The organism is Paraburkholderia kirstenboschensis (genome assembly GCF_032806925.1).
In the GTDB taxonomy this organism is placed as follows: Bacteria; Pseudomonadota; Gammaproteobacteria; order Burkholderiales; family Burkholderiaceae; genus Paraburkholderia; species Paraburkholderia kirstenboschensis.
Genome location: NZ_CP136512.1, coordinates 230,687 through 692,059, shown reverse-complemented (window position 1 = coordinate 692,059; position 461,373 = coordinate 230,687). Strand labels below are relative to the sequence as shown.

Annotated in this window: 405 protein-coding genes and 19 pseudogenes (2 of these 424 only partly in view); 224 read left to right on the top strand and 200 right to left on the bottom strand. The window is 61.8% G+C overall.

From position 1 onward, the window contains the following. The 4 genes and pseudogenes from RW095_RS11810 to RW095_RS11795 all read right to left on the bottom strand — a co-directional run. Nucleotides 1-204 (bottom strand): annotated as a pseudogene (locus tag RW095_RS11810) (MFS transporter); it reaches 1,073 nt to the left of the window's first position. Nucleotides 205-311: 107 nt separating this feature from the next. Beyond that, nucleotides 312-1,238 carry a LysR family transcriptional regulator gene (locus RW095_RS11805; RefSeq protein WP_317019214.1) on the bottom strand — a complete coding sequence of 309 codons (927 nt, stop codon included), beginning with the start codon at nt 1,236-1,238 and terminating at the stop codon, nt 312-314. Between the two features lie 126 nt (nt 1,239-1,364). Continuing rightward, nucleotides 1,365-1,781 carry an organic hydroperoxide resistance protein gene (locus RW095_RS11800; protein ID WP_317019213.1) on the bottom strand — a complete coding sequence of 139 codons (417 nt, stop codon included), beginning with the start codon at nt 1,779-1,781 and terminating at the stop codon, nt 1,365-1,367. Between the two features lie 54 nt (nt 1,782-1,835). Then, on the bottom strand, nt 1,836-2,066 hold the full coding sequence (locus tag RW095_RS11795; protein WP_128597623.1) for a DUF4148 domain-containing protein: 231 nt from the start codon (nt 2,064-2,066) through the stop codon (nt 1,836-1,838). 336 nt (nt 2,067-2,402) lie between these two features. On the opposite strand from RW095_RS11795, the pseudogene RW095_RS11790 reads away from it, so the two are divergent. The 13 genes and pseudogenes from RW095_RS11790 (at nt 2,403) to RW095_RS11730 (ending at nt 15,391) form a co-directional block, all read left to right on the top strand. Further along, nucleotides 2,403-3,430, top strand: a pseudogene (locus tag RW095_RS11790) (alpha/beta fold hydrolase). Nucleotides 3,431-3,608: 178 nt separating this feature from the next. Then, complete coding sequence (locus RW095_RS11785) at nt 3,609-3,980, top strand: GFA family protein (RefSeq protein ID WP_128591604.1); 372 nt, start codon at nt 3,609-3,611, stop codon at nt 3,978-3,980. Nucleotides 3,981-4,106: 126 nt separating this feature from the next. Continuing rightward, the gene (locus tag RW095_RS11780) at nt 4,107-4,847 is read left to right on the top strand and encodes a response regulator (RefSeq protein WP_128591602.1); all 741 of its coding nucleotides are present in this window, start codon (nt 4,107-4,109) and stop codon (nt 4,845-4,847) included. Beyond that, nucleotides 4,844-6,187, top strand: a complete 1,344-nt coding sequence (locus tag RW095_RS11775; RefSeq protein ID WP_317019212.1) for an ATP-binding protein — start codon at nt 4,844-4,846, stop codon at nt 6,185-6,187. The genes RW095_RS11780 and RW095_RS11775 overlap by 4 nt, the downstream gene beginning before the upstream one ends. A gap of 107 nt (nt 6,188-6,294) precedes the next feature. Further along, complete coding sequence (gene soxC, locus RW095_RS11770; protein ID WP_317019211.1) at nt 6,295-7,572, top strand: sulfite dehydrogenase; 1,278 nt, start codon at nt 6,295-6,297, stop codon at nt 7,570-7,572. Further along, nucleotides 7,565-8,143 (top strand): c-type cytochrome, encoded by a 579-nt coding sequence (locus RW095_RS11765; RefSeq protein WP_317019210.1) that lies wholly within the window; start codon nt 7,565-7,567, stop codon nt 8,141-8,143. The genes soxC and RW095_RS11765 overlap by 8 nt, the downstream gene beginning before the upstream one ends. Before the next feature lie 172 nt (nt 8,144-8,315). After that, nucleotides 8,316-9,224 (top strand): TauD/TfdA dioxygenase family protein, encoded by a 909-nt coding sequence (locus RW095_RS11760; protein WP_088175904.1) that lies wholly within the window; start codon nt 8,316-8,318, stop codon nt 9,222-9,224. Nucleotides 9,225-9,300: 76 nt separating this feature from the next. Continuing rightward, nucleotides 9,301-10,353 carry an ABC transporter substrate-binding protein gene (locus RW095_RS11755; RefSeq protein ID WP_317019209.1) on the top strand — a complete coding sequence of 351 codons (1,053 nt, stop codon included), beginning with the start codon at nt 9,301-9,303 and terminating at the stop codon, nt 10,351-10,353. A gap of 84 nt (nt 10,354-10,437) precedes the next feature. After that, nucleotides 10,438-11,276, top strand: a pseudogene (locus RW095_RS11750) (ABC transporter ATP-binding protein). Next, on the top strand, nt 11,273-12,151 hold the full coding sequence (locus RW095_RS11745; RefSeq protein WP_317019208.1) for an ABC transporter permease: 879 nt from the start codon (nt 11,273-11,275) through the stop codon (nt 12,149-12,151). Before RW095_RS11750 ends, RW095_RS11745 begins: the two are co-directional and overlap by 4 nt. Nucleotides 12,152-12,735: 584 nt before the next feature. Then, a complete protein-coding gene (locus tag RW095_RS11740) occupies nt 12,736-12,918 on the top strand; it encodes a hypothetical protein (protein WP_317019207.1) in 183 nt (60 codons plus the stop codon). Nucleotides 12,919-13,089: 171 nt separating this feature from the next. Continuing rightward, on the top strand, nt 13,090-13,455 hold the full coding sequence (locus tag RW095_RS11735) for a hypothetical protein (RefSeq protein ID WP_317019206.1): 366 nt from the start codon (nt 13,090-13,092) through the stop codon (nt 13,453-13,455). After that, nucleotides 13,445-15,391, top strand: coding sequence for a T6SS phospholipase effector Tle1-like catalytic domain-containing protein (locus RW095_RS11730; RefSeq protein WP_317019205.1), 1,947 nt, complete (start codon nt 13,445-13,447; stop codon nt 15,389-15,391). Before RW095_RS11735 ends, RW095_RS11730 begins: the two co-directional genes overlap by 11 nt. A 395-nt stretch (nt 15,392-15,786) precedes the next feature. On the opposite strand, the gene RW095_RS11725 is transcribed toward RW095_RS11730, so the two are convergent. The 6 genes from RW095_RS11725 to RW095_RS11700 form a co-directional block, all read right to left on the bottom strand. Then, nucleotides 15,787-16,665, bottom strand: coding sequence for an ABC transporter ATP-binding protein (locus RW095_RS11725; RefSeq protein WP_317019204.1), 879 nt, complete (start codon nt 16,663-16,665; stop codon nt 15,787-15,789). 33 nt (nt 16,666-16,698) lie between these two features. Then, the gene (locus RW095_RS11720) at nt 16,699-17,586 is read right to left on the bottom strand and encodes an ABC transporter permease (protein WP_317019203.1); all 888 of its coding nucleotides are present in this window, start codon (nt 17,584-17,586) and stop codon (nt 16,699-16,701) included. A 43-nt stretch (nt 17,587-17,629) separates the two neighbouring features. After that, the gene (locus tag RW095_RS11715; RefSeq protein ID WP_317019202.1) at nt 17,630-18,544 is read right to left on the bottom strand and encodes an ABC transporter permease; all 915 of its coding nucleotides are present in this window, start codon (nt 18,542-18,544) and stop codon (nt 17,630-17,632) included. Between the two features lie 16 nt (nt 18,545-18,560). Continuing rightward, nucleotides 18,561-19,628: an ABC transporter substrate-binding protein gene (locus RW095_RS11710; RefSeq protein ID WP_317019201.1), complete on the bottom strand. Its 1,068-nt coding sequence runs from the start codon at nt 19,626-19,628 to the stop codon at nt 18,561-18,563. Between the two features lie 59 nt (nt 19,629-19,687). Further along, nucleotides 19,688-20,635, bottom strand: a complete 948-nt coding sequence (locus RW095_RS11705) for a TauD/TfdA dioxygenase family protein (protein WP_317019200.1) — start codon at nt 20,633-20,635, stop codon at nt 19,688-19,690. Nucleotides 20,636-20,843: 208 nt separating this feature from the next. Then, on the bottom strand, nt 20,844-21,782 hold the full coding sequence (locus tag RW095_RS11700; protein ID WP_317019198.1) for a YihY/virulence factor BrkB family protein: 939 nt from the start codon (nt 21,780-21,782) through the stop codon (nt 20,844-20,846). Nucleotides 21,783-22,170: 388 nt separating this feature from the next. On the opposite strand from RW095_RS11700, the gene RW095_RS11695 reads away from it, so the two are divergent. Together RW095_RS11695 and RW095_RS11690 are read left to right on the top strand one after the other, a co-directional pair. Beyond that, on the top strand, nt 22,171-22,881 hold the full coding sequence (locus RW095_RS11695; RefSeq protein WP_317019197.1) for an SDR family NAD(P)-dependent oxidoreductase: 711 nt from the start codon (nt 22,171-22,173) through the stop codon (nt 22,879-22,881). 57 nt (nt 22,882-22,938) lie between these two features. Next, nucleotides 22,939-23,193, top strand: coding sequence for a tautomerase family protein (locus tag RW095_RS11690; protein ID WP_128596364.1), 255 nt, complete (start codon nt 22,939-22,941; stop codon nt 23,191-23,193). 9 nt (nt 23,194-23,202) lie between these two features. Here RW095_RS11690 and RW095_RS11685 read toward each other — a convergent pair whose 3' ends face one another. Together RW095_RS11685 and RW095_RS11680 are read right to left on the bottom strand one after the other, a co-directional pair. After that, nucleotides 23,203-24,117 carry a LysR substrate-binding domain-containing protein gene (locus RW095_RS11685; protein ID WP_317019196.1) on the bottom strand — a complete coding sequence of 305 codons (915 nt, stop codon included), beginning with the start codon at nt 24,115-24,117 and terminating at the stop codon, nt 23,203-23,205. A gap of 93 nt (nt 24,118-24,210) precedes the next feature. Beyond that, complete coding sequence (locus RW095_RS11680; RefSeq protein ID WP_317019195.1) at nt 24,211-24,762, bottom strand: thioredoxin family protein; 552 nt, start codon at nt 24,760-24,762, stop codon at nt 24,211-24,213. Between the two features lie 348 nt (nt 24,763-25,110). Here RW095_RS11680 and RW095_RS11675 point away from each other — a divergent pair, with 348 nt between their 5' ends. Further along, nucleotides 25,111-26,907, top strand: a complete 1,797-nt coding sequence (locus tag RW095_RS11675; protein ID WP_317019194.1) for a cytochrome c biogenesis protein DipZ — start codon at nt 25,111-25,113, stop codon at nt 26,905-26,907. Nucleotides 26,908-27,115: 208 nt separating this feature from the next. Beyond that, on the top strand, nt 27,116-27,508 hold the full coding sequence (locus RW095_RS11670; protein WP_128586342.1) for a response regulator: 393 nt from the start codon (nt 27,116-27,118) through the stop codon (nt 27,506-27,508). A gap of 101 nt (nt 27,509-27,609) precedes the next feature. Here the strand turns inward: RW095_RS11670 and RW095_RS11665 are convergent, their stop codons facing one another. Together RW095_RS11665 and RW095_RS11660 are read right to left on the bottom strand one after the other, a co-directional pair. Beyond that, nucleotides 27,610-28,377 carry a DUF4410 domain-containing protein gene (locus tag RW095_RS11665; protein ID WP_317019193.1) on the bottom strand — a complete coding sequence of 256 codons (768 nt, stop codon included), beginning with the start codon at nt 28,375-28,377 and terminating at the stop codon, nt 27,610-27,612. A gap of 536 nt (nt 28,378-28,913) precedes the next feature. Beyond that, nucleotides 28,914-29,372: a hypothetical protein gene (locus RW095_RS11660; protein WP_317019191.1), complete on the bottom strand. Its 459-nt coding sequence runs from the start codon at nt 29,370-29,372 to the stop codon at nt 28,914-28,916. Between the two features lie 355 nt (nt 29,373-29,727). Between RW095_RS11660 and RW095_RS11655 the strand changes: the two genes are divergently transcribed. Then, nucleotides 29,728-30,159: a phasin family protein gene (locus RW095_RS11655; RefSeq protein ID WP_027777497.1), complete on the top strand. Its 432-nt coding sequence runs from the start codon at nt 29,728-29,730 to the stop codon at nt 30,157-30,159. Nucleotides 30,160-30,292: 133 nt separating this feature from the next. Here the strand turns inward: RW095_RS11655 and RW095_RS11650 are convergent, their stop codons facing one another. Next, nucleotides 30,293-31,429 carry a zinc-binding metallopeptidase family protein gene (locus RW095_RS11650; RefSeq protein ID WP_317019189.1) on the bottom strand — a complete coding sequence of 379 codons (1,137 nt, stop codon included), beginning with the start codon at nt 31,427-31,429 and terminating at the stop codon, nt 30,293-30,295. 233 nt (nt 31,430-31,662) lie between these two features. Between RW095_RS11650 and RW095_RS11645 the strand changes: the two genes are divergently transcribed. The 9 genes from RW095_RS11645 to RW095_RS11605 all read left to right on the top strand — a co-directional run bounded on the left by RW095_RS11645 (nt 31,663) and on the right by RW095_RS11605 (nt 44,625). Beyond that, nucleotides 31,663-35,145: a transglutaminase family protein gene (locus RW095_RS11645; RefSeq protein ID WP_317019187.1), complete on the top strand. Its 3,483-nt coding sequence runs from the start codon at nt 31,663-31,665 to the stop codon at nt 35,143-35,145. A gap of 29 nt (nt 35,146-35,174) precedes the next feature. After that, nucleotides 35,175-37,808, top strand: coding sequence for a circularly permuted type 2 ATP-grasp protein (locus tag RW095_RS11640; protein WP_317019185.1), 2,634 nt, complete (start codon nt 35,175-35,177; stop codon nt 37,806-37,808). Beyond that, nucleotides 37,805-38,695, top strand: coding sequence for a transglutaminase family protein (locus tag RW095_RS11635; protein WP_317019184.1), 891 nt, complete (start codon nt 37,805-37,807; stop codon nt 38,693-38,695). The genes RW095_RS11640 and RW095_RS11635 overlap by 4 nt, the downstream gene beginning before the upstream one ends. Before the next feature lie 63 nt (nt 38,696-38,758). After that, on the top strand, nt 38,759-39,181 hold the full coding sequence (locus RW095_RS11630; RefSeq protein ID WP_128596374.1) for a MarR family winged helix-turn-helix transcriptional regulator: 423 nt from the start codon (nt 38,759-38,761) through the stop codon (nt 39,179-39,181). 87 nt (nt 39,182-39,268) lie between these two features. Next, nucleotides 39,269-39,688, top strand: a complete 420-nt coding sequence (locus RW095_RS11625; protein ID WP_317019182.1) for a MarR family winged helix-turn-helix transcriptional regulator — start codon at nt 39,269-39,271, stop codon at nt 39,686-39,688. Nucleotides 39,689-39,798: 110 nt separating this feature from the next. Further along, nucleotides 39,799-40,917 (top strand): HlyD family secretion protein, encoded by a 1,119-nt coding sequence (locus tag RW095_RS11620; protein ID WP_317019181.1) that lies wholly within the window; start codon nt 39,799-39,801, stop codon nt 40,915-40,917. A 6-nt stretch (nt 40,918-40,923) separates the two neighbouring features. After that, on the top strand, nt 40,924-42,495 hold the full coding sequence (locus tag RW095_RS11615; protein WP_317019179.1) for a DHA2 family efflux MFS transporter permease subunit: 1,572 nt from the start codon (nt 40,924-40,926) through the stop codon (nt 42,493-42,495). Between the two features lie 10 nt (nt 42,496-42,505). Beyond that, nucleotides 42,506-43,939 (top strand): efflux transporter outer membrane subunit, encoded by a 1,434-nt coding sequence (locus RW095_RS11610; protein ID WP_317019827.1) that lies wholly within the window; start codon nt 42,506-42,508, stop codon nt 43,937-43,939. A 140-nt stretch (nt 43,940-44,079) separates the two neighbouring features. Continuing rightward, nucleotides 44,080-44,625, top strand: coding sequence for a DUF488 domain-containing protein (locus RW095_RS11605; protein WP_317019826.1), 546 nt, complete (start codon nt 44,080-44,082; stop codon nt 44,623-44,625). A 16-nt stretch (nt 44,626-44,641) separates the two neighbouring features. Here RW095_RS11605 and RW095_RS11600 read toward each other — a convergent pair. The 4 genes and pseudogenes from RW095_RS11600 to RW095_RS11585 form a co-directional block, all read right to left on the bottom strand. Next, a pseudogene (locus RW095_RS11600) lies at nt 44,642-46,281 on the bottom strand (chloride channel protein). A gap of 2 nt (nt 46,282-46,283) precedes the next feature. Then, complete coding sequence (locus RW095_RS11595) at nt 46,284-46,700, bottom strand: MarR family winged helix-turn-helix transcriptional regulator (protein WP_128596379.1); 417 nt, start codon at nt 46,698-46,700, stop codon at nt 46,284-46,286. A gap of 125 nt (nt 46,701-46,825) precedes the next feature. Then, nucleotides 46,826-47,980, bottom strand: coding sequence for an HPP family protein (locus tag RW095_RS11590; protein ID WP_317019177.1), 1,155 nt, complete (start codon nt 47,978-47,980; stop codon nt 46,826-46,828). A 239-nt stretch (nt 47,981-48,219) separates the two neighbouring features. Next, a complete protein-coding gene (locus RW095_RS11585; protein ID WP_317019175.1) occupies nt 48,220-49,566 on the bottom strand; it encodes a class I SAM-dependent methyltransferase in 1,347 nt (448 codons plus the stop codon). Nucleotides 49,567-49,899: 333 nt separating this feature from the next. Here RW095_RS11585 and RW095_RS41750 point away from each other — a divergent pair, with 333 nt between their 5' ends. From RW095_RS41750 to RW095_RS11525, 12 genes and pseudogenes are all read left to right on the top strand, one after another. Then, complete coding sequence (locus RW095_RS41750) at nt 49,900-50,904, top strand: hypothetical protein (protein ID WP_317019173.1); 1,005 nt, start codon at nt 49,900-49,902, stop codon at nt 50,902-50,904. A 63-nt stretch (nt 50,905-50,967) separates the two neighbouring features. Next, on the top strand, nt 50,968-51,288 hold the full coding sequence (locus RW095_RS11575) for a hypothetical protein (RefSeq protein WP_317019172.1): 321 nt from the start codon (nt 50,968-50,970) through the stop codon (nt 51,286-51,288). 187 nt (nt 51,289-51,475) lie between these two features. Further along, nucleotides 51,476-53,635 carry a hybrid sensor histidine kinase/response regulator gene (locus tag RW095_RS11570; RefSeq protein WP_317019170.1) on the top strand — a complete coding sequence of 720 codons (2,160 nt, stop codon included), beginning with the start codon at nt 51,476-51,478 and terminating at the stop codon, nt 53,633-53,635. Continuing rightward, nucleotides 53,632-55,263, top strand: a complete 1,632-nt coding sequence (locus RW095_RS11565) for a hybrid sensor histidine kinase/response regulator (RefSeq protein ID WP_317019168.1) — start codon at nt 53,632-53,634, stop codon at nt 55,261-55,263. The genes RW095_RS11570 and RW095_RS11565 overlap by 4 nt, the downstream gene beginning before the upstream one ends. Next, a complete protein-coding gene (locus RW095_RS11560) occupies nt 55,260-55,892 on the top strand; it encodes a response regulator transcription factor (RefSeq protein WP_317019167.1) in 633 nt (210 codons plus the stop codon). The genes RW095_RS11565 and RW095_RS11560 overlap by 4 nt, the downstream gene beginning before the upstream one ends. A gap of 127 nt (nt 55,893-56,019) precedes the next feature. Next, on the top strand, nt 56,020-56,265 hold the full coding sequence (locus tag RW095_RS11555) for a hypothetical protein (protein WP_317019166.1): 246 nt from the start codon (nt 56,020-56,022) through the stop codon (nt 56,263-56,265). 29 nt (nt 56,266-56,294) lie between these two features. Then, complete coding sequence (locus RW095_RS11550; protein WP_128588593.1) at nt 56,295-56,504, top strand: hypothetical protein; 210 nt, start codon at nt 56,295-56,297, stop codon at nt 56,502-56,504. A gap of 76 nt (nt 56,505-56,580) precedes the next feature. Further along, a pseudogene (locus tag RW095_RS11545) lies at nt 56,581-57,860 on the top strand (NupC/NupG family nucleoside CNT transporter). A gap of 16 nt (nt 57,861-57,876) precedes the next feature. Continuing rightward, nucleotides 57,877-58,266 (top strand): cytidine deaminase, encoded by a 390-nt coding sequence (locus RW095_RS11540; protein ID WP_087753929.1) that lies wholly within the window; start codon nt 57,877-57,879, stop codon nt 58,264-58,266. Continuing rightward, entirely contained in the window at nt 58,263-59,228 is a 966-nt protein-coding gene (locus tag RW095_RS11535) for a nucleoside hydrolase (RefSeq protein WP_317019164.1), read from the top strand. The genes RW095_RS11540 and RW095_RS11535 overlap by 4 nt, the downstream gene beginning before the upstream one ends. Nucleotides 59,229-59,356: 128 nt before the next feature. Further along, the gene (gene panE / locus RW095_RS11530; protein WP_317019162.1) at nt 59,357-60,292 is read left to right on the top strand and encodes a 2-dehydropantoate 2-reductase; all 936 of its coding nucleotides are present in this window, start codon (nt 59,357-59,359) and stop codon (nt 60,290-60,292) included. A 62-nt stretch (nt 60,293-60,354) separates the two neighbouring features. Further along, nucleotides 60,355-60,654, top strand: a complete 300-nt coding sequence (locus RW095_RS11525; RefSeq protein ID WP_317019160.1) for a hypothetical protein — start codon at nt 60,355-60,357, stop codon at nt 60,652-60,654. A 77-nt stretch (nt 60,655-60,731) separates the two neighbouring features. Here RW095_RS11525 and RW095_RS11520 read toward each other — a convergent pair whose 3' ends face one another. From RW095_RS11520 to RW095_RS11490, 7 genes are read right to left on the bottom strand one after another with little or no spacing between them, the layout of a single operon-like run. Next, nucleotides 60,732-61,778: an ABC transporter substrate-binding protein gene (locus tag RW095_RS11520; protein WP_317019159.1), complete on the bottom strand. Its 1,047-nt coding sequence runs from the start codon at nt 61,776-61,778 to the stop codon at nt 60,732-60,734. Nucleotides 61,779-61,808: 30 nt separating this feature from the next. Next, nucleotides 61,809-62,936, bottom strand: coding sequence for an NAD(P)/FAD-dependent oxidoreductase (locus RW095_RS11515; protein WP_317019158.1), 1,128 nt, complete (start codon nt 62,934-62,936; stop codon nt 61,809-61,811). Further along, on the bottom strand, nt 62,929-64,362 hold the full coding sequence (locus RW095_RS11510) for an FAD/NAD(P)-dependent oxidoreductase (protein WP_317019156.1): 1,434 nt from the start codon (nt 64,360-64,362) through the stop codon (nt 62,929-62,931). The genes RW095_RS11515 and RW095_RS11510 overlap by 8 nt, the downstream gene beginning before the upstream one ends. Beyond that, nucleotides 64,359-64,727 (bottom strand): (2Fe-2S)-binding protein, encoded by a 369-nt coding sequence (locus RW095_RS11505; protein WP_128586656.1) that lies wholly within the window; start codon nt 64,725-64,727, stop codon nt 64,359-64,361. Before RW095_RS11505 ends, RW095_RS11510 begins: the two co-directional genes overlap by 4 nt. A gap of 23 nt (nt 64,728-64,750) precedes the next feature. After that, nucleotides 64,751-65,545 (bottom strand): ABC transporter permease, encoded by a 795-nt coding sequence (locus RW095_RS11500; RefSeq protein ID WP_317019154.1) that lies wholly within the window; start codon nt 65,543-65,545, stop codon nt 64,751-64,753. Nucleotides 65,546-65,572: 27 nt separating this feature from the next. Then, the gene (locus RW095_RS11495) at nt 65,573-66,487 is read right to left on the bottom strand and encodes an ABC transporter permease (protein ID WP_317019152.1); all 915 of its coding nucleotides are present in this window, start codon (nt 66,485-66,487) and stop codon (nt 65,573-65,575) included. Then, complete coding sequence (locus RW095_RS11490; protein ID WP_317019151.1) at nt 66,480-67,571, bottom strand: ABC transporter ATP-binding protein; 1,092 nt, start codon at nt 67,569-67,571, stop codon at nt 66,480-66,482. The genes RW095_RS11495 and RW095_RS11490 overlap by 8 nt, the downstream gene beginning before the upstream one ends. A gap of 275 nt (nt 67,572-67,846) precedes the next feature. Between RW095_RS11490 and RW095_RS11485 the strand changes: the two genes are divergently transcribed. Continuing rightward, a complete protein-coding gene (locus RW095_RS11485; protein ID WP_317019149.1) occupies nt 67,847-68,746 on the top strand; it encodes an IclR family transcriptional regulator in 900 nt (299 codons plus the stop codon). 79 nt (nt 68,747-68,825) lie between these two features. Here the strand turns inward: RW095_RS11485 and RW095_RS11480 are convergent, their stop codons facing one another. The 7 genes from RW095_RS11480 to RW095_RS11450 form a co-directional block, all read right to left on the bottom strand. After that, entirely contained in the window at nt 68,826-70,388 is a 1,563-nt protein-coding gene (locus RW095_RS11480) for an OprD family outer membrane porin (protein ID WP_317019148.1), read from the bottom strand. Between the two features lie 156 nt (nt 70,389-70,544). Then, the gene (locus RW095_RS11475) at nt 70,545-71,564 is read right to left on the bottom strand and encodes an ABC transporter ATP-binding protein (RefSeq protein WP_317019147.1); all 1,020 of its coding nucleotides are present in this window, start codon (nt 71,562-71,564) and stop codon (nt 70,545-70,547) included. Beyond that, nucleotides 71,561-72,562 carry an ABC transporter ATP-binding protein gene (locus tag RW095_RS11470; RefSeq protein ID WP_317019145.1) on the bottom strand — a complete coding sequence of 334 codons (1,002 nt, stop codon included), beginning with the start codon at nt 72,560-72,562 and terminating at the stop codon, nt 71,561-71,563. Before RW095_RS11470 ends, RW095_RS11475 begins: the two co-directional genes overlap by 4 nt. Nucleotide 72,563: 1 nt before the next feature. Further along, the gene (locus RW095_RS11465) at nt 72,564-73,478 is read right to left on the bottom strand and encodes an ABC transporter permease (protein ID WP_317019144.1); all 915 of its coding nucleotides are present in this window, start codon (nt 73,476-73,478) and stop codon (nt 72,564-72,566) included. 2 nt (nt 73,479-73,480) lie between these two features. Next, nucleotides 73,481-74,419, bottom strand: a complete 939-nt coding sequence (locus RW095_RS11460) for an ABC transporter permease subunit (RefSeq protein WP_128596401.1) — start codon at nt 74,417-74,419, stop codon at nt 73,481-73,483. 15 nt (nt 74,420-74,434) lie between these two features. Further along, entirely contained in the window at nt 74,435-76,051 is a 1,617-nt protein-coding gene (locus RW095_RS11455; protein WP_317019142.1) for a peptide ABC transporter substrate-binding protein, read from the bottom strand. A gap of 173 nt (nt 76,052-76,224) precedes the next feature. Further along, nucleotides 76,225-76,797: a cupin domain-containing protein gene (locus RW095_RS11450; RefSeq protein WP_317019141.1), complete on the bottom strand. Its 573-nt coding sequence runs from the start codon at nt 76,795-76,797 to the stop codon at nt 76,225-76,227. 648 nt (nt 76,798-77,445) lie between these two features. Between RW095_RS11450 and RW095_RS11445 the strand changes: the two are divergent. The 7 genes and pseudogenes from RW095_RS11445 to RW095_RS11415 form a co-directional block, all read left to right on the top strand. Then, nucleotides 77,446-78,834: pseudogene (locus tag RW095_RS11445) on the top strand (peptide MFS transporter); the annotation flags it as partial. Between the two features lie 92 nt (nt 78,835-78,926). Further along, a complete protein-coding gene (gene pdxR, locus RW095_RS11440) occupies nt 78,927-80,402 on the top strand; it encodes a MocR-like pyridoxine biosynthesis transcription factor PdxR (RefSeq protein WP_317019139.1) in 1,476 nt (491 codons plus the stop codon). A 357-nt stretch (nt 80,403-80,759) separates the two neighbouring features. Next, nucleotides 80,760-81,212, top strand: coding sequence for an HU family DNA-binding protein (locus RW095_RS11435; protein WP_128590839.1), 453 nt, complete (start codon nt 80,760-80,762; stop codon nt 81,210-81,212). Nucleotides 81,213-81,599: 387 nt separating this feature from the next. After that, nucleotides 81,600-83,009: a circularly permuted type 2 ATP-grasp protein gene (locus RW095_RS11430; protein WP_128590837.1), complete on the top strand. Its 1,410-nt coding sequence runs from the start codon at nt 81,600-81,602 to the stop codon at nt 83,007-83,009. Nucleotides 83,010-83,151: 142 nt separating this feature from the next. Then, nucleotides 83,152-84,102 (top strand): alpha-E domain-containing protein, encoded by a 951-nt coding sequence (locus tag RW095_RS11425; RefSeq protein WP_027801590.1) that lies wholly within the window; start codon nt 83,152-83,154, stop codon nt 84,100-84,102. A 10-nt stretch (nt 84,103-84,112) separates the two neighbouring features. Further along, nucleotides 84,113-84,913 (top strand): transglutaminase family protein, encoded by an 801-nt coding sequence (locus RW095_RS11420; RefSeq protein ID WP_317019136.1) that lies wholly within the window; start codon nt 84,113-84,115, stop codon nt 84,911-84,913. A gap of 293 nt (nt 84,914-85,206) precedes the next feature. Further along, nucleotides 85,207-86,079 carry a proteasome-type protease gene (locus RW095_RS11415; protein WP_317019135.1) on the top strand — a complete coding sequence of 291 codons (873 nt, stop codon included), beginning with the start codon at nt 85,207-85,209 and terminating at the stop codon, nt 86,077-86,079. Nucleotides 86,080-86,328: 249 nt separating this feature from the next. Here the strand turns inward: RW095_RS11415 and RW095_RS11410 are convergent, their stop codons facing one another. Together RW095_RS11410 and RW095_RS11405 are read right to left on the bottom strand one after the other, a co-directional pair. After that, complete coding sequence (locus tag RW095_RS11410; RefSeq protein ID WP_317019134.1) at nt 86,329-87,516, bottom strand: porin; 1,188 nt, start codon at nt 87,514-87,516, stop codon at nt 86,329-86,331. A gap of 400 nt (nt 87,517-87,916) precedes the next feature. Then, a complete protein-coding gene (locus RW095_RS11405; RefSeq protein WP_317019133.1) occupies nt 87,917-89,242 on the bottom strand; it encodes a YihY/virulence factor BrkB family protein in 1,326 nt (441 codons plus the stop codon). Between the two features lie 203 nt (nt 89,243-89,445). Between RW095_RS11405 and RW095_RS11400 the strand changes: the two genes are divergently transcribed. Further along, nucleotides 89,446-89,985, top strand: a complete 540-nt coding sequence (locus RW095_RS11400; RefSeq protein ID WP_317019131.1) for a YbaK/EbsC family protein — start codon at nt 89,446-89,448, stop codon at nt 89,983-89,985. Between the two features lie 71 nt (nt 89,986-90,056). Here RW095_RS11400 and RW095_RS11395 read toward each other — a convergent pair whose 3' ends face one another. The 5 genes from RW095_RS11395 to RW095_RS11375 all read right to left on the bottom strand — a co-directional run bounded on the left by RW095_RS11395 (nt 90,057) and on the right by RW095_RS11375 (nt 97,611). Beyond that, nucleotides 90,057-91,544, bottom strand: coding sequence for a SulP family inorganic anion transporter (locus RW095_RS11395; RefSeq protein ID WP_317019825.1), 1,488 nt, complete (start codon nt 91,542-91,544; stop codon nt 90,057-90,059). 236 nt (nt 91,545-91,780) lie between these two features. Next, nucleotides 91,781-92,371: a BPSL1445 family SYLF domain-containing lipoprotein gene (locus RW095_RS11390; protein WP_128596408.1), complete on the bottom strand. Its 591-nt coding sequence runs from the start codon at nt 92,369-92,371 to the stop codon at nt 91,781-91,783. Between the two features lie 199 nt (nt 92,372-92,570). Further along, nucleotides 92,571-93,959 (bottom strand): FAD-binding oxidoreductase, encoded by a 1,389-nt coding sequence (locus RW095_RS11385; RefSeq protein ID WP_317019130.1) that lies wholly within the window; start codon nt 93,957-93,959, stop codon nt 92,571-92,573. A gap of 335 nt (nt 93,960-94,294) precedes the next feature. Next, nucleotides 94,295-94,957, bottom strand: a complete 663-nt coding sequence (pdeM, locus tag RW095_RS11380; protein ID WP_317019128.1) for a ligase-associated DNA damage response endonuclease PdeM — start codon at nt 94,955-94,957, stop codon at nt 94,295-94,297. After that, on the bottom strand, nt 94,954-97,611 hold the full coding sequence (locus RW095_RS11375; RefSeq protein WP_317019126.1) for a ligase-associated DNA damage response DEXH box helicase: 2,658 nt from the start codon (nt 97,609-97,611) through the stop codon (nt 94,954-94,956). The genes pdeM and RW095_RS11375 overlap by 4 nt, the downstream gene beginning before the upstream one ends. 170 nt (nt 97,612-97,781) lie before the next feature. Between RW095_RS11375 and RW095_RS11370 the strand changes: the two genes are divergently transcribed. From RW095_RS11370 to RW095_RS11345, 6 genes are all read left to right on the top strand, one after another. Then, entirely contained in the window at nt 97,782-98,639 is an 858-nt protein-coding gene (locus RW095_RS11370; protein ID WP_317019125.1) for a carbon-nitrogen hydrolase family protein, read from the top strand. A 57-nt stretch (nt 98,640-98,696) separates the two neighbouring features. Then, entirely contained in the window at nt 98,697-99,098 is a 402-nt protein-coding gene (locus RW095_RS11365) for an FKBP-type peptidyl-prolyl cis-trans isomerase (protein WP_394365121.1), read from the top strand. A gap of 224 nt (nt 99,099-99,322) precedes the next feature. Next, complete coding sequence (locus RW095_RS11360; protein WP_317019124.1) at nt 99,323-100,396, top strand: DUF6765 family protein; 1,074 nt, start codon at nt 99,323-99,325, stop codon at nt 100,394-100,396. A gap of 217 nt (nt 100,397-100,613) precedes the next feature. Then, on the top strand, nt 100,614-100,952 hold the full coding sequence (locus RW095_RS11355) for a hypothetical protein (protein WP_317019123.1): 339 nt from the start codon (nt 100,614-100,616) through the stop codon (nt 100,950-100,952). Nucleotides 100,953-101,206: 254 nt separating this feature from the next. Beyond that, nucleotides 101,207-102,064: an H-NS family nucleoid-associated regulatory protein gene (locus tag RW095_RS11350; protein ID WP_317019121.1), complete on the top strand. Its 858-nt coding sequence runs from the start codon at nt 101,207-101,209 to the stop codon at nt 102,062-102,064. Nucleotides 102,065-102,086: 22 nt separating this feature from the next. Then, complete coding sequence (locus RW095_RS11345; protein WP_317019120.1) at nt 102,087-102,572, top strand: hypothetical protein; 486 nt, start codon at nt 102,087-102,089, stop codon at nt 102,570-102,572. A 53-nt stretch (nt 102,573-102,625) separates the two neighbouring features. On the opposite strand, the gene RW095_RS11340 is transcribed toward RW095_RS11345, so the two are convergent. The 3 genes from RW095_RS11340 to RW095_RS11330 are packed head-to-tail and all read right to left on the bottom strand — an operon-like array spanning nt 102,626 to nt 105,316. Further along, nucleotides 102,626-103,207, bottom strand: a complete 582-nt coding sequence (locus tag RW095_RS11340; protein WP_317019118.1) for a hypothetical protein — start codon at nt 103,205-103,207, stop codon at nt 102,626-102,628. Nucleotides 103,208-103,250: 43 nt separating this feature from the next. Continuing rightward, on the bottom strand, nt 103,251-103,898 hold the full coding sequence (locus RW095_RS11335; RefSeq protein ID WP_317019116.1) for a response regulator transcription factor: 648 nt from the start codon (nt 103,896-103,898) through the stop codon (nt 103,251-103,253). Beyond that, nucleotides 103,895-105,316, bottom strand: a complete 1,422-nt coding sequence (locus RW095_RS11330) for a cache domain-containing protein (protein ID WP_317019115.1) — start codon at nt 105,314-105,316, stop codon at nt 103,895-103,897. The genes RW095_RS11335 and RW095_RS11330 overlap by 4 nt, the downstream gene beginning before the upstream one ends. Before the next feature lie 328 nt (nt 105,317-105,644). Between RW095_RS11330 and RW095_RS11325 the strand changes: the two genes are divergently transcribed. After that, entirely contained in the window at nt 105,645-105,842 is a 198-nt protein-coding gene (locus RW095_RS11325) for a DUF3311 domain-containing protein (RefSeq protein WP_020068194.1), read from the top strand. Beyond that, nucleotides 105,839-107,320 carry a monocarboxylate uptake permease MctP gene (gene mctP, locus RW095_RS11320; RefSeq protein WP_317019113.1) on the top strand — a complete coding sequence of 494 codons (1,482 nt, stop codon included), beginning with the start codon at nt 105,839-105,841 and terminating at the stop codon, nt 107,318-107,320. Before RW095_RS11325 ends, mctP begins: the two co-directional genes overlap by 4 nt. Nucleotides 107,321-107,419: 99 nt before the next feature. Here mctP and RW095_RS11315 read toward each other — a convergent pair whose 3' ends face one another. Further along, entirely contained in the window at nt 107,420-108,370 is a 951-nt protein-coding gene (locus tag RW095_RS11315) for a LysR substrate-binding domain-containing protein (protein ID WP_317019111.1), read from the bottom strand. A 227-nt stretch (nt 108,371-108,597) separates the two neighbouring features. On the opposite strand from RW095_RS11315, the gene RW095_RS11310 reads away from it, so the two are divergent. Next, a complete protein-coding gene (locus RW095_RS11310; protein ID WP_317019110.1) occupies nt 108,598-110,073 on the top strand; it encodes a putative bifunctional diguanylate cyclase/phosphodiesterase in 1,476 nt (491 codons plus the stop codon). A gap of 112 nt (nt 110,074-110,185) precedes the next feature. Beyond that, complete coding sequence (locus RW095_RS11305) at nt 110,186-110,458, top strand: hypothetical protein (RefSeq protein WP_317019108.1); 273 nt, start codon at nt 110,186-110,188, stop codon at nt 110,456-110,458. A gap of 64 nt (nt 110,459-110,522) precedes the next feature. Here the strand turns inward: RW095_RS11305 and RW095_RS11300 are convergent, their stop codons facing one another. From RW095_RS11300 to RW095_RS11290, 3 genes and pseudogenes are all read right to left on the bottom strand, one after another. Then, the gene (locus tag RW095_RS11300) at nt 110,523-111,755 is read right to left on the bottom strand and encodes an NAD(P)/FAD-dependent oxidoreductase (RefSeq protein ID WP_317019823.1); all 1,233 of its coding nucleotides are present in this window, start codon (nt 111,753-111,755) and stop codon (nt 110,523-110,525) included. 20 nt (nt 111,756-111,775) lie between these two features. Further along, on the bottom strand, nt 111,776-111,919 hold the full coding sequence (locus RW095_RS11295) for a hypothetical protein (protein WP_317019107.1): 144 nt from the start codon (nt 111,917-111,919) through the stop codon (nt 111,776-111,778). Nucleotides 111,920-111,977: 58 nt separating this feature from the next. Further along, nucleotides 111,978-113,263 (bottom strand): annotated as a pseudogene (locus tag RW095_RS11290) (MFS transporter). 105 nt (nt 113,264-113,368) lie between these two features. Here RW095_RS11290 and RW095_RS11285 point away from each other — a divergent pair. The 8 genes from RW095_RS11285 to RW095_RS11250 all read left to right on the top strand — a co-directional run bounded on the left by RW095_RS11285 (nt 113,369) and on the right by RW095_RS11250 (nt 122,360). After that, a complete protein-coding gene (locus RW095_RS11285; protein ID WP_317019106.1) occupies nt 113,369-114,016 on the top strand; it encodes a helix-turn-helix domain-containing protein in 648 nt (215 codons plus the stop codon). A gap of 177 nt (nt 114,017-114,193) precedes the next feature. Then, nucleotides 114,194-115,087, top strand: coding sequence for a DUF3348 domain-containing protein (locus RW095_RS11280; RefSeq protein ID WP_317019105.1), 894 nt, complete (start codon nt 114,194-114,196; stop codon nt 115,085-115,087). Nucleotides 115,088-115,097: 10 nt separating this feature from the next. Next, nucleotides 115,098-117,455, top strand: coding sequence for a DUF802 domain-containing protein (locus RW095_RS11275; RefSeq protein ID WP_317019104.1), 2,358 nt, complete (start codon nt 115,098-115,100; stop codon nt 117,453-117,455). A gap of 5 nt (nt 117,456-117,460) precedes the next feature. Beyond that, on the top strand, nt 117,461-118,108 hold the full coding sequence (locus RW095_RS11270) for an OmpA family protein (protein WP_128586604.1): 648 nt from the start codon (nt 117,461-117,463) through the stop codon (nt 118,106-118,108). A gap of 190 nt (nt 118,109-118,298) precedes the next feature. Then, the gene (locus tag RW095_RS11265) at nt 118,299-118,901 is read left to right on the top strand and encodes a DUF2894 domain-containing protein (protein ID WP_317019822.1); all 603 of its coding nucleotides are present in this window, start codon (nt 118,299-118,301) and stop codon (nt 118,899-118,901) included. A 58-nt stretch (nt 118,902-118,959) separates the two neighbouring features. Beyond that, nucleotides 118,960-119,634: an HAD family hydrolase gene (locus RW095_RS11260; RefSeq protein ID WP_128586593.1), complete on the top strand. Its 675-nt coding sequence runs from the start codon at nt 118,960-118,962 to the stop codon at nt 119,632-119,634. Nucleotides 119,635-119,934: 300 nt separating this feature from the next. Continuing rightward, nucleotides 119,935-120,906 carry a response regulator gene (locus RW095_RS11255; RefSeq protein WP_317019103.1) on the top strand — a complete coding sequence of 324 codons (972 nt, stop codon included), beginning with the start codon at nt 119,935-119,937 and terminating at the stop codon, nt 120,904-120,906. Nucleotides 120,907-120,929: 23 nt separating this feature from the next. Then, complete coding sequence (locus tag RW095_RS11250; RefSeq protein ID WP_317019102.1) at nt 120,930-122,360, top strand: sensor histidine kinase; 1,431 nt, start codon at nt 120,930-120,932, stop codon at nt 122,358-122,360. A 23-nt stretch (nt 122,361-122,383) separates the two neighbouring features. On the opposite strand, the gene RW095_RS11245 is transcribed toward RW095_RS11250, so the two are convergent. From RW095_RS11245 to RW095_RS11220, 6 genes are all read right to left on the bottom strand, one after another. Beyond that, nucleotides 122,384-122,881 carry an acyl-CoA thioesterase gene (locus RW095_RS11245; RefSeq protein ID WP_128586595.1) on the bottom strand — a complete coding sequence of 166 codons (498 nt, stop codon included), beginning with the start codon at nt 122,879-122,881 and terminating at the stop codon, nt 122,384-122,386. Nucleotides 122,882-123,243: 362 nt separating this feature from the next. After that, nucleotides 123,244-124,191 (bottom strand): alpha/beta hydrolase, encoded by a 948-nt coding sequence (locus tag RW095_RS11240; RefSeq protein WP_317019101.1) that lies wholly within the window; start codon nt 124,189-124,191, stop codon nt 123,244-123,246. Further along, complete coding sequence (locus tag RW095_RS11235; protein WP_317019100.1) at nt 124,184-124,693, bottom strand: thioesterase family protein; 510 nt, start codon at nt 124,691-124,693, stop codon at nt 124,184-124,186. The genes RW095_RS11240 and RW095_RS11235 overlap by 8 nt, the downstream gene beginning before the upstream one ends. Before the next feature lie 81 nt (nt 124,694-124,774). Then, nucleotides 124,775-125,740 (bottom strand): L-carnitine dehydrogenase, encoded by a 966-nt coding sequence (locus RW095_RS11230; protein ID WP_317019098.1) that lies wholly within the window; start codon nt 125,738-125,740, stop codon nt 124,775-124,777. Nucleotides 125,741-125,814: 74 nt separating this feature from the next. Beyond that, on the bottom strand, nt 125,815-126,744 hold the full coding sequence (locus RW095_RS11225; RefSeq protein ID WP_317019097.1) for a BKACE family enzyme: 930 nt from the start codon (nt 126,742-126,744) through the stop codon (nt 125,815-125,817). 46 nt (nt 126,745-126,790) lie between these two features. After that, nucleotides 126,791-127,756, bottom strand: a complete 966-nt coding sequence (locus RW095_RS11220) for a choline ABC transporter substrate-binding protein (RefSeq protein ID WP_128586599.1) — start codon at nt 127,754-127,756, stop codon at nt 126,791-126,793. A 378-nt stretch (nt 127,757-128,134) separates the two neighbouring features. Between RW095_RS11220 and RW095_RS11215 the strand changes: the two genes are divergently transcribed. Next, nucleotides 128,135-129,145 carry a GlxA family transcriptional regulator gene (locus RW095_RS11215; protein WP_317019095.1) on the top strand — a complete coding sequence of 337 codons (1,011 nt, stop codon included), beginning with the start codon at nt 128,135-128,137 and terminating at the stop codon, nt 129,143-129,145. Between the two features lie 110 nt (nt 129,146-129,255). Continuing rightward, entirely contained in the window at nt 129,256-129,579 is a 324-nt protein-coding gene (locus RW095_RS11210) for a DUF4148 domain-containing protein (protein WP_317019093.1), read from the top strand. A 69-nt stretch (nt 129,580-129,648) separates the two neighbouring features. Here RW095_RS11210 and gabD read toward each other — a convergent pair whose 3' ends face one another. The 3 genes from gabD to RW095_RS11195 all read right to left on the bottom strand — a co-directional run bounded on the left by gabD (nt 129,649) and on the right by RW095_RS11195 (nt 133,491). After that, on the bottom strand, nt 129,649-131,109 hold the full coding sequence (gene gabD, locus RW095_RS11205; RefSeq protein WP_317019092.1) for an NADP-dependent succinate-semialdehyde dehydrogenase: 1,461 nt from the start codon (nt 131,107-131,109) through the stop codon (nt 129,649-129,651). Between the two features lie 11 nt (nt 131,110-131,120). Further along, entirely contained in the window at nt 131,121-132,410 is a 1,290-nt protein-coding gene (locus tag RW095_RS11200) for a 4-aminobutyrate--2-oxoglutarate transaminase (RefSeq protein ID WP_201702067.1), read from the bottom strand. Nucleotides 132,411-132,654: 244 nt separating this feature from the next. Then, the gene (locus RW095_RS11195; RefSeq protein WP_317019089.1) at nt 132,655-133,491 is read right to left on the bottom strand and encodes a DMT family transporter; all 837 of its coding nucleotides are present in this window, start codon (nt 133,489-133,491) and stop codon (nt 132,655-132,657) included. Between the two features lie 288 nt (nt 133,492-133,779). On the opposite strand from RW095_RS11195, the gene RW095_RS11190 reads away from it, so the two are divergent. The 5 genes from RW095_RS11190 (at nt 133,780) to RW095_RS11170 (ending at nt 142,979) form a co-directional block, all read left to right on the top strand. Continuing rightward, a complete protein-coding gene (locus RW095_RS11190) occupies nt 133,780-134,814 on the top strand; it encodes a M14 family zinc carboxypeptidase (protein WP_317019087.1) in 1,035 nt (344 codons plus the stop codon). Further along, nucleotides 134,811-135,677 (top strand): alpha/beta fold hydrolase, encoded by an 867-nt coding sequence (locus RW095_RS11185; RefSeq protein WP_317019086.1) that lies wholly within the window; start codon nt 134,811-134,813, stop codon nt 135,675-135,677. Before RW095_RS11190 ends, RW095_RS11185 begins: the two co-directional genes overlap by 4 nt. A 155-nt stretch (nt 135,678-135,832) precedes the next feature. Further along, nucleotides 135,833-140,686 (top strand): NAD-glutamate dehydrogenase, encoded by a 4,854-nt coding sequence (locus RW095_RS11180; RefSeq protein WP_317019084.1) that lies wholly within the window; start codon nt 135,833-135,835, stop codon nt 140,684-140,686. A gap of 157 nt (nt 140,687-140,843) precedes the next feature. Then, complete coding sequence (locus RW095_RS11175) at nt 140,844-141,749, top strand: cation diffusion facilitator family transporter (protein ID WP_317019083.1); 906 nt, start codon at nt 140,844-140,846, stop codon at nt 141,747-141,749. A 156-nt stretch (nt 141,750-141,905) separates the two neighbouring features. Next, on the top strand, nt 141,906-142,979 hold the full coding sequence (locus tag RW095_RS11170) for a purine-nucleoside phosphorylase (protein WP_317019081.1): 1,074 nt from the start codon (nt 141,906-141,908) through the stop codon (nt 142,977-142,979). Between the two features lie 258 nt (nt 142,980-143,237). Here the strand turns inward: RW095_RS11170 and RW095_RS11165 are convergent, their stop codons facing one another. Both RW095_RS11165 and RW095_RS11160 read right to left on the bottom strand, forming a co-directional pair. After that, nucleotides 143,238-143,552, bottom strand: a complete 315-nt coding sequence (locus RW095_RS11165; protein ID WP_128585751.1) for a DUF4148 domain-containing protein — start codon at nt 143,550-143,552, stop codon at nt 143,238-143,240. A gap of 221 nt (nt 143,553-143,773) precedes the next feature. Beyond that, a complete protein-coding gene (locus RW095_RS11160; RefSeq protein ID WP_317019079.1) occupies nt 143,774-144,778 on the bottom strand; it encodes a LysR family transcriptional regulator in 1,005 nt (334 codons plus the stop codon). Between the two features lie 172 nt (nt 144,779-144,950). Between RW095_RS11160 and RW095_RS11155 the strand changes: the two genes are divergently transcribed. From RW095_RS11155 to RW095_RS11110, 10 genes are all read left to right on the top strand, one after another. Further along, the gene (locus RW095_RS11155) at nt 144,951-145,805 is read left to right on the top strand and encodes an alpha/beta hydrolase (RefSeq protein WP_317019077.1); all 855 of its coding nucleotides are present in this window, start codon (nt 144,951-144,953) and stop codon (nt 145,803-145,805) included. A gap of 45 nt (nt 145,806-145,850) precedes the next feature. Continuing rightward, entirely contained in the window at nt 145,851-147,059 is a 1,209-nt protein-coding gene (locus tag RW095_RS11150; RefSeq protein ID WP_317019076.1) for an efflux RND transporter periplasmic adaptor subunit, read from the top strand. Nucleotides 147,060-147,129: 70 nt separating this feature from the next. Beyond that, nucleotides 147,130-150,315 (top strand): efflux RND transporter permease subunit, encoded by a 3,186-nt coding sequence (locus RW095_RS11145; protein WP_317019074.1) that lies wholly within the window; start codon nt 147,130-147,132, stop codon nt 150,313-150,315. Between the two features lie 13 nt (nt 150,316-150,328). Continuing rightward, complete coding sequence (locus tag RW095_RS11140) at nt 150,329-151,915, top strand: efflux transporter outer membrane subunit (protein WP_317019073.1); 1,587 nt, start codon at nt 150,329-150,331, stop codon at nt 151,913-151,915. 224 nt (nt 151,916-152,139) lie between these two features. Continuing rightward, entirely contained in the window at nt 152,140-152,979 is an 840-nt protein-coding gene (locus RW095_RS11135) for a MetQ/NlpA family ABC transporter substrate-binding protein (RefSeq protein ID WP_317019072.1), read from the top strand. Between the two features lie 42 nt (nt 152,980-153,021). Further along, nucleotides 153,022-154,428 carry an LLM class flavin-dependent oxidoreductase gene (locus RW095_RS11130; RefSeq protein ID WP_317019070.1) on the top strand — a complete coding sequence of 469 codons (1,407 nt, stop codon included), beginning with the start codon at nt 153,022-153,024 and terminating at the stop codon, nt 154,426-154,428. Nucleotides 154,429-154,441: 13 nt separating this feature from the next. After that, a complete protein-coding gene (locus tag RW095_RS11125; protein ID WP_317019068.1) occupies nt 154,442-155,602 on the top strand; it encodes a methionine ABC transporter ATP-binding protein in 1,161 nt (386 codons plus the stop codon). Beyond that, a complete protein-coding gene (locus RW095_RS11120; RefSeq protein WP_128596467.1) occupies nt 155,595-156,251 on the top strand; it encodes a methionine ABC transporter permease in 657 nt (218 codons plus the stop codon). The genes RW095_RS11125 and RW095_RS11120 overlap by 8 nt, the downstream gene beginning before the upstream one ends. Nucleotides 156,252-156,450: 199 nt before the next feature. Continuing rightward, a complete protein-coding gene (locus RW095_RS11115) occupies nt 156,451-157,653 on the top strand; it encodes an acyl-CoA dehydrogenase family protein (protein WP_317019066.1) in 1,203 nt (400 codons plus the stop codon). 61 nt (nt 157,654-157,714) lie between these two features. Further along, nucleotides 157,715-159,046, top strand: coding sequence for an Nramp family divalent metal transporter (locus tag RW095_RS11110; RefSeq protein WP_128596469.1), 1,332 nt, complete (start codon nt 157,715-157,717; stop codon nt 159,044-159,046). A 160-nt stretch (nt 159,047-159,206) separates the two neighbouring features. Here the strand turns inward: RW095_RS11110 and flhC are convergent, their stop codons facing one another. From flhC to RW095_RS11090, 4 genes are all read right to left on the bottom strand, one after another. Continuing rightward, nucleotides 159,207-159,776, bottom strand: a complete 570-nt coding sequence (flhC, locus tag RW095_RS11105; RefSeq protein ID WP_128592026.1) for a flagellar transcriptional regulator FlhC — start codon at nt 159,774-159,776, stop codon at nt 159,207-159,209. Nucleotides 159,777-159,789: 13 nt separating this feature from the next. Beyond that, entirely contained in the window at nt 159,790-160,110 is a 321-nt protein-coding gene (gene flhD / locus RW095_RS11100) for a flagellar transcriptional regulator FlhD (protein WP_006052742.1), read from the bottom strand. A gap of 529 nt (nt 160,111-160,639) precedes the next feature. Further along, the gene (locus RW095_RS11095) at nt 160,640-161,863 is read right to left on the bottom strand and encodes a YeeE/YedE family protein (RefSeq protein WP_317019062.1); all 1,224 of its coding nucleotides are present in this window, start codon (nt 161,861-161,863) and stop codon (nt 160,640-160,642) included. 177 nt (nt 161,864-162,040) lie between these two features. Next, nucleotides 162,041-162,922 (bottom strand): helix-turn-helix domain-containing protein, encoded by an 882-nt coding sequence (locus RW095_RS11090; protein WP_317019060.1) that lies wholly within the window; start codon nt 162,920-162,922, stop codon nt 162,041-162,043. A 220-nt stretch (nt 162,923-163,142) separates the two neighbouring features. Between RW095_RS11090 and RW095_RS11085 the strand changes: the two genes are divergently transcribed. The 4 genes from RW095_RS11085 to RW095_RS11065 all read left to right on the top strand — a co-directional run bounded on the left by RW095_RS11085 (nt 163,143) and on the right by RW095_RS11065 (nt 165,311). Further along, the gene (locus RW095_RS11085; protein WP_317019058.1) at nt 163,143-163,511 is read left to right on the top strand and encodes a nuclear transport factor 2 family protein; all 369 of its coding nucleotides are present in this window, start codon (nt 163,143-163,145) and stop codon (nt 163,509-163,511) included. 418 nt (nt 163,512-163,929) lie between these two features. Beyond that, nucleotides 163,930-164,394: an RbsD/FucU family protein gene (locus RW095_RS11075; RefSeq protein WP_317019821.1), complete on the top strand. Its 465-nt coding sequence runs from the start codon at nt 163,930-163,932 to the stop codon at nt 164,392-164,394. A gap of 139 nt (nt 164,395-164,533) precedes the next feature. Then, nucleotides 164,534-164,965, top strand: coding sequence for a DoxX family protein (locus tag RW095_RS11070; protein ID WP_317019057.1), 432 nt, complete (start codon nt 164,534-164,536; stop codon nt 164,963-164,965). Between the two features lie 73 nt (nt 164,966-165,038). Then, nucleotides 165,039-165,311 carry a hypothetical protein gene (locus RW095_RS11065; protein ID WP_020068246.1) on the top strand — a complete coding sequence of 91 codons (273 nt, stop codon included), beginning with the start codon at nt 165,039-165,041 and terminating at the stop codon, nt 165,309-165,311. 137 nt (nt 165,312-165,448) lie between these two features. Here RW095_RS11065 and RW095_RS11060 read toward each other — a convergent pair whose 3' ends face one another. Further along, entirely contained in the window at nt 165,449-166,945 is a 1,497-nt protein-coding gene (locus RW095_RS11060) for an MFS transporter (RefSeq protein WP_317019055.1), read from the bottom strand. A gap of 203 nt (nt 166,946-167,148) precedes the next feature. After that, complete coding sequence (locus RW095_RS11055; RefSeq protein ID WP_317019054.1) at nt 167,149-168,450, bottom strand: MFS transporter; 1,302 nt, start codon at nt 168,448-168,450, stop codon at nt 167,149-167,151. Between the two features lie 394 nt (nt 168,451-168,844). Between RW095_RS11055 and RW095_RS11050 the strand changes: the two genes are divergently transcribed. Beyond that, a complete protein-coding gene (locus RW095_RS11050) occupies nt 168,845-169,567 on the top strand; it encodes a response regulator transcription factor (RefSeq protein WP_317019052.1) in 723 nt (240 codons plus the stop codon). Nucleotides 169,568-169,582: 15 nt separating this feature from the next. On the opposite strand, the gene RW095_RS11045 is transcribed toward RW095_RS11050, so the two are convergent. Then, complete coding sequence (locus tag RW095_RS11045) at nt 169,583-170,488, bottom strand: dihydrodipicolinate synthase family protein (RefSeq protein ID WP_317019051.1); 906 nt, start codon at nt 170,486-170,488, stop codon at nt 169,583-169,585. 368 nt (nt 170,489-170,856) lie between these two features. Between RW095_RS11045 and RW095_RS11040 the strand changes: the two genes are divergently transcribed. The 6 genes from RW095_RS11040 (at nt 170,857) to RW095_RS11015 (ending at nt 176,206) form a co-directional block, all read left to right on the top strand. Then, a complete protein-coding gene (locus tag RW095_RS11040; RefSeq protein WP_317019820.1) occupies nt 170,857-171,942 on the top strand; it encodes a proline racemase family protein in 1,086 nt (361 codons plus the stop codon). Beyond that, nucleotides 171,939-173,072, top strand: a complete 1,134-nt coding sequence (locus tag RW095_RS11035; RefSeq protein ID WP_317019819.1) for an NAD(P)/FAD-dependent oxidoreductase — start codon at nt 171,939-171,941, stop codon at nt 173,070-173,072. The genes RW095_RS11040 and RW095_RS11035 overlap by 4 nt, the downstream gene beginning before the upstream one ends. Then, complete coding sequence (locus RW095_RS11030) at nt 173,065-173,340, top strand: 2Fe-2S iron-sulfur cluster-binding protein (RefSeq protein WP_317019049.1); 276 nt, start codon at nt 173,065-173,067, stop codon at nt 173,338-173,340. The genes RW095_RS11035 and RW095_RS11030 overlap by 8 nt, the downstream gene beginning before the upstream one ends. A 319-nt stretch (nt 173,341-173,659) precedes the next feature. Then, nucleotides 173,660-174,940: an FAD-dependent oxidoreductase gene (locus RW095_RS11025; protein WP_317019048.1), complete on the top strand. Its 1,281-nt coding sequence runs from the start codon at nt 173,660-173,662 to the stop codon at nt 174,938-174,940. Nucleotides 174,941-175,098: 158 nt separating this feature from the next. Continuing rightward, entirely contained in the window at nt 175,099-175,866 is a 768-nt protein-coding gene (locus RW095_RS11020; RefSeq protein WP_128591046.1) for an AraC family transcriptional regulator, read from the top strand. Nucleotides 175,867-175,876: 10 nt separating this feature from the next. After that, the gene (locus tag RW095_RS11015; protein WP_027777611.1) at nt 175,877-176,206 is read left to right on the top strand and encodes a hypothetical protein; all 330 of its coding nucleotides are present in this window, start codon (nt 175,877-175,879) and stop codon (nt 176,204-176,206) included. 8 nt (nt 176,207-176,214) lie between these two features. Here the strand turns inward: RW095_RS11015 and RW095_RS11010 are convergent, their stop codons facing one another. The 3 genes from RW095_RS11010 to RW095_RS11000 all read right to left on the bottom strand — a co-directional run bounded on the left by RW095_RS11010 (nt 176,215) and on the right by RW095_RS11000 (nt 179,156). Next, nucleotides 176,215-176,472, bottom strand: coding sequence for a hypothetical protein (locus tag RW095_RS11010; RefSeq protein WP_128596480.1), 258 nt, complete (start codon nt 176,470-176,472; stop codon nt 176,215-176,217). A 165-nt stretch (nt 176,473-176,637) separates the two neighbouring features. Beyond that, the gene (locus RW095_RS11005) at nt 176,638-176,970 is read right to left on the bottom strand and encodes a hypothetical protein (protein ID WP_317019044.1); all 333 of its coding nucleotides are present in this window, start codon (nt 176,968-176,970) and stop codon (nt 176,638-176,640) included. Between the two features lie 302 nt (nt 176,971-177,272). After that, on the bottom strand, nt 177,273-179,156 hold the full coding sequence (locus tag RW095_RS11000; RefSeq protein WP_317019042.1) for a bifunctional sugar phosphate isomerase/epimerase/4-hydroxyphenylpyruvate dioxygenase family protein: 1,884 nt from the start codon (nt 179,154-179,156) through the stop codon (nt 177,273-177,275). Nucleotides 179,157-179,520: 364 nt separating this feature from the next. Here RW095_RS11000 and aroQ point away from each other — a divergent pair, with 364 nt between their 5' ends. The 3 genes from aroQ (at nt 179,521) to RW095_RS10985 (ending at nt 182,310) form a co-directional block, all read left to right on the top strand. Continuing rightward, entirely contained in the window at nt 179,521-179,976 is a 456-nt protein-coding gene (aroQ, locus tag RW095_RS10995; RefSeq protein ID WP_128591049.1) for a type II 3-dehydroquinate dehydratase, read from the top strand. 8 nt (nt 179,977-179,984) lie between these two features. Then, nucleotides 179,985-180,875, top strand: a complete 891-nt coding sequence (locus RW095_RS10990; protein WP_317019041.1) for a shikimate dehydrogenase — start codon at nt 179,985-179,987, stop codon at nt 180,873-180,875. A gap of 67 nt (nt 180,876-180,942) precedes the next feature. Next, nucleotides 180,943-182,310 (top strand): MFS transporter, encoded by a 1,368-nt coding sequence (locus tag RW095_RS10985; RefSeq protein WP_317019040.1) that lies wholly within the window; start codon nt 180,943-180,945, stop codon nt 182,308-182,310. An 86-nt stretch (nt 182,311-182,396) separates the two neighbouring features. On the opposite strand, the gene RW095_RS10980 is transcribed toward RW095_RS10985, so the two are convergent. The 3 genes from RW095_RS10980 to RW095_RS10970 all read right to left on the bottom strand — a co-directional run bounded on the left by RW095_RS10980 (nt 182,397) and on the right by RW095_RS10970 (nt 185,644). Then, nucleotides 182,397-183,107, bottom strand: a complete 711-nt coding sequence (locus tag RW095_RS10980) for a TetR/AcrR family transcriptional regulator (protein WP_317019039.1) — start codon at nt 183,105-183,107, stop codon at nt 182,397-182,399. Between the two features lie 224 nt (nt 183,108-183,331). Then, the gene (locus RW095_RS10975) at nt 183,332-184,621 is read right to left on the bottom strand and encodes an NAD(P)/FAD-dependent oxidoreductase (RefSeq protein WP_317019038.1); all 1,290 of its coding nucleotides are present in this window, start codon (nt 184,619-184,621) and stop codon (nt 183,332-183,334) included. A gap of 90 nt (nt 184,622-184,711) precedes the next feature. Beyond that, nucleotides 184,712-185,644, bottom strand: coding sequence for a dihydrodipicolinate synthase family protein (locus RW095_RS10970; RefSeq protein WP_317019037.1), 933 nt, complete (start codon nt 185,642-185,644; stop codon nt 184,712-184,714). Nucleotides 185,645-185,835: 191 nt separating this feature from the next. On the opposite strand from RW095_RS10970, the gene RW095_RS10965 reads away from it, so the two are divergent. Continuing rightward, entirely contained in the window at nt 185,836-186,885 is a 1,050-nt protein-coding gene (locus RW095_RS10965) for a LysR family transcriptional regulator (RefSeq protein WP_317019035.1), read from the top strand. A gap of 193 nt (nt 186,886-187,078) precedes the next feature. Further along, on the top strand, nt 187,079-190,165 hold the full coding sequence (locus RW095_RS10960) for a transglycosylase domain-containing protein (protein WP_317019034.1): 3,087 nt from the start codon (nt 187,079-187,081) through the stop codon (nt 190,163-190,165). Nucleotides 190,166-190,180: 15 nt separating this feature from the next. Here the strand turns inward: RW095_RS10960 and RW095_RS10955 are convergent, their stop codons facing one another. The 5 genes from RW095_RS10955 to RW095_RS10935 form a co-directional block, all read right to left on the bottom strand. After that, complete coding sequence (locus RW095_RS10955) at nt 190,181-191,407, bottom strand: ROK family transcriptional regulator (protein WP_128586418.1); 1,227 nt, start codon at nt 191,405-191,407, stop codon at nt 190,181-190,183. Between the two features lie 30 nt (nt 191,408-191,437). Then, nucleotides 191,438-192,235: an ATP-binding cassette domain-containing protein gene (locus tag RW095_RS10950; RefSeq protein ID WP_128586414.1), complete on the bottom strand. Its 798-nt coding sequence runs from the start codon at nt 192,233-192,235 to the stop codon at nt 191,438-191,440. A 73-nt stretch (nt 192,236-192,308) separates the two neighbouring features. Further along, entirely contained in the window at nt 192,309-193,295 is a 987-nt protein-coding gene (locus tag RW095_RS10945) for an ABC transporter permease (protein WP_128586413.1), read from the bottom strand. An 87-nt stretch (nt 193,296-193,382) separates the two neighbouring features. Then, nucleotides 193,383-194,387 (bottom strand): sugar ABC transporter substrate-binding protein, encoded by a 1,005-nt coding sequence (locus RW095_RS10940; protein ID WP_317019032.1) that lies wholly within the window; start codon nt 194,385-194,387, stop codon nt 193,383-193,385. Nucleotides 194,388-194,816: 429 nt separating this feature from the next. After that, entirely contained in the window at nt 194,817-195,848 is a 1,032-nt protein-coding gene (locus RW095_RS10935; protein WP_317019030.1) for a LacI family DNA-binding transcriptional regulator, read from the bottom strand. A 189-nt stretch (nt 195,849-196,037) separates the two neighbouring features. Between RW095_RS10935 and RW095_RS10930 the strand changes: the two genes are divergently transcribed. The 8 genes from RW095_RS10930 (at nt 196,038) to RW095_RS10895 (ending at nt 205,539) form a co-directional block, all read left to right on the top strand. After that, a complete protein-coding gene (locus tag RW095_RS10930) occupies nt 196,038-197,189 on the top strand; it encodes an ABC transporter ATP-binding protein (RefSeq protein ID WP_317019029.1) in 1,152 nt (383 codons plus the stop codon). A gap of 11 nt (nt 197,190-197,200) precedes the next feature. Further along, nucleotides 197,201-199,186, top strand: a complete 1,986-nt coding sequence (locus tag RW095_RS10925) for a beta-galactosidase (RefSeq protein WP_317019027.1) — start codon at nt 197,201-197,203, stop codon at nt 199,184-199,186. A gap of 89 nt (nt 199,187-199,275) precedes the next feature. Further along, on the top strand, nt 199,276-200,529 hold the full coding sequence (locus RW095_RS10920) for an ABC transporter substrate-binding protein (RefSeq protein WP_394365120.1): 1,254 nt from the start codon (nt 199,276-199,278) through the stop codon (nt 200,527-200,529). A gap of 100 nt (nt 200,530-200,629) precedes the next feature. Then, nucleotides 200,630-201,616, top strand: coding sequence for a carbohydrate ABC transporter permease (locus RW095_RS10915; protein ID WP_317019026.1), 987 nt, complete (start codon nt 200,630-200,632; stop codon nt 201,614-201,616). A gap of 10 nt (nt 201,617-201,626) precedes the next feature. Then, nucleotides 201,627-202,478, top strand: a complete 852-nt coding sequence (locus RW095_RS10910) for a carbohydrate ABC transporter permease (protein WP_317019024.1) — start codon at nt 201,627-201,629, stop codon at nt 202,476-202,478. A gap of 233 nt (nt 202,479-202,711) precedes the next feature. After that, entirely contained in the window at nt 202,712-203,947 is a 1,236-nt protein-coding gene (locus tag RW095_RS10905) for a Crp/Fnr family transcriptional regulator (protein ID WP_317019022.1), read from the top strand. An 89-nt stretch (nt 203,948-204,036) separates the two neighbouring features. After that, nucleotides 204,037-204,801: a flagellar motor protein gene (locus tag RW095_RS10900; protein WP_128586254.1), complete on the top strand. Its 765-nt coding sequence runs from the start codon at nt 204,037-204,039 to the stop codon at nt 204,799-204,801. A gap of 45 nt (nt 204,802-204,846) precedes the next feature. Then, on the top strand, nt 204,847-205,539 hold the full coding sequence (locus tag RW095_RS10895) for an OmpA family protein (RefSeq protein ID WP_317019020.1): 693 nt from the start codon (nt 204,847-204,849) through the stop codon (nt 205,537-205,539). A 3-nt stretch (nt 205,540-205,542) separates the two neighbouring features. On the opposite strand, the gene RW095_RS10890 is transcribed toward RW095_RS10895, so the two are convergent. Further along, nucleotides 205,543-207,216, bottom strand: a complete 1,674-nt coding sequence (locus tag RW095_RS10890) for an FAD-dependent oxidoreductase (RefSeq protein ID WP_317019019.1) — start codon at nt 207,214-207,216, stop codon at nt 205,543-205,545. A gap of 290 nt (nt 207,217-207,506) precedes the next feature. On the opposite strand from RW095_RS10890, the pseudogene RW095_RS10885 reads away from it, so the two are divergent. Continuing rightward, nucleotides 207,507-207,843 (top strand): annotated as a pseudogene (locus RW095_RS10885) (Tar ligand binding domain-containing protein); the annotation flags it as partial. Between the two features lie 256 nt (nt 207,844-208,099). Here the strand turns inward: RW095_RS10885 and RW095_RS10880 are convergent. The 3 genes from RW095_RS10880 to RW095_RS10870 form a co-directional block, all read right to left on the bottom strand. Then, on the bottom strand, nt 208,100-208,303 hold the full coding sequence (locus RW095_RS10880; RefSeq protein ID WP_317019017.1) for a hypothetical protein: 204 nt from the start codon (nt 208,301-208,303) through the stop codon (nt 208,100-208,102). Nucleotides 208,304-208,308: 5 nt separating this feature from the next. After that, entirely contained in the window at nt 208,309-208,893 is a 585-nt protein-coding gene (locus tag RW095_RS10875) for a glutathione binding-like protein (protein WP_317019016.1), read from the bottom strand. Nucleotides 208,894-209,041: 148 nt separating this feature from the next. Next, nucleotides 209,042-210,877: a thiamine pyrophosphate-requiring protein gene (locus tag RW095_RS10870; RefSeq protein WP_317019014.1), complete on the bottom strand. Its 1,836-nt coding sequence runs from the start codon at nt 210,875-210,877 to the stop codon at nt 209,042-209,044. Nucleotides 210,878-211,049: 172 nt separating this feature from the next. On the opposite strand from RW095_RS10870, the gene RW095_RS10865 reads away from it, so the two are divergent. From RW095_RS10865 to RW095_RS10850, 4 genes and pseudogenes are all read left to right on the top strand, one after another. Further along, complete coding sequence (locus RW095_RS10865) at nt 211,050-212,048, top strand: SDR family oxidoreductase (protein ID WP_317019013.1); 999 nt, start codon at nt 211,050-211,052, stop codon at nt 212,046-212,048. Nucleotides 212,049-212,146: 98 nt separating this feature from the next. Next, a complete protein-coding gene (locus tag RW095_RS10860; RefSeq protein ID WP_317019012.1) occupies nt 212,147-212,788 on the top strand; it encodes a DsbA family oxidoreductase in 642 nt (213 codons plus the stop codon). Between the two features lie 81 nt (nt 212,789-212,869). Beyond that, nucleotides 212,870-214,786, top strand: a pseudogene (locus RW095_RS10855) (SMP-30/gluconolactonase/LRE family protein). A 79-nt stretch (nt 214,787-214,865) separates the two neighbouring features. Beyond that, a complete protein-coding gene (locus RW095_RS10850; RefSeq protein ID WP_317019010.1) occupies nt 214,866-215,198 on the top strand; it encodes a DUF2322 family protein in 333 nt (110 codons plus the stop codon). 43 nt (nt 215,199-215,241) lie between these two features. Here RW095_RS10850 and RW095_RS10845 read toward each other — a convergent pair whose 3' ends face one another. The 3 genes from RW095_RS10845 to RW095_RS10835 all read right to left on the bottom strand — a co-directional run bounded on the left by RW095_RS10845 (nt 215,242) and on the right by RW095_RS10835 (nt 219,745). Next, nucleotides 215,242-216,759 (bottom strand): PepSY-associated TM helix domain-containing protein, encoded by a 1,518-nt coding sequence (locus RW095_RS10845; protein WP_317019009.1) that lies wholly within the window; start codon nt 216,757-216,759, stop codon nt 215,242-215,244. 57 nt (nt 216,760-216,816) lie between these two features. After that, nucleotides 216,817-219,255: a TonB-dependent receptor gene (locus RW095_RS10840; protein ID WP_317019008.1), complete on the bottom strand. Its 2,439-nt coding sequence runs from the start codon at nt 219,253-219,255 to the stop codon at nt 216,817-216,819. An 88-nt stretch (nt 219,256-219,343) separates the two neighbouring features. Then, on the bottom strand, nt 219,344-219,745 hold the full coding sequence (locus RW095_RS10835; protein ID WP_317019007.1) for a DUF2946 domain-containing protein: 402 nt from the start codon (nt 219,743-219,745) through the stop codon (nt 219,344-219,346). Between the two features lie 211 nt (nt 219,746-219,956). Here RW095_RS10835 and RW095_RS10830 point away from each other — a divergent pair, with 211 nt between their 5' ends. Beyond that, a complete protein-coding gene (locus RW095_RS10830) occupies nt 219,957-222,107 on the top strand; it encodes a tetratricopeptide repeat protein (protein WP_317019006.1) in 2,151 nt (716 codons plus the stop codon). 56 nt (nt 222,108-222,163) lie between these two features. On the opposite strand, the gene RW095_RS10825 is transcribed toward RW095_RS10830, so the two are convergent. From RW095_RS10825 to RW095_RS10780, 10 genes are all read right to left on the bottom strand, one after another. Continuing rightward, on the bottom strand, nt 222,164-222,580 hold the full coding sequence (locus tag RW095_RS10825) for a DUF1801 domain-containing protein (RefSeq protein WP_317019004.1): 417 nt from the start codon (nt 222,578-222,580) through the stop codon (nt 222,164-222,166). Between the two features lie 24 nt (nt 222,581-222,604). Continuing rightward, nucleotides 222,605-223,132 (bottom strand): SRPBCC family protein, encoded by a 528-nt coding sequence (locus RW095_RS10820; RefSeq protein ID WP_317019003.1) that lies wholly within the window; start codon nt 223,130-223,132, stop codon nt 222,605-222,607. Then, nucleotides 223,129-223,464 carry an ArsR/SmtB family transcription factor gene (locus tag RW095_RS10815; protein WP_128585939.1) on the bottom strand — a complete coding sequence of 112 codons (336 nt, stop codon included), beginning with the start codon at nt 223,462-223,464 and terminating at the stop codon, nt 223,129-223,131. The genes RW095_RS10820 and RW095_RS10815 overlap by 4 nt, the downstream gene beginning before the upstream one ends. A gap of 86 nt (nt 223,465-223,550) precedes the next feature. Then, the gene (hpaI, locus tag RW095_RS10810; protein WP_317019001.1) at nt 223,551-224,354 is read right to left on the bottom strand and encodes a 4-hydroxy-2-oxoheptanedioate aldolase; all 804 of its coding nucleotides are present in this window, start codon (nt 224,352-224,354) and stop codon (nt 223,551-223,553) included. An 8-nt stretch (nt 224,355-224,362) separates the two neighbouring features. Continuing rightward, a complete protein-coding gene (hpaH, locus tag RW095_RS10805; RefSeq protein WP_317019000.1) occupies nt 224,363-225,166 on the bottom strand; it encodes a 2-oxo-hept-4-ene-1,7-dioate hydratase in 804 nt (267 codons plus the stop codon). Between the two features lie 42 nt (nt 225,167-225,208). Then, the gene (locus RW095_RS10800) at nt 225,209-225,610 is read right to left on the bottom strand and encodes a 5-carboxymethyl-2-hydroxymuconate Delta-isomerase (protein ID WP_317018998.1); all 402 of its coding nucleotides are present in this window, start codon (nt 225,608-225,610) and stop codon (nt 225,209-225,211) included. Between the two features lie 20 nt (nt 225,611-225,630). Next, nucleotides 225,631-226,494: a 3,4-dihydroxyphenylacetate 2,3-dioxygenase gene (gene hpaD / locus RW095_RS10795; RefSeq protein ID WP_317018997.1), complete on the bottom strand. Its 864-nt coding sequence runs from the start codon at nt 226,492-226,494 to the stop codon at nt 225,631-225,633. 62 nt (nt 226,495-226,556) lie between these two features. Further along, nucleotides 226,557-228,014: a 5-carboxymethyl-2-hydroxymuconate semialdehyde dehydrogenase gene (hpaE, locus tag RW095_RS10790; RefSeq protein WP_317018995.1), complete on the bottom strand. Its 1,458-nt coding sequence runs from the start codon at nt 228,012-228,014 to the stop codon at nt 226,557-226,559. 28 nt (nt 228,015-228,042) lie between these two features. Further along, nucleotides 228,043-228,801, bottom strand: coding sequence for a fumarylacetoacetate hydrolase family protein (locus tag RW095_RS10785; RefSeq protein ID WP_317018994.1), 759 nt, complete (start codon nt 228,799-228,801; stop codon nt 228,043-228,045). Further along, on the bottom strand, nt 228,798-229,571 hold the full coding sequence (locus tag RW095_RS10780; RefSeq protein WP_317018993.1) for a fumarylacetoacetate hydrolase family protein: 774 nt from the start codon (nt 229,569-229,571) through the stop codon (nt 228,798-228,800). The genes RW095_RS10785 and RW095_RS10780 overlap by 4 nt, the downstream gene beginning before the upstream one ends. Before the next feature lie 192 nt (nt 229,572-229,763). On the opposite strand from RW095_RS10780, the gene hpaR reads away from it, so the two are divergent. Beyond that, a complete protein-coding gene (hpaR, locus tag RW095_RS10775; protein WP_042277081.1) occupies nt 229,764-230,171 on the top strand; it encodes a homoprotocatechuate degradation operon regulator HpaR in 408 nt (135 codons plus the stop codon). Between the two features lie 18 nt (nt 230,172-230,189). Here hpaR and RW095_RS10770 read toward each other — a convergent pair whose 3' ends face one another. Both RW095_RS10770 and RW095_RS10765 read right to left on the bottom strand, forming a co-directional pair. After that, nucleotides 230,190-231,332 (bottom strand): DSD1 family PLP-dependent enzyme, encoded by a 1,143-nt coding sequence (locus RW095_RS10770; RefSeq protein WP_317018990.1) that lies wholly within the window; start codon nt 231,330-231,332, stop codon nt 230,190-230,192. Nucleotides 231,333-231,464: 132 nt separating this feature from the next. Then, a complete protein-coding gene (locus RW095_RS10765; RefSeq protein WP_317018989.1) occupies nt 231,465-232,376 on the bottom strand; it encodes a LysR family transcriptional regulator in 912 nt (303 codons plus the stop codon). A gap of 140 nt (nt 232,377-232,516) precedes the next feature. Here RW095_RS10765 and RW095_RS10760 point away from each other — a divergent pair. Beyond that, a pseudogene (locus RW095_RS10760) lies at nt 232,517-232,825 on the top strand (hypothetical protein); the annotation flags it as partial. 19 nt (nt 232,826-232,844) lie between these two features. On the opposite strand, the gene RW095_RS10755 reads toward RW095_RS10760, so the two are convergent. Next, the gene (locus RW095_RS10755; protein WP_317018988.1) at nt 232,845-234,254 is read right to left on the bottom strand and encodes an MFS transporter; all 1,410 of its coding nucleotides are present in this window, start codon (nt 234,252-234,254) and stop codon (nt 232,845-232,847) included. A 324-nt stretch (nt 234,255-234,578) separates the two neighbouring features. Between RW095_RS10755 and RW095_RS10750 the strand changes: the two genes are divergently transcribed. Next, nucleotides 234,579-236,102: a CoA-acylating methylmalonate-semialdehyde dehydrogenase gene (locus RW095_RS10750; protein WP_317018986.1), complete on the top strand. Its 1,524-nt coding sequence runs from the start codon at nt 234,579-234,581 to the stop codon at nt 236,100-236,102. 6 nt (nt 236,103-236,108) lie between these two features. On the opposite strand, the gene RW095_RS10745 is transcribed toward RW095_RS10750, so the two are convergent. From RW095_RS10745 to RW095_RS10720, 6 genes are all read right to left on the bottom strand, one after another. After that, a complete protein-coding gene (locus RW095_RS10745; RefSeq protein ID WP_317018985.1) occupies nt 236,109-237,449 on the bottom strand; it encodes an MFS transporter in 1,341 nt (446 codons plus the stop codon). A 52-nt stretch (nt 237,450-237,501) separates the two neighbouring features. After that, nucleotides 237,502-238,065 (bottom strand): isochorismatase family protein, encoded by a 564-nt coding sequence (locus RW095_RS10740; protein ID WP_317018984.1) that lies wholly within the window; start codon nt 238,063-238,065, stop codon nt 237,502-237,504. A 29-nt stretch (nt 238,066-238,094) separates the two neighbouring features. After that, nucleotides 238,095-238,547, bottom strand: coding sequence for a MarR family winged helix-turn-helix transcriptional regulator (locus tag RW095_RS10735; protein WP_128586575.1), 453 nt, complete (start codon nt 238,545-238,547; stop codon nt 238,095-238,097). Between the two features lie 90 nt (nt 238,548-238,637). Beyond that, nucleotides 238,638-240,572, bottom strand: a complete 1,935-nt coding sequence (locus RW095_RS10730) for a putative bifunctional diguanylate cyclase/phosphodiesterase (RefSeq protein WP_317018982.1) — start codon at nt 240,570-240,572, stop codon at nt 238,638-238,640. Beyond that, the gene (locus RW095_RS10725) at nt 240,569-241,099 is read right to left on the bottom strand and encodes a YfiR family protein (RefSeq protein WP_317018981.1); all 531 of its coding nucleotides are present in this window, start codon (nt 241,097-241,099) and stop codon (nt 240,569-240,571) included. The genes RW095_RS10730 and RW095_RS10725 overlap by 4 nt, the downstream gene beginning before the upstream one ends. 1 nt (nt 241,100) lies before the next feature. Continuing rightward, nucleotides 241,101-243,140, bottom strand: a complete 2,040-nt coding sequence (locus RW095_RS10720; RefSeq protein WP_317018979.1) for a TonB-dependent receptor plug domain-containing protein — start codon at nt 243,138-243,140, stop codon at nt 241,101-241,103. A gap of 391 nt (nt 243,141-243,531) precedes the next feature. Between RW095_RS10720 and RW095_RS10715 the strand changes: the two genes are divergently transcribed. The 6 genes from RW095_RS10715 (at nt 243,532) to RW095_RS10690 (ending at nt 247,186) form a co-directional block, all read left to right on the top strand. Further along, entirely contained in the window at nt 243,532-243,732 is a 201-nt protein-coding gene (locus tag RW095_RS10715) for a hypothetical protein (RefSeq protein ID WP_317018978.1), read from the top strand. Nucleotides 243,733-244,100: 368 nt separating this feature from the next. Next, the gene (locus RW095_RS10710; protein ID WP_128586569.1) at nt 244,101-244,385 is read left to right on the top strand and encodes a CsbD family protein; all 285 of its coding nucleotides are present in this window, start codon (nt 244,101-244,103) and stop codon (nt 244,383-244,385) included. 108 nt (nt 244,386-244,493) lie between these two features. Next, entirely contained in the window at nt 244,494-244,868 is a 375-nt protein-coding gene (locus RW095_RS10705) for a phage holin family protein (RefSeq protein WP_128596526.1), read from the top strand. Next, a complete protein-coding gene (locus RW095_RS10700; RefSeq protein WP_128586567.1) occupies nt 244,865-245,167 on the top strand; it encodes a hypothetical protein in 303 nt (100 codons plus the stop codon). The genes RW095_RS10705 and RW095_RS10700 overlap by 4 nt, the downstream gene beginning before the upstream one ends. A gap of 146 nt (nt 245,168-245,313) precedes the next feature. Next, a complete protein-coding gene (locus tag RW095_RS10695) occupies nt 245,314-246,483 on the top strand; it encodes a zinc-dependent alcohol dehydrogenase (protein WP_128596520.1) in 1,170 nt (389 codons plus the stop codon). Nucleotides 246,484-246,574: 91 nt separating this feature from the next. Continuing rightward, nucleotides 246,575-247,186 (top strand): hypothetical protein, encoded by a 612-nt coding sequence (locus RW095_RS10690; protein WP_317018976.1) that lies wholly within the window; start codon nt 246,575-246,577, stop codon nt 247,184-247,186. Nucleotides 247,187-247,339: 153 nt separating this feature from the next. Here RW095_RS10690 and RW095_RS10685 read toward each other — a convergent pair whose 3' ends face one another. Further along, nucleotides 247,340-247,597, bottom strand: coding sequence for a hypothetical protein (locus RW095_RS10685; RefSeq protein ID WP_317018975.1), 258 nt, complete (start codon nt 247,595-247,597; stop codon nt 247,340-247,342). A gap of 317 nt (nt 247,598-247,914) precedes the next feature. Here RW095_RS10685 and RW095_RS10680 point away from each other — a divergent pair, with 317 nt between their 5' ends. Beyond that, a complete protein-coding gene (locus tag RW095_RS10680; RefSeq protein ID WP_317018973.1) occupies nt 247,915-249,663 on the top strand; it encodes a RecQ family ATP-dependent DNA helicase in 1,749 nt (582 codons plus the stop codon). On the opposite strand, the gene RW095_RS10675 is transcribed toward RW095_RS10680, so the two are convergent. From RW095_RS10675 to RW095_RS10640, 8 genes are all read right to left on the bottom strand, one after another. Continuing rightward, the gene (locus RW095_RS10675) at nt 249,642-250,661 is read right to left on the bottom strand and encodes a UDP-glucuronic acid decarboxylase family protein (protein WP_317018972.1); all 1,020 of its coding nucleotides are present in this window, start codon (nt 250,659-250,661) and stop codon (nt 249,642-249,644) included. The two genes, RW095_RS10680 and RW095_RS10675, sit on opposite strands and share 22 nt — an antisense overlap. A 58-nt stretch (nt 250,662-250,719) precedes the next feature. Further along, nucleotides 250,720-251,676 (bottom strand): glycosyltransferase family 4 protein, encoded by a 957-nt coding sequence (locus tag RW095_RS10670; RefSeq protein WP_317018970.1) that lies wholly within the window; start codon nt 251,674-251,676, stop codon nt 250,720-250,722. Further along, complete coding sequence (locus RW095_RS10665; RefSeq protein WP_317018969.1) at nt 251,666-252,805, bottom strand: glycosyltransferase family 9 protein; 1,140 nt, start codon at nt 252,803-252,805, stop codon at nt 251,666-251,668. Before RW095_RS10665 ends, RW095_RS10670 begins: the two co-directional genes overlap by 11 nt. Beyond that, entirely contained in the window at nt 252,802-253,881 is a 1,080-nt protein-coding gene (locus RW095_RS10660) for a glycosyltransferase family 2 protein (protein ID WP_317018967.1), read from the bottom strand. The genes RW095_RS10665 and RW095_RS10660 overlap by 4 nt, the downstream gene beginning before the upstream one ends. Further along, nucleotides 253,878-255,623, bottom strand: coding sequence for a carbamoyltransferase family protein (locus tag RW095_RS10655; RefSeq protein WP_317018966.1), 1,746 nt, complete (start codon nt 255,621-255,623; stop codon nt 253,878-253,880). Before RW095_RS10655 ends, RW095_RS10660 begins: the two co-directional genes overlap by 4 nt. Before the next feature lie 24 nt (nt 255,624-255,647). Next, nucleotides 255,648-256,922, bottom strand: a complete 1,275-nt coding sequence (gene waaF, locus RW095_RS10650) for a lipopolysaccharide heptosyltransferase II (RefSeq protein WP_317018964.1) — start codon at nt 256,920-256,922, stop codon at nt 255,648-255,650. Continuing rightward, nucleotides 256,919-257,524 (bottom strand): D-glycero-alpha-D-manno-heptose-1,7-bisphosphate 7-phosphatase, encoded by a 606-nt coding sequence (locus tag RW095_RS10645; RefSeq protein ID WP_317018963.1) that lies wholly within the window; start codon nt 257,522-257,524, stop codon nt 256,919-256,921. The genes waaF and RW095_RS10645 overlap by 4 nt, the downstream gene beginning before the upstream one ends. Before the next feature lie 110 nt (nt 257,525-257,634). Beyond that, nucleotides 257,635-258,930 (bottom strand): glycosyltransferase family 4 protein, encoded by a 1,296-nt coding sequence (locus tag RW095_RS10640; RefSeq protein ID WP_317018961.1) that lies wholly within the window; start codon nt 258,928-258,930, stop codon nt 257,635-257,637. A gap of 481 nt (nt 258,931-259,411) precedes the next feature. Here RW095_RS10640 and RW095_RS10635 point away from each other — a divergent pair, with 481 nt between their 5' ends. Then, nucleotides 259,412-262,099, top strand: coding sequence for an ATP-binding cassette domain-containing protein (locus RW095_RS10635; protein ID WP_317018960.1), 2,688 nt, complete (start codon nt 259,412-259,414; stop codon nt 262,097-262,099). A 63-nt stretch (nt 262,100-262,162) separates the two neighbouring features. Here the strand turns inward: RW095_RS10635 and RW095_RS10630 are convergent, their stop codons facing one another. Together RW095_RS10630 and RW095_RS10625 are read right to left on the bottom strand one after the other, a co-directional pair. Beyond that, the gene (locus RW095_RS10630; protein WP_317018958.1) at nt 262,163-263,110 is read right to left on the bottom strand and encodes a glycosyltransferase family 2 protein; all 948 of its coding nucleotides are present in this window, start codon (nt 263,108-263,110) and stop codon (nt 262,163-262,165) included. 64 nt (nt 263,111-263,174) lie between these two features. After that, nucleotides 263,175-263,867 carry a PIG-L deacetylase family protein gene (locus RW095_RS10625; RefSeq protein WP_317019817.1) on the bottom strand — a complete coding sequence of 231 codons (693 nt, stop codon included), beginning with the start codon at nt 263,865-263,867 and terminating at the stop codon, nt 263,175-263,177. Nucleotides 263,868-264,021: 154 nt separating this feature from the next. Here RW095_RS10625 and RW095_RS10620 point away from each other — a divergent pair, with 154 nt between their 5' ends. Next, the gene (locus RW095_RS10620) at nt 264,022-265,266 is read left to right on the top strand and encodes a phosphatidylserine decarboxylase family protein (RefSeq protein WP_317018957.1); all 1,245 of its coding nucleotides are present in this window, start codon (nt 264,022-264,024) and stop codon (nt 265,264-265,266) included. A 175-nt stretch (nt 265,267-265,441) separates the two neighbouring features. Here the strand turns inward: RW095_RS10620 and RW095_RS10615 are convergent, their stop codons facing one another. Next, nucleotides 265,442-266,317 (bottom strand): manganese catalase family protein, encoded by an 876-nt coding sequence (locus RW095_RS10615; RefSeq protein WP_128586356.1) that lies wholly within the window; start codon nt 266,315-266,317, stop codon nt 265,442-265,444. 168 nt (nt 266,318-266,485) lie between these two features. Between RW095_RS10615 and RW095_RS10610 the strand changes: the two genes are divergently transcribed. Then, entirely contained in the window at nt 266,486-266,986 is a 501-nt protein-coding gene (locus tag RW095_RS10610; protein ID WP_317018955.1) for a YciE/YciF ferroxidase family protein, read from the top strand. A 132-nt stretch (nt 266,987-267,118) separates the two neighbouring features. Here RW095_RS10610 and RW095_RS10605 read toward each other — a convergent pair whose 3' ends face one another. From RW095_RS10605 to RW095_RS10590, 4 genes and pseudogenes are all read right to left on the bottom strand, one after another. Continuing rightward, entirely contained in the window at nt 267,119-267,631 is a 513-nt protein-coding gene (locus RW095_RS10605; RefSeq protein ID WP_317019816.1) for a hemerythrin domain-containing protein, read from the bottom strand. Between the two features lie 77 nt (nt 267,632-267,708). Further along, nucleotides 267,709-268,236 (bottom strand): hypothetical protein, encoded by a 528-nt coding sequence (locus RW095_RS10600; protein ID WP_317018954.1) that lies wholly within the window; start codon nt 268,234-268,236, stop codon nt 267,709-267,711. A 48-nt stretch (nt 268,237-268,284) separates the two neighbouring features. Continuing rightward, nucleotides 268,285-268,510: pseudogene (locus RW095_RS10595) on the bottom strand (hypothetical protein). Nucleotides 268,511-268,580: 70 nt separating this feature from the next. Beyond that, complete coding sequence (locus RW095_RS10590; RefSeq protein ID WP_317018952.1) at nt 268,581-268,988, bottom strand: NUDIX hydrolase; 408 nt, start codon at nt 268,986-268,988, stop codon at nt 268,581-268,583. Between the two features lie 170 nt (nt 268,989-269,158). On the opposite strand from RW095_RS10590, the gene RW095_RS10585 reads away from it, so the two are divergent. Continuing rightward, nucleotides 269,159-271,819: a glucose/quinate/shikimate family membrane-bound PQQ-dependent dehydrogenase gene (locus tag RW095_RS10585; RefSeq protein WP_317018951.1), complete on the top strand. Its 2,661-nt coding sequence runs from the start codon at nt 269,159-269,161 to the stop codon at nt 271,817-271,819. A 310-nt stretch (nt 271,820-272,129) separates the two neighbouring features. On the opposite strand, the gene RW095_RS10580 is transcribed toward RW095_RS10585, so the two are convergent. Then, nucleotides 272,130-272,621, bottom strand: a complete 492-nt coding sequence (locus RW095_RS10580) for a cytochrome d ubiquinol oxidase subunit II (RefSeq protein WP_317018949.1) — start codon at nt 272,619-272,621, stop codon at nt 272,130-272,132. Nucleotides 272,622-272,635: 14 nt separating this feature from the next. Here RW095_RS10580 and RW095_RS10575 point away from each other — a divergent pair. Next, a pseudogene (locus RW095_RS10575) lies at nt 272,636-273,235 on the top strand (membrane-bound PQQ-dependent dehydrogenase, glucose/quinate/shikimate family); the annotation flags it as partial. Nucleotides 273,236-273,545: 310 nt separating this feature from the next. Here RW095_RS10575 and cydB read toward each other — a convergent pair. Both cydB and RW095_RS10565 read right to left on the bottom strand, forming a co-directional pair. Continuing rightward, nucleotides 273,546-274,562 (bottom strand): cytochrome d ubiquinol oxidase subunit II, encoded by a 1,017-nt coding sequence (gene cydB / locus RW095_RS10570; protein WP_317018948.1) that lies wholly within the window; start codon nt 274,560-274,562, stop codon nt 273,546-273,548. Beyond that, nucleotides 274,543-275,994 carry a cytochrome ubiquinol oxidase subunit I gene (locus tag RW095_RS10565; RefSeq protein ID WP_317018946.1) on the bottom strand — a complete coding sequence of 484 codons (1,452 nt, stop codon included), beginning with the start codon at nt 275,992-275,994 and terminating at the stop codon, nt 274,543-274,545. Before RW095_RS10565 ends, cydB begins: the two co-directional genes overlap by 20 nt. A 227-nt stretch (nt 275,995-276,221) precedes the next feature. Between RW095_RS10565 and RW095_RS10560 the strand changes: the two genes are divergently transcribed. Then, nucleotides 276,222-278,528 (top strand): FdhF/YdeP family oxidoreductase, encoded by a 2,307-nt coding sequence (locus tag RW095_RS10560; RefSeq protein ID WP_317018945.1) that lies wholly within the window; start codon nt 276,222-276,224, stop codon nt 278,526-278,528. A 54-nt stretch (nt 278,529-278,582) separates the two neighbouring features. On the opposite strand, the gene RW095_RS10555 is transcribed toward RW095_RS10560, so the two are convergent. The 3 genes from RW095_RS10555 to RW095_RS10545 form a co-directional block, all read right to left on the bottom strand. Beyond that, complete coding sequence (locus RW095_RS10555; RefSeq protein WP_317018943.1) at nt 278,583-279,170, bottom strand: hemerythrin domain-containing protein; 588 nt, start codon at nt 279,168-279,170, stop codon at nt 278,583-278,585. Between the two features lie 149 nt (nt 279,171-279,319). Continuing rightward, entirely contained in the window at nt 279,320-281,368 is a 2,049-nt protein-coding gene (locus tag RW095_RS10550) for an NAD(+) synthase (RefSeq protein ID WP_317018942.1), read from the bottom strand. Between the two features lie 91 nt (nt 281,369-281,459). Then, the gene (locus RW095_RS10545) at nt 281,460-281,993 is read right to left on the bottom strand and encodes a CinA family protein (protein ID WP_317018940.1); all 534 of its coding nucleotides are present in this window, start codon (nt 281,991-281,993) and stop codon (nt 281,460-281,462) included. Nucleotides 281,994-282,317: 324 nt separating this feature from the next. On the opposite strand from RW095_RS10545, the gene RW095_RS10540 reads away from it, so the two are divergent. Continuing rightward, on the top strand, nt 282,318-282,827 hold the full coding sequence (locus RW095_RS10540; RefSeq protein WP_317018938.1) for a GNAT family N-acetyltransferase: 510 nt from the start codon (nt 282,318-282,320) through the stop codon (nt 282,825-282,827). A gap of 45 nt (nt 282,828-282,872) precedes the next feature. Here RW095_RS10540 and RW095_RS10535 read toward each other — a convergent pair whose 3' ends face one another. From RW095_RS10535 to coxB, 6 genes are read right to left on the bottom strand one after another with little or no spacing between them, the layout of a single operon-like run. Continuing rightward, a complete protein-coding gene (locus RW095_RS10535) occupies nt 282,873-284,177 on the bottom strand; it encodes a c-type cytochrome (protein ID WP_317018937.1) in 1,305 nt (434 codons plus the stop codon). Beyond that, the gene (locus RW095_RS10530) at nt 284,174-285,142 is read right to left on the bottom strand and encodes a cytochrome c oxidase assembly protein (protein WP_317018935.1); all 969 of its coding nucleotides are present in this window, start codon (nt 285,140-285,142) and stop codon (nt 284,174-284,176) included. Before RW095_RS10530 ends, RW095_RS10535 begins: the two co-directional genes overlap by 4 nt. After that, complete coding sequence (locus RW095_RS10525) at nt 285,115-285,447, bottom strand: hypothetical protein (protein ID WP_317018933.1); 333 nt, start codon at nt 285,445-285,447, stop codon at nt 285,115-285,117. The genes RW095_RS10530 and RW095_RS10525 overlap by 28 nt, the downstream gene beginning before the upstream one ends. 12 nt (nt 285,448-285,459) lie before the next feature. Beyond that, on the bottom strand, nt 285,460-286,110 hold the full coding sequence (locus tag RW095_RS10520) for a cytochrome c oxidase subunit 3 (RefSeq protein WP_317018932.1): 651 nt from the start codon (nt 286,108-286,110) through the stop codon (nt 285,460-285,462). Then, on the bottom strand, nt 286,107-288,056 hold the full coding sequence (gene ctaD, locus RW095_RS10515; RefSeq protein ID WP_317018930.1) for a cytochrome c oxidase subunit I: 1,950 nt from the start codon (nt 288,054-288,056) through the stop codon (nt 286,107-286,109). Before ctaD ends, RW095_RS10520 begins: the two co-directional genes overlap by 4 nt. Next, nucleotides 288,053-289,138, bottom strand: coding sequence for a cytochrome c oxidase subunit II (gene coxB / locus RW095_RS10510; protein WP_317018928.1), 1,086 nt, complete (start codon nt 289,136-289,138; stop codon nt 288,053-288,055). The genes ctaD and coxB overlap by 4 nt, the downstream gene beginning before the upstream one ends. Nucleotides 289,139-289,459: 321 nt before the next feature. On the opposite strand from coxB, the gene RW095_RS10505 reads away from it, so the two are divergent. Next, nucleotides 289,460-291,808: a hybrid sensor histidine kinase/response regulator gene (locus RW095_RS10505; RefSeq protein WP_317018927.1), complete on the top strand. Its 2,349-nt coding sequence runs from the start codon at nt 289,460-289,462 to the stop codon at nt 291,806-291,808. 55 nt (nt 291,809-291,863) lie between these two features. Next, nucleotides 291,864-292,094, top strand: coding sequence for a hypothetical protein (locus RW095_RS10500; RefSeq protein WP_317018925.1), 231 nt, complete (start codon nt 291,864-291,866; stop codon nt 292,092-292,094). Between the two features lie 251 nt (nt 292,095-292,345). Here the strand turns inward: RW095_RS10500 and RW095_RS10495 are convergent. Further along, nucleotides 292,346-292,723 (bottom strand): annotated as a pseudogene (locus RW095_RS10495) (hypothetical protein); the annotation flags it as partial. Nucleotides 292,724-292,974: 251 nt separating this feature from the next. On the opposite strand from RW095_RS10495, the gene RW095_RS10490 reads away from it, so the two are divergent. Together RW095_RS10490 and RW095_RS10485 are read left to right on the top strand one after the other, a co-directional pair. Further along, nucleotides 292,975-293,415 (top strand): Hsp20/alpha crystallin family protein, encoded by a 441-nt coding sequence (locus RW095_RS10490; protein WP_128587396.1) that lies wholly within the window; start codon nt 292,975-292,977, stop codon nt 293,413-293,415. Nucleotides 293,416-293,438: 23 nt separating this feature from the next. After that, a complete protein-coding gene (locus tag RW095_RS10485; protein WP_317018924.1) occupies nt 293,439-293,846 on the top strand; it encodes an Hsp20/alpha crystallin family protein in 408 nt (135 codons plus the stop codon). A 57-nt stretch (nt 293,847-293,903) separates the two neighbouring features. Here RW095_RS10485 and RW095_RS10480 read toward each other — a convergent pair whose 3' ends face one another. Continuing rightward, on the bottom strand, nt 293,904-294,989 hold the full coding sequence (locus RW095_RS10480) for a glycosyltransferase family 4 protein (protein ID WP_317018922.1): 1,086 nt from the start codon (nt 294,987-294,989) through the stop codon (nt 293,904-293,906). A gap of 72 nt (nt 294,990-295,061) precedes the next feature. Next, nucleotides 295,062-295,235, bottom strand: coding sequence for a hypothetical protein (locus tag RW095_RS10475; RefSeq protein ID WP_317018921.1), 174 nt, complete (start codon nt 295,233-295,235; stop codon nt 295,062-295,064). 296 nt (nt 295,236-295,531) lie between these two features. Here RW095_RS10475 and RW095_RS10470 point away from each other — a divergent pair, with 296 nt between their 5' ends. From RW095_RS10470 to RW095_RS10450, 5 genes are all read left to right on the top strand, one after another. Then, nucleotides 295,532-296,077, top strand: coding sequence for a DUF4142 domain-containing protein (locus RW095_RS10470; RefSeq protein WP_317018919.1), 546 nt, complete (start codon nt 295,532-295,534; stop codon nt 296,075-296,077). 211 nt (nt 296,078-296,288) lie between these two features. Continuing rightward, complete coding sequence (locus RW095_RS10465) at nt 296,289-296,726, top strand: GFA family protein (protein ID WP_317018917.1); 438 nt, start codon at nt 296,289-296,291, stop codon at nt 296,724-296,726. 58 nt (nt 296,727-296,784) lie between these two features. Further along, nucleotides 296,785-296,910 carry a hypothetical protein gene (locus RW095_RS10460; protein ID WP_013591865.1) on the top strand — a complete coding sequence of 42 codons (126 nt, stop codon included), beginning with the start codon at nt 296,785-296,787 and terminating at the stop codon, nt 296,908-296,910. A gap of 166 nt (nt 296,911-297,076) precedes the next feature. Beyond that, a complete protein-coding gene (locus tag RW095_RS10455; RefSeq protein WP_317018915.1) occupies nt 297,077-297,370 on the top strand; it encodes a DUF6723 family protein in 294 nt (97 codons plus the stop codon). A 53-nt stretch (nt 297,371-297,423) separates the two neighbouring features. Continuing rightward, on the top strand, nt 297,424-298,059 hold the full coding sequence (locus RW095_RS10450) for a ParB/Srx family N-terminal domain-containing protein (protein ID WP_317018914.1): 636 nt from the start codon (nt 297,424-297,426) through the stop codon (nt 298,057-298,059). Here the strand turns inward: RW095_RS10450 and RW095_RS10445 are convergent. The 3 genes from RW095_RS10445 to RW095_RS10435 all read right to left on the bottom strand — a co-directional run bounded on the left by RW095_RS10445 (nt 298,056) and on the right by RW095_RS10435 (nt 301,118). Then, entirely contained in the window at nt 298,056-298,583 is a 528-nt protein-coding gene (locus RW095_RS10445) for a low affinity iron permease family protein (protein WP_317018912.1), read from the bottom strand. The two genes, RW095_RS10450 and RW095_RS10445, sit on opposite strands and share 4 nt — an antisense overlap. Nucleotides 298,584-298,669: 86 nt before the next feature. Continuing rightward, entirely contained in the window at nt 298,670-298,885 is a 216-nt protein-coding gene (locus RW095_RS10440; protein ID WP_317018911.1) for an FmdB family zinc ribbon protein, read from the bottom strand. A 64-nt stretch (nt 298,886-298,949) separates the two neighbouring features. Then, nucleotides 298,950-301,118 (bottom strand): response regulator, encoded by a 2,169-nt coding sequence (locus RW095_RS10435; RefSeq protein WP_317018909.1) that lies wholly within the window; start codon nt 301,116-301,118, stop codon nt 298,950-298,952. A gap of 214 nt (nt 301,119-301,332) precedes the next feature. Between RW095_RS10435 and RW095_RS10430 the strand changes: the two genes are divergently transcribed. Then, entirely contained in the window at nt 301,333-301,554 is a 222-nt protein-coding gene (locus RW095_RS10430) for a DUF2795 domain-containing protein (RefSeq protein WP_317018908.1), read from the top strand. Nucleotides 301,555-301,704: 150 nt separating this feature from the next. Here RW095_RS10430 and RW095_RS10425 read toward each other — a convergent pair whose 3' ends face one another. Beyond that, nucleotides 301,705-302,118 carry a hypothetical protein gene (locus RW095_RS10425; protein ID WP_317018906.1) on the bottom strand — a complete coding sequence of 138 codons (414 nt, stop codon included), beginning with the start codon at nt 302,116-302,118 and terminating at the stop codon, nt 301,705-301,707. Between the two features lie 193 nt (nt 302,119-302,311). On the opposite strand from RW095_RS10425, the gene RW095_RS10420 reads away from it, so the two are divergent. Beyond that, entirely contained in the window at nt 302,312-302,569 is a 258-nt protein-coding gene (locus RW095_RS10420; protein ID WP_317018904.1) for a hypothetical protein, read from the top strand. Nucleotides 302,570-302,648: 79 nt separating this feature from the next. Then, on the top strand, nt 302,649-303,110 hold the full coding sequence (locus tag RW095_RS10415) for a VOC family protein (protein ID WP_317019815.1): 462 nt from the start codon (nt 302,649-302,651) through the stop codon (nt 303,108-303,110). Nucleotides 303,111-303,194: 84 nt separating this feature from the next. On the opposite strand, the gene RW095_RS10410 is transcribed toward RW095_RS10415, so the two are convergent. Beyond that, nucleotides 303,195-303,842 carry a VTT domain-containing protein gene (locus RW095_RS10410; protein WP_317018903.1) on the bottom strand — a complete coding sequence of 216 codons (648 nt, stop codon included), beginning with the start codon at nt 303,840-303,842 and terminating at the stop codon, nt 303,195-303,197. A 132-nt stretch (nt 303,843-303,974) separates the two neighbouring features. Between RW095_RS10410 and RW095_RS10405 the strand changes: the two genes are divergently transcribed. Continuing rightward, complete coding sequence (locus RW095_RS10405) at nt 303,975-304,502, top strand: GNAT family N-acetyltransferase (RefSeq protein ID WP_317018901.1); 528 nt, start codon at nt 303,975-303,977, stop codon at nt 304,500-304,502. Nucleotides 304,503-304,646: 144 nt separating this feature from the next. Here RW095_RS10405 and RW095_RS10400 read toward each other — a convergent pair whose 3' ends face one another. Next, nucleotides 304,647-305,708, bottom strand: a complete 1,062-nt coding sequence (locus tag RW095_RS10400; protein ID WP_317018899.1) for an alkene reductase — start codon at nt 305,706-305,708, stop codon at nt 304,647-304,649. Nucleotides 305,709-305,800: 92 nt separating this feature from the next. Beyond that, the gene (locus RW095_RS10395; protein WP_317018898.1) at nt 305,801-306,118 is read right to left on the bottom strand and encodes an ArsR/SmtB family transcription factor; all 318 of its coding nucleotides are present in this window, start codon (nt 306,116-306,118) and stop codon (nt 305,801-305,803) included. A gap of 203 nt (nt 306,119-306,321) precedes the next feature. Between RW095_RS10395 and RW095_RS10390 the strand changes: the two genes are divergently transcribed. Next, a complete protein-coding gene (locus tag RW095_RS10390; RefSeq protein WP_317018897.1) occupies nt 306,322-307,290 on the top strand; it encodes a LysR family transcriptional regulator in 969 nt (322 codons plus the stop codon). After that, entirely contained in the window at nt 307,287-308,609 is a 1,323-nt protein-coding gene (dctA, locus tag RW095_RS10385) for a C4-dicarboxylate transporter DctA (RefSeq protein WP_317018896.1), read from the top strand. The genes RW095_RS10390 and dctA overlap by 4 nt, the downstream gene beginning before the upstream one ends. Before the next feature lie 40 nt (nt 308,610-308,649). On the opposite strand, the gene RW095_RS10380 is transcribed toward dctA, so the two are convergent. Beyond that, nucleotides 308,650-309,432: a substrate-binding domain-containing protein gene (locus RW095_RS10380; protein ID WP_317018894.1), complete on the bottom strand. Its 783-nt coding sequence runs from the start codon at nt 309,430-309,432 to the stop codon at nt 308,650-308,652. Between the two features lie 50 nt (nt 309,433-309,482). Next, complete coding sequence (tcuC, locus tag RW095_RS10375) at nt 309,483-310,781, bottom strand: MFS transporter (protein ID WP_317018893.1); 1,299 nt, start codon at nt 310,779-310,781, stop codon at nt 309,483-309,485. A 294-nt stretch (nt 310,782-311,075) separates the two neighbouring features. Here tcuC and RW095_RS10370 point away from each other — a divergent pair. Together RW095_RS10370 and RW095_RS10365 are read left to right on the top strand one after the other, a co-directional pair. Beyond that, nucleotides 311,076-311,962: pseudogene (locus tag RW095_RS10370) on the top strand (LysR family transcriptional regulator). A gap of 111 nt (nt 311,963-312,073) precedes the next feature. Then, nucleotides 312,074-312,367 (top strand): annotated as a pseudogene (locus tag RW095_RS10365) (succinylglutamate desuccinylase/aspartoacylase family protein); the annotation flags it as partial. Here the strand turns inward: RW095_RS10365 and RW095_RS10360 are convergent. Further along, the gene (locus RW095_RS10360) at nt 312,256-312,540 is read right to left on the bottom strand and encodes a hypothetical protein (RefSeq protein ID WP_317019934.1); all 285 of its coding nucleotides are present in this window, start codon (nt 312,538-312,540) and stop codon (nt 312,256-312,258) included. The pseudogene RW095_RS10365 and the gene RW095_RS10360 sit on opposite strands and share 112 nt — an antisense overlap. Between RW095_RS10360 and RW095_RS10355 the strand changes: the two genes are divergently transcribed. The 3 genes and pseudogenes from RW095_RS10355 (at nt 312,519) to RW095_RS10345 (ending at nt 316,554) form a co-directional block, all read left to right on the top strand. Further along, nucleotides 312,519-313,880, top strand: coding sequence for an MFS transporter (locus RW095_RS10355; RefSeq protein ID WP_317018891.1), 1,362 nt, complete (start codon nt 312,519-312,521; stop codon nt 313,878-313,880). The two genes, RW095_RS10360 and RW095_RS10355, sit on opposite strands and share 22 nt — an antisense overlap. A gap of 57 nt (nt 313,881-313,937) precedes the next feature. After that, nucleotides 313,938-314,807: pseudogene (locus RW095_RS10350) on the top strand (MBL fold metallo-hydrolase). 235 nt (nt 314,808-315,042) lie between these two features. Further along, entirely contained in the window at nt 315,043-316,554 is a 1,512-nt protein-coding gene (locus tag RW095_RS10345; RefSeq protein ID WP_317019814.1) for an MltF family protein, read from the top strand. A gap of 365 nt (nt 316,555-316,919) precedes the next feature. On the opposite strand, the gene RW095_RS10340 is transcribed toward RW095_RS10345, so the two are convergent. Further along, entirely contained in the window at nt 316,920-317,318 is a 399-nt protein-coding gene (locus tag RW095_RS10340) for a hypothetical protein (protein ID WP_128597043.1), read from the bottom strand. Between the two features lie 453 nt (nt 317,319-317,771). On the opposite strand from RW095_RS10340, the gene RW095_RS10335 reads away from it, so the two are divergent. Continuing rightward, nucleotides 317,772-318,125: a BON domain-containing protein gene (locus tag RW095_RS10335; RefSeq protein WP_317018889.1), complete on the top strand. Its 354-nt coding sequence runs from the start codon at nt 317,772-317,774 to the stop codon at nt 318,123-318,125. Between the two features lie 172 nt (nt 318,126-318,297). Then, nucleotides 318,298-318,483 carry a hypothetical protein gene (locus RW095_RS10330; RefSeq protein ID WP_317018888.1) on the top strand — a complete coding sequence of 62 codons (186 nt, stop codon included), beginning with the start codon at nt 318,298-318,300 and terminating at the stop codon, nt 318,481-318,483. 374 nt (nt 318,484-318,857) lie between these two features. Here RW095_RS10330 and RW095_RS10325 read toward each other — a convergent pair whose 3' ends face one another. Beyond that, nucleotides 318,858-319,634: an IclR family transcriptional regulator gene (locus RW095_RS10325; protein WP_317018886.1), complete on the bottom strand. Its 777-nt coding sequence runs from the start codon at nt 319,632-319,634 to the stop codon at nt 318,858-318,860. 294 nt (nt 319,635-319,928) lie between these two features. Between RW095_RS10325 and RW095_RS10320 the strand changes: the two genes are divergently transcribed. The 4 genes from RW095_RS10320 (at nt 319,929) to RW095_RS10305 (ending at nt 324,687) form a co-directional block, all read left to right on the top strand. Further along, the gene (locus RW095_RS10320) at nt 319,929-320,903 is read left to right on the top strand and encodes a hydroxymethylglutaryl-CoA lyase (RefSeq protein WP_317019813.1); all 975 of its coding nucleotides are present in this window, start codon (nt 319,929-319,931) and stop codon (nt 320,901-320,903) included. Next, on the top strand, nt 320,900-322,174 hold the full coding sequence (locus tag RW095_RS10315; RefSeq protein ID WP_317018885.1) for a CaiB/BaiF CoA transferase family protein: 1,275 nt from the start codon (nt 320,900-320,902) through the stop codon (nt 322,172-322,174). Before RW095_RS10320 ends, RW095_RS10315 begins: the two co-directional genes overlap by 4 nt. A 72-nt stretch (nt 322,175-322,246) precedes the next feature. Continuing rightward, the gene (locus RW095_RS10310) at nt 322,247-323,554 is read left to right on the top strand and encodes an MFS transporter (RefSeq protein ID WP_317018883.1); all 1,308 of its coding nucleotides are present in this window, start codon (nt 322,247-322,249) and stop codon (nt 323,552-323,554) included. A 2-nt stretch (nt 323,555-323,556) separates the two neighbouring features. Continuing rightward, a complete protein-coding gene (locus tag RW095_RS10305; RefSeq protein WP_317018881.1) occupies nt 323,557-324,687 on the top strand; it encodes an amidohydrolase family protein in 1,131 nt (376 codons plus the stop codon). A gap of 66 nt (nt 324,688-324,753) precedes the next feature. Here the strand turns inward: RW095_RS10305 and RW095_RS10300 are convergent, their stop codons facing one another. The 5 genes from RW095_RS10300 to RW095_RS10280 form a co-directional block, all read right to left on the bottom strand. Beyond that, a complete protein-coding gene (locus RW095_RS10300) occupies nt 324,754-325,761 on the bottom strand; it encodes a zinc-binding alcohol dehydrogenase family protein (protein WP_317018880.1) in 1,008 nt (335 codons plus the stop codon). A 12-nt stretch (nt 325,762-325,773) separates the two neighbouring features. After that, complete coding sequence (locus tag RW095_RS10295) at nt 325,774-326,787, bottom strand: aldo/keto reductase (protein ID WP_317018878.1); 1,014 nt, start codon at nt 326,785-326,787, stop codon at nt 325,774-325,776. Nucleotides 326,788-326,899: 112 nt separating this feature from the next. Further along, nucleotides 326,900-327,847: an ABC transporter substrate-binding protein gene (locus RW095_RS10290; protein WP_317018877.1), complete on the bottom strand. Its 948-nt coding sequence runs from the start codon at nt 327,845-327,847 to the stop codon at nt 326,900-326,902. 39 nt (nt 327,848-327,886) lie between these two features. Next, nucleotides 327,887-328,918 (bottom strand): ABC transporter permease, encoded by a 1,032-nt coding sequence (locus tag RW095_RS10285; protein ID WP_317018875.1) that lies wholly within the window; start codon nt 328,916-328,918, stop codon nt 327,887-327,889. Continuing rightward, entirely contained in the window at nt 328,911-330,458 is a 1,548-nt protein-coding gene (locus RW095_RS10280) for a sugar ABC transporter ATP-binding protein (protein WP_394365119.1), read from the bottom strand. Before RW095_RS10280 ends, RW095_RS10285 begins: the two co-directional genes overlap by 8 nt. A gap of 251 nt (nt 330,459-330,709) precedes the next feature. On the opposite strand from RW095_RS10280, the gene RW095_RS10275 reads away from it, so the two are divergent. Then, on the top strand, nt 330,710-331,411 hold the full coding sequence (locus tag RW095_RS10275; RefSeq protein WP_317018874.1) for a FadR/GntR family transcriptional regulator: 702 nt from the start codon (nt 330,710-330,712) through the stop codon (nt 331,409-331,411). Between the two features lie 106 nt (nt 331,412-331,517). Here RW095_RS10275 and RW095_RS10270 read toward each other — a convergent pair whose 3' ends face one another. From RW095_RS10270 to RW095_RS10235, 8 genes are all read right to left on the bottom strand, one after another. Further along, the gene (locus RW095_RS10270; RefSeq protein ID WP_317018872.1) at nt 331,518-332,312 is read right to left on the bottom strand and encodes an SDR family NAD(P)-dependent oxidoreductase; all 795 of its coding nucleotides are present in this window, start codon (nt 332,310-332,312) and stop codon (nt 331,518-331,520) included. 77 nt (nt 332,313-332,389) lie between these two features. Continuing rightward, a complete protein-coding gene (locus RW095_RS10265; RefSeq protein ID WP_317018871.1) occupies nt 332,390-334,654 on the bottom strand; it encodes a xanthine dehydrogenase family protein molybdopterin-binding subunit in 2,265 nt (754 codons plus the stop codon). Further along, nucleotides 334,651-335,163 carry a (2Fe-2S)-binding protein gene (locus RW095_RS10260; protein ID WP_317018870.1) on the bottom strand — a complete coding sequence of 171 codons (513 nt, stop codon included), beginning with the start codon at nt 335,161-335,163 and terminating at the stop codon, nt 334,651-334,653. The genes RW095_RS10265 and RW095_RS10260 overlap by 4 nt, the downstream gene beginning before the upstream one ends. After that, complete coding sequence (locus tag RW095_RS10255) at nt 335,160-336,437, bottom strand: cytochrome c (RefSeq protein ID WP_317018869.1); 1,278 nt, start codon at nt 336,435-336,437, stop codon at nt 335,160-335,162. Before RW095_RS10255 ends, RW095_RS10260 begins: the two co-directional genes overlap by 4 nt. A gap of 103 nt (nt 336,438-336,540) precedes the next feature. Then, complete coding sequence (locus RW095_RS10250; protein ID WP_317018867.1) at nt 336,541-337,683, bottom strand: alkene reductase; 1,143 nt, start codon at nt 337,681-337,683, stop codon at nt 336,541-336,543. Between the two features lie 162 nt (nt 337,684-337,845). Next, nucleotides 337,846-339,060, bottom strand: coding sequence for an MFS transporter (locus tag RW095_RS10245; RefSeq protein WP_317018866.1), 1,215 nt, complete (start codon nt 339,058-339,060; stop codon nt 337,846-337,848). Between the two features lie 45 nt (nt 339,061-339,105). After that, the gene (locus RW095_RS10240; RefSeq protein ID WP_317018864.1) at nt 339,106-340,257 is read right to left on the bottom strand and encodes an FAD binding domain-containing protein; all 1,152 of its coding nucleotides are present in this window, start codon (nt 340,255-340,257) and stop codon (nt 339,106-339,108) included. Further along, on the bottom strand, nt 340,254-340,907 hold the full coding sequence (locus RW095_RS10235; RefSeq protein ID WP_317018863.1) for a DsbA family oxidoreductase: 654 nt from the start codon (nt 340,905-340,907) through the stop codon (nt 340,254-340,256). Before RW095_RS10235 ends, RW095_RS10240 begins: the two co-directional genes overlap by 4 nt. A gap of 118 nt (nt 340,908-341,025) precedes the next feature. On the opposite strand from RW095_RS10235, the gene RW095_RS10230 reads away from it, so the two are divergent. The 4 genes from RW095_RS10230 (at nt 341,026) to RW095_RS10215 (ending at nt 343,800) form a co-directional block, all read left to right on the top strand. Further along, the gene (locus tag RW095_RS10230; protein ID WP_317018861.1) at nt 341,026-341,958 is read left to right on the top strand and encodes a LysR family transcriptional regulator; all 933 of its coding nucleotides are present in this window, start codon (nt 341,026-341,028) and stop codon (nt 341,956-341,958) included. A 270-nt stretch (nt 341,959-342,228) separates the two neighbouring features. Next, entirely contained in the window at nt 342,229-343,176 is a 948-nt protein-coding gene (locus RW095_RS10225; RefSeq protein ID WP_317018860.1) for a chloride channel protein, read from the top strand. 22 nt (nt 343,177-343,198) lie between these two features. Then, nucleotides 343,199-343,573: a response regulator transcription factor gene (locus tag RW095_RS10220; protein ID WP_317018858.1), complete on the top strand. Its 375-nt coding sequence runs from the start codon at nt 343,199-343,201 to the stop codon at nt 343,571-343,573. Beyond that, entirely contained in the window at nt 343,570-343,800 is a 231-nt protein-coding gene (locus RW095_RS10215) for a DUF3072 domain-containing protein (RefSeq protein WP_317018856.1), read from the top strand. The genes RW095_RS10220 and RW095_RS10215 overlap by 4 nt, the downstream gene beginning before the upstream one ends. A gap of 107 nt (nt 343,801-343,907) precedes the next feature. Here the strand turns inward: RW095_RS10215 and RW095_RS41415 are convergent, their stop codons facing one another. From RW095_RS41415 to RW095_RS10205, 3 genes are all read right to left on the bottom strand, one after another. Continuing rightward, nucleotides 343,908-344,096, bottom strand: a complete 189-nt coding sequence (locus tag RW095_RS41415; RefSeq protein ID WP_394365118.1) for a hypothetical protein — start codon at nt 344,094-344,096, stop codon at nt 343,908-343,910. Between the two features lie 8 nt (nt 344,097-344,104). Continuing rightward, nucleotides 344,105-344,500: a hypothetical protein gene (locus RW095_RS10210; protein WP_317018855.1), complete on the bottom strand. Its 396-nt coding sequence runs from the start codon at nt 344,498-344,500 to the stop codon at nt 344,105-344,107. 350 nt (nt 344,501-344,850) lie between these two features. Next, complete coding sequence (locus RW095_RS10205; protein ID WP_317019811.1) at nt 344,851-345,717, bottom strand: DUF2950 domain-containing protein; 867 nt, start codon at nt 345,715-345,717, stop codon at nt 344,851-344,853. A 153-nt stretch (nt 345,718-345,870) separates the two neighbouring features. Between RW095_RS10205 and RW095_RS10200 the strand changes: the two genes are divergently transcribed. Continuing rightward, nucleotides 345,871-346,688, top strand: a protein-coding gene (locus RW095_RS10200) for an IS5-like element ISRme6 family transposase (RefSeq protein WP_317015035.1) whose coding sequence is annotated in 2 segments (ribosomal slippage) — nt 345,871-346,219 and nt 346,219-346,688 — 819 coding nt in all. Because the reading frame shifts where the segments join, the coding sequence is not laid out codon by codon here. 91 nt (nt 346,689-346,779) lie between these two features. Here RW095_RS10200 and RW095_RS10195 read toward each other — a convergent pair. After that, complete coding sequence (locus tag RW095_RS10195) at nt 346,780-348,153, bottom strand: DUF3300 domain-containing protein (protein ID WP_317018853.1); 1,374 nt, start codon at nt 348,151-348,153, stop codon at nt 346,780-346,782. A 92-nt stretch (nt 348,154-348,245) separates the two neighbouring features. After that, nucleotides 348,246-348,479, bottom strand: coding sequence for an Orn/Lys/Arg family decarboxylase (locus RW095_RS10190; protein ID WP_317018852.1), 234 nt, complete (start codon nt 348,477-348,479; stop codon nt 348,246-348,248). A gap of 158 nt (nt 348,480-348,637) precedes the next feature. Between RW095_RS10190 and RW095_RS10185 the strand changes: the two genes are divergently transcribed. From RW095_RS10185 to RW095_RS10155, 7 genes are all read left to right on the top strand, one after another. Then, nucleotides 348,638-348,841, top strand: coding sequence for a type 2 periplasmic-binding domain-containing protein (locus RW095_RS10185; RefSeq protein WP_317018850.1), 204 nt, complete (start codon nt 348,638-348,640; stop codon nt 348,839-348,841). Nucleotides 348,842-349,707: 866 nt separating this feature from the next. Continuing rightward, a complete protein-coding gene (locus RW095_RS10180) occupies nt 349,708-351,177 on the top strand; it encodes a sensor histidine kinase (RefSeq protein WP_317018849.1) in 1,470 nt (489 codons plus the stop codon). Continuing rightward, nucleotides 351,174-351,791: a response regulator transcription factor gene (locus RW095_RS10175; RefSeq protein WP_128586543.1), complete on the top strand. Its 618-nt coding sequence runs from the start codon at nt 351,174-351,176 to the stop codon at nt 351,789-351,791. The genes RW095_RS10180 and RW095_RS10175 overlap by 4 nt, the downstream gene beginning before the upstream one ends. Before the next feature lie 213 nt (nt 351,792-352,004). Next, nucleotides 352,005-352,232, top strand: coding sequence for a hypothetical protein (locus RW095_RS10170; RefSeq protein WP_317018847.1), 228 nt, complete (start codon nt 352,005-352,007; stop codon nt 352,230-352,232). Next, nucleotides 352,229-353,521, top strand: a complete 1,293-nt coding sequence (locus RW095_RS10165) for a paraquat-inducible protein A (RefSeq protein ID WP_317018845.1) — start codon at nt 352,229-352,231, stop codon at nt 353,519-353,521. The genes RW095_RS10170 and RW095_RS10165 overlap by 4 nt, the downstream gene beginning before the upstream one ends. Further along, entirely contained in the window at nt 353,499-355,115 is a 1,617-nt protein-coding gene (locus tag RW095_RS10160) for a PqiB family protein (RefSeq protein WP_317018844.1), read from the top strand. The genes RW095_RS10165 and RW095_RS10160 overlap by 23 nt, the downstream gene beginning before the upstream one ends. Beyond that, a complete protein-coding gene (locus tag RW095_RS10155; protein ID WP_317018842.1) occupies nt 355,112-355,699 on the top strand; it encodes a PqiC family protein in 588 nt (195 codons plus the stop codon). Before RW095_RS10160 ends, RW095_RS10155 begins: the two co-directional genes overlap by 4 nt. A 52-nt stretch (nt 355,700-355,751) precedes the next feature. Here RW095_RS10155 and RW095_RS10150 read toward each other — a convergent pair whose 3' ends face one another. Further along, a complete protein-coding gene (locus RW095_RS10150) occupies nt 355,752-356,588 on the bottom strand; it encodes a transporter (protein ID WP_317018841.1) in 837 nt (278 codons plus the stop codon). 325 nt (nt 356,589-356,913) lie between these two features. Here RW095_RS10150 and RW095_RS10145 point away from each other — a divergent pair, with 325 nt between their 5' ends. Continuing rightward, on the top strand, nt 356,914-357,168 hold the full coding sequence (locus RW095_RS10145) for an RNA-binding protein (protein WP_317018840.1): 255 nt from the start codon (nt 356,914-356,916) through the stop codon (nt 357,166-357,168). A gap of 21 nt (nt 357,169-357,189) precedes the next feature. Continuing rightward, nucleotides 357,190-358,212: a hypothetical protein gene (locus RW095_RS10140; RefSeq protein ID WP_317018839.1), complete on the top strand. Its 1,023-nt coding sequence runs from the start codon at nt 357,190-357,192 to the stop codon at nt 358,210-358,212. Nucleotides 358,213-358,218: 6 nt separating this feature from the next. On the opposite strand, the gene ydiK is transcribed toward RW095_RS10140, so the two are convergent. The 3 genes and pseudogenes from ydiK to RW095_RS10125 all read right to left on the bottom strand — a co-directional run. Beyond that, the gene (gene ydiK, locus RW095_RS10135) at nt 358,219-359,403 is read right to left on the bottom strand and encodes an AI-2E family transporter YdiK (RefSeq protein ID WP_317018837.1); all 1,185 of its coding nucleotides are present in this window, start codon (nt 359,401-359,403) and stop codon (nt 358,219-358,221) included. Between the two features lie 72 nt (nt 359,404-359,475). After that, nucleotides 359,476-359,910, bottom strand: a pseudogene (locus RW095_RS10130) (amino acid kinase family protein); the annotation flags it as partial. Beyond that, nucleotides 359,888-360,999, bottom strand: a pseudogene (locus RW095_RS10125) (arginine deiminase); the annotation flags it as partial. The pseudogenes RW095_RS10130 and RW095_RS10125, both read right to left, overlap by 23 nt. 250 nt (nt 361,000-361,249) lie before the next feature. Here RW095_RS10125 and RW095_RS10120 point away from each other — a divergent pair. After that, nucleotides 361,250-361,822: a BPSL1445 family SYLF domain-containing lipoprotein gene (locus tag RW095_RS10120; RefSeq protein WP_317018836.1), complete on the top strand. Its 573-nt coding sequence runs from the start codon at nt 361,250-361,252 to the stop codon at nt 361,820-361,822. 123 nt (nt 361,823-361,945) lie between these two features. Here the strand turns inward: RW095_RS10120 and RW095_RS10115 are convergent, their stop codons facing one another. Beyond that, the gene (locus tag RW095_RS10115; protein WP_317018834.1) at nt 361,946-362,536 is read right to left on the bottom strand and encodes a hypothetical protein; all 591 of its coding nucleotides are present in this window, start codon (nt 362,534-362,536) and stop codon (nt 361,946-361,948) included. Between the two features lie 99 nt (nt 362,537-362,635). Beyond that, complete coding sequence (locus tag RW095_RS10110; protein WP_201701979.1) at nt 362,636-363,085, bottom strand: glycine zipper family protein; 450 nt, start codon at nt 363,083-363,085, stop codon at nt 362,636-362,638. Nucleotides 363,086-363,461: 376 nt separating this feature from the next. Here RW095_RS10110 and RW095_RS10105 point away from each other — a divergent pair, with 376 nt between their 5' ends. Beyond that, nucleotides 363,462-365,255, top strand: coding sequence for a SulP family inorganic anion transporter (locus tag RW095_RS10105; protein WP_317018833.1), 1,794 nt, complete (start codon nt 363,462-363,464; stop codon nt 365,253-365,255). 654 nt (nt 365,256-365,909) lie between these two features. After that, nucleotides 365,910-366,236 (top strand): RT0821/Lpp0805 family surface protein, encoded by a 327-nt coding sequence (locus RW095_RS10100; RefSeq protein WP_317018831.1) that lies wholly within the window; start codon nt 365,910-365,912, stop codon nt 366,234-366,236. Between the two features lie 121 nt (nt 366,237-366,357). Here the strand turns inward: RW095_RS10100 and ppk2 are convergent, their stop codons facing one another. Continuing rightward, nucleotides 366,358-367,173, bottom strand: coding sequence for a polyphosphate kinase 2 (gene ppk2 / locus RW095_RS10095; RefSeq protein WP_317018830.1), 816 nt, complete (start codon nt 367,171-367,173; stop codon nt 366,358-366,360). Between the two features lie 135 nt (nt 367,174-367,308). Between ppk2 and RW095_RS10090 the strand changes: the two genes are divergently transcribed. After that, nucleotides 367,309-367,656 carry a DUF2964 family protein gene (locus tag RW095_RS10090; protein WP_317018828.1) on the top strand — a complete coding sequence of 116 codons (348 nt, stop codon included), beginning with the start codon at nt 367,309-367,311 and terminating at the stop codon, nt 367,654-367,656. A 733-nt stretch (nt 367,657-368,389) separates the two neighbouring features. Then, the gene (locus tag RW095_RS10085; RefSeq protein WP_317018827.1) at nt 368,390-370,093 is read left to right on the top strand and encodes a hypothetical protein; all 1,704 of its coding nucleotides are present in this window, start codon (nt 368,390-368,392) and stop codon (nt 370,091-370,093) included. Nucleotides 370,094-370,271: 178 nt separating this feature from the next. On the opposite strand, the gene RW095_RS10080 is transcribed toward RW095_RS10085, so the two are convergent. The 4 genes from RW095_RS10080 to RW095_RS10065 all read right to left on the bottom strand — a co-directional run bounded on the left by RW095_RS10080 (nt 370,272) and on the right by RW095_RS10065 (nt 373,976). Then, entirely contained in the window at nt 370,272-371,174 is a 903-nt protein-coding gene (locus tag RW095_RS10080) for an NAD(P)-dependent oxidoreductase (RefSeq protein WP_317018825.1), read from the bottom strand. 193 nt (nt 371,175-371,367) lie between these two features. Then, nucleotides 371,368-372,051 carry a 4-carboxy-4-hydroxy-2-oxoadipate aldolase/oxaloacetate decarboxylase gene (gene ligK, locus RW095_RS10075; RefSeq protein WP_317018824.1) on the bottom strand — a complete coding sequence of 228 codons (684 nt, stop codon included), beginning with the start codon at nt 372,049-372,051 and terminating at the stop codon, nt 371,368-371,370. 2 nt (nt 372,052-372,053) lie between these two features. Then, nucleotides 372,054-373,079, bottom strand: a complete 1,026-nt coding sequence (locus tag RW095_RS10070; protein ID WP_317018823.1) for an amidohydrolase family protein — start codon at nt 373,077-373,079, stop codon at nt 372,054-372,056. Between the two features lie 24 nt (nt 373,080-373,103). Beyond that, the gene (locus RW095_RS10065) at nt 373,104-373,976 is read right to left on the bottom strand and encodes an IclR family transcriptional regulator (RefSeq protein WP_317018822.1); all 873 of its coding nucleotides are present in this window, start codon (nt 373,974-373,976) and stop codon (nt 373,104-373,106) included. 211 nt (nt 373,977-374,187) lie between these two features. Between RW095_RS10065 and araD the strand changes: the two genes are divergently transcribed. The 10 genes from araD to RW095_RS10010 all read left to right on the top strand — a co-directional run bounded on the left by araD (nt 374,188) and on the right by RW095_RS10010 (nt 387,453). Further along, complete coding sequence (araD, locus tag RW095_RS10060) at nt 374,188-375,978, top strand: L-arabinonate dehydratase (protein WP_317018820.1); 1,791 nt, start codon at nt 374,188-374,190, stop codon at nt 375,976-375,978. A gap of 18 nt (nt 375,979-375,996) precedes the next feature. Beyond that, nucleotides 375,997-376,731 (top strand): ribonuclease activity regulator RraA, encoded by a 735-nt coding sequence (locus tag RW095_RS10055; RefSeq protein ID WP_317018819.1) that lies wholly within the window; start codon nt 375,997-375,999, stop codon nt 376,729-376,731. 89 nt (nt 376,732-376,820) lie between these two features. Further along, nucleotides 376,821-378,149 carry an MFS transporter gene (locus tag RW095_RS10050; protein WP_317018817.1) on the top strand — a complete coding sequence of 443 codons (1,329 nt, stop codon included), beginning with the start codon at nt 376,821-376,823 and terminating at the stop codon, nt 378,147-378,149. Nucleotides 378,150-378,283: 134 nt separating this feature from the next. Then, nucleotides 378,284-379,351: a LacI family DNA-binding transcriptional regulator gene (locus RW095_RS10045; RefSeq protein WP_317018816.1), complete on the top strand. Its 1,068-nt coding sequence runs from the start codon at nt 378,284-378,286 to the stop codon at nt 379,349-379,351. Between the two features lie 480 nt (nt 379,352-379,831). Next, complete coding sequence (gene cyoA / locus RW095_RS10040) at nt 379,832-380,725, top strand: ubiquinol oxidase subunit II (RefSeq protein ID WP_317018814.1); 894 nt, start codon at nt 379,832-379,834, stop codon at nt 380,723-380,725. Nucleotides 380,726-380,728: 3 nt separating this feature from the next. Then, on the top strand, nt 380,729-382,735 hold the full coding sequence (gene cyoB / locus RW095_RS10035) for a cytochrome o ubiquinol oxidase subunit I (RefSeq protein ID WP_317018813.1): 2,007 nt from the start codon (nt 380,729-380,731) through the stop codon (nt 382,733-382,735). 3 nt (nt 382,736-382,738) lie between these two features. Beyond that, nucleotides 382,739-383,347: a cytochrome o ubiquinol oxidase subunit III gene (gene cyoC / locus RW095_RS10030; protein ID WP_317018811.1), complete on the top strand. Its 609-nt coding sequence runs from the start codon at nt 382,739-382,741 to the stop codon at nt 383,345-383,347. Further along, nucleotides 383,348-383,680, top strand: a complete 333-nt coding sequence (gene cyoD / locus RW095_RS10025) for a cytochrome o ubiquinol oxidase subunit IV (RefSeq protein ID WP_128585010.1) — start codon at nt 383,348-383,350, stop codon at nt 383,678-383,680. A 599-nt stretch (nt 383,681-384,279) separates the two neighbouring features. Then, nucleotides 384,280-385,143 carry an MmyB family transcriptional regulator gene (locus tag RW095_RS10015; RefSeq protein ID WP_394365144.1) on the top strand — a complete coding sequence of 288 codons (864 nt, stop codon included), beginning with the start codon at nt 384,280-384,282 and terminating at the stop codon, nt 385,141-385,143. A gap of 987 nt (nt 385,144-386,130) precedes the next feature. Further along, nucleotides 386,131-387,453 (top strand): hypothetical protein, encoded by a 1,323-nt coding sequence (locus RW095_RS10010; RefSeq protein WP_317018809.1) that lies wholly within the window; start codon nt 386,131-386,133, stop codon nt 387,451-387,453. A gap of 124 nt (nt 387,454-387,577) precedes the next feature. On the opposite strand, the gene RW095_RS10005 is transcribed toward RW095_RS10010, so the two are convergent. After that, nucleotides 387,578-388,603 carry an ATP-grasp fold amidoligase family protein gene (locus RW095_RS10005; RefSeq protein ID WP_317018808.1) on the bottom strand — a complete coding sequence of 342 codons (1,026 nt, stop codon included), beginning with the start codon at nt 388,601-388,603 and terminating at the stop codon, nt 387,578-387,580. A 104-nt stretch (nt 388,604-388,707) separates the two neighbouring features. After that, nucleotides 388,708-389,589: a GlxA family transcriptional regulator gene (locus tag RW095_RS10000; RefSeq protein WP_027779766.1), complete on the bottom strand. Its 882-nt coding sequence runs from the start codon at nt 389,587-389,589 to the stop codon at nt 388,708-388,710. Nucleotides 389,590-390,707: 1,118 nt separating this feature from the next. On the opposite strand from RW095_RS10000, the gene RW095_RS09995 reads away from it, so the two are divergent. From RW095_RS09995 to RW095_RS09970, 6 genes and pseudogenes are all read left to right on the top strand, one after another. Further along, complete coding sequence (locus RW095_RS09995) at nt 390,708-393,026, top strand: polysaccharide biosynthesis tyrosine autokinase (RefSeq protein WP_317018807.1); 2,319 nt, start codon at nt 390,708-390,710, stop codon at nt 393,024-393,026. Between the two features lie 45 nt (nt 393,027-393,071). After that, nucleotides 393,072-394,187: a glycosyltransferase family 4 protein gene (locus RW095_RS09990; RefSeq protein WP_317018805.1), complete on the top strand. Its 1,116-nt coding sequence runs from the start codon at nt 393,072-393,074 to the stop codon at nt 394,185-394,187. Between the two features lie 21 nt (nt 394,188-394,208). Next, a pseudogene (locus RW095_RS09985) lies at nt 394,209-395,352 on the top strand (hypothetical protein). A 42-nt stretch (nt 395,353-395,394) separates the two neighbouring features. Then, entirely contained in the window at nt 395,395-396,405 is a 1,011-nt protein-coding gene (locus RW095_RS09980) for a glycosyltransferase family 2 protein (RefSeq protein WP_317018804.1), read from the top strand. A 28-nt stretch (nt 396,406-396,433) separates the two neighbouring features. Then, nucleotides 396,434-397,750 (top strand): lipopolysaccharide biosynthesis protein, encoded by a 1,317-nt coding sequence (locus tag RW095_RS09975; protein ID WP_317018802.1) that lies wholly within the window; start codon nt 396,434-396,436, stop codon nt 397,748-397,750. Between the two features lie 52 nt (nt 397,751-397,802). Beyond that, nucleotides 397,803-398,990: a glycosyltransferase family 4 protein gene (locus tag RW095_RS09970; RefSeq protein WP_317018800.1), complete on the top strand. Its 1,188-nt coding sequence runs from the start codon at nt 397,803-397,805 to the stop codon at nt 398,988-398,990. On the opposite strand, the gene RW095_RS09965 is transcribed toward RW095_RS09970, so the two are convergent. Both RW095_RS09965 and RW095_RS09960 read right to left on the bottom strand, forming a co-directional pair. Next, nucleotides 398,966-399,601, bottom strand: a complete 636-nt coding sequence (locus tag RW095_RS09965; RefSeq protein WP_317018799.1) for a phosphatase PAP2 family protein — start codon at nt 399,599-399,601, stop codon at nt 398,966-398,968. The genes RW095_RS09970 and RW095_RS09965 overlap by 25 nt on opposite strands. A 76-nt stretch (nt 399,602-399,677) precedes the next feature. Then, nucleotides 399,678-400,925 (bottom strand): O-antigen ligase family protein, encoded by a 1,248-nt coding sequence (locus RW095_RS09960; protein ID WP_317018798.1) that lies wholly within the window; start codon nt 400,923-400,925, stop codon nt 399,678-399,680. A gap of 612 nt (nt 400,926-401,537) precedes the next feature. Between RW095_RS09960 and RW095_RS09955 the strand changes: the two genes are divergently transcribed. From RW095_RS09955 to RW095_RS09940, 4 genes are all read left to right on the top strand, one after another. Then, nucleotides 401,538-403,052: a mannose-1-phosphate guanylyltransferase/mannose-6-phosphate isomerase gene (locus RW095_RS09955; RefSeq protein ID WP_317018796.1), complete on the top strand. Its 1,515-nt coding sequence runs from the start codon at nt 401,538-401,540 to the stop codon at nt 403,050-403,052. 39 nt (nt 403,053-403,091) lie between these two features. Beyond that, nucleotides 403,092-404,468 carry an undecaprenyl-phosphate glucose phosphotransferase gene (locus tag RW095_RS09950; protein ID WP_128585001.1) on the top strand — a complete coding sequence of 459 codons (1,377 nt, stop codon included), beginning with the start codon at nt 403,092-403,094 and terminating at the stop codon, nt 404,466-404,468. 79 nt (nt 404,469-404,547) lie between these two features. Further along, on the top strand, nt 404,548-405,612 hold the full coding sequence (locus RW095_RS09945) for a sugar-transfer associated ATP-grasp domain-containing protein (protein WP_317018794.1): 1,065 nt from the start codon (nt 404,548-404,550) through the stop codon (nt 405,610-405,612). A 22-nt stretch (nt 405,613-405,634) separates the two neighbouring features. After that, entirely contained in the window at nt 405,635-405,958 is a 324-nt protein-coding gene (locus RW095_RS09940) for a hypothetical protein (protein WP_317018793.1), read from the top strand. Nucleotides 405,959-405,986: 28 nt separating this feature from the next. On the opposite strand, the gene RW095_RS09935 is transcribed toward RW095_RS09940, so the two are convergent. Both RW095_RS09935 and RW095_RS09930 read right to left on the bottom strand, forming a co-directional pair. Continuing rightward, nucleotides 405,987-406,853, bottom strand: a complete 867-nt coding sequence (locus RW095_RS09935; RefSeq protein ID WP_317018791.1) for a hypothetical protein — start codon at nt 406,851-406,853, stop codon at nt 405,987-405,989. Nucleotides 406,854-407,126: 273 nt separating this feature from the next. After that, nucleotides 407,127-407,636 (bottom strand): phasin family protein, encoded by a 510-nt coding sequence (locus RW095_RS09930; RefSeq protein WP_317018790.1) that lies wholly within the window; start codon nt 407,634-407,636, stop codon nt 407,127-407,129. Between the two features lie 512 nt (nt 407,637-408,148). Between RW095_RS09930 and RW095_RS09925 the strand changes: the two genes are divergently transcribed. Then, nucleotides 408,149-408,535 carry an ester cyclase gene (locus RW095_RS09925; protein ID WP_317018788.1) on the top strand — a complete coding sequence of 129 codons (387 nt, stop codon included), beginning with the start codon at nt 408,149-408,151 and terminating at the stop codon, nt 408,533-408,535. Nucleotides 408,536-408,557: 22 nt separating this feature from the next. Here the strand turns inward: RW095_RS09925 and RW095_RS09920 are convergent, their stop codons facing one another. From RW095_RS09920 to RW095_RS09905, 4 genes are read right to left on the bottom strand one after another with little or no spacing between them, the layout of a single operon-like run. Continuing rightward, nucleotides 408,558-410,054 carry an efflux transporter outer membrane subunit gene (locus tag RW095_RS09920; protein ID WP_317018787.1) on the bottom strand — a complete coding sequence of 499 codons (1,497 nt, stop codon included), beginning with the start codon at nt 410,052-410,054 and terminating at the stop codon, nt 408,558-408,560. Between the two features lie 10 nt (nt 410,055-410,064). Further along, nucleotides 410,065-411,207 carry an ABC transporter permease gene (locus RW095_RS09915; protein ID WP_317018785.1) on the bottom strand — a complete coding sequence of 381 codons (1,143 nt, stop codon included), beginning with the start codon at nt 411,205-411,207 and terminating at the stop codon, nt 410,065-410,067. Beyond that, nucleotides 411,204-412,148, bottom strand: coding sequence for an ABC transporter ATP-binding protein (locus tag RW095_RS09910; protein WP_317018784.1), 945 nt, complete (start codon nt 412,146-412,148; stop codon nt 411,204-411,206). The genes RW095_RS09915 and RW095_RS09910 overlap by 4 nt, the downstream gene beginning before the upstream one ends. Further along, nucleotides 412,145-413,113, bottom strand: coding sequence for an HlyD family secretion protein (locus RW095_RS09905; protein ID WP_317018783.1), 969 nt, complete (start codon nt 413,111-413,113; stop codon nt 412,145-412,147). The genes RW095_RS09910 and RW095_RS09905 overlap by 4 nt, the downstream gene beginning before the upstream one ends. A gap of 197 nt (nt 413,114-413,310) precedes the next feature. Between RW095_RS09905 and RW095_RS09900 the strand changes: the two genes are divergently transcribed. Beyond that, the gene (locus tag RW095_RS09900) at nt 413,311-414,135 is read left to right on the top strand and encodes a TetR/AcrR family transcriptional regulator (protein ID WP_394365143.1); all 825 of its coding nucleotides are present in this window, start codon (nt 413,311-413,313) and stop codon (nt 414,133-414,135) included. A gap of 2 nt (nt 414,136-414,137) precedes the next feature. Here the strand turns inward: RW095_RS09900 and RW095_RS09895 are convergent, their stop codons facing one another. Together RW095_RS09895 and RW095_RS09890 are read right to left on the bottom strand one after the other, a co-directional pair. After that, a complete protein-coding gene (locus tag RW095_RS09895; RefSeq protein WP_317018780.1) occupies nt 414,138-414,926 on the bottom strand; it encodes an aldolase in 789 nt (262 codons plus the stop codon). 18 nt (nt 414,927-414,944) lie between these two features. After that, on the bottom strand, nt 414,945-415,649 hold the full coding sequence (locus RW095_RS09890; RefSeq protein ID WP_317018779.1) for a haloacid dehalogenase type II: 705 nt from the start codon (nt 415,647-415,649) through the stop codon (nt 414,945-414,947). 122 nt (nt 415,650-415,771) lie between these two features. Between RW095_RS09890 and RW095_RS09885 the strand changes: the two genes are divergently transcribed. Next, entirely contained in the window at nt 415,772-416,623 is an 852-nt protein-coding gene (locus RW095_RS09885) for a LysR substrate-binding domain-containing protein (protein ID WP_317018777.1), read from the top strand. A gap of 42 nt (nt 416,624-416,665) precedes the next feature. Here the strand turns inward: RW095_RS09885 and RW095_RS09880 are convergent, their stop codons facing one another. The 6 genes from RW095_RS09880 to RW095_RS09855 all read right to left on the bottom strand — a co-directional run bounded on the left by RW095_RS09880 (nt 416,666) and on the right by RW095_RS09855 (nt 426,793). Beyond that, nucleotides 416,666-418,468 (bottom strand): NAD(P)/FAD-dependent oxidoreductase, encoded by a 1,803-nt coding sequence (locus RW095_RS09880; protein WP_317018776.1) that lies wholly within the window; start codon nt 418,466-418,468, stop codon nt 416,666-416,668. An 84-nt stretch (nt 418,469-418,552) separates the two neighbouring features. Continuing rightward, nucleotides 418,553-419,725, bottom strand: a complete 1,173-nt coding sequence (locus tag RW095_RS09875; protein ID WP_317018774.1) for a sigma-54-dependent Fis family transcriptional regulator — start codon at nt 419,723-419,725, stop codon at nt 418,553-418,555. A 256-nt stretch (nt 419,726-419,981) separates the two neighbouring features. Then, the gene (locus RW095_RS09870; protein WP_317018773.1) at nt 419,982-421,748 is read right to left on the bottom strand and encodes a methyl-accepting chemotaxis protein; all 1,767 of its coding nucleotides are present in this window, start codon (nt 421,746-421,748) and stop codon (nt 419,982-419,984) included. A 251-nt stretch (nt 421,749-421,999) separates the two neighbouring features. After that, on the bottom strand, nt 422,000-422,944 hold the full coding sequence (locus tag RW095_RS09865) for a DUF2950 domain-containing protein (RefSeq protein WP_317018771.1): 945 nt from the start codon (nt 422,942-422,944) through the stop codon (nt 422,000-422,002). A 20-nt stretch (nt 422,945-422,964) separates the two neighbouring features. Continuing rightward, nucleotides 422,965-424,296: a DUF3300 domain-containing protein gene (locus tag RW095_RS09860; protein WP_317018770.1), complete on the bottom strand. Its 1,332-nt coding sequence runs from the start codon at nt 424,294-424,296 to the stop codon at nt 422,965-422,967. A 493-nt stretch (nt 424,297-424,789) separates the two neighbouring features. Next, nucleotides 424,790-426,793 (bottom strand): bifunctional DedA family/phosphatase PAP2 family protein, encoded by a 2,004-nt coding sequence (locus tag RW095_RS09855; RefSeq protein WP_317018768.1) that lies wholly within the window; start codon nt 426,791-426,793, stop codon nt 424,790-424,792. A 650-nt stretch (nt 426,794-427,443) separates the two neighbouring features. Here RW095_RS09855 and RW095_RS09850 point away from each other — a divergent pair. Next, a complete protein-coding gene (locus RW095_RS09850) occupies nt 427,444-427,920 on the top strand; it encodes an OsmC family protein (RefSeq protein ID WP_317018767.1) in 477 nt (158 codons plus the stop codon). 205 nt (nt 427,921-428,125) lie between these two features. Here RW095_RS09850 and RW095_RS09845 read toward each other — a convergent pair whose 3' ends face one another. Together RW095_RS09845 and RW095_RS09840 are read right to left on the bottom strand one after the other, a co-directional pair. Next, nucleotides 428,126-428,377 (bottom strand): hypothetical protein, encoded by a 252-nt coding sequence (locus tag RW095_RS09845; RefSeq protein WP_317018765.1) that lies wholly within the window; start codon nt 428,375-428,377, stop codon nt 428,126-428,128. Between the two features lie 67 nt (nt 428,378-428,444). Beyond that, on the bottom strand, nt 428,445-428,912 hold the full coding sequence (locus tag RW095_RS09840) for an Lrp/AsnC family transcriptional regulator (protein WP_317018764.1): 468 nt from the start codon (nt 428,910-428,912) through the stop codon (nt 428,445-428,447). A gap of 155 nt (nt 428,913-429,067) precedes the next feature. Here RW095_RS09840 and RW095_RS09835 point away from each other — a divergent pair, with 155 nt between their 5' ends. Further along, nucleotides 429,068-429,733, top strand: coding sequence for a LysE family translocator (locus RW095_RS09835; RefSeq protein WP_317018763.1), 666 nt, complete (start codon nt 429,068-429,070; stop codon nt 429,731-429,733). A gap of 17 nt (nt 429,734-429,750) precedes the next feature. On the opposite strand, the gene RW095_RS09830 is transcribed toward RW095_RS09835, so the two are convergent. Next, nucleotides 429,751-429,924, bottom strand: a complete 174-nt coding sequence (locus RW095_RS09830) for a DUF1289 domain-containing protein (protein WP_020068518.1) — start codon at nt 429,922-429,924, stop codon at nt 429,751-429,753. A 204-nt stretch (nt 429,925-430,128) separates the two neighbouring features. On the opposite strand from RW095_RS09830, the gene RW095_RS09825 reads away from it, so the two are divergent. After that, nucleotides 430,129-430,449, top strand: coding sequence for a YnfA family protein (locus tag RW095_RS09825; protein ID WP_025600164.1), 321 nt, complete (start codon nt 430,129-430,131; stop codon nt 430,447-430,449). Between the two features lie 101 nt (nt 430,450-430,550). Here the strand turns inward: RW095_RS09825 and RW095_RS09820 are convergent, their stop codons facing one another. Continuing rightward, nucleotides 430,551-431,060 (bottom strand): DUF1993 domain-containing protein, encoded by a 510-nt coding sequence (locus RW095_RS09820; protein WP_317018761.1) that lies wholly within the window; start codon nt 431,058-431,060, stop codon nt 430,551-430,553. Nucleotides 431,061-431,368: 308 nt separating this feature from the next. On the opposite strand from RW095_RS09820, the gene RW095_RS09815 reads away from it, so the two are divergent. The 5 genes from RW095_RS09815 to RW095_RS09795 all read left to right on the top strand — a co-directional run bounded on the left by RW095_RS09815 (nt 431,369) and on the right by RW095_RS09795 (nt 436,719). After that, nucleotides 431,369-432,928 carry a S53 family peptidase gene (locus RW095_RS09815; RefSeq protein ID WP_317018760.1) on the top strand — a complete coding sequence of 520 codons (1,560 nt, stop codon included), beginning with the start codon at nt 431,369-431,371 and terminating at the stop codon, nt 432,926-432,928. A gap of 54 nt (nt 432,929-432,982) precedes the next feature. Continuing rightward, a complete protein-coding gene (locus RW095_RS09810; RefSeq protein ID WP_317018758.1) occupies nt 432,983-434,638 on the top strand; it encodes a S10 family peptidase in 1,656 nt (551 codons plus the stop codon). A 160-nt stretch (nt 434,639-434,798) separates the two neighbouring features. Next, entirely contained in the window at nt 434,799-435,437 is a 639-nt protein-coding gene (locus RW095_RS09805) for a hypothetical protein (RefSeq protein ID WP_317018757.1), read from the top strand. A 203-nt stretch (nt 435,438-435,640) separates the two neighbouring features. Further along, a complete protein-coding gene (locus RW095_RS09800; RefSeq protein ID WP_317018755.1) occupies nt 435,641-436,000 on the top strand; it encodes a hypothetical protein in 360 nt (119 codons plus the stop codon). 449 nt (nt 436,001-436,449) lie between these two features. Then, a complete protein-coding gene (locus RW095_RS09795) occupies nt 436,450-436,719 on the top strand; it encodes an RNA-binding protein (RefSeq protein ID WP_128587537.1) in 270 nt (89 codons plus the stop codon). A gap of 142 nt (nt 436,720-436,861) precedes the next feature. On the opposite strand, the gene nadE is transcribed toward RW095_RS09795, so the two are convergent. Continuing rightward, entirely contained in the window at nt 436,862-437,722 is an 861-nt protein-coding gene (gene nadE, locus RW095_RS09790) for an ammonia-dependent NAD(+) synthetase (RefSeq protein WP_317018753.1), read from the bottom strand. Between the two features lie 268 nt (nt 437,723-437,990). Between nadE and RW095_RS09785 the strand changes: the two genes are divergently transcribed. Further along, a complete protein-coding gene (locus tag RW095_RS09785) occupies nt 437,991-439,010 on the top strand; it encodes a L,D-transpeptidase (protein ID WP_394365142.1) in 1,020 nt (339 codons plus the stop codon). A 233-nt stretch (nt 439,011-439,243) separates the two neighbouring features. On the opposite strand, the gene RW095_RS09780 is transcribed toward RW095_RS09785, so the two are convergent. Then, entirely contained in the window at nt 439,244-440,803 is a 1,560-nt protein-coding gene (locus RW095_RS09780) for an ABC1 kinase family protein (protein WP_317018750.1), read from the bottom strand. 563 nt (nt 440,804-441,366) lie between these two features. Here RW095_RS09780 and RW095_RS09775 point away from each other — a divergent pair. The 13 genes from RW095_RS09775 (at nt 441,367) to RW095_RS09715 (ending at nt 456,863) form a co-directional block, all read left to right on the top strand. Next, entirely contained in the window at nt 441,367-442,788 is a 1,422-nt protein-coding gene (locus RW095_RS09775; protein WP_317018749.1) for a UbiA family prenyltransferase, read from the top strand. A 474-nt stretch (nt 442,789-443,262) separates the two neighbouring features. After that, nucleotides 443,263-443,955 (top strand): phosphatase PAP2 family protein, encoded by a 693-nt coding sequence (locus RW095_RS09770; protein WP_317018747.1) that lies wholly within the window; start codon nt 443,263-443,265, stop codon nt 443,953-443,955. A gap of 201 nt (nt 443,956-444,156) precedes the next feature. Beyond that, nucleotides 444,157-445,722: a hypothetical protein gene (locus RW095_RS09765; RefSeq protein WP_317018746.1), complete on the top strand. Its 1,566-nt coding sequence runs from the start codon at nt 444,157-444,159 to the stop codon at nt 445,720-445,722. 188 nt (nt 445,723-445,910) lie between these two features. Then, nucleotides 445,911-447,263, top strand: coding sequence for an MFS transporter (locus RW095_RS09760; RefSeq protein WP_317018744.1), 1,353 nt, complete (start codon nt 445,911-445,913; stop codon nt 447,261-447,263). Nucleotides 447,264-447,652: 389 nt separating this feature from the next. Then, on the top strand, nt 447,653-448,378 hold the full coding sequence (locus RW095_RS09755; RefSeq protein WP_317018742.1) for an ABC transporter permease: 726 nt from the start codon (nt 447,653-447,655) through the stop codon (nt 448,376-448,378). A 2-nt stretch (nt 448,379-448,380) separates the two neighbouring features. Then, complete coding sequence (locus tag RW095_RS09750; RefSeq protein WP_317018741.1) at nt 448,381-449,499, top strand: ABC transporter ATP-binding protein; 1,119 nt, start codon at nt 448,381-448,383, stop codon at nt 449,497-449,499. Continuing rightward, entirely contained in the window at nt 449,496-450,215 is a 720-nt protein-coding gene (locus RW095_RS09745; RefSeq protein WP_317018739.1) for an ABC transporter permease, read from the top strand. Before RW095_RS09750 ends, RW095_RS09745 begins: the two co-directional genes overlap by 4 nt. 36 nt (nt 450,216-450,251) lie before the next feature. Then, a complete protein-coding gene (locus RW095_RS09740) occupies nt 450,252-451,148 on the top strand; it encodes a glycine betaine ABC transporter substrate-binding protein (RefSeq protein WP_317018738.1) in 897 nt (298 codons plus the stop codon). 35 nt (nt 451,149-451,183) lie between these two features. Then, on the top strand, nt 451,184-452,062 hold the full coding sequence (locus tag RW095_RS09735) for a nitrilase-related carbon-nitrogen hydrolase (RefSeq protein ID WP_317018736.1): 879 nt from the start codon (nt 451,184-451,186) through the stop codon (nt 452,060-452,062). Between the two features lie 13 nt (nt 452,063-452,075). Then, the gene (locus tag RW095_RS09730) at nt 452,076-453,263 is read left to right on the top strand and encodes an acyl-CoA dehydrogenase family protein (RefSeq protein WP_317018735.1); all 1,188 of its coding nucleotides are present in this window, start codon (nt 452,076-452,078) and stop codon (nt 453,261-453,263) included. An 18-nt stretch (nt 453,264-453,281) separates the two neighbouring features. Further along, nucleotides 453,282-454,880, top strand: a complete 1,599-nt coding sequence (locus tag RW095_RS09725) for a class I adenylate-forming enzyme family protein (RefSeq protein WP_317018733.1) — start codon at nt 453,282-453,284, stop codon at nt 454,878-454,880. 2 nt (nt 454,881-454,882) lie between these two features. Beyond that, nucleotides 454,883-455,683, top strand: coding sequence for a crotonase/enoyl-CoA hydratase family protein (locus RW095_RS09720; RefSeq protein WP_317018732.1), 801 nt, complete (start codon nt 454,883-454,885; stop codon nt 455,681-455,683). Between the two features lie 97 nt (nt 455,684-455,780). Beyond that, nucleotides 455,781-456,863 carry a GlxA family transcriptional regulator gene (locus RW095_RS09715; protein ID WP_317018730.1) on the top strand — a complete coding sequence of 361 codons (1,083 nt, stop codon included), beginning with the start codon at nt 455,781-455,783 and terminating at the stop codon, nt 456,861-456,863. A 169-nt stretch (nt 456,864-457,032) separates the two neighbouring features. On the opposite strand, the gene RW095_RS09710 is transcribed toward RW095_RS09715, so the two are convergent. Then, nucleotides 457,033-458,205: a TIGR03118 family protein gene (locus RW095_RS09710; RefSeq protein ID WP_317018729.1), complete on the bottom strand. Its 1,173-nt coding sequence runs from the start codon at nt 458,203-458,205 to the stop codon at nt 457,033-457,035. Nucleotides 458,206-458,466: 261 nt separating this feature from the next. Here RW095_RS09710 and RW095_RS09705 point away from each other — a divergent pair, with 261 nt between their 5' ends. Beyond that, nucleotides 458,467-459,024, top strand: coding sequence for a carboxymuconolactone decarboxylase family protein (locus RW095_RS09705; RefSeq protein WP_317018728.1), 558 nt, complete (start codon nt 458,467-458,469; stop codon nt 459,022-459,024). A 37-nt stretch (nt 459,025-459,061) separates the two neighbouring features. Continuing rightward, on the top strand, nt 459,062-459,907 hold the full coding sequence (locus RW095_RS09700) for a helix-turn-helix domain-containing protein (protein ID WP_317018726.1): 846 nt from the start codon (nt 459,062-459,064) through the stop codon (nt 459,905-459,907). A gap of 368 nt (nt 459,908-460,275) precedes the next feature. On the opposite strand, the gene RW095_RS09695 is transcribed toward RW095_RS09700, so the two are convergent. Continuing rightward, a complete protein-coding gene (locus RW095_RS09695; protein ID WP_317018725.1) occupies nt 460,276-460,515 on the bottom strand; it encodes a hypothetical protein in 240 nt (79 codons plus the stop codon). A 531-nt stretch (nt 460,516-461,046) separates the two neighbouring features. Here RW095_RS09695 and RW095_RS09690 point away from each other — a divergent pair. Next, nucleotides 461,047-461,373 carry the start of a DeoR/GlpR family DNA-binding transcription regulator gene (locus RW095_RS09690; RefSeq protein ID WP_027779716.1) on the top strand. It continues 429 nt past the right edge of the window, so only the first 327 of its 756 coding nucleotides appear in the window; its start codon is at nt 461,047-461,049; its stop codon lies beyond the right edge, outside the window.

Sequence of the window (461,373 nt, the reverse complement as noted above, 5' to 3'; positions counted from 1 at the left end):
AACTGCCGACTGCGACGAGCCGCCGAGCTGCTGCACATACAGCGGCAGGAACGGCAGCAACATGCTCAGGCTCACTAGCGTGGTGAATGAACCGAACACGCAGACAACCAGATTGCGCCGCCAGTAGTTTTCGTTGCGTTCGGCGTAGCCTGGCCGCACGGGCTGCAGTCCGGAAGGGAATGGGGAGAGGGCTGTCTGGTTCATGTGGTCCTCCGCGCGATGATGCGACGGTTCTGAGTCCAGTCAGTCTAGATTGAGTCGTATCGCGCGAGAATCCACGGCACCCGGACGATATTCTTCCGCCAGGCGGTTCAATTCGGGCCGGTGACACTGCCGAGAATTTTGAAGTGCTTGCGCAGGCGAGGCGCGGCAAAGTCGACGAATGCGCGCACTTTGGGAACCGAAAGCCGTCCGTGGGGCGTGAGCAGATGAACTGGCAGCGGTGCCTGCTCACTGTCGGGCAGGACGATTTTCAGCGATCCCTTTTTGACCTCCTCGGCGACGTGATACAGGAGCATGCGCGTGACGCCGTGACCGGCCACAGCGGAGGCGACGGCCGCACGAATCGTGTTGACCATGAAGCGCGGCGTGAACTGAACGACCTGAGGTATCGGCGAGCCGCTCGACGTGGGAAAGGTCCATGAGTCGACGCCGAAGTGCGTCATTGAAATGATCTGGTGCTGCGCGAGATCTGCGGGAGCCTTGATGCGCGGATGCCTTGCAACGTACCTGGGCGAAGCAGCAACGACGCGCCTGACTTCGTCCACGGGGACTGCGACGAGCGTCGAATCGGCGAGATGCGCGATGCGCAGCGCCACGTCGATACCTTCGTCGATCAGGCTCACGGGCCGGTCGAGCAATTGCAGGCGGATCGAAACTGCGGGAAAGCGTTCGATGAATTCGTCGACGATTGGCCGCAGCAGGTCTTCGCCCGCGGCAACGGGCGCTGTCACGGTCAGCAGACCGCGCGGCGCCGAGCGTTCGTGCGCGACGAGCATGTCAGCTTCTTCCAGGTCGGTCAGGATGCGCCGGCAGGCGGACGCGTAACGCTTGCCCGCTTCGCTGAGCTTGATGCTGCGCGTCGTGCGATGAAGCAGCGCCGTGTCCGTATGGGCTTCGAGGAACGCAATCGCACGGCTCACGGCCGCGGGCGAGCGGCCTAGCCGGCGGGCCGCGCCCGCAAGGCTGCCTTCGTCCAGCGTGGCGATGAAAACTTTCATCGCGTCGATTCGGTCCATGGCGATTCCCTCATGCTCGACCGGGGTGATGGTGCAAGCATTATCGCTTCAACGACCGCGCAAATATAACGACGCCGCACCCGGAAAGAGTGGCGGCGTCGCGACGCTACATTACTGCGGGCAGTTTCAAACAACTGCGATTACGACATCGATATTGCCGCGCGTCGCCTTCGAGTACGGACACGTTTGATGGGCGATCTCAGTGAGCGCCTGCGCGGTTTCGCGGTCGATTCCGGGCAGGCTGACGTTCAGCCGCGCCTGCAGGAAATAGCCGCTGTCGTTCATCGCCAGATCGATTTCCGCGTCGACGGCGGTGTCAGCGGGCAGCGCGACTTGCAGCTTCTTCGCAGCGAGCCCCATTGCGCCGATGAAGCACGCGGACCATCCCGCAGCCAGCATCTGTTCCGGATTCGTGCCGGTCGCCGACGCGCCGGGCGAACCGAGCTTGACGTCGAGCCTGCCGTCCGAGCTGCGCGATGCGCCATCGCGTCCGCCGGTGGTGTGGGTTTTGCCGGTGTACAGCACCTTGTTTGATGAGTTCATGATCGAAGTTCGGTTAATAGATGAGTGGGTACAGGTTGATCTCGAGTCTGACGCTTAGCTGCCCTGATAAAGCTTGTTCAGTGACGCGATCTCACCGCTCTTCGTCGCGCGAGCCAGTTCCTGACGCACTTCGGCACGGCTTTTCGCCGCGCTTTGCGTCGGCGCCCATTGGTGCGTTTGCTGCGCGTCCACATTGCTCATCGCAACCGCGGAAGGATTCGCGGCAAAAGCGGAAAGAGTGGTAGCGGAAAGAGCCAAAGCCAAAGCGATCGTGGATACTTTCATGTCGTGCTCCATAAGGGATAAAGTAAAAAGGCGTCCGGTGACCGGGGAGCACGCCGCAGTTGCAGCAATGCCGGCAAGACTGCGTTAGGAGCGCTGCCCGTATTCCGTCGTTGATGCATTAGAACGGCGGCGGGTATCTGGCTTGTGTCAGCGAAGCGGCCTATTGCAATGCTGTGTATCGCGTGGAGCCGCATATACATTGCGATACAAAGCCGCCGCCTGTGCGGTGCGGCTCGCCTGATCGCATCGGCAGATGCATACGCAAGACGCAACGCCAGTCTGTTAATAGTTTGTCCCGCTGTCTCCTGCTACTCGCTCATATAAAGGAGAGTAAGCATGTCCGACCAGATTGATACGCGACGCCGCCGCTTGCTCGGCACTACCGTTGCCGGGATCGGTTTGATGCAGTTGGGCTTGAGCGGAGTGGCGAGCGCGCAGTCGAGCGGCACGAAAATGGCAGGGCGTGCGGATTCGTTTGCGAATGTTCGGCAGATCAACGCCGGCGTGCTGAATGTCGGTTATGCGGACGAGGGTCCGCGCAACGCTCCGGTCGTCATCCTGCTACACGGCTGGCCGTACGATATTTATAGCTTCGCGGAAGTCACGCCCTTGCTGGTTGCAGCGGGCTATCGCGTCATCGTGCCGTATCTGCGCGGTTATGGCTCCACGCGCTTTCTTTCCGCAGACACACCGCGCAACGGCCAGCAAGCGGTAGTCGCGGTCGACATCATTGCGTTGATGGACGCGTTGAAGATCGACAAAGCGGTCTTCGGCGCTTTCGACTGGGGGGCGCGCACCGCGAACATCATCGCGGCGCTGTGGCCCGAGCGGTGCGCGGCGCTCGTATCGGTCAGCGGCTATCTGATCGGCAGTCAGGAAGCGAACCGCGCGCCGCTGCCGCCCAAGGCGGAGCTTGCGTGGTGGTATCAGTTCTATTTTGCTACCGAGCGCGGCGCGGCGGGTTATCAGGCGAACCGTCACGACTTCAACAAGCTGATCTGGCACACGGCATCGCCGAAATGGGATTTCGACGACGCAACCTTTGACCGCTCCGCCGAGTCGTTCAACAACCCGGACCACGTGGCGGTAGTGATTCATAACTACCGCTGGCGTCTCGGGCGAAAGGCGAGCCGCAATACGACGAACTGGAAAAGCGCCTCGCGACGGCGCCGGTAATCGCGGTCCCGACCATCACGATGGAAGGCGACGCCAACGGCGCGCCGCACCCTGACCCGGCCGCGTACGCGAAGAAGTTCACCGGCAAGTATCTGCACCGCAACATTGGCGGCGGCGTTGGCCATAACCTCCCGCAGGAAGCGCCTAAAGCATTCGCGGATGCGATCGTCGATGCCGCCCGTCTTTGAGCTTTTGTCTGACCGAACCGCGACGCGCTCACTGGCCGGCATTCTGAATGCGCTGTGAGGCCACTGCAGGCGCGTCGGTGCAATGTTATGTGTCAGGCGCAAGCCCGGATACATTGCGACATAAATCGCCGCTGGCCACGCGCTATAAAGCAGGCATTGCACAATCAGGAGAGTCCGCATGAACACCGATCGACTGACGGGAAGCTGCCACTGCGGGGCCGTCAAATTCGAAGTGAACACGCCTGTCGCTCCCGCGGCGCGCTGCAATTGCAGCTTGTGCCGCCGCAAGGGCGCGCTGATGAGCCCGCCGTTCACGGCGGATCAGTTGACGATCACGCAAGGCGAGGACGCGCTCACGCTGTATCAGTTCAACACGCGCGTGGCGAAGCACTTCTTCTGCAAGCACTGCGGTATTTATCCGTTTCATCAAACGCGCAAGGACCCGAAGCTCTGGCGCGTCAATATCGGTTGCCTGGAGGGCATCGATCCGTATACGCTGGATGCCGGTCTTTCCGACGGCGCCAGTCTTTCCGTCGTGGAGGACGCATGAGGCGGCTGCTGGCAATCATCGCGTTCATCGCGGGCGGCGCGGCTGCGGAATGGGCGCATCCGGTGCAGTGTTCAATGCTGTGTGCGAGCCGGGTGCAGGTAAAACGTCAAAAGAGATGATCCATTGATGGACACGATCGACCACGTACTGATCGTCGACGACGATCGCGGGATCCGCGAACTGATCGCCGGCTACCTCGAAAAGAACGGCATGCGCGTTTCGCTCGCCGCCAACGGACGACAGATGCGCGCCGTTCTGGATCAAGGCGCGCCGGACCTGATCGTGCTCGATCTGATGATGCCCGGCGAAGACGGTCTCGTGCTATGCCGCGAGTTGCGCGCGAGCAAGTTCCGCGCGGTGCCCGTGCTGATGCTGACAGCGCGCAACGAGGAAGCCGACCGCATTCTCGGTCTGGAAATGGGCGCCGACGACTATCTGCCGAAGCCCTTTGCCGTGCGCGAACTGCTCGCGCGCATTCGCGCCGTGCTGCGCCGCGCGCGCATGCTGCCGCCCGGCATGCAGGTAACGGAGACTGCGCAAATGCTGGAATTCGGCGATTGGCGGCTCGATACCACGGCGCGCCATCTGCTCGACTCCGAGGGCACGATGGTCGCGCTAAGCGGCGCCGAATACCGTCTGCTGCGCGTGTTTCTGGATAATCCGCAGCGTGTGTTGACACGCGACCAACTGCTCAATCTGACACAAGGCCGTCAAGCGGATCAATTCGACCGCTCTATCGACCTGATGGTGAGCCGCCTGCGTCAGCGCTTGCGCGACGTCGCGCGCGAACCGCGTTACATCAAGACGCTGCGCAGCGAGGGCTATGTGTTCTCCGCGTCCGTCAGTGCGATCGAGGATCAGCAATGAACCTCATTTCGTCGCTGCACTGGCCGCGTACGCTCTTCGCAAGGTTGACGGTGATCCTGTTCGTTGGGCTCGCCTCCGCGCAGGCGTTGTCGTTCTGGCTCACCATGACCGAGCGCGACCAGACCATGACGAACGTGATGATGGGCTACATCGAGCGTGAGGTCGCGAGTTCCGTCGCGCTGCTCGACCACCTGCCCGCTAACGAACGTGCGCAGTGGCTGCCGCGTCTCGCGCGGCGCAGCTACGAATTCATGCTCGGGCCGGGCGTGAGCGGCGGGCCCGTGGACGCTAATCTGTCGGCGCGCGTCGCTCGATCCATTGACGAGGGCATAGGCACGAACTATCCGCTCACGGTGAATGCGGTCCCGGGCGACCGTGAACGGCTGCAGGTTCACTTGAAGCTCACCGACGGCACGCCGCTCACCATAGACATGCGCCCTATGTCCGGTGCGCCGTTATCGCGCTGGTTGCCGCTCGTGCTGCTGCTGCAACTCGTCGTACTGCTCGGCTGCTGCTGGCTGGCCGTGCGCACGGCCACGCGCCCGCTGCACGATCTGGCGGTCGCCGCCGACGCGCTCGGCCCGGATCTCAAGGCAGCGCGCCTGAGCGAAAGCGGACCTTCCGAGGTCGCGCGCGCCGCGCGTGCATTCAATGCGATGCAGGAACGCATTGCGATGTACGTCACCGAACGCATGCAGATTCTCGCGGCCATCTCGCACGACCTGCAAACGCCGATTACGCGCATGCGTTTGCGCGTCGACATGATGGACGCGGAATCTGAAGGCATCAAACTGCGCCAGGATTTGCAGGAAATGGAAGCGCTCGTCAAAGAGGGCGTCACGTATGCGCGCACCTTGCACGGCGCAACGGAATTGCCGTGCCGTATCGACCCGGATGCGCTGTTCGACAGTCTGGTTTGCGATTATGTAGATGCCGGTCAGGCGGTGTCATTGCAGGGCCGCTTCGGCATGCCGCTAATGACGCGCCCGCAGGCGTTGCGGCGCATCGTCGGCAATCTGGTGGATAACGCTCTGAAGTTCGGCGGCAGCGCGGAGATCGACATTGCCATGCTGCCCGATGGACAGGCGAGCGTCGCCGTGCTGGACCGCGGCCCCGGCATTCCGGCCGATTCGCTCGAAGAAGTGTTCCAGCCGTTCTACCGGCTCGAAGCGTCGCGTAACCGTCAGACCGGCGGAACCGGGCTTGGGCTCGCAATCGCGCGGCAACTGGCGCTCGCCATGGATGCAACGCTCGAACTCCGTAATCGCGCCGGCGGCGGGTTGGAGGCGAGGCTCACGTTGCGCAATCTCGTGAAGGCGTCGCCTGCGGCGGTGGCGTAGAGCGGCCACGCCTGCGTTCGCTGCAATGCATATCACGATTGATCGTTTGGCCGCGGCGGCGCGCATTGCTAGCATCGTCGACTTCTCCATGAAGCGCCGCTGCCGCAATGACCCCAAGCAAAACGCCGCCCGATCTGCCGCCATCGCGTAGCCGCCGCCGGCTGCTGGGCCGTCTCGCCGCGGGCGGTCTGGTTGCGTCGCAAGCTGCGGCCGCAGGCGAGCTGCTGCGGCCGCTCGAAGTTGCACCGTCGAGCCGCACTCCCGGCGCGCCGGTACTCGATCATCCGTACGGCGTGCCGTCGCCGCGCGAGGCCGATGTGGTGCGCCGGAGCGCACGCGCATGGCCGCTGCCTGGCGCGGCCTCGTCGATGACGCCGCTCGCGGATCTTTTCGGCACCATTACGCCCAACGGGCTCGTCTACGAACGTCATCATGGTGGCGTGCCAGACATCGATTCCGATCAGCACCGCCTCGCGATTCATGGCCTCGTGCGCACGCCGAAGCTGTTCACAATCGACGATCTGCTGCGGCTGCCCGCGGAGTCGCGCATCCACTTTCTCGAATGTTCCGGCAACACCGGCAGCGAGTGGAACGGTCCGAGCGGTCTGCCCGTGCAACTGACTCACGGCTTGTTGTCGTGTTGCGAATGGACGGGCGTGCGTCTTTCCACGTTGCTGGAAGAGGTAGGCGGCGTGTCGACGCAAGGCAAGACTAACGACGGCCCATGGCTCCTCGCTGAAGGCGCGGACGCCGCCGCCATGACGCGCAGCCTGCCGCTTCACCGCATACTCGATCGCGCGCTCGTGGTCTACGCGCAAAACGGCGAACGCTTGCGGCCCGAGAACGGCTATCCCTTGCGGTTGATCGTTCCCGGATTCGAGGGCAATACCAACGTCAAATGGTTGCGGCGGCTAAAAGTGGTCGACGCGCCGCTGCAAACCCGGGAGGAGACGTCGAAATACACGAATCTGCTGGCGGACGGCAGCGCGCGCCAATTCGTGTTCGAGATGGATGCGAAGTCGGTCATTACGCGGCCGTCGCCGGGGCATCGCCTCACCACGCATGGTTATTACCCGATCAGCGGCATTGCGTGGTCGGGGCGCGGCACCATTCGCAAGGTCGAAGTATCGACCGATGGCGGCGCGTCCTGGCGGCTCGCGCGTCTGGACAGCGTCGCACGCGATCGCGCGCTGACGCGCTTCGAGGCGGATTGGCGCTGGGACGGCGCGCCGTCCGCGATCCTTTCTCGCGCCACCGATTCGACGGGCTACGTGCAGCCCACACGCGCGGCACTGGTCGCCGCGCGCGGCCTGAATTCGCAGTACCACTACAACGCGATCCAGCAATGGCGCGTCGATGCCAGCGGCGAGGTGCGCAATGCGTGAGCGCCGTCCAACGGGTACTTCTGTACGTTCAGCGTGCGTCGCGCTGGTGTCGATCATGGCGCTCGCTGCATGCTCATCGGTTGCTCCCGATGCTCGCAATGTAAGCCAACCGCACGATCTCGGCACGCCGCTCACCGAGCAGGCTATCGCCGCATGGAACATCGACGTGGCGCCCGACGGCCGCGGCCTGCCCGCGGGCAGCGGCGACGTTGCAACCGGCGCGCATGTGTTCGCCGCGAAATGTGCGGCGTGCCACGGTGCGCAGGGCGAAGGCGGTCTCGGCGATCCGCTGGTGGGCGGCCGGGGCACGTTGGCGAGCGCAAAGCCAAGGCGCACCGTAGGCAGCTACTGGCCTTACGCAACGACACTCTTCGACTATATCCGCCGTGCGATGCCCTACAACGCGCCCGAATCCCTTTCCGCCGACGAGGTCTATGCCGTCAGTGCATTCCTGCTGAACCGCAACGGCATCGTTCCCGCCGATACGCGGCTGGACGCGGCTTCGCTACCGCGCGTCGCGATGCCCAATCGCGACGGTTTCGTGCCCGATCCGCGTCCCGGACGACTGTGACGCACAGCGCAAACACACGCCCGCGCGGGGCTCTCGCGCGTTAAAACATCGGGTTTATCACTCCAGCAGATAACCGTATCGGATTTGCTTCGTTGTCCTCGCGCGCGTGCGCCGGTACATTCATCTGACTGCGCCTGTACGGCGTTCCGCGAACAGATACGAAGAGTTTCCCGTGACAACAGCCTTTGCTCCCACCGCCGCGCACGACGCCGGCGGCGCCATTGCCGATCAGCACATCGAGATTCGCGCTTTCGACGGCCCCGTCGGCGCCGAAGTGCTCGGGCTCGATCTCAGCAAGCCGCTCAGCCCGCAAAACTTCGCGCGCATTCACCGCGCGCATCTCGACCATCATGTGCTGGTGTTCCGCGATCAGCGGATCACACCCGACGAGCAGATTGCATTTAGCCGCCGCTTCGGTCCGCTGCAGATTCACGTGCTGCACCAGTTCCAGTTGCCTGGCTATCCGGAAGTGCTGGTGGTGTCGAACATCGTCGAAAACGGGCAGCCAATCGGTCTTGGCGACGCCGGCCACTACTGGCATTCGGACCTGTCGTACAAGGAAAAACCGAGCCTCGGCTCGTTGTTGCACGCGCAGGAATTGCCGGCCGAAGGCGGCGACACGCTGTTCGCCAACATGCACCTTGCGTGGGACACGTTGCCCGCGCATCTGCGCAGCGCGGTGGAAGGCCGTTCCGCAGAGCACACGTATCTCGCGAAATACGCCGAGTTGCAAAAACGCAGCCCGTGGCGGCCGAATCTCTCGGCCGAGCAGATCGCGCAAGTGAAGCCGGTGGTCCATCCGATCGTGCGCACGCATCCTGAGACCGGGCGCAAAGCGCTGTTCGTGAGCGAACACTTCACGACGCGCGTGATTGGCTTACCGGAAGACGAGAGCAGGCAATTACTCGACGAAATCTTCGCCCATAGCGTGCGTGCCGAGCATGTGTACCGGCACCGCTGGGCCGAGCACGACATGGTGTTCTGGGACAACCGCTCGTTGATGCACCTCGCGGCGGGCACGCCTGACCATCTGCGTCGCAAGCTTTATCGCACGACGATTGAAGGCGATGTGCCGTTCTGATAACGCCCGGCGCGCCGAGCGTACCGCTATAGCAGACAACTCAAACAATTCACACCTCTCGCCGACCGGAGTTCCGATGTTTGCCAGGTTTCACTCGACCGCCGCGCGGTCGTCGCTTGCCCGCCCTTTCGCTGCAACGTTGCTCGCCGTGTCTGTGGGCGCGGCTGGCATGAGCGCAGCCGCGCCTGCTCGAGCCGAAGGGCAGATCCGTATCGCCGAGCAATTCGGCATTGTCTATCTGCTGTTGAACGTTGCGCGCGATCAGCAGTTCGTCGAGAAGGAGGGCCGCAAGCAGGGCCTCGATATCAAGGTGGATTGGGTGCAACTCTCCGGCGGGGCAGCCGTCAACGACGCATTGCTGTCAGGCGCGGTGGACATTGCAGGCGCCGGTGTGGGCCCGTTGCTGACCATCTGGGACCGCACGCACGGGAAGCAGAATGTGAAGGGCGTGGCTTCGCTCGGCAATCTGCCGTACTACCTGGTGAGTAACAATCCTGACGTCAAGACCATCGCCGATTTCGGCGCTAAAGACCGCATCGCCGTTCCCGCAGTGAATGTGTCGGTGCAGTCGCGCGTGTTGCAATATGCTGTGGCGAAGCGGTGGGGCGATAAGGAATACAACCGCCTCGACAAATACACTCAGGCACTGCCGCATCCTGACGCGGCGGCGGCGATCATTGCGGGCGGCACGGAAATCAGCGGACATTTCGGCAATCCGCCGTTTCAGGATCAGGAACTCGCAGCGAACCCGAAGGCGCATATCGTGCTGAATTCGTACGATGTGCTCGGCGGGCCGAGTTCGGCAACGGTGCTCTACGCGACCGAAAAATTCCGCGACGGCAATCCGAAGACTTACCGCGCTTTTGTCGATGCACTGGGCGACGCGTCTCGATTCATCGCCGCAAACCCGGAGGCTGCGGCCGACATCTATGTGCGCACGAACAAATCGAAAATCGACCGTGCGCTACTGCTGAAGATCATCAGGAATCCCCAAGTGGAGTTCAAGATCGCGCCGCAAAACACATTGGGGCTCGCGCAATTCATGTATCGCGTGGGTGCGATCAAAAACGAACCGAAGTCGTGGAAAGACTATTTCTTCGACGACCCCGCAACGGCCGCAGGCAGCTGAACATGACGCGCCGCGCTTTTAACATCGACGGAGTGCAGCGAGTGCCTGACGGGTCCGCGCAATCCACATCTTGGGAGCGATCCGATGGTGGCTAATCCTACGCTTCTCTTTCCAGACCGCACCGAGCGCACCGGGCGCAGCGGCCCCGTCGTCAGCGAAAAGCTGCTCGCGGTGGAGAATGTCAGCCTGGAATACCGGACGCGCGAGCGCATCGTCCGCGCGACGCACGACGTCAGCTTCGACGTCTAGGCGGCGACCGCTTCGTGCTGCTCGGACCGTCGGGTTGCGGCAAGTCGACGCTGCTCAAGGCGGTGGGCGGCTTCATCGAGCCGGCGTCGGGCACCATTTCGCTCGACGGCCAGATCGTGCGCGGCCCGGGCGCCGACCGCATTGTCGTGTTCCAGGAGTTCGACCAGTTACCGCCGTGGAAGACAGTGCTGCAAAACGTGGCCTTTCCGCTGCGCGTCGCGAAGAAGCTCTCTCGCGCGGAGGCCAACGAGCGTGCTCTGCATTATCTGGAGAAAGTCGGCCTCGCCGCGTTTGCGAACGCTTATCCGCATACGTTGTCGGGCGGAATGAAGCAGCGCGTGGCCATCGCGCGAGCACTCGCCATGCAGCCGCGCGTGCTGCTGATGGACGAACCGTTTGCCGCGCTCGACGCATTGACGCGCCGCAAGATGCAGGAGGAATTGCTGCGCCTGTGGGAAGAAGTGAATTTCACGCTGCTCTTCGTCACGCATTCAATCGAAGAGGCGCTCGTGGTGGGCAACCGCATCCTGTTGCTGTCGCCTCATCCAGGCCGTGTGCGTGCGGAGTTGAACAGTCATCAGTATTCACAGGACAGCTTTGGGCGCAGCGATTTCCAGCGCAGCGTCGCACGTATTCATCATCTGTTGTTCGACGAGACGGAGGCAGTGCAATGAGTTCGCCCGCTACGTTGTTGCCGCCGGTTCGCGACGAATACGAACGCCCGCTCGAACCGCTCGGTGAACTTGTTCTCGAAGCGCCGCTGCCGCTCGGCAAGCGCGTCTTCGCGCAAACCTGGTTACGCAAGACGCTGATTGCGCTGGTGCTGATCGCTGCATGGGAAATTGCGGCGCGCATGGTCAACAACGATCTGCTGCTGCCCACGTTCGGCGCGACGTTCAGCGCATTCGTGCAGGGCGTGTGGTCCGGCGAATTGCTGCAGAAGACGGCCGTGTCGATGTCGGTACTGCTGCGCGGTTATCTGCTCGGCGCGGCGCTTGCGTTCGTGCTGACATCGCTTGCGGTGTCCACGCGCGTGGGCCGCGATTTACTGTCGATGCTGACCGCGATGTTCAACCCCTTGCCTTCCATCGCGCTGTTGCCAATTGCGTTGCTATGGTTCGGCCTTGGCACGGGCAGCCTGTTGTTCGTGCTCGTGCACTCCGTGCTGTGGCCGCTTGCGCTCAACACGTTTTCCGGCTTTCAATCGGTGCCGGCCACGCTGCGCATGACCGGACGCAACTATGGCCTGACGGGAATGCGGCATGTATTGCTGATTCTCGTGCCGGCCGCGTTGCCGTCGATTCTCGCGGGCTTGCGTGTGGGCTGGGCATTTGCCTGGCGCACGCTGATTGCAGCAGAACTGGTGTTCGGCGCGAGTTCGGGCAACGGCGGACTTGGCTGGTACATCTTTCAGAACCGCAATGAGCTTTACACAGACCGCGTATTCGCGGGGCTCGCTGCGGTGATTGTGATCGGACTGCTGATCGAGCACCTGGTGTTCGATACGCTGGAGCGGGTTACGGTGCGGCGCTGGGGGGTGCAGCAGTAATCACGGCAGTTGTCGTGATCCTCTGGCGCGGTGGTGCCGTCAATAGGCCAAGGTGCAAGCGCGCACCGTGCACCGGTGAGGAACCTTTTGGGCGACTTCGGGTTGCCCTTTTTCGCGGATCATTTCTTTCCTCGGGATTGGCGGATGGCTCCGCGTCCGCGGCCCATATCGTGGACTGACGTCCTGCTCGCCCGCTCTCGGGACGTTGTCCAATAACCTTCATCGACTTTCCGCGATTAGCGCACGACTGCTTTTGCCCGCCCCGCGCGGGCTTTTTCTTGCGCCGGACATACGCAACTGCCCGCGGGGCGATGCTCCTGGCCGACGGTCGCGATGCCGCATCGCAATCTGAATTTTCTGCATGCTTTTTCCTATCAATCCTGCAGAAATCCGACGCTGGTCTGATACCCCCATGAACCTGGCTTCCGCATAATTGGCGCAAAGCAAGGCTTCCTCTCAGGCTCACGCAAACGCAGGTCGATATGCTGGTGGAAGCCAGTGTGCCGGATCATATCCTTGGCTACATCAACGCCACCAAGCCCGAGCTACTCGCTGCCATACCTGAGACAGAGTGATACGCCTGCGTGGAAAAACATCTGCCGGAGGCACAGCTGCACCTGCTGGGTATGAGGGACATCATTAACTACATCTGGGCTGCGCTGATTTACGGTAATCAGGTGTACGAGAACCGCGTGATCGTGGGCTTGCTGGAAAGTGTTCGAGAGAGTCCGATCAGCCTGGCAGAAGCGTTGGAGCGATTTCCGTGAATGTATACCTCGCACCAAAAAAAGCTCCACTCATCTAATTCGACCTGAAACCGGAACGAGGAACTGATGCTTTTTAATCCAACCCGTCGAACGTTGATCCGATGTCTTGCGCTCGGCCCGGTTTATCCCTTGGTTGCGTGCCGTGATGAAAACCACAAAGTGAGACTGTTTATGAAAAATGACATTGTGCTGTCCGTTGTGCTGTACAGCTACCGGGATCGCCCGATATTCGATGTCACGCTCAATGGGTCTGATATCGGCGTCGCCAATGCTTACGGCGGGAACGGCATGATCACGGGCATCACTGTTCCGTTCAGGCAACAAACTCTGACTTGGCGTGATGCGGGCTCCGGCGAGACATTTGCTATGAAAAATACCATCAATCTCACCAGGGATCATATTCCAGCTGATGCGCGGTATCTGGCGGTAAACATCTATCCGGATGACACGGCCGAGTTTGTTTTCGACAGGTACATACCCGAGATGACGCCCCGCGGAAGCCGGATCATTGAAGAGAGCAACCATCATGGCAAGTGAGCAGTTGCAATCCGCGCTTTCCGGCAACCGGGATGTCCCGAACAGTCCCCCAAGCCCGAAGCAGGATTGTTCGGACGTCGTCAATATCAGCCTTTTCTTTGATGGCACGGGCAATAACCAGAAAGCCGACGAACCGAAAAACAAGTCGGCCAATCCCTCCAAAATGTACCGTGCGGCGGCCTTGCTGGTTGGTAATGGAAAGCCGAACTACCCCATCTATATATCCGGCGTGGGTACGCCTTTTAACGGCACGGCAACCGACTGGCTGGACGGCGCGTGGACCGCAACGCAGGACAACGTAGCTGGCGGAGTGGGCGGCGCAGGGGGAACCCGACGGACTGACTTCGGAAAACACAACGTCAATGACAAACTGCGCATGGTCCTGCTCGACAACGCGCAGAAGCTGAACGCGACGACGAAGGCCTATGCCGAGCAAAGCAAGGGTGAAAGCCTGGGGGAACTTAGCAAAGCACTGGCGGCGCATCGTCTGATCAAGATGATCAATCTGTCGGTCTTTGGCTTTTCGCGCGGAGCGGCACTGGCGCGGACTTTCGCCAACGATTTCCTGAACGAATGCAAAACAGACAAACAGGGACAACTGACCTATCAGGGCTTTCCGGTCCGTATCCAATTCATGGGACTGTTCGACACGGTGGCGTCCTTCGGCGTGCCATCGGCGAATATGGACTCGGTCTTCACGGAGAAAAATCTCAAGGTTCCGGGGGCAGTCGAGCGATGCGTACATTACGTCGCTGGGCACGAATTGCGCTTTTCCTTCCCTGTTGACCTGATCCGGCAACACGGGATACTGATGCCCAACTGGACCGAGACCATTTATCCGGGAGTGCATTCAGATGTCGGCGGCGGTTATGCGCCGGTTGACCAGAGGCTTTCGAACAACCTTGCCCGCATTCCGTTGCGGGACATGATGAGCGAGGCGGCAAAAGCCGGGGCGCGTTTGCTGGCCTATAACGACATGGCAAACGATCCCAAGCAAAGGGCGCTGTTTAGCGAACAGTTTGCCGTAGATCCGGAGACCGACGCGGCCTTCACGCGTTACATGAGCGCAGTGCCAGCCAGCGGCCCCACCGAGAACGTGGTCAACGCGCATATGAAGGCGCTGTATTCGGCGTACGGAACGATGTTCCGGCGAGGCATCAGGACACCCGACAATAGTTCTGATATCGGCCACCAACTCCTCGGCCATGCGAGCATGGCGCAGGAAGTAAAGGCACTGCGCAGCCGTCGGGCGGCAGCGGGTCTGGTGTTAGGGGAAGAGAGTCCACTTCAGATCATTGGAACAGTCTACGGCCAGATGGTGAAGCCCGAAACGTGGCGTCTTCAGGCTTGGGAGGCCACAGCGGCCGACGACGTGCTAGGCCTGATCAGCAAGTATGTGCATGATTCGAAGGCGGGCTTCCTGTGCGGAGTTGAACCCTTCAGCTATTTCCGGCCGCGCGGTATGACCGAGTGCAGCCGCAATGTTCTGGCTGAAGGCTTGCAGTGGCTCGACGCCAACGCGAACGCCGCCAGGGAGGCGGTCATCAAGGTCTACAACGCCGCCGGACATATCGTGGTGGAAACGTGGCAGGCGGGCAAGATGATAGCGACCAGGACATACAAGGTCGGGGAAACGTTTGTAGTGGACACCATGGCCGCGGGTCAGAAATATACTGTCGAGGTATATCAGACCAGCAGGAAAGTGGTGATCACAAAAATCGACGAAGGTCAGCGGGTCGTCATCGATTCAGTAGATATGGTGCAGAAGGAAGCCTCTTCGGCTTTGGACGCATTGAAATGGAAAGCAGCCAGCATGACCCAGCAAGTGCAGCAGGGCGCCAGGTCAGCCGCCGATGCAACTGGCAAGGCCATCGACAGTGGCATGCAGACCGTTGAAGACGGGTGGCAATCGACCAAGGCCGCGCTTCATCTGTGACTCTTAAAAAGACGGGTGGCGCTGGTATTCGCGCCGCGCACTGCTAATTGGACTCGCATACCTCAGTGGCGGATAGTGCGTTTAAAAATAAAAAGGCGGTAAAGATGGATCGTGCAATTTGCTTCGAAGGCGACTCAGCGGACCACGGTGGGAACGTCATCAAGGTTAACTGGCAGTATGGAGATTGATGGTCACCATAATGCCCGGCTTGGGGACCGGGTCAGTTGTCCCAAACTCGGTGACAACCAGATATCCGAGGCCTGCTCCATGCTGGTTATGGGCGTGCCTGTCGTAGTGCATCGATGCAAGAGTGCAGAGCCCCATGATCGCGTGAACGGGCAATCTGCGGTTCTACGTTGCCGCCGCGTGAACTCCGAAATACCGCAGCGCGCCACTCACCACGCAAGCCTCCATTCGCCGATTGGCGGTCTCTCCACCGCAACACGCGTTCCGCCTTGCGGCGCATCGTCTTCAGCATCGTTTGCGCGCGGCTTGTCGTCCTGCTCCGCAAAATCTGCCAGGATCTCATCGCGCAGGCGCACAAAGCGTGGATGGTTGCGTTCACGCGGACGCGGCAAACCGACATCGACGATCCGTTTAATGCGGCCAGGACGCGGCGCCATCGTGACCACACGGTCGCCGAGATAAAGCGCTTCGTCCACGTCGTGTGTGACGAGAATCATCGTAATGCGCTCGCGTTCCCAGATACGTTGCAACTCGTTCTGCAAACGGCCGCGCGTGAGCGCGTCGAGCGCGCCGAACGGCTCGTCGAGCAACAGTACTCGCGGCCGGTTTACGAGGCCACGTGCAATCGCCACACGCTGCGCCATCCCACCCGACAGTTGATGCGGATACGCATGCTCGAAGCCCTTAAGACCGACAAGCGCGATATGCTCGGCAACCGCGTCGCGCTTTTCAGTCGCTGAGAGCGGTGCATTGCGCAGCGCCGCGAGAATGTTTTGCGATGCCGTGAGCCACGGAAACAGGCGGTGATCCTGAAACACGATGCCGCGCTCAAGCGACGTGTCGCGCACTTTCTGTCCCGCCACGGCAATCTCGCCGCTGTAATCGCGGTCGAGTCCCGCAATCAACCGCAACAACGTGGATTTGCCGCAGCCGCTCGAGCCGAGCACGCTGACGAATTCGCCAGCGCGTACACGCAGATTGATATCGTCCAGTACGGCGAGCGGTGCGCCGTCTTGTTGCGTGTAGCGCTTGCTGACGTGCAGAATGTCGAGGCTCTCAGCCACCGTCGAATAAGTCGAATAAGTCATGAGCGATCCTTGATGTTTGCTACTAGTGCCGGTTCATTGGCCGGATGACCGCAAGCGCCGCGCGAAAATAGCGCGCTCCGCAGCGCGTGCCAGCGCATTCAATGCCCACCCTGTCACGCCCACCACGATCACGCCGAACAGCACCACGTCCATGCGGAACTGCTCGCTGCCGTCTATCAGCGTATTACCGATTCCGCTGCCGGCTACAAGCAGATATTCGGCGCCGAGCGTCGCCAGCCACGAGTAGATCAGCGCGAGATAAATGCCGGTGAAGATCGACGGCAATGCGGCTGGAATAATCACGCCCCGAATCAGCTGCCAGCGCGAATAGCGGAATGCGCGTGCCACTTCGATATAGGCACGCGGCACTGCATGAATGCCGTCGCAGGTATGAGCGGTGACCGGCAGTAGCGCGGCTAGCGAGAGGAATACGACTTTCGCGGCATCGCCGAGACCGAACCACACGGAGATCAGCGGTATCCATGCGAAGAGCGATATCTGTTTGAATGTATCGAAGCTCGGTCCGATCATACGAGTGGCGACCCGCGAAAAGCCGAGCGCGCAGCCCAGCAGCAAACCGCCCAACGTACCGATCACAAAACCGCTGGCTTCGCGTGCAAGCGACGCGGACAGCGCCCTCAAAAGCGAGCCGCTGACAATCTGCTGCCATGCGGTGGCAAGCACTTGAGCGGGCGTAACGAGCAGGCCGCTCTTCACGAGATGCGCTTCGGACGCGGCCCACCATATCGCAATCGCAACGACAGGCAGAACCGCACCGCGCCAGTCGACGCGAGAGAACACGCGGCGGCGCGCAACTGCCGCGCGGCGAAATTCCGCGGGCGCGCTGCAATCGCACGAGGTTTCGACGGATTCTTCGCGAGCTTTCGAACGGTCGAAAAGGGAGAAAAGGGCGAGGCTCATCATGCGCTCCTTGAGTCGATGCTGCGGGCTGCAAACATCTCTGTCACTCGCGAAACGCGGACGGCTGGCCGCGCCTCAAACGGGCCTCGAGTGCGTCCAGCGCGCGGTTCATCGCGTAACCGATCGCGCCCACCACGACCACCGACGCCATCACGAGATCGAGCTGAAACAACTGCCTGCCATAAACGATCAGATAGCCGAGTCCTTCTGACGACGCGACCAGCTCCACTACGACAAGCGCAAGCCATGCTTTCGTGAACGCTAGCCGGACACCGGTGGCGAGGGTCGGCACCGCCGCCGGCAGTACCAGATAGAAGATACGCTGCCAGCGGTTGTATTCGAAAACGCGCGCCACTTCGTCGAGCGATGCGGGCGTCTGGCGAAACCCCTGCAACGTGCTCAGCGTGACGGGCACCAGCGCCGCGTGCGCGATCAGAATGTACTTGAGCGGTTCACCGACGCCGACGAGCAGCAACAGAAACGGCAGCCACCCCAGCACCGGAATCTGCACGAGCGCGTTGAAACTCGGCAAAACATAGGCTTCGACCGTGCGCGACAAGCCGAGCGCTGCACCGAGCGCAAAGCCCGCGAGCGTGCCCGCGCCGAAACCGAGCAGCACACGCTGCAGACTGATCAGCGTATTACGCATGAGATCGCCGCTCTTCGCGAGTTCGACGAACGTTTCGAATACGCGCTCCGGCGGCGGCAAGATTTGCGGCGCGATCCAGCCTCGCTCGCTGCCGCTCGTCCATAGCGCGAGCAGCACCGCAGGCAAGAGCCATGGCGCGAGGCGCCAGCCGAGTGCGCGCAGCCATGAGCCGCGCAGCCATGACCATCCCTGCAGCGAATCGCGCGATGCTATGCCTGTCGCTGCCGTAGTGCCTGCAACGCCCTCAACACCTGCAACGCCAGCACTGCGGAGCGGGTCGCCACTGACCTGAATTGCGGTTTCGCTCATGGTGATCGCTCCACGGTTAGCCGATCGGTTTTCCGGCGGCGTCGTAACGCGTCCAATAGTGGTCGAGCTTTTGTTCGCGCAATGCATTGTCGAGATACTTCGTCTCGAACCAGTTGTCGACTTCCACTGGCTGACGGATCAGCTTGAGTTTCAGCGCATCCGCAGCCACGGCTTTATAACGCGCGACGATGAACGGATCGACCAGCGGAGAATTGCGGTCTTTCAGGCGCTGATTGGCGTACTCCGCCTGCCACGATGAGTAAGGCACGCCGCTTTTGGCCCAGAGCTTGAACAGTTGATCGCGATTCTCTTCATCGGATGACCATTGCGCGCCTTTCACGAACACGTTGACGACGCGTTGCACGATGTCCGGATGCGCGCGATCGAATTCGTCGACCACGAGCAGATGTGCCTGGCGGGTGAACTGCGGGCCGTCGTTCTGCGATTCATAGACAACTTTCGCAAGGCCCTGGTCGCGAAGCTTGTACACGTGATAATCGTTGACGGCGGCGTCAATACCTTTTGACGCAAGCGCGGCCAGCGAACTCGCGGTATCGAGGTTGATCACGCGCAGATCACGCTCGCTAAGCTGGTTCGCGGCAAGCGAGTTATCGGCGACGAGCTGGAGATTAGTGCCGCGGAAAAGCGAAACGCGCTTGCCTTTCAGGTCTTTGATCGAGCGCACGTCGGAGTCGGCAGGCACGGCGACCTTGATGCCGCTGCGCACGCCCGAAGCCAGCAAAAGATGTGTTTTCAGCCCATTGGCGCGCGCGAGCACTGAAGGTAAATCGCCCTGGAACGCGAAGTCGAGCGAATTGTCCGCAGTTGCTTCGTTGACGGCGGGACCCGCGCCCTTGAAGAATAGCCACTGCACCTTGATGCCGTCCGCGGCGAACTCTTTCTCCAACGACTGCTGCAATTGCACGGTGGCTGCGGGCGATCCGCCGAACGTCGGCGGGTCGCCGCCGCCTTGCTGTGCGACGCCGATGCGGATGACCGCGGGTTTGTCGGCATACGCCTGTACGGTGGCAAGCGAGAGTGCCGCCACGATGACGAAAGACTTCAATAAACGGAAATAGTGCATGCGTGAATGGCAAAGATGAGATGGCTTGAAAGGCCGGCGCGGCAAAAAAGATCTGCCGCTCAGTTCAGCGCTATTGCCGCTGCGGCGCCCACAGGCGAACCTTCGATTGCGACGGACGGCTTCCCGTCCGGCCCAACGGGCACATCGCCGACCAGCGTCGTGCGGTACAACTGCCGGTCGAACTCGAGATCGAAGATGTCAGTGGGCGCGAGGTGAGCGGTCGCGCGGTTGTCCCAGAACGCGACGCTGCCGGCTTCCCACTTGAAGCGCACGGTAAATTCGGGCCGCGTAACGTGTTCCCACAGCAATTCGAGCAACGCCTGACTCTCGCGCGGCGTCACGCCTGCAATGGACTTCAGAAAGCTCGGGCTCACGTACAGTGCGCGCTCGCCGGTTTCGGGATGCACACGCACGAGCGGATGCTCGGTCACAAGCGCACGACGTTCGACAGCCTGAGTAAATGCTTCGGTGCCGCTCGCGCCAGCTGGCGGCGTGAAACGATGAACGCCGCGCAAACCGTCGACGAATGCGCGCAACGGTGCCGAAAGTTTCTGGTAGGCAGCAACCAGGTTGGTCCACTGCGTGTCGCCGCCGTAGGGTGGAATCGTCACCCCACGCAGGATCGACGCCCATGGCGGATTGACGGCTGCCGTTACGTCGGTATGCCAGCCGGTCCACGGACGCAGCAGCGCCTGTCCTTCGAAACGGGTCGCCTTCCGGTACTTCGAAATCGAATAGATTTCGGGGTGATCGTCGACATGGCCGAACACCGGATGCCCCAACGTCAGTTCGCCGAATTGCGCGGAAAACGCGACGTGCTGTTCGTGCGTCAGAAATTGCTCGCGAAAAAACACCACGCGCCACTTCAGCAAGGCGGCGCGAATCTCGGCGATCTGGCGCGAGGTGAGCTTACGCGTGAGGTCCACGCCGCCGATCACCGCGCCGATGTGCGCGGATAGCGGGCTGACCTCGATGGACTGCACTTCCTCCAAAGCGGCTGCGCTCATGCATAACTCCTGATCGGATACGTCTATGCCGCGCCACGGGCCGTGTGCGGTATTACACGTTAGATTCGCCGGCGTGCGAATCAAACCAATCATTCGAGCTATGAAAATCAGCGGCTGTGCGAATGACGCACACGCCGCCTGGCGCTTTGCTGGACCAGAGATACGGGTGCTATCGCAGCGGCGTGGTCGAGTACTAACGCAGCGGCCGTCAACCGCGTGAGCGTGCCGCGCCCACCGACAACGGCCGGTCTTTCTGTTCGTCCTTCACTTCGTTGCGTCCTGCGAGTTCCGCCGTCGTTTCCGCGCCGAACAGAAACACCGCTGCGGAGAAGTACAGCCACATCATCAACACCGCGAGCGAGCCCGCTGCGCCGAACGAACTGGCTGTGCCCGCATGCGTGAGGTAAAGGCCGAACAGATGCCGGCCGACCGAAAACAGTATTGCCGCTGTCATCCCGCCAATCGCGGCGTGCATCAGACCCACGTGTGCATCTGACATCCACCTGAGGAGCGCGGTAAACGCGGCGCCCAGCACGATAAGTCCGATTACCGTTTGCAAGATCGCGGTGACGACGACTAATGGCGAATCGCCGAATATCGCATGCCCCGCATATGTGATCGCGGTGTCGAGCACGAGGGACACCACGAGCAGAAAGCCGAGGCCGAGCACCATGCCGACCGACACCAGCCGCGTCCGCACGAGCCAGGTGATGCTGCCCTTGCTTTTAGCGTCTTTCGAGGCTTCAAGGACGACATCGAGCGCGGTGTTCAGTGAAGTAAAAGTCGCGGATGCGCCGACTATCAGCAGCACGAGTGACACCACTGCGGCGATGCCCCCGCCGCTTGCCCGATGCGCGTGCTCGACGATGGTCTGCATCGCCTCGGCCGCGTCCTTGCCGAGAATGCCGCGCATCTGATCGAACAGACGTCCGCGTGCCGCATCTTCGCCGAAGAACCAGCCGGCGACGGCGAGCACCATCAAGAGCGTGGGCGCCAGCGAGAAAGCCGAATAGAAGCCGACGCTGGCGGCCATCATCGGGCAGCGGTCCGACATGAAACGCTTGCCTGCGTTTACGGCGACGGTGAAAGCGTTACGCAACCGCCCGTGTTTTTTCGACACCGCCTCGCGGGATGAGATCTTGTTCATATACGCCTCGCCGTTGAACATCATGATGCGCCGCGGCTCTCGATGAGCCGATGGCTGAGCCCGCCCGGCGGTCCGCAGCGCTGGATTGCACTGCGCATGCCCTGTGCCTGCCCGCGAGGCGCGCCGCGGCTGCCAGCGTCGGGTTGGGCACTAGCAAGCGCGCGCTGCCGCCGCTCCACGCTGTCCGATATCGACTAGCTGCTCATCGCAACCCGCGCGGCCGCCGTAGCTTTTCTTTCCCGCCGCAGCAGATCTTCTCGTTTGTCCAATGGCGGCGCAAAGCCGATAGTTCAGTCACCGAGGACGCACTGCAAAAGCCGCTTCAGCAAGCGGCAGACGGTCGAGCAGCGCGCTCTCATATCTGAATCTAAATACTTTGGAGCACAACATGAATACGTCGGAAAAAGTCGCAGTGGTGACGGGCGCATCGCAAGGCATCGGCGCCGAATTGGTCAAGGCGTTCCGTCAACGCGGTTATCGTGTGGTCGCAACGGCGCGCGGCATTACCCCGTTCGACGACCCGAACATCGCCACGGTCGCCGGCGACATCGCCGATCCGGCCACAGCGCGGCGCGTGATCGCAGAAGGCGTCGCACGTTTCGGCCGTATCGATACGCTCGTCAACAACGCAGGCGTCTTTCTCGCGAAGCCTTTCACCAGCTATACGGCCGAAGACTACGCATTAATGAAAGGCGTGAGCCTCGACGGCTTTTTCAACATCACCCAGCTTGCGATTGCCGAGATGGAGAAGCACCAAAGCGGGCACATCGTCACCATTACGACGAGCCTCACGGATCACGCGATCAGCGGCGTGCCTTCGGTGCTTGCCTCGTTGACCAAGGGCGGCCTGAACGCAGCGACGAAGTCGCTCGCCATTGAATATGCAAAGGCCGGGATTCGCGCCAACGCGGTGTCGCCTGGCATCATCAAATCGCCGATGCATGCGGTTCAAACGCACGCGGCGCTTGGAGCACTGCACCCGATGGGTCACATGGGCGAAATGGACGACATCGTGCAGGCTGTGCTGTATCTCGACTCGGCGCCGTTCGTGACGGGCGAAATCCTGCACGTAGACGGCGGCCAGAGCGCCGGTCACTAAACCGTCGAAAATAACCGGGCGCCGATTGGCGGCGCCCGCTTTGCCATGGAGAACGACATGCCTATCGTCACGATTCAGGTTACGCGCGAGGGAACGAAACCCGGCGCATCATCGGTCACTGCCGATGAGAAAGCGCGCTTGATCAGCGGTGTCAGCCACGTGTTGCTCGACGTGCTGAAAAAGCCGCTCGAAGCCACGTTTGTCGTGATCGAAGAAGTGGACATGGAAAACTGGGGTTGGGGCGGCTTGCCGGTTCAGGAATACCGCAAGCAGAAAGCGCTGAAAAGCGTTGAGAGCGGCAAGACCGATTGAGCTACGCGGCTACCGCGCGCTGGCTTCCGCAAGGAGCCACTCCTTGAATGCGACCACGGCGGGCTCGTTGCCGTTGTCTTTTCTGTGGACCACGTAGTAGGCGAGTTCGCAAGTCTGAGCCTCGGCAAATGGCCGCACCAGGCGGCCTTCCGCGATGTCGCGCTCCACCAGACAGGTTCGGCCGAGTGCCACGCCGTTGCCTGATATTGCAGTGTGGATCGCGGCCGCGGAGTCGTTGATTTGCAGCCCGCGGTCGCAGTCGACGACGCCCGCGTTACCCGTCTTTTGCACCCACGACCGCCAGGTGGGAAAGGTGGGAGCCGTGCGCATCGATATGTCGTGTATCAACGGATGGTAGTTCAGATCGGCGGGTGTCTTAAGCGGATGTTTGCCGGCGAGCAGCGCGGGGCTGCACACGGGGAAGAACTCGTCGCGCATGAGGAACGTGGCGCTAAGCTCCGGCCATTGGCCCGTGCCGTAACGGATGCCGGCATCCACTCTGTCAGCGGTGAAGTCGACGAGTTTGAGCGACAGGTCGATGCGCAGATCGTAGCGCGGATAGTTGCGCTGAAATCGTTCCACGCGATACAAAAACCACTTGTCAGCGAGAGCAGGCGGCACGGTGACAGTCACCGTGATGCGCTCCTTGCTGGCCTTCAGACGCTCGATAGCCGTTGCGAGCAATTCGAAACCCGCTTGCAGTTCGGGCATGGCCGCGCGGGCCGCGTCGGTCAGCATGAGCCGCGACGCGCCCGACGTCGAGCGATGAAATAGCTCCATCTCCAGCGTTTCCTCCAGCCCGCGAATCATCTGGCCGATCGCGGCGGGGGTGACGTGCAGTTCCTCCGCAGCGGCGACATAACTTAGATGCCGACCGACCGCCTCGAAAGCGCGCAGTGCATTCAGATGATTGGGTGCTCGCATGGGCCGTCGCAAAGCCTGGTTGATTTCGATTGACGCATGCTCGCAGGCGGACCTGGCGTCGTCAATACCGGAATGCGGCGCTGCCGCACGACATCAGCCCGGTTGCGCCAGCAGCTCGCGAATCTTTGCCTCCGTCTGTGCATAGTCGCCTTCGCCGAAGTGGCTGTAGACGACGTGGCCTGCCTTGTCGAACAGATACAGCGCGGGCCAGTACTGGTTATTGAACGCGTTCCACGTCGCGTACTGATTGTCGAGTGCCACCGGGTAGCGAATGTCGAACTTCTTGAGTGCCGCGCTCACGTGCCCAACGTCGCGTTCGAACGGGTACTCCGGCGTATGAACGCCGATCACTTCCAGTCCCTGATTGCCATATTGCTTGTACCAGCCCTTGACGTACGGGAGCGTGTTGACACAGTTGACACATGAATAGGTCCAGAAGTCGACCAGCACGACCTTGCCGCGCAGTTGCGGCAGTGTGAGCGGCGGGCTGTTGAGCCATGTGTCGATGCCGGTTATCTGGGGCGCGGCCGGCGTATTGCGCTCGGCCGCGGTAAGCGCGCTGCCGCGCGTGGCAAGCAGACTGACAAGCAACGCGAGCGCGATGAATGAGCCGATAGTGGCGATGGTTTTGAGTCGGGCGTGCATGATCGAATGTCCTTTCAGAAGACGCGGGTTGCGCGCAAGGGTTGATCGGTAGACATGACGTCATTGGACGCCGCCGACGTATCTGGCATATGTCGCTGCCCGAGCTCGCGCGCGATGTTTTGTGTCGGCATGGCCGCTCGATACGCTGAGATACAAAGTCATGCCCGGCCCGCGAGGCTCAACGACTTTTGTGTCGCACTGTATCCAGGCAGCCGCCGATACATGAACTTGCACTTCGCCGCGTGCACCGACACAAGCCCGATACGTGCCGGTAGTTCAATGCATGTAAGCGTTCCGCTCCGGTCTGCCGACCTGGTCGACGAACTCATTGAACGAAAGGACATCGTTATGCTGCTCATACTTCTCGCCTTTGCCGGCGGCATGCTCACCATTCTCAGTCCGTGCATTCTCCCGGTCGTGCCGCTCGTCTTTGCGCGCGTCGATCAGTCGTTCGTCCGGCACGGCTTGCCGCTGTTGGCCGGCATGGCGCTGACCTTCGCGGCTGTCGCGAGTCTCGCCGTGGCCGGCGGCGCCTGGGTCGCCCACGTCAACGAATACGGCCGGTGGATCGCGCTCGCGTTCTTTGGCGTATTCGGCGCGGCACTGCTTTTTCCGTCGATGGCCGAGCGGCTCACGCATCCGCTCGTCAGTGCCGGCAATCGTCTCGACGGCGCGTTGCGCCGCGGCGGCGGCCAACCTCGCGTGGTGTCGTCGGTGCTGCTCGGCGTCGCGACCGGACTGCTGTGGGCCCCGTGCGCGGGCCCGATCCTCGGTCTCGTGATGACGGGCGTGATTCTGCATCGCCCTGGCAGTGCGAGCGTTTTGCCATTGCTCGCGTTCGCAGCGGGCGCGGCGGCTTCGCTTGCCATCGTCCTCGCAATCGGCGGGCGGTTGCTCGCCATGCTCAAGCGCGCGTACGGAGTGAGCGAGCGCCTGCGCCAGGTGCTCGGCGTGGCGGTACTCGTTTCCGCCGGGGCAATCGCGCTCGGCGTGGATACGCGTGCGTTGGCCTATGTGCCTTCGTTGAATACCACCGGCATCGAAGGAAAACTCGTTCAGCGCTGGTCGCCGAGGGCGAATGCGCAGCGGCCGAACGCCGGCGCGTTGCTGAAGGTCAGCGCGAGCGCGGAGGGCGGCGAAGTATCTGATCCGATGCGTGTTGCCGCGCCGCTTGCGCTGCCCGTGGAAGGCGCAATGCCGTCGCTGTCGGGCGCGGTCGACTGGCTGAATTCGCCACCTCTGAAAACGGGCGATCTGCGTGGCAAGGTGGTGATCGTCAATTTCTGGACGTACTCGTGCATCAACTGTCTGCGTACGTTGCCGTATCTGAAGACGTGGTCGAGCCGATATCGCGATCAGGGGCTCGTCGTAATCGGTGTGCACGCACCGGAATTCGCATTCGAACACAACATTGCCAACGTGAAGCGGGCCGCGGCGGATCTCGGTGTCGACTATCCGATCGCCATCGATAACAAGCTCGCCGTGTGGCAGGCGTTCGACAATCAGTATTGGCCGGCCTTTTATATCGTCGATGCGCACGGCGACATTCGCTATCACCATTTCGGAGAGGGCGGGTACGAGCAATCGGAAGAAGTCATCCGTCAATTGCTAGCGGACGCGGGGCATTCGAAGCTGCCGGCGCCCGAGGGTGCCGCGAAGGCGACGGGAATTGAAGCCGCCGCCGACCCGCAGGATTTGCGCTCGGGAGAGACCTACGTCGGTTATCGCCAGGCGGAGGGCTTTGCGTCGCCGGAAACGCTCGCGCCAGACGCGCTTCGCATCTACAGCTCGCCCGCTCTACTGCCGGCAGGAAGCTGGAGCCTCGACGGCGAGTGGAATGTCGCCGCCGAGCGCGCGCAATTGGGCAAAAGCGGTGGAAAGATCGCTTACCGGTTCCACGCGCGCGACCTGCATCTGGTGCTCGGTCCGATGGCGGACGGCAAGCCGGTGAGGTTCAAAGTGACGATCGACGGCAAGCCGCCGGGCGCTTCGCACGGCGCGGACACGGACGCGAACGGAGTGGGCCTTGTCGATAAAGAGCGGCTTTATCAGCTTGTGCGGCAAAGCGGGCCGGTGCAGGACCGAACGTTCGAGATCCAGTTTCTCGATTCGGGGGTGAGTGCGTACGCATTCACATTCGGCTAGCGCAATCGGAGCTCGCGTGCGGAGCCGGCCGGGAAAGGCAAGTGCGGTATTCCAAGCCTGCCTGCCCGGCGCGACGCGAGAGAGCGGCGCGACGACGTTCCTGCAGGCCCGGCGTGGTATGCCACTTGCTGCGCTGCGATAGTTTTTTATCGCAGATCGTGATATGCCCCAAACAACGAGTAGTTGCCAGAGATGGAGCGCCCGCCAGGTGCGGGTATTGCACGAGGTGCCTCGCGTCCTCGTGGTCGACGACAACGCGGGCGCTGCGGAAGCGCTCGCTACCTATCTCTCGTACGAGGGTGTGGAAGCTCGCGCGGCGATCGGTTGTAACGAGGCGCTGCGCTGCGTGAAAGATTGGGTGCCCGACGTCGTGGTGCTCGACATCATGATGCCGGAGCGCGACGGCTACGAAACGGCAAGCGCACTGCGTAGTTATTTGCCCACGCCGAGTCTTGGCATTGTCGCGTTTACCTCGCTCGACGAAGACCATGTGCGGGAAACCGGTCGTGGCCGTCATAATTTCGACGGCTATTGCCAGAAGGGTACCGCGCCGACCGCTTTGCTTGAGCTCATGCGCAATCTCTGGCGCGAGACAAACTGATTGTCGTGGCGGCGGTTGCTGGCGACGCGCGACTGCGAAAACCACTGCGGTCTGCATGCAGTTCGTGCGGCCCGGCTCACGCCGGAGCCGCACGGCCCTCGTCAGCCCTTGATGTGGCTGCTCGAGAGCCAGCCGCCGCTCACGCCAATTTGCGCAATCTGCTTCGCCACGGCATCGCCCAGCCGCGTTGCGTCGGCGGACACTCCAGCGCGCTTCGTTTCGGAGACCGCGTGCAAACCGCCACCCACGGTCGCCGCGGTCACGATACCTCCCGCCGCCGCGCCCACGCCGGCCGTCTCGGCGATGCCCGGCGTCTTGCCGCTGTCGGCGCTTGCGTCGAAGGTTTGCACTAGCTGCGGCGCGCCGCCTGCGGGCTTATAGAAGATCTGCACCGAACTGCTCACCTCGCTCTTGCCGGCCCCGAGGCCGATCAGTGTGCGACGGCGGCGGTTTCCCGCGTCGATCGTATCGAAGCTGCCTTGCACCATCAGCACGTTTTCGTCGGCGGGCGCGGGTATGTCGGAGCGGATCGCGCGCAGACCCATCGACTGCAACTGATGCACGATTTCGTTTGCGACCTGCTCGCGGACTTCGGCGGCGTCGTCGGACTGCTTCTGTGCTGCAGACGAACCGTCCATATGCGCCTTCAGTTTCTGCAGCATGCCGCCGTCGAGCTTCACCTGGTCGGCATGAGTATCGAACGTGTAGACGTAGATGTTGTCCGGACGCACGGTCGGCTGCGCGGTCGCCGCGCTCGTGTTGGTGACGCTGCCGCCTGCGCAACCGGTCAGCAACGCGCTGACGCTGACAAGTGCGATGCAGGCAACACGGGCGGTGTTCTTTTTGATGAGCTTGATTGAATTGAGCATGGTTGTCTCGTTGTCGGCACGCGGTGCCGTAGTGTTCGAACGTATCTTCCGATGACCGGCAACCGGGGGATCGTGATCATCGGCGACAGGTGTCGCACATAAAGCACTCTTGATCTCTTGCGTTCTGTTTCGTACGCACCGGCAGCGAAACGAAGTATGGCGGAGGCCCTTGCCCGACTCCATCGAACAATTATTTCGCGCAATGTCACGCGCCGAGCGGGCGTTTTGCGCGGGAGTAATGCACCGTGGATAGACAGAAGAACGCCGCGCGATTGCGAGCGGCGCAACGTGCAGGAGGGATCAGTTCAACGCAAGCGTCACGATGCAGCAAAGCACGAACACGAGCAAAGCGGCGGCAACGGCTACATCGGCTGGATAACGCATGCTTCACTCGCACGGGCGTTTTGACAGCCTTTATCGTAATCAACAGACGGAAGACGAAAAAGCGGCCAGTGAACGGCAATGTGCGAGAACTAACGCTGCGCGACGAACGTCGGCGAGGCCTGTTCGCGGCAGCGCTTCCAGGGGAATAGTTGTTACTGCGGCTTCGTCTGCGGCGGGTTATCGAATGGCGTGCGCGGCGGTTTGCTGGCCGTGGCGAGGTCTTCCGACAGGCTCGTGCGCAACGTGGCGATCGCCTGTTCGGGATTGGCGGGCTTCAACTGTTCGCGGGCGAGCGAGTCGTACACGTAGTGACGCAGCATCGGGTCCTGCGTCCTGTTGAGCACGTCGTGATACACAGCGACGATGTCGCCCGGGCGTCCGCTCAGTGCGTACAGTCGGCGCAATTGTTCGAGATCGTTGATCACGGCGAAGCCGGGGCCGATCGGGCGCATCGGGCCCATCGCGTCGTGCGTTCCTCGCGCGCCCTCGATATGCGGCGCTTCGCCATGATGAGAGGTAGGCGGCGTCGGGAAGCCGTCTTCCGCAAATGCGGCCGTTGCGGACATGGTCAGCACGGCGGCCACCGCCGCGCCGAAGATCTGTTTTTTCATGAAGTCGCTCCCATCGACACAGCGCCGGCGCGACAGTGCGCCGGCTCATCCTAACGATAGACGAGACTCCGTTGTGCCGGGTTACGGACACGCTTCTCCACGCTTACGAAGTCTTGCGCCGAAGCCTTTCGCGTAGCGAGGTACGGCGGGGCGTAGCGCGCGGCGTGCGGGAACGACGCATGCGCTGGCGCAATAGCGTGGGATGGCGCATGATTGACCTAATGTGCCGTCCGACCCCACAACCGCGCAACGCTCTCGCGGGGCGCGGCGCACCGGAGACCGCGGGTGCCTGCATCGCGTGAATCTTGCGGCGAGGCGCCGGTGGCGATTGTTCAACCGTAAAGGAGGATTTCGCATGGACCGACCTGATACCGCCAATCCGTTTGGCGACTTCACCAAAATGCTGGAGCAGTTCAAGCTGCCCGGTTTCGACGTGCCCGCCATCATGGAAGCACGGCGCAAGGACGTCGAAGCACTGGTTCAGGCGAATCAGACGGCGTTCCAGGGCATGCAGTCGCTCGCGCAGAAACAGGCGGAGATGCTGCGCACGACGCTCACCGAATTGCAGTCGCTCACGGGGCAGCTGTCGGCGAGCGGGTCCACGCCTTCCGCGAAGACAGCCGAGCTGATCCAGCAAAGCTTGCACAAGTCGCTCGCGGATATGCAGCAGCTCGCGCAGGCGGCGTATCAGACGCAAGCCGAGTCGTATGCGGTGATCGCCAAACGCGTGGAAGAAAACGTGCAGGAATTGCGTTCGCTTTTGCAACAGCAACAGCCGAAGAAGTAAGCGCGCTAAGGTGCTGAGTCGCTTCCCGGCGACAGATGTTGCCCGAAGCCAATGCCGCGAATGGTCGTCGGATTTCGTCGAACCTTTCGCGGCTTTTTCATGTGTAAGGCCGCCCGGATCGGCTCAATGTGCGTCAGCGTACGCTTTTCGTTGCCTGCTTCGACGCGGGCTGTTTCGCAGGACCTTTCGAGCTTTGCGAAGCCGACGATTTATTCCCCGCCTCCGCAATCACGCGATGCACGAAGCGCAATTTGTCCACCACCGGCACGGCCAATGTGAACGGATAACCGTCCGGCATGCCGAGGCTGCGGTTCAGGCTGTTCAATGCGTACGTGAGCGGGTACCAGCGCTTCATCAGATTATCGAAGCTTGCGTCTTCAACGGGCGTGCGGTCGGTCAGCGTCGGTTCGCTCGGATCGTCGGGCAGCAGCGCGACGCCGTACGAAGTCGACGTGTCCAGCACGTCGACGATCAACATGTAGTGCGCCCACGTCTCGGCCCAGTCTTCCCACGGATGCATCGTCGCATACGCGCTGATGTACGACGCCTGCCAGTCGGCCGGCGCGCCGTCGCGATAGTACGCGTCGAGCGCTTCGCCATAATCGGCGCGCTCGTCGCCAAAAAGTTTGCGGAACGGTTCGAGCCAACGCGGATTATTCTCCACCAGTTGACTGAAGTAGTAGTGGCCGGTTTCGTGGCGGAAGTGGCCGAGCAGTGTGCGGTACGGCTCGCCCATCGCGGTGCGCACTTTCTCGCGGTGGGCGTCGTCGGCCTCCGCAATGTTCAGCGTGATGAGCCCGTTGTCATGCCCGGTCATCACACGTGAACCGTCGCCGCCGTCCTCGAGAAATTCGAATGCGAGACCGTGCTCGGGGTCTTCCTGGCGCGATTTGATGTCGAGGCCGAATTCGCCGAGCGTATACAGCAGCCGGCGTTTCGCCACTTCCAGGCGGTACCAGTAAAGCCGGTTCTCGGGCGCGCCGAGATTGGGAATGGTGTGTGTCAACTGGCATGACTGGCAAAGCGTGTCGTCCGAATCGGCGGGGATCATCCAGTTGCAGACGTTTTCGACGGAGTAGTTATGGCATTGCCGGTAAAGCGCGCCGTCCGCTTCCGGGTGCAGGCTGCGCCAGCGCTCTTCGCCCGCGTCTTCAAAGGCGCTGATCTCACGGAGTTCCGGCACATAGCCGAGTAGCGCCTCGCAGCGCTCGCACCGGACGTTCTCGAAGAACACGAGGTGCGAGCAGCGATTGCAGTGGAACGTTTTCATGGACGAAACCCGAGCGGTGAGTGACAGTGAGAAGCGTCGGTCGCGCAATGTTCATGCCGCATTTGCCAGACGTCACCGCTTTAACGCACAGTACGGGCATGATCGTGCATGGGCGCCGCCTCTGTTTGGTGCACGGCCCTGCCAACAGCAGCACCGTGGCCGCATGCGGCTTTCAGATGAACGGCATGAAGCTTGCTTTTGGCGGGCTGCCAACCATAGACCAGGAGTCCGGTGTGTCCATACGCGTCGCGTTGAACCACGTCACACATTACCGTTACGACAGGCTGGTTGCGTTGTCGCCCCAGGTCGTGCGTTTGAGGCCCGCCCCGCATTGCCGGACTCCGATCCTCTCGTATTCGATGCGGGTCGAGCCGGCTCAACACTTCATCAACTGGCAGCAGGACGCGTTCGCCAACTATCAGGCGCGGCTCGTTTTCCCGGAGAAGACGCGTGAGTTCAAGGTGACCGTCGATCTGGTCGCCGAAATGGCCGTCTACAATCCGTTCGATTTCTTTCTCGAGCCGTCGGCCGAAAAATTTCCGTTCGACTATTCACCGGACCTCGCGCTCGAACTCGCGCCGTATCGCGTGAAGCGTCCCATGACGCCGCGCTTCGCCGAGTTCGTGAAAAGTATCGACCTCGCGCCGACTGTGACCGCGGACTTCCTCGTCGCGTTGAATCAGCGGCTGCAACGCGAGATCCGCTATCTGATCCGGATGGAGCCGGGCGTCCAGACGCCCGAGGAAACGCTCGCGAGCGGCGCCGGATCGTGCCGCGATTCGGGCTGGCTGCTAGTCGAGACGTTGCGCCAGTTGGGCCTTGCGGCGCGCTTCGTGTCGGGCTATCTGCTGCAGCTTGCGCCGGATATCAAATCTATCGACGGCCCGAGCGGCACGGAAGTCGACTTCACCGACCTGCACGCGTGGTGCGAAGTCTATCTGCCAGGTGCCGGCTGGATCGGCCTCGACCCGACTTCGGGCCTGCTTGCCGGCGAAGGTCACATTCCGGTCGCCTGCACGCCGGAACCCGACAGCGCCGCGCCGATTTCGGGCGCGGTGGACGAATCCGAGGTCGAGTTCAGCCATACCATGTCGATCAGCCGCGTGCTCGAAACGCCGCGCGTCACGAAGCCTTATAGCGAAGAAGTCTGGAACGACGTCCTCGCGATGGGCGCGCACGTCGACCGTCGACTCACGGACATGGACGTGCGCCTGACGATGGGCGGCGAGCCGACGTTCGTGTCGGTGCGCGATCGCGACGCCGCCGAATGGAACACGGACGCGCTCGGCCCGACCAAACGCGGCTACGCCGTCGCGCTGATGGACAAGCTGCGCTCACGCTACGGCGCAAACGGCTTCCTGCATATCGGCCAGGGCAAATGGTATCCGGGCGAGCAGTTGCCGCGCTGGGCGATGTCGTTGTACTGGCGCGCCGACGGCGAGCCGTGCTGGCAGAACCCCGAATTGTTCGCCGACGAACGCGAGCCAGGTACCTACACGGCCGCCGACGCGCAACGCTTCCTCACGCACCTGGCCACCAAACTTTCGCTCGATGAAGACTGCATCCTTCCCGGTTTCGAAGACGTCTGGTACTACCTGTGGCGCGAGCGGCGTCTGCCCGTCAACGTCGATCCGCTCGACGCGCGCCTCGACGACGAACTCGAGCGAGTGCGTTTGCGCCGCGTGTTCGACGCGGGACTCGGCGGCGCGACCGGCTACGTGCTGCCGCTTGCGCGCGAGCGCGATGTGCCGCAGGAGGCGCCGAAGTGGGTCAGCGGCCGCTGGTTCTTTCGCGACGAACGCATGTACCTGATTCCCGGCGACTCGCCGATGGGTTATCGCCTGCCGCTCGATTCGCTGCCGTGGGTGTCGAAGACCGACTATCCGTATCAGCATGCACACGATCCGTTCGCGCCGCCGGTGCCGTTGCGTTCGGCCGCGCAGTTGCGCATGCAATACGACGGCGAGCAGCACGAAATGACCGGCCCGGACGCACGGCGCGCGGCGGCGTTGTCGTCGTCGGCAGGCGATCTGTTGAGCGGCATGCCTGGCAGTACGGTGTTGGCGTATGCGCCGCAGCGCGGTGAAACGGAAGCCGCCGTAGCGCCCGCGCGCGGCGAGTCGTCGAAGGAAACGCTTCGCACGGCCATTTGCGTCGAGGCGCGCGATCCGAAGCGCGCGGCCGGTCCCAAAGCGGAAGCCGACGGGCTCGGCGGCGGCCGAACGCTCCTGCACGTGTTCATGCCGCCGCTCACCGAACTCGACGACTATCTCGATCTGCTGGCCGCGGTTGAAGCGACAGCCGCCGAGTTGCGCATGCAGGTCGTGCTTGAAGGCTATCCGCCGCCGCGCGATGCGCGTCTGAAGATGTTGCAGGTCACGCCCGACCCCGGCGTGATCGAGGTGAACATTCATCCGGCAGCGGACTGGGATCAACTGGTCGATCACACCGAGTACCTCTATCAGTCGGCGGCGCAGAGCTATCTGAGCAGCGAGAAGTTCATGACCGACGGACGCCATACCGGCACCGGCGGCGGCAATCACCTCGTGCTTGGCGGCGCGACGCCCGCCGACAGTCCGTTCCTGCGGCGTCCGGATCTGCTCGCCAGTCTCATCGCGTACTGGCATAACCATCCTTCGCTTTCGTATCTGTTTTCAGGGCTCTTTATCGGGCCGACGAGCCAGGCGCCGCGGATCGACGAAGCGCGCAACGATCAGGTCTACGAACTCGAAGTGGCGTTGCGCGAATTGCAGCGGCAGATCGACCTGCTTGGCGGACGCGATAGTTCGAACCTGCCCGCGTGGATGATCGACCGCTCGTTGCGCAACATTCTGATCGACGTGACGGGCAATACGCATCGCGCGGAATTTTGCATCGACAAGCTGTATTCGCCCGATGGACCGACGGGGCGACTCGGTCTGCTCGAATTGCGCGGTTTCGAAATGCCGCCGCATGCGCGCATGAGCCTCGTGCAGCAGTTGCTGCTGCGCGCGCTGGTCGCCCGTTTCTGGCACACGCCGTACACGCAGCGGCTCACGCGCTGGGGCACGGAACTGCACGACCGTTTCCTGCTCGGCACCTTCGTGAAGATGGATTTCGACGACGTGCTGGACGAACTGAACCGCGCGGGTTTCGCGTTCGACAGCAGCTGGTTCGCACCGCACTTCGAGTTCCGCTTTCCGCTGGTCGGCGAGACCACGGTGAGCGGCGTATCGCTGACCATTCGCAATGCGCTCGAACCATGGCATGTGATGGGTGAAGAGGGCTCGCCGGGCGGCACCGTGCGTTATGTGGATTCGTCGGTGGAGCGGCTCGAGGTGCGCGCGCTCGGCTTGAACGAAAACCGCCATGTGCTGACGGTCAATGGCGTGCCCGTGCCGTTGCAGCCGACAGGCCGCGTCAGCGAATATGTGGCGGGCGTGCGGTTTCGGGCGTGGTCGCAGCCTTCGGCGTTGCATCCGACCATTGGCGTCGACGCGCCGCTCACGTTCGATCTGGTCGATACATGGAATGGCCGCTCGGTAGGCGGATGCCAGTATCATGTCGCACATCCGGGCGGGCGCAACTACGAGACGTTCCCGGTGAACGCCTACGAAGCCGAAAGCCGGCGGCGCGCACGTTTTTTCGCGTCGGGCCATACGCCGGGGCCGCTTGCAGCCGATGCGCCGCAACGTAGCCTCGAATTTCCGTTCACGCTCGATCTGCGCTACTGGTAAGACAGCTCACCTTCAATAACGACACGACCTTGGCTTTTCAATCGACTTTTCCCTTCGAAACGTCCGCGGCCCGTGCGGACGCTTCGTCCCTGTTGCGGCTTTTGCCCGCTCACGAGGGACACTGGGACGAGTTGCGCGACGCCTCCGGCGCACTGCGCGCCCCGTGGCGGCAGTTCTTCGAGCGGCTCGGCGAAGACGGCATCGCGCGGCTGGAAGATCATCGCGCTTCGGTCGCGCAGCAGATCCGCGACAACGACATCAGCTACAACGTGTACGCGGATAACGGCGAGCCGCGCGCGTGGGCTCTCGATCTGCTGCCGTTCCTGATCAGCGAAGCCGAGTGGGCGCATATCGAGCGCGGTGTCACGCAGCGCGCGCATCTGCTCAATGCAATCGTCGCCGACATCTATGGGTCGCAAACCTTGCTCCAACGCGGACAGTTGCCTCCCGCGCTGGTGTTCGGTCATCCCGGCTATCTGCGCCCCGTAAAGGGCTATGCGCCGCCTGGCGGGCAGTTTCTGCAAGTGGTCGCGGTCGACCTCGCGCGTGCGCCGAACGGCGAGTGGACGGTGATGGCGCATCGCACGGAAGCGCCTTCCGGCCTCGGCTATGCGCTGGAAAACCGGCTGATCGTTTCGGCGCTATTTGCGGATCCGTTCCGTTCGATGCACGTAAGCCGCCTCGCGCCAACCTATTCGCAGCTGATTTCGACGCTGGTTCAGGCGGCGCAGGCGACCATGCGTCACGATTCGCCTCGCGCCGATGCTTCGCCGCATATTGCGTTGCTTACGCCGGGGCCGTTCAGCGAGACTTACTTCGAGCACGTGTTCCTCGCGCGATATCTGGGTGTGACACTGGTGGAAGGCAAGGACCTCACGGTGCGCGGCGACATGCTTTATCTGAAGACGCTCGCCGGTCTGGAGCGCGTGCATGTCGTGCTGCGGCGTCTGGACGATGCGTTTTGCGATCCCGTGGAATTACGAGCCGATTCGACCATCGGCGTGCCGGGCCTGCTGCAGGTCATGCGTGCCGGCAATGTGATCGTTTCGAACGTGCCGGGGTCCGGCTTTGTCGAGTCGCCGGCTTTGCACGGTTTTTTGCCCGGCATAGCCGAAGTGCTGTTCGACGAAGATCTTATTTTGCCGAGCGTGGCCACCTGGTGGTGCGGCGAGCAGGCGGCGCGCGAGCACGCGTTCGCGCACATGGACGAAGCCTTTATCGTGCCCACGTGGCCGGGTGCGGCCCGCGACGCGCCGCCGGGCGTCGAGCAGGGCAGACAGCGGCTGTCGGCGTGGCGCGAGCGTATCGAGGCGACGCCCGGCAACTATACGATCCAGCAGGCGCAGCGTCTTTCCTGCACGCCGCGTTACGAAGACGGCACGATCGGCGGGCGTCCGTCCGTGTTGCGCGCGTATGCGATCGCCGATGTAAACGGCGGCTGGCACGTCATGCCCGGCGGCTTCACGCGCATGGGCGCCGAGCGGCAGGCAACGGTATCCATGCAGTACGGCGGCAGCAGCGTCGACACCTGGGTGCTGTCCAGCCAGCCCACGTCGACCTTTACGCTGCTGCCTTCGCCGATGCAGCCTGCGGATCTCGCGCGCAAGCATCGCACCGTGTCGAGCCGCGCCGCGGAGAACCTCTTTTGGGCGGGACGTTACGGCGAACGCGCCGAAAACAACGTGCGTCTGCTGCGCTTCATTCTGGGCTCGCTCGAAGGCAACGATGCCGACACGATGTTCCCGACGCTTGTCGAACTTGCGCTGCACTGCGGGCTCCTGCAGTCGGGAGATATGTCCGTGCCGCACACGCCGCAAGCGTTCGAGCGCGCGCTGGTCGCCAATCTGAGCGAGAGCACGGGCGCCGCGAGCATCGGTCAGAACCTGAACTGTCAGGCTCGCTCGAATGGCGAAGTGCGCGGGCGGTTGTCGAACGATCACTGGCGCATCATTCTTGCCGCGCGCAACGACTTCCGCGACGCGTTGCAGACGCTGATGCCGGCTGCCGGTATCAGCGATGCTTTGCCGCCGGCAGCGCTGAACGGCCGTGCTACGAATGGCAGCAGCCGTTACGACCGCGTCACGCTGATGAACGCGCTCGAACGGCTGTCGGTGCAATTGTCGGCGATCAGCGGCGCACAGGGCGACCGTATGACACGCGACGAGGCGTGGCGGCTCCTGTTCGTCGGGCGGCATATCGAGCGCGTGTCCGCCATGAGCACGTTTGTGCGCGTGGCCGCCGACAAAGGCCAGCTTGCAACGCCGGCCGGTTTCGATCTGCTGCTGCAATTGTTCGACAGCACGCTCACGTATCGCTCGCTCTATCCGGGACGCTTCGAAGTGCCGGCTCTACTCGATCTGCTGGTGATCGAGCCGACCAATCCGCGCGGAATTTACGGTGTGTATGAGCGTTTGCGCAAGAAGCTCGACGAAATCGCGGTGGCTGCGGGCAGCACGCGGCATCGTCCGTTTGCGGAATTGATGCCGCCTGCCGCGTCGTTGCCCACGCTTGCGTCGCTGTGCGATGTCGACCGCCACGGCGCATATTGCGATCTGACTGCTGTATGCGATCAGATCGGCGGTTTTGCCGGCGCTGCGGCGCATGAAATCAGTGCGCGCTATTTCAGCCACGCGAGCACGGTCGCATCGCAGGTGTGGTCATGAAAACCCCGCCTGTCGTGCTGTCGGTTTCGCACCGCACCACCTACCGCTACTCGACGTATGTGGAGACCGCGCAGCATCTTGCAACTATCCGGCCTATCGTCTGTGAGTGGCAGCGGGTCGTGTCGCACGACGAACGCATCGAGCCGCAGCCCTCGTATCTGACTAGCCGTATCGATGCGTTCGGGAACGACGTCCTCTATTTCGCGCTCGACGCGCCGCATGAGCGGCTGCAACTCGTCAGCGAAACGACCGTGGCGCTCACGCCGCGCTGGACTAATCTCGATCCCCAAGTCACGCCGGCGTGGGAAGAAGTGGCCGACGCGCTCGAGTTTCGCGTGGGCGGGCAGTTCCGGGCCGAGGCGGAGTTCTGCTTCGCGTCGCCGAATATCGTGCCGCGGCCGTCGTTGCGCGCTTATGCGCTGCCGAGTTTTCCGCCCGGCATGCCGGTTGCCGCTGGTGCGATCGATCTGATGCACCGCATTCACGAGGACTTCGCGTACAAGCCGTCGGCGACTATGTTCGATACGCCTGCCGAGCGTGCGTTCGAACTCAAAAGCGGCGTGTGCCAGGACTTCGCGCAGGTGATGATCGGCTGCTTGCGCTCACTTGGTTTGCCCGCGCGCTACGTGAGCGGCTATCTGCGTAACGATCCGCCAGCGGGGCAGCCACGGCTGATCGGCGCGGACGCGTCGCATGCGTGGGTGTCTGTGCATTGTCCGGGCAGCGGCTGGATCGACCTCGACCCAACCAACGACGTGCTCGCCGATACTGACCACGTCACGCTCGCAATCGGCCGTGATTACAGCGACGTGTCTTTGTTGCGCGGCATGATCCTCGGTGGGGGCGCACATCGCGTGGAAGTGGGCGTGACGGTTCTCGCGCTTTAGCGCTGAGCCTTTGCCGCGCAAAAATACTTGACGAAGTGCATATGCACACATAAACTGCGAAGCATGAACCGTCCTCTCTCCTACGACGAATGCAACTGCTTTGCGCTGCGGCAGGCGGCGCGGCACATTACGCAGCTGTACGAGCGCCATCTCAGCACGGTGGGGGTCACGGCAGCGCAATTCACGATTCTCGCCAAACTCGCGCGCACGCCGAACTTGCCGATCCTGGATCTCGCAGACGCAATGGTGATGGAGCGCACCACGCTCGTGCGCGCCATGAAGCCATTGCAACGAGACGGTCTGGTGGTCGCAGAATCGGCTGAACACGACGGCAGAACCTATCTGTTCAGCCTGACGGAGAAGGGCGAGAAGACTTTCGACCAGGCAGCTATCGCATGGCGTGCCGCGCAAAACGAGTTCGAAGAGAAGTTCGGACGCGGCCGCGCCAAGGCGTTACGCGCTGAGTTGTTCACTATTACCGGCTAACGCCGGCGCATGAGCTCGCGAATAGTTTCGTTTGCGAGCTTTTTTATATCTATGTGTGTGGGTATGCACTCATCAGGAGTCGCAGTAATGGAAGAGCCATTCGACGACGATTGTTTTGCCATCCGCCAGGCGGCGCGCTATGTCTCGCAGATCTACGACCGCCATCTGGCGGGCGTCGGCTTGACGATCACACAGTTCTCCTTGCTTGGCCGCCTCAAACGCACTGGCCCAATGACAATGAAGCAACTGGCTGACGCCATGCGCATGCAGCGCACTACGCTGGTCCGCACGATCCAGCCGCTGCGCCGCAGCGGGCTCTTGTTGAGCGAGGCGCACGGCGCGGACGCACGAGCGCTGTCAGTCACAATCACAAGAGAAGGGGAAGCGCGGCTCGAGGCGGGGCGCAAGCACTGGCATGCCGCGCAGGCCGAATTCGAGCACAGCTTCGGCGGGCAACGTGCGCAAGCATTGCGCGGTGAGTTGTTCGCAATCACCGGCCACTTGTGAATTGAGCGCGAGGCAATGACAGACCGGTAGCAATTTACACAATGAACGGGCGCCATCAATCGGCGCTATTTTTTCAACTTCACTAGTGCATACGCACACATACAACCATCATGTCCACTACACCTTCGACTGTTGCGCCAGCGGGCGCCGCGCAGGCCGGCAAACCGGCCAGGCGCGTTCCGTGGATGCTGCTCGCGATTATCACGGTGCTTGCCGTGCTGGCGCTTGCCGCGTCGTACTGGTTCTTCGCGGGACGCTTCGTCGAAACGACGGACGATGCCTACGTGGGTGGCGATGTCACGGTCATGGCGCCGAAGGTAAATGGCTTCGTGGCTGACGTGCTGGTGAAGGACAACCAGTTCGTGCACGCGGGCCAAGTACTCGTCAGGTTGGACTCGCGGGACTACGACGCACGCCTCGCGCAAGCCGCAGCCGAGGTCCGCAGCGCGCAAGCCGCCGTGACCGAATTGCAGGCGAAAAAATCGTTGCAGCTTGCAACGATCAACGAACAGGCCGCGGAAGTTCGCGCCACCGGCGCCGAACTGACACGCAGCGCAGCGGATCAGGCACGCTATCGCGAGCTCGTGAAAGACGACGCAGTATCGAATCAGGTCGTGGAGCGTGCCAATGCCGATCTCACGAAGGCGCATGCCGCGGTGGATCGCAGCGGCGCGTCATTGATCGCGGCGCAGCGGCAAATAGCCGTGCTCGACGCGCAGATCGGCGACGCACTGGCACGCATTGCCACCGCCGAGGCGGCGCAGCGCGTGGCGGCGCTGAACGTCGAATACACCACCATTCGTTCCCCGATCGACGGCTACGTGGGCAACCGCACCGCGCGGGTCGGACTGCTTGCGAACACCGGCGTTTCGCTGCTGACGGTGGTGCCAGCGAGCGGTTTGTGGATCGACGCGAACTTCAAGGAAGATCAGCTGAAGAAGATGCGCGTCGGCGACACCGTCGACGTGGATCTGGATGCTTCGAGCGCACGCATTCGCGGCGTGGTCGAGAGCCTCGCTCCTGCAACCGGCGCAACGTTCAGCGTCCTGCCCGCCGAAAACGCGACCGGCAACTTCACGAAGATCGTGCAGCGTGTGCCGGTGCGCGTGCGCCTGAATGTGTCTGAGGACATGCAAGGCGTGCTGCGTCCCGGTCTCTCGGCGACGGTAAAGGTTCACCTCGATCACTTCGGCCAAGTCGGCGCTCAAAGCGCGCCGGCTCGCGGATAAACCATCATGACCGACATTTCCGCCAATCCCGCCGATCAGCCGACGCGCACGAAGGTCTTTGCATTCTCGCTGATGTGCCTCGGCTTTTTCATGGCGACGCTCGATATCCAGATCGTCGCGTCGTCGCTCAAAGATATCGGCGGCGGCTTGTCCGCGAGTCAGGACGAGCTGTCGTGGGTGCAGACCTCGTATCTGATCGCTGAAATCCTCGTGATTCCGATGTCCGGCTGGCTTACGCGCGTGTTTTCCACGCGCTGGCTGTTCGCGTTCTCGGCACTTGGCTTCACCGTCACGAGCATGTTGTGCGGACTCGCATGGGACATCAATTCGATGATCCTGTTTCGCGGCCTGCAAGGCGCGCTCGGCGCCGCGATGATTCCGACCGTGTTTACCACGGCATTCGTGTTGTTTCCGGGCAAGCAACGCCTGATCGCGTCGACCACGATCGGTGCGCTTGCGTCGCTCGCGCCGACCGTTGGGCCCGTAATCGGCGGCTGGATCACGTCGCAATGGTCCTGGCACTGGCTGTTCTATCTGAACCTGGCGCCTGGTCTTGCCGTCGCGCTGATGGTGCCGAAATACGTGCATGTGGATAAAGCAGATCTGTCGCTGTTGAAAAAAGGCGACTACCTCGGCATTGCATTAATGTCCGGCTTTCTCGGCTGCCTCGAATATGTCCTGGAAGAAGGGCCGCGCAAGAACTGGTTCGGCGACGACGTGATCGTGCTGTGCACCTGGATATCGGCTATTTGCGGATTTCTTTTCCTGGTGCATGCGTTCACCGCAAAGGAACCAATTGTCGATTTGCGCGCGCTGGCGGTTCGCAATTTCGGCATCGGCAGTTTGCTGTCGTTTATCACCGGCATTGGGATCTTCTGTACCGTTTTCCTGACGCCAGTATTCCTGTCTCGCGTGCGCGGTTTCGACTCGTTGCAGATCGGCCTTGCGTTGTTGTCGGTAGGCTGTTTCCAGTTGCTGGCACTCGTCGCGTATTCGACGCTTGCACGCTTTGTCGATATGCGCCTCTTGATGGTGTTTGGCCTCGCGTTGTTCGGCCTTGGTTGTTATCTGTATGTGCCGCTCACTCATGAATGGGGCTGGCAGGAGTTGCTGATTCCACAGGCGCTGCGCGGCATCGGTCAACAGTTCAGCATTCCCCCAATCGTCACGATGGCGCTCGGTTCGCTGCCGCCGTCGCGACTTCGGTCCGCGAGCGGCCTCTTCAATCTGATGCGAAATCTGGGCGGCGCAATCGGCATTGCAGTGAGCAGCACGATGCTGAACGACCGGCTCAATCTGCACTACGAGCGGCTCGATGAACATTTGACGGCGGGCCGTCCGGTAGTCGAATCCATCTTGCAGCAGCAAGCCGCGCATTTCGCGGCACTCGGTGGAAACGCGCTCAATGCAGCCAATGCGGGACTCGGCGCATTGCACACGGTTCTGATGCGTGAAGCCCTGGTGCTCACTTTCTCCGACACTTTTCTCGCCGTGTCGCTGTGTTTCGTGGTGGGCTTGCTGAGCGTGCTTTTCTCGCGCCCATTCGGAAATACCGCTCCGCCGCCCGATGCTCATTGAGGACCTGATGATGAAAACGACCGCTCTCAAAGTACTGACAAGCGCTCTAGCGCTGGCGCTTGCCGCGTGCGCCGTGCAGCCGGCGACTCACGCCGATCTGCCGCAGACGGTGAGCACGCTCGCGCCGCAATCATGGAGCGTGGACGCGCCGCAAGACAGCGTGAGCGCCAACGTGTGGTGGGATCAGTTTGGCGACCCTGTCATGCATCGGCTGGTCGAGTCGGTACTGACCGGCAATCTCGACGTGCAGGCGGCAGTGGAGCGCGTCAGGCAGGCGCAGGACCTGGTCACGCAGAATCGCGCTGCCTTGCTCCCTGAGTTGAATGCCGGCGCCAACGCATCGTATTCGCGGCAAAACACGCCGCCGCCGCTCGGATACGTGCGTCAAGCGGGTGCCGGCCTCACAGCCAGCTGGGCGCCGGATGTATTCGGCGGCGAGCGTCTGGCCGTTCTGGCGGCGCAAGCACAAGTGTCGGGTCAGCAATCCGCGTTGAATGAGGTGCGGCTTGCGCTCGCCGCCAATGCTGCAGCGGCCTATATCGATCTGCGCTGGGCACAAGCGCAGTTGCAGATTCTCAGCGAGAACGAACAGATACGCGCTCGCGCGCTGAAACTCACGCAGCAGCGTCTTCATTACGGCCTGTCGTCACAACTCGATGTCGCGCGCGCGCAGAACCAGTTGCAGGACTTGCTGTCGCAGATTCCGCGCATGCAGACCGCCGTGCAGCATCAACTCAGTTTGATCGCGGTGTATTCGGGGCGCACGCCGGAGAGCGTCGATAGCCTGCTGCTCGCGGATGCGCGCGACATTCCCGTGCCGGCACAGCGTGTGCCGCAAGTGCTGCCTTCCGAAGCCCTATTGCAGCGGCCCGACGTGCGCACCGCGTATGCAACCGTCGAGCGGCGCGCGGCGGAAGTGGGCGTCTCGAAGGCGGAGCGTTATCCCAAGTTCAAGTTGAGTCTCGCCGATGGTTTGCTGGCCTCTTCGTATCTCGGGCTGCCGACGCTGACCGACAACCTGTTTAGCGCCGCGTTGAGCGCGACGAGCCCAATCTTCAACGCCGGCCGAATCACCGCGAATATCGATGCGAGCGAGAGCCGCATGCGTGAATCGCAACTCGGCTTGCAGCAGACGATGCTGCAGGCGCTAAAGGAGATCGAAGACACTCGCAGCGAGCTGGTGAACGGCGCTGTACAAGTGGAGCGCCTAGGGGGCGCGCTGGATGCGTCGAATCATGCGTTGCGTTTGTCGAGTGAACTGTACAAAGGGGGTGCGTCCAGTTTCCTCGATGTGCTCGCAGCGCAGGAGGCGTACTTGCGCGACGCTGAATCGCTGAACCAGGCAAGGCGCGAGCATGCGCTTGCCGCCGTTGCCTTGTATCGTTCGCTGGGCGGCGGCTGGGATGTTCCTGAAGCGGTGACGGCGGTCTCGGCGAACAATTGATCTGCTTGTGGCCGATGCGCTGCGGGTTGCGGATCGTGCGGGCATGCAGAATGCGTGGCGAAAGTGCAGGCGGGAAGGCGATTGGTTTGCGCCTTACTGGCGATACAATCCGATGACACGACGAAGCCGACGAGGTCATGATGGCACGGCCATTCTTCACGATCGGGCACTCCACGCGCACGCTGTCCGAACTGATTGAGTTGCTCAACAATTCGGAGGTCGAAATATTAGTCGACGTGCGCAGCATTCCGCGTTCTCGTACCAACCCGCAGTTCAACCGCGATACGCTGCCGGACTCGCTGGCGCCGGCACATATTGACTACGTTCATCTGGCGGAACTCGGCGGGCGCCGTGGCCGTCGCAAAGATGAGGGTCCGTCCGTGAACGGGTACTGGACGCATCCCGCGTTTCGTAACTATGCCGATTACGCCATGACGGAGCCTTTTCAAGAGGGTCTGGCAGAACTTCGTGAACTGGGACACCGCAGGCGTTGCGCGATCATGTGCTCGGAAGCAGTGTGGTGGCGTTGTCACCGGCGCATCATTACGGATTACCTGCTGATGCACGGCGAAACGGTAATGCACATCATGGATGCGCACCACGTGAACCCGGCGACTATCACGCCGGGCGCAAACGCGCAGCCCGATGGTTTGCTCGTCTATCCGGCGCAGTCCGCTTCACATTGAAGCGGACCGGCCTCAATTAGCCCGCTTTGCCTATGGGCGCAAACCGCCGTTTGCCGCGCGCCGGCGTCAGACGGCGGAACCGCTCTTTCTTGTGCTCTTCTTCGAAGTGACTGAGCGACGGCTTGACGAGATCGCTGCGCGAGACGATGCCGACGAGACGCATCGACTTTGCATCGGCTACAACGGGCAATCGTTCGAGGCCGTGCACCGCGCCACGCACCACCGGGTACGCGCGACGGGTCTGCTTTGCACCGAAAAATCTGTCGAGCGCCGTGCGACCGTCATGTCGGCTTCGATCGACTCGACGGAGGCTGTCATCACCTCATCCACATGATGGCGCTCAAGAGGATCCACGCCGTATTCGCGGTAGATGTGATAGCCGCGTCGCGCGATTTTTTCGGTCATGATCGAGCGGCGCATGGTGACCGTGGCAAAGCCGTGAGCGACTAGCGTGGCTGTGAGCAAGGGCAACAGCGCGTTGCTGTCGTGCGTGAGGCCGAACGCGAAGACGATGGCGGTCAACGGCGCACCGAGTGTCGCGCCGAGCGTTGCGGCCATGCAGACGAGCGGCCACAGTGCGGGTTGATTTCCCGGCAGCCAGTGTGAGAGGACGGTGCCGAGTCCCGCGCCGAGCATCAGCAGCGGGGCGAGCACGCCACCCGATGTACCCGACCCGAGCGCGACGACCCACATGATGGCTTTCACCGCGAGCAGCACGATGGCGATCTGCAATGCAATGTGTTGATGCAGCAGGTCGCCGATCACGTCGTAGCCTACGCCGAGTGCTCGCGGCTCCAGCCACCCGCCGATACCCACTACAACGCCACCGAGCGCGGGCCACCACATCCAGTGGATGGGCAGCTTGCCGAACAGGTCTTCGGTTTTGTAAAGCGCGGCGGAAAGCCCCGACGCGAGCGCGCCGGACAAAAGCCCTGCAATCAGGCAAGAAAACAGCGACCAGCCATCTGGCGCCGCTGTTTCGAGCGGAAACAACGGACCTGTGCCGAAGAACGCCGCGCGAGCAAAACCGGCTACCGCGCAGGCCACGGCCACGGGCAGAAAACTGCGCGGCCGCCATTCGAAGAGCAGCAATTCCACGGCCAGCAGCACCGCCGCCATGGGCGTGCCGAACACGGCGGTCATGCCGCCGGCGGCGCCTGCCACAAGCAGCGTCTTGCGTTCCGCGGACGTGACCTTGAAGCATTGAGCGATCAGCGATCCGAGCGCGCCGCCCGTCATGATGACGGGCCCCTCGGCGCCGAACGGGCCGCCGCTGCCGATCACGATGCCCGACGACAGCGGCTTGAGCACAGCCACCTTCGGCGACATCCGGCTTTTGCCGAACAGGATCGCCTCGATCGCCTCGGGAATGCCATGCCCGCGAATCTTTTCCGAGCCGAACCGCGCCATCAAGCCGACGATCAACCCGCCGATTATCGGCACGCCAATGACCCGGACGCCGAGGTTGTTATGGGCGGGCGAACGTTCGACGAGCGACAATGTGCCGAAGAAAAACAGGTTCGTGAACAGATGAATCAGGTTCAGCAACACGACGGCTGCGAGCGTGCTGACCGCGCCGATGCACGCGGCGAGCGCGAAAATGCCCGGTAGTCGCGCGTTCGCGGAGAAGTCCCGCTTGTGGGAGTCAATGTTCATGATTAGTCGAGGTCGATCTGCGGAACCTGGAAGGCGCCCTTGAGCGATTTCAGTTCGGCGCGATGAAGCTCGGCAAGTCTCGCAAGCACCCGTTCGCCGGCTTTTTCAATGTGTACTTCAACCTGGCGGCGGTCGGTCTCGCTTGTCTGACGGCGCACCAGACTGAGTGCTTCGCAGCGCGATACCAGCGCGACGACGCCATGGTGCTGAGCCTGAAGCCGCTCCGCCAGCTCGCCGACAGTCGCCCAGTCGCGCTCCGGATATCCCTTGATATGCAGCAGCAACAGATACTGCAGCGGCGTGATGCCTTCGCTCTGCGCGGCTTGTTCCGAGAACCGCTCGAAGCGCCGCATCTGATAGCGAAACTCCGACAGTTGCTCAAAGTCGGCTTTACGAAGTCCTGAAGCCCGTTCTTTCATTGCTCATCCGCCATGTAAATAAGCAAAAATCATATCACAAGATGATGTAATGTCCGGGCGCAACGCTCGGGCAAACATTGCCCGTTGCGGTTCGCCGCGCGATCACGCGCAATGCGATGCCGCGATCATGCCGCCTGCTGCGCCTTGACCACGGTCTGCCGATAGAGCCCGGAAATCAGATCCACTTGCGTGATCATGCCGACCACGTGTCCAGCAGTATCCAGCACAGGGATATGGTGGTGACCGTAGTTCGCGAACATCGGCACGAGGTCGGTAATCGGAGCACTGGTCTTGACGGTGCAGACGTCGGTGGTCATGACGCTGCCCACGGTTGGCGCACGCAGTGCATCGCCGCGCAGCCAGCCGTCTATATAAGCAATGAACGGCACGAACTGGCCAAAGATTCTTTTATCCACGAGATCTGCACGCGTGACGATGCCGATTAGACCGTGGCTTGCGTCGATTACCGGAAGCGCTTTCACCTTGTTGCGTTTCAACAGTGCCCATGCAGCGACCGCGCGCGTGGTGGCCGACACCGACACCACATGACGCGACATGATGTTCTCGCAGGTCAATTCGTTGAAACTGCGTGAGAAGGCCTGAAGCTGGGTTTCCCGCAGCAGCGATTCGAGGTCGTCCGGGTCGATGTCGAGCATTTCGCTGCGGCGCTTCAGCACGGCTTCGAGATCGGCGCGCGTGAAGCCCGCGTGCGAGGCGGTGTCCGCGGCACTGCCCGCCGCGCGTGCCGAATGCGGATAACGGTGGCCGGTGGCGGCGTGATAGGCGATCGCGGCCACGAGCAGCGCGGCCGACTGTATCGCGATCGGCTCGAGCACGAAACGGTAGCCGAGCGCATGAATGGCCGGGCCGCCGAGCACAGCGGTCAACGCGACTGCGCCCGACGGCGGGTGCACACAGCGAAGCGCGAACATACCGCAAATAGCGAGCGCGACGGCCAGCGCGGCCGCCAATGTGGGATCGGCAATCACGTTCGCGCAGGTCACGCCGATCGTCGCGGAAACCAGATTTCCTCCGATGATCGACCATGGCTGCGCAAGCGGACTTGCAGGCACGGCGAACAGCAATACGGCGGAAGCTCCCATCGGCGCAACGAGCAGCGGAACGTTCGCGCCGGGTCCCAACAGCAGGAACATCGAGCCGCCGGTGAACGCGATACCCAGCAGCGCCCCCAGACATGAGCGCGCGCGCTCCTGCCATTTGACGGTGACCGGAACGGGAATGAAGCTGGAAAGCCAGCGCAGGACGATGGAGCGGGACAAGATGCGAACGGGAGTTAGTCGAGTGTGCTGGCTGCAAAAGATACCCGGGAAACCGCGGGCAGCGCGAATACCGTGTGGTCATTATTATATTTCAATATGATATAAAACGCCGGCCGCGCCTGTGGCGGACGCCGGTGCGTGGGCGTCCGTGCAAGTAGGCTATGGGTACAAGAGGCGTCAGTCGCATCTCCCGGAGTCTGCGAAAACAGTTGCAAGGGAGAACGACATGTCGGACTCGGTCAAAAGCGTGGTCCGTGACCACCGTTCACGCGTTCGACCTCGTTGACCCGATCAATAGCAGGGTTGCGCGCATACATGTACTTCCGATTGAACGGATAGTCGCTGCGGGCCCATGGCATGCGGCCGGCGGAACCATCATCGGTCACCAACTCCGCGGGGCGCGAGGCGAGAATCTGGAACAGCGACGTCCAGCCGCGCTCGAAGACCATTGCCGATCCGGCCAGATACAGCCGGTACGCGCGGATGATTCTCTCCGCGTCCTTGCCGAGCACTTCGCGTGCTTCATCGAGATGCGCTTCGAGCGCATCCTCCCAAAGCCATAGCGTTCGTGCGTAATGCGGGCGCAGGCATTCCGCGTCCACCGGTTCGAGATTGCCGCGCGTCATTGCATCCATCACTACGCTCACGTGTACCAGTTGGCCGCCCGGAAAAATGTATCTGTCGATGAAGTTGCCCATCCCGCCGCCGACTTCTGCGTTGTCGGCGCCGCCTGCGGTAATGCTGTGATTCATCATGAGACCTCCGGGTCTGAGCAGACGCCGCATCTTCGCAAAGTACGCCGGCAGGTTCGGACGGCCGACGTGTTCGCACATGCCGACCGACGCGATCTTGTCGAACGGCGCGGATTCATCGACGTCCCGGTAGTCCTGCAGGAGCATTCTCGCGCGGCCCTCAAGTCCTTTTTGCTCGATCAGGCGGTTGACGTACGCGTGCTGGTTCCTGGAAAGTGTGACGCCGGTCGCAGCAACCCCGTAGTGTTCGGCGGCCCACAGCAACAGCGCGCCCCAACCCGCGCCGACATCGAGAAAGCGCTCGCCGGAGCGCAGCATTAGTTTCCTGCAGATGTGGTCGAGCTTGGCCTGCTGGGCGTCGGCAAGCGACATGTCCGGTGACGAAAAGTAGGCGCATGAATACACGCGCAGCGGGTCGAGCCACAGCGCGTAAAAATCGTCGGATACGTCGTAGTGATGCTGGATCTGAGCGGCGTCTTTGGCGCGGCTATGATGCGTGCGTTCCCAGATAGCGCGGCGCGCGCGGCTCACGTGCTCCATTAGCCATCCATGCGTTTCTTGTGTGGGGTCGCTGCGCAGCAAAGCCGGCGCCGCAGCCATGAGGTCGTGCATGCTGCCGTCTATTTCCAGCCGGCCTTCCACATAGTCTTCCGCCAGTCGCCCGATCGCGCCCTGCGTCAGATGCAGCAGCGCCCTCGTGTCGCGTATTTCGAACGACAGACGCGGCTCGCGCGCGCCGATGCGCTGACCGTCTGGCAGGGCCACGGAGCAGGGGATCGGCATGCCGGCGATCTGCTGTTCCGCAGGCGAACGCAAGAGGCTCCAGAGCGTCATGGCGTTGACTCCTTGCAACAACCTGGATGTCTTTCACCGAGCATCATTCATGCCGCGAGAAAGGATCTTGTCGTGGGTCCTGACGCCGCCCTGACAGTGATCCGCCTCATTACAGTTAGCTATCCGGACCTTTTTCGGAATCAGCATATCGGCGTGCGTTGAGGGTTTTCCATGAGAGTCGAATGCCCCGCCAAGCGACGTTGCCGCTGCAACCACCGCACAAGTCCGGCCTGCTTCTCCCAATTGCAAAGCTTTCATCACAGTGACAGGATGCTTGCATAGCGGGCGCCAACGGGGGCGCCAAAGCAGATTTCACCATATGTCGATACGATCATGCAGCGCAGGAGCTTTGTACTCGCGGCATTGAGCACGGCCGGCATGCTCGGCCGGTCGCATGCCGTGACAACTGCCGACTTCGACATCGTGCATCCGCGAATCCGCACTGGAGGCGAGGTTCATGCGGCATTTGCCCTCGCGGTGCTGGACCTCGCGATGAGATCGGCCAGAGTCACGTATACGATTCGTCAGGCCGATTTGGCCATGGAGCGCGGCCGCGCGCTGGCTGAACTGGTCGACGGCGGCTCAATCAATCTTCTTTGGACGAGCATGGATAGCCGCGCGGAAAGCGGGCTGAACGTGGTCCATATTCCGGTGAACCGCGGCTTGATCGGCTATCGCGTGTTTATCATAAGGAAAGACCGGCAGGCCGACTTCGACAAGGTCGACAACGTGGCAGATCTGCGCCGGTTGACGGCGGGCCAGGGGCTCGGCTGGGTCGACACGGATATCCTGCTCGACGCCGGCCTGAAAGTGGAAACGTCCAGCACCGACACGTTATTCGCAATGACGCGTGTGGGACGAATAAATTATTACCCACGAGGCGTGATCGAGGCGTTCCCTGAACTCGAAGCGCGCAAGCAGGCGGAGCCCGAACTGACGGTCGAAAAACGTTTGCTGCTCAAGTACCGGTCGGACTTTCTCTTTTATGTGGCTCGCCGCGATCCTAAGCTGGCTATGGCGATAGAGCGCGGCTTCATAGCGGCTTACAAAAACGGTTCGTACATGGGGCTCTTCGATTCGCACCCGTACATTCAGGGCGCGCTGGCGCAAGCCAACTTGCTCGAGAGGAAAGTGATAGAACTGGACAACCGCTATCTGTCCGCGGCTGACCGAAAGATTCCGGAAGAGTATTGGGCGCAGTGGCCAGTCTCCGCACGCGCGCGCTCCGTAGCGGGGAGAGCAGGGAACGCCGCGTCGCTGACGAGAACCGGCGAGCGGGGTCAGGATTTCCTTACCCTCGAATCAGGATACCCCTGGCGGATCATCCGCGCTGCCTGACTGTTGCGCGACGACTATCGTTCTATCATTGATGAATCAAAATGGCCTAACCGGGTAACAGAGATGATCCCCTATCCGTCGCAGCGTGAAAACGAGGTGGAGCATATCAACTCGATCTGTTTCCGTCTCTTCGATATCTGGTGCGAACGACGCAGCATCACGCCGTTGGGTTATCTGATGCATTGCTGGCCGCTGGTCGATAGCGGACCGAAGGCGATCCGGCGACTCGGAGAAACGCTGCGTGAGCTACGGCAATCGCATCCAATGGAACTGGATGGCGAGGCGACGGCAATGCTTCGCGAGCTGACCGAATGCGTCGACGATCTGCTGCTTCGTGCGGTTCACGAGCCGCCAGGCGTAATCGGAATCCGGCTGTCATCCTGAGCCGAATGCGGGAGATCGGCGCGCACCGGAATAAGCAATAGAGTAGGCAATACGGCAAAGAACAGTGCAACGCGCGCATGGCGTCATAACGCAGCAACAACCGCGTCTTCCAAGCGGGCGCCAGAAAACTGCAATCGCGGCGCCAGCATGAAACAAGTACCGACATCACCATGCTTGCAGGGGCAATATGGCCGTCAACCTCATAGGGGAGTGGTGGTATCCGCTCAGGCGGTTGCGGCACAGTATCGTGCTCCGGCTTCTTGCGATCGCGATACTGGTTAGTTGCGTGCTCACCTTGTTGCTGACCGCACTGCAGATTCATCGCGATTACAACGAAGGCATCGCGCACATACAAAACCGCCTCTCGGACATCGACAAGAGTTACCGCGACAGTCTCGGCGAGGCGCTGTGGCGGCTCGACGAGGCGCAGCTGCGGCTCGAACTGGGCGGCATTGTGCGTCTGGCGGATATCAGCGTGGCGGAGGTGCGCCAGTCGGGCAGCGGTGCGACGCCCACGCTCGTGAGCGCGGGCAGACCCGTCAACGGGCCGGCGCTGGCGCGTGAATACCCGCTCATGCATCGCGTGCTCGGCACCGACCAGCGCATCGGCACGCTGTATGTGCAGGCGACGTTGAACGATCTGTACGGCGATCTGACGCACACGGCGCTGCTGATTCTCGTCACTCAAGCCGCCAACATTTTCCTCGTATCGCTTTTCATCGTTTTTATTCTGGCGCGGCTCGTAACGCGCCATCTGGCGGTGCTTGCTCGTACTGTAGACGGCTACGACTTTCGCGAGCCCGCCAAACCTCTGAAGCTGAACCGGCGCGCGCCCCACGAGCCCGACGAACTCGAACGCGTGGTGACGGCCTTCAATTCGATGGGTGCACGGCTGCATCGCGCGTATCTCGATGAGCGCGATGCCGCTGCCGAACACGAGGCACGCCGCGCAGCAGAGGCCGCAAATCGCGCGAAGGGCGAGTTCCTTGCCAATATGAGCCACGAGTTGCGCACGCCGCTGAACGCCATTCTCGGCTATGCGCAGATTTTGCGGCGCGACGCGAGCCTGAGCGAGAGACACCGCGAAGGCGTCGGCGTCATTCAACGCAGTGGCGAACACCTGCTCTCGCTGATTGGAGATGCGCTCGATTTCGCACGGATCGAGGCGGGCCGGCTGCGCGTCGAGATGGGCGACGTGCCGCTCGCCGGCACGCTCGATGCCATCCGCGAAATCATCGAAGTGAAGAACGCACAGAAGCATGTCGAGTTTGTCTGGCATGTGGCGCCCGACGTGCCCGATGCCGTTCGCGCGGACGAACGGCGCTTGCGTCAGGTGCTGCTAAACCTGCTCGTGAACGCATTCAACTTCACGGATCAAGGCAGTGTGAGCCTGCTGGTCGAAATGAGTGCTGAGAACAGAGTGTGTTTCGAAGTGCGCGATACAGGCATTGGCATGGACGCCGACAAACTCCAGACCATTTTCGAGCCGTTCGAACAGATCACGCATTCGGAACGCGGCGCGGGTGGGACAGGGCTCGGGCTGACGATCAGTCAGCAGTTCCTTCGCGCAATGGGCAGCGAGATTCACGTGCAGAGCCAGCCTGGCCGCGGCAGTGTATTCTGGTTCGAACTGGCGGCGGCATCGGGTGCGCTCCCCGCCGGGCCGGTCATTGCCGATACGCGCATGGCGACGGGTTACAAGGGAGCGCGCCGCAAGGTGCTGGTGACCGACGACGTCGCGATGAACCGCGCGGTGCTGGTCGAATTTCTCGGCCGGCTCGGGTTCGAGATCGTTGAAGCGACAGGCGGCCGCCAGGGACTCGCGAAAACGTTGAGCGAGCGACCGGCGCTGATCGTGACCGACATCGTAATGGCTGATATGGATGGACTCGAAGCGACGCGCAGGTTGCGGCAGATTCAGGGCTTTTCGCAGGTGCCGGTGATTGCGACCTCTGCGAGTCCTTCAGGCGCCGACGAACAGCGCAGCCTCGAAGCCGGCGCGAATGCGTTCCTCTCCAAGCCGATCGACTTCGGCAAACTGCTAGCGCATGTCGCGCGTTTGCTAGATCTCGAATGGATCTACGCGCCCGCGGGCGCTACTGCCGGCGTGCCGGATGCACCCGCTGGGCCGCTTGTCGCGGTGCCCGAGGAGGAACTGGAAGAATTGCATCTGCTTGCGCGCCGCGGCGATATGCAGGAGATACGGCTGTGGGCCGAACGCGTCGCGACGCATGATCCCCATTACCGCGCATTCGCCGCCCGGATTCTGAGTCTCGCGAAAGGCTATCAGTCGAAAGCATTACTGCAGCTCGTCGAGGAGCAACTCGAACGCAGGGCGGTCAGATGAACGGCGCGACGCTTCCCGCCGACGACTCGCGCACCGTCCTCATCGCGGACGACAACCCGGCCAATCTGGCGATAGTCGTCGAGAGTCTGGTGGCGCGCGGCTTCAAGGTGCTCGTCGCGCTAGATGGCCCTGAGGCAATCCAACGCGCGCAATTCTCGCAGCCCGACCTGATTCTTCTCGATGTGAGGATGCCAGGCATCGACGGCTTCGAGACCTGCCGGCGCCTCAAGTCCGACGAGCGCACGCGCAATATCGCCGTGATCTTCATGACGTCGCTGACCGGCAGCGAAGACATGGTGGAAGGTTTCTCGGCGGGCGGTGTCGATTACCTGACGAAACCCGTCCACGTCGACGAAATGATGGCGCGCATCAGCACGCATCTTGCACTCAGAGGCATGCATCAGAAACTGATAGCGCAGAACCGGCAATTGCAGGATGAAGTGCTCGTGCGTCAGCGAGCCGAGGCCGCGTTGTCGCGTGTGCGCGACGGGCTCGAAGCAAGCGTCGCGCAGCGCACGGACGAACTCGGGCGCGCGAATGCGACGCTACAGTCGCAGATCGAGGAACGCAGGCGTGCCGAGGCGCGGCTCGTCGCGAGCGAGTTCCGTTTTCGCACGATTGTCGAGACGAGTCCCGTGCCGCTTTGCATCACGTCCATGCCCGAAGGGCACGTCCTGTACACGAATAAGCCGTTGCGCGAACTCTTCGGCATCGACTACGTGACCACGCATATCGCCAACATCGCCGAGTTGTACGCGGATATCGCGGATCGCGACCGGCTCGTCGAACAACTGCGCCATGAAGGAAGTTTCCGCAACACCGAGGTCCGGCTGAGGCGTGCGGACGGCTCGACGTTCTGGGCCATCGCGACTGCGCGTGTCGCGACCTACGACGATGCGCCCGCGATTTTCGTCGGCCTCAACGACATTACGGAGCGCAAGCGGATCGAGCAGGAGCTGGTGGAGTCGCGCGAGCAGTTGCGCGAATTGTCCGCATATATGGAGGCCATTCGCGAAGAGGAGAGAAAGCGTATCGCGATGGAAATTCACGACGAATTGGGCCAGTTGCTAACGGCGCTCAAGATGGACGTTTCACTGCTTAAAATGCGTCTTTCCGGCGATCTCGAAGTCGCGAAAAGAACCGACGATATGCGTGAACTCGTTGAAAGAACCATCTGGATGGTGCGCAATGTCGCGAGCCATTTGAGGCCCGCAGCGCTCAATTACGGTATCGTGTCGGCGCTCGAATGGCTCGTCGACGATTTCGGGCGGCGCAGCGGGCTCGCGTGCCAGTTTCGTCTGAACGGCAGCGAGCCGGTGCTTTCCGATGCGCATGCAACCGCGATGTTTCGCATCGTGCAGGCTTCGCTCACGAACGTCGCGCGGCATGCATCCGCGACGCGAGCGGACGTCACGTTGACGAATACGTCGACGGCACTCGACCTGCATGTCAGCGACGACGGCTGCGGTTTCGACCAGGACGCGGTGCGACGCGACTATTCGTACGGATTGCTCGGCATGAGCGAGCGGGCACGTCTGATAGGCGGCTCGCTGCTGATCGACAGTGCGCCGGGAACGGGCACGGCGGTTTCGATCCATATACCGCTTCAGGACGGGGTTCAGACATGATCAGGCTTCTGATTGCCGACGACCATCCGCTGGTGCGCGGAGGTCTCAAGCAAATAATCGAAACGACGCCCGACATCGTGGTGGCGGGCGAAGCGGCGCAAGGTTCTGAAGTAATCGAGAATCTGCGCACATGTCAGGTTGATTTGCTGCTGCTCGACATGACGATGCCGGGCATCAGCGGTGTCGATCTGATCCGGCGCGTGCGTGCGGAACGTCCGTCGCTGCCGGTGCTCGTGCTGAGCATCCATAACGAGGCACAGGTCGTCTCTCGCGCGCTGCGTGCGGGCGCAACCGGTTATGTCACGAAGGACAGTAATCCCGACGTGCTGCTCGCTGCAATTCGCAAGCTCGCCGAAGGCGGACGCTTCATCGACCCGAAACTGGTCGAGGGAATCGTTTTCGAAGCCTACTCGGGCGATGCGCCGCCGCACGAAATTCTTTCCGACCGCGAGTTTCAGGTTCTGCAAATGCTCGCGCTCGGCAAGAGCCTGAATGAAATTGCCGACGCTTTCGCACTCAGCGCGAAAACGATCAGCACGCACAAGATGCGGCTCATGCAGAAGCTTGGCCTTGCCAATAATGCGGACCTGATTCGCTATGCGATAAGACACGGACTGGTCGCCGAATAGATCGTGTGATCGTGTCAGGAAAATCTGAATCCTAAAGCAGGCATTCCTGATCTGACATTCCGCCGCCGCCGATGGAGACGTTGCCACCGTCGTTCTACGATGCACTATGCGAATGAGCGGAGGAGTTATGGCGGCGTCAGAGCGATCATTGCGCGAGTTGATCGAGAAGTGGCTGGACGCGAGCGGCGCAGCATCAGCCCGGATCCAGTTGCAGCCAGGCGCGCGCCAGGGGAACAGACGCTGCATATGTGTCGAGGCACAACGTGAGACGGGCATCCTGACGCTCTTTTTCTTCCGTCACGGCGACGGTTTGTGGCACGTATTCCCGCCTGACGAACGGCCCGCCATGCGGGTAACCACCACCGCCGCCTAGGCGGCAATACGCGCGACGGAGGCAGGATCATGACCCACGACGAATGGGGTTCTGGATCGCCGGAAGTATTGGCGCTGCGCATGTGGATGAGCGTGTGGTACGACCATGCGGTCGTGTCCGGCTTCATCCGCGCGCCCTTCACGCTGAACGACGCCGACGCCGAGCGGCTCGAAGGCTATTTCAGTCTCGGCCTGACACCGGAGGAAGGCGCTCTCGTGTTCTTTTCCAAATCGCATTAATTCCTGCTTTAAACATTTCTCTCCCGAAGCAGTTTCGTTTAGCATCAGTGCCACATTCATATGAAGAACTCGAGACATGGCACTCATCGCACGCAACGTACTCGGCATTGCCGTACTGCTCTTCATTGCTTTTATCTTTTCGACGAACCGGCGCGCCATTCGCTTACGGACTGTAAGTAGCGCATTGCTCGCGCAAGTCTGCATCGGCGCATTTATTCTCTTCGTGCCGCTTGGCAAGACGATTCTCGCAGCGGCGGCCGCGGACGTTAATAGCGTGCTCGGCTACGGCAATGCCGGCATCGAGTTTCTGTTCGGCGGACTCGTGCAGGCCAAGATGTTCCAGGTGTTCGGCAACGGTGGCTTCGTCTTCGCTGTGCGGGTGCTGCCGGCCATTATCTTCGTGACCGCGCTGATTTCCGTGCTGTACTACCTGGGCGTGATGCGCTGGATCGTGATCGTGCTCGGCACGGTGTTTCAGAAGTTGCTCGGCGTGTCGAAGCTCGAATCGTTTTCCGCCGTCACCACGATCTTTCTCGGTCAAAGCGAAATGCCCGCGGTCGTCAAACCGTTTACGCGCGACATGACGGGCGCCGAACTGTTCGCGGTGATGTCGAGCGGCATGGCCGCGGTTGCCGGCTCGGTGCTTGCGGGTTATGCGGGTCTTGGCGTGCGGATCGAATATCTGCTCGCGGCGTCGTTCATGGCGGTGCCAGGCGGGCTGTTGTTCGCGAAGATCATTCATCCGTCAACAGAGCCGAGCCGCGTTCATCTCGACAACCTGAACTTTTGACGAAAAGCGTCCCGCGAATGTGATCGAGGCCGCGAGCTCGGGCGCGACCGTGGGCCTCAGGATCGCGGTTATGGTGGGCGCAATGCTGATCGCCTTCGTCGGTCTGATCGCGTTGCTCAACGGCCTCGTTGGCGGCATCGGCGGCTGGTTCGGCCACCCGCAACTGTCGATGCAAGCGATCCTCGGCATGGTGTTCGCGCCGCTCGCATGGCTGATCGGCGTGCCGTGGAACGAGGCGGCGATTGCCGGCAATTTCCTCGGGCAGAAGATCATTCTGAACGAGTTCGTTGCGTACGCATCGTTGTCGCCGTATCTGAGGGATGCCGCGAGCGTGACCGCGGCGGGCTTGCAAGCGCTCGATCCGCGTACCCTTGCTATTCTGTCGTTTGCGTTATGCGGCTTCGCGAACTTTGCGTCGATTGCGGTGCTCACCGGCGGCTTTAGCGCCGTGGGCGCCGGAACGCCGCGCCGAGGTCGCGCGCTACGGGTTGCGTGTCGTGCTCGCGTCAACGCTTTCCAATCTGATGAGCGCGACCATCGCGGGCATGTTCATTACGCTCAATTGAATCGAGGATGTATTGCATGAACATGGAACAGCTGTTGGAACGCGCTGGCGTGGCGCGAGAAAAGGCCTATGCGCCATATTCGAAGTTCAAGGTCGGCGCGGCGTTGCTGACTAAAGACGGCCGCGTATTCGACGGCTGCAACGTCGAGAATGCTTCGTACGGTTTGTGCAATTGCGCGGAACGTACCGCGTTTTTCAGTGCGATTGCGGCGGGCTATCAGCGCGACCAGTTTGCCGCGCTCGCCGTGATCGGCGATACGGAGGGACCGATTGCACCATGCGGTGCGTGCCGCCAGGTGATCATCGAACTGGGCGGTCCCGAGTTGCCGATTCGCCTCGGCAATCTGCACGGCGCGACACGCGATACGACCGCGCGCGAACAACTGCCTGACGCGTTCTATCTATGAGCAAGCATAAGCTGATCTACGACACCGATCCCGGCGTGGACGATGCCATGGCGCTCGTGTTTCAGGCGCAGCATCCGGATATCGAACTGCTCGGACTGACAAGCGTATTCGGCAACGCCACAATCGAGACCACCACGCACAACGCGCGCTTTCTTGCGGGTCGGTTCGCGCCGGGCGTACCGGTCGCGCGTGGCGCGGCAACGCCGCTCAAGCGCGCCGCGCCGCAGCCGCTCGCGTGGATTCACGGTGACAACGGACTCGGGAACATCGCGCTGGGCGCCTCCGAACATGGGCCGCTCGATGCACGGCCCGCACACCGGTTCATCGTCGACACGGTGCGTGCGCACCCTGGCGAAGTCACACTGCTTGCAGTCGGCCCGCTGACCAATCTTGCGCTGGCGCTTGCGGACGATCCGCAGATCGCGCCGCTAGTCAAGCAGGTGGTGGTCATGGGCGGCGCATTCGGCATCGGCGGCGTGCTCGGCAACGTCACGCCCGCAGCCGAGGCCAACATTCTCGGCGACCCCGATGCGGCCGACATTGTGTTCGGCGCCCCGTGGCCCGTCGCGATTGTCGGGCTCGACGTCACAGAGCGAACCATCATGAGCCAGGACTATCTGGCGTCGATCCGCGATCGTGGCGGCGCGGCAGGCCAGTTTGTGTGGGACGTGTCGCGGCATTACGAGGCGTTTCATCAGCAAAGCGCGCAGCTCCAGGGCATTTATGTGCACGATTCGTCGGCCGTCGCTTATGTGCTGGCGCCGCATCTGTACACCACGCGCAGCGGTCCTGTGCGTGTGCTGACGGACGGTATCGCGGTCGGCCAAACCATTCAGAAGCCTTCCACGATGCCGGTGCCCGCGCCGGACTGGGACGAGCGGCCGGAGTGCCAGGTCTGCGTCGGCGTCGACGCGCCCGGCATGCTGGCGCTGTACGAGAGCACTGTCTGCGCAAAGCGTTGAAAGGTTTGTGCCGTTGACCGGACGAAGAACGCGCGATCACGCCACGCCCGGCACGTGCACTTGTCCGATGCCTTGCGTCAATCTTTGCTACATTGCTTCGAGCGACGACATTACTCGAGAGGCCAGAGATGCGAATTCTAGTGGTGGGAGCGGGGGCGGTGGGCGGTTACTTCGGCGGACGGCTCGCCGCAGCAGGGCAGGACGTCACGTTCCTCGTGCGCGCGGGCCGGGCGGACAAGCTTCAGCACGACGGACTGGTGATCAGGAGCCCGCGCGGCGACCTCACGCAGCGCGACGTCAAAACGATTCTGGCCGGCGTGAACGCCGAGCCGTTCGATCTCGTGCTGCTAAGCTGCAAGGCATACAGTCTCGACGACGCAATCGATTCATTTGCTCCGCTCGTGGGCGAATCCACGCTGATTTTGCCGATGCTCAACGGCATGCGCCATATCGACGTGCTCACGGAGAAGTTCGGCGAATCGCGGGTGCTAGGCGGGCAATGCGTGATTGCGGCGACGCTCAACTCGGATCAGCAGATCGTGCACCTGAACGAAATGCATGCGGTTACTTTCGGGGAACTGGCGGGCGGCGTATCCGAACGCGTACAAGCAATTGCCGATGCAATGGCCGGCGCGAACTTCGACGTCACCGTTAGCGAGAACATCCTCTTGCGCATGTGGGAAAAGTGGGTGTTCCTGGCCACGCTGGCGGCCAGCACGTGTTTGATGCGCGGTTCGATCGGCGACATACTGTCTGCGCCCGACGGCAAGCGCGTGATCGAAAGCCTGCTCGGCGAGTGTCGCGCGGTCGCGGAACACAACAGCTTTACGATGGCGCCCGACTTCGATGCGCGCGCAACGCAAACGCTCTTCACACCGTCGCCGCTCACTGCGTCCATGTTGCGCGACGTGGAGAATCACTCGCATACCGAGGCGGATCACATTCTCGGCGATCTGATCTCGCGCGGCGGTGAAGCGCAAAACGGCGAACACGCTTTGTCGTTGTTGCGCATCGCCTATAGCCATCTGAAGACGTATGAAGCGAGGCAAACGCGCACGTCGTAAGTCGTAAGTCGTGAGTCGTGTGAGTAGAGGTTGCCGTAACCGCTCAATGACCGGAGGTGAACATGCCGGCTCCAATCGGATCAGTGCCCGCCCTCAGCGCCGCATCGGCCACGATCTTCTCAATCGGTATCGCGTTCCTCGGCTATTGGGGAATGTATGAGCCGACCGGGTGGCGCGTTGTCGATGTCATTGTGTTCATACTCGCGCTGATCGGTTTTGGTTGCCTCGGGCTTGTACCGTGGATGGCCACGAGCCCCGTGGAGCCGGAGACGAGCGACGCCAGGATACGCATTGCGCGTCATCTGTTTCTTGCGGGCGTCATGGCAATCTGGCTCGCGGTGGCGGTCTCGGTGATCTTCTGAGCCGCCACTCACATGACGTAAAAACGCGCGCCTCGTAGCAGTCAGGCGCGCGTTTCATTCAGGCGAAGCCAGGAAACCTAGCGTTCGATCTGGCGGTTCCAGCGCGTGTCCCATTGCGCACGATGCGCATTGATAGTGTCCCAATCCACCACCGTGACTTTGCGCACGAGGTCTTCCACGTTGCCGAGGCTTTGCTGCATCGGCGGCGTCATTTTCGCGAGACGGTTGGTCGGAATCTGGCGGCCTGCTTCAGCGGCTTTCGTCTGCGCCGGCGCTGACAGCAGGAACTGCGCGAGCTTTTGTGCAAGTTGCGGATCGGGGCTGTTGTTGACCACGCACAGATCCACGAGCAGCAGCACTGGCCCTTCTTTCGGATTCACGTAGCCGACCGGAATGCCCTTGTCGGCCAGATCGCCGACGGCGGTCGGCGTCAGCGGAAAGAGGCCGGCCTCGCCGGTTTGCACCATTTCCGAAATCTTCGCCGAGTTCGGCACATACTCGACGACGTTGGGGCCAACCGTGCTCGCCCATTTCGTGAAGCCCGGTTCGACGTTCTGCTCGGTGCCGCCCATCAAACGGTTGATCGCGAGAAAGCCGTGCAGGCCGAACGTGCTGCTCGAAGCGGACTGGAACACCACCTTGCCCTTGTATTTCGGATCGGCGAAATCCATCCATGACGTAGGCGGCGCCCAGCCCTTTTCAGCGAACAGCTTCTTGTTGTACGCAATACCGGTCATGCCGAGCTGCACGCCCGCGCCCATGTCGTCCTTCATGCGCGCGAACGGATAGAGCTCCTTGAGCACCGGCGAGTCGTCAAGTTTTTTGCACACGCCCATGCTGATGGCGCGCGCCATCACGCCGTCGTCGAGAAACACCACGTGAATCTGCGGACTCGCCTTGTTTGCGAGCAGCTTCGCGAGAATATCCGACGACGTGCCCGGCACCACGACTACTTTCACATTGTTCGCTTTCTCGAAGTCGGGCAGCACCTGGCTCGTATACGCCTTTTCCATCGGACCGCCGTTCATGCCGATGTAGATCGTCTTCGTCTGCGACCATGCGGGTGCTGCCGCGCCGAATGCACACACTGCGGCCAGTGCCGCGATCGTCCTGAACAATTTCATTGAAGAGCTCCTGAGTTTCATAAACGTGATCTAAGCGACGGATGAAGTAGCAAGCTGTGCGAAGCGGCCAATCGAAAAAGCGTCGAGAGGCGTGGCCGTGGCGCCGTCGATAACGAGATCGGCGAGCACCTCGCCAACTCCGGGTGCGAGCAGAAAGCCCCCGCCCGAAAAGCCGAATGCATGCAACAGACGCGGCACTGCACGGCTCGGCCCGATGATCGGATTGCTGTCTGGCGTCTCGCCTTCCACACCGCTCCATGTGCGAATCAGTAGCGCCTCGCGCAACGCGGGCAGCAGCGCGCACGCGTCGCGCATTACGGCCCGCGTGGTTTCCGTCGACGGTTGACCGTATTCGCCGTCGCCATGTCCGCGCCCGCCGCCAATCACGCAATTGCCCCGCGCCACTTGCCGCGCATAGATGCCGCCGCCATACACGCCCAGGTTGTGCGAGATGAAAAGCGGCAGCGGCTCGGTGACCCACATGTTCGGATAGATCGGCTTCATCGGCGCGCTTTCGCCGAAGTAGCCCGCGACCGTATTCGCCCACGCGCCGGCGGAATTGATGAGCCAGTCCGCGGTGATCTGCGTGTCGCCCGTACGCATGTGGAAGCGCTTGCCGTCGTGATGAATGCCGCTCAATGCGGTTTGCTCGCGCACGTCCGCGCCCGCGGCACGCGCGGCGCGTGCGAATGCGGGCGACACGAGACGCGGGTTGGCGTGTCCGTCGCTCGCGCATAACGATCCGCCGACAGCCGCTGCGCCGAGCCACGGATAGCGCTCGCGAAACTGCGCGCCGCTGAGCAACTGCGCATGTAGACCGTAATCGCGCGCCATGTCCGCCCATTGCTGAAGCGCGGCAAGGTCGCTCTCGCTGCGAGCAAGGCGCAAATGTCCCGACACAGTAAATTCGCCGTCGATACCGATCAGTTCCGGCAAGCGGTCCCAGATACGGCGCGCGCGCATCGCGAGCGGCATCTGCTCGACCGGGCGGCCCTGGCAGCGTACGCCGCCGTAATTCACGCCGCTCGCCTGCGCGCCGCAAAAGCGCCGCTCGAAGAGGCCTACGCGCAAGCCGCGCCTGGCAAGCGCGAGTGCCGCCGAAGAACCGACGAGACCGCCGCCCGCGATCGCCACGTCGTAGTGCAGCGGGTCACTCATCGCGGGCCTCCTCGGGAACCGCAGCGACGTCGTCGGCATACATCGCGGGCGACAGCGGGATGGGTTTGACCGGCGGCTGGCTGCGCAGGCGGCCAACTGCTTCGAGCGGGCGGCCGGTTTCTTTGGCGAGCAATAGAAGCGCGGCTTCGCCGCACATGCGTCCCTGGCAACGACCCATGCCGACGCGAGTGAGCGCTTTCAGACGGTTGATCTCGTTCGCTTCGCCGCCGCGGATACAACGCCGTAACGTGCCCGCGTCGACTTCCTCGCAGCGGCAGACGGTCATGTCGTCGGGCCATTGCGCGGCGCATTTCAGGGGCGGTTCGAAAGCTGTCTCGATTCCCGCACGGAAAACGGCGATATGTTGCAGCTTGCGTTCAAGCGATGCGGCATCGAGCATGCCGGGTCCGCGTGGATGCCGGACGCCGAGGTCGTCGAGCAAGGCTAGCGCGGCGCGACGTCCCGCGAGTTCGGCAGCGTCGGCGCCCGCAATGCCGGCGCCGTCGCCGGCCAGATAGAGGCCGCGCACGGTGCTGCGTCCGGCAGAGTCGAGTTCGGGCAGCCAGCAACGGTTGAGCGCGTCGAACCGGAAGCGGCAACCGGCGAGATCCGCAAGCTGCGTTTCGGGCTTCAGGCCGAAGCTGATGCCCACCGCATCGCATGCAATTGATTCGGTAACCGAACTATTGTCAGGGGCGCGCCATTCGATTGCCTCGACGTTGCGCGTGCCGCAAAAACCAACGAGCTTCACCCCTCGTTCGATACGTATGCGATGCGCCTTGAGCCAGCCGACGTAATACAAACCCTTGGCGAATGTCGAGGGAAGCCGAGCCAGTTTGGATACGGCTGAGATCTGTTGCGAGAGCGGGCTCGTGTCGAGGACGGCCATTACCTGCGCGCCGGCTTTTACGTATTGATATGCAACGAGATACAGCAAAGGCCCTGTGCCTGTGAGCACCACGCGTCGGCCGATTGCACAGCCTTGCGCCTTTAACGCGACCTGTGCCGCGCCGAGTGTATAGACGCCGGGCAAGGTCCAGCCGGGCACAGGCAGAACCCGGTCGGTGGCGCCACTCGCAATGATCAGATGCGAGAACGGCACGCTGATTTCGCGTCCCGCCTGAAGGGTGTCGAGGCGACCGGTTTCGCAAGCCCACGCGAGTGTGTCGGGCCGATAGTCGATATAAGGCAAGAGCGCTTGCATTGTCGTATGCAACGCGTCGGCCTTGCGCGCCTCGAAACCGTAGAGCGTTTTCTTCGAGCGCTGAAAGCCGCCATGCTCCGGCGGCTGCCGATAGATCTGCCCACCCCAGCGCGCATTTTCGTCGACAACGATGGGACGCACGCCTGCCGCGACCAGCGTTTCGGCTGCGCGCACGCCGGCCGGTCCGGCGCCGACGATCACAATGCGGCGATCGTCGCTCATTGCGCGTCTCCGCTGTGGCTTTTCGCTGGCGCGGTCGCCGGTTCGATACGCGTGAGCACACGCAGTCCCGCGGTGACGAGCGTCGAGCACGCGCGCAGACGCTTGCCGTCTTCGGTGCGCATCCAGCAGTCCTGACACGCGCCGATCAGGCAGAAGCCGGCGCGCGGCGCGCCGCTGAATTCGCTGTCGCGCACGCGGCGCTGTTGCATCAGCACGGCGGTCAGCAATGTATCGCCCTGCAAAGCGGACACTTTCCGGCCGTCGAGATAAAAGTGCAGCGGTTCGCGCCGCGTTTCGGCAATGCGGACGAACTGAGCCTCGCACGTGGGCGACACGGCGTCCGAAGGCGACGAATTGGATTGCATGAGGGCGTGAACAGAAGAAGACATCAGTGCTGGCCGATCAGAATGCGGTTGAGGCCATACACGCGATCGAGCAGCAGCATTGCGCCCGCTGTAATGAAGATCACGAGCGCGGAGACGGAGGCCATCATTGGATCGATGGATTCTGTCGCGTACATATACATGCGAACGGGCAGCGTGACGGTTTGCGGCGACGTCACGAAGATCGACATCGTCAGTTCGTCGAAGCTGTTGATAAACGCCAGCAACCAGCCGCCGGTTATGCCGGGCAAAATCATCGGCAAGGTGATGCGGCGAAACGCGGTCCACGCATCGGCTCCGAGTGAATGCGCCGCATGTTCAACGCTGCGGTCGAGTCCGCTTACCGAGGCCAGCACGAGCCGCATGACGAACGGCGTAATGATGATCATGTGCGCGAGGATCAGCCACGCGAACGAGCCGGTCGCGCCGATCAGCGCGAAAAACCGCAGCAGTGCGATGCCGAGTACAAGACCGGGAATGACCAGCGGCGAGAGCAGCAAGCCGTTCAGAAAAGCGCGGCCCGGAAAACGCGCGCGGCCGATTGCGAGCGCGGCGGGCAGTGCGACGATCAGCGACAGCGTCGCCGACGCAAACGCAAGCTTCAGGCTGTTGAAAAACGCCGAGACGAAGTCGGGGTAGTTAAGAATCGCCCGAAACCAGCGCAGCGAGACACCGTGCGTGGGCAGCGTGAGCGTTTCGTCGGGCGTGAAGGCGACCAGCACGACGATCACAAGCGGCGCGAGCACGAACGCAATGACGAGCGTGTGGAAAATCAACGCAATGGGACCGTTCTTTCTCATGATGTTTCCGCGCGATGAACCGCTGTGTCAACCCAGGCTTCTGGTGTACCTGCGTTCCAGAACCCGGTAGTAAGTGAGCATCACGATCAGATTCGCAACCAGCAACAGCAGCGCGATGGTGGCGCCGAGCGGCCAGTTCAGCGAGCCGAGGAATTCGTCGTAGACGGCGGTCGCGGCGACCTTCAGCCGGCGTCCGCCGAGCAGTCCGGGAATCGCGAATGCGCTTGCCGACAAACCGAACACCATCAGGCTGCCCGACAGAATGCCGGGCGTGAGTTGCGGTAACACGATGCGGCGCAGCGTCGTTGCGGGCGACGCCATTAACGAGAGCGCTGCGTTCTCCGTTTGCGGGTCGAGTTTCTGCAACGCGGTCCACACAGGAATCACCATGAAGGGCAGCATGACGTGCACCAGTGCAATGACGATCGCGAAGGTCGTGTACTCGAGCTTGTAAGGTCCGAGGCCGACGAGCCCGAACGCCTGATTCACGAGACCGTTGCTGTTGAGCAGCATGCTCCAGCCGAACGCACGCACTACGACCGAGACAAGCAGCGGCGCGAGAATCACCAGCAGAAACATCGAACGATACGGATCGCGCATGCGCGACAGCACATACGCCTCGGGCGTGCCGATCGCGACGCACAGCAGCGTGACGAGAAACGCAATGCCGAACGTGCGCAGAAAAATCGTGTGGAAATACGCTGAGCCCAGCACTTCCGCGTAATTGCCGAACTGGAACGCGGCGAGCGGGCCGCTGGCCGGATCGAAACGATAGAAGCTCAACACGAGCGTCATCAGAAGCGGCACGAGCACGAGCGCGACGAACAGCAGGAACGCGGGCAGGCACATCAGCCACAGCGGCAGAAATGCGCGCCACGGCGCACGCCTTGCGCCTGCGGATGCGGTCTTGCCGTTCTCCGTTGCAGGCAGCGTGCTATCCATGATGCGCATCCCGTTGAATAAAGCGGATCGCTTCGCTGTTCCAGTCGACGCCGACCGCCGCGCCTTCGGGCAACGGCTCATTGCCTTCGTTCTGACAGCACACCAGCACTTCGCCGAGCCGGCTGTCGAGACGATACAGCCACTGGCTTCCAAGGAAGAAGCGGCTGGTTACCGTGGCCGGCACACGTCCCGCATCCGGCGGACACAGGCGGAGTTTTTCCGGGCGAATGCACAGCGTTACCGCGTCGCCTACGCCGACCAGGCGCTCGCGCATCGGCAATTGTGCGGTACGGCCGGTCTCGCACAGGTCGTGTCCAAGGTCGATGCGGATCGCGTCGCCGTCGCGCTCGATCACCGTGCCCGGCAGCATGTTGGCCTTGCCGATGAACTGCGAGACGAAGCGATTCTCCGGCCGCTCGTACGCCTCGTACGGCGTGTCTATCTGCGTGATGCGGCCCGCTTCCATCACCACCACGCGGTCGCTGATCGACAGCGCCTCTGACTGGTCGTGTGTGACCATGATTGTCGTCGTGCCGATCTTGCGTTGAATGCCGCGCAGTTCGAACTGCATGTCTTCACGCAGCTTGGCGTCGAGATTCGACATCGGTTCATCGAGCAGCAGCACGGGCGGTGCGATCACGATTGCACGCGCAATGGCCACGCGCTGCCGCTGCCCGCCCGACAACTCGCGCGGAAAGCGGTGCGCGAGCTGATCGAGCCGCACGAGCGACAACGCTTCGCGCACGCGTTCGTTGCGCTCCGCCTTGTCGACATTGCGCATTTCGAGCCCGAAGCCGACGTTCTTCGCCACGCTCATGTGCGGGAACAGCGCGTAGCTCTGGAACACCACGCCAAGGCCGCGTTTGTTCGGCTTCATATGCGTGATGTCGCGCCCATCGAGGGTGATGCGTCCACGTGTCGTTTCGAGGAAGCCGGCGATCATCTGCAGCGTCGTCGTCTTGCCGCAACCGGAGGGCCCGAGCAGCGAAACGAACTCGCCTTTTTCCACCGACAGGTTGACATCCGCGACCGCCTGGAGGTCGCCGAACGATTTGGTGACGTCTGTGAGTGTGAGGAACGACATGATGTGGCCTTGGGATGCCTCGATGACGCCGACTCTAGCCAGCCAAATTATGTGGCGTCAAATTGAAATTCCATTTGCCGATATAAGATTTGAAAACATTCCAATGAGCGGAACATCCGCCACACTTGCAACAGCAAGTGTTTCACTGCGTGGTGGTGGGAAAAACCCTATGAGATGGCTGTGGTGTCGCAAGGCGGGGCGACGGCGCGCGATTCCACTAACCGGCCAAACGCTTTATAGTATTCCGGTCATTGAAATACAAACGGGCCAAAGAGATGAATGCTGCCGCCAGGCGAGATACCAGGAGCAAGGCCCCGGAAACCGCCGAAACCGGCGCGGCCCCGGGCACGGGCATGCTGGAACGCGCTTTCGCCGTGATTCGCGCGCTGTCGGAAGCGCAGCCCGATGGCGGCCGCGTCACGCGTCTCGCGAAAGCGGTGGGCCTGACGCAGGGCACGGTGCATCGCATCCTGCATGCGCTTATCGCGGAAGGCGTCGTCGAACAGGATGAAAATTCGAAGCTTTACCGCCTCAGCGTGAATTTTTTCGCGCTCGCGGCACAGGCAGGAAACCCGAGCGGCATGCGCACGTTATGCCGCCCCGCGTTGTTGAGGCTTTGCGCGAGTCTTGGCGACACGATCTTCCTGCTCGTCAAAAGCAGTTTCGACGCGGTATGTCTCGACATCTGCGAGGGGCCGTTTCCAATTCGCTCGTTCACGGGCGATATTGGCGGACGCGTGGCGTTGGGCGTGGGGCAGGGAAGTCTCGCGATTCTCGCGTTCCTGCCCGAGGCGGAGCGCGAGGAAATCATTCGATTCAATGTGCCGCGGATTCGCGGCTACGGCGTGCTGGACGAAGTGTACTTGCGCACCGAAATTGAACGCGTGCGGCAGTTGGGATACGCGGGCCGCAATAGCGGCGTACTCGACGGCATGGCAGGCGTGGCTGTGCCGATTCTCGACCGCGCCGGCGTGGCGGTCGCTGCATTGAGCGTGGGCACGCTGGCGGCGCGTTTGAGCGACGACCGCTTGCCCATGGTCGTCGAACTGCTGCGTCGTCAGGCGGAAGCGATCGGCCCGCAAACCAATCCGTTCGATGTCGCGCTGCGACGGCCCATGCATGGCCTCTCGCGCGCCATGACCAGTGCGCGCATTGCGGGCTCGGAGCAGGAATAAGCGGCCCAGGCGCGCTATAAAAGGCGTCGCTCGCAAACCGCGCAACGCAACGCCCTTGCATCGGCCACGAACGCCGCGCCTAAAAGACCTTCACGGGCACGTTGACGACGAGACGGTATTCCATGTTGTTGCCGTCCGAGTAGTGATAGCTGCCGTTGTGCCACATAGCGATGAACGTGACCTTGGTGTCCTTGAAGCGGCCGCTTTGCAGCGTATAGCTCGGAATAAAACCGAACTCGTGATGATGGCCGTGCACCGGCTCTCCGTTCTTCCAGTAGAGATCGTACAGTGCGGCTGACGGCGACGCGTTTTCCGCAGCACCCGCTGACCCGTCGGCGCCCCAACCATACGCGCCCCAGAACATCGCCTTCAGTCCCGGCACGCCCGCGTATTTTCCGTCGAACGTATAGCGCAATTGCAGCGATTGTTCATGCGGCGCGTTGTAGTCGACGTCCATCGAGTTGGTCAGGTAGATGCCGTTGGTTTCGTTCACGTAGTCGAAGAACTGGTCGCCGAGTACTTGCTGATAACCGAGCAGCAGCGCATGCGGGCCGTGTTGCGCGGACACGGACACGCTGTACGCGTTGCTGTTGATGTGCCCCTGACGCGATGCGCCCGTGTCGTGCGTCGAGTAGATATTGGCGAGCCCGCTCCATTTGATCGTGGTCGGATCGCCGAACGACTGCGCGACCGAACCGTAGTACTGGCGCCAGACGTCGTCGGCCTGATCGACGTAGAGGGCCATCTCGCCGTTCTTCGCGTAGTGCCAGGTGCCGCCGAGATAGGTCAGCCGGTCGATGCGCGTGCCGCCATACGACGTGGTCAGATTGCTCAGGTTCGTGTGACCGCGCGCATTGACCTTGGTGAAGCTGCCGGCCTCGAGCGTAGTGTGAGCAAGATCGTTGCTGACGAGCGATACGCCGAGGAAGGTCGGCGGCAGCGCGCGGTTGTCGTGCGGTTCGAGAAACGGATTCGTCACGTCTTGCAGACCGTACTTCACGACGGTTTCCGAAATGCGTCCTTTGATGTCGTACATGCCCGGGTACGCCCACGCAAGTTGCTCCGACCCGCCGCCGCTTTTCCCAACGTGCACCATGTTGCCCGCGCCGTTGCCGCCGTCGAGTTTCAGCGCGGCGAACAGCGACGCGTCGACGCCGAAGCCAATCAGGCCCTGAGTGAAGCCGGATTCATAGTTGGCCTGCATGCCTTGTACCCACGCATGGCGGTAGATCGTGGTCGGCGCCTGGAAGTAGTCGGCGTAATTGCGGAATTGCAGGTTCAGATGGCTATCCGCGATGAAGCCTTTACTCGCCGCCTGGCTCGATGGCGGCGTGGGCGGCGTGACGGTTTGCGAGGCCTCGGCGTTGACGATGGCGTTCGTCGTGTCAGGTTGATCGTTACGAATCTGACCGCCCTGATCCGCGCGGCGCTTGTTCGCAGGCTGAGCCTGCGACACCTGCGCGGGCGACGACAACGTTTGCGCGGCAGTCGGAGCGTTAGCCGTGCCGGTCGAGGGCTGCGCTACGCTGTCGTCAGCGTACGCATTCGCGGCAACGGCCATTGCGGGGAGGGTAATTGCACAGCAAATCGCGGCAGTGAGTCCGGACTTTTTTGACCGGTTTTTTGTTGGGTTATGTTTCATTGGGAATGTCTCGACAGTTGTTATTGAAACTTTGGCTGGCGCTTAGCCAGTCCATGCTGATCGCTCGTCATGCTGATGACATGACGAGCGAATCCCACGGCGTGGCGTGAACGCCGCGCCGGTGAATGTGAGGCCGCTGGTTAAAGCGTCCGGGATCTAGTCGTTGCTAACGCGGATGCACGCCACACGTGTCGCGTTCGCGCCGTGCGTCACGGGTTCGGGAATCTGAGCCGCACAAGCGTCGATCGCGTCCGGACACCGTGTGCGAAACGCGCAGCCCGACGGCGGGTTCAGCGGCGAAGCGATTTCGCCGCGCAACAGCAGATGGCGGCGCGCGCGCTCGATCGCCGGATCGGGCACCGGCACGGCGGACAGCAAAGCGCGCGTGTACGGATGACGCGGCGTGCCGTAAACATCGCGCTTGTCGCCGAACTCCATCACGCGTCCCAGGTACATCACGAGCACGCGGTGACTGATTGCCTTGACGACCGCGAGATCGTGCGCGACGAACAGTAGCGACAGCGACAACTCGCGTTGCAGATCGCGCAACAGGTTCACGATCTGCGCCTGGATCGACACGTCGAGTGCGGATACCGGTTCGTCGCAGATCACGAGTTGCGGCTCGCCGATCAACGCGCGCGCAATGCCCACACGCTGACACTGGCCACCCGAAAACTCATGCGGATAGCGGCGCAGATGCTGCGCGTTCAGTCCGACGCGCTCCAGCATGGTCAGTACTCGGCGCTGCACGTCGGCGCGCGCGATGTCCTTGCCGTGCGTGAGCAACGGTTCGGCGACGATCTGTTCGATCGTCATGCGCGGATCGAGTGATGCGAGCGGGTCCTGGAAAATCATTTGCACGTCGCGGCGCAACAGCGTCGTATCGCGGCGCGCGTTGGGCAATACGGTTTCGTTGCCGAGCCAACGCACGCTGCCGCTTGCGACCGGCGCGAGCCCGATGATCGCGCGCGCGAGCGTCGACTTGCCGCAACCCGATTCGCCAACGAGGCCGACCGTCTCACCGCGCCGCACGTTGAACGACACGCCGTCCACGGCCCGTAGTGTCGTCTTACCCGACCACGGGTAGCCGCCGCGTGGCACACCGAATTGCACCTTGAGTTGCTCGACCGAGAGCAAGGTGGTTGCTTCGCCGCTTGCAATGGAAGTCGCGTTCATACGTGTTGTGCCTCGAGTATTTCTCCCACCGGACGATGGCAGGCGCGCAGTGCTTCCGGATAGCCGTCCGCCGCGATGAGCGCAGGACGCGACTCGCGGCACTGATCGCTGCAATACGCACAGCGCGGCGCGAACGCGCAACCCGCGCCGACTTGGCCCGGCAGCGGCGGATTGCCTGGAATGGTTTGCAACGGACGGTCGTCGTCCGGGCTGTCGGTGAGACGCGGCAATGCGTTGAGCAGCCCGCGCGTGTACGGATGCGTGGGCGCGGCGAAGAGCGATGCGGCACTCGCCTGTTCGACGGTCTGGCCGGCGTACATCACCATCACGTCGTCGCAGAGGCCCGCGACCACGCCCATGTCGTGCGTGATCAGGATGATCGCCGTGCCCCGCTCGCGATTCAGTTCGCGCAGCAACTCGATGATCTGCGCCTGCACGGTCACGTCGAGCGCGGTGTTGGGTTCGTCGGCGATCAGGATTTCGGGCTCGGAGAGCAGCGCCATTGCGATCATCACGCGTTGCCGCATGCCGCCGGAAAACTCGTGCGGATATATGCCGATGCGGCGCGCGGCATCGGGAATGCGCACGGCTTCGAGCGTTTCGATCGCGCGGCGGCGCGCGTCGCGGCGCGACATCTTGCGATGCAGTTGCAGCGTCTCGGTCATTTGCCGCTCGATGGTCAGGAACGGATTGAGCGAGGTCATCGGGTCCTGAAAGATCATGCCGATGCGGTCGCCGCGGATTCTGTTGAGCGCCGCTTCGTTCATCGCAAGCAGGTTTTCGCCGCGATAGAGCGCTTCGCCGGACACCTTGCCGTTGCCCGCGAGAAGGCCGAGCAAGGCCATTACCGTCTGGCTCTTGCCCGATCCGGACTCGCCGACAATGCCGAGTGTGCGGCCCGCTTCGAGCGAAAACGACACACGTTGCACCGCGTCGACGGGTGCGCCTTCGCGGCGCGTGAAGCGCACGCTCAGGTCTTTGACTTCGAGTAGCGGCATGTCAGCGGTCCGTCGGATCGAAAGCGTCGCGCAAACCGTCGCCGACAAAATTCACGCAATAGAGCGTCACGCAGAGCATCAGGGCCGGGCATAGCAGAAGCCAGGGCATGGATTCGAGCTTCTGCGCGCCGTCCTGAATCAGCACGCCCCAGCTTGTCATCGGCTCCTGCACGCCGAGGCCGAGGAACGACAGAACCGACTCCGTCAGCACGATGTTGGGCACGGTCACGCTCGCGTACACCACCACGACGCCGAACAGATTCGGCACGATATGACGCGCGATGATCGAACGCGAACTCACGCCGATGGCCCTGGCCGCGTCGATGAACTCGCGCGAGCGCAGCGACAGCGTCTGCCCGCGGACCACACGCGCCATGTCTAGCCACGAAAACGCGCTGATGGTCAGCACGACGAGATAGAACGCGCGGCCGAACATCGTCATCATCAGAATGGCGATCAGCATGTAGGGAATCGCGTACATCATGTCGACGATGCGCATCATCACCGCATCCACGCGGCCGCCGAGATAACCCGCGGTCGCGCCATATGCAACGCCGATCAGTCCCGACACGAGCGTGCCGAGCAGGCCGACTTCAAGCGAAACGCGCCCGCCTTGCAGCGTGCGCGCGAGCAGGTCGCGGCCGAGTTCGTCGGTGCCGAACCAGTGCATGTTTTGCAGCGTCGGCGGCAGGCTAATTGCGGACCAGTCGCTGTCAATAAGACCGTTGGGCAGCAGCCACGGACCGGCCACGCACGCAATCACGATCAACAGCAGCACGACAAAACCGGTGAACGCAGCGCGGTTGCGCACGAAGCGCGCTGCGGCTGTAGAAAGCGGGCCGCGCGAACGCGGCGCGCTGGCAATGGCTGCGAGCGGATCGGGCGCCGCGGCAGTCGATTGAATGGAGCGGGCCATGATCAGTACCGGATACGCGGATCGAGCCACGCATATGCGAGGTCGACCAGCAGATTGAAAAGCACCGCAACGGCGGTAGTCAGCACGACGAGGCCGAGCACGAGCGTGTAATCGCGATTGATCGCGCCGTTCACCACCAGTTGACCGAGCCCCGGCAGTGCGAATACCGACTCGGTCACGACAGCCGCCGTGATCGACGAAATGCAGACCGAGCCGAGCAGCGACACGACAGGCATGAGCGCCGGCTTGAGCGCGTGGCGCAACACGATCGTGCGGCCCGGCAAGCCTTTCGCGCGCGCCGTGCGAATGAAGTTGCCCGACAGCACTTCGATCATGCTGCCGCGCATCACCCGCGCAATCGCAGCCACGTTGATGAACGTGAGCAGCACAATCGGCAGCACGCGATAGCGCCATTCGCCTTCGCCCCAGCCGCCCGCGGGCAGCCAGCCATGGCCTTCAGAAGTCTTCAGCAGAATCGCGAAAATCCACACGAGCACGGGCCCGAGCACGAACGGCGGCACGACGTTGCCGATATTGCCGAGCACCATCACCGCGTGATCGACGAAACGGTCGCGGCGCACGGCGGCCAGCGTGCCGAGCGTGACGCCGATCACGACTGCTATCGGCACCGACACGCCGCCCACGCCGAGGCTCACCGGCAACGCTTTCCACACGAGGTCGTTGACCGACCAGTCGGCGTAGCGGAACGACGGCCCGAGATCGCCGTGCAGCAGCGAACCGAGGTAGTGGAGGTACTGCAGCCACAACGGTTCGTCGAGGTGATACTTGGCGTTGAGATTCGCGAGTACGGCTGCCGAGAGTTGCTTCTCGGTGTCGAATGGCCCGCCCGGCGTGAGATGCAGCAGCAGATAGCACGCGGTGATCACGGCGAGAATCGTCGGGATCGCCCAGAGCGTGCGGCGCAGCGTATAGGCCAGCATGTCGGTGCTCCGCGCTTAGTGCTTGATCAGATACATGTCTTGCGTGGCGCGCTGATCGACGTAGTTGCTCGACGTATAGCCGCCCACGTACGGCTTCACGAGCCGCACCGCCGAGTACTGGAAGAGCGGCACCATCGGATAGTCGTTCATTGCCGTGTCATGCGCCTTCGTGAGAAGCTCGGTACGCTCCGCGTCGTCGAGTTGCTGGTTGGCTTCGTCGACGATCTTGTCCACTTGCGGATTGCAGTAGCGCTGATCGTTCTGCACGCTGTTGCAGCGGATCAGGTCGAAGTACGACATCGCGTCGTTGTAGTCGACGAACCAGCCGTCGCGCGAGGCCTGCACCTTGCCGTCATGCCGCTGCTTGAGCAACACCTTGTATTCGACGTTTTCGAGCTTCGTGGTCACGCCGAGCTTGGTACGCCATTCGGACGTCGCGAAAAGCGCAACCTTCTTGTGCAGGTCGTTCGTGTTGTACGTCAGCGTGAAAGTGAGCGGCTTCGCGTCGGAATAGCCGGCGCTCTTCAACAGGTTGCGTGCATAGTCGACGCGCTTTGCCATCGGCCAGCCTGCCCAGTCCGGCTTGAAGACAGCCGCGCCTTGCGTTCCCTTGGAGATGAGGCCGTACATCGGCAACTCGCCGTCGGCGGTCAGGCGCTGCGTCAGCAGATCGCGGTCGAGCACCATCGAAAGCGCCTGACGCACGCGCTTGTCCTTGAAGAGCGGGTCTTCGTTGTTCAGGCTGTAGTAGTAAGTCGCGATTTGCAGGCCGGTCTTGAGCTCGGGGCCGAACTGCTTGCTCACTTGTGCATAGATGCCCGACGGGATCGAATACGTGTAATCGAACTGGCCGGCCTGATACATGCGCATGGCCGTTTCATCGTTTTCGATCGGCAAATAGGTCACTTTCGTGATCACGACCTTGCTTGCGTTCCAGTAGGTCTTGCTCTTCGCGCCGACGAGACGGTTGTTGGGTTGCCAGTCGGCGAGCGTATAAGGGCCGTTGCCGACGAAGTTGCCCGGCCGCGTCCACTCGCCGCCGAACCTGGTCACGACGTCGCGGTTGACCGGCGCCATGGTCGGCATCGCGGCGAGTTGCGGGAAGAAGGCCGCAGGCACTTCGGTGGTGACTTCGAGCGTGTACGGATCGACGGCTCGCGCGCCGAGGCTCGAGAGCGGTGCCTTACCCGCGAGGATTGCCTTCGCGTTCTTCACGAATTCGACCAACACCGTATATTTCGAGCCGGTTTTCGGATCGAGCACGCGTTGCCATGCGTAAATGAAGTCCGCCGCCGTGACCGGCTGGCCGTTGCTCCAGCGCGCGTCGTGACGCAGCTTGAAGACCCAGGTGTCGGGCGCGGTGCGCGTCCACGATTGCGCGACGCCCGGGACGACCGCGCCGGCCGCGTCGATGCGCGTGAGGCCCTCGAACAGGTCGAGCGCAATGGTGTTGCCGGTCCACGATTCGATATGAGCGGGGTCGAGCGATTCGGTTTCCGCCGGCACCTGGCGGGTGATCTCCTGGCTGGCGGCGAGCGTGACGCCGGGCGGCACCGTGACGGCAAACGCGGAAGAGGCAAATGTAAGGACGAGCGCGCTCAGCGCCGTCGCATAGGCAAACGGGGTTTTCATCGGTTCAGAATCGCAGGAAAGGTCGAGAGAGAAACGCGCTGACGCGGGAGCGCCCGGCTATCTGTCTTATTCGGGCCGGGGCGGCCCTTGTTGTTTGTCCGACATGCAGGAATCCTTACATTTGGTAATGCAGGCTGTCCCTGCCGGATGAACCGGAAAAGTAGCCCGCTTCTTTAAAACAGTCTCGGTGTGCCGACCCAGACAACCACCGACTCCACGCGAGCGGTGTTCACCCAGCTGTGCGGCACCGTCGATTCGTAATGCGCGCTGTCTCCCGCGCGCAGCACAAACGTCTTGCCTTCCAGCGTCAACGACACTTCGCCGTCGATCACATACATGAACTCTTCACCGGCATGCGTCGTGACTTCCGAACGCTTTTGCCCCGGCGGCATTCTCACGAGGATCGCCTCGAGTTGACGGCCGCCCGTCACATTGGTCAATCGGGCAAACAGATTGGCCGAGTCCGCGAAACCGAAAAACTTCAACTGATCGCCGCGGCTCACGGACCGCTCTTCGCTAGGCGTGTCGACGAAATACTGCACCGTCACTCCCAGCGCGTAAGCGATACCGGCAAGCGACGTGATGGAGGGCGACGCCAAACCTCTCTCCACCTGTGACAAAAACGGCTTGGAAATTCCCGCCGCGGTTGCCGTGTCGTCCAGCGTTCGCTTGAGTCGTTGCCGCAACGCGCGGATCTTGCTGCCTATTTCGAGTGCCGCATTGCTCTTATGAATTGTCGTGACCATAGCAGGAGGAAATTAGCCCGTCAAAATTTGTTTGATATATACAAATATGGTTTGATGACGCCTTGCCGGGACTGCGGGCCTGGAGCCCCGGTTGGATACGCGCCGCATTTTTCAAGACAGCACGCTATGTTGCCAGAAGCCACACGACCTCCGGCCAATTTGACCGATGACATCGCTAAAGCCGAGCGTCTCTTCCTCCAGGATCGCGCCAGGCTTCGGCCGTTTGCAACGCTATGCAAATTGAATATCAAGACGACAAAGGCATGACACGAAGGACAATTTCCGCGCACGCACCTGGGCATGCGCCTGGGCAGGCATGTAATCAGGCGCGGACTCACGCATCCACTCACGCACGCGACCGCGCGAGCCAGGTTGATGCCGCTCCCGAATCCCTAAGTATGGGCTAGCGAGATGCAAGCCCGAACGCCTGGCCCGACAACTAATGGCCGTCGGGCCGTTTTCCGCAATTCGATGGTTCGCGGCGACTGACAAGTTCTCGCCGCCGTACACAACTGTTTCAAGCAAGAGGTGCTGTCCGCAAAGTGCAGCTTGTCGATCATGAACAGCACGAGCAGCGCGGCCATGCCGTAGTAGCCGAAACGTTCCCACATCTCGATCAGGAAGATTGTCGAAAAGGAACGCGTCTGCCACGCGACACTCACATGGGGCGCGTTCACCGCGCTCGTCTATGCGTCGCCCTCTATAGGCGGCTGGATCGGCGACAAGATTCTGGGCGCGCGCCGCACGATGATTTTCGGCGCCGTGGTGCTGGCCGCCGGTTATCTGATGCTGGCGCTGCCCAACGACCAGCTTGCGTTCATGTACGCGTCGCTTGGCGTGATCGTCGTGGGCAACGGCCTTTTCAAGGCGAACGCGGCCAATCTCGTGCGGCGCATCTATGAAGGCGACGACGCGCGCATCGACAGCGCGTTCACGATTTACTACATGGCGGTCAATATCGGCTCGACGGTGTCCATGCTAGCCACACCGTGGATCAAGGACCATTGGGGCTGGCATACCGCCTTTGGCGTCTGCTGCGCGGGGATGCTGTTGTCGGTGGCGAACTTCTTCGTGATGTTTCGCACGCTCGCGCATATCGGCTCCGCGCCGGATGCCGAACCGGTACGCTGGCGGCGCGTCGGCGCGGTCGCGATTGGTGGCATCGCACTGGGCGCGGCGACCATGTTCGTGCTGCAGCACAAGGCGATCGCGGTCGCCTGCGTGTACGCGGCGGGCGTCGCGATTCTGGCTATTTTCGGCTACATGCTGCTCAAGTGCGAACGCTCGGAGCGTGCGGGTCTCGTGGCTGCGTTGATCCTCACGGCTCAGGTGATCCTCTTCTTCGTGTTCTATGTGCAGATGTCCACGTCGCTCACGCTGTTCGCGCTGCGCAATGTCGATCCGCGGTTCTCGCTGTTCGGCATGACGCTCTTTACGTGGAGCGCGGCGCAATTTCAGGCGCTCAATCCCATCTGGATCATGCTGCTGAGCCCGTTGCTTGCGCTGCTTTATACGCGGCTCGCGAAGAGCGGCAACGACGTTCCGGTCGCGGTCAAATACGCGTTCGGCTTCGCGGTGGTGGCGGCCGGCTTCTTCGTCTATGCGGCAAGCGGTCAGTCTGCTGTGAACGGACGCGTGTCGTCGTGGTTCATGGTCGGCGGTTACGGCCTGTATTCGCTCGGCGAACTGCTGGTGGGCGGCCTGGGCCTCGCGATGATCGCCCGCTACGTACCCGCGCGCATGAGCGGCTTCATGATGGGCGCGTACTTCGTGGCAACCGGTGTGTCGCAGTATCTGGGCAGCGTGGTCGCGAATTTCGCGCAGATGCCGGCCGGCGACATGGACCCGCTCGTGTCGTTGCCGCTTTATACGAAGCTCTTCACCGGTCTCGGCTGGCTTGCCGCCGCCGGTGCGCTCGTCGCGGTACTGCTGTTGCCGCTGATGCGCAAACTGTCGCGTGAACATCAGCGATGCAGCGACGAGGCGCGCGACGGCGCAACGCAGTCTGCAACGCCCGGCGGCGCGGTGACGGAATAAGCGAGTTCGCCGCAACGCGGTGGGTTCAGTTTGCGGCTGCCGTTCGGCCTCGCCGAAGTATCATGGCGCGGACATCTCAGGTAGCCGGTCAAATGGAAATCCACATCGCCGTAGAAGGGCATCACGATCTGTCCGGACAGATTTATCGACAGTTGCGAGCCGGCATACTCGAAGGGCGTCTTGCCGGCGGCACGCGGCTGCCGTCAACGCGCGATCTCGCGACGCAATTGGGCGTGTCGCGCAAGACAACGCTCGACGTATTCGAACGGCTTCTCTCCGAAGGCTATCTCACCGCGCGGGCCGGATCGGGCACGTTCGTCGCCGATGGTCTCGAGCGCCTGCCGGTGGAGCGCTCGCCGCATGCGCGCGTGGCGGACTCGTCGCGTGAACGTGCGAAGGGCAGGCGGGACGCCGCGCGCGCACAACCGCTGTGGGAGCAGATGCCCGACAGCTTGCCGGTGCCGCGGCCATCGGTGCCGTCGCCATACGATTTCGTCGGCGGCGCCACCGACAAGACACTGTTTCCATTCGACGTCTGGCGCCGCTGTGTGAATCACGCGTTGCGTGCGCAGGCGCGCGGACAGGGGACCTATCGCGACGCAGCCGGCGAACAGGAGTTGCGTCTCGCGATCGCACGCTACCTCGCGTTCAATCGGGCGGTGTCGAGCAACTGGGAAGAGGTGATCGTCACGCAAGGCGCGCAGCACGCGCTCGACTTGCTCGCGCGTGTGACGCTCGGCCCCGGCGAAGTCGCGGCCATCGAAGATCCCGGTTATCCGCCCGCGCATGCGTGCTTCACGGCGACCGGTGCGCGCGTGGCGCACGTGCCCGTCGACCGCGAAGGTTTGATCGTCGGCAAGCTGCCGGAAAACGCGCGGCTGGTCTACGTGACGCCGTCGCATCAGTTTCCGCTGGGCATGCCCATGAGTCTCGAGCGTCGCGTCGAACTGCTCGAATGGGCGCAGAAACGCGGCGCCGTAATCATCGAGGACGATTACGACTGCGAGTACCGTTTCGAAGGCCGGCCGATGGAGCCGTTGAAAAGCCTCGACCGTGCCGGCCTGGTTGCATACGTGGGCACGTTCTCGAAAACTATCTTTCCAGAGTTGCGGGTCGGTTACGTGGTGCCGCCCGCGTCGCTTTACGGGCCGCTTTACAAGGCACGGCAGATTGCGGATTGGCACGGCTGCACGCTCACCCAAACCGCGCTTGCGTCGTTCATGCTCAACGGCGATTTCGCCAAGCACTTGCGGCGCATGCACAAGACCTACGCGGCGCGCCGGGCGCGACTGCTCGAACATCTGCAAGGAGGTCTTTCACCCTGGTTCGAGCCGATCGTGCCGACCGCCGGCATCCACATGGCGGCGCGCCTGCGAGCGCCGCTGACGGAGCAGGCAGTGGTGATGGCCGCGCGCGAGGCGTCAATCGGTCTCTATGGACTCGCGCCTTTTTATCAGCGCGTTAAACCGCAGGCCGGTCTGATTTTCGGCTACGGCAACATTGCCGAGCAACATATCGACACGTCGCTCGAAAAGCTTGCGGGCATCCTTGCGGGCCTCGCTTCATAGCCCGGGAAATGAGACTGCCGATGTGACGCGATGGCTGCAAAGATTCACGCGGCGCTAAAAACGACCAGGCGAGGGCACGCGTCGATCCATCGTGCCGTGCAGAATGTGCCGCTATACATGCACTGAAACCGCTTGTAACGCAACTTACGTGTCGGTGTTGCCGGACCCGCCGAAGCACTTTACCCCCTGAAACAAGCATCAAAACGTGTCGTGCAGTCTGCGCCGCGCAACAAACCTGCGCTGTTATACATAAAAGAGTCGCGCAAATCGCATTAGCGCTTGTAGAATCCGGCGTTGAAGCGTGCACATACCGTATGCGCTTCGTGCAATTCACTGACCACAACAGGTAGGAGAAACATGCCGACTTCCGCAAAAAAGGTGGCCAAGAAGGCTGCTGCCCCGGTACCGACCAAGAAGGTTGCTGCAAAGAAAGTCCCTGCGAAGAAAGCTGCCGCAGCTAAGAAGGTCGCCGTGAAGGCGTCCAGCGCACCGTCGCCGATCAAGGACACCTTCACGAAGGCCTCGCTGGCTGCACACGTTGCTGAACGCGCCGCTGTGGAACCGAAGGCTGCGAAGGCCGTCCTGGCCGCGCTCGAAGACACGATCCTCGGCGCAGTTCACAAGAAGGGCGCTGGCGAATTCACGCTGTCGGGTCTTCTGAAGATCGTCGTGCAAGCTGTGCCGGCCAAGAAAAAGCGCTTCGGCAAAGACCCGTTCTCGGGCGAAGAGCGCTGGTTCCCGGCCAAGCCGGCTAGCGTGCGCATCAAGGCACGCCCGCTGAAGAAGCTGAAGGACGCTGCAGCAGGCTAATCGCGCATCGCGCGTCGGCGAGGCGGTTGACCACAGTTCGCCTTGGTTGACCTCCGGGCCTCGCGCACTGCAATTCCGCTCTGCAAGTCGTATGAATCCCCGTGGATGAAAATCCACGGGGATTTTTTTGCGCCCGTTTTGCGCGCCGCAGGCGCCCGAAAGCGCGACGCGGTGCATCGGCAATGCGTGCGTGCACTGTACTAGCGCATCGCGTGCCGCCGCAGTACGATGACAACGAGACCCTCCGCCCCGCTATGCGCTGTTCGTGTGCACGTCTGCGGTTTCACGCGCTGAAAGCCGAATGGCATAGCGCTTGCTTGAACGAATATCGAACACCGAATGCGCAGCGCATTCGCCTTCTATCCGACAACAAGAGCGGGGCGTGACATGCGATGCTATGACGAGATGCGTCATCATGACGATGCCGTGCGGCCACACTACGCGCGCTTCGAACGGTGGCTCTCGAAGCAGGGAAACGAAGCGATCGCACGCAAGCGTGCCGAAGCGGACCTGCTGTTTCGCCGGGTCGGTATTACGTTTGCGGTGAACGGCGACCTGTCGGGAACCGAGCGGCTAATTCCCTTCGACCTGATTCCACGCATCATTCCGCGCAGCGAATGGAAGACGCTCGAAGCGGGTCTGCGTCAGCGGGTCCGGGCGCTCAATCTGTTTATCCACGACGTGTACCACGATCGCAAGATCGTGCGCGCCGGCATCGTTCCCGCTGAACAGGTTTATACCAACGCGCAATATCGGCCGGAAATGCAGGGCGTGAATGTGCCGCTCGGTGTTTACGCGCACATTGCCGGTGTCGACGTGGTACGCGCTGGCGACGAAGGCGAGTTCTACGTGCTCGAAGACAATCTGCGGGTGCCGTCGGGTGTGTCGTACATGCTCGAGAACCGCAAGATGATGATGCGGCTTTTTCCCGAGCTTTTCGTACAGAACCGCATTGCGCCGGTCGCGCATTATCCCGATCTTCTGCTCGATACGCTGCGCTCGGTGGCGCCCGAAGGCGTCGACGATCCGGTCGTGGTGGTACTCACGCCGGGCATGTACAACTCCGCGTATTTCGAGCACACGTTCCTCGCGCAGCAGATGGGTGTCGAACTGGTGGAAGGCAAAGATCTTTTCGTCGACGACAATTATGTGTTCATGCGCACGACGCAGGGACCCAAGCGTGTGGACGTGATCTATCGCCGTGTGGACGACGATTTTCTCGACCCGCTAGCGTTCCGTAACGATTCGGCGCTCGGCGTGCCTGGCCTCTTGACTGCGTATCGCGCGGGACGCGTCGCGCTCGCGAACGCGATGGGCACCGGCATCGCCGATGACAAATCGATCTATCCGTACGTGCCGGAAATGATCGAGTTCTACCTGGGCGAGAAGCCGATTCTGAACAACGTTCCCACGTTCCAGTGCCGCAAGCCGGACGATCTGGCTTACACGCTTGCGCATCTGCCGGAACTGGTCGTGAAGGAGGTACATGGCGCGGGCGGCTACGGCATGCTTGTCGGACCTGCTTCGACGAAGGCCGAAATCGAAGCGTTCCGCGAGCGTCTGATCGCGCGGCCGGCGGGCTATATCGCTCAGCCCACACTGGCGCTGTCCGCTTGCCCCACGTTCGTCGAAGCCGGCATCGCGCCGCGCCATATCGATCTGCGTCCCTTCGTGCTGTCGGGCAAGACCGTCACGATGGTCGCGGGCGGACTCACTCGCGTCGCGTTGCAGGAAGGCTCGCTCGTCGTCAATTCGTCGCAGGGAGGCGGGACCAAGGACACGTGGATGGTCGACTGACGCAGTCGCCGCGCGGCTGCAACCACCGCGCCCGCAACCCAGCGCGCCGGGGCATTGATCAGGAAGCCGCCGGCGCATACTGATAACCAGCGCGAGCCTTTCACTTCACAGAGCTTCGCGTCATCAGATACGGAACGCCGTCATGTTAAGCCGCACCGCCGATCACCTATTCTGGATGGCCCGCTACATGGAGCGCGCGGAGAACACCGCCCGCATGCTCGACATCAACCTGAAGGCGCTTTTGCTGCCGCAGACACCCGAGCAGGAGGCGCGCGCGCAACGTTCGGTGCTGCGTATTTCCGAACTCGAAACGGCGTTCGCGCAACGCTACGACGAGCCGACGCGCGAACACGTGCTCGACTTCATGGTGGCGGACGCGAACAACCCTTCGAGCATCCACTCGTGCTTGCAGGCGGCGCGCGAAAACGCGCGTGCCGTGCGCGGTACGTTGACGACCGAATGGTGGGAGACCATCAACGATACGTGGCTCGAATTCAACGAGCGCATATCGTCTGGCCAGGCGGCCGCCAATCCGGGCGCGTTGTTCGAGTGGGTGAAGTTCCGTTCGCATCTTTCGCGCGGGGTGACGATCGGCACGGCGCTGCAGGACGACGCGTTTTTCTTCACGCAGCTGGGTACTTTTCTCGAGCGCGCCGACAATACCGCGCGCATTCTCGACGTGCGCTTTGCCGACGTCGAACCGAATTCACGCGACGCCGCGCGTCAGCTCGAAGACTTCTATTACTGGACTTCGATACTGAGCTCTGTGTCCGCGCTGGAAATTTACCGCAAGGTGTATCGCGATGTCGTCACGCCGGCCCGCGTGGTCGAACTGATGATCCTGAACCAGCAGATGCCGCGTTCGCTGCTGGCCTCGCTCGAAGGCGTCTGCGCGAATCTGGCGATGCTGCGCACGTCCGGCTCGAACCAGTGCGAGCGTTTTGCCGGCAAGCTGCGCGCCGAACTGCTGTACTCCGACATCCGGCAGATCTTCGAAGCCGGCCTGCACGCCTACCTGACGCAGTTCCTCGCTCGCGTGTTCGAGCTGGGCAATCTCGTCGCGCGTACTTATCTCATGCTGCCAGTCGCCTGACGGAGTGCTTATGTACCTGACGATCCGCCACGACACGTCCTATCGTTATGAAGCGACTGTCCATTATTCGATCCAGCAATTACGCCTGACGCCGGCCAACGGCGCTTCTCAGATGGTGCGGCGCTGGAGCATCGACACGCCGGGCAAGCTCGACGCGGCCTTCGACGCCTATGGCAACGCGCTGCATACGCTCGTCATCAACAAGCCGCACAGCGAGATCCGGCTGCAGGTGTCGGGCGAGGTCGAGACGATTGCGCTGCTCGACGGCCGCCTGCTCGACGACGTCGGCCCGATTCCGCTCGAGCACTTCACCTGCGCGACGCGTCTGACCGAAGCGGACGCGGCGATCCGCGAACTGGCGGGGGCAGTCCCGAGCCTCACCAGTTCGGCGGGTCTGATCGCGCTGTCCGAGCGGATCGTGGAGCGCGTGAAGTACCACCCCGGCATCACCGAGGTCACCAGCACGGCCGCGCAGGCGCTCGCGCTCGGCAACGGCGTCTGTCAGGACCATGCGCATCTGATGCTCGCATGCTGCCGCGCGCGCGGCGTTCCGGCGCGCTACGTGAGCGGCTATATCGAACCTGGCGACGTGCCGCATGCGGCGAGCCATGCATGGGTGGACGTGTGGCTGGACGGCACGGGCTGGGTCTCGATCGACGTCACGCATGCGGCCTTTGCGAGCGAAATCTACTGCCGGCTGGCGGTCGCGCGCGACTACGAGGCCGCGGCGCCGGTGCGCGGCCGGCGGATCGGCGGCAGGGAAGAAGAGTTGGAAGTTTCCGTGACGGTCAGCGCGCAGATGTCGCAGTAGATCGCGGCAGGGCACGGCAGCGTGCGGAAGGCGGCGCGGTGTAGGCTGCATTCGGCCGCGTTAGCGTTAGGTCCGCGACTGCCGGGTACACGAGTCCCTTTTGTGCGGGCGCTTGTCGAGCGCCTGCGCTTTCACCCGGGACGTTTCGCGTAGCGCCCACCGCGGCTGTCCGCTCGTGCCAGTGTTCGCCACTATCAAGAACAAACCCGCCGGGGCCGTAATACGGTATAGAGGCGCATCCGCGCCGCATTACAATAGCGCCGTTTAGTCGTTTTTCGCGGGTATCCTCTCTTATGACTTACTGTGTAGCGATGTCCGTCGACGAGGGCCTCGTGTTCCTTTCGGACACGCGGACCAATGCGGGCGTCGACCACATCAGCACCGCCCGCAAGATGTCGGTGTTCGAGCAGCCGGGCGAGCGCATGCTGGTGCTGCTGGGCGCGGGCAATCTGTCGCTTACGCAGGCCGTGTTGCACGAACTGTCGGAGCCGAGCGATCCGTCGCAGCCCACGCTCTGGAGCGCGCCGACCATGGCTGACGCGGCGCGCGTGATCGGCCGCGCGGTGCGTTGCGTGCATCAGCGGGAGGCGGAAGCGCTGCAGGAATTCGGAGTCGACTTCAATTGCAGCTTTATTCTCGGCGGGCAGATTGCCGACAACCGGCCCCGGCTGTTCATGATCTATGCGGCGGGCAACTTCATTGAGGCCTCCGCGGTCAACCCGTATTTTCAGATAGGCGAGGCGAAATACGGCAAGCCGATTATCGACCGGGTGCTCACGCCGTCCACGCCGCTCGACGAAGCCGCAAAGTGCGCGCTCATTTCAATGGACTCGACGTTGCGCTCGAACCTGTCGGTCGGTCTGCCGCTCGATCTGCTGGTCTATGAGAAGGATTCGCTGCGTGTTACGCGTTTTGTGTCGATCGATCACGACAACGCTTACTTCGAGATGATTCATCGCACGTGGGGCGAGCGGCTGCGTCAGGTGTTCGGCGAGATCCCCGACCCCGACTGGCAGGAATCGCCCAATGTGCCGATGCTGCAGCGCGAGCGCGCGCTTGTGATGCATCGTGCGCCGGTGGGTGCCGACGGCATCGAACATGATCTCGACGTCAAGCCCACGCAGACTTTGGCGCAGGCGGAGAAGGGCAAGGCGCAGCGCAGGTAGCCGTTCGGGGGATTTCGCGTTTGCTTCCCCGGCGTGCCGGAATCGACGCGGCGCATAGCGTGCGATTTAATCGAAGTAGAGGTCGTCACAAGCTCGCTTTGCGGGTGCGTCGGCGGCCTTTTCTTTTTGTGGTGTCGTTCAACCGTTGATGACCGTAATCAAAAGCGACGGGCGAAAAAAAACCAGCCACCGGCTTTCGCCCGTGGCTGGTTTTGAACTGCGTAAGCTTCAGCAGTCCGTCAAGCTCGATTAGAACTTGTGGCGGATGCCCAGGCTGACGATCTCTTGCGAGCTCGAAGCCGAGTTGTAGCCGTACGAACCGATTGCCGCGCCTGCGCTGACCAGTGCACCGTTCGAAGCGCGCTGATCGCCGCTGGCGTGCTGGTAAGCACCGACCAGGTAGACGTCCGTGCGCTTCGACAGGTTGTAGTCGCCGCCCAGGGAAACCTGGTGGTACGTTGCGCTCGCGTCGCCGCTAGCCTTCGTGTAGATGTAGCCAACGCCAACCAGCAGTGCCGGCGTTGCCTGGTAGCCCAGGTATGCGCCGCCGACGTTGTACTTCTCGGTCGAACCGAAGCCCGAGAACGCGTCCGGCTTGTACTGTGCGTTGCTGTAGCGCAGGTTAGCCGTGAACGGGCCTGCCACGTATTGAACAGCAACCGAAGCGATGCCGATCGACTTGGCCGCGGCGTATGCGCCGTTGACCTGGTTGTCGAACGTGCCGTCCGACGTGCTGCCATTCCAGCCAGCCGTCGGCGGCGTGCCAGCCGTGCGGCTAGCCAGCGTGTTGCCGTTGCTCATGTGGAAGTAGCCGGCTGCAATGCTGAACGGACCCGTTCCGTACGTTGCAGCGCCCGCCCACGACTGGCCCGAACCCGTTTGACCGGCGACGCCGCCAAGTGCGTACATGCCTTCGAACTGGAAGCCGCCCCACACCGGCGAGGTGTACTTGATGGCGCTGTTCGTACGCGACGAGTTGTCGTTGTTGTCCACGTCGCCCGGCGTCGTGAACGTCGAACCGAAGAAGTTGTCACCCGTCAGCGGTTGAACCAGATCGACCAGCGGGTCGTACTGGCGACCCAACGTGAACGTACCCCACTGATCGCCGGTCAAGCCGACATACGCCTGACGACCGAACATGCGGCCGCCCTGGTTCAGACGGCCGTTGTTCGGATCAAAGCCGTTTTCCAACTGGAAAATCGCCTTCAGACCGCCGCCCAGATCTTCCGTACCCTTCAAGCCCCAACGGCTGCCCTGCAGGTTGCCAGCGACCAGGCCCACTTGATTCGTGTTTTTGCCCGTCGCGTCGACAGTGTTGTGCGCGAACTGGATCGATTCATCGATCAAGCCATACAGGGTCACGCTGCTTTGAGCGTGTGCGGCGCCGGTAGCGCCGAGAAGCGCCAGCGAGAGGGTAGACAGTGCGATTCGTTTCATCCATTTCTCCACGCAGATGATTGGTTTACTTGTTGCGGAAAGGAGAATAGCTCACGGCGTCAATCGGTAAGAACTGGAAAAAAAAGAGTGTCGCCAAAAACCGACAATCGTCGCAAAGCCTTGTATTTAAAGCGGCTTTGGGATTGTTTCTTTTTTAGCAATACTGATTCGTTGCATTCGCATTATTGTTGTTTTGTTGACTGAGACCGAATCAGAACGGGCCGTTTCGGCATTTATATGTAAGCAACTTGTAATGAAGTCGTCTAAACGCGGACTACGGGTTTTGGAGTGGGTGCTGGCGGGCGAGGCGCGACTCCGCCGAAAAGCGGACTAGACATGTTCCGCCGATTGTGATCAACGCGCACCATCGAGGGGCAAAACGGTGGCCGCAGCCGTCGCGCTACTTTTGCGCGATGTCGTCGTCACGGTTGTGACGCGCGATGGTGGCCGCCGCGAGGCCGGCGGCCGCGGCCAGTGCTACCGATTTCCACGGGTGCTTGCGCACGTAGCGATCTGCCTCGACCGCTTTGCGGCTGGCCCCGAGTAACGTGACCGCGGCGAGATGGGTCGCCTGGGCTTCCGCCAATATCACCGAGCGTCCGACGTTCAGCGCGGTCGCGCGCGCCGACGCCTTTTTACGTAGTTGCAAGCGCCGTGGGTCGTGAGTCGCCGGTCCGGCGGCTCCCGTTTCCGCGTGGGCGGTGTCGAGGGCAGCCGTCGGCGCGTCGCTGCGGAACGCGTCGGCGTCGGCGTGCAAGGCCGCGTTTGCCGGAACCGTCGACGCCGCCAACACCGACGCGAGTTTCGCGCGGCTGCCCGGCGGCGAGTCGCCTTGCATGCCCCAGCCACCGCGCGGGTCGCTAAGTCGGCCCCGCGCTGCCGAAAACTCAGCGCCGAGCAGCAGCACGGCAGCCGAGAAGTACAGCCACATCAGCAGTACGGCGAGAGAACCCGCCGCGCCGAACGAGCTTGCCATGCCGGCATGCGCGAGATACAGCGCGAAAAGCTTCTTGCCAGCCGAAAACAGCACCGCTGCGACGATCCCGCCGACCAGCGCGTCGCGCCAACGCACCTTCGCGTCCGGCAGGAATTTGAGCAAGCCGGCGAACGCAAATGCGAGCACCAGCAAACCCACGCCGAGTTGCAGCAGATTGCCGATCACGACATACGGCGAGTCGCCCCATAGCCATTTGCCGATGAACGTGATCACCGTATCGAGCACGAGAGAGACGATCAGCAGAAAGGCGACACCGAGCACCAGGCCGAACGAGATCAGCCGCACGCGCACCAGTGCGATCACACTCGATGTGCGTGGGCCCGTGTTCGGCCATACGACGTTGAGCGCGCTGTTGAGCGACGAGAAAGTGGCTGACGCGCCGATCGCCAGCATCGAGAACGAGATGATGGCCGCGACGCCGCCCGCGCTTCCGCTGTGGTGCGCGTTCTCGACGATGGTCTGCACGCCCGCCGCGGCCTGGTCGCCGAGCAGCCCGTGAATGTGGTCGAACAGTTCGCCGCGCGCGGCCTCGGCGCCGAAGAACCAGCCGGCCACTGCGATCACCATCACGAGCGTCGGCGCGAGGGAAAAGGCGGCGTAGAACGCAATGCTCGCTGCCATTGCCGTGCAGCGGTCTTCGGAGAACTGCTTGAGCGCTCCGATTGCCCAGTTGGCCTGCTTGCGAGCCGCATGCTGGAGGTTCTCGGCGGAAAGCGTGTCGATGTCCATGGTCGAAGTCTCGATGGGTACAGGCGCCGGCCGGCACGCGCGAGCCGCTCGGCCAGCGAGGCGCAGCCTCGTATCGCTGTCTTTCGCAAACCTTGTGCCTGTGACTATAGCAAGCGCGTTAGTTGGCGAGCCACTCTCCCGCGCGCTCATGCGTGTTGCCGCTAGAATGCGATGGCTTACCTCATCTACTTTTATAGACTGCCATGCATTCGCACGAAGCCTTAACGCAGTTGGACGTGATCCCCGCGGAAGAACTCGCCGCGCATTTGCCCGCGCATGTTCTCGCGCAGTTGCCGCCGCAAGGCGTAACGGTTTTTTCCGTGACCGACGACGCTTCGGACACCGCCGCTTTCAGCGCGCGCTACGGCTTTGGTCTCGAAGACTGCGCGAATACGATCGTGGTGCGCTATAAGAAAGACGGCGGCGAGCATTACGCGGCGCTCGTTTCACTAGGATCGGTGCGACTCGACGTCAATGGCGCGGTGAAGGCGGCGCTCGGCGCGCAGCGGCTGTCGTTCGCCAAACGCGAGGTCGCGGTCGAACTGAGCGCAATGGAGTTCGGCGGCATTACGACTTTCGGATTGCCGGCGGACTGGCGCATTCTCGTCGATGCCGCCGTGATGCAGCGTGCGCAGATCGTCATGGGAGCCGGCATCCGCGCGGCGAAGCTTTTGCTGGCACCCGACGTTTTGCGCCAGTGGCCGCGTTGCGAGGTGGCTGACCTGACGTTGCCCGCGGAGTGAATGTCGTTGGCGTGCCCGCTCTCGGGAGCACGCCGCATGGCGCGAGGGCCAGAGAGCCCTCAAGCCACCCCTCAGGCGAACCCGACACCCGCGCGGCTCAGCAAGCGCTGGTTGCGCTCGGAAAGGTTCTTCACGCGAAGCTGCTTGCCGGCTTTGCGATAACGCTCGTAAAGACCCTGCAGCGCGGCAAGCGCGGAATGATCCGCGAGCAGCAGATGACTGCAGTCGATCGTGACATCCGCCGGATCCTGTTGCGGATCGAACAACTCGTGAAAACGCGTGGTGGAAGCGAAAAACAGCGTGCCGCGCGGCACATAGATTCTGTCGCCGGCACGGTCTTCTACATGCGCGTGAATTTCGCGCGCGTGCTGCCACGCGAAGTTGAGCGCCGCAATCACGATGCCGCACAACACGGCGATCGCCAGGTCGGAAAACACTGTGATGAGCGTGACCGCGACGATCACGAGTGCGTCGTTGCGCGGCACCTTGCCCAGCACGCGCAGCGAACCCCACGCGAAAGTTTGCTGCGCGACCGCGAACATCACGCCGACCAGCGCCGCCAGAGGAATGCGTTCGATGAGCGGCGACAGGAACAGGATGTACATCAGGATCATCACGCCGCTGACAATGCCCGAAAGGCGCGAGCGTCCCCCCGAATGCAGATTGATCATCGTCTGACCGATCATCGCGCAACCGCCCATGCCGCCGAACAGACCCGAGGCGATATTCGCCGCGCCCAACGCGAGACACTCGCGATTCGGCTGGCCGCGCGTCCCGGTGATTTCATCGGTCAGATTGAAGGTCAGCAGCGTCTCCAGCAGACCGACAATCGCGATCAGCACCGCATACGGCAGCACGACTTGCAGCGTCTCCACGTTCAGCGGGACGTCAGGCAGATTGAAACTCGGCAGCCCGCCCGCGATGTGCGCCAAATCGCCCAGCGTGCGCGCAGGCAGATGCAGCAGTTGCGCAAATACGCCCACGCCGACGATCGCCACCAGCGCGGGCGGCGCTGCCCGCGTGAGACGCGGCAGTACATAAACGATCAGCATGGTGAGCGCGACGAGGCCGCACATCATCGCGAGAGCGCTGCCGTGCAGCCATGCTTCGCCTTGCGGCGTGCTCTGCCGGAAATGCGCGAGCTGCGCGGTGGCAATCACAATTGCGAGTCCGTTGACGAAGCCGAGCATCACCGGATGCGGGACCATGCGAATCAGCTTGCCGAGCCGCAATGCGCCGAACAGCACCATCAGAGCGCCGCTGAGTATTACGGTAGTGAGCAGATACTGCGCGCCGTGCTGAACGACCAGCGCCACGATAACAACCGCCATCGAACCGGCCGCGCCCGAAATCATTCCTGGGCGGCCGCCGAATAGCGCAGTGATCGTGCAGATGAAGAATGCGCCGTACAGTCCCATGAGCGGATTGAGGTGCGCGACGAGCGCGAACGCGATGCATTCGGGAACGAGCGCGAACGACGAGGTCAGACCCGCGAGCACATTGGCGCGGATGCCGGAAAGCCTTGCGGGCCAACCGTGAGTAGGGCTAGCGGTATTCATCTTGAGCGAGGTGGTTTGCCGCGGCGAACGCTGCATCGGGAGGTGCAGATGCGTGGCAACGTGAGCGTCCTGGCCCGAGGTGTTTCGGGGGCCGGGCGTTTGCGAAAGGGGTGGATTTTACAGCAGGTCAGTGGTTTTGACCGGCAGCGCCCGCAGCGTCCTGGCTTGATCGCGCAGAGAAGCGCAAGACCATCGCCACGCGGTCCGCAAGGCGGCCGCGTGGCTTCTGACGTCAATCAGATGATGAGGCGCGAGACCTTCGTGCCTTCGAGCGATACGCCGGCCATCAGGCCGCCGTTCGTCAGAACGAACGCTTCGACCGGGCTCGTCGCGGTCGACGTATCGATCGCGCCATTCGCGCCGACCTTCAGCACGGCAACGGTCGCGTCAGCGCCGGCTGCCCAGCCCTGGCTGTTGAGGAATTTGTCGAGTGCTTCCTGCGTCATGAAGAGGAAGACGAGCGCTTTCGACTGTGCGCCGATCTGCAAGCCAAACGAGCCGGCCACCGTGCTGTAGTAGCCGCTCGTGCGGCCACCCACGCGCAACGCGCCTTCGCCATATTGGCCGCCAACCCAGAAGCCCGCGGAGATCACCGACGGAAACACCAGCACGCCGCGCGCTTTCGCCACGAGTTCGCGCGAACCGCTGACGTTCGCGTACAGACGCGAAAGCGTTGAGTCGACACCCGCGTTGATCGTATCGCGCTTGCTGGCGTTGGCGGACGCCGACCCGTTCGAAGACGAGGACGTGGTGGTGCAACCGGCGAGGCCGAGACTCGCGGTAGCGAAAGCCGCGCCGGCCGTCGTGATGAATTGTCGTCTGCGCATGTTATTTGTCCTTTTACGTTATCGAGGTGGTTTTTCTTTATCGATGAAACGGTAATGCCGTGACCTCGGCCGTTAGACCGGTGTCAATGATAAAGCAGCATTTCGCGTGCCTGCACATGTCGCCCGCGCAAAGGCGGCATGGCGCCCCGCGTGGCAAGGAGTTTGCGCACGCGGGCTGGCGATTTGTCACGTTCCAGCGTTACACGGCCGGGCGAATGTTCTGGTTGTGACTGAAGAGATTGTGCGGGTCATAACGGCTTTTTACGGCGACGAGCCGTTCATAGTTTGGACCGTACGCGTCGGCGACGCGGCCCGCTTCTTCTTGCGTCATGAAGTTGACATAGACGCTACCGAGCGAGAACGGCGCCGATGCGTCGAAAAATGCGCGCGCCCAGGATATGCAACGGTCGTCGTCGGCGGGATCTTCCCAGCGGCCGTGCACGTTCATGGCGTATTGAGTGTCGCGACTCGAATAGGCTGTTGCGTTCACAGGTACGCGCTGCGTTTGTCCGCCAATCTGTCCAAAGAAAATCTCACACTGCGGAGACGGCAGATTCTGGATCGACTGGAGCAGTGCCTCGATCAGGCCATCGTCGATGCCGGCGAGGTTGTGGGACTTCCAGTAGTTGCGCGATCCAGGCGCGAGCAACGGGTCGAACGCCTTTTGCCACATCGTGTAGGGCATTTCGCCGAGATGTTCGCCGACCGGCGTGCCGAAGGTCTTCACTTGCGCGACCGCCGAAGGGCCGTCCGCGGTGGGCCCGGTATAGCACATCGCGAAGATGATGACGGGCTGGCCGTGCACGTCGGAGGGCAGGAACGGCAGCGGCGGCGCGAGCCGGAGAACGGCCCACACACTGAGTTCGTCCGGCATGTCCGCGGCTGCCGCGCGATATTTGACGAGGGCGTCCCTCGCCTGATCGAGCGGTAATACGACGAGTCCGCTGTACACCATCGGTCCCACCGGATGCAGCGCGAAAACAAATGACGTGACCACGCCGAAGTTGCCGCCGCCGCCGCGAATCGCCCAGAACAGGTCTTCATTCGATTCGGCGCTGGCGCGAAGCAATTCGCCATCGGCGGTGACGACGTCGGCTGAAATCAGGTTGTCCACCGTCATCCCGTATCTGCGGCTAAGCCAGCCGAAACCACCACCAAGCGTCAGGCCTGCGACGCCAGTGGTCGAATTGATGCCCAGCGGCGCCGCAAGTCCGAAGGCCTGCGCTTCATGATCGAAGTCAGCGAGGGTCGCGCCCGGTTCGACGTACGCGTGTCTCGCGAACGGGTCGATTCGCACCGATTTCATCAGCGAGAAATCCAGCACAAGGCCATCGTCGCACAACGCGCTGCCGGCAATGTTATGACCGCCGCCGCGAATCGCCAGCGGCAGACCGTTGTCACGCGCGAAGGCCACGCCGCGCCGCACGTCGGCGACACCGGCGCAGCGCAGGATCATCGCAGGGCGGCGGTCGATCATTGCGTTCCAGATGCTGCGTGCTTCGTCAAAACCGGCATCGTCGGGCAGCAAGAGCTGCCCACGTACAGCGGTTTTCAGTTCCTCAATGGCGCTGTTCGACACTTGAGCCATGGTTTGTCTCCAAGGTTTGGTGAGGGCGCTCGTTGAGCACCGTTGACTGACCAGGTAGATCGCAAGATTCTTGACAGGTTGGTTCAGCGTCCAGTAAACGGGGCTGTCTGATTTAGTCAAACGCACGTAAACCCGCGTGCGGCTCGACGCTCGCGCGGATGCCCGCAGCGCGGGCTTCCGCGGACCCGAGGCGGCACTACAGCGGCGCTTGCGCGGTCAATAATGCATGTGCTTGCAGAAAAGATCGTGTTTGAAAGTGTTGGATCGGCAGCTGTGCGAGCGTTGCTCAACGACACATATGACAAAAGCGACGCGGCAGTGCGCTGCGTGCGTGATCAGCGAGGCACCTCGATGACCTTCTCGTGAGCCACTAGAAAGATTCTTTCTCCACTGGCGCGGCCGTCGTCGCGCGCACCTCCGGTAAAGCTGCCGAACGCGGGCAATACGCCATATTGCGGGCCGAAACGAAAGCACGGCACGCGAACGGAGTCGTTGCGCGTTGCGATTCGATACACGGGATGCAAATGGCCGGCGAGTGCGTAAGCACCTTCGACGTTCTGCGGGTGATGACACAATGCCCACGGTCCCATGCGCCAGGGCTCCTGCACAAAGTCGACGTTGAGCGTAATGGGCAAGGCGCCCGCATGCCGATCGTGATTGCCTTCAACGAGCACGACCCGCAACGCCGCATGCCGGGCGCGCCAGACGTGCAACGCATTGAGTATTTCGTCGGCGTGCGCCTCGCGCGCATGCAGCAGATCGCCGAGAAATACGAGCGTGGCCGGTTCGAATTCGGCGATCAGAATGTCGAGGCGCATCAGGTTGTCGGCAGTGGAGCCGACCGGCACGGGAACGCCGCGCGCACGGAATACCGCGTCCTTGCCGAAATGCGCATCCGCAACGAAAAGACAGCGCAGCGCGGGATCGAACGCCGTGCGCAAGCTCGACAGCACGAGTGCCTGTCCGGCGATTTCGACCGGCAACGAAGCAGGCTTCATGCGCGAGCCGCCTTTTCCAGTTCCGCGAGCATTCGCTCGACGCGATCCGCAAGCTTCTCCGTGCTGATCTTTTCGCGTAAGCGTCCCACAATGAGCGGGAACGCGAACGGCGTCGGTTTTTTCGGGCGCGTGAGAACGAGGCGGCTTTCATTCATCCGTTCGAGCGCGGAGCGAATGCGTTTAGCGTCGAGTTCTTGCAATAGCACTTCGGCGTCCGCCTGATTGAGTAATAAATTGCCGCTGTCGTGGTTGCGGAAAATATCGTAAAACAGGCCACTGGAAGCCTGCAATTGCCGTGCGCTTTTCTGCTGGCCCGGGTGCCCCTGAAACACGAGTCCCGACACCCGTGCGATTTCCCGGAAACGCCGTTTGGAGAGCTCCGACGAATTGAGGCTCGCGAGTATGTCGTGGTCAAGTTCTGCAAGGGCCAGCAAACCGCTCTCCAGTTCCGCAGCCCAATCGAATGGTTGCGCGGACAACAGCTCGAAACCATAGTCGTTCATTGAAATGGAGAACGTGCCCGGCTTCTCGCGCGCCACTCGCCATGCGAGCAATGCGCCCAGACCGATATGCGCGGTGCGCCCTGCAAATGGATAACAGAAAAAGTGGTGCCCTTCGCGCGATTTGAGTACTTCTGCGACCAGCACGCCAGGCTCCGGCAACGCCGACCACTTCTGCTGCAGTTCGAGCAGCGGCCGAACCGCGCGCATTTCCGGTTCGTCATAGATGCCGGCCGCGGCGCGCGCGAGCATCGTCAATGTCGCCTCGGCGAGTTCAGAAGAGAGCGGCATGCGGCTTCCTGCCCATTGCGGCATTGCACCGCGTCCCGACGCCGCGCGCTTGACCCACGCGGTCATGTCCTGCACGCGAATCAATTCCAGCGCGCGTCCGCCAAAGGTAAAGATATCGCCCGGTTTAAGCCGCGAAACAAAGGACTCTTCTATTGCGCCGATGCGTCCGCCCGCCAGATAAGCGACATTCAGCGTGCCGTTTGCGACGATAGTGCCGACGTTGTTGCGATGCCGCCGCACGAGGTCCTCGCGTGGCACGCGATATAAACCGTCGCTTTCCCGCACCACGCGATGGTAGTCCGGATACGCGCGCAACGCAGTGCCGCCGCCTTCCACGAAACCTAATGCCCAATCGAATTCATTTTGCGTGAGATGCCGGTACGCATACGCGGCGCGAATTTCGTCGTACAGCTCGCGCGCGTTGAAGCCGCCTCCGATCGCCACGGTCACAAGGTGTTGAACCAGAACGTCGAACGGTTTCTCCGGCGTTTCGCGGCCTTCTATTTGCCGCTTTTCAACCGCTTCCCGCGCCGCGGCCGCTTCGACGAGTTCCAGCGCGTGCGTAGGCACGATCGTCACGCGAGACGGACGCCCCGGCGCGTGGCCGGAGCGGCCTGCACGCTGCATCAAACGCGCGACGCCTTTGGGCGAGCCGATCTGGAATACACGCTCCACCGGCAGAAAGTCCACGCCGAGATCCAGGCTCGATGTACATACAACTACTTTCAACATGCCGCTCTTCAAGCCGCGCTCGACCCACTCGCGGACTTCCTGATCGAGCGAACCGTGATGCAATGCAATTGCACCCGCCCATTCGGGCCGCGCTTCGAGCAGTGCCTGATACCAGACCTCGCATTGCGAGCGGGTGTTCGTAAATACGAGCGACGTATGCGCTTCGCCGATAGCGTCGGCGACCGCCTCGACCTGGCGCATGCCCATATGGCCGCCCCACGGAAATCGCTCGATGGTCTCCGGAATAACCGTATCGACTATCAATGCTTTGGGCAGCTTGCCGTGCACGCTCACGCGCGGCGTTCTGACAGGCGCGAGCAGGACCTTGGCCGCGAACGGAAGGTTGCCGAGTGTCGCCGACAAACCCCACACCTGGAGTTCCGGTCTCCAACGCGCGAGGCGCGCAAGGGCGAGTTGTGTTTGCGTGCCGCGCTTGTTGCCGAGCAACTCATGCCATTCGTCGACGATCACGAGTTTCAGGTGCGACAGTACTTCGCGTGCATCAGCTCGCGTCAGGACGAGCGACAGGCTCTCGGGCGTGGTAATCAGCGCCGACGGCATGCGCCGGTTTTGCCGCGCGCGTTCTGCGGTGGATGTGTCGCCGGTCCGCAGGCCCACTGTCCACGGCACGGCCAGTTCGGTCGCCGAGCTTTGCAATGCGCGCGCGGTGTCGGCCGCGAGTGCGCGCATCGGCGTGATCCAGAGAACAGTGAGCGGCTCCGGCTGAGTGCCTGCCGCTCGTTTCCGTGTGACAGTGGGTGCGGACGGCACGCTCGGAGCGAAGGCGGCGAGCGCGCCGAACCATACGGCCCACGTTTTGCCCGCGCCGGTGGTTGCGTGCAGCAATCCACTCGCGCCTCGTTCCATTTCGCGCCAGACTTTGCGCTGAAAGTCGAAAGGCTGCCAGCGGCGCGTCTCGAACCACGCGTGAAGCTTGTCGGCGAAAGGGCGGCGCATCGCATCTTCGTCGATGGCGAATGGCAGCGGCTCGAATGCCGGCTCGCGCGCGTCAAGCCGCGCCTGCTGCTCGCGGCTGCGCGGAATGCGTCGCGGACGGGGCGCGCGGCGCCGCTCCGGCATGGCCGTTGGCGGTGGAACTTCGCGGTTGTCGGGATCGACAGGTTCATTCATCGGGAGCGCTCATTAGCATCAGGTTCGCATTGCGGCGATTATTCGCAGTGCGGGTTCTGTGTGGACCGTACATGTACAGTGCTGGTTCACCATATCCTCGCACTCCCACTTTGTAGCCGTCCGTGATTAAATGCCGTGGCTTTACATGTGCCTTCATAACGGAGTCTACGGTGGATAACAAGCTCGCGTCGTTACCCGAGGTGCCATTGCAAATTGCCGCTGCCCAAGCGCAACCGGTTTGCGCGGACGTGACGGCGAACATAGCGAAGACGGTCGAATTGACCGGTCTAGCCGCTGACCGCGGCGCAAGACTGGTGGTTTTTCCCGAGAAGTTCCTGAGCGGATATGAACCCGGTCTGATCGCGGCCGACCCGTCGGAATACGCGTTCGACCAATCGGATTCGCGCCTCGACCCGATTCGCGAAGCGTGCCGCCGCCACGCCATTGCGGCGGTTGTAGGCGCGGCCACGCGCGATGCCGGTGGACTGCATATCTCTTCGCTCGCGTTCGATCGTCGCGGCGAAGACGTCGAGCCGTACCACAAGCAGTATTTGTATAAAAGCGAAGCGGAAATCTACCGGCCAGGCACGCGAGGCTGCATGCTCGAACTCGACGGATGGCGGCTCGCGCTCGGTGTCTGCTACGACTCGGGCTTTCCCGAGCATGCACGTCATGCGGCTGTGAACGGTGCGCATGCCTATCTGGTGAGCGGGCTATTCAGCGTCAAGTCCGGCTATCACCAGTCGCGTATCTGGTTCCCTGCACGCGCGTTCGACAACACGATGTATGCTCTCTTATCCAACCATATCGGTACCACGGGCGGATGGAATACGTGTGGCGCGAGCGCGATCTGGAGTCCGTATGGCGACGTGATTGCAGAAGCCGGCCGCGAACGGGAAGAAGTGATTAGTGCTCTGCTCGACCCCGCGGTTCTTGCCGATGTCCGCGAACGCGAAACAGCACTTGCGGACTTCGTCGCGCATGTGGATGCGCCGGCGGGCGACCATGCAATAAGACGGATAGATTAACGGCACACAACAGTCGTTGCGCTAGAATGAGCTGTACTACCCATCTGGAGATTCGTTTTGAAATCTATCGTTGCTCTGCTCGCTGCCACTGTACTTTCGTCCACGGCAATGGCCGCCGCTCCGGCTACTGAGAAGCTGCCTTCAGGCGTGATCGTCGAGCACCTCGTGCAGGGTACCGGCGCGCAGCCTGCGGCCACCGATGTCGTCAAGGTCAATTATCGTGGCACGCTTGCCAACGGCACTGAATTCGACGCGTCCGCAAAGCACGGCGGCGCCGCGACATTCCCGCTCAACCGTGTGATTCCGTGCTGGACGCAGGGCGTTCAGACCATGAAAGTGGGCGGCAAGGCCAAACTGACGTGCCCAGCCGCCACCGCTTACGGTAGTCGCGGCGTGGGCGCCATTCCGCCGAACAGCGACTTGACGTTCGAAGTCGAGCTGGTCGACATAGTCAAATAAGGCGGCGCACAATGCGCTGAAAAACGGGCCCCGCTACGCACAACGCAGCGGGGTTTTTTTATGGGCATGGCATTGGACAATGCCAGTCGAGGCGACGAGACAGGAAGAGAACTTCAAACAATAAAAAGAACGCCGGCAAGCAGCGGCATGCTTTTAACTCACCGCCCACTCGCTCGTTTACCAATGCTGTTGTTGTGATTCATCGTGCATGAGGAGTCTCTGCCATGAACATCGACTTTCACTACGGCGTGGTCTATATCGTTGCCCGAGTTGGCGGTATGACGCCCGGCCAGGCGCTGACTGTCGCCCATGCGTGCCAGTATGTCGACGACGCGACCACGCCAGGCATCCTCCGTTTTCAGGGCGGAGAAACGTTCGAGCGCTTCGCCACCGCCCATAAGACGTTCGACTACGCCAATACCGAGAACGACCAGAACCGGCTCGTGTGGGCGCCATTCCATTTTTTGCCGGCGGGAGAGGGCGCAACACTCGAGGAAAAAGCAGTGTGCCGTGCGGACAGCGCAGTCGCGCGTGAAGTCGTGCGGCGAGCGATCCGTGAGCGCGGCGCGGAGATGGGTTTGCATCGTCTCGGAGTCACGCTTCATACGTATGTCGATACATGGGCGCACCAGGGATTTGCCGGGATCGAAAGTCCGGGGAACCGGGTTCATTCACTCGTGGCGCAGGATTGCACGCGTAATGGCTGGCTTGCCAACCTCACGCTCGCGATGCAGCATCTGATCCAGCACGTCGAGGAAGATGTGCTTACCCTCGCACTGCCCGTCGGACACGGTGCTGCCTTGCACTATCCAGATCAGCCGTGGGCAAAGTGGCATTACATCGACGGCAGGAACTCGCTGATACACAGGGATAACCTGCCCGATTTCGTCGCGGCCGCGGATATGGCGTGCCGCGCGGTGCGTGCGTATGTGGCCGGGCGCGAAGACTTCGAAAATGAAGCGGGGATGCCCGAAAACGTGAAAGAGGCGGTTACGGAATTGCTCGATACGAACCGGATCATGGACGACAACGAGCGCCTGCGTGCTGTGTGCGAAGTGGTCAGAAACGGCGGCATTCCCGGCTTGAAAGAGCCCATTCCGGACTACATCGCCAAGGGCGTCGGCTCATGGAAATACAAAGCCACCGGTCTTCGTTCTGACGACGACTCCGGCGACAAACCGATATGGACCGAGGCATTCGAGAAGAGCGATTACCGACTCTTTCACGACGCCGTCAAACAGCACCGTTTCTTGACGACCCAGGAAGTTCTGCCCGCCTATGGCCTGCGGATTGCGTGACGCGTGCGCTTGCAAAGCACACGTTTGCCAGGCTTACCGGCCCCGGACGCGGGTAAAACGGCACCGCAAGACAAGTTAACGCACGGTTACCGGCCAAAGCGGCGTTAAAAAATGACTGGAAGCCTTTGAATATTCCAATGCTTGCCTATAGTAGAAGCGACTATTGCCGCGACGCATAGTGGCGGCTTTTTCTTTATATGGGTGACGGGGTACCGACATGACGCCATCGAATGCTGCGATCTATCAGCCGCAGAGCTGCACGCCCGAGTCGTTGCGAACGCTGGCGGGCTACCTGGAACTCGCGCTTGACGAGGGCGAAAGCGTGGTCCTGATGCGGATCGGAACACAGGTACGCAGCGTCTATGTTGGCGATCCGTCCGGCGTTTTCGAGGACCTGCGCGACGAAGGCGTCATACCGGCCCAGCAGGCCGACGAGATCCTGGCGTTGACGAGAATCGGGCTTAACCGGATTACCGCCGACGACCAGCAGTACCGCTTCTTGCGCGGCGTCAGATACATTGCCGACCGCCAGGTTGTTGTGTTTACGCCGACCTGATCTGTCCTGCAACAATTGGAAAGATAAAAGATAAGGCGAATAAGCAGAAAAAAGTAAGCCGATAGGGAGACGAAAAAACGTTGAGGGCAAAGAACGAAGGCTCGGAAAAGGCGTCTATGGAGTGCATCAAAGAAAAGTTCCGTACTCCGGCGCGCATAGCGGAAATAGACTGGGGTTTTTACGGCCACTCGACTATGCCTTTCTGACGCTATTCATGGCATAGTTCGATCGATTACCACATAAGGAGCAATTCAATGCCCACGTTAGAGCAGATCCAGGCAAAGCTTAAGAAGCTCCAGGCGCAAGCTGACATCCTGATTGCAAGGAAAGCACAAGTCGCAATCGACCAGATTCGCGATCTGATGCTCAAGCACGGCCTGACCACCGCGGATATCGAAGCCAAAGCAAAAGCACGGCGCGCAGCCAATAGTCTTAATGGCATTACTGGAAGCGGCAATGCAAAGCTTGCCGTAGCCGGCCAGAAAGTACCCAAGTATCGCGACCATAAAACAGGCGCGACCTGGACTGGACACGGTCGCGCACCGGGTTGGATTGTCAGTGCGAAAGACCGGAGCGTGTTTCTGATCGACGGCGCAAGCGAACCGAACAGATTCACCAAGCTTGTCGCTACTGGCGCGAAAGGCAAAGGTCAGCCCAAAGGCGCGCAACCGCCCAAGTATCGCCATCCGACCACCGGCGCGACATGGAGCGGACGCGGCCCTGCGCCTGCATGGCTCGCGTCGGTCAAAGATCGCACCAGGTTTCTTATCGACAGCAGTGCAGCACCTGCGGCTAGCGCGGCCAGCCAGAAAACGGCAGGCAAGGTGAAGTCAGCAGCCACGAGTGGCGCGGTCAGTAAAAAGGCCGCCGCGAAAAAAGTCGTGGCGAAAAAGGCGAAGGCGGGAGCGCAATCGGTAACGGCCACGAAAGCCGCGGTGAAGTCCGCCGCAAAGAAAGTTACCGCGCGAAAGGCAACCGCGAAAAAGGCCGCAACGAAAGCTGCAACGAAAGCCGCTAGCAAGGCGCCAGGCCGCAAGAGGGCGGCAAAAGCGGAAACGGCAACAGTAAGCGCGTCCGCACCGCTCGCTTCCACCGTGCAAGCCGGCGCGTAAGCGTACTGGAATAGCGAAGTACATGACCAACGCGCTTGAATCATCCCAGCAGGAGGACCTGGTTCTTCTGCTGGACTCAGTTCCTTATCCGGCAGCCGACGCTGCCGAACCGTTCATTGTCGCGAGCGACCGCCGCGTGATTCTCGCTTATCCCATTGCGGAGTCCGACTTCGAGCGGTTCGGTCCATTCGATCCTGACGACGACCCTTTCTGCGCGGTGCTGTTTCCCGACACCCTGTTTCATCGACTTGGGCCGCCGGGCGAGCACGATATGCAAATTCACCCGCTTGCGTCGCAAGGCCTCGCTGCTTTCTCGGTCCACGAAGTCATCAATTCGTCTCTTGTCGAAGAGCTTTCCGCAGTTTCGTTGCCGGAACTCACGAGGCGCCATTTCGTCATTACGTTTCAGGAATCGACGTTCGAATGCGTGGCGTCTGATTACACCGTGGTCGGCGTGTATGGCGCGGCAGAGATCGCCAGCCGCGAAGCATTTGCGTTGGTGCGGTAGGCAATCAGCCGCAGCACTCATGTCGCGCGCAGGGCGACTCACCTTTCTTCGCGCTAGTTGCCCGGATCGGTTACAGGCCGGTCCGGGTCTGCAAGCGTTCTATACGGCAGCCTTGCGGCATGCGGATGAGTGGTCGTGTCGTCGATCACGCGTTCAACGTCCGCGGTTTTCGCGAGTTCGGAGAGGAACGTCTGCTTGTCGAAGCTCGTCGCAACGCAACCCTGTACATAGATAAAGCGGCGTTGCAACGTGAGCCACAGCGTCGACTGTTCGCGCCAATGCGTCGCGGTATTGATATTGGCAAGACGCCGCTGTACGGCCTCGGCGATTTCAGTATCGTACAAATGGGCGTTCGATAAACGGCAGCGGCCTTCTATCCAGCAACTGTTGCCGCGTTCAATGCGGTAATGGCTGTCGGCCAGCCATTCCTGTTCTGTTTCGAGCGGTCCCAGCGGCACGGGGCATCCGTCAATCGCTTTAGATATCTGAAAGAACGGATCGTGTCCGCGATTAATGCGCGCTTCCTCGCTGTGAGCGCGAGGTGAAACTGAAAGCAACGCCGAAGCCAACGTCACCCATAAACATAAAGCCGCGCATTGCAATGCACTCGCCGGCCTCCGCATTGATCGTCTCATTGTCTTTGTCTCCACTCGGTGCACAGCGAGATATTGTTTAGTATTAGCGGCTCGCGCGCCGGTTCTCAACCGCGAACTTGATCAATTCGGCCTGACCTTCGATATCGAGCTTGCGCTTCAGATTCAGGCGATGCGTCTCCACCGTGCGCACCGACAAGTCGTTGCGTTGAGCGATCTGCTTGCTCGACAAGCCCTCGGCGAGTGCATCGAGAATATCGCGTTCGCGCGGCGTGAGCCGCTCGACCGGCGATTGCATGGCCGACGCATGAATCAGCCGCGCGCCGAGTCCCGCACTGAAATACGTCTTGCCGTCGAGCACTGCGCCGATCGCCTGAATGATTTCCGTTGCCGGCGAATCCTTGAGTACATAACCGCTCGCACCTGCACGCACAGCCTGCGTGACGTATTCGAGGTTGTCGTGCATGGACAGCATCAGTACTCGAATTGCCGGAAAGCGCTCATGAAACATGCCGGCGAGCGCAATGCCGTTCATTCCGTTCATGCCGACGTCCATCAACACGAGGTGAGGTTCATGGCTCGCCGCCAGCGCAAGTGCTTCCTGCGCATTGCCCGCTTCGCCGACGACCTCGATGTCGCGCACAGCTTCGAGCCGCGCGCGCAGACCGTCGCGAACGAGTGGGTGATCGTCGACCAGAATAAGCCGGGCCGTTGCGTGCGAGATGTCGTTCATGAAGAGGTCTCCTGCAGGCTCCTGGTATGAAGCTCCGTTGTGCCGATGCCGAGCGGCACGTGCGCCGTGACCAGCGTGTGGCCGGGCTGGGAACTGAGCGCAAGCGTTCCGCCAAGCGCTTCCACGCGCTCGCGCATGTTGCGCAGGCCCACGCCCGAGCGGCGGCCGACGAAGGCGTGCGTGACGTCGAAACCCGAGCCATTGTCGGCGATTGTCAGCGTGACTGCATCGTGGGAGATTTCCAGTGCGAGCGCCGCGCTCGACGCGTGCGCGTGGCGCACGATATTCGTCAGCGCTTCCTGCGCGATGCGAAACAGCACCGTGTTGACCGCATCGGGTAAAGACGGCGCATGAGTGTGTGCAATCTGCGTGAAGCCGATTTCAATGCCTGACTGTTCGCTCAGTTCGCGGGTCAGTTGTTCGATTGCTGCCGCGACGCCCAGGTCGTCGAGCATCGACGGGCGCAGCGCATGGGAAATGCGGCGCACTTCACGCAACGTATCGCCGAGACGCGTGAGGCTCGTGGAGAGCGCGGCCTCGGCGGCGGGCACGCGGGTTTCGCTGCGCTCGAAGCGAGCAAGCGCGGACTCGAGCAGCAGTTTCACCGACACCATCATCTGGCTGATGCCGTCGTGCAATTCACGCGACAGCCGCGCGCGTTCGTTCTCCTGCGACTCGACTACCTGTTGCGCAAGCCGCTTCAGCTTTGCGTCCGCGCTGCGATATTCGGTGACGTTGAGCACGAGCGCGCACAATGCAATCGCGGCGAGCCCGGCCAGCGCGATCGCGTCGATCCACATCATCGTGCGGTCGATATTGATCGCTGCCCGTTCGTCGATATGCGCGAGCGTCGTGTCGACGTCGTCGAGATAAATGCCTGTGCCGATCATCCAGCCCCACCGCTCGAGCGGCACGACGTAGCCGAGTTTAGACGCGAGCTTGCCCGTCGACGGACGATGCCACAGGTAACGCAAATAGCCGCCGCCTTGCGAAGCCGCGGCGAGCAGTTTCCGGATCGTCGGCACGCCTTGCGGATCGCGCAACTCCGACAGATCGCGCCCCACCAGATCCGGCTCGCGCGGATGCATCAGCGAGCGGCCGTGCATGTCGTAGACGAAGAAATAACCGTCTTTGCCGAAATCCATCTTTTCGAGGATGTCGAGCGCTCGCGTGCGGCGCAGCGCATCGTCGCGCGCATTGTCCTCGCCCGCTTCATAAAGCGGTGCGATTGCGGAAGTAGCGAGTTCCACGTAATGCTTGAGCTCGATTTCCTTGCTGGCCATGTACGCAGCCTGAGTCGTCGCGTGCTGCGTTTGCGCGAGCGCGGTCGCTTCGCGGCGCACACCGATCTCGATGCTGGCAATAGCCGCGAGAAAAGGCACGATCGCCAGCAGAACAATCTTGGCTTTGAGTTTCATCGTTGAAAAAACGGCCGGTTGGCTACGTAGTAATACGTAGCCGGCTTACGTAGTTGCGCGCTTGTGTGGACGCTTACGAAGGCGAATACTACATCCCCGCGGCGTACTGCGTCTTTGCGGACCGCTTTCGCCGTCATGCCGCCGCGCATTTCGTATGAATGATACGAGCCGGGCCCTGTTAGTGCTCCGCCTGACAGGCGTCGACAGTGCGCAAAGGCAAATTCCGGTTTGGCACAGGGTATTGCAAGCAGATGCCTCATGCCGGCTTTCCGCGTGCCGGACCACAAGCCCGGACGCGCGGTGTCAATAATAGATCTAGGAGAAGTACATGGAGACCTCCCCCACCGCCGGCCGGTCATGGCTATGGCTCATTCTTTTGCTCCCGTACATCGCGTTGTTGTGGTTGCCGTTCTATAACGACACGCGTCCGTCGTTCGCCGGCTTTCCGTTCTTTTACTGGTATCAGTTCTTGTGGGTGCCGTTGACCTCGCTACTGATTTACGTCGTGTATCGAGGTGTCAAATGAGCGATCTGAATCCCGTCAATCCGGTGTCGATGACCGTCTTCATCGCGTTCTTTGTTCTCGTTACGGTGATTGGCTTCTTCGCGGCGCGCTGGAAGCGCGGCGACCTCACGCAATTGCACGAGTGGGGGCTTGGCGGCCGGCAGTTCGGTACAGTGATTTCGTGGTTTCTGGTGGGCGGCGATTTCTACACCGCATACACGGTGATCGCGGTCCCGGCGCTCGTGTACTCCGTCGGTGCCTATGGGTTCTTCGCGCTGCCGTACACGATCATCGTTTACCCGTTCGTATTCGCTGTCATGCCGAAACTGTGGAAAGTCGCGCATGCGAAGAATCACATCACGGCCGCGGACTACGTGCAGGGTGAATACGGCGGCAAGTGGTTTCCGGCCGCTGTCGCGCTGACCGGCATTGTCGCGACCATGCCGTACATCGCGCTGCAACTGGTCGGCATGCAAGTGGTGATCAAGGGACTTGGCGTGAGCGGCGAATTGCCGCTGATCGTCGCGTTCGTGATCCTTGCGCTCTACACGTATGCAAGCGGCTTGCGTGCCCCGGCGATGATCGCGTTCGTGAAGGACATCATGATCTATATCGTCGTGATTGCGGCGGTGTGGCTGATTCCCGCGAAGCTCGGCGGCTACGCGCATGTGTTCGACGCAGCCGATACCTATTTCAAGGCGAAGGGCGGCGCGACCGGCATTATTCTCAAGCCGACGCAATTCACCGCTTATGCATCGCTCGCGTTGGGTTCGGCGCTCGCCGCGTTCATGTATCCGCATACGATGACGGCAGTGCTGTCTTCTTCGTCCGCGACTACGGTCCGCAAGAATGCGATTTTCCTGCCGGCTTATACGCTGCTGCTGGGTCTGATTGCGTTGCTCGGCTATATGGCGATTGCGGCGGGCGTGCATGTGAAGTCGGCCTCGGACATTGTGCCGGCGCTCTTTAGCACCTTGTTCCCGTCATGGTTCGTCGGCTTCGCGGCGGCGGCGATCGCGATCAGCGCGCTGGTTCCGGCAGCAATCATGTCGATCGGCGCGGCCAATCTGTTCACGCGCAATTTGTGGCGTCCGCTGGTGTCTCCGAACATCACACCGGCGGCTGAGGCGGCGAATGCGAAGATCGTGTCGCTGGTGGTGAAGTTCGGCGCGCTGCTGTTTATCGTATTCCTGCCCACGCAATATGCAATCGACCTGCAATTGCTCGGCGGCGTGTGGATCCTGCAGATCTTCCCGGCTATCGTGTTCTCGTTGTACACGCGGCGTCTGAACACGCCGGGCCTGTTCGCCGGCTGGCTCGTAGGTATCGTGCTCGGCACGGCGCTCGCGATTTCACAGGGGCTCAAGCCGGTGTTCGCTCTGCATCTCGGCGATGCTGTGTACCCGATCTATATCGGCCTCATCGCACTGGTGGTGAACGTTGCCGTGACGTTTGTCGTCTCTGCCATGTCGCCGCGCCGAGTGGCTGTTAGCGCCTGATCGTCCGGTTCTCGTTCAGCTTTGCAGACGCCGCGAGCCCTTCTGGCTCGCGGCGTTTTGCTTTATTGCAAGAACGCAGCGCAGCGTGAATCAAACGCCCTAGACCAGTACTTCGACCGATTGCATTGCCCGGCGAATGTCCACCGTCCGGGCCCAAGATTGGTCGCGAATCGTTTCGATCAGGCAATCGATAAAGCATCGCGACGCGGCATCGGGCGGCTCGCCAGTACGCACTATGATGCCGACGGTGGACTCATCGAGTTCGTCCCGCAACGGGATCGCACACAAACCGTCACGTGCCGCGCACAGTTCGACGAGAGGCCAGGGAAAAATGCTGAGCATGTCCGTGCGCTTGAGCAGCGCGACCGCGACAGTCAGCGAGTGCAGAAAGTGAATGCTGCGTGGTGCGGGAAACCCGCGGCGGCCGAAGATCTGATACGGCGCCTGAGCGTCGGTTTCCGGATCCAGCGCAACGAGCCAGTCGGCGTCGCGCAATTCTGCCAGCGAGCGGCACTCCGCACGCGGATGGTCCTGCCGGGCCACGACTGCGCGGCTCGATGCGAATAGCGGTTGGTAGGTGAAATCGCAACTGGTCGCCCCCGGCGCCTGGCGGCCCACATAAATGTCGAGACTGCCGTCGCGTAGGCGCGGTGTCGCGATCGCCAATAAGCCTTCGAACAGTTCCAGTTGAATCGTCGGCATCTTCGCGCGAAACCGCGCCACTGTTTCTGGCAGAAAGGTCAGCGCGACCCATGCAGTCACGGCGATTGACAGACGCCCACTCGGCTCCCCGCGTATTGCATTCATGGCTTGATGCGCACGCGTCATTTGCGCGGCCACGAGGCGCGCGTGCACGAGGAGGGTTTGTCCTGATGCCGTAAGCGTCACACCGGACGATGTGCGCACAACGAGTTGCATGCGTACCGTTTCTTCCAGTTGTTGAATGCATTGCGTGACGGCAGCCGGCGATGAATCGAGCATTCGCGCGGCACCCCTGACACTGCCCGCATCCGCAACGGCAATGAGAGCGCGTAGCTGATGAATTTTCATTATGTTGTCCAGCGGTTCGTGCGGGATGCGATGAAGCGTTTGCCGTTGCTTTACGCGTTCACCAACGCGCCCCATTCTCAGAACTGCTATGCCGGAATATCTTGGAGGCACGGATACAGCGTTGCAACGCCGGCCTGTTCTCCCCGCTTTATCAGGCGTTGATATACGTAGTCCTTAAGGTAGATGACGATTCGGTAAATGCATAAAAACATGCTGACGCGCCGTTAATGTGTAATGCTTATCATAGGAGTGTAGTGATGACTCAGCAAGTCTGCGTATTGCCGGCAAGCCGATCGCATGCACAGTCGCGCTCAGCGTGTCGCGGCGCACCATCGCAGCGTGCGCGCAGTTCGGGGGCAATTGCGCAAGGTCCAGTTAACGGACACGTTGCACGCGCATCGTTTGTCGATTTGCTCACGGGCGTATACGACCGCGCCTACGCAACCGGATGCGCTCGGCAGTTGCTGGCATCTGCGAAGGCGGCAGGTGTTGCGATGCTGGTCGTCAATCTCGACGGCTTTAGCAGAATCAACGACATTTCCGGCTACGATCTCGGCGACCGGCTCCTGCGCCGCGTTGCGCAGCGGCTCGCAAGCTCGATCGCTGGTGACCAGGTGCTTGCCCGAATCGGTGGCGACGAGTTCGTGATCGTGGCGCAAACGTTCGGCGATGCGTCGAGGCTGACCGCATTCGCGCAGCAAGCGCTCGCGTCGTTCGGCGAGCCATTTGTGATCGCGGGGCGCGAGTATCGCGTGAGTGCATCGGTGGGCGTTGCGGTGTCCAGCGGCGGTGCCTGCAATGCGGCTTCCCTGATGCGTGATGCCGGGGCGGCGATGCGCCATGCGAAGCGATGCGGCCGCGGCACCGTGCGCTTCTTTACGGGCGAGATGCGGGAAGGTGTGCAGCGCCGCTTTGCGGTCGAGGGTCTGTTGCACCATGCACTCGCCCGCGGCGAATTCAGACTTGCCTATCAGGCGGTAGTGGATGCGGCATCACGCGAGACGATAGGCGTCGAGGCGTTGGTGCGGTGGACCAGCAACGAACTCGGCGACGTCCCACCCGCCGAGTTCATTCCGGTTGCGGAACAGGCAGGATTGATGGAAAGCATCGGCGATTGGGTGTTGGAGCTGGCATGCGCGCAGGCTGCGGACTGGCGCTGGAGTATCGCGCCGGACATCGCTGTCTTCGTGAACATTTCGCCGGCGCAATTCAGCGAGCGTCTCGTGCGACGTGTCGCTGCATGTCTCGAGAACAGCGGTCTCGAGCCATCGGCGCTGCAGCTGGAAATCACCGAGGGCATGCTGTTGCCGGATGACGCGGCCGTGCGCGCCACAACTCCGGCGCTTGCGAAGCTGGGCGTCAAGCTGGCAATCGACGACTTCGGCACCGGTTACGCGTCGATGTCGTACCTGAAACGGTTCCGGCTGGATAGCCTGAAGATCGACCGGTCATTCGTTGCAGGCTTGCCGCGCGATGCCGATTCGGTGGGCATCACACATGCGCTCGTGACAATGGCCCATGCGTGCCATATGCGCGTAACGGCGGAAGGCGTGGAAACCGAAGCGCAAGCCGTTACGTTGCGCGAAATGGGCTGCGACGCGCTGCAAGGCTATCTGTTCAGCCGCCCATGCAGCGCTGCAGAATGCGCGGCCGCATTGTCGCGCCGGGCCACCAGAATGAACAGCCGCTGTAGAGATAAGTGATCCTCAATAAGAAAGTGGAGTTTTCTACGATGCTTTCTAGAATGAATTTATCTAAATGCCCAGATCGAGTGCCCCTCGCGAGGACGGTGTTCTGCTAATGAGGAGAGAGACCATGTGCGATGCAGAAGTCGCTGCTGTGCTGCTGAACCGTTGCGAACTGCAGCCATTCGACGAACCGGAGCCGTCTTACCTCGGCATATTGCGTGAAGGAAATCTGATGTTCAAACATGAGTGCGGCTTCGTGCGTTTACGCGATATTCCCGGTAGCAACGCGTGCCGTACAGAGTCGCTCATTTTTGCCGACGGCTCGCGTGCGTTGCGTGTTAGCGTGGCCGAGAGCGATGGTGGCTGGACGTGCTGGGCGGCACTGCAACCGCTGCATTGAAGCGGGCGAGCGCGCTGGCCGCGTCGGTAAAAGCGAGCGGCATTAACGCCGCTCGCGCTTGCCGTTAGAAACGGTCCACTCTGAACGGTCGCGGGTCCACCAGCGTTTGCTCACCCGTCATCATTTCGGCGATGAGGCGGCCTGTCACTGGCCCTAACGTGAGTCCGTGATGCGCGTGGCCGAATGCGAACCATAAGCCCTGATGTTTTTCAGCGCGCCCGATCACCGGCATCATGTCGGGCGTGCAAGGCCGCGCGCCCATCCACGGTTGATCGTCGACACGTTGGTCCAGTGGGAACAGCGTGCGCGCAATCGGTTCGACTGCGGCGAGTTGCGTGGGCGTTTTCGGCGAGTCGCGCAGCGCAATTTCTGCGCCGGTCGTCAAGCGGATGCCGCGCGCCATTGGCGCAAGAAGGTAGCCATTTTCCACGTCGAGCACCGGATGATTGAGGCGTGCTCCAGCCCGTGGCGAATAGTGCATGTGATAGCCGCGCTTGACGCCGAGCGGCAGGCGATAACCGAGCCTCGAACTGAGAACGTCCGACCACGGCCCGAGTGCCACGACCACCGAAGAGGCCGCGATGGTCCCCGAGTTTGTCGTCACCTCCCAGCCATTGCGAAGCGTATTCGCATCGCCGGTGAAGACGCGTCCACCGAGTGTCTCGAAGTACTTTGCGTAGGCCGTGACGAGCGCGTTCGGGTCGCTCACCGAATCCGCTTGCGTGTAGCGCAGGCCACCTTGTAATGCCTTGTCGAGATCGGGTTCGGCCTGCTGCAAGCGGGCGGCGTCGAGCGTTTCGAATTCGACGCCATATTCGCGGCGCCATTGCTCCGCGAGACGTATTTCCCCGTCTTGCGCCGCGTTGCTGCGAAACACCTTGATCCAGCCGGTGGGCCGAAGCAATGCACTCGCGCCCGCGTTTGCGGCCAACGCGCGGTGCTCGCTCACGCAGTGTTCGATGAGCGTGGAGTAAGACCTCGCGATTGCAGCGTGTTTCGCCGGCTCGGAATTACGCCAGTACTTCCACAGAAACGGCGCGGCATGGAACAGCGCATCGCCATGGTAGCCAACGTCGAGCGACTGGTTGCGCGCGTACCGAAGCAGGGCTCCGAGTCCGCGTGGGAATGCATACGGATAGACGCCTTCGCGCTGGATCAGGCCCGCGTTGCCAAACGAAGTCTCATTGCCGGGCAGCTTGCGATCGACCAGCGCGACCTGACGGCCGCGTTGTTGCAGATGCACGGCCACGCACACGCCGACAATGCCAGCGCCTAACACCACGGTATCGAATTTGATTGTAGTCATCGGTTAAAGCGCTAAGAGGCCCGGGTCGTTCGAGCCGGACCGGTTGATAAGAGGAGATGCGCATCGAGCAGTTCGACCGGCGAGATTTCCTTCGCGCCGGTGATGCGGCGCACTTCAGCCGCTCCGCACTTGAGCAATGGGTTGTCGCGACTCATCGCCTCCTCCCTCATTGAGTTCTTGTGCATTGCGTTCTTGCTTGTTGCGTATTCATCGTCAGCCGAGCGCTTCGCCGGTACGGTCTTGCAGCCAGATCACGTGCACTAGCGAGATCGCGCAGGCAGCGGCGACATACCAGGCCGGCGCGAGCGGATTGCCGGTGCGCGCGACCAGCCAGCTTGCGATAAATGGCGAGAAGCCGCCGAAGAACGAAGCGCTCACCACATACGTCAACGCAATTCCCGTTGCGCGCACATGTTTCGGGAACAGTTCCGGAATCATCACCAGCACCGGCACGATCTGCCCGGACACGAACACGGCGAGCAGCGCCGAAATCATGCAAAGCGCGGTCATGGACGGATGCGCACTCAGAAATGCAAACGCCGGATACACGAGCAACAGCATCGCCACACGGGAAATCGCGAGCACCCGCTTGCGGGTGAAGCGATGGGCCAGCATGCCCGCGAGCGGCGCCGCCACGAAGAGCGCGAGCGAACTGACGATACCCGAGATCACCGCGGACGTGGAAGAAAGATGCAGCGTGCGCACCGCATGGCTCGGCAGAAAAAACGCGGTGATATAGACGGAAACCGAGCCGCCCAATTCCGCGAACGTGCCGAGAATCGTCAGCTTCAGGTGCGTGGTCAGCGCGGCCTTCAGCGCGCCGCGCGGCGCCGGTTCGCCGGGCTTGCGCCCGGTCAGCGTTTCTTCGAGCCGCCTGCGGATCAACATACCGGCCGGTGCCGCGACGATGCCGAGCACGAACGGAAGACGCCAGCCCCATTCGAGCACTGCCTGCTTCGGCAGCAGCACGTTGACGAGCGTTGCGACGAGCGCGCCGAGCACGAGCCCTGCGGCGGTCGCGGCGAAGTTCCAGCTTGCAAAGAAGGCGCGGGTGTCGTCGGTCGCGTATTCGACGAGCAGCGTCGCGCCCGGCCCGAACTCGCCGCCTGCCGCGAAACCCTGGATCAGGCGCGCCACGAGCACGATCAACGGCGCGGCGAGCCCTGCAACCGCATAAGTCGGCGCGCACGCGATCATCGCGCAGCTGAGCGCCATTAGCATGATGGTGAGGACCATCGCGTTCTTGCGCCCCGCGCGGTCCGCATAGGCGCCGATCACCACGCCGCCCAGAGGCCGGACCACGAAGCCGACGCCGAATACACCGATCGACAGCAGGAACTGGTTGACCGGCGACGCGTCCGGAAAGAACAACTGCCCGATCTGCATAGCAAAGAAGCTGTAGATGGTGAAGTCGTAGAATTCGAGCGCCGTGCCGATGGTCGTGGCAGTGATGACGCGAGTCTGGTCAAACCGGGCTTACTGAGAGCAAGGGTAGACACGATAGGGTTCCCACAAAGAAGGTGGAATCGACGTGAGTTATCATATACGAGAAAAATAAAATTCTCACATACGAGAAATGTTCATGGCAAGCGGAATCAGGTGAGATGGTCAAAGCCGTAGTGAAACAACAGGAGGCGCTCGGACATGAAGCGCCGCCCTCGCTCGATCACAAGCTGGTGGGCGCGCATTTGCGGCAGGCGCGCAAAGCGCGCGGGCTGACGCTGGCCGAGTTGTCGGAGCGTTCGGGTATTGCGGTATCGACGATCTCGAAGGCCGAGCGCGGCGACATCGCGCTGACCTACGACAAGTTCGCGGCGCTCGCGCATTCGCTGGAACTCGAATTCGACGCGATCTTCGGGCGGCGCCGCAAGCCGGCCGCCGGTGCGATGAAGCCGTCTTTCACGGCGGCGGGCAAGCAGCAGATCTACGACACGCCGAACTACGAGTACGGCATGCTGGCGAACAGTCTGACCGGCAAACGCATGATGCCGATGCGCGCGCACATTCACGCCCGCGCCGTGTCCGACTTCCCGGAGTACATCCGGCACTCGGGCGAAGAATTCGTTTTTCTGCTGAGCGGCAAGCTCGAACTGCGCTTCGAAAACGGCAAGTCGTTCAAGCTGATGCCGGGCGACAGTCTTTACTTCGACAGCTCGGTTGGGCACATCTATCTGAGCGTCGGTGACGAAGACGCCGATGCGCTCGTGTGCTGCGTCGATACGGACGAGCATCGTCCGCGCGGGGCTATCTGAACGAATGCGTTCATGCTTATGCATCGCGTGATCATTGGGCCGCCGGTCAGACGCGCGGCCTCTACCGGACGCAATATCCAGGGCCGCGAGACGCTCGCGTTGCGGACCGATCTTCGGGGGACAGAAGCCGTCGTCCGCGTCAGCGTGTAAACTGCTGACTTTTTTGCATCCGGTGGTATGTTGCAAGCCCTTCAGCGCACAGCTCCCAGCGGCCCGGCGCTCATCCGCCTGCTGGCACGTTTCGCCGATTCCGATGTCCCCGAACCCCGGCAGTCGCTGTCCGACAGGCTGAGCCAGTGGCTCGGCTGGACGGACGCGATTGCGCTGTCTTCGGCGCTCACAGGCGCGCCGCCCTCGGTGCCCGTGGCCGCGCGAGCGTTCGGCAGCGCGGAGGAGGCGGAGTGCGCGCGCGTGCGTGCGTCGCTCGTCAAGACCATTACGGGCGACAGCGCGTTTGCCGTCGCGAGGCGCCGCGGTGCCGGGTACGTCGAGCCGCAGGCCGTGCCGGTGGACTACGCGTTGTTTCGCCAACGCTACCAGGCCATGCAGCAATCGATGGAAACGGGTGTTGGCAATTTGCGCGGCCGGCTGCGGGCGCTGCTCGCCGCGAAGACTCCCGCAATGGGCCGCCTCGCGCTGCTGGACGCCGTGATGGAGCGCGCGCTCGGCGAGCGCGAGCGGAATCTGCTCGCGAGCGTGCCCGTGCTGCTCGCCGGGCACTTCGAGCGGCTGCGCGACGCCGCGCAGCAGGCGCAGGACCTGGAGCAGGCGGCGGACGACGGCGCACAAGCGGACGGAGTAGCGAGCCGCGCGGCAAGCCAGGCAGCGAGCAAAGCCGAAGTCGCAGCCGGCAGTGGCGCTGAGGCTAGTGTCGAGGCCAAGGCCCACGTGCAGGCTCAGGCTCAGCCGCAAGCCCCCGCCCCTGAAGCAGCGCCGACGCCCGCCCAGGCGGGCGTGCCCGGTGCCTGGCTCGACCTTTTCCGCAAGGACATGCAGAGCGTGTTGCTTGCTGAGCTGGATGTTCGTTTACAACCGGTCGAAGGGCTGCTCGCCGCCCTTCGTACTCGCTAACTGGGACACTATGTCCAGATTTCGTATTGAATTCGTTGTGTTCGCGGCAGGTCTCGCCGCGGTGTGCGGCATCGCCATCGGCTATGTCGGTTCGAACTGGCTGGCGCTGGCAGTCACGCTGCTGATCGGTGCCTGCTATCTGGCGGGCGCGCTCGAATTGCGCCGCTATAGCCAGGCCACGGGGACGCTCGCGCGTGCCGTGGCCGGTTTATCCGAGCCTCCGCCGCGGCTAGGCGCATGGCTGGAATTGCTGCATCCGAGTCTGCGTAATGCCGCGCGGCTGCGTATCGAAGGCGAGCGCGTCGCGTTGCCGGGGCCTGCTCTTACGCCTTATCTGGTCGGCTTGCTCGTGCTGCTCGGCATGCTCGGCACTCTGCTGGGCATGGTCGTGACGCTGCGAGGCACGGGCATGGCGCTCGAAAGCGCGACCGACCTCGCGGCGATCCGCGCTTCGCTGGCTGCGCCGGTCAAGGGGCTTGGCTTCGCGTTCGGCACGTCGATCGCGGGCGTCGCAAGCTCGGCAATGCTCGGCCTGTTGTCGGCGCTTTGCCGCCGCGAGCGGCTCGAAGCGGCGCAACGGCTCGACGTCAAGATCGCAACGAGCTTGCGTATCTACTCGCAGGCTCATCAGCGCGACGAAAGCTTCCGGCTCCTGCAAACGCAGGCCGAATTGATGCCGACGCTCGTCGACCGCCTGCAAACGATGATGGCGGCGCTGGAGCAGCACAGCCTTGCTTTTAACGAGCGCCAGCTTGCAAGTCAGGAGGCCTTCCACAGCAATGCACAGGTCGCCTATACGCGGCTTGCGGCGTCGGTGGAGCAGTCGCTCAAGCAGAGCGTCGCGGACAGCACGCGCGCCGCCGGCGAGGCGCTCGAGCCCGTCATGCAGGCAACGATGGCCGGCCTCGCTCGCGAGAGCACGGCGTTGCACGCGAGCGTGGCGCAGGCGGTTCAGCGGCAACTGGATGGCCTGTCGAGCGGGTTCGAATCAGCCACTGCGACGGTCGCCGACATCTGGAGCAAGGCGCTCGCGGGCCAGCAGCGCTCGAACGACGACATGACGCAGCAGTTGCGCGCGTCGCTGGAGCGCTTTACACAGACTTTCGACGAGCGCTCGGCCGGTCTGGTCGACGGCGTGTCCGCGCGGCTGGAAGCCGCGGCGGGCAACGTCTCGCAGGCGTGGAAGGAAGCGCTTTCACGTCAGGAGCAAGCCGGCGAGACGCTTGCAGTGCGGCACGAGCAGGCGCTCGCTGCGGCGGCGGCGAGCTTCGAAGAGCGTTCGGCGTCGTTGGTGCGGGCCGTCGGGCAGTCGCATGCGGATTTGCAGACCCAACTGGCCTCTCAAGACGAAGCGCGGCTCGCGGCGTGGACGGCGAGGCTGGCCTCGATGGCGGCCAGCCTCGGCAAGGAATGGGAGCAGGCAAGCGAGCGCAGCGAAGAGCGGTTGACGGCCTGGACCTCGAAGCTTGATTCGATGGCAGTGACGCTCGGCAAGGAATGGGAGCAGGTGGGCGAGCGCAGCGAAGAGCGGCTCACGGCCTGGACCTCGAAGCTCGATTCGATGGCCGCCACGCTCGGCAAGGAATGGGAGCAGGCAGGCCAGCGCAGCGAAGAGCGGTTGACGGCCTGGACCTCGAAGCTCGATTCGATGGCAGTCACGCTCGGCAAGGAATGGCGGCAGGCGGGCGAGCACACAGCGAGCCGTCAGCAGGAGATATGCGAAACGCTCGCGCGGACCGCGAGCGATATCTCTGCGCAAACGCAGGCGCATGCCAGTGAGACGATCGCGGAAATATCGCGGCTCGTGCAGGCAGCGTCGGAGGCGCCGAAGGCCGCTGCCGAAGTGGTCGCGGAACTGCGTCAGAAGCTCTCGGACAGCATGGTGCGCGACACCGCAATGTTGCAGGAGCGCAGCCGCTTGATGGAGACGCTCGAAACGCTGCTCGATGCGGTCAACCATGCATCGACGGAGCAGCGCACGGCGGTGGATGCGCTCGTCGCGACGTCGGCGGATCTGCTCGAGCGCGTCGGCACGAGGTTCACCGACAAGGTCGAGGCCGAGGCGGACAGGATCGGCGCGATTGCCGCGCAGATCACCGGCGGCGCCGTCGAAGTGGCGAGCCTCGGCGAAGCGTTCGGCGGTGCCGTGCAGCGTTTCGGCGAGTCGAACGACAAGCTCGTCGCGCATCTGGAAAGAATCGAGGCCGCGCTCGACAAGTCGCTCACGCGCAGTGACGAGCAGCTTGCGTATTACGTCGCGCAGGCGCGCGAGGTGGTCGATCTGAGCGTGATGTCGCAAAAGCAGATCGTCGAAGATCTGCAGCAGCTCGCTGCCCAGCGCGCCGCGGACGGAGCCGAGGCAGTATGAGCGGGATGAGCGAGGACATCGACGGCGGCGTGGAGCCGGGCGCGCCGATCTGGGCGGCGTTCGGCGACCTGATGTCCGTGCTGCTCGGCGCTTTCATGCTGATTCTGGTGGCTGTCATCGGCGTGCAGCTGGAGCTGTCGAACAAGCTCGACCAGGAGGTCAAGCAGCGTCAGCTTGAAACGCAGCGCCGCAAGACGCTCGAGCAGGCGCTGGCGGGGCCCCTCGCGGCGGGCCGCGTGACGCTGGTGAACGGACGTATCGGCATCAGCGGCAACGTGCTGTTCGCGCTCAACTCCGACCAGTTGCAGCCGCAAGGGCGCGATCTGTTGAAGAGCCTCGCCGGGCCGTTGTCTGCGTATCTGCGCGCGAACGACGAAATCCTGATGGTGAGCGGCTTCACCGACGACCAGCGGCTGCGCGAAGGCAACCGCCGTTTCGCGGACAACTGGGAACTGTCGGCGCAGCGCGCGCTGACAGTGACCCGCGCGCTGATCGATGCGGGCGTGCCGGCGTCGTCGGTGTTCGCCGCGGCGTTCGGCTCCGGACAACCCGTGAGCTCGAATGCCGACGAGCCAGGGCGGGCACGCAATCGTCGCGTGGAAATAGCGCCGGTTCCGAGGCCGTCGGCTGCGGCAGGCAAGCCCCATGAGTAACAGCGCGAACGTCGACGCGAGGCGGGCGTCGGATGTACCGCAGGCTGGATGCACAGGTGAAACCGTGCAGACGGCCGAAACCACGCGCACGACGGAAACCACGCACACGGCGGAGGCAAAGCACACGGCCGAGGCAAAGCACACGGCCGAGGCAAAGCACACACCCAGGACCACGCCGACGAATCCCGCCGTGCAAAGCCCGCGTGCCACCCTCGACGCGTGGCGCGAGAGCGGCGCCGACCGCCTCGATCCGCTTCGTTTCGCTTTCATCGACGCGTTGGAGCGACGCGCCGCCGCGCACACCGGCGCCGCGCGCCATGTGCTGGACGAGAAGCTTGCCGTGCTGCTCGAAACATATGCGCGCAAAGTCGGCCATGCGGCGGCCACCGCCGGTCACGCGTCGTCTGCGAATGAGCCTGCACGCGGCGCGCTTGCCGAACTCGTCGGCTACATGCAAAACGAGCCGCGGCACCGTGAAGGCGACCGCGCCCCCTACCCCGAGCTTCTCGCTCTCGATTATTTCAGAGAGACGTGGGCCAAGGTTCGCACCGAGAAGCAGTTGCGGCAGTCGCTGCAGCCGGCACCCGGCAATGCCGGTCCGCTCAACTCGAGCAGCCTCGTGCACCGGTCGCTGTCGCTGATGCGCGAGTTGTCGCCGGGCTATCTGAAACAGTTTTTGTCGTATGTCGACGCGCTGTCCTGGATGGAGCAATTGAGCGGCGGCGCCCCGGCCAGCAAGGATGCGCCGCGCGCCGGAGCGGCGGCCAAGGGCACTCGCAACAAGGCGCGCTGATGCCGGACGGCGTGTGCCGTGGCATATTGGTGGTGGTAGCCATCGAAAGGAGCCCACCATGCGAATCCAGACGTCATTTTTATTCGATCTCGACGGCACGCTCGTCGACAGTGTTTATCAACACGTGCTGGCGTGGAAAGAAGCGCTCGACAGCGAAGGCATTCCACTGTCGGTCTGGCGGATTCATCGAAAGATCGGCATGAGCGGGGGTCTCTTCACCAATCAGCTTCTGCGTGAGACACACGGAGAGATCAGCGCCGAGCGCAGCGAGCGTCTTCGTCATGCCCACGCGGCTGCCTATCAAAGCTTGCGGGCGCAAGTATGTCCGCTGCCGGGCGCGCGCGAACTGCTCGATGCTTTGACGCAAGCTGGCACACCTTGGGCCGTGGCGACCAGCGGGCGCATGGAAACCGCGGCGGTGAATCTGGAAGCGCTCGGCGTCGATCCGGCAAAAGCGGTTGTCGTGACGCGCGACGACGTTAAGTATGCGAAGCCCGACCCGGACCTTTTCCTCGCGGCGGCCGAACGCCTTGGCGTTGAGATCGAACACTCGGTCGTAGTAGGCGACAGCATCTGGGACATGCTCGCGGCGCGGCGCTGCCGCGCACTCGGTGTCGGATTGCTGTCGGGCGGCTACGGCACAGAAGAGCTGGAGCGCGCGGGCGCGCTGCGCGTCTACGACGACCCCGCGGCATTATTGGACCATCTCGACGAAGTCGCCTCGCGGCCCTAGTTGCGAGCATGGCGCGGCCGCAATCAACGCGGCCGTGGCGGCTAGTTCTACCATCGCTCAATCGGTTGATTCAACGCGCATAGGCTGCCGCCACCACGCGTAACTTTGTACTGTTCGCGCCAAGAGCCCTGTACTATACGGTGCAACGGGGCCGGCCTTGCAACGAGCGATAGATTGACCGGCGTGTACGCATTTGGCGGCGCGCCGGTATGTTCCACAAGCGTTCCACAAGCGCATGCGGTGGCCGGCGAGCCTGTCACAGTAACGCTCTGCGGCGGCCCGACGAACCACGCTAAAAACATGAACAAGTTTATTCGACCACCGGTCTCCTATCCGACAACGGTTGTTTTCGTCGACGACAACGACAACTACCTCGACGCCCTGCGCCGCTTTTTTCCGGACGTTTCCACGAATCTGTTCTTCTCGCGTCCCCAGGCGGGACTCGCGTTCATACGTCAGCATGCGCGTGAGAACTCGCTGGAATTCGCGCCAGCGTCAGCCTGCTTGAGCGAGACAGGTTTTGATCGCTTCGTCGAAACATCGCCGCAGCGGGATGTGCTCGCGCGCGAATCGCGTTTCTCCGAAGTGGCAGCCGTCGTGGTGGACTACGACATGCCGGGTGTGAGCGGTGTCGAGTTTCTGTCGTCCATATCTAATCTGCATTGCGCGAAAATTCTGCTCACGGGCGTCGCGGACGAAACTGTCGCAGTGAAAGCGTTCAACGCCGGCATTGTCGATCTCTATCTGCGCAAGACCGACGCCGATTCGGCGAACCGGCTCGTCCACTTTCTCAAGGACGCGAAGAACCGCCACTGCTCCGAAACGGGCTGGCTCGCGTTGGGCGAGAACGGCATGACGTATTGCGATCCGCGCACGCGCACGGTGCTGGACGAAGTGGTGAAGGACAAAGGCATCGTCGAGTATTACTGGCGGCCCGAGCAGAATGCAATTCTCATGTTCGATCGCGAGGGAAGGGCGAGTGTCTTCGTCGCGTGGGCCGAGCACGACTGGATATCTCAGGGCGAGATCGTTGCAGACGAAAGCGGCCCCGCCGAGTTGCTGAAGCAGATGGCGGTGCGCGAGGTCATGCCGCTTTTCTGGCCGCATCTCGCCTACCGGTCGGGCGTCGAATTCAGGATGCTCAAGCCGCAACCCATTCCCGGCTGGGGCGACGCTTTCTACGGCTGGAGCCCGGTTGAGACGCCGGAAGTGGTCGAGGCCGGCGTCAAGCCGCTCTCGTTTGCGCAGTGGCGGAGTAACCGGGCACGCTAACGCGCGCCGGCACGTCGAGCCACATGTACGCCATTCCAACTGCCTTCGTGTCGGCCATGTTCGTCGTGTTCGGCCTCTACGTGGTCATTACGCAAGGGGTTACGCGGCTATCGGCGCCTTTCCTGCTGATGTGCGCGGCGACTTTCGCATGGCAGGGCACATGGACGCTGCTCTTCCAGACCAAAGATGCGCAGATCGCCGGCTTGCTGGTTCGCGTCGGCTATCTGTTCATTCTCTTTCTGCCTACTACGTTCTATCACTTCGTGACAGAAGTCGCGGCACGGCGCCGCGAGCGGCCGCTGTTGCTTGCGTCGTATGGTTTGTCTTTCGTGCTCGCGGTATTGCTGCCAGGCAATGAAGTAGTCGCCGGTTATCAGCACTATTTCTTTGGCTACTATCCGATTGCAGGGCCGCTGCATCCGCTGCATGTCGTGCAGACGGTGCTGCTTGCCGCGCGCAGCGGCCAGCTTTTGCTTAACGCGCGAAAGAATGCGGGCGGGCAGGCGCGCCGGCGTCTGGACCTATGTCTCGCGGCGCTTGGCCTCTACTCGTTTGCAGCGGTCGACTATGCAGTCAACTATGGCTATCCGTTCTATCCGCCTGGCGTGTTGTTCATCGCGCTGAGTCTGGGGCTGCTTGCCATCACGATTGTGCGCTATCACCTGATTCATCCGTATGCGCTTGCGGCTACCATCGCGCACGAGATCGCCACGCCGCTTGCCACGATCGGCATGCACGCCGACGAGATCGCAAGCGTCTGGAGTCATGTATTCAAAGGTTATCGCCTCGCCGTCACGCACGGCCTGTATGACGATGACGAACACTCCGGCCAGTCCGAGCGCATCAGCCAGCTTGCCACGGCGATCAGGCGCGAAGTGTCCGGCACCAGCGCGATGGTCGAAATGGCGCTCGCTTCGTACACGCTCGACCGGCTCGACCGTAGCCGTTTCAGCGCGCATCCGGTACGGCAGTGCGTGGACTCCGCGCTCGAACGTTATCCGTTTCGCGCCGGCGAACGCGAGCGCATCACGATCCTGCCGATCGATCCAATGCTGCGCTTTTCCGGCTCCGATACGGTGGTGGTCTTCGTGCTGTTCAATCTGCTGAAAAACGCATTGCATGCGATTCATGTGAGCGGCGAAGGGCAGATTACGATCAGCGCGCTGGAGGACCAGAATTTCTGCATGCTGCAATTTCGCGACACGGGCCCAGGCATTGCGCCGGACGTTCTTCCGCACATCTTCGACGCGTTCTTCTCGACCAAGCGGCACGGCAGCGGCGCCGGCATGGGACTCGCCTTCTGCCGCCGCGCGACGGAGCTGCTGGGCGGCAGTATCGAATGCACGTCGGTGCGCGGTGCGCACACCACTTTTATCGTGCGGCTGCCGCTGCCGGGCTCGGCAGCGGACAGGGCATTGTCCAGGTCGCCGGTACGCGAAGCGCGCCGGCGTTAAGACTTTGGTTTGAGCGCTGTGGCTTATTCCGTCAGCGCCGACAACGGCAACTCATACTCCTTCACACGGTCGACGATTCCATCAGGAAAGCGCCGGATCTTCCGGTCGCGCCCGGCATACAGAATCTGCTGATAGCCTTGCGACACCTTGCGCCCATCGACGCAAAAGCGGAACAGCAAGTACGCCGAGCATTGCCTCACTTGCACCGTGTTCAAGTAGCAATCTACCCGCTGAAACGGAAAGGTCTCATGCACGTATTCCTGGTGCGCGCGTTTGGTCACGAACATGCCGTCCGACCCGAGCAGGTTGTCATGGATGCACTCGTGGAACCAACGCTCGCGGCAAACGCCTTGCCACTCGAAGTAGCGGGCGAAATACGTGTTCATGAACGCATTCGAATCTTTTAGATAGATGTCGAAGGAATGCTGGAAGGTTTTCGGCGAATCCATTGCCAGCGGGCTCTCCGAAAGATGAGCATTGCCACGATTCAGAGCGTGAGGGATAGCTTCTCGCATCAACATACGATTTTCCTTTTGCAGGAACGGCTGCTTGTGGCAGCCACACATGCCTGCCAGCACGGCGGGCACATCCCATTCTCTTGGGGAAATGGCTGATATGGCTATTCGCGCGACAAGAGCCGTGCAATTCATGCGCGGCTCGCACGACGGGCCTTGGTGAGCGGACCATCAGTCCGACGACAGTGTTGACGCAGCGATTCTTTTATTCAGTGGGTCAGCCAACAGAACAAATGGAACTGCGACGCGGAATGCGGGAATGGGTATAAGCGGGAAGGAAAGCCGCTATGCAGCGCGTTTCGAGTTTAATGACCGATTGACAAACGGCCTTTATTGAAAGCGCATAAAGTCGCGCGGCAATTCGCTGTTCAGGCCGCGCGGGCGTTTGCGGACAGAAAGCGGCAGACTTCGTCATGCATCGCCCGCACGCCCGGGCTCGATTCGATAGCGCGCCAGCACCCATGCACGAGCCCTGTGCCGATTACGAGGTGTGCTTCTCCGCCGGCAGCCTGAATGCGTTCGACCAACACACGGGCGTCGTCTCTGAGCGGATCGTGTTCAGCGCCAATCGCAAGGGTGGGCGGAAGGTCGTCATAACGCGTGGCGTCGAGCGGGATTGTCCACTTGGGGCATGGCGCCGTTTCGCCCCAATACATGTCGCGAAACGCGTGGACGTCGGTGAGCGTCAGCATGGGCGCTTGCGCTTCGGTATCGCGTGCGGGCGGCTGCGGGTCGGTGCCGAGCATCGGATAAACCAGCGCGAGACCGCTTATTCCTTCGATGCCCTCGTCGCGCAATCGCATCGCGACGCTGGCAGCGAGCGTGCCGCCAGCGCTATCGCCCGCGAGTTGCAGCGTGGCGCCGGCAGGCGAATCGAAGGGCAGCCGCCGTTGCAGGGCGGCGAGCGTGACCTCCATGCAGTCGTCATGCGCGGCCGGTGCGCGATGTTCGGGCGCGAGCCGGTAATCCACGGCGATTACATCGAGGCCCGTGTCCGCGGCAAGGCGTGCTGTGATGACCTGATGACTGTCCAGCGATCCAAGCACGAAGCCGCCGCCGTGGAAATACAGCACGGTGCCACGCGGCATTTCGCTCGCCTTTGCACCATTGCGATAAAGCCTCAGCGCAATCGAATGGCCTGCGGCGGCCGGGAATTGCGCGTCTTCGGTGACGACTTCTGCGGGCAGAGGCGGAGTGAGCACGGCCGCGTAGCGGTCGTAGATTTCGCGCTGCTCGCGCGGCGTCAACGAGGTGCTATGTCCCGGATAGATCGCGGCGGCTCGTGCGATGAATGCGGCCATCTGCGGCTCAAGCATGTTGGCTCCGGCTACGCTGCGCGGCGGCGGGCAGGCCGATCATGCGTCCCGCGTAGGTCGCGGGCGGTAACGCGGCATGGGCGTCGGCCAGTTCCCGCACGCGAGCGGCCACGTCGGCATCGAATGCGGCCGAACGCGGCCCGCTCGTGTCGACGTGCAACAGCATCTGCTCGCCCGCCGCGACCGGCGTGTCGCCGTCGTCAGCGAACATCTCCAGGTAAAGCTGCAGCCGCTTGGCGTCGCACCCGAGCACCCGCATATCGACACGCACGCGCGTACCTTCCTTGATCTCATGCAGATAGTTGATATGCGCTTCGAGTGTGTAGATCGAGCGGCCCCGTTCCTTACGCACGGCGTCTGGCAAACCGATCTGGTCGATCAGTTCGTCGGTCGCGAAGCTGAAGATCAGCATGTAGAACGCGTCGCGTAAATGGCCGTTGTAATCGACCCATTCGGCGCGCACCGTGTCGCGATAGCAGGGCAGGGAAGCGGTTTGCAGCATGGTGCGGAGTCTCCTTGTCTGGTTCGGCGCGTGCCTCGCGCTCTGCGGCGTGCGCGATGCGGAGGATCGCCAGGGCTCCCGTCAATCCGCAGGCGTCAGTCCGTGCCGCGCCTTGGCTTCGCCGATTGCGGCCAGCACACTCGTGATGCAGTCGTCGCGATAACGCTCCAACTGTTTGATCGAGCGCGGGCCGACCTGTTCGGCGGTGCCGTCCACCACGCGGTCGATCAGTTCGCCGGTCAGCTTCGGCGCTATCAGTTTAGTCCACGGCAGCTCCAGCGCGGGACCGAACTGCTGCATGAAGTGGCGCATGCCCGCATCGCCGCCCGCAAGCGTGTAGGTAAGGAACGTGCCCATGAACGACCAGCGGATGCCCGCGCCGAAGCGGATTGCGTCGTCGATCTCGCCGGTGGTCGCCACGCCTTCGTTGACCAGATGCAGGGCTTCGCGCCACAGTGCTTCCAGCAGCCGGTCCGCGATAAAGCCGGGCACTTCCTTGCGGACTCGCAGCGGGCGCATTGAAAGCGAGCGATAAATGTGCAGCGCGGCGTCGATGGTTTCAGGCGCCGTGCTCTCCCCGCCGAGCACCTCGACGAGCGGCAGCAGATACACCGGATTGAACGGATGCCCGACGATGCAGCGCTGCGGATTCACAGCCCGCGCGTAGAAGTCGCTCGGCAATAGCCCCGAAGTGGACGAAGCGATGATCGCGTCCGGCTTCGCGGCGCGGCTGATCTGTTCGTGCAGCGCGAGCTTCAGTTCCTCGCGCTCGGGCGCGCTTTCCTGAATGAAGTCCGCGTGCGCGACACACGCTTCGATCGTATCGACGAAGCGCAGCCTCGACTGCGACGCGCCCACGGCGAGGCCGACGCGCTCGAGCGCGGGCCACGCATTAGCGACGTTCTCGCGCAGCTGCTTTTCCGCGCCCGGTGCGGGGTCCCACGCGATCACATCGAGCCCGTGCGCCAGCGCGCGCGCCACCCAGCCGCTGCCGATCACGCCCGCGCCGATTGCGGCGAATGTTTTGATATCGACGATCACTGCCATTGCTGACGTTTCCTTGTTTGCCTATGAGTTCTTCGATGCCGTAGCCGTTCGCAAGCACATGCAGCGTCGCACGCTCAAACGTATTCCCCGGCCACGCGCCGTTCGAGTTGCCGTTCTCCGCGCGCGGGCAGGCCGAGCTTGCGTCGTCCTTCAGCGGGTGTGAGCGCACGTCCGCCCAGGCGTTCGATGATTTCCACCGCGCGCTGCACGAGCGTACCGTTCGTCGCGGGCACGCCTTTATCGAGCCAGATGTTGTCTTCGAGGCCGACTCGCACATGGCCGCCGAGCAACATCGCTTGCGCGACCATCGGCATCTGCATGCGGCCGATGCCGAAGCCCGCCCATTGCGCGCCCGGTGGGAGGTTGTCGGCCATGGCTTTCATCGTCGTGGTATCGGCGGGCGCGCCCCACGGAATGCCAAGGCAGAGTTGGAATAGCGGCGGCGCGTCGAGCAGGCCTTCCTTCAGCAATTGTTTGGCGAACCACAAATGGCCGGTATCGAAAATTTCCAGCTCTGGCTTTACGCCGAGTTCCTGAATGCGCGTTGCTCCGGCGCGCAGTTGCGCGGGCGTCGAAACGTAGATGTAGTCGCCGTCGCCGAAATTGAGCGTGCCGCAATCGAGCGTGCAGATCTCGGGCAGCAACTCTTCGACGTGCGCAAGGCGCGTCAGGCCGCCGACCAGATCCGTGTTCGCGCCGAAGCGCATCGGGTCTTCGCCGGGACCGATTTCCAGATCGCCGCCCATGCCCGCAGTCAGATTGATGATGACGTCCGTACCCGACGAGCGAATCCGGTCGACTACCTCGCGATACAACTGCGGATCGCGGCTGCCGCGTCCGGTTTTCGGATCGCGCACATGGCAATGCGCGACGGTGGCGCCCGCTTTAGCCGCTTCGATGGCGGCCTCTGCGATCTGCTTGGGCGTGACAGGAATGGCGGGGTGCTTGCCGACTGTGTCGCCCGCGCCGGTGACCGCGCAGGTCACGATGACTTCATGGTTCATGCGTGCTGATTCCTGTAGATGAAAGTGTCACGACTCGCGCACTGACTCAAAGCCCGAGGTAGGCCTTGACCGCGGGCAAACCGTCCTTGCCGTCGTAGGTCTTCACACCGGCAAGCCATGCGTCGAGTACTTGCGGGTTCTTCTTCAGATACGCCTTCGCGGCATCGGCGGGCTTTTGCTTGTTCATCACCGATTGCATGACCAGGTTCTCCAGTTGCGTGGAAAAGCGCAGGTTGCTCACGAGCTTGCCCGCGTTCGGGCAACGCGTCAGATAGGCGGGCGATGTCAGCGTATAAACACGCGCTTCGCCGTCGTTCGGACCGAACACGCCCTCGCTGCCGGACAGGTATTTCATGTCGATCTGAATATTCATCGGATGCGGTTCCCAGCCGAGAAACACCACCCATTTCTTTTCGCGGATCGCGCGGTCCACTGAAACGAGCATGCCTGCTTCGCTCGATTCAATCAGCTTGAATCCGCCGAGGCCGAACTGGTTGGTTGCGATCATTTTCTGGATGGCTGCGTTCGCGCTGCTGCCGGGTTCGATGCCGTAGATCTTGCCGTCGAGCTGATCGCGATGTTTGGCGATGTCCGCGAATGTTTTGAGGCCCGCGTCATACGCATAGGCCGGCACCGCGAAGGTCGCCTTCGCTCCGGTCAGATTGGGCGGCTGCAATACTTCGATCGACTTCGATTCGACGAACGGCGCGATGGCTTTCTCCTGCACCGGCCACCAGTAGCCGAGCGACACGTCGAGCTGCTTGCTCTTCAAGCCCGCAAACGAAATCGGCACGGAAGCGACGGTGGTGACCGGCTGATAACCGAGCCCCTCGAAAACGGTGGACGCGAGCGCGGTTGTCGACGTGATGTCAGTCCAGCCGATGTCCGCGAAACGCACGGCGCGGCAAGCGGCCGGGTCCTGCGCGAACGCGGGCAGCGCGGTAACCGCGGCGGCGAATGCGGCCGCGAGGCACGCGAGTTGAGCCAGCCGCGTTTTGATGTGTAACTTCATGACGTTCCCCTATTGACGCTTATGCGCGTTTGACCGCGCGTTGTCGAACGGACCGCTTACCGGTAAGGCTGCGAAGCAAGGCTGCAAGCACAGCCGCGAACTCACGGAATCGCCTGCCTCGATGCCCTAACGTTAATGCCCCATATTGCCGCCAAAGCGACCGTCAGCGACCCGTTCTTGCTTCCACGCGACAACAAGGGAAAACCAGCATGCGCCGACGTAGCCGCGCCATTGCAACGCAGCAATCGTCTGGGAGATTTTTGGCGCGCCTTGCCCGCCCGCGAAGCGCTTGCTACGCTCGCCCGGAACCGCGAGGCGGCTTGCGCTTGCCGCTTTCGTCTCGCGCCTTCGTCTTCGCATCTGACCGGGTCCCGCGAAATGCCTGAAGAGATATCGTTCCTGCTGCTGCCGGGTTTTTCGGCGATCGGCTTCATGTCGGCGGTCGAGCCGTTACGCGTTGCCAATCGCTTTCGCGGCGAGCTTTACCGCTGGCGCATTCTGAGCCTCGACGGCGCACCGGTCGCGGCCAGCAACGGAATTTCGATCAACGCCGACGCCGCGATCGACGGTGTGAACGATGCGCGGCTGTTGTTCGTCGTGGCGGGCTTCGAGCCGCTCGCCTGCTACACGCGCGAACTGGCCGAGTGGCTCAAGCGTCTGGAACGGGCCGGCGCGACGCTCGGCGGGATAGATACGGGCAGCTTCGTTCTCGCTGAAGCGGGGCTGCTCGGCGACGAGGACAACGTGACCGTGCATTGGGAGGCGCTGTCGGCGTTTCGCGAGCGCTATCCGTCGCTGAATGCGAGTCAGGAGCTGTTCGAGATCGGCGCGCGGCGCATCACATGCGCGGGCGGCACGGCGTCAATTGACATGATGCTCGACCTGATCGGCCGCGAGCATGGCGCGGCGCTGGCCTCGGCGGTGTCGGAGCAGTTCGTGGTGAGCCGCATCCGTCAGCGCTCCGACCATCAACGCATGGAGATCGCCGCGCGCTACGGCGTGCACAACCGCAAGCTGATTCAGGTGATCGGCGTGATGGAGCAGCACATGGAAGAGCCGTTGACGCCCGACCGGCTCGCGCAGGAAATCGGCGTGACGCGCCGGCAGCTCGAACGGCTGTTCTGCGCGTCGCTGAAGGACACGCCGACGCATTTCTATCTGCAATTACGGCTTTCTCGCGCGCGAGAGTTGCTGCAACAGACCGACATGTCGATTACGTCGATTTGCGTCGCGTGCGGCTTCGAGTCGCCGTCGCACTTTTCGCGGACGTATCGCGCCCGGTTCGGCGCAAGCCCCCGCAGCGACCGCCAGGTGACAGGCGGCTTCGTGTCGTCGAAAGCGCTAATCAGCGCGCATGCCGCCGAAATATCGCAAATACGACAACAGTGAATTCTTTGATCTGGGGTTTACCCTAGGTTCCTCGCCTCCTAAACTGTGTCTATCTGCTGAAGACGAACCGCCTTCAGCACAGCACAAAACAATCTCTGGAGGTAGTAATCATGAAATCCCTGGTCGAAGCTGCTGTTATCGCCGCTCTTATTTCCGCACCGCTCGCCGCTTTCGCGCAATCGAACCAGCCGGTCACCCGCGCTCAGGTCCGCGCCGAACTGATCCAGCTGGAGAAGGCGGGCTATAACCCGGCAACGTCGAACGACTACGACTACCCGGCCAACATTCAGGCTGCCGAAGCGCGCGTCGCCGCGCAGAACGGTGCGGCTCAAACGAGCGGCTATGGTTCGGCAACGAACGGCTCGTCGCAAGCCGGCAACCGCGCTGAAGTGACGTCGAGCTCGTACTCGGCTCCGGTGTACGTCGGACAGTAACGGGATTGCGGCGCGGCGGCTTTCGCCGCGCGAAAAAAAACGGCACGCTTTTGCGTGCCGTTTTCACATTCAGATGCCGCCCACGCACATGTACTTGATGACCACGTAATCGTCGATGCCATAGTGCGAGCCTTCACGCCCCAAGCCCGATTGCTTGACGCCGCCGAATGGCGCGACCTCGTTCGAGATCAGTCCTGTATTGATGCCGACCATGCCGTACTCCAACGCTTCGGCGACGCGCCAGACGCGTCCGATGTCGCGGCTGTAGAAGTACGACGCGAGACCGAACTCGGTGTCGTTGGCGAGCGCGATTACTTCCTCGTCCGATGAAAAACGGAACAGCGGCGCAAGCGGACCGAAGGTTTCGTCTCGCGCCACCTTCATGTCTGGCGTGACATCCGCGAGTATGGTCGGCTCGAAGAAGCCGTGACCGAGCGCATGGCGCTTGCCGCCCGTCACGACGCGCGCGCCTTTGGCGAGCGCGTCTTCGATATGCGACTCCACCTTGAGCACCGCCGCTTCATTGATGAGCGGACCCTGCGTGACACCTGCCTCGGTGCCGCGGCCGACCGTCAATTGCGCGACGGCGGCGCGCAGCTTCTCGGCGAACGCGTCGTAAACCTTGTCGTGTACGTAGAAGCGGTTCGTGCAAACACAGGTCTGGCCGCTATTTCGATATTTCGATGCAATCGCGCCAGCCACGGCGGCGTCGAGATCGGCGTCGTCGAAAACGATGAACGGCGCGTTGCCGCCCAGTTCGAGCGACACCTTTTTTACCGTCGGCGCGCACTGCGCCATCAGCAGACGGCCCACGGGCGTCGAGCCGGTGAACGACAGCTTGCGCACAATCGGATTGCCGGTCATTTCCGCGCCGATCGCTTTCGGCTCGCCCGTCACCACATTGAACACGCCGCGCGGCACGCCCGCGCGTTCGGCCAGCACGGCGAGCGCGAGCGCGGAAAGCGGCGTCGCTTCAGCCGGCTTGACGATTATCGGACAGCCCGCCGCAAGCGCCGGACCGACTTTGCGCGTGATCATGGCGGCCGGGAAATTCCACGGCGTGATCGCCGCGCAAACGCCAACGGGCTCCTTCGTCACGACAATGCGCTTGTCGCTTGCCGGCGTGGGAATGGTGTCGCCATTCACGCGCTTGCCTTCTTCCGCGAACCATTCGAGGAACGAGGCCGCGTACTGGATTTCGCCTTTCGCCTCGGCAAGCGGCTTGCCTTGTTCGGTGGTGAGAATGAGCGCGAGGTCGTCGGCGTTCTCGAGCATCAGGTCATGCCACTTGCGCAAAATCACCGCGCGTTGTTTGGCGGTGGTCGCGCGCCATGCGGGCCATGCGGCGTTGGCGGCGTCAATGGCGCGGCGCGTTTCCGCCGTGCCCATGCGCGGCACCGTCACGATGACTTCGCCGGTCGCGGGATTCACGACTTCGAAGGTAGAGCCGTTGTCCGCGCCTTGCCATTCGCCCGCGAGATAGGCGTGGGTCTTCAGCAGAGTCGGGTCTTTCAGAGTCAGCGTGGTCATCAGGCGTTTCCTCAAGCTGCGACAGCAACGCTGTCCTTGATGACGTCTTCGAGAATCGCAAGCGCCTCTTCGAAGACCGTGTCCTCGATCGTCAACGGGAACAGGAAGCGCACCACGTTCGAATAGACGCCGCACACCAGCAGCAGCAAGCCGCGTTCGAGCGCGCGTGCCTGCACGCGTTTCGTGAATTCCGCGTCGGGTTCCGTGCTGCCAGGCTTGCAGAACTCGACGGCCACCATACCGCCGGGGCCGCGCACGTCGGCGATTTGCGGCGCGTCCTTTTGCAGCTCGATCAGCTTCGCCTTGACGCGGTCGCCGAGGATCGTGGCGCGCTCGCACAGCTTCTCTTCGTCGATGATGTCGAGTACCGCAAGCGCGGCGGCCACCGCCAGCGGATTGCCCGCATATGTGCCGCCGAGCCCGCCGGGCGCCGCCGCATCCATCACGTCGGCGCGGCCGATCACGCCCGACAGCGGCATGCCGCCCGCGAGGCTCTTGGCAACCGTCATCAGGTCGGGCACCACGTCGTAGTGATGCATGGCGAACAGCTTGCCGGTGCGGGCAAAGCCGGTTTGCACTTCATCGGCGATCAGCAGAATGCCGTGCTCGTTGCACAGCTTGCGCAGCGCGCGCACGAACTCGGCCGGCGCGGGATAGAACCCGCCTTCACCCTGAACCGGTTCGAAGATGATCGCGGCGACCCGCTTCGGATCGACGTCGGCCTTGAACAGGAATTCGATGGCCTTCAGCGAATCGGCCGTGCTCACGCCATGCAGGGGATTCGGGAACGGCGCATGAAACACGTCGGACGGGAACGGACCGAAGCCCGCCTTGTACGGCGCGACCTTGCCCGTCAGCGCCATGCCCATCAGCGTGCGGCCATGAAAGCCGCCGGTGAAGGCGATCACGCCCGGACGGCCGGTCGCGGCGCGCGCGATCTTGATCGCGTTTTCGACGGCTTCCGCGCCGGTCGTGAAAAACGCGGTCTTCTTCGGATGATCGCCGGGCGCGCGCTCGTTGAGCTTTTCGGCGAGTTCGACATACGACGCGTATGGCACGATCTGATACGCGGTGTGCGTGAAACGGTCCAGCTGGTCACGAATGGCGGCTACGATCTTTGGATGACGATGGCCCGTGTTGCACACAGCGATTCCCGCTGCGAAGTCAATGAAGCGGCGGCCCTCCACATCCCACAGCTCCGCGTTTTCGGCACGCTCTGCATAGAAATCGCACATCACGCCGACGCCGCGCGGCGTGGCTGCGTCCTTACGGCTCTTCAATTCTGCGTTCTTCAGGTTCATCGCGTGGCTCCTCGGTGTCGGCGGACGCCGCGCGTCGCGCGGCACATGCAACGACTATAGTGAGATTTGGCCCTTAGCTTCAGAGCCATTTAAATGAAAACGTAGGAGCCAATTGAGGCGGGGGCGAGGAGGAAGAGGCGGCGCATCCGTGAACACGCCAGGCGAACTTCTGAATTGGGACTTCGCAGTTCGCACTTGCCGAGCGGCAATTCGACAGCGCAAGGCAGGCGCAGCCGCACGCGCATCAAATCCGGATCAGCACCGCACCCAGCGTGACCAGTGCACATGCAACGATGCGCCGCGCAGTGAGCTTCTCGCGCATGAAAAGCCAGCCGATCAACACCGCGAAGATCGAGCTCAACTCGCGCAGCGCGGAGACCATCGCGATGGGCAGATAACGGTATGCCTCGATGATCAGGCAATACGCGACGAGCGCGAGCGCGCCGGAGGCCATGCCCTTGAGCACCACCGAGCGGCCGATGAACAGCCCCTTCGCGCCGCCGCGCCAATGCCACGCGAGCAGAAACTGCGGCACGTTCCAGATCAGATAGACCCACATGATGTAGCTCAGGCCATTGCCCGCGACGCGCGCGCCGATTCCGTCGACAACCGAATATGTCGCGATAAAAAAGCCGGTCAGCAGCGCGAACGGCACACTTTCGCCGGAGAAGCGCATGCCGCGGCGAAACGCCAGCGAGACGATGCCAATCGACACCAGCGCGACGCCGATAGCGGCGAGCGGCTTGAGCGATTCATGAGCGAACACGAGCGCGCCGACGAACACCAGCATCGGCGACAGACCGCGCGCAATCGGATAGATCTGCCCGAAGTCGCCGCTTCGATAAGCGCGGATCAGCGCCAGCAGATAGCCGAACTCCAACACCACCGACGCGAAGATATAAGGCCACGCGGCAGGCGCGGGCATCGGCAGGACCATCACACCGACCGCGCTCACGGCGATATAGGGAATCGCCATCATGCCGAGCAGCCAGACGCGGTCTTCGGACAGATGCAGGAAGGCGTTCCACGTGGCGTGCAACAGCGCCGACAGCAGAACCAGCAAGACGACAAGGGTTTCCATCGAAGGCGAGGGCAGGCGAGGTTGGCTGGCCTGACTGCCGGCCGCAAGCCCGTGATTATTCCAGCAGAAGACGCAAATGGATGAGTGGACGACTAAAGTACAGGGGCTTTATGGGGAGAAAGGAGGCGATTTGTGGCGCGCCGGATGATGTCATGATGACGTCCATATGACTTCTATATGACGCCGGTATGTCAGTGTTCAGCCGCTGCGCATACCGGCCTGCGGCCAGGCTATATTGCTTTATTCGCCGTGCCGTCCCCGACATCCAGCACTCCTCGCGACGCCTCCATGCAGCCTTTGAGCTTCCTTCCCGACAGCTTTGCCGAGTACGAAGATCTCAAGGCGATCCTCGATCAGGGCAGCGCAAGCTTTGCGATCCGCACGCTCTGCGAGACGACGGTGCGCGGCCGGCGTTTCGGCGTGCATACCGCGAGCATCGGTTCGACGGATCCGCAAGCGCCGGCCATCGGCTTCTTCGGCGGCATTCATGGACTCGAGCGAATCGGCTCGCAACTCGTGCTCGACTACATGCGCGCGCTGCTTGCGCGGCTCGAATGGGACGAACTGCTGGTCCGGCAACTGCAGTCGATTCGCCTTATCTTCGTGCCGATAGTCAATCCTGGCGGCATGTGGGCGGCCACGCGAGCCAATCCGAATGGCGTCGATCTGATGCGCAACGCGCCGCAAAACGCGGACGAGCGCGTGCCGCTGCTGGCGGGCGGCCAGCGCGTCGGCGCGTGGCTGCCGTGGTATCGCGGAAGCCGCGGCGCTCCGATGGAAGCCGAGGCCGCCGCGCTGCTGCAGGTAGTTGAAACGGAACTGGCCGCGCGGCCCTTGAGCATCGCGCTCGATTGTCATTCGGGTTACGGCTGGAACGACAGCATCTGGTTTCCGTATGCGCGCACGCGCAAGCTGATGCCGCATCTGCCGGAAATGTACGTGCTGAAAACCATGTTCGAGCGTTCGCATCCGCATCATGGGTATACGTTCGAGCCGCAGAGTCATCAATATCTGCTGCACGGCGATCTGTGGGACTACGCGTACGACCGCGCGCCCGCACCCAACGTCTTTCTGCCGATGACGCTCGAACTCGGTTCGTGGCTATGGATCAAGAAGAACCCGCGGCAATTGTTCTCGCGTCAGGGGATCTTCAATCCGGTGAAGGCGCATCGCACGGCGCGCGTGTTGCGGCGGCACGCGAACCTGCTGGATTTTCTCGCGCGCGCCGTTTTTTCGGCGCAGCGCTGGCTGCCTCAAGGCAATCGCCGCGAGCAATTGCTGCAAAGCGCGACCGATCACTGGTACAGACCGGACAGCGCATGAGCACGTGGATTCTGCTGCGCGGACTGACACGCGAGACACGTCACTGGGGCTGTTTGCCTGACGTGTTGCGGGAAGCCACCGGCGCTTCGGGCGTGAGCTTGATCGACTTGCCGGGCAACGGCGCATTCGCGCATTTGCGTGCGCCCGCGACGGTCGCTGACATGGTCGACTTCGTACGCATTGCTGCTGTGCAAGGAGGCGCGGCCGGCATAGGCGCGGCCGGCTTAGGCGCGGCCGGCTCAGGCGCGACCGGCTTAGGCGCGGTCCGCACCGGCCCAACCGACATAATCACGCGCGGCCCATTCAACGTGCTGGCGATGTCGCTCGGCGGCATGGTCGCAACCGCCTGGGCGCAACGGTACCCCGCCGAAATCGGGCGGCTCGTGTTGATCAACACGAGCATGCGTCCGTTCAGCCGGGTGCATGAGCGGCTGCGTCCGTCCGCATGGCCGGGTCTTTTGACAATCGCCATGCATTGGAGCGACGCCGTGCGCGCCGAGAGCGGCATTCATAGATTGACGTGCAACAACGTCGATACCCTCAAGGCCGATCTTCAATCATGGAGCATGATTCGCCGCAGCGCGCCGGTGAGCCGCGGCAATGCGTTGCGCCAGTTATGGGCGGCGGCGCGCTTTACCGCAGGCGCAGCGAAACCGGCTTGTGCGCTGCTGATTCTCTCTTCGCACGACGACCGGCTCGTCGATCCGGTCTGTTCCACGAAGCTAGCCGCAGCGTGGGGCGCGACTCATCGCGAGCATGCATGGGCGGGCCACGATCTGCCGCACGACGATCCCGCGTGGGTCGGCGAACAGGTGAGCGCATGGCTTGCGCACGAAGCCGTTGAAACGGAACGCATGCGGTAAATGGGGATTGCGCGCTTGCAGCATACGGCCGGGCAGCGGGTATAACCTAAGTCGCCGCAGCGGTCGCATTGCGGCGTGCAGGCGCATAATCCTCCTTCAGACGATGCATGCGATCCGGGCGATACTCGCCATTGCCGCCAGCCGGGGAGTTCATCATGCAAGCAAAGAACGAAGAAGCCGTCACGCACTTGCTGAACGATGTCGTCGAGTTTGCACGAGGGCGCTTGCCCGAGCCGACGTTTCACATCGTCGAGCCCTTTCTGCGGCACTACTACGATTTCGTCGACGCCGACGATCTGCAAAGCCGCTCCATTCCCGATTTGTACGGCGCCGCGCTCGCGCACTGGCAGACCGCGCAGCGCTTCGTCCCCGGCAAGGAAAGACTGCGCGTCTACAACCCGATTCTCGAACAGCATGGCTGGCATTCCGATCACACGGTGATCGAGATCGTCAACGACGACATGCCGTTCCTGGTCGATTCCGTTTCGATGGCGGTCAACCGGCAAGGGCTCGCGCTGCATTCGGTCGTGCATCCGGTGTTTCGCATCTGGCGCGCGGCCGACGGCGATATCGCGCGTGTCACGCAGGGCGCGGAAGAAGCCGCCGACACGCGCTCGCAATTGGCCTCGTTCATTCACTTCGAAGTCGACCGTTGCGGCGACGCGGCGAAACTGGACGCGTTGCGCGACGACATCGCGAAAGTACTGCGCGACGTGCGCGCCGCGGTTGAAGACTGGCCGAAGATCGTGGAACTCGCGCGCGTCACGATCAAGACCATGAAAGCCGGCGAGAGCGGGCCGGATGCAATGGAAGCGCGCGCGTTTCTCGAATGGATGGTCGCCGATCACTTCACCTTTCTCGGCCACCGCGACTACGAACTCGTGCAGCAGGGCACGGGCTACGGATTGCGCGCGGTGCCGGGCTCGGGCCTCGGCATCATGCGCGATGAACTGCGCACCGTGGATGGAGCCGCAGCGACTTCAGAGGTGACGGTCTTGCCGCCGGCCGCTGCCGAAATCATTTCGAGCGCCTCGCCGATCTTCCTGACCAAGGCCAACTCGCGGGCAACCGTGCATCGGCCCGGCTATCTGGATTATGTCGGCATCAAACTGACCGGCGCTGACGGCAAGGTGGTCGGCGAGCGGCGCTTCATCGGCCTCTACACGTCGACCGCTTATTTTTTGTCGGCGGCCGAAATTCCGATCGTTCGGCGCAAATGCGCGAACATCGTGAGGAGGGCCGGATTCTTGCCGAAAGGTCATCTCGCGAAATCGCTCGTGACGGTGCTGGAAACGTATCCGCGCGACGAACTGTTCCAGGCCGACGAGAACCAGCTCTACGATATCGCGCTCGGCGTGCTCCGTTTGCAGGAACATCAGCGCACGCGCCTTTTTGTGCGGCGCGACCGCTTCGACCGCTTCGTGTCGTGTCTCGTGTTCGTGCCGCGTGACAAGTACAACACCGATTTGCGGCAACGTATCGCCAACCTGCTCACCGACGCATTCAACGGAGCGAGCGTCGAGTTCACACCGCTGCTTTCCGAATCGACCCTCGCGCGTATTCACTTCGTTGTGCATGCGAAGCCGGGCGGCATGCCCGATGTCGATACGCGCGAACTCGAAGCGCGTCTCGTGCAGGTCGCGCGCCGCTGGCAGGACGATCTCGCCGATGCGTTGCTCGACGCGTTCGGTGAAGAGCAGGGCAACCGTCTGCTGCAGCACTACGCGGATTCGTTTCCGCCCGGCTATCGCGACGACTATGCCGCGCGCACGGCGGTACGCGACATCGAACTGATCGAGCGCGTGCAGGGCAGCGAGCGCCTCGCGATGAACCTGTATCGTCCAATCGAAGCAGGGCCGCGCGCATTCCGCTTCAAGGTCTATCGGGCGGGAATGCCGATCGCGTTGTCGCGCAGTTTGCCGATGCTCGAACACCTGGGCGTGCGTGTCGATGAAGAGCGGCCGTATCTGATCGAAGCGCTCGGCGCGACGCCTGCGTGGATTCACGACTTCGGGCTCGAACTTGCCGACGACGCCGAGTTCGACATCGAGCGCGTGAAGGATCTTTTCGAAGATGCGTTCGAGCAGGTGTGGACCGGCGCGATAGAAAGCGACGACTTCAACCGTCTTGTTCTACGCGCGCAATTGAGCGCGCGCGAAGTGACGATACTGCGTGCGTATGCGAAGTATCTGCGGCAGGTGGGCTCCACATTCAGCGATGCGTATATCGAGCGCGCGGTGACCGGCAATCCCGCGATTGCGCGCATGCTGGTCGAACTCTTCGTCGCGCGCTTCGATCCGTCATTGGGCGACACGCGTGAGGCGCGCGTGGAGGGTTTGCTGAAGACGATCGACAGCGCGCTCGACCAGGTGCCCAATCTCGACGAGGATCGGATACTGCGGCAGTTTCTCGGTGTCATCAAAGCCACGCAGCGCACCAACTATTACGTGTTCGATGCGGACGGAAAGCCGAAGCAGTATCTATCGTTCAAGTTCAACCCGGCGCAAGTGCCCGGTTTGCCCGAGCCGAAGCCGATGTTCGAGATATGGGTCTACTCGCCGCGCGTCGAAGGCGTGCATTTGCGTGGTGGACGTGTGGCGCGCGGCGGCTTGCGCTGGTCGGACCGTCGCGAGGATTTCCGCACTGAAGTGCTGGGTCTGATGAAGGCGCAAATGGTGAAGAACGTCGTGATCGTGCCGGTGGGCTCGAAAGGCGGCTTCGTCGTGAAGAACCCGCCGCCGCAAACGGAACGCGACGCATGGATGCGCGAAGGCATTGCGTGCTATCAAACGTTCCTGCGCGGTTTGCTCGATCTGACCGACAACCTCGCGGGCACGACCGTCGTGCCGCCGCGCGACGTGGTGCGACACGATCCCGACGATCCGTATCTCGTGGTCGCCGCCGACAAAGGCACGGCCACGTTCTCCGACTACGCGAACGCGATCTCGCAGGAATACGGTTTCTGGCTCGACGACGCGTTTGCGTCGGGCGGCTCCGTCGGCTACGACCACAAGAAAATGGCGATCACCGCACGCGGCGCCTGGGAGTCCGTCAAGCGGCATTTCCGCGAAATGGGCGTCGATACGCAGACGATGGACTTCACGGTGGTCGGTATCGGCGATATGTCCGGCGACGTGTTCGGTAATGGCATGCTGTTGTCGCCGCATATCAGGCTCGTGGCCGCGTTCGATCATCGGCATATTTTCCTGGACCCGAATCCCGATCCGGCGTCCAGTCTTGCTGAGCGTGGACGTCTCTTTCTTCTCGATAGATCGAGTTGGGCGGACTACGACCCTTCGCTGATTTCCGCGGGAGGCGGCGTGTTTCCGCGCACGGCGAAGACCATTGCCCTGTCGCCGGCCGTGCAGTCGGTACTCGGCATCAGCGCGGCGGCGCTCTCGCCGGCCGAACTGATGCGCGCAATTCTGCACGCGCCCGTCGACCTGCTCTATAACGGCGGCATCGGCACTTATGTGAAGGCCTCGCGTGAAACGCATCTGCAGGTGGGCGACCGCGCGAACGATGCGATCCGTGTGAACGGCGCGGACTTGCGCTGCAAGGTTGTAGCCGAAGGCGGCAATCTGGGGCTCACGCAACTCGGCCGCATTGAATTCGCGCAGCGCGGCGGCCGCATCAATACCGATGCAATAGACAACTCGGCAGGTGTCGACTGTTCCGACCATGAGGTCAACATCAAGATTCTGCTGGGACTCGTGGTGGCCGACGGCGAGATGACCGACAAGCAGCGCAACGCGCTGCTGGCGGAAATGACCGACGAAGTCGGCCTGCTCGTGTTGACGGACAACTATTACCAGACTCAGGCGCTCTCGATTGCGGGCCGCTATGGCGTCGAATTGCTCGACGCTGAAACGCGCCTGATGCGCTATCTGGAACGCGCGGGTCGCCTGAATCGTGCAATCGAATTTCTACCGAACGACGAAGAAGTGGCCGAGCGGCAGGCTGCGAAACAAGGGCTCACCACGCCCGAGCGCGCGGTGCTGCTCGCTTACAGCAAGATGTGGCTGTACGACGCGCTGCTCGATTCTTCAGTGCCCGAAGACCCGCTCGTCAGCGACATGTTGATCGAGTATTTCCCGAAGCCGCTACGCCAGCGCTTCAGCGAGCCGATGCAGCGTCATCCGCTGCGCCGCGAAATCCTTGCGACGTATCTGACCAACGCGTTGGTGAACCGCGTGGGCTGCGAGTTCGTGCATCGGCTGATGGAGGAAACCGATGCGCAGCCCGGCGACATCGTGCGGGCCTGCATCATGGCCCGCGATGTGTTCGATCTCGACGACGTATGGCGCAGCATCGACGCGCTGGATAACCGCGTCGCCGACGACGTGCAGGCGCGCATGTTCGTCGAAGTTGCGCGGCTTGTCGAACGTTCGGCGTTGTGGTTCCTGCGGCATCTGTCGTCGCCGGGCGTGAACAGCGACGACGTGACCGGTCTGCTCGCGCGTTGCCGTGATGCCGCGCAGCGTCTAGCGCCGCAGTGGCCCACTTTGCTGCCGGCTGCCGATCTCGAAGCGCTATCCGAACGCCAACGTGTGCTCGTCGACGCGGGCGTCGATAGTGAACTCGCGGTACGCATTGCGAGCGGCGAGATTTCAGCGTCGCTGCTCGATATCGCCGAAGTGGCGTCCACGTGTGAGCGCAAGCTCGAACTGGTGGCGGGTGTCTACTTCGCGCTCGGCACGCTGCTCAACTACAACTGGATCAGCGAACGCGCGGCTGCGCTGCCTGCGCCGTCGCACTGGGACATGCTGGCGCGCGCATCCGCATTGGCCGAACTCGCGCGCCTCAAACGCGCGCTTACGATGAGCGCGCTCGCTGGCGCCGACGATGCAGCCACGCCGGACGCGCTGGTTCAAGCATGGCGCGACAAGCGCGCCGCGCAACTCGAGCGTTATGCGCGGTTGCTTGCCGACCTCAGGGCAACCGGCGGAGCGAGCCTGTCGATGCTGCTGGTGATCGTCCGGGAAATGGCTGCGCTCGAGAGGGCATGAGCATTGCGTGGAGGAAGCGGTAAAGAAAGGCTGGCTGAAGGTCCATGCACGCGGTGCGCACAGCGCCGCGGTTGGACGCACGCGGCCCGGCATGTCCATAATACGGATTCCCGGCAGTTGAAAGCCTTTTGAAAATTGACTAACGCCCTCCACGACGATGAAAGAAGAATCGCCGAAAGCCATTATTTACGCGCTTGCCGCCAACTTTGGCATTGCCGTCTGCAAGTTCGCCGCTGCATCGTTCACCGGTTCCGGTTCGATGTTCGCGGAAGCCATTCACTCCACCGCCGACTGCGGTAATCAATTGCTGCTGCTCTTCGGCCTGCGCCAGGCGCGCCGGCCGGCAAGCCCGTTGCATCCGATGGGCGGGGGCCGTGAGATCAACTTTTATTCGCTGCTGGTCGCGCTGCTGCTGTTCTTTGTCGGCGGCGCGTTTTCGGTGTACGAAGGCGTGCATCGCCTGGTCGCGCGGGAGCCCCTGCAGTATGCGTATGTCGCGCTTGTGGTGCTCGGCGTCTCCGTGGTGCTGGAGGCGTTCTCGCTGTGGGGCGCGATGAAGGAGATCCGCAGGGTGCACCCCGAGAAAGCCCTCTGGCGCTGGTTCCGGGAAACGCGCGAGTCCGAGTTGCTGGTCGTCGCGGGCGAGGATATCGCCGCGCTGGCCGGCTTGGCGATGGCCTTCGTCGCCGTGCTGCTCACTTTGGTGACCGGCAATCCCGTCTACGACGCGCTTGGTTCCATAGCCGTTGGTTTGCTGCTGATGGTGATCGCGTGGCTCGTAGCCCGCGAGGTGAAGTCGATGATCGTCGGCGAATCGGCAAGCCCCGAAGTGCGCCGCGCAATCGAGGCGCATTTGCGCGCACGCGGTGAGATTCGCAGCATCATCAATATGATTACCCTGCAATGGGGACGTCATGTGGTGGTCGCCGTGCAGGCCGAAATGATCGACTACGCAAGCGGCCGCGCGATGGTCGACGCGATCAACGTGATCGAGGCAGATTTGCAAGCTGCTTTTCCACAGGTGCGTTGGGTGTTCTTTGAACCCGAGGTGCCGCGCCCCTAACCATGCCTTTTTTGCGCACGTGACTCGCGCAGGTCCTTGCGCGAGTCACTCAACCGGCGCTTCATGTCGTGGAAAATAATTTCTTCGCATCTATACTTCTTTCGGCTTGAAGGCGGCACTCTCCCAAACTGCATCACAAGCAAAATGAAGATCACGATGCTGACTCGCACATTTGGCGCTCTCTCCGTCATTGCACTCGCGGCATGCGCAGCCGTTACTTCCGGGCCGGCAAGCGCGGACGACGACGACGCTTTCTCGCATGACGGCGGCGGCTCGCGCGGGCGGCCAGTCAAGGTGATGATCATTTCGATGTTCGGTCCGGAGGGCCAGGTGTGGCTCGATAAGCTCGGGCCATGGCGCGATATTCAGGTGGACGGCTTGTCGCCCGATTACCCAGCGGTGCATTGCAACCGTCAGGATGTATGCGTGATGACGACCGGCATGGGCCACACGAACGCCGCGGCGTCGATCATGGCATTGACGTTCTCGCCGCGTTTCGATTTGCGGCGTACGTATTTCATGGTGGCGGGTATTGCCGGCATCGATCCTCAACGGGGCACGGTCGGATCCGCTGCGTGGGCCAAGTACCTCGTCGACTTCGGCATTCAATGGGAGATCGACGGGCGCGAGATTCCGGCCGGCTGGAATACCGGCTATCTTGGGATCAACACAAAAAGCCCTTCAGAAAAGCCGCCGCTCGATTACCGGACCGAAGTGTTCAAGCTCAATACACAACTCGCCGATACTGCATTCGCCTTGTCGCGCAACGTGGTGCTTTCCGACAACGCGCAAGCGCAGGCCGCGCGTGCCAAGTATTCGTACCCGCCGGCTAATCTCCCGCCGACCGTCATTCAATGCGATACGCTCGCCGGCGATACGTGGTGGTCGGGCACGCTGCTGGGGCAACGGGCTCGCGACTGGACCAGGATCCTGACGGATGAAAAGGGCGTGTATTGCACCACGCAGCAGGAAGACAATGCGACGTATGAAGCGCTAAAACGCGCGGCCTCGGTGCATAAGGTCGATTTGAACCGCGTTGCCGTGGTGCGTGCGGGCTCTGATTTCGACCGTCCTTACGACGGACAGACCAGCGCCGACAATCTGCTGAACTACTCCGCGCAAGGCGGCTTCACGATTGCTCTCGAAAATCTATACCGCTCGGGTAATCCGCTCGTGCAGGACATTGTCACGCACTGGAGCGAATGGCGCGAAGGCGTGCCCAGGCGCTAACCAGCTTGTTGCAAGCGGGCCGCATCGTGCGGCCCGCACTGCGATGGCGCGCCACACTTAACGCTGCGGTGCGCGATACGGTGTCCAGACGGCGGCGTCCGTATTCCAATGATCCAGTTCCGATGGTGTCATGATGTACTCCTTTGTGAAGAGTGGAAAGCTATCGCGGCGATTCGCATTTATTCTGGAAAACTAACGGTACTGGCGTCCGCTTTCCTCTGTGCTTAATGCCCCGCTTAGTGCCCGCTTTAGTACCTGTTACTGCCCATTAGCCACACGCGTGACGTCGCCGTTCGCGCCTTCCTGCAACGCGATACGCGCGGCTTGCGTCTGGCCGATCAGACCTTTGTTCGGGTAGCTCGTGCGATTGAGCGAAGGCAGCGAACCGTCACGATATGCGGCGACCACTTCGGCCTGCACTTCGGCGCGTGTTTTTCCGCTTGTCGTCGAGGTCGGTTGAGTCTGATAAGTACCAGCGTGGCCGATGCCGTTGCCGCCGCCGTTGCTTTGTGCAAATACCGGCGCGCTGGCGAGCAGCGAAAGAGCAAGACCTGCGAGAAGATTGCGTTTCATGATTCACTCCTGTCGATTCGTTTGCAGCACGAGGGGCGCTGCGACAGGGTGAAATGTAGACTTCGAGTCGACGTCGATAAATCGCGCTTTCGCGAAATGAATTGTCGCGATTTCGGAACAATCGCGCGAGGACCCCTTTAAACGCGGGCACAAAGAGCAACCGCGGCATTAGCGCCGCGGTTGGAATTCACTGTTCAGTTTTGTACTTCAATCAAACTGAGTTACGCGACCCATTCGGAAATGACCGGTGTGTCGAGTGTCGGAGCCGACTCGCGTTCTTCGAGCGTGCGCTGCGAGCATGTTGCATCGAGCGCACCGCGGCCGCTCAGCAATGGGCAGCGATCGAATACCTCGGCGATCCAGTCTACGAAAACACGGACTTTAGGCGACAGATGCCGACTGTGCGGATAGACTGCGGAAATCGGCATCGGCAAAGGCTTGAGTTCGGGCAGTACTTCAACCAGCTGGCCTGAACGCAGATGCGGCAGCACCATGAAACGAGCCGGCTGAATCAGGCCAAAACCTTCCAGCCCGCAGGTCACGTAGGCATCGGCGTCGTTGACCGACACAATGCCCTTCATTTTTACTTCAACCTCTTTGCCATCAACCATGAATGCCCAGTCGAGCGTGCGTCCCGTACGGCTCGAGAAGTAATTGACTGCTTTGTGATTTTCCAGGTCGTCGAGCGAGGTCGGCTTGCCGGCCCGTTCAATGTATTCCGGGGCCGCGCACGTCACGCCCTCGAATAGGCCAATACGCCGCGCCACCAGCGAAGAATCCTGGAGTGCGCCGACGCGCACCACGCAATCCACGCCTTCCTGCAAAAGGTCGACCTGTCTGTCCGACAAGCCGAGTTGCAGGTCGATGTCCGGGTAGCGCGTGTGGAATTCACATAGTTGAGGAATCACCAGCAAGCGGCCGATCGAGCCTGGCATGTCGATGCGCAGCTTGCCGTGCGGCTTCTTATTGCCGCTCTGAAAACTGGCCTCGGTCTCTTCGACGTCCGCGAGAATGCGCACGCAGCGCTCGTAATAAGCGGCGCCGTCCGGCGTGAGCGACAGGCGCCGCGTGGTGCGGTGCATGAGCCGTGTGCCGAGGAACGCTTCGAGGTTCTGAATAATCGTGGTAACCGATGCGCGGGGCAGGTCGAGCGTTTCCGCCGCACGGGTAAAGCTGTTGGTGTCGACAACGCGTGTGAACACTTGCATGGCCTGAAGCCGGTCCATTGCAAACCTCCAGAAGGGGCAGGCGTACTGAGCAGGATTCGAATCCGCGGAGCAATCGAATGGATTGTTCAGGGGCGCCGAATTGTGTTGCCGGATTATAGGCATTTATTTACGAGTCTGCCGAACACACAATTCGCACCATTGAAGTTCTTTGCGCATTGCGCGGCTCGACATGCAAGCATTTAAACCGCCGTACTCCTTTGTGCCCGCCGGCAGTGCGCCGGTAGAGGCGGACAGCACGGCACTCGAAGTCACCGACGTGCAGATAGAAGGGCACGCGCAGGACATCACATTGCGTTTGTACCGGCAGGGAAAGAAAACCGCACTGCCTGTACTGCTTTATTTTCACGGCGGCGGCTTTACGAAGGGATCTATCGATCAGGCCGACTTCGCCTCGCGTTATTTCGCAGAACATTTACCGGCACTGGTGGTGTCCGTCGGCTATTCGCTTGCGCCGGCGTTTCCGTTTCCTGCCGCGCCTGAAGACGCGCATCGCGCGGCATTGTGGGTGCAGACGCGGGCGCGCGCTTTTGGCGGCAACAGCAGAAAGGTTGGCGTGGCGGGTCATGACGCCGGCGGTCAATTGGCCAATTGCCTCGCGTTTATCGCGCGGGATCGCGGCGACGTGCAGATCGCCGCGCAGGCTTTGTTCGGGCCGATGCTGGACCCGAGCCTCACCCGCCTTGGCGACGAAAAGCGCCTCGGCTCGGACATTACGGCAAGAGAGTGCGCGGCCTGTTACCGCGCGTACTTGCCGCAAGCGTCGCAACGCATGCATCCGTATGCGGCGCCGCTCGAATCGTCGCGGCTCGCGGGCTTGCCGGCCACGCTGATCGCGACGGCGCAAAACGACGTGCTGCACGTCGAAGCGGAGAAATACGCGAGCAGCCTGATCGACGCAGGTGTGCTGACCCAGGTGGTCCGCTATCCGGCCGTCTCGCATGCGGCGTTGGCCGATCATCCGCCCGCCTTGCAGGAAGCGGTGCGATTTTTTCAGTGGCGCTTCGATGCGCGCGCCCATCGATGAAACACAAATAAGCAGAACTTCAATCAACGATACCGGGAGCTTCAAATGACCATCCTTCCTCTTTCCCGTCGCCGTGTGGCGATAGCCGCTCTAGCCGTGATCGTCGTAGCCGGACTGGGCACGTTCGGCGCGATTCGTGTCGACGCGAGTTCGCCTGCCGCGCCGACCATCGTGCCGGAAGTCGATGTCGCCACTGTGGTGCAAAAAACGATTACCGACTGGCAGAGCTATTCGGGCCGCCTCGAAGCGGTCGAAAAAGTGGACGTCCGTTCGCAGGTGCCTGGCACGATCGTGTCAGTCAACTTCAAGGACGGCGCGTTCGTGAAGAAAGGCGACACGCTGTTCGTGATCGACCCGCGCCCGTATGCGGCGGAAGTGGATCGCGCAGAAGCGCAGCTCGCGGCCGCACAGGCGCGCACCGGCTACACGCAAAGCGACTGGGAGCGCGCGCAGCGCCTGATCACCGATAACGCGATCGCCAAGCGCGATTACGACGAGAAGCAGAATGCCGCGCGCGAAGCGAGCGCGAACCTGAAGGCCGCGCAAGCCGCACTCGAAACCGCACGCATCAACTTCGGCTACACGAAGATTGTCGCGCCGGTTTCAGGCCGTGTGTCGCGCGCGGAAATCACAGTGGGCAACGTGGTGTCGGCGGGCGCGAACTCGACGCCGCTCACCACGCTCGTGTCGGTTTCGCCGATCTACGCATCGTTCGACGCGGACGAACAAACGTATCTGCAATACCTGCGTCGCGCGAAAGACGGCGGCAAGGTGCCGGTCGAACTCGGTCTCGCGGATGAAAGCGGCTACTCCCGCAACGGCATTATCGAGTCGGTGGACAACCGGCTCGATACGTCGTCGGGCACGATCCGCGTTCGCGCGCGTTTCGATAATCAGGACGGCACATTGATTCCGGGTCTCTACGCACGCGTGAAAGTGGGCGGCAGCGAGCCGCACCCCGCGCTGCTGATCGACGACGCAGCGGTCGGCACCGACCAGGACAAGAAGTTCGTGCTGGTGGTCGATCAGAACAACCACGTCGCCTACCGCGAGATCTCCGTCGGCGATATGCAGGGCAATCTGCGCGTCGTGAAGGGCGGCTTGAAGGCGGGCGACCGGATCGTCGTCAACGGCATTCAGCGTGTGCGTCCGGGCGATGCAGTGCGCGCGCACATAGTGCCCATGACGACCGACCAGGACCCGAACAGCGCGCCGCTTGCACAGACGCGCGCCAAAGCGGACAAGAATTCGTGAGCGTCGCCGCCGCGGCATTGAACGCGCGGCGCCTTGCTCCAACCGCTTGCTCCAACATCAAGAGCTTCCAATGAACATATCCAAATTCTTCATCGATCGGCCGATCTTTGCGGGCGTGCTATCGGTATTGGTTTTGCTGGCGGGCGTTATTTCGCTCTTCAAGCTGCCGATCTCCGAGTACCCCGAAGTGGTACCGCCGTCGGTCGTGGTGCACGCGCAGTATCCTGGCGCAAATCCGAAAGTGATCGCTGAAGCCGTCGCTTCGCCGCTCGAAGAGCAGATCAACGGCGTCGAGAACATGCTGTATATGCAGTCGCAAGCAAATAGCGACGGCAATCTCACGCTGACGGTCACGTTCAAGCTCGGCACGAACCCGGACCTCGCGACGCAACTGGTGCAGAACCGCGTGAACCAGGCACTGCCGCGTCTGCCGGAAGACGTGCAACGGCTCGGCGTGACGACGATCAAGAGTTCGCCCACGCTGACCATGGTGGTCCACCTGATCTCGCCGAATAACCGCTACGACATGACGTATCTGCGCAACTACGCGCTGCTGAACGTCAAGGACCGGCTCGCGCGCATTCAGGGCGTCGGCGAGGTGCAGTTGTGGGGTTCGGGCGACTATGCAATGCGTGTGTGGCTCGATCCGCAGAAGGTGGCGCAACGCGGTTTGACGGCGACCGAAGTGGTCAACGCAATTCGCGAGCAGAACATTCAGGTGGCGGCCGGCGTGATCGGCGCATCGCCTTCGGTGCCGGGCACGCAATTGCAGTTGTCGGTCAATGCGCGCGGCCGTTTGAAGACCGAGGGCGAATTCGGCGACATCATCGTGAAGACCGCGCCCGATGGCGGCGTGACCTATCTGCGTGACATCTCACGTGTCGAACTGGCCGCCTCGGAATACGGTCTGCGTTCGCTGCTCGACAATAAGCCGGCGGTTGCGCTCGCGATCAACCAGGCGCCAGGCGCGAACTCGCTCGCGATTTCCGACGAAGTCCGCTCCGCAATGAAGGAACTCGCGCAAGACATGCCCGCGGGTGTCGAATACGAGATCGTCTACGACCCGACGCAGTTCGTGCGCTCGAGTATCGAGGCGGTCGTTCATACGCTGCTCGAAGCAATCGCGCTGGTGGTGATCGTCGTGATCGTGTTCCTGCAGACGTGGCGCGCGTCGATCATTCCGTTGATCGCCGTGCCGGTGTCGATCGTCGGCACGTTCTCGCTGTTGCTTGCCTTTGGCTTCTCGATCAATGCGTTGTCGTTGTTCGGCATGGTGCTCGCCATCGGGATCGTGGTGGACGACGCGATCGTGGTGGTGGAGAACGTCGAACGGAATATCGAAAGCGGGCTCAGTGCGCGCGATGCGACCTATAAGGCGATGCAGGAAGTGAGCGGGCCGATTATCGCCATCGCGCTCACGCTCGTTGCCGTGTTCGTGCCGCTCGCGTTCATGACGGGCCTCACGGGTCAGTTCTACAAGCAGTTCGCGATGACCATCGCGATCTCCACGGTGATCTCGGCGTTCAACTCGTTGACGCTGTCGCCGGCGTTGTCCGCAATGCTGCTGCGCGGCCACGGCGCGAAGGAAGACTTCCTGACGCGTGCGATGAACCGCGTGCTGGGCCGCTTCTTCAAGGGCTTCAACAAGGTGTTTCATCGCGGCTCGACGGAATACGGCCGCGGCGTGACGGGCGTGCTGCGCCGCAAGGGTGCGATGCTCGCGGTGTATGCCATTCTGCTCGGCGCAACGGTGCTGATCTTGCGTGTCGTGCCGGGCGGCTTCGTGCCCGCGCAGGACAAGGAGTATCTGATTGCGTTCGCGCAGTTGCCGAACGGCGCATCGCTGGATCGTACGGAAAAAGTGATCCGCGACATGAGCGCGATTGCGCTCAAGCAGAAGGGCGTGGAAAGCGCGGTGGCGTTCCCGGGTTTGTCGGTGAACGGCTTCACGAATAGTTCGAGCGCGGGCATTGTGTTCGTCACGCTCAAGCCGTTCAAGGAGCGCGGCGACAAGAAGCTTTCGGCGGGTGCGATTGCGGGCGCGTTGAACCAGCAGTACGGCGCGATCAAGGATTCGTTCGTCGCGGTGTTTCCGCCGCCACCCGTGCTCGGTCTCGGCACGCTCGGCGGTTTCAAGATGCAACTGGAGGATCACGGCGCGCTCGGTTACGCGGAATTGAACAAGGCAGCGGAAGCATTCGTGAAGAAGGCGGCGCAAACGCCTGAACTGGGCCCGACCTTCTCCAGCTATCAGATCAACGTGCCGCAATTGAACGTGGACCTCGACCGCGTGAAGGCGAAGCAACTCGGCGTGCCGGTCACCGACGTGTTCAACACGATGCAGATCTATCTGGGCTCGCTGTATGTGAACGACTTCAACCGCTTTGGCCGCGTGTACCAGGTGCGGGTGCAGGCAGATGCACCGTTCCGTCAACGCGCCGACGACATCCTGCAACTGAAGACGCGCAATGCTGCGGGCGACATGGTGCCGTTGTCGTCGCTCGTGTCGGTCACGCCGACGTTCGGTCCGGAAATGGTGGTGCGTTACAACGGCTATACGGCAGCCGATATCAACGGTGGACCGGCACCGGGCTTCTCGTCCGGTCAAGCGCAAGCCGCGGCTGAGCGCGTGGCGGCCGAGGTTCTGCCGCGAGGCGTGAAGCTCGAATGGACCGACCTGACCTATCAGCAGATTCTCGCCGGCAATGCGGGCTTGTGGGTGTTCCCGATCAGCGTGCTGCTCGTGTTCCTAGTGCTCGCCGCACTGTATGAAAGCCTGACGCTGCCGCTCGCCGTGATCCTGATCGTGCCGATGAGCGTGCTGTCCGCGCTGACCGGCGTGTGGCTCACGGGCGGCGACAACAACATCTTTACGCAGATCGGCTTGATGGTGCTGGTGGGCTTGTCGGCGAAGAACGCGATTCTGATCGTGGAGTTTGCTCGCGAACTCGAACACGACGGACATACACCGCTTTCGGCGGCAATTGAGGCGAGCCGCCTGCGTCTGCGGCCGATTCTGATGACGTCGATAGCGTTCATCATGGGTGTGGTGCCGCTGGTGTTGTCGACCGGAGCCGGTTCGGAAATGCGTCACGCAATGGGTGTCGCGGTGTTCTTCGGCATGCTCGGCGTCACGCTGTTCGGGCTGATGCTCACGCCGGTGTTCTATGTGGTGCTGCGTACGTTGGCCGGCGGGACGATTCACGTCGCGCAGAAGGATTCGCCGCGCATTGGCGCACCGGTCACGGATGCCTGAGGAGAAAACAACAATGAAACGCTTTGAAAGTTTGAGTGGATGGGGCCGGGCGGCAGCCAGCGGTTTGCTGCTCGCGCTGCTCGCCGCCTGCTCGGTGGAGCCCACCTACAAGCGGCCGGAAGTGGATACGCCCACCGCGTTCAAGGAAGCACCGGTGGCGGCTTCGGGGGCTTCGGCGACCTCGGCCGCATCGGCGCCGGACGCCGGCACGTGGAAGACGGCGCAACCCGCCGACGACGCGCATCGCGGCGAATGGTGGAAGATTTTTGGCGACCCGCAGCTCGACGCGCTCGAAGAGCAGGCGGCCGCCGCGAATCAGGACCTGAAGGCGGCAGCAGCGCGCGTGCAGCAGGCCCGTGCCGTGACGCGCGCAGCGAAGTCGGACTGGTTCCCGAAGATCGATGCGGGCTTCGGCCCGACCCGCGAACGTGCGTCGGCAGCGTCGCAGTTTCAGCCGGATAGCGTGGGCGGCACGACTGGCACCATCTGGCGGGCGCAGGTCGGCGCGTCGTATGAGGCGGATCTGTTCGGTCGCGTCGGCTCTAACGTCAATGCGTCGCGTGCGGACGAGCAGCAAAGCGAAGCGCTGTTCCGTTCGGTGCAGTTGTCGTTGCAGGCCGACGTCGCGCAAAACTATTTCCAGTTGCGCGAACTCGATACGGATCAGGACCTGTACCGCCGTACAGTGGCATTGCGTGAAGATACATTGAAGCTCGTCGAGCGTCGTTTCAGGGAAGGCGACATCAGCGAGCTCGATGTTTCTCGCGCCCGCAACGAACTTGCGAGCGCGCGCGCGGATGCCGTGGGCGTCGCACGTCAGCGCGCGGCGTCGGAGCATAGTCTCGCGATTCTGCTCGGCAAGCCGCCGGCAGACTTCTCATTCGCGGAAGCTCCGCTCGTGCCGGTAGCGGCGCGTGTGCCGCCGGGCTTGCCTTCGGCGCTGCTCGAACGGCGGCCGGATGTTTCGGCAGCCGAGCGCGCGATGGCGGCGGCAAATGCGCGCGTAGGTCTCGCGAAGTCGGCGTTTTTCCCGAAGCTCGATATCACTGGCGCATTCGGCTATGAGTCGGCGACCTTGGGCAATCTGTTCATGTGGTCGAGCCGCGCGTTCATTCTCGGGCCGTTTGCCGGCACTGCATTGACGTTGCCTCTGTTCGACGGCGGTCGGCGCAAGGCGAATCTCGCGCAGGCTCGTGCGAAATACGACGAGGACGTCGCGCAGTATCGCCAGCAGGTTCTGGTGGCGTTCCGCGAAGTCGAGGACAACCTGGCCGACCTGCGCCTGCTCGATGACCAGATGCGCGAGCAGAACGATGCAGTGCAGGCCTCGCAGCGCGCGGCGCGTCTGTCGCGCACGCAGTACACCGAAGGCGCGGTCAGCTATCTGGACGTGATCGACGGCGAGCGGCAGGTATTGAATACGCAACTGCAGGCGAGCCACTTGCAGGGCACGCAGGCTGTCGCGACCGTGAACCTGATTCGCGCTCTGGGCGGCGGCTGGGGCGATGTGGCTGCATCCGACACCGCAGTGGGTTCCGCTGCACCGGCTGCAACGCCGGCTTCCTCAGCGGCGCCTGGCGAACAGGTGGCCAAGCGCTAGGGGTTTAACTGCTGAGGCTGGACCTGAGTGCTGGAAACAAGCCGGATCGCGCGACCAGGCGCGGTCCGGCTTTTTTTTGCGCAAATCTTTTTTAGCACTTTCCTTTCGAAAATCCGTTCGTAGACCCGTTGGTATCGTGGCCTCTATGATGATTCGCACCTTGGCGTGGGCCGCCGAACAGGCTCGCCGCGAACCAAATCACGTATCAACCACAAGAGTCCACCATGCGCAATTTCGCTTTAAACGTGCGGCGTTTTTTTCGCGCGCCGACGCTCGCGCTTGTCAGCGCCTTTGGCTTCGCCCTGGCTCTGCCCGCAGCGCCCGCATTCGCAGCGGACGCGCCGACGCTGAAGATAGGCACCGCCACGAGCCCGCAAATCGAGGCGCTGAAAGTAGCCGTGCGCGAGGCGAAAGAACAGGGCCTCGACGTGAAGGTAATCGAATTCACCGACTGGAACACGCCGAACGCCGCACTCGCGAATAAGGATATCGACGTGAATTACTTCCAGCACATTCCGTTTCTCGAGAACGCGAAGAAGCAGGGCGGCTATAACTTTGTCGCAATTGCCCCCGGCACGATCATGAAGATCGGTCTGTACTCGAAGAAGATCAAACGCTTCGACGAGTTGAAAGACGGCGCGACCGTGGCGATCGCCAACGATCCTGTCAATGGCGGGCGCGGCTTGTTGCTGCTGCAACGCGCGGGGCTCATCAAGCTGACGCCCGGAATCGACTATCGCGCAACCACGCTCGACATTATCGACAACCCCAGGCATCTGAAGATCGTTCAACTCGAAGCATCGCAACTGGCGCGTTCGCTCGACGATGTCGATCTTGCACAGGGCTATCCGAGCTTCATCAAACTCGCGGGTACGACGGACCCGAATAGCGCGCTTCTGTTCGACGGCCTGGAGAACAAGAACTACGCGATTCAGTGGGTCGTGCGTCCGGAAAGCGTGAACGACCCGCGCATTCGCAAGTTCATTTCGATCTATCAGCATTCGCCGGCCGTGCGCGCCGCGCTCGACAAGGCATTCGGCAATCTGTACGCGGTCGCCTGGTAAGCGGCGCGTTCCGCGCTGAACCGAAACAACAGGAGTGACGCGATGCCGAAGAAGAAGATTCTGCTGAACGCATTCAACATGAATGCGGTGGGCCACATCAATCACGGTTTGTGGACGCATCCGCGGGATCGTTCGGCTCATTACACCGATCTCGACTACTGGACGAGTCTTGCGCAAACGCTCGAACGCGGCAAGTTCGACGGGATTTTTCTCGCGGATATTGTCGGCGTGTACGACGTTTATCAGGGCGGCCCCGAAACGCCGTTGCGCGAAGCCGTGCAGATTCCGATCAACGATCCCTCGCTGATCGTGCCCGCGATGGCGCACGTGACGCGGCATATCGGCTTCGGCGTGACGTCGAATCTGACGTATGAGCCGCCGTATCTGTTCGCGCGGCGCATGTCGACGCTCGACCATCTGACCAAAGGACGGGTCGGCTGGAATATCGTCACCGGCTATCTGGATAGTGCCGCCCGCGGAATGGGTCTCGCCCAGCAGATCAGTCACGACGACCGCTATAACCGCGCCGACGACTATATGGATGTCGTCTACAAGCTCTGGGAACAAAGCTGGGAAGACGACGCGGTGGTGCGCGACCGTGCTTCGCGCATCTTCTCGCAACCGGGCAAGGTGCATCGCGTGAAGCACGACGGTCCTTTCTATTCGATCGACGCCATTCACTTGAGCGAGCCATCGCCGCAACGCACACCGGTGTTGTATCAGGCCGGTTCGTCGAGCCGCGGCGTCGATTTCGCGGCGCGTCATGCGGAGTGCGTGTTTGTCGGCGGACAGAACAAGCAGTTGACGCGTTCGATCGTCGACGACATTCGCGCGCGAGCTGTGAGCTTTGGGCGCGCGCCAGACGACATCAAGATCTTCGCGGGCATTACGGTGGTGGTCGGCGAAACCGAACGAGCCGCACAGGAAAAGTTCGAAGAGTACCGGCGCTATGCGAGTGCCGAAGGCGGTATCGCGCATTTTTCCAGTTCGACAGGTATCGATTTTTCGCAATACGAGCTGGATGAGCCGATCTCGTATGTGAAGACGGAATCCATGCAATCGGCGGTCGAAGCCATATCGAAGAAGAGCGTGAGCGGCGTCTGGACGAAGCGCAAGGTACTCGAACAGATGACGCTCGGCGGCCGCGCAAAACCGGTGGTGGGCTCGCCGCAGCAGATCGCGGACGAACTGGTGTCATGGATCGAGGAAGCGGGCGTGGACGGTTTCAATCTGACCCGCACGGTGATGCCGGAATCGTTCGAGGACTTCGTGGACCTCGTCGTGCCGGAGTTGCAGAACCGCGGCGTCTACAAGGAAGACTACGACCCCGCGCCTACTTTGCGCGAGAAGCTTTTCGGCGGCGGCCGCGCGCGTTTACCGGACGTGCATGTCGGCGCGCAGCATCGGCGAGCGCCGCACAGCGGCATCAAGCAAACCGTGGAAGCCTGAGAGGAGCGAAGCGATGGCTAATCTTTTCGACGTGCCGCAGTTCATTGAAGACGCACCGTCTCTCGCGGCCGATCATCGTGCGAACGCGGCGCCGCCGCAGGCGGCCGTTGTATTCGACAATGTCGGCAAAGTATTTGCCGGGTCCAACGGTGCACCGACCGCGGCGCTTGCAGAGGTGACGTTGAACGTTGCACGCGGCGAAGTATTTGGCATTATCGGCCGCAGCGGCGCAGGGAAGTCGACGTTGCTGCGCCTTGTGAACGGACTCGAAAAACCGAGTTCGGGCGCGGTGCGTGTGAATGGAGTCAATGTCGGCGAACTCGACGAACGCGGACTCGTGACGCTACGCCGTCGCATCGGCATGGTGTTTCAGCACTTCAATCTGCTCTCCGCGAAGACCGTGCGCGAGAACATTGCGTTGCCGCTGAAAATCGCCGGTGTGCCGAAAGCGGCGATCGACAGGAAGGTCGATGCGCTGCTCGAGCTCGTCGGCCTCGCGGCAAAGCGCGACGCTTATCCAGCGAGCTTGTCGGGCGGACAGAAACAGCGTGTCGGCATTGCCCGCGCACTCGTCACGGACCCCGACATTCTGCTGTGCGACGAAGCGACGTCCGCACTCGATCCCGAAACGACGCAGGCGATTCTCGCGCTGCTGCGCGACATCAACCGGCGGCTAGACCTGACCGTCGTTCTGATCACGCATGAAATGCAGGTGATTCGTGAAGTGTGCGATACGGTCGCCGTGATCGAGCGTGGCCGCGTAGTGGAAACGGGCCCGGTGTGGCGTGTGTTCGGCGAGCCGCAGCACGATGCGACGCGGGCGTTGCTGCGCACGCTGGTTCACGATTTGCCTGCGGATCTCGCCGATCGCGTGAAGCCGCTTGCCGGGATCGCGCAAACCGACGCGCGCGTTCTGCTCGACGTGCGCTTTACTGGCGGCAATGCACGCGACCCCGACCTCGCCGGTCTGACTTCCGCGCTGAGCATCGAGGGAGGCGGCGTGAGCTTCGTGCATGGCGGAATCGACCGCATTCAAGGGCATGCGCAAGGGCGCCTCATCGTATCCGCGCAGGTTCGTGCGAAAGAGGGCGCCACGGTGCATGCGCAGATCGCCGCGTTGCTCGAACGCGCGCGCGGCCACGCTAACCATGTCGAGGTATTGGGTTATGTCTGATCTCTGGCTTTCGGAACTCGTCGGTGCGATACGCGATACGGTTGTGATGGTCGGCGTGTCCGCGGTAATCGCAGCACTGATCGGCATTCCGTTGGCGCTAGTGCTGGTCACGACCACGCGCGGCGGCATCTTCGAAAAACGCGCGGTGAACAGCACGCTCGGCGCGCTCGTCAATGCATTTCGCTCGACGCCGTTCATCATTCTGCTGGTCGCGCTGCTGCCGCTCACGCGCTTGCTGATCGGCACGACCATCGGCGTATGGGCGGCAATCGTGCCGCTCAGCATTGCGGCGATTCCGTTCCTCGCACGCGTAGCCGAAGTGAGCCTGCGCGAAGTGGACCGCGGCCTGATAGAAGCAGCGCAGGCAATGGGCGCGCAACGAAGGCATATCATCTGGCATGTGCTGTTGCCTGAAGCTCTGCCAGGCATTGTGGGCGGCTTCACGATCACCGTAGTCGCGATGATCGGATCGTCCGCGATGGCCGGTGCGGTCGGCGCTGGCGGCCTCGGCGATCTCGCGATCCGCTACGGCTATCAGCGTTTCGATACGACGGTGATGGTGACGGTGATCGTGTTGCTGATCGCGATCGTGACTACTGTGCAACTGGTGGGCGATCGCTTCGTTCGGCGACTCGCGCAGCGCGCGTGATGGGCAAACGCACCGTTGTCACCGGTTCTGGCGTCCGCCCGCCGACGTAGCGCATTCGCATGACGAATGACGTAGGCCCTATCGGTCGCGAATCTCACCGCCTATCATGAAAGCTGCCGGGACGTGCCGCGAGCCTCTCGTGAGCCCGTTCCACCTGCACTGCAGGTTCGCCTCCAGAACATCATCACATGGAAATAGCATGAATGATCCTCGCCAGACCGCGGCGCTGCAAACGCGCGAGGCGTCCGCCGCACCAGCGGTGCGCGATCTCGCCGGCCTGATCGCTGCACTGCATGCGAGCGCCGCACAGCGCGACCTTGCCGGCGGCCACGCCGCGCAGGAAAAGCAGTGGATCGCGGACGCTGGCTTGCTCACGCTTGCCGTGCCGCGCGAATTCGGCGGCGAGGGCGCTTCCTGGCCTGAGATCTACGACACCATTCGCAAGATCGCCCAGGTGGACAGCGCGCTCGCGCATCTGCTCGGGTTCACGTTCTTGCAGGAGATCAGTGTCTATGTGTGGGGCAATGCGGTGCAGCGTGCCCGCTACCTGAGCGGTACGGTAAAAGAGCGCTGGTGGTGGGGCAATGCGGTGAATCCGCTCGACACCAGGCTCGTTGCCAATGCTACCGGCGACGGCGGCTATCTTCTGAATGGCGAAAAAGGCTTTTGCTCGGGCACGCGTGGCTCGCAGATGATGACGGTTTCCGGGCACGACCCGCAGACCGGCAGCACGATGTTCGCAGTCGTGCCGACCACGCGCGAGGGCATCACCGTCAACGAAGATTGGAATCCGATCGGGCAGCGGCAGACCGACAGCGGCAGCGTGTCTTTTGTCCAGGTCCGTGTCGAGCCGGAAGAAGTCCTGCAACGCGCCGACACGCCGTACGCGAGTTTGCGCACGCTGGTATCGCAGCAGGTCATGACCAATCTGTTCGTGGGCATTGCACAAGGCGCGCTCGACGAAGCTCGTGCGTACGTCACGCAATACGGCAAGCCGTGGATGACTTCGGGCGTGACGAAAGCCACCGACGATCCGTATCTGATCCAGCGTTTCGGCGAAATGCGTATTCAGGCGGTGAGCGCCGAAGCGCTGGCCGTGCGCGCCGCGCAAGCGCTCGACGCCGCGTGGCGCGAAGGCCCGTCGCTTTCCGCCGAAGCGCGGGCACACGTTGCGCTCGCTACTTCAGAAGCGAAGATCGTCGCGCATCGCGCGGCGCTCGACGTCAGTGAGAAACTGTTCGATGTCTGCGGCGCGCGCGCCACGCATGCGCCGCTCGCGCTCGATCGTTTCTGGCGCAACGCTCGCGTGCACACGCTGCACGATCCGCTCGACTATCGCGTGCGCGACGTTGGCCGTTATGCACTCAGCGGGACATTGCCGGAGGTTTCTTTGTACACTTGAGGCGGTCCGCGGTGCAGCCAGTCTGCGCCGCGGTTTTATCCCTTCTCAAGAGATCTCCGGATTGCAGTTCAAATTACCGACCACGGCAACAGCGCCGTTTTGCCCGTCTGAAGTGCAAGGCTCGGTCGCCGTCTCGCAAGGCGCGCCTTTCTGGAAAAAGATCCTGCAGTTCGCCGGCCCCGGCCTGCTGGTTTCCATCGGCTATATGGACCCGGGCAATTGGGCGACCGACATTGAAGCCGGCTCGCGTTACGGCTACAGCCTGCTGTTCGTCGTCTTGCTGTCGAGTCTCGCGGCGATGGCGTTGCAATGTCTGAGCATGCGCCTGGGTATCGTCACCGGGCGCGATCTGGCCGAGTTGTCGAGGGCGCGTTATTCGCCCGCGGTCGCGCGAGGGCAGTGGTTTCTTGCCGAGCTTTCGATCGTCGCGTGCGATCTCGCGGAAGTGCTTGGCGGCGCGCTCGCTTTCCATCTGCTGTTCAAGTGTTCGCTTACCACGGGCGTGCTGCTGACCGCGTTCGACACATTGATCGTGCTCGGCCTGAAGGGCAAGAACTTCCGCGATCTGGAAGCGATCATGCTTGGACTGATCGCGACGATCGGCGTCGGGTACATCGTCGAACTCGCGCTCGTGAAGCCGCATTGGCCGTCGGTCGCGCAAGGACTGATTCCGTCGTGGCAGGCGTTGAGCTCACGCGAGCCGGTGTATCTCGCGATCGGCATTCTCGGTGCGACGGTCATGCCGCATAACCTGTATCTGCATTCGTCGATCGTGCAAACGCGCGCGGTGAAGCGCGATCCGGCGAGCATCGGCTCCGCGATCGGCATGTCGCGCATCGATACCATCGTGTCGTTGCTGCTCGCGCTGATGATCAACATGGCGATTCTGATTCTCGCGGCCGCCGCGTTTCATGCGACCGGCCACAATCAGGTCACCGAAATCGAAGACGCCTACAAGCTGCTCGCGCCGATTGTCGGCACCGGTTTCGCGGCTGTGTTGTTCGCAATCACGCTGCTCGCGTCGGGACAAAGTTCGACCTTCACCGGCACGGTTGCGGGGCAGGTCATCATGGAAGGCTTCCTGAAGCTGAAGATTCCGTGCTGGCAGCGGCGCTTCATCACGCGCGCGCTTGCGTTGATTCCTGCGTTGATCGGCGTGCAGATGATGGGCAACGGCGCAGTCGGCAAGCTGCTCGTCGCAAGTCAGGTAGTGCTCAGTCTGCAGTTGCCGTTCGCGCTTTACCCGCTGATCCGCATGACGGGCGACCGCTCGCTGATGGGCGAGTTCGCGAATACGCTGCTCACGCGGATTGTCGCGTGGACGCTGTTCGCGGTTATTACCGCGGCGAATCTGTGGCTCGTCGTGCAGACGGTGGGACTCGTTGGGGAGTGAAGGGGCGGCGCGTCTTGTTGCATCGCTCCGTTGCCGGGTGAAAACGTGAACGTCGAACAAAAAAAGGTCCGCGCAAGTGGCGGACCTTTTACTTTGGGGCTTCGGTTTCGAATCGGGCGGACCAGCCGTCATCGAAGATCAATCTGGCAAGTGGCGTGGCTCAGGCGGCCTCGGCGACCTGCGCGGCTTCGAGTGCTTCCTGGCGCGCGGCTGCGGCTTTCTTGGTCTTGCCGGCACGCGACGGCGGCTGGCATGCACCGCACACGACGTTGTGCTGCAGATCGTGCTTGTGCGCGACGAACTTGCCGGTGCAACGGCAGCACTTCGTCAACTGCAGAATGTCGGCGTCGAAGAAACGCACCAACGTCCAGGCGCGCGTCAAGTCGAGCACCGGTTCGGTTTCGCTGTGCTTGCAGTGTTCGAGATACAGCCGATACCCTTTGGTCAGCGCATCGAGATGCGAGCAACGCGCTTCGTTCTTCAGGAACAGGTACGTGTTGTAGAACAGCGACGCGTGAATGTTAGCAAGCCACGTCATGTACCAGTCCGCCGAGAACGGCAGCATGCCCTTGGGCGGCGATACGCCCTTCACCTCGCGGTACAGGCGGATCATGCGGTCACGCGAGAGCGTCAACTCGCTCTCGAGCACCTGCATGCGTGCGCCGAGTTCGATCAACGCGATCGCACGAAACACTTCTTGTGCATCTTCCGTCAGGCTACGCTTGAGCATCGCAGTCACCCTATTAGGCAAATTGCTCAGCGGGCTGGCCTGCAAGCAGGATCGCCGCGTGAGTCGGTGCAACTGCGGTGTGCTTCGTCGTTTGCGTCAACGCCGACAGCATCGAGTGGTCGTTGAAGCGGAAGAAACACAAAAGCTGATCGGAAGAGGCCAGTTTGACGATCTGTGCGAGCGACAGCCCGGCAAGCAGATCAGCCAGTTCCGACGACAAACCCAGACGGAACATGCCGACCGGTTTGTCCTCACGCAACATACGTTGCGCGAGCATGATGTACGACAGGTTAATCTCGCGGATTGAGTCCAGCGTCTCGCTGCTACGGTCCATTTTTTCTGTTTCCGAAGCCCCGAATTACTATGTCGGCTTTTTGCCGTTATGTCTTTTATGCCTCGCCGAAAACGTTGTCCTTCGGCTACAAGTCGTCCCTGATACACATGGCGACCTTTTGATACATCGCGTTACATTTCGTAACAGCTTGGGACGAATTGTATGAAGGGCAAAACAGGAAATCAATCCCTTCTCAAAAAAATATCTCAAAAAGATGCATCAAATTTCGGTAACAATTTCACGGGCCTGTAATGCGCGGTGCTGGCTGCCTTTTTGCGGCTTGGCCAGCTTTCTTCAGATCCATGAAAACCCTTGTGCGGCGGGGGATAGACCGTGTCTTCCGCGCAACAGCGGAGGCCGGCTCGGGAGAACCGGTAATTAAGACTGAATGGAATTGAAGCGAAAAGCCGGCGCCAACTCGTGTAATTACTACCTTCCGATTTCCCGTTTTGGGGACAGACCGGGTTTGTAACGAAAAGATGGCGCCCCGGTTACAAACTCGGCGACTTTGTAACTTGATCGGTAAGAATTAGCAGCCCGTTGGGCGAACCCGCTCGACTTCGAGCCCGAACGCGGGCCGCAGGCGCGTGCCGAGCACGTTGCCGACGAAGGCGGCGACGAGCCACAGCCAACCGTGGAGGCTGCCTGAAACGATGCCGCTGAAGTAGGCGCCGATGTTACAGCCATAGGCGAGGCGGGCGCCGTAGCCCAGCAGGAGGCCGCCCACCACGGCGGCGATCAGCGAGCGCGCCGGTACTTTCCAGACGGGAGCGTAGCGGCCGGCGAGCGCGGCGGCGGCCATGGCGCCGAGAATGATGCCAACGTCCATCACCGTGGTGACGTCATGTGTGACAGGCGCTGCCAGCGCGCCCGCGTTCGCGCGGGTCGCCCAGTACGGCCAGTTGGCCACGTCCACGCCCAGCGCGGCAAAAAGCTTCGCGCCCCATAGCGCGAACGCCGACGTCACGCCCCAGGGACGGCCCGACAGCGCGAGCGTCGCGAAGTTGAGCAGCACGAGCGCAAGCGCGCCGACGAAGAGCGGCCACGGCCCTTGCAGCCAGGGCGATGCGCGCGGCGCACGCGCCGGCTCGTTGACGAGGCGCCCATGGCGCCGCCGTTCGACGAAGACGGTCAGCGCCGCGATCGCCGCGAAAATCACCAGGTTCAGCGCAATGGCGGCGCCCGCGCCGAGCGCGTTGACCATCGACAGCGGCTTTAGCGCAGGCAGGGCGGTCCAGAAGGGCATGTGCGCGGTCGCCACCACCGAGCCGGTTACAAATGCCGCGAGCGTGACGATCATCCGCGTGCTGCCGCCGCCGACGGTGTACAGCGTGCCGGACGCGCAGCCGCCGCCCAACTGCATGCCGATGCCGAACATGAAGGCCCCGACGAGCACAGACGTGCCGGCGGGCGCAACGAGCCCCACCACCGGATGGCCGAACAGGCTCCCCGACGCAAGCACCGGGAAGAACAGCACGACGCCCACGGCGAGCATCAGCATTTGCGCGCGAAGCCCGGCGCCGCGGCCGTCGGCGATAAATACCCGCCAGGCCGACGTGAAACCAAATGCCGCGTGATAGAGCGACATGCCGAGCAGTGCACCGACTATATATAGCGCGGCCTGGCGGCCACTGACGGTCTGGGCCAGATACACGGCACCGAGCGCAATGAGAATGAGGGCCGTTGCAAGCGGTTTCGGGTTGAGGTCGAAACGGCGGGGCGCGGGAGAAAGAGCGGTAGAAAGTTCGGACATGATCATATTGACCGACAACGCACGCGCGCCGGCAGCCCGGCGGGCGGCTGGCGAGCGTTGTTGGCGGTCGGGCGAAAGCGCAATGAGGATCGAAAAAGATAGCACGTAGCGGATATCCGCGCAGGCGAGGGGCGCGTCGCTGTTCGCGGCTGCCGCGGCCGCCTCACCCCAAGTTTTTCAGGCGCCAGCGGTCGTCCCGAGCACGCCGCCGCCTGAGCGCTGGTTGTCGGCGAAGTCGCGCAATGCCGCCGCGGTCTGCGGATCGGCCGGAAAGAACGCTTCAATCGCGAGTTCCGACAACGTCACGTCCACCGGCGTACCGAACACGGTCGTCGTGCTGAAAAACGACAGCACGCCAAGCGGCGTGCGCAGACGCAGCGGCACCGCAATCTGATTGAGCGGGCTGTCGCCGGCCTCGGGCGGCTGCGCTCCGGGCGGCGTTGGATAAGCCGCCAGTTCGTCGCGCAACGCGCTTAGCGTTTCGTCGGCGCTCACGTCGATCTGCCTTTGCAGCCGCGCGAGCACGTGCTCCCGCCACGCATGCCAGTTGACGATGGACGAAGCGATGCCATCCGGATGCAGGGTCAGGCGCAACGCATTCACGGGCGGCTTCAGCAGATTGGGACTTGCGCCCGAAAGGAGCGGCGCGAGCGCGTTGTTCGTGGCGACGATGGTCCAGTGCCGGTCGACGGCGAGCGCCGGATACGGCTCGTGGCCCTTCAGCACCAGTTCGACGGCTTCGCGCGCGGCGCTCAATTGCGGGTCCGATAGCGGACGCTCGCGGAACAACGGCGCGTAACCGGCCGCGACGAGCAGCGCATTGCGTGCGCGCAGCGGCACGTCTAGGCGCTCGGCAAGATGCATGACCATCTCGCGGCTCGGCATCGCGCGGCCGGATTCGACGAAGCTCAGATGGCGCGTCGAGATGTCGGCTTCGGCGGCGAGCAGCAACTGACTCATCCGTCGCCGCTGCCGCCATTCACGCAGCAGATCGCCGACGGTGCGGCTGGTCGCGGGCGATGTCGAGGGGGCGCTTTGCGCAAGAGAAAGTGTGTTCATGCCACCGATGATAGCCAAAGCGCCGCGCCGATCCATTACCTGCGAGGTAATGCGCTCGACGCGTTGCCGCGCGCTGCATGTACCCGGCACCCACCGCGCGCCCTTACCTGCGACGTAATCGACGCGCAGGCCGCTAACCGCGAATCTTCACTCCGAGCCCGCCGCATGCGACCTGTATGCCGAGCGTAGCGCTCAGTCATTGCCAATCGAGGAGTTGCAGATGAACGCGCATACCGATCTGATCGACCGTTATTTCGACGCATGGAACGAGACCGATGGCGCGCGCCGTCGCCAGCTGATCGCCGCCGCATGGGCGACCGACGCCGACTACCGCGACCCGCTGATGGCCGGCTCGGGCCACGACGGCATCGACGCGATGATCCGGGCGGTGCAGGAGCGCTTTGCGCATCACACGTTTCACCGCTCGACCGACGTGGACGGTTTCGGCAACCGCCTGCGCTTTTCATGGGAACTCGTCACGCCCGACGGCGAGGCGATCGTCAAGGGCTCCGACTTCGGCGTGGTCGACGCGCACGGCCGTCTACAGGCAGTGACCGGCTTCCTCGATCAGGTCCCCGCGGGCGCTTGAGCGCATAGCGCCTGCAGCTTCGCTACCGTCATCTTCCGTGGAGACGATCATGCACGAGCCCGTTACCGCGACGGCTCATTCGCCCGTCATCGAATTTGCGCGATTCGCACACGCCATCGACGCGCTGTCTGGCGCGATCGCCGGCTTCGCGCTGCTCGCGGGCACTCGCGCGTTCATGTTCACCGCTTTGCTCGGCTGGCGCGAACCGGTGCTGGGCGGCGCCGGCTTGATGCTGCTTGCGGTCGTCGGATGGTTGCGGTGGCGTTGCTGCGGCGCGCTGCGGCGCGCTGCGGCGCGTGGGCGGCACCTCTTGCGCTCTACATTGGAATCTCTCCGAAACGCGCAACGTTGCTTGCTACAATCGATTGCCGCAATGCGAGCCATTCGAATAACCGCAAGCAACTTGCATGGAGACACAGTGCTTAAGAACCTCGATCCTCTGCTCAACGCCGACATACTGCATGCCCTGCGCTCAATGGGCCACGGCGACGAACTCGTCATTTGCGACGCCAACTTTCCGGGCAGCTCCGTCGCGCGTTCCTCGGTGCTCGGCAAGCTGCTTCATCTCGATGGCGTCAGCGCGCCGCGTGCGGTCCGCGCCGTGCTCTCGGTGATGCCGCTCGATACGTTCATCGACCAACCCGCATCGCGCATGGAAGTCGTCGGCGAGCCGCATACCATTCCTGCCGTGCAGCGCGAGGCACAGGCCGAGGTCAATGCGGCCGAAGGGCGCGACGTGCCGTTCGCGTCCATCGAACGGTTCGCGTTTTATGAGCGGGCGCGCAAGGCGTATTGCGTCATCGCCACGGGCGAGGATCGCGGCTATGGCTGCTTCGTCTTCACAAAAGGCGTTTTGCTCGCGCCCGACGCCCCTCGCTCATAGTCGCCAAGCCTGCCGCTTTGCGTCGTTCAAACGCTTGCCCGCTTGGAAAGCGCGGGCAATGCACATATGCTCAGAGGCAAAGTAGGGAACTGCGGCCTTCGAGTCGGGTCTGCTGCTTATTCATCTACAGGAGTCCCCCATGACGCGTCCCGTCGATTCCGGCGTTATTCTCGTCGCACGCATTGCGCTCGCTATTCTGTTTTTGTGGGGCGGTGTGATGAAACTGCTGGGCTATGCGGGCTTTGTCGGCTACCTGCACTCAAAGGGCGTGCCCTTCGTGCAGATCGCCGCGCCGATCGCCACGGCGGTCGAGGCATTGGGCGGGCTGCTGCTGATAGTCGGCTTCAAGGTGCGCCCGCTCGCGCTCATCATGGCGGTTTATACGGTGGCCGCGGCGGTCCTCGGCCACGACTTCTGGAACGTGACGGACGCCGCCTTGCAGCGCGACATGGTGATCCATTTCTGGAAAAACATTGGTATCGCCGGCGGTTTCCTGCTGCTGTTCGTGACCGGCGCGGGGCGTATCAGTATCGACGGTGCGCGAGCGCCGCGCAGCGGGTTGGGTCTTTGAGCGAACCACGCTGAGCGATCCCCCGCTGGTTTTGCCAGACTGACGTATTCCGGCTGCAATCAAGGGAGTAAATATGATTCAAAGTTTCGAGCAATCAATTGGCGGCAAGGTGTTGCAGTTGTGCGCGAGTCTTGGAGAAGGGCCCACGCCGCATCGCGTGATCATCAGCCTCGCCGAGTCCGCAAAAACACTCGTGGTGCTGGATGCGTCCGGGTTCCTGAGCGCGATCAAGGCCGAGATCGAAGAGCCGGAAAAACTGATCGCCGACGCCATCAGCAAGGCGCAAAGCGAAGGGCTGATCGAAGCCGCGATCAATACCGGAACGATTCAGGAGGCGTCGCTGTAGCGCGCCTCGCTGCGTTACGCGTACGGTCTTATCCACCGCTGACAATTCTGCTGACGACCCCCAAGGCGCCCGAGCCGCAGGGGTCGTTTTTCTTTTGTCGACCGCGAAGCCGGTCCCGCCAGACGAGACGCGCGACGTCAGCGCGAATTGCCGACCGGCGCGGAATCCGCCTCGCGCCGCGCCTGCGACGACGAATGCGGCTGCGGATGCACGAGGCAGCTCATCACGCCAGCGAACGCCAGCAGACCGACTGAGATCGCGGTCGCCGCTTGCATCCCCGAGACGATTTGCGTGGCCGCCGTCCCGCTGGCGAGCGCGCCGAATGCGGCCACGCCCACCGCGCCGCCCGCCTGCCGGGCCGTGTTCAGTACCGCCGACGCCGTTCCCGCGCGCCCCGCTTCCGCCGACGCCAGCACGGCAGTCGTCATCGCGGGCACGGCGAGTCCCATGCCTGACGGAATCAGCAGGAACGGCAGCAGCAAGCCGATCAGCGGCGTGCTCGCGTCGACGAGATGCAGCAGGCCGTAGCCGAGTCCGGCGGTGACCGCGCCGGCGATCATCGGCACACGCACGCCGAAGCGGCCCACCACCCAGCCGCTCGCGACATTCGAGATCAGGAAGCCGCCCGTCAACGGCAAAAATGCCAGACCCGCCTGCAGCGCCGTATAGCCGCGTACCCGTTGCAGGTAGAGGCTCAGCACGAACACCATCCCGTAATAGGTCATGTTCACGCAGATGCCGAACAGCACGGCCGCGCTGAAGCTGCGCCCGGCGAAGAGCGAAAGCGGCAGCATCGGCGCGCTCGTGCGCGCTTCGACCGCGACAAACGCGCTGCCGGCGAGCGCCGCGAGCACGAAACCGCCCGCGACGAGCGGATGGCTGAGGCCGAGCGGCCGCCATTCGATCACTGCGGCGACGAAGGCGGTCAACGCGACGATGGCGAGCGACTGGCCGCTCAGATCGATGCCGCGTGAAGCTGCATGTGCTGTCGCCGCGTCGCTCGGGGCCGGGCGAGCGGCTTCAGGACGAGCGGTTTCCGGGCGCAGGGGTTCAGGACGTGGCACCCACAGCAGGGTCGCCAGAAAACCGGCAGCGCAGATCGGCAGATTGACAAGAAAAATGCTGCGCCAGCCGAAGGCCGCGATCAGCAGGCCGCCTGCCACCGGGCCGGCCGCAATGGAGATCGCGCCCGCCGCCGTCCACAGCCCGACCGCGCGAGCCCGCAGTTTCGGGTCGTGTCCGTACGACTGATTCAGCAGCGCGAGGGAGTTCGGCAGCATCGCGGCGGCGCCAATGCCTTGCAACGCTCGCGCGGCGACCAGCATCGGAGCGTCGAGCGCGACGCCGCAAGCAAGCGACGCCAGCGCAAACAGTACGATACCCGCCGCGTACAGCCGGCGCGCGCCGAAGCGGTCGCCGAGCGCACCCGCCGACAGCATCAGCACCGCGAAGGCGAGCGTGTAGGCGTCGACGACCCATTGCAGGCCCGCGACATTGGCGTGCAGATTCGCGCCGATCTCGGGCAGCGCAATATTGACGATGGTCACGTCGAGTTGCGTGACGACGAAGCCCACGCTGACGGTCGCGAGCACGCGGCCAAGGGCGGGCGAAACGGTAGGTTTTGTGGAGTTCATGCGCTACATCGTAGGCGCGATGCGACGCACCATGTTTCGGGGCGGCGTGAAGTGTCGATGTCTGCGGAAAACTGCGAGTGTCGCGGTCTTCAGAATGGGGTGGCGAGCTAGACGTTGTCTACAGGCGAACAGGAAAACTCCGCCGCAAACCAAAACGGCGCACCCAAAGGCGCGCCGTTCGCTTCACCACCTTGAGCGCTGGATCAGCGCTTCTGCGGCGCATCCTTGATGAACAGCGTGGTCAGTGCACCGACCACGCAGATCGCGCCGACATACAGCGGCGCGGCCATCGGGTTGGACTTCATCATCAGCGACACGGCGATTGGCGTGAGGCCGCCGAAGATCGCATAGGCGACGTTGTACGAAAACGAGATGCCCGAAAACCGCACGACCGGCGGGAAGGCTTTCACCATCACGAACGGAATCGCGCCGATCACGCCGACGAGCAGCCCGGTCGCGCCATACAGCGGCACGAGCGCCGAGGCGTCGACGGAGAGTTGCTGGAACATCACGTAGTAGGTCACCGCCAGCGCAAGGCCGCCGATGAAAATCGTGCGTCCCGCGCCGATGCGGCCGGCGATCGAGCCCGCCATCACACAGCCGATGGTCAGGCACAGCGTCGCCACACAGTTGGCCAGCAGAGCGGTGGCCGGCGCAATGTGGAACTGCTTTTGCAGCAGCGTCGGCGTCATCAGAATCACGACGACGATGGCGGCGGACAGCATCCACGTGAGCAGCATCGAGACGATCACCGCGCGGCCGTGGTCGCGCAGCACGGCCTTGAGCGGCACTTCGGCGGCAATCGCCTTGCGCTGCTTCAGTTCCGCGAAGACCGGCGTCTCGTGCAGCCAGCGGCGCAGGTAGACGGAGAACATGCCGAATACGCCGCCGATCAGAAACGGAATGCGCCACGCGTAGTCCGCGATTTCGGCGGGAGCGAAGTTGCGATTGACTGCCGACGCGATCAGCGAGCCGAGGAGGATGCCTGCCGTGAGGCCCGCCGTCAGCGTGCCGCACGCATAGCCGATGTGCCGCTGCGGCACGTGCTCGGAGACGAACACCCACGCGCCCGGCACTTCACCGCCGACCGCCGCGCCTTGCATCACGCGAAACAGCAGCAGCAGGACGGGCGCCATCACGCCGATGCTCGCGTAGGTGGGCAACACGCCCATCATCAGCGTCGGCACGGACATGAGCAGCACGCTCAGCGTGAACATGCGCTTGCGGCCGAACAGATCGCCGAAGTGCGCCATGATGATGCCGCCGAGCGGCCGCGCGAGGTAGCCCGCGGCGAAGATGCCGAAGGTCTGCACCTGCCGCAGCCAGTCCGGCATCGCGGCCGGGAAGAACAACTGGCCGATCGCCGGCGCGAAGAACACGAAAATGATGAAGTCGTAGAACTCGAGCGCTCCGCCGAGAGCGGCGAGGCCGAGCGTCTTATAGTCGCTGCACCCAAGAGGGCGTGGGGTGACAGCCTGCGCTCCACCCAGATTTGTCGCTTGCATTGCTATGTCGTTGTCTTGAATTGGAAACCACGCGTCGCGTGGAAAAGCGGCGGTCGTCGGGCGAGAAGTGTGGCAACGGCTGGGTAGAGCGCGGGACACCGACGCGCCGGCCCGGGTAGGGCGGCGCGATGACGAAAGAAGCCAGCGCGGGATTTTACAGGATGAAAGCGATTCGCTTCGGGAAGTGCTTAATTAGATTGGGAAAAGTTCCGTCGATGCCGCAATTTTCCGGATCTTGGGGCGAGCCGCGCGTGTCATGCGAAGGCGGTTGTAGTCCGTCGGCCATTCGCCGATGCGATTCGTCCGAGCGCGCGTTAAATTCGGATTGATCCTATGGGATAGGGGCCAGGCGCCTTCGAGAATCGCGTCCACGCCACCTGTTAAGAGTAATCCCATGCGCATTGCCATCCTTCAACGTGATCCCGTCATGCGTCAGTCGATTGAAAAAATCCTGACGAGTGCCGGCCATACCTGCGCGGGCTACGACGACGGTCTCACCATGTCGAAAACGCTCGCCCGGTCCACCGTGGATCTGCTCGTGCTGGACTGGCACGGCACCCGTCTGTCGGGCACCGAGGTGTTGAGGACGGCGCGTGCGGTCGGCGGCGACCGCGTGCCGGTGATCTTCGTGTCGAGAGACACGTCGGAAGAAAGCATGGTGCGCGCGTTCGTCAACGGCGCCGACGACTACGTCGCGCTTCCGGTGCGGCCGGCGGAGTTTCGGGAGCGCGTCGCGGCCTTGCTGCGGCGCGCCTATCCGGACCGCTTCAGCACCTCGAGCTTCGACGTGGGCCCGTACCGATTCGACACTCATCGCCAGATCGTCATGCTGCGCGGTCAGCCGGTCTCGTTATCCGGCACGCAATACCGGCTGGCTTCGCTGTTCTTCTCGAACATTGGCCGCGTGATGTCGCGCGATCACATCTTCGCGATGGTATGGGGCCGTGAGTTCCGCGAGTTCACGCGCACGATCGACAGCCATGTGTCGCGGCTGCGCCTGTTGCTCGAAATCGAGCCGCAAAACGAGTTCCGCTTGCAGCCTGTTTACAAGAGCGGCTACAGGCTGCTGCATCTGCGTCAGGAACAGGCGGTACATGAGCAGAAGCAGGCCGCCTGAACTTTGCGGCTGGGCTCAACGGCGCGGCAACTCCGGCCGCGTTTCGAGGGCCTTCCGAATCAGCGCTTCCACCGCCGCGCGCTCTTCGCCAGCAAGAGGGAGGCGCGGCGGGCGCACCGGTTCCGTGCCGAGGCCGACCATCGTTTCGGCGAGCTTGATGTTCTGAACGAGCTTGTGCGAGACGTCGAGCGCGAGCAGCGGGGCGAACCAGCGGTAGATCGTCCGCGCTTCTTCAAGCCGTCCCGCTTTCAGCAGTTTGTAGATCGCCACCGTCTCGTGCGGAAACGCGCACACGAGACCGGCCACCCAGCCATGCGCGCCCATTAGTATGGCTTCCATCGCCAGATTGTCGACGCCGCACAGAATGGCAAAGCGGTCGCCGACCGCGTTGATCAGATCGGTCACGCGCCGTACGTCGCCGCACGATTCCTTGATGGCGACGATTTTCTTTTCGTCGGCGATTTCCGCGAACATGTCGGGCGTCATGTCGACGCCGTATGCGAGCGGATTGTTATAGATCATCAGCGGGAGAGCGCTTGCGTCGGCGACACTGCGGAAATGATGTAGCGTCTCGCGCCGGTCCGAAAGATATCGCAGTCCCGGCAGCACCATGAAACCGCTGGCGCCGCGCCGGCCGCCGGCTTCGGCCTGGCGGCAGGCGTCGAGCGTGCTGTTTTCCGCAATGGTCAGAAGCACCGGCACGCGGCCGCGAGAGGCTTCCACTGCGATGTCGAGCACCTGGAGCTTTTCGTCGAGCGAGAGCGTCGAGGCTTCGCCGAGCGATCCGCACACGATGATGCCGTCCACGCCCGCGTCGATCTGCGCTTCGATATTCTTGCCGGTCCACGCCCGGTCTATGCTGAAATCCGCGTTGAACTTGGTGGTGACTGCGGGCAATACGCCTTCCCAGATATGCGCCACGACTGCTCTCCTGAATGTGATGAGTTCAAGCGCAGTGTAAGCAGCGAAAACGCTGACGTCTTGCGTCAATCGCGCGTGGCGAATGACGATTTCGGCATAACGACAGTTTCATTTCGCGGGCGAAGAGGCTGATCGGCGGCACATTTTCTGCGGGTTCAGCAGCCCGTGCGAAGGCGAACCTGTGTGCAATGGGGACGCGCGGCAAGCGAGCCGAGCCCCTGATCGTGGCGCCGCCGATGCGCCAGAGTCGCCGTTTTAAAGTGGCGCGCTTTCGCGCATATTTCGTGCTGTGGTCGGGCGGCGTTATGCCGAAATCGTCACAATCCACGCGCAAGCTCACCAAGACTGCCGCGTTCGCCCTTCCTACCATGTGCGTCATGAAAACGCTCAATATCATCGACTCGCACACCGGCGGTGAACCGACCCGCCTCGTGGTGTCGGGTGGCCCGGAACTCGGCGGCGGAACGCTGGCGCAACGGCTCGACGTATTTCGCACGCGTTTCGACGACTGGCGCGCGGGCATCGTCACCGAACCTCGCGGCTCGGACGTGGTGGTCGGCGCGTTGCTGTGCGAACCCGACGACCCTTCATGCGCGGCCGGCGTGATCTTCTTCAACAACGTCGGCTATCTCGGCATGTGCGGTCACGGAACGATCGGCCTCGTCGTGTCGCTCGCGCATATGGGGCGAATCGGACCCGGCCGCCATCGGATCGAGACGCCGGTCGGCGTCGTGCAAGCGACGCTCAATGGCGACGGCAGCGTCGCCGTGCGCAACGTGCCCGCCTATCGTTATCGCAAGGCGGTTCCGGTCGATGTGCCGGGATATGGCGTGCTGACGGGCGACATCGGCTGGGGCGGCAACTGGTTCTTTCTCGTCGCGGAGCATGGCCATTCGCTGGAGGCTGCGCGCATTCCCGAGTTGACCGCCTTCAGCGCGGCAATCCGGGACGCGCTGATCGCGCAGCGCATCACCGGCGCGGACGGTGCGCTGATCGACCATATCGAACTCTTCGGGCCTGGCTCGCGCGACGGCATCGACAGCCGCAGCTTCGTACTGTGCCCGGGCAATGCGTACGACCGCTCGCCGTGCGGCACGGGCACGAGCGCGAAAGTTGCGTGTCTCGCGGCGGACGGCAAGCTCGCCGAAGGGGCGGTGTGGCGGCAGGAGAGCATTATCGGCAGCGTGTTCGAGGCGAGTTATGGCTGTGCCGGCGAGGGCGCATCCGCGATTCCTGGCGGCGACGGCGTGCCAGTTGTTCCACCCCGCGGCGGCGCGCCCGCGCTTTCTGCACGCGAGGGTGCCCCAGCAATTCCAACCGACGGCGCCCCAGCATTTTCAGCCGACGGCGCCCCCGTGATTGCCACCATCACCGGCCACGCGCATATCACGGCGGAAGGCCGGCTTTGCTTTGACGAGCGCGATCCGTTCGCGTGGGGCATCCGCACGGTATGACGGCGGACGCGTTGATCGTCGGCGCGGGCATTGTGGGCGCGGCGTGCGCGGCCGAACTCGCCGCGCTCGGCATGCGGGTCGAGGTGCTCGACGCGCAAGGCATCGGCGGCGGCGCGACGGCTGCGGGCATGGGCCATATCGTCGTGATGAACGACTCGCCTGCTGAGTTCGCGCTGTCGCGCTACTCGCGCGAACTCTGGCTGTACCTCGCGCCGCAGTTGCGTGCGCGCGATGCGTTCGCGCGCTGCGGCACGCTCTGGCTCGCCGCCGACGAAGAAGAGTTCCAGGCCGCCCGCGCAATGCACGCCGCCTACGAAGCGCAAGGCGTTTCGGCGGAACTGCTCGACGCGAGCGCATTGCGTGCGTGTGAACCGGCGGTTGCTGCGTCGCTCGTCGGGGGCTTGCGCATCGAGCACGACAGCATTGTCTACGCGCCGACCGCGGCCCAGTGGCTGCTGACGCAGTCGCCGGCATCCGCGAGTATTAGCGTGCGGCTCGGCGCGCGGGTTATTTCAGTCGATGCTGCCGGCGTGATGCTTGCGAACGGCGAGCGGCGCAGCGCGGCGCATGTGATCGTTGCGAACGGCCTCGGCGCTCAGGAGTTGATACCGAGGCTGCCGCTGCAACCGAAGAAAGGCCACCTGTTGATCACCGACCGCTATCCCGAACTGATCCATCATCAGTTGCTGGAGCTCGGGTATATCAAGAGCGCGCATCATGCGACCGGCACGTCCGTCGCGTTCAATGCGCAACCGCGGCCTACGGGGCAAGTGCTGATCGGCTCGTCCCGTCAGTTTCACACGACCGACCCGGCGGTCGAGATGCCGGTGCTCGCGCAAATGCTGCAACGTGCCGCTCACTATCTGCCGATGCTGCCGCAACTGAACGGCATTCGCGCATGGACCGGCTTTCGCGCGGCATCGCCGGATGGGCTGCCGCTGATCGGTCCCGCCGGCAAGCACGCGCCCGGCGTGTGGCTCGCCGTCGGTCACGAAGGTTTGGGCGTGACGACTTCGCTGGCGACTGCGAAGTTGCTCGGGGCGCAAATCGTCGGAAACGTGCCGGCCATTCCGGTCGAGCCGTTTCTGCCGAGCCGTTTCGTTTTCGTGCATGAGGTGGCGCATGACTGACAGCGGCGAGGCGCGCATTCGCTTGAATATCGACGGCGTCGCTATCGAGGTGGACGCCGGCACCACGGTGGCTGCGGCGCTCGTCCTCGCCGGTGCGAAAAGCGCAACGCGCGTGTCCGTAGGCGGCGAGCCGCGAGCCGCGTTCTGCGGCATGGGCGTCTGCCAGGAATGCCGCGTGACGATAGACGGCCGCGCGCATGCGCTCGCATGTCAGACGCTGTGCCGCGACGGCCAGACCGTGCGCACGCAGAACGTGGGCGTTCGATGACTCGGCACTTCCATGTCGCTTGTGCCTGCAATCCGCCGCAACGCGGGCCAGGCTGCGTGCGAGAGGCGGTCATCAAGCTGACGCGGCACTTCTACGTCGGATCTGCCCGCAATTCGCCTAAATCCCAGCCCGGCCGCGTGCAAAAAGTAGTCATGAAGATGACGCAGCACGTCGACGTCGGATCTTCAGCGAATTTGCCGCACCGATCGGTCCGGCCGTGCGTAAAAGCCGTCCGCACGATGACGGAACAGTCTCATCACATCCCGCCAAACCTTTACAGCAACGGCCACAACGAGCGCAACGTAAAGGCTGACGCATCGTGACCCAGCACTTCGACGTCATCGTGATCGGCGCCGGTCCGGCCGGTCTCCACGCGGCGCTTGCATCGGCGCGCGAAGGCGCGAGCGTCGCGTTGCTCGACGACAACCCGCGCGCCGGCGGCCAGATCTGGCGTCAAGGTCCGGGCCATTCGCAGCATGCGCCGCTGCAAAAGCTGCTCGCCGATCTCAGTCGCCGCAGCAACGTCAAGCATTTCGCATCGACGCGCGTGGTCGCGCCGCTCCCGCCGCGAGGGCTGCTGGTCGAATCGGCGGAACAGGGCGGTCTGTGTCTGACATACGGGCGCCTGATTCTCGCGACCGGTGCGCGCGAGCGCTTGCTGCCATTCGAGGGCTGGACCTTGCCCGGCGTAACCGGCGCGGGCGCGCTGCAAGCGCTGATCAAAGGCGGCATGCCGGTGCGCGGCGAGCGCGTCGTGATCGCCGGCAGCGGCCCGCTGCTGATCGCGGCGCTGGCCACGGCGCGCGCGGCGGGCGCACGGGTGCTCGCGGTTGTCGAACAGGCATCTAGCGTCGATGTGCTGCGCTTTGGCGCGTCGCTGATACGCGAACCCGCCAAGCTGCGGCAAGCCGTGAGCATGTCGCGCGGCTTTGCCGGGGTGCATTACTGGACCGGCAGCATGGTGGAGGCGGCGCACGGGGAGGGCCGCGTCCAACAGGTGACGATCCGGCGCGGGCGTAGCAGCGCGACGCTCGATTGCGAGCGCATCGCGTGCGGCTTTGGACTGGCGCCGAATGTCACGCTTGCCCAGGCGCTCGGCTGTGCAATCGATGAAGCGGGCGGCATTGTCGTCGATGCCGCGCAGTGCACGTCGGTCGACGGCGTGCTCGCGGCCGGCGAATGCACCGGCGTCGGCGGCGCGGAACTGGCGGCAGTCGAAGGCGAGCTCGCGGGCCTGACCGCGAGCGGCGCGACGTCGGATCGCAGCGCACTGCACGTGCAGCGCGAGCGGTGGCGCCGCTTTGCGGCGCGCATCGAAACCGCCTTTGCATTGCAGCCGACCGCGCAGACGCCGCCCGCCGACGACACCCTGCTGTGCCGCTGCGAGGACGTGAGCGTCGGAGAAGTGCGTGTGTTCGACAATTGGCGGGATGGGAAGCTGCATACCCGCTGCGGGATGGGCGCGTGCCAGGGAAAGATATGCGGGCTCGCCGCGAGCGTGTACTTCGGCTGGCCGTCGGCGACGCCGCGGCCACCCTTTAGTCCCGCGCAAATCGGTACGCTGATGGCGGCGGGCGAACACCCGCCGCAGGTGGAATGACTCGCACCGCGCGTCGCCGGCAAGCGGATATTGTCGGCCAACGTGCCGCTTTATAATCGACCGCGCATGCACCGCGAATCGACCGCAAGCCATCCGCCCGGCATGCAGCGCTTACGCCTGTGCTCTCATAAACGGCTCGGACCCACGGGACCCGCACGATGAACACGCTGGCTCATCAGTTTTCACCTGACGAAGCAACGTTGTCCGGCATGCTGTCGCACTTCAGGCAGTTGGAGCCCGTGTTCGACGCGCTGCCCGACGTCGTTTTCTTTGTCAAAGACGCGGACGCGCGCTATGCGCTGGTCAACCGCACGCTGGCTTCGCGTTGCGGTTTCAAGGAGAAGGCCGCGTTGTTGGGCAAGACCGCTGAGGATGTATTCCCACGCCGCTTCGGCCGCATCTACACGGCGCAGGACGAGGGAGTGATCCATGTCGGCAATCAGATGATCGATCAGCTGGAGCTACATCTTTATCCAGGCCGTCAGCCTGGCTGGTGTCTGACCACCAAGCAGCCGTTGCGCGATGCCGCGGGCGTGATCGTGGGGCTTGCCGGCATTTCACGCGATCTCAGAGCGGACGAAAGCAGCCATCCGGCCTATAGCAGGCTCGCCGCGGTGGTGCAGTTCATCCAGGAAAACTATGTGCAGCCGTTGAATCTCAAGCAGTTGGCGGTGATGGCCGACATGTCCGTCGCGCAGTTGGAGCGCTATTTTCACAAGGTGTTTCATCTGACTCCGCGCCAGGTTTTGCTGAAGACACGGCTTGACGCCGCCACGGCACTGCTGGTCTCGCACGACAAGGTCACCGATGTCGCCGCACTATGCGGCTACACGGACCACAGCGCCTTCACGCGTCAGTTCAAGGCGACCGTCGGCGTTACGCCGACCGAATACCGGATGCTGCTGCACGGCACTTCGCGGAGTTGAGCGTCGGCATATGGTTCGCCGTAAGCATCACTACTATGTCTACGTCGTCGCGCTCGACGACAAGGTCTGGAACGAGGCGCGCTTTCGCCGCGCGAATCCGGATTACCGGTTCGACAAGCCGTGCGTGTATGTGGGGATGACCGGGCTTGATCCCGATCTGCGCTTCGACCGGCATAAAGCCGGCATTCAGGCAAATCGCTATGTGCGCGACTATGGCCTGCGCCTGGTGCCCGAGCTGTATGAAGTGTTCAATCCCATGCCGTATCGCGGCGCACAGGAGATGGAAGTGGAACTGGCGATTGGACTACGCGAAGCAGGGTACGGCGTATGGCAGGCGTAAAGCGTGCGCTACTTGACGCCCAGCCCACGCAGCACGGCGTTACCTTCGGGCGTGAGGCGGATGCGCGAGCCGCCCGCTTCGTTCGAGATCGTTTCGATCAGGCCGGCTTCGTGCAGTTGCGGAATCTCGGGTTTGGCCGACGCGTCGATAGGCGCGTGCAGCAGAAGCAGCAACGTCGCCAGTTCGTGATGGCTCAGCAGACGCCGCAGGATGGTCGGACGCCTTGGCGCGGGCGTGTCGTTGGTATTCGGTTCGGGCTGGTTCATGGTGCGCACCTCGTGCGGGGTAGTGTCCGAGGCATCATGCGGACGAAGTCTTAAACGATTCTTAAGACCCATTGTCCTGTAACACCGTGACACGAAGATGGCACCGGCGCACCTTACCAACGCTTGACGGCGGCGCTTTTCGGCCGGCCGGCGCGCAGTCTCGGCTTACGGCGCGCAGGTTTTCCCCGCCGTTTCGATCCACAGATTGTTCACGTGGCGCTTGCCCGCATAGAAACGGTAAGTGGTCGCTCCGTTGTCCCTGCGCACCTTGATGATGTTCGAATCGCCGAAGTCCAGCATCTGGCCTTGCGGGATCGACGTGGATTTGAACGCGGCATCATGGTTAGAAGCCAATTGCGTCAGGCAGGCGACGACATCGTTGACCGAGCGCTGCGTATTGGTGTCCGTGACGGGCTCGCCGGCATCCGGGTTCTTCTGAAAGTAGGCGCAAGCGCTGAGAAGCAGGGGAACTGAAAGGACTACGGCAAACTTCTTCATATCTCTCCTGGCGTTTCGTTCGGCCGGCGGTGGGCGCGGGTTCGGGTTAAAGGCGTCGCGAGCGCGCTGCTCTGGCGTAGCCGCCGGCCCAGCCCATCCGCTTGAACCGCCCGACCCAAGTATCGACGCGGCCGCGCGGCGCGGACCGCGACTCAAGGCGCCATTATATCGGGGCGAAGGCGCCCTCCCGGCGGATGCCGCACGACGCGTGCCCGCACCGTCCCAATCCGCATTGCAATAGATGGGGCGCGACGTTTCGCGATTCGCGTTCGCGGTCCGCGCAACACGCCAGCGAGTGCCGCCTATTTGCGCCGCTGCGCTTGCGCAGCGAGCCGCACCGCCGCGTTGCCCGCGCCGTAGCCGTCGTAACCGCCGCGCCGCTCGACGATCTCCATGAAGAAGCGCTGATCGAGCTGTTCCGTGTAAGCGTGGAAAAACTCGCCTCCGCGTTCATCGCGGTCATAGAGGATATTGTGCTCGCGCAGCGCTTCCAGCATGTCGTCCGGCAGCGCGTAGCGGGCGGCGAGATCGTCGTAGTAATTACGCGGGATGCGCAGCACCGGCAAGCCATCGGCGACGAATTCCGGGATCGCGCTGAAGATGTCGCTCGTGCTGAACGCAACGTGATTCAAACCCGAGCCATGATAGGTATGCAGCGCTTCGGCCACCGCAGTATGGTGATCGACTGAAGCGTTCAGCACCACGCGGACCGAGCCGTCGCGGCTGCGCAGCGCGCGGCTGCGCACAAGGCCATAAGGATCGGGCACGAGCACGCCCGGCTCCGCCTGAAAGCCGAAGGCGGTGCGCAGGAACAGCACCCATGTATCGAGCGAAGTCGCCGGCACGGCGAGGCACACGTGATCGATGCGGGTCAGCGGCCCCACTTCGGCCGGCCCGTTGACATCCGTGAGAACGAAGTCGGCTTCGAACAGCGTGGGCTGATCGGGCGTTTCGTCGACGAAATAATTCAAGCTGCCGTCTGGCGCCTGCACGGCGGGAAGCACGCGTTCGTTGGGGCCGATCTGGCCGGAGAACGGCGCATAGCCGAAGCCGGCGGCGCGCTCGAAAGCCTGATTCGCGTCATTCACACGAAACGCCGACGCGCACAACGACAAGCCGTGCTGCTGGAAGAACGCATTGGCGAACGAATCCGGTTCCGCGTTCAGCACGATCGAAGCGGCACCGTGCTGATACAGCGTCACATCTTTCGAACGATGCTGGCCCGCCTGGCGGAAGCGCAGCTTGCCGAGCCAGTCGGCGAGATGCGCGCGGGTGGTGTCGTCAACTGCGAATTCCAGGAACTGATAGCCGACGTGCGCGGGAGCCGCGGGCGATTCGTACAACTCGCCGACCGGCTGCCGCGCGGCTTGCAGCAACGCACGCGTCTGTTCCTCGAGAAACAGCAGCGAGCGATGGCCGTCCGCGGCCGTGATGCTGGTGGGCGCGGCGCGAAAGCCGTCGTTGAAAATCTCCAGCGAAAGCGGGCCCTTGTAGCCCGTCTTCACGACTTGCGCGGTGAAGTTGGCGACGTCGAAATCGCCCTGACCCGGAAAGCAGCGGTAATGGCGGCTCCATTCCAGCACGTCCATCGCGAGCTTGGGCGCGTCCGCGATCTGCACGAACGCGATGCGCTCGCCCGGAATTTCGGCGATCGCGTCCACCGTATCGTTGAGCGACAACGTGTGAAAGCTGTCGAGCACGAGTCCGAGACTGCGGTGATTCACCGCCTTCACGAGCTTCCAGGCGTGCCGATAAGTCTTGACGTACCGACCCCACGCGAGCGCCTCATAACCGGCGACAACGCCCGCCGCCTCCGCGGCTTCCGCGAGCGCGCCGAGCTGGTCGGTCATTAGCGCATCGTCGCAGATGGTATCCGGCGACACGTTGCTGCATACCAGAATGCGGTCGGTGCCCAGTTCATGCATCACGTCGAATTTGCGTTTCGCGCGGTCCAGATTGCGCGCGAGACGCTCGGCGCTCACGCCGTCGAAATCGCGGAACGGCTGAAACAGCATGATTTTCAGACCGAGATCTTCGGCGATACGCCGCACGTCGGCGGGAGACCCGTCGAAATAGAGCAAGTCGTTCTCGAAGATCTCGACGCCCTCGAAGCCGGCCGCCTGGATCGCGGTCAGCTTCTCTAAGAGGGTACCGCTGATCGATACGGTGGCAATCGAACGTTGCATGAACAGCTCCTGCAAAAACAGTCGGACGGCAATTGCGAGCGCGTGCCGTTGGATCGAACGCGCCATGCCGCTGCGATGTTGCGGTGCGCAAAATGGGCTAGTTCGTTACTCCTGCAGCAAGCGACAGGCCGCAACTGTCCATAGTAAGCGCATTTTCCGACAGTCTATACAAACTAACTAGATGGTACAAATTCGTATAAACCCCGAATGACGGAAGCGGCTCATGCGAGCACACTTCGCTTTACGTTGAGGAGCGTTTTGCGCTTGCCGCGATCCGCTTCATTGTTCGAGTTTGTTGCAACTGCGTTGCATGGGGCGGGAGTAAGCGCTAAAGCGCTAACTCCCGCCGACAGGAGACGATGTCATGAGTTTTGCTTCAGTACTGGTCCTCAATGGACCCAACCTCAATCTGCTCGGCACACGCGAGCCGGCCATCTATGGCTCCGAAACACTCGACGACGTCGCGAAACTTTGCCGCGACGCCGGTGAGCGCCTCGATCTCTCAATCGACTTCTGCCAGTCGAACGCGGAACATCAACTGATCGACTGGCTTCACGCAGCCCGCACCAAGGTCGACGGCATCGTCATCAATCCGGCTGCGTACACGCACACGTCGGTGGCAATCGCCGACGCGCTCAGCGCGATCGAAAAGCCCGTCATCGAAGTGCATATTTCAAACGTGCATCGCCGTGAACCGTTCCGCCATCACTCGTATGTGTCGGCGGTGGCGGATGCAATCATCGTCGGTTGCGGCACGCAGGGCTACGTGCTCGCGCTGGAGCGGATGGCCACCATCCTTAAGAATAGGGCGGCGAAATGAACGTGCCAATGAATGAACAAGCGAATGCAAAAACGAGCGCACAGGCCAGTGCAAATTCTTATCTGGTCGGTCTGATCGGATCGGGCATCGGCGGCTCGCTGAGTCCTGCGATGCACGAGGAGGAGGGCAGTAAGCTCGGCTTGCATTACGTGTACCGCCGCATCGATCTGGAAGCGTTGAAGCTCGACGTAGCAGCGCTGCCCGATCTGCTGGTCGCGGCCGAACGCATGGGCTTCAACGGTTTGAACATAACGTATCCGTGCAAGCAGGCCGTCATTCCGCTACTCGACGAATTGTCCGACGATGCGCGCGCGCTGGGCGCAGTCAACACCGTGCTATTGAAGGACGGCAAACGGATCGGACACAACACGGACTGGTCCGGTTTTGCCCGCGCGTTCCGCCGCGGTTTGCCGGACGTGGCGCTTGACCGGGTGGTGCAACTGGGCGCGGGCGGCGCGGGCGCGGCGGTCGCTCACGCAGCACTCGCAATGGGCGCGCAAACGCTCACGCTGTTCGATGTCGACGCCGCTCGCGCCGCGTCGCTCGCAGCCGAATTGCAAAAGCGCTTTGCAGATCGGACGGTCACTGCCGGCACGTCGCTCGGCGAAACGCTCGCGGCCGCCGACGGCCTGATTCACGCGACGCCGACCGGCATGGCCAAACTGCCGGGACTACCGTTGCCTGCCGAATTGCTGCATAGCGATCTGTGGGTGGCCGACATCGTCTATTTCCCGATTCGCACCGCGCTGTTGCAGGCGGCCGAAGCGCTCGGCTGCCGCACGCTGAGCGGCGGCGGCATGGCGGTGTACCAGGCAGTCGACGCGATGCGCATTTTCACCGGGCTCGAACCCGACGCAGAGCGCGTCTACACGCATTTCCAGTCGTTGCTGGGACGCTAACCGGTAGCGCACACCGGCAAATGACGAACAGACGACCAGATGATCAGTGAGAGGAGACTACAACCCCATGCCGCAATCGATTCAAACCAGATCGGCCGACGCCACGCGTCAGGCCGGCGCAAGCATAAGTGCCAGCACCGCGCGCCGCTCGAACGCGCGTTACCAGATACTGGGGCTGCTGGCCGTCGGCACGATGATCAACTATCTCGACCGCACGGTGCTCGGCATTGCCGCGCCGCAGTTGACCAAAGAACTCGGCATCAACGCCGCGATGATGGGGCTGCTGTTCTCGGTCTTCTCGTGGAGCTACGTTGCCTCTCAGATTCCGGGCGGCCTCTTTCTGGACCGTTTCGGCAGCAAACTCACTTACTTTCTCTCGATGACCTTCTGGTCCCTGTGCACGCTCGCGCAAGGGCTCGTGCACGGCATCGCCGGACTGTTCGTGTTTCGCCTCGGCCTCGGCGTCTCGGAAGCGCCGTGTTTTCCGACCAATAGCCGCGTGGTCGCGACATGGTTCCCGCAGAGCGAACGAGCGATGGCAACGGGCACGTACACCGTCGGCGAATATATCGGCCTCGCGTTTTTCAGCCCGTTCCTGTTCATGCTGATGGGCGCATTCGGCTGGCGTTCGCTGTTCTATGTGGTGGGCGGCGTGGGTATCGTGTTCGGCGCGATCTGGTGGCTCCTGTATCGCGAACCGCGCGATCATCCGTCGGCGAATCAGGCGGAGCTCGACTATATCGAAGCAGGCGGCGGCCTCACGCAGCGTCACAAGGATAGCGGCGCCGCAGCGGCGCCCGCGAAAAGCGGCTTTGAATGGCGCACCATTGGCCGCCTGCTCAAGCACCGTCAATTGACGGGTATCTGTCTCGGCCAGTTCGCCGGCAACTCGACGCTCGTGTTCTTTCTCACGTGGTTCCCGACCTACCTCGCCACCGAACGTCATATGGGCTGGCTGAAGATCGGCTTCTTCGCGATCATGCCGTTCATCGCGGCGTCGATTGGCGTGATGTTCGGCGGGCTCTTCTCCGACTGGCTGCTGCGCCGCGGCAAGTCCGCAAACGTCGCGCGCAAGCTGCCGATCATCGCCGGCCTGCTGCTGGCCTCGACGATCATTCTGGCCAATTATGTGGAGAGCAACGTTGCGGTGATCGCGATCCTGTCAGTCGCATTTTTCGCGCAGGGCATGGCTGCGCTCGGCTGGACGCTGGTGTCGGATATCGCGCCCGATGGGCTGCTCGGCGTGACCGGCGGCATCTTCAACTTCGCGGCGAATCTGGCCGGCATCGTAACGCCGCTCGTGGTCGGCTTTATCGTCGCGGCGACAGGGTCTTTTGTGGGCGCGCTGGTGTTCATCGGCGTGATTGCATTGATTGGCGCGCTGTCGTACATCTTTATCGTCGGCGATATCAAGCGGATCGTGCTGGTGGATTGAGCGCTGGTTCGAGTGCGAAAAAAAGGGACGTGGCGCAGGCCACGTCCCTTTTTCATTGGTCCGCGAAGTGGACTGTAAGAGGCTCGTCAATCTTCCTTGCGCACGAAACGCAGCACTGCATCGACGATCATTGCGCGGTGACGCGCGCGCAATCTGGGATGTGACGGATCGCGCCCAAACGCCGTGCCGAACGTATGACGATTGCCGACGCGATGAAAGCACAGCGAACTGATCAACAGATGCAGGTCGATCGCGTCGACGTCGCTGCGAAACTTGCCCGCCGCGACACCGCGCGCAAGCAGGTCTTCGATTGTGTGAATGACGGTGACGTTGCGGCCTTTGAAGCTCTTGACCTGCTCGACATACTTCGCGCCGTTGATGTTCTCGATCGTGACGAGACGCACGAAATCGCGCTGGCGGTCGTGGTAGTCGAACGTGAATTCGACCAGCGCGCGCATGCCCGCGACGGGGTCGAGTTCGCTGACATGCAGATCCTGTTCGAGCGCGCGAATGTCGCCGTACACCTTCTCCAGCACCGCCTGGTACAACCCTTCCTTGCTGCCGAAGTAGTAGTACAGCATGCGCTTGGTGGTGTTGGTGCGCTCCGCGATTGCATCGACGCGCGCGCCCGTCAGTCCCATCGCGGAGAACTCCTGGGTTGCGACGTCGAGGATATTGCGCTTCGTCTGCTCGGGATCGTACTTGCGTCGGGCGTCGCTACGTCGGGCGTCCTTGCGCGGCGCGTCGGACGGGATGCCGTTGGTATCGGGCTCGGCGGCCTTGCTTCCCTTTTTCATTGTGTATTCGAGCGGCAGTGACCGCGCATTCTAGCATGGCGAAAATGGCCTCTGGCGCGGGGTTTTACGCGTAACAGACGGCATATCGTGGTGGTCTGACGGCCGTTTCGGGCAGGTACCCGGAAGCCGGCCGCATCGACGCGGGGCCGCCTCGGCACGCCGCACCGGCGGCGCCGTAAGCTGTACAGACATAGGCGCGCGCTCGCCGCCGATGCGATGTCTTTTCAGACTGAGCCGCGAGCCCGCTTGCGGCGCGCGGCGAATACGTCGCGCGTTTGCATCGCGGTGTACGTCAGTTGCGCGGCGGCGAGACCGAGTGCGCCATAGGCGGGCGTAAGGCCGAACTCGGCGAATGCCTCCGGAACCGGACGCTCGCCCGCAATCGCCGCGGCCAGCAGTTCGCCGGACACGGTGGTCGGTGCCATGCCATGTCCGCCAAAGCCGACCGCATGCCAGACGCCGTCCGCGCTGCGACCGATCTGCGGCATCTTGTGGCGCGCATAGCTCATGAGGCCGCCCCACGCGTAGTCGACGCGCACGTCGTGCAATTGCGGGTACACCTTCAGCAGATCGCGCCTCAGTAATCGGGCGATGACCTCCGGCGCGCGGTCGCGCACCGAGATGCGTCCGCCCCAGAGGATCCGCGTGTCGGGCAGCGGCCGGTAATAGTCGAACGCGAAACGGGTGTCGTAGACGGCCGCGCGCGTGCCGATCGCATCGTGAAGTCGCGCGCCGAGTGGCTCGGTCGCCATCACATACGTGGCGATGGGCAGCACCGCGCGCTCCACCCTCGCGTAGACGTTGCGTGCGTATCCGCCGCCCGCGATCACGACGTGCCGCGCGTCGACGACGCCTTGCGGCGTGTGCAGAACAAAGCCCGCGCCGTCGCGCTGCAAACGCACGACGGGCGACTGCTCGTGAATCCTCACGCCGGCGCTAGCTGCTGCATCGGCCACGCCAAGCACGTATTTCAGCGGATGAAAATGAAACGCGTTGCGCTCGAACAGGCCGCCGTGATAACGGCGCGTTTTCAGTTGCGATGCAAGTTGCTCGGCTGCCACCGGTTCCCAGTCGACGCCGAATGAATCCAGCATGAGACGCCGCTGAGCTTCGAGCCGCGCGGGTTCGTCGAACCAGTTCGCGAGGATTACGCCGGCGTCGGTGACATCGCAATCTATGCGGTAACGCGCAAGACGCGCCCGCATCAGATCGACGGCGTTGGTGGGGAGCGCGTAGAGCTCGCGCGCGCGAGCCGCGCCGAGCGTTTTCAGCAGATCGGCACAATCGAGGCTGTAGCCGCCGAACACAAAGCCGCCATTGCGCCCGGACGCACCATAGCCGACCTGCCGCGCTTCGAGCACGGCGACGTTCTTCACGCCTCGCTCAGCGAGACCTAGCGCCGTCGACAGCCCCGCGAGTCCGCCGCCGACAATGCACACGTTCGCACTATGTCGCCCGGCGAGCGGCGCATAGGCAGACGAGCGTGTCACGGTGGCTTCGTAAAAACTTTCCATGGCGGCTAGCGTAGCGGCAATCGCGTGTCCGCGTCCAGCCGCGCGCCGCTTCGGCCTTATATCGCGCCGCTATTGCCTCCGCTATTGCCTCTAATGAGCCCAGCGCAGCACCAGCGGATCGAGCCGTCGCGCGACTTTCAGCAATCCCTCGCGCGTGGCCGGATGCATTGCCGGCAACGGATGACGTACCGCGTCGGAGCGAATCACGCCGCCTTCCTTCATCAGCGCCTTGCACGATGCGAGGCCGCCCTGGCGGTTCTCGCAGTTGATCAGTGGCAGCCACTGCTGATAGTGAGCGGCGGCGGCTTCGGTGTCGCCGGCCGCATAGGCGTCGACAATCAGCCGGATACCGTCGGCATAACCGCCGCCTGTCATCGAACCGGTTGCGCCTGCATCGAGATCGGCCATCAGCGTAATTGCTTCCTCACCGTCCCACGGTCCCACGATCGCGTCGCCGCCTAACTGAATGAGCTCGCGCAGCTTGTTAGCCGCTTGCGGCACTTCGATCTTGAAGTACGACACGTGTTCGATCTCATTGGCCATGCGGGCGAGAAACGGCGCGGACAACGGCGTGCCGCTGACCGGCGCGTCCTGAATCATGATTGGAATATCGATCGCGTCGGACACTGTGCGGTAAAACTCTTCAATGCCACGCTCGCCGATGCGGATCGTTGCGCCGTGATACGGCGGCATGATCATGACCATCGCGGCGCCCGCTGCTTGCGCGCGGCGGCTACGTTCCGCGCATTGATGCGAACTGAAATGCGTGGTCGTGACGATAACGGGTACGCGGCCTGCAACATGTTCGAGCACGACGTGCATCAGCGTCTCACGCTCTTCGTCGGAAAGGGCGAACTGCTCGGAGAAGTTCGCGAGAATGCACAGACCATTCGAGCCCGCGTCGATCATGAAGTCGATGCAGCGCTTCTGGCCTTCCAGGTCGAGCTGACCGGCGTCGTCGAAAATGGTGGGCGCAACGGGGAACACGCCGCGCATTGCCGCGGTATTAACGGGTCGAGTCATGATGTGGGCGCTCTGGGAAGTAATGAGGCGGTGGGAGTGTCTCTGTCGATCGTAATTCGCGCTTCAGGCGCGATAAGCGCGATAAGCGGTCTCATGGTGCCTATTACCGCCGACTATACGGCTGCGCGGCACACAGGTATATTGAATTGTTTCCATCCTATGATCGCTTTTACGACTCACCCGACGTTTCCATGAAAAATACGTTGAATGTTTTGCTGGGCAAACTGCGCATGAAGCAACTGCAATTGCTGATCGCGCTCGACGACCAGAAGTCGTTGCACAAAGCGGCGGGCATCATGTCCATGACCCAATCGGCCGCAAGCAAAGCATTGCAGGAACTCGAATCCATGTTCGAGGCGCCGCTTTTCGAGCGCTCGAAAAGCGGCATGATCCCGAACCAGCTCGGGCATTGCGTGATCCGCTACGCTCGCCTCGTGGCGACAGATCTCGCCGCGCTGTGTCAGGACGTCGCCGAAATTCGCTCGGGGCACGGCGGGCGCCTCGCGATCGGCGCGATCATGGGCGCGATTCCGGAATGCGTGATTCCGGCCATCAACCAACTGCATGCGCGGCAGCCGAACCTTTCTATCGAAGTGGTGGAGGACACGAGTGCGCGCATGCTCGCCCAACTCGACGACGGCCGCCTCGATCTCGTGATCGGCCGGGCCGCCGTGGCTGCGGATCCGTCGAAATACCAGTATCGTCCGCTCGCCGACGAGCCGTTGTCCGTCGTGGTCGGGTACGGTCATCCAGCGCTGCCGCGAAAGGAAGTCCAACTGGGCGACCTGGCGGATCACCGTTGGGTGGTGTATCCATCGCATATGCCGTTGCATGCGCTGCTCGAACGCGAAATGGATCTTGCGGGGTTGGCTATGCCCGATAACCCGATCTCCACTGCATCCACTTTCGTCACCGTCGCGCTGCTGCAAAGCAGTGCGGATCTGGTGTCGTTGTTGCCGACCGCCATTGCCGACATGTTTATTCGGCAAAAAATGCTGCGCCTCGTGCCGGTCGAGCTTAAGTCGCCTTCGCAAACGTTCGGGGTCGTGACGCGTAAAGGCGGCGTGCTGTCGCCGCCGGCGGAGCGCTTCGTCGAATTGCTGCGGCAGCAGACGCGAGTGCAGGAGAACGTGCCGGAAAAAGCCGGCCCGTCAAAACGTGCGCCGACGTCGGCGCCTACTCATGCGCCAACGCCAAAGCGCAAACTCGCCCGTGCAGCCGCAAAGCGAAAACTTGCCTGAGTCAGCGGTTTTTCAGAATACGAGAAGACGTCGAATATCGCACGGCAATTCGCGCTTTGCTATGTTCTTGCGCGGGGTGTTGTAGCGGCGACACTGGGGGTAAATCCGCACCAATTGCGCGTGCGCCCGCGCGCTACACTGCTTCGAGGGGCGTCGGATTGAAAAGGCTGGCGCCCGTTCGGGGAGAGCAGTCATGAATCGGCCATCGGTTCGGTTTCCGCTTCGCGCCACCGGCACCGCTTCGGTCCGCAAGTGGTTCAAATGGGCGCTGGCGGCGGCGTTGTTGTTAGGGTTGGCGTGGGTCGCGCGCTTGTGCCAGCTGGAAATAGAAACTTCCCGGCTGCAGGCCCACTACCTCTCCGAACTCACACGCGACGTCGGCTTTTCTGTCGACGATGGTCCGAGCCATTCCATCCGTTTTCCCGAGGCGGACAAAGGTCCGTACGACACCCGCCTGGGCTACGCACTGCTGCCGTCAATGCAGCAGCGCTTGCTGCAGCGCGGCTTCGAAGTCACCGCTCAGGCGCGCGATTCGGAGCGCATGCTTTCGCTCGCGGATAGAAGCCTTTTCTTGCCGTACGCCGAGAAGGACCAAGCCGGCTTGCAACTGTTCGACGGCACCGGCGCACCTCTTTTTAGCGCGAGTTTTCCGGGGCGCGTGTACGACAGCTTCGAGGCGATCCCGCCTGTCATCGTCAACTCGCTTCTGTTTATCGAAGACCGCTATCTGCTCGATCCGGATCAACCGAACCGCAATCCCGCCATTGATTGGGGTCGCTTTAGCCGCGCGCTGGCTGATCAGGGCGCACGCGTATTCAACCATCACCAGGCGGCGCCCGGCGGCAGCACGCTCGCCACGCAGATCGAAAAATTCCGCCACTCCGCGGGCGGCCGCACCGCGACGCCGCCGGAGAAGCTGCGGCAGATTGCGTCCGCTTCGGTACGTGCCTATCTGAACGGGCCGCAGACCATGCCTGCGCGTCGGCAGATCGTCGTGCACTATCTGAACTCGGTCCCCCTCGCGGCGCAACCCGGCGTCGGTGAAATCAGCGGCATGGGTGACGGTCTCGCCGCGTGGTACGGCCGCGATTTCGCGGATGTGAACCGGATACTGAACGCGCCTTCAACCACAGAGAACTTGCCGCAGCAAGGCGAGGCATTCCGTCAGGTGCTTTCTCTGATGATCGCGCAGCGCGCGCCGTCGCATTTCCTGCATCGCGGTTATGCCGAACTCGAACGATTGACCGACAGTTATTTGCGGCTGCTCGCGAACGGCGGCGTGATTTCCGTCGCGTTGCGCGATGCGGCGCTTTCTGCAACGGTCGATTTGCACCGCGCGGGCAAACCGGCTGAAAACGCCGGCTCGTTCGTGTCGCGCAAAGCCGTCACGTCGATGCGCTCGAACCTGCTCGCGGCGCTCGGCATTCCGAGCTTTTACGAACTCGACCGGCTGGATCTGCAAGCCACCGGCACGCTGAACAATGCGGTGCAGCAGGCCGTGAGCGAACGGCTTGCCGCTGCCGCGACACGCGACGGCGCGAAGGCCGCGGGCCTAGTCGGCTTCGAAATGCTGCGCGCATCTGATGATCCGTCGAAAATCGCCTACAGCTTTACGCTATTCGAGCGCCGCGACGGAGCGAATCTCGTGCGTGTGCAAACGGACAGCGTGAACCAGCCGTTCGACATCAATTCCGGTGCGCGTTTAAATCTCGGGTCCACTGCAAAACTGCGTACGGTGGTGACGTATTTGCAGATCGTGTCCCAGTTGCATGCACGTTACGCTGCTCGCAGCGCGGCGGAGCTGAAAGCCATCAAGCCCGATCCGAGCGATCAATTGACACGCTGGGCGCTGGACTATCTCTCGCACACCAAGGATCGCTCGCTGCAATCCATGCTCGATGCGGCCGTGGAGCGCAAGTACTCCGCGAGTCCCGGCGAAACCTTCTACACAGGCGGCGGCGCGCAGACCTTCAACAACTTCGAATCCGACGACAACGGCCGCATTCTTACGATTCGTCGCGCGTTCCAGCATTCGGTGAATCTGGTATTCGTGCGGTTGATGCGCGACATCGTCCACTACGAGATGGTGCAAACCACTGGACCGTCGTCGCAATGGCTCGGCGATCCGGCGATCCGCAAGATGTATTTGACGCGTTTCGCCGATCAGGAAAGCCGCGTGTACATGAATCGTTTCTACACGAAGTATCACGGCAAAACTCGCGAGCAGGCATTGGCGCTGCTGCTGCTCGGTGTGCGCAAATCGCCGCCAAAGGTCGCCACGGTATTGCGCAGCGTCGCGCCCGACGAGTCCAACGCATCGTTCAACCTGAGAATGCGCGCCGCGCTGAAAAATACGCCGGCCGCTTCCGTGCTCGACGACGAAGACCTCGCGAACCTTTACGCGAAGTACGGAATCGACCGCTTCAATCTGAACGATCGTGGCTACATCGCGAGTGTGCATCCGCTCGAACTATGGACGCTCAACTATCTGCGCGAACATCCGAACGCCACGCTCAACGACATCCAGAACGCAAGCAGCGATGTGCGTCTCTCGACCTACTCGTGGCTCTTCAAGACGCGCTATCACGCGACGCAGGATCGCCGCATCAAACGCATGGTCGAACTGCGCGCGTACGACACAATCGGCAAGTCGTGGCAGGCGCTCGGCTATCCGTTTGCAACGCTTACGCCTTCGTATGCCGCTGCAATCGGCGCATCCGGTGACAGACCCGCAGCGCTTGCACAACTGATCGGCCTGATCGCAAACGACGGCAACAAGGTGCCGACCGAGAGCCTCACGCAACTGGACTTTGCGAAAGACACGCCGTACGAAACGCATTTCCGGCGCGCGGCAGTCACTCCGCAACAGCAGCTTTCGCCTGAAATTGCGGGGATCGTCAAAGGTATGTTGCGCGATGTCGTGACGGGCGGCACGGCGCGGCGTCTCGCGCAGGGCATTACATTCCCGGACGGCCGGACCATGGAGGTGTACGGCAAGACAGGTACGGGCGATCAGCGCTTTAACGTATTCGCCAAAGGCGCGCGCCTCATTGAATCGCGCAAGGTGAATCGCAGCGCGACATTTGTATTCGCCATCGGCGACCGCTTTTACGGCACGCTGACCGCGTGGGTGCACGAACCTTACGCGGCCCACTACGAATTCACCAGTGCGCTTTCGGTGCAACTGCTGAAGTCGATGGCGCCCGCGTTGCAGCCCTTGCTCGAATCTGCGCCTGCAAAGACCGCGTCTGTTTCTGTGGAGAAGGTCGCGGCGCACTGATGCAGCCGTGGCACATCAATATGCGGCTTCTGTCGCAGGTTTGAGAAACAGCTCGTGCACCGGCGCGAAGTGCGCATAAAGCGGCAAAATTGCGCCACCCATTGCACGCGCGTCGGCGCCAATTGCGCCTTCCAATAGTTGCGGGCGCACCATGCCTTCCCATTCGAATCGGTCCAGCACGCGCTCCGTGCGGCGAATGATTTCGCGCACCATTTGCCGGTCCAGCTCGCCGTCGATCACGACCGCTTCGAGGTCCAGCAACGCGGCGGCGTTGGTGAGCGCGTTGGCGATCGCAGGGCACGCGCTATCGAGCCATTCCTCGGTATGCCGCCACATTTCCGGCGACAGCGCGCGATGATCGTGCGCGGCGGCTGCCGGTTTTCCCGCATCGCTCAACAGGCGTTCGAGTACGAAACCGGAGGCCGCGTGCAACAGTTGCCGCGCAGGTTTGCGCGCTCCGCCGTCGCGCAGCGGAATAGAGCCGACCGCGCCGGCGTTGTCGTGCGGCCCGCCATGCAGGCGGCCGTCGATAACGAGCCCGCCGCCAATGAACGTGCCGACGAACAGATACAGAAAATTGTGAATGCCGCGCCCTTGGCCCATCACGAGTTCTGCGGCGCACGCGGCTGTGGTGTCCTTCGCGAACTCAACCGGTAGCCCCGTCATGGTCGCGATGCGCGAGCGCAAGTCGATCTCGTGCCAAGCGTCGAGCGCGTCGGGCGGCGCGCCGAGAAAGTCGCGCCAGCCGCCGAGCCACAACGGCGCGGCCACGCCCACCCCGACCACTTTGCTCGCGTTCGCGCCGAGCGCCTGATTCACGCGCGCGAGTTTGCTTTCGAGCGCGGGAAACAGCGTGCGCGGATCCGGGTACGGATACTCGAACACATCGCGACATACCACGCGGCCGGCGAAATCCATCGCCAGTACGTCGAGACTGCGGCGGCCTACCTTGATGCCGATCGTATATGCGCCGTCCGCGCGCAACGCGATCGGCACCGACGGCTGGCCGATCCTGCCGCGCACTCGAGCCTGCTTTTCCAGCAGGCCATCGTCGATCAGGCGATCGACGATCATCGACACCGTCTGCATTGAAAGACGCGTGAGACGGCCCACGTCGGCCTTCGGCAACGGTCCATGCAGACGGATTGTCTGCAGCACGATGCGCTCGTTGAATTGCCGCATGCCGCCCTGGTTCGAGCCGACAGTGCGTTTGAGGGGCGGGCGCACGCCTGTGGTGTCCATGCTCATGAGCCCCTCAGCGATGTGATTGCATCATGCAATCGCCTTGACGTCGGCCTCTTTTGCGCCAGTCATGATCGCAACGGCCTCCGACATATGCACGTCTTTCGTATTGACGAGCGCGGCGCGCCGGCCAAGCCGCTGAATGTGGATGCGGTCCGCCACTTCGAATACGTGCGGCATGTTATGGCTGATGAGAATCACCGGCAGCCCGCGGTCGCGCACGCGGCGAATCAGTTCGAGCACCATGTTGCCTTCCTTCACGCCGAGCGCGGCGGTGGGCTCGTCGAGAATCACCACGTGCCGCGCGAATGCCGCGCTGCGCGCGACGGCAACCCCTTGGCGCTGACCGCCGGAGAGCGTTTCGACCGCCTGACGCATCGAGCGAATGCCGATTTGCAGGTCCTTCATGTGGGCGGTCGCTTCCTCCAGCATGCGGCGCTTGTCGATCATCTTGAAGATCGAACCGCGCCAGCCGGGCTTGACCAACTCGCGCGCGAGAAACAGATTTTCGGCAATGCTCATGGCCGGCGCGACCGCCAGTTCCTGATATACGGTCTCGATGCCTTGCGCGCGTGCATCGAGCGGACTGCGAAATTTGACGGGCTTGCCGTCGAGCAGAATCTCGCCTTCGTCCGGCACCGTCGCGCCGGAAAGTGCCTTGATCAACGAGGATTTCCCGGCGCCGTTGTCGCCGATCACTGCGAGAATCTCGCCGGGCAGCACTTCGAAGTCGCAGCCGTCGAGCGCGGTCACATTGCCATAACGTTTGACGAGGCCACGCGCCTGCAGTACGGGCATCGCGGCGGAAGCGGAAGTAGGTGTCGACATGACGGGCTCCTGTCGGCCTGAGTTAGCCAAAGCGCTCACTCAGGCTACATGCAAAAAGGTTGCGATTGAGTGCTCAACCGCGGCGATGAGAGAGTTTGTCCGCGGCCACCGCGAGAATCACCAGCATGCCGGTGATCAATACCTGGTAAACCGAAGAAACGCCGATCAGGGTCAAGCCGTTGCGGAACACGCCGACAATCAGCGCGCCGAGCAGCGTCCCCGCAATAGACCCGCGTCCGCCGAAGAGACTCGTGCCGCCGAGCACGACCGCCGTGATGCTATCGAGGTTCTCCGTTTGGCCCGCTTGCGGATCGCCCACGCCGGTGCGCGACACCGACAACAACGCAGCAATGCCGTACATCGCGCCGGCCAGCGTGTAGACGGTCAGCAGGATCTTCTGCGACGACAAACCCATCAGCCGCGCGGCCTCGGCGTTATTGCCGAGTGCATATAGATGGCGGCCGGGAACCGTGTCGCGCAAGACGAACCATGTGGCCAGATACATCAGCAACGTGAGGACGGTGCCGTAAGTGACGTCGGCGGGTCCAAGCCTGAATGTGTTGCCGAAGAACATGATTGCGTCCGGCAGATTCGACACGCTTTCCGCATTCGAATAGATCTGCGTGAGCGCGAACGCAATGTTCAGCGTGCCGAGCGTGACGATGAACGCCGGCAATTTGATGCGCGTAATGAGCACGCCGTTAAGCATGCCGAACAATGTGCTCGCGCCGATACCGCACAGAATCGCGAGTGCGGGCGGCAGGCCCAGCGTCACCGCGAACTTCGTCATGATGATGGAGCCGAACGCCATCACCATGCCGCAGGAGAGATCGATGCCGCCCGTCAGCACAATGAGCGTCTGGCCGATTGCGATCACTGCGACGACCATCGTCTGTTGAAGGATCAGCGAGAGGTTCTGGAACGACAGGAAACGGCTGCTCTGCGAAATGAAGAAAGCGCAGGCCAGCACGAGCGCAATGAGCGGCCCGACTTCGGCAAGCGACGGCAGACGGTCGGAGAAATGGCGCGGATGGCCCGCGGGAGCGGAAGGAGTCGACATGATGGATGTCCTCGAAACATGAGCGTGGCGTGCGCCGCGCGGCGAATCATCCGGCGGCCCGGCGAGCGGGCCGCCGTACAGTGCGTGTTACTTGTTGCCCCAGCAGTTGTCGAGGCCGAAGGTCGTATCCTTGCTTTCGATGCCGGACATCGGCTTGTCGGTGATCAGCGTCACGCCCGTGTCCTGGTAGCCGGAAACCTTCTTGCCGGTCTTCGCGTAATCGACGCCTGCTGTTACGCCGAGCGCGGCCATCTTCAGCGGGTACTGCTGCGAGGTCGCGGCGATAGAACCGGCCTTGACGTTGCGCACGCCTTCACAGCCGCCGTCGATCGAGACGATCATCACGCTTTTGTCCTTGCCCGCTGCTTTCAGCGCGCGATACGCGCCCGCGGCCGCTGGTTCGTTGATCGTGTAGACCACGTTGATATCCGGCGATTTCTGCAAGCAGTTTTCCATCGCCGTCTGGCCTTTCGCCTGATCGCCGCGCGTGTCCTGGCTGCATACGATCGAAGGGTCGCCTTGCTTCACGCCGAAGCCTTCCAGAAAGCCGTTATGACGCAGCACGCCCACCGAAACGCCGGGTGCGAGGTCGAGCGTGGCGATCTTCGCGGGCTTGCCGTTCAACGCCGCCTTCGCGTATTTGCCGATCAGCACGCCGGCTTTGAAATTGTCGGTCGCGAAGAGGGCGTCGGTGGCGTCTTGCGGATCCGTCGGCGTGTCGAGCGCGACCACCATCACGCCGGCGGCGCGCGCTTTCTTGATGCTCGGCACGATCGCCTTCGTATCGCTCGGAGTGATCAGAATCGCTTTCGCGCCGGCCGTCATCATGTTTTCGATTGCCGTCACCTGGCTCGCGTTATCGCCGTCGAATCTGCCGGCTGCGGTAATCAGCTTTGCGCCGTCTTTCGACGCTGCGGCCTCCGCGCCTTGCTTCATCTTCACGAAGAACGGATTGGTGTCGGTCTTGGTGATGAGGCCGACGACCGGCTGGTCGGCTGCCTGACTTGCGCTCGCGCACCAGACCGCCGACGCCGCGACGCACATCGAGACGATCTTCCTTGCGACAGGAAGCCTGCGGGAATTCAGATTCATGGGACGCTCCTCCGGTTATTGGCAATGACGTTCTTGGAACTGCTGGCGGTTGCACATGCGAACGCTGCGCGAGCGCAACCTGGAATGCGGCGCGTCTGATCGGTCGATATAAGCCCGAAAGATCTCGCCTAAATCACTTTGGTTGATTTAGTACAGCAGGCGGAGAGGCGCGCGTCAAGGAATGACGTTGGATTGGGACTGAGCGCGATGCACCTTGTGCAGGCCAGCAAACCCTTACGTGGCGGGCGTTGTGACTGATGGTGCAACGCAGCGTCCCCGCGGACGGATTGGGGAAAGTCCTGGCTTTGATGAAAGCAACCAGAAAGCTGACTCATGCGTTTTGGCGGCATGGTGGACGTCGTAAGCGCACGTCATAAGCGGACGCCTGAACGGCTCGCGTCGCCTGAATTCATGGCCTTGTTTTCGCGGTCAGCAGGAGCGTGGTCTGCCAGTGGACGCACGCACCACGAGTTTCGGCGCCGACGAAACCCGCATCGGCACACTGGCCTCGCCGCGGCCCGTCTGTCCATACGACGATTCGATCAGCTCGCGCAGCAACGAAACCGCGAGCCCGGCGACTTCGACGGTCGGCACGGCCACGGTGGTCAATGCAGGCCGCGACTCGCGCGCGAGCTGGATGTCGGTGATGCCCATCACGGAAAGATCAGCGGGTACGGCTAGGCCCAGGTCGGCAGCGGCATGCATCGCGCCGAGCGCCGGCAGGTCGTTGGTCGCGAAGATCGCAGTCAGTTGCGGATCGGCCTCGAGCAACGCGCGCGCCGCGCTGTAGCCGCCCTGGATCGTATCCGCGGCATGTTTGACGCGGCTTTTGCGCACGCCGGCCGCGCGTAGCGCGTCGACGAACCCTTCATAGCGGGCCGCATGAATGCCGGAAGCCTTGCTGCCGACAATCGCACCTATCCGCCGATGTCCCAATTCGAGCAGATGCTGTCCGGCAAGCTCGCCGGCCAGACGAAAATCCACTGCAACGCAGGGCAGGCCCGGTGGCTCGTTGGGTCGCTCCCACATGCACAAAACCACGGGAGTGCCGCGCGATTCCGTCACGTGAAGGTCCGCGAATTGTAGGTTCGCGTTGGTCACGAGCACGCCCTCGGAAAGCGTGCCGGCTATCTGGTCGAGGTACGCGCGGCCCGTCAGCGGATCTTCGTTAGTATTGCAAATTATTACGAAATGCCCACTCGTGCGCGCCGCGCGTTCGACGGCCAGCGCGAACTCGGGATAGAACGGATTGGCGATGCTCGACACCATCAAAGCGAGCGTCGGGGCGCGGCCTTCGGCTAGCGCGCGAGCGGCGAGGTGCGGCCGGTAGCCGAGCGCGTCGACGGCTTCGAGAACGCGTTGACGCGTGCTCTCGCCGACGCGCCCGCGATTGCGCAGCACATTCGATACGGTGGCGGGCGTGACACCGGCATGACGTGCGACTTCGCTAAGTGTTGGCATGTCTCTTCATTATTTGGGATGGTTGCCCGACATTTGCATCGGCGGGCAAGGCGCGGCACCATCTGTCGCACAGACAAAACGATAGCGGAGACAGGCAAGGCCCGACGATCGCAAGATCGATTTTTTAGGCTTTGCTGATTAAGCGCTTAATCTCCGCCGTCGAGCCGATTAAATCACGGAGTCGAGGCGATGGCGAGCATTTCGTTAAGGGGCGTGCAGAAAGCATATGGCGACGGTGCGCCGGTGATTCGCGACGTCGATCTCGAGATCGGCGAGAACGAGTTCTGCGTCTTTCTTGGCCCCTCGGGCTGCGGCAAGTCCACGTTGCTGCGCATGATCGCAGGGCTCGAAGATCTCACCGACGGCGACCTCTTCATCGGCGGCGAGGTCATGAACGACGTGCCGGCGGCGCAGCGCGGCGTAGCGATGGTGTTTCAAAGCTACGCGCTCTTTCCGCACATGACCGTGTTCGAGAACATGGCGTTCGGGCTGAAGCTCTCCAAAACCCCAAAAGATGAAATCGCCCGCAAGGTGCGTGAAGCCGCGCGAATTCTACAACTGGAGGCGCTGCTCGAGCGCAGGCCGAAAGCATTGTCCGGCGGTCAACGTCAGCGCGTTGCAATTGGCCGCGCGATTGTGCGCCAGCCCGGGGTGTTTCTCTTCGACGAACCACTCTCCAATCTCGACGCAACGCTGCGTGGCCAGACGCGTATCGAAATCGCGCGGCTGCACAAGCAGTTCGCGAAGGCGAGCGTGGTCTATGTGACGCACGATCAGATCGAGGCGATGACCCTCGCGGACAAGATAGTCTTGTTGCATGCCGGGAAAGACACCGAACGTTACGGCAGCATCGCGCAAATCGGCGCGCCGCTGGAGTTGTATCACCGCCCCAGGAGCCGCTTCGTCGCCGGGTTCATCGGTTCACCGCGCATGAACTTTTTGCCGGGACGTATCGCTTCTGTCGACGCGCAAGGCGTTGCCGTGACGCTCGACCATACGCACGAAAACGTCCGCGTGCCGGTGGATGGTGTCGCGCTCGAAATGTCGCAGGCGGTGACGCTCGGCGTGCGTCCTGAACACCTCGAATTCATCGACACGTCATCGTCGCACGGCGACGCCGTTCTTTCGCGCACCGTCTCACTCGTCGAACAATTGGGCGAGCACAGCTATGTGCACCTCGATCAACCCGGCGGCGCCGCGCTGATCGCGAAAGCGCCGGGCGATACGCGACTCGCGCCCGGCGATCGCGCGAACCTGCGCGTACCGCGCCACGCCACCCACTTATTTACCGAAGACGGCTTCGCCGCCCCTTCGCTTGAATCCGTCGAACACTATGCATAAAGGACATTCGGATGCGCCTTGGAGTCTGTTATTACCCGGAACACTGGCCCGAGTCGATGTGGGAAGACGACGCGCGCCGGATGAAAGCGCTCGGTATCGAGCAGGTGCGAATCGCCGAGTTTGCGTGGAGCCGTATCGAGCCGACGCCTGGCGAATACGATTGGGCCTGGCTCGATCGGGCAATCGAAGTGCTCGGCGCCGCAGGCTTGCAAGTCGTGATGTGCACGCCCACCGCCACACCGCCGAAGTGGCTGATCGACCGCCATCCGGATATCTTGCCGATTGGCGCGGATGGCCGGCCGCGCGCGTTCGGCTCGCGCCGTCACTATGACTTTTCGTCGCCGTCGTATTTCGCGGCCTCGCAGAAGATTTGCACTGCAATTGCCAAGCGTTACGGTAAACATCCGGCCGTTGCGTACTGGCAGACCGACAACGAGTTCGGCTGTCATCACACGGTGGTGAGTTATTCGCCCGCAGCAGTGGCGCGTTTTCGCGAGTGGCTGAAGGCACGCTACAAAACGATCGACGAATTAAACCGCGCGTGGGGCACCGTGTTCTGGAGCATGGAGTACCGCAGCTTCGACGAAATCGACGCTCCGGTGGCGACTGTGACTGAGGCGCATCCTTCGCATCGGCTCGATTACCGGCGCTTCGCCTCCGACGAAGTCGCGCGCTATAACCGCATGCAGGTTGAGATCATCCGTGCGCATTCGCCGGGGCGCCCGGTTGCGCATAACTTCATGCAGCTCTTCACCGAGTTCGATCACTACAAGGTTGCTGCCGATCTCGACGTTGCCGCGTGGGACAGTTATCCGCTCGGCGCGCTGGAAGAACAATGGTTTGCGCCCGATGTGAAAGCGCGCTGGCTGCGCAGCGGTCATCCGGATTTCGCGTCGTTCAATCACGACGTGTATCGCGGCATGTCGAAGCTGCCGTTCTGGGTAATGGAGCAACAACCGGGTCCGGTGAACTGGGCGCTGTGGAATCCGGCGCCATTGCCGGGCATGGTACGGCTGTGGAGCTGGGAAGCGTTCGCGCACGGCGCGGGCTGCGTGTCGTATTTCCGCTGGCGTCAGGCACCGTTCGCGCAGGAGCAGATGCACGCGGGCCTGAATACACCGGATAACCGGCTCGACGTCGGCGGTAGCGAGGCCGTGCAAGTGGCCTCGGAAATTCGCACGGTGCTCGCGGCTAATGCGCATGCCGATGCCGCGGTCCGTTCGAAAGTGGCGCTTGTCTACGACTATGAAGCGAAGTGGCTGTTCGAGATTCATCCGCAGGGTGCGGACTTTCACTATCCACGCTTCGCATTCGAGTACTACTCGGCATTACGTGCACTAGGTCTCGATGTCGATGTCGTGCCGGTGGATGCATCGCTCGACGGCTACAGTCTGATCGTCGTGCCGCCGCTGCCGGTCGTGCCGCCGGACCTGCCCGCGCGTCTTGCCAGCTCGGGCGCGCAGGTCGTGCTTGGGCCGCGCACCGGCTCGAAGACTCAGGACTTGCAGATTCCCGCAAACCTGCCGCCGGGTGCGCTTGCCGACGTGTTGCCGCTGCGTGTGTGGCGCGTCGAATCGATGCGGCCGAACGTGACCGAGCCCGTGCGGCTTGCCGGTACGCAAGACGCGAGTGTTGAAGACGGCGCCGCGCGTCACTGGCGCGATTTCATCGAAAGCAATGAAACGAATGCTTTTGACGTACTAGCGCGTTTTGCCGACGGCCACCCCGCGTATGTGCGTAGCGGTGCGTTCCATTACCTCGCCAGCCTGTTCAACGATGCGCTGACGGTCCGGCTCTTCGAGCAGATCGCGCAACGCGCAGGCGTCGAAACGATGCAGCTCGGCGAAAGCGTCCGCATTAGCCGGCGCGGCGCGCTGACCTATGTGTTCAACTACGGCGACACCGCGCACACGGTTAGCGGTGTGGCAGACGACGCATTTGTGATCGGCTCACGTGCGGTCGAGCCACAAGGCGTGGCAGTGTATAGAGCCGGATGACGGGTACAGGTAGCGGGACGATGTGCAAGCCGGAATTCCATGCAGTAACGACAACGACGCAAAATCAAGGAATCAAGGAGACAGGTAGCATGAAAATGAAACCACGCAAGGTTCTGCTAGCACTCGCGGTCGCTGCGGCGGCTCTCGGAACGTCTGTCGTCAGCACCGCGCAGGCCGGAACGCTGACCGCGAACATCGCGTTTAAAGGCGCGAGTCAGCGCGCGGTCTGGCAATCTGTTGTGGATGAATTCAAGAAGACGCATCCCGGCATTGACGTGAAAGTGTCGTTTATCGACGAAGAAGCGTACAAAGTGCAATTGCCCGGCTGGCTCTCCACTGTCGCGCCCGATATCGTCAACTGGCATGACGGCGAGCGCATGGCGTATTACGCGCAGCGCGGCCTTTTTGAAGACCTGAGCGGCGACTGGGCGAAGAACGGCTGGAACGACATGTATGCATCGACGAAGGAAGCGTCGTCGTATAAAGGCAAGCAATATGCGGCGCCTACGGTGTATTACTCTTGGGGCATGTTCTATCGCAAGGATCTGTTCCAGAAGGCCGGCATCTCCGGCGAACCGAAAACGTGGGATCAGTTTCTCGACGACTGCAAGAAGCTGAAGGCCGCCGGCATTACGCCGATTGCCGTAGCGGGCCGCGATGCATGGACGCTCGCCGGCTGGTTCGACTATCTCGATCTTCGGCTGAATGGCAATGCGTTTCATCAGAAGCTGATGGCGGGTGAAATTGCGTACACCGATCCGCGTGTGAAGAAGGTCTATACGACGTGGAAGCAGTTGATCGACGCGGGCTATTTCATCGACAACTCCCTGTCCTACGATCTCGATTCGGTGCAGCCGTTCCTGTTCCAGGGCAAGGCGGCGATGATGCTGATGGGCACCTTCATCACCGCAGGTTTCCCGCCGAATGTGAAGCCGGAAATGAGCTATTTCCAGTTCCCGATTATCGACGCCAACGTGCCGACCGCCGAAGACGGTCCGGTCGAATCGCTGCATATCCCGTCGAAGGCGAAGAACAAGGCGGACGCTCACACGTTCCTCGCGTTTGTCGAGACGCCTGAAATCGGCGCGAAGCTCGCTGCCGGTCTGGGTTCGCTGTCGGCGAACAGCAAGTCGCCCGAGCCGGAAGATCCGATCTCCAGGATCGGCTTCCAGATTCTTGCTAATACGAAAGGCGGCATTGCACAGTTCTACGATCGCGACATGACGAAGGAAATGGCGGATGAAGGCATGAAGGGGATGCAGCAGTTCGTCTCCGATCCGTCGAAGCTCGACAGCGTACTCGCGCAGCTGGAGCAGACGCGCAAGCGCATTTACAAGAAGTAGTGCATGGGACCAGAGTAAGACGCTAAAGCGTCAACTCTGGTCGACCGCTGTGCATGGGACCAGAGTAAGTGCTAAAGCACTAACTCTGGTCGACAGGAGAATGATTTTGTCGCAGTCCGTCACTCGTCACACTGTGGGCGGCCCCGCTGATCCGGGCGGCTCGTCGCTGCCTGCGCCCGGCGGCACAACGCGCGGCCACGCGCCGAACGTGCGGGCGCGCGGGCGCCGTCCTTCGCCTACTGCACGGCGTCAACGACGCGCAGCTTTTCTGTTTCTCGCGCCCGCTTGTGTGATGGTGGCCATTTATGTGATCTGGCCGATTCTGTCGACCATACGCCTGAGCTTCTTCAACTGGGACGGCATGACGGAGCCGACTTTCGTCGGCCTCGCCAATTACACCGAGTTGTTCCACACGCAGACGTTCTATACGGCGCTGAAGAACAACCTTATCTGGCTCTTGCTGTTTCTGCTCGCACCGCCGATGGGACTCGGCGTCGCCTTGTATCTGAATCAGGCAGTGGCCGGCATCCGGATTGTCAAGTCGCTCTTCTTTGCGCCGTTCGTATTGTCCGGCGTGGTGGTCGGGCTGATCTTCTCGTGGTTCTACGATCCGACATTCGGCCTGCTCGCGCTGATCCTCGGCCACGGTGTGCCAGTACTCGGCGATCCGCGCTATGCGACTCCCGGCATCGTGTTCGCCGCACTATGGCCGCAAACGGCCTATTGCATGATCCTTTATCTGACCGGTCTTACTTCGCTGAACGCGGAGCAGATCGAGGCGGCGCGCATGGAAGGCGCGCGCGGCTGGTCAATGCTGTGGCATGTGATCTTGCCGCAATTGCGGCCCACCACCTTTATGGCGATCGTCGTCACGATCATCGGCGCATTGCGTAGTTTCGATCTGATCTCGGTGATGACGGGCGGCGGTCCTTTCGAAAGCTCGACCGTGCTCGCTTATTACATGTACGACCAGGCAATCAAGTACTATCGCATCGGCTATTCGGCGGCGGTGGCTGTCGTGCTGTTCGGCATCATGCTGGTGTACATCGTCTATCACTTGCGGCGGATGCTGCGCGCCGAGCAATAAGGAGCCAACCATGTTTCCAATTCCAATCGACAAGCGGAAACCGGCAACGCGCCGCGTCTACAAACTGACGCTGCCGATCGCATTGCTGATCTGGCTACTACCGATGATCGCAGTGCTCGTCACGTCGATACGCTCGAGTGAAGAACTCAGCGAGGGCAACTACTGGGGATGGCCGAAGCATTTTGCGCTGTTCGAGAATTATCGCGAGGCGCTGACCACTTCGCCGATGTTGCATTACTTCTGGAACAGCGTGCTGATTACCGTGCCCGCGGTGGTCGGTTCCATTGCACTCGCCGCAATGGCCGGCTTTGCACTTGCGATTTACCGTTTTCGGGGTAATTCCTCGGTGTTCGCTACTTTTGTCGCAGGCAACTTCGTGCCTGTGCAGGTATTGATGATCCCGGTACGCGATCTGTCGTTGCAACTCGGCGTGTTCAACACGGTAAGCGCTCTGATCCTTTTTCACGTGTCGTTTCAGACGGGTTTTTGCGCGCTCTTTCTGCGCAACTTCATCAAGCAGTTGCCGTTCGAACTGGTCGAGGCGGCGCGGATCGAAGGTGCGAACGAGTGGACGGTGTTCTTCAGGATCGTGCTTCCGCTGATACGGCCCGCGCTCGCCGCATTGGCGATTCTCGTGTTCACCTTCGTGTGGAACGACTATTTCTGGGCGCTGTGCCTGACGCAAGGCGACGATGCCGCGCCGATCACTGTCGGTGTTGCCGCGTTGAAGGGGCAATGGACGACCGCATGGAACCTCGTGTCCGCCGGCTCGATCCTCGCTGCACTGCCTTCCGTCGCGATGTTCTTCGCGATGCAGAAGCACTTCGTCGCAGGCTTGACATTCGGCGCGACAAAGGGCTAGAGCGGCCACCCGATGACCTTGCAGGCGCGTGCCTGAAGAAATAGAAAATCCAGCGGCGCGTATCGGGCCTGACAGTACGAACGGCAAACGTTTGCGCGATTGGCGTCACGTTTCCCCTCACTAAAGATTGGGATGGGCTTGTCGTTATCTAGTGAAATATGTCAGACCGTCAAACTGACTCGTGCTTGAAGAAGGCACGCGCTGGACCAAAAAGCTCATCGGGGGTACCAATCTTGAACCAACAACGCACGCCATGGACGCGCACGGCGGCTCCGGGGGAAGTCATCTATTCAGAAGGCTTCCTGGGTGACGCAGTCATCTACGTCATTGCAGATGGCAAAGTCGAAATCTCCACCCAGTGCGACGAAAAAAAGGTCATTCTGGCTACGCTCGGCAAAGGCGAATTTTTCGGCGAAGCGGCGTTGTTGCCGCCCGAGCCGCGAGCACACACCGCAAAGGCACTAAGCTTCTGTCAACTCACCGCCATCGCGGGCGGCATTGTCGAAGAAGAACTCGAGCGTGTCTCGCCGCTGCTGCGCCATATCGTGCGCACGATGATCCGTCGCGTCAAAAAGAAGGACGACATTCTCGCGACCAATACACATGCCGATTTCCTACCCGGCGTTCTCTCCTACGCGCACGTTCTTTCCTTGATGGCCGGAGCCGAATCGAGCGACAGATTCGATGGACGCGCGCGCCGTCCTCAAAACGAGGAGATCTCGATTCCGCTTTCGGAAGTCATCAAGAAGTGCAACGCGATTGCAGGCCATTCGCGTCCGCATGTGATGGCAATGCTCAAGCGCATGGAGAAGCTCAATCTCGTGTCCATCGAAGCGGGGCGCTCGGAGCGGCTGAACAATACGTCTGGACGCTATTCGGCGAGTGACGGCGCAACGGGCCGGCAGCTCATCACGTTCGACCCGGTGAAAATCGCCGAGCGCGCGCAGCAGGTGGCGGACCACGATCTCGACGTTTCGATCAGCAGCGAACTCGAACTGATCGAACTCGGCGATCTGGAGGCCCTGATCGGCGTCGACCGGAAAGTGATTCTGAACAAGCTATCTCACGCGGAGATCGCCGAGGACATCTTCGCTTTCCGCAAGACCAAGGTACTCAACTACGTCGAGGAAAAGGGACTCAGTTACTTCTCGCGCCGCAGCGCGCGTGGCGCAGGCGAGTTGAAGTCGCTCGACGATCTGGAGTTTGTCGATCAGCGCACGTTGTTCGAAGCGGTGAGTGCTTTCGATACCTATGACCTCGCGAAACTGCTATCCGCGTCGGCAGGGCAGCCGATCGACGACCGCCTGCAATCCGTGATGACGGAAGCGAGAAAGAAAGAGGTGTCGTGGGTCATGCGTCGAGAGATCAAGATCGACCCGGTCGAGATCATCGAAATCGAGCAGCGGTTTCTCGACACGGTGCGAGCGCTGAAGTCGCACGTGGCGAATACTGCGCCGGCTGAGTCCTGACGCTTGCGGCGCCCGGTCCGCAAGACCGGGCGCAATGTTTCAACGTTTAACTGTAATTCGCAGGCTGCTGCAGCCGGTCGCGAGGACGTATGGATCTTTTGACGATATTTGGCGTAGTGTTCGGCCTGACGGCGATCGTCGCGGGCTTCTCGCTCGAGGGCGGAAACTTCACATCTCTCTTTCAACTGGAGGCGTTTGTCATCGTGCTTGGCGGCACCTTCGGGGCCGTGATGATCCAGAACACGTGGGCGCGGTTCTATGACGGCGTGAAGCAATTGCGCTTTGCTTTTGTCAAGGCACGGCAAGTGGATCGCGAGAGCCTCTCCGTTCTGCTCGAATGGGGCGATCAGGCGAAACTCAACGGCATGCTGGTGTTCGAGTCGATCGACGCGAACGGGATTAGCCCATTTGCCAAGCGAGGTCTCGAGTTGCTGGCAAACGGCGTGTCGACCGCAGTGCTCGAAGATGCGTTGCAACGCGAGGTCGATGCCTATGAGCGCAATCACACGGCGGCCGCGCGAATCTGGCAGCAGGCGGGCGGTTATGCGCCGACCTTCGGCATTCTCGGCGCGGTGCTGGGCCTCATTCAGGTGACGGGGCATATGCTGGAACCGTCGCAACTGGGGCAGGGCATTGCGGTCGCGTTCGTTGCAACGCTGTATGGCTTGGCCTTGGCCAACCTCGTGTTTCTGCCGCTATATGGAAAGATCCGCGCGCAGGTGGACAGCGAATTGCGCTTCAGGCGTTTGTACCTCGACGGCCTGCTCGCCATCTCGCGAAAGGAATCGCCGCACACCATCGAAACGCGCCTGGCGGGCGACGTGCGCGAACGATCCGCCGAACTGCTCGGCTAGTGGCTCGGCAATGCTCGAGCATCAATTCATGGCGGACTCACGTGTATGAGCACATCCACTGGCAGCAAGCGTCTCCCGACGAACAAGACAGGGCATCACGACGGTCACGATAGCGGCGAGCAGTCGGACCGCTGGCTGCTTTCATACGCCGATCTGATCACCACGCTCATGGTGCTCTTTCTTGCGCTGTATGTTTTGCAACTCGCTAAAAACAGCGAGCTGCAAATAAAAGCGCTGCAGCATCACCCGGTGAAGGAGGCTGTCGACGTGCAGCCGCCCGTTACCGCAACGGATGCAAAAGAAGCTGCAAAGAAGCAACTTCTGTCATTGCTTGAGCCTTTGCAGGACAACCGCCAGATCACGATTTCGCACACGCCTCAAGGCGTCGAAATTGCGATTAACGCGAAAGTACTGTTCAACTCCGGCGATGCCCGCCTTTTACCCGAATCGTTCGCTGTGCTGGACCGGATCGCCACGGTACTGCGCGAGCGTGCAAGAAACAACGTTCTGGTTGAAGGGCACACGGACAGTTTGCCGATATCGACGGCGAAATACGAATCCAATTGGGAACTGTCTTCTGCTCGTGCGGGGGCTGTCGTGCGCTTCTTCGCCGACAAGGGCATTGAAGCGCACCGTATGGCCGCAATTGGCCGCGCCGACAATTTTCCGCTGGTTATCGGCAACGACGCGGCGGCCAATGCTGCGAATCGCCGCGTGACGATACTCGTCGAATATTGAACGTCACGGGTCGAGTGCAAGGTACTGATGTAGGGACTGAATCGCGGCCGCGCCTTCCCCCACGGCCGCCGCGACTCTCTTCACCGAACCGCTGCGCACGTCGCCCACTGCGAAAATGCCGGGCCTGCTGGTTTCGAGGAAATGCGCGGGGCGTTCCGACGTCCACTTGTGAGCGACATCGGGACCGGTCAGCACAAAGCCATTCTTGTCCAGTTCGACGCAGTCGCCAAGCCAGCCGGTGCTTGGCTGCGCGCCGAGAAACAGGAACACGTGCCGGATAGCCTTTTCCTCGATTCGCCCCTGCTGGTTCCACTGAATGGACTCGAGATGTTCTTCACCATTTAGCGCGACGATCTGCGTCCGCACGTGAACCGTGATGTTCGGCGCCGCTTCGATCCGCCGGATCAGGTAGTTGCACATGCTCGCGTTGAGTCCTTCGCCGCGAATCACGATATGCACGTGGCGGGCGAATCCGGAGAGAAAGACCGCTGCCTGTCCTGCCGAATTGCCTCCGCCCACAATCACGAGTTCTTCATTCCCGCAAAACGCGGCTTCCATAAACGTCGCGCTGTAATAGACGCCGCGACCCTGGAAATCCTCGAGGCGTGCAAGCTCCGGCTTGCGATAACGCGCGCCGGTCGCGATCACAACGGCGCGGGCATAAACATGCTCGTCGTAATTCAGGCGAATATGAAACGGCTGTCCTTTGTCGCACTCGATACCGAGTGCCTCGATCGGCACGCCGACTTCCGCACCGAACTTCCGGCATTGCGACAGGCCGCGCCCCGCAAGTGCCTGACCGGAGATGCCGGTCGGAAAGCCGAAGTAATTCTCGATCTTCGAGCTGGTGCCCGCCTGGCCACCGGGCGCCTTGGTGTCTAGAACCGCAACCCGCAGTCCTTCCGATGCCGCATACACGGCCGCCGCAAGACCGGCGGGTCCCGCGCCGACCACCACCACGTCGAATCGCTCGCCATTCAATCCGTCGGGGCTCAGGCCAATCGCGTCCGCAACGGCGCGATTCGTCGGTCGCTTCAGGACGGTGCCCTGCAACGTGACGAGTACCGGCAGATCTTCGTCGGTCGCGCCATAGCGCTCGAGCAATACTCTGGCCTCTTCATGCTCGGCAATGTCGAAGTATGCCGACGGTTGCGCGTTGCGGCTCAGGAAGTGCCGCAATACGAGTGTCGGGAAAGAGCCGGAACTGCCGATCACGACCACGCCGCCGTTTTGATCCTGAATGTACGCGACGCGGCGCAGGATATAGGCGCGCATGATCGTCTCGCTCAGTTCCGCTTCGGCAACCACGAGTGCGCGCAGCGACTCCTCGTCGATCACGATGACCTCGCAATCGCTCGTTGCGCGTGCAGACGCCACCGCACCGCGCCCCGCAAGCGTGCCGACTTCGCCGGTAAAGCTGCCGGGCCCGTGAGTACCGAGAACATGCAGGTTCTCGCCGCTGCCGCGCGTCGCTTCGATGGTGCCTGACACAATCGCAAACATCGGAATGTGGCGATCACCTTCGGTGAACAATACCTCGCCGGCGGTAAGCTTGCGCCGCTCGCCGTATCGTTCCAGTACCGCAAACTGCGCGTCGTTCAGCCTGGGAAAGATCTGGTGGTGACGGCTGCCGCCTGCCAGCAGATCTTCACGCTTACCAGAGGTTTTGTCGCTCATGAGGTGTCCGATTAGAAAGACGCACGGTGCAGCACGTCGCTACGCTGCCGGATTGGCAGGAGGCTGCGAATAATCGGCAGCACGGAAATGGCGGTGGACAGCCGTTTCGGCTGAATTGTGCGCCAGAGTCGGTCCGCCAGTAAAGCGCGGCCTCAGGCCGGACAGGGCAAGGCCGCACATGCAGCAGGGGTGCCGTTGCGGCGCCGCGCGGGGCCGGCCGCATTTCAAGTTCACGCATCTTTTGCCGTTAATAACCAAAGAGCAACAGACAACGAACGGGTTCGAAAAGCATGCGCGATTTCACAGTGAAAAACAGCTTACTCGCAGTACTGGTCCTGTTTGCCGCGATGATCACGTTTGGCGGCGTGGTTGGTGTCTTCGCGCTTGGCCGCTCGAACGAGAAACGCGCAGCGGCTTCAGGAGATTGCCACTCAGGAGATACTCGCCAACGACGGCTATAAAGACAGCACTCGTACCCGGGCAGCCCTTACTCGCGCTTACGCGGCGCTGAAGGAGCGCGACGATCTCGCCACTCGCGATTCGGCGGTCGCTAGCGCGCAGCGAACCTTCGATCGCGCTGACGTCGAAACGCGTGCTTTCGCGTCGGCGCCCAGATTCGTGGGACAGGCGGGCATCGAGCAGGTCGGCAAAGCCGTGAGCCAGATGGATCAGGTGACGCAACAGAATGCAACCCTCGTCGAAGAGGCTGCGGCCGCCGCGAACGCTCTCGAGCATCAGGCTCAGTCGATGACGGATGCCGTGTCGGCATTCCGCCTTCGACCGGGAGACCGGCGCGTTGAGCACGCTGGGGCAATATCCGGTGGGTAAGGGCGCCAACTGGATCGAGATCGTGCAGTTTGACGGTTCGAACGCCGAGTAGATATTACGGCGAGCTGTGACCGCTCGCATCCGCCGCTGCAAAACCACGTCGGCGGCTGCGCAGGCCGCGCCATAGTTCTTCGAAATACGGCAGCAGTTCGAAAACCAGAATCAGCGCGAACAGCGTGACGATATAGGCGATCGACAACGGCTGCGTTTTCGCAGTCAGCTCGAAAAACGGGCGGGCTCGCCGCCCAAACGCTGGCATGCGCCTTATTCGATCCCTTCGTGTTTCAACGCGAGTTGTACCGCGGGCCGCGTCCGCATGCGTTGTGCGAAGTCCGCGAGTTTTTGCGGCACCTCGATGTTCACTTTTTTGGCCCATAGAAGCATTGTGAACAGGTACGCGTCCGCCACGCTCGCATCTGCACCGAACAGATAGTCGCCCTTCAGCATGGTAGAAACGAGCTGGAAACGCTGGCCCAGTTTCTCTCTCGCGGCGCTCGCTTCTTCATCCGACGCGGGTTTGAATACGCGGCCGAATTGCTTGTGCAATTCCGTTGAAATAAAGGCCAGCATCTCCACCAGACGTGTCGCGCCTAACTCGCCCGACGGTGACAGTGACGGCTTGCGTTGCGCGACCCATGAGAGGATTGCGACGTTTTCTGTAAGACGTTGACCGTCGTCGAATTCGACTGTCGGCACATAGCTCTTCGGGTTGATTTCATTGAAATCTTGACCCGTCTCAGTCGTTTTCGTTTTGAGGTCGACGCGCACGCGGTCGAAATCCATACCTGCTTCGTGCATGGCAATGTGATCGGCCAGACTGCACGCGCCTGGTGAGTAATAGAGCTTCACGACGCGGCCCTCCTTCTAAGAGTAGTTGACGATTTCTTTCGGGCAGCATTCGGCATGCCTTCCGAAATGACACTTTCAATTCTTAGCGCACAGCGGGTCGGCTATGCGATTTACCGCCCGCACGTAATGAATCCCCAGCGCCGCACGCTTACTCGTCGTGGTGACCCGGCAGCACTGCGCCAAGCACCTGCTTGGCGGTCTGCACGATTACGTTGCCTTCGTCCGGATCGCCCTTTAGCAAAGTCGATGCAAATGCCTTGGCCTGTGCCAGCGTGATATGCGGCGGCAACGGCGCAATGTTCGGGTCGGCCTTCACCTCGATCACGACGGGACGATCAGCGGCAAGCGCTATGTCCCAGGCGGCGCCCATCTGCTCCGCGTCGTCGACATAAATGCCTTTCAGGCCGATCAATTCCGCGAACTTGTGATATGGCACGGAAGGAATGTCCTGTGAAGCCTCGAATTTCGGGTCGCCTTCCATCACGCGCTGTTCCCACGTGACCTGGTTCAGGTCCTGATTGTTCAGCACCATGCAGATCCAGCGCGGATCGGCCCAGCCTTTCCAGTACTTCGATACGGTGATGAGTTCGGCCATGTTGTTCATTTGCATCGCGCCGTCGCCGACCAATGCGATCACGGGGCGCTCGGGATAAGCGAATTTCGCGGCAATCGCATAGGGCACGGCCGCGCCCATCGACGCAAGTCCTCCGGACAGCGAGCACATCATGCCGCGCTGCACTTTGAGATCACGTGCATACCAGTTCGCGCAGGAGCCCGAATCGCTAGTCACAATGGCATTCGACGGAACGCGTGGCGACAGTTCCCATACGGTGCGTTGCGGATTGACTGCGTCCTTGCCTGGCTCGTGCGCGCGCTTGTCGAGCGTCTTCCACCAGTCGGCAGTCCAGCCTTCGATCGTTTTGCGCCATGCGCGGTCCTGCTTGTGTTCGAGCAACGGGAGCAGCTCGCGCAGCGTTTCCACGCTATCGCCGACAAGATTCACTTCCATCGGATAACGCAGACTCAGCATGTCGGCCTTCAGGTCGATCTGTACACCGCGCGCCGCGCCTTCCTTCGGCAGAAACTCCGAGTATGGAAAGCCCGAGCCGATCATCAGCAACGTATCGCACTCGGTCATGAGGTCGTAGCTCGGCTTGGTGCCGAGCAGACCGATCGATCCGGTGACCCACGGCAGATCGTCGGGCAGCGCGGCTTTGCCGAGCAGCGCCTTCGCGACGCCCGCACCGAGCTTTTCAGCGACGGCGATGACTTCATCGGTTGCGTGCAATGCGCCGGCGCCGACGAGTATCGCGACTTTCTTGCCGGCGTTGAGTACGTCCGCGGCCTGTTGAAGATCTTCCGCCTGTGGAACGAGACGCGGCGCGCGATAGCCGACGCCCGAATGCAACGTGCCATGCTTGCGCGCGGGCGGCTCGTAAGGCAAGTCCTGCAAGTCGTTGGGCAGTACGAGCGCGGTCACCATGCGCTCGGAAAGTGCGGTACGTATCGCGCGATCCACGAGATGGCGCACTTGCGCGGGCACCGAGGCCTGCTGGACGAACGCCCCTGCGACATCCTTGAACAGCGAGACGAGATCAACCTCCTGCTGATAATGACCGCCGAGTGCTGAACGTGCCTGCTGGCCCGTTATCGCCAGCACGGGCATGTGGTCCATCCGGGCGTCGTAGAGTCCCGTGACGAGGTGCGATGCGCCGGGCCCGGACGTCGCGATGCAAACTCCGAGTTCACCGGTGAATTTCGCATGGGCCGATGCCATGAAGGCCGCCATTTCCTCATGACGAACCTGAATGAATTCGATCGGTTCCGGTTGATCCGTGTTCTTGCGATGCTTTTTGGCTTCCGTTTGTGCGCGATTCAACGCACCGAATACGCCATTGATGCCGTCGCCAGGGTAGCCAAAAATCCGGCGCACACCCCACGCCTGCAGTCGCTCGATAATAAAGTCGCCGACGGTGATGGACATGGACAGCTCCTCGCAAAAGTAATCCTGACGTAGATCCAGACAGGGTTGCAAAGCGCGTTCCGCGTTCTTTCATGCAGAAAGAATTAACGGTGCCGTCCGGATGAAGTGGGCTCGCTTTTTGCTGCATCGCTGGGCAAAAATGCGATGCGCGCGCGGTGCAAAGGGGTTCGCCATGAATAAAGTTGTCGTCGTGACCGGAGCGGGTGCGGGAGTTGGGCGCGCGGCTGCGGAGGAATTTGCGCGGCATGGCTACGATGTCGCATTGCTTTCGCGCGACACGGCGCGGCTCGCGCGCGCCGCCGACGAGATCCAGCGCGCATATGGTGTCCGCGCACTAGCCATTCCGACCGATGTCGCCGATGCGGAGCGTGTAGAAGAAGCCGCCACGCGCACGGAAGCGGAACTTGGCCCTATCGACGTATGGGTCAATGTCGCAATGGCCACCGTCTTCGCGCCGGTGTCGAAGCTCACCGCGCAGGAATTCGAGCGGGGTACCAAGGTGACCTATCTCGGCCAGGTGCATGGCACGATGGCCGCGCTATCGCGGATGCGTATGCGCAATCGCGGCACGATTGTCAACGTGGGTTCCGCGCTGGGGTATCGCTCGGTGCCGCTACAGTCGATCTATTGTGGAGCAAAGTTCGCGGTCCGCGGCTTCACCGACGCGCTGCGTTCCGAGATCATTCACGACCGGCTCAATGTGCATTTGACCATGGTCGATCTACCGGCTCTGAATACGCCGCAGTTCGACTGGGCGCTCAACAAGATGGGTAGGAAAGCAAAACCCGTCGCGCCGATTTTCCAACCGGAAGTGGCTGCACGGGCTATCTATTTCGCCGCAACGCATAAACGGCGCGAGGTATGGGTCGGCTTTCCGACGGCCAAAGCGATTCTTGCAAACCGCATCGCGCCGGGATTGCTCGACAGATATCTGGCAAAGGCGGGCTACGAGGGACAACTCACCGATGAACCGCTCAGCCCCGACGCGCCCAGCAATCTCTTCGATCCAGTGTCCGGCGACTATGGCGCCCACGGACGCTTTGACAGCGAGTCGAAACCGGCGAGCCTGGAAATGTTAGCGGTTCGGCACCGCGGCGTTTTATGCGCTTTGGCCGGTATCGGGATCGCAGGCGGCATCGGTCTGCTGATCAGAAAGACCCGCGGCGCATAGCGCGCAATTGCGCCGCGGTCCTCCTTGCCGCGCTGGGAGGCGAGAGTAGCCGGGATCGGTAACAATACGCCTGTTACCCCATCGCCCCTAGGAAAGCCATGTCCCAACCGCTCACAATTGATTTCGTCTCCGATATCGCATGCCCCTGGTGCGCCATCGGCCTTTCCTCGCTGCAACTCGCGTTGGCGCGCCTGGGAGACGCCGTTGATGCACGGATCGTCGTGCATCCGTTCGAACTGAATCCGCAGATGAGTCCCGAGGGCGAGGCGATCGTCGACTATCTGGGCAAGAAGTATGGGCACACACCCGAGCAGATTGCGCAGACGCAAGCAATGATTCGCGAGCGCGGCGCAAGCGTCGGTTTTAACTTCGGGCCGCGCACGCATGTCTACAACACTTTCGATGCACACCGCCTGCTGCATTGGGCCGGTCTTGAAGGCAAGCAGTTGCCGCTCAAACTTGAATTGCTGCGCGCCTATCATTCCGAGGGCCGCGACCCGAGCAATCATGACGTGCTCGTCGCAGCAGCCCAGACGGTGGGACTGGACGCCAACGCGGCGCGCAACGTGTTGCAAAACGGCGACTACGCCGACGAGGTCCGCGCTGAAGAACAGGAATTCCAATCGCATGGCATCCAGTCGGTACCTGCGATCATCTTCAATCGCCGCTACCTGGTGAGCGGCGGCCAACCTGTCGAGACGTTCGAGCAGGTTATCCAGCAGATTCTCGCCGAGGCGTAATCCGGCACTCTCGAATTGAAACGTCCGCGCGCAATCATGCACGCTGTGACGCAAACGAAGTACCGCTGGAGGCAATCGTCGATGATCACGAAACGGATCGGTGCCGCGTTGTTCGGCTTCGCGCTGATGGCGCTCGCCTGCGTGTGTCATGCGCAATACACGACCGACTGGCTCGCCAATACTTATGGCACGCTCGCGGCGCACGTCGGCAACGGCGCGCGCTCGATGTGGGTTGCGCCTGAGGGCGTGATTTATACGTCGTCGTTGTGGGACGAGAACGAGGGCGGTGTGGCGATTTACCAGAATGGCCAGAGCATCGGCTCGATCGGCACTCACGCGGACTTTCAGGGCAGCGCGATAACAGGCAATGCGACATCGATCTTTACCGCGTTGCAGTACAACAGGTCGTTCGGCAGCGGCTCGGTGGGGCGCTATAACCGTGCGACGAAAGCGCTCGAGCTTCGTATTCCCGTCAGCGTGTGGACCGGCATACCTCACGCCGATGTCATCACCGGGCTCGCCACTGCAGGCACGCTGCTTTATGTCAGCGACTTTTACGGTAACCGTGTCCGCGTCTACACGACCGACGGCGTCTGGCAGCAGGACATTAGCGTATCTGGTCCGGGCGCGCTCGCGCTCGATAGTGCGGGCAATTTGTGGGTCGCGCGAAAAAGTGCGGGCGTCGTAGCCGAATTCAGCGCGGGCGGTGCGCCCTTGAACACGATCCAGATGCCCGCTGCATCGCGGCCGTCGGCGCTCTACTTCGATTTGTCGACGGGACAACTCATGATCGGCGACGAAGGGCCCGACATGAACATCAAGATCTACAACGTGGCGGGCACGCCCACATTGGCCGGCACGTTCGGCATTCAGGGCGGCTATCTGGACACGACGACGGGAATCAAAGGACAGGTTGGCGACAAGCGCTTCACTCGTGTGGCGGGCATTGGCAAAGACGCGGCAGGCAATCTGTATGTGCTGAACAATCCGTGGGGCGGCGGCTGGGATCTCGGCCGCAACGGCCCAACGGATCTGCATGCATACGACAGCGCCGGCAATCTGAAATGGAAATTACAGGCACTGAACTTCGAAGCAGTCGCGGCGCCCGATCCCACGACAGACGGCGCCGCGTTTTACAGCGGCGCGCACATTTATACGGGCAGCGCGGGCGGCGCCTTCGTTGCGAACACCGTCGATCCGTTCACGTATCCGTCGGACCCGCGACTGAATATAAACGACACGCAACGCGGGCAGCACTTCGGTCAACTCGTCAGCGTGGGCGGAAACCGAATACTCGTCGCGTCGGGTCAGAATCCCGATACCTTCAACTTCTATCATTTCAACGCGGCGAGCGGCTACATTGCGATACCGGACGGATCGCTTCCGGGGACCGCGTTCAACACCACGGTGAAGGTGACGGGGGGCTTTTGCATCGATAGCCGTGGCGATGTGTGGGCGGGTCTCGACAGGACCAATCATATCTATCACTACCCGCTCACAGGTTTCGACGGAAACGGCAAACCGTTGTGGGGACCGGCAATCACGATCTCCATTCCGCTGAGTATCCGGCCGTTGACGCGCATCATCTATCTGCCGGAGAGCGACACGATGATTCTTGCGCAAGGTGTTGCGGGCAGTTGGGACTGGACAGCGATTCAATCGCGCATCGAGGTTTATCACGGCTGGAGTGCGGGCAATACCACGCGGCCACAGCCGGTGATTAAACTCACAGGCGCCAATCCGAAGTCGATTACGGCAGCGGGCAATTATCTTTTCGTCGGGTACGTGCATACGGTGCCGAACATCGACGCGTTCAATCTCACCACGGGCCAACTCGACACTACGTTAATCAACAACAGTCCCGGTACGGTGGATGTCGGCAACGATGTCGATTCGATGTACGGTCTTCGCGCGTTCGTGCGGGCGAGCGGTTAGTACGTGATCACAAAAGACAACTACAACGGGTCGAGCATTATTGTTTACCGCTGGACGCCGTGAGCGGGCGCGCCGTTGCAATAGGGCTATCGGATAAGATACGGCCCTCGTGGCAATTTCCTGCTTAAAAGGAGTGGTTTCAGTGATTCAGCCGAGTAACGTGTTCAAGGAGAACCTTGCGCAAATGCCCGCGATCGAAGGTATCGCGCGCATCGATTTGATCGACGCGCAAGGCACGGTGGTGGCAAGTATCGAGAACAAGCCGGGCAAGCAGGGCTCGCTCGCGGTGTACAACTATTTGCAGCAGACATTCGGCACGCTCGACGCCAAAGCGGCCGAGCATGGTCTCGCGGTATTCGGCGAACATACCGCCGACGCGCGCAAGCGGCCCGGCGCTCATCCGAATGTCGATCATCTTCTCGCGATTGCAGCGGGAGCGCCGGCTTTGCGCATCGACGTTATTCAGGCTGGCTGAACCCGCTTACGGTGCGCTTGAAAACCTTTTCAGGCGCACAGTCTTACCGTTCCGCCGACTCATATGGTGTAACTCGCTCGCGCCTCGACGCACGGCCGAATAGTGCGAGATCGCCTAGCCACACCACGATCAGCGTGGCGCCCATCAACGGAAAGACCATGCCGAGCATGACGAGGCCGGTTTTCCAGCCGCGCATCGGCGGTGCGGCTCTTTCTCGCGAAGGCGCTCCGAGCGAGCGCTGCGGCCTGCGCTTCCACCACATTACACAGCCGGTCACGGCCATCATCGCAAGACCGAGCGAGATCGTCGCGCACAAGATCTGGTTGGCAACGCCGAAATAGCGGCCCATATGCAATGACGTGCCGTAGGAAACCGCTTTCGATACCGCGCCGTAATCCGCATAGCGAATGTCCTTGAGCACCGTGCCGCTGTACTGGTCGATATAGATGGTGCGTTCCTGTTGCGGATCGGCTGGGAAGTACGACACGGTGTACACGCCCGTTGCCGAGGTGGGCAACGCGATGTTGTAGCCGCTCGTCACGCCGAGCGCCGCCGCTTGCGAGACGATGCGCCCGAGCGGCAGCGGGGGCGCTGTCTTTTCATCGGCGGAAGCGGGCACCGGTACATTGCCGACCGCCCACGGCGTTTGCGGCAGCGGCAAGTCGTCCATTACCATGCCGGGCATCGAGTCATGCTGCGCGGCCTGTGCGTCGTGCCCGGCGTGTGTTGCGTGAGCTTGTGTTTCCGTTGCGTTCGCCGTTGCCTCGCCGCGCGCCGCGACGGGCAGCACGGAGCGCAACGGCAAGCCGCCCCAGGTGCCGGGCGGCGCGCCGAGATTGGCGGCGCTCGCGAGTGCCTTGAACTGCTTGCCCCATGAACCGGACCACGGAAGTCCCGTCAACACGAATGCGAGCGCGCCGAGTGCGAGCCAGATGCCCATAACCGCGTGAACGCTTTTCCACAGCGGGCGGCCTTTCAGCGTGAGGCGCGGAACCAGCGCATCGCGTGCCCGGGTCGCTCTACGTGGCCACCACAGCGCAACGCCAGTGCCGATCATCACGAGTGTCCAGCATGCGGCGAGTTCCATCAGCAACTCGCCCGGCTTGCCCAGCAACAGCTTGCGATGGAGCATGCGGTCGATCTGCATGAAGCGATGCTCGACGCTCAGCCTGCCGAGTACTTCTGCGTTATACGGATTCAGATAGACGCTCTGCTTTTCTCCATCCGCGAGACGGAAGATGAATTCCATGCTGCGCTCAGGTGTGTCCGGGATAACGGTGGTCACGGCGGCGGCATCGGTCGGCATCGCAGCCCGCGCTCGCGCAAGCAGCACGTCGGCTGGCATACGCGGCGCGGTTTGAGATTCGACGACAAGAAGCTGCGGATAAAGCAGCGGTTCAATCTGGGGTTGAAAGCAGTACAGCGTGCCTGTTATTGCTAGTACGACGAGGAACGGCATCACGAACAGTCCGGCATAGAAATGCCATCGCCACAGCGTGCGATAGCGGTTACCGTTGGTCGTCCGACCCGATGCGGCGTCATGTTGAACGGTGGTGGACATGGAATCCTCCTGAAGCAAAAATGATCTGGTTCTTCCGGCTTTGCACGGCGCCACGCGTCACATGCGCAGCTTCGCTTCCACGTAGAAGGTGCGGCCCGGATAGGGGTGATAGACGAAATAGCGCGCATCGAAAATGTTATCTACGCCAATGCCCACTTCGCTGAGCCTCGTGGGCTTGAACGTGAACTTCGCGTCCGCCACGGTGTATGAACTCGTGCCGCCGAATACGTCCGGGTTCGTGTCGGTGTTAGTGAGCGTGTTGTATTGGCGGCCTGAATAGCGTGCGGCAAGCGTCAGTGCCGCACGCTCGTCGAAGCGATAGGTCGCTGCAATGTTCGCGCGCCACAGTGGAATGCGATAAAAGTACTTGCCGACGCTCACGGGGTTTTGCGCATTGGCAATGATCTTCGACTGCGTATACGCGACGCTCGCAAGCAGATCCAGTCCACGCATGAATACGTTCTCGCCCACATAACTTGTTTCGATACCTCGCGAACGCACCTTGCCGATGTTCTGGAAGTTCGTCACGCTTGGAATCACGGTCGTGTCCGTCTGGCTGAAGATCGTGTTCTTCACGTCGTCCTGAAACAGCGAGAAGCGGAAGATGCCATTCCAGTGCGCCCATTCGGCTGTCAGTTCTTTCGCGAGATCGTCTTCCGGTTGCAGATTCGGATTGTTATTGACGATTGACGAGCCATTGATTTGCCCCTGGAACAATTCGCTGACAGTCGGGAAGCGATAAGCGCGGCCAATCGAAGCGCGCAACGTCAGGTCGTCGCTCACGTCGAACGAAAGCGAAGCCTTTGGCGAAAAGTGGCGCTGATTCGCGTCGCTCAGCGCAATCGCGGTACCGGGCAGGGCCTGCGATCCGTCGTACGCATGCCAGTCTTCGTAACGCACGCCGTACACGAATTTCCAGCGCGGCAGGAAGCGCCATGCATCTTGCGCGTAGAGCGCCTGAGTTTGCGTCTTGCCGGCGAATGAATTGGCAAACGTACCGGCTGAGCCATCGCGCCAGTTGAGCGTTGAATAGCTTTCGTTGTCGAGAAAGTAATTGTCGAAGTGATAGCCGAAGCTCAGCGCGTGATTGGCCAGCCCCGCCTGCGTCGACGCCGGTGTATAGGTGGTTCGCAGATCGAGCGTTTTCCAGCCGGTGCCGTCGCCGAAAGTGATGGTGCCCGCGCCATTGCCGGGCGCTCCGGAATTTGCGAGACGCGCGACGCTATCGCCCACGTCGTAATACGATGCGATCGCCTCGCCATTCCAGCCCGTCGCATTGCGCGTTTTCAGCGACACGCCGTACAGCCAGTTCTCGCTATGTCCGAGGCTCGGGGCGAACGCGGCTGCTGGAACGGTGTACTCGTATCCGTCAATGGCGACCTTTCCGCTGTACACCGGGTTGCCGTTTGCGTCGCGCAGAAAGCTCGACGTCTGGCTGTTATACGTTTGATGCCAATAGCCCAGCGTGAAACCGCCTTGCAGTGTCGGCGTGAAGTCATACTGCATCTTCAGCTTGAACTGGTCTTGCACCGTGTGTTCAATGCCTTCGCCGTTGATGCCCAGTATGGCCGTCGGCGTATTGGTCTGGTTGTTGTAGAAGTAGGCGCCCGTCACGGGCGTGTCGCCGGCTCGCGCAGGCGTGCTCGACTTGGCGAGCGTTGCGAATTGCAGCGGCTGGCTCGTGTTCTCGAGATGGTTCACGCCTAACGAATATGAGAACTTGCCGATCCGGTCGCCTAGCGAAGCACTCGCTTCACTGCCGTTGAAGTTGCGGTTCACGCCGTACAGATTGAAATGCTGAGTGAAGGCTTTCACGTCGGCTTCGGCTTCGAATTTCTTCGGCGTGCGCGTGCTGATCAGCACGGTTGCGCCGAGCGAATTTCCCGGATATAGCGCGGAATAGGGGCCGTAAATCACGTCGACTTGCTGGATCTCGTAGGGAGATACCATCGACCAGCGTGGCGGAAAAGAATAGCTGTTGCCGAGCAGATTGCTGAGCAGCAGGCCGTCCGCATAGACGAGACCGCGCGCGCTCTGTGTGTTGCTGGTGCCGCGCACCGCGATGATCGAATTCAGATCGCCGATAAAACGCTTGCGGACCGCGAGGTTCGGCATGTACTTCAACACGTCTTCGGTGTTGACGACATTCCAATTGGAGAATTGATCGCGCGTAACGGTTTCGACCGTGGCGGGCAGATCTGGGTCGACCGCACGCGTCGCGGCGCTCTCGTAGGCGGCGTTATTCGCACTCACGCTCACAGTGGGCAGCGTGGTATCGGCGCTGACTGTCTCGGCGCGAGCAGGCGACGCTGACAACGCCGCGAACCCTGCCAAGCCCGTCAAAGTAGCCGGGAACAATGCGTGCAAATACGACGGAAATGAAGCGCGATGCAATCGCGCGAATGTAAAACCGCGATAGGCGCGGACAGCGCGAGCGCCGGCGCCGCGCTCGAAGCGCACGCGAGCGGACAGCCTTCGCAATGCGAAGATGAACATGACAGTTTCCTTGATCCATTGAACGGACGATCGCGCGCACCGTCGACGGATGCGACGTATGCGGTCACGCGACCAGGAACAACGACAATCAGGAAACGACGGGCGGCGCTCTGGGGCGTCCGGAAGGAAACGCGCCGAGTGGTGTGAAGCGGGTGGAGAGAGTAGGCGGTGCACTGCCCGCAACCACGACGGCTAGGGGCGCATGCGTTGCGGCAACCGTAGGCATTGCCACGTGATGTTGCAGGAGATGGCAGTACCCGCAAGCGCCGAATGCGTCGTCGTGGCTGAGATGGACCGCCATTGCATCGGCATGGCCTGCTTGAACCGCCGCGCCGGGCTGGACCGTTTGCAGCGCCGAGCATAACGCGGCGATCGGCTCGTGCGCGCGGTTGGACGCCAGCACCTGACTCACGACGGGCGCGAACACGACGAGCCACATGGCGACGAGGCCAAGCAAGGCTGTCAGGCGGTTGCGGGAACGTGGAGTCATGGCGATGAGCAAGGAAACGCGGGCGATTCTAGCATTGCGCGCCGCTTTTTTCTGCGTGATCCCGCTATAGCAGCGGATTAACGGTGTAAAACCGCTCATTTCGGGCCGTTACAATCGCTCCGCATCGTTTAATCTGCGTGGTACATGTTCGCTTTCGCGCAACATGGGCGATCCCGTGCGCGAACGCCAGACCCGCAACGTAACCCGACTCATGACTCTCACGCAGACGCTCGCCTCTTCTATCACCGAACTGAACCAGCAGGCCATGGCGCTTTATTCCGCGGATGAATTTGTCGCGGCATTATCGACCGTCATGCCGGTGATCGAGCGCGACGAAAGCGTGCTGGACGACGCCACGATTCATGCGATGGCCGACGCGCTCAACATTGCGGGCGCTTCTTCGTGCCGTCTCGGTGAGCCCGACGATGCCGAGCGTTATTGGCGCCGATGTTTGCGCATGATGCCCCGCTACGCCGAGGTATATGAAAGCCTGGGCGCGCTGCTGAAAGCGCGAGGACGTCTGTCCGCGGCAAAGGCAATCTACCGGCAACTTATCGTTCTGCAGCCCGGACATGCGGATGCTCACAATCAGTTAGGCACAGTGCTTTATGCACAGGGCTATCACGAGGATGCGGAAGTGTCGTACCGCAGGGCGCTCGCGCTTCGCCCGGATCATGCAGAAGCGCACTATAACCACGGCGTCGTGCTGCACGCGCTGCAACGCCCGCACGAGGCCGAAGCGGCCTATCGCGAGACGCTCGTCCGATTGCCGGCGCATGCAGAAGCGCACAACAACCTGGGCAACGTATTGATGGATCTTGGCCGCGTCGCGCAAGCGGACGCGGCTTATCGCGAGGCGCTAACGATCAGGCCGCAATATCCAGAGGCATTGAATAATCTTGCGGGCGCGCTCAAGGCGGCGCGGCGCCTGATGGAGGCAGAACTCGCGTGCCGGCTTGCGTTGACAATGCGCCCCGATTACGCGGAAGCCCACGTGAATCTCGGTGCGACGTTGACCGATCTTCAGCGTCTGCCCGAGGCCGAGGCGGCCTACCGCAAGGCAATCGCGCTTCGTGCCGATTACGCCGAGGCCTACTACAACCTCGGCATTACACTCTTCAAGCTCGAACGTCTGACCGAGGCCGCAGCCGCTTACCGCGAAGCGGTTCGCCTGCGTCCCGGCATTGCGCCCGCGCACAACAACCTCGGCTGCGTGCTGCGCCTGCTCGACCGTTTGCCCGAAGCTGTCGAGTGCTTCGAGCAGGCTCTGTGCGTTCATCCCGATCTCGCGGAAGCGCATTACAACCTCGGTGCTACGCTCGCACAGCTGAAGCGCTTGCCCGAAGCGGAGAGTGCGTATCGTCGCGCGCTCGACTTACGCGGCGATTACGGCGACGCGCGCTTCGGGCTGGCCACGTTGCTGCTCGGCATGGGGCGCTTCGAGGAAGGGTGGCGGCTATACGAATGCCGCTATCAACAAGCCGGTTTCGTGCATCGGCACACTGCTCAGAGACTGAGTTGCCCGCAGTGGCAGGGCGACGCGCTGTCGGGGCGTTCGTTGCTCGTCTGGCAGGAAGACGGTCTCGGCGATATGCTGCAATTCAGCCGTTATTTTGCCTTGCTCAAGGCGCAGGGCGCAGCGCATATCGCGTTCGCCTGCGCGCCTGCGCTGCATAGGCTGATGGCTCGCGTAGACGGCGTTGACGCCGTGCTCGACCACGACACTGCCGCCGCGCGCGCGTCCGCTTACGACTGCTGGACGAGTCTGCTGAGTGCGCCTCTGCATCTGCGCACGACTGTCGACACAATCCCGCGACCGGTTCGGCTCGCGGCGGAACCGTCGCTCGTCGAACGGTGGCGGACCGTGCTCGACGCGCTGCCGCCGGGTCGCAGGATCGGCCTCGTATGGAAGGGCAACGCGAAGCATCATAACGACGCAAACCGATCGATTCCGTCGCTCGCGACGCTTGCGCCGCTGTGGAGCGTGGCCGGCGTGAGCTTCGTGAGTCTGCAAAAGGGGCAGGGCGAGGACGAAGCGCGAAACCCGTCTGCCGCTCAGCCGTTGCTTCACGTTGGCTCGATGGTGACCGATCTGGCCGACAGCGCTGCGATCATCGGGCAACTCGATCTGGTGATTTGCGTGGATACGTCGATCGCGCATCTCGCTGCGTCGCTAGGCAAACCGTGCTGGGTGATGCTGCCGGAAAAAGATGTCGACTGGCGCTGGATGCACGAACGTAGCGATTCGCCGTGGTATCCGCACACGCTGCGGCTATTTCGCCGCGAGCGAGGGGAGGAGTGGGCCGTGGCCGTCGAAAGAGTGACGCAGGCGTGCGTGGCGCGATTCGGCGTGCTTAGTTAGCCAGTACGAACGCAAGCCGGCCACTGCTCGCTGGCAATGCGGCTTCGAGCCGCGGGCTACTTCGCCCGCTTCGGCCTTGGCTTTTTGCTGGACGTGTTGAGCGCGATTGCGGCTCGAATGAGGGCCTTGAACGCATCCGCGTCGAGTTCTTCCCCCTCATGGATGTCGATTGCGCGCCGCACGTTTCCGTCGAGACTCGAGTTGAAGAGCTTTGCCGGGTCTTCTAACGATGCTCCCTTTGCGAACGTCAGTTTCACGACCGACTTGTACGACTCGCCCGTGCAGATGATTCCATCATGCGACCACACAGGCGTGCCCATCCACTTCCACTCTTCCAGCACATCTGGATCCGCCTCCTTGATGAGCTTGCGCATTGCGCTCAGGGTAGTCCCGCGCCAGTCTCCGAGGTCCGCGATTCTTTGGTCGATCAGTTCGGAGGCCGACTGGGTTTCTGTGGAAGCGGAGCGGTTCATATCGTTCTCCTCGGCTTTGCCGGTTCAAAGGCCGAGCTGCTTTGCGTATTCGGCATTCAGGCGCGGCCACTCGAACTTCATTGCTTCGCCGGCGACGATACGTCCAATGGGATCGTCCGCAAGCAAACGGTCGAGCACGTCGAGGCAGATGTGCCAGCCGGCCGCACCCATCGATATGAAGTTGCGATCGATGTTGTGCCACAGCGTGAGACGCGTGCCGTCGCCGAGCGCTTCGAGCTGCCAGCGAAGATCGTTTTCGCCCCAGCGATACTCGAGCAGGTTGGGCGGGTCGGCGCGCGTCACCTGGGTTTCGGACACTTGCGGTGTGGGCGTACCCACCGTGGAGAGCTTCACTGGACCGACCGAGGCGAGGCTGTGGTCGGCGTCGAACGGTGCCCATTCGCGCAGGCTGGCGGGATCCGTCAGCGCTTGCCACACTTTATCCGGCGAATGGCGCAACTCACGCACGAGGACGAGTGTCCACCGGTCTCCGTCTTTCTGAACTTTGGCCCCGGCTGCGGGACCGGGCCTGTAAGACTCGCGATTGCTCATCGCTTCTTCTCCTTGCGGGGCGGTGCGGGATGGGTCTGATCGAGATGACGCTCGAGCGCGTCGAGATGAACCGACCAGAAACGGCGAAACGGAGCGAGCCAGGCGTCGATTTCCATGAGCGGCTCGGGTTTGATCCGATACACACGCCGCTGCGCGTCGACACGCGACTCCACGAAGCCGGCGTCTCGAAGCACTCGCAAATGCTTTGAAACAGAAGGCTGCGAGAGCTTGAGCTGCTCCTCGATATCGCCCACGGACTGCTCCGAAGATGCAAGCAGACTGAGGATAGCGCGGCGGCTCGGCTCGGCGATGATGGCGAATGTTGAGTCCATGGTGCGTATATACCTCACGAAGTATATAAATGTCAAGCCGCGAGGCATGAGGAAACGCCATTGCCTTCGGGCCTTGATCGCGGCCTTTAGTACCCGCCCCGCTCGGTGACGTGCAATCCCGCAGCGTTTTTATACGAAGCCGCCAGATCTGCTGCCGCGCGGCTCAGCAAAGCCGTATCCGTGCCGACAGCGACAAACGTCGCGCCGGCCGCGAGATATTCTTCGGCGATCGCCCGATCCGGCGCCAGCACGCCCGCTGCCTTGCCCGCACGCCGTACGCTTTCGATGCCGCCGCGAATCGCTTCGCGCACGCTGGCGTCGCCGGGTTTGCCGAGCAGGCCCATCGACGCACTCAGATCTGCTGGTCCGAAAAACACGCCATCGACACCGTCGACCGCAGCAATCGCCGGCAGGTTGTTCATGCCTTCCACGGTCTCCACCTGCACCAGTACGCATAGTTCGTCTGCGGCCCGGTTCAGGTAGTCGGGAATGCGGTTCCAACGCGACGCGCGCGCCAATGCGCTGCCCACGCCGCGAATGCCTTGCGGCGGATAGCGCGTTGCCGCCACCGCGTCGGCCGCCTGGTCGGCGGTGTCGATCATCGGCAGCAATAGCGTCTGCGCGCCGATGTCGAGCAACTGTTTGATCAATGCGCTATCGCTTCGCACGGGACGTACTACCGGATGCGACGCATAAGCCGCCACCGCCTGCAACTGCGCGAGCGTGCTGCGCAGGTCGTTCGGTGCGTGCTCGTTGTCGATCAGCAGCCAGTCGAAACCGGCGGTGGCGAGCAACTCGGTAACGTAGGCGTCGGCCAACGCCGCCCACAAGCCGAATTGCGGCGTACCTTCATGCAGTGCGCGTTTGAATGTGTTTTGCGGCAGGGACATGTGCGTGTTCAAATGAAGTTCAACCCGATGCCGCCGAGCGGACCATAATCGACATGGAAAGTGTCGCCCGCTCTGGCGGGAATCGGGCTCGTGAATGAACCGCTCAGAATCACGTCGTTCGCGTTCAGCATTTCGTCGTATGGGGCGATCTTGTTCGCGAGCCACGCGACGCCCGTAGCCGGATGATTCAACACCGCCGCCGCGAGCCCGCTTTCTTCGACGGCGCCGTTTTTGTAAAGCAACGCGCCGACCCAGCGAAGATCGACATCGAGCGGACGCACCGGACGCCCGCCCAGCACGATGCCCGCATTGGCTGCGAAGTCGGAGATGGTGTCGTAGACCTTGCGCGGGGCACGCGTTTCGCGGTCAAACTGCTCGATGCGCGCGTCGATGATTTCGACGGCGGGCGTCACATAAGCCGTTGCATCGAGCACATTGAACAGCGTGACGCCTGGGCCTTTCAGAGGCCTGCTCAGCACAAACGCAAGTTCGACTTCGACGCGCGGCGCGATGAAGCGGTCTGCGCGGATGTCCTGACCGTTTTCGATGAACATGCTGTCGAGCAGCGGCGCATAGTCCGGCTCGTCGATCTGCGAAGAACGCTGCATAGCGCGCGAGGTGAGGCCGATCTTGCGCCCCTTGATCACGTGTCCTTCGGCGAGCTTGAGGTTCACCCATTCGCGCTGGATCGCGTAACCGTCTTCGACAGTCATCTGCGGATACGCCGCGGAAAAGTGGCGCAACTGCGTGCGCGTTTTCTCGGCGTTGTCGAGTTGCGCGGCGAGCTCGCGAATGGTTTGTTGGTCTAGCATGATGAGTTCTCTATTGAGCCGCTGACAGTGTGTTCCGGCTCGCTACTGCACTTTGAGCCGCGCGTGCAGGTTGTTATGCTTCCAGGTGCCGGCTTCGCTGAATTCGTTGATCTCCAGCGACAACGCTAGCCCGCTTTGTTCAAACTCATTGGCGAAGTGCTGCTTGATGAGCGCGAATAGCGCATCGCCCGTTGCCTTCTTTATGGCATCGGAGCGGCCCGCGGCAATCTTCAGGTTTGCGTGGAGAAATGCTGCGTCGGCGCGTCCGTCTGCGATGCAATAGTGTTCACACCGCAACGCGCGGACGCGAATGCCGCCGGGCGGATAGACACGCTGTTCGTTATCGCGCTGTTCGGCGAGGCATTGAGCGAGCGTATTGCAGAGCCGGCTCATACTTTCTGCGTCAGCGAGATTCGCGCTGTACTCGAGTGTCAGATGCGGCACGTCAGTCTCCTTTACGCAAGTCAGGCGGTTAGCGGAGTCACCGGAAAGATCGCATTGATCTGTCCTGTACCCGAACTGCCGAAATACGGCGTGACGACTTCCACCTTGCCGTCATAGCGGTCCCAGCCGAGCGCGCCTAGCAGCATCGCCGTGTCGTGCATGCCGCCTTCGCCCCAGCATTTTTCGTTGTAAAGCGGCAGCATTTCACAGAAAGTCTTCCAGTCACCGGCTTCCCACAACTCGACAACCCGGCGATCCATCTGTTCGAGAAACGGACTCCAGACCTTATGCATGAACTGCTCGGCAGTGCCGTTGTTGGCAAAATGGTGACTAAGCGAACCGCTTGCCAGAATCGCAACGGTGCCGTCGTAACGCTCTTCGATCGCCTTGCGCACCGCGAGACCGAAGCGCGCGCTTGTTTCAAGGTCATGCCACATGCACCAGCCGGCTACCGACACCGCCTTGAAGTGCTGATCGCCGTTCATATAGCGCATCGGCACCAGCGTGCCGTATTCGAGTTCGAGCGTGGTCTCGCTATGCGCGCGGCTTTTCACACCCATTTCGTTGGCCACTTCCGCAATAAGATTGCCGAGGTCCACGTTGCCCGGGTACGCGTAGGGCATGTTCTTGATGAAATGCGGTAGTTCGTTGCTGGTGTAGATGCCTTCGAACTTCGGCGCGCAATTGATGTGGTACTCGCTATTGACGAGCCAATGCACGTCGAATACGACGATCGTATCCACGCCCAGTTCGCGGCAACGCCGGCCGATTTCACGATGGCCGTCGATTGCGGGCTGACGGCAACCCTTGTGCGGACCGTCGAGTTCGGACAGATATAACGACGGCACGTGTGTCACTTTTGCTGCCAGCGCGAGTTTGCCCATCGCGGTCTCCTCTTGTTTATGTCGCGAAACGCAGTGCGGCTCGCGCTCGTCATGCCGGCGTGTCAGACGCCCCAGCGTGGGATGTGATGCGAACCGAGCGACACGCAAACGTTCTTCGGTTCGAGGAACACTTCGTAGCTCCACGTACCGCCTTCGCGCCCCACGCCCGACGCCTTCGTGCCGCCGAACGGCTGGCGCAGGTCGCGTACGTTCTGGCTGTTGACGAAGCACATGCCGGCTTCGACGGCGGCCGCCACACGATGCGCGCGCCCCGTGTTCTCCGTCCAGATGTAGCTCGACAGACCGTATGAGATGTCGTTCGCGAGTCTGATCGCGTCGGCTTCGTCGTCGAATGGGATCAGGCATGCAACCGGGCCGAAGATCTCTTCCTGCGCGATACGCATGCGATTGTCTACATCGACGAATACCGTGGGCATTACGAAGTTGCCATGGCGCATGGAGTCGGGCAACTCGGGCATGTCGAGACCGCCGCAGGCAAGCGTTGCGCCTTCTTTCGGCCCGAGTTCGATATAGCTGCGCACTTTCGCCAGATGCCCCTGGCTGATCATCGGTCCAATGATCGTGCTGTCGGCCAGCGGATCGCCAACCGTGAGACGTTTCGCACGTTCGATAAAACGTTCTGCGAATTTCGCGTAAATCGACTTCTGCACGAGAATGCGCGAGCCGGCAGTACAGCGTTCGCCGTTGTTCGAGAAGATCATGAATACGGCAGCATCCAGCGCGCGTTCGAAATCCGCGTCGTCGAAAATCACGAACGGCGACTTGCCGCCGAGTTCCATCGAAAACTTCTTGAGCCCGGCGCTCTGCACGATCCGGTTGCCCGTCGCAGTCGACCCGGTGAAGGAAACCGCGTGCACGTCCGGATGCGCGACGAGGGGCTCGCCCGTTTCTCTGCCGACACCATGCACGACGTTCAGCACGCCGGCCGGAATCCCCGCTTCGAGCGCGAGATTGCCGAGCATCGACGCGGTAATCGGCGAGAGCTCGCTCATCTTCAGAACTGCTGTATTTCCGAACGCGAGACACGGCGCGACTTTCCACGTGGCTGTCATGAACGGTACATTCCACGGTGAAATGAGCGCACACACGCCGACCGGATGAAATAGCGTGTAGTTCAGATGGGTGTCGGTGGGGTACGTATGACCATCCACGCGCGTGCACATCTCGGCGAAGTAGCTGAAGTTGTCGGCGGCGCGCGGCACGAGTTGCTTGCGCGTCTGAGAAATGGTCTGGCCCGTGTCCTTCGTTTCGGTTTCCGATATCTCCGGCACGTTCTTCGCGATTAGTTCGCCAAGCTTGCGGATCAGCTTTGCGCGTTCCGCTGCGGGCTTGCCTGCCCATGCGGGGAACGCTTCCTTTGCGGCTCGCACCGCCGCGCCGACTTCCGCCTCTCCGCCGCGGGCCACCTCGGCAAGTACTTCTTGCGTCGCCGGATTGACCGTTTCGAAGTACTCTTTCGCCCTGCCTGCTTTGCCGTTGATCAGATGTTCGATTCGCATTGCGTTGTCCTTTGCTTTTTTCTGGCGGTCAGGCGCGGCCGAAGTCCGCGTCGGATGCAATCGTATTGACGAGGCGGCCGAGGCCTTCTATTTCGCACACCACTTCGTCTCCCGCATTCACGTTGACGATGCCCTCCGGCGTGCCTGTGAGGATCACGTCGCCGGGTGCGAGCGTCATGAAGCTGCTCAGATATTCGATCAACGCGGGAATATCGGTCACGAGATCGCGCGTGTTGCCGCGCTGTTGCAGCGTGCCGTTGACGAACGTGCGCAACTCCAGTTGCGTGACGTCTTCAATGTCGGCTGCGTCGACGAACCATGGGCCGAGCACCGTGCCGCCGTCGCGATTCTTCACGCGCAGGTTGGGGCGGTAATAGTTTTCGAGGTAGTCGCGGATCGCGTAGTCGTTGGCGATCGTATAGCCGGCCACGTGTTGCATCGCATTGTCGCGCGGCACATGGCGCGCGACCTGGCCGATTACAACGGCGAGTTCGCACTCGTAGTGCATGAAGGCGACGTCGGCCGGGCGGCGCGTAAAGCCCCGATGACCGAGAACCGTGCCCGGTCCCTTCAGGAAAACGAGCGGCTCTTCCTGCTTGTTGAATTGCAACTCTTTCGCGTGCTCGGCGTAATTCAGGCCGAGTGCGAAGATGGTGCCGACTTCAATCGGAGCGAGCCAGACGACCTGATCTTCGCGACACACGCGTCCGTCTGCAAGCAGCACACCTTCGGCATGCGGATAGGCGTCGTGAATCGCACCGGCGTACGCAACACGGCCGCGCATCATTGCTGTTCTCCGTCTGATTCTTTTGAGCCGACGAACGACACGTGAAGCGGCGGCAGCGCGCCGATCGACAAGGTCGCCGCGTCGCCGATATGCGCGATCGGCGAGCCATGCGGAACGCCGAGTGTGATGACGTCGCCCGCCGCGAGCGTCATGAAGTCGGTGACGTCGGCAAGCAGCCGCGCCACATGGCGTACCGACGAAGCGGTGGTCGCCGCAAAAGCATCGGCACCATTGAGCGATACTGCGATGGCCAACTCGTCGGGATTCGCAACGTGGCGCGCCGCAACAACCGCGGGACCGACGGCGCAGAAACCGTCGCGGGCGCGAAAGCGTACCGACGGTCTGTAGACGCTCGCATGCGGCACGCTGAGATCGGCCACGACCGTATAGCCTGCAATGTAGTTGAACGCACGCTCCGCGCTGACCCGCGTTGCGGTGCGCCCAATCACGACGCCAAGCGACGCGCCTACTTCGACGCCCAATGTATCGTCGGGTACGACGATTTGCGCGCGATGCCCCGCAAGCGTGTTGCGCGGCTTCAGGTAGAGAACCGGCGCTTCCGGCGGTGACTTGTATGGCGCTGCATGCATTGCATCGCCTAACGCCTCCAGCGCCGCGCGGTCATTGAGCAATGTTCCGTAGATCGCGCCGCGAACCGGCGGACGGCAGGCGATGCCGCGCGCGAGCAGCGCCGCCGCGGCATGCGCATCGACATCGTGAGGCAGCGCGTGGCCTTCGGGGTGCAGCAGATGATCGGCAAGTGCAAACATGACCTGGCTGTGCCTCTGGATAGATACTTTGCATAAACACTAACATGTTAGTAGTATTGCGCTTGATATGATCCAGGGTCAATAGCCAGTCGGCTGATCGCGGGTTTTCCCTTAAGCTTCGACGGCTGCTTCCAACCATCGCCCACTATGTCTTCGTCCGCTTCCACACGAGTTTTGCACCGCAACCTGCCGATGCTATTGCTGCGCGCCAGAGAAAAAATGATGGAGCGTTTTCGCCCATTGATCACCGCGCATGGTTTGACTGAGCAGCAATGGCGTGTGATTCGCGCGCTCAACGAGCACGGCCCGATGGAGCCGCGCCATATCTCCGACATCTGCACGATTTCGAGCCCGAGCATGGCGGGCGTGCTCGCGCGCATGGAGAGCATGGAACTGGTGACGAAGGAGCGTTTCGCTGAAGATCAGCGCCGCGTGCTGGTGTCGCTAACCGACACGAGCGTCGAACTGGTGCGCGTGATCTCGAAGGATCTGGAGGCGCACTATCGCGAACTGGAGCGCAAGGTGGGGCCGGAGATCGTCGAGCGGGTTTATCGCGCCGTGGACGATCTGCTGGCGGGGCTGGAGGAAGAAGACGAGTGACCGGGCAGGCGGCGTTGCTTACCAGCCCTGAAAACGCATCCAGGGCACGCTCTGGCCGTCCGGCGCAACGGCTTGGTACTCGGGGAACTGCGCGCCGGTAGCGCACGCATGGTTCGGCAGAATGCGCAGTTTCATGCCGATGGGAAAGCGTTGCGTAATGTCACCGTTAGCTTCATGTGCGCCTTTTTCGGTCGGCGAAAGAATGCCGTGCTCCTGGTTCGCGCCGCTCACCACATAGCCGGCAAGCGGCGTGCCGTTGAGCAGACACGGCTGGCCGTAGCCAAAATCGTGCGCCTGCTTCGACGTGCCGCGATCGCGGCTAAGAGCCATCCATCCTGCGTCGAGAATGGCCCAGCCTTTTTCGGGCTGATGACCGATCACGGTGGCGAGCACGCTTAACGCAATGTCCTCGAGCGCACAAACGCCGATGTTGTGCATGACGAGGTCGAAGAAAACATAGACGCCCGCACGCACCTCGGTCACGCCATTCAGCTGTGTGGCCGCGAGCGCCGTGGGCGTGGAACCGACACTGACCTCCGGACAGGGGACGCCGGCCTCGCGCAGGCGCTGCGCCGCGCGAACACAGCCGGCGCGTTCCTGTTCCGCAAGCGCGGCGAGCGCTTCGGGCGTGTCGAGTTCGTAACTGGAGCCTGCGTGCGTCATCACACCGCCGACTGTCATGCCGTTCTCGTGCAGAATCCGGCCGACGTCGAGCAGGCTCTCGTGCTCCGGCGTGATGCCGGAGCGGTGCCCGTCGGTGTCTACTTCGATCCATACCTCGAACGTTGCGCCATGCTGATCACCAAACGCGGCGATGGCCGCTGCCGCGGTCGGGTTGTCCACCACCAGCTTGAGATTGCAGCCCTGGCGGCGCAGCGCCAATGCTCGCGGCAGTTTCGAAGGTGCGATGCTGACCGCGTAAAGAATGTCATTCACGCCGGCGGCATGGAACGCTTCGGCTTCCTTTAGCGTGGAGACAGTAATGCCGCGCGCGCCGGCCGCGATTTGCGCTCGCACTACGTCGATACATTTGGTGGTCTTTACATGCGGACGGAACGCGACGCCGAGCGTGTTCATATGCGCCTGCATACGTGCAATGTTCTTCTGCATCCGGGCAATGTCGATCAGGGCCGCGGGCGTGTCGATCTGTTCGAGTTTCATGTTTTCACCGGGAAGTGGGCGGGATTCGGAGGATACGGCTCGAGCCCGCAGGAGCGGGACACCAGGCGCCAATTATAAAGTCGGCATGCGGCGCGAACCTTTAGCTGCTCGAATTCATAGATTCAGTCTGGCTTAATGCAAGATTCGCCACGGTGGCAGCGGTCGGAATCTCGCCTGCAAGTGCTGCATGAACGTTCGTGTACGAGCGGGTAAGCCCGCACGCTGATGAGTGAGCGCGATGACGTTCGCGTCCGGGGTTTTCCACGCGGGCAGCAAGCGGACTAACCTTCCTTTCGCGATGTCGTCCGCCACGTCCCATTCGGAACGCAGGATCACGCCGCGGCCTTCGCATGCCCATTGGCGGATCACGTCGCCGTCGTTGCAGCTCAAGTGCGATGAAACGCGTACGCTGCGGCGTGTGCGGCCGCGGCTGAACTGCCAGAGCGTGACGTCTTCGTTATTCTCGCGCAGCACGATACAGGGCAGCGCGGCGAGGTCGTCGGGCGACTCGGGCGATCCCAGACGTTTGACGAGCGCGGGCGCCGCGCATACGAAGCGCGCGTTGGGCGCGATCGTGTAACCCACGCGGTTGGATATCGGCAGGTCGCCGATATGCACGACGATGTCGAAGCGTTCAGCCGTTTCCATGAGCGGCTGATCCGACAGCGTCAACGCGACGTCGATATCCGGATGCTGCTGCTGAAAGTCGGCGATCGCGGGCGCCACGTAACGCCGCCCGAAACCGAGTGGCGCGTTGACTTTCAGTGTGCCGACCAGGCCGCCGCGGCGCATCTGCAGATCTTCGAACAGCGTGTCGAATTGCTGAACCAGTTCCGCGCCGCGTTCGCAGAGCAGCGTGCCTTCTTCAGTGAATTGAAGGCGGCGCGCGCTGCGGTTCAGCAGTTGAGCGCCGAGCTTCTTCTCCAGTTGTTGCAGACGCTGAGTGATCGCCGAAGGTGACAGCCCCAACTTTCGCGCCGCGGCGACAAGGCTGCCACTTTCGCGTATGGTCAGCAGGAAGCGTATATCGGCGGAATCGTTCATGAGGGGCTGTTTTCAGTCTTGGACCCTGGAGCTTAAAGCGTTTGCCGGCGCGCTTCCAGTGCGCGTGCACGATGCAAGGTGAAGTGATGCTTCTGTAACGCAGACGGCAGCTCGAAACGCTACAGTATGCGTAGCATGATTCCCTATGGCTTTCACTCGGAGAGAAGTTCGATGCCGTTGTCACATCGCGCGAATACGCAGCTCGTCTGCGGGCCAGCTTCGGAGCGCAGAGCGGCTTGTCCCCTGATTTCAGCAGCGCCCGCGATCTGGTCGAGGAAACGCGGCGCAATGCGGCGCGTATCGTCGCAATAGACGGCGGATCGATGCGCGCGGTACATTCCGCAGCGCTAAAATTTCTCAAGGCGCAAAGCGGTATGGAGGCGGCCTTCATCGAACAGGTGCGCGAGCAAATGGTCCTCGCCAACGAGTTGACTGCGCAATGGCGCTAAATCGCATCGCTTGTCTGGCCTATGAAGCCACGGCCTTTTTCGATTCCGCCATTGTTTCCGCCCTCAGCCGGTCATAGCTCGTCTTGTCGAGCGGCACTGCGCCGGGCTGGCCCAGATCGGACAGTTTGACGCGGTAGTTCTCCCGTGCGCTCCATGCGGTCACCGCCGCAATGATCGTGATGCCGAACGTGATTGCTCCAATCGTGACTGGAACGTTGTGCGATCCCGGCGGCGCGACATAAGCGAACAATGCGGGCAGGAGCGCCGTAATCGTCGTCCCGATGTTCTGCCCGATCGCCATCGCGGAGACGCGCGAACGGGTTGGAAAAAGTTCTGGATAGAAGCTCGGGAATGTGGCGTTATAGCCCTGGTAGATGATGCCCCACATGAGGATCGACATCACGATCGCGAGCCCCACGTTGTGAATACTGATCGCATACAGGTACGCAAACGAGAGCAGCCCCGCGCCAAGTGCACCGACGATGATCGGCAGGCGCCGGCCGATCCGGTCCGACAGATTGCCCACGTACGGGATCACGAGCACCGCGACAATGTTGCCGATCACCGGAATCCATAAATAGACGCTTTTTGAAAAGCCGATACCGTACGCGGGCTGCACCGCGTATGCGGCGCCGAAAATCGTCGCGACCACGGGAATCACGTTCATCAGCGAGCAGCCGACCACGCGCAGCATGTCCACCCAGTTGTAGCGGAACGCCTCGGCAATCGGCGACTTCGGCACGCCGCCGCTCGCGTCTTCTTTCGCGAAAGCGGGCGTTTCCTCAACCTCGCGCCTGATGATATAGCCGGCCACCAGCACCACAGCACTCAGTAAAAACGGAATGCGCCAGCCCCACGAATTGAACGAACTCTCCTCCATGTAATAGGCGAGCGGCAGAAACACGGCGGCAGCGAGAATCTGTCCGGCCTGCACGCCTTGCAGCGTGAAACTGGCGTAATAGCCGCGTCGTCCGAACGGCGCATGTTCGAGAATCATCGAACTCGCGCCCGAGATTTCACCGGCGACCGCAAAGCCCTGAATCAGACGAAGGACGACGAGCAGGGCCGGTGCAAGCAAGCCGACATGCTGATAGGTGGGCAGCAGGCCCACCGCCATCGTCGAAACACCCATCAGGAACATGCAGAGCAGCAGAACGTTCTTGCGGCCATGCGTGTCGCCCCAATGTCCGAGCACGAACGCGCCGATTGGACGCGCGACGTAGCCCACGCCGTAAGTCGCGAGCGAGGCGACGATCGCGATCTTCGGATTGCCGGAGGGGAAAAACAGCTGGGGAAAAATCAGCGCCGCTGCCTGCGCGTAAATGAAGAAATCGTAGTATTCGAGTGCCGAGCCGATCCAGCCACTAGCGGTTGCCTTCCGGGCCTGCCCGCGATGCTTGCGGTCCTCCACCGATGCGTTCGTTGCCATGTTGCGCCTCCTCACCTGATTTTTGGGTGGCCAGCTTCTCCGGCTGCCTCATTTGGCGTCCGGCGCGCCGACTATGCAAGCCAGGATTTGTACGACCGGCCGGACTTCGCGGCGAGCGTATGCTGCGATGCGGCAGATAGCAAGCGTCGTCGGTTATCCGCGGCGCTCCCAGCACAGTTGTCGCGCAAAAAACAATACAGTGAGGCGCGGTTCTGTTTTGCTGTATCGGGAATAAGCGGCGTAGCGTCGATACAGTTGACGGACTCCAATCCGCCCGTCCGCCCGGTGCGAAGCCGCCGGCCCATTCCGAATCCGAGGTATGTAATGAACGCAGCAAACGAACAAGCGAAACTTTCGGTGCAGCAGATCGGCCACTATATCGGCGGGGCTGCGGTTGACTCCACCAGCGGCCGCTTCAAGGAAGTGTTCAATCCCGCGACGGGTCAAGTGACGGGGGCGGTCGCGCTTGCGTCGGTCGAGGAAGTGGATGCTGCGGTGCAATCCGCGAAAGCCGCCTTTGCCGCGTGGAGTGAAACCGCGCCGCTCAAGCGCGCACGCATTCTGTTCAAGTTCAAAGAACTGCTCAACAAGCACCACGACGAACTCGCCATGCTCATTACGCGCGAGCACGGCAAGGTGTTCACGGACGCGCAAGGCGAGGTCGTGCGTGGCATCGAAGTGGTCGAGTTCGCATGCGGCATTCCGAATTTACTGAAGACCGATTTCACCGACCAGATCGGCGGCGGCATCGACAACTGGAATCTGCGTCAGGCGCTCGGCGTGGTCGCGGGCATCACGCCGTTCAATTTCCCGGTCATGGTGCCCATGTGGATGTTCCCTGTCGCGCTGGCTTGTGGCAACACCTTCGTGCTGAAGCCGTCAGAGCGCGATCCTTCGGCGTCGCTGCGCATTGCGGAACTGTTGAAGGAAGCTGGTTTGCCGGACGGCGTGTTCAATGTGGTCAACGGCGACAAGGTGGCCGTCGACGCGCTAATCGAACACCCGGATGTCGCGGCACTGTCGTTCGTCGGTTCGACTCCGATCGCCGAGTACATCTATACGGAGGCTTCGAAGCGCGGCAAGCGCGTACAGGCTCTCGGCGGCGCCAAGAATCACCTCGTGGTGATGCCCGACGCTGATCTCGACCAGGCCGTCGACGCGCTGATCGGCGCCGCATACGGATCGGCCGGCGAGCGCTGCATGGCGATTTCGGTGGCGGTGGCAGTGGGTAACGTCGCCGATAAGCTGATCGAAAAACTGGTGCCGCGCGTCAAGTCGCTCGTGATCAAGAACGGGGAGAACCTCGACGCCGAAATGGGCCCGCTCGTGACCGCCGAGCACAAGGCGAAAGTCGCGGGCTATATCGCATCGGGCGAAGAAGAGGGCGCGACGCTCGTCGTGGACGGCCGCGCGCATCCGGTCGCCAACGAGGCGGGATTCTTCATAGGCGGAACGCTGTTCGACAATGTCGGCACGCAAATGAAGATCTATAAGGAAGAGATCTTCGGCCCAGTGCTTGCCGTGGTGCGGGTGCCAAATTTCGCAAGCGCGGTGGAACTCATCAACGCGCATGAGTTTGGTAACGGCGTGTCGCTTTTCACGTCCGACGGCGGCGTGGCGCGCGCTTTCGGCCGGCAGATTCAGGTGGGCATGGTGGGCATCAATGTGCCCATTCCGGTGCCAATGGCGTGGCACTCGTTCGGCGGATGGAAGAAGTCGCTATTCGGCGATCATCATGCGTATGGCGAAGAAGGCGTGCGCTTTTATACGCGGTACAAGAGCATCATGCAGCGCTGGCCGGATAGCATCGCCAAGGGTGCTGAGTTCACGATGCCCGTTGCGAAGTAACGTGCGCTACACACCTGATGAAGACTCCTCTTCTGCTTCATCCAGGACGGCGTTTTGCACGGCTATTGCGGGGCTCACATAAGGCGGCGCCTGGCGCGGCTCGTCAATGCGGTAGCGCAGACGTCCTGCGTCGACATACACGCGCAAGCCCCGGTATTTGACGAGGTACATCAAGCCCACGAGCGCGGCGGCGAAGCCCGACGCCGCGCCGACGCCAAGCGCCCAGCGCGGGCCGAAACGGTCCGCGACCCAACCCACCACGGGCGCGCCAAGCGGTGTGCCCCCGAGCGCGATGGCGAGCAGAATCGCGATCACGCGGCCACGCATGGCCGGCTCCGTGGAGAGTTGCACGAGACTGTTGGTGGACGTGTTGAAGGTTTGCGTCGACACGCCGATGAAGGCGAGCATGACGCCGAACAGCACGTAGTTCGGCATCAGCGAAGCTGCCGTGCAGCCCACGCCGAACACTGCCGCCGCACCGAGCAGCAAAGCCATGCGCGGTTGCGCGCGGCGCGCGGCAAGCAGCGCGCCCGTGACGGAACCGATCGCCATGGTCGAACTCAACACGCCGTATTCGCCCGCGCCGGCATGAAATGCGCTGACCGACATCGTCGAAATAAAAATGGGGAAGTTAAGGCCGAATGTGCCGATCAGGAATTGCATGAGAAGCGCCGCCTTCAGATCGGGGCGCTTCCATACATATCTGAAGCCTTCCACGAAGCTGCCGCGCGAGCGCAGTGCGCGAGGCTTCGCATGCAGCTCGCGAGCGCGCAACATGCGCAGCGCGCCGAGTACGGCGATAAAAGAGAGCGCGTTGATCAGAAACACCCAGCCTGTTCCGACCGATGCGATCAGCAAGCCCGCAACCGCCGGACCGATCATTCGCGCGGCATTGAACGACGTGGAGTTGAGCGCGACCGCATTGGAAAGATCGCTTTCGCCGACGAGGTCCGACACGAAAGTTTGACGCGCGGGCGAATCGAACGCAGTTACACAGCCGAGCAGTCCCGCGAAAACGTAGACCTGCCAGAGTTGCACGAGGCCGGTAATCGTGAGCAGCCCCAGGCCGAGCGCGAGACTGCCCATGGCCGCCTGCGTGACGAACAGGAGCTTGCGGCGGTCGAAATGATCGGCCGCATAACCGGTGAGCGGCAGTAGAAGCATTTGCGGCCCGAACTGCAGCGACATCACGATACCCACGGAAGTCGCATTGTGTTGCGTGAGTTCCGTGAGGACGAGCCAGTCCTGCGCGGTGCGTTGCATCCATGTACCGACATTGGAGACGATCGCGCCACTCGCCCACACACGGTAATTGAAGTTGCGCAGCGAACGGAACGTACTGCTCACCTGAGTTCCTCTCCTATGAATGGCTGGTTGATGTCTTGCCGGCAGCGCATGCTTATGCGCGCGTTTGTTCCAGCATGGCGAGCACTTCCTGCGTGGTGCCGGTCTCTCCGAGCCGCGGGAAGATTCGCGTGAGGCTGTTCGTGTGAGCGTCCAGATGCAGGTCGGTCATTGCGTCGACAGCAAACGCGATGTTCAGGCCGAGCTCGTGTGCGAAACGTGCCGTTGATTCAATGCCGACGCTGGTCGATACACCTGCCAGCACGATTTGCGTCACGCCTTGCTCGCTCAGATACGCTTCGAGATCAGTATTCGTGAACGCGCCCCACGTGTGTTTCGTCACCAGATGATCCGACGCTTGCCGGTTCAGTTCGGGCACGAGGTCGGCAAATCCCGCGGGGAAGTTGCCGGTAGGACGCGCCTGCTCCGCGCGCCCCGGGGCGCCGCCCGCCACGTTGACGAGTACGACGGGCAGACCGTGGCGGCGAAACGCGTCGGCTAATTGGGCCGCGCGCGTGACGACTTCCGCAGTGGAATGAGCGGTGGGCATTGCGACGATGCCTTGCTGTAAGTCGATCACCACCAGTGCGGTCTTTGCGTCGAGCGTAGTCAGTGCCATGTGAGCTCCTGTTCTGGTTTGCGTGAGAATTACGACTCGGTCAGGCGTTTGAGCAATTCGACACCAGCGGCAAGTTGCTGCTGCTCGGCTACCGAAAAGCGCGTCTGGATAGTGCGGAACAGCCAGTCTTCGCGCGCGGCGCGACTTGCCTTGATCTTCTTGCGGAAGGCGGGCGTGAGCGAAAGAACGGTTTGGCGGCCGTCGTTCGGATCAGGGGCGCCGCTCACGAGGCCAGCGGCTTTCAAAACAGAAAGCGTCTCGCCCATGGATTGCGGACGCATGCCCTGTGTGCGCGCGAGTTCGGTGACCGTTGCGGGCCCGTCGCGCTCGAGCAGGCCGAGAACCTGTATCTGCGAAGGAGTGAAATCGCCGAGATGGGCCTCTTCGCGCAGGCGGCGGCGCAGCTTGCCGGTCAGCACGCGCAGATCTTCGGCGAGTGCGTGGAGCGAATCGGAGTCGAGCGGGGGATCGTTCTTGCCCATGTGTGCCGGAAGAATGCCAGACAGATATATGAAGGTAACCTGTGTAGGCTACCTTCATATATAGCACAGGTCAAGCAGGCTCCCGGACTTTCAGGCTGTTGGCGCGCGGTGCGGCCGCGGCGCTGCCGGCGTTCTGCCGCGCGTGTCTTTTTGTTCTTCTTCTGCGCGGATGATCGCAAGCAGTTGGTCGAGGCGCATCGGACGGCCGGTCAGGAAGCCTTGAACCACATCGCAGCGCGCGTCGCACAGCCATTCGAGTTGCGCCGGATACTCGACGCCTTCCGCGACGACCAGCAGGCCGAAGCTATGCGCCATCGAAATGATCGCAGTGACGATGGGTTGACCGCCATTGGGCAATGGACAGATGAAACTGCGGTCGATTTTGATGCTGTGCACCGGAAAAGATTGCAGGTATGACAGCGACGAGTAGCCCGTGCCGAAGTCGTCGAGCGACAGGCGCACGCCGGCGGCGCGCAATTCCTGCATTGCCTGAATGCCCACCGACATATTGGACATCAACTGGCTCTCGGTCAGTTCGAGTTCGAGCAGGGAAGCCGGCAGGCCGCTTTTTTTCAACGCCGTGCAGACTTCGTCCGTGAAGCCGTCGGCTCGCAATTGGCGCGCGGAAATGTTCACGGCCACATGCACGTTTGCATTCGTGCCGGCATTCCAGCTCGCGGCGTCGCGGCACGCGCGCCACAAGACCCAGCGGCCGAGCGCGACGATCAGATCGCTGTTCTCCGCAATCGGAACGAATTCAGCCGGCAGAATAGGGCCTTCCGACGGATGCGTCCAACGGACCAGCGCCTCCGCGCCGAGCAGGCGGCCGGACAGGCAGTCGAATTGCGGCTGATATACGATCTCGAGCCCGTCCTGATCCAGCGCCTTGCGCAGTTCCGCTTCGATGCGCGCGCGCCGTTGCGCCTCGGCGGTCATCTCGCTCTGAAACTCGACGGCAATGCTCTTGCCCCTGCTTTTCGCCGAATACAGCGCAATGTCCGCATTGCTGACGAGTTCCGCCATTTCGGCGGTGTCCTCGGGATAAACGCTGAACCCCACGCTTGCCGTCACGGCCGAATCAATGCCGTGCAGAATGAATGGGCGCGACAGGTTGCGCGCGACGCGGCCCGCGGTCGCGCGTGCACGAACACGGCTTGCATCGGGGCCGAGCACCACAGCGAATTCGTCGCCGCCGATCCGGCTCACGAGGTCTTGAGGCCGGACCACGTTGCGCAACGCCTCGGCGACCTGCTTGAGCAGTTCATCGCCCGCGCCGTGGCCGAGCGTATCGTTGACGGTCTTGAAGTTGTCGAGGTCCACCATCATCAGCGCGACGCGTTTATTCGCGGCGCTTGCCTTGTGCAGGCGCACCTTCAGTTCATCGTAGAACGCGCGGCGGTTCGGCAGGTCCGTCAGCGGATCAGTCGACGCAAGATATTCGAGGTCTTTCTCCACGCGCGACACACGTTCGCGCATGCGCTTCATGACGAGCGATGCGATCCACACCGAACACAGCGACGCGCCGACGAGAAAGCAGCCGTACTGGGCGAGCTGCATTTTTATCGCGTCCGTTGCCGCCACGATCACGATGCTGCCAAGCAACCGGTCGTTATGAACGATGGGTGCAGCGACGAAGATGTCTTCGAGTGAAAGGCGGCGCGAGCCGCCCACGTTCGCGAGCGTGCCTTCTTCGTATTCGACGCGGCTGAGCCCGGGGCGTGCATAGCGCACGAACAGTTCGCCATCTGGCGTATAGACGGTTGCGCTCTCGACATGCGGGACCTTGCGCAGGGAGCCGAGTACTTCGGCAGTCGCGTCGCGGTCGCCGAACATGGCCGAGGCGGTGAGATTTTCGGCGAGCACCGATGCCTGCATGCTGACGTCGTCGGTTAGCGACGCGCGTAGCGAAAGCGCCTGATAGATCAGCAGCACGACACTCGAAATGAGCAGCGCGATCGCCACGCCGACCAGATTCGCATGCTCGCGTGGCCATGCAAGCCGTGACCATGCGGAGAAACTTTTCATAGAACCTTCCTCGCGAGGCGCATGAGTTTCGAACTGAGCGTGATGCGCCGGCGCGAAGCCTCGCTAACGTTGATATCGAACTTCAGATGATCGCCGTCGCGCACGAGGCGAATCACCCAGCCCTGCTCGGCGGTGTCGGCCTCGCTCACGATCACGACGGGCGCGTCGGAAGCCAGCAGCGCCTTGACCGCCGCGCTCAGCGCAGTGCTCGCGGTCAACACGGCCAGGTGGCAATCGGCGGCTTTTTCCGTGCGCGGCAACGGACGAACGCGCCATCCCTGCTTGCCCACATGCTTGCCGTCGAGTTTGGCGAGCGCCTGGCCGAGCGGGCTGTCCTGATCCACACACACCGAGAGAGTGCTCTCCGACAGGCCTCCCGGTGGCCAGTCGGTGAACTGTGCGAAGTTGAAGATGTAGGCCGCCTCGAGCGCGGAAAGGTCCACCTGCGCGTCGACGGATGTCTGCACGATCAGTGGCGAGGCGAACACGAAACACGCCGCGATGGTCCTGATGCGAACGCGATTCATGTCAGAACCCGTAGACGGCCTTGAACAGGAAGGTCCGGCTTTGCTGCGCAACAGTCTCCTGGGTGAAGCCTGGACCCACTGGGTCGGCGTACCGTTTATCGGTCAGGTTATAGATTGAAAACGACAGGTCGGCACCGCGAACCAGTCGACGCGAACTAAGCGTGAGGTTCGCGAGACAGAAGCCGCCGGTTTCGCCGACCGCGGCCAGTCGCGTGGACGTGCATTGCACTTCGATCCCCGATATCAACGCATTCGCGAAGAAGGGCACCGCCACATTGGCTTTCGCGAGATGCCTCGGCGAATTTTGCAGCGCGGCCCCGGTGGTGGAGTCGTGAGCTATCTGGTACGAATAGCTCGCCCGCACCCGCGTGCCTGCCATTTGCTGCTCGTACGCCAGTTCAGCGCCTCGCGCGGTGGCGCGATTGACATTGCGGAAGATGAAAAGGCCGGAAGGGTCTTGTGTCGTTGCGATCAGCTCGCGCGCGTTGTACTGGAACAGCGAGAGTGTCGCGCGGGCCATGGCGGACACGGCTCTTTCATATACAAGCTCAGTCGTCGCGATGTGCTCCGCCTTGAGCGATGGATTACTCAACTGGCCGTCGGCGCCGCCTGCCGCGTAGTACATCTCGTACGCGTTCGGCGCGCGATAGGCCTGGCCGTACAACAGCTTGAATGTATCGCGCGGAGTCAGCTTGTAGACGAGCCCGATACGCGGACTCCAGGTGCCGCCCGAGGCCGTCTGCTGGTCGTAACGCAAGCCCGCATTCAGCGTGAAATTGGCGGGCAACCTGATTTCATCCTCGATATAGACACCGGCGCGGTTGCCGCTGTGATGGTCGTCGAGCATTTGCGAGTACGGGTCGACGTTGTAGTTGTACTGGTTCAGGCGCGCGTCTCTCGCGAAGTCCGTACCGATCACGATGCGATGTTTGTCGATCGACGACAGGGTCGCGTGCACATCGGCGCCGTACCAGAGCGCGTGGCTGCCGTCGACGTTGACCACATACGGTTGCGGACCGTAGACCGACGGCATCCGATAGTCGTAGCGGCCCCAGTACACCTGCGATGCCAGCGTGACGCCTTCGGAAAGCAAATGCTGGTACGAGAGATCCAGATAGCTTCGCGTGTCCGTCACGCTGAACGGTGCATTGAAAACCGCGCCGTATGGCGCATCGGGAACACCCTTGGTGCGGTTTCCGTAAATGAACGTCAGCCGGAAATCGCCATACGCGGCCTTGCCGAGGAAGTCCTGCGCGCGGTCGTAGTCGAGACGGTTCGCGACGCCGTTGTTCTGCTCGGGCGTGTCGAACGCCGGGTAGTAAAGATCCTGACCGCTGCGACCATACGACGTCGCGGAAACAAGAATGTCGGCGCCGTGCGCGCCATGCCAGCCGTATGACGCACGGGCCTTTTTCTCGCCGAAACTTCCCACCGCGACGGCGGCTTCCGCGCCCGCCAGATCGCTGCCGGTTTTCGTGATCACGTTGATTACGCCGAACAGCGCGTTCGCGCCGTACATCGACGAACCGGGGCCCGGCACATGCTCGATGCGCTTGACCAGATCCATGTCGAGCGGGAAGTCCGTGCCGATCGGCGCCTGACCGAACACGCCGTCGTTCGTACGCATGCCGTCGATCAGCAGCAGGAACCGGCTGTTGTAGTCGCCAGGACGCTGAAAGCCGCGCGAGCCGAGGTATTCGTATGAGCGATCGTTCGTCACGTAGAGGCCCGGCAGCGACGCGAGCGCATCGGCAAGCGTGCGCCAGCCGAACTGACTGATGTCTTCGGCGGTAAGAACGACTACTGCGGCCGGTGCGTCGGTAACCGACTGATCGAAACGCGACGCGGTACTGACGGTGACCTGCATCAGCGCCTCCAATGGCATCGCGGCCAGCTCGGTTGGGTCCGGGGCCGAAGCGGCGCTCGCACGAGGCTCGTTATCGGCGAAAGCTGCTGGCGAACAGAGCGTTGCCAGCCCCGCGACCGAACAAACGACCAGGCGTTGAGCGAGGAGAAACGAAGCGCGCGTAGTTGGAACCATGACAGCCGGTTAATCGGAAAACGCTCCTTCAAAGTGGATCGTCACCTGTTTGTTATCGGCGCGAGGCGGGGAAGCTTGAATCGACGCGAGCCGCGGCGTTGTCCGGCGCCTGGTTTCACAGCGGCATTCGTTAGGGACGCAGTTGTAAAAAGGGGTACGGGTACCCACCGTTTCATGCCACACATGGCGCGAAAAACCGAAGGCGGGATGCTGCATGCATAGCGTTTTGCGAATCGTCGAATAGCGCGTCGCGCATGGATTTCGGCGGTATCGAGCGAAGTCGCTACCGGGTCGCGGCACGCGGCTTGCTGTAAGAGCCGTTTTTACCGCCGCCTCCACCGTCATGCAACAAACTTTCAATTCCAGAACTTTCGGCTCCATGCGACAGGCGATGATCGAACGGGATCTCGCCCATATCGAACAGGTCCTGGTGCGCTCGCATGCAAGTGCCCGCGACAATTCGGCTTTTCCGCTCAGCTACTGGCACGAGCGCCTGCGTCGCATCAAGGACGACGGGCAACTATGGGGCGTGCATCTTCGTAAGATCGACACACTGCAGCGCCTGCTCAACGGCGCATTGCCGCAGGGCTAGTCCTCTCGTCTGACAGTGAAGCGCGCGCCTCCGAAGCGAGGCGCGCGTCATGAATTGCCCTGGTTGCGCGAATGCGCGCATCCATGTAGCGGCACACTGTTGACGTTCGGCGTCTGCTCGACGCTCTCCATGCGCTAGTCGTGCTTCGCTTGCATCCGCCGTTTCTCTCTCCCGATCCGCCGTTCTCTTCGCTATTCCCTCTCTCGCTCGCGCTGGCTCCGCTCGGCGCGCTCCCGTCTATTGCCGATGCGTTTTCTTCGGGCGCTCATGCGGCGCGCTTCTTGCGACGTCACGACAACGCATGCCGGGGCTCCGGCTGCGCGGCCAGTGCAGTGCACCCTCGTGCGCGCAAACCACGGAGAGCAAACATGGAAACAGGAAAAGTGGAAGGGGCAGTGAAGGAAATAGGCGGCAAGGTGCAGGAAGCGGCGGGCGAGATGCTCGGCGACACCGGGACCCAGATGGCCGGCACCGCCCGTGAATTGAGCGGCAAGGCTCAACAGGTGTGGGCGGATCTCACGGACGTCGTGCGCGAGACGACCACCGAGCGGCCGTTCACCGCGCTCGCGATTGCGGCGGCTGCGGGCTTCATTCTCGGCGCGCTGCGCTCGACAACCGCACGCGATGTTCGCGGCGACAGGGATTACCGTTAGATACGGTTGACACAGAGTCGATTGCATCGTTCGGGTGAAGCGCTCGTCGCCGGTTGATGCATCCGGTGGCGAGCGCCCGTGACGGCAATTGCTGGCGGGAGATACAGGATGTCGATACATACCAAAGTGAGCCAGTGGCGCAACGTGGCGCGTTTCTGTTCCAGTCGAGCGGTGGACTACGCCGAACTTCTGGCGCTCGAACTGGAGGAGGCGAAAGGGCGATTGGTGCGCGAAGTGATCGCGATGGTCGTGCTGGCGGTCGCTGCCATGTTCACCCTCTCTTTTCTGTGCGTGGCCATCATCGTGACGGCATGGAATACGCCGTACGTCATTGCAGTGGCGTGGGGCGTCGCTGCCGCGTGGCTCGTCATATCGATCGCCACCTTCGCGATGATGAAGACCCAGAAGCCCGTCGAGCCGTTGCACGTGCTGCGCGACGAAGTGTCCCACGACCTGGAAGCCCTGAAGGATGCCCTGAAATGAAACACGATCGAGCCTGGCATCAGGAACGCCGCGCGGCGATTCTTCAGCGCATGGCCGCCTCGCGTGCGCGCTTGCTGTCTGCAAACCTGGCGCTGCATACGCCTCGGCGCACCACGATAGCGGGTGTGCCTGCCGTCAACGCAATGAGTTCTCTCGCCGACACGCCTTACCTGGCACTCGTGCTGGCGGCCGGACTTGCGGCCGTGCTTCTCGGGCCGCGCAAGGCGATTGGAACGCTGGCACGCACAAGCGTGATGGCGTGGCTCACGAGGACCGCGCGAAGTGTGTTTCAGCGCTAGCGCGATTTGACGCTTCCATGCCGGCGCCATGAATCCACACATGCGATGGGCGACTAATCGCGCGATGCGAGTCCGCGCGGCACGCCGGATGCACATGTGTTCGCGTTACATCCGCGAGTAGTCGAACCGTTCAGTGTGGAGGTTATATGAAGGCGCTTAGATGGCATGGCAAGAAAGACATCCGCTGCGACACCGTGCCGGATCCGAAGATCGAACATCCGCGCGACGCGATCATCAAGGTGTCGAGTTGCGCGATATGCGGTTCCGATCTGCATCTCTACGATGGCTTCATGCCCGGCATGGAGTCCGGCGACATCATGGGCCACGAGTTTATGGGCGAGGTGGTGGAAGTCGGCAAGGAGAACAGCGCGCTAAAGGTCGGTGACCGCGTCGTCGTGCCGTTCACCATAATCTGCGGCGAATGCGATCAATGCAAGCGCGGCAACTTCTCCGTATGCGAACGGAGTAACCGCAACAAGGACATCGCCGACAAGATGTTCGGCCACACCACGGCGGGCTTGTTCGGCTACACGCATCTGACGGGCGGTTATCCGGGCGGGCAGGCCGAGTTCGTACGCGTGCCGTTCGCGGATAAAACGCATGTGAAGATACCGGACGGTCTCAGCGACGAGCAGGTGCTTTTCCTCGGCGACATTTTTCCGACCGGCTGGCAGGCCGCGGTGCAATGCGATATCGAGTCCACCGATACGGTCGCGATCTGGGGCGCCGGCCCGGTCGGGCAAATGGCGATTCGCAGTGCCGTGCTGCTCGGCGCCAAGCAGGTGATTGCGATCGACTGCGTACCCGAGCGTCTTTCGATGGCGCGCGCGGGCGGTGCCGTCACGATCGACTTCAAGGAAGAAAGCGTCCTCGAACGATTGAAGGAACTGACCGGCGGCAAGGGCCCGGAAAAATGTATCGACGCCGTCGGCATGGAATCGCATGCAACGCGTTCGGTTGACTCAATGTACGACCGTGCAAAGCAGGCCGTGATGCTCGAAACCGACCGGCCGCATGTGCTGCGCGAAATGATCTACGTTTGCCGACCCGCCGGAACGTTGTCGGTGCCGGGCGTATATGGCGGTCTGGTAGACAAGATCCCGTTCGGTGCGTCGATGAACAAGGGCTTGACATGGCGCATGGGACAAACGCACGTCAACCGCTGGACCGACGATCTGTTGCGGCGAATCCAGGAAGGGCAGATCGACCCGTCGTTCGTTATCACGCACACGGTTTCGCTCAATGAAGGCCCGCGCATGTACAAGACGTTCCGCGACAAGGAAGACGGCTGCATCAAGGTCGTGCTCAAGCCTTGACGCGTTGATCAGTTGTGGTCGCGGCACAGGCGCTGTCTGTTATTTCACGCGAGCTGCGTTGACGTGGCTCCCCAGAATGAAGGTGATGTAAATGGATTCTCGTACTGAACCGAAGCAGGAGGGCGCTCGCGCTCTGAAGGAACGACTGCCGCAGCCAGATTCGATTGCGCGCGGCCTTGGCTGGTACAGCATTGCGCTCGGCCTTGCGGAACTGGTCGCGCCGCGCATGATGGCCCGCGCAGCCGGTGTCGAGACAGGTGCCGGCGCCATGCGTTTCTATGGATTGCGCGAACTCGCATGCGGCGTCGGCATACTGGTGTCGCGCAATCCGCGGCCATTTTTATGGGCGCGCGTGGGCGGCGATGCGCTCGACCTTGGCACACTCGCGCTGTCGTCGAACAAGCTGAGCGCACGCGACCGGCAACGGGCGACGGTCGCGGCCATGAACGTTGTCTGCGTCACAGCGCTCGACATGTATGCCGCCAATTGCGCGGAGAATGCGCCGCGTTTGCCGTCGGCGGACTATAGCGGCCGCACCGGCTTTTCCAGTTCGCCGGAGCAGATGCGTGGCGCCGCGCTCGCGGACTTCGAAACGCCACGCGACATGCGCACGCCGGATGCGCTTGCGCCATATACGCGCAGCAATCAGTCGCCGACGACGGGTGAGCGCATGCGTGCGGGGAGCGCGAAGAGCGCCGCATAGGCAGTGCATAAGCGAAAAAGCGTACCTTCCGGATGGCGGGTACGCTTCAATTTAGCCTTCAATTTGTGCGCTATTTCAGGTTGTCTTTGCAGGATTTCTTTGCAGGACGTCTGGTAAAGGCGAACTGCGTCGCCAGGGACCACGCGCACAACGTCACGCTGACAGATCGCCTTTACTGATTGGATGGCCTTCGGCGCCACCCGGTTCGAGATCGGGATCCACGTGATCATGCTCGGGGGTGTACGGCCCTTCAGACGGATGGTCCTTTCCCTTCGGAACTAGCGTCGGGTCGATGCTTCCATGTTCCCGCTCTTCCACTGTGCCGTCGGACTTGATCTTGACGTCTCCATCACCCAACTTTTCGCGCCGCTGGTCCGCGCGTTCTACGGGATCGGACGGTTCCTGGTTCATGCTTTTCTCCTCTCGCGTTGATTGACGGTTCGTTCACGCACATCGACATTCGAGCAAACGCGATACCCGCCTCGCCGACGGTGGTTCGGGTGAAGCGTTGCACGCGAATTGCTATGCGGTGACAAGGCCCGCGAATTCAACGCAGTCTCGACCTGCCGACGCGCTGCTACGTCTCACGTCCAGCGCGATTTGCGGCCCCGGTCTGCCCATGCAACCGTGAGCGACGGGTCACCAGCATTGCGCGCGGGGATTCGTCTTGACGCTCATCCCAATACAACCGCGGGCGGGAACGCCCGCAAGGACGCTTGTTTTCAACTATGACAGTCGACCAACGGCTTCGCAGCATGCGCAAGACCATGCGTGACATGTTCGGTATCGTGCGTTTGCGCGCCGGTCAGGAGGACATTATCCGCAGCGTATTGCAACACCAGGACACGCTTGCCACGATGCCGACCGGCGCGGGCAAGTCGCTTTGCTATCAGTTGCCGGCGCTGCATCTTGAGGGCACCACGCTCGTCGTGTCGCCGCTGATCGCGCTGATGAAAGACCAGGCCGACAAGCTGCTTGCCGCCGGAATCGACTGCACACTCGTGAACAGCACGCTGCGTAGTCGCGCCGAGCGCGAAGCGCTGCAGCGGATCGCGGCGGGCGAGAGCGGCATTGTGTTCGTGACGCCGGAGCGTCTTGCGCAACCGGCCTTCATCGAGACGTTGCGCGCGCGCCCGGAAAACCGCGTCGGACTAGTGGTTGTCGACGAGGCGCACTGCGTATCGCAATGGGGACACGACTTTCGCCCCGCGTTTCTCCAGATCGCGGCTGCGGTGAAGTCGCTGGGACAACCGCCAGTGCTCGCGTTGACTGCCACGGCGACGCCACGCGTGATCGACGACATCGTGCACTCGCTTGCATTGCGCGAGCCGCGTGTGGTTCGCACCGGCACGTATCGCGAGAATCTGCGCTATCGCGTCGTGCAGGTCAGCACGGCGGGAGGCAAGGACGGCGCAGCGCGCGCCGAGACCGCCAAGCGCGAGCAACTGTCGAAGCTGATTGCATCGCTCAGCGGCACCGGCATCGTGTACGCGGCGACTGTGCGCGACGTCGATCGTATTTACGTCTGGCTCACGGAGGCAGGCGAGTCGGTCTCGCGCTATCACGGTCGGCTGGGGGCCGACGCTCGCGAAGAGGCGCAGGAGCAGTTCATGTCGGGCGCCACCCGTTTGATGATCGCGACCAACGCGTTCGGCATGGGCATCGACAAGGCGGACATACGCTTCGTGATCCATTACCAGATTCCCGGCAGTCTGGACGCTTACTATCAGGAAACGGGCCGCGCGGGCCGCGACGGCGAGCCTGCCGATTGCGTGCTGCTGTTCGATCTGAACGACCGGCGCATCCAGCAGTTCTTTCTCGCGGGACGCTATCCGAGTGTCGAACTCGCGCAGCGTGTTTACGACACGTTGGCCGCGCGTATTGCCGACGAACCGAAGGGCGTCACGCTGGCCGCGCTCAAGGAAGCATTGCCGGATGTCGGTGCGGGCAAGCTGGAAGTCGCGTTGAACATGCTGGTCGACGCTCGCGTGGCCGGCCGCGACCGGCAGCGCCGCTATCGTCTGCGAAGCCGTGAGGGCGCTCAGGAGTCCGCGCGCGACGCGGTTGCAAATGCCGCGGCGCAATTCGAGCAGATGAGCGCGAACGACAGGGAAACGCTGCAGCAGATGATCGACTATGCGCAAACGGGTCAATGCCGCTGGCGCGCGATCCTCGACTATTACGGCGACTCGCCTGCCGCCGAGCGCTGCGGTGTGTGCGACAACTGCGTGAATCCGCCGCAAATCGACATGGCGCCCGACGCTATCGTTGCAGCAGAAACGCACGCGGATGCAGCCGCACAGCGCAAGCGCGAGGAGTCGCCAAAACCCCGCGTCTGGGCTCGGGGCGATGCGGTGCGCGTGCCGCGTTACGGCGCGGGTGAAGTTGCGCTAGCGAGCGGCGAGCAGGTGGCCGTGCAGTTCCCCGACGGCAGCACCCGCACGTTTCTGGCGAGTTATGTGAGGGCGGGGCGCTGATCCGCGTGCGCTCGAATGGCGGCAACGTCGGCAGTCGCTTCGGACGTTGCTTCGATCCGCGCGCGGAAGTAGCGCGCGGTCTCTTTAAGACCATCGTCGAGCGATGTTTTCGGCTGCCAGCCGAGCAACTCGCGCGCGCGCGAAATGTCCGGCTGACGATGCCACGGGTCGTCGGTCGGCAGCGGATGCAGTTCGAGCGTCGAACTTGAGCCCGTGATCGCGACGATCCGTTGCGCGATCTCGCGCATGCTGACTTCGTGCGGATTGCCGAGATTGACCGGCCCGCCGGGATCCTCGGTGGTGTTCATCAAACGGATGAACGCGTCGATCATGTCGTCCACGTAGCAGAACGAACGCGTTTGGGAGCCGTCGCCATATAGCGTGATCGGCTCGCCGCGCAACGCCTGCATCATGAAGTTCGACACCACGCGGCCATCGGCGGGATGCATGCGCGGCCCATACGTATTGAAGATCCGCGCAATGCGAATGGAAAGCCCATGTTGACGGCGGTAGTCCATGAAGAGCGTTTCCGCGCAGCGCTTGCCTTCGTCGTAGCACGAGCGCGGTCCGATCGGATTCACATGACCCCAGTAGTCTTCTTTCTGCGGATGCACGAGCGCATCGCCATACACTTCGCTCGTCGACGCCTGGAAGATTCTCGCCTTCACGCGCTTGGCGAGTCCGAGCATGTTGATCGCGCCGTGCACGCTGGTCTTGGTGGTTTGCACCGGGTCATGCTGATAGTGAATCGGCGACGCGGGGCAGGCGAGGTTGTAGATCTCGTCGACTTCCACATAGAGTGGAAATGTCACGTCGTGACGCATCAGCTCAAAGTTCGGGCAATCGAGAAGATGCGCGATGTTGTCCTTCGTGCCCGTATAGAAGTTGTCGACGCACAGCACGTCGTGGCCTTGCGTCACGAGCCGCTCGCACAGGTGTGAGCCGAGAAAGCCGGCACCGCCTGTGACCAGAATCCGCTTGCGGGTAAGTTCTTTCATGTTGCGTGGTCCTAGTCGTCTTTATGATTGGTCGGCGCAAGCCGCGCCGACCTGTGGCCTACGCGGTCACTTGCAGCAGTGCGTCGTGCCAGTCCTGCGCGAAACGGTCGATGTGAAACCGCTCCAGCGCCGTGCGTCGCGCGCCTTCACCGAGGCGCCGTGCTTCTGCAGGATCGCGAAGCAGTTCGTGCATTGCGTCGACAAGCGCATTCACGTCCGTATGCACGAAGCCGTTCTCGCCGTTGCGGATCACCGTCGCGAGTTCGGTAGTCGCAAGGCCCACGATCGGCATGCCGATCGTCATCGCCTCTACGATGGCAAGGCCGAGACTTGTCCAGCGGATCGGATTGAAGAAGAAGCGATAGCGCGCGGTGAACGCGGCGAGATCCAGATTGCCGACTTCACCGATGCCGTCGAGCCGCTCCGCGTCCATGCCAACCAGGTCGAGCGGCACGCGCGTGCGCGCATCGGCGAATACGTCGGCGCCGAGGCGCCGGCCGCGCTGAGCGAGATGATTCACGACGACAATGCCGCGTTCGAGTTCGCCGCTATAGCGCACGCCCTCGGGCACCACCACCCCATGTTCGATTACGCGCGTCGGCGTGACGCCGCAATCCCACATCAACTGGTTGAAGTGCGTGACGTGAACCAGCAGCGTGTTCGGGTCGTCGACCCAATGCCATTGCTGGAAGGGGTTCTCCTGGGGCGGATCATGTTCGATATACACGCGCGGCAAGCGGCGCTGCGCCTCGCTCAACACATGCTCGCGGTCGTATTCCCAATGCGTCTTGTGCTGATACAGGATCACGTCGAATTCCTGATCCGGCACGTCGTCCGCATTGATTTCGTGGACGTTGTCGCCCCACGGCAGCACGCCCACTTTGCCTGCATAGCCGGGCGGATGACCGGGCTTCGTCACCAGATAGAAATCGTGCGGCGCCTGTGTCAGGTAGTACAGGTAGTTGCCGTGCACGTGCCATGTCAGCACACGGAGACGGCGGCAGTTACGCAGCATGGTGCAACTCCTCGAAGGGTCCGGTTTCGGCATGTGTGTGCAATGCGCAGGGACCGGCCGGATGCGCGCCGCGAACGTCGGCCAGTTGCGCGCGCGCCGTCTCGACTACGCGATCCACGCCGATGTTGAGCGCGCAAGGGTGCCCGTAAGGACACTCGCGGAACATGCACGGCCGGCACGGCGGATAGTCGGCAAGCACGCGGTGCCGCACATGATCGAGCGGCGCCCAACGTTGCGTGTCGCTGCCGGACGCGACCACGACGGACGCGGTCGCCATGGCCGCGGCGATATGCGAAATACCCGTGTCGTTACAGACGACGAGCTGCGCGTGCGCAACCAGTGCGGCCAGTCCGCCGAGCGATGTTGAACCGGCGAGGTGCAACGCGGGCGCGGTCATCGCGCCAAGCACCGCGCCGGTCAGCGACGCTTCCGCCGCCGTGCCGGTAATGGCGATCTGCCACCCGTCGGCGGCGAGGCGGTCCGCGACTTCGGCGAAACGCTCGGCCGGCCAGCGGCGCGAGGGCAATTGCGCACCGGGATGCACCAGCACCAGGCGCTGTGCTTCGATGCCATGCGCGGCCACGAGCGACGCGTATTCGTCGCCATCCCGCTCGCAGAGAGGAAACGACAAGTGACGGTCGGTGGTTTCGGCGCCGAGCGCGCTCATCAATGCAAGGTAGCGCTCGGGTTCGGGCAGGTCATCGGGCCAGTCGATAAACACGCCGTCGCGCGGCCGCTCGTCAGGCTGCACGAAGCCTGCATGAGCGCTTGCGCCGAACTGAAGCAGCAGATCGTTTGCGATGCCGCCGCTGCCATGCAACTGGATTGCGAGATCGAAGCGTTGGGCGCGCATCCACTCACGAAATGCGGGCAGCCCTTCGTCCGATTCGCGCTGCTCGGGAAAGCCTTCGGCTCCCGGAAACACGATCAGTTCGTCGACGAGATCGGCGTAACGCTCGACAAACGACTGCGCCCACGGCAAGCCGATCAGCGCGATATGCGCTTGCGGCGCGGCCGCGCGCAGCACCCGCAACGCGGGCACGGAGCAGAGCATGTCGCCCAGTTGCAGTGCACGGAAGATCGCTATGCGGCGCGGTGCGGCTGAGGCGAGGAACGAGCCTGCGTTCATAAGAAGAGCACCTTGTAACGTATAGCGCCGTAGAGCCGCCAGTAGATCGAAAGGAATGGAATCGGAATCGACGTCCATGCCATTTCGGCAATGTGCCGCAAACTGCGGTCCCGGCCACGCAAACGCATTGCGCAGAAATACGCCGTCAGTGCGAACCATGCGAAGAATGCGAGCGTCACGGTGGTGGCATCGCCCACGAAAACGCCGATCAGCGCGGCCAATGCGGCGCAGAGAATGAGGTAGTACAGCAATGGAGGCGACGAGCGAATCCGCGTTTTGAATAGTTCGGGGTGCTTCTTGTAGAGCAACGCGTCGAACTGGCTCTTTTTCTGCTGCGAGATGCTGACGCCCCAACGCGCGGGGCGCACCGGGTGCACGACCACCGCATCGCGCGCACGCACGATCTTGCCGCCCGCTTGCAGCAGCGTGAACTGCAAGTCGGAGTCTTCGCGCCACGCCGAGGTGAAACGCTCGTCGAAGCCCCCGGTCATCGTCAGAAAGCTGCGCGCCACGAATACGTTCGCGGTCGCGAATTCGGCGCGCTCGAGGCCGCTCGCATCCGCCTCGTAGTCGGTCGGCGACGCGGGCAGCGGCACGACGATTCGGCCCGCTGCGGCTGCCGCTCCCTGGCGAATCGCCGCAAGCCCTTCTTGCAGCCATTGCGGATCGGGCAGCGTGTCGTCGTCGGTAAAGGCGATTACCGGCGAGCGCGCCTGTTGCCAGCCCGCATTGCGCGCGCCCGCCGGGCCTTGCGTGCGAGTCACCGGCACGTAGCGCACGGCGAGGCCGCGCTCCGCCTGCTCGCCGGCGATGCGCGCGACGCATGCGCGAGTCGCTTCGTCGGGACCGTCGTCGCAGACCACGATCTCGTAGCGGTCTGCGGGAAAGTCCTGTTCCGTCAACGCGCGAAGACATGACGCGAGCATGTCGGGCCGCCGATAAGTCGGCACGACCACCGACACATCGAGGTGCGCTAGCAGCACGCCCGGATACCCGGCCGCAATCGGCTCGGCTTCGCTATGCGGATTGCCGAAGCTGCCTCGTACGTCGATCGGTCCCGTAGCGGATGGACTCATGCGCCGCTCCGCGCTTTCTCGACGACGAAGGGGCCGATCACGAGCGCGTCGAGCGGCGAAGTCCAGAACGACTCCACCGCATCGCGCGGCGAATTCACCATCGGCTCGCCGCGCGTATTGAACGATGTGTTCACGAGAATCGGCACGCCGGTGCGCTGGTTGAACGCGGACAGGAGATCGTAGTAAAGCGGGTGCTGCGAGCGGTTCACGGTCTGCACACGTGCGGTGCCGTCTACGTGACGCACTGCCGGAATGCGCGCGGCCTTGTCGGCGCGCACGTCGAACACGAACAGCATGAACGGCGCGACGTGGCCGTTCACGAACCATTCGCTCGCATGTTCTTCCATGACGACCGGCGCGACCGGGCGGAAGTCCTCGCGATCCTTGATCTCGTTGAGCTTCGCCTGCATGTGCGGATCGACCGGCGACGCGAGGATCGAACGCGCCCCGAGTGCCCGCGGACCGAACTCGGTGCGGCCCTGATACCAGCCGATCACCTTGCCGCTCGCGAGCAGGTCGGCGGTCTCGCCGGCAATGTCGTTGAGCCGCCGGTACGGTACCTTCGACCATTGCAGGAACTGTTCGATTTCCTGTTCCGGATATTCGGGGCCCAAGTACGCGTGATCCATCACCCAATGACGCTTGCGATCGCCGCGCTCACTGCGTTCGCGAGAATCGATCCAGAGTGCCGCGCCAAGCGCGGTGCCCGCGTCGCCCGCGGCAGGCTGGACCCATACCTCGTCGAACGGGCCGGCGTCGCGCAGCTTCGAATTCATCACGCAGTTCAATGCGACGCCGCCTGCCATGCTGAGCTTGCTCAAGCGGGTTTTCTCACGCAGCCAGCCCGCGAGTTGCAGCACCGTTTCCTCGAGCACACGCTGCAACGAATTGGCGATATCGAAGTGGCGCTGTTCCAGCGGGCCGCCGCGTTCGCGCGCGGGGCCGAAGCGTTTGACGAGGCGCGGGGCGTCGACCGTATAGCTGCCGTCGCCGCGGTAACGCACGATATCGCGAAACACGTCGAGATACTCCGGCTTGCCGTACGACGCCAGCGCCATCACCTTGTACTCGTCGGACGAATGCAGGAAGCCGAGCCAGTCGGTTACCGCTTCATAAAGCAGGCCGAGCGAGTGCGGCAGTTCGACCTGCTTGAGGCGCGTGTATTTCCCGTCGACGAACTGGCCCATGCTGGTCGTCACGCCTTCGCCGCGGCCGTCCATGGTGAGCACGGCCGTATCCTCGTAAGGGGCGGCGAGAAATGCGCTGGCCTCGTGCGCGAGGTGATGTTCGACGAAATGCCACTTGAAGCCGTTGTCGCGGTCCACGCCCTGAAAGCGCTTGCGCAGATGATGCGGCGCGCCGTCGAGCAACTGCCCCTTGGCGTTCGAGATGTAGCTGAGAAAGAGCGGGTCCCACGGCGATGCGGACGGGTCGGATAGACGCGTGTTGGCCGGATCGAACGGCAACTCGATAGTCGCGCCGGGACGCTTCGGCATGCCGCTGAAGAGGCTCGGATCGTACGAGTACGCCACATGATCGACGTCGGCAAGCGTGATGCCGGCGGCTTTCAGGCAGTAGTCGATTGCGTCGAACGGCAGTTGCCAGGTCGAGAAGGGCACGGGGCGCTTCGCATGCTTGACGTGCGTGAAGCGTTCGTCTTCGGCGGCGGCGAGCACCACACCGTCGCGCAGCAGGGCTGCGGCGCTGTCGTGATAGACGGCATTGATTCCGAGTGTGTACATGGGCGTTCGCAGTAGGAGTGGGTTTCAGGGAGCCACCGGTTCATCGGCGAGCGGCGGCGCCGCGTCGCTGTGGTGGGCGTCGGATTGGATAGCGATCGAGCGGCGAGCATCGGAGTCGATGGACGCTGCGCGCGCTTGTGCTTCGGCGCGTAACTCGAGCGCCGCTGTCACGACCTCGCCCGGCGTCACGCCAAGCAGGCACGCATGGTGATGCTGCGGACACACGCTGCGATAGCACCAGCGGCATTCGACATCGCGAAACAGCACGCGATTCGGCGTTTGCCACGGCGTGTGCTGCGGATTGGTCAACGCATACAGGTCGACCACCGGCGTACCGAGCGCGGACGCGAGATGCACCGGCCCGCTGTTGTTCGACACCAGCACGCTCGCTTTTTCGATCAGCGCGGCCAGTTCGCCGAGCGTGAGCGCGCCGCTCATATCGTGCAGTTGCGCGCGAACGCGAGGCGCGGCGGCGGCGATCACCGCATCGACGAGCGGGCGCTCGCTTGCACTGCCGGTGATCAGAAGCGGCGCTCCGGTCTCGGTTGCGAGGCGCGTCGCGACCTGGCCGAAGCGCTCGGGCGGATAGCGCCGCGATGCGGCGGTTGCACCGGGGTGCAACACGATCCACGGCGTGTCGGCGTTTGCGCCGCTGTGCACGCCTCTCGCGGCTAACTGATCCGCAAGCGTTCGCCGGTCCGCGTCCTGCACCGTGAAGTGCATGCGCGTGTCGGGCGCTTCTGCGCCGACCTGGCGCACGAGGTCCAGTTGCCGTTCCACCTCATGACGGGTGCGCTGCTGCGGCTCCGGTTCACGCAGCCAGTCCGTCAGCAACGCATACGGGTTCTCGCGGCAATGCGCAAGCCGCCGCGGAATGCCGGCAAGATGGCACAGCATTGCCGCGGGCAACGGGCTCTGGCTATAGACCGTGAAAATCACAGCGGCATCGAAGCCGCCGCGCCGCAAACGTTCCTGCATGCGCTGATCGTCGGCGAGCGAACGCGCGCTCGTCGGCGGATTCGCGACCCACGGCGCTTCGTATCCGATCACGTCGTCGACATCGTCGAGAAACGGCGCGAGTGCGCCGCCGCTGCGCGATGCAAGCAGCGTGATGTGACGGCCCGGTGCGGACTCGCGCAGTGCGTGCAGCGCGGGCGTGGTCATCAGCACGTCGCCGAGATTGTCGAGCCGCACGCACAGAATGCGCTTGATCTCATCACCCCAAGGCGCAAGCTGCGGGCTGTCGGGCACGCGAGCGTGAGCGAGGGTCGGTTGAGTGATCGGCAGCGGCGCATTCATTGAGCGGTTTCCTCGCCGGCGGGCGCGGGCGGCGCCGCTGCTTCCACAGCGTTTGCGACGATCCGGGCAGCCTCGTGCAGGTCCGCGGCGCGCGCGGTGGGAACGCGCTGCGGTCCTTCGATCCACTCCGTCTCGTGGCCGTTGTCGAGCAGAATCGTGCGGCATCCGGCACGATTGCCCGCTTCGACATCGTCGAGAATGTCGCCGATGAACCAGCTGCGCGCGAGATCGAGCCGATGCTCACGGGCTGCGCGCAGCAACAGGCCTGGCGCCGGCTTGCGGCAATCGCAGGCGGTCGCATAAGGGGCTATGGTGCCGTCCGGATGATGCGGGCACCAGTACGCGCCAGAGAGCGTCGCACCGGATTCGGTGAACATGCGCGTGAGTTCGACTTCCACGTTCTTTAACGCCGCGCGCGTGAATTTGCCGAGTGCGACGCCCGACTGATTGCTGATCACGAACAGTGCGAAGGGCTGGGTCGCGAGCAGCGTCAACGCTTCGGGCGCGCCCGGTGCGAGGCGCATCAGCGAAGGGTCGATGTTGTAGGGCACGTCCTCGAGCAACGTGCCGTCTTTGTCGAGAAATACAGCGGGTCGCAGCATGACAAAGGCGGTGCAGAAAAATGTGAGCGGAATCGCCGCAAGCGGACCATGCGTCCGCTCCGGCTCGACACAACTGGCTGCGCTATCAGCGCTGCAATGCTGCGTGGCGCCTAACGGAACGATGCGCCGGCCGCTGCTCGCAGCGGAACTTCCACGCGATCTTCCGCGGCTTTGGCGGGCACGAGCCGCGCGGTGCGCATATAGATTTGCGCGAGCAATTCGCCCACGCCGCGCCATGTGAATTCCTTGCGCGCGCGTTCGACGCCTGCTTCGCCCATCCTGCGTGCGAGCGCGGGATCGCGCCGCAACTGGTTCAGGCGCGCGGCGAGCGCGGCCGGATCGCGCGGCGGCACGAGAAAGCCGGTGATGCCGTCCGCCACCGAATAGCGGATTCCGCCGACATCGGCGCCGATCACCGGCGTGCCGCATGCCATCGCCTCGACCGGTGTGATACCGAACGGCTCGTACCACGGCGTCGTCACGAATACGTCCGCGGCGCTGTAGTAGTAGCGCAATTGCGCGCGCCCACGCCGTCCCACGAAATTCGTCTGTTCAACCACGCCGCATTCACGCGCAATGCCGCGAAGGCGCGCGATTTCCGGCGTGGCCTTTTCATTCGGCGCGTCCGAGTTGCCGCCCACCACGTAGAGTTGCGCGGACGTCCTGAAGGCTTTCTTCAGAACACCGACGCCGCGAACCACGTTGTCGATGCCCTTGCGCTGCACCAGGCGTCCGAGTTGCAGCACGGTGAACTGGTTCTGCTGCCAGCCGAGTGCGTCACGGGCGGCGGCGCGGTCCATCGGATGAAACTCGTCGGCGTCGAAACCGCACGGCACGATCTCGATGCGCGCCGGGTCGGCCTGGTAATGCTCGATCAGGTCTGCTTCGTCCTGCGGGCATTCCGCGACCACCACGTCGGACTGCGCGACGAGATCGTCCTCGATTGCAAAGCGCTCGTCCGGAAAGCCGTCGCTCGCGCCTTGATGAATCCGTCGCACACGGCCGAGCGCATGAAACGTCGTGACGAGCGGCACGCCGAGCGCCGCTTTGACCTTCATTGCGGCAAGCCCCGACATGAAGAAGTTCGCGTGCATCACGTCGTACGGGGTTTTCTCGCGGCGGAAGAATTCGATCAGGAACGCGGCGAACTCATCCATGAAGGGCAGCAGCAGTTCCTTCGGCAACTGCATCGGCGGCCCTGCGGGAACGTGGATCACGCGCACGCCCTCCATGTCGGATACGAGCGGCAGCAACGCGCGGTCGCGCCGCGTGAACACGTCCACTTGATGGCCCATCTCGGTCAGTTCACGCGCGACATTCGCGACGTAGATGTTTTGTCCTCCGCTGTCGACGCCGCCGGCGACGGCGAGGGGCGAGGCGTGCTCACTGATGAGGGCGATCTTCATTGACATTCCTTCGCGAGATAGGCATTGGCAGGGAGTTCATGGCGCGTTTTGCTGAGCACTCTTATGCAATTTCACGCAATACAACGCTGGTACCCGGCATCAGCATGTGGTGTGCCTATGCGCTACAAGGGACGCAAGAAGCGCAATGCGGTGTTGGCTGCGGAGAAGCGCTGTAGCGTTCCCTTTTATCGGGCGGGGAAACGGTGTGGCGTTCCCTTTTTCTACAAGCTGCCATGTAAGTTCGATCAGAGTCCGCGACGAATGGCGAATTTTTTTCTTTGTGATGCTATTAGCAACGCGTGCCGCTGATGTGTCGTCTATGCTAAGTTTTGTCCGGCGGCGGGCGCGCGGTTTGCTCGACCCCGGCCTTGGCGCATCTGCCCGCTATGCACGTTTCTCGTCGCGCCGCTTTGCGAATCCGCTTTGTGGAATCTAATGCCGGCTTGCAGTTCACGCGCTGCAGCGGCCTTCTCAGGACACCATGCCGAACTCCGCAACGCTGCCCCGTTCCCAGTTGACCCGCCGCATTGCCGCCGACCTGATGCGAGCAGTCTGGCGTTATCGCAACCAGACCGTCGTTGCCTTGCTGCTAATGGTGGCCGCGAAGATGTCCACCGTTCTGATCCCGCTCGTGCTCAAGCATGTGGTGGACGAACTGGGGCATCCGGTCGCGCAGGCACTGTTCCCGGTGTTCCTCGTGTTGGCGTATGCATTACTGCGTTTTCTCGGCGATGCGCTGAACGAAGCGCGCGACGTGGTGTTCAGCATCGTCACGCAGCGCACCGTTGCCGCATTTACCGAGCGGACTTTCGCGCATCTGCATCGCATGAGTGCGCGCTTTCACACGAAGCGCGAGACCGGCGCAATAGTGCGCGACGTGCAAAAGGGCGCCGACGGTATCGGCTTTCTGCTCGGCGTCGCGCTATTTACGATCGTGCCTACCGCGTTCGAGATCGCGACCATCGTCGCAATCATGGTTCACAACTACGCGCGCGAATTCATGATCGCCATTGCGGCAACCTTCTTTTGCTATGCGGCGTATACATTTGTCTTCACGCGTCGGCGCGTTGCGTTCCAGCGCGCGGTGAATGCTCTGGAGGCGCAATCGGATGGCCGGCTCGTCGACAGTCTGCTCAACTACGACACGGTCAAATACTTCGCCACCGAAGACACCGAAACGCGCCGGCTGTCGGTCGTGCTCGACAAGTGGGTGCACGCCAGAACCGCGAACCAGCGCGCGTTGACCGCGCTGCACGTGGGGCAGAGCGCGGTGATCGCGTTCGGCATTGGCGCGATCATGCTGCTCGCGGCGCAGCACGTCGTGGCCGGAAGCATGAGCGTCGGCGATCTGATTCTGGTGAATGCGTACATCATCCAGATTTGCATGCCGTTGAATACGCTCGGCTTCGTATTTCGTGAGACCAACGACGCGATGGTCAACGTCGAGCGCATGTTCGAAATACTCGCCGCGCGTGGGCGTGTTGGCGAAGATATCGACGAGCCGGCCGCGAAACCATTGGTAGTCAGCGCAGGGCAGATCTCGTTCGAGCACGTGGACTTCGGCTATGACCCTGCCCGGCAGATTCTGCGCGACGTGGACTTTCATGCTTATCCGGGCAAGACGCTGGCGATTGTCGGCGGCAGCGGGTCAGGCAAGTCGACACTCGTGAAGCTGCTCTTTCGTCTTTATCAGCCAAACAGCGGCAAGATCCTCATAGACGGACAGGACATCGGTCAGGTCACGCAAAAGAGCCTGCGCGAAGCAATTGGCATCGTGCCGCAAGATACCGTGCTATTCAACGAGACCATTGCCTACAACATCGCGTATGGCAGGCCTTCGGCAACACGCGCGGACGTGGTGCGGGCGGCGCGCGCGGCGCAACTCGATGAATTTATCGAACGTCTGCCCGATCATTACGACACACGCGTCGGCGAGCGCGGTGTGCGCCTCTCGGGCGGCGAGCGCCAGCGCATTGCAATTGCGCGCGCCATTCTGAAGGACCCGCGCATCATCGTATTCGACGAGGCGACCTCCGCGCTCGACACGCGTTCGGAGCGCGCGATCCAGACCGAGTTGACGCGGCTCGCGCAAGGCCGCACGTCGATCGTGATCGCGCACCGGCTATCGACCGTGGTCGACGCCGACTGGATTCTGGTGATGGAACATGGCCGCGTGGTCGAGCAGGGCACGCACCGCGAGTTGCTCACGCGTGACGGCGTGTACGCGAAGATGTGGTCCCTCCAATGGCAGCAGGGCGAACTCGAGCACGCGCAGCGCAAGCTCACCGCGCAGTCTGTCAGCCTCGCGGCGCTGATGGCCGGCGTAATCGACGCGTTGCACGACGAAATTGCCGCGCATCGGGTGACGCTGTACCCGCAGATCAGCGACAACGATCTGCGCGTGACCGGCGACCCGAGCGTGCTGCAACCGCTGATCGCCGAGCTGTGCCGAAACGAGATCGTGCACGCGAGGCCGGGGCAGCGCATCGAGCTTCGCGTCGAGCGGCATAACAATCAGGTGTGGGTCACGGTGCTCGGCATGGCCGAAAAGCCCGCTGAATTGTCGCAAGCGGCCGCGCGCTATATGGAAGAAGCGCTGGCTGCGGCGGGCGGCAGCTTCACGCTGATGCCGCTCAACGGGCGGCTCGCGTATGTGGCCATGCTGCCGTTGCGTCCGGTGGCCGACGCGGATTCCGGTGCCGGTTCGGCGGCGTTGCCGTTGACTTCGGAGGTGGACGGCGCGGCGCCGCTAGAAGGTCTCTTTGTCATGGCCATCGACGACCAGGAAGATGCGCTCGACGCATTGGAAGCGGTGCTTACATCGAGCGGCGCGCGCGTGCGTACCGCGTCGTCGGGCAAGGAGGCCCTGGAGTGGTTCGCGGGGACACCGACCACCCAATGGCCACATGCGTTGCTATGCGACATCGTGCTCGCTGACGAAGACGGTTACGACGTGCTGCGCCGTTTGCGACGCCTCGAAGCCGATCGGCAACTGCCGCTGCAGGACCGCGTGCCGGCGATTGCAATAACTGGCTATGCTCAGGGCGAGGACCGTATGAGAGCGAAGATGGCCGGTTTCCAGGCGCATCTGACAAAGCCGGTTGCGCCGGAAAAGCTGATAGGCGAAATTCGCAACCTCGCCATGGCGTCCGTACGTACGGGCGCATAGAAGAGGAGAGGCAGTGCGCGCGCCGCGCGCATGCGTGCCTCTCGACGCCCGACGCTCGACGGCTCAGGTGCGCGCGTCGACCTTGGTTACCGTTGGCTTCGCGCGGGCGGTGGCCGGCGCCGGGGCTGCCGTTTGACGCTCGCCCGTGCGTACCCGTTCGCGCAGGCTCAGCACCTGAGGCGGCACTAGCTTGCGGCGTCTCAATGCCCATGCGAGCCCGCGCACCAGCGGAACGCCGTCGCGCGCGAGCGTACCTTCGCGTGAGAACGTCGCGAGGGCATGCATGGTCGCGCGGCTCGCTTCGGACCAAGGCAGGCGCAGCCACGCGATCCACGCCGCATTACGCGCGAGCGTGCGGCGCCGCAAGCCGCTATCGCGTGACGGCGACGGATGATGATGTACGGTCAACTGATCGCAATAGACAATCGCGTGCCCGGTTGCCAGCACGTCCAGCGCGACCAGTTCTTCTTCGCCGCCGATGAAAAGGCGCGGCTCATAGCCGCCCAGTTGACGAAACAGCGACGTGCGGAACACACATGCGCCTGCCATATAGCCGATCAACGCGGGGCCTGGCAGCCCTTCGCTGCCGAGCGGGCTTGCGCGCATCACCGAACAGGTCGGGTCTGTGACGTTATCTTCGCCTACCACCACGCGCGCACTCAGTACGCCTGCGTTCGGCCACGCATCGAGCAGTTGCACCGCGCGATCGAGGGAGCCTGGCTCCCACCATGTGTCGTCGTCGCAGAAGGCCACGTAGTCTGTGCCCGCATAGGCAGCGGCGCGATTGCGCCCGGCCGCGCCAAGATTCGCTCCGCATTCGACGATGCATACAGTCGGAAACAGCGCCTTCACGAGCGCGACGGTGTTATCGCTTGAGCCGTTGTCCGCGACAAAAATGGGCGGGTTTTCCGGAAGGGCGAGTAGGCGCTCGAGGGTGGCCACAAGCTCATCGGCGCGGTTGTGTGTCAGAACGACGACCGAAATGCGCCGGGAAAGCGATTTTTTTTCCATGCGGTTCTTTATTCTTGACGAGGCGATGCCCCGGTCAAGCAAACCGTGTGCCGTCCGCTTTCAACTAGCTTGAGGCGCTTTGCAGCCGCCAGTACTTTTCGGTCGAATAAAGCGTGCTTTGCCCCTGCGGGCCGAACGCGCGCAACTGGCTCGCGTATGCGGCGATAGCTTCTCGCTTCGTCTGCTCATGCGCCTTGGATTCATTGACCGATGCAGCCACGTCAGTGGCGTGGGTCAACGCGTAGCCGCGTTTCGTCAGCTCTTCAATGCGCTTCGAAGCGGCTTCTCGCATCTGTCTATACGGGACCTCTTCGTAAGCGTGAAAAACCGTGCCGGGCATATCGGCGATCAGCGCGAGGCATGCGTTCGACACCAAAGTGTGGTCGGAATGGAAGAGGCCGAGCGGGAAGAGTACGTTGTCAGGACTGTGTTCGTTGAGCGTGCGGTGAAGCGCTTCTGCCAAATCGTCGGGACTCGGAGTCAAAAGGTATTGCGCGTCGCAGAAGGGCAAGTGTATTGCCTGGGCGCCGAGCTTTTCCAGCGCCCGAATGTCCTCCTGCTTGCGGGCCAGCATTGCCTGAAACGCATCCGTGAAACCGGATTGCCGATCCCAGTCAGTGGACATGTTCTCCGGTGGTGGCGCGGTGAACACCGTGCAGACAATGGCGGATGGGTTGGCTGCGAGCAACAACCCGCAACTCAAAACGGCATCGTCGAGATGCGGAGAAACGACAAGCAGACGGGCACGCAATTGCATCATTTTGTGATGGAGTGGTTTTTGAATGGCGACTGGAACACGCTGGCTTGCAAACTGCGGGCCTGGCGCGCGAACGCATGACTATGTGCTAACGGGGAATGGGTTTTGCGAAGTCATAGCCGTATTGTTTTCCGATGCGCTTGAAAGGATCAGCATGACAGACAAGGAAGCATCCGGCACTGAACGACGCAGGCTCGGCGGCTGGCTGCCGACCAACGAAGAGCACCTCGCGCGATATCGCACCGATCTCGCGGAGAAAGCTCGCGCTCGCGCGGCGCATGCGCCGCGAGCGTCAGCGGTGGAAGAGCTGGCCGCGCTCCTCAATGGCGACCCCGTTCTTCGCATGGATATGACGCGTGCGATCAATCAGGCGCGCGACGAGGGTTATGTGCTCGGCTATTCGTCGATAGACGAGTTGATGGTAATCGTCGACTACGTAATGACCTATGCGCCTCCGTTCAGCGAAACCAGCCTGATTCACTGCCCATTGAATGCGGTGCTGGACTGGCCGATGTGCATGCCGTCCGGCTACGCTCTGTTTCGCGACCCCGCGTTGAATCAGCGGCTCAAACGGGTGCTCAATTGCTGGTGCGGGTTCCTGAGCGGGCCGCATTCGCAAGAACACTTGAATACGTCGGCGCCGAATGGGTGGTTTTCGCCCGAGGCCGATGAGAAGATCGGCATGTCGCAGTTCGTCTGCGATACCGACAAACCGTATTGGGGCTTTTCGTCATGGAACGACTTTTTCACGCGCCGGTTCCGTGAGGGCGCGCGGCCAATCGATCAGCCGGATAACGACAAGATCATTGTCAGCGCCTGTGAGGCGGCTCCCTATAACATCCAGACAGACGTCAAACTAACCGACACCTTCTGGATCAAGGCACAGCCTTATTCGCTGCTAGATATGTTTTCGGCGAGCCAGCGCGAACTCGCACAACGCTTCGTTGGCGGCTCGATCTACCAGTCCTTTCTCAGCGCATTCAACTACCACCGGTGGCATGCGCCGGTAAGCGGCGTCATCAAGAAAGCGTACGCGCTGGATGGCACCTATTATTCGGACGCCGATGCAGAAGGCCGCGACCCCGGCGGTCTGAACGATTCACAGGGCTACATTACCGCGGTTGCGGCGCGCGCCGTGATCGTGATCGAAAGCGACGATCCCGCGATCGGGCAGGTTGGCTGTCTCTTCGTCGGCATGGCCGATGTGTCGTCGTGCACGATAGAAGCGCTGCCTGGCCAACGTGTCGCAAAGGGCGATGAAATCGGCTTTTTCCAGTACGGCGGCTCGACGTGCTGCCTCGTGTTCGAGCCGGGTGTGATCAGCAGTTTCGTTCCGCAGCCTCCTTTCGACAACCCGCCGCCCGTCAAGGTGAATTCACCCGTTGCGACTGCGAGGTAACGCGGGTGCGGTCACCGCTGATTTTTCAACGAGTGTGGCACTGATGTTCGAATGCCGCGAAGTGCAGTGCGCTTCGCGGCATTGTTCTTCTGACACGCGACTCCGGCAGCGGCAAACACGGTGTCGAATGCCGCGCCGTTATCGAACGGCGGGACAGCCCGCCGTGACTACACGCTTAGCCCGGCTGCTTACCCGATCCAAGATCGGCGCCCGTTACCGGATCCGTTGCCGTATCCGATGCGGTCCTCGCGGCCAGCGCGCCTAGCACTTCGACATCCGCTTGCGTCACGTTGACGGATGGCAGACCGTCACCGCCATCCACTGCCGGCTGCGGCGTTTCGACGAATTCCCATTCCGGGCCCTCATTCCACGGACCACGTGCGTCGCCTTCGCCAGCCGACATGTTGTAGTACACGTTTGTAAATTCCGGAACGCCCGGCAGTTTGCCTTGCGGGAAGTTCGGCTGGATCGAGTGCAGCGCTTTCTCGAAAGACTTCTGGTGAGCGATCTCGCGCGTCATCAGAAAACCGAGTGCTTCCTTGATGCCCGGGTCGTCCGTGAGGTTCAGCAGTCGCTCATAGACGATTTTCGCGCGAGCTTCAGCAGCGATGTTCGAGCGCAGATCGGCGGTCGGTTCGCCGATCGTGTCGATATACGCAGCCGTCCACGGTACGCCCGCGGAGTTGGTGAGCGCAGGACCGCCGCCATACAGCAGCGCCGTTGTGTGCGAGTCGTTGCCGCCGCCCGTCAATGAGCGATACAGTTCCGCCTCCTGCTCGACACCTTCGGCGAGCTGGCCCTTCGCACCCTTGTTCAACATAGCGACGATGGAGCCGATTACTTCAAGGTGACTCAGTTCTTCAGTAGCGATGTCGAACAGCAAATCCTTGCGGCCCGGGTCGTCTTCTGCGACGGCCTGAGTGAAATACCGGCACGCGGCTGCCAGTTCTCCCTGAGGCCCGCCGAATTGCTCGAGCATCAGGTTGGCGAGCCCCGGATTAGGGGCGGCTACACGCACCGTATATTGAAGTCGCTTGTTGTGAACGAACATTGGCTTCTCCGTTGAGTATGGTTAGGAAACTGTGGACTGCACGCTTGCCTGCGCATGCCGCATACCCGAACCGGTTAAACGGGCGTGGCGCACGTGGCGCGCGTGGCGATGGCCAGGCACACCCGTTGCGGATCGCAGGGCTCCTAACCACTACCTTGGGAGTTGCATATGACACAGCGAAAGACCATCGACGATCTGTTCGTTCACATGCTGTCGGATATCTACAGCGCCGAGAAGCAGTTGACCAAAGCATTGGCGAAACTCTCGCGTGCTGCGTCCGATCCGCAATTGAGCGAGGCGTTCAAAATACACCTGGAGGAAACGCAAGGACAGGTGGAAAGAATCGATAAGGTTGTAGAAACGAGTGGCGTGAAGTTGAAAAGAATGAAGTGCGTTGCGATGGAAGGCTTGATCGAGGAAGGGCAGGAGCTGATCGACGAAATCGAAAAAGGCGCGGTGCTCGATGCAGGTCTGGTCGCCGCCGCGCAAAAGGTGGAGCACTACGAAATCGCCGCATACGGCAGCCTCTGTGCGATCGGCAAGCAGTTGGGCTTCACGGAAGCCGTCAATCTGCTGAAGGAAACGCTGGAAGAAGAAAAAGCAACGGATTTGAAGCTGACCGAATTCGCCGAGCGAGCCGGCAACGAAAAGGCGAAGCAGCAGAAGTAAGTGGGGAAGTCCCGCCGAGTGAACAACGAAGCGGGACTGATGCAGCGGTGCCGATGCCGAGATCCCGCCCGTTCAGGGCGGGGTTTTTTTGCGGGCCACGCGCGCTGCATTAGCCCGCACAAACTTCACGCGTCAGGTTCTGTCGCCGACGGCACGGCTGCCGACTGCATCGAGCTTGCCCTGCAGTTCCATCTTGCGCTGCGCGATCTTTTGACCGAGTCCCTTCACGTTGAGGTTGGCCTTTCGCAATTCCGGAAACAGCTCGTTCTCTTCTTCTTCCACGTGATGTTGAACCATTTCGCTCATCACCTTGAAAGTCGCGTCGAAGCCTTTATCGCCCGCGTTAAGCGTTTCGAATTTGCTGATTAGCGTCTTCACGAGAAAGTGTTCGACGTACGCTTCTTCCACGTCGACCACATCGCCTGACGGCAGTGCGTCAGCCGCGGCCGGGTAAAGAAGTTCTTCTTCGATGATGGTGTGGATAGTGAGCTCTTCGCACGCACGTTGTGCCAACGTGGCTTTGGCTTCCAGGTCGTCTTCTTTTGCTTCTTTGAATGCGGTGAACAGCCGTTCGACCGCGCGATGATCTGCGATCAGTAATTCGAGTGCATCGTCTGTATTGGGGTTAGGTTGTTTTTCTGGCATGTCGCTCTCCATGTTGAACGCCGCCTGGCGGCAGGTTTGGACGGAGTATCGCAAGCACTGTGCCTATCCGCTGCAGCCTAGCTTTTACTCTTGCGCGGTGCCGCAGCATTCAGAAGCGGATTGAATGCCGCGGTCCCGGCCGGATGCCGCGCGGGTGGTTCGGAGTCTCTGGTTTTCGCGGCACGGCCGCGCCGCGTAGGTCGAGTACTGCCGGACAACTGCTTTGCCAGCTCCTGGCTATCTTCATCTTCGGGTGCGGATTCTTCTTCCTCGGGTTCGTCTACATCTTCGGCTTCCTCGGCTTTGCTCGACCCGCGTGGCGCTTTTTTCGTTCGCGATGCGCCGGCAATGTGCTCGACTACTGACATGAATGATTTGCGCGCCGAGCGTAACGATTCGCCAGGCAGCATGGTGAGAACGACGACTTCGTGAAGCGAGCGTCCGTCGACGGTGCGTTGAGCCGGTTCCGTGTCCCAGTCGACCTTCTCTTGTGCGAAAGCTGCCAGGAGCCGTTCGAGGACAGCGGGCGACAGCACGCCGCCGTCATACAGACTGACGATTGCGCGCTCGGCGAGAGCGAACGGCGTTGCGGAAGTCTTGGGCATTGTTTTTACCTACTCGCCGGGCGCGCTGGTTCGACGAGTTTCCGCCGGTCAGACGGTTTGCCTCGCTTCGCTGCCCTTCAGCTCGCCATGCCGATGGGCATGCGTGGCCGCGTATTTGAGTTCAAAGTGCGCGCCTTTACCGCTGCGCGTCGGCGGGAATGCTCTCCTTCCACGCACGTTACTTCGAAAGTGTTTTTGCCATCTTCGTGAACGACTGAATAGATGGGGACGTCTTGACGATTTCGCCGGGCTTGAACGAGTTATCTCCTGCCATTGTGAAACTCCATGGGTGAGTAAGCGCCAAGCGTCGTCACGCAACGGTCGTGCCACGCGTCCAAGTGCGCTCAGAACAGGCGCAATGGACTGGACCTGCGCGCGGGTCCGACCGGACTGCTTTCCTCGAGCAGTATCTGAACGATGCCGCGAGTCGACACGCTGACCCATGCCGAACGGATGTCTTTCGCGCTGACCCAGCGGCATCGTCTGATCTCATTGCCCGGTATCGGCTCGACGTCGTCGGGAATATGCGCGGCAAATACATAGTGGCGGGTGCGAATGCCCCAGAACTCGAAAATGTACCGAAGCGGGACGTCGGTCATTCGAGTTTCTTCAAGAAGCTCGCGAGCGGCCGCGGCGGACACGGGCTCGCCGGCCTTGCATCGACCGCCGGGCAGCGCCCATCGACCGTTGGATCGAGCGACGAGCAGAATGCGATTAGCGCGCAGGCAAAGGACGGTGGCTCGATGCTTCATGGCGTGTCAGGAAAGTTCAGGGCGACTTCTCGCGCACGTTGCATGTCGCATGCCTTGCCGATGAGTCGTCCGGGAACCGTAAATGCTACTTGCACAACGGCGCCTTTGGCTTAGCTGCTGGCTTTCCTTATGTAATCCAGTTCGAATCATTGTCTGTAGAGGTGGTGAATATGTTGAAGCCGCATCGGTTTCCTCCCGCACTTGCGGTTCCCGCTGTCGTCTTCATCATTATCGGCTTGGCGCTAGCCGCGGGTGGAGCCCGGCTCGTTACGCTGGGTGGTTCGTGGTATTACGTGGTGACGGGGATCGCAATTGCGCTGACCGGCGTGCTGCTCAGCATTCGCCGACGTTCGGCTCTATGGTTGTTCGCGCTGATTCTGTTCGGTTCGACGATCTGGGCCGTGGTGGAAGCGCGCTTCGACTTCTGGCAATTGCTGCCGCGCCTCTGGGTGTGGCTTGTGCTTGCTTTGTGGCTATTGCTGCCGCCCGTCACGCGCAAACTGGTGTTCGGGCCACCGGCCGCGCATCGCGAGGGCGTGGTGCCGTTGACTGCCGCCGTGGTGTTGACCGTCCTACTGGGCCTCGTCACAGCGTTCAATCATCCATATGATCGCGCGGGCACGCTGGCCTCCACTGCCGCCACGCCCACTACACCGGTCGCCGGCGACGCGAACCGGCAGGCGGGTGACTGGACCGACTACGGCGGCTCACCGTTCGGTCAGCGCTATTCGCCGCTTACGCAGATCACGCCGGAAAATGCGGGGCAATTGAAAGTGGCCTGGCAGTTTGAAACAGGAGACAAGCCGGGGCCCGGCGACCCCACTGAAACCACCGATGAGAACACGCCGATCAAGGTCGGCAACAAGCTTTTCCTTTGCACGCCTCACAGCATCGTGATCGCACTCGACCCGGCGTCGGGCAAGGAGCTTTGGAGATACGATCCGCATATTCAGAGCCCCGTTGGCTTCAAGCACTGGGAGCATATGACTTGCCGCGGCGTGTCCTATCACGACGACGCCATGTATCCGGCAAATGCCGCGGTAGCGGCGGCGGATAACGCGGCGGCGGCCTCGGCTCCGACTGCAAGCGAGGCTGCAAGCGCGGCTGCAAGCACGGATGCGAGTGCGAGCGCAGCGTCCGGCGCCGCCGCTTCGAATACCCAGGCATCGGCTTCGGCGTCTGCGGCGGACGCCGCATCGGCAAGTACTGACGTGGCCAACGGCGCTTCTGCAGCGCCGGGCGCGGCGCAATCGGCATCCGCGGCCACGGCCGCCAGCGATTCGTCGGCGGCCGCCCAGCAGACGGCCACCGCTGAGGTGAGCGCCGAATGCCCGCGCCGCATCTTCCTGCCGACCGCCGATGCGCGGCTGATCGCGCTCAATGCCGACACAGGCCAGCCGTGCACGCACTTCGGCAATAACGGTCAAATCGACCTGCGCACGAATATCGGTCCGTTCACGCCGGGCGGTTATTACTCGACGTCGCCGCCCGCGGTGACTCGCGATCTGGTCATTATCAGCGGTCACGTCTCCGATAACGAATCGACCAACGAGCCCTCGGGCGTCACGCGCGCGTTCGATGTGCACGACGGTCATCTGGTGTGGAACTGGGATGCGGGCAATCCAGACGAGACGCAGCCGATTACCGGCAATCAGACGTACGTTCGCAATTCGCCGAACATGTGGTCGGTGTTCAGCGTGGATGAAAAGCTCGGCATGGTGTACCTGCCTCTCGGCAATCAAACACCCGACCAGTGGGGCGGCGTGCGCACCCCGGCTTCGGAGAAGGTCGCGGCGGGCGTCGTTGCACTGGATCTCGCAACCGGCAAGATGCGCTGGAATTACCAATTCACTCACCACGATCTGTGGGATATGGACGTAGGCGGTCAGCCTTCGCTGATCGATCTGCAGACACCCAGCGGCGTGCAGCCCGCGCTGATCGCATCGACGAAACAGGGCAGTCTGTACGTACTGAATCGCGAGACCGGCAAGCCGATCGTGCCGATCACGGAAGAACCGGTGCCGCAGGGCGCGGGAACCGGCGATCATACGTCGCCTACACAACCGTTTTCCGCACTCAACTTCAGGCCGCCGAATGTACGCGAGCGCGACATGTGGGGCACCAATCCTTTCGATCAACTGTGGTGCCGCGTCAAGTTCAAGTCGCTGCGATATGACGGCATGTTTACGCCACCGTCGGAGCAGGGATCGCTCGTATTTCCGGGCAATTTCGGGGTATTCGATTGGGGCGGCATTGCAGTCGATCCGGTTCGGCAAATATTGATCGCGAACCCGAGTTACATGGCTTTCACTTCAAAGCTGGTACCGCGCTCGCAGATTCCGTCCGAGAGCGGGGACAAGAAGGGCAGTGAAACAAGCGGCATCAAGCTCGCGCGCGGCACGCCATACGGTTTCGAACTGAATGCGTTCCTCTCGCCGCTCGGCATTCCGTGCCAGGCGCCGCCGTGGGGATATGTGGCAGGCGTCGATCTGCGCACGAACCACATTGTTTGGGAACACAAGAACGGCACGATTCGCGACAGCGCGCCGTTGCCCATTCCCATGCCGCTCGGCGTGCCGAGTCTCGGTGGGATGATCACGACTGCCGGCGGCGTGGCCTTCCTCTCGGGTACGCTCGACTATTATCTGCGCGCTTACGATGTACGTACCGGCGACCGGTTGTGGCAGGCCCGCTTGCCCGCAGGCGGGCAGGCAACGCCAATGACCTACGCCGACAGCAACGGCAAGCAGTATGTACTCGTCACCGCGGGCGGCCACGGCTCGCTTGGCACGAAGCAAGGCGATTATGTGATCGCGTACACGCTACCCTGAAGGACAGCGTTCATCAGAATTGCGCGCGAGCGGATGCCGACAGGAACATTGCAGTTCGGCCCGCCGCGCGCTTTCATCAGGCGTGCGGGTTTCTGCGTCAAGTGCGTGGATGCACGTCATTGTGCACGCGGTTGAAATCGTTACGCGTCAGTGGACAAACATTCCAGCCGCCATGACGCGCGCAGAATGCTCAAAGATCGCTCAATGCGTAGCTGCATGTAGTACAGCTTTCAATATGCCTGCCACGAGGGCGACCGTTGCAACGCCCAGCATCCACAAGCCGACAAACCATGCGAATCGTCGCCACATGTCAGTGATATCCCTCGCCGGGACGCATTTTGCCTTTGAAGACGGAATAGGCATAAGCCGTGTAGCCGAGAATCATCGGAACGGTAATCACGGCGCCCACCAGAAGGAATAACAGGCTTGCGCGGGGCGCGGCGGCATCGCGGAAAGAAATCGCGGGCGGCACGAGATATGGATACATACTGATCAGAAGACCTGCATAGCAAAGAATGAAAATGCCATAGGCGAAGAGCAAAGGCAGCGCCTGGCGCCGCGCCGAAAGGCTGCGCCAGAAGCCGGCCGCGAGAAGAATCAGCAATACCGGCACGGCGGCGGTGAACGCAATGTCCGGCCAGCGGAACCAGCGCGCAGCGAGCGAGCCTTGCAGCATCGGCGTCCACAGCGTGACCACGACGATCAGCGCAAGCACCGCGACTGCCGTGGTCCGCGCATAACGCCGGCAGCGCTCGTGCAGCGGCCCTTCGGTGCGCCAGATCAGCCAGCATGATCCGAGCAATGTATAGCCGACTCGGGGTATTCGATTGGGGCGGCATTGCAGTCGATCCGGTTCGGCAAATATTGATCGCGAACCCGAGTTACATGGCTTTCACTTCAAAGCTGGTACCGCGCTCGCAGATTCCGTCCGAGAGCGGGGACAAGAAGGGCAGTGAAACAAGCGGCATCAAGCTCGCGCGCGGCACGCCATACGGTTTCGAACTGAATGCGTTCCTCTCGCCGCTCGGCATTCCGTGCCAGGCGCCGCCGTGGGGATATGTGGCAGGCGTCGATCTGCGCACGAACCACATTGTTTGGGAACACAAGAACGGCACGATTCGCGACAGCGCGCCGTTGCCCATTCCCATGCCGCTCGGCGTGCCGAGTCTCGGTGGGATGATCACGACTGCCGGCGGCGTGGCCTTCCTCTCGGGTACGCTCGACTATTATCTGCGCGCTTACGATGTACGTACCGGCGACCGGTTGTGGCAGGCCCGCTTGCCCGCAGGCGGGCAGGCAACGCCAATGACCTACGCCGACAGCAACGGCAAGCAGTATGTACTCGTCACCGCGGGCGGCCACGGCTCGCTTGGCACGAAGCAAGGCGATTATGTGATCGCGTACACGCTACCCTGAAGGACAGCGTTCATCAGAATTGCGCGCGAGCGGATGCCGACAGGAACATTGCAGTTCGGCCCGCCGCGCGCTTTCATCAGGCGTGCGGGTTTCTGCATCAAGTGCGTGGATGCACGTCATTGTGCACGCGGTTGAAATCGTTACGCGTCAGTGGACAAACATTCCAGCCGCCATGACGCGCGCAGAATGCTCAAAGATCGCTCAATGCGTAGCTGCATGTAGTACAGCTTTCAATATGCCTGCCACGAGGGCGACCGTTGCAACGCCCAGCATCCACAAGCCGACAAACCATGCGAATCGTCGCCACATGTCAGTGATATCCCTCGCCGGGACGCATTTTGCCTTTGAAGACGGAATAGGCATAAGCCGTGTAGCCGAGAATCATCGGAACGGTAATCACGGCGCCCACCAGAAGGAATAACAGGCTTGCGCGGGGCGCGGCGGCATCGCGGAAAGAAATCGCGGGCGGCACGAGATATGGATACATACTGATCAGAAGACCTGCATAGCAAAGAATGAAAATGCCATAGGCGAAGAGCAAAGGCAGCGCCTGGCGCCGCGCCGAAAGGCTGCGCCAGAAGCCGGCCGCGAGAAGAATCAGCAATACCGGCACGGCGGCGGTGAACGCAATGTCCGGCCAGCGGAACCAGCGCGCAGCGAGCGAGCCTTGCAGCATCGGCGTCCACAGCGTGACCACGACGATCAGCGCAAGCACCGCGACTGCCGTGGTCCGCGCATAACGCCGGCAGCGCTCGTGCAGCGGCCCTTCGGTGCGCCAGATCAGCCAGCATGATCCGAGCAATGTATAGCCGACGACGACGGCGAGGCCGCACAGCACGGTGAAGCCGGTAAGCCAGTCCCACCAGCCGCCGGAATACGAAACTCCCTTGACGTGGATGCCCTGAAGCAGCCCGCCCAGCACGAGTCCCTGGCACAAAGCGGCCATGGTCGAACCCGAGAAGAAAGCGACATCCCACCACGCGCGGCCGGAACCTGTCGCGCGAAAACGGAATTCGAAGGCCACGCCGCGAAACACGAGTGCGAGCAGCATCGCGATGATTGGCGGATAGAGCGCGGGCAGGATGATCGAATATGCGAGCGGAAACACGGCGAAAAGTCCGCCGCCGCCGAGCACGAGCCATGTTTCATTGCCGTCCCATACCGGCGCGATGGAGTTCACCATCAGGTCGCGATCGTCCCGGCTTCGCTCGACGGCGAACAGGATGCCCACGCCGAGATCGAACCCGTCGAGCAGGACGTAGGCAAGCACGGCAAACGCGAGGATACCCGCCCATACGAGCGGCAGATCAATCGTGGCGGCTGTCATGACGATCGTCCCGTGCGGATATGTTGCCTGTGGTGGTCGATGCGGGCTGCCGTTGCGCCGGCCCGGGCGTGATGCCCGCGCTGCGATGCGGCTTGTCTTTCGCGGGTCCTTCTGTTGCGAGCGATGGCGGCCTCGCCATGAGCCGCAATAGAAACACCATCGCCGCGCCGAATACGATCAGATACACCACGCCGAAAGCCGCAAGCGATGTCGCGACGCCTGGGGCGGCGATGGGCGACACGCTGTCGGCAGTGCGCAAGTGGCCATACACGGTGTATGGTTGACGGCCCACTTCGGTCACGGTCCAGCCGCATAGCAGCGCAATGAGACCGGAAGGTCCCATTGCAACCATGAGCCGGTGCAGCCAGCGCGCACGATAAAGCGAATGACGCGACCGAAGTGCAAGACTCGCAAAACCGGTCAGCGCCATCAGCGCGCCAAGGCCGACCATGATGCGAAAGGCCCAGAAAATAAGCGGCGAAAAGGGACGGTCCTCTCGCGCGAATTCCTTGAGCCCTCTGATTGAGCCGTTCCACGTATGCGTGAGAATCAGCGCGCCCAGGTGCGGAATTTCGACGGCGTAGTCGGTCGTTTCGGTCTTCATGTTTGGCATACCGAACAAAATCAGCGGCTGACCAGGTTTCGACTCCCAGTCGCCTTCGAGTGCGGCGATTTTTGCGGGCTGATGTTTCAGCGTGTTCACGCCGTGCGCGTCGCCGGCGAGAATCTGGATCGGCGCGACGATGCACGCCATCCATAGCGCCATGGAAGCCATCAGGCGCGCGGGCTCGTTGCCGGAATCGCGCAGCAAGTGCCATGCGCCCACCGCGCCGACGATGAACGCCACGCTCAGATAAGCAGCGAGCACCATATGCACGAGCCGGTAAGGAAACGACGGATTGAAGATGATGCTGAGCCAGTCGGTGGGAAAGAAGCGGCCGTCGACCAGCGCGAATCCTTGCGGCGTTTGCATCCATGAATTGGCGGCCAGAATCCAGAAGGCGCTGATCAAAGTGCCGATAGCAACGAGCACCGTGGCAAGAAAATGCAGCTTGGGACCGACGCGGGTCATGCCAAACAGCATCACGCCAAGAAAACCGGATTCCAGAAAGAACGCGGTGAGTACCTCGTAGCCCATAAGCGGGCCGACGACAGGTCCTGCCCGATAGGCAAAGCCCGCCCAGTTGGTGCCGAACTCATACGACATGACAAGGCCCGACACTACGCCAACGCCGAATACCACCGCGAAAATCGTTAGCCAGTAGCGGAATACGGCCAGGTATACCTGCTTGCCGGTGACGAGCCATGCACCCTCGAGGACTGCAAGATAGCTCGCGAGCCCGATGGACATAGCCGGGAAAATGATGTGAAAGGCGATGGTGAAACCGAACTGCGTTCGGGCAAGAAATAGAGCGTCGGCCGGGGGTGGCATTACGGTACCTCGAGTAATGAACGTGGCTGAACTAACGGACGGAACCGCATTTTTTGCGCTGCAACGTGCTTCTGCATACAAGCAAACGCGTGGCCTGATCGTGCCGCGTAGACCGAGCGCCGGCGCCACGAAAGGCTCGTAATCCTATTGTCAGGAGCATGCGCTTTTTCGATCCACAGGTACACACTTTGCTCTCTTTTTGTACTGACGTTCGCGTGGAGATAGCAATGAAAGAGAAGGACACGACACGAGACTACCCCTATGCATCGGGCGGATGGGGATCGCTGAAGGCAGTCACGTCAATCCTGGTACAGGAGCACGTTGGCCTGAAAGACGGTGCGGTGCTCGCGAAGCAGAATAAACCGGACGGCTTCATGTGCGTGAGCTGTTCGTGGGCCAAGCCGGCGGACCCGCACGTGTTCGAGTTCTGTGAGAGCGGTGCGAAGGCTACCGCCTGGGATCTCACGTCCAAGCGAATGACGCCAGAGTTCTTTCAACTGCATACCGTGACCGAATTGCTGTCGTGGCACGACCATGACCTGGAGGAAGCGGGGCGGCTCACCGCGCCTATGCGCTACGATCCCGCCACCGACAAATACGTGCAAGTGGAATGGCAACAGGCATTCGACGAAATCGGCCGCGAACTCAACAAGCTCGAGCCAGACAGTGTGGTGTTCTATGCGTCGGGCCGCGCGTCGCTCGAAACGTCGTACATGTACCAGCTTTTCGCGCGCATGTACGGCACGAACAATCTGCCCGACAGCTCGAACATGTGTCACGAAAGCACCAGTGTCGGGCTCAAGGAAGCGATCGGGGTGGGCGTCGGCACCATTACGCTCGAAGACTTCGAGAAGACTGACCTGATGTTCTTCTTTGGCCAGAACGTGGGCACCAATAGTCCGCGCATGCTTCATCAATTGCAGGACGCGCGCAAACGCGGTGTGCCGATTATCACGTTCAATCCGCTCCGCGAGCCGGGGCTCGTGCGTTTTGCGAATCCGCAATCGCCGTTGCAGATGCTCACGCCCGACAACACGCAGATCAGCACGCAATATCATCAACTCAAGACCGGCGGCGACACCGCTGCGATTCTCGGCATCTGCAAGGCGGTGATTGCCGCGGACGACCTGGCCATCCAGCAATGTGCGCCGCGTGTCGTCGATGCGGACTTCATCCGGGATCACACGACCGGTTACGAAGCATTCGCGAACTATGCGCGAGAGGCGTCGTGGGAGGACATCGAAAAAGTCAGTGGCCTGACTCGCGACGCGATACAGGCTGCGGCAGACGAGTACATGAAGGCGAATGCGGTAATCGTCCATTACGGCATGGGACTGACGCAGCACCGACTCGGCGTGCAAAATGTCCGCATGGTGTGCAACCTGCTGTTTCTGCGGGGCAACGTAGGCAAGCCCGGCGCGGGGCCTTCACCTGTGCGCGGTCATTCCAACGTGCAGGGGCAGCGCACAGTCGGCATTACGGAAAAGCCCGAACTGGCGCCGCTCGATAAGCTGGCGAGCCAGTTCTCATTCGAGCCGCCCCGCAAAAAAGGCCTGAATACCGTCGAAGCGTTTGAAGCGATGCTCAAAGGAGAGGTAAAGGGCGTATTCAACCTCGGCGGCAATCTCGTGCGTTCCGTGCCGGACCGCTTGCGGACAGAACCCGCATGGCGAGGTTTGCGCCTCAATGTAAACGTCGCGACCAAGCTCAATCGCAGTCACCTCGTACACGGTGAAATCTCATACATTTTGCCGTGTTTGAGCCGCATCGAAATCGACCGGCAGGCGAGTGGTGACCAGGCTGTTTCAATGGAAGACAGCACCGCCTGCATGCATGGCTCGCGTGGCGTGGCGGAGCCGGCCAGCGACAACATTCGCTCGGAGCCCTACATCGTCGCGGGAATCGCGAAAGCGACCTTGGGCGCTCGCTTCAACGTGAATTGGGACGCATGGCGAGACGATTACTCGGTGGTGCGCGACGAAATAGAGAAGACGTATCCCGACGTATTCCGCGATTTCAACCAGCGTATGTGGACGCCGGGCGGATTTCACAAACCTCTCCCGGCGCGCGAGCGGCAATGGAAGACGAAAAGCGGCAAGGCAGAATTTCAGGTGCCGAAAGCACTCGGCGAAGATCCCGACATGCCCGAGCGCGAAACAGACGCGCTCCGATTGATGACACTGCGCTCCGACAGTCAGTTCAATACGACGATCTACTCGCTGGACGATCGCTTTCGCGGCGTCAAGGGCAACCGCATGATTCTGCTGATGAATGCGGACGATATGGCGGCGAGTGGTCTGGCGGAGGGCGACAAAATCGGCTTGCAGACCATTTCCGACGACGGTTTCGACCGGCGCGTAAGCGGCCTCACAGTCAAGGCTTACGACATTCCCCGTGGCTGCATTGCCGGCTATTACCCGGAATGCAATCCGCTACTGCCGCTCTGGCACTGCGCCGAAGAAAGTAAAGTGCCTGGCGCCAAGTCTATTCCCGTGCGGATTGTCGAGAAACCGGGCGTTCGATCTTCTGCATAACAGACCCGCCGGGCCGGATTGCCCGGCGGATTCCGGAGCTTCCTTCAGGCGCGGTCAATCGGCGTAGCGCGTTCTGCGCGACTTCGGCAAGCAATGCGTGGCGCCGATCACCAGCAGAGACCCGAGCAGGAAGGTGGCAATCGGGAATGTGCCTGCAGTGTTCACTGCAATTTCGCGCGGACGCTCACCTAGAAGCTGCATTCTGCGGCGCGTCATTTTGGAGCCGAGCGAACGCAGCTCGCTTTTCAATGCCCGCTCAGCCGTGGGAAGTAGCACGGTTTCTTCATCGGCCACATGATGCATGACTTCGCGCATCAATTGCTGGAAGAGACCGTCGTACGCTGCATCCTCAGGTCCGCTTGCGCGTAGCTTTGCGATCGTGGCGCGCATTTCGTCGTGTTCCGGCTGGCTCTTTTCGAGCGTCTTATCCTCGCTCATTACACCGGCCAATGCCGGATAAAAGATTTCTTCTTCGAGCTGCGCGTGTATTTCGAGTGCCGCGCAGACGGAATTGACGATTGCGCGCTTGCGCCACCATGGACTGTCCGCGTGATAACGATGAAACGCGGCGAGCACATGCATATGATCAAGCCGGATCATCGCGGTAATGGTGGGGGACATCGACGAATTGGCATCGGGCATGGCAGTTCTCCAGAATGACGCGGCGCCGCGCGTCGGTTTAGGGGGATTGTCTGCATGCGAAGTCGACATGCGCAACGGGCACGCGAATCCGGCATGCGGGCGCTCGCGGATGCGCCACGTACCGCATTCGCCATACCTGCAACGCCCCGCTAACCGGGAATCTTTCGGATGTCTCGCAGCCAGACCGTTGCCTCGCTGTCGCTCGGAGCACGCCAGTCGCCGCGTGGAGAAAGGGAGCCGCCCGATCCAACCTTGGGAGCATTGGGAATGCAGGAGCGCTTGAACTGGCTCGTGTGGAAAAAGCGCTCGGCGAAGATCGCCAGATTGCGCTTGATGTCGCCAAGCGTGTATTCGTTGCGCTCCACATTTCGACCCGCCGGCCAGACGCCGCGCTCGCGGTCGGCCCATGCGCAATGCGCGAGGAACGCGACCTTCGACGGTGAAAAGCCGAAGCGCAACAGGTAATAGAGGTTGAAGTCCTGCAATTCATACGGACCGATAATGCTTTCGGTCTTCTGGTCGATGACTTTTTCGACTTTGCCAGGCACCAGTTCCGGGCTGATCTCGGTCGCCAGTATCTGCTCCAGCACATGCGAGCCCGCGTCGCCGACCTGACCGGATTCTGCGACCCAGCGCACCAGATGTGTAATCAGCGTCTTCGGCACGCTTGCGTTCACGCTGTAGTGCGACATGTGATCGCCAACGCCATAGGTGCACCATCCAAGCGCCAGTTCGCTCAGGTCGCCCGTGCCGATCACAATTGCCTGATGGAAATTGGCGAGCCTGAAAAGATGGCTGGTGCGCTCGCCCGCCTGAACGTTTTCGAACGTGACGTCGTATTGTTTTTCACCGGACGCAAACGGATGGTGCAAGTCCTGAAGCATTCGCATGCAGCTCGGACGTATGTCGATTTCCTCCATCGAGCAGCCCACGGCTTGCATCAGATCCTTCGCCTGTTGGAGCGTGCGGCTGCTGGTCGCGAAGCCCGGCATCGTGTAACCGAGGATATTCGCGCGCGGCAGCTTCAACCGGTCCATGGCTTTTGCGCACACGAGCAGCGCCTGCGTGGAATCGAGCCCGCCCGACACACCAATCACCACTTTCGAAATTCCGGCCGCGCCGAGTCTTTGCAGCAGCCCCTGCACCTGGATGTTGTAGACCTCGGCGCAGCGTTCATCGCGTGTCGCGGGATTTGACGGCACATACGGAAAACGGTTGATTGAACGCACGAGCGGCAAATGCTCCGCATCGGGAAGCGAAGCCGGCACGCTGACCACCTGGAATTTGCCGACCTCGTTCGCGTGGCGGCGCGTGGACTGGCCAAAAGTAGTTTGCCGCATCCGTTCGCGCGACAGCCGTTCAAGGTCGACGTCGCCGTAAATCACATGGGACGTATCGACAAAACGCTCGGATTCCGCGAGCAATTCGCCGTTTTCGTAGATCAGCGCCTGGCCGTCCCATGCGAGGTCGGTCGTGGATTCGCCGCGGCCCGCAGACGAATACAGATAGGCGGACAGGCATCGCGCGGATTGCTGACCGACCAGTTGATGCCGATAGCCCGACTTGCCGATCACGATGTTGGACGCCGAAAGATTGACGAGCACCGTTGCGCCCGCGAGCGCCGCGAACGACGACGGTGGCACGGGAACCCATACGTCCTCGCATATTTCAACGTGGAAGCGAAAGAGCGGCGCGTGCGGCACGTCGAACAACAATGACGCGCCGAAGGGCGCGTGCTGTCCGCATAACGTCACTTCGGCGGTCGATGCGTTCTCCGCCGCACTGAACTGGCGGGCTTCGTAGAACTCGCCGTAGTTCGGCAGGTAGCTTTTGGGGACCACACCGCACAGCTTGCCGTTCGAAATCACCAATGCGCAATTGAACAGCTTATGCTCGATCTTCAGTGGCGCGCCGATCACCATTACCGCGGGAATACTCGTAGAGGCCGCAACGATCTCGCCGATTGCGGCTTCGCACGCGTCGAGCAGTGCTCGCTGATGGAAGAGGTCGTCGCACGTATAGGCCGATATGCCGAGTTCGGGAAACACCACCAGTAGCGCGCCTTTTTGCGCGGCTTCGCGGGCCAGTTGCAGCGTTTCCTGGGCGTTGAATAGCGGATCGGCCACGCGGCACACCGGAACCGCAACCGCGACACGCGCAAAGTCGTGACTGTACAAATTGAAGAATGATCGCGTCATGGTGTGCAGCGCCTTGAATAGCGGCTCGGACGCGGAGGCTTCTCCGCTCCGGCCGGTGTTGAACACAGCCCATGCAACGTTCGCAACGCGCTCAGACGGATTGCGGCGAGCCGGGTCTCGCGTTTCGTACATTCGGCAACTGATTGTAGTAATACTCGACTCGCGAAAGCGCGTAAAGCGCCGCGTTTTTCCGGATGGTGGTGCGGTCTCCGTCGAAGACTCGCGTCTCGGTAAACATGAACTCACCGTCCCGGCACTTGTAGCGCCACGAGAAGCACTGTGTGCCTGCCGGCAAATCCGTGCCTTTCGGCGGCGGACCGGCGAGCCCCGTATTCGAGACTGCGATATTCGCCGAGCACCCTTCGAGCGCGAGTACGCCGGTGGCCATCTCCTGGGCGACTGCCTCGCTCGTCAAGCCATGCTCTTCGATGGTCTGCGACCGCACCTTCAGTACACCGCATTTACCCGTCGGCGAGTACACGACGAGGCCCACGTCGAGGCATGCGCCGCTGCCAGGCACGTCTGCGAGCAGCGATGCAATGAGACCGCCAGTGCACGATTCGGCGGTGGCGATCACAAGACCGCGCGACGAGAGAAATCCAACCACGCTGCGGGGAATGTTCATTTTTGCATCCTCGTTTATTCAGGCTCGTTCATGCAAGCTGGTTTATCAAGCTGCTCTAACCAGGCTAGTCTGTTCACGATAAGCCAGTCAGTTGTCAGCGAGCAAGTGCAATACCCGTCGCAGGTTAAGCTTCAGCGGGCGGCACAGCGATTGCTCGATACGCCTGTCCCTTCACCGGGACGCCATGGTTGTTTGTTCGGTTGGGCTCGCCAGATGGCGAGCCTCTTTTTTTGCGCTGCATGCGCCAGCATTTGCGCGCCGGTTTAGCATCGGTACAGCGCTTGCTCTTCCGCTTCGCGTGCGACGGCAAAGGAGGCGACGCTCATGATGTTTCCGACAATCGTTATCAACCGCGAGGACCCGTCCTCGACTGACTCGCAGACTCTGCTCGACGAACTGAGCGCCACGCTGGCCTTGTTTACGGGCGACGGCGGACAGAAGCGCTTTTCCATTCACGACGTCGCACTCGAGCGCTCACGCTTTCTGGTTGCGAGGAGCGGTTCTTCAACGCCGCTTGGCTGTGGCGCGTTTCGTCCGCTAGGCGAGCACATTGCCGAGATCAAGCGCCTCTATGCACGCCCCGGTGCGGATGGCGCAGGCAGTGCAATGCTCGCGCGGCTCGAGAAAGAAGCGGCAGAACTAGGCTATCAGGCGTTATGGCTCGGCACGCACGTGAACAACCGTCGGGCGATCGAGTTCTACGAGAAGCACGGTTTCCATCGCATCGCACCGTATGGGCCGCATGTGGGCAAAGACGATTCGTGCTGCTTCGAAAAGCGCCTCGACCGAGAGGCGCCCGATAACCAGCGCCGGGCAACCATGCGCCGAGCGTAATGCAGTCGAACGCAATGCGTCGAGTCGCGCGGGCTATGGGCCGCGCTACTTGTGAATTTTCTCGCGCAACGACTGAATGTCGTTGGCGGTCACAGGCCGCGCGTCGTTACCCCATGAGGCGCGAATCCATGAAAGCACATTCGCCATTTGCGCATTCGTGAGCGTTTGAGCGAAGCCCGGCATTGCTTGACGCGGTGGTCCACTGATAGTCGCGGCACTGTTGCCGCCTTCCACCATCAAGCGAATCAGCGAGGTCGTATCTTCTGTGATCACTGCCGGATTGCCAGCCAGCCGCGGAAACACATTGGGCACACCCGCACCTTGTACACCGTGGCATTGCGCGCAGAACGAGATATAGACTCGCGCACCCACCGATTGAGGCGAATCGACACGATTGCCATTGCGCGCCGGCAAGTCGGGCTGCGCGTGCGGCTCGTAGCCCCCGGACGGCTTTTGCGCGGGCAGTGACTTCAGGTAGTGCGCCATTGCAAGCGCATCTTCGTCGGTCAGATATTGGGTGCTGTCTTCCACTTGTTCGACCATCGAACCGAATGCGGCGAGACCCGCGCCGTGTCCCGTCTTCAGGAATGCAGCGAGATCTTTTTCGCCGATACGTCCGAGTCCGGAGCCCGGATCGCCAGTGAGATTCGGCCCGAACCAGTTGTCATTGACTCCACCGGTCAAATAGGTCGGCGACGACTCGTCGTAGCCGCGTTCCTGAAAGCCCGGCCCACGAGGTGTATGACATGCGCCGCAATGACCCGGGCCTTGCACGAGAAACGCCCCACGATTCCACTGTGCGTCGCGTCCGGCCTTCGGTTGATATGGTTCTTTCGGTGCGAACACGAGTTGCCAGAAATAGAGCACCCAGCGCTGATTGAACGGGAACGGCAGCTTGGTGGGCGGAGCCGGTTCGGGCGCGGGTTTTACGGCGTGCATGAAATACGCGTAGAGCGCCCGCATGTCGTCGTCGGACATTTTTGAAAACGACGCATACGGCATGGCCGGATAGAGCCGCTTGCTGCCCGGCGACACGCCCTCGCGTACGGACCGCGCGAAGTCCTCGTAACTGTATGCGCCAATGCCGTACCGGCGGTCCGGCGTGATGTTGCTGCTCATGATCGTGCCGAACGGCGAGGTTAGTCCGAGGCCGCCGCCATAGGCTTGTCCGCCGACGGCGGTGTGGCACCCCGCGCAGTCCGACGCCTTCGCGAGATACTCTCCGCGCGCCACAAGGGCCGCAAGCGCCGGATCGGCCGCATCGGAGGGCTGGGCCGTGACGCGCGCAGCCGTGATTGCGCCAAGCATCGCCGTGCCGGCCAGCACGATCAGTTTGAAGCGCCGCGTCATGAGGTGGTATCCCGGCGCGCGGCCAGCGTGTTGGGCATGAGCGTCACTGGCGCGCGGTGCATCAGCCAGCGCGCGCCTGTCAGAAGCGCGGCGATCAGATACGCCAGACCGCCAGGCACCCACATCACGAGACCGCCAAGTTGCTGATCCTGCAACGGATCGAAGCCGAGCGCCGTCGTCGGCTCTATATATGCGGGGTACCAGAGCCCCGGCGCGAGCGTGAGCAATGCGCCCAGCGCGCCGGTGTGAACCATCGTCGTGAAGAGCGACAACATTGCATAGCCGCTTTGATCGCGCCGCGCGCCTTCGCCGAAAACGACCCACCAGAACAACAGCGCGCTGAGCAGGAAGCTCGTGTGCTGAAGCGTATGAATACCGGCCGACGCGAGCGCCGCTTCGAAAAAACGCGGCATATGCCACGCCCACAGCGCGGCGGCATGCAGCAGCCACGCGACGGTCGGCGCGCACAGCGCGCGCCACAGCCCGTTCAGCACCGGCGTGCGGACTGCCGCCGCTATCGCGTGCCGTGCCGCCGGAGGAAAGGCCCACAGCCATACCGCGAGCGGTCGGCCCAGCACGAGCAGCGGAGCGGCCACGATCATCATCAGTTCGTGCTGAACCATATGCGCGGAAAATAGCGCCGCGCTCAATGCGTCGAGTGGTGAATTGAGCGCGGCGACGAGTGCAAGCCATCCGGCTACGAACGCGCACAGTTGCCGCGTGCGAATGCCGCGCCCGCGTCGGCTGCGCGCGCGCAGACGCCGGTAGCCGGCCGCATAGAGACCGAGGCTCACGACCAGCAATGCGACGACCCATGGTTCGAAGGTCCAGCGCAGCACGGGCGGCGCGCTTCTTTCCGCGGCAGTCAGCACATGCGCGTGTACGCCGGGCGGAACGCACGCCGCGGCAAACGCGAGTGCGCAGCGCATTGATGTGTTCATTGCACGCAGGGGGAAATGAGCCATTGCGGTATCCACATTGCGACGAGTGCGAGCGTCGAAAGCATGCCGACCCACGTGGCCGCGCACGCGAGCATTGCGGGACGCGCGGGCAGCGCGGTCGCATTCGCGGGGGCGATCATGCCGGCCTCGCGCCAGCGGTGCCACGCAAGCAGCGTGGCGATCATCGAGAACAGCAGCGCAGTGCCGGTGACGCTGCCCAGGGGAAGAATCGTTCGCCACGCACAGGAGGGCGTGACGAGTGCATAGTCGGCGCCCAGCGCGGCCAGTACCGCGGAAGGCGCGCCGAGGAGCGCGAGCCAGGTTCGCATGGCAAACCTCCATCACAAGCGGGGAGCGAGGTAGATCACCGCATAGATCGGCAACCAGCTGAGTACGACGAAGTACCAGTACAGCGCGTTCTCGCTGACGTCGACGAAACGTTTCCCTTCAAATGGGCCGGTGAACAGCAGAACGGCGAGCACCGCCGTATCCAGGGTGTCGGTAATGAGGTGCGTGGTGTGCAGGCCGAGCAGCAGCCATACGACCGAGCCGTAGGCGTTCGTGTACCAGCTCACGTTCAGTGCGGCAAACTCGACGCCGCGCACCACGAGAAAGGCCACGGCGAAAAGCAGGCATACGCAGAGCCACAGACGCGCGCGGGCGCGCTGCTGGCGGTCGGCAGCGCGCTTCGCAAGCTGGTTCGGCCACATGCTCACGAGCAGAATCGCGATGTTTGCGGTGCCCCACAGCAAGTCGGGCGGCGCGGCGTTGAGCGGCCACTTCGCGGTGAGACCGCGCAGATAGAAGTACGTCATTGCCGCGATGGCGAAAACGGTGCCCTCGATCAGCATCAGACACACGGTGCTCCACCACATCAGACTGCGATGCCCGAAGGCGAAGCTCGGCAGATGGCGCACGTCCAGCATCAACGCGGGAGTGGCGCCCGCATCGTTTGACACCGCGTTTACCGGCACTTTGCGCAATTCCGTCATGGCCGTTGCTCCAGTTGGACCGCACGCTGGTTCTGGCCGCGATTGGGCCAGAACCAGCCGATCAACGCGATCGTGACCGGGACCGATCCCCACACCACAGCCCACGGCGAAAAGATCGAGCCGATGAACAACACGGTGGTCGCCACTGCGCTGATAAACGGCCAGATGGAAGGCGACGGAAACAGCAGACGCAGATCGGGCAGCGCGTCGAGCGCGGTGGTAGACAACACTTCACGCGATTCGGCAGCAAGACCGCTCACATATGCCGGTTGCGCGGAAGGCTCCCACAACGGGTCGCGTCCGTGAACCACGGGCAGCGCGTCGAAGTTGTGCGGCGGCGGCGGACTCGCGGTGCTCCACTCGAGCGTGCCCGCGCCCCACGGATCGGCGCCCGCCACTTCGCCATGCCGGTAGCTGCGCACCGCATTGACGATGAACACCAGCACGCTGACGCCTATCGTCACCGCGCCTATCGTGGCAGCCAGGTTCATGCCGTCCCAGCCCATGCCGTGCGGATAGGTCCACACCCGGCGCGGCATGCCGTGGAGACCGAGCACGTGCATTGGAAAGAACGCGACGTTGAAGCCGAGAAAGAACAGCCAGAATTGCAGGCGTCCCAGCGTCTCGTTCATTAGCCGGCCAGTCGCTTTCGGATACCAGTAGTAAAACGCGCCGAATAGCGGAAATACCGCACCGCCGAGCAATACGTAATGCAGATGCGCGACCACGAAGTAGGTGTCATGTACCTGCAAGTCGAGCCCCACCGAACCGAGCATCACACCGGTCATGCCGCCCAGCACGAGAACGAAGAAGAAGCCGAGCGCAAACCATAGCGGCGTCTTAAGGTTGAGGCGGCCGGTCCAAAGCGTAGCGATCCAGCAGAAGATCTGCACGCCGGACGGGATGGCGATCATCAGACTGGCGGCTGTAAAGAAGTTCTTGCCGAGCGCCGGAATGCTCGTCGCGAACATGTGATGAACCCATAGACCGAACGCGAGAAAGGCTGTCATGATCAGCGCGAGCACCATGACCGGGTAGCCGAAAATCGGGCGGCGCGCGAAGGTTGGAATGATCGACGAAAGAAAGCCGAGCGGTGGAATGAAGATCAGGTACACCTCGGGATGCCCGAAGAACCAGAAAAGGTGCTGCCACAACAACACGTCGCCGCCGCGCGCCGGGTTGTAAAAATGCGTACCGACCAGACGATCGAGAATCAGCGCGGTGCTGCCGAGCATCACCGCCGGCATCGCAAACAGCACCATGAATTGCGTGATCAGCGTAGCCCACACGAATAGCGGCATGCGGTTGAGCGACATGCCGGGCGCACGCATCTTGAAGATCGTCGTAATGAGCACGACCGCTTCGAGCAGCGAGGCAAGCTCGGTGAAGGTGATCATCTGCGCCCAGATGTCTACGCCCTTGCCCGTCGAATAATCAGGCCCGGCGAGCGGCACATAGCTGAACCAGCCTGCGTCCGGACCGGCGCCGAGCACGAAAGCCACGTAAAGCGTCGCGCCGCCGAACAGGAAGACCCAGTAGGCGTAGGCATTCATCCGCGGGAAGGCGACGCTGCGCGCGCCGATCATCAGCGGCACGAGCCATGTCGCGATTGCCTGCATGATCGGCACGGCGAACAGGAACATCATCGTCGTGCCGTGAATCGTGAAGAGCTGGTTGTACAGCTCCGGGCCGACGAGACGATTGCCGGGGCGCGCGAGCTGCAGTCGCATGGCGAGCGCGAGCAGGCCGCCCAGCAGGAAGAAAACGAACGTGGTGATCACGAAGCGCCGCGCCACGGTCTTGTGATTGACAGCGGAGAGCCGGCCCAGCCAGCCCGGGCTATCGCTCCAGGTGCGCGCAAGCGCTTCGGCGACCTGCTGCCCGGCGGCGGGACCGTCCACCAGATGCTCGGCCGGCCGCCCCGATGTGGATTGACGTTCGCTCATTGGAGGGTTCTGATCCATGCGACAAGGGCATTCAGGTCCTGCGCCGACAACTGGCTTGCCGGCATCGTGGTGCCGGGCTTCATGCTGCCGGGCGCCTTTATCCAGGACTCGAGGTTGGCGGGCGTGTTTTCGAATGTTTCGGCGGCGAGCATCGGGCGGCTCATCACGTGGGTGAGGTCGGGCCCGAGCACCCCGTTTGCGGAGGAGCCCCGCACGGTATGGCAACCGGCGCAGTTGCCAGTCGTGAAAAGGCGCTCGCCTTGCGCCTGTAGCGCGTTGAGCGGCTGCGGCGCGGGCGTCCGTTGACGCGCGACCCATGCGTCGTACTGGGCGGGCGGCTCGGCGACCACCGTGAATGCCATCAGCGCGTGTTCGAGGCCGCAGAATTCGGCGCACTGTCCGCGATATGTGCCGGCGCGGTCGGCGCGGAATTCGATCGTCGACTCGCGGCCGGGAATCATGTCCTTCTTGCCGTGCAGATTCGGTACCCAGAACGTATGGATTACGTCGTCGGCTTTCAGCGAAATGATGACGGGCCGTCCCACTGGCACATGCAGTTCGTTCGCCACCGCGAATCCGCTGCCGGGTGTGTCGTCCGCGTAGCGCGCTTCCCACCACCATTGATGCCCGGTCATCTCCAGATGAACCGCGTCGGCGACGGGCAGTCGCGACAGCGCGCGATCGGTCATGATATCGGCGAGCAGCAGCCCGAAGAGCAATACCACCGACGCAATCGACGCCGCGCTCACCACGCGGCGCACGCGTCTCTCCGGACGCTCGAGCGAGCCCAGATCCGGGCTCGCATCGCGGCTGGCACGCGGCGCCCGCGCCATGGCGAGCAGCAGCGCGATCAGCACAGCCGCGAACACGAGCGAGCAGACGGTCAGCGTGACGGTCCAGAGCGAGAAGATGTGCGAGGCCTGCACGCCTGCTGGACTGAGCGCATCATGAGCGGGGGCGGCCCGTACTTCGAGTGCGAGGCCGCCGCAAAAAGCGGCTGCTGACCTGAGCGGAATCAGGCGGCGCGGCAGACTGGCTGCAGCGCTCCGCAGACTTTGTCGAGGTGCTTGGCCTGTTTTCATGCTTGGCGCGGTGGCTCGTGGGGCGTTTGCGAGTGGGTGTAGCAATCGCTGTACCGCGCCGGATCGGGCTTTGGCAGGGCTATGGGCGATTTGAAACCGCTTACACCCGCTTACACCCGCCTTGGCAGTCTTACCGAAACACTCTTCATATCGCAGGCGTTCGCTAATAAAATGTCGAATGCGCATAAAGCCGCAAAGGATCGGCTTGCCCGGGCTTTACGTGCAAAACAACAGAGAACAGTAGAAGAAAACACGGGTGCGCCGTCAGTGGCGCGCTAAAAGCAGATTAGGTCGTCGGCCTATTCTCGATGGAGCAGGTTAATGGCGCATGCATACGAGCCCGATGACATCGTTCAGAACTGGGCCAACATCTGGGTTCAATCTCTGCGCGACTACGCGGTGATCGGTCTATCCGAAGACGGCTACATTCGCTCGTGGAACGTGGGCGGTGAAGCCATTCACGGCTTTCGCGAAGACGAGGTCGTTGGCAAGCCGCTTGATATTTTCTACACCGCCGAAGAGCGCGCGAAGGGTTCGCCGCAAGCGGCGCTCGAAACGGCGCGTCGCGAAGGGCGCTTCGAGGGTGAAGGCTGGCGCCTGCGCAAGGACGGTAAAGCATTCTGGGCGAGCGTCGTGCTCACGGCGCTGCGCTCGCAAGACGGCGCGCTTCTCGGCTACGGCGAGATCGTGCGCGACATGACCGACAAAAAGACGGTGCACGACGCGGTGCTCGAAAGCGAGCGCCGTTTTCGGCTGCTCGTCGACGGCGTGACCGATTACGCGATCTTCATGCTGTCGCCGGAAGGCATGGTGACTAACTGGAATTCGGGCGCGCGCCGCATCAAGGGCTATACGGCCGGTGAAATCATCGGCTCGCATTTTTCGCGCTTCTATACGCCCGAAGACGCCGGCAGCGGATTGCCGCAGCGCGGCCTCGCGGCCGCCGCACGCGACGGCCGTTTCGAAGCGGAAGGCTGGCGCGTGCGCAAGGACGGCTCGCGCTTCTGGGCGCACGTCGTGATCGACGCGATCCGCGACGGCGGCGCGTTGGTCGGCTTTGCGAAGATCACCCGCGACATCACCGAGCGCATGGAGGCGAATCGTCTGCTGGAAGAGACACGCATCGCGCTCGTGCAGTCGCAGAAGATGGAAGCCATCGGCAAGCTGACGGGCGGTGTCGCGCACGATTTCAACAACGTCATGCAGATTTTGCGCGGCAACCTCGAATTGCTGGAAAGCCGCCATAAACGCGACGGCTGGACGCGCGAGCGCCTCGACAAGGCGATCGACGCAGTAGAGCGCGGCGCGAAGCTCGCGTCGCAATTGCTCGCGTTCGGCCGCCAGCAGCCGTTGCGGCCTATCGTGATCAATCTTGCCGCCGCAATTCGGGGCATGGACGACCTGCTGCGCCGCGCGCTCGGCGAAACGGTCGAGATCGAGACCGTCGTGTCGGGTGGACTGTGGAATTCCCTCGTCGACGTGCATCAGATGGAGAACGTGATCCTCAATCTCGCGATCAATGCACGCGACGCGATGAAGGAGGGCGGCAAGCTCACGATGGAAGTGTCGAACGCCATGCTCGACGATCAGTACGTCGCGGGCTTTCCAGACGTGCCCGCCGGCCAGTACGTGATGCTCGCCGTAACCGACACAGGTACCGGCATGCCGCCCGAAATCGTGCAGCGCGCGTTCGATCCGTTTTTCACGACCAAACCCGAGGGCGAGGGCACCGGCCTCGGCCTGAGCATGGCCTATGGCTTCGTCAAGCAGAGCGGCGGCCACATCAGGATTTACAGCGAAGTCGGACACGGCACGACGGTGAAGATCTATCTGCCGCGCTCGATGGAAGACGCGGTCGAGACGCCGACCTCGCCGCCGGTCACGCTGACGCTGCTCGGCGGGACGGAAACCATCCTTGTCGTCGAGGACGACCAGGAGGTGCAATCGACGGTGGTCGACACGCTTTCGGGGCTCGGCTATAGCGTGCTGAAGGCGAACGACGCCGAGCAGGCGCTCGCGGTGGTGCGCAGCGGCGTGCATATCGACCTTCTCTTTACCGACGTGGTGATGCCCGGCCCGCTGCGCAGCCCTGCCATGGTCGCCCAGGCGGTGCAGTTGTTGCCGCGTATGAAGGTGCTCTTCACGTCCGGCTATACGCAGAACGCGATCGTGCATGGCGGGCGGCTCGATCCCGGCGTTGAACTGCTGAGCAAACCGTACAGCCGCGAACAATTGGCGTACAAGATCCGGCAGATACTCGGCGTTCCTCCGCTCGCCCGTAGCGGCGACGCCGTCGAAATCCAGGGGGGCGCGGCTGATAGGGGTCTGCGGCTGCTGCTGGTCGACGACGATCTGGATACGTCCGAGGCCATCGGCGAGTTGCTGAAGCTGCTGGGCCACGACCCCGCTGTCACCGGCTCGCCGCAAGAAGCATTGCAGCTCCTGGAAGAACAACCGTTCGACGTGCTGATCACCGATCTGTCCATGCCGGTCATGTCCGGTCTCGAACTCGCGGAACGGGCTACTCAAGTGCGGCCCACGTTACGTGTGATTTTTGCTTCGGGTCACGAGATGCCGTCGGTGAACAAGCTGCCGTTTCGCTGGGGAGCGCTGCGCAAGCCCTACAGCATGGACGAACTCAGCGCGATGCTGCGCGGTTTCGACAAGTAGCCCGGAGTGGGTGCCACGCGCGTCAGCGCACGGAACAATTGCAAACGAACTTGAATTGAGCGACCGCAAGAGCGGCTTCGTTCTTGCCGCGCTGTCGCACTTCTTCTGCGAGGAGCATCTGGAACAGGGGCAAGTTCGTTTCGCCGTACAGTTCGCAAAACTCGGCGACCGTTTCGACAATTGCTCGCCTTTCGGTCTCTGGAGTCAATGTACTGCTGATGTGCGAAGAGCCGCGCGCGAGTTCAACCGCGTAAGTAAGGCGTGCAGTCGCGGCGGCGGCGCCTGAATTTGCCTTCGGCATGAGGGTTCTCTCGTATTTTTATTCGATGTTCGGCGAGCGTCGCTCACCGGTGTCGCGTGGTAAAAGCTTTCGTTGAATTTATCGCGCAAACCTGAAGGAAATCTTAAAGGCAGTACTTTTGCGGCCAACGTGCTTTTAGCCTTTGCTGTGTAGAGCGTCAGGGGTGTCGGGCCACTCCGGGTGCCTAGTGCCGCTGTGTGTGCGCAAAGCCGCGCGCTGTCCTGCTCAGTGCGCGTGATAGGCGCCAATCCACTAATATTCTCGGCCAGCATTCTTTCGTACACGCCGAAGTGCAAGTCCACCTTCTACTGCGTGACTACTGTCACGAAGATCCGCACTTGCGAGGGCATCAAACCGAGAACCGTGGCAATCGCCGCTTCGAGTTGCGGGGCGCAAAGCCGGTCGTCGGCGAACGTCGTTCCGACCGATACGTCGTACGATTTTTCCTCTCGCACCGCAACATCCACGAGCCGCGCGCGGGCGCTCATATTGTTCTCTATCGCAATGCGTATGACGTCCACGGCGGTCCTCATTCCTTCCGTGGGAAAGCCTCCTGGCGAGCGCAGACAGACTCGATGCCGCCCAAGAGTCAGCCAGTCCGAATCGAATTCCATGCCCTTTTCTCCGACACTTTGATCTCGCACGACTGTGTGGTTTCAGTTGTATTTTTCAAGGTCAAAAATTTGCGCAAAGGGGTCTTGAAATCGGCGTGGCGAGATCTATTTTAGATTCCGCTCAGGCAGACGCGCCGTTCCGGCGGCGCGCTGCGTGTTTCGATTTGTCTGTCAGCGGGTGCGGGCAGGCGGACTGGAGCGCGTAGGCCCGTCCGTCTCCTCGCCCCGGTACTACCGAGGAGGAAACGATCATGAGTGACCTTTACTTCGCGACCGACCTGTTCAGCCAGCTCGACCGTCTGCAGCAGCAGATGTCGGCGGTGTTCGGCGGTTTTCCTTCGAGCATCCGCTCCGGCCGTCTGTCGGCCTTTCCGCAAATCAATATCGGCACCACCGACGACTCGATCGAGATCGTCGCGTTCGCGCCCGGTATCGATGTGTCGCAACTCGATGTGTCGATCGACAAGGGCTTGCTGACGATTGCCGGCGAGCGCAAGCGCGTCGCGCCCGAGGCGGACGAGTCCACGCGCCAATATGCGCAGGAGCGTTTTACAGGTTCTTTCCGCCGCGTGATCGAGCTGCCGCAGCAGGCCGACCCGGACAAGGTCGAGGCCCGCTACACGAACGGCTGCCTGTCGATTAGCGTCGGCAAGCGCGAATCGTCCAGGCCGCGTGCAATCACCATTCAATGATCTCACCGATGATGGAGCGAATCATGAACGATACGACCGAAGTTGTGCAGAAGGAGCAGCAACCCGCGGCGCGCGGCGAGCGCGAGCCGGCTGAGCAGCGCGCGACGCTGACGCCGCCCGTCGACGTGATCGAAAACGCGCACGGTGTGACGCTGTGGGCGGACCTGCCGGGTGTGTCGAAAGAGAAGCTGGAGGTGCGCGTGCACGACGGCAATCTGCACATCGAGGCCGAAGCGAGCGTGCCGACGCGCGCCGGCTTGCGCCTCCAACACGCGGAAATCCGCGCGCCGCATTTCTCGCGTTCGTTCACGCTCGGTGCGGAATTCGACACGTCGAAGATCGAGGCGAACCTTCAGGATGGTGTGCTGAAGCTCGTCATTCCGCGCCGCGAAGAAGCGCGGCCACGCCGCATTGAAGTGAACGTCGGCTAATGGTGCCTGCCACGGCCCGCCCAGGGTCGTGGCTCCTTGATTCGGCCCGGCAGCCTCCTAGCCGAACAGTTGTGCATCCGCACCGGTATGCGGTGCCGGCAGCGCCGCACGCGTTCCTGCGAGGAGTTGTTCATAGACGCGCAGATAGTCGGCGGCCATTCGTTCGGCCGTGAAGCGCTGCTCGAACGAACGGCGGCATTGCGCGCGATCTATTTCGCCGATGCGCGCGACCGCGCTGACAGCCTGCTCGATGTTATCGACGATAAAGCCGTTCATTCCATGCGTCAGCACTTCGGGTACCGCGCCCCGTCCAAATGCAATCACCGGCGTGCCGCATGCCATTGCCTCGATCATCACCATGCCGAACGGCTCTGCCCATTCCACCGGAAACAGCAGCGCCCGCGCATTGGCGATGAGTTGCCTGCGTAGTTCACCGCCGACTTCGCCGAGATAGTCGGTGAAGTCGCGCGAACATGCGAGCAGCGGTTCGATCTGCTGTGCGAAGTACTCCCGCTCGCCGGGGTGGATCTTGCCGGCCATTTTCAACGGCAGTCCGGCGCGCCTGGCGATTTCGACGGCGAGGTCGGGCCGCTTGCCGGGCATGAAACGGCCGAGAAACAGCAGATACGACGCAGGGTTCGGCTGAAACTCGAATTCGTCGAGCGGCAGACCGTGATAGATGGTCGCTTGCCAGTTGGCCGACGGCACCGGCTTGCGCTGGTCGTCCGAAATCGACACTAGCGGCGCAGACGGGAATTCGCGAAAGAGCGGCCCGTGATCCACAGGCAGCAATTGCCCGTGCAGCGTGGTAAGCGACTTGCACGGTAACGACCGTGCGAGCGGAAAGTGCAGCGGATCGCCGTGAAAATGCACGACGTCGAACTCATTGGCGAGATCCGCGACACGCGCCAGTTGCCTCACATGGTGCGTAAGCGTGTCCCACACGGCCGTATCGCGCCATAGTCCACGCTCGCAGATCGGCACCAGGCGTGCAGCCGTGCTCGAGTCGGCAGTGGCGAACAGCGTGACGTCGTGGCCTCGCCGAACGAGTTCTTCAGTGAGATAGGAAACTACGCGCTCGGTGGCGCCGTAAGCAAAGGGTGGGACGCATTCGTAAAGAGGGGCGACTTGAGCGATTCTCACGGAGCAGTCGTGTCCTAGGTTGGGTTGCAGCCGCGTTCACCGCACATGCGAACGCGGCCATTGTTGCAGGCTTCAGGAGTTGTCCTTCCTTACTTCCGACAGGTCGTCCTCCTTGACTTCCGCTTGCCGGACCGTGGTGCCGTCGTCGCCGGTTTCGGACACATCGGTTTCAAATGTTCCTTCGCCAGATTGATCGGCGCTCTCGCTTGGTGCAGTGTCGTCTGGACTATTCGGTTTCGTCGCCATTGCATTCTCCCGTGGGTTGGTTGGAAGGCAACAGGTATCGAGCAAGGGCCGCTCCCGGCTGGCATCGGCGAGGCGATGAGACGGGGCGGCCTTTCGTCGTGCGCACTTGTAATCGTTGCGAGAAAGCCGCGAAATTTGTCCGTCTGGAAATGGAGCCGTCGTGGGAAAGCGTTGAGGCACCGGCAAATAAAAACGCCTCGTGGCAGCGCAGCGGCATGGCGGTTGCTGCGTCACCGATGTCGCAACGAACATTGCGCCACTTTGGCTACCCCGTTCGAAAATCACTGAGGAAACGCATGAAAAAGATGACAGTAATTGCAGTAGCGTGCGGTTGTTTCAGCCTGCTTCCGGTCGCCGCCAACGCGCAGACAGAAGCCGCTTCCACTACCGCCGCCAACCCGCTCGCACAGGTGGACAAGGACTTCGTTCAGGCCGCTTCGATGTCTTCGTCGACGGAGATCGACGCGGCAAAACTCGCGACTAGCAACTCCAGCGACAAGGATGTGAAATCGTTTGCGCATCACATGATGCTCGATCACACCAAGCTGACCGTCCAGTTGAAGATGGCCGCGCCGCATGGCGTGGAAGTACCGAAGGACAATTCGGACCCGAGTGTCCTCGACGCATTGAAGCCCCTGAAGGGCAAGGAATTCGATCAGGCATATATCCAGAAGGTCGGTCTTGAAGGACACAAGAAAGCCATTGCTGCCTTCGAAAAGGAAATTGCCGAAGGCCAGAACGCCGATCTGAAGAAGGCCGCGCAGAAGGCGTTGCCGACCATCAAGGAGCATTACCAGCATGCTCAACAACTTGCGGCCAAGAAGGGCGTGACCCAGCAGTAATGTTGCTGTCCCGCGATTCGGGCTCGACGTGAGCGCCCGAGTCGCACCCGACTGTTAAGTGGGCGTTCCGCCGCGTGGCACGTCGCGTGCTGCCCTTTCCAGGCAGGCGGCCGCCATTTCGTTGAATCGGGGTCGCAAGTCTGGGCAGCACATATGCAGAAAGGGCAACAAGTAGTCGAAGGCTATCGCAACATCGTGTCGGGAGAGCGACATGGACACTCAGGGCGTACAGCGCTCATCGGGCGGGCAGGCCGGGCAGGTCGCGCAGACCGGTGGGTGCGCATGCGGAGCCGTGCGATTTCACATTAGTGCAGAGCCGAGGCGCGTCTCCCTGTGTCATTGCATGACTTGCCGTCGCGTGCATGGCAGTGCCTTCGGCGCGTATGCGATGTTCGCGCGCGACGCCGTTGAATTCTCCGGACCGGTCCATGTGTGGCAAAGCTCGCCGGAAGGCAGACGATATTTCTGTCCGACCTGCGGGTCGGTCGCGTTCATGGAGTACGTGGGAAGCGATGAACTCGACATACCCCTAGGCGCGTTCGATAGCGTCGGCCTTTATGAGCCGACCTACGAATTATGGTGCTGTCATAAAGAACCCTGGCTGCCGCAGGGCATTCGCACTGAATATGAGGAAGAGAGTCCCGAGTAGCCTGGCAAGCAGTGGGCAGTACCTCGATGAACTACTTTCGTGAATGAAGGAGCGGAAAATGAGCGATCCGAAGCAATCCAATGCACAACCGGGTAATCCGAAGAATGCGGGTAAGCAGAACGGGCAGCAACAGCAGAATCAGCAGAAGACGCCGCAGCACCAGGGCGGCCAACGTCAGCCCTGATCGACTGCTGAACGTTTCACCGGCGTCTGATTTCGGGCGCTGATGTCCCGTTCGGCGGGAGAGGGCGCGGCGCGCATTCGATGTGCGCCGCGCCTGCGTTTGAGGCATGCCTACGCGCGTTTTTCCTCGCCCCTGAAACAGTCGACTCGCAATTGCAGGAATCGAGATGGTGAGAAGGAAGTTGCACTTTCACAATAGTTCGCTGCGGCACCCGGCATCGCCCGACGGTATAGCCATTACCGCCAGCGATTACAGAATCTACCCGACGTATCGGCGCACCGTGACCGGCACGTTTACCGGCGACCTGAAGGTCGTACGGACAACGGATGACCGGCTGATATTTCCGTACGACGGCGCGCCGATGATCGGTCCGTTCGAAACCGCGCTGGAAGCACGTGAGGCCGCTGCGCGCAAAGGCGCGGAAGTCGTCGCGGCGGACCTTCTGAACCCGGAATATTGAGCCGCCAAGCGGCCCGAGCTCATGCCGTTCCGACAAAAACAATGGAGACATGAATGAAGACGCTGGACATCGAGCGTTTGCGCCCCACGCAAGTCACGCGCGGATTGCGTGAGGTAGAGGAAAAAACGCGCTTCTATCAATCGCTGTCCGGTCACGACCTCGACATGGCCATTGCCGGGAAACCCGTCCCGATCGTCCTCGGGCCTCGGGGCGAATCGTACGCGATCGATCATCACCACGTCGCCGGGGCCCTTTGGCAGGCTGACATAAAGTCGGTACCTGTCGTGCTGATTAGAGATCTGTCCACGTACTCGACGGCCGAATTCTGGCTCACGCTCGAGAACAATGGTTGGACGTATCCGTACGATCATCGAGGCCAGCGGGTGTCTTTTGCCGACATGCCGCCGCACGTATGGGACATGATCGACGACGAGTTTCGCAGCCTCGCCGCTTCGGTGCGCGATGCCGGCGGTTATCAGCAAACGAATGTGCCTTTGGCGGAATTCCGTTGGGCGGATCTGTTTCGTCAGAGGCTTCCGCTTCCCGCAAACGCCTCGGAATACGATGCACTGGTGCAACGAGCGGTTGAACTGGCGAAAAGCCAGGCGGCGCTTGGCCTGCCCGGCTATATCGATCCCGCCGATGATGAACACGGCGCCGCGACCAGTTCCGGCGAGGCGCAGGTTTAAGCGCGTTCGTTCTCTTTCGCCTTCCCGGCAGTGGTTTTTTTCACGCAGGCGTCCACGTCGACGGTGTGCTCGCCTCGTGTGCCTACCCGGCTCGCCAACCGCAGATATGCTTCGGCCAAACGGCGAAGGTCGTCTTCGGATGCGTCTTCAATACCGATCAACTGATTGTTCGCCGCGCGATGCGAAGCCAGTAATTCGTTGAGCTTCAGATGCATCGCCACACTGTCCTTGTTCTGACTCTGCTGGATCATGAAGACCATCAGGAAAGTGATGATGGTGGTGCCGGTGTTGATGACGAGTTGCCAGGCGTCGGAATAGTGAAAGAGCGGTCCCGTGACCGCCCAAACGATGACCGTGATAACCGCGATACCGAATGCAATCGGCGAGCCGGCAAGCCGCGTAACCGAACTCGCGAAATTGTCGAACGCGCGCGTGACGGGATTGCGCGCTGCGTAGGCAGGGCTGGACGTCGGCGGAACGGTGTCCATGCTATCCGCGCTTGAGCGGGCTTCTCCTGGTCGCATCTTTTCCTCCGGGAATTGCTCTTGACCAAGAAGTAGCACATTGCGTGCCGGTAGCTCGCGGCAGACGGTATTCTCTGGTTGGGCTTTCAGCAGCAGGAGCATCCGCCGAGGTGCCGCATGCCATAGCTTCCGGTTTCCTCGCGGGCATCTGCCGAGCCGCCGCCAAGCGAAGGCGCGCCAATCACCACCCGTGCAGCGGTAGCTCCGCACCGAGGGCACGCCGCAGGTTCATCCCGCTCCGCAATGCGGCGCACCGTTTCGAAACCGCCGCATTCGGCGCACTCATAGTCATAAACTGGCATGGCGTGTGGCTCTGTTGGGTCGGTGGGCCGTCGCGTCTACTGACCGCGGGTTGAAGTAAACAGTTTAGTCCGCATCGGTGCGCAACTGCTCGAGCTTTGCGCGCACGCGGTCGGCGAGTACTTCGGGAGAAAAGGGTTTGCGGATCACTTCCATGTCGGAGAGCGCATCGCCTGGCGCATAGCCGGTGACGAGAATAACCGGCATCGACGGATACCGTTGCCTCACGGCCTCCGCAATTTGTCGGCCGTTGATCGTGCCGGGCAGAGCGACGTCGCTGATCAGCAGATCGAAACGCGCGCCCGCATGCAGGAGCCGCAGTGCAGCGGCGCCGCTGTCCGCTTCCAGTACCCGGTAGCCCTGTTCCCTCAATTGCTCCGCGGTGACTTCCCGCACGATTTCTTCGTCTTCGACAAGTACGATGGTTTTTGCGGGACCTTTGTACTCGTCTTCCATATCTTCCTTCTGCACGGAGGCGGGTAGGCACAGACGTACGGTCGTTCCTTTGCCGAGGGCGGTTTCCATCTGCACGATTCCGCCGGATTGCCGGACAAAGCCGTAGATCTGGCTTAGCCCGAGACCGACGCCCTGGCCCGACGGCTTTGTCGTGAAGAACGGCTCGAACGCGTGCTCCATGATTTTCGGTGACATGCCGGTTCCCGTGTCCGACACCGCAATGCAGCAGTAACGTCCGGGCTGGGCGTCCTCGAATCCGGCAACCTCTGTCTCGGTCAATATGACTTCGCTCGTGCTGATGGTGAGCCATCCGCCGTCCGGCATCGCGTCGCGCGCATTCACACACAGATTGACGAGCGCGCTTTCCATCTGGTTCGGGTCGCACAATACTAGCCACGTCCCGTCGCCGAGTTTCAGTTCGAGGTTGATGCCCGAGCCGACGACGCGGCGGATCATGTCCTCCATGTCGTGCGCAATCGCATCGAGGCTCACGAGACGCGGCTCGAGCGTTTGTTGGCGGCCGAACGCGAGCAGCCTGTGTGTCAATGTCGCCGCACGGCTTGCGCCTTGTTCCGCCCGCTCGACGAGCGTCACGACGTCGGTCGGCCGGCCCTGCTGCATGCGCACCCGAATCAAACTCAGGCAACTCATGATGGCCTGCAGCATATTGTTGAAGTCGTGGGCGATGCCGCCGGTGAGTTGGCCGATGGCCTTGAGCTTCTCGCTGTGGCGCAAACGTTCTTCCGCGCGCGATCTTTCGCGGCTTTCACGATGAAGCGTATCCACCGCCCGCTGCAATTCTGCGGTGCGCTCCGATACACGTCTTTCGAGCTCCTCGCTGCCGCGTTCGAGCGCTTCGCGTGCGCGAACCTGGTCCTCGATATCGGTCGATGTGCCGAGCCATGCCACGATGCCGCCTTCGGCGCGCACCGGCTTGGCCCGGGTCTGGAACCAGCGGTACGTGCCATCGGACGCGCGGCGGATGCGGTGCTCGACTGCATATTCTCCTTTCTCCCCGCAGATGCTCCACGCCGCCATGGTCGCCTCGCGATCGCCGGGATGAACCGCATCGAGCCATCCGAAGCCGAGGCTGTCCTGCTCTGAAATGCCGCTGTATTCGATCCACTGCGGACTGCCCCATGTGCGCTCGCCGGTAATCCGGCATGTGAACACCAGTTGCGGTATCTGCGTGGCAAGCATGCGGTAGCGTTCTTCGCTCTCGCGCAGCGAAACCGCGTGCTTGCGTGTCTCGGCAGCGATTCGAAGCCGTTCGACCGCGGCGGCGAGCAGGTTCGCATACGAGCGCAGAAATTCGGTGTCGAGGTCATTGAAGTCGCGCGGCCTACGGCTGTCTACTTGCAACACGCCGTATGCAGGCCGTTCTTTTCCGCCGAGAATGACGACGTTGATCAGCGCCTTCACCCCTGCATCGACGATGAACTGCGAATAGCGGAAGCGCTTTTCATTGGCGATGTCGGGCGAAATGGCGGGCTTGCCCGTTTGCAGCGCGTAACCCTCGGACGAGCCGCGCTCCGCTCGCGCCGTGGCATGGCCCACCACGCCCGGTGGCCAGCCGACGCCGGCGCGCACGAGAAGCGTAATGCGGTCGGGCTGCAATTCCATGACCTTCGCCATGTCCGTTTGCAGCGCTTGAGCGACGAGACGACACGCTTCGCACAGTATTTCATCGAGGTCGTCGGAGCGAAGCGCAAGCTCGCCGAATTCGGCCAGAATCGCTTGCTGGTTGAAGAGAATGGCTTCGCGGTCCGCTGTGCTCACGGCAAGATCCCTTGCTTGCTATGGTGAAGAAAGTGGGCCGCCCCGATTGCGGCGGCCCTTCCAATGCAACTGTCGAGCCAGATTCATTCCTGCTACGTCGGTAGACGAACCGCCTCGTGCCTTCGACAGCGGAGCACACCAAGGCACCGGGCGCCCGCGAGGAACGCGCGATGCTGAATGCTTAGCCGCGGCATGGCAAATCAAGGAGAGTCACATGGCGACGTCAAATTCAAGTTCGAATGGCGGTTCGATCCGCAAATTCATCGATGTCCAAAAGGCGCTGAAGGGTGCGTCGTATCCCGCCGACAAGGCGAGCCTGCTGGACACCGCGAAAGGCAATGGCGCCGACGACGAGGTGCTCGATGCACTCGAACGCTTGCCGGACCAGGAGTACGGCAGCCCCGCTGAGGTGTCGAAAGGCGTGGGCAACGAATAGCGCTCGGCAGACGAACCCGCACGCGACGCGCGGCATCCGCTGTCAAATGTGCAAGCGTCGGGGAAGTAAATACACGTATTTGTCCGCGTATTGCCAAGGCATTAGTCAAGGAATCCGCGGCGTGCATCTCGCGCATGCGCGCGATCACGCTTACTCTGGCTCGCCGAGCATCACCGACAGCGTGCCTGAATCGTTTTGAACACCTGCATCGAGATTGATCGCCCCCGGCGTTTCTTTCTCGATTGCGCGCAGCAGGCGCGGGGTAAACGACGCGCCGAAGCGTGCAATCATCGTCTCGCGCGTCATGTCGTCCGCGTAGGCGAGGTTGCGCAGCTCGTCAAGCGGCAAGCCGACGAAGAGGTTCAACGGATACGGCGGCGCTTCGGGGTCCTCAGATGCCACCTCCGGCGCTGGGGCGCGGATTCGCAATCCGGGCTGCAGATGCGCCTCGAATTCAGCCGTCACTTCGTATCTCGGTGCGAAGTTGAGCGAAGTTTTCGCCTCGCTCTCAAGAAACGGCGCAACGCCGTCAAGGCGCGCAAGTTCTTCGTCGCTAAGCAGCATGATCGGTTCTCCTTCGGTGTGCGGTGTATGTTTCATTTTGGGTATGACTAGTGGCGAAGCAAACCGCTTGCCTCGCCGCGTGGGGCGAGCGCATAGTTGCGCCAGGCACAGGCGATGCTGCTACGTCCTGCTATCGACACAAAGTCATGCCGCGCCTCGCGCGACGGCGAATCGAAACCGAACGGGTGACATCATGCATTGCAATCCGAAGAGCGCGTTACTCGCCATATCCATTGCGGCGCTGGCCGTAGGCGCATCTGGCTGCAAGAAAGAGGACAACACCAGCAAGGACACGATGAGTTCCGCGAGCAGCGGCGTGATGAGCAATTCGGCGGGCGCGAACGGAACCAGTGGCCAAAGCGACGCCGCCAAGCGCGCGAGCGATGCCGCAGCCGCGGGCGGCACGAGCCAGCCCAGCAGCGCTGCGCCCGCTGCCTCCGCCAGTCAATAGCGCGCGAGCCTTCGAGTGCATGCGCGGTTCGAGTCCGCGGTCATTCAAATTGCGTTTGCTGAGCCTGCAAGGGGATGTCATGAGCGAATCTTTGCATCGACCGTCACTCGGCGCGGCGCTCTATTACAAAGACCCGTTGGGCGCTCTTGATTGGCTCGAACGGGCTTTCGGCTTCACCCGGCAACTCGTGATTACCGACGACGCCGGACAACTCGCACACTCCGAAATGCGTTTCGGCGACAGCTACGTGATGATCAGCCGTGAATGGTCGGCAGACTCCGTGAGTCCGGTTTCTATGAGCGGGAAAAATACACAGTCCGTGCATGTGCAGCTACGCGACGGTATCGACCAACATTGTGCTCGCGCGCGCGCCGCGGGCGCGGTCATTACCCGTGAACCCGCGGATCAGTTTTACGGCGACCGGGTTTATGCGGCGCGGGATCCGGAGGGGCATATCTGGAGTTTCGGACAAACCGTGCGCGCTGTATCGCGGGAAGAAGCCGAACGCGCGAGCGGGCTGAAAATCGAAGGCTGGATATAACGATGAACGCGGGGGATGAAAGGTGGAGCGGCAAATCTCGTGCGCTTGGAAAAGAAGCGCAGGAAGTAATCTGAAAGCCCTGGCTCACTGAACCCGCGAGCGGCCGTTGACGAGTCGCCACAGCGCGCTTGCGATCAACGATCCGACGCCGAGCGCGACGCCTAGCAGCACGATCGAACTCATGTGATCGCGCACGAGCGGCACATTGCCGAGCAAGTAGCCAGCCGCGACGAGAGATCCGATCCACAGTGCCGCGCCCGCGGTCACGAACGACACAAATCGCGCGAACGTCATGCGCGAAACGCCGGCGACGAACGGCGCGAAAGTACGCACCACGGCAATGAATGGCGATAACAGAAAAGTCAGTCCGCCGCGAGCTTCGTAGAAAGCATGCGCGCGGCGCAGCGCATTCTTGTCGAGCCAGCGGTAGTTGGCCGTATAAACCTTTTCGCCGATGGCACGGCCAATCGCATAGTCGACGATGCTTCCCGCCACCGTAGCCGCGAATAGCACTGGAATCACGAGCCAGACGTTCAACGCGCCGGTCGCTGACAGACCGCCGCAAATGAAAATAAGCGGGTCGCCCGGCAGGAAAAATAGCGGCAGAAAACCGATTTCGACGAACACGATGATAAACAGCATGGCATACACGGCTGTGCCGTATTGCACGATCAGGCTGCTCAGGTGCTGATCGAAGTGCAGAGCGATCTGCAGCATTTGCATGAGTTGCATGCTGGCCCCATGGTAGTCGGATGTTCAGCAGTGTAGTCCCGCGGCCGAGCGGATACTTGTGTATTTGGCCGCGTCGATGGCAATATCGCGTGTCGCATCCGTGAACGAGCCGAACATCAACCGTCAAGCACCATGCAACAGTTAGCCGATGTGACCTTCCGTCCTGCCGCGCCCCACGATTCCGAAACGGTTCGCACGATCGAATTCGAGGCAAGCTTGCGCTTTGTCAGCGTCGGCATGTCGGGTATCGCGGATGCGCGGCCAATGAGTCTCGCTCTCGTGGAACGGAAGATCGCGGCACAGGAGTTGATCGTGGCGGTGAATGCCGGCGGAACATGCGTCGGATTCGTGATGTTCGAGCCGCAGCCCGCGCGCATCTACATCCAGGAACTCGATGTACTGACGTCGCATGCCGGCCGACGCATCGGCGCGGCGCTGATCGAGCAGGTCGCGCAACTGGCGCGCTCGCAACAGATCATGCAACTGGTCTTGTCGACGTATCGCGAAGTGCCCTGGAATGCACCGTATTACCGGCGTCTTGGTTTCCGCGATATAGAAGAAGCTGAACTCGACACGGCTCTACGCGCACGGCGCGATGCACATATCACACGAGGTCTCGACGAGTCGAAACGCGTGTTCATGCGGCGCGATCTTGGCTGACGGTTTGCCGTATGGAGGCGAGCGCCGCCGCAGACGGAGAAAAGCGGCGGGCGCCGCCGGAGATTCACTCTCCGATGACGCCCGCCGCTTTTCGCTGCGTTTTACAGCCGTATTACGGCTGCTTTCACGGCCGCGTGTTTGCGCTTACTCCACCGTTTCAAGCGCCGGGTAATCGATGTAACCCGTCTCGCCACGTGCGTAGTACGTGGCGGGATTCGGCTTGTTCAACGGCGCATTGGTCGCAAAACGGCGCACGAGGTCCGGATTCGCGATGAACAACTGGCCCCAAGCCACCGCGTCCGCTTCGCCTGCATCGAGTACTTGCTGTGCGGTTTCCTTCGTGAACTTCTCGTTCGCGATGTACGGGCCGCCGAACTCCTTCTTCAACTGCGGGCCAAGACGGTCCTCACCCAATGCTTCGCGCGCGGCGATGAACGCAATCTTGCGCTTGCCGAGCTCGCGAGCGACATAGCCGAAAGTCGAGGCCGGATCCGAGTCGCCCATGTCGTGCGAGTCGCGGCGCGGCGCGAGATGCACGCCGACGCGATTTGCGCCCCACACGCCGATACACGCGTCGGTGATTTCGAGCAGCAGACGCGCACGGTTTTCGATCGGGCCACCATAGGCGTCAGTGCGCTTGTTGGTGCTGTCCTGCAGGAACTGGTCGAGCAGATAGCCGTTTGCGCCGTGCACTTCAACGCCGTCGAAGCCTGCTGCTTTCGCGTTTTCCGCACCTTTGCGGAATGCCTGCACGACGCCGGCGATTTCGTCGAGTTCGAGTGCGCGAGGCGTGACATACGGGCGCTCCGGACGCACGAGGCTCACGTGGCCTTTCGGCGCGAGCGCGCTCGGCGCGACCGGCAATTCGCCATCGAGAAACAGCGGATCGGAAATGCGGCCCACGTGCCATAGTTGCAGGAAGATCTTTCCACCCGCGGCATGCACTGCGTTGGTGACGAGCTTCCAGCCTTCCACCTGTTCCTGCGACCAGATGCCCGGCGTCTCGGCATAACCGACGCCCTGCGGCGTCACGGAAGTGGCTTCGCTGATGATGAGGCCCGCCGTTGCGCGTTCAGCGTAGTACTTCGCCATCAGCGCGTTCGGCACGCGGATTTCCTCGGCGCGCTGACGCGTGAGCGGCGCCATGATGATGCGGTTCGACAGCGTCAGGTCGCCAATTTGCAGCGGATCGAAAAGAGTCGGCATAAATGTTCACCTTTGGCTGAGGCGCGGACGCCTTGAGCCCAAAATAGTTGCATTGCAACGAAAGAGCGAAGGAAGCGGCGATGCAAAACCGGTCAGAGCTTCGAGTTCATATGCTCGAGGAACGCCTGAATCACCGGCTCGTTGCGTTTGAAGAACACCCATTGCCCCACACGTTTCGACGTGACGAGCCCCGCGCGCTGCAACGCCGCGAGGTGGGCCGACACGGTGGACTGCGAGAGCCCGCAGCGCGCGTCGATCTTGCCCGCGCATACGCCATGGTCGAGCGGGAGTTCCTGATCGGCGAAGTGCAAATACGGCTCGCGCAGCCAGCCAAGAATCTCGCGACGCACCGGATTGGCGAGCGCCTTGTGTATCGCGTCGATGTCCGGCGCGGTGGGAGTTCGTTTCATTCGTCAACTACCAGAACTGCTTCAATGGTCAGGCGTGGGCGAATTGCGGCCCACAGAACTGCATCGCTACGGAACGAAGTATATATCGGAATTTAACGATATGCATGGAGGCATTACTGGCGGTAGGGGAAAGACTTATCGGCATACAAAAAGCGCAGCCGCGTCATGCAAAATGTCCACATCTAGGATGTGGAGGATGACTCGTGGGCGTCAATTTCGATTTGAACGACTTGCAGGCGTTTCGCGCGGTGGTGGAACTGGGGAGCTTCCGCAAGGCCGCCGAGGCTGTCAGCATCTCCCAGCCGGCCTTGAGCCGTCGCATTGAGAAACTCGAGGAAGCGCTCGGCGTGCGTCTCTTCGAGCGCACCACGCGTAGCGTCACGCTCACGACCGTCGGGCGCGTGTTCGCCCCGAGCGCCGAACAACTGCTCGACGATCTCGACGTCGCGTTGCTCGGCATCCGCGATGTATCGTCTAGCCGGCTGGGTCATGTGACCATCGCCTGCGTGCCTTCGGTGGCGTATTATTTTTTGCCAAACGTCGTCGCAAGCTACCATCGCCGTTTTCCGCGCATCAGGGTGAAGCTGCTGGATTCGAGCGCGAATGAGGTGCTTGGCGCTGTCATCAGCGGTGAGGCCGATTTCGGCGTGAGTTTCATGGGTAGCCAGGAGTCCGAGGTCGAGTTCAAGGTGTTGCTGCAGGAGCGCTTCGTTGCGGCTTGCCGTCGCGATCATCCGCTCGCGCGTAAAAAGCGCGTCACCTGGAACGAGCTTTACGAGCATGAGTACGTCTCGGTGGACAAGACTTCCGGGAACCGTCTGCTGCTCGATCAGGCACTTTCGGCGGTGGCGCCGCGCGCGCCGAGCGTTTGTGAGACCCGTCATGTCACGACCATGCTCGGCCTCGTTGAAGCGGGGCTCGGTGTCGCCGCTGTGCCGTCGATGGCCATGCCCGGCCGCGATCATCCCATCCTCACGAGTGTGCCGCTCGTCGAACCGGTGGTGAAGCGGCGCGTGGGAATCGTGAGGCGCCGCGGGCGTCCGCTTACTCCGGCCGCCCAGGAGTTTCACAGAACGATTGTCGAGATGAGGCAGGGCGGCGTCGAGGGGGGCGATGGTTCCGACGTCGACACGTCCGCGAAAGTACGACCAGCCAGGAAGACCGCATCGTGAGGTCGGCAAGACCGCTTCGTTCGCTTTATGTGCAGGTGCTGCTGGGCATGGTGCTCGGCGTCGCGATCGGTCATTTTTTACCGCAAGCGGGGGCGCTGCTCAAACCCTTCAGCGATGGCTTCGTCGGCCTTGTGAGGATGATGATCGCTCCGATCGTCTTCTGTACGATCGTCCTGGGGATCACGTCGCTTGCGAGCGGTAAGGCGATCGGGCGCACGATCTTTCAGGCGCTGGCGCTCTTCTATTTGCTCACCGCCGTGGCGCTAGCACTCGGGCTCGTCACCGCCTTCGTTCTGCGACCGGGCGCAGGTATGCACATCGACGCGCACCGTCTGGACGCGAGCATCCTCGCGCAATATGTGAAGCACGCACAGCCGGGCGGCCTGGTCGCATTCGCACTGGGCGTCATCCCCGAGACGATGCTCGGCGCCTTCGACAAGGGTGAGGTGCTGCCAGTGCTGCTGCTCTCGCTGCTCTTCGGCTTTTCGCTGAATTCCTGTCCGGAGGCCGGCCGGCCAGCGCTCGCGCTAATCGACGGCATCGCTCAGATCCTCTTTCGCATCCTTGCGATGATCATGCGACTTGCACCGCTCGGCGCATTCGGCGCGATGGCGTTCACGGTGGGCCGCTTCGGCATCCGCTCGGTCGGCTCGCTCGGCATGTTGATGGTGTCCTTCTACGTGGCATGCCTGTTGTTCATTGCGCTGGTGCTCGCTCCGCTCGCGCGGCTGCATGGTTTCGCGCTTTGGCGGCTCTTGCGCTACATGCGCGAGGAGTTGCTCATCGTTCTCGCGACGTCTTCCACAGAGCCTGTGCTGCCGCGCCTGATCGTGAAGCTCGAGGCGCTCGGTTGCGACAAGGGAGTTGTGGGGCTCGTGCTGCCCGCCGGATATTCATTCAATCTCGACGGCACCGCGATCTATTTGACGCTCGCTTCGGTGTTCATTGCACAGGCGTGCGACGTGCCGCTTTCCGCGCCGCAGATCGCGATGATGCTCGCGGTCATGTTGCTCACCTCAAAGGGGGCGGCGGGCGTGTCGGGTAGCGGACTGGTGGCGCTCGTCGCGACGCTGACGGTCATCCCGGATCTGCCCGTAGCCGGTGTGGCGCTACTGGTGGGCATCGACCGCTTCATGTCCGAGGCGCGCGCCCTGACGAGCGTGATCAGCAACGCGTGCGCAGTGATCTTCGTTTCCATGTGGGAAGGTGCGTGCGATCGTGCGCGTCTCGCTCATATGCTCGGGGCGGCAGCGGCAGCGGCAGCGCCAGGCGGCGCGGACGGTGCGGAGGACTCAGCGAGACGTACTCCGGGTACGTGACAGGAAGGCCGCATCAAGCAAGCCTTCCTTCAGGTTTGCGTCAATGAGCGGAAACGGTATCGAGCCCGGTGGATTTCACTTCTGGCTGGACGCCGGGCGAAGCGAGATAGTCGAGGAGCGCTTTCGCTTCTTTCGGATGCTGTGCACTGACCGGAACGCCGGCGGCGAAACGCGTGACTGACTGCAGCGATTCGGGAATCTTGCCGACGAAGGTCGCGCCCTTGACGGGCAGCAACTCGCTCACCTGCTGGAAGCCGATTTCGTAGTCGCCGTTCGCCACGACCGAGGCCACCGGAATGCGCGGGACCATCTTCGCCTTCGCTTCGACCTGATCCTCGATGCCGAGCTTCTTGAACAACTCCCGCTCGATATAGACACCGCTGGCGCTGTCCGAATAGGCGATCGACTTCGCATGCAGCAGGGTCTGCCGAAGCCCGTCTACGGAACTGATATCAGGCTTCGTCGCGCCTTCGCGCACGACCATGCCGATGCGGGAATCGGCCAGCTCGACCCGCGATCCGGGGATGACCTTGCCTTTCTGGATCAGATCGTCAAGCGCATATCCGACCATGATGACGGCGTCCGCCGGCTCGCCACGTTCCAGCCGGTTGGGGATCGCTTCGGGCGATTTGCCCATCGACGGACCGAGCGCGGTATCGAGCGTGTTGCCCGTCTCGGCTGAGAATTTCGGGCCGAGCACCTTGTACGCCGCGGTAAAGCCGCCGGAACTCATGACGTGCAGATCGGCGGCTTGCACGTTCGCCGCGGCGGCCGAGGTTGCAACGAGTGCCGCGGCGCACAGTTTCAGAAGCAGGTTTCTCATGATCGTAGTCGTGTCGGATTGTGTGCAGCTGTATGCGGAGCGGGATCAGTTCAGTGCGCCGGAGTCAGCGTCGCTGCGCGGCGGCGATAGAGTGCGAACGTTGCCATGAGGGCGCACGCAGCGGCGAAGCTCATCCAGTAGCCGGGTGCGGCCTTGTCGCCCGTCATGTGAATGAGTGCCGTCGAGATCGCCGGCGTGAAACCGCCGAATACCGCCGTCGCGAGGCTGTAGGCGAGCGAGAAGCCCGCGACGCGTACTTGTGCCGGCATCACTTCGGTCAATGCGACGACCATCGCGCCGTTATAGATGCCGTACATGAACGAGAGCCAAAGGAGGGCGAGCAGCATGTTGAGGAAGCTCGGCGCGTGAGCGAGCAGCGACAGTGCCGGGTGCGCAGTCGCGATGGCGAGCACCGTCATCGCGACGAGAAGCGGCCAGCGACCGATCCTGTCGGAGAGGGCACCGCCGATAGGCAGCCACACGAAGTTCGACACGGCGACACACAGCGTCACGAGCAGACTGTCGGCGGTGTTCAAGTGCAGAACCGTCTTGCCGAAAGTCGGCGCGTAGACCGTGATGAGATAGAAGCTAGCGGTGGTCATCGCCACCAGCATCATGCCTGCAATCACCACGGTCCAGTTCTGGACCAGCGTGCGGAAAACCTCCTTCATGCTCGGACGATGCTGACGAGCCTTGAACTCCTCCGTCTCCTGCAGATTACGACGCAGCATGAAGATGAACGGCACGATCATGCAGCCGACGAAGAACGGAACGCGCCATCCCCACGCCGCAATGGTCGCGGCGTCCATTGACTGGTTGAGCGCGAAGCCGAGAGCCGCAGCCACGACGATCGCCACCTGCTGGCTCGCGGACTGCCAGCTCGTGAAGAAGCCCTTGCGGCCCGGCGTGGCCATCTCGGCGAGATACACTGACACGCCGCCCAACTCCGCGCCCGCGGAAAAGCCCTGCAGCAGCCTCCCGACCAGCACGAGTGCGGGCGCCACAAGGCCAAGCGTCGCGTAGCCCGGCACGAACGCGATCAGGATGGTGCCGCTCGCCATGATGGAGAGCGTGACGATAAGGCCCTTGCGGCGACCGACGTCGTCGATGTACGCGCCCAGCACGATTGCGCCGAGCGGTCGCATCAGAAAACCGGCGCCGAAGACCGCGAAGGTCATCATCAACGAGGCAAATTCGCTGTCAGCGGGAAAGAAGACCTTGGCAATCTGCGTGGCATAGAAGCCAAACAGGAAAAAGTCGAACTGCTCGAGAAAGTTTCCGGCCGTTACGCGGAAAACCGCCGCGGCCTTTGAATGTCCCGGCGAAAGGGTAGAGGGCGAGGGGTGCATCGTTGTGTCTCCTGAAATCCCGAAAAATGCTGGGGTCCGCTCTTTGTGGTTTCGCGAATATTGGCCCTTGCCCGGCAAAACGATAAGTGCAATCTTTTCAACGATTGATGTGCAATGGTTATCAATCGATACTTCTCTCACGGTGCACATAGCATTAGTCAGGCGACAGGGCAGCACAGCTACCGGCGGCGTAAGCGCCCGTCGATGAGAAAACTCGCGCTGTGCGTGGCTCCGCAGCGTGGTTGCGGCACAATTCTGCGATTATTGCTGACAATCTGATCTGCTGGAACGAGCATGGAACTAAGGCATCTTCGCTATTTCATCGCTGTTGCTGAGTTGCGCAGCGTGCGGGCGGCATCCGAGCAGCTGCATGTGACGCAACCGGCGATTTCCCGCCAGATACAGGATCTCGAAGACGCCATCGGCGCCGCGCTGTTCGAGCGCACGCCGCGCGGGCTGAAACTGACGCCCGCCGGCGATGCGTATCTGTCGGAAGCACGCGAGATCCTCGCGCGCGTCGATGCCGCGAACCGGCTGGCGCGGCGCATCGCATCGGGCGTGCAAGGTCACCTGCGCATCGGCTTTGTTGAAAACGCCGTGTGGAGCGGCATCGTTTCGCGCGCGTTGAGCGCTTTCGAACAGGCGGCGCCGAATGTCGCCCTCGAACTCACGCCGATGAACACGCCCGAGCAACTCGACGCGCTCGCCGCGGGACGGCTCGACGGCGGCTTCTGCTATCGCTTCGGCGCATTGCCGGAAGGCATCGCGAGCCTGCACGTGCTCGATCAGAAGGTGGTGCTTGCCGTGCCGGAAGAGTGGCCGCACGGCAGCGCGGGCGCGGTCAGCGCACATGAACTCGCCGGCAGGCCGTTCATCGCCTTCCCGCGTCGCGTCTATCCTGCCTACTACGATCGCCTGCTGTCCGCCTGGCCGAACGCGGGCTCACGCTCGATATCAGACAGGAGGCGTCGACGGAAACGGCGATCCTTTCGCTGGTTTCGGCGGGGATGGGTGCGGCCATCGTCAATGCCGCGAATCGCGACCGGCCGCCCGCGCGAGTGCGCTTCGTCGACTTGCGCGACCTGGAGATTTCCCTGCCACTCGAATTCTGCTTCGTCGCACATGAGGCGGCGCACGAAGCGAATCCCACGCTGAAGCGTTTCCTCGACCTGCTGATATAGCGGCCGGCACGCGATGCCTGCAAGGCATCACCCGGCGCAGAAAACGGCATTGGCCGCACGTTTTCTCGTCACCGATAGTAAAGACACCTTAGGCTCTTTACTGTTCGCGCCATGTCCACTTCCGCTTCGCTCATCGCTACCGATATCGACTTCGAACGCTCGGGCTTTCAAACCGGGACGCTGCGTCTGCCGTATTCGCACGACCGCTCGGCATACGGCCACGTGCCGATCCCGCTCGCCGTGCTCAACGCTGGTGCGGGTACGGGCCCGACCGTTCTACTGACAGGCGGCAATCACGGCGACGAATACGAAGGACCCGTCGCGCTGATGAAGCTGATGCAGCGCATGCCGTCGATGACCATACGCGGTCGCCTGATCGTGATACCCGGCCTGAACTTCCCGGCATGTGCATGCGGACCTTTGCACGCGTGGAGCCCGGCGACTGTATCGCGCTGCTCGCTCAGGAAGCCAACGCCGATTGAGCTGATCGAGCTGATCGAGCTGATCGAGTTGATCGAGTTGATCGAGCCGAGTCCATTAACGCCGGAGACCGCATATGAACGTTCACCCTGTTTCAATCCAGCCCGCCGATGGCGTCGCGCGCAGCGAGTCTTTCGACAGCGTGCGCCATCCCCTGTATGTCGTGCTGCTGTTCTTCGTCTGCTTTGCATTTTCGTATCTGGACCGCCAGGTCGTCAGCATTCTCGTGCAGCCGATCAAGCAGTCGCTCGCGCTTACCGATACGCAAATCGGCCTGCTGCAAGGATTTTCGTTCACGATGTGCTACGCAACGGCAGGTGTGTTCGTCGCGAGGCTCGTCGATCGCGGCAACCGGGTGAAACTGATCGCGGCGTGCATTGCAATCTGGGCGATTTCGACAATGGCGTGCGGCTTCGCGACCAACTTTACGGAACTGCTGGTCGCCCGCGCCGGAACGGCGGTCGCCGAGGCTGCGTTGAGCCCTGCGGCGCTGTCGATCTTCAGCGACATATTCGCGCCGCGCCGCGTCGCGCGTGCGAGTAGCGTGTTCATGCTCGGGCCGTATGTAGGCGGGGGCGCCGCGCTGTTCGGCGGCGGCATGCTGTTGTCGGCGGCAGCAGCGGGCGACGGCAGCGCATGGCTCAGCGCACACGGCTTTTCGCCGTGGCAAGCGGTGTTCGTTGCCGTGGGATTGCCGGGCCTGCTGTTGGCCGCGCTCGTCGCGTTCACGGTCCGCGAACCGGCGCGGCTCGAAACGAACATGCATGGCGCCCATGCGGAGAACGAGATGCCGTCGCTCCGCGAAGTGCTAGTCGAACTGTTCGTGCGTAATCGCTTCTGCCTGCCTTACTTCGCGGCCTACGTCGCGCTGATCACGCTGTTCTACTCGCACGCCGCATGGTTCCCGACCTTGTTGATGCGCCATTTCCACCTCGCGCCGAAAGCCGTCGGACAGATGGCCGCACCTGCGTACATCGTCGGCGGTATTCTCGGTGTGGCATGCGCGGGGATGCTCGCCACGCGCGTCACCGACGACACCACCTTGCGCAAGGTGCTGGGCTTCTCCGCATGCGCCGTTGCATTGCTGGTGCCCGCCGCCATCGCGATGCCGCTCGTCGCGAGCAGCGGCCTTGCCATCGTGCTCTATGGCGCGAGCGCATTTACCGCCAGCATCGCGATGGGACTTGCGCCCGTGCCGTTGCAAATCGCCGTGCCGAACCGCATGCGCGGCCGTTCGCTGGCGCTGCTCGTCTTCATGACGAATGCGATCAGCGGTGGCGTGGGCCCGCTGTCGGTTGGCTATCTGAACGAACGGCTGGGCCAGACGGGAATGAGTCTTGGAAACGCACTGGCGCTGGTCGGTGGAGTCTCGGCGCTCGTCAGCGCGTTACTCTATGCCGTGGCGACCCGGCGCGTTCGCGCTGCGACGGCTCAGTGAATCTCGGACTGAGACACATACTGAAACCTGCATTCGAACCGAAGAGAACGGATTGCCATGAAACCCGCCTCACAAGTCCATCGCGTCGGCGCCGCGACCATCGCGCGTGTCGATGAAACCGGCTTCGCGCTCGCGCCGAACCTGTTGTTCCCGGCGTGGAGCTATGAAGGTGGGCGCGAGCTCGAGGAACGCTTCGCCACCGAAAGTCTCGATCTCACCAACGCGCGCGTGCCGTTGAAAACGCATCTGTGGGTCGTGGAAGTCGGCGGCGTCACAATGGTCGTCGATACGGGCATCGGCAACGGCAAGTCGCGGCCGTTCAGCGCGCTGTTCGACAAGCTCGATAACCCCGTGCTCGAACGCTTCGAATCGGCGGGCTTCAGGCGCGAGGATATCGACTACGTGCTGCTCACGCATCTGCACGTCGATCACGTCGGCTGGAATACGCATTGGCAGGACGGCCGCTGGGCGCCCGTGTTTCCGAACGCGACGTATGTGTTCGGCGAGCGCGAACGCGACTTCTTCGCTAGCCCGGAAGGCGCGGCGGATGGTATTCGACGACAGTGTGCTCCCGGTCATCGAGGCCGGTCAGGCACGTGCCGTGCCGGATGCGGGTGAGGAGATTCTCGACGGCATCCGCTTTCTGCCGACCTTCGGCCATAGCATCGGTCATATGGCCATGGAGATTCGTTCGCGCGGCGAGACGGCGCTCTTTTCCGGCGACGTGATGCACAGCGCGGTGCAAGTGCATCGGCCCGAATGGAATTCAATGTTCTGTCTCGATCAGGAACAGGCCCGCGCTTCGCGCGAGCGTCTGCTCGCGCATGCAGCGGACACGGGCGCGACGGTGTTCGCCGCGCATTTTGCCGAGACATCGGCGGGGACCGTGCGGCGGGTCGGAGAGGTTTTGAATGGCGCTATGCGTGAGCGAAGGAAAGCGAGCGTCCCGCGCAGTTCATCGTGGATACAGCACGCATGATCTCCGCGAAGGACGCATCGAAGGCCGCGATAAGCCTTGAACCGTTCTCACAGGTAACTATGCTGTAAGAGGGTGGGAGTCCAATACTGAAACGGCTTCCCGCTCAAATCGATAGCCCCGCAGGACGACGGTCAACATGGGCTAGCGCTGACGCGGCGGCTTCGAACCGCAACGGTGTACATCATGCGTTCTGCTCGTTTCCGGGCGGTGGCAGGCCTGTTCGCGCTGTGCGCGTGGAGCGCGCTTTACGCCGCGCCTGGGCCGGCTTCCATGGCTTCGCCTGCTTCGTCGCCGTCCGTGCCTTCCAGACCGGTGCCTGCAAGCCCGCCGCGCCGGATCGATCTGACAAACAAGCCTTGGCGCGGCGATTTCGACGCGATGCTCGAACGCCGCGTGATCCGCGTGCTCGTACCTTTCAGTCGTACGCTGTATTTCAATGACCGAGGCCGCGAACGCGGGTTGACCGCAGATTTCGTGCGCGATTTCGAACGGTACGTCAACAATACCTACGCCGATCGCCTCAACAAGCGTCCGATCACCGTGGTCATGATTCCGACGACACGCGATCGGCTGCTGCCTGGCCTCAACAGCGGCATGGGCGATATCGCCGTTGGCAACCTGACGGTCACCGACGAGCGTCTAAAACAGGCCGACTTCATTACGGCGCGCGCCCTCAAGCCAACGCGTGAACTGGTACTGACCGGGCCGAAATCGCCAGAATTGTCGAAGCTTGACGATCTAAGCGGAAAGACCGTACAGGTGCGCCGTTCTAGTAGCTACTACGAAAGTCTGATTGCAGTTAATAGCCGCTTCCAGAAAGCCGGCAAGCCGCCCATGCGGCTTGTGCTGCTGCCGGATGCGCTCGAGGACGAGGATGCGATGGAGATGCTGAACGTCGGTCTGCTTCAGATCCTGGTGGTGGATGACTGGAAGGCGCGGATGTGGGCCCAGATGCTGCCGCAAGCGAAGGTGCACGACAACATTGCAGTGCGTGATGGAGGCTATGTGGGTTGGGCTATCCGCAAACAGAGCCCCAAGCTGAAAGCTGTGATCAGCGATTTCTACGACAATTTCATTACGAAGCAAAGCGTCGCGGAGGTCCGCCTCAAACAGTATATGCAAGGCATCAAGCAGATCCATAACAACGCTGAGAGTGCCGAACTCAATCGCTTTAAACAGACCGTGGCTTTATTCGCGAAGTACGGCCAGCAATACGACTTCGATCCGCTCATGCTGGCAGCCCAAGGTTTTCAGGAGTCGCAGCTTGATCAGAGGGCCAAGAGCCGGGTGGGGGCGGTCGGCATCATGCAATTAATGCCGGCTACGGGTAAGGAACTCAATGTCGGGGACATCCGAATAGCGGAGTCGAATATTCATGCCGGCGCTAAGTATCTTGATCGACTCATGACACGCTACTTTCAGGACGCGCACTTCTCCGAGGTAGATCGCCCGCTGTTCGCCTTCGCGAGCTATAACGCCGGCCCTGGGAACATCGCGAAGATGCGCAAGGAGGCCGCGGCCCGGGGCCTCAATCCAGACGTCTGGTTCAACAACGTCGAGATCGTGGTGGCGGAGAAGATCGGCATCGAGACAACCACCTACGTGCGAAACATCTACAAGTACTACGCGTCGTATCGCCTGCTCATGGAAGCGCAGGCGCAGCGAAGCCACGCAGCGCAGCAACTGGGCCACTAATCATCATTCGTACATTTTGAACACGTCAGGATTGCGTCTGCGCCCCGTGGGCCTAGCGTTGACGCCGGATGTTTTAATTGTTTTGTTCGATGATATGGAGCGATCCTTTTTCGACGGCGGCCTATGCAAAGGCCTATCACGGAATCTGACGCGGCTGAGGTACCAAAAGCGGCGCTTCACTAGCAGGGTCGCCAATATTTTTCCGAAAACTCCTCACTACCGTGCTATCGCGCAACTAGTCAAATGCGCTCAGACAGTCGCCAAGGGACCGGCTGGCGGCGCACTGAATTTCAGGCGAACCGCGCGGTCACCGCGCCCGGTTTCCTACGGCGGAAACGCCTGCTCGCATCGGCAAGGCTCGCGCTTCAGTGGTGAACGTGCCGCACCGGTGATCCCGTTGCCCCAATCACAGCGGCCGCTCGTGCATGCATTCTTGCCGCTGATGAAGTCGTTTCATGTGGATGGATTGCAAAGTCGTACCCGTTCATCTGTTCATCGATGACAAAGCCTGCGACTCTCATCGCGTCCATCGAATTGCCGTCCACGTCGTCCCATTCACGAATCGCGCGGTTCATTTTAGTGAGTGCGGCTACAGCAAGTAATACGGCGTCGGTCTCGGTGATCTTGCCTTCAAGGTCATCTGCCAGGTAGTCCGCAACACGTAGAGCCGCGTTGATCAGGTCGCTGTCGTCGATCAGGTCCGTCAATACCGACTGAACCACTGCGAGGCAGGCATTTTTGCGTGCGAGTGCGATATCTGTCATGAGGTTCTCCAGAGTCGAGGTGACTGGGCAGCGACCTTCGACGGCCGCGTCGACGAACGGTGCAAATACCGCTCGGCCATTACTGCGGCGGCTACGGCAAAAGCGATATCAGGTGCGACACAATTTACTCCGAGTTCTCGCCCTTGCAAATCGAAGACGCAGAAAGCGAAGCCGCTACTGGTTTGGGGCTGTCGGGCACTCTCACCTGGTGTTGCTCATAGGCTTCTCCTCAACATCCCTGAGGGCCCGCATCGGCAGATTCATCGTTATGCGAACCCTGAAACCTCTCGAAACTGGTCGATATAGCCCTTTTAGCTGTCAGCATGACCGGCTCCGCGGGAGCCCGCGTTCAACCGCACGGTTTTCCATTACTCGTTTGAACTGCTATGTTCGACGCGCAAGATTGACTATCTTTGACTTGAGATAGGTCCAACACAACAGGAAGAGCCCGCTATGAGAGCACTCGAAGTAGTAGGTCGGCTTGTCGTGGTTAGTTGCCTGACGGCGACGCCCAACGTCTACGCGCAAAGCAGCAGCGACATGCACACGGCGTCAAGTCCGGTTGCACATTCCGGGAAGGCGACGCAGGCGGACAAACAGCTGGCTCGCGATGTTCGCAAGGCGTTATCGAAAGCGCCCAACTTCAACGTATCGAACGTATTCGTCAAGGCGCGCGGCGGTGTCGTGACATTATCCGGCAGCGTGCCGGACGGTCCTCAGATCCAGCAGGCCTCGGAAGTGGCGACGGGCGTGACGGGTGTAACGTCGGTGAGTAACCATCTGTCGCTTTATACAAAGGGGTACTAACGCATCACCACGGCTATTGGAAGAAGTGACCACGGAGGTTCGGCAGTTTATTGACCGTGTGCGCACATGCACCCCTCACGGTTGGGCGCCCATGCTGTTCAGTGAGAGAACGGTGCAGCCGACTCAAGGCCGTTAGCCGGCAAGGGCTATTCACGTACGGGAGGGCAACACAATGGCATTCGTCTTGTTAGCCGCGTTCTTCCTCACCTCGACAGGAATTCTTGTAGGCGTCGCGATATCCCCGCCGGCGCAGCGATCCGAGTCCGGTTCAATGGCAGCCGGCTCGACGGTTCCTCAATCGACACAAGAACTGGCGGGTAAGTACATTGTTTTGCGACAGGATGCTCAGCCGCAGTGAAGGAAGGAGCAAGCACTCGCCTAACATTCCGACGCATGCGCTCGCGCCGCCAACACCGCGACGCGGGTGCACCTGCGCAATGTGCATCGCCGCCTGTTCGCGGCGGAGCAAACAGGTTGGACTGGCTGAAACAGCACGGTGCTCTCAAGGCGCAACCGTGGCGCTGTCCTTCGAATCCGACGAGCGTTTCTCTAACGAATCGCCCAGTCCTGGCAGCCTGAATCGCCGTATTGGGCGTAACCCACTGGTCGTTGCTGATCGCGCGCAAGCCGGTCGCGTGAGGCGAAATTCGGCCGTCTCCAGCTAATCAGCACAATGATGCTAGCGCCATTCTTCGCATGTCCGTTCTCGCCTTGTACGCGGTCACCGGAGAGTCAGGTCTTCTGGATTTCGGTGAGCGGCGGGAAGTCGAACTGCGCGGCCAGCGCCATTCCATAAGCGAAGATGCGGTGATCGCCTCCCAGCGCAGCAGTCGCCCGCGTTGCAGCGGTCAGCAACAGATTGCACGCGGCTCGCATCGTCTCGCTGGCGCCGAGCCGATCTTTCGGGCCGGACAACGTCAAGGCGCCCGCAAGCTCGTTATTTGGACCGAATACGGGTACCGATACCGCTGCGGTGTCGGGGTCGCGCTCTCCATAAGACAGAGCCCACAATCGCTCGCGCACGGCATCGTGATTTGCCCGCGAGGGCTTTGAAAAAGCGATGAGAATCTTCCCGGATGCGCCACGATCAATCGGAAACCGTTCGCCTTCACGAATCGACACGCGGACCGACCGAGGCGGCTCCACGCGATGCAACACGACGCGATACTCGCCTTGCCTCACATAAAACGACGACGTCTCGCCCGAATCCGCCGATAGCTGCCGCAGTACCGGCTCAATGACCTCACGAATGTGGAACGACTCCTGGAATATCTGCGCGAGCCTGAGCGGTTCAGGACCGATCGAATAATTTCCGTCGTCAAGTCTGCGGATAAAACCGCCACGTTCGAGCGAACTCAGCAATCGCAAGATCGTGCTTTTGTAAAAGCCGGTGCGCCGCGCGATTTCGGCAAGCGAAAGCGCACGTTCGCCAGGCTGGAAAACGCTGAGGATGGCAAACGCCCGGTCAAGCGCCGCCACTCCGCCTTTGTCTGCATCGTCCGATCGCATTGCGAATACCGTTCTGTGAAGCAGACCATCCTAGAGGTTCGTCCGGCACGCGTCAATTCTCGGCCTTTGCGCTCATAACGATCGTCAGACTCCCGCCGCTCCGCTCCCTTCGCAGGGTCGAAAACTAGGGTAAACACGTTCGCAATGTTCTGTCAGGAAGAATGATATTCCGAGGAACAGACCAACCAACTGGGTTTACCCGGTTGATGGCACCGCTATGTCTCCGTATAGTTTTCCATAACAGAACACCGTTCTTTACAACAGAACGCTAAGGAGGACATTTTGAGCGTTTCTATGCCTTGTCATGTGTTGGTTAGCGAAGTGGGTCCACGAGATGGTCTTCAGAGCATCAAAAGCGTCATGCCAACCGACGCGAAATTGCGCTGGATCTCAGCGCTCGCCGCAGCCGGGTTGAAGGAAATCGAAGTCGGCTCGTTTGTGCCCGCAAAGTTGCTGCCGCAGATGGCCGACATCCGGGAGGTCGTGGCGCATGCATTGACGATTGCCGGACTGCACGTTGCGGTCCTCGCGCCCAATCTTCGCGGTTGCCAGGCGGCATTCGAATCAGGTGTGCATAAGGTGACCTTGCCGGTATCGGTGACTAACGAGCATTCGATGGCGAATATCCGTAAAACCACCGGCGAGATGATCGAGGAAGTCCGGAAGATCGTCGCATTGCGAGACGCTGAATATCCTGGCATTGCAATCGAAGCGGGTGTTTCAGTGGCCTTCGGCTGCACGATCGCGGGCGCAGTCAGCGATGACCAGACGATCCGGATGTGCGCCGCGATGGCGGAGTGCGGAGTCGATGAAATCGGCCTGTCCGATACCAGCGGATACGCAAACCCAACGCAGGTCCGGCGTCTCTTCCGCCGTCTGCAAAGCGAGTTCGGCAGCAAGGCGGGCGGCGCCCATTTCCACAACACGCGCGGCCAGGGTCTCGCCAATGTGGTCGCGGCGCTCGAGACAGGTGTCACGACAATCGACGCCAGCCAAGCCGGTCTTGGCGGATGCCCATACGCTCCCGGTGCGACCGGCAACATCGTTACCGAAGACCTCGCGTTTCTCCTCGAATCGATGGGATACGACACCGGAATCGACATCGATTCGCTCGTCGCCGCGCGTTCGATCCTCACCGAAGCCCTGCCCGCGGAAGCCTTGTACGGCCACGTGCAAGACGCCGGCTTGCCCAAAGGATTCAGATACGCGGACGGCCGCAGCCCAGGCGCCGTCCAACCCGAAGGCTGTCTCAAGGGAGTCGCGCAATGAGTGACGTCGAGAACAAACAATCGCTGCCGTACAGCGGCGTGCGTGTGGTCGAGATGACCCACATGGTGATGGGTCCCACCTGCGGCATGGTGCTCGCAGACCTGGGCGCAGAAGTCATCAAGGTCGAGCCGATCGCTGGCGACAGCACCCGCGCCCTGCGAGGTTCGGGTGCAGGCTTCTTCAGCACCTTCAACCGGAACAAAAAAAGCATTGCCGTCGACGTCAAAGATCCGCGTGGGCTGGAGATCGTACACAAGCTGCTAGGCAGCGCCGATATCTTCAGCGAGAACTTCAAGAGCGGAACGATGGACAAGCTGGGGCTTGGCTACGCCGCCCTGTCGAAGCTCAATTCGCGCCTTGTCTATGTTTCGCACAAGGGCTTTCTGCCAGGTCCTTACGACCATCGCACGGCACTGGACGAAGTCGTGCAAATGATGGGCGGGCTCGCTTATATGACCGGACCCGAAGGGCGTCCGCTGCGCGCCGGCACGAGTGTCAACGACATCATGGGCGGTATGTTCGGCGCCATCGGCTCGATGGCTGCGCTCGCGCAGCGTGAACGCACCGGTCATGGTCAGGAAGTGCAGAGTGCGCTCTTCGAGAACAACGTGTTTCTCGTCGCGCAGCACATGATGCAGTTCGCGGTGACCGGCCAGGCCGCCGCACCGATGCCAGGCCGCATCTCCGCATGGGCCGTGTACGACGTGTTCTCCGTCAAAGACGGAGAGCAGATATTCCTTGCCGTGGTCTCGGACACTCAGTGGGCGCTCTTCTGCGATGCATTCGGGCTGAATGACCTGAAAGCGGACGAACGCATCGCCACCAACAACCAGCGGGTTCAGGCGCGGGACTGGTTGCTGCCCCGGCTGCGCCAGCACATGGAGGCGTTCAGCGCGGCGCAGATCAGCGAGATTTTCGAGCAGATCGGCCTGCCTTACGCCCCGATCACCAAGCCGCAGGATCTGTTCGACGATCCGCACCTTCTCGCAACCGGCGGACTCGCCGATGTGACCTTGCCGCCGGATGCAAGCGGCGCCGGAAAGCCGGTTGCCACGCGAACCGCACTGTTGCCCCTGACCCTTGCCGGTGAACGGCTGCGCTTGCGGGCCGCACCGCCGGCTCTCGGGCAGAACACGCAGGCGCTTCTGTCCGAGCTTGGCTATACGGCCGACGATCTCAGGCAGCTGACCGAGGCCGGCGTTGTCCGCTGTCAGGAACGGCAGCCGGGCGATCAGACGACGCCGTCTGCCAACGAGCTTGCCAGCGCCTGACGCGGCTAACGCATCAAACCACCCGGCCGCGCCAATCCTCGCAGCGGACCGGCGAAGTGTATGGAGACGACGATGACATCTATATCCCAAGGCATGGCTGCCGACAGCCTCGACGCCAGTTCGCTCGAACAGCAGGCGGTGCGCAAAGCGGCGTGGCGCTTCATTCCGCTGCTCGCGCTCGCGTACTTTTTCAATTACCTCGACCGTACGAGCGTCGGTTTCGCCGCTCTGACCATGAACAAGGATCTGGGGCTCACTGCAACCCAGTTCGGCTGGGGCGCCGGCATCATGTTCGCTGGATATTGCATCTTCGAAGTCCCGAGCAATCTCGCGCTCTATCGCTTCGGCGCGCGACGCTGGCTTGCGCGGATCATGATCACGTGGGGCCTCATGGCCGCCGCGACCTCCTTTGCTGTGGGACCGAACAGCTTCTATGTCATCCGCCTGCTGTTGGGAATCGGCGAAGCGGGCTTCTTCCCCGGCGTGATCTTCTTCCTCGCTCTCTGGTTTCCCGCTCAGTACCGCACTCGCGTACTTGCGTGGTTTACCGTCTCCACGCCGCTTTCATCGCTGATCGGCGCACCGCTTTCGACCTGGCTGCTGCAACTGGATGGCGCGTTGGGGCTGGCGGGTTGGCGGTGGATGTTCATCATCGAAGGATTGCCCGCATGCGTAATCGGCTTTCTCGTGCTGAAGATGCTTGCCGACCGGCCCGCCGATGCGAAGTGGTTGTCGGCCGCCGAACGCGACGCTCTTCAGGGCGCGTTCGATCGCGAAGGCTCGTCGTCGCGGAAGGAGAAGCACTTCGGAGCCGCACTCAAGGATGTGCGCGTCTACATTCTCGCGATGATCTCGTTCGGCTTCACGATGGGCTCGTATGGAATCGGTATCTGGCTGCCCCAGATGCTCAAGGCGCACGGAATGAGCGTTACGCAGACCGGCTGGCTCTCCGCGGTGCCTTACTTCTTTGCCACGATCGCACTGCTGTGGTGGGCCAAACGTGTGGATCGCCGCGGTGGAGCCATTGCGAACCTTGCCGCCGGCCTCCTTATCGGCGGAGTAGCGCTTGGCGTATCCACCCACTTTCACCAACTCGGCCCGGCGATGGTGGGCGTGACGCTGGCACTGATCGGCACGATTGCCGGACGCACCATTTTCTACACGTTGCCCGCCCGGTTTCTGTCGGGGCAGGCGGCCGCTGGAGGGTTTGCACTGATCAATTCGATTGGCGCATTGGGAGGCTTCGCCGGACCGTATCTCGTAGGCTACCTGAAGGACAGTTTCGGCACCTTCACGGCCGGAATGATGGGGCTTGCGATCGTGCTTGGTATCACGACCCTGCTAACGCTGTCGCTGTATGCATTCAATCGCGAGAAATGACCATGAACACGATTCGCTCACACGGAAGGCGCAGGTTTCTCGCCGCTGCGGCAGCATCGGTCGCGGCTTCTGTCATGGAAACCAGGCATGCGTTCGGCGAAGAGGAAACGCGCAACATGAAGACAACCAGTAACTATCTGCCGGTTCGCCCGGAATGGCTCGCTTCGGGCACGGAAGCCGCCATCGAGCCGGAGATGCCGATCGTCGACGCACATCATCATTTCTATGAACGTCCCGGCTGGATCTATCTGCTCGACGACTATCTGGCAGACGTCCGCTCCGGGCACGACATCACGGCGTCCGTCTTCATGCAGGGACTGACTCGCTACCGCCAGACGGGTCCGGAGGAGCTACGGCCCGTGGGAGAAACGGAGTACGTCGCGAATGCCGTTGCGGCGCTGCCCGCCGGTTCGCCGCAGGTCGCGAAGGGCATCGTGGGCTACGCGGATCTTCGTCGCGGCGCTGCCGTACAAAGCGTTCTCGACGCACATATCGAGGCCGGCAAAGGGCGCTTTCGAGGCGTTCGGCATCTGGTCACGTGGGATGCGGATCAAACGCTGGTCAATCCGCTCTCCGCGGTTCCGCCGGGTCTGTTGCTCGACTCGAAGTATCGTGAAGGTGTCGCGCAACTGGCGCCACGCTGCCTGTCTTACGATGCGTGGCTCTTCTTTCCGCAGCTTCCCGAGCTATTCGATCTCGCCAAGACGTACCCCGACATGCCGATCATCATCAACCACTGCGGCGGGATCGTGGGCATCGCCAGCTATGCGGATAAGCGCAAAGAGGTGTTCGACAACTGGTCGCGCTCCATGCGTCAACTGGCTCAGCTGCCGAATGTCTACGTCAAGGTCGGCGGTCTGGGGATGCGGATCAACGGCTTCGACTTCGAGAAGGGAGAGCGCCCACCATCGTCGGTTGAATTGGCCGAAACGTGGAAACCGTGGATGCATACATGCCTCGAGGCCTTCGGTGCGAACCGTTGCATGTTCGAGGGCAATTTCCCGGTCGACAAAGGCTCATATCCGTACAGCAACGGTTGGAATGCGTTCAAGCGCCTGACTGCGCACGCAAGCGCCGACGAACGTGCGGCGTTGTTTCGCGGCACGGCATCCAGCGTTTATCGGCTTGCTTGAGCGACGTGCGAAGCGCCGGCGGAGACGGGCGCGATTATGCGCCCGGCCCGGCCCGGTCCAGGAGAGTCAGCATTCGACCAGCGCCTTGACGACGGTCCGCCCAGGCTCCATCAGCTTCGGGAACTCTGTAGGTACGTCAGCCAGGCTCATCCGGTGAGTATTGAGCGCCTTGTCGGGGATGCGGCCTGCGCGCATCGCTTCAAGGACCGTCTCGAAGTCTTCCGCGGTCGCATTGCGGCTGCCGAGCAAGGTCGCTTCGCGCTTGTGAAACTCCGGATCGGAAAACGTGATCTGGCCGGGTACGATCGAAATCAGCACGTACTTGCCGCCGTGGGCGATGAACTCGAAGCCGCGGTTCATCGCGTTGACGTTCCCCGTCGCATCGAACACTACGTCGAAGAACTCGCCGTCGGTGAGCGCCGCAAGTTCGTCGACGTCGTTCCGCCCGATCTGAACTGTCGAAACGGCAATGTGCTCGCTGCAGAACGCAAGTCGATCGGCGCGCGTATCCAGGCAGGAGACCCGCCCGCCGCGTAGGTTCGCAAACAGCATCGCCGCCATGCCAATCGGCCCCGCGCCCACGACGAGAACCCGCTGACCGGCCAACACGTCGGCGCGCCGAACCGCGTGAGCGCCGATCGCGAGAAACTCGAGCATGGCCGCCTGGTCCAGTGTCACGCCGTCGGCCTTGTGCACGAACTGCGCGGGCACCGACAGGTATTCAGTCAACGCGCCGTCACGATGCACGCCCAGCACCTTGATATTGACGCAGCAGTTGGTTTTCCCCTGCCTGCAGGCGATGCACTGTCCACACGACAGGTACGGCATCACATAGACGGCGTCGCCGGGCGCGACGTGAGCGCCGGAATCCGCCTCGGCGACTATGGCAGACAGTTCATGTCCCATCACCCGCGGATATTGCAGATAAGGCTGGTTCCCCGAGTAGATGTGCATGTCGGTGCCGCAAATACCCACGCGACTGACCCGCAAAAGTACTTCGCCGTCTGCGCGGTGAGGTGGTTCGCGGTCTTCGCGGCGCAGCACGCCGGGCGATTCACAAATGACGCTGAGCATTAGGCATCCTCTTTATTGGGCTTGTCGATCGCCGGACGGCTGATCGATTCTGTATAAACGGCGGACCTCGGGAACCGGAGCCGATCCGGCGATCAGCCCTTCGTGCTGCAAGGCTTGCCACAGCTCCGGCGGAAGTGGCGTTTCAAGCCATGCGATGTTCTTTTGCAACTGCTCGATACTGCGCGCACCGACGACGCAGGACACGACGGCCGGGTGGGCCAACGGAAACTGGAGTGCCGCGGCTGCGAGCGGAACCTCGAACTTCGCGCATGCGTCGGCAAGACGCGCGACTTTCCGTGCCACTTCGGGCGGCGCATCGGCGTAGTTGAACTTGCCGTTGCCCACGAGCACGCCGGAATTGAATACGCCGCTGGCGACGATCCGCACGCCGTTGCTCACACACTGGTCGAGTAGTGGCGAGAGCGCCTCCTGTTCGAGCAGCGTATAGCGGCCTGCCAGCATGACGAGGTCGAGATCGGCTTCCTGCATCGAGTCGACTGCGACCTGCCATTCGTTCACGCCGAGTCCAATCGCGGAAACGGCGTGCGCGTCGCGCAGCTCCGCGAGAGCCCGGAATCCCCCGCCACGCGTCAGTTGTTCCCAGTAGCGCGAATGCGCGTCGCCGTGCGTCGCCACGCCAATGTCGTGAACATAGAGGATGTCGATCGTCTGCATGCCGAGACGTTGCTGGCTATCCTCGTACGAGCGCATGATGCCGTCGAACGTATAGTCGAAACGAGGCCGGAAGGGCAGGGGTTGCGCCCAGTTGTCATCGCCCGCCTGAACCGTGTCGTCGGGCCGCATGAGCCGCCCGACCTTGGTGCTCAGTACGTAGCGTTCGCGCTCGCGCATCTGCAGCGATTGTCCGACTCGCCGTTCCGAAAGCGTATAGCCGTAGAACGGCGCAGTATCGAAATAGCGGATACCGGCGTCCCACGCCCACTCGAGGAGCGCATTGGCCTCGGCGGTCGACATGGGCTTGTAGAGGCCGCCCAGTTGTGAGCAACCGAGGCCGAGTGTGGTCATCGCCAACCCGCTTCGTGGCAGCGCGTGAGTTGCAATGGCTTTCATAAAGGGGTGTCTGAATGGAGGAGCTGCCGGCGGACGGCTTCCGGAAACCGCCGCGCCGGCCCGTTCGTCAGTAGAGAACGTTCTTGGCCTCGGACGAGTCGAGGTTCTGTTTCTCGACCATCATGACGCCCGTGTCCACCTGCTTCGAAACGGGCTTGCGTTCTATCACGCTGACGAGGGTCTGGATGCCCTTGTAGCCCATCTGATAAGAGCTTTGAACCGCGATGGCCTGAATCGTGCCGTCACGAACGAAGCCTTGCAGGTCCTGGTTGCCGTCGAAGCCGATTGCAATGACCTTGCCGCCTTTTCCGGACTGCTGAAGGGCGCGCCCCATCCCCACGGCGGTAGGCTCGTTCGCGCCGAATATGCCCTTGAGGTCGGGATTGGCCGACAGCACGTCGGTCGTCTGATTCAGGGCATTCGCCATCTGCGACTGCGAGTAGAACGGACCCACCAGCTGCAGCTTCGAATGGGCGGCGATGTACTTGCGGAACCCGCCGACGCGGCCGACTTCCGAGCCTGCCCCCGGCACGTACGACATGACCGCGACCTTGCCGGTCTGCCCAACCCGGTCGATCATGGCCTTCGCACAGAGTTCGCCGGCTTTCACGTTGTCGGTAGAGAGGAACGACTGGTAGTACTGCTTGCCGGCATCGGACACCGTCGAGTCGATCAGCACCACGGGGATATGGGCTTCCCACGCTTTCTTCATGGCGGGAACGAGCGCATCGGGGTCGGACGGCGCCAGCACGATGCCCGCGACATGCCGGTTGACGGCATTCTCGACCATGTTGACTTCATCGGCGATGGCCGACTCGGCTGCGGGACCCTGGAAAGTCATCGTGTAGCCCTTCGCATCGGTCATTGCGGCGGTCGCGCCTTTCTGGACGTTCTGCCAGTAGTTGGAGTTCGCCGTCTTCACGATTACGGCAATTTCGCCGCCCGCCGCCTGCGCATACGCGCTGAACATTGCACACATTGCTGCGGCCGCAGCCAGCACGGATACCTTTTTCATGTCTCGCTCCTTGATTGTGGTCTGGACTTCGTCTTCTGATTACAACTTCCGGTTTCGGAGTTGGTCGATCCATACGGTGCCGAGAATGACGACACCGATGATGATCTGCTGGATGAAGCTCGATACTCCGTTCATGTTCAGGCCGTTGCGCAGCACGCCGATCACGAATGCGCCGATGGCGGTGCCGGAGATCGTGCCGACGCCGCCCATCAGCGACGTGCCGCCGATCACCGCGCTTGCGATGGCGTCGAGTTCGTACATCACGCCTTCGTTCGGCTGGGCGGTGACGAGGCGCGACATCAGCACGCAGCCGGTAGCGCCTGCCAGCAATCCGGACAGGACGTAGGTGAAGAGCTTGACGCCCTGCACGTTGACGCCCGAAAGCCGCGCCGCTTCCGCGTTCGATCCGACCGCGTAGATGTGACGGCCGAGCGAGGTTCGCGAAAGCAGAACGGAAATCGCCACGAACAGGATCACCATGATGACGACGGGATATGGAATGCCTGGAAAGACCGTGTCGGGGAAGCCGTCAGCACCGATATGAGAGACCTTGAAGAGGGCGCCGTTGCCCGGTTCGCCGAAGGCGTCGCCGAGCCCGGAGACGGGTCTTGCGCCCGTGATCTGCAGGGCGAGACCGCGGGCGACGAGCATCATGCCGAGGGTTGCGATGAACGGAGGCAGCCCCATGCGCGTCACGCAGATGCCGTTGATCCATCCGCAGGCGGCACCGACGAGCATGCCGCCCGCCATCGCGACGGGTATCGGTAAGCCGGCCTTGACGAGCAGGGCGGCCGCGACGCCCGCCAGCGCCAGCACCGACCCGACCGACAGGTCGATGCCTCCGGTGATGATGACGCACGTTGCGGCCACGCCGAGATACGCAATGGACGTGACCTGCAGGGCAACCGTCATCAGGTTGCCGACAGAGAAAAATGCAGCACTGGTTAGCGAAAATGCGACGATCAGTACTACGAGGCTACCCAGCGCGGCAAATTTCTGGATCAGGTCGCGGCGTCGCTGTCGTGCCTGTTTGTCCGAGGCCTGCGTGCGGCCCGATGTGATTTCAAGCATGACTTCTCCCGGATGCGTGGTGCAAGATCTCCTCCTGACTGGTCTGTCTGGTTTCGAGTACTGCGGTAATGAGCCCCTCGTGAAACACGGCGATGCGATCGGTCATGCCGAGCAGCTCGGGCAACTCGGAACTGATCAGAACAACGCCCACTCCGTCCGCGGCCAGCCGGTCCATCAGCTTGTAAATTGCGTACTTCGCGCCGACGTCGATGCCTCGCGTCGGCTCATCGAAAAAGAGAATGCGCGAGCCGCGGTACAACCATTTGCTGATGACGATCTTCTGCTGGTTGCCGCCAGAGAGATTCCTCGCAAGCTGCCTGACCGTCGGTGTACGGATCGCGAGTTCGCGAACGTAGCGCTCGGCGATAGCCGTCTCTTCGGAAAAACGCAGGAAGCCACGCGACGAGATAGCGCGTACGTTGGCCAGCGTGATGTTTGCCGACACCGGCATCGAGAGTGCGAGGCCGTCTTTCTTCCGGTCCTCCGACAGGTAGGCGATCCCGTGGCGGATAGCCTCGCGCGGCGAGCGGATCGCCACGGGCGTGTCACCCAGCAGGATCGAGCCGGAGTCGGGCCGCTCGGCGCCGAAGATCGCGCGGGCGACTTCCGTGCGCCCCGCGCCCATCAGGCCCGCGAAACCGAGAATCTCGCCCTTGCGCAGGTCGAACGAGAGAGGGCCGAACGTGTCTGTCCGCTGCAGATCGCGCACCCGCATCAGGACCTGATCCGTGGGGACCGACTCGCGCGGCGGATACGCGTCGTCAAGTGCGCGGCCCACCATCCGGGCCACGATTTCGTTGATGGTGGTCGATGCGAAATCGCTCGTTGCGATGTGGCGGCCATCGCGCAACACTGTGACGCGGTCCACGATCTCCGCCATCTCGTCGAGCCGATGCGAGATGTAAAGAATCGCTACGCCGTCGGCGCGCAGTTCCCTGATGATCCGAAAGAGTTGAACCGTTTCCGATTCGGTCAGCGATGACGTGGGCTCGTCCATGATGAGCACGCGTGCATCCAGTGATAGCGCCTTTGCGATCTCCACCATCTGCTGCTGCGCAATCGAGAGGGCGCCGACCAATGTGGTTGGCGACACATTCAGCCCGATGCGCTGCAGGCAGCGCTGCGCGTTCGCGTTCAGCGTGCGGTAGTCGACGAACGGGCCGCGCTTGGGTTCGCGCGCAAGGTAGATGTTCTCCGCGACCGACAGGTGCGGCACCAGGTTCAACTCCTGATGGATGATTGCAATGCCTGCCGCCTGCGCGTCCGAGGTGGATGCGAACTGCACCGGCTTGCCCTCGTAGCAGATGACGCCGTCGTCCGCGTGGTATTGGCCGCTGATGATTTTCATCAGCGTCGACTTGCCCGCGCCGTTCTCTCCGCAGACGGCGTGTACCTCTCCGGAACGCAGATCGAGATCGATGCCATCGAGCGCCACGACCCCGGGGAACCGCTTGCTCACACCCTTGAGTTGCAGAATTTCCCGAGGTGCCGGCACATCGGGCGCACGGCCCGGCCTCCGCTGCGTGGTCGCTTCTGTCAATCCCGTCTCCAATTTGTTCAGGACTTTACCGTTCGACCCCGTGAAAAGCCGGTCGAGCGGTCAGTCCAATTTGGGCAGATTAAAACGCACAAACGGCTGTCTGGTCAAGCCAATGTAGAATTTCATAACTGTTCATTCCAGTAGGGAAAACCCCGGCGGCGGCGCGGTTGCGAGCCAGCCGAGGCCTTCGGGCCCCATGCTAGACTCTGCTGCGGTCCGTTTCGCGGCTCGTCGACAGGACATTTCGAACAATGAAGCAAACTGAACCAAAGCGGCTTTACCAATCTGTGGCCACGCAGATTCTTTCTCTCATTCGAAAGGACGAACTGGCGCCCGGCGCGCGTCTTCCGCCTGAGCGCGAGCTTGCCAATACGCTGGGTGTCTCACGCCCTTCACTGCGCGAGGCATTGATTGCGCTAGAAATCGGCGGTCAGATCGAGATACGGATGGGGTCGGGGGTGTACGTGCGCGCTCCGGACGAGGGCGGTGACAACGCCGTGCCGGCTCTGGGTGAAAGTCCGTCCGAACTGATGCAAGCCAGGGCGGCAATAGAAGGGACCGTGATCGTGCTGGCTGCCGGAAAGCTTTCGGCGGCCACGCTCGACAGGCTGCGACGCACTGTCGAGCGAATGAAACGCCTCGCAGCTGCCGGGAAGTCGCCAGTCGATGCCGACCGGCAATTTCATATGCTGATCGCGGAGACCGCGGGCAATTCGGTGCTAAGCCGCTTCGTTGCCGAAATGTTCGATAGCCGCCATGACCCGATCGCTGCGGCGATTCGTGACCACTCGGAAAGCACCGCAACCTGGTCGGCCGCGGTACGGGAGCACGAGGAAATTCTCAAAGCGCTGCAGACAGGAGATCCGATCGCGGCGCAGACGGCGATGCGGACGCACCTTAAAGCGTCGGAGGAACGCTGGATAGCAGGTGCATTGCGGCAGGAAGACGTTTAAGTTTCAGTGGGCGCACCTGTCGCCCTGAGTGTCTTCCCGTGAAATAGCCGGCGGTCACGTTCAATAGTGGGGCCGCCGGCCGTTTCACCGGAGAACGCGCGGTGCGTCAGGCGATCGTGTCGATCACTCCGCCATCCACACGCAACGCCGCGCCGGTGGTCGCCGAAGCTTGCGGTGAGCAGACGTACACCACCATATTCGCAATCTCCTCGGTCGTGGCCGGCCGCTGGATCAGAGACGTGCTGCGATGCTCACGCACGAACTCGACGCCGACCTGTTCAACGGTCTTGCCTTGCGACTTCGCGGTTTCCTCGACCATTGCGCGAAAGCCCTCCGACAACGTCGGGCCGGGCAGCACGGCGTTGACGGTTACTCCGCTGCCCGCTGCCTGCTTCGCAATGCCGCGCGAGATGCTCAGTTGCGCGGTCTTGGAAAAGCCGTACGCAAGCATATCGGGCGGAATGTTCAAACCCGATTCCGACGAGATGAACACGACGCGTCCCCACTTGCGCTCCATCATCCCGCCCAGGTAACTACGCGTAAGCCTCACGCCTGACATGACATTGACCTGGAAGTATCGCTCCCAGTCCTCGTCTTCGGTCGTGAACAGATCGCCGGCGCCGAACACGCCGAGGTTGTTCACGAGAATGTCCGCGCGAGGGACTTCGTTCAGGAGCGCGGCGCAGCCTGCTGCACTGCCCAGGTCGCCGGCAAAGCCGCGCAGTTTCGCCTGCGGTGTTTTCTCACGTATGGCGCTGATCGCGCGGTCTACCGCTTCGGGCGTGCGGCCATTGACGACAGTTTCCGCGCCCGCCCGTGCGAGTCCGGTTGCGATCGCGAAGCCGATCCCGGCCGTGGACGCGCTGACAACGGCAAGTTTGCCGGTTAGATCGATGATCATGCGTGTGCTCCTGGTAAAGGCGTCGCGCGCTCGGCCCATTGCGTGTGCAAAAGCAGGGCGACGCGAGGTGAATGTTTCTAGGCGTTGATCTGCCGACGCAAACTCTCGCCGGCCAACGGCATGTCGCGCAGCCGCTTGCCGGTCGCATCGAATAGTGCATTGGCGATCGCGCCCGCAGTCGGGCCCATCGATGCTTCCGCGGCGCCCAGAAACGGCGTGCCCGGCCGATCGATCAAATGCACGTTGACGGCGCGCGGCGCCGCCGAGTACCGCAGAATAGGATAGCTGCTCCAGTCGAAACTGCGGATTCTCGATGTATCGAACTGTAGCTCCTCGGAGAGCGTCCAGCTTGCCGATTGAATGACGCCGCCTTCGATCTGGTTGCGTATGCCATCCGGATTCACGATCTGGCCTGAGTCCACCGCCACCTCCGCATGTTCGAGCCTGACCTGCCCGGTCTCGGGCACGACCGACACCTCGACGGCGATGGCGACATACGCCATCAGATTTTTATACTTCCCGAACGCGAAGCCCACGCCGTGATTACGCTTGCGCGGCGCTCCGGGCCAGCCGAATCGACGCGCGGCCAGCTCGATCACGTCGCGGGCGCGCGGATCCTGCATATGCTTGAGCCGGAACGCGACCGGATCGGCGCCGGCGGCCGCGGCGAGTTCGTCCATGATAGCTTCGATCGAGAAGACATTCATGTGCGCGCCCAGCGAACGCATGGCCGACGTGTTGAGCGGCATCGTCGGCGAGAAGTTGTTCATGACGCGCATGTTCGGGAATGCGTAGAGCGGAATCGCGTTGCGGTCGCCGCCGCCTTCCGGTTGCACCATAGGCACCGACGGCGCCGGCGCGAACGGCTTTTCCAGCATCTGCGCGGGAATGAGCCGCCCCGCGTTGACGATACGTTCATTGTGGGAACTGCTCCACAGCGAATAGTTCCAGTCGACGATAGTGCCGCCCGCATCGAGCGACGCGCTGACCTCCGTGACCATTGCAGGCGTGAAGTGATCCCACGTGTGTTCCTGCTCGCGCATCCATTGCACGCGCACGGGTGCGCCGTCCATCTCGCGTGCGATCAGTGCCGCATGTGCGGCCACGTCGTCGGCGCCGTTATGGCCGTAGCAGCCCGACCCCTCGACATGAACGCAGCGAATCTTCTCCTTTGGCATCGACAGCATTTCAGCGAGCCCGTCGCGTAGCGGATATACGCCTTGCGAATGCGTCCAGACCGTCATGGCGCCGTTCTTGTAGAGCGCCACCGCGCAGGACGGTCCAATCGAGCCATGCATCATGTAGCGCTTGCTGTACTTCGCGCTCAATGTTTTCACCGGAGTGCCGGCCGGCACATGAACGTTGGCGATCTCGATGTGTTCGGTTGATATCTGCTTCAGGTCGCGGTGCACCGTGGACGGATCGGGCAAGCTGCGTCCGGCAGTCCATTTGCAGCCCGCCGACAGCGCTCGCTGCGCTTGCACGGCCTGCCATTCACCTCGCGCAACCACCGCGAGCAGGCTGCCGTTGCGAACCACCTTGACCACCCCCGGCATCTTCAGAATCCCGGGCGCGTTGGTCTCCAGTAGTTTCGCCTCGTAGACGGGCGGCATGACGACGCGCGCGTGCAGCATGCCGGGCATCGTCATGTCCTGGACATAGCTCGGGAGGCCGGTGACCTTCGCGGGAATATCCAGCCGTGGCAGCGAGGTGCCGATCATGTCGAACTTCGCCGGGTCCTTCAACGGTGAATCCGGCGTGGCCACGCGATGCAAATTGACGAGACGGACCGCTTCACCGTACGTCATGGAGCGGCCATCCGGTGCCTTGATCACTGCGTTGCGCGCAACCAGTTCGCCGCTGCTCACCCCGAAATGCGTAGCTGCCGCGTCGACCAGCAGGCCGCGCACCTGGGCCGCGGCGTTCAACAGCGCGCTGCCGCTGTCGGCAATCGTGTGGCTACCGGCGGTAAGACCTTCGTCCGGCGATGCGCCGGTATTGGCCGTCAGAAACGTGATCAGCGAAGGTGCCATGTCCAGTTCTTCCGCCGCGACCTGCAACAACGCGGTGCGCACGCCGGTGCCGAGTTCGACCTTGCCGGTATGGACGGTCACCTTGCCCGCGGCGTCGATCCTGATCCAGGCGTCGAGATACGGATTGGTCTTCAGGCTGCCTGCCAGCGCTTGAGTTGCCTTGCCGATATGCACGACGGCGCCTTCGTCGGCAATCACTTCCTGCGCCATTGCCTTGACGCCCGGCAACATGCTGAAGCTCACCATCAGTGCGCCGGACATCATGAAGCGGCGGCGCGTTTCATCGATCTTTTCGTCGTTGCCGCTCATTGCGCGCCTCCGCGGCTTGACGTGTGTAACGGTTCGTTCGTGAGCGTGTCGCCAGCGGGCAGATGCGCGACCTCGCGAATCGCGGCGAGAATTCGCAGATGCGTGCCGCAACGGCAAAGGTTGGGCTCCATGTGTTCCAGCATTTCGCGCTCCGTCGGCCGTGGGTTGCGATCGAGCAGAGCCTGCGCGCGCATGATCGTGCCGGCGATGCAGTAGCCGCACTGCGCCGCCTGGTGATCGATGAACGACTTCTGCAACGCTCCGGGGCGCTCGACGGTGCCGAGGCTCTCGATGGTGCGAACCGGCCGTGCGCCGATCGACGAGACCGGAATCAGGCACGAAAACACGGCCTGATCGCCCACGATAACCGTGCAGGCTCCGCATTGCCCGAGGCCGCAGCCGAATTTCGCGCCATGCAGATGCAGGTCGTTACGCAGCGCATACAGCAACGGCGTGGACGGATCGATATCGAGCGAGTGCTGCACGCCGTTGATGTTAAGGGTGATCATCGCGCGTCGTTCTCCTTTCTAACTTTGGCTACCGACTCTTCGACGTCGTCCCACGGGCCGCGCTGCGAGTAGGTCGCGCGAATGTATGACGCCAGGTCGGCGATCTGCCTGTTGTTGTAAACCTGGGCGAAGGCGGGCATGTAGTTGAGTGCATCTTCGCCATGCCAGTCGATGCCCCCAAGGATCATCTGAATCGCGTTGCGCGGCGTCGAGGCATTGACGGCCGTGCTAAGCGCGAGAGTCGGGCGCTCTCCGATGGATTGCATCGGCGCTTGGGGGCCATGGCATTGCGCGCACGACGCGGCGAACAGCACGGCGCCGCTTTGCGCTTGGGCCGACGGCGACGTGCTGGCCACAGGGCTCGCATCCGTCGGTCGCGGCTTCTGGATCGACAGGATGTAGGTGGCGATGGCCTGCACATCCTGCTCCGGCACGGTGGCCAGATCGCGTGTGACGGGCAGCATCGGCCCGGCTGCCGCGCCATGCTCGCTGGCTCGGCCGGTGCGCAGGTACGTTACGAGTTGCGCCTGCGTCCAGGGCTTGGGCGCAGCGCTGAGAGCATTGAGCGCGGGGGCTTCCCGTCCGTCCACGATCCCGCCGTCGAACGCATGGCCCGACTTTTCTCCGCCAATCGGATTGAGCGGGGAGTGGCACGACGCGCAGTGACCCAGGCCATCGACAAGGAGCTTGCCGCGGTTCCACTGAACATCTTTAGATGCGTCCGCCGCTTCGGGGCCGGGCCGCAGGAACAACATGTTCCAGAAAGCGAGCAAAGGCCTGAAGTTCAGCGGGAAGATCAGCTCGTTGGCGGGCGCGGTGGCCTTCACCGGCTCGCGCGTCATCAGATACGCGTAGGCGGCCGAAATGTCCCCGTCCGACATGCGGGTAAAGTGAATATAAGGAAACGCGGGATAGAGCAGGTGCCCGTCACGGGCGACGCCGTGGCGCACCGCGCGTGTGAACGCTTCCAGAGACCAGTTGCCGATACCCGTTTCGACGTCGGGCGTGATGTTCGTTGCGTAGATGGTGCCGAAGGGAGTTGCCAGTGGCAGGCCGCCTGCGAACGGCTGGCCGCCCTTGGCCGTGTGGCAGACAATGCAATCGCCTAGCGCCACCACGCGCGCGCCGGCGAGCTTCGTCTGCGCGTCGAACGATGTAACCGGCGGCGCGCCGATGGGCGCGATGGCCGGCTTCCACATCAAGGCCACGGCGACAGCCAGCACGGCCACGACGGCCACGCCGGTTCCCCACAGCAATCTGGGTCCTGGAGTCATTCACACGCCCTTTTCAGATGGATTGATTGCGAACTTCGCATGCCTTAGCGAATGCATTAGCGAATGCCTGCGCGCGGGCAGCGCCCACGATGCCGCTGCGCTGTCATCCCTGCGTCGCCATGGGGCGCCCGCTGTGGCCGGCGCCGCTCCCAAATGGATAGTCGATATAGCCGGCCTCGTCGCCGCCATACCAGCCGGCCGATCTGGGTGCATCGAGCGGTGCTGCCGTTGCAATCCGCGCGACGAGGTCCGGGTTGGCAATGTAGGCGCGGCCGAACGCGACCAGATCGGCGTCGCCGGCGCGGATCAACGCGTCGGCCCGGTCGATGGCAATGCCGCCGTTGACCATCAACGTGCCGTCGAAAACCTTGCGGGTGCGTTCGATAATGCGCGGCAAATCCGGTGCGCCGCTCCAGCCGTTCGTGTCAGCCGCATGCACATACGCGACACCGAACTCGCTGAGCATCGCGCCGACGTAGTCGTAGGTGCCGTCGGGGTCGGTGTCGCGAACGTTGTTGTAATGCGCGTACGGCGAGATGCGTACGCCGACCTTGGCGAGTGGAACCGCCGCGCCGATTTCCGTCAGCACGTCGCGCAGGAAATTCGCCCGTTTTGCAATCGACCCGCCGTACCGGTCGTCGCGGGTGTTCGTTGTGGACGAGAGGAATTGATGCGGCAAATAACCATTCGCAGCATGTACTTCCACACCGTCGAACCCTGCGGCGATCGCGTTGACCGCGCCTTGCCTGAACGCATCGATCGTGAGCCTGACTTCCTGCAGCGACATCGCGCGTGACGGTGTTGCGTGAATGCGCGTGTAGTGGCCATTCTGCAATTGCGCCCACACCTGCAAGTGTTCGAGGTCGTCATTCACGCCGGAGGGCGACAGCGGCACGTCGCCGCCAAGCAGCGCGAATGAACTGACGCGTCCGCTGTGCCAGAGTTGCATGAAGATGCGGCCGCCGGCAGCGTGCACGCGGCTCGTGACGATGCGCCAGCCGTCGATCTGCTCAGCGGTCATGATGCCCGGCGTGAGTTCGAATGCAGCCGATGCGGGACTGACATTTGTCGCCTCGGTAATGATCAGTCCGGCCGACGCGCGCTGAGCATAGTATTGCGCCATCATTTCGGTGGGCAGCCCGCGCACGGGAGCGCGCGAACGCGTCATGGGCGCCATGACCACGCGATTGGGCAGGCTCAGGCCAGTCAGGTCGTAGCTGTTCAGCAGGGACGAAAGGGAAGACATGTTTATTCCTTTGCAATCGGGCGTTGCTCAGACTCAGACGCGGCACTTCACGCAGTAGCGTATTCGCAGCGCCACGCTTATTCCTGAAACCACGCTGAAATTTTGTTAAGCCGGTCGGCATGTCCGCTCGACTCGCCGGCAACCCGCATCTCTGCAATCGGCTTATGCGTTGCGTGCGGCGTGCGGCCGGCCGATCACCAGGTAATGAATCAATGCGACGACGGGGAAGGCCGTCGCCACTGTCGCGACGAGCGGCCAGCCGCCGTGCTGATACAGCGGGCTCGCGAGCGCGGAACCAGAAGCGCCGCCTACGAAGATGCTCGTCATATACAGCGCGTTCAGACGGTTCCTGCTCGCTGCGTGTAACGCGTAGATCTCGCGTTGACCCAACACCATGTTCATCTGCACGGCGAAGTCGAGAATGATTCCGGTCGCGACGAGGCCGAACACGCCCCACGCCGGATGGATCAGGGCCGGCGTATAGGCAAGCGCGCCCACCACCAGTGCGATCAACGTGGCGCGGACCGTGTGCCCGGCGTCGGCAAGGCGTCCCGCGACCGGCGCTGACGTCGCGCCGATTGCGCCGACCAGCGCGAAGATGCCGATTGCCATTTGCGACAGCCCGAAGTGCCGCGTCAACTCGACAGGAATTGCCGTCCAGAACAGGCTGAACGAAGCAAACATCAGCCCTTGATACAACGAACGGTGACGCAGAACCGGCATGGTGCGCAGCAGATGCCCAAGCGAGCCGATTAACTCGAAGTAGGTGGCCTTATGCTCCGGCTGGCGGCGCGGAATGGTCAGTGCGAGCACGCTTGTCACAACTGCCATCAGGATCGCGGCGGAGCCGAACACTGCGCGCCAGCCGAAGTGACCGGCGATTACGCTGGAGATCGGACGGGACAGCAGGATGCCGAGCAGCAAGCCGCTCATGATCGTGCCGACTACCTTGCCGCGCGATTCGTCCGGTGCGAGATGCGCGGCAAGCGGAATGAGGATCTGCACGGCGACAGAACTGAAGCCGACCAGCAGCGAGATACCGAGGAACCAGCCCGGCTGATGAGCGAACGCCGCAGCACCGAGACTCGCAATGGACACGAGCGCGGTCGCAATCATCAGCTTGCGGTTCTCGAGCAGATCGCCGAGCGGCACGAGAAAGAACAGGCCGAGGGCATAGCCGATCTGGGTCAGCGACACGATCAGGCTCGCCGTATTGGAGGACATGTGAATGTCCGGGGCGATCAGTTCGGTGATTGGCTGCGCGTAATAAAGGTTGGCGACGATCGCGCCGCAGCAGAATGCAAACAGCGCGATCAGCGTTTGCGTTAGTTTGACGGTACTCGTGCCGGGGGTCGCAACAGATGCCTCGGTTGACATGACAACTCCTTGGATTGGGGGAAACAGGGTACGGAAAGGCGAAAATCAGCGCGCGATGTTCATCAGCCGGTTGCCGAGCGATATGCCCAGCTCGGTCATGCGCCCGCCGCGCTGTAACTGCTGGCTCTCCCAACGCTTGAGCGCCGAATCGATCGACTCGCCGCTTTGCTGTGCCGAGAGCAGCGCGAGCGCCAGCGCGTGCGCATTGGAAGCTGCCTTCGCGGTGCTGCCCGCGGTATGCGGACGCGGCACCGAAGCGGCGTCGCCGAGCAGCACGGCGCGGCCGAAGACCATCTGCGGGGCGCGCAGATCGACGATAGGCTGCATGAACGGCTTTTCGGTCGCATCGACAAGCGCGCGGAATGTCGGCCCCATCATGAGCCTCGCGTCGTCGCGCAACTGGGCGATGTCGGCACTTTTGGTCGAGCCCGGCGGCAACGAGAACGGCCGCGCCACGCCTTGACGGTCGATGAGCAACGCGTCTAGTTGCGCGCGGCTGTATTTGCGGTACCAGACCCAGTTCCAACGACGCTCTCCGACCACCGTCGAGTCATCGTCGCCCGGTATCAGGTAGGACAGCGCCGAATGGCCGTCGCCATGCTGAAACGAAAAGCGCTCACGCAGGGTGTCGGCGGCGTGAATCGGCAGATCGCGTTCTTCGACGAGTCCGCGCCAGGCGACATAACCGGCGTAGGCCGGCACCACTTCAGGCAGCAGGCGGCTTCTGAGCGTGGAGCGGATACCGTCCGCGCCGATCAGCAAATCCGCCACTTCTTGCCGGCCGCTTTCGAACAGCGCGATTGTTTGCTGGCCCTGCGCGCGATAGTTGATGAAGGTTTCGCCCGCATGCAGATGTTGAGCCGGCAGTGCGTTCTTCATTGCGCGATACAGCAGACTCCACGAAGTCTGCATCTGCGGCATGTACAGTTTCTCGACAATGTCGTCATGCCGGTCGAGATAAATGCGCTCGCCCGAAGCGACGCCCGGCGGGTCGGGCAGTGCCACGCCGGCAAAGTGGAGCGCCTCGAGTACGTCTGGCTGCAGCACGACGCCGCCGCCGCCGCGGCTCTCGAGTTCATTGGGCGAAGTCTCGAACACGTCGACATGCCAGCCTGCCGCGCGTAAGGTCGCCGCCGCAACCAGGCCACCGAGCGAACCGCCTATGATCACGGCGCGAAATCCTGAAAAGGAAGTCATGCTGCGCTCCTCAGCGCTGCGGATCGCAGCGCATGCATGAAGACGACAGCTGGCTGTGCGCCGCTAACTGTTTCGCCCTCGATCACGGTGGTCGGCACTGCCTGTATGCCGAGTTTGTCTGCCCGCGCCCGGGCAGCATCGACCTGCTCTTCGCCTGCGTTCGACAGCAGATACGCGCGCACCGCCTGCTCGTCGAAGGCATGCGCGGCGGCTACTGCAGCAAGTGTGTCGAGCGAACCGATGTCGCGTCCTTCGGAAAAATAGGCGCCGTATATGGCTTCGTAGAGCGCCGCTGCGGTGTGCGGTTCGTCGCGTTCCTGGGCGAACTGCATCAGGCGATGCGCAAGACGCGTGTTCGGTGTGAGCAACACCCGGCTGTAATCGAAGCGCGCGCCGGCTGCAAGTCCGGCGGCCGCAACCTGCGCGTCCATTGCCTGCGAGTGCGCCCAGCTACCGAACTTCTTGCTGCGATAGGCCCGCCGGTCCATTCCTGCGACCGGCATCGACGGATTCAACTCGAACGGCACATAGCCGATCGAAACCGCGTGAGCCAGGCCCGAATCCGCGAGCGCGGCGGCAAGGTTGCGTTGACCGATCCAGCACCACGGGCAAATGAAGTCGTAATTGACCTCGATATCGACGGTTTGCATGTTGCACCTCTCACCATGTGTAGCAATGCAGCATAGGCGTTGCGCGGCAGTCGCGGAATGGGCCTAAAATGCAATCCCGCGTTGCGCTGAGCGCAATGAAACGTCGACTGGGTCGTATATGGACAAACTCCTCGCTCTCACCACATTGCTCAAAGTCGCCGATGCGGGAGGCTTTTCGAAGGCCGCACAACGTCTCGGAGTGGCGACCTCGTCGGTCACGCGGCTGATGGATTCACTCGAAGCCTCTTTGGGCACTGCTTTGCTGACTCGCACGCCGCGCAAGGTGAGCCTGACCGACGCCGGCATTGCTTATGTCGAACAGGTCGGCAAGGTGCTCGACGATCTCGCCGAAGCGGACGAGAGCGTGTTCGACAGCGGCGCCTCGCCGGTAGGGGCGCTGCGCATCTCGGTGCCGTCCACCTATAGCCGGCTGCGGCTTGCCCCGCACCTCGCGGCGTTCCTGTCGGCTAATCCCAGGGTGTTTCTCGACGTCGTTGTTGCGGATCATTTCTCCGATCTCGCGCTTGACCGTATCGACGTCGCAATCCGCATCGGTCTGCCCGATCGCGACGCCAACCTGGTCGTGCGCAAACTGACGGACAACCCGCGTTATGTCGTGGCGAGCCATGACTACCTGGCCCGCTGCGGCACACCGCAAACTCCGCACGCGCTCGACTCCCATGAGTGCCTTCGCATTGCATACGGCGGTGGCTATCGTTCGCGGCAGGTGTGGACCTTTCGGCGCGAGTCGGCTGAAGGGCGCGTCGAAGAGCGTGTCGAGGTGCGAGGTCATCTGCTATCCAACAGCCTCGATATCCTGCACCAAGCCGTTCTCGCGGGACGGGGTGTTGCATTGCTGCCGGAATGGCTCGTCGGCGACGAGATTCGTGCGGGACGTTTGATGCGCCTCTTCGAGAACTTCGATGCAAGCCCTCATCAGGGCGACGCAATCGTCTACGCGGCGTACCTGCCGAATCGACGTCATTCGAGCAAGGTGCGTGCGCTCGTGCAGTTTCTCGAAGCCCGGCTCCAGATGGCGCTGGAAGGCTGAGCGGCAAAGCCCGGCGATTGCATCCGTTCGGACGAAGTCCCTGCAGAAGAATTCGAAATCTTCCAGGCCGAACGAAAGACCGACCGATACGGCAATAGACGGTACTTTCTCAAACGTTCCTTTACGAAGATTCAGTGCGTTTTCTACAGGCTGCATCAAGACCGCATCGGTAGAATTAGCCTCTATTTGCAAGCGGTGCCGCATGAGCCAGCAAAGCTCGACAGCCGGCACACACGCCGGCTTCTGAATCCTTGAACTCGAACCTCCCACATGCATCCACGATCTGAACCGCGCGCCATCGGGCATTCGTTGCGTTGGGCCGCAGTCGTGGTCCTGATCGGGGTAGCCGGCGGCGTGGCTGGGCTGGGACTCGCCGCGCTGTTGCATACGGTTCAGCATGTCGCCTATGGCTACAGCATCGAAACCATCTTCAGCAAGGAGAGCTTTCAACAAGGCGTGACAGCTGCGAGCCGCTCGCGGCGAGTGGAAATGCTCGCGCTCTGCGGGCTGGTCGCGGGTGTCGGCTGGTGGGCGGTCTATCGCTGGTGCAGACCGCTGGTCAGCATCGCGCGAGCGGTGAGCAGCGACGACCCGCGCGTGCCTGCCGTCGCAACCGTCTGCCACGCATTGCTGCAAATTGTCACCGTCGCGCTGGGCTCGCCGTTGGGGCGGGAAGTCGCGCCTCGCGAAATCGGCGCGATGCTGGCCGGCAGACTGGCGTCGTTCGCCAGACTCACGGTGGATGAATCCAGAATCATGGTCGCGTGTGGCGCTGGCGCGGGCCTTGCCGCGGTCTATAACGTGCCGCTTGCAGGTGCGGTGTACGTGCTGGAAGGATTGGTCTTCACTATCGGTTGGCGAGCGCTCGTGCCGGCGGTCGTCACCTCGGCGATTGCGGGGCTCATCGCGCGAGCCGGTCTCGGCGACTTCCCGCAATACGACGTGCCGCATTATGCGTGCACCGCTTCGTTGATCGTGTGGTCGGCGCTGGCTGGGCCGCTTATTGGCCTTGCGGCCTGGCAGTTCACGAGGCTCACCGTTTTGCTCGAAACTACCCGGGAATACGCGCTGCGCAAGCTCTACTGTTCAGGCGAAGCGGACGAGGCGTTGTCGCGGAAGGCGGAGTTTCTCGCGCAAACGGAAACCGTATCGGGATGCGGTTTGGGGATGGTCGCGCGACACAGCGTGACTGCGGTCGAAGCGGTCGTCTCCTGGTAACGGCATTGGAGTGGTGGCAGCTATGAGTTTTGTTTGCATCGTTGACGATGACGCCTCGATACGGAGCGGCGTCGGCAACCTTCTTAAATCCGTTGGGTACAGCACCTTGGCTTTCTCTTCGGGCGAGGAGTTTCTCGCGTCGCCCTTGATTGACGATGCACTCTGCGTGTTGCTGGACATCAGGATGCGCGGCATGCCCGGACTGGAAGTACAACGTCGATTGAACGCGGGCCACCGGTCGATTCCAGTGGTGTTCATGTCGGCGCACGGCGACGGGCAGACGGTCGAACGGGCCATGCGCAATGGTGCGGTGGGGTTTCTTCGAAAGCCCTTCGCTGAAGAGGTGCTGCTCGATTCGATCGAGCTTGCCATCGCCCGCAAGAATGACGAGGCTTGAACGCCGGCTCTGGCGACGACAATCCGAAGGCGCATCGCACGTCGAATGCCGGGAAAGATCCGGATGACTGGGTGACGGGCGAAGAACCGATGACGGGCGCTCAAGCCTCGTACCTCAAGACGCTGTGCGAAGAAGCAAAAGAGACGTTCGACGGCTCGCTGACCAAGGCGGAAGCGTCTCGACGGATCGACGAACTTCAGGACAAGACCGGGCGCAGGAAGTCCTGACCGGGCTTTTCTTTTTGCCATTCGTGTGTGGAGGGCGCCTGGCGTCGCGCAAGGCGAAGAAGCCGGGCACTGACCGGCATATTGACCAATGCGCCTGCCGTTCGCAGCTATTCCGGGAGCGTTAATTCCCATACGGTTCCCGGAGCAGGTTGCGAGCGGTGGTGAAGTTGCCCGCCGATGCTCGATAGTATGCGACGACTCGTACGCAGGCCGATGTGTTCAAGAGCGCCTGGAAGCAAGCCACGGCCATTATCGGCTACGCAGATTGTGTATCCACCGGACGGGTTTCGCGTCAAACTTATTTTCAGCTGGCCTGAAGAGGCCGTTGGCGAACGTCTGGCTCGACCACCGGCTTCGCATTGGCTAGCGCCTCACCGGCCGGATTCCAAGCTTGTACGGCCCCCGCAGAGCGGCCTATCACTTCTGCGCCCATGCCATATTGCCCCTTGACGACCAGCACATCGCCGTCTCCTTCGACTTCGAGCACCTTTGACATTGGCGCATTGCAGCCGAGGGCGGCGCATTTGGCCGCCTCGTCCAGGATGGTTGCGAGAGGGACATTGTCTTGCAATGCCTCTGTCATTCGCGCAAAGGCTCGCCAGTGGCGCAAAACGTCGGTGAGCGCGGCTGTCTCGCCGGGTGCGGGGCGAAGCTCGTCGATAGATGCCGCCAGCGTTGCTTTGCGTGCGTAATGCGCCATATGTGTGCCGTCGTCTGTTGAGCCCGATGATGCATCCTAGCACTTTGCCCGGTGGGCCCGGTTGCCGTTGTCATCAATGCGGCTCGACGCGACATGCAGGTCGTGCTGCGGTGCAAAGCCGAACGGGAGCGACGGTGCGCGATGAGCAGCGCACGCAACATATGGTGAGCGGACAGTCTTGTCGCACATGGCAGATGTGTTCGGAGTTTCGGAGAACTCGCTGCCATGCACGAAGGACAGTCAGAGGCGTCGACTCTATATTTCTATCTGCAATCCGAATTAAACTTTCGCCGTTGCCGACTTGGCGCGAGTGTGAGCCATTCGCTGCCTCGGCCAGATGTGTCACCCAGTCAAGGAGACACTTTCTCCCAGCCGGGGCCAGGATCGAATGACTTGATCGCCTCCGCTTTCTGCGCGGTGTCGGCGCCCAGGTCGCGCTCATACACCTCGCCAGCCTGACTCACCATGAAGCTCTTGATACCGGTGTCTCCGTACCGCACGGGCCAGGCGATAACCGCAAATCCGCCGAACAGCTTGCCGCGCGCAACATAGTCGTAGGCGCCACCGGGAGCATGCGGCCCCTGTGATTTGAGCAGTTTGTAGTGGTAGCCGTAATAGCCGCCGTCCGCGCTATGACGGGCGCCCGCTTTCAGGAACGCAGGGCCAAGCGGGCTGGGCGGTTCGTCGGGGCCAGTGGGCCAGTACAGGCCATCCTGCTTACCCGGAGAACTAGTCAGTTTCGATGCATACGCTAGAAGCCCGTCGCCGTCATGATCGGTCGACGCATATTCACGTTGCGCGTCATAGATCGCCAGCATCGTCTGCATTACCGCCAGTTCGTTGCGACCAATACGCCGCAAACGCATTTCCTCGATGCCGTCGCGTATATCGAACTGCCATCCCTGTGCGGACTTGACCAGAGGCACGGGAAATGTCCAGCCGTCGTTACCCACTGCAATGCGGGCGTGGCGCGAGTCGACCTGCTCAATGGTATGTGAGGTATCCCAGGCATCGCGGAAGCGACCGCGGACCTCGGCGCCCACGGGAGGAATCAGATTGCGGAATTCATGACCGAAGATGGTCTGTAGTGCCGCCTCCTGGTCATTGAGGACTGCGTTGCCGAATGCATCCATTGCCGCTCCGGGCGACGGAAAGCTTTTCTGCGCGTGCACGGCGGGCGCGACCCCGAAGAACAGCGCGCAGACCGCCGCCGTCATGCAGCACCCGTTGGCGAGGCACGCCCGCCAGGATTGCAACGGTGACTTCATGATCTCGGCTCCCTAAGAGGCCAGTTCAAAAACCCCTGAGGGGGCTGTTTACTTTCTCGGCAAACTGTTAACCTTGGATGTCTGAACAAGGGAACCCAAGGGATGGAAGCGCCGATCATTGATGACGAATTGTGGATACTGATCGAACCGTTACTGCCGCCGCCCAAGCCTCGGCGCAAAGAGCATCCTGGTCGCCCACGCGTATCGGATCGGGCGGCGTTGAATGGCATCCTGTTCGTGTTGAAAACCGGTCTGCGATGGAACCACCTGCCGACCGTATTGGGCTTTGGCTCCGGCGCGACCTGCTGGCGACGACTGAACGACTGGCGCAATGCAGGAGTATGGGATCGACTGCACGAACTGCTGCTCGACAAGTTGCGCGAGGCCGGGCAGATCGATCTTTCATACGCTGCTGTCGATTCCTCGTCGGTACGCGCTGTTGGGGCGGGCGAAAAACTGGCCCGAACCCCACGGATCGCTCGCGACCCGGTTCCAAGCACCACATCCTCGTAGACGCCAATGGCGTTCCCATCAGCGCCATCCTGACCGGCGCGAACCGCAACGACGTCACCCAGTTGCTGCCGCTCGTCGACGCGATTCCCCCGATCCGCGGCGCGCGCGGCCGACCACTTCAGAGACCCAAGGTCATCTATGCCGATCGTGGTTACGATTCCGATCCGCATCGTCAACGATTGCGCGAACGCGGCATCAAACCGGTGATCGCAAGGCGCCGCACTGAACATGGCAGTGGTCTGGGCAAATTCCGTTGGGTCGTTGAACGGACTCACTCGTGGCTCCACAACTTCCGTCGTCTTCGCATACGCTTCGATCGTCGAGCTGACATTCACGAAGCATTCTTGAAATTCGGCTGCGCCCTCGTCTGCTGGAACATCTTCAGGCGTACGGAGCAGCCTTTTTGAACTGGCCTCTAAGGCTCGACCTGACATCGGTCGCTGTTCATTGTTCATTGTCCGCGGCTCGTCACTTGCTTGTAGCTCGCATGCCGCCCGCCTAGCGTCTGCCACGTCCGCCGCCTCCGCCCCCTCGCGACATGCCGCCGCCTGCGCCGCCCCGATTGAAACTGGATGCCTGCGCGCTGGCATGTCCGCGATCGTAGCTGCGCTGTGCGGAGTTCCCGCGATCCACTCCCTGGAAGGCGTTGTCTCGCCCGCCACCATAGCCGCCGCCGCGGTCAGAGGTGCCTGCGCGGTTAGCCGCGGATGACCTGTCCGTTGCCGCCATGCGATCGCCGCCAGCGGACCTGTCGCCGGCACTCGGACGATCGGTAGCGTTGGGCCGGTCGGCCGCAGCGGCGCGATTAGCCGAACCGGAGCGATCGGCGGTCGTCGCGCGATTGCCTCCGCCTGCACCTGCGCCGCCCCTGTCGCCGGCCGTTCCGCGATTGCCCGCATCGCCTCTTGCGCCCGAACCGTTGCGTTCACCGGCACCGCTTTCGCGGCCGCGAAAATCGGAACGTGCGTCTGCGCCCGATACATTGCGCGAGTACTTCTCGCGGCTTGCATTGTCGCGGTAGGCAACGCCTTGACGATGACTCGAATCGTGTTTCCAGCGTCCGCCCTCGACCTTGGTGCGATCGAAGCTGCGATCGACGTTCCTCGCTTTATCGACATTGATGTTGACGTCGCCGCCGCCCCAGTTGCAGTTGCCGAACATGGCGCCCGCAGCCGCGAGGCCGACGCCCCAGGCGAAACCCGTCGCCAGTGCCGCGCCTGGATAGTAGGCCGGGGAGGGTGGCCAGTAGTACGGAGGGTAGGTCGGGTAGCCCCACGATCCGTAGACCACCGTCGGGTTATACGCGGGCACATAGATAACCTGCGGGTTGGCAGGTTCGATCTTCACGATTGTCTGTCCGGCTTCGGGCGCCGCTTCGACAATCACTTTTTGCTGTTCATTCGACTTGAGGTTGCCCGACTTGTCTGCTCGCGCCCGCAAGCGCTGGACGGCGGCCAGCACGTCTTTCTCCTGCGCGAGAAATGCATCGCCGAGTTTTTGTGTCCAGTCGAGTTTGTCGCTCATAGGTTCGAGAATCTGCGGGAAGGCGACGAGCGACTTCACGCTAACGTCCCACGTCTGGCTCTCCACGGCCTTCACGGCGTCTTCGCCCTTCAACTTCGGGTTAGCCTTGACCCAGCGCGCCGCGTACACGATCTCCAAAGGATACGTGGACGCCATCAAGACTTGCGACAGCAGAGAGTCGGGATAAAGGGCGACCGGGGCCACCAGCGCCTCGATCTCCTCTGGCTTGAAAGGCGCGGGCTGAGGCGGGGCCGAAGACTGCGCGTGCACGGCGGCCGCGCCGAGGAGCAGCAGTAATGTCGCGAACCGCCGTACTGTTTTAGCCCAAAGTTCTTTCCTCAGAGACATGACCGCTCCTTACCTGGCTACGAATCATGATGGCCAATTTCAGACCGGAAAGAATCGGACGTTGGTCCTATCGTTGCCAGACTGTCACTGCGCTATTCAACGCAACAGACGTCGTAGCGAATGGCGTCTCCTTCACGCACCATTTCGAGCCCGTGAATCTCCGTTTCGAAGCCGGGAAATCTGGCTTGCTGTTCGTAGCAATTTCGCAGATAGGCAAGTACCGAGGGTTTGTCGAACTGTTCGCCGGGCATGATGACAGGAATGCCCGGCGGGTACGGCACCAGCATCACAGCCGCAATGCGGTCTGCGAGCTCGTTGAGCGGCATGGGTGCCGGTGACGCCGCAGGAGCGCTTTGTCGCAGTGCGGGAGCAACGCCTGCGCAGATATTGTCCGCGCAGACGATCTCCGTGGTCGCCGGATCGACGACAGAGCACTGGGTGGCGACGAAGCTCGCGGAACTCGAAATCCCCGCGAAGATCGTGTGTGTCGAACGTCGACGCCGGGATTGGAGATGTGATCGACCGCAAGGCCAACGTGATGTTCGCGGAACGTTCGATCCTGCTTGCCGCCGCGACCCGCGCGCCTTTCGGCGACCAGGTGACCGTGCTCGACCGGCGCTTCACCTACGCGCCGGTAGCAATCGGCTTTGCAAAAGGCGAAGACGATTTGCGGCTGGTAGTTGATTGAACCTTGAGCCGATTGTTTGCTTCTACTGAATTTCGCGGCCTTTATACGACGTCGTTCGGCCAGCCCGATCAGGATGCGCAAAGATTTTTCAGTGTCGTGGCGTTGCCTGAGTGAACGCCCCAAGGGTGTCGAAACGCTTTGCCATACGAGGACTGACTATGGTTCCCGACTATGTAACTATTGACAGGTCACGATGCGCTATTGCGGCGTGGCCGGCAGCGTGTGCTCCACTCACCTGGAGTCCGCGCTTTATCGCAGCGCCCTTGCGCATTCGGGGCGAGCGGGCACGGTGAAGTTTCCTCGCAGCCACCGCCGCAGGGGCGGTGTGGCTGCGGGCGTCGTATCCGGCATTGGCACTGGCCAGGCCCTCGCCAGGCTCTCTCCTTCCTGCAAAAAACGTTTGCGCTTTTGCCGTGTTGCTCGAAAATCCAACATCGACAATGGGAACCTGGCTGCGACAGCAAAATATCGCGCTAGCAAACACGCCATCGCTCTCTGATTTCATCGCGTTTTCCCGCCACAAAGGGTATTCCCTCACGGAGCAACCGGTATCGCGTCGGTATGTGATTCCAGACAATGCCGCTTATGGGAAGAGGCCAGTGCGAGTCTGCAGTTTTCATTGCAATTTCGGCATTGCGATTTTTCTTGTCTGAGAACGCCTGGCAATGCATGTACGCCGCTAACTAAGATTTGTTTCGTTCAATGGAAATTGGCGGTTTTACCGCTTGATGTTCAGTACGCGTACTTCTAACATGCAGTTGTGCGGCAGATATAATTCGATTAACGAACGATGTGCTCACGCCGGGAGACCAGGCTGAGGCGGTGCGTATCCAATTCGCCAACAGCTTGCACGGGTCGGAGATACCATGATCCATGAAATTGTGGGGAGCCGCGACCCTGTCACAAAGGTTTCGGGTGCCACGCGGCGGTCACGCTCTCAATGGCGCCGTTCCCGCTTCGGCTTCAGCGAATGGTCCCGTGCTCCGTGTTTGCAATCGGTCGTCAATTCGAATAGCGAAGCGAGCGCCCCCGGCCGCGCAGTTCAGCAGGGTGGATTTCCCACGTTCTCCATTTCTAGCGTTGGCGCTGCGATGGCGCCAAAGCATTCTGCGGATGCCAACGCGCAATCGCCGGGGCGCAAACGAATTGCTTTCCCCCGCCTCGCGGCTTTTATTTCATGGGTGTCTGAACGGCACCGCCGCCCCGACAGGTTTTTCGACGTAAAGACGCCTTTGAGAGAAGCACTCGAACTATTGCCGGTAGCGATTTTCGCGGTGGATCAACAAGATAGAATTACATACGCGAATAGCAGTTTGGCCGAGATTTTTGGCTACACAATAGAAGAACTCATCGGCGCACCCGCTGATACTCTTTTCCCTGCGGACTGCGATCTGGATAAGGGCTTGCCGGCCCCGAGTGGCGCACGCTCCAGGCGCAGCTTCAACGCACCTGCCAGACAGCTACTGGCCGCGCAGCGGCGCAGCGGCGGAAGCTTTGCTGCTGAGGCAAACACGGTCGAATACCGTCTGCGTAACCGGTCATTGCGAATCACAGCCATATACGATCGAACGGGATGCAGCGAGGTTGAGCATAGCCGTAAGGAGCTTGCGCATCTGGCCCGCGTGTCGTCTCTCGGAGAATTGACGGGATCGCTCGCTCACGAACTCAATCAGCCGCTCACTGCAATCCTGACCAATGCTCAGGCGGCCCAGCGGTTCGCGGAGTCCGATACGATCAATCGAACGGAACTCAATGAAGCATTGAGTGACATTGTGTTGGCGAACGTGCGGGCGAGCGAAGTGATCCAGAAAATTCGCACGTTGGCCAGAAAAGGGGATATCGAGCTGCTGCCATTGGACATCGGCAGCGTGGTCGATGATATTGCGTTGCTTGTGCATAGTGACGCAATGGTTCGCGGCGTCCGGACCACGTTCGATGTCGCCAAAGACCTGCCCATGGTCTACGGCGACCGGGTTCAATTGGAGCAGGTCCTGCTCAACCTGATACTGAACGGTTTTGACGCTGTCAAAGATTGCTCGCCGACGGATCGCACAGTCGATACGACCGTGCGCGCGGAGCCTGGTGGAGGCGTGAGAATTACAGTGAGAGACCGTGGCCACGGACTGAAGCTGGATAAGATAGACAAGCTGTTCATGCCGTTTTTTACCACGAAGCCCCAAGGGCTCGGGCTTGGGCTTTCCATCAGCCGTACTATTGTCAATGCGCATGGCGGGCGGCTATGGGGCGAGAATAACGAGGGAAAAGGTGCGTCGTTCCACGTCACGCTGCCGCAACGGCATGCCATGGAGGAAGACGCCTCGCGTCGCACATCATGAGCCAAACTATCGCCCGCGTGTTTATTCTCGACGATGACGGACTGGTGCGATCAGGCCTCGCGCGTTTGCTGCGTGCGGCCGGCCATCATGTCGAGTGCTTCGACTCCCCAGAAGCACTCCTCGACAGAACCGATCTCGCCGACTTCCCCACATGCCTCCTGCTCGACCTGCAGATGCCCGGCATGAATGGGCTCGACTTGCAGCGCCGGTTGCAGCGGCGCATGCCCATCATTTTTCTGACCGGCCACGGCGACATCAGTTCGAGCGTCGATGCAATGAAGGCGGGGGCACTCGACTTTCTGCCCAAGCCGGTATGCGAAGCCTCGTTGCTTGCGGTGCTCGACAGGGCGCTCAAGGTAGCAGTAGAAGAGTTCAATAAACGACGCGAGCGCGAAGAGATCGAGGAACGTGTCGGTCACCTGACGCGCCGCGAACGGGAGGTGATGGCGCTCGTTCTGACGGGACGGCTGAACAAGCAGGTCGCGAGCGATCTGGGTGCGGCTGAGAAAACGATCAAAATTCATCGCGCGCGAGTCATGGAGAAGATGAAGGCCAGATCGATCGTCGAACTCCTTCGCCTATCCGACAAGGTTCAGGTGCGCGACGCTGAATGACACCCCCTTCGCGATGGCCGTCCTGGAATCGCGAACGGTCCTCGGAACGCCTCGCAAACACTCCGCGGGGCCGCCCGCACAAACCGCCTCTAGCGCGAAGTCATTATTTTTCGCGTCGCTAGTGGACTAAGGTCTTATATCGAAACGTCGGTTCTCTCGCTACGCTCGGCTAAAAGGCGTAATTACGCAGCGACCTCGCGAGCGCACTGTCCTATGGTCAACCTTAAACAAATCGTTGCTGTGGCGGACGACGACGAGTCTGTTTGCCGCGCCATCGTACGGTTGATGCTGTCCGTTGCGAGCAGAGCGGAAACCAGTCACGTGGAAGTACTCGTGACATGGTCGAAGCTGGCGCGTCGGCGGTACGAAGAAGATTACGTAAGCTACATAGAAGTACTCGACGCCGAGCCCGCGCAGCCGTTCGCATGGGAGGCAAGATGAGACCGGCGGAGGTCCTTGCGTGCCACGATTGTGACTTGCTGCAACTGGGGCCGGCAGTCTCTCCCGGCAGTACATTGCGCTGCCGGCGCTGCCATGCAGAACTGCGTCGCGGTCGTTCCAACGGCCCGGAATATGCGCTGGCGTTCACGCTGGCCGCCGTCGTACTGCTGATCATTTCGAACGTAAGCCCGATCGTCGGCTTGTCAGTCAACGGTCATGTCGTACGGACGACGCTCGCCGGCTCGGTTCGCGTGCTCTACATCGACGGAATGTGGCCGCTTGCGTTACTCGTGGGCATCACGACGATTGTGATGCCGGCGCTGCAGACTCTTTCGATGTGCTGGCTGCTCGTTCCGCTGCGTTTCGGGCGTGTGCCGGCTTATGCGGTCGAAGCGTTCAGGCTGTTTCGCCTCGCGCGGCCCTGGGGAATGACCGAAGTGCTGATTCTTGGCCTGCTCGTGGCCCTCGTCAAACTCGCTCACATTGCAAAGGTGGTGCCGGAGACCGCGTTATGGTCGTTTGTCGTTTTGATGCTTCTGCTTGCGGCCGCTTCTGCGTCGTTCGATCCACATGAGCTATGGGCGCGCATAGCGCGAGCGCGTCACGCGGAGCGCCCGTTGAAGCTGCGGCCGTCCACGCCGGGTAGCGCGACGCTCACCGCGGCCGGGTGCGGTCTCGTGCTGTGTCACGAGTGTGGTCTGCTGGTTCCAGCGCGACACGAAAAGGGTCATGTACGAGACTGTCCCCGTTGTGGATCGCCATTGCACAGCCGCAAGCCACTGAGCCTTTCCAGAACATGGGCCTATCTTCTCGCTGCCACGGTTCTATACGTTCCCGCGAACGTGTTGCCAGTGATGGACACGAGTTCGCTCTTTGGCGCACAGAAAGACACCATCATGAGCGGCGTCGTTTATCTGTGGATTTCCGGCTCGTGGCCGCTCGCCGCGTTGGTGTTCATTGCAAGCATCGTCGTGCCGATGCTCAAGATCATAGGCCTCGGGTACCTGACGATCTCGACGCAGTTGGGGTCGCGGTGGCTTCCCGAGCAGCGTACGCGCATCTATCGCGTGGTCGAGCTCGTTGGCCGCTGGTCGATGCTGGACATCTACGTCATCACGATGCTCGTCGCGCTGGTGCAGTTCCAGGCGCTTGCGACGATCAAGGCAGGTCCGGCGGCCATCGCCTTCGGCGCAGTCGTGGTGCTGACGCTATTCGCCGCGCTGTCGTTCGATCCGCGTCTCATGTGGGACGCAGCGGAGACGGATCATGTCCGGGCCCGACGAAGCTAACGACACCCCGGAACTTCCGCAGGCGGATGTGATTCCGCGCTCCCGCTGGCGCATGCAGCTTGTGTGGCTCGTGCCTATCGTGGCGGTGTTGATTGGCGGATGGCTTGCTACTAAAGCCGTGCTCGAACGCGGCGAGAAGATCACGGTCAGTTTCAAAACCGGCGAGGGACTCGAAGCGGGCAAGACCAAACTCAAGCTCAAGGACGTCGACATTGGCATAGTAGAAGCGGTCATGCTGTCACCCGACCAGAAACGAGTGGTAGCCCGGGCGGAAGTCACACGTGACGTCGCGAACCTGCTGGTCGACGACACGCGCTTCTGGGTGGTGCGGCCGCGCATCTCGGGCGGTACGGTCTCCGGGCTCGGAACGCTCCTGTCGGGATCGTATATCGACGTCGATGTCGGGAGCGCGAAGAAGTCGCGCCGCGACTTTGTCGGACTCGAAGCGCCGCCTGTATTCGCGAGCGATATGCCGGGCAGGGAGTTCACACTCAAAAGCACGGGCCTCGGTTCCCTCGACGTCGGGTCGCCGGTTTTTTTCCGCAGGCTTCGGGTGGGCCAGATTGCTTCATATCAATTGGACCCCGATGGAAAAGGCGTAACGCTGAAGGTATTCGTCAATGCGCCTTACGATGCGTTTGTCAAAGCCGATACGCGCTTCTGGCATGCGAGTGGCGTCAATATGGAATTCGATGCGAATGGCCTGAAGGTGGAGACGCAGTCGATCGTCTCGGTGATCATCGGCGGCGTCGCGTTCGAATCGCCCGCGGATACGACAGAAGACATTCCGGCAGGCGCGAATACGCGCTTTGAACTTTATGCATCGCGTGGCGACGCGATGAAACAGCACGACCGTATTGTCGATCGGTACGTCGTGAACTTTACCGATTCGGTGCGAGGGCTCACGGTGGGCGCACCTGTCGATTTTCGCGGTGTGGTGATTGGGGAAGTCAAGGCGATTTACACCCGTTTCGACCGCGGCACGCGGCGGTTCAGTATTCCGGTGGAGGTCGAAATTTATCCTGAGCGCTTCACGTCGCGCTATCAGACGGGCGCGGGCGGACGACTTCACGAAAATCCACGCGAGCTCGCCAACTATCTCGTCGCGAATGGTTTCCGCTTCCAGTTGCGAAGCGGAAACCCTTTGACTGGCCAGCTTTACCTGGCATTCGATTATTTCCCGGACGCGAGGAAGGCAAGCATCGACTGGGACAAGACGCCGCCCGAGCTTCCGGCGGTGCCGCGTACATTGCAGTCATTGCAGGATTCGGTGACCCGCCTCCTGACGAAACTCAACGCCATTCCATTCGAAGCAATCGGCAACGACGCGCGCGCGGCGATGAAAACGACCAATTCGCTGTTGTCGCGGGTGGACAAGAATGTAGTGCCGAAAGCTCACGACACGCTTGTGTCTGCGCAGTCGGCACTCGACTCCGCGAACAATGCGTTGCAACCGGATTCGTCGTTGCAGCAGTCCACTGAAGAAGCGATGCGCGAACTGACGTTGACCGCTTCCTCACTTCGCAATCTGGCCGATTACCTGCAACAGCATCCCGAGGCACTCGTTCGGGGCAAGTCGGAGCAAAAGCCGTGAAGATCGTCTACGTGTATCTTTTGCCCGCGCTCGCCGCCGTTCTGATTAGCGGCTGCAAGTCGCCATCAGCCGCGTTCTATACATTGAGCGCAGATGCGCCAGCAGCCAGCGTTAGTGCGGCGCGCCCACTGTCAGTGGTAGTGGGGCCCGTGACCATACCCGATGTGGTCAATCGGCCGCAGATCGTAACTCGCATGGAGGGCAACGAAGTCGCTGTCAATGAGTACGCCCGGTGGGCGCAGCCGTTGAAAGGAGAGATAGCGCGGGTAATCGCTGACGATCTCGCGGCATTGCTCAACACGCCGCAAGTATCCGTATTCGACGGCGCTGCCGATCCGCTCACCGCATGGCATGTTCGAGTGGACGTGATGCGTTTCGAGTCGACGCCGGGCGAGGACGTGACCGTGGACGCACGTTGGACCGTGCGCCCGCCGGGCAAGGGGCGGGCCATATATGGACGCTCTGTTGCACTGGAAGCGGTGTCCGGGCCGGGCATGGGGGCAGTAGTGGGCGCGCATAACCGGGCACTCGCGACGGTCAGCCGCGATATCGCCGCGGCAGTAGAGGCGAACAGCGCACCTTGATGGCGGGCGCGACGGAAGGCGACTGTCAAACAACGCGCGGCGCGGCAATGATTCATTGACTAAACCAGCGATACTGGAGTGTCAACGAAATGGAAGTGAAGTCTCCGCCGGCTCGTGTGACGAGTCCGTGCGAGAAGGCTAACTTGGTCGACCAGCCACGTGCAATGGGCACGGAGAATGTCATGCCGTATCGCATATTGGCCTGGCGATCGGCGGCGTCGACGCCGTTCGTCGTGGTTCGGCCGCCTGCTGCATAGCCGATATCGCCTGCAATCCAGAGGCCGGGGCGAAACCCGTAGCCCACGTGCAACTGAAAGATCATCAATGGCGCCTGGCTACGCTGCTTTCCGCGGAAAAAGTCATTGTTAGCCGTGAAGAACCACGCACCCGCGGATCCGTCCATGAACCAGTTTCCGAATGGCTGCGAGATGCCCACTTCGGGCTTGAATGCCCATCGGTTCGCGCCAATGTTGACGAGCCTCGAATCCACATATTGCCCGGACGGCGCAATGACCGTAAGGCTGGTGCCAAGCGACGTGGTCGACTCCGGCTTCGTGAAGGCCTCGGGCGGCAACGGTGGATTACCGAAAAGGTTGTATGTGAGGCGAAGTCGCATGTCGCCCATGCCGCCTCTATGGACTTCGGTGGGCGCATCGATCACATTGCCGCTGACGTTGCCGCGCGCGAACGGCACCCCGACGCCGAACGAGGCTGTATGACCTAGCAGATCGAAGGTCCTGACGTAGCCGAGCGTCAGCAGGTTGAACTGGGCCTGTACACCGGTAATCGGTAAAGACGAGTCCGTCAGTACATCGCCCGAAAGGTGCGAGTACGTTGCGACCAGGAAATTGGTGCCTACAGGCGACGGGGAATACGAGCGAGGTTCCAATTCCTGTGGGCAGGCTGGGGCGTTGGCCAGGAGAGTGCCGAATGCACTTGCACACGCAAGCGCCCAACGGCACCAGGTACGCATCATCGTCGGCCTGAATGGACGGTTGAGCGCAGCGCGCGACCGCGCTCGAAAATGAACCGGAGTTGGCAAATCCAGCGTACCCGCAGGCCAATCCGCCAGAAATACGACCTTGGTCTGATTACAGGGGTACTTCAGCGGTGCGACCATGAACAGACGCCGATTGAGATGAGCGTGGACTACGCTTTGTATCGGCTGTCAGCGCGGGTCCTCTCGCTCATGCAACCCGTCAAGGAGCAGCATCATGGCCGAGCTACTGCTTGGAAATATCGACGAGACATTGTCCGATGAAGAGATCGGCGAGTTCCTGATGAGGTACGGGTTCCCGCGCTTCGACGCTATTCAGCGACTCCCCGGCGCCGGCTCGCGCCCCGGCGCGTTACTGACTTTCAACGACGTGAACCCTAGCTCCTTGAGAACGTTACAGTCGCGCATCCATAACATGTACTGGAAAAAACACTTGATCAGCGCGCAGATTCTTCCGGAACGCGAGACTTAAAAAGCGCGCCAGGAGCCGGCGATGAGCATGCTGTCGTGGTTGTTGAGCCGCTCTCGTCACGACGATCGAGGCGATCACCAGCAGATGAAGAAAATGGTGGAGCGCGTCGTCGGTATGAGTCCGCCGTTGCGTCTCGCGCAGAACTATGAGGCGCGTCTGCTGCCAGCGTTGACTGAAGCCATGCGTTACATCGAGCGGCTCACTGCGGAGGTCCCCGCCGCGCGCGAGGCGACTGCTGCAGCATGGTCCAGCGATCCGTGCATTCATGCCTTTTTCGCGGCCCCGCAGGACGTATGTGCCGCATTGAGTCAATCCGAACACTTGCGGAGTTACTTCTCGGCGCATGCGGAATCGGTCGAGGCTTTCGCGGTGTTGGGAATGGCCATGGATCAGAGGCACGTGTTCGGCGTGGCTCAGCACGGTGTAGTCACCCGTTCGGATGTCGCTCAAACTACCGTCAGTTTCAGCGATCATCAGGTGCGCGTATGCAGCGCAACCGATGCGGAACTCCGGCAACAGATCATGCTGCGTCTGCTCGACCAGTTGACGTTGCAGGGCCTGCAAAAAATCGAAACCGACGAGTCACGGCGCGATGCCCTCGAAGAGGAGCGCGCACTGCTCAGAGCACGCCTCGCGCTATTGGAGCGGCAAGCCGCCGGCGTGCGGTCCTTGCTGGGAAGCAAGGCGCCGCCGAGCGTGGGCGAGATGGCGCGCGCCCAGGCGCAACTCGATCGGAACGAACAGGAACTGGCGCATCTCGGTCTCAAGACGGAGACGATCGAGCGCGGGCTAAGCGTGATTTGCGAAGTGCTGTCTTCGCCGGAGCCATATCTATGCGTGCAACAGAAAAAGCTGCGGCTGGACCCAATGAATATCGTAGCGGATGGAACCGACGGGCGCGAGGCGAACGAGGTCGAATTCACGGTCGTGCAACTGCCTGAGTCCGCCGACCTGACGCGCGCGTTCGCATTGCTGCGCTTCAAACGCAGTGATCTTCTCGCTGAACGGGATATGTTCGCAGAGGCGAGGCGGCTGCTGATCTGATTGATTCTATCGGTGTGAATCCGGCGGCGCCGCACCCGCGGCGCGATGCTTTTCGGTCGGCGCGAGGGGATTGTCCGGCTTGTTCGGATTGGTCAATTTCTGCGGCATCTCGGTCCACGCGAGAAGAAGATGGAAAGTCACGGCGAGAATCACCGGACCGATAAAGAGTCCGGCCACACCTAGCGCAAGCAGACCGCCTATCACGCCCGACAGAATGAGCACCATCGGCAAGGCAATGGCGCGCCGTATAAGTATCGGCCGCATGATGTTATCCAGCACCGACACGCAAAGGGTCCACCCGAGCAATACGATGGCGACGAGTCTTGCGTCGTGGGCGAAGAGCCAGCCGACACAAGCCAGCATCGGTAACAGCGGGCCGAGCTGGATCAGGCACATCATCAGGATCAAAACGCTGATGACTCCCGCATAGGGCACGCCTGCAGCCCAGATGCCGATGGCGCCCAGCGACGCCTGAACCACTGCTGTCACCACCACCCCGAGTGCGATTGCGCGGATCGATTGGCCGGTCAGATGCACGATGCCGTTGCCGTTTTCCGGTGCTATGCGAAGCGCCAATGCGGTGACGAGACGGACCGCTGCCTCTCCGTCGGCATAGAGCAAGCCGCACACGATCACCATCAGGATCAACTGCACAGCGAACATGCCAAGCAGGCTGACCTGCAGGAGCAGCCACTTCGCGAACACGGCAGCATACGGCTGTACTTTCGCGAGGATGCCGCCAGCGCCGGCATCCGACAGCGTTTGCCACTCGCGCGCAAGTCCTCGCAACAGTGGAACGCCCGAGAGCCAGGCAGGCGGAGACGGAAGCGCGTAGTCCGGTAGTACCTTGATGAACGACATGATGTCATCGGCATGTTCTGCGAGCGTCGAAACGGCGCCGAACGCTGGTATGCAGATCAATACGATCTCGATCAGCAGCATGACGGTCACGGCCAGCCAGCGGCGTCCGCCGAGGCTGCGCTGTATCTTCAGCATGAGGGGCCAGGTGGTGACGACAATTGTCGCGCCCCAGATCAGTGCGGGCACGAACGGGTGCAGGATGTACAGGCTGGTGCCAATGAGCAGCAGTAACGCACACACGGCCAGCACGATACGCGCGAGGTCGACAGTGGGGCGATACATTTGGCGTTGCACGTTGGAGTCTTGCGAAGGGCGAACTATTCTGTTCATTCTCTGCATCCATACGTCTGCGAGTGCGAGACTTGAACCGCGTCAGCACGCGGCATGCGCGCGGGCTATCACTCAGTCGTAGTGTTCGATTTCCTTTTGTGCCGTGCTGATCAGCGTTCCGGCCTGACGGCGGGTAATCGCGACAATATCGGGCAATGCGCCGATCGCCGCGTCGCAACCGGTAGTCCTGACGAATTCGGCCGCCGCCATGACCTTTGGCCCCATCGATCCGGCGGCAAAGCCGAGTTGATCGAGGTCGTCCGGATTTGCGCGCGAGATCGCTTTTCTACTGGGTTTGTCCCAATCGATGTAAGCGGCGTCGACATCGGTCGCAATGGTCAGCATGTCCGCGTCGAGTTCTTGTGCAAGCAGCGCTGAGCAGAGATCCTTGTCGATTACGGCTTCAACGCCGTTGAGCTTGCGGTTGTCGTCGTACACGGTAGGAGCTCCGCCGCCGCCCGCGCAAATGACAATGGTCCCGCGTTCCGACCACGACACCGGGCGAAGTACAGACCACGTTGTTGCCGTCGTCCCACTGTTCCCGTTCAGCCGCGAAGGTGTTGCCTCCGGTCTCGACGACACGCAGCTCCTGTAGTCCGAGCGCTTCAGCGACCACATCCAGAAAGGGCTTCTCTTCTCGGCGAATCTTGATTGTTGATTCTGTCGCTTCCTCCGCACGTATCGAAAAGGCGACGATCTGCCCGACGACATCGGGGAAGATCGTGACGAGATCCCGATCGCAAAAGCTGAAGACCGTATCGAGATGCATCGCGGCGCGCGATTTCGGCATGCCGACAACGATGACGCGGTCACTGCGCCTTTCGCAAACAGCGCGAGCGACAGTTCGCCGATAGCTTGCCTGGTCGTGCGCTCTCCCATGCCGACAAGTAGCGTGCGATTGCCGATTGGCATGACGTCGCCGCCTTCAAGCGTTGCGAAGCCATGATCCTTGTCAGGCGCGCCATACCAGACCTGATAGGCGCCGCCTGCGAAGTCCGGATGGAACTTGTAGATCGCCGTGGTCAGTAGCGTTTCCTGACGACGTGCGGGCCAATGCATTGGGTTCAGCGAGACTCCGCCGTAAATCCAGCATGTGGTGTCGCGTGTGAACAGTGTGTCAGGTAATGGAGCGAGTACGAAACCCGAGTAGCCGAGATACTGGCGGAACATTCTGAGAGCGTCGCCTTCGCCGGTCTCCGGCATGTCCTCGGCGGCTACGCCACCAGTGAGAAACTCCGCCAGTTTGCGGGGTTCGAGCGATTCGAGCCATTGGCGAACCTCGCCGGCAAGGCCCACGCCCACGGTGTCCGTGCGGATTTTCCGGTCAAGCAGCCATTTCAATCCCTCGGGGCTGCGGACCGTTTCAGTCAACAGATTGTGCATCTCGACTACGTCGACGCCGCGCTCTCTCATCTTCGTGACGAAGTCGACATGATCACGCTTCGCCTGGCTTACCCAGATGACGTCGTCGAACAGTAGATCATCGCAATTGCTGGGAGTGAGGCGCTGGTGCGCGAGTCCGGGCGAACACACCATGACTTTGCGCAATCTGCCTGCTTCAGAGTGAACGCCGAATGCGCCTTTCTCCGTGCCCATCGTGCACCTCCTCGGGAGGTAATGATCCGATGTGAGCGCCAGTTCCGGGGCTGCGCGACAAAATCTGCTGAGGGCGCACACCTGTTCTCATGACTAGTACCTGGCTGTCCGTATCAATGTGACGAAGTTCGGATAGAGAGACAATAAGACTTTGGTCCGACGCATTCGCGCGAGTGAATGCTTTAGCATTGGTTTCAGCCGTGGCGTTGGCGACGGTGCGCTTCGACTTGAACAAAATGAGGGGAATGTCATGAACCGCCGTACATTTTGCACTTCCAGCACGCTCGCCTTGAGTGCCTATCTGGCCGGATGTACGACTGCATCGAGCCCCAGTGCGGCAGAGAACCAGAGCAAGCGCCAGGAGATCGATGCCGGTGCCGACGGCACCATGAGCCGGCTCTTCTCGATGGCACAGGGTTCCAGCGAACTTGCATCGAAAGCGCAGGGCATACTCGTGTTCCCGCGCGTGCTTGCCGCTGGGCTCGTTGTCGGTGCGGAGTACGGAGAAGGCACGCTGCGTGTCGGCGGAACATCTGAGGGCTACTACCGCGCAACGACCGCTTCCTTTGGTCTGCAGGCCGGCGCGCAGTCAAAGGCAATCGTGCTGATGTTCATGACGAAAGACGCGCTCGACAGCTTTCGTGCCAGCAAGGGCTGGACGGCCGGCGTGGATGGGTCGGTGGCGTTACTGAAAGTCGGCGCCAATGGCCGGCTCGACACCAATACGGGTCGGGCGCCTATCGTCGGGTTCGTGCTGACCAACGCGGGGCTGATGGTCAACGTTTCATTGGAAGGCACGAAGATCGGAAAGATCAATATCTAGCCGATGTCTGGCAGAACCCGGCAGCGCGAGGCCCGAACGAAGGGCCTCTTCTGTTTTAGCTTTCTGATCCCCGCGATTTGTCACGGCGTCGGTCGCTCGCGTTCTCGTGACCTTCCGCCGGACTTATTTGCTGATCTCCTGCGGCTCCACGGATATCGCGACCGCTTCGTTGTAGACGACTTCCACCTGGTCGCCTTTCTTGATGCGCTTGAACTGTTCAGGATCTTCCACGACGATATCGACCGAATTACCCTGCGGACCCTTCAGCGTCACCACGTTGGTCTGCGGGTTCAGAGCGACGACATTGGCCATCACCGTGATCGCGCGTGCGGCCGTCCCCCCGGGTTTTGCCCCTTCCGGTGCGCGGTTGAGCGTTTGACTCTCGCTGACTGTCGCGGGTCCGGTGGTTTTCTTCAGGCTAAGCGTGAGCGCCTGCGTGTACTCGGCTGCGACCGTATCGCCGAGCTTCAACTGGCTGAAGTTCCTCGCTTCTTCGCCGACCGTGACTTGCACGATTTTTCCCTTGGAGTCTTTCAGCCAGACAGTCCGGGTATCGGGCTCAATGCCGACGATGGTCGATTTCGTCTTGACCGTTCCCGTCACCGAAACCTTGCCCGGCTCTCTCGTCACTCCGTACTTCGGCGTCGTATCGGCGAGTACTCCATGTGACAAGGCCGCGGCCAGCGCGACGATAGCGAGCTTTGTGGTGTTCATGCTGATCTCCTCGAATGTCCGACCGGGGGGCCGCCGCGCCAATGACGCGGCGATGCCGTCACACGCAGGCATATGTGCTGCGCTATAACCAGGCGCTGTTCATTTGATCGTGTAGCCTCGCCCTTCCATACACGCGGCATACGCGCGGTTGAACGTATCGATGGCGCCTTGAGATTGCGCCTGACCGGACGCCTCGGCTGCGCGCCTGTTCTGCCGCGCCCTGGAGCCGCCGACCATGGTGCCGGCGACTGCGCCAATGGCCGCGCCTTTCCCGGCATCTCCGCCGATAGCACCGATCACGGCGCCACCGGCCGCGCCCCGCGCGGCACCATGAACGCGCTCACCACCGCCCACTGCGGGTCCCGATGGCGGCGGCGGAGCGTTGGCGACTGCCGCAGGGTCGACGCCCGTGTTGTTCTTGGCCCAGGAATAACACGCACCGTCGTCCTCCTGCTGCTTCTGGGCGCTCTGTCCTTTGGCGGGGTAGGCGATCGGCTTGGCCTGCGGCGCGCCGGGGCCTAGCAGTATGCAGATTGCGAAACCGTACACGCAGCACTTCCTTAGTGTGTTCACAGCACCTCCTCGGTCGGGCTATGTGCCGGTAGCGGCCCGTCACCTGATGATTGCGTTCAGAGGCCGACGCACACAATGAGACCATGGTCCTATTCGGCCTGCCATCGGCCTCCTGTACAGGCATTCGCAGTGACGCTGCTTTCACGCGCTATTACATGGGAGTACCGTGACCGGAATGTCGGGTAGTACAACCCCGCAATTCGCTTAGGACCAAAGTCCGATTCCAGGCGCCTGACCGGGCGTCTACGCTTGAGGGCGAGTACGGTCATGCACGCTGCCAATAGCGCTAACGCAGCAGTCTCGAATGCTTGAGGCTTGCTGTCGCCGGCTCTCGACCCGGAGGAAAACTTTTGTGACCAATGAAGCGCGCGCCGCAGGCCGGGCGACGGATGCGGTCGCGACCACCGGCTGGCGCTCGGTCTTTCCGCCTGCACAATGGCTCGGTTCCTATCAGCCAAAGTGGCTAATGAAGGATGCGATCGCCGGTGTCACGTTAGCCGCGTATGGCATTCCTGTGTCATTGGCTTATGCGTCGCTTGCCGGCTTGCCACCGCAATACGGCATCTACTGTTATCTCGCGGGCGGCTTGTTCTACGCGTTTTTCGGATCGTCGCGGCAACTTGCGATTGGCCCGACGTCGGCTATTTCGATGCTGGTCGGTGTCACCGTTGCGGGCATGGCGAATGGCGATCCCGCGCGGTGGGCCTCGATTGCCGCGCTCACTGCGTTATTGATTGCATGCATGTGCTGCATTGCGTGGCTGCTACGTCTAAGTTCACTCGTCAACTTCATCAGCGAAACGATACTCGTGGGCTTCAAGGCGGGCGCAGCGCTCACGATCGCATTGACGCAGCTTCCGAAACTTTTGGGCACGAAAGGGGGAGGTGAGTCGTTTTTCGAACGTCTCATCGTTCTCGGCGGACAGATTCCCGATACGACTTTGATCGTGCTGATTTTCGGTCTTGTCTGCATCGCCGTTTTAGTGTCAGGCGAAAAATACTTGCCGGGAAGGCCGGTCGCCCTCGCGGTCGTTGTCGTCTCGACCATTATTGTTTCCATCACTTCATTAGCGGCGCACGGCTTTTCTGTTGTAGGTGCGTTGCCGCGAGGGCTGCCCGAATTCCGTCTGCCCACGCTGCGCGTGCGAGACGTCGACGGCATTGTTCCTCTCGCATTTGCCTGTCTGCTGCTGGCTTACGTCGAGAGCGTCTCTGCTGCACGCGCGCTCGCGCAAGCCAATGGTTATGAGATCGATGCCCGGCAGGAATTGCTAGGCCTGGGTGCGGCGAATCTGGCCGCCGGGCTGTTCCAGGGCTATCCGGTCGCCGGTGGACTGTCCCAGTCTTCAGTGAACGACAAGGCCGGCGCACGGACGCCATTGGCGCTCGTGTTTGCATCGCTTACGATCGCCCTATGTCTGCTGTTTCTAACCGGGCTGCTCACGAACTTGCCGACCGTGGTTCTCGCGGCGATCGTGATGGTCGCGGTCAAGGGACTGATCGATGTGAGAGAGATTCGTCATCTGTGGCGCGTGAGTCGCTATGAGTTTGCAGTCTCGTTCGTCGCTTTCGCGGCGGTTCTGACGCTCGGTATTCTGAGGGGCGTGATCGTTGCGGTACTCGTTTCAATGCTACTGATTATCAGGCGAGCCGCGCGCCCGCATGTGGCGTTTCTCGGCCGCATTCGCGGAACCCGGCGCTTCTCCGATAGCCAACGTCATGCCGAAAACGAATCTATTCCAAACGTGCTCGTGTTTCGGGTCGCCGCATCGTTGCTGTACTTCAATATCGAACACGTACGTCAGACAGTATTAGCAAAAATCCGCGAAGTCAGCGAGCCGATCAGATTGGTGATTTGCGACCTGTCGAATTCGCCCGCGGTCGATCTCTCGGGTGCGCGCATGCTGGCCGCGCTGCATGGCGCATTACAAGCTGAAGGGATAGACCTGCGAATAGTCGGCGCACATGCTGAAGCGCGCGACATGCTCCGCGCTGAGAATCTCGAGGCACGTGTTGGCCCGATTGGACGCCGGCGCTCGGTGGCAGACGTTGTAGACGAATTCGAATCTGGCCGCGCGGCAGACGCGAATGGGTCCCCGCGAGACAAGGAACAAGCGGCCACGAAGGTCGTGAGTAAACCGGGCTGAACGGTTCATAAAATCACGCGCGTCGCGAGGCCGGGCGAGACGCGGTTCTATCGATTGGTCGCCAGCCTGTCTTAATCATGCAGCTTCGCTACTTCGGAGAGAGCGAAAAATGAATCGACTCCTACTGATTCCAGCCACCATATCTGTGCTTGTCGTATCCACGCCAATGTGGGCGCAGAGCAGCGCCGGTGCGTCGAATGCACAACACAGCGATAGCATTGTCCAGATGCATAACGAGGTTAGGGCCGCAAACGCCGCTTACAAGAAGAGAGTCCAGGCGGCGGACAAGGTTCGTAACGAGGAAGTCGCCAAAGCGCGCTCCGAGCGAGACAAAGCGATCGCGGCTGCACATTCTGGCGCGCCGCAATAACGCCGCTCGAGCGGGCAAGGGCGTAGTACGCACTCAACGCAGTTCGGCGGCAACGAGGAGAACGAGAGATGAACAGACCTACGGGCGGTGCCTCGCGCGTTTGTGCGATCGCCGCAGTTCCGGTTCCGGTCCCAGTTCCGGCTGCGGTTCCTTGTTTCTTTCCGGTCGTGCGTTTCGACCCGTCTCCTTCAATAGCGGGGCGCGGCGCACTCGCGCAGCTGCGACCGACGCGCTCGCTTGCTCACTTGTTCGTACGTTGCCTGACCGCAACTGCGCTGCTTGTCGTGAGTGCGGGCAGCGTCGCTTCGAATTTGAACTTCCTGAAAGACACTCCGATCAGCTTCATGAGAGAAGCTGACCGAAAGGCGCTCAACGACGCCGCGCAACAGGCGCTGGAAAAGAAAGACGGTGAGGTTGTTCGGTGGAGTAATGCGGGAACCGGTAACCCGGTTGCGATCAATGGCACCATCACGCCGCACGACACGTCGACGAAAGGTGACCGGACGTGCCGTACCGCGACGCTCGTGGCAAATGCGAAAGGTCAGACACAGAGTTGGACACCGACTGTTTGCAAGACGGCCGGCGGACCGTGGAAAATACTCAGGAAATAGCCGATCGTACGCACGCAGGCGTGCAGACGCCTAGGTGCAAGCGCGCCATATCCGGCGGCTCGTTCAATTTCAATTACAGTGCCGTGCCCCGCTGCGCAAGAGAGCAACGTAATTGGCGCGGTCAGAATCGTTCGGCCACGTATTTGAACGGATAGTCGGGCTCCTTGTATCCGTTCGGCTTTTGCCGGGCAGGTAGGGTGACCTTTTCGCGCGCGACGGTCTGATAGGGAATCTTTTGCAGCAGATCGCTAATGATATTGAGTCGTGCACGCCGCTTGTCGTCTGAGACCGCGACAAACCATGGGGCGAAATCGGTGTCGGACGCTTCGAACATTGCGTCGCGCGCACGCGAATAGTCGTACCACCGGCTGTACGACTTCAAATCCATGCCGGAGAGTTTCCAGACTTTGCGCCCGTCTGTGATGCGGCCTTCCAGACGGCGAGTCTGTTCTTCTTCGCTGACTTCGAGCCAGTATTTCAGCAGGATAATGCCGGAGTGAACGATTGCACGTTCCACCAGCGGGACCGCCTTGAGAAAGCTCACCGCTTCGTTTTCGGTGCAAAAACCCATTACTCGCTCAACGCCGGCGCGGTTATACCAGCTGCGATCGAAGATCACTATCTCTCCGGCTGCGGGCAAGTGAGGCAGGTAGCGTTGCACGTACATCTGGCTTTTCTCGCGGTCCGTGGGTGCGGGCAGCGCGACCACACGGAATACACGCGGACTGACTCTTTCGGTGATTGCCTTGATCGTGCCGCCCTTGCCGGCGCCGTCGCGCCCCTCAAAAACGATGCAGATCTTTTGCCCCGTTTGAACGACCCATTCCTGCAGTTTCACCAGTTCGACCTGCATTGGCGTCAGTTCGCGCAGATATTGCTTGTTGGATAACTTATCACGCTCACTGACGCCGTCCTGTTTGCTTTGGTGCTTCGTCATTGCAATCTCTCCGCGCGCGCCGCCACAGCCTCATTGATGATTCCCTAGAGTATGCGGCCGCGTCGCGGCAAGCAATGAGCCTTTGGTCCAATAGCGTGACTGGCTGTCCTGTTCTATCCTCGCGACATCCGACGGATGAAAGGGCAGACCAGGACGCGACCGCAGCAGCAGGGCAGCGCGGCGCTCGCATTCAACGCGCGTCTCAAACGAAACATCGACGAAGCCGGCATTGAGCTGCAAATGCAGGGATCGCTCCGTTGTTCGGGAAACCTCCAGATCGGAGCCGCGATGAGACGATCCGAAAGCAGAATAGCGTTCGCACTAGTCGGCGTATTTGTCTGGCTTGGAGTCTTTACGCCACGATACGCGGCCTCATCTATGACACCGGGTTGGTTCCGCTGGGGGGTGCTGGCAATCATTCTCGGCGCGGCGACATTTGTCATTGCGCTGAATCCGCTTGCGAATCGTGGTTCACGAAAATGACAGAGGCTATCTGTTGGGCAAGCTGCCATCGCAATAGCGGATGCGTAGCGCCCACGTGCATCGCCCACACGCCGGCTGAACTGAAGTCGTAGGCGGGACCGAAGCTCGACGGCGAGATCATTTGTGCCGTGGTCAACCCCTTTGCTGCCGAGGTGGCGGTACCACTATAAACATCGCGCGTTGCCTGGGTGGTTTGGATGTCCAGTACGCGTCGCCCGCAATCGTGCCGTTGCTGGTGCTTGCGACGCCGAGCGCAAGCGGGTATGCGCCTGCGGCCACCGTGCCCGTTGCATATGATTGCCGCATTGTCCCCGCATTGTCCCCGCATTGTCCCCGCGTTGGTTCCGATTAGTCCGCCAAGCGTGCCTTCGGCGGACACGTCCACATTGCTGTCCGAGCGCGTGATCGTGCCGTCGTTGCGCCCGATCAGGCCGCCCATGCCGGAGGCGTAGCTGTCGCCTGGCGCCAGACAATTGCTTCCGCTACCGCAGTTTTTTTCAAACTCACCCTACGCAAGCGGCGATTTATTGCCGACATCCAGACATGAGTTGCATCGCCTGAAGCAGGCGACGGGAAGAATTACCGAGCCCCATTTCTAGTGACATCTCCTCGATTGGCTTCAACGCCAATAGATAAGGATGTCGAACGAAATTGGCGCTCATCCCGGACACGCATCCCACATCCCTAATCGCGGATTTCTTCTGGGCGCGCCCCGGCGCTGGATTGCCTTGCCATGGTTAAACGACGTGAGTTTCTCGGCCTGCTGACAGCTGTCGGCAGCAGTTATGTGTTGAGCGCGTGCGGCGGCGGTTCGGGCGGAGGCGACGGCGGCACAGCCAATGCCGGCGTGACCAGCAGCGCGACGCCCGGTTCGAACGGCACGGGCACGAGTACGGGCAACAACGGAGCCCCGGTGACCACGGGAAGTCCCGCCAGCACACAGACCAGCGCGACGTCGACGGGCGCGAAGGGCGGCTCGTCGGGGTCGAACGGCAATGGCGGGGCATCGAACCACGGCACGCCTGCATCGGCGGACGGCACCTTGGTCCCGCCTGCCGCGTCGATCACTGACAACCAGGCGGCGGTCTGGACGCTCGTCGGCGGATCGGTCTACCGGAATAGCGCGAAAGCCGGCAACACCTATAACGTGTCCTTGCTGCTCTGGTATGGCGGCGGCATCTATTGCGACGGAACCGGAGGACAGTTCTACGGCTGGAACGGTTCCAACTGGTTCGCGTGCAACGATCCGCGCCTGGGCGGCACCTCGGCCGACGGCACGACGATTCCCGGCGCGTCGTACATCATCGATAAAGTGGGCGCGATCTGGAGCGTCGTGAACGGTGTCGTGCTTCGCAACAACGCCGCGGTCGGCGCCACAGCCAATGTCTCGCTGTTGCTGTGGTACGGCGGCAAGCTCTGGTATCGGGCAACGGGCGGCCAGTTCTACGTGTGCAACGACATCGACCAGTGGCTGCCGTGTACCGATCCGCGCATTTCCGTGGCGGCGTCGAGCGGCACGTTCCATGGCATCAACGGGCACTACGACTATCTGTATACGCCCGCAGAAGTCGTATCGATCATGAGGAACATGGGCTGCTCGACCTATCGCGTCGGCGCCACAGACGACCCGACGCAACTCGGCGCGGTGGTCAATCTCGCGCAGGCGTTCCAGGCAGCAGGGTTGACGCTGTTCGTGCTGATCGACATCGGTGTGCGGGACTGGAACGGCGTGCTCTTTTCGAGCGAATCGGTGGCATACACCCGGGGTCACTCATGCGGCGCGACAGTCGCTGCCGCGCTCGCGCCGTATGGTGTGGTCATGTACGAGTGCGGCAACGAGTTGACCCGCGACGCCGCCATCGTTCTCAACTCAGGCGATGCGGGGACGAAGGCGTCCGACTTCAACAATGCGAACTGGCCGGTCATGCGCGGTGTAATGCGCGGCATGATAGACGGCGTTAAATCGGTGCAGGCCACGGCGAAGTGCGGCATCAACTTCTGCGTCGCTGACATCGGCGCGGCCGACGCGTTGTGGGACGGCACGCAGCCCGACGGCACAAGCGGCTATCCGACGGTGCGCTGGGACCTCACGACGTGGCACAACTACGAGGTGTACGGCGACATCTTCGATATCGGCTCCGACGGCACCGGCCCCAGCTTCGATCTGCCCGCGTACTGTAAAGCGCGCTACGGTATGCCGTTTCTGCTCACCGAGTGGAACACGGGACCGGAGAAGACCCAGGCCTATCGCGCGGATTACATCAGTTCACGCTTGGCAACGTACTATCAGGCGAGAAAAACGAAGAACGTCCAGTCGGTGATGTACTACGTGCTCGATAGTGGTAATGCGACATATGGCTTGATGATAGCCGGCGCGATACTCAATTTGCCGTACAACGCGTTTGTCAGCTTCGTTGCGAGCCATCCCGACAACTAAGGCGGCAACTGAGCCGGCAACTGAGCCGGCAACCAAGCCTCGGGCTGGACGCGTGGCTCGCGATATCGACGGCGATTAAAGCCCAGTCCCGTGCTGCAAGCACCAATGGAATAAAGCGGCGAGAGCACGGCAACGAGCGGGCAGTGTCACCGTCAACTTCGCGGTCAACTGCTCCTGCTTACACTGGCTTCAGCAGTATCCGCCATTCCGGCAGGCTGCCTTTCTTGTCGATTGCATCGACGAGGGGCGCGGCGCGCGCGGCGAGTTGCTCCTGCACGTCGGCCACTGCGGTTGCGAGCGCGCTCGACATGCCGAGACCGTCGAGCATCAACGCGGCTTCGCGCATTTCCTCCGAGCGCCGCTGACCGTGCTCGACCACTCGTCCGATCAGATACGCTTCGTAGCCGTTGTCCCAGCCCACACCCGGAAAGGTGGCGGCGAGCGAAGCCAGCACGCGGCCGTCTACGTCGAACTGACGCGCGGCGAGCATCGACTGAACGCACAGTGCTTCCATGCCCTTGATCATGATGCTGCGGCAGAGTTTGATTGCCGACGCGAGCCCGACTTCCTGGGCCACTGCTTCGGAGCGCATGCCGGGTCCGTTGAGGAGCTCTGCCGTTTGCGCGGCGACGCGCCCCCCGAGCAGCATCGGCGCCCGAATGCCTTGCGGCGGCACGGGCGCCATGACCGCGGCTTCCACGTAATCGGCGCCGCTTTGCTGAATCACCAGGCTATTGCGCTGCTTGACCGCAGGCGATACCGAATTCAGATCGATGAACACCTGGCCCGCCGTAAGATGCTCGGCGGCGGCGCTTGCGACGGCTTCGGCCTGGCTCGCTGTGACTGCGGAGAACACAAGCTGCGCATCGCGCACCGCAGACGCAAGATCGTCAGCGATCTGGGCGCCGCTTTTCTCCGCCCGCTCGACGATCGCGCCGCGCGTGGACGCGTCTCGCAGCTTGATGTCGAACGCGCAAACCGTCCGCCCCGCCTCGGTGAATGCGCGCGCAAAGATGGGGCCGACTTCGCCGAAGCCGATGATCGCGATATGGCCGGCGGATTGTTGGATTGACTGAGGCATGCAGGAACTCCGGAAAGGGCCTCGCGATTCTCACGAGCGCGAAGCCGCCAGCAGCGACACGAACAGCACAGGCAGGCTGTCACCGCAGACGAACGTGTCAAACAGCCTGTGCGGAATGTTCGGCGTGAGCAAGCGTGTGAGCAGGAATTCACCGCAGGCGCGCCGCGTTGGGCCAGAAAGCCCAACGTCATACTCAGTCGGCGTAGCGAAGACCCAACTGCTTCAACGGCTCGCGCATCTGGTACATGTCGAGGCCGAGCACGCCGGAGGCAAGCTTCTCACGTTTCTGCCCTTCGTTTGCCTCGCGTGCGGTGGCTTTGTCGAGCGTGTCCTGTGCTTTCGCCGACGGCACCACGACCACGCCGTCCTGATCGGCGACGACCACGTCGCCCGGTGTGACGAGCGCGCCCGCGCAGATCACCGGAATGTTCACCGAGCCAAGCGTCGCCTTGATGGTGCCCTTCGCCGAGATAGCCTTGCTCCACACCGGAAAGCCCATTTCGGCAAGCACGCTCACGTCGCGCACGCCCGCGTCGATGATCAGCGCCCGTGCGCCGCGCGCCTTGAAGCTCGTTGCAAGAAGGTCGCCGAAATAGCCGTCGGTGCAGTCGGCGGTGACGGCTGCCACTACGATGTCGCCGGGCCGAATCTGCTCGGCTGCAACGTGCATCATCCAGTTGTCGCCGGGATGCAGCAGCACCGTGACGGCTGTGCCGCTCACCGGCGCGCCTGCATAGATCGGGCGCATGTATGGCTTCATCAGGCCCACGCGCCCCATGGCTTCGTGAACGGTCGCGCTGCCGAGAGCGCCCAGGCCGTCCGCGACGCGGCTGTCCGCGCGCGCGATGTTGCGATAAACCACTCCGAGTTCGTACATGTTCAACGTCCTTGTGCTTTGAGTGCGGCGTCGAGGCGCGGATATACTCGCCGCGCGTTGCCTTCGTAAATCTGGTAGCGCTGTTCCGGATTCATGGCCGCTGCCTCGACGTAGCGCTTCGTATCGTCGAAGTAGTGGCCCGTTTGCGGGTCGATGCCGCGCACCGCGCCTATCATCTCGCTCGCGAACAGAATGTTGTCGACGGGAATCACGTTCGTGAGGAGGTCGATGCCTGGCTGGTGATACACGCAGGTGTCGAAGAAAATATTCTTGAGCAGATGCTCTTCGAGCAGCGGCTTCTTCATTTCCTGCGCGAGGCCGCGAAAGCGTCCCCAGTGATACGGCACCGCGCCGCCGCCGTGGGGAATCACGAAACGCAACGTCGGGAAATCGCGGAACAGGTCGGACGTGAGGCACTGCATGAAAGCAGTGGTGTCCGCGTTCAGGTAGTGCGCGCCCGTGGTGTGAAAGCACGCGTTGCAGCTCGTGCTCACATGGACCATCGCCGGGATGTCGTATTCGACCATCTTCTCGTAGATCGGATACCAGTAGCGATCGGATAGAGGCGGGCTCGTCCAGTGGCCGCCCGACGGATCGGGATTCAGGTTGATCGCGACATTGCCGTACTGCTCGACGCACTTCACGAGTTCGGGAATGCAGGTGGCCACGTCCACGCCGGGGCTCTGCGGCAGCATCGCGGCGGGAATGAAATTCTCGGGGAACAACTGGCTCACGCGATAGCACAGCTCGTTGCAGATCGCGGCCCACGTGCTCGACACGTCGAAGTTGCCGATGTGATGCGCCATGAAACTGGCGCGCGGGCTGAACACGGTGAGGTCGAGCCCGCGTTCGCGCATCAGGCGCAACTGGTTCGTTTCAATCGACTCGCGCAACTCGTCGTCGGTGATCCGCAGCTCGGACGGCTTGGGCGCGTCGGTTGGGTTGCCCAGCGCGGCGATCTGGCGGTTGCGCCAGGCTTCCAGCGCTTTGGGCGCGGTCGTGTAATGACCGTGAATGTCGATGATCATCTATGTACTCCGAATTGAAATGCGCTATGACGAGATCTTTGGCGTGACCACTCGAGCGTTCTCGTTGGCCTGCGCTTGTCCCGAGGCGTCGGGATGCCCGTCGTTCGATGGATGATGCTCACGTCGCGCGTCTGCAGGCGCCGCGTCGACAACCGCCGCTTCGAGCACGGGCTCCGGGTCGCCGCCTAGCGCTTTCGTCACCCGCGCCGCGAATTCCAGCAGGCGCGGGCGGTAGCGCTCCATTTCCTCCATGCCCATGCGCGCGGACGGTCCGACGATGCCGAGCGCGCCCACCAGTTCCTGACCGACGCGGAACACAGGGGCCGAGATGCCCGACGTTTCGCGGTCGCGTTCGCCCATTGACAGATAGACGTAGCGCGAGCGGACCGTCTCGTAAGGCTCACCCGGTTCGCCCGCAAACGCGAGCAGCACGCGCCCGCCCGCGCCGCGTTCGAGCGGCTGAGTGTCGCCCTGCTGCACTTCCGCGCGAATCGAATGGCGCGATGCGATGCGGTACAGGCACACGCGATGATCGCGCTCGCGCACATGAAACGAAACTGCTTCGCCGGTTTCCGCGCTGAGTTCCTTCATGGCGGGCAGCAGGACGTCGCGCAGATCGAAGCCGGCTTCGTAGACGGCGCTTAGATGCATTGCCGCCGAGCCGATCCAGAAGCGCCCGTCGTCGCGGCGAATCAGAAGCTGGTGGTGGCAAAGCGCCTGCGCGAGCCGCGAGAGCGTGCTCTTGTAGAGCCCCGTGCGCTCCGAGAGCTGGGTGAGCGTGAGCGGTTCGTCGTCGCGCCGAAAGGCAAAGAGAATCGACGCCGCGCGATCGAGAACGTCGATTCCACTGGCCGTGACGCCTTGCGGCGCGCGCACGGTTTCGCTGTTGCGGGGCATATATCCGTCTCCAGTTAGTTCTATCAGATAGAACCAATACTCATCAGATGGAACAATGCTATTCCGATCGCTTTGCGCCGTCAATCGCGCAACTGAGCGCCGTGTCAGTGATATCCCGGAGCGACAGCGGATGATGGTATCGCTACCATCGCATTCATCCCGAAAAGCTCTGTCCCGCCGGCAAACCGTGCGGCGCGATGGTAGCGATACCATGGAGACATCAGTGTCGAACCGCAAAACCTCGGAACAGCTGCGCAGCTATCGCTGGTATGGCGTCAACGACCTTCGCTCATTCGGACATCGGTCGCGCACTGCGCAAATGGGCTATCACGCGTCCGATTACATGGGCAAGCCGGTGATCGCCGTCGTCAACACGTGGAGCGAGATCAACTCGTGTCACACGCATTTCAAGCAGCGTGTGGAGGAGGTCAAGCGCGGCATCTGGCAGGCCGGCGGCTTCCCAGTCGAGATGCCGGTGATGACGCTCGCCGAACCGTTCCAGAAACCGACCACGATGCTGTACCGCAACTTCCTCGCGATGGAGACCGAGGAAATCCTGAAGTCGTACCCGTTCGACGGCTGCGTGCTGATGGGCGGCTGCGACAAGACCACGCCCGGCCTGTTGATGGGCGCGATCAGCATGAACCTGCCGTCGATCTTTCTGCCCGCCGGCCCGATGCTGCGCGGCAACTGGAACGGCCGCACGCTCGGCAGCGGGTCCGACACGTGGAAGTACTGGGCCGAATTGCGCGCGGGCAAGATCACGGAAGACGAGTGGAAGGGCATTGAGAGCGGCATCGCACGCTCGCCTGGCCACTGCATGACGATGGGCACCGCGTCGACCATGACGAGCGCCGCTGAAGCACTCGGACTCACGCTGCCCGGCTTTTCGTCGATTCCCGCGGTCGATTCGCGGCATGCGCAGTTCGCGTCGCTGACCGGCCAGCGCATCGTCGAGATGGTGTGGACCGATGTGAAGCCGTCGGACATTCTTACCGCGAAATCATTCGATAACGCCGTGACCACCGTGCTGGCCATGTCGGGCTCGACCAATGCGATCGTGCATCTCGTGGCGGTGGCGCGCCGCGCCGGCATCGACCTGACGACCGCACGCTTCGACGAACTTTCGCGCATCACGCCGGTTATCGGCAATCTGCGTCCGTCGGGTCAGTATCTGATGGAAGACTTCTTCTATGCCGGCGGTCTGCGTGCGCTGCTGCTGGAACTCGGCGATCTGATCGACGGCTCGCAGATGACGGTCAACGGCTCGACCCTTGGCGAGAACATCGCGGGCGCCGAAATTTTCAACGACGATGTGATCCGCAAGCGCAGCAATCCGGTCGTGGCGAGCGACGGCCTCGCGGTGCTGACCGGCAATCTCGCACCGGACGGCGCCGTCATCAAGCCGGCGGCGATGGAAGCGCATCTGCTCAAGCATCGCGGCCGCGCCGTGGTGTTCAAGGACTACGCGGATATGGCGGCGCGCATCGACATGGAGGAACTGGACGTCACGGCCGACTCGGTGATCGTGCTGCAGCACGCGGGTCCCGTCGGCGCGCCCGGCATGCCCGAATGGGGCCAACTGCCGATCCCGCAGAAGCTGTTGAAGCAGGGCGTGCGCGACATGGTGCGTATCTCCGACGCGCGCATGAGCGGCACGAGTTACGGCGCGTGTGTGCTGCATGTGGCGCCGGAGTCGTTCGTCGGCGGCCCGCTTGCTCTGGTGAAGGACGGCGACATGATCGAACTCGATGTGGCCGCGCGACGTCTGCATCTGGAAGTGAGCGACGAAGAGCTGAGCGCGCGCAAGGCCGCATGGCAGCCGCCCAAGCTGCCGTTCGAACGCGGCTTCGGCGTGATGCATCAATTGCACGTATTGCAAGCGAATAAGGGCTGCGACTTCGACTTCCTCGAAGAGCCGGTGAAAACAGCGGCCGCGCAAAACGTACCGGCCACGCGCGACGCGCCGGGCGCGAAGAGCAGCGAACCTGAAATCCACTAATCAAGCCGGAGCCCCTGAATGACCGCATCCGAAATCGTCGTGAGCGAAGCGACGCTCGAACAACTGAGGCACGTGAGCACGGCCACGTTGACCACGCAACTCTTCAAGCGCGGCTTGCGCAATGTGTTTTTGCAAGGCGTCGCGCCACTCGCCAAACCGGCACCGGGCACGCCGAATCTGGTGGGTCCGGCGTTCACGCTGCGCAATATTCCGGCGCGCGAAGACCTCGATCACGTCGGCGTGTTCCAGGACCCGGACCATCCGCAACGCAAGGCAGTCGAAACCGCGCCTGTCGGCAGTGTGCTCGTGCAGGACTGCCGCGGCGAGCGCTCGGTGGCGTCGGTGGGCTCGATTCTCGCGCTGCGCCTCGCTAAGCGTGGCGTCGCGGGCATGGTGTCGGACGGGCCGGTGCGCGATAGCGGGACCATCGCCGCATTGGGCTTGCCGATCTGGTGCGCGGGCGCGAGCGCGCCGCTGAATCTCGCGAAACATCATGCGGTCGATATGAATGTGCCGATTGCCTGCGGCGGCGTGCCGGTTTATCCGGGCGATATCGTCGTCGCGGATGTGGACGGTGTCGTCATCGTGCCGCGCGAGATGGCCGCCGATGTCGCGCGCGATGCCGCCGAGCAGGAGCAGCTCGAGGTGTTCATCGCCCAGCGGATCGACGAAGGCCGGCCATTGCGCGGCACTTATCCGCCGAATGAGGAGACCATGGCCGCTTATGCGCAATGGCGCGCACAACAGCAATGAGCCGCCGCGACGCCTGAACACACTTCAATTCACGCTCGATCCAATGCAGGACACAGGTCCGCGCATAGAACGCGGCCGGAGGAGACGCTGTGAGCACTACGACCCCGGCAATCGCCGAATTGCGCCTGATCAACCGCCTTGCGCTGCGCTTGATGCCGCTGCTTGGGCTGCTTTATCTGGTCGCTTATATCGACCGCTCGAATATCAGCTTTGCCAAGCTGCAAATGCTCGGCAGCCTCGGACTTTCCGAGGTTGCCTATGGGCTCGGCGCGTCGCTGTTCTTTATCGGCTACCTGATTTTCGAAGTGCCCAGCAACGTGATGCTTCACAAATACGGCGCGCCGCGCTGGATGGCGCGCATCATGTTCACATGGGGCGTCGTGACGATACTGCTCGCTTTCACGCAGAACGCCACGATGTTCTACGTGCTGCGGTTTCTGCTCGGCGCATCGGAAGCCGGTTTATATCCCGGTGTGATCTATTACCTCACGCTGTGGTTTCCGGCGCGGCATCGCGTGCGCATGCTCGGTTATTTCACGGTGGGCAGCAGCCTCGGCAATATGGTCGGCGCGCCGATCTGCGGGTGGCTCCTCGACAAGGGCGGGCTCGCAGGGCTGCATGGCTGGCAACTGGTGTTCATCGTCACGGGGCTGCCGTCGGTTCTGTTGACGGTCGTCGTGCTGTTCGTGCTGCCCTCGTCGCCGAAAGAAGCGAAGTTTCTGTCCGCAGACGAGAAGCAGTGGCTCGCGCGCACGCTCGACGCCGAACGCGCGCAAATCAAGGCGGGCGTCGCGACGCACGGCTCGCTGCTCAGCGTACTGACCGAGCCGCGCGTGATCGGCATGGCGCTCTACTACATGATGCTGTCGATTTCCGTCTACGGCGTGAGCTACTGGTTGCCGACGCTGGTCAAAGGCTTCGGCGTGAGCAATACGACGAACGGGCTGCTCAACATCATTCCGTGGCTGATGGCGACCATCGTGCTTGCGTGGCTACCTTCCAGGCTGCGCGGCGCCGGCAATCGCGCAATCATCGCGATGCTGGTGTCGGCGCTGCTGGGTGTCGTGTGTTTTCTGAGCGCGGTGTTTCTGCCGACCAACACGTTGCGCTTCATCTCGCTATGTTTTGGCGCGCCGTGCATGTATCTGCTGATTCCGTGCTTCTGGACCTTGCCGCCCAAGTTCCTGTTCGGCGCGCGAGCCGCGGCCGGGATCGCCGCGATCAATTCGCTGGGCAATATCGGCGGCTTCATCGCGCAGAATCTCGTGCCGTGGGTCCGGCAGACAACGGGCAGCGCGAAAGCGCCGATGCTGATTCCCGCGACCTGTCTGCTCGTATTCGCAGTCGTTACGTTGCTGATCTTGCGCCGCGAAAAAAGCGCTCGCGGGGCGCAACATGCTGTCCCGGTGACCGAGTAGGTTGTACAGGCACGCTTTGGTGTGCGGCGCGTCTGGCTGAACCGCCTGAGGCTTGCCGCGGTTTAGCGAAAGTCAGCGCGGTTCAGCCCAGTTTAGAATACGGCGCGCGATCCATTAACCTCCCGTCAGCACTCATGCCGAATCAGAAACCGCCCGCTGCCGCCGATGCCGATCTGCCCGACGCGGCGGCGCCCGCCAGACGCATGCGCGGCGGCCCGAAAGGCCTGCGCATCACCGACGTCGCGGCACAAGCAGGTGTCTCGCCGATCACGGTATCGCGCGTGTTCAACAGTCCCGCGACGGTGGCGCCCGAAACGCTCGAACGCGTGCGACAGGTCGTGCAAAAGCTCGGCTATGTGCCGAACCGGCTTGCGGGCGGCTTATCGTCGTCGCGCTCGCGGCTGATTGCGGCGATCGTGCCGACCATCGCCCACTCGCTGTTCTCGGAAACGGTCCAGGTGTTCAGCGAGACCATGTCGCGCGCGGGCTATCAGGTGCTGCTCGCGTTGAGCGGCTACGACGATTCGAGCGAAGAAGCGCTGCTCGACGCAGTGCTGAGCCGTCGGCCCGAAGGCGTGCTGCTGACGGGCGTCGCCCACACGGACTCATTACGCGAGCGGCTTGCGAATGTCGGCATTCCGATCGTCGAAACGTGGGACATGACGGATCAGCCTATCGACATGCTGGTGGGCTTCTCGCATTACCGGATCGGCGTGGCGGTGGCCGAGCACTTCCTGCAAAGGAACGTGCGCAAGCCCGGGCTCGTGTCGGCAAACGACGAGCGCGCGCTCGCGCGCCGCGGCGGTTTTCGTGAGCGGCTCGCGCAGGCGGGCATTCGCGACATCGCAGAAGTACTCGTCGCGCCGCCTAGTTCGGTCGCGCTCGGTAAAACAGCATTGCCGAGCCTGATCGAGCAGTCGCCCGATATCGATGCGGTTTTTTGCGGCTCGGATCTGCTCGCCATTGGAGCGTTGAGCGCGGCCAGGCAATTGGGGCTGAGCGTGCCGTCGCAACTGGCGATCTGCGGATTCGGCGATCTGGAGTTCGCGACCGAGACGTCGCCCGAGCTTACCTCGGTGCACGTCGACGGCACACGGATCGGGCTCACCGCGGCGCGATGCCTGCTTGACCGGCTGGCCGGCATAGAGCAAAACAAAGTGACCGACGTAGGCTTCCAGATCGTGGAGCGCGCAACGACCTGACCCGGCTTCGCCAATCGTTCGATTGTTGGAGCATCACCGCACGCTCTTGCCCGCCAGGCTCGGCCCATGCCCTGAAGCAGCGGCGGCAGGTGTCAGCGCACAGATAGTGGCACGATGCAGCGGCCTGCTGCGACCCCATCTGCAATACCTCCATCACGCCGTTGAATATCTGGCGCCTGTCACGCCATTACGGCCTTTTCCCCTCCTGTGTTTGCGATTGACGAGGCGGCTAATCGAGCCACCGCGAGCGTGCAACACTTGACGCAGATCAAACATACAGGCACCTGCGACTGCTCGCCGATGAGCATGTGCGCGCACGTCGAATGCCGATGCCGACATTGTTTGATTTAGCTTGTCCGAGATCATGCTCCCGGCCGGAGGGCGCTCTTAAAATTCGACCGCGCATGAAGTAATTGGTCTGGTCTTCATGCCGAGAACATTTTGTAGCGTTTCAGATCGGTCCATGGAAATCAGGCAGATATGGTGAATAAGAAGACCATTGAACGGGTGTTGATACCCGTGGGGGCTGGACTCGTCGCGTGTCTCGCGGGGTGCAGCAATCTCGATGTGCTCGATCCAAAGGGCAGCGTGGGTGTGGCTGAAAAGTCGCTGATCAGTACGGCGACAATGACCATGCTGATCGTCGTCGTGCCGGTGATCGTCATGATCCTCGTGTTTGCCTGGCGTTACCGTGCAAGCAATCGTAGCGCGACCTATGCACCAAAGTGGGCGCATTCCACCGCGATCGAAACGGTGGTGTGGACCGTGCCCACCCTCATCATTCTGTTCCTCGGCATTCTGACGTGGAACACCACACACGAACTCGACCCATACCGACCCATCGAATCGGCGGTCAAGCCGATCAAGGTCGAGGTCGTGGCGCTCGACTGGAAGTGGCTCTTTATCTACCCGGAACTCGGTGTTGCTTCGGTCAACCAGCTTGCGTTTCCCGTGGGTACGCCGGTCGACTTCAAGGTCACGTCCGATTCCGTGATGAATTCGTTTTTCATCCCGCAACTGGGGAGCCAGATCTACGCAATGGCGGGCATGCAGACGCAACTTCATCTGATCGCCGACCATGCGGGCGACTACGCCGGCATCTCCGCGAACTTCAGCGGCAAAGGGTTTTCCGACATGAAGTTCCGCGCGCTCGCCGTCACTCCCGCGCAGTTCGATGCGTGGGTCGAAAAAGTGAAGGCCTCGCCGCGGCGGCTCGACATGAACGAGTACAACTCGGTGGCGCAACCGAGCGAGAAGGAGCCGGTCGGCTATTTCTCGACGGTCGACCCGAAGGTCTTCACCAACATCATTGCAAAGTACAACAACGGCAATGTCCTCGATTTGCAGAACAGCAATTGCCGCACAAAGGGTTAGCATATGCTCGGAAATCTGACACTCTCCGCGATCCCGTTCGATCAACCCATCATCATGGGGGCGGGCGCACTCATGATCGTCATGGTGCTCGCCGTGGTGGCGACACTGACCCGGCTCCATAAATGGAAATGGCTATGGCACGAGTGGCTGACGAGCGTCGATCACAAGAAGATCGGCGTCATGTATATCGTCGTCGCGGTGCTGATGCTCGTGCGCGGCTTCGTCGACGCGGTCATGATGCGCCTTCAGCTTGCGCTCGCGTATCACTCGCCTGGCTATCTTCCACCGCACCATTACGATCAGATTTTTACGGCTCACGGCGTCATCATGATCTTTTTCATGGCAATGGCGCTAATGGTCGGCCTGTTCAATCTGGTGGTGCCGCTGCAGATCGGAGCGCGCGACGTCGCGTTTCCATTCCTCAATTCACTCAGTTTCTGGATGACGGCGATTAGCGCGATCCTGATGAATCTGTCGCTCGTGATCGGGGAATTCGCACAGGTCGGCTGGCTCGCCTATCCGCCGTTGTCGGAGTTGAAATTCAGCCCGGGCGTCGGGGTGGACTACTACATATGGAGTCTGCAGCTGTCAGGCGTCGGCACACTGATTACGGCCATCAACTTCTTCGTGACGATCGTGCGGATGCGCGCGCCCGGCATGACGCTGATGAAAATGCCGGTCTTTACCTGGACGGCGCTCTGTTCGAACGTGCTGATCATGGCCACGTTCCCGATCCTTACGGTGGCGTTGGCGCTGCTCGGGCTCGATCGCTACATGGGCATGCACTTCTTCACGAACGAAGCAGGCGGCAATGCGATGCTGTACCTGAACCTGATCTGGGCATGGGGCCACCCCGAGGTCTACATTCTGGTGTTGCCCGCATTCGGCATCTATTCGGAAGTTATTGCGACCTTCTCGAAGAAGCCGCTGTTCGGATACCGGACCATGGTTTATGCAACGTGCGCAATCATGGTGCTCGCGTTTCTCGTCTGGCTGCATCACTTCTTCACGATGGGCTCGGGTGCGGACGTCAATGCATTCTTCGGCATTATGACAATGGTCATTGCGATTCCAACCGGCGTGAAGATATTCAACTGGCTGTTCACGATCTACCGCGGGCGCCTCGAGTTTTCCGCGCCCGTGTTGTGGACGATCGGCTTCATGATCACGTTCACGATCGGCGGCATGACCGGCGTGATGATGGCGATTCCCGGCGCGGACTTCGTGCTGCATAACAGCCTCTTTCTGATCGCACACTTTCACAACGCGATCATTGGCGGCGTGGTGTTCGGCTATCTCGCAGGGTTCCACTACTGGTTCCCGAAAGCATTCGGTTTCAAGCTGAACGAGAAGCTCGGCAAGTGCGCGTTCTGGTGCTGGTTCGTGGGGTTCTACGCTTCGTTCATGCCGCTCTACGTGCTGGGCTTCATGGGTATGACACGACGCCTGAACCACTACGACAATCCGGCGTGGCATCCATGGATGATTGCGGCGGCATGCGGTGTGGCACTGATCGCGGTCGGCGTCGTTTTCCAGGTGGCGCAAGTGTGGGTCAGCGTGGCAAACCGCAAAAAACCCGAGTACCGCGATGTAACGGGCGACCCTTGGGACGGCCGCACTCTCGAATGGGCGACAGCGTCGCCGCCGCCGGTCTATAACTTCGCCGTCATTCCGACAGTGCACGAGCTCGACGCATACGCCCACATGAAGGAGACGACAAACGGTCTCGCGAAAGCCACGGCGTATCAGGACATTCACATGCCGTCCAACACCAGTGCGGGGTTGCTCATCGGCCTGTTTAGTCTCGTGCTCGGGTTCGCCGGCGTCTGGCACATCACGTGGCTCGCTGTCGCGGCACTGCTGGCTATCGTGGCCACGCTGATCGCACGCAGCTTCGGCGACAACGACGGCTATTACATCTCCGCCGATACCGTGCGGGAAATCGAAAGTAAGCGTGGCCCTGCGGCCGCTGCGGTGCCAAGCCGCGAATTCGAAGCTGTGGAGGCCTGATCGATGTCGCAGAAAACAATCCCCGTGGCGCACTACGGCGCACACGATAATCACGGTTCGTCGGATACGGTGTTCGGCTTCTGGCTGTATCTGATGACCGACTGCGTGCTGTTCGCATCGCTATTCGCCGTGTTCGCGGTCATGTCGCATCAGTTCGCGGGCGGTCCGTCGGGCAAGGATCTGTTCGACATTGGCGGGGTCGCGGTAGAGACTGCCGCGCTGCTGTTGAGCAGCATCACCTACGGCTTTGCGATGCTGGGCGCCCGGCGCGGCAAGTCCGCCGCTGTCCTGGGCTGGCTTGCTGTGACCTTCGTGCTCGGTCTTGCGTTTCTCTTTCTGGAAATGCGCGAGTTTACGCACCTGATTGCCGAGGGCGCTGGACCTTCCCGCAGTGCGTTCCTGTCGTCGTTCTTCACACTGGTCGGCACGCATGGACTGCACGTCACGGTGGGCCTCGTGTGGATGGTGGTGCTGGCCGTGCAGATAGTGCGGAGTCCGGAAATGTCGGAACGCCAGCTCACGCGTCTCACGTGTCTAAGTCTTTTCTGGCATTTCCTCGACATCGTGTGGATCTGCGTCTTTTCCTTCGTCTACCTTGGGAGCGTGCTGTAAATGGCTCACATGCAATCAGTTTCGGCGCAGCAAAGCCACGGCAGCATGCGCGGCTATGTTGGCGGGTTCCTGCTTTCCGTCGTGTTGACCGCCGCTGCATTCGGGCTTGTAATGCGCGGCGCCTTCCCGGCACAAACGGCGATGATCGCGCTTTCGGTTCTTGCCTTCGTGCAGATTGTCGTGCATCTGGTGTTTTTCCTGCACATCGACATGTCGGCTGGACAACGCTGGAACGTCATGGCGCTTGGTTATACGGCATTAGCCGCGTTGTTCCTGATCGGCGGCACCGTGTGGGTCATGCATAACGTCAGTATGAACATGATGTCGCGGTAACCATACGGCTTGCTCGTCGGTGTATGAAGCGGTTTCGCTTCGCTCGCTGATTCGTACAAAGCCCTCAAAACCGTACGCCGATGCCACCTTCGATCAGAGCCGTATCGCGGTCGTAACGTGTCACCACGCGGTTCCTGGTGACGCGGGCGAGCCAGCGGGAACCGAAGCGATAGCCCGACGATACGGCGAAGAGCGCTGATACACGACCGTCGCCCGTGCGATCTTGCGGAACATTGTCGGTCTGCCGCGCCGCACGGTCTTATCTTGCGAAATATTCCGCGCGATCTCTATCGGCAAGCAATCCAGGCCGTGTCGGCTCCCAGCCAAGTAGTTGCCGCGTTTGATGACTGGTTGCCGGCACATTCATTTGCGCGAACCTCGCGAACCATCCAAAGTGGCTGTCTGCTTCTTCCTGACGCGTGCTCGCGACCGGCACGTTCAGGCGCCGGCCTATTACTTCTGCAATGTCTTTGAACGGCACGCCTTCATCGGCGACCGCGTGATAGCGGGCACCGGCAGTGCCTTTTTCCAGCGCCCAGCCGGAACACCCATCTGCATCCAACCGATGAACGGCGGGCCAACGGTTGAGCCCCGCACCTATTACGCCGGCATGCCTTTCTCTCGCGCGAAGTCCGCGAGGCGCGGCACGAAGCCGTGATCGCCATCGCCATGCACCGAAGGAGGCAGTCGCACCACCGACGCGCACACGCCGCGTGCCGCGAATGAGGCCGCCATTGCTTCGGAGGCGCGGGGATAGGCGGCGGAAGTGGGAATGGGCGGATCGTTCTCAGTCGCGGGGCGACTGCTTATCATGGCGAGTCCCGAGGTCGGAGCGGATCGCGCGCGCGTTGCTGCTCACCGACGTCGAGCGCGAGCATCTGTTTCTGCTCGCGTTGGGTCGTCCGCCCGAAATCCGCTATCGGGATACGGAAGGCGTCACGCCCAGGCTGCAGCGCGTGCTCGACTCGTTGCAGTTAAGTCCACCCATTATCAGGACCGCCACGTGGGACGTAGTCGCGTGGAATCGTGCTGCCGCTGCCATGCTGACCGACTACGGCAGATTGCCGCCGGAGCAGCGCAACAAACTTCGCCTGATTGTTTGCAACCCGCGGGTGCGCGCCGCTCAGTCCGATTGGGAAAGCGTTGCACGCTTCGTCGTGGCCGCGTTTCGGGCCGATGCCGCGCGCGCAGGCGCTGCTTCCAGAGTTGCAGCGATGGTTGACGAGCTGTGCCGCCTGAGCCCCGACTTCGAAGCTATCTGGCGCGACAACGACGTGCGCAGCCACGGTGGAGGCGTCAAGCATTTGCGGCATCCGATAGCGGGACCGATCGGATTCGAATACTCGGCGTTTGCCGTCGACGGGCGGCCCGACCTCGGCATGGTGGTCTACACGCCGCTTACGCCGGACGATGCGCGAAAGGTCGCTGAACTCGTCAAGTCGCGAGGGCCGGGATCGTCATGATTTGATTTCGCGCGGTTTCGGTAACTCTGATTAAAGCCGGACAGATTGAGAAATAGGCTCGATCAAAATTTTAATAGCGTAATTTGAAACCCGAGCGCGGTGATTGAATATCGCGGTTATTTCGGCGAGGCTGACACTTGCTCAATGGGGTCGCGATAACTCGCGCCGTTGATTACTGGCGCCCGCGCCCGCAGAACTCGGGAGAACGGCGGGCCTCTGCCGCCGCCCGGCCGCGCGCCGAAAAGCTAGTGACGAAATAGAGTAAACCATGAGAAAGGAATTTTCTTAGGACGATTGAATGAGGAAATTTCGATCCGTCGGCGATGCGATGTGTGCCTCGTTCAGTATGTAATCGTCTGATTTAAGAAGATATTTCTCGTCCGGTGGTGACAAAAAGGCTGAAGGCGAAATAGTTACTGCAAGTCCGATGAAAAACGAAATCTTCTTACGGGGTCAAATGCCTGGGCGTGCTATCCATCTAATCTTCCGATCATCATCAGAAAGCAGGAATTTTTGCGAAATGCGAAGTTCTCGGAAAGGATCCTGCTTTTTGGCCGGAAAGGACTAATTTCCATGTGACCTACCCAGCGTAAGCGGGTACGATTTACCCCTGTCGCGGCCTGGAAGCGAACAACTTTCCGAGCGGTGCAGTCGCTTGCACGCTCCGGGTTAAACGTTTGCGCGACAATCCACATGATCCAGCGGCGGATGGTGCCGTAGAGTTTGCTCCAGTTGGTCCATCAAGTGTCGCGGCGTCTAGCGCATTGCGATAGGCGCAGCTTTGTCTGCAAGCCAGGCGATTCAATCCACGTTGTCTCCGGCAATGTGATCGCACTTACTGCAGGTGCTGACGATGCAACATGCCATTTTGGATCATTAAGCATAACGAATTAATAAGAGCTGTTTAAAAACCACAGTTCTACCGAACTTCAAAAACTCATTTTTGGCTTTTTTATCGAGACTTTCTCGACAGTGGGAAAAACGCACATGTTAAAACGACGACAATTTCTTGGTGGCCTGACGGCCCTTGCCGGCAGCTACCTTTTGAGCGCCTGTGGTGGCGGCGGTGAAGACGGCGGCGCGAGCCCGGCAGCCAAGGCTTCAGCGAGCCCAACGGCGAAAGCTGCCGCTGCATCCGCGAACGGCACCGTCATGCCCTCGGCCGCTTCGATCACCGACAGCGCCGGCGATGTCTGGACGCTCGCCAACGGCGTGATTTACAGGAACGGCTCTACCGTCGGCAACACATACGACGTGTCGCTCGTGCTCTGGTATGGCGGCAAGATCTGGGCTCGCGGCACCGGTGGCCAGTTCTATGTGAACGCGGAGGTTGCCGAGCAATGGCTCCCCTGTGGCGATCCGCGCATCGACGTTGCTTCTGTTCCGGGAAGCTTCTACGGCATCAACGGGCATTTCGACTATACGTACACGCCCGAGAAGGTCGTATCGATTCTGAAGGGCATGAATTGCACGAGCTACCGCGTCGGCGCGACGGACGATCCGAAGCAATTGAACGCTGTGGTGAAGCTCGCGCAGGCATTCCAATCGGCCGGACTCTCACTGCTGGTGTTGATCGATCAGGGCGTATATGATGCGAGCGGCGCTGTGATGGCCAGCGAGTCGGCCGCCTATAACCGTGGTCACTCGGTCGGCGCGACCGTCGCCAATGCGTTGGCGCCCTACGGCGTGACGATCTACGAATGCGGCAACGAATTGACGCGCCAGGATGCGACTGTGGTGGACTTCACGGCCGCGGGCTCAAAGGTGAGCGACTTCAACAATACAAACTGGCCGATCATGCGCGGTGTCATGCGCGGAATGATCGACGGTGTGAAGTCGGTACAGTCGTCCGCGAAGTGCGGCATCAATTTCTGCGTTGCAGACGTGGGTGCGTCCGACGCGCTGTGGGACGGCAGGCAACCGGACGGCAGCGGCGGCCATCCGCAGGTGCGCTGGGACATCACGACCTGGCACAATTACGAAGCGTATGGTGACCTGTTCAACATTGGGACCGACGGTTCAGGTCCGGGCTTCGACCTGCCAACGTATTGCAAGGCTCGCTATGGCGTACCGCTTATCGTCACCGAATGGAACGCGGGCCCTGATCAATCGGAGGCCTACCGCGGGAATTACATCTCGGACAGGCTTGCGGCATTCTACGGGGCACGAAAGACCCACAACCTACAGTCGGTCATGTACTACGTGCTGGATAGCGGCAACAACACCTACGGCATCATGATCAACGGCAAACCGGTGGACGCGCCGTACAACGCATTTACCAGCTTCACGTCGAGCCACGCCGACACCTGAGCGAGTTTGTCGCTTGTCAGTCAATGAACCTGGTCCCGCCTGGCTTGCAGGATGGGACCCGGTTCATTTTGCGTTGCATCGGCATCTATTCGTACATGCTGCGTCAGGCGTTGTGTGTCTGATATCAGCGGCAGAATGTGTCTGGCACTAATCTTCCCCAGTCGTAATCGATACTATCCGGCGTGAAAGGCAGAACACCTGCTCCTGGCGTAAACGTAAGTTCACCGAAGTACACCAGGTTATCTGGTGCATACAGGTCCACGCGAACATAGTCGAAGTCCTCGCAGAGCTTCGTGGCCGCGTGCAGAATGGCATCGAGGTTTTTGGGGCGCGGCGCCGGGACCGGACTGCGTTTGTAATACCCGATTGCTATGTCGAGGTGGTTCCAATCGACGTCGTACACATCACCTCTTGTGTTCTCGCCGAATCTGTCGGAGATCACCAGGATGTAGATGATGGGGCGGCCGTTACGCCCGCCGAAGCAGTGCAGTTTGTAGTCGGCGGGAATGTTGCCGCTGCTGTCGAGCAGCAGATGCTCGAAGAAGATACGCGGCTTGATCTTGCGGTAGTGTCTTTCGCGAGCAATCTTGTAGAAGTCGAGCGACAGCCAGTAGTTTGCCAGATCCCGCAACCGTTCGAATGAGGTTGCCGATTTGCTTTTGACTACCTCTACATAGCTGCTGCCGTGGTTTGCCTTCATCACGAACGCATCCGGCAGAGCATCGAACACTTCTTTCGTGAAGGCGTCTGGGACGGCCAGCAGCGGTATCACGTGCTTTTCGCCTAGCTTTTTCGCGACATACTCGCGGACCGTGAGTTTGTCGGTCAATTCGACGAACCACGGGTCGGGCCGCAAGTTCTTTTGCAGGATTTTTTCGTTGAAGGTCGTGGGCCGACGCAGATTCGGGTAGCGGCCAATTTCCTTGTGATGCAACAGGCTAAGGAACAATGGTGCCGGCAGCATCGATTTCGCCGCTTCTTTGAGCCTTCTGACGTTCGACTGTCTGCGTTTCGGCTGTGCTGGCTTGCCGGCGTCGTGCGAGACCAGCCAGTCGTCGGGTGCGTCATCTTCCGACATGTCGGCTTCCCTGCCCCGCAGGGTAGACGCACCGGTTTCATTAGAGAACTGCGCAGATTTGGTGGTTGTCATTATCTGTTCCATATCTGATAGCCTGGCGACGCTTGATTTGCGCGCGCGGCAGGGCGGCGCGGTCTCTCAATCGCGCGCCGCCCGGCTATGTTGATGCCGGCCCGTCAATCGTCGATCGCGACGCATCGTTCTGCCACTTCCAGACGCTGCTGCGCGCGGAATTGCGTAGGCGACATGCCGTAGCGTTCCTTGAAAAGGCGGCCAAGGCGATTGCCGTCACCCATTCCACACCGCCGCGCAATCTTGTCTACAGGTAGATCGGTGTTGCGCAGCATTGCGCGAACAACTTCAAAACGGGTGCGCAGCAGGTATTCGAGCGGAGTCATGCCGAACTCGAACTTGAAGCGGCGCTGATAGTTGCGTTTGCTCATCGCCGCGCATTCCGCGGCCTTTGCAACGGAGATGGGATTGCTGTAGTTCTCCTTGATCCAGCGGGCAGATTCGCGAATCTTCTCCGTTGTCGTGGTAATGCTCGCGTCGTCCAGTTCGAATTTGTCAGACTCGACGTAGGTCGTTTGCAGCATGTCGGCAATCTTTCGGGCAATCTCCGTACTGAGGTCGCGTTCGATTTGCGCAAGGGCGAGGTCTGTCGGCGTTGCACTACTGGTCCGCGTTGTAGTCGGAGCATCGTCGAATACGAAGATCGGCACTGTGGAATGCAGCGGATCCTTGCAAATGACGACCATGTTCGCGCCTTGCTGGATATCGAACGATGCAATAGAACCTTGACGGGCTATCCAGGAGAGCAGACGGTCATTGGACTCCAATGCCCTCGCCGCGTCGCGACAGGCGACGAACAACGCGTGGAATTCGCCGAGCCGATGGCGCTCGATACTTTGGGTCCAGATCGATATGCCAGAGGAGCTGGTCACAAGCCCTCCGCTTTCAGAAAGCACTGAAAGGGAATAGGGAGAGCCGGGTGCTGTGTCTTCTGACAATTCGTTTGCCAGACGGAATGCGTCGCCGATCGATCCAGCAGTCGCCATGGAGCATTCCTGGGACACTAAAAGCCCAATGTGCTTTGCTGCTTTCCGTGTTGCCACTTTTGGACTGGTCCGGTGCGCATCAATGTACGACCTGAGAAAATCGGTGGAAGTCGTCACGCTTAGTTCTCCAAACAGGGTGAATCACTGCCTACGTGACGAGATTAGCGTACTCAAATCACCCTGGCGATGGTGGCCGGTAATCGATGGTGTTTTGGCGCAATTTGGAGGATTGGGGAAATACTTACCTTGCGCACCTAAATAAAGGCATACGAAAAGCTGTCCGGATCAGCAACAATTGCCTGGAGCACTGAGTGAGCCGGTACTGCGGAGAAGGGCGGTTTTGGCCCCGAAAGTCCCGTGTGGCAAGCTTCGCCGGGCGTATGGCGCGAATTACGTGGAATCGGCCCGACGGAAGAGACATAGAATGGCGCGTAACGCTGAATCCGGAAAGCGGTATCACTCTGTTACATCCATTGCAGATAGCTACAACACTTTCTAAATTATGTGTTGCGTGGTGATCTCTTCCACGGAATCGGCCAATAGCACCCGAATTTACGCCCCGGGGGATGCACTGATTCGAACGGGCGCTATGCTTCACTGCAGCATCTGTAGCAATAGGGATTGCCCCGGTAAGCGCTCGAATGCCAGCAATGCGCAATTTCTTCACCCTGTCGCACAAACAGGTTGCTCGAGGTGTAGTAATTGCCGTGTCTTTAAGTGCCTTGCACTGACGACGTACGACGAGGCATCGCTCACGTGAGTCCGGGCCGGACCGCGCTTTGCGAAGTTGGCCGTAGGTCGGTTTTCCGGTGTATTAGAACGCTAACAATTTGTAGTGCGGAATAAAACGCGGAGCGCGGCGAAAACCTGTCGCTCCATGATCTGGGGGTTCGAAAGTCTGGAGACGGGGCGAGCCGTGTTGCTGGCGGCGCAGCCTTTGATCAATTCAAGCAGGTGGACAGCCACTTGGCTTGGCAAACCATGACGTAGTCCCCGATCAAACGTCGGGCCTACGCCATATGCGTTCCTGCCGGAGACGGCTGGAGATGCGGACCGTTGGTGCAGCCAGGCGGTGTCGACTCATTACTGTGCCCATCAAACATGGAAGGATCAAACCGGTGGACTACTACCCTCTGAATTCGCTCCCGGCGACTGCCAGTACAGAACGCGGCCAACTCAGCCCCAGCGCCATGCTGCGTCTGATGCGCGACCATATCTGGGAGATCGTACTTACCACGGTCGTTGTTTTCAGCCTGGCTGCCGCTTATCTACTCATCGCATCGCCAATCTATTCCGCAGACGTGCTCATTCGCGTGGATCCGCCCGAACCGAATGCGCTGGGGCTCGCGCTTCAGAATCAGGAGAACATGCCTCCGCCCGCGCCGTCGACCGTGACGGAAATGGGGGTGATGCGCAGCCGCTCCGTGCTGGAGCCGGTCGTTCAACGTTTCCATTTCGATATCTCTGTGACGCCGCATAAACTGCCTTTGCTCGGAGATATCGCAGAGAAGTTCGCGACGCCCGGTGAGCCGTCCCGGCCATGGCTTGGACTCAAGTCGTACGCGTGGGGAGGTGAGCAGGTAAAGATCGGCACGCTCGACGTTCCCAAAGATCTCGAAGAAGAAAAAATGACGTTGGTTGCCGGAGAGGACAATACCTACGAATTGCGTGGGCCGCAAGATCAGGTATTCCTCCATGGCGCAATTGGCAAACAGGTGTCGGCTAATGGCATCTCGATGCGCGTCGATGAACTGGTCGCGCGGCCGGGCACCGAGTTCACGGTGGTGCGGTGGAATGCCGTCGACGCGATCAAGCGTTTCGACTCGATCATCAAGGTTAGCGACAAGGTGAAAGACTCGGGTCTTCTCCAGATCGAATACACCGACAACAGCGCGGCGAAGGCTGCCGAAGTCGCGAATGCGTTGGCCCAGCAATACCTGGCCACGGCAATTGCCAGCCGGCAACTCAACGACACCACGACGCTCGCGTTCATCAACGGAGAACTTCCTCGTCTACTCGCAGACTTGAGGAAAGCCGAAGAAGCGCTGAAGGCATTCCGGGCCAATTCGCAGTCGATGCAGCCGACAGCAGAAGCGCAAGCGTACCTGCAAGGCGGCCTCGACATCGACCGGCAGATCGCAACGCTGCAGTTGCAGCGCACGCAGCTGCTCGAGCGCTATACGCCGCAAAGCCGTTGGGTACAAAGCGTCGACACGCAGCTCGCGCAACTGAAGAACGCGAAGGCGAGTTTCGACGGCCACTTCAACGGTATGCCAGCGTCCGAACGTTCGAGCGTCGATCTGATTCGCGCGCAGAAGGTGGCGGAAACGATCTACCTGGGAATGGTGCAGAAGGCGGAGCAATTGCAGGTGCGGCGTGCAAGTACTACTGGCGGGGCGCACGTGGTCGACGAGGCGATTACGCCCCATCGTCCGGTCAAACCCAAGCCGATACTGGTGCTGCCTGGCGGACTGGTACTGGGCCTCGTATCCGGCGTCGTGCTTGTCTTCATGCGCCGACATGTACTGACGGGCGTAACGGATCCGCGTTACGTCGAACGCAGAATGAGCGTGCCGGTTTTCGGCGAGATCCTGTTCAGCCAGCAGCAGTTGTTGCTCGACAGAACCAACACCGGCGCGAAATCGCTGCCGGGCGCTGCGGCACGAGCTGGACTACCTCAGCCGGCCAAGGACGGCGTACCGGAAATACAGGTGGCAGGCGGCGGCACCAAGGTGCTTGCTGAACGCTTCCCGCACGATTCGTCGGTGGAAGCGCTACGAGCAGTGCGCACTTCGCTGGCACGCGATCTCGCACATTCGCGCAACAACATCCTGATGGTGATCGGGCCGACTCCATCAGCGGGGAAGAGCTTTGTCGCGGCCAACATTGCGACTTTGCAGGCCGAGATTGGCGCGCGAGTTCTTCTGATCGATGCCGATATGCGTCGCGGCCATCTCGCATCGCTCTTCAATCAGAACAATCGCGGCGGACTTTCCGAGGTTCTTTCGGACCGTATGCCGCTGCGCAATGCACTGAGGCATACGGGTATCGACGGTCTGTCCTTCCTGTCTTGCGGCTCGCGCCCGGATAATCCAGCCGCGTTGCTCGCGAGGCCGCGCTTCAAGGAAGTATTGGAGCGCCTCAGCGGCCAGTTCGATCTGGTGATCTTCGATACGCCGCCATTCCTTGCGGTCACCGACGCGTCGATCATCGCAAGCGAAGCGGGTGCATCGCTACTCGTGTTGCGCTCGGGAATGCAATCAGAGGAGGAAATCGAGGACACCGTGAAGAAGATGGAGCGCGCGGACGGCCGCATCGCCGGTGCTGTATTCAACGGTATTCCGCTTCGGCGCAGTACTCGCACCTACGGTTATGCAACCAACTATGCGAGCGACTATGGCGATACCGACGCAACCAGTGGGTCTCTCCGAACGTGAGCGAGTTGCTACGTCGTTCGATGAAGTCGCAAAACGGAGAAGCAGATGGCGCTTGCAATCAACGGTAAATTCACTTCGCAGCCGGTCACGGGTGTCCAGAGAGTCGCGTATGAGTTGACAAGAGCGATGCAAATGCGGGTTCCGCCAGACGAGAAACTCGAGGTATTCGTCCCGCGCGATACAAGGGAACCGGGCGCGCTGTTGAAATGGCAGCGGCGCTTTCCGTGGCTGCGCGGCACGCTGTGGGAACAGATCACACTGCCCATTGCCGCGAGAGGCGTCAGGCTCGTCAACCTTTGCAACATGAATCCGGTGTTAAAACGCCGGCAGGTGGTGATGCTCCACGACATGGCGGTGTATGACGTACCGGGCGGGTTCTCCAAAAAGTTCGTGCTGTGGTACCGCCTTTGTTTCTTCATGCTGCCACGAATGGATCCGATGATTCTAACGGTGTCGAAGTTCTCCCGATCGCGCATCTGTCACCATCTGAAAATCGACGAGTCGCGAGTCGCAGTAGTGAGCCCTGCTGCGGATCATCTGGACCGTGTTACCTCGGACCCTGCGGTGATCGAGCGGCTCAATCTCGTGAAGGACGCCTATTGCGTCGTGGTCGGCAGTCTCGATCCGCGCAAGAACCTGCAACGCGTGCTGGAAGCGATAGAGAAGCTCGGACACCTGGACCATGTCAAGTTCGTAGTGGTCGGCGGCAAGAATGCACGCATCTTCAATAGCGAACTGGCTGAAGAGAAGCCGCAATCGGAGAGAGTGGTGTGGGCTGGGTTCGTCACTGACGGCGAGCTGAAGGCACTTTATGAAAACGCCGGGTGTCTTGTGTTTCCGTCGCTGTACGAGGGGTTTGGCTTGCCGCCGCTCGAGGCCATGTACTGCGGCTGTCCGGTCGTCGCATCGTCGCTGACCTCCATACCGGAGGTTTGCGCAGAAGCGGCTATGTATTGCGACGCCACATCGGCGGACGACATTGCCGCGAAGATCTCTCTAATGATGACAGACGACCTGTTGCGGCAACGTTATAAGGCAATGGGGCTCGCCCGTGCGCGCGAGTTTCGTTGGGACCAGACCGCGCAAACCGTGCTCGAGATTCTCAAGGGGCAGGCGGGCGTGCGGTTGACGGGCGTGCCCGCGCGCGCGTCGGCGGGCTAGCGCATGTCGGTAGGCAGGCCAATGTTTTGCATTCGAAAGAGTGTCGGCAGACGTCGGGCGCTGGGAACAATCGCGGCCCTCTTTGGTGCGGCCGCACCGCTTGCGCGCGGAAAGACCGGATCCCAGTTCAACAACGATCTTCCGTCTGTGCTGCTCCTGCGCAGTCGCAATGGCATCAAGTCGCTGTTGCTGCCTGGCTATACGCCGCCCTGGAATGCCGCCGTGCCCGGCGACAGCAATTCTGCGCCCGTGAATGTTCGGGCGTGGACCCGTTACCTCGAGGCAGTCGTGCGCAAGTACTCCGCACCGCCGTTCAACCTCCGCTATCTCCAGACGTGGAACGAGGCGGCCGGAACATTGCCTGGCGGGTTACCGCAGGCGACGTTCTGGCATGGTCCGAACTTCGGCAAGGACGAAAACACGCGAAGCCGTTCGAGCGTGCGATGCAGGATTACGTCGAACGAGTGCATTTGCCTGCCGCCCGCATCATCGGGAAGTACAACGCGTATAACGTCTACGGCGGCTGGCCCGATCAGGGCGGAGCGTCGAACTTCTGCAAGTGGCGCGAGTACCGAAGTCCCGCTTCGAATGAACGCATGCTGGCAACCGAAATCGGCGATGCGTATATGAAGAATCCGCATTACGTGCCGGAGTACTTCTTCGACTTCCCAGTATGGGCGCTCGATCGTCACTGGAACGAACCCAACAAGTACATGTCAGTGATGTATCACTGGGACGGATACGAGCCTTTCCGTCTTACTCATCGGGGTCCGCCCAAGCGGACTTGTAACGTGTCGGGGAGAAGCCTCGTCGTACTTCATCCGACTGCTTCAGGCTCGCTGGCAAGTTTGGCGGATCCATTGCAATTTGGTCCAAATGCATCTGGCAGCGCACTGCGCTCCGGCAATGACATCGTGCTGCAGGTCAATGGATCAGCGGGGTGGCGAACCGCGACAGTGGCGGGGTTTAAGCGACCCTCGGGTCGCGAAGTAAAGATTGATTTCATAGACGCAGTGACGGGCACAGTAAGTGCAATTGACGCCATTACGACCACTTGGAGTAATGACGGTTGCAGTTGGGGTTCAGGGTGCGGGAGGAAGTCAATGGCGCCGGAAACGATCCGCCAACCCGCCTCGCGTATATCGCCGTCCGTTCGCTTGTGTAGCAATTCCGACTCACCGAAAAACTTCAGATAGCGTCGAATGCCATGAACCAGGTCACAGTTGTCATTTGCAACTACAACTACGAACGCTATCTAGCGGCCGCGATCGATTCCGCGCTCAATCAGGACTATCCGGGCACGCAGGTTGTCGTGCTCGACGACGGTTCGACGGATGGATCGCGGGAAATCATAGAAAAGTACGGTAGTCGCATTACGGCGATCTTCCAGGAAAACGGCGGCCAGGTGGCCGCATACAATCACGCGATCAGCGCGCTGGAAACGGAATACGCGATCTTGCTCGATTCGGACGACATCCTGTACCCGAGCGCCGTGTCGGAGGTAATGCAAGTCTTTAAGAGCGGCTCCTGGGCGAAAGTGCAGTTCCGGCTCGACGTCATGGACGCAAGCGGTGCGGCGACAGGCGCTTACGTGCCGAACACCGAACCGCCCGCCAACTGCGGAGAACTGCTGCAGGCGGGCTGGCTGTATCCGTCGCCGCCTGCGTCTGGCAACGCGTATCGGGTAAGCGCACTTAAGCAGGTGTTTCCTATTCCCGCGCCAGGAATCAATCGCTACGGCGCCGACTTCTTCGCGATCTACGGTGCCGCGTTAGTGGGCCCGGTAGCTACGGTGCGCAAGTCGCTTGGCGGCTATCGCGTGCATAACGCCGACGGGGGCACGGTGTCCTTCGCCAATTCGGAGCAGATCTCGAAGGCGCCGAAGGCGCTGGGCATGCGTTGGGCGATCCTGAGAAATATTGCGAAGTCGCGTCTGGAGATCGAACTGCCCGCGACATTCCATGATTTCGGCCACGAGAAGGCGATCTTCTGTTCGAGCGTTTATCGGGCGACGCTCGTTCACCGGTGGCGCTGGATGATGCACGATTCGCGCGGCTACCTGCATGCGATCGTGGCCAACCCATTCTGGAGCGTGAAGAAGAAGTTCGGCACGCTGTTTCTTTCCGGCCTGTGCCTCGTACCGTACTCGCCACTTTCTGACTTCGTGGTTCGCTACATATCGAACCCGCTCGCACGCCGACGCGTGGCACAGCGCTAAGGTCAGGAATACGCACTTGGAGAACGGAATGGAAAGACGGGACAACGCAAGCGTCATTGCGTTTGTTTACGGCGGATATTTGATGAGGTACGTGTACCTCATCATCGTGGTGCCGTTTTACGGAAGAATTCTCGGCGTGTCCGAGTACGGACGTGTGCTGGCGTCGATGTCGCTCATGAACGTGATATGGATGCTCGTGAGCTATGGGTTCACGTTTGTCGGAATGCGCGAAGTCTCAAAGGCGCAGTCGGTGAAGGAGTGCAATTCGATCTACTCGCTGCATGTCAGCGCGCGGCTCATGCTGGCTGCGCTGGGCGGATGCATCGGCCTTGTCGCCACCATGTGCTCGCCGACGTTATCTGAGCGACCTCTTATCGGTGTACTGGCTACATTGCTCGGCATCGTCTCGGCGCTGAACCTCGGCTGGCTGTTCCAGGGGCGTCAGCGCTTTCGTACGCCGATCATGATCGAGGTCTTCGGCTTCGCCGTGAGCCTCGTTCTGGTGCTCAGCTTCGTGAAGGAGCCTGCCGACTCGGTATGGGTGCTTGCGAGCCTGCTGATTGCGGGAGTGGCGTCGTCGATCATTTCGTATGGCATTACCACTTCGCAACTGGGATTGCCGCGTCTGAAAATAGAAGGCGTAATGCCGCTCATTCGCAGCTCGACGATGCTGTTCTGCTATTCGTCCGGCTCGGTAGTACTCACGGCGTCTTCGACCTATCTGCTGACGCTGTTGTCGACGCCAGCAGAGGTCGGCTATTTCGGCGCCGCCGAGCGCTTCGCGACTATCGCTCTCAGCCTCATGGGACCGGCGTCGCAGGTATTCGTCCCGACTATTTCGCGGCAACTTGCTCATGGCGACAAGGACGGCGCGCATGCGACCACTCGCCAGGGCGCTGCTCTTCTGCTCGGCTACGGGTTACTGGTGTTTTGCGGCGCACTGACGTTGTCGCCCTTTGTCTTACCGCTAATTCTCGGACCGGCGTTCGAGCCTGCCGCGCGGGTTCTTCAATGTTTCGCGTGGATGTTCCCGTTCGTTGCTTTCAACGAGTTCGTCGCGTTCTATGTATTCGTTCCGCGCAGAAAGGACCGGCTGCTTGCGTTTGCAGGAGTGGCCTCTGGCCTCGTCAATCTGGCCGCGGCGCTGCTTCTCGCGCCGCGCTTCGGAGCAATCGGCATGGCAACGGCTCGGGTCATCGGCGAGGCGACCCTCGCCGTGATCCTGATGGTCATCATGGTCCGGCTCGAATTGGTGGGCCTCGTGCCGGGCGCACGGCGCGCTGCAGGAATGCTGGGGCTTGCATGGGGCGCAAGAGCTCAGGCAGGCGCGACCAAGGACGAGTGAACCGGATCGCCGGCGCTGAAGCGTCCGGCGCGTAATCTCACAGGAGGTTGAAGTGAAAGTCGCTATTGTTCACGATTGGCTCGTGGTTTCGGGCGGCGCGGAGAAGGTTTTAAAGAGCATCATTGAATGCTTCCCGAAAGCGGACATCTTTTCGATTGTCGACTTTCTCGAAGACCGCGATTGTGTGAAGGGGAAACCTGTCAACACGTCGTTCATTCAGAAGATGCCGTTTGCGCGCAAACGCTATCGGGCATATCTGCCGTTGATGCCGATTGCGATCGAACAACTGGACCTGTCTGCCTACGACCTCGTTATTTCGAGTTCACACGCGGTGGCCAAGGGGGTGCTGACCGGCCCCAACCAGATCCATATCAGCTATGTGCATTCGCCGATTCGCTATGCGTGGGATCTGCAGCATCAGTACCTACGCGAATCGCACCTGAACAAAGGCGTCAAGTCCATCATGGCTCGCGCGCTGCTGCACTATATCCGCGGTTGGGATTCGCGCTCGGCGAACGGAGTGGACCATCTGCTCGCGAATTCGCACTTCATTGCGCGAAGAATCAGAAAGGCGTATCAACGGGACGCTACGGTTATCTATCCGCCGGTCGATCTCGAGAACATGGTCATGTGCACGCAGAAAGAGAACTTCTACGTGACCGCCTCGCGCATGGTGCCGTATAAGCGCATAGACCTGATCGTGCGGGCTTTCTCGCAGACGCCGGAGCGCAAGCTTGTGGTGATCGGCGACGGCCCGGAAATGAAGCGCATAAAGGCGGTTGCGGGCCCCAACGTGACGATACTCGGCCACCAGCCTCTGGAAGTGCTGGTCGATCATCTGCGGCGCGCCCGCGCATTTGTGTTTGCCGCGGAAGAGGATTTCGGCATCTCTGTGGTCGAGGCGCAGGCATGTGGCACGCCAGTGATCGCGTTCGGCAGGGGAGGTGCGCTGGAATCGGTTGTAGGCTTGCCACTCGAGCAGCCAACCGGTGTGTTCTTCGGTGAGCAAACGGCTGAGTCTTTGCTGGAAGCGGTAACACGGTTTGAGCGCAACGCTACGTTATTCGATCCGCTCAATTGCCGCCGGAATGCCGAACGGTTCTCGACCGAGAACTTCAAGACCGCATTGACGGATTTCATCGACGCACGGCTTCTGCGCAGCTCAATCGAACAGCTCCGCCCGTACCTCGTGCGCGAGCGGGCTGTCGACGAACGTCACCTGGCGAGCGTGCCTTCGTAAGATTGAAGGCGGTATTTGACGCGGCCGGCGAGAGCCAGGATCGAGTGAGCATGGCTGTGTATTTGCGGCGAACGCGCTTCAATGAGCCGCTGAAGCGGCGCCTGGTGTCCATAGGCGAGCGCGCAGACGAATAGAAGGCTCGCGGCCGACCACGTGGGCCGAGCGCGTTCGGACTGCTCGGAAAGAGCCCTTCGCAGGAAAATCAGGCCTACGAGCGCGCCGAGAATCCAGCCAGCAATCACCTCCGGCCAGGTATGCGAAAGGTCCATCAAGCGCGATATGCCCGTTAGCGCGCCGATTCCCATTCCAGCCACGATGCCGAGCGACGGCGGCAGACGCCACCACTGCAGCTGCAGTGCGAGCGCGACCATCCACACGCATGTCGACAGCATGGCGTGGCCGCTAATCACGCGGAAATCGGAAGCGGGAAAAGAGATGCCCCAGCCGGCATAGAAGATCTTGCTCGCGCCGACAATGGCGATGCCCGCAGATAGCATTACGATCCACCGGCAGGCGAGCTTAACGTTAAAAACAGCGATCCAGCAGGCGCAGACAGCGGCCACGGGTAAAGTGACGGCGGCATCGCCTATGTTGGTGAATACAGTCCACATAGGGTTCTCGTTCTTGTTGGGTTTCGCTGCAGCGGAAACTGACTTTTCCGCTGCAGCGTAGCAGGCGTGGCTAATTTCAGACGCGCGAGCGGACCAGCGATTTACGCCGATTGAATTCCGCAGTGATCGCATTGGCGGATTGAGACGCCAGCAGCAGCGAGATGACGAGCGAGAGTATCAGAACATTCGAAGGCGACACGAGGCGATGCTCTGTCGCCGCCATGACCAGCAGGCACACGGACGAGATTTCAACGAATCGGAACGCCGAAAAGTTCTGTCCGCCTCCAACTAGCGCACTCGCGGCCGCTCCATCTTTGCTCCACTCAACGAGCCTCCAGAAGAAGCTCGCCGTGAGGAACAGGCCCACCACACCCGTTTCGGCGAGCGCATTCAGATAAGAGTTATGCGCATGGGAATCGCTGTGTTCGACCACGATGTCCGAAGGTGCACCGAACAGGTGAAAGTATGACGTTACAGTGCCGATGTGATCGTCGAATGAACCAAAGCCCAGGCCCACGATCGGGCTCTGCTCGAAATAGGCAAGGGCACGCGGCCACAGCCATTCATAGCGGATGTTGAGATTGGCGACCTTGGCATCCTGGTTGTGGATATTGAACGGGTAGCCCATGTAGTTGATGGTCCCGTCGGTGTGGAAAACCGCCATTGCAAGGGAGCCCGCAATCAGGCCGCCCATCAGCACAGCCAGTAGCCAGCGCTTACGGCCGAAATAGAGGTACGGCAGTACTGCCGCAGCGCCGAGCAGCGACCCGCGGCTGTAAGTGGAGAACAGCATTAGCGCGTTGGCTGCGATCAGCGCGAGCAGCAGTTTGCTGCGCTTTTGCAGATAGCAGCCAACACCCAGGCAGAACAGCATTGCGAAGAATCCGCCTGCTGCGTTACGCGCGATGAAGTAGCTGCCGAAGCTATTGTCCGGGTTCGTGAAAATGCTAAGTATGCCGGTTTCGACGACGTAGTACGCGTACGGCGGAATGTTGATCCCCACCGCGAAGATGAAGAACGTGCGAAGCACTTTATTCAGATCGAGCCGATGCACGTACAGGCAACCGGCAAAAATGGGCGCATACGAAATGAAGAAGTTGCCGTCGCGCCGGTAAAACTCGAATTCTGTAAACGATTTCGGATCGTAAAGCAGCGTGGACACCACGATAAAGGCGGTCAATGCCGTCAGCGGTGTAATAAAATCCGGATAGCGCCGGCCAAAAAAACGCCATGAGTACAGAATGATCGGCACAAAGCCGACCGCGCTAAGAGGCACAAGATTCGTGACCGTAAGAAACAACGCAAGTAGCGAAATGTAAGCCATTGCGACTCCCGAAAAACAAATGGCGCATAGCTTGCAATGACATGGCCATTACGTGCGAACACAACCTGGTTGGAGATGCGGCGCGCCGCAACGGGGCGACGAACCTGAACGGGATTGGGGTCCTGCGTCTGGATGAAGGAGCTACCCAAGTGCCCATCAAGGTACCACGTATAGGCACTGATTTCCACGCGGTGCCGTACAGACGGCCCCGATAACAATGGCCCTATATGCGTGGGCGCACACTAATGCCACCGGGCGGGCCAAAACCTCAACTGTTCGCGCCACGATTGCTGTGGTGCAGCGTGAGGTGTCTATGATTGATCACATCGAGTAATGCTTCAGTGGCATCTGCATTCTGGCGCCACGCCGATATGTATGCCGTTTGTTTCCGTGAGCAACCCGCTGCTGCCTGAGTGCGCAAGCGTGGACGCGCACGGACAAGAACCCGGTGTGCATCCTTGCTTTACGCGGACAGAACGGCTCGCGTAGCCCGTTGATGCCCACACCCCGTCATTGATCACATGTGAGGCCGGAAAGGTGCCGACGTATAGCGTATTTCGTCAGCGCTTATGCGATTAATCGCGACCCGGCTCGTATGTCTTGGAGCGATAAATGGATAAAGTTTTTGCAACCGCCGGCGAGACGGACATCGAAGCTCTAAACGAAGCATCGCAGGAATGTCCGCCGCTCGCGCAAGTCATTCTTGCAGGCGGATCCGGCACGCGTCTATGGCCTGTGTCGCGCGAGCAGTTCCCGAAGCAACTGATCGACGTGATTGGCGACAAGACCCTGTTGCAGGCCACGATGAACCGGATGGACGACTTCAATCCGCTCTGGAGCGTCGTGCCCGATCCGGTAATTGTGTGCGGTGCCGAACATTACTTCGCTACTTTTGAACAGGCTCGAGAAAGCGGCGTGAATGCCCGCATCGTCGTCGAGCCCGGCCGCCGGGACACGGCGCCCGCCCTGACTCTTGCCGCGCTGGCGGCAGCATCCGAAGGCACTGACGTGATTCTCGTCGCGATGCCCGCGGACCATGCGATTGCGAATCTGAAGGCCCTCCATAAGGCAATCGAAATCGCGGCCCGCCATGCGGACGCGGGCGCGATTGCCACGCTCGGCGTTCCGCCTACCGGCCCGGACACGGGCTTTGGCTATATCCGCCTCGGCAGCGCACTGCCGGACGGCGCACATCGAATCGAACGTTTTGTCGAGAAGCCGGCGCCCGAGTTGGCCGCGCAGTATGTCGAGTCCGGCAATTACTGGTGGAACAGCGGCATGTTCGTAGTACGGGCATCCGTATGGCTCTCAGTAATCCGACAGTTCCAGCCGCAAATTCACGATGCATGCGTGCGGGCTTATGAAGGCGCCAAGGTCACCGACGGCTGTGTCGTTCCCGATGCAGAAGCGTTCTTGCAATCTCCGTCGGACTCGATTGACTACGCGGTCATGGAGCATCTGGGCAAGCCGGATTCGCCCTTCGCAGGCGTAGTCGTGCCGCTCGAGGCGGGTTGGTCGGATCTCGGCTCGTGGGACGCCGTGTGGCAGGCGATGGAAAAAGACGATTGCGGCAACGCATCGAGCGGACGTGTTCTCTTCGAAGGTGCGACGGCGACTTACGCTCGCTCACAAGGCGGGCGACTGCTGGCATGCGTCGGTACGAACGATCTGATCGTCGTCGAGACGGACGACGCTGTTTTAGTGGCTGACCGTTCGCACGTGCAGGACATCAAGGGACTCGTATCGCGTATCAAGGCGGAGAAGTCACCCGAAGCGGATGCGCACAGAAAGGTGCGTCGCCCCTGGGGCTTTTACGATCCGATCGATCATGGCGACCGTTTCCAGGTGAAACGAATTGTCGTGATGCCGGGCGCGCGCTTGTCGTTGCAGATGCATCATCATCGTGCGGAGCATTGGATCGTAGTGAGCGGTACCGCGCTCGTCACGCGCGGCGAAGAACAATTTCTGCTTGGCGAAAACGAGTCGACGTATATCCCGCTCGGTATTCGTCACCGCCTCGAGAATCCCGGTTGCGTCCCGCTTCAGATCATTGAAGTGCAGTCAGGAACCTATCTCGGCGAAGACGACATCGTTCGATTCGACGATAAGTATGGCCGTGCCGGTTAATCGGCCGTGGCGAACCAGAGCGCGTACGAGGGAACTGCTATGCGATTGATCACAGGTCTGATGGCCAGGCTGTTCGATGTGGCGATGATCCTCGGAGGCGCGGTTGCCGCGTCTCACATCCGCTTCGATGATTTCGCGCAACGGAACTTCTACCTGGCATTTGTCGCTTTCGCGGCGGCGTTTTCGCTCGCTGTGTTTCCGGCGTTGGGTGTCTATCAGTCATGGCGCGGCCGTTCGAAACGGGTTCTCGCCGGACAGGTGGCGCTTGGCTGGCTAGTCGTCCAGGCCTGCGCGCTTGCGTTGATGTTCTCCTTGCACCGCATCGATTTCGTCTCCCGGTTATGGTTCGTGTATTGGACCGGCATCGCTGGCGGCGGGATGATAGCGGGCCGCATGGTGACCCACGTTCTTCTCGGACGAGTGCGCAACGCGGGGTTGAATCTTCAGAAGGTAGCCGTCGCCGCGTGCGGCGAACACTGCGACGAAATCTTGCGCAAGATGGAGATGGAGCCCGCCGCGGGCTTTCGTGCTAACGCTGTATACAACCTGCGTCCGGACAAGGAAACCACGATGTCCGTGCCCGTGTTCGAGCAGCGCGCCGCCTTCGCGAAATACGTGCGCGAACAGCAGGTGGACGAAGTGTGGCTCGCGCTGCCTTTGTCGGAAGAGCGCGCGATTCTGGAACTGGTCGATGAATTCCGCAACGATCTGATCAATGTGCGCTTCATGCCGGACGTACGGGCGCTTGCCCTTTTCGATGGAAGCGTGACCGAGTTGCTGGGCTTTCCAACCATCAACTTGGCCGCCTCGCCGTTGCCGCCAAATGCACTGGTGAAGAAAGAACTGTTCGATCGAATCTTCGCACTGATTGCATTGATTGCTGTCTCGCCGATTCTTCTCGCGTGTGCGATAGCGGTGAAGCTCAGCTCGCCCGGTCCAGTGTTCTTCAAGCAGTGCCGAAAGGGCGCGGACGGCCGCGTCTTCATGATCTACAAGTTCCGGAGCATGCGCCTGCACGCAAAGAAGGAAGGGGTTCTCGAGCAGGCTACGCGCGGCGACCCGCGCATCACGAGAGTCGGACGGTTCTTGCGGCGTACGAGCCTCGACGAGTTGCCGCAGTTCTTTAACGTGCTGCGCGGCGACATGTCCGTCGTGGGGCCGAGGCCGCACGCGCTCGAGCACGACGACCTTTATCAGCACATCGTATCGGGCTATATTCACCGCTATCGGATCAAGCCCGGTATTACCGGGTGGGCACAAATCAATGGCTTTCGTGGGGAGACGGACCGCATCGAGAAGATGGAGGGCCGCGTAGCGCACGATTTGTACTACCTTCGAAACTGGTCGTTCGCGCTCGACGTCAAAATAATTTTCGCGACTGTATTCAAGGGGCTGCATCATCCCAACGCTTACTAATCCGTTCGTTGGATCGAGGCCCCAGTAATGCAGTACAGGACGTGCCGCGCTCAAGCATAATCAGGAAGGGGAGGGGACTATGAAACTATTCGACGTTGAGAGAGTGGCCAGACGTTCGATCAAGAGGGTTGGGCGATACGCATTCCACCGGGTGCATGGCGTGCAGGCGAAACACGTCCTGCGGCAACTGGAGAAGAAATACGGGCCAGCGGACCCGGCGAATCTCAAGCTAGCCGACACCTACGCACTCGACGTATTCGGCGATTCGATCTACGCGCCCTGGCTTCGCGTGTACGCTGCGTTCAGCGGTACCTTCAAGGAAGGCTGGATACCCGATAATTACTACGGCGGTGTAGTCGTGCCCAATATGAAAGGCGGCTACGGCAGGATCTCGAACTTGAAACCCATGTCGCGGGTTATCTTCGGCGGTGACGCGTTTCCCGACATTGCCTACTTCGCCAATGGCCTGTTCTTTACGGACCGCAACGTGGTGGTTCCTGAGCACGAACTCGAGCACTCGGTGTTCCGCGATTGCGATAAGGTCGTCTTCAAACTGGACGGTTCGGGGCAAGGAAAAGGCATTCATTTCTTCGACCGAAAATCGTTCGACTCCGATCTCATCAAATCGCTCGGCAACGGAGTCCTACAGAAGTTCATCGTTCAGCACCCATTGCTGAGCGCGTTCGCCCCCAACTCGGTCGCGACATTGCGCCTTACCACGGCGGTGGATGACCTTGGCCAGGCCTCGCTTCGCGCCGCGTTTTTGCGCGTGGGGAGGGCGAGTCATACACACATCACGGTGGATGACGAAGTTTGTGTGCCCGTGGACCTCGTCACTGGCGAATTCGCTCGTAAAGGCTTAATGAGCGACTGGGGCGCGACGGAAGAACACCCCGATTCCAAAGTCAGGTTCGCCGGCCTGAAGATGCCCGCGTTCAGCGATTGCACCGACACCGTTCTGCAACTTCATCGCAAGGTGCCGTTTGCGCGCTGCATTGGGTGGGACGTAACAGTCGACAGTGACGGTAAGGTGCAGGTGATGGAATGGAACGGCGAACACAACGATGTGAAGTTCAGTGAGGCGACGCAGGGCCCCTGCTTTCAGGACCTGAAGTGGGAACTGTTGAAGGGCAGCGCCTTATGACAGTATTCAGCGAGGAACGCGCGTGAGCGAACAATTGTGGTGCGTCCATATTGAAGGACCCGACGACTTCATTGCTATGGCTTCGCAAGAAGCGGCGCAGCGCGAAGCATCGGCTATCAATGCGTATGTGGAGCGCTCTGGGCAAGCCCAGAGCGCCGCGCGTGCACGCGCGGTCGCAATGGATTGGCCGTTCGCACCGGAGGGCCATGCCCGCGCGCTCGAAAGCGACTGGGAAGATTTGCAGCGCATGCCCCACCGTAAGCAGCAGGGCGGTCCGTCGCAGAACATATTGACGAATATCGCGCGACGCGTGAAGGAACTCATCGAAGTTGCGCGTGGCGCATGACTGAATGGCCACGCGGCCGCTCGAGTATTCAAACCCCCAGACGCTTCACAATTGCCGTCTTTACGACCGGCATGCCAATCTGCAAGAGCTTGCGGAAGCCTTCGTCGCGCCCGACCTTTTGCTCTACGTTATCTATCATCGCCTGCATTACGTTCGCCGGATAAAACTCCCGGAAAAGACTGTTTGCGCCGATTCTCTCGAAGACGTGATGCAGGAACGAGCCGCGCGGCGGTCCGATCCGCTTGAACAAACCCATCTTCACAACGCGATTGTTCCAGAGGTGCAGCGCGTACGAGTCGGCGCACAATGCCGCGCACTCGTTGAAATGCTGCGGAAGGAACACCTTGTAGTAATCGTCGAAATGTACCGGATAGAAGTCGCTTTCCGGCGCGCCCGCTTCTACGCCATATACGGACGTAAGCAGACGTGGACCTGTGTCGCCCCATTTTATGGAGGTGCCTTTCATCGCTTCTATTCGTTGTAGAAGCTCCAGCAGGCGCGAATCAGTCGGGTCGAGCCGCAGCAGAGCGGTGCATATGCTGGCGGCCGACTCTCGCCCGATTATGTTGCCTTCCAGGATTCGATCGAATGCGCGCAAAAGCAGCATGTCTGTGTCGACCCACACTTCGTCCGTTTTAGTGAACATGACGAAGCGAAAATAGTCGGTGAAATGCGCCATTGACGGAATACCGTTAATGGAAAACGCTGTTAACGCGTCGCGCGGCACAATTGCGCTTGCGTCCTTGGCAATCACGCCTTTGGGTAGATTCTCCACGTTGTCGTAGGTATAAAGCGCTACAGCATTGCCATAGGCGGTGAACGAACTTAGACAGGCCACCTCATAGGCCGAAAGCTGTGGGCCATGCCAAAACGACGCGAAACGTGCGCTGCTCATAGTCTATCCATTGGGAAATCTTCTTTGCGGTGGGAATCAGGCGAGGCCGAAAGCGCTCAGGCCACTTGGGGGCTGACGGGCAACGCGCCTTTGCCTGGAATGCTTAGTCCGATGATAACAATGCGCAAAACTTAGATATCAGGAAAGACCCTAATTGCAGGACAAATGTCGCGAAACGTTGAGTGCAGTGGCTGACGGCGCGACTTCGCCCGGTCGGCGGACAGGAGAGGCGCGGCAGGGCGACGCGCCGTTGCCGCGCCGCCGTTGGCTGCTTTAGTGCAAGTCGGTTCGCCCGCCGGATGAAACGACATTGCCGGAGCTGTCCAGGATTGCGACAGGCTCGTTTCGCGTGGCCGGGGGCTCGTCGATCGCGAGCGGGCTTGTTACGGTCGTGCGTCCAGCCGATGCAATGCCGATCGAAGCAGCGCTGCCGAAAAACGAAAACAGAGTGGACAGGTAGTCTCGTACGCTGTCCTGGAGCACACCCGCAAGCTCGTTATGCGTATCCACGGCGATGTCTTCCACATGCCCCCAATACGCGCAGGTTTTCTTCATTGCGGCGGGAACTTGCTGGAACTGCAGGTCGATTACCTGATCCAGCGACACCGAAGAAAGTGCGGCATTCACGAGCGCCTGTTGCTCGGACAAGGACGTCTTGACGGTCTGCACGTTCAGTTCGACGACTTTCTCAATGCCAGCAACTGCTTTCGTTACGATCTCGTAGGCAGCAATTGCATTGCCTTCTTGACGAACTTCGGGCTGATTCAATACAACAGCGTTCATAAGGGTGCTCCGTATCAGTGCGGGTGGGAGGGAATGCGCGACAACGCGCAGTGTCAAGCAACGGCTATTCCTCGCCATGCAAGGGATCGAACGCATGTCGGCAATGCGCCAGTGGCGCGGCTACCAGCGACCGAAAAATCTATTGGCTGGCACCGGCAGGCGCGTCGCTCGCCGCGGTGGCGGGCGCGGACACGGCGGGGCCGCTCTGCGCGGCTCCACTCAATCCGGCCGCGCCGCTCGCCTGATCTGTCGACGAAGTACCGGAGCGGTTGCAACCGGCCAACGCCACGGTCAGCGCGACTGCACACGCGGTGACGCACAAAGCCGAAATTTTCATGGTCGTGAAATAACGTCTGTTGAAGCAACACAGGGAGCGCGCCGCACCGCGATGAGGCAGCAATGTGTATGCCTTGCGCGCAGTACGCGTCGTTTCGAGCAGCGCGACGAGCAATTCCAGGTTTGTAGCGGTTATGCTGGAACCCACTCACCTAGACGAGAAATGGAACCTTGCCATGACCGAGCCCGATCTCTCCAACGTGTACCGAAGCTACATTGCCTGCCTTAACAGCCAGGAGTGGACCAGGTTGACGCAATTCGTCCATGACGACGTTTACTACAACGATCAGCGGATCGGATTGTCAGGCTATCGCACGATGCTGGAGAGGGATTTTGCCGAGATTCCAGATCTTCATTTCGACATTGAACTGATGGTTACCGACCCTGCGTATGTAGCAGCCCGGCTGCGCTTCAATTGCACACCGAAAGGAAGATTCCTCGGTCTCGACGTCAACGGCAGAACAGTGACTTTCACCGAAAATGTTTTCTACGAATTTCGCTTGGAAAGAATTGGGCAGGTGTGGTCCGTGATCGATAAGGCGGCTATCGAAGCCCAGTTGTAGCCCCACGCAAAGGCAGCAGGCGTTATGGATTGCTGCCCAGCGAAGTCGACGTTGTTTCGCTGCCAAGCGGGGTGTCAAGCGGGGTGCCAGGCTGCATGCCAAGAGCCTGAAACAGCGCAGCAGTATCGGTGAAGCGGTTTGCTTGAGCCCGCGTTTGATCGAGTGCGGTTTGCAACATCTGACGTTGAGCGTCGAGAAGAGCAAATTGACTGATTCCGCCTGCCGCATATTGCTGAGCTGCAACCCCAAGGCTCGTTTGGGCCTCCTGTGCGGCGTCGGTGCGCGCCTGAAGTTCTTGTGCGTCGTTTTGCATTGCCGTCAGCGAGTCGGCGACCTGTTGCAATGCTTCCAGCACGGTTCGCCGATAGTTCGCAAACGCGGCGTCATATACAGCCTGCGCCGCGCGTTTCTTCGCGTGCAGTTCGCCGCCGTGAAAAATGGGCTGGGTCAGATTCAGGCCTATATTCCAGACGTTCAGCCCATTCACAATGTCGCCAATGCGCGTGCGTTCCGAGCCGATTCCCGCCGACAACACGAATTGCGGGTACAGGTTCGCCGTGGCGACGCCGACATTTGCGCTGGCCTGATGCAGCAAAGCTTCCGACGCCTTGATGTCCGGCCGCGCACGAGCAAGGGTGGACGGCAAAGCAACTGGAATATCGACAGGCAAGTGCAGCGCGTCGAAAGTAGGTTGATCGAAATCCGCTTCAGATGGCGCTCTCCCGAGCAGAATCGCCAACTGATGGTCGGCTGCGGCTAACTGTGTTGCCAGCGGCGGCAACGAGGCGCGAGTTTGTGCAAGCAACGTGCGCTGGCTGCGCACGTCGAGTTGCGACACACCGCCGGCAGCCAAACGCGCTTCCATGATCGACAGTTGATGTGCCTGCGCGTCGGCAAGGCGCTGCGTGAGCGCCATTTGTTGTTGCAGCGACGCGCGGCGCACGGCGATAGACACTACGTTTCCCGCAATGGCGAGCCGTGCGGCGTCGAGCTCATACGATTCGTAGTCGACTTGCGCCATGCTTGCTTCAAGCGCGCGCCGATTGCCGCCGAAGATATCGAAGACATATGAAACGCTGACCGATGCGCTAAATAAAGAAAACGGTCCGGGGTTCTCGACGTGCGGAATACCGAATGCAGCGGGGTCGACCTTTTGCCTTGCACCGGAAACAGTCGCGTCGATGCCCGGGAATTGCGCGGCACCGGCGAGTGCCGTGTAATTTTCACGCGCTTCGATCAGCTTGGCGCGCGCTTGCGCGAGCGTCGGACTTCCGCGCAACGCTTCGTCCACGAGACGGTTCAGTGCGTCGGACTGGAATTGACGCCACCACATGGGCGCCGGCCCCGGCGTCAGGCTGAACGTTTGCGCGGCGCCCGCCGCTCCGCCGGATGCGACAGTACGCTCGGGCAATGCTTCGCGTGTATAGCTTTGCGTGCCCGGTGCCGCAGGTGCCTGAAAGTCCGGTCCCACGGTGCAGCCGCTCAAAGCCACTGCGCAGGCAACAAGAAGTGTTTTCATGGACGTTCTCCTAGTCGAGCGTGCGCCGGTAGAAGCGCACCGCAATCGCCATGACGATTGCGGTAAAAAGAGCCATGGGCCACACCGATGGCCAGAGGTCCGCCCATCCGTCGCCCTTGAGCAAAATGCCGCGAATGAGCCGGTTGAAATACGTCAACGGCAACAGGTTGCCGATGAATCGAGCCCATTGCGGCATACCCGCAAACGGGAACATGAAACCGGACAGCAGAATATTCGGCAGAAAATAGAACACAGTAAGCTGCATGGCCTGCAACTGATTCTGTGCGAGCGACGACAGTGTGATTCCGACCGTCAGGTTCGCGGCAATGAAGAGCAGCGCGGCAAGGTAAATTGCCACCGGGTTGCCGACAAAAGGCACATGAAACACGAAGCGCGTCGCAAACAGAATGATCGACGCCTGGATCAGCCCGATGGCGACGTACGGCACGATCTTGCCGGTCATGACCTCGATCGGCAGAACCGGCGTGGCCAACAGGTTTTCCATGGTGCCGCGCTCACGTTCGCGGGTAACGGCAAGCCCTGTCATCATCACGAGTGTCATCGTCAGGATAACGCCCATGAGTCCGGGAACGACGTTGTACTGAGTAATACCTTCAGGGTTGTACAGGTTGTGAACCTGCACGCCAAATGCGCTTTGCCGGCCATTCAGATGCGCGAGCGGTCCTGTGATGTCCTTGTCGGCGACCGGTTGCACGAGTTTTGGCAGCGCGGCAACGGCGGTTTGCGTTGCAGTAGGGTCGGTCGCGTCGGCTTCGATCAGCAGCGAAGGGTGCTCGCCCCGCAGCAGCTTTCTCGAGAAGTCGACAGGTATGTTCAGCACGAATTGCACGCGGCCCCTCGCGAGCGCGCGGCGCCCGGCTTCTTCATTTGGCAGCGTTTCGACGATGTCGAAATAAGCCGAGTTGGTCATTGCCGCAATGAAGCTGCGCGAGAACTCGCTCTGATCGTGCGCGATGACGGCAGTGGGCAAATGCTTCGGGTCGGTGTTGATTGCGAAACCGAATAGCGCGAGCTGAACGATGGGCACACCCACGATCATCGCGAATGTGACGCGATCGCGCCGCAATTGAAGAAACTCTTTCAGCACCACACTCCACCAGCGCGCCAACGAAAAAACAGTACCTGTGCTCACGTTTGCGCTCCGAAGTTGTCTTTCGAATGACTCATCAGATAGATGAACACGTCTTCAAGCCCTGTCTCTATCGGCTCCATGCGCAGCGTCGTGCCAGCGGTGGCCTGCCTGATGGCGCGCTCGAGCGCCGCGTGATCGCGCCCGCTCGCATGCAGTGCGGCGCCGAATACGACTGTCTGATCGACGCCGGGCGTTGCACGCAGCTTCTCTGACAGTTCGCTCAGGTGTTCGCCTTGAATCGACCACGTCGCGAGATCCTGCGACTCGATTACCTCTCTCGACGTGCCCTGCGCGAGCAGCCTTCCATAGGCGATATAGGCGAGCTTGTGGCAGCGCTCGGCTTCATCCATGTAATGCGTACTGACGAGTACCGATATGCCGCGCGCCGCGAGGCGGTGCAGTTCTTCCCAGAAGTCGCGGCGCGCAGTGGGGTCGACGCCCGCAGTCGGTTCGTCGAGCAGCAGCAATCTGGGTTCGTGCAGCATGCATGCCGCGAGCGCAAGACGTTGCTTCCAACCTCCCGAAAGCGACCCTGTCATCTGGTTCGCGCGGCTTTGCAGTCCGAGTGCTTCAAGCGATTTGTCGACCGTTTCGCGCCGGTTGCGCATCTGGTAAATGCGTGCAACGAAGTCGAGGTTCTCCCGAATGGTCAGATCTTCCCAGTACGAGAACCGTTGGGTCATATAACCGACATTGCGCTTGATCTGCGCACTGTCACGACGGATGTCGTAGCCGAGGCATGTGCCGGTGCCCGAGTCCGGCGTGAGCAGTCCGCACATCAAGCGGATGCACGTGGTCTTGCCGCTGCCGTTCGGTCCGAGGAAACCGAAAATTTCACCACGCGCCACCTGTAATGAAACATTGTTGACGACGTGCTTGTCGCCGAAATGTTTGTTCAGTTCGTGCACGTCGATGGCGTATTCGCCGGAATCAGTGCTCATTTGAGCACCACCGTCACCGGCTGGCCGGGATGAAGTTTTGCTGCATCCGCAACGGACGGGTGCGCCTCGATCATGAAAACGAGCTTTGCGCGGCTTTCGTTGCTATAGATGACTGGCGGCGTGTACTCCGCGTTGTTCGAAACGTAGGTGATTTTCGCCGGCACATCCGCTGCGCAGCCGTCGCAATGCATCATTACCTCGCGACCTGGCGCGAGTGCGCCGACCAATGTCTCGGGCACGAAAAAGCGTACCTTGATGTTCTGCGGCGGCAGCATTTGTACGACTGGGCTGCCCGCCGGCACCCATTCGCCGTTGCGATAGAGCGTGTCGTAGATCAGTCCGTCGGCGGGCGCACTCACGCGCTTCTGATCCAGCTTCCACTGCGCCTGCTCGACCACGGCTTCGGCCGCTGCGACCTGCGCATGCTGCGCGCTGTTCTGTTGCGAGCGGCCGGGCAAACGCGCCACTTCCACTTGACTCGTGAGTTCACGCACTTGCGCCGAAGTGGCGTCCGCATTAGCACGCGAATCGTCGAGTTGAGCTTTCGAAATACCGCCTGCGCTGTACTGCGCTTCGTCGCGCGTGAGTTGCAGCGCCGCTTTGCGCGCGTTGGCAGCAGCCTGGGCGAGCTGTGCGCGATTGACGTTGACTTCCGGCACGCGCTTGCCGGTCTGGATGTCAGCGAGCTGCGAGCGCGCAGCCGCGAGTTGCTTCTGCGCCTGCTGAAGTGCGGCCGTTTCGTCGACGACGTCCAGAGCGAAAAGCGGCGTGTCTGCGTTGACGGTTTGTCCACGCGTTACCTGCAATTGCGTGAGCTTGCCCGCCTGCGACGAACCCAGGTAGACGTACTCACCTTCCACATAGCCCTGGTATGCGTTCTCGTCGCGATACGAGCAGCCCACGAGCAGGACGCCGATGAGCAACGCCCATGCGGGGTGCCTGATTGATGTGATGAAGTTCTTCATTGATCTCGTTCCACTCTACGTGCCGCGGTCGCGGCGCGTGTTCAACATGCATTCCATTTCCATCGTCGGGAAGTCCATCGCCGCGAAGTGCCATTCGTGATGCTTTTCCTGAATGTCCAATCCGCCAGGATGCAGTAGAATTAATGCTATGTGAATTTGAATTCAAATTCAAACTATTTTGCAGCAGGACTTTCCCCATGCCGACAAAACCAGTGACGACCGCCAGGCACATCGATCCTAAACAAAAGGCTAGAAAAGCGCAGGGAGTACCACATGCCAAAGCGACGAAACAAGCGGACCAGGCAGTACAGCCCGACGCCAAGCCTCGCACGAAGCGATTGAAAGAACCGGAGACACCGCAACGGTCCAAAGTAGTGAAGCGCGTGAGCCGGCCTGACGGAGCGGCGACGCGCCAGCATCTGCTCGATATTGCGGGGCAGGTTTTCGCAGCGCGCGGTTTCGCCGATGCCACCAGCAAGGAAATATGCGAGCGAGCGGGCACGCCGATGGCGTCCGTCAACTATCACTTCGGTAGTCGCGAGGCGCTATACGAGGCGGCACTCGTGGAGGCGCATCGTCAGGTGGTAAGCCTCGATGAATTGACCGCGCTGACAGGAGGGGCGGGCGAGCCTCGCGACAAGTTGCGCGCGGTGATCTCGCGATTCGTCGGCCTGTCCACCAGCACGAGCGCGCCTTGGGGCTTCATGCTGATGTTGCGCGAGGTGCTGTCTCCGTCGCCCGCAATTCCGGCGCTCATCGAAAAGGCTGTGCGGCCAAAAGCCGCTGTTCTGCTCGGTTTGATGGGGGAAGTATTGCAGTTGAATCCGCAGGAGCCGACTGTGCAGCGAGCGTTGATGTTTACCGTGCTGCCCTGCATCGCGCTGATGATTGCGCCGCGGCAGATGCAGGCAGCGTTGCTGCCCGCCGTTGCAAAAGATAAGAATGCACTCGTGGAAGACTTTGTCCACTTCGTCATGGCGGGACTGGATGCAGTCGCCGCCGCGCACCGGGCGCGCAAATAGCTCTATTGGTCGAACGCGATTGCGCGCCTGCGCAGTTCGCGCATCGCGCTGTCCAGATGAGCGCGTGCGCTTTCCTTGTCGCCGGCGCGCATCTGTTCATAAGTGCGCTGCGCTACGTCGTGCGGCACGGCTTTGAGTGGGCGATTGCTGCTCATGGCCTTTAGCTGAACTTGCGCCGCGCGCTCCAGGTAGTAGAGGTCGTCCCACGCTTCTGCAATGCTCTCTCCGGCTACCATTACGCCGTGATTCTTGAGGAACAGGATATCGGCATCGCCGATGGTCTCCGCAATGCGGTCGCCTTCCGAATCGTCGAGCGCGAGCCCATTGTAGTTCTCGTCGACTGCGGTGCGGCCATAGAACTTCAGTGCAGTCTGCCCGAGCCACAACAGCGGCGGACCTTCGAGCAGGCACAACGCCGTGGCATTGGGCATATGCGTGTGAAACGCGGCCTTCACGCGCGGCTTTAACCGATGCAAACGCGCGTGGATATAAAACGCGGTTGCTTCGGGCTTGCCTTGGCCGGCTACGACATGCCCGTCGAAATCGCAAACTAGCAGCCGTGAGGCGGTGATTTCGGAGAACGCATAACCATACGGGTTCACGAAGAACAGGTTGTCGTGCCCGGGCACCACAGCCGAGAAGTGATTGCAGATTCCCTCTTCAAAACCGTACTGCGCCGCCAGCTGGAAGCATGCCGCGAGTTCGATTCGTGCTTCGTTGACGGCGTCGGATTCGAGCCGCAACGTCGGCGACGGATTGGCCGCGCCAATGGATGAAAGCGTGTGCGCCATGGTCGTAGTTCCTGAAAGTCACCAGCCGAGCGAAGCGAAAAGCGCCGGCACCTGATCGAGTGTGGAGAGCGTTGCATCGGGCGTGTAGTCGGGCAGCAGCGTGCGGCCTGTCGCACGATCTATCCACACGCAGCGAAAACCCACGTCGCGCGCGGCCGCGTGATCGAGATGCGGACTCGCGCAGATATGCACGACTTCGTCGCGCGTCACGCCGAGTTGCTCGTGCGCATAATCGAACAGCCGTCGCGCGGGTTTGTAGGCGCCCGCCTGCTGAGCGGTGATGACGCGGTCGATATGGCCGCCGAGTTGTGCGACATTGCCGGCTATGACGTCGTCATCGGCATTCGACACGATGCACAGGCGGTAACCGTCTTGCTTCAGTCTGCGCAACGTATCGACTACTTCCGGAAACGGCGGCATGGCGGAGATGCGGTCGGTCAATGTGCGGACATCGCGTTCGTCGCCGGGCAGCCCGAGTTCCGTGAGTGCGAGATGAAGTCCAGCGCCTGCCACCTCGCGAAACGAGCGATGCGGCGGAGTCTGTTCGAGCGCATGCTCGTGCCGGTCGTACACTGCGATGAGTCTTGCGGGATCGACGTCGTGACCGTGCTTGGTTTCGAGAATTTCGCGCACGGCCGCCTTTAAGCCTTCGTCCCACTGGATCAGCGTGCCGTAGCAGTCGAACGTAAGCCAGCGCGGGCGCGCGGTGTTGTGCAGTGACATGGATGGACTCCGACGTGAGTGGATCTGTGAATGGCGTCAAGATTAGGCGCATTGACAGATATTTGAAAATTAAATTAATCTCTCGACGTCAGTCGCACCTTCAATAACGAAGCGAGCACATCATGCTTGATCTCGACCTGCTGAATACGCTCATCTGCGTCGTCGACGAAGGCAGTTTCACGCGCGCGGGCGAACGCGTGCATCGCACGCAATCCACGGTGAGCCAGCAGGTTCGGCGGCTCGAAGAACTCGTTGGGCGCACCTTGCTGATGCGTGACCGTACCGGCAATCAGGTGACGGCAACCGAGCACGGCGAACTGCTCGCGCAATACGCGCGGCGGCTGCTCGCGCTGGCGCAGGAAGCACAAGATGCGTTGACGAGCGACGTCGCGGTCACGCCGCTTCGCATCGGCGTACCGGAGGATTTCGACGCGCGCCGTATGTCGGCGATGTTGTCCGGCTTCGTCAAGACGAAACCAGGAGTGCGGCTCGAAACGGTGGCAGGCATGAGCGCCGAACTGCAACGCAGGCTCTCGGGCGGTGAGATTGAAATCGCGCTGGTTAAACGCGAACCGGCAAGCGGGGAGTGCCTGGCTTCGTGGCCGGAGTCGCTCGTATGGGTGCGAGGCGCGCATGCTCCAGCGCCGGAGGAGTCGTCAGACGAACCCATACCTCTCGCGCTATTTCCGCAAGGCTGTGTCTACCGGCAGCGCGCGATCCGGGGTCTCGACAAGGCGCATCGTCGCTGGCGAATCGCATTCGGAAGCCATAGCCTCACGGGTATTCAGGCAGCGGTTTCTTCGGGGCTGGGCATTTCCGTTCTGCCGACCACAGCGGTACTCCCCGAGCACCGCGTATGCAACGGCTTTCCGCCTTTGCCGCCCACTGAGCTCGCACTTGTCAGTTCCGGCGGCGTGCTCAACGTGCATCAGCGCGCGCTGGTCGACTTCCTGCTCGCGGAAATGGAGGTATAGAAGGGCCGGCCAAACAAAGAACCGGCCCGACTATGTCGACGCCTACGACAGGTGATGCACTTCCTGCAACCCGAACACAGGCGTTGGAATGCCTTCCATGCGAGCCTTCAGTTGCAGAGATAGATACTGCGAGTAATGCCGCGACTGGTGCAGGTTTCCGCCATGAAACCACAGCGCCTGCTGCTGCGTGGGCTTCCACATGTTGCGCTGTTCGCCTTCCCACGGACCTGGATCTTTCGTCGTATTCGAGCCGAGTCCCCACACCTTGCCGACCTTGTCGGCCACTTCGCGCGAGATGAGATCGGCTGCCCAGCCGTTCATCGAACCATAGCCTGTCGCATACACGATGAGGTCCGCTTCGAGTTCGCTGCCGTCGCTCAGCAGCACCGAATGCTCTTTCAGTTCCACCACGTCCACGCCGCTTTTGAGCTTGATCTTGCCGTCGGCGACGAGTTCGGACGCGCCGACGTCGATGTAATAACCTGAGCCGCGACGCAGATACTTCATGAACAGGCCCGAGTCGTCGTCGCCGAAATCGAGCATGAAGCCGCTCTCTTCGAGCCGCGCATAGAACGCCGCATCGCGTTCGCGAATTGCGTTGAAGACCGGAACCTGGAACTGGTGAAGAATCGCATACGGAATGGAGGCAAAAGTCAGGTCCGCCTTGGCGGTCGTCATGCCCGCCGCCACCGCGCGCTCCGAATAAAGATCGCCGAGCGCGAACTCCATCAGCGAATCCGATTTGACGATGTGCGTGGACGAGCGCTGCACCATGGTCACGTCGACGCCGGCTTCCCACAGTGCCGCGCAGATGTCGTGAGCCGAATTGTTTGCGCCGATCACGACGACCTTCTTGCCGTGATACGCGTCCGGACCGGGATGCTGCGACGAATGATGCTGCTCGCCCTTGAACACATCCATGCCCTTGAAGCTCGGGAAATTCGGCTTGCCCGACATGCCGGTGGCGAGCACGAGTTGCTTCGGCCGCAATGTGATGTCGCGCCCGTCCCGCTCGACTTCGACGATCCATTCGCCTTTTGCTTCGTCGTAGCCCGCGGATTTGCACACGGTCGAGCCCCAGTAGTTCAGCTCCATGACCTTCGTGTACATCTCGAGCCAGTCGCCGATTTTGTCCTTCGGCGTGAAAACCGGCCAGTTGTCGGGGAAAGGCAGGTAAGGCATATGGTCGTACCAGACCGGATCGTGCAGACAGAGCGTCTTGTAGCGCTTGCGCCATGCGTCGCCGGGCCTCTCGTTCTTATCGATGATGATGGTCGGCACGCCAAGCTGCCGCAGCCGCGCTCCGAGTCCGATGCCGCCTTGCCCCCCGCCGACGATCAGGCAATACGGTTCCTCCGACCTGCCGAGCGCGTCGAGCTCGGCCTCGCGCCGCTCCTTCCAGCTCGTGCGGTCGCGGCGTGCACCATGCTCGGCCCCCATGGGCCGCCTGGGGCCTTTGGGCTCTTCATGGCCTTTCAGTTCCGCCATGGTCGTAAGCAGTGTCCAGATGCGGCCGTCCTTCAGGCGAATAAAACCGCTGCCGTGCGCGACACCGGTTTCGAAAGTGATCCAGCCTTGCGCAATGCCGTCGGCTTGCGTCGCCGCTTCGTTCTCGGCAAGCCGTAGCTTCGACGGCTTGATCGCGTCCAGCTGCGCATTGAGCATCGCGGCGATCTGCTCGCGGCCTTCGAGCGTCTTGATGTTCCATGTGAACGCGACCAGATCGCGCCAATAACAATCGGGCTGAAACAGGTCGACGGCGGCCTGCGTGTCGCCGCGTTTCAGCGCGGCTTCAAGGCTTTCGAGCACCTGGGATATCGCTTGATTCGCTGTGTTCTCAGACATGGTTGCTCCTCCATTTGAATCGGATAGTCGGACTTCAGTGGCAACGCGGGTTCTACGCCCGCTACGGGAATCGGTGCAGCGCCGCTAGCACTTATGCGGCGGCAGGATGCGCAACTTCGCAATGCGCCGGTACAAAGTCGCGCGGGACATGCCGAGCGCTTGTGCGGCCAGTTCGGTGCGCCACTTCGCGTCGTTCATTGCATCGACGATGCGGCGGCGTTCGAGCGCGTCGCCATCGGCCAGGACCGGTGTAGCGTGCGGCGCGGCACTGTCAGCGCTACTGCTACTGCTGTTCTCACGCGGCGCGGCCGTCTTGCGTCGCGCGATGAGCGTGGAGGAGGGCTGGCGTACTCGTGCATAGAGCGGCGAGCCGGTGTCGTTCAGTCTGAGCGAGACGAGACCGCGGCCTGCCTTAGCATCGAACAGACGCTCGGTGGGAACGTCGAAAATCTCCGACACGTGACGCGGCAACTGGTTGAGCGCCGGCACGCATTCGCGCGCGCGGCGGTTTGCGGCGATGACGTGGCCGCAGGCGTCGATGGCAATGAGGATCTCGGGCTGCGCTTCGACGTAATGCCGGTTGCGATGCGCGAGCAGCACCCAGCAATCCGCTGCCGCGTTGAGGAAGCAGGCGTCCTCGATCAGGAGCGCGCTTTGCCGCACGATGTGGTTGACGAGCCGCTGGCTTTCGCGGTCGTCGGGGGAGCGCACGGCCGACGCATCGAGCACGCCGAGCAATTCGCCATGCAATCCGAAAATCGGCGATGCGCTGCATGTGAGGGTGGTGAAGGCCGCACGAAAATGATCGGTTCTATGTACGGTAATGGGCTCGGCGTCGAGCAGCACCGTCGCGACACCGCAGGTTCCTTCCTCGCTTTCGGACCAGCATGAGCCGAGATAAAGCCCGGCGCGCTTGAAGTCGTGCCGGCGGTCTTTATCGACGCGGTAGTCGATCGTCACGCCTTGTGCGTCGGTCAGCATCACGCAGTAGTCGGCTTCGCGCACCATCTCGTGCAGCCGCGACAGGCACTGGCCGGACGCGCGCAGAAACGATTCCTCGCGGTGCTGCACGTCGCGCAATTCCGGCACGGTCAGAATGCGCGGACCGGCGGTCGCGCCCGGATCCAGGTGATACTGCTCGAGCGAGCGTTTATACGACGACGCAAGCCGCTTCCCGTCGACGCCCGCACGCGTCGTCCGTCCTTCTATGACGTTGCATATGCGGTCGATATGTCTCGTTGACGGAACGTAGGGCATGACGAGCCTCCGGGCAAACTCAGCGCGAACTGGGTGCGGAGACATTCTGCGCCGCTACCCGGCGCGTGTCTCCGAAGCCTGAAACGTACGGTACGTTTGTAGCATGCGCGAATCGGCAGAGCACACTGCAGTGCACCATCGTCGCCGGTGAGATTTTTTTCTCAACGCGTAGACCCGCGCGGGACGCGGCGTGAACGCTTGCCTGGAGCAATAAAAAAACCGGCCCGCAGGCCGGTTTTCTATCAGGGGGAAGAACTTAGAACGTTTCCCAGCTGTCCGCGCCTGCGGCCTGCAATTCGCGTTCTTTGGGTTGCGTCGGAGCCGAGGGTGACGGCACGGCCGCTTTCGTGAAAGCTGCGACCGGTTTCGACTTCGACGGCGCGGGTTTCTTCAACGTCGCGCCGGCACGCACCGGCTTCGTTCCAACGGCGCGCGCCGTGCTTTGCACCGCCTGCTGTGCCGTATCGACGCGGAAGATCGACACCGCCGCACGAAGGCTTTCTGCCTGGTCCGACATGGCCTGCGCGGCGGCGGTGGCTTGCTCGACGAGCGCAGCGTTTTGCTGAGTGACCTCGTCCATCTGCGTGACGGCCACGTTGACCTGCTCGATGCCCTTGGTCTGCTCGGACGATGCCGACGCGATCTCGCCCATGATGTCGGTCACCTGTCTCACCGAGCGCACCACTTCGCCCATCGTTTGACCGGCGTTTTCGACGAGCAGAGAGCCGTTTGCCACATGAGACACCGACGCTTCTATCAGGTCTTTGATCTCCTTTGCCGCTGTCGCGCTGCGCTGCGCGAGCGTGCGGACTTCGCCGGCAACCACCGCGAAGCCGCGGCCGTCTTCGCCTGCGCGAGCGGCTTCGACTGCCGCGTTGAGGGCAAGAATATTTGTCTGGAACGCGATTCCTTCGATTACCGAAATGATTTCGGTCACCTTCGTCGAACTCGACGAAATGTCATGCATGGTCGCCACGACCTGCTGAACCACTTCGCCACCCGAGGCCGCCGTCGCCGAAGCCGCCGACGCGAGCGTGCTGCCCTGGCGCGCGTTATCGGTATTGTTGCGCACCGTCGAGGTCAGCTCTTCCATGCTGGCCGCGGTTTGCTGGAGCGATGCGGCCTGTTCCTCGGTGCGTTGCGAGAGATCCTGATTGCCTTGCGCGATCTCGCCGGCAGCCACGGAAATAGACTCCGCCGACGTTTTGATGCCCGACACAATCGACGTGAGCTTCTCGCGCATTGCCTCCAGAGAAGCCATCAGGCTCGTCTGATCGTCGGGCGCCACTCGCACGCTGACCGTGAGATTGCCTTCGGCAATCTGCGCCGCCATTTCCTGCGCGGCGCTCGGCTCGCCACCCAACTGGCGCAGAATGCTGCGCGAGATCAGCGCGGCGGTGGCGATGCCCAGCAGGACGGCGATACCCGCAATGAGCGCGACCATCGTGCGGACTTTGGCGTAAGTGGCGACAGCGCTCTGTTGAGCTTCCTTATTCTGTTGGTCTTCTAGAGCCGCCAGCTCGACTGCGTGCGCGAGCCACACTCGCTGCGGCGGACGTGCGTTCTGCAACAGCTCCTGCATCGCGCCGGCGGTGTCCTGCGCCAGTGCGAGGTCCATCGCCTTGCGCTGCGGCACGATCGCTGCGGCTTCATCCTGCTTGATCTGATCAAGCAGCGAACGCTCCTTTGGAGCCGTGCTGGGCTCTTCGGCGAACATGCGTGTGAGTTGCTGGAATGCGTCCGCGTAAAGCTGGTCCTGCTTTTTCATGCGTTCCGCCTCTTGCGCGACATCGTGCGGGTCGCTGATCAACGCGAGGTTTCGAAGCGCGATGGCGCGATCCTGAATCGACGAGCGCAACTCGTTCGCAAGACGCGTTTCCTCGTTATTCACGCGAGCGATGCCGTCCAGACTCGCGTCCAGTTCCGAGAGGCCATATAGAGCGATGCCGGCGAGCACTAGCATTAGTGCCGTCAACAGCCCAAAACCGGCTTGCAACCGCGTCGATACCTTGATGTTTTTCATTTCCAATTCCGCATTCCCAAGGGGCGTATGTCTGGTTTACGTCTGCCTGCCGGAATACTGAAGGGTTTTTGTAATCTAAGATGTCATGTCGCGGACATAGTCGTCTGCGTCTGCCGCACCGGTCGTGACGCGACGCGACGCGGCGGGAGGGTGCGAGGCCATGGAGGCCCCAAACGTGGTCGGCAAATTTGCCGTGATCTGCTGCGACGATGCGCCACCGCCGTCTTGCCGTTGCATGATTGGCGGCGCATTCAAGGCTGAACCGGTTCCCATGTCGGATCGGGATCGAACGATTTCAGCGCTGCCGCTTTTCGCGCCGAATCCGGACCCAGGTTCTTCTGATAAACCTGGCCATCCTGATTAACGATGAAGCTCATCACGCCAGTTTTGCCATACTCGCTCGGCCACGCAATGAGACCGGAGCCCTCCGTCATCGCGCCGTTCTCGACGTAGTCGAGCGGGCCGCTTTTCGCGTGCGGTCCTTGTGCGGTCAGAATGCGGAAGTGATAACCGTGGTAGCCGTCCTTGCTGAGCGAGCCGGTCTTCGGCATGGCGGCAGCGAGCGGACCGAGCGGACTCTCAGCTTCGCCCGCAGTGGTGGGCCAATAGAGACCGTCATGCTGCCCCGGCGTGCTGAGCAGCCGCTGCGCATAGTGGCCGGTCGACGCGCGATAGTCGCGCTGCGCGTCGAGATAGGCAAGAGAGGTCATGATCGCTGCGCGTTCGTTGCGGCCGATTCTGCGCGTGAGAATTTCGTCGCTGCCGGCCGGCGGATCGAAGCGCCAGCCGTTGGCCGCCTGCACGAGCGGAATCGGCAACGTCCAGCCGCTCGTGCCCACAGACAGGTGCTTGCTCGGGCGGCCGTGAAGCGGCGCTGCGTCGTCGACGATCCGATGGCCCGCAGCCCACGCGCCGAGAAATTCGTAGATGTCCTCCTCGCCGACGTCCTTCGTCGGAATGAAACGGTTGTAGTTCTTGCCAAGCACGTGCTGCATGGCCGCGTGATCGTTGGTGGCGATCGCGTCGACGAGTGCGTCGGCCGCGGCTTCCGGTGTCGGATAGACGGCCTGGGCTTGCGCCGGTGCGGCGCAGAACAATAGCGTTGACATTGCGATCGCAGCGCAGGCAAGACGACGCGACGAGCGCCGTGCGGCGACCTTCGCGAGGAAAACACGGATCGAGTGAATGCGGTTCATGAGCGGCTCCTGGGTATCGTTCAACGTTGCCGGCCGAGGTGGCGCTGCCCGCCGCCGCCGGCACCGAAGCCGCCCGTGCGCGGTTGTCCGCCGCCGCCCGCACCAAAGCCGCCGTGCGGCTGTCCGCCGCCGCCCGCACCGAAGCCGCCGCCGTGAGGTTGCTCACCGCCGCCAGCGCCCAGGCTGCCGCCGCGCTGCTGTCCGCCTCCGCCAGCACCGAGGCCGTTGCGTGTGCCGGCTTGCGCTTGCCGGCTCTCTTGCCCGCGGCGAATGTCCTGCTGCGCAGCCGCGCCGTTGCCGGCGCCGCGCAGCGCATTGTCGCGATTCACATTCTGTGCGCTCGCCCGGATATTGCCGGCGTTGGCGCCGCCGTGCTGGATGCCCTGCAAACGCTCGCTCGCGCTCCCGCCCAGATTCTGGCCAGTGCGGTTCTGCAAGGTCTGTTGCGCCTGCGCGCGAGATGCCGACATGTCGCGCCCGCGGTAAGCGTCGCGCTGCGCGCCACTCATATTCGCGGACGCGTTCCGGTTGAACGTGGTATCGCGATTCCATCGTGTCGTGTTGCTGTTCACGTCGAGGCGCCGGTTCACGTTCACGTTGTTGTATCGGTTGACGTTGATATTGACGCTGTGATTGTTCCAGTTGACGTCGCTCCACAGCGCGCTCGTGATCGCAATGCCCGCGCCGAACGCAAGACCCGCGGCGAGTCCGCTCGCGACCGCATAGCCTGGAGGAGGCGGTACATACACGGGCGGATACGCGGGATAGGGCCACGCACCGTAGACCACAGTCGGGTTATACGTCGGCACGTACACGACTTGCGGATTGGCCGGCACGATCTGGATAGTGCTCTGCTCGACGATAACCTTCTGCTGTTCTGAGGTCTTCAGATTGCCCGCCTGTTGCGCCTGCTTGCGCAGCCGTTGCACGGAGTCCATGACGTCGTTCGGCTGCGCAAGAAACGCATTGCCGAGTTGCGCGACCCAGTCGGGTTTCGAGGCCATCGTGGCAAGCACCTGGGGGAATGCCACGAGTGATTGCACGCTCGGATCCCACGGCTCTGCGGCGACCGCTTTGACCGCGTCGTCGCCCTTGGTGTTCGGGTTTGCTTTCGACCAGGCCGCGGCGGCCGAAACGTCCTGCGGAAAAGTGCATGCCATCAGCACCTGGGCGAGCAGTGCGTCGGGATAGAGCGCGATCGGCGCGGTCAGCGAATCGAGCTGCTGGTTCGACACCTTCGCCGCGGTTTGCGCATGGGCGGCGGGAACCGCGACCTGGAGCATGACCGGCAAGCCGGCCAGCATGGCGAGCGCGATCAGCGTTACTCTCTGGTTTGCGCTTGAGCATTTCACGATGGATTCTCCGTATTTCGAAGCTACATCAACTCGTTACGGCGAAACTGCGAGCAGGACTACGGACGGTGTGCTCGCAGATGTCCTGAACGACTTGTTCACGGCACAGCGCATATCGGACTCCGAACGACCGCGCTTTTGCAGGCGATATACGCGCGACGGCATTTCATGCATGCGTGCTGGGAATCCCGCAGTGCGCCGATGGAGAGATTATTAACCCGCTTTTATATGGAATTGCAATGCGCGAGCCAAATAAATTCAGGTTGAAGTTGGCGAAATGATGACCTAAGAGAACGCTTTTTCTATCGCTTTAAAGACATGAAACCGGTAGTCGTGAAAATCCTGGCATGTCTAATTGTTTCCTTGCGTTTCGTGACGAGCTTTTCTATCTTCCATGCATGAAGCAGCCCGCCGCCGGCATGCGCCGAGGCTGATAAATGGATGAGGCGATGCAGTACAGCGCTCGGTCGACGCGTCGTTCGAATGGCGTGGGTCACTCTGTCATCGAGGCAAGCAGCGATACCGGCACGCCATGACAGCTCACCGTCGCGACAACCCCGGCGCCGAGGCCCTCGACGAACTTCACGCCAGTGTCGAATGGCGACACCTGTTTGTCGACGCGCAGAATGTTGAGCGGCCACGACGAATGCGACAGCCGTTCATGTGCAATGGCGCCGACCCACAGCGGCACCGCAGCCGCGCCGTCGCCGACCGCATAACCGCTCGGCCAGAAGCGCAGCACGTCGCGCTCATCGCGAGTGTCGCCCGGACGCATGAAAACGAGCGACGACGGCACTCCGTTGTTCAGCTTCGGCAGTACGGGCAGAGCAGTGGCGGGCACATCCGGCGAGGCCAGCGAGAGCAGGCTATGGGCGGACACGTCGGTGCCTTCGAGCCATCCCTCGCCGCGCAGTTGCCGGCGGATCGCATCGCTGTCCGATACCCATTGGAGCGTGAGCGGCTCTTTGCGGTCGCCGCCCATATCCGAGCGATAGCACGGCAGGTGCTTCCACACCGAAAGCGTCCACTGTTGCTGCGTCACGCGCGCGAGCGGCAGAGGCGCTGGCGTGCCGGGCGGCGCCATCATGCCGAGACCCGACTGCAGGCCAATGCTCGCGAGCAGCACCACGAGGGCGACTGCCGGCATCCAGCGGCGCGTCGGCGGCGGCTGCGGATGACGCAACATTGCGGTGAGCGAGACGATCGCCACCCACACGTAGGAGAGCGCGGCGCCGCCAATCGCATCCGACATCCAGTAGCGGCCGAAGTACACGCCCGCAAGGGCGACCACGATCACGACAAGCGTGCTCGCGGTGACCACCAGCAATCCTTCGAGCATGCCGACCCGTCGCGCGAGCAGGAACGCAAGAAACCCATAGACAATGACCGTGGCCGCTACGTGGTTGCTCGGAAACGCGTAGGTACTCGTCATGAGACCGTTGGGCGCGGCGCGCTGCATCGCGAACTGCAAGGCGAAGATCAGCATCTGCGAAAAGACGACCGCCGCAAGCCAGTAGCCGACGGTGCGCCAGCGCCGCTCCAACAGCATCCACAGCGTGACGGCGACGATCAGCGCGGCGAGCGTCGCGCTGGCGCCGAGCGTCGCCAGACCGGCGAGCACCGCGTCGCCCCACGGCGTGCGCACCGATTGCATGAAGCGATACACGGACTCGTCGACATGCGTGAGCGGGTCGCCGGCGATCACCTGATGAAGCACCCCGAAGAACAGTGCGGCGCACACCAGCACGACCAGCGACGCGAGCAGGACGCTGGTGGCATCCGGTGCTTGCGGGTCGAGCATTTTTCGCGCGACGCGGCCAAGCGGTCCAGGGTGACGGCAAGCCCAGCTGCCAAGATGGCGGCCGGCCGCGTTCGACCACGCGTTGGCGTGCGAGAGCAGGAAAGCCGCGGCGCGATAGCTGAGCCAGACGCTGCCCACGAGCAGCGCGAGGATCACGACGAGCCGGAACGAGACGGCCCCGGCGAGCAGCACCGAAGCGCCGAACACGACGCCCGGCAAGATATGCGCCGGCGCCCACAGCAGCGCCGAGAGGACGTTCATCGCGTAGAAGCGCACGGGCGACATGCCGAGCATTCCGGCGACGACCGGCACGATCGCGCGCAACGGTCCGACGAAGCGCGCCAGCACCACGCTCTTCGCGCCATGCTTGCCGAAGAAGCGGTAACCCGCTTCGAGTACTTCGGGATGTCGGGAGAACGGCCAGAGTTTGACGATCCGGTTCTTGTAGCGGCTGCCGAGCCAGAAGCTGAGGCCGTCGCCGGCGATTGCACCGGCGATTGCCCAGGCGAGGACCCAGCCAAGGCTCAGCGAGCCGGTACCGGTCAGTGCGCCCGCTAGAAACATCGCGGTGCTGCCGGGAACGAATGTACCGATGACCGCGACCGACTCGAGAAAGGCCGCGAAGAATACAACCGTGAGCATCCATTCCGGATGGCCGGCCAGCAGATGCAAGAGGTGGAGGTAGGCTTGCTCCATTGTGCGCGATCAGCCGTTATGGCGTAACGATCGATCATAACGCGCACGGAGCGTTTCTATTCCGCAACCTGTCCTTTTCCCGGGCGCCGGTCGCGCGAGCACCTTGGTAACCACTGCCGCCAGAACCTGTGTCGACCGTGAACGAAGCGGGCAACGGTTCGTCATACTGGTTGATGGGCGCGTTACCTAACGGAGTGCAGCAATGAAAATCGCAACTGGCGGTGTGGGGCGGACGGTGCTGATCGCGGCATGCTTCGCCGGCTTTAGTGGAATGGCTTGCGCGCAGTCGGGCAGGACGCGCGCGGGCGACGGCGGCTTGAGCGCTACGCCGCCCACCGGAAACGTCAATGGCGGTGGAACAGCGGGTGCCGGAACAGTGGGCTCGACTCTTGCCCCGACGCCTGGTCTTGCAACGCCTGGCGGTGCTGCCGGAGCCGGCGGAACCGGCGTGATGGGTTCCGGCGCTGGCCGCGTGCCTAACAATATGCGGGCGAACGGCACGAGCCTGAACCAGAACCCCGATCCCAGAGTACCTGAGCGGCAGGCCCACGGCGCCGCGATAGATCGAGCCGCGAGGGGCGGATCAACTGGCGCGGGCGGCTTAGAATGGACGCCCCACCAACCGGTTCATTCGATTACAGGAAGCGCGCATGGGATACGGTGAGCACAAGTACGAAGTCTCCGTGCAGTGGACGGGCAACCTCGGCACCGGCACCTCCGGATATCGCGACTACAGCCGCGATCATGTGATCGCCGCGGGAAGCAAGCCCGACATTCCAGGCTCGTCCGACGCCGCGTTTCTCGGCGACGCAAAGCGCTGGAATCCGGAGGACTTGCTGGTCGCATCGGCTTCGGCGTGTCACAAGCTGTGGTATTTGCATCTTTGCGCGGACGCGGGCATTGCCGTGGTGGAGTACCGCGATCACGCCGAAGGAACCATGCTCGACAGTCCGCAGCAAGGGCGCTTTTCGCAGATCGTTTTGCGCCCGCGCGTCGTCATTCAGCCGGGCGGCGACGTGGAACTCGCGCGGCGCCTGCATCACGTCGCACACGAGAAGTGCTACATCGCGAACTCGGTGAACTTTCCGATTTTGTGCGAGCCCGTGGTCGAGACGAACGCGGGCTGAGCGAACCGTCGCCGGGCGCCGCTGCTTGCAAGCAACCGGCAGGCAGCGGACGTTTTCCGGCTATTCAGCGGCCATTCCCCGGCTACTGAACAGCTATTGCCCGGCCATTCCTGGCTTTTCACCAGCTAGGCACCGGCTATTGCGCAGCTATGCACAGGCCATTCGTGAGCTATTACCCGGCTATTGCACGGGCATTCCCGGGCCATTAGCGATTGCCGTCGAGCAGATCGCCCAGTAGTTCGTCGAACGCGGCCTGCGCGTCTTCCAGTTCCTGCAACGCGGCGTCGAAAGTCTGCAGCGCGAATTGCGAGGGATTGCCGCTGCCGGCTGGCGGAAATTGCGATTGCAACGATGCAAACGCTGTCTTCACGCGTTGCGTCGCGGTCAATACGCGCTCCATTGCAGCGCTTTCTTCGGCGCGGGCTTTGTCGTGATCGAGGTTGCCGGGGTTGTCCATTCGGTACTCCGTGTTCGTGGGTGCGGCGCGCGCCGCGTGAAATGGCGTGACTATGCCACGCTCGGGCTCACGATAGCGGCAAGCCGCCGTCTGCCTTTACTTCGCGCAACGACAATGCCGATTCGACCGACGTCACGCCCGGCAGACTGCGCATCTGGTCGCGCATGAAGCTGCCGTAGTCGTCCAGATCGCGCGCCACCACTTGCAGGATATAGTCCGCGCTGCCCGACACGTTGTGACACGCTATCACCCGCGGTATTGCCTGCACCTCGCGCTCGAAGCGGTTGGCCAGATCCTTGTCGTGCACGGCGAAGCGCACGAGAATGAATGCGACCACGCCGAAGCCGAGCGCCGAACGCGCGAGCACTGCGCGGTACTGGCCGATGTAGCCATCGCTCTCCAGACGCTTGAGGCGCCGCGCGCACGGTGTTTCACTCAGGCCGACCAGTTCGGCCAGTTTCGCGTTCGACATGCGGCCGTCTTTCTGCAACGCCGCGAGGATCGCGCGATCGGTCTTATCGAGGTCGGTTGACATGGGTTTGCGGATGCTTTTCTTGTTTTGGTGGGAAGCTGGCGAACACAACGCGATGTTAGCGTATTCCGCCAAACTTTCAGCCCGAACCCCGGAAATTCGCCAGCAAAACCTCCGTCGGCAATAGCAAGATAGAGCCTCGAATCGAAGAGGCTCCCATGATTTCCGCACACTTGCTTGCTGTCTATATTGCCGCGCTGCTGGTCGTCTATGCCGTGCCCGGGCCCGACATGGCGCTGATCCTGCAAACGAGTATTGGGCGCGGTGTGAAGAGCGGCTTCGCGGCGGCTTGCGGGCTCGGTTTGGCGCGTGCGACCCACGTGACGCTCTCCGCTTGCGGCGCCGCCGCGCTGTTGCGCAACGCGCCGTGGCTGTACGACGTCGTGCGCTATGGCGGCGCGGTTTATCTCGCGTGGATCGGCATTCAGATTTTCCGCTCGCCCATGTTCGCGTTGCCGGAAGGCGGCGCGCCGCGCGACGAGGCTAACGGCTCGCCGGACTCAACGGCGACAGCGGGCATGCGCCAGTTGAGGGCCGCGTTTGTCAAGGGTTTGCTGACCAACCTGCTGAATCCGAAAGCGCTGCTGTTCTGTTCGGTCTTGTTGCCGCAATTCGTGCGTCCCGAGGCTGGGCCGGTTGCGTTGCAGATGGTCGAGCTGGGTTCAGTGCTGCTCGCGGTCGGCCTTTGCTTCGACCTCACGTATGCGGTCGGCGCCGCGCGGATCGCGGGATGGATGCGCGCGCACCCGCTTGCTCAAACGTTGCAGCGCTGGACGTTCTCCGCGGCGCTGATCGGATTCGCGCTGCGGCTTTCTCTCGATTGACGCCGCTTCGGCGGGCGCTACCGGTTCAGCTTGCGTTCGCGGCGCGAACGGTCGTCGATGATTTTTCTGCGGTGCTTGTCTTTCATTTTCTTCCAGGTCTTGCATTCGTCGCGGGTGCGTAAGCAGCCGATGCAAAAGCCGGTTTCACTGTCGAATTTGCAGATGTCGATGCAGGGCGATGCTGTGCTCATGGCCGGTAAACAGGTCGTGAAGGGCAGAGGAGGTGAGGCGACTTTCGCACGCCGCGTGCCTGTGCGCCAAATGATTGTGTTAATAAAGCCGATAGAGCGCCGATACGGGGCTCATACAGCGCCCATACAGCGCCCATACAGCGCCCATCGACGGCCGTGCGCGGCCGGCGGCAAAACTAACACCAGCGCCATGCTTCGCCTTCGATGAAAACCTTGCTGCTCTATACGATTACCGCCGTCGCCGAGATTCTCGGCTGCTATCTGCCGTGGCGATGGCTGAAAGAGGGCGGCTCGGTCTGGCTGCTGCTGCCGGGGGCGCTCAGCCTCGCGCTTTTCGCCTGGCTGCTCACGCTCCACGGTACCGCCGCGGGCCGCGTGTATGCGGCGTACGGCGGCGTGTATGTGGCGGTGGCGATCGCGTGGCTATGGTGCGTCGACAAGGTGCGGCCGACGTTGTGGGACGCAGCCGGCGTCGCGGTGACGCTCGCCGGCATGGCAATCATCGCATTTCAGCCGCGCGTGTAAAGCGCGTGAACCGGGCGCGCCTGGGTGCCGATGCACTCCGGCGCGCTTCGGACGCGACCGCAATGTCCCGCGCGGCCAGCGGATCCGCTTATTCCGGTCGCTTACTTCAAGCCGCCCAGATAGTCGAGCTTGCCGAGTTCCACGCCGTTGTGGCGCAGGATGTCGTACGCCGTGGTCACGTGAAAAAAGAAGTTCGGCAGCACGAAACCCAGCAGATACGACTGGCCCGTGAACTCGACCGGTCCGCTGCGCATTTTCAGGGTGATTGCGCGCTCTTCCGATCCGTCGATCTGCTGCGGGGTGAATTCCTTCAGATAGTCGATCGTTTTTTGAAGGCGAGCATGCAGTTCGTCGAAAGTCTGTTCGACGTCGTCGTATTTGGGCGCTTCGACATTGGCGAGCCGCGCGGCGCAGCCCTTTGCGGTGTCGCTTGCGATATACACCTGACGCACGAGCGGCAACATGTCAGGCGCGAGGCGAGCGTTGGTGAACACCGACGGTTCGATCTGCTTTTCGGCGGCGTGTGCCTGAGCCTTGCCGAGAATGGCTTGCAGATTGGTGAGGCCGCGAATCAGCACGGGCAGTGATGCTTGATACATCGAAATTGACATGGGGTTCCTCTGATTCTTCGATTGCCCGCGCGGACGGCGCGTGAGGCAATGTAACGGCCGGATCGCCGCTGCAGCATCATAGCGGAGCGACGGGAACCGCGCATGACGCGGCGCTGCGTTAGCCATTCGGCCGACTGCCGCATGCGCCGGAACTGTGTTCGAATGCATTGGTCCGAAGGTTTGCGAAGTCGTGCAAGCAGCACCTTGAAACAGCAACGTGCCGCCTGTCGTCGGGCATGAACGGATACGGCGCCCCGCGCGTGTCCCTTTTGCATCCGGCGCCGTCACGTCAACAGGAGAGTCGAGACATGGCCACCAAGCACCCGCTGCCCGGAAGCGAGCGAACGGTAGAACAAGGTTCGAAACTCATCGGAGCTTGCGATCCGTCGGAAAAGATCGAGGTTTTCGTGATGCTGCGGCGTCAGCGGCAGGCGCAGTTCGACGCGCTCATGAGCCGCATAGAAGCAGGCGACCCGAACGTGGAACCGCTGTCGCGTGACACGTTGGCAAAAGACTATGGCGCGTCCCCGGACGACATCGCCAAAGTCAAGGCATTCGCGGCCGCGCACGGCCTGACCGTGGTGCGCGCCGACCCGGCCGCGCGATCCGTGCTGCTTTCCGGGACTGTCGCGCAATTCCAGAACGCGTTCGGAGTGAAGCTCGAAAAATATCAGCACCATACGGCCGGGGAATTTCGCGGCCGTACCGGCGCGGTCAACGTGCCCGACGATCTGCACGACGTCGTCGAGGCGGTGCTCGGGCTCGACAACCGCCCGCAGGCGCGGCCGCACTTTCGCATCCGCCCGCCGTTCCGGTCGGCCCGGACGCATCAGGCTTCGTTCACGCCGCTGGAACTGGCGTCTCTCTACAAGTTTCCCGAAGGCGACGGCGGCGGCCAGTGCGTCGGCATCATCGAGCTGGGCGGCGGGTATGACCCCGCGGACCTCTCGTCGTACTTCGCGAGCCTCGGCGTGCCGTCGCCCACGGTGAAATCGGTCAGCGTCGACCAGGCGCGCAATGAGCCGACGGGCGACCCTAACGGTCCCGACGGCGAAGTCACCCTCGACATCGAGATCGTCGGTGCAATCGTGCCCGGCGCGACCATTGCGGTGTACTTCGCGCCGAACAGCGACGCGGGTTTCATCGACGCCGTAAGCCGTGCGGTGCACGATACCGTCAACAAGCCGTCGGTGATTTCGATCAGCTGGGGCGGCCCGGAGTCGATCTGGACCAGCCAGTCGCTGAAGGCGTTCAACAGCGTGCTGCAAACCGCGGCCGCACTCGGCGTGACCGTCTGCGCCGCGTCGGGCGATAGCGGATCGAGCGACGGCGCGGGCGCGGGAGATCATGTCGACTTCCCGGCGGCGAGTCCGTATGTACTCGCGTGCGGCGGCACGAGCCTGAGCGCATCGGGTACGTCCATCACGCATGAGGTGGTCTGGAATGACGGCCCGCAAGGCGGCGCGGGCGGCGGCGGCGTGAGTGGCGCCTTTTCGTTGCCGGCCTGGCAAGAGGGCTTGTCGGTTGCGCTGTCGAAAGGCAGCAAGAAGCCGCTCGCGAAGCGCGGAGTGCCCGATGTCGCGGGCGACGCCTCGCCGCTTACCGGCTACACCGTGCTCGTCGCGGGCACACAAACGGTGGTCGGCGGCACGAGCGCGGTCGCGCCGCTGTGGGCCGCGCTGATTGCCCGCATCAACGCGGCGAAAGGCAAGCCGGCGGGCTTCGTGAACCCGAAGCTTTATAAGGCGGCGGGCGTATGCAACGACATCACGCAGGGCAACAACGGCAGCTTCGCGGCGTCGTCCGGCTGGGACGCCTGCACGGGGCTCGGCAGCCCCAATGGTCAGAAAGTGGCCGGCGCACTATAGTCAGCAGGAACCCGCAGCACCGGCACAAGACGTGAACGTACCCAGGGAGTCGTCATGACAAGCACAGAGTCAACGTCCGTTAGTCCGCAATCGCCGCACAATTCGCAAACCTCGGGCACGCCCCCGGAGGCCGGTGGCAAGCACAAGGCGGGCGATCAACCCTTCTTCGATCCGGTCGCATATGGCAACGGGCCTGACGACTCGGTCACGGCCACTGACGAGAATGCGGCGATCACGCATCACTCGGTCACGATAGACGGCAAGAAGATCAATTACACGGCGACGGTAGGCCATCTCGTGATCGTGGACCCGAGCAGTTCGGAACCCGCCGCGCGGATGTTCTACGTCGCGTTCACGCAGGACAACCAGAAAGAGGAAACCCGGCCGCTCACCTTCTTCTATAACGGTGGACCGGGCTCGTCCGCGGTGTTCGTGCTGCTCGGCTCGTTCGGACCGCGCCGCATCAAGACGTCGATGCCGGACTTCACGCCGCCCGCGCCCTACACGATTGAAGACAACCCCGACAGCCTGCTCGACAGAAGCGACCTGATCTTCATCAATCCGGTCGGCACCGGATATTCGGCGGCTATCGCGCCGAAGAAGAACCGCGATTTCTGGGGCGTCGACCAGGACGCGGATTCGATCGCGCAATTCATCAAGCGCTTCCTGACGAAGAACAACCGCTGGAATTCGCCGAAGTACCTGTTCGGCGAGTCGTACGGCACGGCGCGCAGTTGCGTCGTCGCATACCGGCTGCACGAAGGCGGTGTCGATCTGAACGGCATTACGCTGCAGTCGTCGATTCTCGATTACACGCAGGCGGGCAATCCCGTCGGCGCGTTGCCCACGGCCGCCGCGGACGCGTGGTATCACAAGAAGCTCGGCATCGCGCCGCGGCCGACCGATCTCGGCGCGTTCGCCGAGGAAGTCGCGCAGTTCGCTCGCACCGACTACCTGGCGGCGCTGCGCAAATTCCCAACCACCGATTCGGCGACGGTCGAGAAGCTCGCGGAATACACCGGCATCGACAAGACGACCTTGCTTGCGTGGAGTCTCGATGTCGCGTCGTACGACAGCCGCGGCAATTCGCTGTTTCTGACCACGCTGCTCAAGCCGCAAGGTCTCGTGCTTGGCGCATACGACGGCCGGGTCACCGCGATCGGAACCGGCATAGCCGGCAAGGTCGACACGAACTCGGGCGGCAACGATCCGACCATGACGGCGGTTTCGGGCGTCTATACGACGATGTGGAACGTCTATCTGAACGAGCAGTTGAAATACACGTCGAACTCGGCGTTCACGGACCTCAACGATCAGGCCTTCCAGTTCTGGGACTTTAGCCACATCGACCCGACCGGTGCGCAGAAGGGCGTGGACGACAAGGGCAACGTGATTCTTTACACGGCGGGCGATCTGGCGGCCGTCATGGCGCTGAATCCGGACCTGAAGGTGCTGTCGGCGAACGGCTTCTACGATTTCGTCACGCCGTTCTATCAGACGGTGCTCGACCTGCAGCAGATGCCGCTGCTCAGTCAGCAGGTTCGTCAGAACCTTTCGGCGCGCTTTTATCCGTCGGGTCACATGATCTATCTCGACGGCGGCTCGCGCACCGCGTTGAAGGCGGATCTCGCGGCAATGTACGATTCGGCGGTGGCGAACACCGAGGCACTCAGCCGTATTCGGGCGCTGCAGGCACGCGTGGCGCAATAGGCCGGGCGGTGGATCCACGGCGGCTTTGCGTCGCCGTGGAAGTTCGTCGCGACGCATGTTCGCGCATCGGCTGGGCAAGCATTTTTTTCGCATACGTATCGAATGTGTTTTAATTACCTTGCGAATTGACTAGTGCGTGCCTCCGCGGGCGCGCCGACGAATGAACGCAGAGATTGCAGACAGGCGTCGCAGCGGCTATTTCAGCGACCACACAGGTAGGATCTTCAGAGCACATCCGCTCGCGCTCACGTCTCGGCGTGCGCGCTCGTTGCGGTTCGCCATGGTGCTGGGCGCCACTGGGCTGCTCGCGTTGCGCGTTGGCGGCGTGTATGCGCAGGAGGCGGGCATGCTCGACGAACGCGTTACGCAGCAATCGATCGGCCAAACGATATGCCGCCCCGGCTATGCGAGCGTGGTTGCGCCGCCGTTCAATGAACTGATGGCGCACAAGGACCGGATGCTCGCCGAGCGCGGCATCGACGCCGACGACAGCGCCGATTTCGCGCTGGACAGGCGCGTACCCGTGGTGCTCGGCGGTTCGCCGGACGCGCCTTCCAATCTCGGTCTGCTGCCGTGGGCGGGCCGCCAGGGCGAGCGCCGCAAGGCGCGCGCGGCGGTCATGCTCAAGCGCTGCGTCTGCGAGGGCAAGATCAGTCTCGCGGAAGCGCAAGCGGCGATCGTCGGCGACTGGTCGGTCGTGTATTCGGGCTTCAGCCAGACCTCGTGCGATGTCAGCCGGTTGGACGTCGCCACCAGCGCCGAAAGCGGCCGGGCAGCCGGACATGGCTCGCAGCCTTGAGGCCGCGTTCCCTGGAACCTGCCTGTCGCTGTCTAAATTCGTTCGCATGGACCCGGCCGCGCTCGTGTGCAGATTGAAGAGGGTCTTCTTTCAGCGTGCGCCGCTTGGAGTTCCTTGTCGGTTTGCCTTGTCTGGTGTGCCTCGTCCAGCGTGAGTCGCATACCGTTGAACTAGCCACCTGAACTCATTCCTGGAGAATCATCATGATCCATTCACGTTTTGCCGCAGCGACGCTCGCCGCACTGACCTTCGCGTGCGCCGTTGGCAGCGCGTCCGTATTCGCCGCCGAGCCGGCTCATTGCGGCAAAGCCGACTCGCTGCAAATTCGCGGCGATGTGCCCGCAGCCATCAGCTTCGACGTGTATCGCCAACTGCGTCCGCTGAATGCGCAACGCGTCGCGCTCTTTCAGTCGGCTGGCGAAGTGAAGCATTTACCCGATGGACTTACGGTGTGCGAAGTCGCGGACGACGGCGTCGACGATCCGTCCGCCGTCCTGGTGGAATTGCCGCAAGGCAAGAACGCATGGTGGGTGAGCTCGGCTAACGTTCAGCAGGCGGACTGAGCCTCTTGCAATAAGCGACGTTTTCCTTTCGCACCTCGGCGGGATGACTCTGGTGATGGACGCCGCGGTCCGCTTCTTGCGATCCGCGTCCGCATGCCACAGGCCCGCCGCGTGGTCCGGCGCGCGCCCAGACAGTCGAGCATGCGCCCTGGCTACTCAGCGAATGTCCCGCTGTTCAGGTAGAGTGCACTGACGGCGCCTTTAACGCGGTTTCCCGCTACGACGCCGTGACGTATCGCATTGATGGCCGCAAGTGGGCTATCTGAAACGGGGCCAGCCCAATTACCGGAGATTCGAATGATTGCCTTCTACCTGTCATTGGCCGCGCTTGGCGCAGCGGGCGCCGCACTCATCCGTGAATTTGCCGCCGCGCAGGCCAGACAGCGTGCCGCATTGCGCCGCGTGCACGTACATTCCGCCGACCGCAGTACCCGCCGAGGGTAGGCCGCATGAACCTGATCGTGCGCAACATCGCGCCGTCGTGCAGCGAGCAGGAAGTGCGTGAATTCCTCACGCGCGAGCTGGGGCACTACGCCCGCAACGTCGAGGTCGTCGACGCCGGTACGCCCGGCGCGTATGCCACGGTCGAACTCGACGCGCAGGTGCCGTATGTCGGCGAGGTCATCGCGCGGCAGATTCATGGCAAGCAGTTGGGCGGCATGGCGCTCGAGGCGAGCGCCGATCTTTTCACCGACGATTCGCCGCCACCGGCGCAGTGACTGCTGCGCCTTCTTCCCGGCCTCACCCGAAAGTAAGGTGCGGGTAGGTTGCGGGCAATACGCAGAAAGAGGCATTTAAAGACCCGCCCAGCGGCGCACCCAACCCGATGTTCGCTGTGGTTGCTCTGCGCCTGCTGCTGTCTCACTCACCGCTTTCAGCCTCCGGCCAATCGAACGGCGTATAGGGCAACGCGCGCTTGTGCCGCGTCACCTCGTAAAAACACAAGATAATCTTGCGCGCCTCATCGCTCATAGGTTTCCCTTCCAGGAAGTCGTCGATAGTCTCGTATGGGACTCCGTAGGCGTCTTCGTCGGGTCGTTGCGGGCGCAACGCTTCGAGGTCCGCGGTCGGCACCTTGTAAGCGAGCGCGTCGGAGGCACCCAGTGCTTTTGCCACCGCACGCACCCGCCGTTTGTTGAGACCGGCGAGCGGCAGCACATCGGCGCCGCCGTCGCCGAACTTCGTAAAAAATCCCATTACCGACTCGGCCGCGTGGTCGGTGCCGATCACGACGCCTGTGCGCGTGCTGGCTACCGCGTACTGCGCGATCATCCTTTGCCGGGCCTTGATATTGCCGTGGACGAAATCTTCCTGCGCTTCGTCCGCGAACGGCAGGCCGCTTTGATGCAGCGACGCGAGCATTGCGTCGGCGGCGGGCTTGATGTCAACGGTCAGTGTCTCGTCCGCGCGAATAAAAGCCAGTGCCTGCTGCGCGTCGGCTTCATCTTTCTGCTCGCCGTGCGGCAATCGTATCGCGACGAAACGCGCGTCGTAGTTCGCGGCACGCAGCCGCTCGACGGCCAGTTGCGCAAGGCGCCCGGCCGTAGTCGAATCAATGCCGCCGCTGATGCCCAGAACGTAGGCTTTCAGGCCGTTGCTGCGCAGATAGTTCGCGAGAAAGGAGACGCGGCGCTCGATCTCCGCGTTGGCGTCGAACTCGGCGGTAACGTGCATTTCGGCTGCGATGTCCGCTTGAACAGCGGCTGGATCGGTTTGCTTCATGATCTTCTGCTCCTCGCGCGTGGGCGCAATGTCAAAGAAACAACTTCAGCGCGACAGTGGCGAGCACGCAGCGGACCCGCCGAACCTCCATCGACAGATCGCCATGCGCTGAGTAACATCCTCGTTCCGAGCGCCGCAGCAACCTGCGAGCAACCAATAATAATCAGATCAGTGCGAACCCGCGATGAACCATCTCAAGCGGCCTCGCCCGCCTGTATTCGACCGCCCGACTTTTGCACGAGTCGCCGGGCGGCGCAAAGCCGGCTGTATGCCGTATGCATTTTCTTTGTCGCGCGCCACGCGCGAGTTGTATTGCGTGATGCGTACGCCCGGTCGGGTGCTCCGCACCTTTGCCTGGCTTACCAGGCTTACCCGGCTTACCAGGCTCGCATGCGGCGTCGTGCTCGCCGCATCGGCTTGTGCGGCCTTCGCTGCAACGCCGCCCGCGGCACCGAGCGAACCGGTGTTTTCCGTCGATGCAGCGTCCCTCGCGGCGCCCGATGCGTCCGGCGTGGTGGATCCACGCCGAGCGTTTGCGTTGCGGGATGTTTTCGCCCGTCACGTCACACGCCGGCTCAATGTACCGGCCTCCGAGCAGCGTGCCTACGCCTCCCGTCTGCAAGCGGCGTTGCGCGAGCACACGCTGGGCGAACTGTCGGGAGAATACGTCGTGATGGTCGACCGCAATGCGAACGCGCAGGCGCTCCTGATCTATTTTCGCGCGGCGCCCGCCGACGCCTGGCAGATGATCGGCGCGTCGCCCGTCTCCACCGGGCGGCCGGGCGAGTTCGACCACTTCGTCACGCCGCTCGGAGTGTTCGAACACACGCCGTCGAACATGGATTTCCGCTCTGAAGGCACGGAGAACGAGAACCATATCCGCGGCTACGGCAAGCGTGACATGCGCATTTTCGATCTGGGCTGGGCGCAGGCGGAGCGCGGCTGGGGCAAGGGCGGTATTTCGCAGATGCGATTCCAGATGCACGCCACCGACCCCGACCGGCTGGAGCCGCTGCTGGGAGTGCGCCACTCGAAGGGGTGCGTGCGGATCCCTGCATCGCTCAATACTTTTCTCGATCATTACGGGATTCTCGACGCGGAATATGCGGCGCTCGTCGACTCGGGCAAATCGCTGTGGGTGTTGAAGAGCGATCGGCAGGTCATGCCGTGGGCTGGGCGTTATATCGTCGTGGTGGATTCCGCGCGCAAGTACCGTCCCGCGTGGGCGCCGGCGCCCGACGCAAGAACGCGCGCCAGGGTGCCGGCCGCGGCGGACACGGCGGATTGATGCGCGGTCTTGCGTCGGCGCACCGGCGCAGCCGACGCTGAGCTGACGCCGAGCCAACGCCGAGCCAACGCCGAGCCAACGCCGAGCCAACGCCAGGCCAGGCCAGGCCTGGCCTGGCCTGGCCAAGCTAACACCAACACCAACGCCAACGCCAACGCCAACGCCAACGCCAACGCCAACGCCAACGCCAACGCCAAATCATCAGTGCATCAGCGCTGCCAACGGCCCAGCCATCAACGCATCAGCAACATCGTGCCTGCGCCAAGAATGCCGCCGCACAAAGCGCACGCCCACAACAGCGCACGCGTACGCCGGTATTCGCGGCCGATGTCGGCCAGTAGCTGAGCGTTGTGCCGCGGCGAGCGCGCGCGGTCGTGTTCCTGCTGCAGATAGCGCACGGCCAGTTGCGGCACGCGTGGCAGCATGTGTGCGAGATGCGGCAGCTCCCGTGAAATGCGCTGGAACCAGCCGCGATGATCGACGTCGCGCCGCGCGATGTCCGCGAGCACGCGCCGCGCGATGTTCCATGTATCGACGCCCGGATGCAGCGCGCGCGCCAGCATCTCCGCCTGATGGAACGAGCGTTGCGCGGTGGCGAGCTGGCCGGAAACAGCACCATCGAACGGAATCACCGCGTGCAGCAGTTGGTGGAAGAGCGACCCGGCCGAGCGGTCATCCGCAGCCGCCGCAAAATGCGCTTCGGCTCGGGTGCGCAATTCGGCTTCGAGCAATTCGGGGCGGGTGTCGTGCGGCACGTGTCCGGCGTCGCGGTGCAGTTCGGCGAGCCGCCCGTAGTCCTGCTCGAACAGGGCGGTCGCGCCATGAACGAAGAACTCGCGCTCGTCCGTCGACAGGCTCGACATGATCGAAAACTCGGCCAGCACGAGTCGTCCCAAAGAATCCGGCTCAATGCTTACGCGAACCCGTCGCGCGTCGAGCGTCGCGTGAAAAAAGCCGTGTTCGAATGCCTGCTCGGTCACCACTTCCACAATATGCGCGGCGAGCGGCGCGAGCTTCACTTGATGCGCGTGCAGACCGGTCAGATCGGTTGCCGGCAGCGTGTCGACGCGCTGCATAGTCAGCGCGTGACTGGTGCACAGGTCCCAGATCACGTCGGGTACGACGAGGCGCGTGTCGCCGTCGAAATGATGGCCGGTCTGGCTCAGGTTGGCGGCTTCGGCGCGCAGATCGAAGCGACGCACGATCTCGTCCGTGAAGGTTTGGGCCAGCGCCCGCAGCCGCAGGCGGCGCGCGGTGCTCGACAGTTTCTCCAGCCAGCGCGCGACCCAGCGCAACAGCGCAAGCTCGTCGCCGATCTGTTGCAACTGGCCGGCCCGCAGCAGTTTGATCGCCACTTCGCGATGACCGTTGACCGGCATGAGCAACCGCGCGAAATGCGTCTGTTCGGCGAAACCGCTACGCACCGGTATCAGGTCGACGGCGCTGAAGAGGGTAGCGAGCGGCCGGCCGAACGCTCGCGTCAAGGCTTCCTCGGATTCACGCGGCGGCAGCGGCGTTTCCATATGATCGATCGCGTCGATCGCGTCGTGCAATGTCGAGGCTGCAAGTTCGGGGCGCTCGACCAGCGTCTTCGCGAACTGGCCGGCAAGGGGGCCGAGCGCGGGCAGCAGGCTGTGAACGCTGCGCGCGCTGTGCGTCAACGAATGGACGCGGCCGACGAGCTCGATCATCCAGTGCAGCTTGCGATTGGACGGCGCGGCAAACCAGATCAGGCGCGCGCCGTAACGCAGTGCGTGGTAGAGCAGGAGTAAGCGGCGAAGCAGTAGGGGCATCGGCAGTTCGATTGGCGGCAATGCGGCGCGCAAAACCTGGGCGCCACGTGGCCAGGACAATCAGATTATCAGGAATGCGCGCCCACGGCGCATCGGCGAACCGGCAGCCCGGTTCTGCTAGTGTGTCGGCGTGCTGCGCGCGTCAGTCGTGCTATGCGCTTTGTAGCGATCGCATCTGACCATCGTCCAATACGATGCTGGCAATTGCGCTAATTGATTTGGTATCGAGCATGCGGAGGAAGAACTAGCCAGGCTCATGGCCAACATGAGCGGCACGCGTGCGCGGCGCATGGACGTTGTCTTCAGACGAAGAATTCGCGAAACAAGTTCGCGCGGCGGCGGGCGAGAACGTACATCCGTCACGATGATAAGGCAAAGATCTTAAGGAAACCTTAGGAAAAGTGCGTTGCAGCCTTTGTGCCAGTTTATTTAACGGCGCAGTGACAAATGTGTCCTGACGCACAGTATGGAACAACTAGACCACTATCCTCCAAGAGAGACGTGTATGCAGCGCGCGTTGCGTGAACGTATCGAGCAACCAGGCACACTCACACGAGGTAATGATGGCCGAAGCGAGCGTACCCCTTTGTGTCGATCTGGATGGCACGCTGACGAGCACCGACCTTCTGGTGGAATCGTTCCTCGTGCTGATAAAGCGAAATCCACTGTATGCGTTCTTTTGCATCGGCTGGCTGTTGCGCGGTAAAGCGCATCTGAAGGCGCAGATCGCGCAGCGCGCCGCCATCGATGTAACGTTGCTCCCTTATAACGCGCGCCTCGTGGAGTTTCTGCGGGAAGAACGTTCAACCGGCAGAGACCTGTATTTATGCACCGCTGCAAACCGCAAGTTCGCTGAGGAGATAGCCTCGTATTTCGGCTTCTTCAAGGGGATTCTGGCGAGCAATGACGCACTCAATCTGTCGGGTGTTCACAAGGCGTCTGCGTTGTCCGAAGAATTTGGTCCGCACGGTTTCGACTATTGCGGCAACGCGCTGTGCGACGTGCCGGTCTGGAAACAGTGTAGACGGGCGATCGTCGTGGGAACACGCCAGATCGCCGAGGCGGCCGAAAGGGTCAATCAGAAGGTGCTCTTCTTCGAGGAGCGGCGGTCGCTAATCGGCCTTACCTTTAGAGAAATGCGCGTTTATCAGTGGGTCAAGAATCTCCTGATTTTCGTGCCGCTGCTCGCATCGCATCGTTTTACCGAAGGGGACACTCTGCAAGCCGAAGGCATTGCATTTTTTTCCTTCTGCTTCTGCGCTTCGTCTGTCTATCTGCTCAATGACATGATGGACCTCGACGCGGACCGCCGCCATGTACACAAGCGCAACCGGCCGTTTGCCTCGGGACAGTTATCTCTAGCTTTCGGCATGTTTCTCGGATGTGCGCTTCTTATCGCCTCTGCGGGTTTTGCTCTGCTGCTGCCTCCCACCTTTCAGCTGGTACTAGCCGGCTACTTCGCGACCACACTTGCTTATTCACTCAGGCTCAAACGGTTCATGCTTGTCGACGTCTTTGTCCTCGCGGCTCTTTACACCGCGCGCGTAGTGGCCGGCGGCGCCGCGGGGGACATCCTGCTTTCGGATTGGTTGATCATGTTTTCGATTCTGATCTTTCTGAGCCTCGCCATGGTCAAGCGCTATGCCGAACTCGACGCGCTGTTGCGCGAAGCGAAAGTCTGCGCAGCGGGCCGCGGCTACGTCACGCAGGATCTGGGCATTCTGCGTTCATTCGGCGCAGCGTCTGGCTATGTCGCAGTACTGGTTCTCGTGCTGTATATGAATTCATCCGATGTGCGGGTGCTCTATCGACACCCCCACGCACTCTGGTTGCTATTCGGACTTCTGCTCTTCTGGATCAGCCGTGTATGGATGTTAGCCTTTCGCGGCGAGATGCACGATGATCCAATCGTGTTCACCTTCAAGAACCGCCTAAGTCTGCTCGTAGTGTTCCTATGCGTGGCGACGGTGGTAGCGGCAAGTTGACCGCTGAGCATTCAATAGATGCAATTGTTTTTCCTTCTTCTCATCAGCGTGCTCTTGCCATACCTGTGGGCTGGAGCAGGGCCCGTGAGGAAGTTGAAAGCCCGTGCCTTCCTGGAGAGTGCGAGGGCTGCAGCGCGCATCTTCTCGACGTGACCTTCCCCGCTCATACAAGTACTTCGCGCAATGTGTTGCGCTCGGAGACGATGCCCCATGACGGCGATCGTCGGGCTCATGTCGAGTAGAGAGGTTGAAGACAACTTTAAAGCATTCGGCATTTGCGGCCAGAACGGAAATTTTCCTGGAATATAACGTGCGCAAGCGCACATTCGAGAGCTGGTTCGGGGCATCCCACGGTGGCAAATGACATAATCTGGGTATACCGCAGGCAGCAAAGCGACTCGTTGGGCCGGCCTACTCCGCAAGACGGATGGTTACCGTCCTGTCCCAGTACGTACCTTATTGTCTACGCGAAAAATGAACAGCTTCGATAAGAGCATCGAGACTTTCTTCAGCGGATTCAATTCTTGTGTTCTGTGTAATCATGCGGTGCAAGCCATCGCGGACATGTACACGTTCAAAGGTCTGGTTCTGATCCCCGTTTTGTGGTGGATATGGTTTCAGTCGTCCGAGCGTCGGCAATGGAGGCGTGAAGTCGTCATTGCGACTACCGTGAGCGGGCTATTGGCTCTTCTGGTCGGAAGACTTCTGGCGCATTTTTTACCGTTCCGCACGCGCCCGGCGTTTTCGCCCGAGCTGCATCTTCATTTCCCATTTGTTCCGCAAAGCGAAAGCCTGTTGTCAGCGTGGAGTTCGTTTCCGAGCGATCACGCAATGTTGTGGGTGTCGGTTGCGGTAGGCATCTTCATCGTCTCTCGCCGCGTTGGCATGCTTGCGCTCCTGTACGTCGCAATTTTCATTTGCATTCCGCGCGCTTACCTCGGCTTCCACTACCCGACGGACTTGTTGGGAGGAGCCGTGATTGGCATTGTCATTACTTACATCATGACTCGCGATTCCGTGAGAGCGCATTACGCGACGCACATGTTGCGTTGGATCGACCGCTACCCCGGACCATCGGCCATGCTGGGATTCGTGCTGTGCGTGGAGCTCGTTACCCAGTTTGATGAACTTAGAGCCTTCGCCACTTCCGTCCTCAAAGTCGTCTGATTCGTTCGTTTTTCATACGGTGGACCGAACGATCAAAACGGGACCGGTTACGCGAACGCTGACCCTCTTGCCTCTCATCTCTCCCGGAACACGCGGTGACGGGGCGATTCCCTGCGCGAATGAAGAGGCGGGATGAGCGCCGTCCTTTCTCCAAAGGATATCGACGCGCAAAACGTCTATACAGTCTGAAAAGGGGCTTTGATGACTGCTCGAAACGGAACGGTGCATAGCGGCAGGCCGTTGTATTTGTGGGGTGTCTGGCTGATTGCCACTGTTGTGGCTTCATCGCCGCTCTTCGTCTCGTCGATTCCGCCATTGGGACAGCACTTCTATAACATCGTCAGAGTAGACATTCTGGCGCATCCGGGTTCCTACGCTGGCAACTTCATAGTTCGGTGGGACCCCTTGCCCGATCTTGCGATGGACCTGACTGTCCCGTGGATCGCGCAACTGATGCCGGTGGAGTGGGCCGCATGGCTCTTTATCGTTGTCGAACTCGCGTTGCTGAGCTCGGGCTGCCTGATTCTCAGCCGTGCCGTAAATGGCCGCTGGTCGTGGTTCCCGCTGGTCAGTTTCCTGCTTCTCTACAACTGGATCCTGATACGCGGTTACGACAACTTTCTGTTCGGGATCGGCCTTTGTTTGTGGGCCATAGCCTTGCATGTGGCGCTTCGCCAGTTCACGGTCGCGCGGATCATAGCGTCGTCATGCAGCGCGCTTGTGATCTACTTTTGCCACCTTTTTCCGTTGGCCGTTTTTGCACTGGTCATAGGAACGTGGGAGCTTGGCTGTCTCCTGCAGGAAGGGAGGTTGCGAAGCCGCTCGCTCTTCAGGCACGCAAGCGCAAGTCTCGTTCCGTTGGTACTTCCCGTGGTATTGCTGGCGCACAGCAGTACCGGGGGACTTCGTGGGTCCGTCGACTTCGGCGTCGTTCATATATTCGCCAAAGTCAGCCGTTGGCTCGATGTCTTCGCAATCGGCAATCCGCCGGCCGACGTCGCAGTACTGGCGAGCCTGGGCCTGACATTAGCCGTCGGCTTTCTAATGAGATGGTGGACCTGTAAGCCTGAGTGCCGCATAACGATAATTGCGCTTCCGCTGGTAGCGCTATTCGCGCCGTTCTCCGCATTTGCTTCTTATGGCGTTGTCGAGCGATGCGCGCTCAGCTTCGCATTCCTGCTCACTGCATTGGTGGATGTGCGCGCGTCGGCACCGCGTCTGCAACGTGCCGGCGCGCTCGCGCTTGCGATTGTTTTCCTGTTTCGCATTGCGACGGTAACTGCCGATTGGCGTGCGGCGAAGCCTGCCATTCAGGAGTACCGCTCTACGTTCGCGTCCTTGAAATCGGGCTCTGTCCTGTTTCAATACAAACAGGATACGACGTACCCGTCCCCAAGGACCGCCCCTCACCGGTGGAACCCGTATCTGGATAAGGTCGTTGCGCTTGCAACGCTCGATCGGGTCCTCGTACCGGATCTCTATCTGAAGGCTGGCCAGCAGCCGGTGCTTTACCGCGCAGAAAACGCCCCGTTGAGGAAGTTCCAGGACGATATCGAGAACGGCGATAAAGCATTCCGGGCGAACGACGGTATGTTGCGCGCTTGGGCAGCGGACTTGCAAGACAGATTTCCGGACTTGCAAACCCGTTTTACTGAAGTCTATCTCGCAGTGTTCGATCCTCAACGGCGCCTGTCCGAAACACTAACTGGTTGGCAACTCGTTGCGACGCTACCGGAACATCGGCTTTACCGGATGCTTCCTAGATGACCGCGGTTATGATGCAGCCGATCAGCTAGCTGCCTGAAGCGCTTGGGCCGTTCACAGAATGTCGTTTTAGTGCCAGCGGACGTCGCATTCGCGGCATGCCGGCGCGGCGGTTGACCGCTACATTCGAAGGAGAAACCCCGCCACGTCGCCATAACCGTGCCGCACAGGACGAACGAGACTCAGCCCGCATGAAACAGGCACGCGAAACGGCGGCCCGTCAGCCGACAGGCGCGTCCTTTTTATCGGACGCGCAACCGCTTGGCGACCGGTGGGAAAGCACGGGTTCTCTCAGTGCCGCTGTCCAGCCGGGCCATGCGGCTGCGGGTGCCGAGCCCGCCGGTCCTGTCCTCGTGTCCGCGCCGGTCGTCGGGAGCTTGCGCTCCACTGCAATCCTGCTGTTGGGCTACGCGATTCTCATCACCGGAAACGGCCTGCTCGGCACGCTCATCTCGTTGCGCCTCATCCAGCAGCAGGCGCCGTCGATCGTGGTGGGCGTCGTGCAGTCGGCGTATTACGTCGGCTTCCTGCTGGGCGCTGTGTATGGCGGCACGCTCATCACGCGAGTCGGTCATCACCGCGCGTTCGTCACATTCGCCGCGGCCTCGGCATGCTGCGCGCTCGGCTACGCCGTGTGGAGCGCGGCCGCGATGTGGGTCGTTCTGCGCTTCGTCACGGGCTTCTGTCTGGTCGGGATCTTCACGGTCGTCGAAAGCTGGTTGCATCAGGTCGCGAGCAACGCTCAGCGGGGCCGCGTATTTTCGGCTTACCTGATCACCAACTACCTCGGTGTCGGCACCGGGCAGTTCCTCATCGGGCTTGCGGACCCGGGCAGCTTCGAGCTCTTCAGCGCGGTCGCCGCTTTGTTCACGGCGTCGTTGATCCCGGTCGCGCTCGCAGGCACCGCGCCCGCAACCGCCGGCGCGCTCGACGCTTCCCGTGCCGCATACGGCTCGCGTCTCGCGCGCGGGCTGTCGGGGCTGCAAAGCATCTATCGTTGGGCGCCGCTCGGCGTTGCCGCGTGTTTGTCGGCCGGCGCGATCAATAGCGCGTTCTATACGATGCAGCCCGTTTTCATGCGGCGCGTCGGCTATGCGGTGCCGGACGTGTCTCACTTCATGGGCTTCGCGCTGCTCGCCGCGCTCGTGCCGCAATGGCCGGTCGCGCGGCTGGCCGACCGGTTCGACCGGCGCAAGGTGCTGCTATGTCTTGCGGCAATCGCCGGGTCGCTGAGCGTGCTGCTGTTCCTGCTGCGCGATGGCGGATTGATCCGGGCCTTCGGCTATCTCTATGTGGCGGTGGCGTTTTCCATGTACGGCGTCGTCACTTCGTACGTGAACGACTGCATACCCGCCGAGGAGCGCGTCGCCGTGAGCGCCGGTCTGCTGCTGATCTTCTCGGTGGGAGCGAGCGCCGGCCCGACACTCGCCTCCGCGACGATGGCGGTCGCGGGCCCGTCCGGGCTCTATCTCTTCACGGCGCTCGTCACAGGCGCGCTCGCCACGCTGACGGTGCGCAGCGTGTCGCGTCAGCAAGGGCGATAACGGAAAGCCACGCGGGCTCACAGGCGTTGGGCGGCTGATCGTTCTTGCCGATGATTGCCAGAACGCGCTGCGCGCGCCGTTGCCAATTCAACGACTTAGCGCGAATCGTCACGCCGCAACTCCCGCCCGGCACCTTTCCCGAATTCTGCCAAATCTCCCCGCGGCCGCAACCTGTCGCTTACAGGACGGGGATTACCCTTGTCTGTTCACCAGCTAACGCCCATGCCGTAAGGAAAATGCCGGGCGACAAAATCGCGATGTCGCTTTTGTGACAAACGACGTCGAATGCAGATGAAGGGTTCCCAATTTTGTCCGGCTATCTTTGGCGCATAGCGAAGCACACCGACACGCGCCTGAAACAGGCCGTCAACGCCGGAACGGGAGACAACGTGGAAACCCTTGCTTTCATGCTCGATAACTTTGCGTCGATCATCAGGCTCACCGTCGAGCACGTTGAGATCGTCGGCGTGGGTGTCGGTCTCGCCATTCTCACGGGCGTGCCGCTCGGCATCGTAATAACGGCAAATGCGCGCGCCGCGAAGATCGTGTTGTATCTCGCGGCGATCCTGATGACCATTCCCTCGGTTGCGCTGTTCGGTTTGATGATCCCGGTCCTGTCGGTGATCGGCCAGGGCATCGGCTTTCTGCCGACGGTCATTGCGCTTTTTCTCTATTCGCAACTGCCGATCGTGCGCAACACGTACACGGCGATCACCAACATCGACCCTGCGTTGCGCGAAGCCGCGCGCGGCATCGGCATGACAACGCGCCAGCGTCTGTGGAAAGTCGAGATTCCTATTGCGCTGCCCATCATCATGGCGGGCGTGCGCATGGCCGTGGTGATCAATGTCGGCATTGCCGCTGTCGCCGCCTATATCGGTGCGGGCGGGCTCGGCAAGCTGATCAGCCGCGGCATTTCCCAATCGGACCCGCGTCAGTTGATTGCCGGCGCGATTCTCGTGAGCGTCCTTGCCATCGCCGCCGACTATGGTCTCGGCTGGGTGCAGCGTCTGCTGACGCCGAAAGGCCTTCGCAGCCCTTCGCGTACCGGCAGACTTGCATTGCGTCTTGGCGCATGGGCGTCGTTCCGTAAATCTCCTCATCACGCGCAATAACCATGATCAAGCTCTCCAGCATCTCGAAGCGCTATGAAGGCGCGAGCGCCCCGGTGGTCGACGGCATCGACATGGAAGTCGGCGCGGGCGAAATCTGCGTGCTGCTAGGCCCCTCGGGCTGCGGCAAGACGACTACGTTGAAGATGATCAACCGTCTGATCCAGCCGAGTTCGGGCAAGATTTTTATCGACGGCCGCGATACCGACGAGTTCGAAGTGGTCGAATTGCGCCGCCAGATTGGCTACGTGATCCAGCAGATCGGGTTGTTCCCCAACATGACGGTCGAGGAGAACATCAGCGTGGTGCCGCGCCTGCTCGGCTGGGACAAGACGAAGGCTAAGCGCCGCGCGGCCGAATTGCTGGAGATCGTGGCGCTCGATCCGTCGACGTATCTGTCGCGCTATCCGAAGGACCTTTCGGGCGGCCAGCAGCAGCGCGTCGGGGTAGCGCGCGCGCTCGCGACCGATCCGCCCGTCATGCTGATGGACGAACCGTTCGGCGCAATCGACCCGATCAATCGCGAGTTGATCCAGGACGAGTTCCTGCGCATTCAGCAGCAGGTGAAGAAGACGATCATGTTCGTCAGCCACGACATCGACGAAGCCGTGAAAATGGCCGACCGCATCGCCATCTTTCGCGGAGGCAGGCTCGAACAGTTCGACACGCCGGACACGATTCTCGCGCGGCCCGCGAGCCCGTTCATTGCCGGCTTCGTCGGTGCGGACCGCGCGTTGAAGCGGCTGCGCCTCGTGCGTGCCAGGGACGCTTTGTCGGACTGCGATTGCGCCGCACGCGTGGGCGACAGCAGCGAGCGCGCACGGGCGTTGCTCGAACGGCACGGCGTCGAACATATCGTCTTGCTCGATGCCGCGGGCAAGCCGCAAGGCTATCTCAGCGCTGCGGAGCTTAGCGGAATCGAGGGCACGCTGTTGGCAGGCCACGCGAGACCCGTGCAAGGCGTGGCGCGTCATAACGATGACCTGCGCAGTGTGATTTCGTCCATGTTCGCACTCGGGCAATCCTGGCTGGCTACTGTGGACGACGACGGCCGCTTCGTCGGTTACGTGAATCAGGCGCACATCGTCGACATGTTGCGTCTGCCTGCGGAGACCTGTGCATGAAAACACTGCTCTCACGCTGCGCTGTCCTGTTCGCTTGCGCCGCGCCGCTGCAAGCGCGCGCGGACAACTGGCTTCTATCCATTGCGCAATATCGCAGCGATATCGTCTACCAGTCCATCACGCAGATGACGATGGTCGCGATCGCAGGCGGACTCGCAATTGTCGTTGCCGTGCCGCTCGGCATCTATCTGAGCCGCGAGTCGGGCAAACACGCACGCGCCGGTCAAGCGCTCCTGCAGACGCTCAACATGGGGCAGGCCGTGCCGAAGCTCGCGCTGCTCGCGCTCGCCATGAGCGTGCTCGGCATCGGCCGCTGGCCGTCGATCTTCGCGTTGTGGGTGGCTACCTTGCTGCCCATCGTGCTGAACACGCTCGAAGGCTTGCGCGCTGTGCCGCGCGCGCTGATCGAAGCGGCCACCGGCATGGGCATGACACCGAGGCAGGTCTTATTGCGCGTCGAACTGCCGAACGCGCTTTATGTGATCTTTGCGGGCATTCGCACCGCGCTCGCCATCACCGTCGGCACGGCGCCGCTTGCATTTCTGGTCGGCGGCGGCGGACTCGGTGAACTGATTTTTACCGGCATCGACATGAACGACTTTTCGATGCTGCTGGCAGGCGCCATTCCAACCGCGGTGCTCGCGGTTCTCACCGACGTGCTCATCGGCCAGATGCAGGTGCATCTCGTGTCGCGCGGCGTCACTCCCCAACGCTAGTTCAATCACACGCATACGCGTTTCTTCGAGGACATCATGAACACTGCCTTCTTCAAGCGGGCCTGCGCGCTCGTTGCCCTTTCCTTTGCGTCGTCGTGGGCCATTACCTGTGCGGCGGCAAATGTCGTGGTCGGCGGCAAGAACTTCACGGAACAGCAACTGCTCGCCGAAATGACGACGGAGCTATTGCAGGCCAAGGGTTTCGCCGTTACGAAAAAAGACGGCTTGGGCAGCGCGGTGTTGCGCGCGGCGCAGGAGAACGGACAGGTCGACGTGTATTGGGAATACACCGGAACGTCGCTGATCACGTACAACAAGATCAATGACCGCTTGTCGCCGGAAGACACTTACAAGAAGGTAAAGGAACTGGACGCCGGGAAAGGTCTGGTGTGGCTCGACCCTTCGCGTGCGAACAATACTTACTCGTTCGCGATGAACCAGGACGAAGCAAAGAAGCTGGGCATCGTGACCCTTAGCGATCTGGCGAAGGCCATCAAGTCCGGCAAGACGCTGAGCTTCGCGTCCAACTCGGAGTTCTATGCCCGCCCCGATGGGCTGCGTCCGCTGCAAAAGCTCTACGGCTTCGAATTTTCGCAGGACGAGGTCAAGCGGATGGACTCGGGTCTCACGTATCAGGCGCTGAAGGACCGTCAGGTGGACATTGCGCTCGTTTTCGCCACCGATGGCCGCGTGCCCGCATTCAACTTCGTCATTCTCAAGGACGACAAGGGCTTTTTCCCTTCCTATGCGCTGACGCCCGTGATCCGCAAGGCGACGCTCGACGCGAACCCGACGCTCGGCCCGATCCTGAACTCGCTCTCGGCAAAGCTCGACGCGCCGACGATGGCTCGATTGAACGCATCCGTCGACGTGCAAAAGAAATCGTTCAGCGAAGTCTCGCATGACTTTCTGAAGCAAGCGGGTCTGCTGTAACGCTTGAGATCCGCCCCAACCTGAGAGACAAGAACATGCCTTCGTCTTCCCTCGACGCGCCGCGAGACGGCGCGCTGAAAGTCGCTGCCGCGCAGATCGACAGTTCATACGGCGATCTGGACGCCAACCTCGGCAAGCACCTGAGCATGATCGGCGAAGCGCGCAAGCACGGCGTCTCGATACTGCTGTTCCCCGAATTGTCGCTGTGCGGACATAGCGCGGGCAAAGACGCGCTGCAGCTCGCAATGCATGTCGATCACCCGGCCATTGCGGCGCTTGCCGAAGCGAGCGTCGGTCTTCATACATCGTTCGGTTTCATCGAAGAAGCGCCTGGCGGCCAGTTCTACAACAGCCAGGCGACCGTGACGCACGGAAGGATTGTGCACGTGCATCGCAAGATCCAACTGGCGACCTACGGCAAGCTGCGCGATGGCCTGTATTACGCGCCGGGAGCGGATCTCGGCGCATTCGGCATCGACCGCGACTGGCGCGTCGCCACGCCGATCTGCAACGACCTGTGGAACCCGGCTCTCGTGCACGACCTGATGTGCGACGGGGTCACGCTGCTCGCCGCTCCGATCAGTTCGGCGCGCGAAGCGGTAGGGGGCGGCTTCGACAATCCTTCTGCATGGGAACTGAACCTGCGCTTCTACGCAGTGACCTACGGGGTCGCCGTGGTGATGGCGAACCGGATCGGCACCGAAGGCATGCTGCGTTTCTGGGGCGGCTCGCGCATTCTCGATCCGTTCGGCAACACGGTTGCGATGGGCTCGACTACCGAGGAAGAACTGGTCGTCGGCGAACTCGACTACGCGGCGCTGCGCGAAGCACGGTTCCTGCTGCCGACGGTGCGGGATTCACGCGTCTATGCGGGCCGCGGCATCCGAGCGGCTCATTCACCTGTCAATACCTGAAGTGTCGTCTGCCATGCAAGATTTTCTCCTTACCGACGAAGACCGCGCGTTCCGCGCGGAAGTGCGGGCCTTTCTGCAGCGCGAACTCGCGCCGCGCGCCGCCGATATAGAAGACCGCCGCGACTGGGACGCCGTCAAGCACGTGGTGCGCGCACTGGCTGAAGCCGGTTATCTGCGGCTGATGTTCGTGGACCTTTATCGCGGCTCGCTGAAAAAGCCCGGACTCACGCACGCGACGATATTGTCGGAGGAAGCGTCCGCCATCAACTATGCATTCGAAACGACCATTGCTACGGCGTTGAGTTGCGCATACCCGTTGCATCGTCACGCGAGCGAGGCACTGCGCGATGCCTATCTCGAACCGATTCTGGATGGCCGCGCCGTCGGCGCGATCTGCGTGACCGAGCCGGGCACGGGTAGCGATTCCGCCGACATGCAAACGCGCGTCGAATACGACGCACGCACCGACGAATGGGTCGTCAACGGGTTCAAGCGCTATATCTCGAACGCTTCGGTAGCGGACGTTTATATCGCCTACGGCATCACGCCCCGCGATAGCGCGAAGCCCGGCATCACGGCGGTGGCCGTGCCCAAGGACGCCCGGGGCATCAGCTTTCCGCGCAACTACACATTCATGGGCCGGCACGGCTGCATCGTCGGCGAGGTGAAATTCGACAATTGCCGCGTGCCCGCCGACCACGTGTTGGGCGCCGCGGGCGAGGGCTCCGCCATCATGCGTGGCATGTTCAACTTCGAGCGCGCGATTCTGGGCGGCTCGGGCCTCGGCGTTGCGCGTAGCGCGTTCGGAATCGCGCGTGCGCATGCGCAAAGCCGCAAGACGTTCGGGCAATTCCTCGGCTGCAAGCAACTGATCTGGGACAAGATCGCGCAGATGAGCTGGCGCATCGACGCAGCCGAACTCATCACCTACCGCGCCACCAAGATGTACGACGCCGGCGTCGACGGCAAGGCGCTGATGAAGGAAGCGGCAATGGCCAAGCTGGTCGCGACCGAGACGGCGAATTTCTGTGTCAACGAAACGGTGCAGATATTGGGTGGCGATGGCCTCACCAAGGAATACGGCCGCGCCGAACAGCTGTATCGCGACGCGCGCGCGCTGACGATTGTCGGCGGGACGTCGGAAATGGCGAAATACCTGATCGCCTCGCGCGATCTCCCCGATCTGAAGATCAACCTCTGAGCGCATTCCATTTCCATCATGCTGACCATTACCTCGCTGTTCGAAAACACGGTCGCGAAGTACCCCGACCGTCTCGCGCTGGTCTGCGGCGACGCGCGTTTTACCTACGCGCAGTGGGACGCGCGCGTACGCGGACTCGCGCAGGCGCTGTTCGACCTGGGCGTGCGGCAAACGGACCGCGTTGCTATCTTTCAGAAGACTTCCGACGCAACGGCCACCGCTTATCTTGCCTGCCAGTTGCTGGGCGCGATTGCCGTGCCGATGAACTACCGGCTGTCCGCGAACGAAGCGGTATTCATCATTCGCGATGCCGGTGCACGCGCTCTGATCTACGACCATTCGATGCAGCCGGTCGTCGCGAAGATCGAACAGGGCTTGCCCGATCTGCGCATCTACGTGCGCGTGACAGGGCACGGAAACCATACGGATGAGCCCGATCGCCACGATGCGCCCTCGTATCATCACGACTTCGATGCGCTGATAGACAACACGCGCCATCGCGATGCGCCGTTACCTACGCTGATGCCCGACGATATCTCGGCGCTCGTCTACACGTCTGGCACGACGGGGCGTCCGAAAGGCGCGATACACACGCATGGCAACGACGTCGCGATCGCGACGAACTGTGTGATGGAGTACAGCCTCACGAGCACTGACTCGGCGCTCCATATCGCGCCGCTTTACCACGTTGGCGGCATGCAGGCGTATTTCATGCCGCACCTGATGGTCGGCGCGGCCAACATCGTGCTGCCGCGCTACGATCCGGAGCGCACGCTCGTCGCCATTGCGCAACATCGCGTCACGACACTGTTTGCCGTGCCGACGCAGATTCAGGACATGCTGTTTCATCCCGCATTCACGCAGAGCGATCACAGCAGCCTGCGGATGATCACCACAGGCGGCGCGGCCATTCCCGCCGCAGCCATGCAACGGGTGATCGATGAGTTCTGTCCGAACGTGTACAACGGCTACGGCATGACGGAAGCGAGCCTCACGCTGCTGCTGCATCCACGCGACGCACTGTCGCGCCTCGGCTCCTGCGGTAAGCCGACCTTGATCAGCACCTGCCGCGTCGTGACGAACGACCCGGCGCGCGCCGTGCCTCCGACGGAAGGCGTCGTGCCCGGTGAGGTGGGCCAGCTGATTGTGCGCGGCCCGCAACTGGCGCGCGCCTACTGGAACAATCCAGTCGAAACGGCCAGGAAGTTCCGCGACGGCTGGCTCTACACCGGCGATCTGTTCAGCGTCGACGAGGGCGGCTATTTCCACTTCCGCGGTCGCGCCGACGACATGATCGTCTCGGGCGGCGAGAACATCTATCCGCGTGAAGTCGAAGAGGTGTTGTACCACTGCCCTGGCGTTCAGGAGGCCGCGGTGATCGGCGTTCCGGACGCGAAGTGGGGCCAGGCGGTGACGGCCTTCGTCGTGCGCAGCGACGCGCAGTTGACGGAAGACGCAATCATCGCGTTCTGCAAGGCCAGTGACGACCTCGCGCCGTACAAGCGGCCAAAGAAAGTGCTGTTTGTGGAGCGCTTGCCGCTGAATCCGAGCGGCAAGGTGCTGCGGCGCGAACTGGCCGCTTCGGTGGACGAGCAACTTTTGCGAACGGGAACGTAATCATGAACGAACCGGTAACTTACGAACTGGACGGCGGCGTCGCCACAATTACGCTGAACCGTCCGGAAACACGCAACGCACTCACCGAAATGGAAGTGGTCGATGCGCTGGTGGAGAACCTCGAACGCGCTCAAGCCGATCTGAACGTGCGCGCAATCGTGCTCACGGGCGCGGGTCCCGCGTTCTCCTCGGGCGGGAACATCAAGCACATGCGCGACGAGGTGGGCACGTTCGGCGGCAACTCCGCGCAAATACGCGAGAACTACCGGCGTGGCATTCAACGCATTCCGCGCGCATTTCATGAACTCGACGTGCCCTGCATCGCCGCGGTCAACGGACCGGCGCATGGCGCGGGCTGCGATCTCGCGCTGATGTGCGATATCCGTATTGCGGCACACAGCGCGCTGTTCGCAGAAAGCTTTGCGAAGATAGGCATCATCCCCGGCGACGGCGGCGCGTGGTTGCTGCCGCGTGCGATCGGCCTCTCGCGCGCAGCCGAGATGATTTTTACGGGCACGCCGATCGACGCTCAATGCGCGCTCGACTGGGGCCTCGTATCGCGGGTCGTGCCCGACGCGGAGCTGCTGTCAACGGCGAAGGAACTGGCGGCGCGCATCGCGAGTAATCCGCCGAACGCGCTGCGCATGAGCAAGCGCCTCATTCGCGAAGGACAGCGGATGGACCTGCCCAGCCTGCTGGAACTGTCGGCGGCCTTTCAGGGAATCGTGCATCGCACGGCGGATCACCGCGAGGCGCTCGCCGCGACTTTCGAGAAGCGCACGCCGAACTACACCGGCGATTGATGCCGGTCTCTGATCGGTAAATCGCAACGAACGAGGCGATGGACCGGCGCGGCGCAATATGCGACAGTTTCGCCACCTTGGTCAATCCAGCATGGACATGCGCAGCAAAACCAACGACGCGATGCCGCAACCTGCCGCCGCGCGCCATGTTCAATGGCCAACCGCGGGAGAGGGCGCACTCGCCGCCGCGGACACGGAAAGCACGGCGAATTCAAGCCAGGAGCGGCGGGCCGACACGCAACGCATCGGTTTTTTTCTGGTACCCAACTTCTCGATGATGGCGCTCAGCTCCGCGAGCGAGCCGTTGCGCGCGGCCAACCGGGTGAGCGGCAGGCCGCTGTACAGCTGGCATCTCATCAGCGCCGACGGCGAGCCGGTGTCGTCGAGTTCAGGGTTCTCGCTGCAGCCCGAATCGGCAATGACCTCGTCGATTGCTGTCGATCAGCTGTTCGTGGTGGCGAGCATCGGCGTGGAGAACTACCGCAACGAGCGGGTGTTCGACTTTTTGCGCCGCTATGCCGCGACGGGCAAACCGCTCGGCGGCGTGAGTCTCGGCACGATGATCCTGGCGCGCGCCGGGCTTCTCGAGAAGCGGCGTTGCACGATTCATTGGGAAGCGTTAAAAGCACTCGCCGACGAGTTTCCCTCGCTGGCGGTCACGCGCGACCTCTACTGCATCGACGGTGACCGGCTTACCTGCGGCGGCGGCACAGCCGCGATCGATCTGATGCTGGACGTGATCGCTCGGGCGCATAACCATCGGCTTGCGGCCGATGTCGCCGACCAGTTCCTGCATACGCGTATTCGCGCGTCGCAGGAGAGCCAGAAGATGGCGATTCAGTGGCGCTATGGTATCGAGGACCGGCGCATCGTCAATGCGATCACGCTGATGGAGCAGAACATAGAGCGCCCGGTTCCCGTGCAGACGCTCGCCTCGCTGGTCGGCATTTCGCCTCGCCAGTTCGAGCGTATGTGGCTCAAGCACTTCGACATGGGGCCCTCGCAGTTCTACCTGAGCGTGCGCCTGAAGGCGGCGCAAAAGCTCCTGCACGAATCGACATCGTCCATTTTCGACATCGCAATGCAGTGCGGATTTGCTAGCGCCTCGCATCTGGGGCGGTGTTATCGGAAGCTCTTTGACGCCACGCCCGGACAGGAGCGTGCCACCAGGGGCAAGTGAAGCTCGCCATTGCGTAAGCAGACAATATCCGGTTCCGCCTGCTGCGAGCCGGATCAGCGTCGAGCATAACAGTGATGGTCTCGCAAGTTGTGTCGACGGCTCCGTCGCTCGCGGTGCTCAAATGAATGCGGCCGCTCGTTGTGGCCGAGCGGCCGTACTGATCCCCGACCTACATGCCGATGCTCGAGCCGCCGCTCGAACTGGTGCCTGTGCTCGATCCCGTGGAGGAACTCGAGGTCGATGCCGGATTCAGATCGATTCTTCCATAGACGCCGTCTGCTTCGTCATTGGGCCCCGCGGCGAAGAAGAGCGTAGTGGCCGGCTGATTGTTGAGCCCGTTGCCGAACGCGATGCCCCACAAGCCCGGCTCGACTATCGCACTGCCGTTCGAACTCTTGATGGCACCCATCGACTGACCGCTCGATGCGTTGAATGCGTTGATCTTGCCGTCGCCGAAATTGCCGATCAGCACGGCGCCGCTCAATGAGCCGAAATTGTTCGGCGCTTGCGCAATACCCCATGGCGCATTCAGCGCGCCACCCGTTGCAAAGTGCTGTTTGAGATTACCTGCCGTATCGAATACGTCGACCATACCGAGTCCCGCGCCGGCGACGTCGTCATGTTTGTCGGAATCCTGTTGCGCGTAGGCGACGAACAGGTTCGATCCGATCAACTGGATGCCGAACGGCGCAAAGCCGGCAGGAATGGATGGATCCGTAAAGCCGCCGGGCATGGCGACTTTGGCAAAGTTGGTGTCGAAGACGTCGATCTTGCCGTTATGGAAATCGGTGGCGTAGAGGAAGTTGCTGCCGTTGTTCGTCGCGAGCGCTAGGCCCTTGTACACGGCGCCGCCGGTGCCGTCGTCGTACATGACAAACGCATTGGTCGGCCCAACGGCAGGTGCCCACGCGGTGACGGTGCCGCCTTCTCCCACGAAGATAAATGCGGCGAGGCCAGTCTTGCCGTTTCGCGTCACGTTGAAGCTTTGCGTGCCGTTGAATACGATGCCTGTCGGCGACGCTGTTCCATTCGTGCCATCCGGGATCGTGACGACCAGCGATTGCGGTACGCCGTTGCCGTCATAGAGTGTCGCGAGGTTGGTTCCGTTGTCGGCGACCCAGACGAAGCCTTTCGGATTGAAGGCCACGCCCCAGGCATTCTTCAGATTGACGTCGGTGTGCGCCGCTGACACGGCGCCATCCGAGACGAGCGCCGTTGCGGTGAACGACGACTGCGCAGGCGGCGCAGAACTGTTCGAATTGGAACTGCCGCCGCATGATACGAGTGTCGCGATAGCCGCGCCGCAGGCTACGACGGTGAACGCTGCGAGTAGAGACTTCATGGCCGCACTCCTTGTTCCGTCCAAAGGTCACAACGCTGAATGAACGAGAAGGCGAACAGGTTTATTCCAGTGGTGGAAACTTATTTGCGCGTGCTTTCTATGGCTGAACAGGATAGATAAAAGCGGATTGCGAAATTTACGCGCTGTCCCGGGTTCGCCGCGCGGCGATTACATGCGATGTAATTGGCGCCATGAGCGACCGCTTCTACTCTTTGTCTGTCGCGCTTCCATTCCGGTTGCGCTTACCGCCAAGGAGATACCATGTCCCGCTATCCCGCGTACACGATCGAATCCGCTCCAGCAGAATCAAAGCCCGTGCTCCAGCAATTGCAACAGGCGTTCGGCCTGATCCCGAACATCGCGGCCAGAATGGCTCATTCGCCGGTGCTGATCAACGGTTTCATCGGCCTGTTCGAGCGCGTCCATGCGAGCAGTTTGACCGAGCCGCAGATTCAGACGCTGTTGCTGACCAACGCGGTGACGAATGCAAGCGTTTGGGCCGTTGCATTTCACACGGCGCTAGCGTTGAAAGAGGGCGTGCATGCCGCCGACGTCGACGCGATCCGCCACGGTGTCTTGCCTGATGACCGCGAACTGGCCGCGCTATCCGCATTCGCGCGCACGCTGATAGAGAAGCGCGGGCACCTGACAGAATCGGACCAGACACGCTTCGTGGAAGCGGGGTTCAGCGCTGAGCAGATACTCGAGATCATTGCGGTGGTTGCGGCATCGACGATCACGAACTACACGGGCAGCGTAACGCAGCCTCAACTTGAAGCGCAGTTCGAGGAATTCGTCTGGCATGCGCCTACACGCTGAGTCTTTTTCAATTCTTCACCTTGACTAGGGAAATCCGATGAACGCGAGCAGTCCCGATCCGAAAGCGGCGCAGAGTGAGCTTGGCGACTTGCTGCGCTATTGGCGCGATATGCGTGGCGTGAGTCAACTGGATCTGTCGCTCGAAGCCGGCGTCTCGCAGCGCCAGATCAGCTTTATCGAAAGCGGGCGCAGTGTGCCGGGGCGCGACACGTTGCTGACGCTTGCACAGACGCTCGACGTGCCGCTGCGCGAGCGCAATGCGCTGTTGCTCGCGGCCGGCTATGCACCGGTGTATTCGGAAGCGCCCTGGAACGCACAAGAGATGCACGGTGTGATCGCCGCGCTAGAGCGCGTGGTTCGCCAGCATGAGCCCTTCCCGGCGATCGTGATGGATCGGCACTGGAACGTTCTCATGACCAACGACGCGGCTCCGCGCTTCTTCGATTGTTTCATCGACATGGCCTCGCGCAAAAGTCCACGCAACATGCTGCATCTGATCTTCGACCCGCAGGGCATGCGCCCATTCGTGGCCGATTGGGACACGGTCTCGCGAAGCCTGCTGCAACGGGTGTATCGGGAGTCGATCGGTCACGTCGTCGATGCCGGCACGAGGCGTCTGCTCGACGAACTGCTCGCCTATCCCGATGTGCCGCGCGACTGGAAGACGCATCATGCGCCGTCCGCCGTCCCCACGATGCCTGTCATTCCGATAGGTCTCGTCAGCGGGGACGTGGTCCTTCGATATTTCTCGATGGTCACGACCGTTGGTGCACCGCAGAACGTTAGCGCACAGGAGATACGCCTGGAATGCATGTTCCCCGCCGATGACGAAACCGAAGCGCGCCACCGGCAGTTGCTCGCTGGGCAATCAGAACGTTGCTGAACCGCTGTTCGATGGACATGGCTAAACGCGGCGTCTACCGTGCTGCCGCGCTGGCGTCGCGCGTCGGCAAACATGGAGCGGCCGTTTGTTCAGCGCCTAACAGAACAGCCGTACCACCACAGTGCTCCGGGCAGCCCACAGGCCCGACAACTGCAACGGTCCGCAGGCGGTTTTACTCTGCGCTGCACATTCATCGCATGGGTAATGAGCCGTATGCAAGAGAGGCGAGCGGGATTTCAAAGAGACGCGCGGCCAACGGACCAATATTCCTATGACGAGGGAACGGTGCTTGCGGACCGGACGCAACGCCACGTCCCGCCTGTGCGGGACGCGAGTCACGACCAACTCAGCCGCAGTTCCGCCTCAGGTCAAGCCTCAGGCTTTCCGCCGATGGTGTTGCCTTGTTGCCAGGCGCGCTTACCTTCCTCGGACAACTCTCCGCTACTGTGCGACGCGTCCGGCTTTGTACCTTCTACAGCCATTTTGCCGCCCGGCTGTTCCTGGGCGGGGACGCGTTCACCCTTGCGCGCCGCGGCGCGATCGTCCTGAGTGCGGCCTGCGTAAGTTTCTGTTGCCATTTCAACCTCCGAAAAGAAGAGAACCATCATTGGCTTTGCGATGAAAGCGCGAGCTTCGTACCGATGGACGCGCTTGTTTGCATCAAGGCACACCCGGCCTTACTGCGCGCATTGCTCGTGCCAGATGCGGCGCTCGCAGCGAATCGAAGGGCGTTCCATGCGGCCTGTGAGGAAATCGTCACACAATTTTCTCTCCGTGTATGATTCCGGCGTCGAAAAGCTATTGCGGGCCGGTTCCATGCACTGCGGGTGAGAGCCGCGTCTTCGCCAGCGTCGCGTCGCGCTCGCATTGAAGGCACTCGGCTAGCGGGGCAGTGGCAGATTCCTGTTCGCTCTGTCGACCGGCATGGGCCTACGACCAAGCGATGCGTTCGAATTGCGCGCTGATGTGGTCGCTCGCAGACCAATGCACAGGCGAACATCCATGCCAGTGTCCGAGCCCGGCAACCTGGAGATTGCCGCAGATGCCGCTTGTGAATACATAAAGCCGTATGGGAAAGGGCTTTGACGAAGAAACGCCCGCGTGACAGTCTCGTCGCGGATGACGAAGGAAAACCCTCAATGCTCGCAGAACAACGTCACCAATACATCCTGGCGCAAGTCGCCAAAACTGGCGCGCTCTCAGTCGCCGAGCTGGTACGCGAACTGAACGTGTCGCGCGAGACCATTCGCCGTGACCTCAACGCGCTCGCCGGACGCGGCCTGCTCGTCACCACCCACGGCGGCGCGCTCTCGAGCGACCGGCGCGAGCCCGACCTGGATACGCGCGAAGCGGCAAATGCCGGCGCGAAGCGCGCGATCGGCGAGCGTGCGGCCGAGTTCGTGCCCGACGGCGCGTCGTTGATCGTCGACTCCGGCAGCACGACTCAGGCGGTCGCGCGAGCCTTG

Excerpts from the sequence above, each read along its gene's own strand:
- RW095_RS11805 (WP_317019214.1), bottom strand. The coding sequence starts at position 1,238 with ATGGACCGAATCGACGCGATGAAAGTTTTCATCGCCACGCTGGACGAA.
- RW095_RS11800 (WP_317019213.1), bottom strand. The coding sequence starts at position 1,781 with ATGAACTCATCAAACAAGGTGCTGTACACCGGCAAAACCCACACCACC.
- RW095_RS11795 (WP_128597623.1), bottom strand. The coding sequence starts at position 2,066 with ATGAAAGTATCCACGATCGCTTTGGCTTTGGCTCTTTCCGCTACCACT.
- RW095_RS11785 (WP_128591604.1), top strand. The coding sequence starts at position 3,609 with ATGAACACCGATCGACTGACGGGAAGCTGCCACTGCGGGGCCGTCAAA.
- RW095_RS11780 (WP_128591602.1), top strand. The coding sequence starts at position 4,107 with ATGGACACGATCGACCACGTACTGATCGTCGACGACGATCGCGGGATC.
- RW095_RS11775 (WP_317019212.1), top strand. The coding sequence starts at position 4,844 with ATGAACCTCATTTCGTCGCTGCACTGGCCGCGTACGCTCTTCGCAAGG.
- soxC (WP_317019211.1), top strand. The coding sequence starts at position 6,295 with ATGACCCCAAGCAAAACGCCGCCCGATCTGCCGCCATCGCGTAGCCGC.
- RW095_RS11765 (WP_317019210.1), top strand. The coding sequence starts at position 7,565 with ATGCGTGAGCGCCGTCCAACGGGTACTTCTGTACGTTCAGCGTGCGTC.
- RW095_RS11755 (WP_317019209.1), top strand. The coding sequence starts at position 9,301 with ATGTTTGCCAGGTTTCACTCGACCGCCGCGCGGTCGTCGCTTGCCCGC.
- RW095_RS11745 (WP_317019208.1), top strand. The coding sequence starts at position 11,273 with ATGAGTTCGCCCGCTACGTTGTTGCCGCCGGTTCGCGACGAATACGAA.
- RW095_RS11735 (WP_317019206.1), top strand. The coding sequence starts at position 13,090 with ATGAAAAATGACATTGTGCTGTCCGTTGTGCTGTACAGCTACCGGGAT.
- RW095_RS11730 (WP_317019205.1), top strand. The coding sequence starts at position 13,445 with ATGGCAAGTGAGCAGTTGCAATCCGCGCTTTCCGGCAACCGGGATGTC.
- RW095_RS11725 (WP_317019204.1), bottom strand. The coding sequence starts at position 16,665 with ATGACTTATTCGACTTATTCGACGGTGGCTGAGAGCCTCGACATTCTG.
- RW095_RS11720 (WP_317019203.1), bottom strand. The coding sequence starts at position 17,586 with ATGAGCCTCGCCCTTTTCTCCCTTTTCGACCGTTCGAAAGCTCGCGAA.
- RW095_RS11715 (WP_317019202.1), bottom strand. The coding sequence starts at position 18,544 with ATGAGCGAAACCGCAATTCAGGTCAGTGGCGACCCGCTCCGCAGTGCT.
- RW095_RS11710 (WP_317019201.1), bottom strand. The coding sequence starts at position 19,628 with ATGCACTATTTCCGTTTATTGAAGTCTTTCGTCATCGTGGCGGCACTC.
- RW095_RS11705 (WP_317019200.1), bottom strand. The coding sequence starts at position 20,635 with ATGAGCGCAGCCGCTTTGGAGGAAGTGCAGTCCATCGAGGTCAGCCCG.
- RW095_RS11700 (WP_317019198.1), bottom strand. The coding sequence starts at position 21,782 with ATGAACAAGATCTCATCCCGCGAGGCGGTGTCGAAAAAACACGGGCGG.
- RW095_RS11695 (WP_317019197.1), top strand. The coding sequence starts at position 22,171 with ATGAATACGTCGGAAAAAGTCGCAGTGGTGACGGGCGCATCGCAAGGC.
- RW095_RS11690 (WP_128596364.1), top strand. The coding sequence starts at position 22,939 with ATGCCTATCGTCACGATTCAGGTTACGCGCGAGGGAACGAAACCCGGC.
- RW095_RS11685 (WP_317019196.1), bottom strand. The coding sequence starts at position 24,117 with ATGCGAGCACCCAATCATCTGAATGCACTGCGCGCTTTCGAGGCGGTC.
- RW095_RS11680 (WP_317019195.1), bottom strand. The coding sequence starts at position 24,762 with ATGCACGCCCGACTCAAAACCATCGCCACTATCGGCTCATTCATCGCG.
- RW095_RS11675 (WP_317019194.1), top strand. The coding sequence starts at position 25,111 with ATGCTGCTCATACTTCTCGCCTTTGCCGGCGGCATGCTCACCATTCTC.
- RW095_RS11665 (WP_317019193.1), bottom strand. The coding sequence starts at position 28,377 with ATGCTCAATTCAATCAAGCTCATCAAAAAGAACACCGCCCGTGTTGCC.
- RW095_RS11660 (WP_317019191.1), bottom strand. The coding sequence starts at position 29,372 with ATGAAAAAACAGATCTTCGGCGCGGCGGTGGCCGCCGTGCTGACCATG.
- RW095_RS11655 (WP_027777497.1), top strand. The coding sequence starts at position 29,728 with ATGGACCGACCTGATACCGCCAATCCGTTTGGCGACTTCACCAAAATG.
- RW095_RS11650 (WP_317019189.1), bottom strand. The coding sequence starts at position 31,429 with ATGAAAACGTTCCACTGCAATCGCTGCTCGCACCTCGTGTTCTTCGAG.
- RW095_RS11635 (WP_317019184.1), top strand. The coding sequence starts at position 37,805 with ATGAAAACCCCGCCTGTCGTGCTGTCGGTTTCGCACCGCACCACCTAC.
- RW095_RS11630 (WP_128596374.1), top strand. The coding sequence starts at position 38,759 with ATGAACCGTCCTCTCTCCTACGACGAATGCAACTGCTTTGCGCTGCGG.
- RW095_RS11625 (WP_317019182.1), top strand. The coding sequence starts at position 39,269 with ATGGAAGAGCCATTCGACGACGATTGTTTTGCCATCCGCCAGGCGGCG.
- RW095_RS11620 (WP_317019181.1), top strand. The coding sequence starts at position 39,799 with ATGTCCACTACACCTTCGACTGTTGCGCCAGCGGGCGCCGCGCAGGCC.
- RW095_RS11615 (WP_317019179.1), top strand. The coding sequence starts at position 40,924 with ATGACCGACATTTCCGCCAATCCCGCCGATCAGCCGACGCGCACGAAG.
- RW095_RS11610 (WP_317019827.1), top strand. The coding sequence starts at position 42,506 with ATGAAAACGACCGCTCTCAAAGTACTGACAAGCGCTCTAGCGCTGGCG.
- RW095_RS11605 (WP_317019826.1), top strand. The coding sequence starts at position 44,080 with ATGGCACGGCCATTCTTCACGATCGGGCACTCCACGCGCACGCTGTCC.
- RW095_RS11595 (WP_128596379.1), bottom strand. The coding sequence starts at position 46,700 with ATGAAAGAACGGGCTTCAGGACTTCGTAAAGCCGACTTTGAGCAACTG.
- RW095_RS11585 (WP_317019175.1), bottom strand. The coding sequence starts at position 49,566 with ATGACGCTCTGGAGCCTCTTGCGTTCGCCTGCGGAACAGCAGATCGCC.
- RW095_RS41750 (WP_317019173.1), top strand. The coding sequence starts at position 49,900 with ATGCAGCGCAGGAGCTTTGTACTCGCGGCATTGAGCACGGCCGGCATG.
- RW095_RS11575 (WP_317019172.1), top strand. The coding sequence starts at position 50,968 with ATGATCCCCTATCCGTCGCAGCGTGAAAACGAGGTGGAGCATATCAAC.
- RW095_RS11570 (WP_317019170.1), top strand. The coding sequence starts at position 51,476 with ATGGCCGTCAACCTCATAGGGGAGTGGTGGTATCCGCTCAGGCGGTTG.
- RW095_RS11565 (WP_317019168.1), top strand. The coding sequence starts at position 53,632 with ATGAACGGCGCGACGCTTCCCGCCGACGACTCGCGCACCGTCCTCATC.
- RW095_RS11560 (WP_317019167.1), top strand. The coding sequence starts at position 55,260 with ATGATCAGGCTTCTGATTGCCGACGACCATCCGCTGGTGCGCGGAGGT.
- RW095_RS11555 (WP_317019166.1), top strand. The coding sequence starts at position 56,020 with ATGGCGGCGTCAGAGCGATCATTGCGCGAGTTGATCGAGAAGTGGCTG.
- RW095_RS11550 (WP_128588593.1), top strand. The coding sequence starts at position 56,295 with ATGACCCACGACGAATGGGGTTCTGGATCGCCGGAAGTATTGGCGCTG.
- RW095_RS11540 (WP_087753929.1), top strand. The coding sequence starts at position 57,877 with ATGAACATGGAACAGCTGTTGGAACGCGCTGGCGTGGCGCGAGAAAAG.
- RW095_RS11535 (WP_317019164.1), top strand. The coding sequence starts at position 58,263 with ATGAGCAAGCATAAGCTGATCTACGACACCGATCCCGGCGTGGACGAT.
- panE (WP_317019162.1), top strand. The coding sequence starts at position 59,357 with ATGCGAATTCTAGTGGTGGGAGCGGGGGCGGTGGGCGGTTACTTCGGC.
- RW095_RS11525 (WP_317019160.1), top strand. The coding sequence starts at position 60,355 with ATGCCGGCTCCAATCGGATCAGTGCCCGCCCTCAGCGCCGCATCGGCC.
- RW095_RS11520 (WP_317019159.1), bottom strand. The coding sequence starts at position 61,778 with ATGAAATTGTTCAGGACGATCGCGGCACTGGCCGCAGTGTGTGCATTC.
- RW095_RS11515 (WP_317019158.1), bottom strand. The coding sequence starts at position 62,936 with ATGAGTGACCCGCTGCACTACGACGTGGCGATCGCGGGCGGCGGTCTC.
- RW095_RS11510 (WP_317019156.1), bottom strand. The coding sequence starts at position 64,362 with ATGAGCGACGATCGCCGCATTGTGATCGTCGGCGCCGGACCGGCCGGC.
- RW095_RS11505 (WP_128586656.1), bottom strand. The coding sequence starts at position 64,727 with ATGCAATCCAATTCGTCGCCTTCGGACGCCGTGTCGCCCACGTGCGAG.
- RW095_RS11500 (WP_317019154.1), bottom strand. The coding sequence starts at position 65,545 with ATGAGAAAGAACGGTCCCATTGCGTTGATTTTCCACACGCTCGTCATT.
- RW095_RS11495 (WP_317019152.1), bottom strand. The coding sequence starts at position 66,487 with ATGGATAGCACGCTGCCTGCAACGGAGAACGGCAAGACCGCATCCGCA.
- RW095_RS11490 (WP_317019151.1), bottom strand. The coding sequence starts at position 67,571 with ATGTCGTTCCTCACACTCACAGACGTCACCAAATCGTTCGGCGACCTC.
- RW095_RS11485 (WP_317019149.1), top strand. The coding sequence starts at position 67,847 with ATGAATGCTGCCGCCAGGCGAGATACCAGGAGCAAGGCCCCGGAAACC.
- RW095_RS11480 (WP_317019148.1), bottom strand. The coding sequence starts at position 70,388 with ATGAAACATAACCCAACAAAAAACCGGTCAAAAAAGTCCGGACTCACT.
- RW095_RS11475 (WP_317019147.1), bottom strand. The coding sequence starts at position 71,564 with ATGAACGCGACTTCCATTGCAAGCGGCGAAGCAACCACCTTGCTCTCG.
- RW095_RS11470 (WP_317019145.1), bottom strand. The coding sequence starts at position 72,562 with ATGCCGCTACTCGAAGTCAAAGACCTGAGCGTGCGCTTCACGCGCCGC.
- RW095_RS11465 (WP_317019144.1), bottom strand. The coding sequence starts at position 73,478 with ATGGCCCGCTCCATTCAATCGACTGCCGCGGCGCCCGATCCGCTCGCA.
- RW095_RS11460 (WP_128596401.1), bottom strand. The coding sequence starts at position 74,419 with ATGCTGGCCTATACGCTGCGCCGCACGCTCTGGGCGATCCCGACGATT.
- RW095_RS11455 (WP_317019142.1), bottom strand. The coding sequence starts at position 76,051 with ATGAAAACCCCGTTTGCCTATGCGACGGCGCTGAGCGCGCTCGTCCTT.
- RW095_RS11450 (WP_317019141.1), bottom strand. The coding sequence starts at position 76,797 with ATGGTCACGACAATTCATAAGAGCAATGCGGCACTCGAAATAGGCAGC.
- pdxR (WP_317019139.1), top strand. The coding sequence starts at position 78,927 with ATGGAAATCCACATCGCCGTAGAAGGGCATCACGATCTGTCCGGACAG.
- RW095_RS11435 (WP_128590839.1), top strand. The coding sequence starts at position 80,760 with ATGCCGACTTCCGCAAAAAAGGTGGCCAAGAAGGCTGCTGCCCCGGTA.
- RW095_RS11430 (WP_128590837.1), top strand. The coding sequence starts at position 81,600 with ATGCGATGCTATGACGAGATGCGTCATCATGACGATGCCGTGCGGCCA.
- RW095_RS11425 (WP_027801590.1), top strand. The coding sequence starts at position 83,152 with ATGTTAAGCCGCACCGCCGATCACCTATTCTGGATGGCCCGCTACATG.
- RW095_RS11420 (WP_317019136.1), top strand. The coding sequence starts at position 84,113 with ATGTACCTGACGATCCGCCACGACACGTCCTATCGTTATGAAGCGACT.
- RW095_RS11415 (WP_317019135.1), top strand. The coding sequence starts at position 85,207 with ATGACTTACTGTGTAGCGATGTCCGTCGACGAGGGCCTCGTGTTCCTT.
- RW095_RS11410 (WP_317019134.1), bottom strand. The coding sequence starts at position 87,516 with ATGAAACGAATCGCACTGTCTACCCTCTCGCTGGCGCTTCTCGGCGCT.
- RW095_RS11405 (WP_317019133.1), bottom strand. The coding sequence starts at position 89,242 with ATGGACATCGACACGCTTTCCGCCGAGAACCTCCAGCATGCGGCTCGC.
- RW095_RS11400 (WP_317019131.1), top strand. The coding sequence starts at position 89,446 with ATGCATTCGCACGAAGCCTTAACGCAGTTGGACGTGATCCCCGCGGAA.
- RW095_RS11395 (WP_317019825.1), bottom strand. The coding sequence starts at position 91,544 with ATGAATACCGCTAGCCCTACTCACGGTTGGCCCGCAAGGCTTTCCGGC.
- RW095_RS11390 (WP_128596408.1), bottom strand. The coding sequence starts at position 92,371 with ATGCGCAGACGACAATTCATCACGACGGCCGGCGCGGCTTTCGCTACC.
- RW095_RS11385 (WP_317019130.1), bottom strand. The coding sequence starts at position 93,959 with ATGGCTCAAGTGTCGAACAGCGCCATTGAGGAACTGAAAACCGCTGTA.
- pdeM (WP_317019128.1), bottom strand. The coding sequence starts at position 94,957 with ATGAAGCCTGCTTCGTTGCCGGTCGAAATCGCCGGACAGGCACTCGTG.
- RW095_RS11375 (WP_317019126.1), bottom strand. The coding sequence starts at position 97,611 with ATGAATGAACCTGTCGATCCCGACAACCGCGAAGTTCCACCGCCAACG.
- RW095_RS11360 (WP_317019124.1), top strand. The coding sequence starts at position 99,323 with ATGAACATCGACTTTCACTACGGCGTGGTCTATATCGTTGCCCGAGTT.
- RW095_RS11355 (WP_317019123.1), top strand. The coding sequence starts at position 100,614 with ATGACGCCATCGAATGCTGCGATCTATCAGCCGCAGAGCTGCACGCCC.
- RW095_RS11350 (WP_317019121.1), top strand. The coding sequence starts at position 101,207 with ATGCCCACGTTAGAGCAGATCCAGGCAAAGCTTAAGAAGCTCCAGGCG.
- RW095_RS11345 (WP_317019120.1), top strand. The coding sequence starts at position 102,087 with ATGACCAACGCGCTTGAATCATCCCAGCAGGAGGACCTGGTTCTTCTG.
- RW095_RS11340 (WP_317019118.1), bottom strand. The coding sequence starts at position 103,207 with ATGAGACGATCAATGCGGAGGCCGGCGAGTGCATTGCAATGCGCGGCT.
- RW095_RS11335 (WP_317019116.1), bottom strand. The coding sequence starts at position 103,898 with ATGAACGACATCTCGCACGCAACGGCCCGGCTTATTCTGGTCGACGAT.
- RW095_RS11330 (WP_317019115.1), bottom strand. The coding sequence starts at position 105,316 with ATGAAACTCAAAGCCAAGATTGTTCTGCTGGCGATCGTGCCTTTTCTC.
- RW095_RS11325 (WP_020068194.1), top strand. The coding sequence starts at position 105,645 with ATGGAGACCTCCCCCACCGCCGGCCGGTCATGGCTATGGCTCATTCTT.
- mctP (WP_317019113.1), top strand. The coding sequence starts at position 105,839 with ATGAGCGATCTGAATCCCGTCAATCCGGTGTCGATGACCGTCTTCATC.
- RW095_RS11315 (WP_317019111.1), bottom strand. The coding sequence starts at position 108,370 with ATGAAAATTCATCAGCTACGCGCTCTCATTGCCGTTGCGGATGCGGGC.
- RW095_RS11310 (WP_317019110.1), top strand. The coding sequence starts at position 108,598 with ATGTGTAATGCTTATCATAGGAGTGTAGTGATGACTCAGCAAGTCTGC.
- RW095_RS11305 (WP_317019108.1), top strand. The coding sequence starts at position 110,186 with ATGTGCGATGCAGAAGTCGCTGCTGTGCTGCTGAACCGTTGCGAACTG.
- RW095_RS11295 (WP_317019107.1), bottom strand. The coding sequence starts at position 111,919 with ATGAGTCGCGACAACCCATTGCTCAAGTGCGGAGCGGCTGAAGTGCGC.
- RW095_RS11285 (WP_317019106.1), top strand. The coding sequence starts at position 113,369 with ATGGTCAAAGCCGTAGTGAAACAACAGGAGGCGCTCGGACATGAAGCG.
- RW095_RS11280 (WP_317019105.1), top strand. The coding sequence starts at position 114,194 with ATGTTGCAAGCCCTTCAGCGCACAGCTCCCAGCGGCCCGGCGCTCATC.
- RW095_RS11275 (WP_317019104.1), top strand. The coding sequence starts at position 115,098 with ATGTCCAGATTTCGTATTGAATTCGTTGTGTTCGCGGCAGGTCTCGCC.
- RW095_RS11270 (WP_128586604.1), top strand. The coding sequence starts at position 117,461 with ATGAGCGAGGACATCGACGGCGGCGTGGAGCCGGGCGCGCCGATCTGG.
- RW095_RS11260 (WP_128586593.1), top strand. The coding sequence starts at position 118,960 with ATGCGAATCCAGACGTCATTTTTATTCGATCTCGACGGCACGCTCGTC.
- RW095_RS11255 (WP_317019103.1), top strand. The coding sequence starts at position 119,935 with ATGAACAAGTTTATTCGACCACCGGTCTCCTATCCGACAACGGTTGTT.
- RW095_RS11250 (WP_317019102.1), top strand. The coding sequence starts at position 120,930 with ATGTACGCCATTCCAACTGCCTTCGTGTCGGCCATGTTCGTCGTGTTC.
- RW095_RS11245 (WP_128586595.1), bottom strand. The coding sequence starts at position 122,881 with ATGTTGATGCGAGAAGCTATCCCTCACGCTCTGAATCGTGGCAATGCT.
- RW095_RS11240 (WP_317019101.1), bottom strand. The coding sequence starts at position 124,191 with ATGCTTGAGCCGCAGATGGCCGCATTCATCGCACGAGCCGCCGCGATC.
- RW095_RS11235 (WP_317019100.1), bottom strand. The coding sequence starts at position 124,693 with ATGCTGCAAACCGCTTCCCTGCCCTGCTATCGCGACACGGTGCGCGCC.
- RW095_RS11230 (WP_317019098.1), bottom strand. The coding sequence starts at position 125,740 with ATGGCAGTGATCGTCGATATCAAAACATTCGCCGCAATCGGCGCGGGC.
- RW095_RS11225 (WP_317019097.1), bottom strand. The coding sequence starts at position 126,744 with ATGAACCATGAAGTCATCGTGACCTGCGCGGTCACCGGCGCGGGCGAC.
- RW095_RS11220 (WP_128586599.1), bottom strand. The coding sequence starts at position 127,756 with ATGAAGTTACACATCAAAACGCGGCTGGCTCAACTCGCGTGCCTCGCG.
- RW095_RS11215 (WP_317019095.1), top strand. The coding sequence starts at position 128,135 with ATGCCTGAAGAGATATCGTTCCTGCTGCTGCCGGGTTTTTCGGCGATC.
- RW095_RS11210 (WP_317019093.1), top strand. The coding sequence starts at position 129,256 with ATGAAATCCCTGGTCGAAGCTGCTGTTATCGCCGCTCTTATTTCCGCA.
- gabD (WP_317019092.1), bottom strand. The coding sequence starts at position 131,109 with ATGACCACGCTGACTCTGAAAGACCCGACTCTGCTGAAGACCCACGCC.
- RW095_RS11200 (WP_201702067.1), bottom strand. The coding sequence starts at position 132,410 with ATGAACCTGAAGAACGCAGAATTGAAGAGCCGTAAGGACGCAGCCACG.
- RW095_RS11195 (WP_317019089.1), bottom strand. The coding sequence starts at position 133,491 with ATGGAAACCCTTGTCGTCTTGCTGGTTCTGCTGTCGGCGCTGTTGCAC.
- RW095_RS11190 (WP_317019087.1), top strand. The coding sequence starts at position 133,780 with ATGCAGCCTTTGAGCTTCCTTCCCGACAGCTTTGCCGAGTACGAAGAT.
- RW095_RS11185 (WP_317019086.1), top strand. The coding sequence starts at position 134,811 with ATGAGCACGTGGATTCTGCTGCGCGGACTGACACGCGAGACACGTCAC.
- RW095_RS11180 (WP_317019084.1), top strand. The coding sequence starts at position 135,833 with ATGCAAGCAAAGAACGAAGAAGCCGTCACGCACTTGCTGAACGATGTC.
- RW095_RS11175 (WP_317019083.1), top strand. The coding sequence starts at position 140,844 with ATGAAAGAAGAATCGCCGAAAGCCATTATTTACGCGCTTGCCGCCAAC.
- RW095_RS11170 (WP_317019081.1), top strand. The coding sequence starts at position 141,906 with ATGCTGACTCGCACATTTGGCGCTCTCTCCGTCATTGCACTCGCGGCA.
- RW095_RS11165 (WP_128585751.1), bottom strand. The coding sequence starts at position 143,552 with ATGAAACGCAATCTTCTCGCAGGTCTTGCTCTTTCGCTGCTCGCCAGC.
- RW095_RS11160 (WP_317019079.1), bottom strand. The coding sequence starts at position 144,778 with ATGGACCGGCTTCAGGCCATGCAAGTGTTCACACGCGTTGTCGACACC.
- RW095_RS11155 (WP_317019077.1), top strand. The coding sequence starts at position 144,951 with ATGCAAGCATTTAAACCGCCGTACTCCTTTGTGCCCGCCGGCAGTGCG.
- RW095_RS11150 (WP_317019076.1), top strand. The coding sequence starts at position 145,851 with ATGACCATCCTTCCTCTTTCCCGTCGCCGTGTGGCGATAGCCGCTCTA.
- RW095_RS11145 (WP_317019074.1), top strand. The coding sequence starts at position 147,130 with ATGAACATATCCAAATTCTTCATCGATCGGCCGATCTTTGCGGGCGTG.
- RW095_RS11140 (WP_317019073.1), top strand. The coding sequence starts at position 150,329 with ATGAAACGCTTTGAAAGTTTGAGTGGATGGGGCCGGGCGGCAGCCAGC.
- RW095_RS11135 (WP_317019072.1), top strand. The coding sequence starts at position 152,140 with ATGCGCAATTTCGCTTTAAACGTGCGGCGTTTTTTTCGCGCGCCGACG.
- RW095_RS11130 (WP_317019070.1), top strand. The coding sequence starts at position 153,022 with ATGCCGAAGAAGAAGATTCTGCTGAACGCATTCAACATGAATGCGGTG.
- RW095_RS11125 (WP_317019068.1), top strand. The coding sequence starts at position 154,442 with ATGGCTAATCTTTTCGACGTGCCGCAGTTCATTGAAGACGCACCGTCT.
- RW095_RS11120 (WP_128596467.1), top strand. The coding sequence starts at position 155,595 with ATGTCTGATCTCTGGCTTTCGGAACTCGTCGGTGCGATACGCGATACG.
- RW095_RS11115 (WP_317019066.1), top strand. The coding sequence starts at position 156,451 with ATGAATGATCCTCGCCAGACCGCGGCGCTGCAAACGCGCGAGGCGTCC.
- flhC (WP_128592026.1), bottom strand. The coding sequence starts at position 159,776 with ATGCTCAAGCGTAGCCTGACGGAAGATGCACAAGAAGTGTTTCGTGCG.
- flhD (WP_006052742.1), bottom strand. The coding sequence starts at position 160,110 with ATGGACCGTAGCAGCGAGACGCTGGACTCAATCCGCGAGATTAACCTG.
- RW095_RS11095 (WP_317019062.1), bottom strand. The coding sequence starts at position 161,863 with ATGTCCGAACTTTCTACCGCTCTTTCTCCCGCGCCCCGCCGTTTCGAC.
- RW095_RS11090 (WP_317019060.1), bottom strand. The coding sequence starts at position 162,922 with ATGAACACACTTTCTCTTGCGCAAAGCGCCCCCTCGACATCGCCCGCG.
- RW095_RS11085 (WP_317019058.1), top strand. The coding sequence starts at position 163,143 with ATGAACGCGCATACCGATCTGATCGACCGTTATTTCGACGCATGGAAC.
- RW095_RS11070 (WP_317019057.1), top strand. The coding sequence starts at position 164,534 with ATGACGCGTCCCGTCGATTCCGGCGTTATTCTCGTCGCACGCATTGCG.
- RW095_RS11065 (WP_020068246.1), top strand. The coding sequence starts at position 165,039 with ATGATTCAAAGTTTCGAGCAATCAATTGGCGGCAAGGTGTTGCAGTTG.
- RW095_RS11060 (WP_317019055.1), bottom strand. The coding sequence starts at position 166,945 with ATGAACTCCACAAAACCTACCGTTTCGCCCGCCCTTGGCCGCGTGCTC.
- RW095_RS11055 (WP_317019054.1), bottom strand. The coding sequence starts at position 168,450 with ATGCAAGCGACAAATCTGGGTGGAGCGCAGGCTGTCACCCCACGCCCT.
- RW095_RS11050 (WP_317019052.1), top strand. The coding sequence starts at position 168,845 with ATGCGCATTGCCATCCTTCAACGTGATCCCGTCATGCGTCAGTCGATT.
- RW095_RS11040 (WP_317019820.1), top strand. The coding sequence starts at position 170,857 with ATGTGCGTCATGAAAACGCTCAATATCATCGACTCGCACACCGGCGGT.
- RW095_RS11035 (WP_317019819.1), top strand. The coding sequence starts at position 171,939 with ATGACGGCGGACGCGTTGATCGTCGGCGCGGGCATTGTGGGCGCGGCG.
- RW095_RS11030 (WP_317019049.1), top strand. The coding sequence starts at position 173,065 with ATGACTGACAGCGGCGAGGCGCGCATTCGCTTGAATATCGACGGCGTC.
- RW095_RS11020 (WP_128591046.1), top strand. The coding sequence starts at position 175,099 with ATGAACACGCTGGCTCATCAGTTTTCACCTGACGAAGCAACGTTGTCC.
- RW095_RS11015 (WP_027777611.1), top strand. The coding sequence starts at position 175,877 with ATGGTTCGCCGTAAGCATCACTACTATGTCTACGTCGTCGCGCTCGAC.
- RW095_RS11010 (WP_128596480.1), bottom strand. The coding sequence starts at position 176,472 with ATGAACCAGCCCGAACCGAATACCAACGACACGCCCGCGCCAAGGCGT.
- RW095_RS11005 (WP_317019044.1), bottom strand. The coding sequence starts at position 176,970 with ATGAAGAAGTTTGCCGTAGTCCTTTCAGTTCCCCTGCTTCTCAGCGCT.
- RW095_RS11000 (WP_317019042.1), bottom strand. The coding sequence starts at position 179,156 with ATGCAACGTTCGATTGCCACCGTATCGATCAGCGGTACCCTCTTAGAG.
- aroQ (WP_128591049.1), top strand. The coding sequence starts at position 179,521 with ATGAGTTTTGCTTCAGTACTGGTCCTCAATGGACCCAACCTCAATCTG.
- RW095_RS10990 (WP_317019041.1), top strand. The coding sequence starts at position 179,985 with ATGAATGAACAAGCGAATGCAAAAACGAGCGCACAGGCCAGTGCAAAT.
- RW095_RS10985 (WP_317019040.1), top strand. The coding sequence starts at position 180,943 with ATGCCGCAATCGATTCAAACCAGATCGGCCGACGCCACGCGTCAGGCC.
- RW095_RS10980 (WP_317019039.1), bottom strand. The coding sequence starts at position 183,107 with ATGAAAAAGGGAAGCAAGGCCGCCGAGCCCGATACCAACGGCATCCCG.
- RW095_RS10975 (WP_317019038.1), bottom strand. The coding sequence starts at position 184,621 with ATGGAAAGTTTTTACGAAGCCACCGTGACACGCTCGTCTGCCTATGCG.
- RW095_RS10970 (WP_317019037.1), bottom strand. The coding sequence starts at position 185,644 with ATGACTCGACCCGTTAATACCGCGGCAATGCGCGGCGTGTTCCCCGTT.
- RW095_RS10965 (WP_317019035.1), top strand. The coding sequence starts at position 185,836 with ATGAAAAATACGTTGAATGTTTTGCTGGGCAAACTGCGCATGAAGCAA.
- RW095_RS10960 (WP_317019034.1), top strand. The coding sequence starts at position 187,079 with ATGAATCGGCCATCGGTTCGGTTTCCGCTTCGCGCCACCGGCACCGCT.
- RW095_RS10955 (WP_128586418.1), bottom strand. The coding sequence starts at position 191,407 with ATGGACACCACAGGCGTGCGCCCGCCCCTCAAACGCACTGTCGGCTCG.
- RW095_RS10950 (WP_128586414.1), bottom strand. The coding sequence starts at position 192,235 with ATGTCGACACCTACTTCCGCTTCCGCCGCGATGCCCGTACTGCAGGCG.
- RW095_RS10945 (WP_128586413.1), bottom strand. The coding sequence starts at position 193,295 with ATGTCGACTCCTTCCGCTCCCGCGGGCCATCCGCGCCATTTCTCCGAC.
- RW095_RS10940 (WP_317019032.1), bottom strand. The coding sequence starts at position 194,387 with ATGAATCTGAATTCCCGCAGGCTTCCTGTCGCAAGGAAGATCGTCTCG.
- RW095_RS10935 (WP_317019030.1), bottom strand. The coding sequence starts at position 195,848 with ATGCCAACACTTAGCGAAGTCGCACGTCATGCCGGTGTCACGCCCGCC.
- RW095_RS10930 (WP_317019029.1), top strand. The coding sequence starts at position 196,038 with ATGGCGAGCATTTCGTTAAGGGGCGTGCAGAAAGCATATGGCGACGGT.
- RW095_RS10925 (WP_317019027.1), top strand. The coding sequence starts at position 197,201 with ATGCGCCTTGGAGTCTGTTATTACCCGGAACACTGGCCCGAGTCGATG.
- RW095_RS10920 (WP_394365120.1), top strand. The coding sequence starts at position 199,276 with ATGAAAATGAAACCACGCAAGGTTCTGCTAGCACTCGCGGTCGCTGCG.
- RW095_RS10915 (WP_317019026.1), top strand. The coding sequence starts at position 200,630 with ATGATTTTGTCGCAGTCCGTCACTCGTCACACTGTGGGCGGCCCCGCT.
- RW095_RS10910 (WP_317019024.1), top strand. The coding sequence starts at position 201,627 with ATGTTTCCAATTCCAATCGACAAGCGGAAACCGGCAACGCGCCGCGTC.
- RW095_RS10900 (WP_128586254.1), top strand. The coding sequence starts at position 204,037 with ATGGATCTTTTGACGATATTTGGCGTAGTGTTCGGCCTGACGGCGATC.
- RW095_RS10895 (WP_317019020.1), top strand. The coding sequence starts at position 204,847 with ATGAGCACATCCACTGGCAGCAAGCGTCTCCCGACGAACAAGACAGGG.
- RW095_RS10890 (WP_317019019.1), bottom strand. The coding sequence starts at position 207,216 with ATGAGCGACAAAACCTCTGGTAAGCGTGAAGATCTGCTGGCAGGCGGC.
- RW095_RS10880 (WP_317019017.1), bottom strand. The coding sequence starts at position 208,303 with ATGCCAGCGTTTGGGCGGCGAGCCCGCCCGTTTTTCGAGCTGACTGCG.
- RW095_RS10870 (WP_317019014.1), bottom strand. The coding sequence starts at position 210,877 with ATGTCCATCACCGTCGGCGACTTTATTATCGAGCGACTGCAGGCGTGG.
- RW095_RS10865 (WP_317019013.1), top strand. The coding sequence starts at position 211,050 with ATGAATAAAGTTGTCGTCGTGACCGGAGCGGGTGCGGGAGTTGGGCGC.
- RW095_RS10860 (WP_317019012.1), top strand. The coding sequence starts at position 212,147 with ATGTCCCAACCGCTCACAATTGATTTCGTCTCCGATATCGCATGCCCC.
- RW095_RS10845 (WP_317019009.1), bottom strand. The coding sequence starts at position 216,759 with ATGTCCACCACCGTTCAACATGACGCCGCATCGGGTCGGACGACCAAC.
- RW095_RS10840 (WP_317019008.1), bottom strand. The coding sequence starts at position 219,255 with ATGTTCATCTTCGCATTGCGAAGGCTGTCCGCTCGCGTGCGCTTCGAG.
- RW095_RS10835 (WP_317019007.1), bottom strand. The coding sequence starts at position 219,745 with ATGACTCCACGTTCCCGCAACCGCCTGACAGCCTTGCTTGGCCTCGTC.
- RW095_RS10830 (WP_317019006.1), top strand. The coding sequence starts at position 219,957 with ATGACTCTCACGCAGACGCTCGCCTCTTCTATCACCGAACTGAACCAG.
- RW095_RS10825 (WP_317019004.1), bottom strand. The coding sequence starts at position 222,580 with ATGAACCGCTCCGCTTCCACAGAAACCCAGTCGGCCTCCGAACTGATC.
- RW095_RS10820 (WP_317019003.1), bottom strand. The coding sequence starts at position 223,132 with ATGAGCAATCGCGAGTCTTACAGGCCCGGTCCCGCAGCCGGGGCCAAA.
- RW095_RS10815 (WP_128585939.1), bottom strand. The coding sequence starts at position 223,464 with ATGGACTCAACATTCGCCATCATCGCCGAGCCGAGCCGCCGCGCTATC.
- hpaI (WP_317019001.1), bottom strand. The coding sequence starts at position 224,354 with ATGTCCCTGCCGCAAAACACATTCAAACGCGCACTGCATGAAGGTACG.
- hpaH (WP_317019000.1), bottom strand. The coding sequence starts at position 225,166 with ATGCTAGACCAACAAACCATTCGCGAGCTCGCCGCGCAACTCGACAAC.
- hpaD (WP_317018997.1), bottom strand. The coding sequence starts at position 226,494 with ATGGGCAAACTCGCGCTGGCAGCAAAAGTGACACACGTGCCGTCGTTA.
- hpaE (WP_317018995.1), bottom strand. The coding sequence starts at position 228,014 with ATGCGAATCGAACATCTGATCAACGGCAAAGCAGGCAGGGCGAAAGAG.
- RW095_RS10785 (WP_317018994.1), bottom strand. The coding sequence starts at position 228,801 with ATGATGCGCGGCCGTGTTGCGTACGCCGGTGCGATTCACGACGCCTAT.
- RW095_RS10780 (WP_317018993.1), bottom strand. The coding sequence starts at position 229,571 with ATGTTTGCACTTGCCGATCATCTGCTGCACCCCGAAGGCCACGCGCTG.
- hpaR (WP_042277081.1), top strand. The coding sequence starts at position 229,764 with ATGCTATTGCTGCGCGCCAGAGAAAAAATGATGGAGCGTTTTCGCCCA.
- RW095_RS10770 (WP_317018990.1), bottom strand. The coding sequence starts at position 231,332 with ATGAAACTCGAACAGATCGACACGCCCGCGGCCCTGATCGACATTGCC.
- RW095_RS10765 (WP_317018989.1), bottom strand. The coding sequence starts at position 232,376 with ATGAACGATTCCGCCGATATACGCTTCCTGCTGACCATACGCGAAAGT.
- RW095_RS10755 (WP_317018988.1), bottom strand. The coding sequence starts at position 234,254 with ATGGCAACGAACGCATCGGTGGAGGACCGCAAGCATCGCGGGCAGGCC.
- RW095_RS10750 (WP_317018986.1), top strand. The coding sequence starts at position 234,579 with ATGAACGCAGCAAACGAACAAGCGAAACTTTCGGTGCAGCAGATCGGC.
- RW095_RS10740 (WP_317018984.1), bottom strand. The coding sequence starts at position 238,065 with ATGGCACTGACTACGCTCGACGCAAAGACCGCACTGGTGGTGATCGAC.
- RW095_RS10735 (WP_128586575.1), bottom strand. The coding sequence starts at position 238,547 with ATGGGCAAGAACGATCCCCCGCTCGACTCCGATTCGCTCCACGCACTC.
- RW095_RS10730 (WP_317018982.1), bottom strand. The coding sequence starts at position 240,572 with ATGAAAAGTTTCTCCGCATGGTCACGGCTTGCATGGCCACGCGAGCAT.
- RW095_RS10725 (WP_317018981.1), bottom strand. The coding sequence starts at position 241,099 with ATGAATCGCGTTCGCATCAGGACCATCGCGGCGTGTTTCGTGTTCGCC.
- RW095_RS10720 (WP_317018979.1), bottom strand. The coding sequence starts at position 243,140 with ATGGTTCCAACTACGCGCGCTTCGTTTCTCCTCGCTCAACGCCTGGTC.
- RW095_RS10715 (WP_317018978.1), top strand. The coding sequence starts at position 243,532 with ATGATCGAACGGGATCTCGCCCATATCGAACAGGTCCTGGTGCGCTCG.
- RW095_RS10710 (WP_128586569.1), top strand. The coding sequence starts at position 244,101 with ATGGAAACAGGAAAAGTGGAAGGGGCAGTGAAGGAAATAGGCGGCAAG.
- RW095_RS10705 (WP_128596526.1), top strand. The coding sequence starts at position 244,494 with ATGTCGATACATACCAAAGTGAGCCAGTGGCGCAACGTGGCGCGTTTC.
- RW095_RS10700 (WP_128586567.1), top strand. The coding sequence starts at position 244,865 with ATGAAACACGATCGAGCCTGGCATCAGGAACGCCGCGCGGCGATTCTT.
- RW095_RS10695 (WP_128596520.1), top strand. The coding sequence starts at position 245,314 with ATGAAGGCGCTTAGATGGCATGGCAAGAAAGACATCCGCTGCGACACC.
- RW095_RS10690 (WP_317018976.1), top strand. The coding sequence starts at position 246,575 with ATGGATTCTCGTACTGAACCGAAGCAGGAGGGCGCTCGCGCTCTGAAG.
- RW095_RS10685 (WP_317018975.1), bottom strand. The coding sequence starts at position 247,597 with ATGAACCAGGAACCGTCCGATCCCGTAGAACGCGCGGACCAGCGGCGC.
- RW095_RS10680 (WP_317018973.1), top strand. The coding sequence starts at position 247,915 with ATGACAGTCGACCAACGGCTTCGCAGCATGCGCAAGACCATGCGTGAC.
- RW095_RS10675 (WP_317018972.1), bottom strand. The coding sequence starts at position 250,661 with ATGAAAGAACTTACCCGCAAGCGGATTCTGGTCACAGGCGGTGCCGGC.
- RW095_RS10670 (WP_317018970.1), bottom strand. The coding sequence starts at position 251,676 with ATGCTGCGTAACTGCCGCCGTCTCCGTGTGCTGACATGGCACGTGCAC.
- RW095_RS10665 (WP_317018969.1), bottom strand. The coding sequence starts at position 252,805 with ATGAACGCAGGCTCGTTCCTCGCCTCAGCCGCACCGCGCCGCATAGCG.
- RW095_RS10660 (WP_317018967.1), bottom strand. The coding sequence starts at position 253,881 with ATGAGTCCATCCGCTACGGGACCGATCGACGTACGAGGCAGCTTCGGC.
- RW095_RS10655 (WP_317018966.1), bottom strand. The coding sequence starts at position 255,623 with ATGTACACACTCGGAATCAATGCCGTCTATCACGACAGCGCCGCAGCC.
- waaF (WP_317018964.1), bottom strand. The coding sequence starts at position 256,922 with ATGAATGCGCCGCTGCCGATCACTCAACCGACCCTCGCTCACGCTCGC.
- RW095_RS10645 (WP_317018963.1), bottom strand. The coding sequence starts at position 257,524 with ATGCTGCGACCCGCTGTATTTCTCGACAAAGACGGCACGTTGCTCGAG.
- RW095_RS10640 (WP_317018961.1), bottom strand. The coding sequence starts at position 258,930 with ATGAAGATCGCCCTCATCAGTGAGCACGCCTCGCCCCTCGCCGTCGCC.
- RW095_RS10635 (WP_317018960.1), top strand. The coding sequence starts at position 259,412 with ATGCCGAACTCCGCAACGCTGCCCCGTTCCCAGTTGACCCGCCGCATT.
- RW095_RS10630 (WP_317018958.1), bottom strand. The coding sequence starts at position 263,110 with ATGGAAAAAAAATCGCTTTCCCGGCGCATTTCGGTCGTCGTTCTGACA.
- RW095_RS10625 (WP_317019817.1), bottom strand. The coding sequence starts at position 263,867 with ATGCAATTGCGTGCCCGTCTGCTTGTCGTTTCTCCGCATCTCGACGAT.
- RW095_RS10620 (WP_317018957.1), top strand. The coding sequence starts at position 264,022 with ATGACAGACAAGGAAGCATCCGGCACTGAACGACGCAGGCTCGGCGGC.
- RW095_RS10615 (WP_128586356.1), bottom strand. The coding sequence starts at position 266,317 with ATGTTCGTTCACAACAAGCGACTTCAATATACGGTGCGTGTAGCCGCC.
- RW095_RS10610 (WP_317018955.1), top strand. The coding sequence starts at position 266,486 with ATGACACAGCGAAAGACCATCGACGATCTGTTCGTTCACATGCTGTCG.
- RW095_RS10605 (WP_317019816.1), bottom strand. The coding sequence starts at position 267,631 with ATGCCAGAAAAACAACCTAACCCCAATACAGACGATGCACTCGAATTA.
- RW095_RS10600 (WP_317018954.1), bottom strand. The coding sequence starts at position 268,236 with ATGCCCAAGACTTCCGCAACGCCGTTCGCTCTCGCCGAGCGCGCAATC.
- RW095_RS10590 (WP_317018952.1), bottom strand. The coding sequence starts at position 268,988 with ATGAAGCATCGAGCCACCGTCCTTTGCCTGCGCGCTAATCGCATTCTG.
- RW095_RS10585 (WP_317018951.1), top strand. The coding sequence starts at position 269,159 with ATGTTGAAGCCGCATCGGTTTCCTCCCGCACTTGCGGTTCCCGCTGTC.
- cydB (WP_317018948.1), bottom strand. The coding sequence starts at position 274,562 with ATGACAGCCGCCACGATTGATCTGCCGCTCGTATGGGCGGGTATCCTC.
- RW095_RS10565 (WP_317018946.1), bottom strand. The coding sequence starts at position 275,994 with ATGCCACCCCCGGCCGACGCTCTATTTCTTGCCCGAACGCAGTTCGGT.
- RW095_RS10560 (WP_317018945.1), top strand. The coding sequence starts at position 276,222 with ATGAAAGAGAAGGACACGACACGAGACTACCCCTATGCATCGGGCGGA.
- RW095_RS10555 (WP_317018943.1), bottom strand. The coding sequence starts at position 279,170 with ATGCCCGATGCCAATTCGTCGATGTCCCCCACCATTACCGCGATGATC.
- RW095_RS10550 (WP_317018942.1), bottom strand. The coding sequence starts at position 281,368 with ATGACGCGATCATTCTTCAATTTGTACAGTCACGACTTTGCGCGTGTC.
- RW095_RS10545 (WP_317018940.1), bottom strand. The coding sequence starts at position 281,993 with ATGAACATTCCCCGCAGCGTGGTTGGATTTCTCTCGTCGCGCGGTCTT.
- RW095_RS10540 (WP_317018938.1), top strand. The coding sequence starts at position 282,318 with ATGATGTTTCCGACAATCGTTATCAACCGCGAGGACCCGTCCTCGACT.
- RW095_RS10535 (WP_317018937.1), bottom strand. The coding sequence starts at position 284,177 with ATGACGCGGCGCTTCAAACTGATCGTGCTGGCCGGCACGGCGATGCTT.
- RW095_RS10530 (WP_317018935.1), bottom strand. The coding sequence starts at position 285,142 with ATGGCTCATTTCCCCCTGCGTGCAATGAACACATCAATGCGCTGCGCA.
- RW095_RS10525 (WP_317018933.1), bottom strand. The coding sequence starts at position 285,447 with ATGCGAACCTGGCTCGCGCTCCTCGGCGCGCCTTCCGCGGTACTGGCC.
- RW095_RS10520 (WP_317018932.1), bottom strand. The coding sequence starts at position 286,110 with ATGACGGAATTGCGCAAAGTGCCGGTAAACGCGGTGTCAAACGATGCG.
- ctaD (WP_317018930.1), bottom strand. The coding sequence starts at position 288,056 with ATGAGCGAACGTCAATCCACATCGGGGCGGCCGGCCGAGCATCTGGTG.
- coxB (WP_317018928.1), bottom strand. The coding sequence starts at position 289,138 with ATGAAAACAGGCCAAGCACCTCGACAAAGTCTGCGGAGCGCTGCAGCC.
- RW095_RS10505 (WP_317018927.1), top strand. The coding sequence starts at position 289,460 with ATGGCGCATGCATACGAGCCCGATGACATCGTTCAGAACTGGGCCAAC.
- RW095_RS10490 (WP_128587396.1), top strand. The coding sequence starts at position 292,975 with ATGAGTGACCTTTACTTCGCGACCGACCTGTTCAGCCAGCTCGACCGT.
- RW095_RS10485 (WP_317018924.1), top strand. The coding sequence starts at position 293,439 with ATGAACGATACGACCGAAGTTGTGCAGAAGGAGCAGCAACCCGCGGCG.
- RW095_RS10475 (WP_317018921.1), bottom strand. The coding sequence starts at position 295,235 with ATGGCGACGAAACCGAATAGTCCAGACGACACTGCACCAAGCGAGAGC.
- RW095_RS10470 (WP_317018919.1), top strand. The coding sequence starts at position 295,532 with ATGAAAAAGATGACAGTAATTGCAGTAGCGTGCGGTTGTTTCAGCCTG.
- RW095_RS10465 (WP_317018917.1), top strand. The coding sequence starts at position 296,289 with ATGGACACTCAGGGCGTACAGCGCTCATCGGGCGGGCAGGCCGGGCAG.
- RW095_RS10460 (WP_013591865.1), top strand. The coding sequence starts at position 296,785 with ATGAGCGATCCGAAGCAATCCAATGCACAACCGGGTAATCCGAAGAAT.
- RW095_RS10455 (WP_317018915.1), top strand. The coding sequence starts at position 297,077 with ATGGTGAGAAGGAAGTTGCACTTTCACAATAGTTCGCTGCGGCACCCG.
- RW095_RS10450 (WP_317018914.1), top strand. The coding sequence starts at position 297,424 with ATGAAGACGCTGGACATCGAGCGTTTGCGCCCCACGCAAGTCACGCGC.
- RW095_RS10445 (WP_317018912.1), bottom strand. The coding sequence starts at position 298,583 with ATGCGACCAGGAGAAGCCCGCTCAAGCGCGGATAGCATGGACACCGTT.
- RW095_RS10440 (WP_317018911.1), bottom strand. The coding sequence starts at position 298,885 with ATGCCAGTTTATGACTATGAGTGCGCCGAATGCGGCGGTTTCGAAACG.
- RW095_RS10430 (WP_317018908.1), top strand. The coding sequence starts at position 301,333 with ATGGCGACGTCAAATTCAAGTTCGAATGGCGGTTCGATCCGCAAATTC.
- RW095_RS10425 (WP_317018906.1), bottom strand. The coding sequence starts at position 302,118 with ATGCTGCTTAGCGACGAAGAACTTGCGCGCCTTGACGGCGTTGCGCCG.
- RW095_RS10420 (WP_317018904.1), top strand. The coding sequence starts at position 302,312 with ATGCATTGCAATCCGAAGAGCGCGTTACTCGCCATATCCATTGCGGCG.
- RW095_RS10415 (WP_317019815.1), top strand. The coding sequence starts at position 302,649 with ATGAGCGAATCTTTGCATCGACCGTCACTCGGCGCGGCGCTCTATTAC.
- RW095_RS10410 (WP_317018903.1), bottom strand. The coding sequence starts at position 303,842 with ATGCAACTCATGCAAATGCTGCAGATCGCTCTGCACTTCGATCAGCAC.
- RW095_RS10405 (WP_317018901.1), top strand. The coding sequence starts at position 303,975 with ATGCAACAGTTAGCCGATGTGACCTTCCGTCCTGCCGCGCCCCACGAT.
- RW095_RS10400 (WP_317018899.1), bottom strand. The coding sequence starts at position 305,708 with ATGCCGACTCTTTTCGATCCGCTGCAAATTGGCGACCTGACGCTGTCG.
- RW095_RS10395 (WP_317018898.1), bottom strand. The coding sequence starts at position 306,118 with ATGAAACGAACTCCCACCGCGCCGGACATCGACGCGATACACAAGGCG.
- RW095_RS10380 (WP_317018894.1), bottom strand. The coding sequence starts at position 309,432 with ATGAGAAACCTGCTTCTGAAACTGTGCGCCGCGGCACTCGTTGCAACC.
- tcuC (WP_317018893.1), bottom strand. The coding sequence starts at position 310,781 with ATGCACCCCTCGCCCTCTACCCTTTCGCCGGGACATTCAAAGGCCGCG.
- RW095_RS10355 (WP_317018891.1), top strand. The coding sequence starts at position 312,519 with ATGAACGTTCACCCTGTTTCAATCCAGCCCGCCGATGGCGTCGCGCGC.
- RW095_RS10345 (WP_317019814.1), top strand. The coding sequence starts at position 315,043 with ATGCGTTCTGCTCGTTTCCGGGCGGTGGCAGGCCTGTTCGCGCTGTGC.
- RW095_RS10340 (WP_128597043.1), bottom strand. The coding sequence starts at position 317,318 with ATGACAGATATCGCACTCGCACGCAAAAATGCCTGCCTCGCAGTGGTT.
- RW095_RS10335 (WP_317018889.1), top strand. The coding sequence starts at position 317,772 with ATGAGAGCACTCGAAGTAGTAGGTCGGCTTGTCGTGGTTAGTTGCCTG.
- RW095_RS10330 (WP_317018888.1), top strand. The coding sequence starts at position 318,298 with ATGGCATTCGTCTTGTTAGCCGCGTTCTTCCTCACCTCGACAGGAATT.
- RW095_RS10325 (WP_317018886.1), bottom strand. The coding sequence starts at position 319,634 with ATGCGATCGGACGATGCAGACAAAGGCGGAGTGGCGGCGCTTGACCGG.
- RW095_RS10320 (WP_317019813.1), top strand. The coding sequence starts at position 319,929 with ATGCCTTGTCATGTGTTGGTTAGCGAAGTGGGTCCACGAGATGGTCTT.
- RW095_RS10315 (WP_317018885.1), top strand. The coding sequence starts at position 320,900 with ATGAGTGACGTCGAGAACAAACAATCGCTGCCGTACAGCGGCGTGCGT.
- RW095_RS10310 (WP_317018883.1), top strand. The coding sequence starts at position 322,247 with ATGACATCTATATCCCAAGGCATGGCTGCCGACAGCCTCGACGCCAGT.
- RW095_RS10305 (WP_317018881.1), top strand. The coding sequence starts at position 323,557 with ATGAACACGATTCGCTCACACGGAAGGCGCAGGTTTCTCGCCGCTGCG.
- RW095_RS10300 (WP_317018880.1), bottom strand. The coding sequence starts at position 325,761 with ATGCTCAGCGTCATTTGTGAATCGCCCGGCGTGCTGCGCCGCGAAGAC.
- RW095_RS10295 (WP_317018878.1), bottom strand. The coding sequence starts at position 326,787 with ATGACCACACTCGGCCTCGGTTGCTCACAACTGGGCGGCCTCTACAAG.
- RW095_RS10290 (WP_317018877.1), bottom strand. The coding sequence starts at position 327,847 with ATGAAAAAGGTATCCGTGCTGGCTGCGGCCGCAGCAATGTGTGCAATG.
- RW095_RS10285 (WP_317018875.1), bottom strand. The coding sequence starts at position 328,918 with ATGCTTGAAATCACATCGGGCCGCACGCAGGCCTCGGACAAACAGGCA.
- RW095_RS10275 (WP_317018874.1), top strand. The coding sequence starts at position 330,710 with ATGAAGCAAACTGAACCAAAGCGGCTTTACCAATCTGTGGCCACGCAG.
- RW095_RS10270 (WP_317018872.1), bottom strand. The coding sequence starts at position 332,312 with ATGATCATCGATCTAACCGGCAAACTTGCCGTTGTCAGCGCGTCCACG.
- RW095_RS10265 (WP_317018871.1), bottom strand. The coding sequence starts at position 334,654 with ATGAGCGGCAACGACGAAAAGATCGATGAAACGCGCCGCCGCTTCATG.
- RW095_RS10260 (WP_317018870.1), bottom strand. The coding sequence starts at position 335,163 with ATGATCACCCTTAACATCAACGGCGTGCAGCACTCGCTCGATATCGAT.
- RW095_RS10255 (WP_317018869.1), bottom strand. The coding sequence starts at position 336,437 with ATGACTCCAGGACCCAGATTGCTGTGGGGAACCGGCGTGGCCGTCGTG.
- RW095_RS10250 (WP_317018867.1), bottom strand. The coding sequence starts at position 337,683 with ATGTCTTCCCTTTCGTCCCTGCTGAACAGCTACGACCTGACTGGCCTG.
- RW095_RS10245 (WP_317018866.1), bottom strand. The coding sequence starts at position 339,060 with ATGTCAACCGAGGCATCTGTTGCGACCCCCGGCACGAGTACCGTCAAA.
- RW095_RS10240 (WP_317018864.1), bottom strand. The coding sequence starts at position 340,257 with ATGACTTCCTTTTCAGGATTTCGCGCCGTGATCATAGGCGGTTCGCTC.
- RW095_RS10235 (WP_317018863.1), bottom strand. The coding sequence starts at position 340,907 with ATGCAAACCGTCGATATCGAGGTCAATTACGACTTCATTTGCCCGTGG.
- RW095_RS10230 (WP_317018861.1), top strand. The coding sequence starts at position 341,026 with ATGGACAAACTCCTCGCTCTCACCACATTGCTCAAAGTCGCCGATGCG.
- RW095_RS10225 (WP_317018860.1), top strand. The coding sequence starts at position 342,229 with ATGCATCCACGATCTGAACCGCGCGCCATCGGGCATTCGTTGCGTTGG.
- RW095_RS10220 (WP_317018858.1), top strand. The coding sequence starts at position 343,199 with ATGAGTTTTGTTTGCATCGTTGACGATGACGCCTCGATACGGAGCGGC.
- RW095_RS10210 (WP_317018855.1), bottom strand. The coding sequence starts at position 344,500 with ATGGCGCATTACGCACGCAAAGCAACGCTGGCGGCATCTATCGACGAG.
- RW095_RS10205 (WP_317019811.1), bottom strand. The coding sequence starts at position 345,717 with ATGACGGCGGCGGTCTGCGCGCTGTTCTTCGGGGTCGCGCCCGCCGTG.
- RW095_RS10195 (WP_317018853.1), bottom strand. The coding sequence starts at position 348,153 with ATGTCTCTGAGGAAAGAACTTTGGGCTAAAACAGTACGGCGGTTCGCG.
- RW095_RS10190 (WP_317018852.1), bottom strand. The coding sequence starts at position 348,479 with ATGCCGCTCAACGAGCTCGCAGACCGCATTGCGGCTGTGATGCTGGTG.
- RW095_RS10180 (WP_317018849.1), top strand. The coding sequence starts at position 349,708 with ATGATCCATGAAATTGTGGGGAGCCGCGACCCTGTCACAAAGGTTTCG.
- RW095_RS10175 (WP_128586543.1), top strand. The coding sequence starts at position 351,174 with ATGAGCCAAACTATCGCCCGCGTGTTTATTCTCGACGATGACGGACTG.
- RW095_RS10170 (WP_317018847.1), top strand. The coding sequence starts at position 352,005 with ATGGTCAACCTTAAACAAATCGTTGCTGTGGCGGACGACGACGAGTCT.
- RW095_RS10165 (WP_317018845.1), top strand. The coding sequence starts at position 352,229 with ATGAGACCGGCGGAGGTCCTTGCGTGCCACGATTGTGACTTGCTGCAA.
- RW095_RS10160 (WP_317018844.1), top strand. The coding sequence starts at position 353,499 with ATGTCCGGGCCCGACGAAGCTAACGACACCCCGGAACTTCCGCAGGCG.
- RW095_RS10145 (WP_317018840.1), top strand. The coding sequence starts at position 356,914 with ATGGCCGAGCTACTGCTTGGAAATATCGACGAGACATTGTCCGATGAA.
- RW095_RS10140 (WP_317018839.1), top strand. The coding sequence starts at position 357,190 with ATGAGCATGCTGTCGTGGTTGTTGAGCCGCTCTCGTCACGACGATCGA.
- ydiK (WP_317018837.1), bottom strand. The coding sequence starts at position 359,403 with ATGAACAGAATAGTTCGCCCTTCGCAAGACTCCAACGTGCAACGCCAA.
- RW095_RS10120 (WP_317018836.1), top strand. The coding sequence starts at position 361,250 with ATGAACCGCCGTACATTTTGCACTTCCAGCACGCTCGCCTTGAGTGCC.
- RW095_RS10115 (WP_317018834.1), bottom strand. The coding sequence starts at position 362,536 with ATGAACACCACAAAGCTCGCTATCGTCGCGCTGGCCGCGGCCTTGTCA.
- ppk2 (WP_317018830.1), bottom strand. The coding sequence starts at position 367,173 with ATGACGAAGCACCAAAGCAAACAGGACGGCGTCAGTGAGCGTGATAAG.
- RW095_RS10090 (WP_317018828.1), top strand. The coding sequence starts at position 367,309 with ATGAAAGGGCAGACCAGGACGCGACCGCAGCAGCAGGGCAGCGCGGCG.
- RW095_RS10085 (WP_317018827.1), top strand. The coding sequence starts at position 368,390 with ATGGTTAAACGACGTGAGTTTCTCGGCCTGCTGACAGCTGTCGGCAGC.
- RW095_RS10080 (WP_317018825.1), bottom strand. The coding sequence starts at position 371,174 with ATGCCTCAGTCAATCCAACAATCCGCCGGCCATATCGCGATCATCGGC.
- ligK (WP_317018824.1), bottom strand. The coding sequence starts at position 372,051 with ATGTACGAACTCGGAGTGGTTTATCGCAACATCGCGCGCGCGGACAGC.
- RW095_RS10070 (WP_317018823.1), bottom strand. The coding sequence starts at position 373,079 with ATGATCATCGACATTCACGGTCATTACACGACCGCGCCCAAAGCGCTG.
- RW095_RS10065 (WP_317018822.1), bottom strand. The coding sequence starts at position 373,976 with ATGCCCCGCAACAGCGAAACCGTGCGCGCGCCGCAAGGCGTCACGGCC.
- araD (WP_317018820.1), top strand. The coding sequence starts at position 374,188 with ATGGAGACATCAGTGTCGAACCGCAAAACCTCGGAACAGCTGCGCAGC.
- RW095_RS10055 (WP_317018819.1), top strand. The coding sequence starts at position 375,997 with ATGACCGCATCCGAAATCGTCGTGAGCGAAGCGACGCTCGAACAACTG.
- RW095_RS10045 (WP_317018816.1), top strand. The coding sequence starts at position 378,284 with ATGCCGAATCAGAAACCGCCCGCTGCCGCCGATGCCGATCTGCCCGAC.
- cyoA (WP_317018814.1), top strand. The coding sequence starts at position 379,832 with ATGGTGAATAAGAAGACCATTGAACGGGTGTTGATACCCGTGGGGGCT.
- cyoB (WP_317018813.1), top strand. The coding sequence starts at position 380,729 with ATGCTCGGAAATCTGACACTCTCCGCGATCCCGTTCGATCAACCCATC.
- cyoC (WP_317018811.1), top strand. The coding sequence starts at position 382,739 with ATGTCGCAGAAAACAATCCCCGTGGCGCACTACGGCGCACACGATAAT.
- cyoD (WP_128585010.1), top strand. The coding sequence starts at position 383,348 with ATGGCTCACATGCAATCAGTTTCGGCGCAGCAAAGCCACGGCAGCATG.
- RW095_RS10010 (WP_317018809.1), top strand. The coding sequence starts at position 386,131 with ATGTTAAAACGACGACAATTTCTTGGTGGCCTGACGGCCCTTGCCGGC.
- RW095_RS10005 (WP_317018808.1), bottom strand. The coding sequence starts at position 388,603 with ATGACAACCACCAAATCTGCGCAGTTCTCTAATGAAACCGGTGCGTCT.
- RW095_RS10000 (WP_027779766.1), bottom strand. The coding sequence starts at position 389,589 with ATGGCGACTGCTGGATCGATCGGCGACGCATTCCGTCTGGCAAACGAA.
- RW095_RS09990 (WP_317018805.1), top strand. The coding sequence starts at position 393,072 with ATGGCGCTTGCAATCAACGGTAAATTCACTTCGCAGCCGGTCACGGGT.
- RW095_RS09980 (WP_317018804.1), top strand. The coding sequence starts at position 395,395 with ATGAACCAGGTCACAGTTGTCATTTGCAACTACAACTACGAACGCTAT.
- RW095_RS09975 (WP_317018802.1), top strand. The coding sequence starts at position 396,434 with ATGGAAAGACGGGACAACGCAAGCGTCATTGCGTTTGTTTACGGCGGA.
- RW095_RS09965 (WP_317018799.1), bottom strand. The coding sequence starts at position 399,601 with ATGTGGACTGTATTCACCAACATAGGCGATGCCGCCGTCACTTTACCC.
- RW095_RS09960 (WP_317018798.1), bottom strand. The coding sequence starts at position 400,925 with ATGGCTTACATTTCGCTACTTGCGTTGTTTCTTACGGTCACGAATCTT.
- RW095_RS09955 (WP_317018796.1), top strand. The coding sequence starts at position 401,538 with ATGGATAAAGTTTTTGCAACCGCCGGCGAGACGGACATCGAAGCTCTA.
- RW095_RS09950 (WP_128585001.1), top strand. The coding sequence starts at position 403,092 with ATGCGATTGATCACAGGTCTGATGGCCAGGCTGTTCGATGTGGCGATG.
- RW095_RS09945 (WP_317018794.1), top strand. The coding sequence starts at position 404,548 with ATGAAACTATTCGACGTTGAGAGAGTGGCCAGACGTTCGATCAAGAGG.
- RW095_RS09935 (WP_317018791.1), bottom strand. The coding sequence starts at position 406,853 with ATGAGCAGCGCACGTTTCGCGTCGTTTTGGCATGGCCCACAGCTTTCG.
- RW095_RS09930 (WP_317018790.1), bottom strand. The coding sequence starts at position 407,636 with ATGAACGCTGTTGTATTGAATCAGCCCGAAGTTCGTCAAGAAGGCAAT.
- RW095_RS09925 (WP_317018788.1), top strand. The coding sequence starts at position 408,149 with ATGACCGAGCCCGATCTCTCCAACGTGTACCGAAGCTACATTGCCTGC.
- RW095_RS09920 (WP_317018787.1), bottom strand. The coding sequence starts at position 410,054 with ATGAAAACACTTCTTGTTGCCTGCGCAGTGGCTTTGAGCGGCTGCACC.
- RW095_RS09910 (WP_317018784.1), bottom strand. The coding sequence starts at position 412,148 with ATGAGCACTGATTCCGGCGAATACGCCATCGACGTGCACGAACTGAAC.
- RW095_RS09905 (WP_317018783.1), bottom strand. The coding sequence starts at position 413,113 with ATGAAGAACTTCATCACATCAATCAGGCACCCCGCATGGGCGTTGCTC.
- RW095_RS09900 (WP_394365143.1), top strand. The coding sequence starts at position 413,311 with ATGCCGACAAAACCAGTGACGACCGCCAGGCACATCGATCCTAAACAA.
- RW095_RS09895 (WP_317018780.1), bottom strand. The coding sequence starts at position 414,926 with ATGGCGCACACGCTTTCATCCATTGGCGCGGCCAATCCGTCGCCGACG.
- RW095_RS09890 (WP_317018779.1), bottom strand. The coding sequence starts at position 415,649 with ATGTCACTGCACAACACCGCGCGCCCGCGCTGGCTTACGTTCGACTGC.
- RW095_RS09885 (WP_317018777.1), top strand. The coding sequence starts at position 415,772 with ATGCTTGATCTCGACCTGCTGAATACGCTCATCTGCGTCGTCGACGAA.
- RW095_RS09880 (WP_317018776.1), bottom strand. The coding sequence starts at position 418,468 with ATGTCTGAGAACACAGCGAATCAAGCGATATCCCAGGTGCTCGAAAGC.
- RW095_RS09875 (WP_317018774.1), bottom strand. The coding sequence starts at position 419,725 with ATGCCCTACGTTCCGTCAACGAGACATATCGACCGCATATGCAACGTC.
- RW095_RS09870 (WP_317018773.1), bottom strand. The coding sequence starts at position 421,748 with ATGAAAAACATCAAGGTATCGACGCGGTTGCAAGCCGGTTTTGGGCTG.
- RW095_RS09865 (WP_317018771.1), bottom strand. The coding sequence starts at position 422,944 with ATGAACCGCATTCACTCGATCCGTGTTTTCCTCGCGAAGGTCGCCGCA.
- RW095_RS09855 (WP_317018768.1), bottom strand. The coding sequence starts at position 426,793 with ATGGAGCAAGCCTACCTCCACCTCTTGCATCTGCTGGCCGGCCATCCG.
- RW095_RS09850 (WP_317018767.1), top strand. The coding sequence starts at position 427,444 with ATGGGATACGGTGAGCACAAGTACGAAGTCTCCGTGCAGTGGACGGGC.
- RW095_RS09845 (WP_317018765.1), bottom strand. The coding sequence starts at position 428,377 with ATGGACAACCCCGGCAACCTCGATCACGACAAAGCCCGCGCCGAAGAA.
- RW095_RS09840 (WP_317018764.1), bottom strand. The coding sequence starts at position 428,912 with ATGTCAACCGACCTCGATAAGACCGATCGCGCGATCCTCGCGGCGTTG.
- RW095_RS09835 (WP_317018763.1), top strand. The coding sequence starts at position 429,068 with ATGATTTCCGCACACTTGCTTGCTGTCTATATTGCCGCGCTGCTGGTC.
- RW095_RS09830 (WP_020068518.1), bottom strand. The coding sequence starts at position 429,924 with ATGAGCACAGCATCGCCCTGCATCGACATCTGCAAATTCGACAGTGAA.
- RW095_RS09825 (WP_025600164.1), top strand. The coding sequence starts at position 430,129 with ATGAAAACCTTGCTGCTCTATACGATTACCGCCGTCGCCGAGATTCTC.
- RW095_RS09820 (WP_317018761.1), bottom strand. The coding sequence starts at position 431,060 with ATGTCAATTTCGATGTATCAAGCATCACTGCCCGTGCTGATTCGCGGC.
- RW095_RS09815 (WP_317018760.1), top strand. The coding sequence starts at position 431,369 with ATGGCCACCAAGCACCCGCTGCCCGGAAGCGAGCGAACGGTAGAACAA.
- RW095_RS09810 (WP_317018758.1), top strand. The coding sequence starts at position 432,983 with ATGACAAGCACAGAGTCAACGTCCGTTAGTCCGCAATCGCCGCACAAT.
- RW095_RS09805 (WP_317018757.1), top strand. The coding sequence starts at position 434,799 with ATGAACGCAGAGATTGCAGACAGGCGTCGCAGCGGCTATTTCAGCGAC.
- RW095_RS09800 (WP_317018755.1), top strand. The coding sequence starts at position 435,641 with ATGATCCATTCACGTTTTGCCGCAGCGACGCTCGCCGCACTGACCTTC.
- RW095_RS09795 (WP_128587537.1), top strand. The coding sequence starts at position 436,450 with ATGAACCTGATCGTGCGCAACATCGCGCCGTCGTGCAGCGAGCAGGAA.
- nadE (WP_317018753.1), bottom strand. The coding sequence starts at position 437,722 with ATGAAGCAAACCGATCCAGCCGCTGTTCAAGCGGACATCGCAGCCGAA.
- RW095_RS09785 (WP_394365142.1), top strand. The coding sequence starts at position 437,991 with ATGCCGTATGCATTTTCTTTGTCGCGCGCCACGCGCGAGTTGTATTGC.
- RW095_RS09780 (WP_317018750.1), bottom strand. The coding sequence starts at position 440,803 with ATGCCCCTACTGCTTCGCCGCTTACTCCTGCTCTACCACGCACTGCGT.
- RW095_RS09775 (WP_317018749.1), top strand. The coding sequence starts at position 441,367 with ATGGCCGAAGCGAGCGTACCCCTTTGTGTCGATCTGGATGGCACGCTG.
- RW095_RS09770 (WP_317018747.1), top strand. The coding sequence starts at position 443,263 with ATGAACAGCTTCGATAAGAGCATCGAGACTTTCTTCAGCGGATTCAAT.
- RW095_RS09765 (WP_317018746.1), top strand. The coding sequence starts at position 444,157 with ATGACTGCTCGAAACGGAACGGTGCATAGCGGCAGGCCGTTGTATTTG.
- RW095_RS09760 (WP_317018744.1), top strand. The coding sequence starts at position 445,911 with ATGAAACAGGCACGCGAAACGGCGGCCCGTCAGCCGACAGGCGCGTCC.
- RW095_RS09750 (WP_317018741.1), top strand. The coding sequence starts at position 448,381 with ATGATCAAGCTCTCCAGCATCTCGAAGCGCTATGAAGGCGCGAGCGCC.
- RW095_RS09745 (WP_317018739.1), top strand. The coding sequence starts at position 449,496 with ATGAAAACACTGCTCTCACGCTGCGCTGTCCTGTTCGCTTGCGCCGCG.
- RW095_RS09740 (WP_317018738.1), top strand. The coding sequence starts at position 450,252 with ATGAACACTGCCTTCTTCAAGCGGGCCTGCGCGCTCGTTGCCCTTTCC.
- RW095_RS09735 (WP_317018736.1), top strand. The coding sequence starts at position 451,184 with ATGCCTTCGTCTTCCCTCGACGCGCCGCGAGACGGCGCGCTGAAAGTC.
- RW095_RS09730 (WP_317018735.1), top strand. The coding sequence starts at position 452,076 with ATGCAAGATTTTCTCCTTACCGACGAAGACCGCGCGTTCCGCGCGGAA.
- RW095_RS09725 (WP_317018733.1), top strand. The coding sequence starts at position 453,282 with ATGCTGACCATTACCTCGCTGTTCGAAAACACGGTCGCGAAGTACCCC.
- RW095_RS09720 (WP_317018732.1), top strand. The coding sequence starts at position 454,883 with ATGAACGAACCGGTAACTTACGAACTGGACGGCGGCGTCGCCACAATT.
- RW095_RS09715 (WP_317018730.1), top strand. The coding sequence starts at position 455,781 with ATGCGCAGCAAAACCAACGACGCGATGCCGCAACCTGCCGCCGCGCGC.
- RW095_RS09710 (WP_317018729.1), bottom strand. The coding sequence starts at position 458,205 with ATGAAGTCTCTACTCGCAGCGTTCACCGTCGTAGCCTGCGGCGCGGCT.
- RW095_RS09705 (WP_317018728.1), top strand. The coding sequence starts at position 458,467 with ATGTCCCGCTATCCCGCGTACACGATCGAATCCGCTCCAGCAGAATCA.
- RW095_RS09700 (WP_317018726.1), top strand. The coding sequence starts at position 459,062 with ATGAACGCGAGCAGTCCCGATCCGAAAGCGGCGCAGAGTGAGCTTGGC.
- RW095_RS09695 (WP_317018725.1), bottom strand. The coding sequence starts at position 460,515 with ATGATGGTTCTCTTCTTTTCGGAGGTTGAAATGGCAACAGAAACTTAC.